Consider the following 461,373-nt stretch of genomic DNA (forward strand, 5'->3'; position numbering starts at 1 on the left):
TTTAATCCCACAAGCATTAATCCACCTAAGACTACAAAACCTCCCTCTAAAATGTTAAAGTAGTAACTTGACGACATTCATTTATACATGCTAAAAGCATTACTATAATCAACATTTCAGGAGGAAACCCAATGGCAATGAGCAACAACGATATATTAAAAAGAGTACGATACGCTTTAGATATAAAAGACATAGATATGGTAGAAATCTTTAAACTTGGCGGGATGGAAGTAACGAAAGAAGACGTAGTTGATATGCTTACCAAAATAAAGAGAGCTCCTCAGCATGAAGCTGAAAATGATGAGGTAGCTGAAGATGAGTACGTATTAACATGCGATATGATGATGTTAGAGGCATTTTTAAATGGATTTATTACTTTAAAAAGAGGAAAACAAGATCCGAAACCAGGGCAGCCTGCACCTGTACAAAGCAAAGAGAGTGCCAATAATCTTCTTTTAAAGAAAATGAAAATTGCACTATCTTTAACGAGTGAGGATGTACTTGATATATTAGATAGCGTGGGCGTTACGGTAACAAAAGGAGAGTTAGGCGCTCTGTTAAGAAAAAAAGGCCATAAAAATTACAAAGAGTGCGGCGATAGATACGCAAGGAACTTCATTAAAGGATTAGCTGTAAAGTATAGAGGATAATGAGTTCGTTAAAGCAGTAAATGATATAATAGGTAGAGTAGGACGTTTGTATCCTACTCTTTTTTATTTGTAAAATAATACGTTAGGTGATGAAATGGTACATACATATTTAGGTGAGACAATTAACTTTCATATAACTTATAAGAAGAAAAAGTCAGTGCGTCTTTTTGTAGATTCGTACGGAAATGTGGAAGTACAGGCTCCGAAAGGGACACCTGTTGAATACCTAGTCCAGTTGCTAGAGGAAAAGTGGGATTGGATTCAGACAACTCGTAAGGAAATGGCGGAGCGAGCGCGTGGACCACAGGAAAAGGATTACGATCAAGGAGAAGGCTTTTTGTATTTAGGGAATACGTATCCGATACAGATTTCCCAAGATGCAAGCATTGAGCAAGACAATGCAATTTTTGAAGAGGATAAGTTACATATTTATGTGAAAGAGCTTAAGGATGAGAAAATACAACAAGCTTTAAAACGATTTTATTATAAGCAGTGTAAAACTTTAGTAGAGAAGAGCATTAAAGCGCATCAAAGTAATTTCAAAACAAAACCACGTTCTATTCGTATTACAGATAGTAGTCGTACTTGGGGTACTTGCGATTCGAATTTACAACTAACATTCAACTGGAAGCTAGCAATGGCACCACAGCGGGTAATTGATTATGTAGTCATTCATGAAATGTGTCATATGGTTCATTTAAATCATGATCGCTCTTTTTGGCGTCTTGTCGGGAAAATCATGCCTGATTATAAGGAAATGGAGAACTGGTTAGCATTATCTAGTTGGAAGATGACGGTTTAATTATTAATTTGGAATAAAATCAAGTAGAACCCTAATACATTAGGGTTCTTTTTGCATATGAATTATCTTCCGAACTTTACAATAAAAGTATCTTCTGTTTTTTCCATCTCATACCCACGATACCCCTCCGAAAGCAATGCCTGTTGTTTCCCAGCATCACTCATCAGAATATGCTTAACATCTGTCCAATCTCTTTCTTTATCACTGCGCAATTCCTTCACAAAAACATACCGCAGACTCCCACCATACTTTTCCTTCAGCACAGCAATCTCCATCCCTTGCGCAAATTTATCTTTCAAACTCGGAATGTTAAAAGGAGCAACGGTGCAGCATACATAATCATATTTGCTATCTTCTTTTTGCAATTCTTCCATAATGACTTTTGCTAATATTTTTTGCACCCCATTTCCTCGGCAGTTCGGATGAACGTTTGAGATTTCTTGATAGATGACGCGGTGCAGTTCACTTTCTGGTAAGCCGATATCAAGTCCTAAATGTTCATCGTCGATAGGAGGGACGAGTAGGGCACGAAATGCGATGAGTTCGTTTTCGATAAAAGCACCGATCATCATGCCATTTCCTTCTAGAATGTATTGAAATTCTTCTTGTGAAAGTGGTTGTAAACGGCTTTTATCTTCTAGTGCTTCAACTACAACGTTCTGTAGTAATAAAATTTGTTCGATGTGCTCTTTGGATAGTAATGTAACATGAAATGGATCGTTATTTTGTTTTAATGATCCTTTGTATAGAACTGTCATGCGTTAGTCCTCCTTTAGCGTAAAACGTCTTGAAATACAGTTAGTTCTTGTAGTGTATCTTCGTTTATTTCAATGCCGAGTCCGGGCTTTTCGTTTAAGCGAATGAATGGCACATCGTAATGTAAGTTTCCGATGTCTTTTGTGAATTTTAATGGTCCTGTTAACTCGACGCTCGTAATGATTTTTTTTGAGAAAGCGACATGGAATCCTGCGGAAGAGGCAACAGATGATTCGACCATTGACCCCACTTGGCATTCAATGCCGGCCATTTCAGCTTGATGAGCGAGCTTTACAGCTGGATATATGCCGCCGCATTTCATTAGTTTTATATTCACTTTATCAGCAGCTTCTAATTTAATAATTTGGCGCATTTCACGAGAACTTTTTAGTCCTTCATCAATCATAAGCGGGAGGTCTGTTTTAGAACGTATATGAGCCATGGCATCAATATCGTCCGCGATAACAGGTTGTTCAATCCAGTCAATGTTTAAATGTCCTAATGAACGTAGTGCTGTTAATGTGTTCGCGCTATTTTTCCAGCCTTGGTTTACATCAACGCGAATCGCAATATCATTTCCTACACGTTCACGTACCGCTTCAATTCTTTTTACATCTTCTTTTACATTTGTACCGACTTTCATTTTGAAAGATTGGTAACCTTTCTGAATCATAGAGAAAGCTTCTTCAGCCATTTCTTCTGGATCTGCGATACTTAAGACGTGAGTGACAGGAAATTCTTCATGGTAGCGCCCGCCAATTAATTGATATATAGGTTGATTTAGTTTTTTGCCCATTATATCAAAACAAGCAATATCTATTGCAGCTTTTGCAGTAGGAACACCGTAAATTGTATTGTCCATCATATCGTGCATTTTCTCGATATTCATTGGATTTTGCCCGATAAGAGCAGGAGCAAGTGTATATTTTAAAGTATGGAAAGTACTTTCCCATGATTCGCCTGTAACGTGATCATCAGCAACGCCTTCACCGTAACCGATAATGCCTTCATCTGTTTCCATTTTGACGATAATAGAAGGCATATCGGAATAAGAGCCATAACTAATAACAAACGGATTGCGAAGCGGTAAACGAATTGCATAAAGATGAATAGCTGTAATTTTCATTAGGTAGAGACCCCTTTCTGTTTACAATAGTTTTGTACATTTGATATAGTTGACGTTAAATAGTCGTTAATTAATGATAAGGAGTTAGAGAAATGATGATAAAAATTGCAGTTGTCGGTTCAAAAGAGTTTATGGAGACACTTTTACCTGTTGCTCATAAACTAGAAGAAATAGAGATTGATCCATATATTTATCTTCATCCGGCAGAATCTTCTGAACTATTAAAGCGTTTAAAGCCTTGTGATTTCATCTTTTTCTCAGGTGCTTTACCTTATTATATGGCAAAAGAAATAAGAGAACAATTACGAATTCCGAGTACGTACTTACAGCAAGACGAGACAACCATCGCATCTTCCATTCTTTCTGTCATGTATCACCAAGGTATTCAACCACATCAAATCTCAATTGATTTAGTAGACCGTTCCTTCATTACAAATGTGTTCCATGATATCGGCATAAAAGAAAAGCCACAAGTGTTTGATTATAAAAATATGCTGTGGAGTAAAGATGAAATAAATAAGGTTATTGATTTTCATGTAGCTAAATATCAATCTGGAGAAGCTCATTTAGCTTTAACAAGTATTCACGCTGTCTATGATGAACTTCAAAAAATAGGTATTCCTTCAGAGCGTATGATAGACCCGAAGCAATCTATTATACTTGGGTTAAAAGATGCAAAAATAAAAGCTGAGTTAGCAAGAAGCCATTCAGCTACTGTTGGTGCTTGTATTATTTCTTCTTTAGAATTACGAGATGTTTTGCTTGAGCAATTAGATGTCATTTCAAAAGAACTACGTGGTTCATTTAAAACAATTGATGAAATGACGTTCATTTTGTATACAACTCGTGGTGATATTGAATCCATTATAAAAACAAATATGATAAATAATTTATTTGCGAGTATAGAGGGAACGATAGCTATTGGATTTGGTTATGGAAAAACTGTGAAAGAAGCGGAGCAAAATGCTAAAATCGCCCAAGGTTTCGCGAAGAATAATCCAATAGATCACTGTTTTTATATACTAACAAGTGATAAAGAACTATTTGGTCCGTTCCCGAAAGAACAGAGAGTACAAAGTTTGAAGAACGATAACCCGGAACTAATGAAAATAGCGAAGGAAACGAAACTTAGCCCAGCAAACTTATCAAAAATTATTCAATTTAGTCAATCACATCCGTCATTGAAGTTTACAGCAGCAGATCTTTCTGAATACTTACAAGTGACTCGGCGATCAACTGAAAGGTTATTAAAGAAACTAGTTGATTATGGGTATGTTCATATTTGCGGCGAGGAAATGCCTTATCAACAAGGGCGTCCTCGCGCAATATACGAACTGAATTTACCGTTATCTTTAAGCTTCTAATTGAGCTTTTTGTTTTTTTAGTAGTTCCGCTTTTTCAATGTCAGATAGTTTCGTAATTGTGAGACCAGTTATACCGTAAATAATCGAGATAATAGGTACGATGAAATTCAATATAGCATAAGGAGCATATTCGAAAGCACCTACGCCGAGTGTTGCGAGTATAAATACACCGCATGTATTCCAAGGTACAAAAACAGAAGTTAATGTTCCGCCATCTTCTAATGCTCTGGATAAATTTTTAGAATGTAGTCCTTTTTCTGTGTATGCATTCGCGTACATTCTTGAAGGAACAACAATCGAAATATATTGTTCAGAGCAAGTAAGGTTTGTTGCAAAGCAAGATGCGATAGTTGAAGCGATAAGTCCTTTTGCTGATGTCGCTAATTTTAAAATTTGATTTACAATGGAGCGAAGAATACCTGTATGTTCTAATACTCCTCCGAAAGTCATAGCGACAATGGTCATAGAGACGGTATTCATCATAGAACTTAAACCACCACGATTAAATAGCTCGTCTACTAGCTTGTTGCCAGTGTCTATGACGAATCCACTTTGGAGTGCAGCAACAGCTGATGAGACAGAACCACCTTGAATAAAGACTTGTGATAAAAATCCTAAAATAATACCTACGAGAATAGCTGGTATAGCAGGAACTTTTTTAGCGACCAATACCATAACGACTACAGGTATGATTAGTAGGAAAGGCGAGATAACAAAGTTTTGCTGCAATACTTGTAACGTTTGCTCGATACTTTTGGCATCAATATTGTTAGCGCCGAAGCTTCTTCCTAAGAACGCATAAACGATAAGAGTAATAATTAAACCTGGAATTGTAGTAAATAACATATGACGAATATGTGTGAATAAATCTGTATTTGTTAATCCTGCGGCTAAGTTTGTTGTGTCTGAAAGCGGTGACATTTTATCGCCGAAATAAGAACCGGAAATGATAGCACCGGCAACCATTGGAGCTGGGATTCCCATACTAAGGCCAATGCCCATTCCTGCAACACCAATTGTGCCCATTGTAGACCAAGAGCTACCAATAGCTAATGCAACAATAGAACAAATAATTGTAATTGAAACTAAAAATAGTGATGGAGTTAATAGATTTAAACCGTAATAAATCATTGTTGCGACGATTCCACCACCAATCCAAGCGCCGATCGTTAAACCTACTAGGATAATGATAACGATAGCGGGTAATGCGAGGCGAATTCCTTTATACATTGCTTCTTCAATGTCGTTCCATTTGTAACCGTAACGCCAAGCGACGATAGAAGCAACGGTTGTACCGATAATAAGTGGGACGTGAGGGCTTTGTTTTAATACAACAATTGTAACCATCATAACTGCAACTGTAATGATGATAGGGATCATGGCTACACCAAAAGGTATTTCTTTTTTCATAAATGTCCTCCTTGTTATGTTTGTTTGTATTTTTAGAATTGTCGTAAAATAGACGTTTATTAGGTTATGATAACTAAAAATATATGTAAGCGTCAACGCAAAAGACAGAAAATAAGTAATATTCTAGTTGTTTGTTTAGTTTGTAATATAGATGTAGAGTAAGCTTTTTTAGTGTTTAAAAATAAACAATTGACTTTTTTCTTAAAATTCAATATGTTCATAAAAACATCTGTTTTTCATAAGTATAATTAACCTAAATGGTTTTGGAATTTGGGAAGGAGAATGTAGCTTTGAAAACATTAGAACTACAAGAGCGTTTAACTGAAATTTTTCAGCATTTACATGAAAATCCTGAAGTGAGTTGGAAAGAGTATGAAACGACAGCGTATATTACTAACTTTTTAAAAGAAGAAGGAATTTCATATAAAATATTTAATGATTGTCCAGGCGTGATTGCTGAAATTGGAAGCGGAAACCCTGTTATTGCGATTCGCGCTGATATGGATGCACTTTGGCAAGAAGTGAATGGAGAATTTAAAGCGAATCATTCGTGTGGTCACGATGCTCATATGACGATTGTAATGGGACTTATTTTACAATTAAAGAATATGAGATGGAAAAGTGGTACAGTTAGATTTATTTTTCAGCCAGCAGAAGAGAAAGGGAATGGTGCTTTAAAAATGGTAGAGAAAGGTGCTGTGGATGATGCGGATTTCCTATTCGGTGTTCATTTACGCCCGATTGAAGAACTATCTTTGAAACAGGCTGCCCCATCAATTCGTCACGGAGCAGCAGGTTTTTTAGAAGGTACGATTCACGGAGAAGATGCACATGGAGCACGCCCACATCAAGGGATAAATGCAATTGATGTTATTTCCATGATTAATATCGGTTTGAAAAACATATGGCTACCACCGCAAAGTTCCTATTCAGTAAAGATGACGAGGTGCCAAGCTGGTGGTGATAATTTAAATATTATTCCGGGTAACGGGCATTTTAGCTTAGATGTCAGAGCGGAGAGTAATACATTATTAGAAGAATTGAAGAAAAAAATAGAGCATGTCATAGAATCAGCTGCATCGATGGGATCGAAAACTTCATATGAGTGGATTGATCTCGCGCCAGGAGCTGAAGTTTCAGAAGAAGCTGAGCGATTTATGCGTAAAGGTATTCTTGAAGTGTATGGGGAAGATAAATGTACGGGGCCACTTTATACGACAGGAAGCGATGATTTCCATTACTACACAGTGAAGAGACCACATTTAAAAGCTGTCATGCTTGGATTAGGAGCAGACCTACAACCTGGATTACACCATCCGTATATGAAGTTCGATCATAGTTGTATTATGGATGGGGTAGAAATATTAAAACAAACTGTATTGAAAGTGTTAGAAGACAGGGGCTAGGGAGCTCCTGTTTTTTTGTAGAAATTTGTCGTTAGGTCGATATCCTTTGTCGAAACGTCGATATATTGATAAAATCGTTCATATAATTTCACGTACCTATTGACTTGATGAAAAATGAGTCTCCAGTACATGGTGTATAATAATAAGTACCATTTCTTAATAGGAGAAGTCGAATGAACGAACAATATTATGATGCAGTTTTAAATATAAAAACAGTCGGTGAGCAAAAAGGATTTAACAAGTCTATGCATTATCATCGTTATGAACCGACGCCGTATAACGGATTAGATGAGTTATTGAATCAATATGAAATAAGAAGTAGCGACCAGATTGTAGACTTTGGATGTGGAAAAGGACGATTGAACTTTTATATGCACCATAAGTGTGGTGCTTCAGCGATTGGAATTGAAATGAATGAAGAGTTTTATAAAGAAGCGTTGGATAATCTTGATCGTTATGCACGCAAGGTAAGAAACAGTAAAGGTAAAATTGGGTTTGAATGCTGTTTAGCGCAGGAATATGAGATTGATCCACGTGATAACCGATTTTATTTCTTCAACCCATTTTCTGTACAAGTATTTATGAACGTAGTAAATAACATTTTACTTTCGGTAGAAGAAAAGGGGAGAGAAGTGGATATTATTTTATTTTATCCTTCTGAGGACTATATTTTCTTCTTAGAAAATCAGACTGCGTTTGAGCTGAAGAGGGAAGTTAGATTGCCAGGGGCTTATGAGAAGAATGGAAATGAGAGGTTTTTAGTGTATAGATTGGAGCGTTAATGTATGGGTGCTTGGGGAGTAGCAATATTATCAGACGATATTGCTGAGGATATTAAGTTACTGTATAAGGATTTGTTAGCAAATGAATACTCAAATGAGGAAGCAAGTCGGATTGTAATTGAGGAATACAAGAATGAATTAGATGATGAAGAAACTATTGTTTTTTGGTTAATATTTGCTTCCATACAATGGAGGTTAGGGAGACTTCAAGAGAATGTTAAGCAGGAGGCATTGCAAATAATAGAGAGTGGTGCAGATTTAGCTCGTTGGGAAGAAGAACCTAAATTACAGAAGAAACGTGAAGTAGTTTTAAATAAATTAAGAGAGCAGTTAAATTCTCCGCAGCCAGAAGCGAAAAAAGTACCGAAGAGATTTATAGCTAATACTTCTTTAAAAGCAGGTGATGCTGTTAGTTATGAATTAGTATCGGGGAATTATATTATCCTTAAAGTCATTGAGATTGTTGAGGAATGGCATGGAGATCGATATCCTCTGTTCGAAATGTGTGATTGGGAAGGAAAAGAGATTCCTTCAAAAGAAGAAATAGACCAATTAGAATTGAAAATAAAGATTTATGAGGGTGGAAAACAGGAAGTTGTAAAAATTGCTATTTATCCGGCCGGAAAAAGAGACAGCACATTAAAAAGAATCAAAGTAGTGGCAGAGGATGTAAAAGTAGTATTGGATATAGGGTCGCCGTATACAATACTATGTTGGAAGGATTTTGACGACTATGTAAATACATTGTAATAAAAAAAGACGCATTACCTAATTGGTAATGCGTCTTTTACTCACGTCTATATTAGTTACGGATTAAGTAATCAAATGCACCTAAAGCTGCGTTTGCACCTGAACCCATAGAGATGATGATTTGTTTGTACGGATTATTTGTACAGTCACCTGCAGCAAACACCCCTGGTACGTTTGTAGCGCCGTGCTTGTCTGTTACGATTTCACCGCGAACGCGTTCAACTGTTTCGCCTAACCAGTCTGTGTTTGGAACAAGACCGATTTGTACGAATACACCTTGTAATTCAACGTGATGAACTTCTTCAGTTTCACGATCGATGTAAGAAATACCGTTTACTTTATCAGTACCAGTAATTTCTTTCGTTTGAACGTTTTTCAGAACAGTTACGTTTGGTAAGCTGTTAAGACGCTCTTGTAATACAGCATCAGCTTTTAATTCTGGCATGAATTCAAGAACAGTTACGTGATTAACAATACCTGCTAAGTCGATAGCTGCTTCAATACCAGAGTTACCACCGCCGATAACTGCTACGTCTTTTCCAGTGAATAATGGACCGTCACAGTGTGGGCAGTATGCTACACCTTTATTTTTGAACTCAGCTTCACCTGGTACGCCAACATTACGCCAGCGAGCACCTGTTGAAACGATTACGCTCTTACTTTTCAGAATAGCGCCGTTTTCAAGTTCCACTTCAATAAGTTCTTTTTTCTCTAAACGTTTCGCACGTTGTAGATTCATTACATCGATGTCGTATTCTTTTACGTGCTCTTCAAGACTTGCTACTAGCTTAGGACCTTCAGTGCGTTTTACGCTGATGAAGTTCTCAATACCCATAGTATCCATTACTTGACCACCGAAGCGTTCAGCAACGATACCAGTGCGGATACCTTTACGTGCTGCATAAATTGCTGCACTTGCACCAGCAGGGCCGCCACCAACAACAAGAACATCGTATGGATCTTTATCAGAAAGCTCTGATGCATCTGGACCGTTACCCATTTTAGCTAAAATTTCTTCAAGTGTCATACGACCGCTTCCGAAAGATTCGCCGTTTAGGAAAACTGTTGGTACTGCCATGATGTCTTTGCTTTCTACTTCCTCTTTGAATGCAGCGCCATCAATCATAGTATGTGTAATACCAGAGTTAAGAACGCTCATTACGTTAAGAGCTTGTACAACATCAGGACAGTTATGACAACTTAGGCTGATATAAGATTCAAAATGATATTCGCCTTGAATGTTTTTAATTTGATCGATTAATTTTTGTTCAACTTTTGGAGCGCGTCCACTTACTTGTAGTAAAGCTAACACTAATGAAGTAAATTCGTGTCCTAATGGAATACCAGCGAATACGACACCAGTGTCTTCATCAGGGCGGTTTACGCTAAAGCTTGGTGTTCTCTCTAATTCAACTTTTTCTACTGTAATCTTAGATGACATAGTAGCTAATTCGTCTACTAGAGCTAACATATCTTTAGATACGTCATCGTCTCCTGCGCTTACTTTAAGTAAAATATCGTTCTCCATTAATTGAAGATATTGGGATAGTTGTGTTTTTATATCTGCATCTAGTATCATTTTGATCGAACTCCTTAGATTTTGCCTACAAGGTCAAGGCTTGGTTTAAGTGTTGCAGAACCCTCTTGCCATTTAGCTGGGCAAACTTCACCTGGGTTGTTACGTACGTATTGAGCTGCTTTAATTTTGTTAACAAGAATGCTTGCGTCACGGCCGATACCGTCAGCATTGATTTCCATAGATTGGATAACGCCGTCTGGATCGATGATGAATGTACCACGAGCAGCAAGACCTTCTTCTTCCATTAAAACGTTGAAGTTTGTAGTAATTGTGCGAGTTGGGTCACCAATCATGATGTACTCGATTTTACCGATAGTTTCTGAGCTATCATGCCATGCTTTGTGAGTGAAGTGAGTGTCTGTAGATACAGAGTATACTTCAACGCCTAACTCTTTAAGAGTTGCATATTGGTTTTGTAAGTCTTCAAGTTCAGTTGGGCAAACGAATGTGAAATCAGCTGGGTAGAAACAAACTACACTCCATTTTCCTTTTAAACTTTCGTCAGTAACTTGGATAAATTCTCCATTATGGTAAGCATTAGCTTTAAACGGTTTTACTTCTGTGCCGATTAATAACATATTAAAATTCCTCCTAAATGTTGGTTTTGAGCATCAAAAAATAGTGTGCTCATAAAATATATTTTTTAATTAACTATAATAATTCTAATTCGATATTAATTATCATATAGAAGTGGTTATTTTGTCAAGAGAATAAACGAACTTTATATCAATTTAATTAATATTAATTCTCAATTAAGATTGTTAGAGAATTAAAAGGTAATTTTTATGTCATAAATTTTCAATGAGTGTTTGAAAGTGTAGTGTGTATGTTAGAGATATGTTGTAAGTATAAATCATAGGAAGGAAATATTTCTTAGAAGTTGTCTTTTTGAAAAGGAACTGCTTATTTCTATTTTACAAAGAATTGTGTCATAAATAAAATAAAATGAATTAGAATCTTTTTGAACAATTTTTGTCCTCTCAAATATATAATTAAGAAGTATATTGTAATGATAATTAGAAACATTGACTCAAAGTGCTAACAAGATATAATAAAACCTAGATATACATTTCAAAAAGAAGAACATATATTATAGGATGAAAGATTTAATCCTATTATTTTTTATAGCTTTTAGAAAACGCTTACAATTAGTGTGGAGGGGAAACCATGTCTAAGTTCACGAAGTATTTTTTAATGGAAGCTAACGATGTGATTGTATATGTGAAAGAGAAATTATCTAAGTTTGAACATGTAAAGGGGCTAAAGTGTAAAGAAATAGGTGATGGTAATTTAAATTATGTATTTCGCGTTTGGGATGAAAAGGAGAACATTTCTGTCATTGTAAAGCAAGCTGGGGATACAGCACGTATTTCAGATGAGTTTAAGTTGTCGACGAATCGTATCCGTATAGAATCAGATGTTTTGCAGTTAGAGGAAGAGTTAGCACCTGGGCTTGTTCCAAAGGTGTATTTTTTTGATAGTGTGATGAATTGTTGTGTAATGGAAGATTTATCGGACCATACAATATTACGTACAGCACTTATAAATCATCAAATGTTTCCAAAGCTTGCAGATGATTTAACGACCTTTTTGGTAAATACACTCTTATTAACATCGGATGTTGTAATGAATCATAAAGAGAAGAAGGAACTGGTGAAGAATTATATAAATCCTGAATTATGTGAGATTACAGAAGACCTCGTATACGCCGAGCCATTTACAAATCATAATAAGCGTAATGAGCTGTTTCCGTTAAATGAAGGATGGATTAGAGAGCGTATTTATAGTGATAAAGAGCTTCGTATGGAAGTAGCAAAGCTGAAATTTTCTTTTATGACGAATGCACAGGCGCTTCTTCACGGTGATTTGCATACTGGTTCTGTTTTTGTAAGAGATGATTCTACAAAGGTTATTGATCCTGAGTTTGCCTTTTATGGGCCGATGGGATATGACATCGGGAATGTAATGGCGAATTTAATGTTTGCTTGGGTAAATGCAGATGCAACGATGTCAGCTGGAGCTGAGAAAGATACGTATATGGATTGGTTACAATCGACAATGGTAGAGGTAATTGATTTATTTAAGAAGAAGTTTTTAGACGCTTGGGATATTCATGTGACAGAGATTATGGCGAAGGAAGAAGGCTTTAACGAAATCTATTTACAATCTGTATTAGAGGATACAGCTGCGGTGACGGGTCTCGAGTTAATTCGTCGTATTGTTGGGCTAGCGAAAGTACAAGACATTACTTGTATTGAGAATGAGGAAGCACGTGCTAGAGCGGAACGTATTTGTCTTCAAGTTGCAAAGAAATTTATTTTACGAGCGAATCAATATAAAACAGGTACAAGCTTTGTAGGAACGTTAAAAGAACAGTCGATGCACTACGCGAAGTAAGGGGAGAAGATGATGGAAGAGCAATTAATACCAATCCAGTGGAAAGAGGATGCTTTAGTTTTATTAGATCAAACATTATTACCGAATGAAGTTGTCTATGAATCTTTTAAAACAGCTGAAAGTGTGTGGGATGCCATTCAAGTAATGAAAGTAAGAGGAGCGCCAGCGATTGGTGTTTCAGCAGCTTATGGTGTGTATTTAGGAGCCAAGGAATTTACTCAAAATACGGTAGAAGAATTGATAGAGGAAGTAAAAAAGGTATGTGCATACTTAGCAACATCAAGACCGACAGCAGTAAACTTATTTTGGGCACTTGAAAGAATGGAGGTAATAGCGCTAGAAAACGCTCACTTATCAATCGCACAGTTGAAAGATAGATTACTAGAAGAGGCAAAAGAGATTCATAGAGAAGATGAAGAAATTAACCGTCAAATTGGAGAACATGCATTAACGTTATTCCATGATGGAATGGGAGTGTTAACACATTGTAATGCTGGTGCGTTAGCGACGACTAAGTATGGTACTGCAACAGCTCCAATGTACTTAGCGAAAGAAAAAGGGTGGGACTTAAAAATCTATTCAGATGAAACGCGTCCTAGATTACAAGGTTCAACGTTAACAGCATTAGAATTGCAGCGAGCGGGAATTGACGTCACTGTTATTACGGATAATATGGCAGCTATGGTCATGTCACAAGGGAAGATTGATGCGGTAATCGTTGGATGCGATCGTGTGGCAGCAAACGGTGATGTAGCAAATAAAATTGGGACATTGGGTGTATCTATTTTAGCGAAATACTACAACATTCCGTTTTATGTAGCGGCACCAACACCGACAATTGATTTGAAAACACCGACAGGAAAAGAAATTCCGATTGAGGAAAGAGATGCTTCTGAAGTAATCAATCGCTTTGGACAATATTCTGCTCCGAAAGAAAGTAAAGTATATAATCCAGCATTTGATGTCACGCCACATGAAAATGTAACAGCGATTATTACGGAAAAAGGGATTGTAAAACCACCGTTTACGGAGAACTTAAAAAGGCTATTTCAATAAGTAGATAGAGTTAAAAATTCAGTTATCATAAGCTTCATACTTAGGGGGATGTATATGTTATTACAAAAAGAGAGAGAAGAAATTGTAGCGTATGGAAAGAAAATGATTTCTAGCGGTTTAACAAAGGGGACAGGCGGTAATATTAGTATTTTCAATCGCGAGCAAGGTCTTGTTGCCATTAGCCCAAGTGGTTTAGATTATTATGAAACGAAGCCTGAAGATGTAGTTATATTAAACTTAGATGGTGATGTAGTAGAGGGAGAGAGAAAACCATCAAGCGAACTCGATATGCATCTTATTTATTATAGAAAGCGTGAAGATATAAATGCGCTTGTGCATACACATTCTCCTTATGCGAAGACAATTGCATCATTAGGATGGGAATTGCCCGCAGTATCGTATTTAATTGCTTTCGCAGGCCCTAATGTTCGCTGTGCACCTTATGAAACATTTGGTACGAAGCAATTAGCAGAGGCAGCTTTCGAAGGGATGATTGATCGTCGTGCTGTTTTACTTGCGAATCACGGTTTAATTGCAGGTGCAAATAACATAAAAATGGCATTTACTGTTGCGGAAGAAATTGAGTTTTGTGCGCAAATTTATTATCAAACGAAAAGCGTCGGAGAGCCTAAGTTATTGCCAGAAGATGAGATGGAGAATTTGGCGAAGAAGTTTGAAGGGTATGGGCAGCAATAGAATGAAACAAGAAAGACCCTCAAGATTTGACTCTTGAGGGTCTTTCTATGCCTTCTTAAGCAACAAATACATAAAGTAAGGAGCACCAATTAAAGCGACAACAATACCTGCTGGGATACCGTTAGGCTCAACGATGTTTCTTCCGATTGTATCTGCTAATAGTAATAGCCATCCACCGATTAAAAGGGCGATAGGCATGAAGATTTGATGTCTTGGACCTACTAAAGATTTTGCGATGTGAGGAGCCATTAGTCCAATAAAGCTAATTCCTCCTGTTACGGAAACAGCTGCAGCTGCAAGCGCAACGGCTGCAACTAATAAGTATCTGCGTTCTTTTTCAATTTCAATTCCAACGCCGATTGCGACTGGCTCGTTTAATGCTAGAATGTTTAATCGATTTGCCTTATAGAAAACGAACGGAATGAATACGATTAACCATGGGAGCATTGCTAAAACAAAGATCCAGTCATCTCCCCAAATGTTACCGGCAATCCATTTGGCGATAAAGTCCACTTTCATACGATCTGCGGATGAAATAAGGACAATCATCATTCCAGATAGTGCAAATGCAAAACCGATACCGGTTAATGTTAATCGCACCGGCTGAAGTCCAGTTGATTTACTATATGAAAATACGTAGATTAGAACAGCTGTTAGAAATGCTCCGATAAATCCAACGACAGGTAGTAAGTAAAGAAATGAACCTACATCTATTGGAAAGTATAAGAAGAAAATAGCAACAGCAACACCGGCCCCAGAGTTGATTCCAAGAATACCAGGTTCAGCTAAATCATTTCGGGTAAGTCCTTGCAGAATAGCTCCTGATAAAGCGAGAGCCATACCAGCTAATAATGTAATGACAATTCTAGGGAGTCTTAATGAGTATAAAACGAACTCCTCTTTAAAAGTTCCTTGTCCCATTAATGTTGGGAGTAGTCGATCATAAGATAAAGATGCTGAACCGAGCCCCATTCCAATTACAATAGTTGTAATGGTTAGGATAAGTAAAGCGAGTATAATAAGACGTTGTTTTCTTAGAATAGATGGGATCATGAGAACATTTTTCCTCCTTTACGTACAATGAATAGGAAGAATGGTAATCCTACAATTGCGACAATAGCAGCAACTGGTGTTTCGTACGGAGCGTTAATGGTACGTCCGATTGTATCTGCAAGTAGCATAAAGGAAGCCCCAGCAATTGCTGACATTGGTATAACAAATCGGTAATCTGGACCGACAATTGGGCGTACCATGTGAGGTACCATTAAACCGATAAATGCCATATTTCCGACAAGTGCTACAGATGCACCTGCAAGTAAGATAATAATGATAAATAGAATGGTTTTAATAACAATAATTTTTTGACCTAGTCCAATAGCCACTTCTTCACTGAAACTAAGAACTGTCAATTTTTTGGCTAGTAAGATAGCGATAAAGATACTAATTGAAATGACTGGAATAATAACTTTCAATTGGCTCCAAGTAGTTCCGATTACGCCTCCAGCAGTCCACAGTGATACATCTTGTGAAATTTTGAAGTAAATGCCGACCCCTTCTGAAATTGCGAGTAGAAATGCTGAAACGGCAGCACCAGCTAATACAATTCGAAGAGGAGAGAGCCCACCTTTTTTCGCCATACCAATTCCAAATACCATAATTGCGCCAACGGCAGCACCGATAAAGCAAGCTAATGTTAAGTAAAGATAGCTGATGGAAGGGTTGAAAGCAAGTGTTAGTGCAAGTGCAGCATTTGCTCCACCAGATAGCCCTAATAATCCAGGATCGGCAAGTGGATTTCTTGTTAATCCTTGCATAATTGCTCCAGAAACAGCAAGTCCAGCTCCTACAAAAATAGCAGCAACTTCACGGGGCAAACGTATTTCGCGAATAATAGATATTTTATCCCCTTTAGCGGAGGAAGTGAGTGCTAACCATACGTCTTTTATTGAAGTATCTGCAGCACCTAATACCATTGCCACCATAAAAATAAGAAAGAATGCAATTGTGCTTAAAATTAATTTGTATGTAAAAGCTATAGAACGTGTATTGTCATGTTCTTTTGTCATTCGTTTCACATCTTTTCTTTTCATAGAATAAAGGAAGAGGAATTCTTAAATTAAGAATTCCTCATGTTTGTATTATTTACCAAGAAAGCTCTTCTTGAAGAAGTCCAGTTGGAAATCTAATGTAAGTGGATCATTGAAATAGAATTCCATCATGTTTGCTTCGTATACGCGATTATTTTTTACTGCTGGGATGTTTTTATATGATTCTGTCTCTTGGAATGAGTTATCAGTATCTTTGTTTTTACTTACGATTAAGTAATCACCAGCAAACTCAGGTAATACCTCAGTAGATAATGCGTAGTAACCTTCTTTTAATGCTTTTTCTTTTACCTTTTCAGGCATTTTTAATTTCATTTCTTGGTACAGAATTTCTGTTCCGCGGCCCCAGTTCTCGCCGTATACATAAAGCTGTTTGTTGAAGTTTTCTACAACAGAAACTGTAGCATCTTCACCGATTTTTGCTTTAATTTCTTTACCAGCTTCTTGTGCACGTTTCTTGAAGTCATCAACCCAAGTTTTTGCTTCTTTTTCTTTGTTTAATAACTTACCAATTTCTAAATGCTGTGTTAAGTAATCAACTTTTCCGTAAGTGTATGTTACAGTAGGAGCGATTTTCTTTAACTTATCAACATTTTTAATATTTGATAAACCGATGATTAAATCTGGATTTAGTTCAGCGATTTTTTCAACATTTTCATCTGATACTTCAGCAACATCTTTAAGTTTGCTATCAAAACGAGGGTTTTGTTTAGACCATGAATCTACCCCAACAAGATTTACACCTAATGACATTACGTTACCAGCGAATGATGATAAAACAACAACGCGTTTTGGATTTGCAGGAACTTCTACTTTACCATTTTCAGATTGGTATGTAATTGTTTCTGATTTACTACCTTTTGCATCATTCTTTTTGTCTGTAGAGCCATTGCTACAAGCACTCATAACAAGGACGAAAAGAACTGTTAGTGAAATAAATAACTTTTTCATCGTCTGTCTCCTTTAAATAGATGATATGTGTATACAATAATTTGTTTAACTGCAATCTTTTTGAAAGAGTAGTGGTAATACAAAATATTTATTAAAAATCTTGAATGTGAGATGTCACAATATAGTATTGACCATACTAATAAAAGAAGATGTAATCTCAAATTTTCTAATTATTAACAAATTGATAATGATTATCACTATTGATTCATTAAATAATATAATTTTATCTAGTTGTATTGTCAATAGTAATTTTAATTGTAAATTTTGCAGAAACAGGTTATATTTTATTGAGAATGATAATCAATGATTAGTAGCTGAGGAGTGAGCACGAATGAATCGAGAAGAATTGTTTGATGTAACTGTGATAGGCGGAGGGCCTGCAGGGCTTTATTCAGCTTTTTATAGTGGACTCAGAGAAATGAAAACGAAAATAATAGAATTTCAACCGCAGCTAGGTGGAAAAATACATGTTTATCCAGAGAAGATGATTTGGGATGTAGGTGGACTATTACCAGTTACAGGTGAGAAATTAATTGAACAACTTGTACAACAAGGGCTAACATTTAAGCCGGAAGTTGTATTAAATACAAAAGTAGAATCGATTATTCGTAATAAAGATGGCACTTTTACGTTAAAAGCAAACGATGGAAAAGAACACTTTTCAAAAACAGTTATTGTGGCAACTGGAAGTGGTATATTGAAACCACAAAAGTTATCAATTGAAGGTGCTGAGCGATTTGAAGTATCGAATTTAAATTATACAGTGAAATCTTTAAAGCGTTTCAAAGATAAAACGATCATTATTTCCGGCGGAGGAAATTCTGCCGTTGATTGGGCAAATGAATTAGAACCAATCGCGAAAAAAGTATATGTAACATATAGAAAAGAAGAATTATCTGGTCATGAAGCACAAGTGAAGCAACTGCTGAACAGCTCAGCTGAGTGTTTCTTTCATACATCGATTACAAAATTAATTGCTGGTGATAGTCATGAAGCGATTGAATATGTAGAATTAACGAATCATGAGACAGGTGAAGTTTCTCATTTACTTATTGATGAAGTTATTATTAATCATGGATATGAACGTGACATTACATTATTAGAAAATAGTGAGTTAGATGTTGCGATTATAGATAATTTTTATATTGCAGGGAATGCAAATAGTGAGTCTTCAGTAGACGGATTATATGCCGCTGGGGATATTTTAAAGCATGAAGGAAAATTACACTTAATTGCGGGAGCATTCCAAGATGCTGGAAATGCTGTAAATAAAGCGAAACAATTTATTCAGCCAGATGCAAGTGAGTATGGAATGGTTTCTTCGCATAATGAAGTATTTAAGAAGAGAAATCGTGAATTGATTAAGCAGATGATGAAATAGTAAAGGAACAAGTATACCCCCATTTACTTCTCTATTCAAATGACGAGAGAGATAAATGGGGGTTTTCCTGTTTACTATATTTTCAATCATTATAATGACACCGGTTTCATCAGTTCATGTGACATGAACGTTTTATTTGTAAATCTTCCTAGAAAATAATGAATCTATGCTTTGTTGACGCAGAACAATATTACATTATGCTGTTCCTTTAGCTCGTTCGTTAGGAAATGGCATATTTAATATAGAAGCAATGTACTGTTTTCCATGCATTCGAGCTAATGATTCTAATATTTGGCGAACACGTTTTGTAAGATGACCTTGTTTTTTTATTTCCTCACAATATGCGTCATAGAAAACGTATTTAGCCCAAAGGAAATCCTCTTGTTGGAATAAGAAATGATTTTTGTACCATTCTCCAATTGTATGGTAACAATTGTTTTCCTGTATTGCTGCGCTTTGAGAAAGAATACGATCAGATAAAGATGCAGTTAAATGAGAAATTGTGTTTTCTGTTTCAATTTGTAATGTTTTTTCTAACATTGTAATGATGTGACGAGTAGCCATATGTTAACTCTCCTTTGTGTAAATGGGTAATACCATTCTATATTTAAAAAATTCTTACTATATACTATTATACAATATATGGAATGCATCTACCTGCTTTTTAGGTTGCATTTACAAAATCTTTTTTATTTGTTTACAAAAATAAAGTAAGATACAGTATATAGGAAAAAATAATAAAGGAATGAACGAGTTGTATATAACAGTAGAAGAAGCTGCGGAGTATTTGAATTTACCAAAGTCGTATATTGAAGAGTTAATTCAGCAAAAGAAAATTCGTGCACTATTTGATGGAGAGCAATATTTATTAAATAAAGAACAATTCAATACACATTTAGAACAAATGGAGAAATATAAGCAATTAGTGGAAGAAATATTGAACGAACCAATTCCAGAAGATATGGATGTTAAAGACGAAGATTAAACGATGGGAAATCCCGTATGAAGATAGGCAGAAATGTATCTTCATACGGGATTTTTTTGTTTAAAGATATCAAAAGCCTAAGGAGCGCTTAGTGTTTCTTCGAAGTTTGATAGGTAGTAGTCTACCATGTTAAAAGCATATTTTTTTCTAGCTAGGACAAACATAGAGAACGTAACCTGTACAGATACATATACTATCAGTGCAAAAGCTTATAAATTAATGGAAGGGGTTTTCTCGTGAGTTTATTTCATTGTAATTTTCTGAAAGACTTAATTGGATCTTTTGTGAGAGTAAACAGAGGTGGTCCAGAGGCCCAAAAAGGGACAATAGTCGCAGTATGCTCGGATTACTTTGTATTAAGGAATGAAAAAGGAGAGCTCTATTACTATCAGATTCGTCATCTGAAAAGTGTTACAAAAAATGTGAAAGATTGTAAAGCAGATGATTGTGAATGGTTGGAATGTGAGTGTGAAGATGACTTTGAAAAGCTGCTTCAAAGCTTCAAATATCGCTGGGTGAAAATTAATCGTGGTGGCCCAGAGAAAGTTGAAGGTATTTTACAAGATGTTTCTTGTGAATTTGTGACATTAATTGTAAAAGAAGAAGTTATATTAGTTGCAATATCCCATATTAAGAGTGTCACAGTAGAGTGCGGAGAGGACGAAGAAAGTAATAGTGAAAGCAATAATTCAGGCCGAGCTCGTGCACAAAGACAATCAAGTAGAGGGAGATAATAAGAAAGGGGGATACAAAATTGGAGAATGTATTATGCTGTGAGCAAATTAAATGCTTGGTCGGCGAGACTGTAAAAGTAAATCTTCGTGGACCAGAGAGTCGAGTAGGGGTACTTGTATCGTTAGGGAGAGATTACCTTACATTACAACTTCCTCTTGGTGAATTAGTATATTATCAATTGAAACATGTGAAGAGTCTAGTTAAGAAAGTGAAAGAAAGTAAATGTGACGATGGCTATGTTTCATGTTCCTACTCTGATGATGATACTTTTGTTGATGTATTATGTGACTTGACGTATAAGTGGGTAAAGATTAATCGTGGTGGTCCAGAGTGTGTGGAAGGTTTATTAAGTGAAGTTCATGAAGAATATATTACACTAGTAAACTGTGATGAAGTTATTTATATCATTAATTATCATATTAAGAGTGTGAGTCAAGTAGTTAAATGTAAAAAGAATGAAGATGAATAATGTTTAATAAATAAGAGGGGCATTATGAGGGAAAGAGAAGAACAATTTCTTATTTCGATAGTATGAAAAGGAATTACTTACTATTAAAACAGAACTTTGCCCTGATTATTTTTTTAGAAATGAAAGACAGGAAAGAGGAAATTCATAGGAAGGAGGATATAGATGAATGAGTTAAACAAAAGGATTGGGGAAAATATATATGTTAAATTAATCGGTGAAAAAAGATTTAAAGGTGTATTAATAGATGTAGGAAATGATATCGTTGTTCTTTACAATGGACAAGACTACGTATATATATCTTTATACCATGTACAATATTATAAATTTTTACGACCACATGATGAAGAAATCTCAAAACCAGATGCAGATTCTGTAATTAAGAGAGAATCTCCTTCTATTTCTTTGAGGAAAGTATTAAGTACCTCTAAAGGGATTTTCACAGAAATTTATGTAGCTGGAAATGCTCCAATACATGGATATGTTACAAGTGTAATGAACGATTATATTGTTTTTTATAGTCCAGTTTATAAAACAGTATATATATCTTTAAAGCATTTGAAATGGTTAATTCCGTATAAAGAAAATCAAGTGCCTTATGCCCTCAATAAAAATGAACTCCCTGTGAATCCGTTAAATATTACGTTAGCTCGAACGTTTGAAGAGCAACTTATTAAAATGTCTGGCAAAATCATGGTGTTCGATTTAGGCGAGGAATCTAATAAGATCGGAAAGATGGCGAAGATTGATGAAGGGCATATTGAAATATTAAAAGCGCGTGATGCGAAAATGTATGTAAATATTCAACATGTAAAATCTGTCCATTGTCCGTAGACTAGTTGAAAGGGCTGGCTTTTTCTTTTATATGCAGAAGAAAAGGTCGAGCCTATTTGTTTAGTACAATTTGAATATGAGGGAAAAAATGAATTGAATATAAATATGTTTGTATGACCGTTGAAAAGGAAACCTTGTGCTAAATTATAAAAAATATGTACGAGCTATCTTTTGGTGTATTCAATTTATTTTTTTGAGGGAGAACTGCTTAACTAATATATTAAAGGGGTTTTGTTGGTGGAGCAGTTTTCAAATTCGTTATCGATTACATTACTTGGTAGTGCTGGTGGAGCAGCAAAAGCAGTTTTAGCGATTTTAAATCAAGCGATAGTAAATGAAAAAGACCCGATTTATGAAGTCATAAAGAATGTTACATTTTATTTGGCTGATATAAAACAAAAAGATAGGACGTATTATGACGAGTTGTTTCCAAATTTGAAAGATCAATTGTTTTTATCCGAAATAGACCTCCAAGATGTAGTGACATTTAAAAAGCATTTAAAAGAAAGTAGTACGAGCATTGTTATTGATGTTTCAGGGGCAGATACGATCAGAGTATTAAGCTGTTGTAATGAACTTGGAATTTGTTATATTAATTCAGCTTTGGAAAATGAGGCAGTAGATCAGGACGATAGTTTAATCGGCTTTCAGCTTACGGAAAGATATACGAAATTTGAGAAGGAAAAAGAGAAATTTACAAATACAAAAGCAATTATAGGATCAGGTATGAATCCAGGTGTCGTTCAATGGATGGCTGTTGAACTTATGAAGGAACGCCCGAATGAAAAGCCAAGAGCATGCTATATAGTAGAACATGATACGTCATTTTTACATGATACAGCACTTATAAAGCCTCATACACTGTATGCTTCATGGGCAGTAGAGCGATTTCTAGATGAAGCGATATGGAGTTATCCGATGTATATGAGTCATCATCGTCCTCTTTACTTTTATGAAGATGTATATGCTTCAGAGTATAAAGTAAAGTTGGGAGAGAAAGAGTTTTATGGTTGTTTAATGCCACATGAGGAAGTTTTAATTTTAGGGAAAAACTTTAACATGGAAGTAGGGTTTCTTTACCGAATTAACGAGTATACAACAAATATAATTAGACAGAATTTAGATAAGGTAGAAGATCTATGGAACTGGAATCGCAAAGTATTTAATCCAGCCGAAGAAGAGATTGCGGGCGAGGATCTAGTCGGTGTATTACTCGTTTATGAAAATAGCGAGACCTATATGTATAACGTGATGAATAGCAGTCAAGTTTTTCATAAATATAAAACGAATGCGACATATTTCCAAGTAGGATGTGGAATTTATGCTGGCTTGTGTAGTTTACTGTTCGATAACTTTAAACAAGGTGCCTATTATGTAGAGGAATTATTATTAAATACAGAAAGTAAGTACGGAGAATATTTGAATTTATATATGAAGGATTTTGTAGTTGGTGGAAATGACTTTACGGATGGATTGTTGCATGATCGAGTAAGGTGGATATAAATTGTGATGAAAAGGAAGGGAAATCTCCTTCCTTTTCGCGTTATAAGGTTACATATTGTCCTGAAAGTAATTTCCTTATCATTTAATGAGATAATATGTAGAGTTTTTGTATTGATCATGGGGAGTATCAAGGAAGTATTGCGATTCAAAGTAGCGTGGGAATAGGAACGAAAATGGAATTTTCTTTACCGACAGCATAATGTGCTAGAAGAAAATATTTTTCAGAAAAGTGTTCTTGTTGCGTAAATATAAACATTTTATAAAATGTTTCGAGAAGGGTTTTTTTTATAAAACACTTCGTTTATAATGGAGGAAAATATCGACATGAGATTTGTTATTCATGTAACGGTTCGGTAGTGTTAGAAAAAGAAGGGGTGCACGCGCATCCTTTTTTCTATGCAGATATTATGAAAGAGGTGGTATGATGGAATTAACATTAAATTCGACTGTATGCTTACACACAATTCAATTTCGAAAAGAGCAAAAGAATTATATTGTAAAAGATACAATTACAGGAGAAAAATATGAAATGCCGCCACTTTGGATTGATGCATTGGCAATGATGCGTGACGGTTTTTTATTGGGGGAAATTGAGGAGAAATTAAAAGAAGAGTATCCGGCTGAAGAAATAAATATGTTAGCATTTACGAGGCAACTGTTAGAGCTAGAGCTTGTCGAAATGGTCGATGGGGAAGAAATAGCTTGTACAAAGAAGAAAGAGAAAGATTATTTAGCTTGGTTACGTCCTCGTGTTGAGCAATTCTTTCTTAGTTTAAATAAAAAAAATAGAAGCAAAGGTCAATGATGATCTTTGCTTTTTTTGTATAGTTTGTTTAAAAAATTACAGCGAATGCTCTTGCGAAAGCGCCATCGCTATTTTTAATTTTTAAAGGTGCTGCTGAGAAAAAGAAACGTTTCGCGTGAATGGCATCTAAGTTTGTTAAGTTTTCGATTAAATAAATATTATTCCCAAGTAGTATGTGATGAATTGGTGATGTTTCTGTCGTTACCTCATCAGGAGAGATGAAATCTAAACCGACAGATTTTACTTTTAATTGGACTAATTCTTCAGCTAATTCTTCGGAAAGATAAAAGGCTTCTTGTTCATACGCTTCTGTATTCCATTTATTAGATAGGTTGGAATGGAAAATGACAATATCACCTTCTTTTATGTCAGCATTGTGTAATACTTCTTTAGGTAGTTTTCGTTCTTGTACATGAGTTACGTCGATAAGAACAGCTTCACCTACAAATTGATCTAGGGGCAATTGATCAATAGTCGTTGCGCCTGAAATGAAATGAGCAGGAGCATCACAATGTGTACCAACATGAACGACAGAATGAAAATCTGTAACTTGATAGCCTGTCTCTTCAACACTTGTAATGGCTTCTAAATTGATTTTTGGTGTTCCAGGAAATTGAGACATATTGTTTTCAAATGTTTGGGATAGGTCAATTACTTTCACTTTAAATACCTCCAAGTATATATTTTGAAATATAAAAAACTCACCTTTCATAATCAAGAAAGATGAGTTTTGCACACAATAGTTACGTTTTATCTTTCAAAATGCAATGCATTTTGCAGGAATTAGCACCTATTCAGTTTGTATAAACTGAGGTTGCTGGGCTTCAAAGGGCCGGTCCCTCTGCCTCTCTTGATAAAGGTATATTCAATTTAAAGTTCAGAATTTTCACTATAATAAAATTGTAATTCATTTCCTTTTTATGTGCAACACAAAATAGGTATTCACCCAAATAAAGTTGCTCGCATATTGTAGCTTATGTAAATAGAATGCTGCGAAGGAGTGAGTGCAGTGACAGGGAATGTATTGAATTATTATGCTGGTGGAAATACAGCTAGAGGATTTCATAATTTATATGAAGAGAATTTAAAAGGACTAAACAGATTATTTATTTTAAAGGGTGGACCTGGAACGGGAAAATCTTCTTTAATTAAGGCAATAGGTCGTGAATGGGCTGAAAAGGGATATGATATTGAATTTTTACATTGTTCTTCTGATAATAAATCGGTTGATGGTGTCATCATCCCGAAGTTAAAAGTAGGAATTGTTGATGGAACACCGCCGCATGTTATTGAGCCAAAAATGCCAGGAGTTGTCGAGGAGTATATTAATTTAGGAATTGCTTGGGATTCAGATAAATTAAGAAAGCAGAAAGTGGAAATTGAACGATTTGTTTCAGAAGCAAGCAAAGCTTTTCAAGCTGCTTACGCTCGTTTTAACGAGGCATTAGTTATACATGATGAGTGGGAGAAAATATATATTAGTAATATTGATTTTAATAAAGCGAATGAACTAACCGATCAGCTCATTCAGAAATTATTTACAGATAAAGTTGGGAAACAATCGCTTGTGAAACATCGCTTTTTAGGAGCAGCTACACCGAAGGGAGCAGTTGATTTTGTTCCTAATTTAACAGAAGGATTACCACATCGTTATTTTATAAAAGGACGCCCAGGTTCTGGGAAATCAACAATGCTCAAAAAATTAGCTAAGGAAGCAGAAGAAAAAGGGTTTGAAGTTGAAGTATATCATTGTGGATTTGATCCAAATAGTCTTGATATGGTTATCGTAAGAGAATTAGGGTTTGCGATTTTCGATAGCACCGCACCACATGAATATTTTCCGAGCCGAGAAGGTGATGAAATTATAGATATGTATGCCCTTATTGTAACACCAGGGACGGATGAGATGTATGCGGAGGAAATTCGTGACGTCTCTATTCAATATAAAGCAAAAATGAATGAGGCGATGTCTTTTTTAGCGAAAGCGAAATCAGTTCGTGATAAATTAGAACGAATTTATATTGCTACTATGGATTTTTCAAAAGTAGATGCATACAAAGAGGAGATTCAAAAAGAGTTTGAACGAATTGCGGTTAGTGTAACTGAAAAGAACAAGTAAAAAATAACGAATTTTGACAGGCTGTCGGAAATTTTCTGACAGCTATTTTAGTATGTAGTAAACTTAGTAATATATTTGTCGAATTTCCAAGGAAATAATCAAAAAATGGAGAGGGTATGAAATGAGAGAGAAAATTAAGTTGGAGTTAGAACGAATTGAGAAAGAAAATGATGTGAAAATTTTATTCGCTGTGGAGTCAGGGAGTCGTGCATGGGGATTTCCTTCGAAAGATAGTGATTATGATGTTAGATTCGTTTATATGCACCCGGTAGAATGGTATTTATCAATTCATGATAAACGAGATGTAATTGAGTATCCGATTAGTGATGATTTAGATATAAGCGGATGGGATATTAAAAAAGCGTTACAACTATTTGCAAGGTCAAACCCAGCTTTACTCGAATGGATTCGATCACCCATTTTTTATTCAAAAAACTCTAATTTTCCAGAACAGCTTCAGCAAATGAGTGAAAAGAATTTTGATCCAAAAGCAACGATATACCATTACTTACATATGGCTTCAAAAAATTATCGTGAATTTTTGCAAGGTGAGAATGTAAAATTGAAAAAGTACTTTTATGTATTGCGTCCTATTTTGGCTTGTAAGTGGCTAGAGGAGAAAACAACTTTGCCTCCTGTAGAATTCGATCGATTAATTACAGAATTATCAATAGAGCGTAGCGTATTAGATGAAATTGAACAGTTGTTAATAAAGAAAAAGGCAGGTACTGAATTAGATGTTGGATTGAAAATTGAGGTGTTGAATCAATTTTTAGAAGAACAAATTCATTACTATCAGCAATACGTAAAAGGAATTGAAAAGGGATCAGGGATCGATATTGAGAGTTTAAATACATTGTTTCGAGATATGTTGTTTGCGGTCTACGAAAAAGAGCACAACTAAGTTTGTGCTCTTTTTATTTTGTAGGAATAAAGAAAACAGATATAGCCGCGAGAAGAGCTGCGAATGAGAATAAATAAAAATTCCATACTAAGTCATATTGCATTGTCATAATAATACCGACAAGAATAGGACCAGCAATTGCACCAACTCGGCCAAGTCCAAGTCCCCAGCCTAAGGAAGTAGCTCGGATATGTGATGGGAAGTATTGTGTTACATATGCATTTAATATTTGAGTAATTCCAACTGATCCAATTCCAGCAAGACCAATTAAAAGATAGATGATTGTAACAGATGGTTTAATTGTTAATAGTCCAATACATATAGCTGCCATAAGATAGGAGATGCTAATAACAATTTTAGCTCCTATACGATCGGCGATTGCTCCAGCAAATAATGCACCGATAGCGGCAGTAATATTTAGCATAAGTAGAAATGATAAACTAGATCCAAGAGGGTATCCTGCCTGTCGCATCATCTGAGGTAACCAAGTATTTAAACCGTATATTAAAAACATACCCATTATATAAGTAATCCAAAAAAGCAGTGTTGCTTTTCTGTATTCTTTTGAGAATAAAGTAAGAAATCCATTTCTCTTTCGCATATTAGATGAGGGTTGATGAGTTTCATCTTTCACATAGAATTCAATTTGAAAACGATTAAGGATTTGGTCAACTTCTTTTTGGCGATTACGTGATAATAAAAATTGAATGGATTCAGGTAAATAACGAATAATGAAAGGAATAAGGAGTAGTGGAATCATTCCGATGCCAAACATAGCTCTCCATCCGAAACCTTCTAACATAAACATAGATAAAATAGCGCCTAACATGATCCCTAAAGGATAGCCAGTAAACATAAGAGCATAAATAAAAGATTGTCGCTTTTTTGGTGAATATTCAACAGTAAGTGCTGAAGCTGTTGGAATAACACCACCTAATCCGATTCCTCCGATAAACCGAGATAAACCAAATAATTCGGGAGAAGGAGCAAGTGCGGCTAGGCCCATTGTGATAGAAAAAAGTGCTAAACAGCATATAAGGGTCCATTTCCGTCCAATTAGATCTGTAATGGTTCCAACTAGAATAGCGCCAATAAACATCCCGAATAAAGCATAACTGGCAATTGTACCAGCATGTGCTGGTGAAAGTGCCCAGCTCTTATCTTCTAGGAGCTTTGGCAGAACGGCACCATAAATACCTAAATCATATCCATCAGCTAGAATGGCTAACCAGCAAATAAAAACAACAAGTTTTGTAATAGAGCTTGAAAAGATAGTTTCTGTAGATTCTAGATGAGGTGGAGCTGAAGGTTGCATAGTATTCACCTCTTTTATTTGTAGATGAATATATTATTTTATTTTATGTTAATATTTTCCTCCCTGTGTCGAAATTTATCCCGCTTTAATGGGCAGTAAGACCCCCACCTCAAAATTCAGCGAAAGCAAAGAAGTTAGGTGGGGGTCGGGCTGCCCATTAAAGCCCGATTGGTGAGGGCTGATAATCAGTGGGGGATGAAGAAAACCCCCACTGATTAAAGTTTCACTTTATCTGAAAAGGTTTTATAACAAATAAAGAAGCTCAACAGTCATTCTGTTGAACTTCTTTATTTGTTTACTCATTATCAACTCGTTTTAACGGTTGATCTGCCGGACCTTCAATAACATCTCCCTCAATTGAAAAGCGTGAACCGTGGCAAGGACAGTCCCAAGTACAATCACCATTATTCCATTCAACTTCGCAGCCGAGATGTGTACAAGTTGTATCGACAATATGTAATTTTCCTTCTTTGTCTTTATAAGCACCTGCCCGTTTCCCGTTAACATGTACGACAGATCCTTCGCCAACTTCGAGATCTTCTGGCTTACGTAATGCGGTTTCAATCTTTCCTTCAATTAAATGTTTGGCAACATCAATGTTTTGGGAGAGGAACGTTTTTATATCTGGATTTGCATGGAAGCGTGAAGGTGCATACAGTTCTTTATATGGACTGTCTACTTTTAGAATGGAATCCTTTAGTAAATGAGCGGCAGCAGTTCCAGTTGTCATTCCCCATTTACGATATCCAGTTGCAACAAATATATTTGGACTCCTTTCGTTAATATGTCCAATATAAGGGAGTTTATCTAGCGTGATTAAATCTTGTGCTGACCATCTATAAGGAACTTCATCTATTCCAAACGTTGCTTCTGCAAAAGAATAAAGTGCTTCGTAATGAAGTATCGTGTTTATTCCTTGTCCTGTTTTATGACTTTCTCCGCCAATTAAAATTAATTTTTCACCATTGCTTGTTGTGTAGCGTAAGGAGCGTTTTGGGTCATCAATACTTAAATACATGCCACCTGGATAATCTGTTTTTGCTTTAATAGCAAGAGCATAAGAGCGTTCTGCGTACATTCGCGTAAAGAAAAAGCTATTCGCATCATAAAAAGGAAAGTGTGAACAAGAGACAACATATTCACAAGTGATGCGATGTCCGCCCTTTGTAATGACTTGTGGATAATCACCTTTTTCTACATCAATAGCAGTCGTTTGTTCATAAACTTTGCCGCCCATCTCCACAAACTTTTCTAAAAGTGTTTTTAAATAAAGAAGGGGATGAAACTGGGCTTGATTTTTCATGACAAGTGCAGATTGTACTGGAATTGGAATCGATAGAGATTGAACATAGTCACAAGGTATATTTAATTTTTGATAGGCTTCATATTCTTTCGATAAACTTCTTAATCCCTTATCGGTAGTTGTATATAAATATGAATCTTCATTTGAGAAATTACAGTCGATTTTATATGTTTGCACAGTTTCATTAATAAATTGTAGAGCATGATTATTTGATTCATAGTAAAGCCCGGCCTTTTCCATACCGAAATGATTGATTAATTCATCATAAATAAGATCATGTTGCGCTGTTATCTTTGCTGTTGTATGCCCAGTCGTCCCGTTTAAAATAAGCCCAGAATCAATTAACACAACATCGATGCCTTCTTGTGCAAGTAAATAGGCAGTAGTAATACCTGTAATACCAGCACCGATAACAGCAACCTTTGTCTTTATATTTTCAGATAAAGGGGGAAAAGTTGGGATTTGGGTAGATTCAATCCAATAAGATGATGGGAATTGTGGAAACGTATCGCTTGTCATTAAGGAAACCTCCTGATTTAGAACAATTTTCCTTTTAATATTTCCATATGATATGAAATTCATGTGTGTTGTTTTAGAGGGAGGCTATTTTTATTTAAAAGAAAGATAAAATTATCTTAATATAATTATTAAGTGTTGTCGGTATGAAGAGGTAGGAGTTGTGTAAAGCTAGATTTAGATGAGTATATTTGTTGTTTACACAGAGAGTTCTTGAATAAGATAGAGTCTATAGCATGGCAAAATACGTATATGCATAATGAATGAAACCTTATAAAATCTATGTTTTTTCTTTAGTGAAATAAAGTATAATTATAAAAATATAATCAACTTTTATTACTAGGTCATAAAAGTTATTGACAATGTGGAAATTCTATTGATATGATTCATCATGTGGAAAGGTTGATAGAGAGTAAAAAGAGAAATGTTTTTCATTGATAATAAAAGCGAAAAATAAGTGACGATAGAGTGAGTATATTTTCCTTATAATAGATGCTTTTTAATCACCTAGTGAAATCAATCTGGAAGCAAGAATTGATAAATGTAAGTTGCGCAAGGCGCGGCATAAGAAAGGGGCAAAAGGATGAAGGAGCTTCATACGTTTGGGTGGTATGCAGCACGTGTATCACCACATTTGCCGAAAAAAGCATTTAAACCAGTTCCTACTCGTTTATTTGGTGGACTGGCTTATTTACTTGTGGCATTGGCGGGGTTAATATCGATTGGTGTATTTGAATTGAATGTGTGGGCTAATCTAGGAATTGCGATCGTTCTTGGATTATGTTTTGCTTCACTTGGGTTTTTAGGGCATGAAATTTTACATGGAACTGTTGTAAGAAAGGCATGGCTTCGTGATTTCTTAGGAGCGATTGCATTTATGCCATTATCAACAGGTCCTAAACTTTGGCGAAAGTGGCATAATGCAACGCATCACGTTCATACACAACATGAAGAGAATGATCCAGATGCATGGCCTACACTTGAGAAGCTTAAAAAGAGTAAGTTTTTGAGCTGGGTATATCGCATGCCTCTTCATGTACGTTCATTCTTTAGTTTTCTGTCACTAACAATTCAATTTACATTGCATTCGACTCGAATGTTCTTTCATTTTATAAAAGAGTTTAAGTCATCCAATCAAAAATCTGTATGGCTTCAACTTCTTTTGCCTTGGACTGTTTGGATTAGTTTATTGTTTATTATGGGACCTGGAAAATGGTTATTTGCATATGTGATTCCATTGTTAATTGCTAACTTTATTGTAATGGCATATATCGCAACAAATCACCGCTTAAATCCAATTGTTCCAGTAAATGATCCGTTAGCAAACTGTTTATCAGTAACAGTGCCGCGTTGGGTAGACGTTTTACATTTCAATTTCTCATATCATACAGAACATCATTTGTTCCCTGCTATGAGCTCTAAATACTACCCGTTAGTAAAAGAGAAAATTAAAGAAATGTGGCCGGAACGCTATCATGAGATGCCGATGACAAAAGCTTTGGCAGCGCTATGGAATACACCACGTGTGTATTATCAAGGAAGTGAATTAGTGGATCCGCATAGAGAGCATTTCTATGGTTCTTTAGGAAATGGGCTAGATCCTCATAATATTTCATATCGTGAGGAACATATAGACGAAGAAGAGAGTATTAAAAAAGTAAATCAGTAAAAATTGATATATGTTACAGTGAAAAAGCAAGCCATCTCAGGCTTGCTTTTTCTTATAAAGAAACTTCCTTTTTATTCTTTGTATGGACTTGGACAGAGTTAGTTTCTTTTCGTTGTAGTCGTTTTTCTAAAAGGTTAACAAGGTACGTGAATAGGAGAACAAGAACAAGATAATATAAACCAACAATTATGTATGTATCTAATTGTTGGAAGTTACCTGCAGCAATCGATAAACCTGATCCCCATAATTCGGACAATCCTACGTAAGCAACGAGGGAAGAGTCCTTTAATCCAATAATAAACTGATTTCCTAAAGGAGGAATAGATTGACGAAATGCTTGCGGTAATACAATACGGCGCATCGCTAAAGGATATGGCATACCTAGAGAGCGAGCTGCTTCCATTTGTCCACGATCGACAGATTGGATAGAGCCTCGGAAAATTTCAGTAATATATGCACCGTTGTGGATTGCTAAAGCAATGGCTCCTGCCCAAAAAGGAGTGAAAACAACAACGGATGTAATCCCAAAATAGAGAATGGCGATTTGAACAATTAAAGGTGTACCACGAATAATGGCGATGTATACGTGAGCAATACTATTTAAAACTTTATTGTTAGAGATTCGAAAGAAAGCGAATAGTAATCCAATTAGTGAACCGAGTAATAGGGATGTTAGTGTTAATTGTAATGTGACAATAGTAGCTTTTAAGAGTGTGGGATAGGTAGACATAAAAATTTCAAACATGCGTTTCACCTCATATTGTATAGATTTTAGTAGAGAATGAAATGCCCCACATAAAGTGGGGCATGATTTAGGGAAACTTTGAAGGGCTAAATTACTTCGTTTTTTCCTCTTCACCAAGAATATTACGCCCAAACCATTTTTTACTGATCTTTTCATACGTACCATCTTTAATAATTTCATCTAAAGCTTTATTTACTTTCTCGACCATTTCTTTATCATCTTTACGAATAGCAATTCCCATTTCATCAAGGTTTAGTGGTTTTCCAGCTTCTTTTATATTTGATTTACCTTCTTTGATCATGCGTAAACCGACCATTTGATCAGTGATTACTGCGTCAACACGCCCAGGCTCTAAGTCCATAAGTGCAGTAATATCACTATCATATTCTGTAATTTGATCTGTATGTTTTGCAACAAGGTTTTTAAAGGTACTAGCTTTTACAACACCAATTTTCTTACCTTTCAAATCTTCTGGAGAAGAGATAGATGTATTCTTTTTAGCTACAAAAATTTGGGCACCAGAACGATAATAAGGATTTGAGAAATTAACAGCTTTTAGGCGTTCCTCTGTAATGGCCATACTTCCTAATATCACATCATATTTTTTTGATTGTAGACCTTGAATTAGCGTTTCCCACGGATTTGTAATAGGAGTGGGTTTCATATTCATTTTTTTCGCAAGTGCCTCACCAATTTCCACATCAAAACCGGCAAGCTTTCCATCATTTTCTTTATAGTTAAAAGGTTTATATAAGCCACTCATCGCATAACGAAATTCTTTTTCACCATTTGAAGAAGTAGTAGCACTTTCCTTACTACAGGCTCCTAGTATGAAGGATGTACATAATGTAATACTCGCAACAATGGTTAATAGTTTTCTTTTCATAAAACCCCTCCTATATATTGATCATACGGATGGTTTTAAGTATGTTACTAAGATATTTTATTTGGACAATTAGTTGTGCACCGTATGAATGTATTTCTTTTCGTTTGAAACAGAAGTTACAAAACGTTGCGTAAAAATTGTTTTGCTCGTTCATGTGATGGAGCTGAAAAGAATTGCGCTGGCGGAGCTTCCTCTACAATTTTTCCATCATCCATAAAAATGACACGATCAGCTACATCTCTTGCGAAATTCATTTCATGAGTAACAATAACCATGGTCATTCCTTCTTCAGCAAGTTCTTTCATAACTTGCAATACCTCTCCAACAAGTTCAGGGTCTAAGGCTGAGGTAGGTTCATCAAATAGCATAATTTTAGGATTCATAGCAAGAGCTCGTGCAATGGCAATACGCTGTTTTTGACCACCTGACAGAAGGTGGGGCGTCACATCTGCTTTATCTTGTAGGCCGACTTTTTGCAATAGTTGTTTTCCGATTTCCTTTGCATTTGCTGCTTCTAATTTTTTTACATGAATAGGTGCTTCTATGATGTTTTCTAGTGAGGTCATATGGGGAAAGAGGTTAAAGTGCTGAAAAACCATACCGACATTTTCGCGGACTTTGTTTAAATTTGAATGCTTTGGATCAATTCTTTCACCTTGTAAGTGAATTTCACCTTCATCGTACATTTCTAAAAAGTTAAGACAGCGAAGTAATGTACTTTTACCGGAACCACTGGCACCAATTAAAACAACAACTTCTTTTTCTTTTACTTCTAAATCAATTCCTTTTAAAACATCAAGTGAGCCAAATGATTTTACTAGATTTCGAACCTGAATCATACAAAACCCCCAGTCAAAAATATATTTTACAAATGTTGCCCCTTATTTCTGTTATTAGTCACAAATTGTCAGAATCCTTTATTTTTTTCGGGTGATTTGATATTCAAGAGAATAATGATTTTTAAAATCCCTATATCTTTCTATAACGAAAATATGGATAATAATATATAGGTAGTACTTATATTACTTATAAAAAGGGGGAAAGAAGAGATGGAAAAAGAAAGGAAGGCATTTTCCTTTGGCTTGCGTACACAACTTATGTTATTCACTACAGTTTTAGCTTTAATTACATATTCAACAAGTATATTTTTTATTTATGTGATATATGATTATTTTCAAAGTTATGTAAGTCAAACTGCATATAATATTATCGTTATGCTATTAGGGGTAGTATGGTCTGGGATTTTAGCATATGGAGCAGCCATGTTTTTAATTAAATCGCTTCGAAAGTTAGAGGAGGCGGCAAGAAAAGCGGCTGAAGGAGACATTCGTGAAGATGTTCCGTTACCGAAGACTGATGATGAAATTAAATCTTTAAGTGTTGCATTTAATATGATGCTTGGAAACTTAAGGGGCATGGTAAAAAATATTGATACAACATTTTCGTATACAAACAATCAAGTACAGCAAATTAGAAAACAAACAGGCGAAGCAACGAAACAAGCACAAGGTGTTTCTGAAACTCTTGCAGAGATTTCTTCTGGCGCTGAGCAATCAGCGGCATCAATTCAAGCGATTGTTTCCGCTGTTGATACAACAACTTCTATTGCAAGTGAAGTAGAAGAGAAAGCAAAACAGTCTGATGAGTTGTCTTCAGAAATGGTTCAAGCTTTAGGGCATAGTACTCGTGTCTTTACGTCTTTAATTAAAGGTATTCAAACATTGGCGAAAGAAAATGAAGATTCAATGCAAAATGTACAGAAGTTAGAGGAAAGAATGAAACAAGTAGAACATATTGTATCTGTTGTGAGTGAGATTGCTAGCCAAACGAATTTATTAGCACTTAATGCTTCTATTGAGGCTGCTCGTGCTGGAGAGCATGGACGGGGCTTTGCCGTTGTAGCTGAAGAAGTACGTAAACTTGCAGATGAAAGTGACCATTCTGCAAGAAATATATCGCAGTTATTACGGAATATGCAAGAGGAAGTGCAACAAGTTGCAACGAAAATGACAGAACAAGTGAAAATAGCTAAAGAAGAGGCGAAACGTGGGGAAGCTACCGAATTAATTTTAAAAGAAATGTCATCAAGTGTTATGGAAGTAGCGGATGCAACGAAGCAAATTAGTAGCTATATGAATGAACAAGTGAGTCACATTCATCAAACAGGTGCACAGACGAAGGCTGTAGCAGCAATTGCTGAAGAAACGTCAGCTGGTTCACAAGAAGTAGCACGTGTGACGTTGCAACAATCTAAAAATATGATAGCGATCGATCAATTATTAAAGGATTTAGAGAAGCAAGCAACAGACTTGAAACAAACAATTGAACGATTTTCAATGTAAAAGAGAAGAACAGAATGCTGTTCTTCTCTTTTTTAGCTAGATTTAATATCTATAGTTAAAAGATATAAACTATGAACGTTTCCGCAACATTCTTTTCTGTCCCTTTCGGATGAAAATTATAGCGAGCTATAATATTAAAAGGGGTGTCTTTTATGAAAAAAGAAAAAAGACAACGATTAATTAAACAATTTGTAAAAGAGTATGAAATAGAGAAGCAAGAAAGATTAGTAGAATTGTTAGCAAAAAAAGATGTATTAGTAACACAAGCTACGGTTTCTCGAGATATTCGTGAGTTAAACTTAACGAAGGTACCTTCTCAAGAAGGATTGATGATATATAAAATTTTCTCAGAAGAGCATTTACAAACTGATATAAAGTTAAAGAAAAAATTACGGGAGGTTGTTGTGAAAATTGATTGTGTAGATCAATTAATGATTATTAAAACATTACCTGGAAATGCACATGTTATTGGTGTTTTATTTGATGAGTTAGATTGGAAAGAAAAAATAGGATGTATATGTGGAAATGATACATGCCTTATAATTTCTCAGTCGAAATCAGATAGGGAGATTTTAGAAGAAAGGTTAAATTTAATTATTTAGATGCAAAATCCTGTTTTTAATTTTTATTAAAAACAGGATTTTTGTGTAAATACGGAAGTTAAATATTCAACATATATGCGTAATATATGTATTTTTTATTGAGAAAGCGAGATAGTTTGGTATAAAAATACATATTCGTATGATTTTAAAAAAATAACTTGTTTAATATTTCACAATGATAATGTGGATGCTTTCACAAAGATGAAAGTGCAGAGCATTTATTATGTACTTGTAAGACATCAAACATATTTAAAAGGAGGTACAACAAATGAAACATCCGATACATGTTACTTCAGAAATTGGGGAATTACAAACGGTTTTATTAAAACGACCGGGTAAAGAAGTGGAAAACTTGACGCCAGATTATTTGCAGCAATTATTATTTGACGATATTCCATACTTACCAATTATTCAAAAAGAGCATGATTATTTTGCACAAACGTTACGCAATCGGGGTGTTGAAGTTCTTTATTTAGAAAAACTAGCCGCTGAGGCGTTAGTAGATAAAAAACTTCGAGAAGAATTTGTTGATCGTATTTTAAAAGAAGGACAGGCCGACGTAAATGTTGCACATCAAACTTTAAAAGAATATTTACTTTCCTTTTCAAATGAAGAATTAATTCAAAAAATTATGGGCGGTGTACGGAAAAACGAAATTGAAACAAGTAAGAAGACACATTTATATGAATTAATGGAAGATCATTATCCGTTTTACTTAGATCCAATGCCTAATTTATATTTTACTCGTGATCCAGCAGCTAGCGTGGGCGATGGCTTAACGATAAATAAGATGAGAGAACCAGCACGTAGACGTGAATCATTATTCATGGAGTACATCATTAAATATCATCCAAGATTTGTAAAACATAATGTACCAATCTGGTTAGATCGTGATTATAAATTTCCAATTGAAGGTGGCGACGAGCTAATTTTAAATGAAGAAACAATTGCGATTGGAGTATCTGCTCGTACTTCAGCTAAAGCAATTGAACGTTTAGCTAAAAATCTCTTCAGCCGACAAAATAAAATTAAGAAAGTGTTAGCAATAGAAATTCCAAAATGCAGAGCATTTATGCATTTAGATACAGTATTTACAATGGTTGATTATGACAAGTTTACAATTCATCCAGCCATTGAAGGGCCAAAAGGGAATATGAATATTTATATTTTAGAAAAAGGATCAGATGAGGAAACTCTTAAAATTACACATCGTACTTCTTTAATGGAAGCATTAAAAGAGGTATTAGGTTTAAGTGAATTAGTTCTTATTCCATGTGGAGGAGGAGATGTAATTGCTTCTGCTCGTGAACAATGGAATGATGGCTCGAACACATTAGCAATCGCGCCAGGTGTAGTTGTTACATATGATCGCAACTATGTATCCAATACGTTATTACGGGAACACGGTATAGAAGTGATTGAGGTGCTAAGTTCGGAATTATCTCGTGGTCGTGGGGGTCCACGTTGCATGAGTATGCCAATCGTTCGTAAAGATATTTAGTATAAATAACGGAGAAAGTAGGGATGAAGTATGTTAATGACTAGACCAAATTTAAAAGGAAGAAGTTTTCTAGCAGAAAAAGATTTTACACAAGAAGAATTGTTATATTTTCTAGATTTGGCAGCAGAATTAAAAGAGAAAAAGAAAAATGGTATTCCACATCATTATTTAGAAGGTAAGAATGTAGCGCTCTTATTTGAAAAAACCTCTACTCGTACGCGTTGTGCATTTACAGTAGCATGTACAGATTTAGGAGCGAATCCCGAATATTTAGGGAAAGGTGATATTCAGCTTGGGAAAAAAGAATCCGTAGAGGATACAGCAAAAGTGTTAGGGCGTATGTTTGACGGAATTGAGTTTCGTGGATTTAATCATGAAACTGTAGAATCTTTAGCACAAAATTCTGGTGTGCCAGTTTGGAATGGATTAACAGACATGTGGCATCCAACACAAACACTAGCAGATTTATTAACAATTAGAGAACATGTAGGGAAATTGAAAAATGTAAAGCTCGTTTACGTTGGGGATGGACGAAATAATGTAGCTAATAGCTTATTAGTTGGTGGGGCAATCGTTGGAATGGATGTACGTATTTGTACACCGGAATCTTTATGGCCTGCACAAGAAGTAATTGATTTAGCAAAAAAATATAATGAACAGGTAATGATAACAAGTAATGTGGAAGAAGCTGTTGCGAGTGCAGATGTAATTTATACAGATGTATGGGTGTCTATGGGGGAAGAAGAAAAATTTGCCGAACGTGTCGAGTTATTGAAACCTTATCAAGTAAATATGAAAATGATTAAAGAAACAGGCAATGAAAACGTGATTTTCTTACATTGTTTACCTGCATTTCATGATGTTGAAACGATGTATGGTGAAGAAGTTTATGAGAAATATGGGTTGAAAGAAATGGAGGTAACTGACGAAGTATTCCGCAGTAAACATTCAAAAGTATTTGATCAAGCTGAAAATAGAATGCATACAATTAAAGCGGTTATGGCAGCTACTTTAGGAAACATGGAGTAAAGAAGAAAGGGAGTCTTCCTTTCTTCTTTCTCCTCCTTTAGACACTATCATTCACTATTGCTTTTGTATTGTTATTGCAATTAAAGAGAGGTGAGTGGAATGGGTGAAGATAAGAAATTAGGGTTGTTTACATTAACGGCTCTTGTAGTTGGGTCTATGATTGGCGGTGGAGCCTTTAATTTAGCGAGTGATATGGCAAAAGGTGCTGGTGCTGGAGCCATTATTATTGGCTGGGTTATAACAGGAATTGGGATGATTGCACTCGGATTATCTTTTCAAAATCTAACTGTAAAACAGCCAGATTTAGATGGTGGTATTTTTAGCTATGCAAAAGCAGGGTTTGGTAATTTTATGGGATTTAATAGTGCGTGGGGATACTGGCTATCTGCTTGGCTTGGGAATGTAGCTTACGGTACATTATTGTTTTCTTCATTAGGATATTTCTTCCCAATCTTTGAAGGCGGGCAAAATGTAGCGTCCATTATTGGTGCAAGCGTATTATTATGGTGTGTTCACATGTTAATTTTACGTGGAGTTCAATCAGCAGCACTTGTGAATTTAGTAACTACAATCGCAAAATTAGTACCTGTATTTGTATTTATTGTCATAGGAATCTTCGCGTTTCATATTGATACGTTCTTAGATGGATTTTGGGGGCAAACTGGTTCTTTTTCATGGGGAGCAGTTGGCAGCCAAGTTAAAAGTACAATGCTTGTTACTTTATGGGTATTTATTGGTGTAGAAGGGGCTGTTGTTTTATCCAGTCGAGCAAAAAATAGAAGTGATGTAGGGAAAGCAACCGTTATTGGCTTAATTGGTACACTCATCATTTACATTTTAATCACATTATTGTCTCTTGGACTTATGCAGCAAGCAGATATTGCTGGTTTGAAAAATCCGGCTATGGCTTATTTATTTGAAAGTGTTGTTGGAAAATGGGGTGCTATCTTTATTAATTTAGGTTTGGTCATCTCTGTATTAGGTGCTTGGTTAGGATGGACTTTGCTCGCTTCTGAAATTCCATATTTAGCGGCTAAAGATGGAGTATTTCCAAAATGGTTCGCAAAAGAAAATAAAAATAAGGCTCCAGTAAATTCATTATGGATAACAAATGGTTTAATACAAATGTTCTTGTTAACATTCGTAGTTTCTGATCAGGCGTATAATTTTGCATTCTCTTTAGCATCTTCAGCTATTTTAATCCCATATGCTTTTTCAGCGTTTTATCAACTGAAGCATAGCTTAAAGTCTGAAGAAGCAGATCGAAATAAAAATATAATAATTGGCTTGATAGCAAGTATTTATGGCGTATGGTTAGTTTATGCAGCTGGTTTAGAGTATTTATTATTAACAATGACTTTATATGCGCCAGGTATTTTTATTTTTTACAATGTTCAAAAGCAAAAGAGTTCGAAGGAAATATTTACCCGAGTGGAATTAGCATCATCCGTAGCAATTGGTGCTTTGGCATTCTTTGCGATTTATGGATTAATTACAGGCAGTATTACTTTATAAAGCGCTGTGAAAGCGAAATCAACTGGAGGGCTGAAATATGGCACGAAGAAAAATTGTAGTTGCACTAGGGGGAAATGCGATACAGTCTGGAGAAGCTACTGCGGGAGCGCAGCAAGAAGCGTTGGAAAAAACGGCGGAACAACTTGTGAAAATAATGGAAAATGATGTGGATATAGTAATTGCGCATGGAAATGGCCCACAAGTGGGGAATATTTTATTACAGCAAAAAGCTGCAGAAACGGAAAAGACACCTGCAATGCCATTAGATACTTGTGGGGCAATGAGCCAAGGGATGATTGGATATTGGATGGAAAATGCGATTGAAAAGGCATTGAAAAAACGGAATATAAACAAAGATGTAGCAACGGTTATAACACGCGTTGTTGTGGATAAAAAAGATGAGGCATTTAAAAATCCAACTAAACCAATTGGTCCTTTTTATACAGAAGAAGAGGCTAGAAGATTAATGGATGAAACAAAAGCAGTGTTTAAAGAAGATGCTGGTAGAGGATGGAGACGTGTTGTTCCATCACCGAAGCCTGTAAGTATTCATGAACATAAAGTTATTAATTCTTTGGTCGAAGATGGAAACATAGTGATAGCTGTTGGCGGAGGTGGAATTCCAGTAATTGATTCCGAAGAAGGGTTAAAAGGAACTGAAGCGGTTATCGATAAAGATTTCGCTGCGCAGAAATTAGCAGAATTAGTAGATGCCGATACGCTCGTTATTTTAACTGCAGTTGATTATGTGTATGTAAATTATAATCAACCGAATCAAAAAAAATTAGCGCATATCACAGTGAATCAATTAGAAGAATATATTGAAGAACAACAATTTGCTGCGGGAAGCATGCTTCCAAAAATTGAAGCTGCTATTAATTTTGTTAATACAAATCCAAAAAGAAAAACAATTATTACGTCTTTAGAAAAAGTATATGAAGCACTAGAAGAAAAAGCCGGTACTATTATTTCAAAACAGAATGTATGCATGTATGTTTAAATTATTATGTACGCTACTTATTAGTAAAAAAAGAATGAAGTTAGTAACTTCATTCTTTTTATTTATTAATATTTTTTGTATTCATTGTTCATAAAGTTTTCATGATGAAATCTGAATATATAAGTTGATTATGATAAAATTCAAATTGAATACGCTTTCTTGATTTTTCGCTCCAACATACAGCAAGAGAGAGGGAATTTTATGAATAGACGGAACGTAGTGAAAGACTTAAAGCAGTTCGAATTATTTGCTCATTTAACAGAAAAAAAATTGAAAGGCTTAACAGAGTTTGTTTATTGGCGAACTTATAAAAAAGGTCAATTTTTATTTTTAGAAGGGGATTCAAGGGAAAGAATTTACTTCATGTTAGATGGTTTTGTAAAGTTAGAGCGGGTTAATCAAAATGGGAACTTATTATACGATGACTATGTAAAGCGGTATTCTATTTTTCCTTATGGTGGTATGTTTACAGACAGAGGATATAACTATACAGCAGAAGCAATGACGGATGTGGAGGTATATTATATTCCAACGGTAATCTTTGAAGATATGGTAAAATCCAGCAGAACGCAATTGATGTACGTTGTTCAGCAATTATCATCGATATTAAAACTAAACGAAAATCGAGTACAAAATATTACAATTCCTAATGCACAAGATCGGGTCATTCAAACATTAAATTATTTAATGCGAGATTTAGGAGAACAGAGTGGTGAAACAATTGTAATTTCCTGCCCACTTACAACAATTGAAATATCGAAAATATCTGGTACGTCTCGAGAGACGGTTAGTAGCGTATTAAAACAATTAAAAAATGATAGTATTGTTACAATTTTAGATAAAAAAATTACAATACATAATCCAACATATTTTGAGGAAATCTCTATGTGAAAATTGCATATTGATTTTTAATTCATACTGTATATTAATAAGGTTCTTTATATATTTATAAGGAACTTTTTTACGTTATCCTCTATAAAAAGATTGTATAGTATAGTAATAATAGCTAAAATCGATAATAAAAAACAAAGTGAAGGGGAGAAAGAATGATTCGTATTGAGTATGATCGATTAGTAGCTATTTGTTACAGTATAGGGGTTTTGTTATTATTAAAAATTCCAAATGATAATGAATTAATTGGGGAAAAACTATTCAATGTCTATAAGATTCCGATATATACGTATGTTTATATGGATTATAAAGTCTCAAATATATTGATTGTTTCTTTCATACTACATGTAATTGTATTTATATTATTTTTAAAATGGCTAGGAAAAAAGGAGTCTAGTACATTTAGAAAAATGAATAAGATAAAAGTAGTAGGCATTAGTATTTTGATTTTAATGATGCCGTTTATTTTAAATAACATCCTCCAGACATTAAATAAAACATGGTACTACGCAGGAAAAACAGGGGTAGAAGCAATAGAATATAAAAAAGAAGATAGCCAGTGTAGAATGGAGAAAAATGGAGAGGATATCGAACGAAAGTGTATTGTTACTTTAAAAAATTATCGTAATCATTCACAAGCATTAAAAGTTGTTTTATATGATAATGTAAACGAGAATTCAAAAAGTTATCTAGTACCGAAACCAGTCTATTTACAAAAACATGAGACAAAGCAATTCGAATTTCAAATTCCTGTTGCTTATAATAGCGGTGTTGAAAAAGATAAAGTACCAAATATTAAATTACATTTATTGCATGAAAATGATGCGAAATACAATTAATCTGTAATTGAAAGTTTATGAGTAGGGGCAATAATTTGAAACGATATAGAAAATCAACTTGAATCATCCAACATGCTGCAGGGTAACGGCATATTGGATGATTTTTTATTTTCTACCTTTTTTTACGTATGAAAGGGTGGAATACTTTGTTGAAAACGAAAAACATTGCAAGGATCATATATGGTTTTCACTTTACGTAATCTTTGAAAGTTAGAGCCATAATAACTAGTTTGCCAATTTTTAATGTCGATATCGGGCCAATTGACATAGTCACCTAGTGTATAAGGATCTAAGCTTTCTCGTAAATCTTTAACCCAGCGTATATTTCGATTTTCTTCATCATCACATTTCCAAGAGGTAATGTATTCTTGCGCAATAATTGCTTTGCGATGGAAATAAGCTGTTTCAGTAGGCGGAATATTTTCAACAGTACCTACGAGCGATTGGTGCCAAATACTCGCATCTTTATTTGGTGCATGAGAAAGAAAATATTGCATGATTTGAATGCCTTTAAGGGGGATAGGTTTATATACGTAGGAACCAGAGCGCTTGAAGTTTTCAGGGATGTTACCACTGTTAAAAAATTCAACAGCCTTTATATAAGGAACTTCATCTATAAAGAGAGAGGGGGTACCAGTTTCAAGAAGAGGAGATAATAAGGAATGGAGTTCAGAGGGAGAGCCAACAAACTCACCTTGTGCTTCAATTTTGTTTTGTTGTTTTGTGAATAATTCAATTGATGAAGTAAGACGTTCGTCTACATAAGGCGCCCAGTTTTGCCAAGCTTGAAAGGCAGCAATAAAATCTTTCCATTCCCATGTAATGGAGAAGATTGATACATTTTTTATAGGGTGTACGCGAAAAGTCAAAGAAGTAATAATTCCGAAGTTTCCACCACCACCACCGCGGCATGCCCAAAACAAGTTATGGTTTTCATGTTCGCTTGCACGAATGATTTTTGCTCCAAATTTACCACATGCTTGTACCATTTCGATTTCTATTAATTGATCACATGTTAATCCAAATAAGCGTGAAAGCATACCGATGCCCCCGCCAAGTGTTAATCCAACAATTCCAACGCTTGCACTTGTACCAGCCGGTATTGTCACACCATAATTCCAAAGCTCTTTATAAACAGTGCCAAGGTTTGCACCAGCTTCAATTGTTGCTGTTAATTTATCTGTATGAACAGTAATGCGATGCATTTCACTCACATCAATAATAAGTCCTCTATTTAAAAGAGAAAAATTTTCATAGCTATGACGTCCGCTTCTTAAGCGAAATGGTACATGACGCTCGCGAGCCCATTTTAAGGCGTTACATACATCAGTTTTATTTTGGCAAAAAACAATAATACAAGGGAGTTTTGGAATACTTAAATTTAAGTTCATTCGGGCTATGTCATAGTCAGGATCTGAAGGAACAACAATACGACCTGTTAATTTTGTTTGTTTCAATTTATCACTCCTTTCTAAAATAAGTAGTGCTTTTTATTAATATATGAAAAGCATATGTAACGTGCGTGGACAAGAGCAGATGAGGAATGAGATTTGCTCTTGTGAGAAATAAATAAAGCATAAGAATAAGGAATCTACATAGAGTTCAATGAAAACAGTTGCAAACTATTCATATTTTGTTATGATAGTGTTACGAAAACGTTTGCATAAAATTTCCGATGGGATGCAAAAGGAGAGAATGACTATGAATAAAACATGGTGGAAAGAAGCGGTTGCTTATCAAATTTACCCACGTAGCTTTATGGATTCAAATGGTGATGGTATTGGGGATTTACAAGGTATTATTGCAAAACTGGATTATTTAAAAGATTTAGGTATAGATGTAATTTGGATTTGTCCAATGTATAAGTCACCTAATGATGATAATGGTTATGACATTAGTGATTATCAAGATATTATGGATGAGTTTGGTACGATGGAAGACTTTGATGCTTTACTAGATGAAGTTCATAAACGTGATATGAAGCTTATTATTGATTTAGTTATTAATCATACAAGCGATGAACATCCATGGTTTATTGAGTCTCGTTCATCTAAAGACAATCCGAAGCGTGATTGGTATATTTGGCATGATGGTAAAGATGGTGCGGAACCAAACAACTGGGAAAGTATTTTTAATGGTTCGGCATGGGAATACGACGAAGTAACAGGACAATATTATTTACACTTATTCTCACGTAAACAACCAGATTTAAACTGGGAGAATAAAGAAGTTCGCGAAGTGTTATACGATACAGTTAATTGGTGGCTTGATAAAGGAATTGATGGTTTCCGTGTGGATGCGATCAGCCATATTAAAAAAGAAGATGGCTTTAAAGATATGCCAAATCCAAAAGAACTAAAGTATGTACCATCTTTTGATAAACATATGAATGTGGATGGTATTCAACCTTTATTAGAAGAGTTAAAAGAAAATACATTTTCTAAGTACGATATTATGACTGTCGGTGAAGCGAATGGTGTTAAGATTGAAGATGCTGAGCTTTGGGTTGGAGAAGAGCAAGGTAAGTTCAATATGGTATTCCAATTCGAACATTTAAGCTTATGGGATGCAGAAAAGAAGAAAGATCTTGATGTTGTAGGACTGAAAAAAGTATTAACGAAATGGCAAAAAGGCCTGGAAAATAAAGGATGGAATGCTTTATATATTGAGAATCACGATAAGCCACGTATCGTTTCAACTTGGGGAGATGATAAACAATATTGGCGTGAAAGTGCGACAGCTCTTGGAGCGATGTATTTCTTTATGCACGGTACACCGTTTATTTATCAAGGACAAGAAATTGGGATGACAAATGTTCAATTCCCAAATATTGAAGATTACGATGATGTAGCAATTAAAAATTTATATCGTGAGAAAATTGCAGAGGGTGTATCTCATCAAGATATGATGGAAATTATATGGGCTTCTTGCCGCGATAATTCACGTACACCTATGCAGTGGAACGATGAGGTGAATGCTGGCTTCACAACAGGTACAACTTGGTTTGGGATGAATCCAAACTACAAAGAAATTAATGTTGAAAAGCAAAAGAATGAAGAGAACTCTATTTTCAATTTCTATAAGAAAATGATTGCCTTGAAAAAAGAGCACGATGTACTGAATTATGGTACGTACGATTTACTTTTAGAAGATGATCCGCAAATTTATGCATATACTCGTACATTAAACGATGAAAAAATCATTGTAATTAGTAATATCTCAAAAGAGGAAGCTGTATATAATGAGGATTCATTTGCACTAGAACGCAAACGTTTGCTTTTAAATAACTATGAAGTTGCGGAACATGAACAAGTAAATTCAATCACGTTAAAGCCTTATGAAACAAGGGTTTATCGTATTTCATAATAAAAAAGGATGCTTTTAGAGCATCTTTTTTTATGAAAAATAATAAATTTCTATTGCAAAGTGAAAACGCTTTTATTAAAATAGATTTATGAAAACGGTTGCGTAAAGATAAAAATGAAGTAACATAAGGAATCGTTTTCATAACAGAAACAGAAATTATAATTTAAATCATTATGTTGTTATAAATAAAGGGGAGGAAGAACAGATGAAAATTACGTCTTTTGATTTTTGGCAAAAGTTCGGGAAAGCGTTATTAGTTGTTGTAGCTGTAATGCCAGCAGCTGGTTTAATGATTTCTATCGGTAAGTTAATTGGAATGTCTGCTGGGGATATTAACGCAGTTCATACAATCGCTCGCGTAATGGAAGACATCGGTTGGGCAATTATTACTAATCTACACATCTTATTCGCAGTAGCAATTGGGGGATCTTGGGCGAAAGATCGCGCAGGTGGTGCATTTGCAGCGCTATTAGCATTCGTCTTAACAAACAGAATTACAGGAGCTATATTTGGCGTAAACGCTGAAATGTTAGCGGATTCAAAAGCGAAAGTTTCTTCAGTATTAGCAGGGGACTTAATTGTAAAAGATTACTTTACTTCTGTACTTGGTGCACCAGCATTAAACATGGGGGTTTTCGTAGGGATTATCACAGGTTTCTTAGGAGCTACTTTATATAACAAATATTATAACTATAACAAACTGCCACAAGCATTAGCATTCTTTAACGGAAAACGATTCGTACCATTCGTTGTAATTGTTTGGTCTACAGTAACTGCAATTGTATTATCACTTTTATGGCCATTCATCCAAAGTGGATTAAATGAATTTGGTCGCTGGATTGCAGCTTCAAAAGATAGTGCACCAATTGTTGCACCATTTGTATATGGAACGTTAGAGCGTTTACTATTACCATTCGGTTTACACCATATGTTAACAATTCCGATGAACTATACAGAGCTAGGTGGAACATATACGATGTTAACTGGCTCAAAAGTTGGACAAGTTGTAGCAGGACAAGATCCTTTATGGCTGGCATGGATTACAGATTTAAATAACTTATTAGCAAATGGAGATACAAAAGCATATAACGATTTATTAAATAACGTTGTACCAGCTCGTTTCAAAGCTGGACAAGTTATCGGTTCAACAGCAGCATTAATGGGTATTGCTTTCGCGATGTTCCGTAATGTTGACAAAGAAAAACGTTCAAAATATAAACCAATGTTCTTATCAGCAGCATTAGCAGTATTTTTAACAGGTGTAACAGAACCAATTGAATTCATGTTCATGTTTATTGCTCCAGTATTATATGTTGTATATGCAATTACAACAGGACTTGCATTCGCATTAGCAGATTTAATTAACTTACGTGTTCACGCATTCGGATTTATTGAGTTAATTACTCGTACACCGATGATGGTTAATGCAGGACTAACTAGAGATTTAATCAATTTCGTTATCGTTTCATTAGTATTCTTCGGTCTGAACTTTACATTATTCAATTTCTTAATTAAAAAGTTCAACTTACCAACACCAGGACGTGCAGGTAACTATATTGATAATGAAGATGAGGCATCAGAAGGAACAGGAAATGTACAAGATGGTTCATTAGCAACAAAGGTTATTGATCTATTAGGTGGAAAAGAAAATATTGCTGACGTAGATGCTTGTATGACACGTTTACGTGTAACAGTAAAAGATTTAGATGTTGTTGCACCAGAAGCGCAGTGGAAACAAAATGGTGCTTTAGGACTGATCGTAAAAGATAAAGGTGTACAAGCGGTATATGGCCCGAAAGCTGACGTATTAAAGTCAGACATTCAAGATATGTTAGGTGCGTAATAATATGAAATTGCTAACTTTAAACTGTCACTCTTGGCAAGAAGAAAATCAAATAGAAAAGATAAAATATCTTGCTAAAGTCATTCAAGAAGAAGAGTACGATGTTATCGCATTGCAAGAAGTAAGTCAGTTGATAGGGGCTAAAAATGTATGCGGTAACAAGAAAGAAGATAATTTTGGGCTTTTACTATTAGAAGAGTTAAATGCGTTACATGTAAAAGATTACAATATTACTTGGGATTTCTCTCATATTGGTTATGATGTGTATGAAGAAGGATTAGCGATTATAACGAAGCATAATGTTGTAAAAGAAGATACGTTCTTTATTTCAGAAAATAAGGATACAACGTATTGGAAAACACGCAAAATTGTAAGTGCAACAATTGCTTACAATGGGAAGAACATCACGTTTTACTCTTGCCACCTCGGTTGGTGGAATGATGAAGAAGAATCATTTAAAGATCAAGTGAATCGTTTGATGGAGCGTGTAGATAGCGATGAACTTTCCTTTTTAATGGGTGATTTTAATAATAACGCCCGTTTGCAAGGGGAGGGTTATGAATATATGATGCAAAAAGGTTTGTATGACACATATGAACTAGCAATAGAGAAGGATGAAGGAACAACTGTCCAAGGTGAGATTGCTGGTTGGGATGAAAATAAACATAATTTGCGAATCGATCTAATATTGTGTAACCGAAGTGAAAAAGTTCGTTCTTCAAAAGTTATTTTTAATGGTACAAACCGAAATGTAATTTCAGATCATTTCGGTGTAGAAGTACAAGTAGATATATAATAGAAGAAATCCTCACAGATGATAAAAAGCTGTGAGGATTTTTTTAGGAATACAAGTATTTCCAAGAGAAAATACTTGTATTTTTTATGACATTTCCTATATATTTGTTATTATTGAATGTAAAACCGATTTGGTCATTTTGTATTCATACTTTGACTTACTTCGTTATATAATGTAGTAAGTTAAAGTTAATGGGAAAAAATAGTTCGTTTTTGGTTAATCCACGGTGTAGAAAGTGATATAATTGCAAAATGTATGTATCATTTTCTAAAGAAGGAAAAATATATAATTAGGTGATAACTTCTATGAAACAAATTTGGCGTATTTATAAGACAGATTTACGGAATGTAGCTAAACATTGGGCTGCAATTGTTATTGTTGTAGGGTTAATGATTTTACCATCGTTATATGCATGGTTTAACATTAAGGCTTCTTGGGATCCATATGGAAATACAAAAGAAGTTCCCATTGCAGTTTCTAACCAAGATGCAGGCTCTAACTTAAGAGGGAAAGATATTAATATTGGGAAAGAAATTGTAGATTCCCTGAAGAAAAACAAAAATCTTGGGTGGAAATTTGTAGATGAAAAACAAGCAATTTATGGAGTTGAACGCGGGGATTACTATGCAAGCATTACAATCCCAAAAGATTTCTCTGAAAAGATTGCAACTGTTCTGGATGAAAATCCGCAGAAGCCAGAACTTGATTACTATGTAAATGAAAAGGTAAATGCGATTGCACCGAAGATTACAGCAAAAGGTGCATCAGGTATTACAGAAGAAATTAGTAAAAACTTTGTTAAAACAGCGAACGGTGAGATTTTTAAAATCTTCAATGACCTTGGAATCGATTTAGAAACAAACTTACCAAGTATTGAGAAAGTAAAAGATCTTGTATTTAAGTTAGAAGCGCAGTTCCCAGAAATGAATACATTGATGGATAAGGCGTTAGATGATGCGACTCGAGCAGAGGATGTCGTGAAAGTAGCGCAGAAAGAATTGCCGGTTGTGGAAAGTGTTATTAATGATGGTCAGGATACACTTAAGAGCTTAGATGCATTCTTTGCGAGAAATGATGAAACATTGAATCGTGCCCCGGGAACTATTAAGAATAATTTAATTGCAATGCAAACAGGTTTGAATGGTGCGGCGGCAATTACGGATTTCTTAAAAAATCCATCTGTTGATTTCAATCTGGCACTTCCAGATCCATCTAAACTTCCAGAGTTACCAAATGTAACTATCCCGCAAATACCAGCGCTTCCAGAATTACCGCAAGTGAATGGTGAGGGATATAAAAACATTGCTAAAAATATTAATCAAACTGTAAATAATGTTTTTAGCTCAATACGTGTTGGAACAACTTATGCACAAGGTGTTATAAACGGGTTACAAAATGGTAATTTCGACCCGGAAAAAGCGAAACAAGATCTTAATAAGGTTTCTGAGAATCTTCAAGATCGTGCGGATAGTGTTTCATATGTAATTGATGTCTTTACTAAATTTAAAGAGTCGGCATCAACTGATTTTGGAAAAGAATTCTTCCAAAAGAGAATAGAAAGATTAACAAGCCTTAAATCAGCTATCGAAAATGCAAATGGTGGCGTTAAAGATATTGCCAATATTATTGGTACAGGGCAAGAAGTGAAAAAAGATGTAAGAGATGCTACTAATAAAAAGTTGGATGCAATAAATAACTTGGTAAATCAAGCAGAAGCAGATTATAATGCAACGTTCGTAGCGGATTTTGAAAAAGCAGTAAGCACAGCTGAACAATTAAAAAACAAGGCTGAAGGTGTAAAAGAAGATGCTCAGCAACTGAGAGGAAATTTAAATCAAGATATAAACAAAGCTAATGAGATTTTAAACAATGGTAGAGAAGCTTATGATAAGGCTGTAAATGATTATAGCAGATTAAAAATGGAGCTTGGCAAAGCAAGAGAAGACTTGAATAATAAAGGGATTAACGGATTAGATTCTACAAAAGTAGCTTTAAATGATATAAGAGGAGAGTTACAAGCTGGAAAGAATTTAGTTAATGATATGATTCCTGTTATGGAAAATACGAATAAAGTTTTAGCGGATGTAAATAGTGATAAGAACACGAATAATATGATTTCTAAATTGAATAAATTAAAAGATGGTCTTCAAAAAGGTATCGATTTAACTGATAAAGGAATTGACGCTATTAATAAAGGTCAAAAGCCAGCAGCAGATGTTATTGAAAGTATTAACGCAATATCTAAAAGTACTTCGGCCCAAATAAGTGACATCTTAGCTAAATACGATTCAGAAATCGTTCCAAACTTTAATGAAGCAATTGCTCGTACAAAAGAGATGTCTAAAAACACATCTCAAATTTTAAAAGAAGCAGACAAAAAGCTTCCAGATGTTAAAAAAATACTAGAAGATTCATCAAAAGGCTTAGTAGACGGTAAAAAGAAACTAACAGACATTAAAGCTGAAATGCCAGCTACTGAGAAAAAGATTAAAGAATTGGCAGATAAAATTCGTGATTTTGAATCTGAAGAGGATTTAAAAGACATCATACGCTTATTGAAAAACGATGTTGAGAAGCAAAGTGATTACTTTGCGAATCCAGTAAATTTAAAAGAGAATAAATTATTTGCAATGCCGAACTACGGTTCAGCAATGTCACCATTCTATACAGTGCTTGCATTATGGGTAGGCGCATTATTAATGGTTTCATTATTAACAGTAGAAGTACATGAAGAAGGCGCGAATTATAAGAGCCATGAAATTTACTTTGGACGTTTATTAACATTCTTAACGATAGGTCTTTCACAAGCGTTTATCGTATCAATGGGAGATATATTCTTACTCGGTACGTACGTAGTCGATAAATTCTGGTTTGTATTATTTAGTTTATTTATTGGTGGAGTCTTCGTTTGTATCGTATACTCACTCGTTTCTATTTTCGGAAACGTTGGGAAATCGATGGCGATCATTTTACTTGTACTGCAAGTAGCAGGATCGGGCGGAACATTCCCAATTCAAATGACACCAGCGTTCTTCCAAGCGATTTATCCGTTCTTACCATTCACATACGCAATTAGCGCAATTCGTGAAACAGTTGGCGGAATGCTTTGGGATATCGTGACGCGAGATTTACTTGTGTTAAGTGCTTTCGTAGTAGTTATGATTGTAGCTGCGTTATTACTGAAAACACCAATTAACAAATCAAGCGAAAAATTCGTTGAGAATGCAAAAGGAAGTAAAATCATTCACTAACATAAAAAGTTCCTACCGATAGAGGTAGGAACTTTTTTGTTTAATCAAATTTTAATTTTTTTAATGCTTCTGCGAACGGATTGTTTAATGGTTCTTCTTCTTTGTTCTGTTGTTTCATATATTTTTGAACATCGCGCTTATCAGCTTTGTTTCCAGATTCTTTTTTACGTCTCTCTTGGAACGTGGAAAGTTTTTCGCGATAGCCACATTTACATGCGAAAATTTGTCCTGCACCTTCACCACGTAATTCTAATTTCTTCTTACACTGCGGACAACGAGCGTTTGTTGTACGAGATACATTTTTACGATGACCACATTCACGGTCTTGGCAAACGAGCATTTTTCCTTTTTTGCCGTTTACTTCTAGCATTGGTTTACCGCAATCTGGACAAGACTTTGTTGAAATATTGTCATGTTTATATTTTTTATCACTCGATTTTATTTCAGAAACAATTTCTTTCGTATAGTTCTTCATTTCTGAAATGAATACTTCTTTTTTCAGTTTACCCTTTGCGATCGCCTCTAGCTTTTGTTCCCACTCACCAGTTAGTGTAGGTGATTTTAACTCTTCTGGTACTAAATCAAGTAACTGACGGCCTTTTGAAGTAATGTGAATATCTTTACCACGTTTTTCAATTAAGAACGAATTGAATAGCTTGTCGATAATATCAGCACGCGTTGCTACAGTACCTAATCCACCAGTTGATTTTAACGTATCAGCAAGTTGTTTATTTTGCGTATCCATATATTTTGTAGGATTTTCCATTGCTGAAAGTAAAGTTGCTTCGTTAAAACGTGCAGGTGCTTTCGTTTGACCTGATGTTTGCATAATTAACTTTACAGTTAATGTATCGCCTTTTTCGATGCGAGGTAAAAGTTGCTCTTTTACGTCATCAGTTACATCATCATCTTCAAAGCGATTTTCATATACTTCCTTCCAACCTGCATGTAAAATTGTTTTTCCGCGTGCAATGAACGTTTCATTGCCGACTTTTGTGCGTAACGTTAGTTGTTCGTATTCGAATGCCGGGAATAAAACAGCTAAGAAACGTTTTACAACTAAATCATAAATTTTACGTTCTTTATCTGTGAAGGCGGAGAAGTTAACGTATCCTTCTGTTGGAATAATTGCGTGATGATCACTTACTTTACTATCATCAACAAATGATTTATTAGCCTTGATAGGCTTTTGTAATACTTTATGTGCTAAGGAACGGTACTCTCCAACACCACATGCTTTTAGACGTTCTGGAAGTGTTCCAACGATATCAGATGAAATATAGCGTGAATCTGTACGAGGGTACGTTAGCACTTTGTGTTGTTCATACAATTTCTGCATAATGTTTAATGTTTCTTTTGCAGAGTAGCCGAATTTTTTATTGGCATCACGTTGTAATTCAGTTAAATCGTAAAGACCAGGAGAGAATGACTTCTTCCGTTTTTTATCAATTTCCACAACAGTAGCATTATGCTTATCTAAACCTTTTACAATACCATCAATTTTTTCTTTATTAAAGCTACGGCTATTACCGTTTGCATCTTGCCACGTTAGTTTTAACTGATTCGTCGTTTGAGCTTCAATGCCATAGTAAGTTTGAGCTTTGAAGTTTTTTATTTCATCTTCGCGATTAGCAATCATAGCGACAGTAGGTGTTTGCACACGGCCACAGTTTAGCTGGGCATTAAAGCGAGTCGTTAAAGCTCGAGTCGCGTTAAGACCGATATACCAGTCAGCTTCTGAACGTGCGACAGCTGAAGCGTATAAATTGTCATATGCTTTACCTGGTTTTAAATTTGCGAAACCATCTTTAATTGCTTTATCAGTAACAGATGAAATCCATAGGCGTTTGATTGGTTTGTTAATTCTAACTTTATCAATAATCCAACGAGCAACTAATTCTCCTTCGCGTCCAGCGTCTGTCGCTACAATAATTTCATTTACATCTTTTCTAAGTAGCTGACTTTTTACAGCATTAAATTGTTTCCCTGTTTGTTTAATAACAGTTAATTTCAAACGCTCAGGTAGCATCGGTAAATCTTCTAAATTCCACTTTTTATATTTTACATCATAGCTTTCTGGATCTGCTAATGTAACAAGATGACCTAAAGCCCAAGTTACAATATATTTACTACCTTCAAGGTAGCCATTTCCTTTTTTATCACACTTAAGTACACGTGCAATATCTCGTGCAACGGAAGGCTTTTCAGCGATTATAACGCTTTTTGACATATTAAAAACATCCTTTCAAATTTCCATACGTTAACTATAGCATACATCTTCTTGAGATTCAGTTTCGCTCTAGATTTGAACGCTTTTTAGTGGAGTGAACAAAATCTGTTTGAAATCAAATGATATCGACAGAACATAGTATGCACCATGATGAGACTATGAAAAAAAGATACTTATTTATTATGCTTATTGTTTTATCAGTTTCTTCTATATTAAATAGAAAAGTAAAGAACTTGTTATTTTAGTAGAATAAGAGTAGACTTTGAAGTAGAAGAATAATAAGCACATGGGAGTTTGTGGATGCAAACTGAGAGTATGACTAATCCGTCATTGACCATTTGAACCTGTTGGATAATGCCAGCGTAGGGAGAGTGTAAAAGCACATGTTCAGGCACTTTGCGTACGCGCAAAGTGCCTTTTTGTGTATCTCCCATCACTATAGTTAGGAGATGAGAAGGATGAATAGGAAAGAAATTAGTAAAGTAGTGGATTTGGTGAGAGAATCTAATCCGCTCGTTCATAATATTACAAATGTTGTTGTAACAAATTTTACAGCTAATGGTTTATTAGCATTAGGGGCATCACCTGTAATGGCGTATGCAAAAGAAGAAGTGGCAGAAATGGCTAGCATTGCTGGAGCGTTAGTATTAAATATGGGAACACTTCGTCCGGAAGAAGTAGAAGCGATGTTACTTGCCGGTAAATCAGCAAATGTGAACAATGTGCCAGTACTGTTTGATCCAGTTGGTGCAGGAGCAACATCGTATCGAACAGAAGTTGCGAGACATATTCCGGCTGAAATCGAATTAGGGATTATTCGCGGAAATGCAGCTGAAATAGCGAACGTTATTAATGAGAGGTGGGAAATTAAAGGGGTAGACGCTGGTGATGGGAATGGTAATGTCGTAAGTATTGCAAAACAGGCAGCGGATGAATTAAATACAGTTGCGGTGATTACTGGAAAAGAAGATGTTGTTACAGATGGAGAGCGAACGATTCTTATTCGAAATGGTCACCCTATTTTAACGAAAGTTACGGGAACTGGTTGTTTACTAACTTCTGTAATAGGAGCATTTGTAGCGGTAGAAAAGGATTATGTAAAGGCAGCAGTAGCAGCGTTAACGTTTTATGGTGTAGCTGCGGAACTGGCAGCTTCTAAGACAGTGGAAAAAGGACCTGGTAGTTTCCAAATTGAATTTTTGAATCAGTTAGCGAATACGACTTCAGGTGATATAGAGAAGTATGGGAAGATTGAGGTTATATAGTAAGGAGGGAGAATAAATGTCGCGTATTTCAAAGGCAGAAATGTCTAGGTTGTTATCAGTATATTTTATTATGGGAAGTAGCAATTGTACGAAGGATCCACTGCAAGTATTGAGAGATGCGCTTGAAGGTGGTATAACAATTTTTCAATTTCGTGAAAAGGGGGAAGGCGCTTTAACGGGAGAGAAACGCATTTGTTTCGCAAAAGAACTACAAGCAATTTGTAAGGAGTACGGTGTACCATTCATCGTAAATGATGATGTGGAACTAGCTCTCGAGTTGGATGCAGATGGCGTGCATGTTGGACAAGATGATGAAGGAATTACTTCTGTTCGTGAAAAAATGGGGGATAAAATTATCGGTGTATCTACACATACAATTGAAGAAGCACGCTGGGCAATTGAAAACGGAGCTGATTATTTAGGAGTTGGCCCTATTTTCCCAACGAGTACGAAAAAAGATACGAAAGCAGTTCAAGGAACGAAAGGTTTAGCTCACTTTAGAGAACAAGGAATTACAATACCGATTGTTGGAATTGGTGGGATTACAATTGAGAATACAGCTTCGGTTATAGAAGCGGGTGCGGACGGTGTTTCAGTTATTTCAGCTATTAGTTTAGCGGAATCTGCGTATGAAAGTACGAAGAAGTTAGTGGAGGAAGTAAGTAAGAGTTTGTAGAAAAAGGGTACTTCACACAAATAGTAAAGGAAATAACGGAAGAATGGACAGTTAAAAAAGCACAAACCCTGTAAATTTATAGGTTTGTGCTTTTTCTTTAAAACATAATTGAAATTAAGAGCATTCCAATTCCGATAGAAGTGAATGTTGCGATTAGTCCTGGAATCATAAAGCTATGATTTAAAACATATTTACCAATGCCAGTTGTACCAGTACGATCAAAGTTAATGGCAGCAACGATTGTTCCATAGTTTGGAATGAAGAAGTATCCATTTACTGCAGGGAACATCGCGATTAGTAGTGCTGGTGGAATACCGAGTGATAATCCAAGAGGCATTAAAGCGCGTACTGTTGCGGCTTGGCTATATAGTAAAATAGATAGAATGAATAATGCGATGGCAAATAGCCATGGTGCACTTGTTACTAGATGCTGAATGGATCCTTGAATCATATTTAAGTTTCCGTTAAAGAAAGTATCTCCCATCCAAGCGATCCCGAAAATAGCAACAACTGCTGTTGCCCCTGCTTTAAAGACGTTACCAGACACGATGCTTTCTACATTTGGTTTACAGAAAATAATAATAAGAGCTGCAATCGTTAACATAACCATTTCAATTGTATTTGGCATGGAAAGACGGGCTAACTTCCCATCAACTATCCATCCTGGACGAAGTGTTTCAAATGAACCGAGAAGTACGACAAGAAAAGTTCCTACTAGGAAAAGGATAACTGATAATTTAGCACCTTTTACACCAACAAATTCTTTTTTCTCTTCAATCTTAGGAATCATTCCTTCTTTTAATCGTTTTAAGTATTCAGGATCTTCATTTAATTCTTTCCCCATTTTGCTAGCAACAAATGCAGCTACCATACAAGCGATGAAAGTAGAAGGGATACTTACTTTTAAAATATCTAATAAGGTGATTTTATAGTCAGCTAACATTGCTAAAAGTGCAACTGTTGCAGCTGATATAGGACTAGCTGTAATTGCTTGTTGGGAAGCAATTACGGCGATTGACATTGGTCGTTCCGGTCTAATTCCGGATTCGCGAGAGACTTCAGCGATAACGGGAAGTACAGAATAAGCAACGTGACCAGTTCCTGCACAGAGTGTAAATAAATAAGTAACAATTGGAGCAAAGAATGTAATACGTTTTGGATTTTTTCGTAATGCTTTCTCAGCCAGATGAACAAGGTAGTCCATTCCTCCAGCGGCTTGGAGTGCACCAGCAGCTGTAATTACTGCTAAAATCATAAGCATTACATCAATAGGAGGAGCTGTAGGTTGTAAGTGGAAGACGAAAACAAGTATTGCCATACCAACGCCACCCATTACTCCTAGACCAACTCCGCCTAGGCGTGCGCCAATAAAAATGCAGAGTAGTAACGTAAGAAATTGTAGCCAAAACATGATAAACTACCTCCGAAATTCATTAGTTAAGATATATTCGAATAATTTAATTTAAATGAAAATTAAAATAAATACTCAAAACAATCCTTGTGTTATATACATTTTTTATTATATAACACAAGAAATGTAACATTCACGTACTTTGTTAAATTATTTCGAAAAAATAATACGTTAAAAATTTACATTTATATCTCTAAATAGGTAGACATTTTAATTTTTATGTTGTAATCTTTGATAGAGAATAATTACATTCTCATAGAACTCCCATATCGTTCAACTCGTTCAGCGAGAAAGGCAAACTGATGGAAACATTAGGACGCAAAACTACAGGAGCTAAGGCCGAAAGGCTAAGCTAGCCAGTTACCGGACGGATAGGGTTGGTCTTGACCAATGCTTTTTCATTGGTCTTTTTTTTTATTTGTGAACAAATGAGAAACCTTATCAGCTGTTGATAAGGTTTCTATTTTAATAGTTTTCCTTTATATTAAGTTAATTAAGAAAGGTGATGTTGATGAAAAAATATTGGCACAAGCTATCATTTCTTCAAAAGAATGTATTGTTAACTGTGCTAGTTATTTTGACGCTTGTTGGTACTATGGGAGCGTTAAGTTTTAACATGTTTCAAAATAGCATGATGTCTATATTTGAAAGGCATTCTTTTGAAACAGGAGATACGGTATTACATAAATTAGACGAAGAAATAGTGAGAGATGTTACAAAAGACCCAGTGGCACAAAGAGAAAAGAGAGAGAAGTTAACAGAGAAATTAGATGAAGCAACGGAAGAATTGAATAGCGTTGGACAAATCTATATTGTTGGAGCAAAAGAAAACGAAAAAGGTGAGTTACTAATCGTCGATTTGTCTACAGAGTTAGCAAATGTTGTTGAAGTAAGGCCGGGAGAATATTATAAACAACCAGACCTTTGGATGAAAGCATACGATAAGGTAATGAGCACGAAAAAAGCAAATATGACAGTAGTATATGAAGATCTATTAGGATCATGGGTAACGATATTAGAGCCAATTAAAGATGGAGATGGAAATATTGTGGCAATTGTTGCAGCCGATGTAGATGCTTCTATTGTTCCTATTACAAAGGAAAAGTTCATTATACAAGGTTTAATGTTTATTTGTATTTCTGTTTTAATTGCAACTGTTATTCAATTCTTAATCGTACGTAACGCACTTGCTCCATTGCGGGATTTACGTGAAGGATTGCGCAGAGTTGGTGAAGGTGATTTAAGTATTAAATTAGAGGAAAGACCAGATGATATTGGTATTATTAATGCGTATTTTAATAATACCATCGAGAAGTTTAAAGGAATTATAGATAAATTGAAGCAGACGGCAGAACAGGTTTCCTCATCTTCACAAGAATTGTCAGTGAGTACGAAAGAAAATAGCATGGCAGTCCAAGGAATCGTAAGTTCTATAGTTGAGTTAAGGGCTGGCGTTCAATTGCAAGAAACGTCAGTACCAAAGTATTTAGATATTGTATATGAAATGGAAGATAGGATGGGAGAGATAACTAATATTGCAAAACAAATGACGAAAGAGTCTGAAGGTACGAAGCATCATTCAGAAAAAGGAAATGGTATTATTGAACAGACGATGAATCAAATGAACATAATACAAAATGCAGTACAAGATTTATCTTCTATCATTTATTCTTTGGAAGTAAGATCAAAAGAAATTAGTGATATTGTAACTGTAATTACAAGTGTTTCAAATCAAGCGAATTCGCTAGCTTTACATGCTACTATTGAAGCTTCACATGCTGAGGAAACTGGAGAGGGATTTGCCGTTGTTGCTGATGAAGTGCGTAAATTAGCAGAGCAGACGGAAGCATCAGCAAAAGATATAGCAAAATTAATAGGGGACACACAAGCCGAAACGGAAGAAGCTGTTGTTTCAATGCAAAAAACCTCAAAAGAAGTAGAGTCTGGAATGAAACTTGTTGAAAGTAGTGGTGCTTTCTTTGAAAAAATTTCGAAATCAGCACAAACTGTTACCAATCAAGTTGGAGTTGTTTCTAGCAATTCAAATAATATATTGCAAAATAGCCAAAATATTGTTCGTGTTGTAAATGAACTATCACTTATTGCAAATAAGTATGCGAATAGTAGTAGTAATGTTGAAAAAAGTATGAAAGAACAGGAAATGTCTGTACAGGATATTGCTGAATTAGCCAGTTCTTTAAGCTGGCTCTCACAGGAGTTACAAGAGTTAATTGGGGAATTCAAAAGTTAAATGAAATGATTATACATGCTTTTGTTTGTTCAATAAAATAAATCATGCTACAATGAAAACGAATTAAGGACCGGGGAGCCAATTGGCTGAGAGGATGTGAGCAAACATCGACCCTCAACCTGATCTGGATAATGCCAGCGTAGGGAGTTACTTAAAGTGATGTAGCATATGTTATTCTATAATAACTTGCATACAAGGCTTTCCTACTGCGTAGGAAAGCCTTTTCTTGTTTTAAAATTTAATTTCATAAGGGGGATTTTACTATGTCACAACAAGTTACAATTTCGTTTTCAGTAGTACCACAAGCAAAGAACAAAGATGTGTATTCTGTTGTTGATAAAGCAATTGAGGTTGTACAACAATCGGGAGTTCGTTATGAAGTAGGGGCAATGGAAACAACGCTGGAAGGAGAATTAGATGTACTTCTTGATATCATTAAACGTGCACAACAAGCTTGTGTGGATGCTGGAGCAGAAGAAGTGATTACTTCTATTAAAATCCATTATCGTCCAAGCACTGGTGTAACGATAGATGAAAAAGTTTGGAAGTACCGTGATGAATATGCAAAACCAGAAGCAATCTAAAATAATTACAGCAATTTGGCTTATCCTTCTCATTGCGATATGGGAAGGATCTGTTTCATTATTTAAAATTGAACCGTGGATTTTACCGAAGCCTTCTGCCATTGTTCAAGAATTAATTGGAATGAAAGATTTACTATTACCGAATACGATGCAGACGCTGCAGGAGGTTATAATTGGACTTTTCTTTGCGATTTTAATTGGGACAAGTATTGCAATTCTTATGGACGTTATCCCTTTATTTCGTATTTTAATAAATCCGTTACTTGTTATTTCGCAAACGATTCCAATCGTTGTACTTGCACCGTTATTTATTATTTGGTTTGGATATGGAATGCTACCGAAAGTAATGGTAGTCATACTCGTTTGTTTCTTTCCAATTGCGCTTAGCATTTTAGAAGGTTTCCAAACGGTAGATAAAAATATGTTGAAGTTGTTGCAAACGATGAAGGCAACGAAATGGCAAGTTTACCAGAAAGTAAAGTTTCCGGCAGTGCTTCCATACTTTTTCTCAGGGTTAAAGATTGCAGTTACATATAGCGTAATGGGAGCGATTATTGGAGAATGGCTCGGTGCAAGCGAAGGATTAGGAGTTATGCTTACGAGAGCTACAAAATCCTTTTTAACAGCCCGAGTATTTGGTGTGGCAGCAATTATTGTTATGGTGACATTATGTCTGTATTTTATCGTGGAGTTTATGGCAAGAATAACAGCACCATGGATATATAGAAAGGACGGCAGAAAATGAAAAAAGGTTTAAAATTTATGTTGGCTGCCTTATTAGCGGTAAGTGTGGCTGGATGTAATCCGGCGAAGAAAGAAGAAAGTGCAAGTAAAGATCAAAAAGTAAAAGTCGTATTAGATTGGTTTCCGAATACGAATCATACTGGCTTATATGTAGCGCAAGCGAAAGATTATTATAAAAAGCAAGGCTTAGATGTAGAAATTATTCAGCCTGGTGATAATGTGACGGCAGAGCAAATGATAGCTTCTGGAAAAGCTGACTTCGCAATAAGCGCGCAAGAAAATGTAACGTTGGCTCGTGTAGAAGGTATTCCTGTTGTATCTGTAGGAGCGATTATTCAGCATAACACTTCAGCTTTTGCATCGCTTAAGAAAGATAACATGACTTCGCCGAAAGATTTTGAAGGTAAACGTTATGGGGGCTGGGGAGGACCAGCGGAAGAAGCTACATTAAAGACAATTATGGAGAAAAATCAAGCCGATTTTAATAAAGTGGAAAAAATCATCTTAGGACAAACAGATTTCTTTAAATCAATTGGTCGTGATGCAGACTTTGAATGGATTTATTACGGATGGGATGGAATTGAAGCGAAGCGCCAAGGAAAAGAGTTAAATACGATTATGGTGAAAGACTTAGATCCAGCGCTTGATTTCTATAGTCCTGTTATTATTACGAGTGAAAAACATACGAAGCAAGATAAAGACTTTGTGAAAAAGTTTATGAGTGCAACGACAGAGGGTTATAATTTTGCAATTAAAGAACCGAAAGAAGCTGCTGATATTTTAATTAAAGCTGTTCCAGATGTAAATAAAGATTTAGTACAAGAAAGTCAAAAATGGTTAAGTACGAAGTATCAAGATGATGCAAAAGCGTGGGGAGTACAGAAGGAAGAAGTTTGGACGAATTACATGAATTTCTTATATGATAACAAAGTTATTAAGAAGAAAATTGATGTGAAAGATGCCTTTACGAATGAGTTCCTTCCAAGTGAAAAATGAGTGGATTACAAATAAAAGATATTGTGAAATCTTTCGATGGAAAGAATGTATTAGCAAATATTAGTGCTTCTATACGAGAGGGAGAGTTCGTTTCCTTCGTAGGACCGAGTGGTTGCGGGAAAAGCACATTATTAAATATGATTGCAAATGTTGAAAATCCAACAAGTGGGAATGTAACGTATAACGATAAACACGTACAAGAACAAGATGTTGTAAGTTATATGCCGCAACAGGATTTATTACTACCGTGGCGATCAGCTTTACAAAATATAGTTCTTCCATTGGAAATCGAAGGGAAACCGAAAAAACAAAGGCTGACAGAAGGAATGGAAGCATTAAAGCAGTTTGAACTAGATGAATATGCAGACCATTATCCAGATGAATTGTCTGGTGGTATGCGTCAAAGAATTAGTTTTCTGCGCACATATTTATGTGAAAAGCCAATTATGCTACTTGATGAGCCTTTTGGTAAATTAGATGCTTTTACAAAAATGGAAGTACATAGCTGGCTTTTAAACTCTTGGCACCAAGAGAAGCAAACAATCGTTATGGTTACACACGACTTAGATGAGGCAATCTTGCTTTCGGATCGCGTATTTATTTTATCTCAAAGACCAGCATCGATAGTTGGTGAGGTACAAGTGAAATTACCTAGGCCGAGAACGATGGATATGTTAACATCACTTGAGTTAAAGAAAGATAAGGAAGAAATTTTGAGAGTATTAGCTCCTTATATGAAAAAATAGAAAAAGCCTCTTAACAGTTTTTGATATAATTACTGTTAAGAGGCTTTTTTATCTAGGGGGAGGAAGATGAAAACTATAGAGAAAATAGTAGATGAATTAACGGCAGATAATCTTGAAGAAAGAAAAGCTTTATTAAAAAATCATATTTTATTAATGAAGTATGGTATGGAACATCATGAATTAAAAGAAGAAGAAATGACAGAAATTTTAAAGTGGGTTCAAGGTCGAGATCAATTGAGAAAAGATGTTCCGGAGTTACGTGATTTACATTTAATTAAAAAGTTTCAAGCGGTATTAGATGAATTTATTCATTCTATAATTTCAAATGGTTATATAGAAGACGCGGTAGAAATTCTAGAGAGTGTATTAAAAAGTATGGGGGCAGTCGCTCATATTGTAAAAATTATGTTTGTCGGCAAAATGAAAGTTAATAGAAATTCATTGGAAATGGTAGAGGTGTTAAAACGAGAGTGTTACAACTTAATGGAACAACGTGCTGTTGTCGGTTTACATGCTCAAATTTTTCACGTTTTAGGTTTTGTTCATTCAATTCAGTTTGATTTAGAAGAAAGGTCACAGGAGCATGGACGAGTTGTGATAGGTCTTTTAACAGATTTTAAAACGGATGAATTGAAGTCTGTACAACAATTTCAAACTGAGGACCATATTCAAGAAGTGAAAAGTATGGTTAATAAAGGATACGGAATAGAATTACAAAGAAGAATTTATATGTGGAAATCGTTAACGCTCATCTTTACAAGTCCATATGCGTTAGAAAAGATGTATAAAGAAATGTATGCAGAAAACGATAAAACGAGGAAGGAACAAAAGGAAAAGTAGAGAATAGAATATAACAGAGTAGTTTATACTCTTAATATAACAAATGTTAAAGGAGTGAAAGGATAAAATGACTTTATCAACTGTTCTTCAAATGGTTTTAGCTTGATACGGGAGAAGTCTGCCCATTTTTATCGATTAAGCTAAATTGAAGACAGCAGGTAAAGAACCTTAATCCTTTTTTACGATAATATGTAATGGGTAAGGTGTATTCACCTTACCCATTTTTATATGCACAATTAAATAAGGCTTTATACTGTTGCTCTCTCTATTTAGCTTATGAACCATAAGTAAAGGAGAGAAAAAAATGAGTATATTAACAGTAGAAAATGTAAGTCATTCGTATGGTGAGAAAACCATTTTATATAATGCGTGCTTTCGACTATTAAAGGGCGAGCATGTTGGGTTAGTAGGGAAAAATGGAATCGGAAAATCAACATTGTTAAGGATTTTAACAGGAGAACTTATACATGATGACGGGAACATTGAATGGTTCCCGCATGTGAAGATAGGTTTTTTACAGCAGCATATGGATTTACAAGAGGGGATAACAATTGAAGGCTACTTACAAAGTGCATTTTCTGATTTGTATGCGGTTGAATGTGAGATGTTAAAAATAGCAGAAGAAATGAATGGAGCAGGAGAAGTAGAATTAGAAAAATTGTTAGTAAAGTATGGAGAATTACAAACTATATTGGAAAGTTCTAATTTCTATCAAATTCATACAGAAATTGAAGAAGTAGCAACTGGTTTAGGATTATTTGAAGTAGGTTTGGAAAAGGATGTTTCAAAGTTAAGTGGAGGACAGCGAACAAAGTTATTACTTGGGAAGCTCCTTTTAGAAAAGGCTGATGTTTTATTGCTAGATGAGCCAACAAACTATTTAGATACAGCTCATATAGAATGGTTGCAATCGTATTTGAGACTGTATGAAAAAGCTTATGTAATCATTTCACATGACGAAGTATTTTTGAACAGTATTACGAATGTTATTTATCATCTAGAAGCAGGGAAAGTGAAGCGATACGTAGGAAATTATGAAAAGTTTATGCAAAGTTATCAAGTGCAAACGAAACAATTGCAATCGGCGTATGCGAAACAACAAAAAGAAATTGCTCAGCTAGAAACATTTATTCAAAAAAATAAAATTCGAAAAGCGAAACAGGCAAAAAGTCGAGAGAAAGTATTGGAGAAAATGCAACGGGTTGAAAAGGTTAATCATGTCACTCGATCCCGTTTTGATTTCAATGTGTATGAGGAGCCAGTGAGTCGTATATTGCAAGCTGAGAAACTAAGGATAGGTTATAGTGATCCGTTATTTCCAGAGCTGAATTTACAAGTGAAAAAAGGAGAAAAGATAGCGATTGTTGGTCATAATGGAATTGGAAAAACGACGATGTTAAAAACGTTATTAGGTCAAATAAGGCCACTAAGCGGTTCGATTTCTGTTGGAGAACGAGTAAATCCTGCTTATTTTGCACAGGAAGAGTTTGCTTCAGAAACAACACCATTAGAGAAAGTTTGGACAGAAAGACCAGATATGACAAAGAAAGAAGTACGGCAAGCATTAGCGAAGTGTGGATTGAAAGAAGAACACGTATTAAAACCTATTCGTTTATTAAGCGGCGGAGAACAAACGAAAGTACGTTTATGTGAACTTATCGTAGCGAAAAGTAATGTTTTAATTTTAGATGAACCAACTAATCATTTGGATATAGAAACGAAGAAGGCTTTGCAGGAAGCGTTACAACAATATAAAGGAACAGTTTTACTTGTCTCACATGAGTCTTCTTTCTATGAAGCATGGATAACAAAAGTATGGAATATAGAAGAATGGAACGCTGAACAATATGAATAAAGAAAAGGCATTAGCTTGTATAAGCTAATGCCTTTTCTTTGTGATTAACATGATTTTCGAGAACTTTTACATGAGAATTGTATGAAGAAGCACTCTTATGGTGCGCTTATAAGCGTGCTTTTTCTTTTGTTATATTTATAATAATACTAGATGCCTTTCCCTAATAGGCGACTATCTTTCTTTATATATATAGATAGTTTGAAATGGAATTAAAATAATTCCTATATGTAAAGGATAATGTGATTACTATAGGAAGACAATAGAGCTTAAAGGAAATTCATGTAAAATTCAGATGAACTTCACGCGAACTTCATATTGGAAACTAAATATAATTATAATAGGTTATTATAATGTTCATTTGTGATTTTTCATAAAATTAAAAGTTTGAATTTAGGAGAGAGGAATCAAACCTAAATTCAAACTTTAGTGAAATAATTAGTGGGAGTTACGTTTAGTTTTCGCTAATGGATGCATTTACAAGTTCAGCAGGAGTGCCTGTTCCTGCCCCTCCGATTGTAATCGATCCACCAGAAGGAATTTCACTATTCCATCCTGCATTCGTAATTACGTAATGATTATTAGTTTTACTACTAATTTTAGAATCCCAAACTTGTGTTAAATTGCCGTTATAATCAAATTCTAATTTCCAGTTTTTAATAGGGGTTGTTCCACTATTTTTAATTACAATCGAGAAGTTGTAACCACTTCCCCAATTTGAAGTTACTGAAAAGGTAGCATTGCTATTTCCACCAGGAGGTGTTGTGTTAGCATCATCTGTTTTTACAATAATAGAAGTAGGCTGTGATTTATTCCCAGCGGCATCTTTTGCTATTATTGAAAATTTGTATTCTGTATTAGCTTTTAAGTTTTTAATTGTAATGCTATTTGTTGTTGTACTCCATTTCTCTTCCCCAGCAGTAATTTCATATTCCGTAACTCCTACGTTATCAGTAGATGCAGTCCAGTTTAATTGAACTGAGTTTGAATTTTTATTTGTAACAGCAATATTTTTTACGTTTGTTGGTGGCTCAGTATCTTTTTGAGTAATAGGTCCACCTAGTAATTCTTTTACTAACGTATCAAGTAATTTTGGCCCACTACAACTATATTTTGGACTTGTACGGCAATCTCCGCTAAGCTCCCAAAACATTGCGCCACTTAAACCTTTTGTTTTTATATAGTCTGTTTTATGTTTCATAGATTCATTATCATCGTAGCTAATAAATGTGCCTGTAGTTGCATTATATAAATAAGGTACTTTCGCTACATCGTTCCACCCGCGAACAAAACCATTTTTATTCACATAATTAGCTGCTAAATCACCATAATCATACACACCTGTATCACCGGTAGAATAATCATCCCAAGTACCTTTAGAAGCGAGCTTTCCATCACTACCTGGTTTACAAGGTTGGTATTGTCCATTATTTTCTTTTCCGCAACTTTTCCATCCACGTCCGTAAAAAGGTACACCTAATACGAGTTTATCTGCTGGAACCCCTTCATTTGTATAAATGTCTATCGCACCATCTACGTAAAATTTCGTATCCGCTGCTGGGTCATTTGGATCTTTGTATAGAGCTGCATTATGGTTAGAAGTAGCTTCCCATCCACCGTGGAAATCATATGTCATAATATTAATCCAATCAAGTATTTGAGAGATTTTCTTTAGCTCTGTATGATCGGCATAACGTTGGCTTGCACCTGATGCGATTGTTAGTAAATACTGTTTGCCATCTTCTGCACCAGCTTTCGTTAATGCATTTCGAACTTCTTGAAGGAGTAGGGTGAAGTTTTGCTTATCTTCAGGACGATAACTACCACCAGGAATCGTTTCTACGCCCGGATATTCCCAATCTAAATCAACGCCGTCAAATCCATATTCGCGTAGGAAATCGACTGTAGATTCAGCGAATACTTTTCTTGTTTTTTCATCAGCGGCCATGTCAGAAAAGCGGTTAGACCAAGTCCAGCCACCAACAGAAATAATTGTTTTTAAGTGAGGATACTTAGCTTTTAATCGTTTCAGTTCGCCGAAATTTCCGCAGCGTGCGTATTTATCACAATCTTCCCAAGTTGTACCTGAGCCAGGATAAGATTTTGTGACATCGGCCCATGGTTCACCGAGTACGAGAGTACCATTAGGGACTTCTTTATTTTGCAGTGGTACACCAGATTCTTTACAGTTCCACGTTTGTTTATTTGGATTATCGGGGTGATTAGAAGGGTTTCCATGTTTTCCATTCCAGCAAATATCAGCGAAAGCGTAGTTTAAATGAGTTAGCTTTGATGCATCAATGTCTGCAACTTGATAATTACGTCCGTAAATGCCCCACGAAGGAAAATACCCAACAATTTTTTGACCTTGCTTTGGTGAATCTGCTAATGCGAAATTTGGAGTAATAAAGTTCGTGAGAAAAAGAGGTAAGAAGAGTAGTAGGGATAGTAATAGCGGTGTGAATTTTTTTAATCTCATAGTCATTTCTCCTTTCAAAATAAAAGATATATTTAAAGGCATGCGCCAATAAATCACAATGAATCTAGACGTATGAAACGTTTAGATAAAGTGAAACTTTAAACAGTGGGGGGCTTCATCCCCCAATGATTATCAGCCCTCACCAATCGGACTTTTAGGGGCAGTTGATCCCCCACCTAACTTCGTTGCTTTCGCTAAATTTTGAGGTGGGGGTCTTACTGCCCATTAAAGCGGGATAAAAATGATCAGACATCACGAAGTCTATACAAGGGAGCTGGGGTGATTAAATCGTAGCAAATGTAAGATTTGGTGTAAACGCTTTATTGAATTCGAAAAGACTTTCTCAATATGAAGTGGCTCTAATACAGATTACACATGAAAATAAAATATTGATTGGGGAGGAAAAGGCTTCTTGTAATTAAATTTGAGAAAAAATTGTATGAAGTCAATTTGTAATAGCGTAGCGAGATGAGAAAATATCATGTAAAATAATAGTAAAAATATGTAAAGGAGCGAATGGTGTGGATGTCTTTTTGAACATTGCTGAAGAAAAAATTCGACAAGCAATACGGAATGGAGACCTTAATCATATTCCGGGAAAAGGAAAACCACTACAATTAGAAGACCTTTCAATGGTACCTCCAGAACTTAGAATGAGTTATAAAATTTTAAAAAATGCGGGAATGATTCCACCAGAAATGGAACTACAAAAAGATATATTAAAAATAGAGGATCTAATTGCTTGCTGTTATGATGAAGAAGAGAGAAAGAAATTAAGAGAAGAGTTAACAGCAAAAACGCTTCGTTTTCAGCAGGTAATGGAAAAGAGAAAGATGAAAGATAGTTCAGCTTTTCGTATGTATCAAGACAAAGTATTTCGTAAATTACGCTAAGAGAGATAAGATGACTACATTTAAAACGATAGAAGAATTAGCGACCTATATTGAAGAACAACAATTGGTACTTCTGTTTATTAAAACGGAAAATTGTGGTGTTTGTGATGTTATGCTAAGAAAAGTAAATTGCGTATTAGAGAATTATGATTATGTAGAGAAAATAGAGATATTACTACAAGACATGCAAGAGATTGCAGGGCGATATGGAGTATTTACAGGGCCAACAGTTTTATTATTTTATAAAGGAAAAGAGATCCTTCGCGAATCACGCTTCATTTCACTTGAAAATCTAGAGAGAACCATTCAATTATTCAAGGAATAAGGGAGGATTTTATATGGAATTTATTATTGTCATACTATTATTTGTTGTAGTCGGAACGATCGTAACAGCAGTTCGATCAAACAAAAAGAAGGTAAATCTTGCGAAACAAAATAACATTCATAATTCATCTAACAACTCATCACCATTATTTTTCTTTGCTGGATCTGATAATGATAGCTCGCATGATGGAGGTTCACATGATTGTGGAGGGTCTTTTGGGGGAGATAGCGGGGGAAGCTGCGGTGGTGGTGATTGATGAAAATGCGCCTTATATAGGCGTATTTCTTTTTAAACAAACGTTTGATTAGTCGGCTTACATATGCATAAACACAGTTAAACAAATGTTTGATTAATATTTTTAACATACTAAGGGGAATGGAAATGAAAAGGGAGCCGAAAGTGAAAAACAAGGGGAAAGTAGTGTTATTTTTATTAGCTGCGGGAGGCGTATTTCTAGTTAAATTAGCATTTAAATTTGGAACAATACATACGATTCGAACTTGGTTTGAAAGTACGTTTTCTTAAATAAGGAATATAGCCTCTTGCGATAGAGGTTTTTGATTTGTTATCATTAGACTGAACGGTCGGTTTAAAGAGGTGTGAATATGAGAAGAAGCGCAGAAGAGATAAAGAAAGAAATTGCATATAAAGCAGAAAGTCTGTTTTCACAGAAGGGCTATTCAGCTACATCTATGGAAGAAATTTGTGAAATTACAGAGAGAAGTAAAGGAAGCATTTATTATCACTTTAAAAGTAAAGAAGAATTATTTTTATTTGTAGTAAAACAGCATACGTATGATTGGCTTGAAAAATGGAATGAAAAAGAGAAGTTGTATAGTACGAATACTGAAAAACTATATGGTCTCGCGGAATATCATGTAGAGGACATACAGCAACCAATTTCAAATGCAATAGAGGAATTCTCTATGAGCCAAGTTGTAAGTAAAGAGATTTTGGATGAACTATTAGCTTTAACTAGAGAATCATATGTTATGTTTGAGAAACTAATTGAAGCAGGCATACAGTCTGGAGAGTTTCGTGAAGATAATACGCGCGATCTTATGTATATTGTGAATGGATTATTATCAGGGCTTGGAGTACTTTACTACGAGTTAGATTATAAAGAGCTACAACGTATTTATAAAAAGGCAATAGATGTATTGTTAAAGGGAATGGCAGCTGAATAATAGGTCAGTTGCTTTCTTACAAAACAAAATAGACCGAACGGTCGGTTTGTGAAAGGGGAATGCAAATGAACGCTTTATTTAAAAACCGAGCATTTATGCTCGTTATGGCGTCTGATATTTTACAACAATTTGCAATTTGGATCAGAAATATGGCCCTTCTATATTTCATAATGGAGCGAACGAATAATGATCCAGTTTCCGTGTCGTTGTTATCAGTTATGGAATATGCACCTATTTTTATTTTCTCGTTTATCGGTGGTGCGCTAGCTGATCGCTGGAATCCGAAAAGAACAATGGTCGCTGGAGATGTATTAAGTGTCCTGTCTATTATAGGAATTGTCCTGTTGTTAAAACTGGATTATTGGCAGGCTATATTTTTTGCAACACTCATTTCCGCGATTGTAGGTCAGTTTTCTCAGCCATCATCTTCGCGTATATTTAAGCGCTATGTAAAAGAAGAACAGGTAGCAAATGCGATTGCATTTAACCAAACATTACAGTCATTATTTCTGATTTTTGGACCGGTGGTAGGATCGCTTGTGTATACACAACTTGGTTTATTTACGTCACTATATAGCTTAATCATTTTATTTTTGTTATCTGCTATCGCCCTTTCATTTTTACCAAAATGGGTTGAAAAAGAGCAAGTGGCGAGAGACTCATTAAAAAATGATATAAAAGAAGGTTGGAAATATGTTCTTCATACGAAAAATTTACGTATGATTACAATCACTTTCACCATTATAGGCTTAGCTGTTGGATTAACAATGCCATTAGAGGTGTTTCTTGTAATAGAACGCCTTGGAATGGAAAAGGAAGCAGTTCAATATTTAGCTGCAGCTGATGGAATAGGTATGTTAATTGGTGGTATTGTTGCTGCGATTTTCGCTTCAAAAGTGAACCCGAAAAAGATGTTCGTATTCGGTATGAGCATATTAGCGATGTCATTTTTAGTAGAAGGGCTATCTACATCATTTTGGATTACTAGTTTTATGAGGTTTGGAACAGGCATTTGTTTAGCCTGTGTGAATATCGTTGTCGGTACGCTTATGATTCAACTTGTACCAGAAAATATGATTGGAAGAGTAAATGGGACGATTTTACCGCTGTTTATGGGAGCAATGTTAATTGGAACTTCACTAGCTGGAGGATTGAAGGAGATGACCTCACTAGTTACCGTATTTTGTATAGCAATGTTACTTATTTTATTAGCAATAGGTCCGGTTTTACGTATGCAAATAAAGAAAGAAGATGTTGTTAATCAAGAGGAAATGACGAATTCATTGGCTTCGAAATAGCTATTGCAGGGGGGCTGAATTGCTCCCTTTTTTCATGGCGATCTTTTGACAATGAAATGCCCCAATTATATACTGATGATGTAAAAACGATTTTACATGTTAGGAGAAATGGTGTGAAAAATCAAATCTATGAATTACGCACTGAAAATAATATTTCACAAGGTGCATTAGCTGATAAGTGTAAAGTTTCAAGACAAACGATAAATGCAATTGAGAATAATAAATATGATCCAAGTTTAGCGTTAGCGTTTCGTTTAGCGGAAGTATTAGGAACAACTGTTGATAAACTATTTTTGTACAAGCAGTAGGGGGAGTAGTTGTTGGGGAAAGAGAAAATAAACCTTGTAGTTACGGCATTAGTGGCTATAAGTACGTTAGTGTTTGCACTTTACTATTGGTTAACTGAACTTCAAGTAAATTGGTATGCACTATTTATTTGTAGCATCGCGTTACATTATCTATTTAAAAGTTTGGCATCACATAGCGTTGAAGGGGATACTGAGGAGAACGAAGATTTAGAAAAACATGTATTAAAAACAAGTGCCAATGTTACATATTATGTACTCGTTGTATTCATTTTTGGTCTGTTTTTCGCATCGGTAGGCTTTAATAGATGGATTGATTTTCATAACATACCGTTATTGTTTGCACTATGCGCTGCAATAGTTGTAAAGCCAGCTGTAGAATTTTTAATTGTAAGACGTTATAGATAAAAAAGATCCTCTTCTTGCGTGAAGAGGATCTTTTTCTTATAGCGTTTTCGTTTTTGGACTAGGTGGTGTAACGGATGTAGGATTTTCTGGAACTCTAGTTAGTAAGAATCCACCGATAACGAACAGTACAATAATACTAAGGACACCAGCGTTTGTTTTTCCCGTTAATTGCGTTGTAACACCGACTAATACTGGACCCATAATCGCGGCAAACTTGCCAAATATATTATAAAATCCGAAGAATTCATTTGCAGATTCTTTAGGCACTAGTTTCGCAAAGTAGGAACGACTCAGTGCTTGAATCCCGCCCTGAGAAGTGGCAACTAACATTGCTAAAATCCAGAAATCGAGTGTCGTTTTTAAGAAATAAGCATATGTGCAGATAATGATATAAATAATAATACCAACATATAGCATTTTTTTACCGGTAAATGTTTCTGATAGTTTTCCATACAATAAAGCAAATGGGCAAGCGACAATTTGTGTGACAAATAATATGATTAATAGATTCGTTGCACTAATACCGAGGTCTGTTCCGTAAGCGGTAGACATAGTAATAATTGTATCGACCCCATCAATATAGAAAAAGTAAGCAATTAAGAACATAAAGACCGTTTTATATTCTTTAATATTTTTAAAAGTATCAGCAAGGCGTTTGAAGCTCATTACAATTGGTCTTGGATGGCGTTCAATATAGTGCGTTTGCTCTACGTTTTTTAGCATTGGAATGGTGAATAATCCCCACCAAAGAGCTGTTATTGCGAATGAAATTTGACTAGCAATGCCGACTGATAAAGGGATAGTTCCTTTTTGAGCAAGAATAATAAGAGCAATACAACCGATAAATGGAATAGTACTCCCAATATAGCCTAAAGCGAAACCTCTCGTAGAAATTCGATCCATTCTATCTTTAGAGGTAACATCTACTAAAAATGCATCATAAAAAATGTTTGCTCCTGCAAAACCGACTAATGCGAGCATATAGCAGCCTAGTAATAAGTACCACTGAGATGTTGGGACGACTGCTAGCATACTTGTAAATACGATACCGAGTCCAAAGAAGAATGTGAAAAATCGTTTTTTAAACCCTTTATAATCAGCAACTGTGCCGAGAATAGGAGCAAGTATAGAAATTAAAAGTGTAGCGAATGAGTTTGCATATCCCCAGTAGGCTGTTGAAGTTGCACCAGATAGTCCAGCTTCTTTTGCAGCTGCTTTAAAGTAAATTGGAAATAATGCAGTTGTAATGACGAGCGAATATACGGAGTTCGCCCAATCGTATAATATCCAGCTTTTTTCTTGTCTGGACATTTTTTTCATATAATGTTCCCCCTCGAATTTGTTCTACTAACAGTGTACAAAAATAAAAATTATAAAAAGAGAAACAATGATGAATTTTACATAACTTTTACATATATACACAGTTCTTTACAATTGGAGTAAATCCTCTACAATTGATCCGTCTGTTTCACCTAAGTGTAAACCGAGTAGTCTTGCGATAGTTGGGCCCTCATCAATAAGTCTCATATACGGTATGGTAATGCCGCTTTGTATCCCTTTCCCAGCAGCTATAAAAATTGTTTCATAGTTAGGTTTTGTTGGAGAGTATCCATGCGTACCAAACGTATATTTTTTACTAGGTGTAACATCTTTTTCAGTAATTTCTTTTATAAAATCTCCTGTATGGTTTTCAGTGAAATAATATCCTTCTCGTGCTTCCAACATAAATAAACAATTACCATCTGCACCGCATTCCTTTGCATCCTCATCATGAAGTATAAATTCAATACCGTTTTGTTTATTTTGAAGCAGTTCTTCAAGGAGTAGTTGTACTTCTCGAATTGTATCTGTATCGTTTTTGTCTTTCACATATACATAGGCGGACCCATCGCAACTTTGGCAATAAGCATTCCAGTCTACTAATTTTCCTTTTGAATTTATAGAGATAAGCCCTTTTTGATGAAATAGTACATTTAATTGAATGGCTTTGTTTTCACTTAAAGCGCTATGATCACCAAGAGCGATAATGGTGCTCTCTTCGTATAGTCCACTGTCTTTTAAAGCTTGAATAATTTTCCCTAGTCGCTCATCATGTCTATGAATTGCCGCTATTGTTTCTTTTGATTCAAAGCCGTGATAGTGTCTTTGGGTGTCTAAATCGGTGAAATGTACAAACATGACATTAGGCTTTTTCGTCTGGATTGTATGCACAGCAGAAGCAAGTACGAAATCATCGAGTTCAGGTTGTGACAATCCATTTCGTATATGGCCGAAACGACGATTTAAATCTAATTGGTATAGCGGACTACCGCTAAATAATGAAACTAAAACTTGATTTTGCCACGGTCTATTTGGAAAGATTTCTGGTAAATTGTAATCAATATTTGCTCTGCCGGTAACAGGCCATAGAAGGGCAGCTGTCGTTAAATTTGCTTTATGTGCTTCATCATATAATGTTGTTCCTTGTATTGATTTTCGGTACCAATGCCAATCGGGGGATTCACGTCCAGGTTGAAGTAACGTATTGCTAACAACACCATGTTTATTAGGGTAATTACCAGTTACGATTGTTGAGTGACTTGGATAGGTTACAGAAGGATAGATGGGCTCTACTTTTTCGACAACCGTACCCTTTTTGATTAGAGATTGGAAGTGAGGTAATTTTTGTAGTATAGGAAAATCTAAAGCTGATAAACAGTCGAATGATAAAATAATGACACGATTCGTTAATGCTTTATCCATAAAGTAATCCTCCTAATTATATGAAACCTATTACTATATATTACTATTAATACCTAGTAATAAAAATATGTTTTTAAATAAAATTTATTATTTATTTTCAGAAAAGTTAAACATATAATTAAGTATAAGGGAATGAATGAAAGGAGGGAATACTATGGATCTGCTAGATGGATTTAGTATCTTTTACATCATTGGCGGAATTACGATTATTCTTGTATTTGCTATTTCGTATTTACTAAAGAAACGGTTTCCAGACAAGCAGTTTGATATTATATTTGCACTTAGTTTAATACTTCTTTGCTTAGCATCCTTTCCCGTTACAATGATGGTTATTGGTGGATGGGAAGGAATGGGATATGGATTTATTAGTTTCTTTGTCCTGCTTGGTACACTTATCGGTATGATTGCACATCAACTTGTGAAAATTACGCGGAAAAGCTACGTATAAAACTGTAAAAAATGAAAAGAATATATAAAAGTAAGAAAATTAGCTATTGTTTTAAAAAAGAATTTGTATTATGATAATCAACAAATTTATTTCGTTATAACGATGAAAAAGGATTAGTACATGTTCAACCTTTTTAGCAGAGAGAGAATCCAGCAGGCTGAAAGATTCTTAAAAAGGCGATATGGAACCTACCTTTGCGTTCTGCATATGCAGCGGGAATTTCCCGTTATCAAAAAGAGAGCATGCACAATTTTTGTGCATGAATCAGGGTGGTAACGCCGGCAAAGCTCGGTCCCTATTTAGGGGCGCGGGCTTTTTTGTATTTTCTAGAAGGAGGAAGACTGACTATGGCAAAAGAACAAGTACAAGCGATTACGAAAATGGAAGAGGACTTTGCACAGTGGTACACAGATATTGTAAAAAAAGCAGAACTTGTTGATTATTCAAGTGTAAAAGGATGTATGATTCTACGTCCGTACGGTTATGCATTATGGGAAAATATGCAAAAAGTGATGGATGAAAAGTTAAAAGCAACAGGTCACGAAAATGTGTATATGCCAATGTTTATCCCAGAGAGTTTATTGCAAAAAGAGAAGGATCATGTAGAGGGATTTGCTCCTGAAGTAGCATGGGTGACACATGGAGGGGATGAAAAGTTAGCAGAAAGACTTTGTATACGCCCTACATCCGAAACTTTATTCTGTGAGCATTTTTCAAAAATTGTCCAATCCTATAATGATTTGCCAAAGTTATATAATCAGTGGTGTTCAGTAGTTCGTTGGGAAAAGACAACGAGGCCATTTCTTCGTACAACGGAATTCTTATGGCAAGAGGGTCATACAATTCATGAAACAGCAGAAGAATCTCAAGCTGAAACATTAAATATTTTAAATCTATATGCTTCTTTCTGTGAAGACTACTTAGCGATACCAGTAATTAAAGGACAAAAAACAGAAAAAGAAAAATTTGCGGGCGCAAAGGCGACTTATACGATTGAAAGCTTAATGCATGATGGGAAAGCACTTCAAACAGGAACATCCCATAACTTTGGAACGAATTTCTCTGAAGCATTTGATATTAAGTTTTTAGATCGTAACGGTAAGTGGCAATATGTACACCAAACATCTTGGGGCGTATCAACAAGAATGATAGGTGGACTGATTATGGTTCATAGTGATAATAATGGGCTTGTAATGCCACCAAAAGTTGCGCCAGTGCAAGTTGTTATTGTACCAATTGCGCAGCATAAAGAAGGCGTTTTAGCGAAAGCAACTGAGTTACAAGAACATATTCAAAAGGTTGCACGAGTAAAAATAGATGCTAGTAATAAAACACCAGGCTGGAAATTTAATGAGTATGAAATGAAGGGCATTCCAATTCGATTAGAGGTTGGTCCGAAAGATATTGAAAAGAATCAAGTTGTACTCGTAAGAAGAGATACGAAAGAAAAAGAATTTATAGCAATGGATCAATTAGAAAAGCGTATTCCAGCACTACTTGAGGAAATTCATCATTCTTTATTTAATAAGGCAAAAGTATTTCGCGATGAGAATACGTATAGTGTGACGAATTTTGAAGAGATGAAAAAAGTAGCTGATGAAAAGCAAGGATTTATTAAAGCAATGTGGTGCGGGGAATTAGCTTGTGAAGAGAAACTAAAAGAAGAAGTTGGAGTATCTTCTCGGTGTATGCCTTTTGAGCAAGAGCATTTAGCTGACGAATGTATTTGTTGTGGTAAAGAAGCTAAACAAATGGTGTATTGGGGAAAAGCGTATTAATGCTCTTTTGGATAGGAAGGATGAAAAGGACTTTGGGTTGCATAATAAAATGCAATCCAAAGTCCTTTTTAGTTTTACAATTTGTTTCATGTATTTTTTAGATGGAGGGATATGTTTTTATTTTGCGTTTTTACGGCGAATGAATAGTAACATACCAATTAGGAATGTTGAAATTCCCATTAAAATAGATGCAGGATAATGTGTTGCAGTATTCGGTAACTTCTCGCCTTGTTTTTTCGCGTTATCTTTTACGTTACCACCTTGAGAACCATTGCCACCAGAGCCATTGCCACCAGAACCATTGCCACCAGAACCATTGCCACCAGAACCGCTACCACCGGAACCATTGCCACCGGAACCATTGCCGCCCGAGCCACTGCCACCAGAACCGCTACCGCCAGAACCGTTACCACCGGAATCATTGCCGCTAGAGCCATTGTCACCCGAACCGCTACCATCGGAACCGTTGCCACCGGAACCACTATCGTCCTGAGAACCACCGTTTCCTGGTGGTTTATTATTATCTTTTGAGTTACCTTCTGCAAAATGATCGTTATTTTGTACAATCGCATTTGTTACTGGAGAGAAGTTTTCTGTTGCTGCATTACCGATATTTAAACCACTAAAAAAAGATAAAGAAAGAGTTGATGCTAAAATGAAAATTTTCGTCATTGATTTCCTCCTGAAAAATTAATATTCCATCTAAAATACATCCCTTTGTAATATTTCATAGGAAAAAGAGTTTTATGCAAAAAAAACTATATATAGAAAAAGATGGTATATTTCTAAAGAGAGAAAAGAGTTAGTGTAAACTCTTTGTAAATAGTAGAGCGTGAGAATTTTACACTCATTACAGTAGAGGAAGTGACAGCAGATGAAAGAATATATTGCATTTGATATTGGTGGTACACAAATTAAATATGGAATTGTTTCAGAAACAGGAACAGTACTAAAGCATAAAACAGTTCCAACAGAAATTCATTTGGGTGGGGAACAAATTATTCAAAAACTCATTCTTTTATCAAAAAAATTAATGGGTGAACATACGATTTTGGGAATTGGCATTAGTACGGCGGGAATTGTTGATATTAATAAAGGAATTGTCACGGGAGGTGCGGATCATATTCCGGGTTATAGTACGATTCCTATTATGAATAGATTGCAAGAGGTATTAAAAGTTCCTGTATCCATTGATAATGATGTGAATTGTGCAGCGTTCGGAGAAAAGTGGAATGGTAGTGGAAGAGAGAAAGGAAACTTTATTATGCTCACCCTTGGAACTGGTATTGGAGGAGCAATTTTTATAGATGGAGAGTTATATAGAGGGCATTTGTTTAGTGCTGGTGAATGGGGAAATATGTTAATAGAAGGAAAAACGTTTGAAGAGGTTGCTTCGATTTCAGGATTAATTCGGCTTGTAAGAAAATATAAAGGCAAAGGCGAGTGGAATGGGAAAAGAATTTTTGAGTTGTATGATAAAGGAGATCAGGAAGTTGCTCAAGCAGTTGGGATCTTCTTTAAACATTTGGCAATCGGAATTAGTAATCTTGCTTATATTTTCAATCCAGAAATGATTGTTATAGGTGGCGGAATTACTGATAGAGGAAATCAGTTCTTAAAAGAAGTAAAAGAAGAAGTGGAAAAATATTTACACAAAGAGATTTATAATAATTGTGAGATTGAACTTGCACAAAACGGGAATTGTGCAGGAATGATTGGTGCTATTTACCACTTCTTACATCATCATAAGTAAGTTATATGAATGTTTTCATATAACTGAGAATTTATCCTTTTTATCACTAGGTAAATAATGCTACAATATAAAGGAAGAATACAATATTTTCCGCCTTGGAAAATGCTTTGTAGAAAGGAAGAAACTGCATGCCTATTATTTTAGAAAAAGGTCAAAAGATCGATTTAACGAAAGGACAACCAAAAGTAGCAAAACTACAGGTTGGCTTAGGCTGGGATCCAATTGGGCAATCAGGTGGGTTTCTGTCTTCATTATTTGGAAGTAAACCAAATGTAGATTGTGATGCATCTGTTGTTATGTTAGAAGGGGATCGTTTTGTTAATAAAAACGATTTGGTATACTTTGGAAACAAACTTTCTACTTGTGGTAGTATTATTCATTCAGGAGATAATTTAACAGGTGAAGGCGAAGGTGACGATGAAACAATCTTTGTAGAGTTACATAAAGTCCCAAGTCGTATTAACCGTTTAGTATTCGTTGTAAATATTTATGATTGTGTAAACAGACGTCAAGACTTTGGTATGATTCGCAATGCATATATTCGTATTCAAAACCAACAAACCGGTGAAGAATTAGCACGTTACAACTTATCAGATAACTATGCTGGAAAAACGACTCTAATTGCAGGGGAAATGTATCGACACGGAAGTGAATGGAAGTTCTCAGCAGTTGGAGAAGGTACACAAGATAAAAACTTAAGTGAGATTGTATCACGTTATCAATAAAATAAACCGAGGAGGAATTGTATATGGCATCAATTTCGTTGAAAAAAGGACAAAAGGTAGACTTAACAAAAACGAATCCAGGTCTTTCAAAAGTTCTTGTAGGACTTGGTTGGGATACAAATCGTTATGATGGACAAGCTGATTTTGATTTAGATGTTAGTATCTTTTTAGTAGGTGCGAACGGTAAAGTTTCAGGAGCAGAAGATTTTGTTTTCTATAATAACCCAAAAGGTGCGAATGGTGCTGTAGAGCATTTAGGAGATAACCGAACTGGCGAAGGTGAAGGCGATGACGAATCGATTAAAGTAGATTTGAAAAACGTACCTGCACATATTGAACGTATTTGCTTCACAATTACAATTTACGATGGAGAAGGTCGTAGCCAAAACTTCGGACAAGTTTCTAATTCTTTCGTACGTATTTTAGATGAAGAAAAGAATGCAGAATTAATTCGTTACGATTTAGGAGAAGATTTCTCTATTGAAACAGCTGTTGTAGTAGGTGAATTATATCGTCATGCAGGTGACTGGAAGTTCAATGCAATCGGAAGTGGATTCCAAGGTGGATTAGCGTCTCTATGTAACAATTTCGGTTTAGATGTAGAGTAATAGATTTAGCTATCCATTAGTAAATATATATTTACTAATGGATATATTTTTAAAGATTAAAATATAGAGGTGAATATACATGGCCATTCAGTTACAAAAAGGACAGAAAATCGATTTAGGTAAAACAAGCCCTGGCTTAACAAAAGCAGTAATTGGTCTTGGATGGGATATTAAATCTTATGACGGTGGATCTGATTTCGATTTAGATGCATCTGCCTTTTTATTAGATGCGAACGGAAAATGTACGAAGGAAACTGATTTTATCTTCTATAATAATTTACAGTCTCCTTGTGGATCTGTTCTACATACAGGGGATAACCGCACAGGTGAAGGTGAAGGCGATGATGAACAACTTGTTGTGGACTTAAAGAAAGTTCCAGCAGATGTGCACAAAATTGCTATTACAGTTACGATTTATGATGCGGAAGGTCGTAGTCAAAATTTTGGACAAGTAGGAAATGCTTTCGTTCGTTTAGCAAACGAAGAAACGAATGAAGAAGTTCTTCGCTTCGATTTAGGGGAAGATTTCTCTATCGAAACAGCAGTTGTCTTTTGTGAATTATATCGTCATAATGGACAGTGGAAGTTTAATGCAGTAGGAAGTGGATTCCAAGGTGGTTTAGGTGCGCTTGTAAGAGCGTATGGCTTGGATGCATAGAAAGGAAACGATATTCGTTTCCTTTTTTTGACCTTTCTATAAATCTAGCAAAGAATAGGGGATAAAGGTAAGATGAGTATTTTGCAAGGAATCCTTGATACGTATGCTCAGTTTTTCGACTTGGACATGTGGATTAAAGTGTTACAGGATCCAGTATCTTGGGGATTAATAGGTACACTTGTTGTACTTGAAGGATTGTTATCTGCTGATAATGCACTTGTATTAGCGGTAATGGTAAAACACCTTCCGGAAGAAAAACGTAAAAAAGCATTATTCTATGGACTTATTGGAGCTTATGTGTTCCGCTTTATTGCGATTGGAATTGGAATGTTCTTAATTAAATTAGCATGGGTAAAAGTGTTAGGTGCACTTTACTTAGCATGGCTTTCAGTTAAATACTTCATTGATAAAAGAAAAGGGAATGCAGAAGAAGAGGAAGCTCATGGTATGAACCAAAACAGTGTTCTCTTCAGAATGTTTGGTGTCTTCTGGGGAACAGTTGCGATGGTTGAATTAATGGATATCGCATTCTCTGTAGATAGCGTACTTGCTGCATTTGGTGTATCTAATGAAGTTTGGATTTTACTATTAGGCGGGATGCTAGGTATTTTAATGATGCGTGGTATTGCTGGTGTATTCTTAAAATTGTTAGAGCGTATTCCAGAGCTTGAAACGACAGCATACATTTTAATCCTAATTATTGCAGCAAAAATGTTATTGTCGGTTATTCATATTGAAATAAGCCATACAGTGTTCTTCATTATTTTAGTTGTAGCATTTGGAGCAACATTTATACTTCACTACATGAAGAATTCTGGACAAGCTAAAGAAGAAGTTGCAGCTACTAAAGAAGACAATAAATAATTGAAATGGGTTTGCTCGTTTTACGAGCGCCCATTTTTTATAACCAAAAATAGTTTATAATAGAAGAAAGACTTAGAAAAAAGTAAATGTTTTTGGAGGTGAACTGTTGTGTTTTCACGTTTTACACTTCAACCATATGCATTAAAAGATGAATCAGATTTAAAGCAATTTGAAACACTTTTAGAAAAACGTCCACAATATGAGCTGACAGAGAATGAGATGAAATTTAGTTATATAGCATGTCGAATCCTTGGCGTTCCTAATGATGTAGATGAATATTTTAATGAACTATTTGATTATAGTGAAGCGAAAGGAATCGAAGTTTTACACGAACAAAATTTAAACAAAGTGATCGATTCGGAAAAACTTCGTCATATTCAAGAAGTGTTCGGATTACACCAAGAAGCACCAAATGGTCTGACAGTAAATAGGTTAGTGGCACATTTATCTGGGAAACAACTTTTACCGAAAGTAGACAATCCTGACTTACAGCATTATATACATACGACTTTTATTTCAGTATTGAAATTATATGAGAAACAGCATAATCAGTCGTTAAAGACAGAAGGCTTCCGGCGTTTCTTAATCGACATAATTAAACTAAGCGAAAATTACGTAGCGAAGTGGTTCTCTACGATTAACTATAAGAAACAGATGCCGCGTATCATTTGGTACGGTGATGCACAGGAAAGCCGTATATATTTCTTATACTTTCTTATTATGCTCGGTTGTGATGTGCTTTATTATCACCCAGAAGGAAAAGATGGATTTGAGAATGTTGATGAAGAGGGAAGAACTTTTATTGTGTCTCATCCAGGCCGCATTGCTCTTGAACCATTCCCAGATCGTCGCCGCGAGCGTGTGGCAACAGTAGCGTATCAAGCTTCAAAAGAAATTGAGCAAGTACTTCACCACGATAATTCACTGCTGTACAAGCCGTGGCAATTCCGTTCCTATACGCCTGTAGCTCGTACACTAAAAACAACATATGATGAACTCTTTTTAATTACGAAAGAAAAGGCGTTTGTACGCCCGACATTCTTTGTTGAAAATAAACACATTTATATCCCTTCTTTATTTGCGAAAATATCAGGTGTTTCAAAGAATGATAAAGAGTATTTTCAAAGATTAAAGGCTGTTACATCATTTGATAACAGTTTATTAATTAATACATTTCCGTTTACGAAAGAACAAAAAGCAAATTTCCAATACCATTATCGAGATGCATTAGACCGCGGTGGAAAATTGCATCCAGATTTAATTATGAACAGTCATTGGTGGCCACACAAACGATTGCCAGAAGGATTACAACATGGTATTGCAGAAGCGATTATCCATACGTGTGAAAGTGAAATATGTAAACCAATTGCAAAAGAGACGAAACAAGATGTGGCGCTATATGTTTTCGCGCAACTTTCTCAAATACCACCAAATATTTTGGAACAGCTTGAGAAATTTGATTATTCACAAGATGTACCGAAAATTGTTATATTTAATAATGAGAAGAGTGGAGAGTTAACTCGTTCTGATGCTGTTTTATTACTATTTTTAAATCAAATTGGAGTAGATGTATTCCATTTCAATCCAACGGGAAGAAACGATATTGAACCATATATTGAAGCGGAGGCATTTGATTCACATTGGCTTGAAGAAGTTAATTTCGATCTTGAGTTTCATGGTTCATCAGCCTATAAAAATTTATCACAAACAATAAAAGGACTATTTCGTCCATTTTTATAAGGAAAGGGAGAATACCATATGAATAACCCAGTCGTACTAGATCCGAAAACAGAATTAAATGAGCAAACAGCACAAGATGTTCGCTTGCAACTGAGACAAGATGCGGATGTACAACGTATTTATAATGCGGTAGATATTAAAGATCAATTAGAATTAATTGAACTTGGAAAAGAACCTTCTATGGAAATTTCACGTTTTGCTGATCAAATCTTACATACGATGTCATTATCAAAGATAGAAGATTCTGGTGAATTATTAAAACAGCTTGGTAAAATTATGGACCGATTCGATAGCAAAGACTTTGCGGAAGAGAAAAGCGGTTTCTTCTCACGTATGTTCAAAAAAGCGGATAAAATGATTGAACAAATCTTTAGCAAATATCAAACGATGGGCCGTGAAATTGATAAAGTGTATGTGGAAATTACAAAGTATCAAGATGAAATGAAAAAATCAATTGGTACGTTAGATGGTTTATATGAGCAAAACTTAAAATATTATTTAGACTTAGAAAAATACGTAGTAGCAGGAGAAATGTTATTAGAGCGTTTAAATACAGAGTTAGTTCCGATGTATGAAGAGCGTGTACGTAATAATGATCAATTAGCAGGTATTGAATTAGAGTCGCTTAAAAACTCTGTTGAAATTTTAGAACAGCGTATTGATGATTTAGAAAAAGCACGTATGGTTGCGTTACTTACAGCACCACAAATTCGTATGATTCAACGTGGTAATAATAAATTAATTGGTAAAATCAATACAGCATTTATTACAACGATTCCTATCTTTAAAAATGGTATCATTCAAGCGGTAAATGCGAAGCGTCAAAAGCTTGTTGCAGATTCTATGGCTGAACTGGATCGCCGTACAAATGAATTACTTAAGAAAAATGCACAAAATATTGCGACGCAAAGTGTGGAAGTAGCGAGGTTATCAGGTTCTTCTAGTATTAAGATGGAAACACTTGAGGAAACTTGGAACATTATTTCAAGAGGTATGCAAGAAACACAACAAATTGAAGAGCAAAACAAACGTGAGCGTGAAGAAAGCCGCAAGCGTATGGCTACATTAACTGAAAACATTAAAAAAGAATTACAAGGGTAAATGAAAAGGCAATGAGGAAGAGTCCTCATTGCCTTTTAGTTTCTCTTCACTAATTTAATAATCTCATTCACAATAAGTGGAATGATACTTAATAAGAGAACAAATCCCCAATCTCGCATCGTTAATGCATGCACACCGAATATATTTGCAAGGGGCGGAATGGAGATGATACAAACTTGCATAAGAACACCGATAAGAAGGGAGAAGACTAAATATTTATTTGTAAAAATCCCAATTGAAAAGATTGATTTCGTTCTTGAACGCAAGTTAAATGAATGAACGAGCTGAGAAAAACTAAGAACGACAAATGCCATCGTTTGAGCGTGTAATAGAGCATCCTCATCAATTCGCTCTGGGAAAAGAGGGAATAAATTTGTATCTCCAGTATAGAACTTTGCTCCGGCGATAAAGGCTAGTAGCGTTAAAAGTCCAATGACAACTCCATTGAAAATAAGAAAAGGAACGCTACCGCTAAATAAGCTTTCTTTCGCATGTCGTGGTTTTTCCTTCATCACATCAGGATCTTCAGGATCAACCCCAAGTGATAATGCAGGAAGTGTATCTGTAATTAAATTCACCCACAAAATGTGAATAGGTCGTAGAGGTGTTGCCCAGCCAAGTAAAATGGCTAAAAATAAAGCGATAATTTCTCCGAAGTTACAAGAGAGTAGGAAGAGGATTGATTTTTTTATGTTACGATAAATATTTCTACCTTCCTCAACAGCCTTCACAATAGATGAGAAATTATCATCTGTTAACACGACATCTGCTGCCCCTTTTGCAACGTCTGTTCCTGTAATGCCCATCGCTACGCCAACATCCGCTTGCTTTAAAGATGGAGCGTCATTGACACCATCACCAGTCATAGAAACGATATTTCCTTTCGCGCGTAATGCTTTTACGATCTTTACTTTATGTTCTGGAGAGACCCTAGCGAATACATGTAAGCGATCAATTTTGTTTGCTAGTTCTGTATCTGAAATGTTGTCTAATTCAGTTCCAATCATAATTTCAGATATTTCTTCAGCAATGCCAAGTTCTTTAGCAATTGCAAAGGCGGTATCTTTATGGTCACCAGTAATCATAACTGTGCGAATACCGGCTTTTTTACATTCTGTAATGGAATCTTTCACTTCAGTTCGCGGTGGATCGATCATACCGACAAGACCAATAAAGATGAGATTTTCTTCGAGATGATCTATATCCACATCGTTTGAATTGTATTGTTTAAATGCGAATGAAAGTACTCTTAAAGCTTCTTGAGACATTGACCCAGCGGCTTCTAATATTTGATCTTTATCAGCATCTGTTAGAACCTCGATTTTACCGTTTTTTAATATGTGGGTACATCGAGGTAAGAGTTTATCGATAGCACCTTTCGTCATGCTATAGTAGCTTTCATTATATGTATGCACGGTTGACATCATTTTACGATCTGAATCGAAAGGCATCTCGTTAATGCGCTCATGTATCTTTTCTAAATGATCTTTTTGCATGTTAAAAGTGCTTCCAGCAACGAGAAGAGCAATTTCAGTCGGGTCTCCGGTTTGTGATTCGTTATTGTAAGACGCATCGTTACATAGCACCATATTTTCTAACAATAGACGTTGCGCATCATTATTTGCATTTAAATTTTCTAAATAATCATATGTGTTATCACTATAAAAGTGAGTAACGGTCATTTTATTTTGCGTTAACGTACCTGTTTTATCTGAACAAATGATTGTGACAGAACCGAGAGCTTCAACAGCTGGTAGTTTCCGAATAATAACGTTTTGTTTAATCATGCGCTGCACACCAATTGCAAGAACGATGGAAACGATAGCTGGCAAACCTTCCGGAATAGCTGCAACGGCTAAACTAATTGCAGTCATAAACATTTCTAGTGTATCTCGTCCTTGTAAAAAGCCGATGAGAAACATCACGATACAAATCGCTACAGCAACAAAGCCTAAATACTTTCCGACTTGTGCTAAGCTTTTTTGAAGTGGTGTCATATCATCGTCTGCTTCATGTAAAAGGGTTGCAATCTTACCAATTTGTGATTTCATACCAGTTTCAACAGCAATACCGACGCCTCTTCCGTATGTTACAAGAGTAGACATAAAGGCCATATTTTTTTGATCGCCGAGTGGTACTTGTTCATCACTTTGCATGGAAGGGTGGTAGATTGCATCTTTATCAACAGGGACAGATTCACCAGTTAGAGCAGATTCTTCAACTTTTAAATTTGCGGTTTCGATTAGGCGTAAATCACATGGGATATATCGTCCGGCATCGAGCATAACGATATCACCTGGAACGACGTGCTCAGATGGAATTTCTCTTAGTTCACCATTTCGCTTGACGATAGCTTTAGGTGTCGCCATCTTTTTCAATGCTTCTAAAGCTTGTTCCGCTTTTGATTCTTGGACGACGCCAATAACAGCGTTTAAAACGACAACGAGCGCAATAATACTTGCATCAGCCCATTCACCTACAAAGGCTGAAATAAGGGCAGCAATAATAAGGACATATACGAGGACGTCATTAATTTGAGCGAAAATACGCTGCCATAAAGTGCGTTTTTGTTTTGTAGCTAATTCATTAAAACCATATTGCTTTAAACGTTCATTTACAATTTCATCTGTTAAACCGTGTTGTTCATTTGTTTCTAGGTCGATTAATGTTTGATCTTTCGTCTTACTGTACCAATTGCTCATAAGTAAGCACCTCCAGTAAAAACAGTTAGCAATGGTAGTGTTGCTATTATTTGTGAGTAGTATGTATGGAGGAAAAAATCTAAGGTGGGGTTCTACTTCTATTGTACAATATTTTACAGTTGGTTGAGGGAAAGAGAAGAGTTGTCATGAATTTGTTGGAAATAAAAAAGAGCCTCATAAGGAGGCTTTTTACTTTTTAATTAATGTACCTAATTCTTCTGTAATAGCTTGCATTTCACTAATGCTGAATGTTTCACGTTTCATAACATGCTCATAAATGTCACGTAAGTCTTCGTACATTTCTTCATTAAAGCTAGCAGCTCTCATCGCTCCAGCATTAACCATACGTAATTTTTCTTTAATAGCTTCGACCATATATTCAACGTTTTCTTCTGACTTTACGGATAAATCCACCGAAGTGTCCCCCTTTAAAATAACATAAGGCTATCTTAACATTTTTTATCATTTTCGTTAATGAATCTTTTCAATCCTATTAAATTAGTAGGAATTTCCTTTATATTCACTAATTGGTTGTTTATACTATAAGTATATATAAAGAAATGCACCAAGAAGGGAAGAAACAAAATATGGTTCAAGTATTGTTTGTTTGTCTTGGGAACATTTGCCGTTCTCCGATGGCAGAAGCGATTTTTCGAGATCTTGTCGTAAAAGAGGGACTCGAAGAGAAAATTGTCATTGATTCTGCAGGAACTGGAGATTGGCATGTTGGCCATCCGCCACATAAAGGAACACAAAAAATTTTAAAAGAAAATGCAGTCACTTTTGAAGGAATTAAAGCAAGGCAAGTAGAAAAAGAAGACTTAACAAAGTTTGATTATATTATTGCCATGGACAACAAGAATATAGCAGATTTAAAAAGTTTAGGTAAAACTGGAGGCTATATTGGTAGGCTGTCCGATTTTGTTCCAGACGGTGGCTGGACAGACGTTCCCGACCCTTACTATACAGGGAATTTCCAAGAAGTGTATGACCTTGTAACAGAAGGGTGTGCAAAGCTATTAGCTTTCATTCGAAATGAACAAGGAATATGAGGAAGCTTAGAAAGAAATACTTTCTAACATAAGAAATGAAAGGGTGAAGGAATATGGCAAAGAAAAATAATATTGCTCGAAACATTGCGATTGGTGTAGCTGCAGGTGTAGCTGTATCTATGTTGAAGAAAGAAAACCGTGAAAAAGTAAAAAATACTGCAGAAAAAGCAAAAACAAAGATGATTGAAATTGGTGAAAATGCAAAGATCAAAGAAAAAGTGCAAACTGTTACAGATAAAGGGCGCGAACTTGCTGATTTAAATGTAGTGAAAGCGAAAGTAGCAGAAATTAAAAAATTGACGCCGTCTGTTGTAGAGACGTTAAAAGAAACGAAAGAAATTTTTAGTAAGAAAAAGGTTGAGCCAGCAGAGAAGCCAGAAACGATTGAAATTCAAGCTGTATCTCCAAAAGTAGATGAATTGAAAGCAGAAGAAGAGCCAGTAGTTGCTGAAGATGGCGGTATGAAAGAAGCGCGTGAACTATTTATGAAAGACTCCAATGTAGAGGAAAAAAAAACTGAAGCGTACATTGAGTTGAAACAAGATAAAGAAGAGAAGAAAAGCGTTTAACCATATATGAGAAAAATTTTAGAAAAGGTGAGAAGAAATCGTACGTATTCGTTTGGTAAAGATTTGTATGACCGGACGATGCGCGATGATGTAGCGGGCTTGGCAGCACAGCTCGCTTATTTCTTCTTGCTTGCGATTTTTCCTGGGCTTGTTTTCTTAATTACGCTTCTTGGATTCATTGACCTTCAAACAGAAAGTGTGCTCAATTTATTAGAACCGTACGTACCCGAAGATGCAATGTCTTTAATTGAAGTAAACGTTGATAAAGTTGTAAACCAGCAAAATGGTGGTTTATTATCATTTGGTTTATTATCGATGTTATGGTTTGCTTCAAACGGGGTAAATGCGGTTATGAATGCTTTTAACCGTGCGTATGATGTAACAGAAACGCGTTCTTTTATTAAAACGAGAGCGTTATCAATTGTGTTTACATTAGCGATTATTTTTATGATTGTGTTTGCGTTAATTGTTCCAGTGTTTGGACAAGTCATTGGGGCAGCGGTATTTAAAGCAATTGGTTTATCGGATAGTTTTTCTTACGTGTGGAGCATTACACGATTAGTAGCGAGTTTCTTCGTACTATTTGCGTTGTTTAGTTTTTTATATACATTTGCACCAGATCGAAAGTTGAAAAGAAGAGAAGTCATTTCAGGAGCAACATTTGCTACTGTAGGATGGATTGTGGTATCGTACTCATTTGCATATTATGTAGATAAGTTTGCGAATTACGCGAATACATATGGTGGTCTCGGTGGTATTATTATTTTAATGTTATGGTTTTATTTAACTGGATGGGTAATTTTGCTTGGCGGTGAAATTAATGGTTTACTCCATCATTATAGGACCGGTGACAATAATTCCCGTAATGAAAAGTGAGCTTTTGTTCCATAATAATAAGGAACAGGGGGGATATTTCATGAGTAATAATAAAAAGAATCACAACAATAAAAATAACAATAAACAAAAGAGTAGTTCGCATCCAAAGCATAAAACGAGTGGTAGTGCGAATGGGCATAATAGCTACCATTAGAAAAAACGGGTCCTCTATGAGGGACCCGTTCTTATTTATTTCCTTTTAATAATCGTAAGCCATTCAAAATAACAAGAATCGTACTTCCTTCATGCCCGATAACACCGAATGGAAGAGCTAAAAATTGTAAGAAGTTTGAACAAATGAGCATTGCAATTACAGCTAGTGAAAAGATCACGTTTTGCTTTACAATACGGTTCATTCGCTTTGATAAACGGATTGCTTGTGAAAGTCGAGATAACTCATTTTTCATAAGTACAACGTCTGCCGTTTCTAAAGCTACGTCTGTTCCTTCTCCCATCGCTACACCAATGCTAGCGGTAGCGAGTGCAGGGGCATCATTTATACCATCTCCGACCATTGCTACTGTCCCGTATTTTCCTTTTAGCTTTTTAATCGTTTCAACCTTTGTTTCTGGTAAGCATGATGCGTAATACTCCTTTATGTTACTTTCAGAGGCAATAGCTTTTGCTGTTTCTTCATTATCTCCAGTAATCATAATGGCTTCGACACCGATGCTTTGTAATTCGCGAATAGCAGCTATTGTCTCTTGGCGAAGAGTATCTTTTAAAGCGATAAGTCCAAGGATGCCATCCTCATCACTAATATAAACGACAGTTTTACCTTCTTTTTCAAGTGAGGCAGAAATACCATTATGAAATGTCTTTGTTTCTTCACCGATAAAATCAGCTTTACCTATTTTATAAGCTTTGTTTTCGAATATTCCTTTTAGCCCAAAACCAGTTACATCTTCAACGTTTTCTGGTTTTTGTAATGTAATGTCATACGCATGTTTTGCATATTTCACGATAGATTCAGCTAAAGGATGTGTAGAATGACTTTCAATTGCTGCTGTAATAGAAAGTACTTCTTTTTCTGTCATATTTTCTCTAACATATACATCTGTTACAGTAGGTTTTCCTTCTGTTAATGTTCCTGTTTTATCAAAGGCAATTGCTTTTACTGAAGCGAGACGTTCTAAATGTATGCCACCTTTAAAGAGAATTCCGTTTCTTGCGCCGTTAGAAATAGCAGATAACGTTGCTGGTGTAATGGCAGCAACGAGTGCACAAGGAGATGCGACTACAAGTAAAATCATAGCGCGATAAAACGTTTCATTCCAGCTCCAATCCAGCAAGAAATGAGGGACGAACATCATAAGCGCAACAACGAGTAGTACACCTTTTACATATGTTCCTTCAAACTTTTCGATGAATAGTTGTGATGGTGATTTTTCACTTTGTGCACTTTGAACGAGACGAATAATCTTTTGGAATAATGTTTGATCGCTCGGCTTGGTAATTTTAACTTCGATAGCACCGCGTAAATTTACAGTACCAGCAAATACTTCATCACCATATTTTTTTTCATTTGGAATAGGTTCACCAGTAATCGCCGCCTCATCGATATTTGTTTCACCGCTATGAATCGTACCGTCAGCAGGAACGCGCTCACCTGGCTTAATTAGAATAATGTCGTTAATTTGTAATCGTCCAACAGGAACACGTTCCTCGGTTCCATTTGAAATACGTAATGCTTCTTCAGGTTGTAGATCAAGAAGCGCTGAAATTTCTTTTTGGCTTTTACTTAATGTATAAGATTCCATCGCACCGCTTAGTGCGAAGATAAAGATTAAAATTGCACCTTCTGCCCAGTAGCCAATGATTGCAGCGCCGATAGCAGCAAAGAGCATAAGCATTTCGACATTTAGCTCTTTCTCTTCGATGGTATCTTCAATACCTTCTTTCGCTTTTGCATATCCACCAACTATATAAGCAAGGATATAGCAAGTAATGCCTACATTCATTACATTGTTCTTTGTGAATAACCAGCCAGCTAAAATGAAAATACCAGATGCGATTGCAAATATAAGTTCATAATGTTTCTTTAATGTATCCCATAAAGAGGGATGAGAAATAGACTTTTGTACTTGTAATGTTTTTACTTCTGAGTTCATTACTACTCGCTCCTTCCAAATTCTTATTGAGAAAAAGAATCAAAATCGAAACCCCTATAAAACGACGAAAGCTGCCATCCATAATGGATAGCAGCATTTCTGTTGAAACTGATTTTAATAGTTATTATGTTGTAATTATTCTATAGTATAGCACATGTTTTCGTTAGATGATATGTTTTTGTTTGTTTAGAAACTGAAAACTTGTGTTTTCTCAATTCCTTTGGTATATATGAATACTGTTCATAAAAAGGTCGGAAAGGAAGACAACAAGTGAAGACAGAGAAATTTTTTACCCATCCGATTGGCGTGTTTATTGCTGCAATAGTAGCAACTTTTTTATGGGGAAGCGCATTTCCTTTTATTAAATTAAGTTATGCTGAACTTGGAATTCAGCCACAAGAAGTTGGGGAGCAAATATTATTTGCTGGCTATCGTTTCTTTTTATCTGGGGTTATGCTTTTATTCTTCTTTAAAGTGTTAGGAAAAGATATGAACTTTAAAAAAGGAACGGGGAAGCAGTTAGTACAAATTGGTTTATTTCAAACATTTCTTCAATATATATGTTTTTATATTGGGATGAGTTATAGCTCTGGTATTGAAGGAGCTATCATTTCAGGAACATCATCATTCTTTCAAATTTTACTCGCGCACTTCTTATATAAAGATGATGCTCTCAATATGAGAAAAATAATTGGAGTCTCTATCGGATTTTGTGGTGTCGTTTTAGTAAATGTACCGAGTGATGGTAGTTTGTCATTCCATTTCGGAATCGGTAGTTTATTACTTCTTAGTGCAGCAATGTTGTATTCATATGGGAATATATTAGCGAAAGAAGGAAGTAAAACATTAGATGTTGGCTATATGACAGCCTACCAAATGATTTTTGGTTCTATCGGACTATTATGTATAGGTGTTTTGCAAGTTGGAGTCATGCCATTTACATTTAATATACATGCAATACTTATGCTGATTTACTTATCTTTCTTATCCGCAGCAGGATTTTGCATTTGGAATACAATTATGAAGTATAACAAGGTTGGAAAAGTATCAATGTACATGTTCTTCATACCCGTATTTGGTGTGTTATTATCGAGCATGATTTTAGGAGAAGCGATTCATTCATTCGTACTATTCGGTTTAGCGTGTGTAGCTGCGGGAATTATTGTGGTGAATCGGACACCAGCTAAGCAAAAAATAGAGCAAGAAAAACAAGTAGCATAGACAAAGGGAAGACGATTACAATGGAAGAACAGTACTGTTCTTCTTTTTTTGTATAGAAAAAGGATAATAGACTAGGTGTCACGAAAAAAGATACAAAAAGCATTTATTGGGGAGAACATATTATGAATCTACTTTACATGGTGTTAATTGGACAAATCATTCTTTTTTTAATGGGTGCAATGTACGCAATAGGGCAGACAAAAAAGACAAGAAATAATATGCCGTTACCTTTAGCGGTACGTCTTATTCTTAGTTTTTCTTTAACAGCAAGTGCGATTTGGATATGGTTACAAGATCCATCAGTAGATTATAGTACGTGGGTTGCACTAGGTATGACGTTATCAACTGTAGGGGATTTATTTATGGCAGGTTTAATTCCAATTGGTCACAGGCTAATTGGAGGGATGATTACTTTCGCGCTTGCGCATTGTTTTTATGTAAAAGCATTTTTGCAAACAGGCATTTCATGGAATGGTTTTTGGATTGGTTTACTCGTATACGGACTTTTTCTCATTATAGGATGGTTCTTCTTTATTCGAAATGAGAAACAAGATAAATTGTTTACGATAGGAGCGCTAATTTACGGATTGTGGGTTGGAGGAATGGCTTGCTTTGCGTTCGCCTTATACTATGAGAATACAGGAATATGGTGGATACCAGCTTTTGGTGGCTTACTATTTGTCATTTCTGATTTTATTATTGGCGTAACAGATATTGGAGGGCGCAAATTAAAGTATGAACCACTTTGGATTTGGTTTACATATGTAGCGGCTCAAATGTGTATTGTATATGTGGGAATATAAAAAGATACTCTTCGAATAGTGTATAGACTATTTGAAGGGTATCTTTTTTGTTACTATGCTACAATATTTTTTTGTTGTAAAGCAGAAAGGCTGTATTCATCTGCTGCTTTATAACCTTGGGATAATAAATCATTGATGTAAAGCTTGTTGTAAATAAAGCAGAAGACTAAGTTAGAGAATCCGAATGTAAACATACTAGCGACTAAAATAATTAAAAACCATTTCCAGTCTCCACGGAATATAGCAGGGAAGAAACCAAAGAAAAATACAGTCCAACTAAAACCAATTTTTGCTTGTTTAATTTGACCGGTATTTTCATTTTTAAGCATAACTTTCATAGAAAAAGTCCTCCTAAGTAACTAAAAATATAATGATAAATGCAAGATATAGTATATCAAAATAATACATTCTTGAATATTATTATTTGTATTTTTGTAATATTAGAATTGTATAATTCAGAATTTTGTGGAAAATACATGGTTGAAGTCTTTATAATAAAAGTAAAAAGATAATGAGATGGTGGAATGATGCAAAAGAAAAAACGTTTGCGTGAATTCTTTGGAACAATTGCAATTGCTTGTTTGCTCGTGTTTTTGGCGAAAATTTTCGTGTTTTTTCCTACGACTGTAAAAGGGGCGTCTATGAAGCCAACGTTACAAGATGGGGATAAGGTGATTGTGAATAAGTTGGCAAAGCAATTTGAAAGTTATGGGAGAGAAGATATTATTGTTGTAAAGACAGATAATTTTTATGTGAAAAGGGTTATTGGTTTGCCTGGCGATGTTATTGAGGTGAGAAATGATCAATTATATGTGAATCATGAAGTGATAGAGGAAGCGTATTTGTATAGTAATAAAAAACAGGCTGAAAAAAAACTTATGAATTTAACGGAGGACTTTGGACCGATTACAGTTCCTAAAAATAAGATTTTTGTTATGGGAGATAATCGCTTAATAAGCAGAGATAGTAGAAATGGTTTAGGACTCATTGATAAAGCGGATGTATTAGGAGAATTAGCGGCAATTTATTATCCATTTGAACATATGAAAATAATGAATTAAAGTAAAAAACCAAGCAAATTTCAGTTTGCTTGGTTTTTTATCCCGCTTTAATGGGCAGTAAGACCCTCACCTCAAAATTCAGTGAAAGCAAGGAAGTTAGGTGGGGGTCGGGCTGCCCATAAAAGTCCGATTGGTTCAACTAATAATCAGTGGGGGATGAAGCCCCCCCACTGATTAAAGTTTCACTTTATGTTAAATCGTAGGAGACTCATTAAATTCATAGACGTCTTCATTGTTTTTGTTCGTACTTAAAACGAATTTGTGCTGCAATAGTTGCAGTTTAAAGAATGCTAACGGATCGTGATAAGTTTCTGGGTTGCTTCTTAGCGTTGCTAATGTTTGCTCGTCTTCCTGTATTTCAAGTTGAGCGGCTTCTACATTTTGCTTCAATATGCTAAGTGGATCTTTAAAGAACATCATGATATCTCGTTCTAATGCGCCTTCAAATACTTCAAATTGAAGGAAGAATTGTTTTGAGATTGTTTGAGCAATTTCCGTATAATCTTCCGTTTCAATGTATTGTTTATATTTGTTTGCAAGCATAGATTGATTTTTTTGCATGTTACCAAACAGTTTTCCTGCACTCTTTAAGAAAAATTGTGTCGGTGTAAAGCGTAATAAAATATTGATGTTCGATACTGTAATTCTATTTGTCATACGTACAACATCTCGATGCCAATCATCTAGTAATTTGAAATCGCAAGGAAGTTTCATACGTTCTTCTTTATATAATTTATTAAACGTTTCACTCATTTCATCTAAATAAGATTGAGCTTGAATAAATTCATTATGAGCTGTTTCAATCCACTCTTGAATAAATCCAGTAAATTTAGGGAGAAGCACTTGCTGTACATGTTTTTGAATTCGTTCGTTCATCGCAGTATTTAATTCTTCATGAACTAATTTGAAATCACTATCTTCTTGAACAAGGTCAGAGCAGCTCTGTAATAATTCAGGAATTTGAGAATGAATATCTCGTGTGATTTCTTCTTTCGTTAAAAGATAAGATTCTGTAATAGAACGAATTTTATCTTTTTCAAGAGCAGTGAGATTGTTAATAAATCCGTTTAGTTTTACTGAGATATGTTTATTCCAACGTACTGATTTGACTAATGTATTTTCTAATTCCACACGTTCATTTACAAGGTATGCGATGGTCTTTTGAGTAAACCATATTAGTTTTTCGATACGTTCTTGTTCTATATCGCGTTCTGCTAGATTAGAAAGAATAGACTCTGTCACGTCCCCAAGTTGTTGGCTCCCCTCTTGTGAAGGAGAGTATGGGAAGAACTGCGCATTTGGGAAATGGACTTTCATCTTACTCATTAGTTTTTCGTTCGTATCCGCACTATTTGTGTGTAATACGAAATGAATTTGTAAGTTCGGTACTTGTTCACGTAAATAAAGTAATGTATCAAGTTCTTCACCATGTAACGATGAAGCAGAATTTAATACGTAAATAAGGCTATCTGCGGCTTGTAAGTATTCAAAATATGAGCTGTTTTTATCCACTTGTCCTTGAACAGATGGTGTAACAAGAAATGCAAATTTATTCTTTCTCAAAAATCTACTTGGTAATTTAATTTCTATACATTTGTTTTCAAGTTCTGATTGTTCAGGTGTAGCCATTATTTGATGGAATTTATCAAAGTTTGGTATATTGTGCACATCTAACGCAGTGAATTCTGTTATTTCAGTTTGGCTATCATCTTTAAATAGAATAGGAGTTGTTATAGTTTCAGTTAAGATGTTCTCTCCTAATATTGAATTGACGAATGATAATTTATCATGGTCACTAGTTCCCGCAATTAGTAATTTTGTAACATTTAAATCACATAGTTCATGAACGAGTAACGTAAATTGATGACTTAAATCTACATCATTTTTTTCAGCCCATACAGCAATTGTTTCGAATAAATGAGAAACAGTTTCCATATTCACATTTGTTTCAGCTGTTGAATTAGAGAGTAGGGCTCCTGCACTTTTTACGAGTAATGACTCTAAAGTTGTAGGTGAAACTTCATTCCACGCTAACACTGCAGCAGAGACGAATAGGGCGTCTTTTGCTCTCGTTAAACTAAACCAATTTGTTAATAAGTCAGGTACAAGTCCTTGCATTTCATGCATGAAATGTTCACCAGTAATTAATTCAAAGTACGTATCTTGATAGCGTTCAACAATTTCATGCCAATCGTCATTGTTGTCTGTTTCAATATGTAAGAATAAATGATTTATTGTTTGAATCCAAGGTAGATGCGATTTTTCATTTTGATAGCTATTCCAAAGAGCGATAACAAGTTCCTTAAATTGGACTTGATCAATTGCATATAAAGCTTTTAAAGATTCATAGAAATATTCTGGTTTGATTTGTTTCGTAAATCCTTGATTCACATAATTAATTAAAGTATCGAACCAATGTAATGATTTTGTTCGAATTCCTTCTTGAACGGCAAGTTCGATGGCGTTATTCCAATCTTCTTGTTTTTCATAGAACGAGCGAGCAATTGAAGTAATATTTGGATAGTCAGGTTGAAATGCAACAGCTTCACTAATCGTCTTAAATGCTAGACCTAAACGATCTTGTTCGATATAAAGAGAAAGAAGTTGTAAGGAAACTTCCATTGTAAGAGTGGTATCTTCCGTTTGGATAGATTGATACATTTCTTCTGCTTTTGGTAAGAATCCTAGTTCAAAATAAGCATCTGCAATATTTTTGGTTGCCCAAAGTGCAAGTTCGTTATTTACTTTCTCCCATTTAAATATCGCTGCTTCAAAGTCTTTATTTTGGTAATACAATTCACCTTGAGCAAAGCGAATATTAGAAATGTTAGAGAATTCATTTGTAGATTCATTTATATATGCTTCACCGAGTACTTCTGATACTGGAGTAGAAGTTTCTTCTGTTAAAAATGTTTTATAGTAAACCTTTTGGATAAATTGATTTTCAATGGTCATGTTCGTTCCCCCTGTATAATTTAGAAAAATGATGTTGTATGTAAAGGGTGCATGTTCTTTTAATAGGTAGAAGTTGCATTATATCGACCAAACTATGTTTTTGCTAGGTATATCATTTTTCCTGAGAGTTAAACCGGTGCGAAAAGTAACTTTCCTTTATTGTAACAAAAAAATAAGCATATGAATTTTTATTTTTTAATCCCGGTATTTGTGGATAGTAAGATTAGTCCTTCAAGAAGAGATAGATATAAGGGAAGAAGGCGGGAGTCTAGCGCATGATTGATGTGTACTAAGAATGAGAGAGGTCACTGATTAATAGTTCAATTTCCTCCTGCTAAAGGAATGGATAGAAGTAGAGTTCATTATAAAAACAATGTATAGTGAATATGTATACCATGTTTGTCTGAAAGATAGAAAGGGCACAATATGGAATAACGATCGTGTATAGGATGTGTCTTCCGAATGGAACAACATATTGGCGAGTTAATCGCACATTATGGGTATTTTGGAATTATTATAGCTTTGGCCGGTGGGATTGTTGGATTACCGATACCAGACGAGTTTTTATTGACTTTCGTTGGTTATAACGTTTCAAAAGGAGTTATGTCAGGAACTGCTGCTTTTTTAAGTGGGATGGCTGGTGCGATGTTAGGCATTACATTAAGCTACATATTAGGTTTAAAACTTGGACTCCCTGTTTTAAAAAAATATGGACCGAAAATTAGAATTAAGGAACATCACATTGAAAAAACACATATTTTATTTGAAAAATATGGCCCATTTCTTTTAATAGTTGGTTATTTTATCCCAGGAGTACGTCATTTAACAGCATATTTTGCTGGGATGTCGAATTTAACACTTTGGCGTTTTTGTTTGTACGCTTACGGTGGTGCGTTTATTTGGATAAGTGTTTTTATTGGACTTGGCTGGAAGTTAGGAGAGAAGTGGCGTTTCGTTGAGTATAGTTTGCATCATTATGGAATATGGATTTTATCCATTTCAGTAGTTGTTACATGTGTCGTATGGTTTTACATAAAGAAAAAGAAAAACCGCGAGTAGCGGTTTTTTTAGCTGAAAGCAATAAATAGTACACCAGCTGTAATAAAGACAACACCAATACCAGTCATAAAGTTTAATTTTTCGCCGAGTATAATCATAGCGAGAATGATAGAAAATACGACGCTTAATTTATCGACAGGAGCTACTTGTGAAACTTTTCCTGTTTTAAGGGCAAGAAAATAAAATAGCCATGACGAAGCACCTGCAACTCCACTTAATGTGATAAAAAGCAGTGCTTTTTTATTTAGAAGTACGTCGCCAATATTTTGAAATTTACCTTGTATAATAATAACGCCTACCATAAATAATGCCATGATAATAGAACGAACCGTCGTAGCAACATTGGCATCGATTCCATCTAAACCAATCTTACCGAAAATAGATACAAGGGCAGCAGCAATTGCTGATAATAGTGCGAATAAGAGCCATGAACTCATAGTAAAATTCCTCCAATCTTACATTATTATACATGAAAATCATTCTCATGTATAAAGTAAATGGGGTTTTACCGCCTCGCAAAGAGCTGGATAGATAACGAAATAATCCCCACCTTATATTTTTCATAAGGTGGGGATTATTATACTACTCTGCAATTTCTTCATATAAAAAGTACGTTACATTATAAATATGTTCTACTTCATCATCTGTCATAAACAATAATTCGTCACGCTCAATCCCTTTTTTCTTTTCGATAAACTCAATCATGTTTTTACGTTCTTCTCTTTTCATCAATTTTATTTCTCCTCTCAATCTGTTTTAATACAGTTTATTTAAGTTACTGCTATTATATAACAGAATCTTTAGAAAGTTCCACCTATTTTATTGTTTTTTTCAGAAGAACTTTTCGACAAAACAAGCCCACCTAAAGGGGGGCTTGTTTCACTTTATAGTCGTAAAAACTCGGGCTCCGTCGTACCGGCACCATCGATGTAATAAATTGTATCGGGGTTGATTTTAATTAGTACATAATTAGGGTCTTCAGGACCGAGTAACCAACGCTTTAAGCTATTATTCCAAAACTTGTTTTTTAATGTGGAGTCTTCCTCGATGGAGGCTAAGCCTTCCACTTCGATATAATCTTCATCTAATTTTTTTCCTTCACGACCAAGTAGTACATGTACATTTGGATTGTTTTCAATATCTGTTATCTTTTTTGATTGTCGATCTGTTGCAACATACAGTACAAAATCTTCGTGGAAAAACATCATAAAGGCGCTATGAGGTTTCTCATTTCGTACTGTAGATAATACACCGGTACGTTGACCTTGAATAATAGTTGCGATTTTTTCTTTTAAGTGCATAATTTTAACCCCTTTTCATAATTTATAATTCTGTCTGTTTCAACAAGATAATTTAAATATCTTTCATACTGTTTTCTTCAATCCGATTTTTTAAACGCAATTGTGATGAAATCGGACAAGTTAGGAGAAGAATAATAATAATATCGAGGAGAAATACATACGATGGAAGGATGAAAAGCATGTTTAATAAAATATTTCTTATAGTAGCGCTTATAGGTGTACCACTGTCTGTACTTGGGAAAACACTACATTGGCCTCAAACAATTATGTTCGCTGTGTATTGTATTACGATTATCGCATTAGCGGGTTTTATGGGGAGAGCGACAGAAAGTTTGGCAATTGTATCTGGTCCTAGAATAGGTGGATTATTAAATGCTACTTTCGGTAACGCTGTTGAACTAATCATTTCAATTTTTGCACTTCAGGCAGGATTAATTGAGGTGGTGTTAGCTTCTTTAACGGGTTCTGTACTTGGAAATTTATTATTAGTAGGAGGGCTATCCTTCTTTGTAGGAGGGCTTAAATATAAAAGACAAAGTTTTAATGTGTATGATGCAAGGCATAATTCAGCTTTATTAATCTTTGCTGTAGTAGTAGCATTTGTTATTCCAGAGATTTTTTCAATGAAGATGGACGCTGGAAAGACGTATCAGTTAAGTATTGGTGTTTCGATTATTATGATTATTATGTACCTTGCTGCATTGCTATTTAAGTTAGTTACGCACCGTGGTGTATATCAGCATAAAAGTGATGAAGTCGCTCATGAGGAAGAACCAGAGTGGTCGAAAGGGAAAGCACTACTCATTTTAGCGATAGCAACAATTGCGGTAGCGTATGTATCAGAGGCGCTCGTGCATACATTTGAGACAGTTGCAAAATCATTTGGTTGGTCAGAACTATTTATAGGGGTTATTATCGTCGCAATTGTTGGTAATGCAGCGGAACATGCATCTGCAATTATTATGGCGTATAAAAATAAAGTAAATATTGCAGTTGAGATTGCAATAGGTTCTACATTACAAATTGCCATGTTTGTTGCTCCTGTATTAGTACTGCTTTCTATGTTTTTCACGCAAAGGATGCCTTTAGTATTTACGATACCAGAACTTGTTTCTATGATTACAGCTGTTTTTTTAACGATTGCGATTTCAAATGATGGAGATACAAATTGGTTTGAAGGTGGTACTTTATTAGCAGCGTATGTCATTATGGGAATTGGTTTTTATTTATTATGAAAAATAGGCATAACAATTGTGCCCAGAGAAAACAATAAACAAAGTAGTATATATACCTTTACATAGGAAGGAGCCAGACAGGTGAAACGAGTATACAGCATATGTCTTTCAACTATGGTCTCGTTTATTCTATTATTTCCTAACATGAGTTTTGCAAAGACAACGGTAGAAACAAAAATGCCTTCATCTGTTTTAAATATTTCTAAAGACAATACGTTTCCGAATGATGCGCAAGATTTACCGCGTTTGCAGCCGAGTAAGTTTGCTCAAGAACTATTGAAAACAGCAAATATTAAAATTGAAAACCCAGACTTAATTCGAATGTTTAATGAAACGACAATTTCGAATGCACCGCTTGCGGTAGGGTACCGAGCGAAGATTTATTTAGGTCAATGGGCTTTGCATTATGAATCGGTTGATACATCGATTAATTGGGAATATAAACAAGTAAATCGCAATGTGTATGATAATCGAGGAGGAGATCGCCTATATCCGCTACGCTATAAGCAAGAAACGCAAAAGACGGTTGAAGGCGATTTAACAGCAGATATGAAAGATGCTGCAGATGTGAAGAAAATGATGCTTCTCAAAGCACTTGAAAAGGTACAATTGCCGCTTTCATTTAAAACGACCATTGGTTATGGTACCGGACATGAGCGTGTGTATAATATTAGTCCGAGTCAACTTGGATATTTATATGCTTATACACCAGCAGTAAATGAAAAAGGGAAAGTAACATTTGGAGAAGTATACCTTGTATTAAAGGGAAATCAAAAAAGGCTTGTTGTAAAAAATATTACTTCTCAAGGAATTGGAGCGGCTATTCCAATTCATGATCATTTATTCTTTAAATTCATTTCTTCTTCTCACTCGCAATAACATGAAAAAACGTCAGCTTATAAGCTGACGTTTTTTTATAATGTAATGTTTGCTGTTTTTGATAAGAAGTCTTCTGTCGGATAGTAGCTGTTTTTTACAAGAACATTTGGTCCAAGACATTTTACTGCAGGACAGTGGCAGCTTAATGATTTTGCTGTTTTTGAAGCACTCCATTTTTCATATGCTTCTTGTAATGTGTTTGTTTGTATGTTTCCTAGAAGTGGAACATCACCAAAGTCCGTCACAATAATATTTCCATCGAAAATATTTACATTTAAACGAGAACGGCCATCTGGATCATTACGAACAGTTACATTTTTGCTCTCTTGTAACTTTTTAAATGTGGCAATGTCTCGCTCGTCATCGCTACAAGCATAGAAAGGTAAAGTTCCAAATAACATCCATACATTTTCATCGCGAATTTCTAGTAAATGCTCAATCGCATCACGAATTTCAGCTTTTGTTAAAATCTCTAGATTACTCGCGAAGTCACTTGGATACATGGGGTGAACTTCATGACGTTTACAGCCCATTTCTTCGACGATTTGGCGGTGAATATGTTCAATATGTGGTAGAGTTCTTTTGTTTAGCATTGTTTCGGCCGATACAAGTACACCTGCATCTGATAGAGCCTTACTATTTGTAATCATTCTTTCGAATAATTTTGCACGTTGTTCGTAAGTAGGCTTACGCTCCATCATTGCAAATCCGCCTTCAACGAAGTCGTCAATTGTTCCCCAGTTATGAGAGATATGCAATACGTCTAAATAAGGAATAATCTGTTCGTAACGTGCTAAATCTATAGTTAAGTTAGAGTTGATTTGAGTGCGAACGCCTCGTTCATGGGCATATTTTAAGAGTGGTGTTACATAGTTGTCGACGGATTTTTTTGAAAGCATAGGTTCGCCGCCAGTAATACTTAAAGAACGTAAATGAGGAATCTCATCTAATCGTTTTAATAAAAGATCCATCGGAAGCGGATTTGGGTCTTTCGGCTGTAACGTGTAACCAACAGCGCAATGCTCACAGCGCATGTTGCATAACGTCGTCGTTGTAAATTCAACATTTGTTAATAGTAGTTTGCCGTACTCTTCAAGGTCCATATACGCTTCCCATGGATCGTAAGAAGGAGTAATCGGCTTCATTTTTTGTGATATCGTCATATGAAATACTCCTTTGACTATTGAAATAACAATTTGTCCATTCTCTATAATAGAAGAATATGTGCTTTTTATAAAGTGAAACTTTTTAGCATGGAAAGAGAGAGGGCTTACATTATAGTGGATGACTGTGACAAAATTGATGAAATTTCATGCCCATAGCAATCGTTTTTGCGGTATAATAAAAGCAACTCGAATTAAAAGGAGAGTGCCTTCATGGGAAAAGCAATTCAAGATAAAGATACACAATTAGTATATTTAAAAGAACGTTTAAATATGTTCATTGAAGTAATTGATACAATTGAACCTGAAGAAGTAGAATTAGAAGATGTAGATCGTCTTCTTGCAATGTTAGATGAATTAGAATTAAAATGTGAGCAATTTAAAAAAGACGAATAATATATTAAAAAGGCTACCAATTCTAATTTGGTAGCCTTTTTCTGTTCGGGTAATAGAAGGACGATAGAAAAAGAGGTATAATCAAGTTGTGAAAAATTTCATTTATGTTTTAATAGCGTGAAACAAATAAAAAGCTAAAGAGCATAACGATGGGATTTTCAGCTCATAACGTTTTGGTAGCGTTCACAATTGAGGGGGAAGTAACAATGGAAAAGCTTCAAGAAAGCATGTATCAACTAATTGTTGAAACGTCAACGAACTTACCGAAAGATGTTCGTCGTGCGATTCAACAAGCGAAAGAGCGAGAAAATGCAGGGACTCGTTCTGCGATGGCACTTGGCACAATTACAAATAATATTAAAATGGCTGATGATAACATCTCACCGATTTGCCAAGATACAGGGATGCCAACGTTTAAAATTTATACACCAGTTGGTGTGAATCAATTAAAGTTGAAGGAAGCTATCTATAATGCGCTTGAGCGGGCGACAAAAGATGGTAAACTTCGTCCCAATTCTGTTGATTCTCTTTTTGGAGATAATAGTGGAAATAATTTAGGACCAGGTACACCGGTGATTAAGTTTGAACAATGGGAACAAGATTATATTGATGCACGTTTAATCCTAAAAGGTGGTGGCTGTGAGAATAAAAATATTCAATATAGCTTACCGTGTGAACTAGAAGGACTTGGACGAGCTGGCCGTGATTTAGAAGGGATTCGTAAATGCCTTCTTCATGCAGTATATCAAGCACAAGGTCAAGGATGTAGTGCAGGTGTAATTGGTGTTGGTATCGGGGGAGACCGTACATCAGGTTACGAATTAGCAAAAAATCAATTATTCCGTACATTAGATGATGTCAATCCAATCCCAGAATTACAAAAACTTGAAGAGTACGTATTAGAAAATGCAAATAAGCTTGGTATTGGTACGATGGGATTTGGCGGAGAAACAACTTTACTTGGTTGTAAAATTGGCGTGTATAACCGTCTACCAGCTAGCTTCTACGTATCTGTGGCGTACAATTGTTGGGCATATCGCCGCCTTGGCGTAACAATCCATCCTGAAACAGGAGAAATTATGGATTGGCTATATCAAGAAGGTGAGGATACACTTCAGCAAGAAGCGCAAGAAAAAACAGAGCAACGTGAGATCGTATTACAAGCACCAATTACAGAAGAGCAAATTCGTGAACTTCGCGTTGGTGATGTTGTAACAATTAATGGCATGATGTATACAGGTCGTGACGCAATTCATAAGCATTTAATGGATAACGATTGTCCAGTAGATTTAAATGGACAAGTTATTTATCACTGTGGCCCAGTTGTTGTGAAAGATGAAAATGACAATTGGCAAATTAAAGCGGCAGGTCCAACGACAAGTATTCGTGAAGAACCGTACCAAGGTGATATTATGAAGAAATTCGGTATTAGAGCTGTCATTGGAAAAGGCGGTATGGGTGCGAAAACATTAGCAGCTTTAGAAGAACACGGCGGTGTATATTTAAATGCAATCGGTGGTGCAGCGCAATATTATGCTGAATGTATTAAAGAAGTGAAAGATGTTGATTTCTTACAATTCGGTATTCCAGAGGCAATGTGGCATTTACGTATCGATGGATTTAAAGCAGTTGTAACAATGGATTCTCACGGTAATAGCTTACATGCAGATGTTGATAAAACATCACTTGAAAAATTAGCTAGCTTTAAAGAGCCAGTATTTAAGTAAACAAAAATGCATCTCGAATCATTCGAGATGCATTTTTTTGGTATATATAGAAAAACATGTTCAGCATGAAAGAATGCGTAGCAACAGAAACTACAAGTACGATTATATATGGAAAGGAGACTATTTATGAAACATAAATGGTTATATATCGGTCTCATTTTTTCAATTATGATGGCACTTGTTCCAGTTTCGGCATTAGCTTATACAAATACTCCACATAACTGGGGAATCCCGCGCCCTAAAAATGAAACAGTACCAGATGCAGGAAAGTTATATACAGATTTACTACAAAAAAATGGCGGTTTTTATTTAGGGGATACGAAGAAAAAAGATATTTATTTAACATTTGATAATGGTTATGAAAATGGATACACTGGGAAAATCTTAGACGTATTAAAAGAGAAAAAAGTACCAGCAACTTTCTTTGTAACGGGGCATTACATTAAAACACAAAAAGATTTATTGTTAAGAATGAAGAATGAAGGACACATTATTGGAAACCATTCTTGGAGTCATCCTGATTTCACAGCGGTAAACGATGAGAAACTTCGTGAAGAATTAACGAGTGTAACGGAAGAAATAAAAAAAGTAACTGGGCAAAAAGAAGTGAAATATGTACGTCCCCCACGCGGCGTATTTAGTGAAAGAACGTTAGCTCTTACGAAAGAAATGGGCTACTATAATGTATTTTGGTCACTTGCATTTTTGGATTGGAAAGTAGATCAGCAAAGAGGATGGCAATATGCGCATAATAATGTTATGACGATGATTCATCCAGGATCTATTTTATTACTTCATGCCATATCAAAAGATAATGCAGAAGCACTTGCAAAAATCATTGATGATTTGCGCGAGAAAGGGTATCATTTTAAAAGTCTAGATGACTTAGTAAAAAGCAATCAACCGTAAGCATGTATGCTTGCGGTTTTCTCATGCTATAATGATGTGTAAAAAGGATGGGGAAACGTATGTGGAGCGAACATGTTACGTTAGAGTATCCGTATCATTTTGAAGAAGTATTAAAACGTTTATCTTTTGATCCTCTTAACGTCATTCAATTAGATGAGAAAGTTATTTATGTCCCGCTTTGTATAGACGAGGAACAGATTGTTGTTCGCCTGCAAGGGATTGGTACTGTTCAAAATCCACAGTTTTGGATTTCTAGTCAGACAGGAGATTCAGAGAAAGTCATGAAACGAATGAGGACCATTTTTCATTGGAATGAACCGTTTCAAGATATACAAAATCATTTTTTAAACACATCATTACGTCCACTATTTGAAACATATGCTTATACTCCAATTATTTTAGAATTTGATTATTTTGCTTGTCTTCTTCGCTGTATCATTCATCAACAAATAAATTTGAAATTTGCTACTGTGTTAACAGAACAGTTTGTGAAACGATATGGAACAGAGAAGAACGGTGTATTCTTTTTCCCCACTCCAGAAATAGTAGCAAATATTTCAATAGAGGAATTGAGAGAGCAAAAGTTTAGTCAGCGAAAGGCTGAATATATGGTAGGATTAGCAAAGTGTATTACAGGTGGTAAGTTAGATTTAACTAGAATAGAAAACGAAACAGAGGAAGAGGTTGCAGCACAATTGTTACCAATTAGGGGGATTGGTGCATGGACAGTGCAAAACTTTTTAATGTTTGGACTTGGACGGAAAAATATGTTTCCGAAAGCAGACATTGGGATTCAGCGTGCAGTACAAGGTGTATTTCAATTAGATGATAAACCTGATGATGCATTTTTAGAAAAAGTGAAACAAGAGTGTGAACCATACTGCAGTTATGCAGCGTTATATTTATGGAAAAGTATAGAGTAGAGGTGTAATAATGATACAAAAGCAACATGAGAGTAAGTTGGAAGTTGGTCAAACGTTTCCTGTGACAATTAAACGTCTTGGGATTAACGGAGAAGGCGTTGGTTATTTTAAGAGACAAGTTGTTTTCATTCCAGGGGCATTACCAGGAGAAGAAGTTGTTGCAGAAACGACGAAAATTCAGCGTGGCTTCGCTGAAGCGAAAGTGAAAAAGGTTCGTAAAGCTTCACCACATCGTGTGAAAGCGCCATGTCCGGTATATGAAGAGTGCGGCGGTTGCCAATTGCAACATTTAGACTATAAAGAACAATTAAATCAAAAGCGTGATATCGTTGTACAAGCATTCCAGAAGTATATGAACAACGGTTTGGAAGAGAAAATTCGTCCGACGCTTGGCATGGAAAATCCATGGCATTATCGTAATAAGAGTCAACTACAAGTGGGGCGTAAAGACGAAAAGGTTATTACAGGGCTGTATAAACAAAATTCACATCAGTTAATTGATATTGCTCATTGTATGATTCAACATAAAGCAACGAATGAAGCGACAAAAGTTGTAAGACGTATTTTAGAAAAATTAAATGTTTCCATTTACAATGAGAAAAAACAAAAAGGTTTAGTACGTACAATTGTGACACGTACTGCAGTTCAAACAGGGGAAGTACAAGTTACACTTATTACAACAAAAGAAGAGTTGCCAAATAAAGAACAATTTATTGCAGAAGTACAAAAACAGATGCCAGCTGTTAAATCAATTATGCAAAATGTAAACTGGCGTAAAACATCTGTTATTTTTGGTGATAAAACATTTAAATTAGCTGGAAAAGAAGTAATTCAAGAAACACTTGGTGATTTATCATTTGAATTATCAGCACGTGCATTCTTCCAGTTGAATCCAGAACAAACGGTTGTTTTATATAATGAAGCGAAAAAAGCCGCTGCCTTAACTGGCAATGAGAAAATTGTAGATGCGTATTGTGGTGTTGGTACAATTGGACTTTGGCTTGCAAATGATGCAGCGGAAGTACGTGGTATGGATGTAATTCCAGAAGCAATTGCAGATGCAAGAAAAAATGCGAAGCGTCACGGATTTACAAATACGAAATATGAAGCAGGTAAAGCTGAACAATGGTTACCGAAATGGGTAAAAGAAGGATGGCGTCCAGATGTAATTGTTGTTGATCCACCACGTACAGGTTGCGATGATAAATTACTGGAAACAATTTTAAAAGTGAAGCCGAAACAAGTTGTTTACGTATCTTGTAACCCTTCTTCATTAGCGCGTGATGTACAAGCGTTAATGAAGAGCTATGAAGTGGAATATGTACAACCAGTTGATATGTTCCCGCATACAGCTCATGTAGAAAATGTAGTGAAGCTTGTTAGAAAGTAAAGTTTATTCATATTCCCTCATGGTATGAGGGAATATTTTCTATGAAGGAGAATATTATGCATAATTATAAATTAACGATTCAGTACGACGGTGCACGTTTTAAAGGATGGCAACGTCTCGGTAATAACGATAATACGATTCAAGGAAAAATTGAAAGTGTCATTTCTGAAATGGTCGGAAAAGAAACTGAAATTATCGGTTGTAGTAGAACAGACGCTGGTGTACATGCTTTGAATCAAGTTGCTAACTTTCAAAGTGATGAGAAGTTAGTGGAACATAAAGTGAAAAAATATTTAAATCAATATTTACCCAACGATATTAGCATTACGAATGTAGAAGAAGTTCAAGATCGCTTCCATGCTCGTTACAACTCTAAAGCAAAAACATATCTGTATAAAATTTGGAATGAAGAGCATACAAATCCATTTATGCGTAAATACAGCATGCATGTTAATAAAAAATTAAATGTGAAAAGCATGAAAGAAGCTGCGAAACATTTAGTTGGTTCACATGACTTTACTGCTTTTTCAAATGCAAAATCAAAGAAAAAGTCTATGGTGCGAGAAGTATATACACTTGAAGTGATGGAAGAAGCAGGATTTGTACAAATTAGAGTAAGTGGTAACGGATTCCTTCATAATATGGTACGAAAAATTGTTGGAGCATTAATTGAAGTTGGGTTAGGACAATTAGATGCCGAGGCGATTCCTCAAATTTTAGAGGAGAAACAACGTAATCAAATTAATTGTCTTGCTGAGGCGAGTGGTTTGTATTTGGAGAATGTTGAGTTTTAATAGTCAGTAAAAAAATCGAGCTGTTTAGGCTCGATTTTTTATGTTCTGGCGTTAAGAAGATTTCTCTTTCTTCATACGTATCTTCAAATTCCAAAAAGCAGCAAGCATAATGGCTGCAAAAGATCCGCTAATTGTCGCGAATAGCTTTGCATAAGGAAAGTTGTTCATATCCATGAACAACATCATACATACAATGGTAGGGAAGAAGGCTAAGTATTGTAATAACTTTAATTTTGTATCACTACTCATATATATCATTCCTTTCAAGTATGTTATATGTTAATTATAGCATATTTTACCAAAAAATTATTTGTACTTGGAAACAGAGTGATCCCGTTTGAGTAGGCAATAAAAGTCTAATCGGTGAGGGCTAGTAATCAGTGGAAGATGGACAAAAACTCCACTGACTGAATTCTTATTTTATATGTGTAAATGCAGTTTTTTAATTCGATATTGTAAGTTTTGCCTACTTAATCCTAAAAACTTTGCAGCTTGTGAAATATTACCATGATACTCTTTTAAAATTTGATTGATGTAGTTCTTTTCCATTTCTGCTATTGTGTGTTTTAACGTTTTTTGCGTATCAGTATCGTTATTAGTTAGGAGGGGGGGCATATTGAATTCTTTTTTTATTCGTTCGCGAAAGCGAGTGGGAAGATGAAACGCTGTAATGATATTTTCATCTTCAACTAAATTCATTGAACCTTCAATGACATGTTCCAACTCTCGTACGTTTCCAGGCCAATCATATGCATACAAGAATTCTCTTACATGTACATCTAGATCCGTCACGCCGAGTCCGAATTGAATGTTGTACTTTTCGATAAAGTGCTGAACAAGAGCTGAAATATCTTCTTTTCGTTCGCGTAAAGGCGGGAGACATAAAGTAACGACGCTTAATCGGTAATATAAGTCTTCCCGTAATCGATTGTGTGTAATAGCTTCAAGAGGATCCTCATTAATAGTTGCTATAATACGAACATCAATTTCTTTTTCTTGTGTGCCTCCGATTCTTCGTATTGTTTTTTCTTGTATAGCTCGCAGTAACTTCGCTTGAAGTGCTGGACTTAACGAATTAATCTCATCTAATAACAAAGTTCCTCCGTTTGCTTCTTCAAATAAACCAGCTTTATCGATGGCTCCTGTAAATGCACCTCGGTTCGTACCAAATAATAAGCTTTCCATGAGCGTATCAGGTATAGCGGCACAGTTTTGTGAAATAAATGGTTTGCCTGAACGCTGGCTTTCATTATGGATACTTTGTGCAAATAGTTCTTTACCGGTCCCTGTTTCTCCTACGAGAAGTATGGATGAGGATGTACGAATGACTCTCTTCGCTTCTGTAATGACGGATTGAATAGCACTAGAATCACCGATTATGTGGTCAAAGGTAAACTTATTATTTGGTTTTCGATAAAGGTTTGTTTTCATTGTTTGTTTGGAATGGCTAATCTCTGTTGAAATTTCAATAGCACCTTTAATTTTTCCATTTTCTATTATAGGAAAAGTATTGTTAATCGTCGTAATTTCTTGCCCTTTATTGTTAAAGTATGTTTGTTTTATATTTTTGTTTGTTTTTCCTAACTTTAATGCTTCTATAAGAGTACTATTTTTATTTTCTTCAAATGCGAATACTTCTAAAGGATTTTTATATAACACATCTGAGCGTTCCATTGATTCAATTTCCATCATTTTGCGGTTATAGATAATCGTTTTACTTTCCTCATTAATAATATGAATCCCGATATCGAGTTCATTGAGTAAAGTTTCATATAGCATATTCATTTCCATGATCTGTTTTAAATTAATTTCTTCTGTACGCATAGATTATCTTCTCCTCATTTCACCCTATGAAGACTGACTTTTTATAATTTTATTAAAATTCTTATAAAATCGCAAAATTTTTTTGCTATTTTCCTTTTAAAATCTCTTAAATGATAGAAAAATTTTGCGGTTATGAAGTTTTTTTTGTGAGAAACCTTCATTTTAAGTAGGAATTGGAGATTGGTACGCATTTTGCATAAATAATAGTTGAAATCTTTAAAGGAGGGATATGCAACGTTTCAGTACCAACTAATAAGAAGGAGGAATTTATAAAGTGAAGACGGTTATAGAAGGCGTGTATAGTCCTTGTTACGGGAAAGTAGAGAAGTTATTTGTTACGGAAAGTTCTTACGTATACGAATGGGAGAAATTAGCGCTCATTGAAACGATAGATAAACAGAAAGTAGAAATTAAGGTAGGAATCAGTGGGTATATCGAATCATTAGAAGTAGTAGAAGGGCAAGCCATCGCTGATCAAAAGTTATTAATAACAATGAGGGATGATCTTTTAATAACAGGTAGTGATTAATACTATGTATTTTGCTATTTTCAATAATTATTTTTGTTATGAATGATTTTAAAAACGCTTACATGAAATGAGTTTTCAAAGGGAAGAGGGGGGATTTATATGATGGATCAAAACCAAGGATTAAAAAGAGAATTGAAAAGCAGGCACATATTTATGATTGCACTAGGGGGAGTTATTGGTACCGGCCTTTTTTTAGGATCTGGGTATACAATTCATGAGGCTGGCCCTGGAGGAGCAATTGTAGCGTATCTTGTTGGGGGATTTGTTATGTATTTAACGATGCTCTGTCTTGGAGAGTTAGCTGTTGCGATGCCTGACGCAGGATCTTATCAAACGTATGCAACGAAGCACATTTCCCCTGCAGCTGGTTATGTAGTCGGATGGATGTCGTGGTTAAACTGGTCAGCTACGATAGGGATTGAACTCATTGCAGTTAGCATTTTAATGAAACGATGGTTTCCTGATGTCCCTTCATGGATTTGGTGCGTAGTGTTTGCGGTACTGCTTTTTGCTATCAACGCGTTATCTTCAAGAAGTTTTGCAGAAGTTGAATTTTGGTTTGCAAGTATTAAAGTAATTACGATCATAGCATTTATTATTTTGGGCGGGGCAGCAATGTTTGGTTTTCTAGATATGAAAGGAAATGAACCAGCACCGATGTTCTCTAGCTTTACTGATTACGGTGGACTGTTTCCGAATGGTTTATCAGCTATTTTAGTTACGATGATTGCAGTTAATTTTTCTTTCCAAGGAACAGAACTAGTCGGCATTGCAGCAGGTGAGAGTGAAAATCCAGAGAAAACGATCCCGAAGGCAATTAATAATACAGTTTGGCGTATACTTGTGTTCTTTGTATTATCTATTTTCATTCTTGCAGGATTATTCCCTTGGCAACAGGCGGGAGTAATAGAAAGTCCATTCGTAGTTGTGTTTGATAAAATTGGTATTCCTTATGCAGCCGATATTATCAATTTCGTTATTATTACAGCGGTTCTATCCGTTGCGAATTCAGGATTATATGCAACTTCTCGTATGCTATGGTCTATGTCTAATCAAGGAATGATTAGTCCGATTTTTAGTAAGTTATCTAAAAATGGTGTTCCAATTTATGCATTGATTGTAAGTACAATTGTAGGTTGTCTCTCATTACTATCAGGTATTTATGCGGAAGATACAGTTTATTTATGGTTGCTTTCTATTGCTGGATTTGGAGCAATACTAGTTTGGGCATCTATTGCTCTATCTAACTTATTAGCTAGAAGGGCATATATTAAGCAGGGCGGGGATGTTAAGGACTTGAAATTTAAAACCCCGCTATATCCATTCGTACCATTGCTTGCGTTAGTATTAAATGTAACGGTAATCGTAGCTATGGCTTTTATCCCAGAGCAAAGAATGGCGTTATATTGTGGGATTCCATTTATGATTGTTTGCTTACTGTTTTACCGTGCGACAAGAAATAAGGCACGTAAAGTAGAACGTATAGAAAGGACAAATACAACAGAAGTAGAAGGATTATAATATTGAGTAATTTGGAGACTGTACAATTGTAAACAGTCTCTTTTTTTGTGAAAATAAAGCTGGAAACATACTACGTATGCAAAGGGGAATTTAGTGATGAATCCAGAAGTTTCGCAGTTGCTAAAACAAATAGATGTAAGGAAAGAGGAATTGCTAGAACTTACAAAAACATTAATCCGTTTTGAAACACCAGCACCGCCAGCGAGAAACACAAATGAGGCGCAAGAATTTGTTGCAGAGTTTTTAAGAAAACGAAATTTTAGTGTTGATAAATGGGATGTATATCCGAATGATCCGAACGTTGTTGGGGTGAAAAAAGGGATAGAAAGTGACACACATAAAAGCCTTATTATTAATGGACATATGGATGTAGCTGAAGTGACAGCAGATGAGGCGTGGGAGACGAATCCGTTTGAGCCATTTATAAAAGATGGTTGGTTAGTTGGACGTGGTGCGGCTGATATGAAAGGGGGACTAGCTGGAGCGCTATTTGCTGTTCAGCTTTTACAAGAAGCTGGCATTGAATTACCTGGAGATTTAATCTTTCAATCCGTAATTGGGGAAGAAGTTGGAGAGGCAGGAACACTTCAATGCTGTAAAAGAGGTTATGATGCTGATTTTGCAGTCGTAGTGGATACGAGTGATTTACATATGCAAGGACAGGGGGGCGTAATTACTGGATGGATTACTGTGAAAAGCCCCCAAACGTTTCATGATGCAACACGCAGGCAAATGATCCATGCTGGAGGACGTTTATTCGGAGCGAGTGCGATTGAAAAAATGATGAAAATTGTGCAAAGTTTACAAGAATTAGAGCGTCATTGGGCAGTCATGAAAACATATGAAGGCTATCCATCTGGAACAACAACAATTAATCCAGCTGTTATTGAGGGCGGAAGACATGCAGCGTTTATTGCGGATGAGTGCCGGTTATGGATAACAGTACACTTTTATCCGAATGAAACACATGAACAAATAATAAAAGAAATTGAAGAGTATATTGGGAAAGTAGCAGCTGCCGATCTATGGTTAAGTGAAAATCCACCACAATTTAAGTGGGGCGGAGAATCAATGATTGTGGATCGGGGTGAAATTTTCCCTTCTTTAGAAATAGATAGTGAACATGCAGCTGTAAAAACGCTTAGCTCAGTACATGAATCAATTTTATCTAAAAATGTAATTTTAGATATGTCTGCAACGGTAACGGATGGTGGTTGGTTTAGTGAATTTTATATTCCAGCTGTTATTTACGGACCAGGTACATTAGAAGAGGCTCATTCAATAAATGAGAAAGTTGAAGTGGAACAGTTAATCGAATTTACAAAAGTAATAACAGCATTTATATATGAATGGTGTCATACGAAAAAATAGATTAGTATGTTGAAATCGTACAGGTATGTATACTTGTACGATTTTTTAGTGAACTATTTCAGAGTTGAATAGAAACAACTGAAATAGTTCTTTATTTTTCTATGTCTTTCGTTTTAGTTCGATTAATTTCTCTTTTGCTAATTCAACAGCAATTGCATCATCTAAATAGCCAATTGGAAAGAGATAGTCAGGAATAATATCTGTCGATAAAATGAAATACAGTAATGCTCCTCCAAGAACTGCACGCTCTTCTTTTGGAATCGTTTCATTGCAAAATTGTTGATACATATCCGATAATTGTTCAATGAAAGGACCAGCACTATCAATTTGTTCTAGCTTACTTGCAAAACTGTCATGAATACGTTTTTCTCCTTCTGTTGTTTGAGCATATCGTTCATAGTTTTCAAGTTCTTGTTTCACACGGGTTGTTGTGTAGTCGAAATCGAATAAGTTAGAGGATTGTAGCGTTTGCTGAATGGTATCAAGAGATGTGTACATATCCGTCTTTTCTTTATTAATGTGAGGAGAATCAGGATACATTTCATCAAATAATAATTGGGGTGGAACTTGCAAACATTCTGCAAATTTTTGTAGATGTTTTTGTTTTGGCGGTTGTTTACCATTCATAATTCTTGAGATTGTTGCGGGATCAATATTTGTAAGCATTCCGAGTTGGCGCATAGATAAGGCACGTTCTTTTAAAAGTTTTTTTATTAATGTACTAAGCCGCTCATTTGGATTTTCTTTAGGCATAGCGAAGGCACTCCTTTTTGTTGTTGAAAAAATGTTGAGCATTTATTACATGTATATGAAACAGACAGGCACAGTTGCTCAACATTTTCATAAGATGCATGGAAAAGTGAGAAAAAGGGGTGGCTGTTTATGAGTACGGCAGGTCTATTTTCAATTCTTTTAATTGGGATTGCTTCTAATTTAGATAATGCAGGTGTTGGGATTGCATATGGCATTCGTAAAATTAGAATTTCGTGGTTCAACAATTTTATCATCGCATTTTTTGGGTTTTTATTTACTTTATTAGCTGGCTTTTTTGGGAGTTGGATCGCATTATTTATTTCAGATTTTACGGCAAATTTGATAGGGGCAATTGTTTTAGGAATAATTGGAGTGTTTATTTTATGTCAGCCTTTCTTGAGTAAAAAAGAGACCGTAGACTCTAAAGATGATAGTGTACTTATGGGGATTTTACGTGATCCAGAAAAAGCAGATTTTGATGGTTCTAAAACAATTAGTTTTTCAGAAGCAATTGTTTTGGGCGTTGCATTATCAATTAATAATATTGCAGGTGGATTTGATGCTGGGGTAACAAATTTAAACCTTTGGCTTACAGCGATTATTTCTGGTGTGTTTAGTTTTATTTGTATAAGTGGTTTTGCGTATGTAGGAAAACGATACTTAGCAGAATACTTAGGGAAATGGGCTACGGTTATTGCGGGAGTGTTATTAATTCTTATTGGGATCGATCAGTTGTTGTAAGGAGAACAAAAAAACGTTCGAGTATTTCCTTGGAAATATGGCAAAGGATTGCATATATCGACGTACTTTTCTCCATACTAATACGGATTTCTTTTAAAGAAAGGGGGATCCGTATGGGACGCGGAAAAGCATTTGATCATAAGAAAAAAGGGCATGACCATCAACCACCTAAAGGAGCATTCATTCATAAAGATGTAAATGAACATACTTTAGAAGAGGAAGAGCTACCAGTAAATATTGAAACGTATAAAAATAGTTTGAAAAAACATTAAAAGCACCTACATAGGTGCTTTTTTAACGTATATCTTCAATTAATTGTTCCGATTCTTCATGCATACTGTACTCACTTAATACTTGGATACAAAGCCACTTTAATTCTTCAATCGTATGCTCAAATTCTTCGGGAAGCACATGATGAATGTCTTCAAGTCCCATTCCGAAATGAATAAGTTCAAGTACTTGATCATCGATGTTCCGATCCATTAATAGTTCAAGTACTTCTAAATTGAATATGTATCGGTGAGCTTCATCGAGTGAAACAACTTTTAACTTTAAGCTTTCTACAATACTCAATATAAAGAGAAGAATTGTTTTTTCAAGAACAGGCTGTTTTCCCATTTGAAATATTAGTTTCATCTTTCACACCTCCACATATAGCGCTAGGTTGTACTATATTATTCAGGAGGGGGGAGCAAATATGCATAATATAGAGAAACTTTCAGCACGGTTTTTGTAAGGGGATCGGTAGCTAATAAAGTTGAGGGCTTTATGCAAAAAAAATCCTGCTAGTATAGCAGGATGGTTCTGAATTAGAAAATGCTCCAACCTTCTTGAGCAGAAAGAAGTTCAAGGATTTTAAAACCAGCGATGCTATTTCCGTTTGCATCTAAAGCTGGTCCGAAAATACCAATTCCCATTTCTCCTTTTACGCAGCCGAAAATGCCACCAGCTACACCGCTTTTTGCGGGGATACCAACACGAATCGCAAATTCACCAGACTCGTTATACATACCGCATGTAACCATAAATGTTTTACAAATCTTTGTAATATGCTTAGGGATAATTTGTTTTTTCTTATATGGATCATATCCATCCATCGCAAAAATTAAGCCGATACGTGCTAAATCGATACAGTTTACCTCAACTGCACATTGACGAGTGTATAAATCCATCAGCTCTTCAATGTCACAATCGATAATTCCGTTTTGTTTCATATAGTAACAAAGTGAGCGATTTAAGTAAGCTGTCTCTAATTCTGAATTAGCAACTTTAGAAGAATAATTAATAGTAGGATTATCTGTTATTTCACGTACGAAATGAAGAATGCGCTCCATTTTTTCTTCATTATCTTTACCTGCTAACATGCTTGTAATAGCTAGTGCCCCCGCATTAATCATTGGATTAAGTGGTTTAGAAGGACTTGTCGTTTCTAACTTAATAATAGAATTAAATGGATCACCAGTTGGTTCCATTCCAACTTTAGAAAATACATATTCTTCACCACGATCTAAAAGGGCAAGTGCAAGTGTAATTACTTTTGAAATACTTTGAAGAGTGAATAGTGTTTGTGAGTTGCCAGCATGGATGTATTCTGTTTCTTTATGGAAAATGGCAATCCCTAAATCATCTGGATTGGCATTTCCTAGTTCGGGGATATAAGTAGCAAGCTTTCCTTTTTTCGTATATGGTTTTACTTGTTCTAACAACTGTTGTAAGTTGTTTGTTTCAATGCACTGCATAGTACCAACGCTCCTATTTCGAATTAACTAAGTTTACTTTTCCCGATATGCTCGGAAATAAATAATAACATGAAAAAGTGGAATGATAAAACGAAAGTTGCATGTTCTATAGAGGCTCTTTCGTTTTGAATATTCTGTAGTAAAAAAGGAGAAATTTCCTTTTATATAACAGTTTGGAAATAGGAGATTTATCCATAAAAAATTCGAAAATAAAAACTACACATCTATACAACTATATGTTATTATGGTTATGTAAATAGAAAGCGTTTTCTAAGGCGTACTTATAATGATAACGATTTCATAAATTTGATAGGGGGAATTAAAATGTTGCAGTTTCTACAACGTATTGGTAAAGCGTTAATGCTTCCAATTGCCGTACTACCAGCAGCAGGATTATTGCTTCGTTTAGGACAAGAAGACGTATTTAATATTCCTGTTATGGCACAGGCCGGTGCAGCAATTTTTGATAATCTAGCACTTATTTTTGCAATTGGTGTTGCAATCGGTTTGTCTGTTGACGGTAGTGGAGCAGCTGGACTTGCCGGAGCAATCGGATATCTTGTTTTACAAAATACAACGAATGCTCTAAGTAAGGCGTATTCAGCAGCAGAGTTAAATGATAAATTAAAAAGTGTTCAAGATTTAGTCGGTTCAGTAGATCCAACTAAATTAGCAGATACAATGACAAAGGTTTCAAAAGCAGCGGCGTTAACGCCGAAAATCAATATGGCCATACTCGGTGGTATTATTGCAGGGGTTGTTGCGGGATTACTATACAACAAATTCCATAAGATTAAACTGCCAGAATGGTTAGGGTTCTTTGCAGGAAAACGTTTCGTACCAATCATTACTTCAATCGTAATGTTACTTTTAGGATTAGTATTCGGTCAAATTTGGCCAACAATTCAAAGTGGTATTGATGCAGTAGCACATGGTATCGTAAACTTAGGTTCAATTGGTGCTGGTTTATTCGGATTATTAAACCGTTTATTAATTCCAATCGGTTTACACCACGTAATGAACACATACTTCTGGTTCGTACTTGGTGACTTTACAAATGCGGCTGGCGATATCGTTCATGGTGATATTGCACGTTTCTTTGCAAAAGATCCATCAGCAGGTATGTTTATGACTGGTTTCTTCCCGATCATGATGTTCGGTTTACCAGCAGCATGTTTCGCAATGATTGCAGCTGCTAAACCAGAAAAACGTAAAATGGTTACAGGTATGTTAGGTGGTCTAGCATTAACTTCATTCTTAACTGGTATTACAGAGCCAATTGAATTCTCATTCATGTTCTTATCACCAGTATTATATGGTATTCATGCTGTATTAACAGGTCTGTCTCTATTCATTACAACAACACTTGGCATTCACGATGGTTTCTCATTTAGTGCTGGGGCAATCGATTACTTCTTAAACTTCGGTATTGCAACAAAACCAGTATTATTAGCAGGAATTGGTTTAATTTACGCAGCAATTTACTTTGTAGTATTCTACTTCTTAATTAAGAAGTTCGACCTAAAAACTCCTGGTCGTGAAGATGAAGAGGAAGTAGCTGAAGGTGAAGAAGCTCCAGTTGCAGGTTCAATTGGTGAAACTTACGTAGCAGCTTTAGGTGGAAAAGAAAACTTAACAGTTATTGATAACTGTGCAACACGTCTACGCTTACAAGTGAAAGATGCTGGTCAAGTAAACGAAGCAGCATTAAAACGTGCTGGTGCAAAAGGTGTTATGAAATTAAGTAACACAAGTGTCCAAGTTATCGTAGGTACAAATGTTGAATCTGTTGCCGATGACATGAAAAAACACGTATAAATAATGAGATAAGAGGATATCCAAAAAGATTGATAACATCAATTTTTAGGGGATATCCTCTTTTTTATGTTAAAAATTTAACAGCAATCTTACTTTTATAAATTTTCTTTTTCTTTTTTATACATATAGGTTGGTAATATGTGCAGTGCGTGATAAAGTAGGAATGACGTCGAATGGAATGTCGAAAATCTATGAAAAAGATCCGGAATGAATCTTGTGTAGTGGAATTAAATTATCGGTAAATAAGGGGAAAAAAGCAATCATGGATCAAGAAAAAAATAATGCGAATGGGAAGTCACGTCGGCCGATTGTATACATAAAAAGAACAATCATTCTCGTCTTACTATTTTCACTTGTATATTTCATGTATACAAAAATTGTTGCGCATAATAAGAAAGAAGAAACTTTAAAAGCAGCGGCAGAACTGAAGAAACAAGAAGAGCTAAAAAAGAAAGAAGAAAAGAAGCAAGAAGCAAAAAAACAAAAAGAGCAGGAAGAACAAGTGAAGCAAGTACAAGCTGTGGAAAAACCTGCTGAGGGACCACCTCAAGAAATTAATGAAAACGCTCAATTAGACCAATATTTACAAAACGCAGGATTTAGCGGAACAGCTGTTATTGTGAAGAACGGAAAAGTTCTTTTGAATAAGGGATACGGTATGGCGAACAAAGAGAAACAAGTACCGAATAATTCAGAGACAACTTTTTATATTGGTTCTATTTCAAAGGCGTTTGTAGCGACTGCTATTATGCAATTAAAAGATCAAAATAAATTAAACGTAGAGGATACGGTTGCAAAATATATTCCAGATTTCCCTCAAGGTAATGGTATTCAGTTAAAACATTTACTAACACATACATCAGGAATTCCAGAGTATGAACAGGGAACAGAGGATATCTCTCATGAAGAATTGATAAAACGAATAGGAAAGCAAAAGCGTATTGGAAGTCCAGGAGAGAAATGGAAGTATTCCGATTCGAACTATTCGATACTCGCCTATATTGCTGAGAAGGTAAGCGGACAACCGTTGGAAGAGTATATTAAACAACATATTTTTGCTACTGCTGGTATGAAACATTCTGGTTTTGGTAGAGAGCTAGAACAAACAAGATTTCCATCGACAGGTTATAAAATAGTAAATAACAATATGACAACACCTAATATTCCAAGTATGTCACAACTTTATGGTTGTGGTGATATATATACAAGTGCCCATGATTTATATTTATTTAATGAAGCGCTCTTCTCTGGAAAGTTAATTTCTAAAGAGAGTTATAATCAAATGTTTACAGCCGTGAAAAAGGATTATGGATTTGGTTGGTATGTAGATCCGGGAAGTTATTCGAATCACGGTGTAATGCCAGGCTGGAACTGTTTAAATGGATTTAGTAAAAATGGTAGTGTGTATGTTGTTTTATTATCTAACATTCAAAACAACATTAAATCCTTTGGTAAAGTGAATAATGACATTTATACGATGTTGCGAAATATTGAAGTGTAAGAGGCTATCCTTTTGGATAGTCTTTTTTTTATTGAGGAAGTTTAGGGGCAATGAGATAATGAAATAAATGGAAAAGGAGGAAGGGGATTAGTATATATAAGCATCACGCACGAAATGCGAAACGCATTTTTTTTGTATCTGTCATTGTATGGATTATCGTCGCAATTGGATTAGTGATGGAATATAAAAAAGGGACGCTATTCACTTCGGAGAAAGAAAATTTGAAATTAATAAGTGTTGTAATACCGGCATTTGGATTATTAATATATAGCTTTATGGAAAAACGAAGATCAAAAATGCTTAAACAGGAAAATAATAATATAGAGACTTCTGAATTATTTGAGCAACAAAAATTTGTTGTTCGCAAAGAGGTAGGGGTATTTCAAGTAATAACGTACTTTGGATTAGATGGGAATACAGTAGGTTTTTTAAGAGAAGAGTATAATTCTGTTATTCAACGTGTATGGCAAGCTGTACTTTCTTTTCTTTTTCAGGGACTACGTAAGCAACAATTTTATTTATATAATTATTCGGGAGAAAGATTGTTGCGTGTTCAAAAGAAGATGGCGGTACGTAACTTCTATATTTTTTATGATGTAGATGGAAAGAAAATTGGAGAGTTGAAACAAGTACTAAGTTTAACAAAGTGGGAATGGATTTTTTTAGGAGTGGATGGTAAAGAATTTGGTAAAGTGACTGGGGACCTTTCAGCGACAATGCAGAAAATAGACTGGCGAGATGGAACTCATATTGATGTGAAAGAAGATGGTATTCCATTAGAAGCTGTTAAGTATTTTTCGGTAAGCGGTGGTTCTCTTGTTACAGCTTCTATAAGTGAACAGGCAGAATTACCAAGAGCGGTTTATTACAGCGTCTCTGCGATAGTTACAATTAAAAATTAAAATATATATAAAGATAGATGGGATACCATCTATCTTTTTTGGTGATTAGAACATATTGTTTCGTTGAAAAATGTATGTCTTACCTATCACAAAAAGAGTCTGCTTTGTATACATTAAGATGTATGGATATATTTTTATACTTTAAAAATAATAGGAGGAGAAGTGTATGTGTTTGTTCGGTAAGTATTGGAAAAAGTTATCGAGATTGTTTAATAGACAATTAGATTATTTTTTAGATAATAAGTTATTACCTGCTGTGGAGCGACTTTTGTTTTCGCAAAACTTCGCGAGATTTATTCAAAGAAACTCCAAGCAAGCTACAGAAGAATTTATTGAATCAAGTAGATTTCAATCTATTATTTGTAACATTTTAAAAGAATGTAATACATCACCTTTTAAAGAAATTGCAGAGCAGTATTTAGGTAAAAATGTTGAAATTACTGTGACAGTTGGACAGTTAGCAGGTGTAATTGTAGCAGTTGGTGATGATTTCTTAACACTGCAAGAAGGAATAGGAACAGAAGTTTTATTACCATTTACAAGTATTATATCAATTAAAGAAGCGTAAGAAAGGAGACTTATATATGTTATTTACTGAAGAATTACGTAACCATGTTGGTGAGCTAGTGCAAGTTGTGACAGCGGTCGAAATTGTTGCGGGTATTTTGTTATCTGTGACAGACGGGGCAGTAAGTGTTCGTACTTCTCCTTCTTATGGACCACCTGAAGATGTAGTTGTACGTATTCCTATCATTTCTTATATTCGCTTGGAAGGGTAAGCGTGGTACAAGTATGAGGGTATCAGTTATTATTCCGGCGCATAATGAAGCGAGTACTTTATCACAAGTCCTAGTAGAAGTGGAGAAATTGAAACCATATGAAATTATCGTAGTAGATAATGGATCGACAGACGGAACAAAAGAAATAGCCTTACAACATCATTGCCATGTCATTTATTATAAATATTCTCTTGGTAATGATGTTGGACGGGCAATTGGTGCAAGAGAAGCAAAAGGCGACATTGTTTTGTTTTTAGATGGTGACATCGTCATTGATAATAAAGAATTGCAACGTTTCATAAAAGGCATTCAGCAAGGTAACCAAATTGTTGTGAATAATTTAACATGGTCTGTTTATTTAAAGATGAGACCGCATTATACGACAGTTGGAAAGTTTATGTTGAATCGTTATTTGGATAAAAAAGAGCTTGTTGTTGGTTCTTTAATCGCTATTCCACATGCAATGAGTAGAGAAGTTATTCAAAAGTTTGGTTGGTGGAATTTAGCCGATCCAGCACTATTTCAAGCGATGGCGATGTCTAGAGGAGTAGATATTGTCGATATGGCTTCGGTCGATGTCATTCATACAAACAAAGTTCGTCCTGTTCATACTGGTACATCAACCGGTTCTCCTTATCCGAAAGCGACTAGCCGCATTATGGGGGATCATTTACGTGCTTTGCAATACGTAATCGAAACCTATGGTAAGCGTGGTGGTTTTTCGGAAGGAAATAGGGATAGAGAGTTTATAGGAAAGTATAAACCAGTTATATTACAAAAGAAAAAAGCAAAATATAGTGCCATTATCCCTGTATCAGAAGAAAAGATGACTATAAGATCTGTTATACAGGAAGTAAAAAAAGCAGGAGTAGATGAAATTATAGTTGTTGCGAATGGAGCCGATGGAGCGACAATTGAACAAGCGAAGTCAGAGAATGTTATTGTTCTTGAATTTACGAAGGCGCTTGGACATAATGTAGCACGAGCGATAGGTGCCATGCATGCCACGGCCGATATTTGTTTATTTGTCGATGGTGATTTTGTTATTCCGGGAAAAAAATTAATTCCATTTTTACATGCGATTGAAGATGGGCATGATGTGGCATTAAATGATTTACAGTGTCTATTAGATATGTTTCATCCGGCAGACCCAATTAGTATGGGGAAATATTTTGTGAATTTGGTAGCGAAACGACCAGATTTATGGAATAACTCATTAACGGCAGTACCACATGCTATGCATAAAAAAGTAATAGAGAAAATCGGATATGATTCTCTTATCATTCCGCCACTCGCTCAAATGAAAGCTATTTTGGAGGGATTCTCTATTACAGCGGTAGAATTTGTAGATGTTATAAAAACAAATCGAGTAAGACCAGAGCAACATGGATTTGTAAATGGACGTATTCCAGCATTTGACCGTATTTTCGGTGATCAACTTGAGGCAATTGCATATTTATTGCAATCCACAGATGAACGCGGGAGTTTTACAGATGGAGAGCGGGATAGAAATATAATTCAACAATTGAGAAAGGAAGAAGAGAATACAGATGAATGTTAGTAGTACAGTTGCTATTATCGGATTAGGATATGTTGGCCTTCCTTTGGCAGTTCATTTTGCAGAGAGAGGACATACAGTAATTGGATTAGATAAAGATACTAGAAAAATAGAATCGATTATAAAAGGAGAAAGTTATATTCCAGATGTTTCTTCTAAATTGTTACAAAGTTTATTGACTAGAAAAAAATTAATAGTAAATACACCGGATCAAGGTATTGCTGATTTTCAAAATAGTAATTACGTTATTGTCACTGTTCCGACTCCAATTAATGAAAAAAGAGAACCAGACTTAAGTGCCCTCATTTCAGCCTCGCATTATATACAACAACACCTTCAAAAAGGACAAACCTTCATTTTCGAAAGCTCCACATATCCAGGTACGCTCGAGGAAGTTATCATTCCGATTATTTCTCAAACAGGAAAAAAGGTAGGAGAAGATTTCTATATCGGATATTCCCCTGAGAGAATTGACCCAGCTAATAGTCAATATTCCGTTCAAACGATTCCAAAAGTCATTAGTGGACAAACAGAAATGTGTAAACAAAAAGTACAGGCTTTGTATAGCACTATATTTGATGTAGTTGTTCCAGTTAGCTCCCCAAAAGTAGCAGAAATGTGTAAGCTATTTGAAAATATTCAGCGCTTAGTCAATATTTCATTAGTAAATGAGTTAAATACACTATGTGAAAGTTTAGGAATTGATTTTTATGAGGCACTTGAAGCGGCATCTACAAAACCATTTGGATTTACCCCATATTGGCCAGGACCAGGAATAGGGGGACACTGTATTCCGGTAGATCCTTTATATTTCCAGTGGAGAATAAAAAAGAATGGAGCAATGAGTCAATTAATTGAGGCGGCACATGTAATTAATGAGGAAATGCCAGAAAAAATGGTCCGGAAAGTAAAAGGTGTGGTGCAATCACCTGCAACGGTTTTAATTGTAGGGATTGCATATAAAAAAGATGTAAATGACTTAAGAGAATCACCGGCGTTACCAATTATTGAATTGTTAATAAAAGAAGGATATGAGATAGAGTATCACGATCCATATATTTCTTCTGCAAAATTTGGAGATAAGGTGTATCAATCTGTTTCTTTGGATGAACAAGTCGTTAAACAAGCGGATTGTATTTTAATTTTAACAGACCACTCTAATATCGATTGGAAGGTTTTTAAAGGGATAAAGCAAGTCGTAGATACACGTGGAATTATAAAGAAGGTGAGTGTATGAGTAAGAAATGTTTAATTACGGGTGGAGCAGGATTTATTGGATCGCATTTAGCTGAAGAGCTGGTGAAAAGAGGTTATGATGTCACTATCGTTGATAACTTCTATAAAGGGAAAAATAAATATCATGATGAGTTAATGAAAGAAATTCGGGTTATTCCAATAAGTGTTTTAGATCAAAATTCTATTTATGAATTAGTGAATCAACATGATGTAGTGTTTCATTTAGCAGCAATTTTAGGTGTGAAAACGACAATGGAAAAGAGTATAGAGCTTATTGAAACGAATTTTGATGGAACGAGAAACATTTTACAAGCAGCGCTAAAAGGAAAGAAGAAAGTAGTTTTTGCGTCTACTTCAGAAGTATATGGTAAGGCAAAGCCGCCCTTTTCTGAAGAAGGAGATCGATTATACGGTGCAACCTCTAAAATACGTTGGAGTTATGCAATTTGTAAAACGTTAGAAGAAACATTATGTTTAGGATACGCTTTAGAAGGTTTACCTGTAACGATTGTTCGTTATTTTAATATTTATGGTCCAAGAGCGAAAGATGGTCCGTATGCAGGGGTAATCCCACGATTTATCCGCGCAGCACTGCGAGGAGAAGACATTCTCGTATATGGAGATGGAAAACAGACACGTTGTTTTACGTATGTAAGTGATGCGGTAGAGGCAACGATTCGAGCAATGGATGAGAAGGTAAATGGTGAGATTATTAATATAGGTTCTGAGAATGAAAAGAGTATAAAAGAAGTAGCAGAAGTAATCAAAAAGCTAACGAAATCTTCTTCAAAGATTGTTCAAGTTCCTTTCGAAGAGGTATATCCACATGGCTTTGAAGAAATTCCAAATAGAAGACCAGATGTAACGAAATTAAGAGAACTTGTTCAATTTCAAGCGAAAGTAACGTGGGAACAAGGGTTGAAAGAAACTATTAAATGGTTTCGTGAAGAAAACAATGGCTAAGTCACTATCCATTATTATACCTGTATGTAATGAAGTGGATACGATTTCAGACGTTATTCAATCGGCAAAAGGATTAAATCCAGTAGAGATTATTGTAGTAGCAAACGGTTGTAATGATGGTACAGAAGAGGTTGCTGATCGTTTAGGGTGTAAAGTAATCAAGTATACAGAGCTACTGGGGAATGATGTTGGCCGTGCAGTTGGCGCAAAACACGCGATAGGTGACGTATTACTATTTATAGATGGAGATTTTGCTATTCAAACTTCAAAATTACAATTATTCCTAAATCCAATTTTACATGATCAGGCCGACATCGTTTTAAATAATTTGGATGCGTTATTTTTAAAGAAACAAAAACCGCACTCAGTGACAGTATGGCGCCAAATATTAAATGCAATGCTAGAGCGTGAAGAGTTAAAGATTGATTCTTTATTATCTGTACCTCACGCGTTGACGAAGGAAGTTGTTCAAAGTATTGGGTATGAATGTTTTGTTAATCCAATTGTCGCTCATTTACGTCTTGTTCAAAGCAAATGGAGAATTAGTCGACATTGTGCAATTGACGTTATTACACCAAATAAATTTCGGCCGACCGAGCATGCTGCGTATGGCACGGGGCTTTCTCATTCTGAAAAACGGATGATAGGTGACCATATAGAAGCTTTAGCGGAGCGAATAGTAGGTAGCGATGAGCGCGGAGGGTATTATGATGGAAATAGGGAAAGAGATAGTGTCTATCATACTTTAGATTTTGAAGATTTTTATCAAGGATGGGGCGTTACATCTAATTTGTATAAGGGAAAGCAATTATCGGTCATTATTCCTGTACAAGATGAAGAGAAAACAATTGGAAACGTTATAGAAGAGCTTCGCAAAATTGAACCTTTTGAAATTATCGTTGTTGTAAATGGTTCGTCTGATCAAACAGCAACCATTGCAAAAGAAAAAGGAGCAACGACAATTGTATATAAAGAAGCACTCGGAAATGATGTGGGGCGCTCACTTGGAACGTATTTTGCAAAAGGAGAAATTGTGTTATTTATAGACGGCGATTTTGTTATTCCAGCTAGGGAATTATATCCTTTCGCAAAAGCTATTGCAGATGGAATGGATGTCGCCTTAAATGATTTAAATCATTATTTAGATTTAAGAGTACCGCTTCATCTTGTAACTGCATTTAAATATGCATTAAATTTAGCTTGTGATAGAAAAGATCTAGGAGTAGGCTCTCTTATCGCTGTACCGAATGCGTTTAGTCGTAAGTGTTTGAAAGAAATCGGATATAGATCCTTACTTTCACCTTGTGTAGCCCAAGTGAAAGCTATTCTGTCAGGATTCGAGATTGCGTGTGTAAGTCGTGTAGAGGTCGATAAGATGAACCGTATTCGTCCCAGTGAACATTTTGCTAAAATAGGTCATCCACCAGCTGTACTTCGAATTATTGGTGATCATATGGAAGGATTAGAACAATTAATTGTATTAACAGGCAGTCGTGGTGGATTCCATGATGGAAATAGAAAAAGAGATGTTTTAGAGTAGTAACAAAAAAAGTGTACAACATATGTACACTTTTTTGTTCTGCTATAAAAACTATAACAGATTAGGAGATAAGAGTATTACAGCTCTACAATGGGTATTGTTCTTATATTACAAAATAGGACTCGTATATAAGAATACCAAAAAAATACAATTAAGGAAAGGGTTAATTTTAAAGACTTTCAAATGAAGTTAACACTATGTATATAGTAGTTTGCTCAATATTTCACAAACATGTCACAACTATTTCGTTCACTTTCGTAAAAAAGTAGTATTCTAAGTGTGTAAGCTGTTATATAAAAAATCTTAGTCCTGTACTAATCAAAAATGGAGGAGATTAGGATGACTCAAGTATTAGAAAATGTTAAAAACGCATGGGAAAACTTTAAAGGTGAAAAATGGAAAGCAGAGATTGATGTTCGCGATTTCATTTTAAATAATGTAAACGTTTACGAGGGAGATGAATCTTTCTTAGCGGGAGCAACTGAAGCAACGAAACAACTTTGGGATCAAGTAATGGATTTAACAACGAAAGAACGTGAAAACGGTGGCGTTCTTGATATGGATACAAAAATTGTTTCTTCTATTACATCACATGAACCAGGATATTTAAATAAAGAGACTGAAAAAGTAGTCGGTTTCCAAACTGATAAACCATTTAAACGTTCTTTACAACCATATGGTGGTATTCGTATGGCGGAACAAGCTTGTGAATCTTATGGATACGAAATGGATAAAGAGCTTAGTCGTATTTTCAGAGATTGGAGAAAAACTCATAACCAAGGTGTATTTGATGCTTATACACCAGAAATGAGAGCTGCTCGTAAATCAGGTGTTATTACTGGTCTTCCAGATGCATACGGACGTGGACGTATTATCGGTGACTACCGCCGCGTAGCATTATATGGAGTAGATCATTTAATTGAAGCGAAGAAAGTAGATTTAAATTTAACTGGCGGTGTAATGAGTGAAGATACAATGCGTTTACGCGAAGAGTTATCTGAGCAAATGCGTGCACTGCAAGAGTTAAAACAAATGGCTGCTTCTCATGGCTTTGATATTTCTAAGCCAGCAACAACTGCTCAAGAGGCATTCCAATGGTTATACTTCGCATATCTTGCAGCAATTAAAGAGCAAAACGGAGCTGCAATGAGTCTTGGACGTACTTCTACATTCTTAGATATTTATATTGAAAGAGATTTAGCAAACGGTACTTTAACAGAAGAAGACGTACAAGAAATTGTGGATCACTTCATTATGAAATTACGTCTTGTGAAATTTGCAAGAACACCTGATTATAATGAATTATTCTCTGGTGACCCAACTTGGGTAACTGAGTCTATCGGTGGTATGGCATTAGACGGTCGTCCATTAGTAACAAAGAACTCATTCCGTTTCTTGCATACATTAGATAATTTAGGACCAGCTCCAGAACCAAACTTAACAGTTCTTTGGTCTAAACAATTACCACAGAACTTTAAAAACTACTGTGCGAAAATGTCTATTAAAACATCAGCAATTCAATACGAAAATGATGACATTATGCGTGCTGATTACGGTGATGATTACGGAATTGCTTGTTGTGTATCTGCAATGAGAATTGGTAAACAAATGCAGTTCTTCGGTGCACGTGCAAACTTAGCAAAAGCATTACTATATGCGATTAACGGTGGTAAAGATGAAAAATCTAAAGCACAAGTTGGTCCTGAGTACGCACCAATTACTTCTGAAGTATTAGATTATGAAGAAGTTATGCATAAGTTTGATATGACAATGGAATGGTTAGCGGGTCTATATTTAAACACATTAAATGTTATTCACTACATGCACGATAAATATAGCTACGAACGTATTGAAATGGCTCTTCATGATACAAATGTTCTTCGTACAATGGCAACAGGTATCGCGGGTCTATCTGTAGTAGCAGACTCTTTAAGTGCAATTAAACATGCAAAAGTAAAACCAATTCGCGATGAAAACGGAATTGCAGTTGACTTTGAAATTGAAGGAGATTTCCCTAAATACGGTAACAATGACGACCGTGTAGATGAAATTGCTGTAAATCTTGTGAAAACATTTATGAATAAACTTCGTAAACACAAAACATATAGAAATTCTGTTCATACAATGTCAATCTTAACAATCACATCTAACGTTGTATACGGTAAGAAAACTGGTAACACTCCAGATGGTCGACGTACTGGAGAACCATTTGCACCAGGTGCGAATCCAATGCATGGACGTGATACAAAAGGTGCGTTAGCTTCATTATTATCTGTAGCTAAATTACCATATGAAGATGCACAAGATGGCATTTCTAATACATTCTCTATTATTCCAAAAGCACTTGGTAAAGAGGATGAAGTACAAGTACGTAACTTAGTATCAATGCTTGATGGTTATGCAGTAAAAGAAGGCCATCACTTAAATATTAACGTATTTAACCGTGAAACATTAATGGATGCAATGGAACATCCTGAGAAATATCCACAATTAACAATTCGCGTATCTGGTTACGCTGTAAACTTTATTAAATTAACTCGTGAACAACAAATCGATGTAATTAACCGTACAATGCATGAAAGCATGTAAATGAAAAAAGTGTCCCTCTGCATTTTATAAATAGCAGAGGGAGGCTGTTTCAATAAAGGAGGAAGTAACATGGTAAAAGGAAGAATTCATTCTGTAGAGTCTTGTGGTACTGTTGATGGCCCAGGAATTCGTTATGTCATATTTACACAAGGGTGTTTATTACGTTGTCAATATTGTCATAATGCTGATACGTGGGAGATCGGTAAAGGAAAAGAAATAACAGTCGAAGAAGTAATGCAGGATGTGACATGTTACCTTCCTTTTATTGAAGCTTCCGGAGGCGGTATAACAGTTAGTGGTGGGGAACCATTATTACAGCTAGATTTCTTAATTGAATTATTTAAGAAATGTAAGGAAATTGGAATCCATACAACAATTGATTCTTCGGGTGGTTGTTATTCTGAAGAACCAGAATTCCAAAATAAGCTAGACATTTTAATGGATTACACAGATTTAGTTTTACTGGATTTGAAACATATTGATTCAAAGAAACATCGTAAATTAACAGGAAAACCAAATGAACATATTTTACAATTTGCCCGTTATTTATCGGATAAAAATAAACCGATTTGGGTAAGACACGTATTAGTTCCTGGTATTACTGATAATGAAGAGGATCTACAAAAACTATCTAGCTTTATTCAAAGTCTATCTAATGTTCAGAAAGTTGAAGTGCTACCATACCATAAGCTTGGTGTATATAAATGGGAGGCGCTTGGACATAAGTATCCACTCGCAAATGTAGAACCGCCTACTGAAAAAAATGTAGAAGAAGCAAGACATATTTTACAAGCAGTCTAATCCAAATGTTGGATTAGACTTTTTGCTTTCTTTACAATAAAACCTAGAGTATATATGGAGAAAAGAGTATACTGAAAATAGAATATCCATATTTTTGTAAGGAATAAGTAGAGAAATTTACATAATTGTAAAGGGAAATCAAAATAGTAAAAAGAATTAAGAAGTAAAAGAGTGAGTATCATGGAATAGAGAACATTTGTAAGTTATTGCGAAAGCTCTTATAGGAAAGTATAATGTAAAGATATGAGCACAGATAGGATTAAGGGGTCAATCTTATATGCTTTGCATATCCACGACAGGTACATAGCTGAAAGAGAAATATTAGAGTCTGTTTATGTAATTTTTAAGGAAAATGTTTTTCCTATTGTCGTATATGCAATATGGAGAAACAATAAGCTAGGAGTGGATTTGTTTGATAAAAAACCCCAAGGTTTTAATATTAACTGCACATTACGGAAACGGTCATGTGCAAGTAGCGAAAACATTAGAACAAACATTTCGCCAAAAAGGAATTAAAGATGTAATTGTATGCGATTTGTTCGGAGAATCACATCCGGTTATAACCGATATTACAAAATATTTATATTTAAAAAGTTATACAATAGGAAAAGAATTATACCGCTTGTTTTATTACGGCGTAGAAAAAATTTATGATAAAAAAATAGCATCTTGGTATGCGAACTTTGGAAGAAAACGTTTGAAATTACTTTTACAAGCGGAGAAACCGGATATTGTTATTAATACTTTTCCGATCATAGCTGTACCAGAGTTAAAAAAGCAAACAGGTATTTCAATTCCTGTGTATAACGTATTAACGGATTTTTGTGTGCACAAAATATGGATTCATCGGGAAGTAGATCGTTATTTTGTAGCAACTGATCACGTAAAAAAAGTTATGGTTGATATTGGTGTACCTGCGGAGCAAATTGTTGAAACTGGAATTCCGATTCGTAGTAGTTTTGAGTTAAAGATCAATCCAGACATTATATATAATAAATATCAGTTATGTAAGAATAAAAAAATTTTACTAATTGTAGCAGGTGCTCATGGGGTATTAGGAAGTGTAAAAGAACTATGCCAATCATTTATGTCAGTACCTGATTTACAAGTAGTTGTCGTTTGTGGGAAAAATGAAGCGTTAAAACAGGATTTATTGGGGTTACAGGAAAAAAATCCTGATGCATTAAAAGTATTTGGTTATGTAGAAAATATTGATGAACTATTCCGTGTTACTTCTTGTATGATTACAAAGCCAGGCGGTATTACGTTAAGTGAAGCAGCAGCATTGCAAGTACCTGTCATTTTATATAAGCCTGTTCCAGGACAAGAAAATGAAAATGCGATGTACTTTGAAAGAAAAGGGGCTGCAGTTGTCATTCGTGATGATAGTGAGGTTTTTGCAAAAACAGAGGCGTTATTACAAGATGATATGAAGCTTCTTCAAATGAAAGAAGCGATGAAAAGCATTTATCGTCCAGAGCCGGCTGATCATATTGTGGATACAATTTTGGCAGAAAACCATGTAGAACCGAATCATATACCTATTAAATCGCCTGCTCTTGCACAATTATTTACTTAATATGAAACCCTCTTTTGTATGTTTAAAGAGGGTTCTTTATTGTTTTCCAAGATAAAGACTTATCCACATGAAGATTACGCTTTCATTAAACAGTAAAGTCGGAATATTAACAACCATATCCACATTATCCACAATTTTTAGAAAAATATCCACAATTCTAACATTTGATGTGCGTTACAACATACAAACTTGTGAAGGGTTTTTATAATTTATTCACAATTCTATCAATTATGTGGATAACGTTATCCACAGAAAAAAGGTTCCTTATTTATAAGGAACCTTTTTTCTACTCTATCACGTAGAAAAAATATGTAATGAGAATGAATAATTAGGGGGGAGAACTTCTAATTATTCATTCTCACTTTAAATACTTTTCGAGCGATAACCCGCTGCGCGATCTGCTTTACGAAATTCTCGTTGGTAGAGAACTTCTTGTGTACTAGATAATGCGTTTTTTGCTTTGTCACGTTTCTTTTTATCCATTACAAATCACCTCGTGTCCTAAAGTCACTATATATCGTTTCCAAAGACATGGGGTGATATACGTATATATCAAAATGTTAATGGTTAATTATTATTTCTGAAAATTTAGATTATGCTTCTTTTAAGTGATGAGAATCTTGGAACGTTGTATCTCGCATTGTAGCAAGTGTATATTGATCTTTTGGAATTTCATATAAGTTATATACTTCTTCATTCGCGTTAATTTCATCATAAACGGATTTTCTTGTTTCGTTTGCTAGATTTACATATTGTAATTTTTCTGCAGCTTTAATAGAACGAATATTTATTTTGCGAATACGCATAAAGATCGTTTCAATATCTAACTCGTAGAAAAGTTCGCTAAAAAATGAATCTTTTGCCAATTTATTGTAGCCTTTTCCGTGATAAGGTTTGCCAAGCCATGTTCCAAGGAAGCCGGCTTTTTCTTGCACATCAAATAAAGTAATTGTTCCGATAGGGTTACCCCATTCGTCTAAAATTGTGCGTGAAATTAATTCCCCACGCTCTTCAGCTTCAATCGTTTGTTTCGTTAAAAATAAATATTCCTCATAAGAATAAGCCTTTTGACGCACAAAAGGGAAGACAGCTGGATCCACCATTAACTCGTATAGAACGTGGCTGTCGTGTAAGTCGCGTTTTTTCAACATACTAAATCCTCCTCACACGAGGGTAGCATGACGAAAAAACACCCCACCCTCGAAATTTTTATATCAATCTTTAAAAAATTTCGGGGTGGGAATCGAACCCACTAGAACCAGTTTCTAACGCTGGTGGCGCACCATTTGCCTTCCCCATTCATCAATTTGAAAATGATAATCACGACACAAATTGATTATGGTTTCATTCAGTTTATAATCGTATAATACTTTATCTAGTCAAAAAAATAAACTAGTTTTTTTTATTTTTTTTGTAAATTATTTTTCCATCAATCATAGTTAGTACAGGCTTGGCTAAATAATGGAAAGGATGATGGGTCCAGAGCACAAGATCAGCGTCTTTTCCAGCCTCAATGCTTCCAATTCTATCCTCTAAACGTAAATTTCGCGCTGGAAATATAGTGATTCCTTCTAGTGCAGTTTTTTCGTCTAATCCTTCCCTTACTGCGACAGCAGCACAAACATTTAAATATTGAATGGGTGTATAGGGGTGATCTGTTGTGATGGAAACTTCCACTCCATTTTTTGATAATATATGGTAAGTATCCCATGTTTTATTTTTTAGTTCGATTTTAGAACGGCGTGTAAGCGTGGGGCCAACTGAAACCTTCAAATTGTGTTTTGAAAGTTCTTCAACAATAAAGTGTCCTTCTGTACAATGTTCAATACGTAAATCAAGATTGAACTCTGTTGCAAAGCGTAGAGCAGAACTAATATCATCTGCTCTGTGAGCGTGGATACGTACGGGTATTTCACGGCGTAATGCTTTTAAGATAGGAAGCATTCGAAAATCAGCTTCATGCCCGTAGTGTTGTGCTTCATAGAATGATTCCCGAAGTAATCCCATAATTCCCATACGCGTAATGGACTCTTTTGTGCCATTACTATGGACCTTTTTAGGATTTTCTCCAAAGGCAATCTTTAAGCCAGCAGGTTCTTGAATAATCATATGATCAATACAAGTTCCAGCTGTTTTTATTACACAAGTAGTACCACCGATAATGTTTTGACTTCCTGGCATAACGTGAACAGTTGTGATTCCATTTTGTACCGCATCTTGAAATGCAATATCAAAAGGGTGAATTCCGTCTAAAGAACGGATATGTGGTGTTGAAACTTCAGATGTTTCATTTGCATCATTGCCAGCCCAACCAGTACCTTCATCATAGAGACCAAGATGGGTATGGACATCAATAAATCCAGGTAAGAGATGAAGAGCACGTGCGTCTATAACTGTCATATCTTGAGTAGGTTGAATGGAAGGCTTGACCTCAGCAATTTTTTCTCCTATAACGAGTACATCCCCTTGAAATTTTTGGGATGTAATAGGATAGACAATGGCTTGTTTGAGCAATATTTTCATAGGTACCTCATTTCTGTTACTTTATAATGTTAATGGAATGTAAGGGAAAGTAACTGAAAGATTATTTGTGTAATAATGCTCCGGATGCTAGAAAATAAAAGTTTTGAAAGGGCCCTCTGTAAAACTGTGTTTTAGAAGTACTACATTGTATGCGAAAGTATATTTTGTAATGCATGGTCTATTGACGGAAATGTGTATTGATACCCATGCTCAATTGCTTTACTAGGTAATACATGTTGCCCTTCTAGTACAAGTATGCTCATCTCGCCTAATAAAGCATGAAGCATAAATGAAGGGACAGGTAACCAATGAGGTTTTTTTATTATAGTTGCAATGATTTCTCCAAATTCCTTCATTCTTATAGGATCAGGAGCTGTAATGTTAAGAGGTCCATCAATTTCTTCTTTGTGTATGATGAAATCAATCATGCGAACGACATCATCTATATGAATCCATGATAACCATTGGTTTCCAGACCCGACTGTACCTCCGATATAAAATTGATAGGGAAGTAGCATCTTTGGAAGAGCTCCTCCGTCTGGCCCTAATACGACTCCGAATCTTGCGTAGATTGTCCGTATTCCGAGAGCACGTGCTTTAGATGCTTCTTGTTCCCATGAATATACTGTATTTGCTAAAAAGTCATTTCCAGGAGTCACATGCTGTTCTGTAAAAGACTCGGTTTCAGACGTTCCATAGTATCCAATTGCACTTGCGTTAATAAATGTGTGTGGTTTTGTAGGGAGTGCCTGCAATTGTTTAATGAGTCCTTTTGTTGTTTGAATTCTACTGTTTAAAATGACTTTCTTTTGTTTCTTTGTCCATCTACTATTAATAGACTCTCCAGCTAGATTAATAACTACATCAATAGAAGAGAGGGGGAAGGTTTGTAAATCTGGTGTCCATTGTACATACTGAAGGTTAGGATCGGAAGTTTCAGCAGTTTTTTTTCGTGAGAGAATGTAAACAGTATATCCTTTTTGAATAAAAAAAGTAGAAAGGTATTTACCGATAAAGCCGGTACCACCAGAAATTGCGATTTTCACAATTATTTCCTCCTCATTATATATATTCTTGAAAAGCAAAAACGTTCCTTGACTATGGTGAACTACCCACCACTTAGTATCTCCTACGAGCTTACCCCGAGTGGGGGCTTCTCGGTTCATCGCTACTTTTGATAGCTAGCGAATTTGTCTTAAGACAGCCGAGCTAACTCCCTTGTTCCAAAGGTTATTTTTTACGGTTTATATCAATGCGAATAACCGCATCGCTTCCTTTTTGATATTGATAGCTGCGTTATAGTCACGACTGATTGTTAGTCCACACGAACACGCATACGTACGTTCAGATAGTGACATTTCTTTTTTGTTTCCATAACGACTACACATCTTTGTAGAAGGAAACCATTTATCTATTTTCACAAGCTGTTTTCCTTGTTCTTGTAGCTTATATGCTAAAAATATCGTGAACATCCCCCAGCCGTTATCAGCTACACTCTTACCAAAGCGAAGTGCTCGTGACATTCCTTTCATATGTAAATCTTCGATTGCTACAACGTCAAAATGAGTAGCCAATTCTTTAGACTTGTGATGAAGGAAATTCTTACGTTGATTTGCGACCTTTTCATGCAGCTTCGCTACACGAATGCGTTGTTTATTCCAGCGTACCGAATCTTTCACACGTCTGGCTAATACTCGTTGTGCCTTCGCTAGTTTGTCTAACATCTGATGATAAAAGCGAGGATAATTGGCTTTTTCATCTTCGCTACTCACATATAATTCAGCCATTGCAAAGTCTAATCCAACTACACTTTGTACTTCTTTTTGTACAATCTCTTTTTCATATTCAGTCAAGATAGACACATAGTATTTACCGGTAGGTGTCATCGAAATCGTACAAGATTTGATGATATGATTTGGCGGTATCTCCCTATGTTGCTTCAGTTTCACCATTTTCAATTTCGGTAATTTGATATAACCATGAAATAACATAATATTTCCGTTTACGCGATTCGTTGTATAAGATTTTCTACTCTTTCTACTTTTGAATGTAGGAAAATCACTTTGACCACTAAAAAAGTTCTTATACGCAGTTTGCAAGTTTAATTGCGCGTTAGCCAATGCTAAGGAATCGACCTCTTTAAGCCATTCATACTCCACTTTGTATTTCGCAGGAGTAGGGGATTTTTGTTTCTTCAGCTCTTCCTTGTTCTCTTTATATGTTTCGTATATTTCTTTCCGCTCAGCCAGCATTTTATTATACACAAAGCGTACACATCCGAACGTTTTACGTATGAGATGAGCTTGTTCTTCTGTAGGATACAGACGAAATTTGTACGCCTTATTCTGCTTTAGCATTTCCATTCACCTCAGTTTTCGCTTCATTTCCCATAAGCTATGACGGTGATCACACAACCTGAACATTACATTATTATCTACTTTCATTGTTATACCAAACTTTACCTCTTATAAGAATGATTATATCAGAGGCAAAAAAAATCAGAAAACCAAATGTTTGGCTACGCCAAACCGAAATTCATCCCCCACCTACCGCTAGACTATCGTCTTTCACACGCCCTAGGAAGGAGACTTCTTTCGGATAATACGTTAAAATAATAGAGAGGTGAGAGTATGGCTGTCATTACAAAAATAGAAGTGCAAAAACGATCGAAAGAACGGTTTAATATTTATATCGATAAAGGTCAAGGTGAAGAATACGGATTTAGTGTGAATGAGGTAATCTTAATAAAACATGGATTACAAAAGGGCTTAGAAATTGATGAAATAGCGTTAGGAAATATTTTGTACAATGAAGAGGTACAAAAAGCATATTTACAAGCAATCTCCTATTTATCCTATCAAATGAGAACGAAACTAGAAATAGAAGATTTTTTACGAAAAAAAGAAGTGGGGCAAGCCATCATCTCTGAAGTCGTTTCGAAATTATTACATGACCGATATATTAATGATAAAGAGTATGCTATTTTATATACGAGAACGCAAAGTAATGTGAATCGAAAAGGTCCAACGGTTATTAAAAGAGAGCTGTTAAATAAAGGTGTTCAGGATCTAATTATTACGCATAGTTTACAAGAATATCCGAAGGAAAAGCAAATTGAGAATGCTTTAATTCTTATAGAAAAGAAGAAAAAATCTTATCAAAAGCACTCCTTTTTACAAATGAAGCTAAAGTTAGACGAAATGCTCGTTCGTAAAGGATATTCTAGAGATGTGATTCAAATTTGTTTGGAAGAATTGAAAGACGAGAAAGATGACGAACAGCAACAAGAAGCGTTACACTATCATGGGAATAAATATTATGAGAAATATAAGAAGTATGATGGATGGACATTCGAAAATAAGATGAAACAAGCGTTATATCGCAAGGGATTCTCTATTGATGAGATAGAGATATTTTTGCAGATGAAACGCGAAGAGGGATGAGGGGAAATAAGATGAATATGCCAAAGCGCTATAGTGAAATGACACCACATGAGCTAAGGGAAGAAATTGGCCTTTTGAAAGAGCAAGCAATAAAAGCTGAGCAACTTGGAATTGTAAATGAGTTCGATGTATTAATGCGAAAGATAGCAATGGCTCGCGCTTATATGACTGACATAAACAAATTCCATATTGGTGAAACGTATGAATTAGTAGAAGAACCTGGTATATTATTTGAAATTACGTATTTCAATGGGGTATTTGCTTGGGGACATAAGCAAAATGATAATGAAGAGATCGGAATCCCGATTTCTTTATTACAAGAAAAATAAAAACCAGAGAGCGAATATCTCTCTGGTTTTCATCTTTGGTAGGCGTTACAGGAGATAGGAGATTCTAAAATTGGCGTTTTTTACATTCATTCGCCAATATAATGAGAGACTGGGTTTGTTGCGTCTGTCCGTTAACTTGCGCTTTTGCATGTTTCGGACGAGTCCACGTATGGTTAAATAATTCAGAACGACTATCTAAGCGATCACGGTAGCTCATCTTTATCACCTCGTGTAGGAAGTTAAATTACTTTGTACTACTCTTCCTGCTGATTTGCAGCACGCATACGTTCTTGTGGGTGCGTGTTAATTGTGCCGTTAGGTCGTTTCGAAGCGAAGCGTGATTTCGCTTTCGGTTGACCGTCGATTTTGCTGTTGTTTTTTGACTCAGACCAAAATTCGGCTTGTTTACCCATTGCGAACGCCCTCCTCATCATCAGTTGATACCTCTTGAAGAAGTATCAATTATAGAATGTGCAAAATAGAAGAAACTATCCTTTAGAAATGAAGGGATAATTAGGTAAAGGAGATTAGAACATGAATGATATTTATGAAGCATTAACGAAAGAACTATTAGACAAAAATGACAAACTTTCTTACGCACAAGCTCGTGCGTGGGTTGAATTACTGTGGGAAGATTTTCAAACAACTTATGCGAAATCAGGTCGTTATCAAGGAGAAGAAATGACTGAACAAGTGGTGCGATCATGGATTAATAATCATGGAGTACGCCTTCATGAAATGCGTACAAATAATCCGAAATATAGCCATTTAATCAATCAAGAAGATCATTTGAAACATTAAAAAAAGCGACTTAAGTCGCTTTTTTTAATGTGGAAGTAACTCCAGTTTTTTTCGAAGTTTTTCTTCACTAAAGATCCATCCTGTATAGGAACTAATAATATTTAAATTATGATCGAGTTGAACGATTGCAACGAATGGATAATAGTCTTTACTACGATATCGCAAATCAATGAATCGAACTTCATAATAATGATCATAATCGAAAATGTCCCAGCGATATACAGGGGAGAAAGATAAAAATGCTGAGATGTTTTCATCTTGTTTAGCAGCGCGCATAATAGCATTATCTGGGAACGGTACCCGGTCGAATTTATCATATACCATGATGTTACCGCGATGCCATCTAGCAACGTAGTAATAATTGGTTGTAACGATTGCTAAATGATAATGATAAAATCGATAAGAAGGAGAAATAATTATCTTCTCAACATGTTTGAAACGTTTTTGTACAACGCTTCTTATATTTCTATGCATCATAATCCGTCCGATATAGTAAACGATCATCAATATATACGCTGCTAAGGCAGTATACCCTTTATGAGAACCTACGAGCATACAAGCAATTGCGAGTATATGGATGAAGAAAATGACGGTATCGAATGTATTAATGATACCTAGCGCTACCCATTTTTTTGTGAAGGGTCGTAATGCCTGTGTACCGTAGGCATTGAAAATATCTACAAAGACATGAAGAAAGACGGCAATAAATGACCAAAGTAGTAGATGCAAATATGGAGCGTCTGAAAAGAAGGCGAAAGAGATGCCACTTATAAGGAATGACCAAAGAATCACTGCAGGAATGGAATGAGTAATCCCGCGATGATTTCTTATATATTTAGCGTTATTACGTAATTTTAAAACTGTATCGATATCAGGAATATTGGAACCAGCAATTGTAGCGAGCATAACTGCTTGTGGCCCAATATCACTTTGTGCTATGGCTGGATCTAACGTGGCCAAGCTGCCTAGAGTAACGCCCATAACAAGGTGAGTGGCTGTGTCCATAGAAATCCACCTCCGTTTTTTATTAATGTAACTCTTTTTATTCGATACCTCAAGTCCTTTGCCTTCTATTTCCTATGTCATCTTACTTAAATTTTTTCCTAAAATCTTTATAATAGTACTTATATGCAAAAAAATGAGGGGGATCAAGTTTGACACTTGAAATATTAAATAATTTTAACATAGAGCAGTTTCAAAATGATTTAATTGGTTGGTTTGAAAAAGAGCAACGCGACTTACCGTGGCGTAAAAATAAAGATCCATACCGTGTTTGGGTTTCGGAAATTATGTTGCAGCAAACTAGAGTGGAGGCTGTAAAACCATATTACGCGAATTTTATGGGGAAGTTTCCTACTCTAGAAGCTTTGGCAAATGCTGATGATGAAGAAGTGTTAAAAGCATGGGAAGGTTTAGGGTATTATTCTAGAGCAAGAAATTTACATGCGGCCGTAAAAGAAGTAAAAGAAGTATATGGCGGGATAGTACCAAGTGATGTAAAGAAAATTGAAAAATTAAAAGGAGTCGGCCCCTATACAAAAGGTGCTATTTTAAGTATCGCCTATGGTATACCAGAGCCGGCAGTTGACGGAAATGTAATGCGTGTATTGTCTCGCATTTTATCAGTATGGGATGACATTGCAAAACCAAAAACGAGAAAAGTGTTTGAAGAGATTGTGCGTGAAATTATTTCGGCTGAAAATCCATCTTATTTTAATCAAGGTTTGATGGAATTAGGAGCACTGATTTGTATTCCTAAAAATCCAGCGTGCTTACTTTGTCCTGTACGTGAGCATTGCAGGGGATATGCAGAAGGTGTTCAAAAGGAACTACCAGTAAAAAGTAAAGCGAAAGCTCCTACGATGGTACCGATTGTTGCAGGAGTACTTCAAACGGAAGATGGTCGTTACGTCATTAATAAACGTTCAAGTACCGGTTTATTAGCTAATATGTGGGAGTTTCCGAATATTGAACTTGGCGAAGGAATTCGTAATCAGAAGGAACAGCTTACAGATTATATGAAAGAAAAATTTGAGCTTTCGATTTCTATTGAAGAATATGCAATGAATGTACAACACACGTTTACACATCGCACTTGGGATATATTCGTATTTTACGGAAAAGTAACTGGTGATATTGTTGAAACAGATACATTGAAATTTGTATCGAAAGAAGCATTTGAGCAGTTACCTTTTTCAAAATCGCATCGTACGATTTATGAGAGTTGCGTTGAGAAAATTACAATACAATAAATAAAAAAAGTGTTCCCAGATTGGGAACACTTTTTTTAATCGTAAGAAATTCTTGTTCCATGAGTCCAACTAGCGTCACCTTCTTGTAAGCCACCTCTTGATTCAATTTCTATTACAATTTCTTTGTAAATACTTTGACCTTCTGCGTTTAAATACGGCAGAATTTGTTGTAATGAATGATGAAAATAAGCTAATTCGTCTTCTTTCCATTCACTTTTTGAAACCATCGTTAATTCAGTCATATCGCGTCCTATATACATATTTCCACCTCCATTTTCTATAGTTTGAATGAGTGATAAGAGATATATGCGTAATTTTTTAAAAGAAAATTACGGATAGCTTTTAGTTGAATTGGTTACATTATTGATTGTGGAGGTGAGAAAGATGAGTAAAAAACAACAAGGTTATAACAAAGCAACTTCTGGTGCTAGCATTCAAAGTACAAATGCTAGTTATGGTACAGAGTTTTCAACTGAAACAGATGTGCAAGCAGTAAAACAAGCAAACGCACAATCAGAAGCAAAGAAAGCACAAGCTTCTGGTGCACAAAGTGCAAACGCTAGTTATGGTACTGAATTTGCAACTGAAACAGACGTGCATGCTGTGAAAAAACAAAATGCACAATCAGCTGCAAAACAATCACAATCTTCTAGTTCAAATCAGTAATGAAAGAAAAACACTTCTCTAATTCGGGAGAAGTGTTTTCTTTGTGCTTTGGTCATGGTAATGAAAATAAAACGAACGACATAACTTCTAATAAGTCAACAAATGTAGTCAAAGGAGAAGGAAGTTAAAGATTAGAAATATGTAATGAGGAAATAATAACTGATAAATAAATCCAAGAGGGGGTAAGTAATGAACGATTTTGATAAGTTGGTAGGAGAGCAATTGGAAACGATGGATGAGTTGTTGAAGTTACAAGCTCACCTAGAGAAGTATCAGCAAATTGAAATGAGCGAAAAGGATACGTGCGATAAAAAGGAATTACATTTTATTCGCCAAGAAATATATAGAACAGAATTAGCACTTAAGTTATTACATGAGAAATTTGAAGAGCAAACAAATAGTGTGATTCAATCTTTTGAAACTGAAAAAATGATTTCAAATTTAGGATAAGATATATTGTTGCCTTCAGGTGAAAGGTCCTTCTGTACATGGAAATGAGGAAGGCCTTTTTTTATCCCACTTTAATGGGCAGTAAGACCCCCGCCTCAAAATTCAGCGAAAGCAAAGGCGTTAGGTGGGGGATGAAGAAAGCCCCCACTGATTAAAGTTTCACTTTCTTCTCCTTTCCTCGTTTGGCCCTGTCCCCTAAGAAAGACTATGGATATGGTATTCAGTGTGAAACATAGAGTCTTATCGCTTTAGTTTTAAAATTTCGACAAAAAAGTTATAATAGAAAAAAAGTGAATGCAGTTTAAAGGGCATTTGCAGTTGAAGGAAGGGAGCATATATGGGATTTCCCAAAGAAGGAGAAAAAGTACAAATACATAGTTATAAACATAATGGCTCCATTCATAGAATGTGGGAAGAGACAACGATTTTAAAAGGGACACAAAGTCTTGTGATCGGAGCAAATGATCGTACAGTAGTGACAGAATCAGATGGCCGAACATGGATTACTCGTGAACCAGCAATTTGTTATTTTCATGCAAACTACTGGTTTAATGTGATTGGAATGTTAAGGGAAGAGGGCGTATATTATTATTGTAATTTAAGCTCACCTTTTGCATATGATTCTGAAGCGTTAAAGTATATTGATTATGATTTAGATATTAAAGTGTATCCAGATATGACATATACGCTTTTAGATGAAGATGAATATGAAAAACATAGTCAAATTATGCAATATCCACCTGTGATTGATACGATTTTAAAACGAAATGTAGCACAATTAACACAATGGATTCATCAAAGAAAAGGGCCATTCGCACCAGACTTTGTAGATATGTGGTATGAGAGATATTTAATGTACAGAAATTAAAACAAACCTGCAGGGGATTTCCCCGCAGGTTTGTCCTATTAGAGGGGGGATTATGTGCAAGGTATAAAAAGATATTTGCAATTTGTTAAACCATATCGATGGCTTATTGCTATTACGATTATGATTGGTCTAGTTAAATTCGGCATCCCGCTCATTATGCCGTGGTTATTAAAGTATATTATTGATGATGTCATTCAGGGCGGAGGGTCATTTCAAGATAAGACGTCCCAACTAGTAACAGCGATTGGGATTGCTTTTTTTATTTTTGCAGTGTTAAGACCGCCGATTGAATATTATCGTCAATATTTTGCGCAGCGTATCGCAAATACAATACTATATGATTTGCGAAAACATATTTTTGGTCATTTACAAAAGTTGAGTTTACGTTATTATTCGAATACAAAAACAGGGGAGATTATTTCACGTGTCATTCATGATGTAGAACAAACGAAGGATTTTGTAATTACTGGTTTGATGAATGTTTGGTTAGATACAGCAACAATTGCTATCGCTATTATTGTTATGTTTTCTATGAATATAAAATTGACATTTGTTGCGCTATTAATTTTACCTATTTATGTAGTGGCAGTGAAATATTTTTTCGGGCGTCTTCGAAAATTGACGAAAGAGCGTTCACAAGCGTTAGCAACGATGCAAGGGTATTTACATGAACGTATTCAAGGGATGCAAGTGACACGTAGCTTTGCATTAGAAGAGTATGAAGGGAAGCAATTTGAAAAAAGAAATAATGAATTTTTGACGAAAGCGTTAACGCATACGAGTTGGACGGCGAGAACATTTTCGGCAGTAAATACGTTAACAGATTTAGGGCCGTTACTCGTGATCGGTTTTGCAGCGTATGAAGTGATTCAGGGGCAGTTAACATTAGGAACTATGGTTGCCTTTGTTGGATATATGGATAGTTTGTATAGTCCACTTCGCCGCCTTGTTAATTCCTCTACGACATTAACACAGTCTTTCGCATCGATGGATCGGGTGTTTGAACTGTTAGACGAAAAATACGATATTGTGAATGTACCAGGTGCGGTACAAACGAAAAAATTAAATGGTGAAGTGATATTTGATAATGTATCGTTTCGTTACAACTCGGATGAAAAAGAGGTATTACATAACCTTTCGTTAACTATATTGCCAGGAGAGAAGGTAGCACTTGTAGGAGCGAGTGGGGGAGGGAAGTCATCTCTTGCTAGTTTAATCCCGCGTTTCTATGATGTCTCTTCAGGCGCAGTTTATGTAGATGGGATAGATGTTAGAAAGTATGATATGAGAAATTTACGTAGTCATATTGGAATTGTACTGCAAGATAATTTGTTATTTAGCGATACAATCGGGGCAAATATTTTATATGGGAATCCGAAAGCTACAGAGGAAGAAGTAATTGCAGCTGCCAAAGCTGCGCAAATTCATGATTTTATTATTGAGTTACCTGATGGTTATGATACTGTCGTCGGGGAACGCGGTGTGAAGTTATCTGGTGGGCAAAGGCAACGTGTAGCGATTGCACGCGTGTTTTTAAAGAATCCATCGTTACTTATATTAGATGAAGCGACTTCCGCTTTGGATTTAGAAAATGAAAAATATATTCAAGAGGCGCTTCAGACGTTAGCTGCTGATCGAACGACGATCATAATTGCACATCGATTGGCGACGATTACGCATGTGGATACGATTATTTACATTGAAGATGGTGAAATTAAAGAAACAGGATCTCATGAAGAATTAATGAAAAAAAGAGGATATTACCACAATTTATATCAACTTCAACATATAACAGAAACAGCTCCTTTAGCGTAAAAGGAGCTGTTTTTTATTCGTCTTCTTTTTTATCGTCGATTTTGAGTTCTGCTTCTGGTTTATGGTATGTGTAGAAGCTATCCACAAGTAAATCTAAATGCTCTACTTCTTCACTATAGTTAATAATAGCAGAAATAAGAGGGAAGAGATGTAGCCATGTTTTATATGCCTCTTCATCATCCTTGTTTTGATATTCCATAAAGATATCAATTAATTCCTGTTTACCTGTTTCAACTTCATCAAGCATTTCAACAGATTGTTGTTTTTTTGCTTTACCAATAAATTTTAATAACACTTGTTCATGATAATGTGTTAATGAATCAAGTTCGTTCTGAATAGATTCCTGGAATTCTTCTGGCATATAGCGCAGTTCGTTTTCAGTACGATGTAATGATTTTAACGTACTTAAAGCACGACTTGTCGTCGCTAACATTTGTCTGAATAAAACAAGCTTACGAATTTTTGCGAACTTTACTTTTTTCGTATAGCTTCTTTCTTCTTTATACAGCAAATAGTAATGGTTTAGTTTGATCATTTTTTCTTTCATACGATCAATATCAGTTTTTAATGTTGTAAAATCAGAAGCTTGCCTGCTATTCATTCGAATCCATTTTACAATTTCTTCTGTATTATCAACGATGCGATGATATAACTTTGTTTCGTATTTTGGCGGCATAAACACTAAATTTACAAGTGAAGCCGCAATAATTCCAACCATAATCGTCGCAAATCGAAGTAAGGCAAAACTAAAGAAATCTTCACCTTGATACTCCATAATAGCGATAACTGTTACTAAAGCAATTGATATTGTGTTTTCTAATCGTAATTGCAATGTAAGAGCAATTACTAATATACATGTTAATCCAATAATAAAAGGATTATGTCCAAAAGCAGTAGCGAATGCGATAGCGAATACCGCACCAATGACGTTTGCTTGAATTTGTTCAAGTGCAGTTAAATACGAGCGGTATACAGACGGTTGAACAGCGAAGATAGCTGAGATTCCCGCAAATACTGGACTCGGTAAGTTAAGTAAAATACAAGCAAATAAAGCTAATGTGATGGCAATACCCGTTTTTAAAATGCGAGCACCAAGTTTCATACCCTTAATAAGATCCTTTCTCTTGTCATAATGAATGTACAACATGATACTATACATTCATTACAATATGTTAGCAAGTGATATTTTAGTGACGTTAATAAGAAATTAAGATTCATTTTATACTTTTTCCTAATTCTTTTTAAACATCAATTTTTAGTAAAAAAACCTGCTGAATTTCAGCAGGTTTCAAATTGTTACTATAGATTACTATGAGAAGTGTACTTCGTCAATTTTTTTCTTGAAGATGAAAATTAGGCATATCACTCTGTTGAGATAGATGGATCAGCCTGCTCTTTTTTCGGGATGATTTCAAAAAACTGTTGCTGCATATCATCGAATAACGGTGTCAATAAAGCAACTTCCTCGTATTGCTCATGTTCATTTAATACACGGATATAATCTAGTAATAACTCGGTCACATCTTGCACACCATTTTTACTAATTGGTTGTAATATAACATTTGCTCCTTTTGCGATTCTTCTTTTTAATGCCTGTTCTGTTAAACCTAAGCTTGAATCATGGCGTAAATAAACAACCCCGCCAGTCATACCAGCGCAAATCCATGGACCAGGATCCCCTAAAACAAGAGCGCGCCCATTTGTCATATATTCAAAAGCGAAACCTTTAATATTAGAGTATGCTCCTATATTCCCTTGCTCTTTTTCACGGAGTGGCTTTGTCATGCGTCCGCCAATTATCATGTCTGCTCCAGAGAGGCGAATGCCAGCGCGAGCATCAGCGTTACCTTGAACGTATAGCGCCCCTTTTTGTGCACCGTATCCAAAACCTTTTCCGACAGAACCGTTATAATATAGACCGTCTTTTCCTTTTGCTTTCGTTATATAAATACCACCACCAAAGGAGGTTTTACCAATACCATCTTGTGCGCCGCCGTTTACGTGTATAAATAAGTTCTCACTATTGTAAGCACCTAATCCATTTCCAGGAATCGAGCCATTCGTATACTTTAATGTAAGTGGTTCAAGCTTCGTGTCTTCATATAATTTACTACGAACGCGATAACAAGATTCTAGACCACCCATAACGCGTTGCTCTACGCCAACGCCTACTAATTCTTTTGAATGAGGAGAATGAATTGTTTCAAATTGTTTTTCTAGTACGTGTTCTGTTTTTGTACCAGATGGATGTTCTATCGTTTGTAGTAAATTACATAAGTTTAATAAATTTTTGCCTCGAACTTGTTCTAATAAATCGGAACGCCCGACAATTTCTTGTAAATTTGTATAGCCGAGATTTCCTGTTAATCGTTTTAGTTCTTCGCCAAAAGTAGTGAATAAATGTAATAATCCAGCCACGGCGCTTTCTAATTCACGCGGGACGAAGCGGCGTAATCCGTGTTCTTTCGCTTGAGCTTCAGATTCAATCTGTGTTGCGATTCCAACGTGGCAAGTATCTAGATGACATCCGCGGCAAGTTGTACAGCCAATTGCAATCATGGATAATGTACCAAATCCAATGCGGTTTGCTCCAAGGAGCATAATTTTCAAGGCGTCATTCACACTTCGAATACCACCATCAGCCCAAATTTCTACTTTATGTCTCATATTTGCTTCTAATAAAGCATTGTGAGCGGCTTTCACACCAATTTCTACAGGAAGCCCTACATGTTGCAATGCGTGGATACGTGCAGCCCCTGTACCACCATCAAATCCGCTAATGTTAATAAAATCAGCACCAGCTTTTGCGATACCAACAGCAATTGTTCCAATGTTAGGGACGACAGGGACTTTTACAGCTACTTTCGCAAGTTGATTAGCCGTTTTAATTTCTGTAATCATTTGAGCTAAATCTTCAATGGAATAAATATCATGGTTGTTAGAAGGTGAAATTAAATCTGATCCAATTGTCGCATTACGTGCTTCAGCGATTTTGGCTGTTACTTTTGAACCTGGCAAATGTCCACCTTCACCAGGCTTTGCGCCTTGCCCAATTTTTATTTCAATTAAGTTTGATGAATTGAGTAGTTCGGCGTTTACGCCAAATCGTCCGGACGCAATTTGTTGTCCACGTGTATGTGGATATTTTCCAATCATATCTTTAATTTCGCCGCCTTCACCGTTCAAACTAATCATATTTAGCTGATCGGCTGCTTCTGCATATGCACGAAAGGCAATTTCATTTTGAGAACCGAATGACATGGAACTAATAATAAATGGTAAATCATGATTTTGAATACTGATGGACACTTCTTCAGCCGGAATGACATGTTTTGTTTCTTTCGTTTGAACAAGATGTCTAATTGCGATTGGGTTATTTTCTTCTAACTCACTTAATTTTTCACGGTAATCATCATAAGAGTTTCCTTTTGCAACATCGCCAATTGCTTTCCAAATTCGCGGGAATATATGAAAAGATTTTCGCATTCTAACTTTAGGATTGTTATAATCGTTCGCTCGCATTTGTGCATCTTCAGCAAGTGATTCAAGAGAAAAAGCTAAATCATTTGAACCTAAGAAATTCGTGATTTGCAATATATTTGTGATTTCTTCATGTAACCCGATAGAAGAATAGAGGCGACCGTAACCACGCAATTCATGAATTCCAATTGTTGAAATGACTTTTTCCAGTCCTTTATTAAGAGCATTGTATAAATTCGTAATTGGTGTTTTTGTCCCATCATTTACGGTTGCAAATAATAAATATGGATTAATACTATCTGCTCCTAATCCATACAGTGTGACGATATCATGTAAGGAGCGAAGGGCACCCGAACGTATAACGAGCGAACAGTTTCGGCGTAATTTATTTTCGCTTAATACTTGATGTACTTTCGCAGTAACTAAATGGGGATCAATCCATAACCGTTCATTTAGATGAGCGTTGGCATCGTCTATTAATAGTAGGGAAGCCCCATCGTTCACAGCTGTTATCGCTTCGGAACTAATTCGACTTAAGGCGCATTGTAAAGTTTCTGCCTGACTGAATGTAGCAGAGATTGTAGTGATAGAGCTATGAGTATTGAATAGTTGTATAAGTTGCTCGTACGTAACTGTGTGTAATTCTTCTGCAATAGATTGTGCTACACTTCCTTCTAAAATAATCGGGGAAAGCATCTCAACTACAAATGGTTGTTTAGCACCGCTTAATAAACTTGGTCGCTCTCCAAGTATCGTTCGTGTGGAGAAGTGTTCGACCTCTCGATCGCGATCAATTGCTGGATTTGTAACAACAGCTACACTTTCCTTAATGAAATCAGCGATATTTCGTCTATCAGTATCGAGTGCAGCGAGTGGTGAGTCATGCCCGAGTGAGCGAATTGGCTCAACGCCTTTTGTTGCCATCTGTTCAAGAAGCTGAATATGTTCACGATCCCATCCGAAAGCAACGTATTGTTTCGTTTCAACTTGCATAGAATCACATAATCCTTGTATTTCTTTCGTTTCAGGGGTAGATAAGTTTAAATGATAATCTTTAGTATCCACTCGTTTTTTAAAACGGTCATATACTTGAGCTTGGTATTTGTCATATTCATAAAGAACAAGCTCATCTTGTTCATTCCACTTTAGTCCGACTTTTTCCCCTGGAGCGAGTGGTTTTGGTTCTGCTACATATTCAGTTGGTGATACAACTCCAGGTTCAGAAGAGAAAATATAGGAGCTTTCTGTCTCTACTTTCCATACTGGTCGTAGCCCAAGAGAATCCACGCTGAAAACAGCTTCATCTTTATAACGTGAAATAATGCCAGCTGGACCTTGTGCAAAATGGCCCCATGCTTCACGTATATACGTATATAAATCTTGTAAATGTGGTTCATAAAGTTTAATTTCATTAATAATTGGCGGGAATAGTATATCCATTGCTTCAAATAAACTGTAGTTGTATTGAACAAGTAGAGTTTCTAAGGTGCGGTTTAAATCTTGGGAGTCACTGCCCCCAGCAGTAAGTGGAACGTGAATCATTTCAGCTTGATCGCGTAATTTTGCAATTGTGTTAATTTCACCATTATGTCCGAGGATACTAAATGGTTGTACACGAAAGAAGTTAGATAATGTATTAGTAGAATAGCGATTGTGTCCTAGTGTCATAGTTGAAGCAATAAGTGGGTGTTGTAAATCATTGTAATAGGCAACAAGTGTATCCCCAGCACCTAGAACTTTATATACAACGTGATCACGACTTAATGAAGCAACATGAATCGCTTCATTTTCTTCTATTTTTATCGTTACTGTAAATAATGTTTGCTCAATATTTGCAACTTCATTTTCTGCGATAAGAGCAACTTGCCAAAATAAAGGTTCTTCTTGTTTACCAAGTGGACCGAGTGCATCGGAGTTTATTACATCATCACTTTCGAAAAGAATTGCAAAGTTTTCGTTGTTTAATTGTGTACGAATATGATTTTTTAAATTAACTATATTTTCGTTTTTATTTAGAAAAAAATGTCCAACGATAAAGTGGGGATGATCCACGATCGTTGGATTATATCCGCTACTTTTTAATTTTTCATTCCAAAGTGCTTTTGGTATATCAATGTGAATGCCGATTCCATCACCTTCGCCATTAATGAAACCAGCTCTATGATTCATTTTGACGAGCGATTGTATGCAAAGGTCAATATTTTCTTTTGTAGGAATTTTTCGTTTCTCCATAACGGAAACGATTCCACACGCATCATGTTCTGCATTTTTGTAATCTCGAAATAAAGACGGTGTCCATGTATTTGTTTTATTGAGCATCCGTCAATCCCCCCTCTTATGAAAGTTTGAATAATCTTACTATTTAAGGCGTGAGCAGCCTTGTATACAAAGATAGTAAGGATATAAAAGAAAATTAAACAGATAATTATGAATAATTATACTATTGATAAGGAATTTATGAAATAGAAAAAAGGAAAAAAGAAAGGTGTGCTTTCTTTTTTCCTTTTAATGACGGGATTATTTATTGTTTGCTAAAGCAGCAAATGCTCTACCTACAGCTTCAATTGTATATTCAATATCTTCTTTTGTATGTTCTGTCGTTAAGAACCATGCCTCATATTTAGAAGGTGCTAAGTTAACTCCTTCTTGAAGCATAAGCTTGAAGAATTTACCGAACATTTCTCCGTCTGTATCTTGTGCTGCATCGTAATCTTCAATTGTATTCGTTGTGAAGTATACAGTTAAAGCACCTTTTAGGCGGTTTAATGTAATATCGATATTATGTTTTTCAGCCTGCTCTAAAATTCCTTTTTCAAGCATTGCACCAAGTTCATCTAATTTTTCATAAAGCCCTTCTTGTTGAAGAACTTCTAGACAAGCAATACCAGATGCCATAGAAGCAGGATTTCCTGCCATTGTACCAGCTTGATATGCAGGTCCAAGCGGAGCGACTTGTTCCATAATTTCTTTCTTACCACCGTAAGCACCGATTGGAAGTCCGCCGCCAATAACTTTACCAAGCGCCGTTAAGTCTGGTGTTACGCCAAGTAAGTCTTGAGCACCACCGTACATGAAGCGGAAAGCAGTAATAACTTCATCATAAATTACTAGTGCACCAGCTTCGTGAACAAGTTCATTCACTTTCTCAAGGAATCCAGGTTTTGGCTCTACAATACCGAAGTTTCCAACAATCGGTTCTACAAGGATAGCTGCTACTTCATGTCCCCATTTATCTAATGCTTCTTTTAAAGTTTCTACATTATTAAATGGAACGGTAATAACTTCTTGAGCGATACTTTGTGGTACACCGGCTGAGTCAGGAGTTCCTAGTGTAGAAGGACCAGATCCAGCCGCTACAAGTACTAAATCAGAATGACCGTGGTAACAACCAGCGAATTTCATAATTTTTGTGCGGCCTGTGTAAGCGCGAGCGACACGAATTGTTGTCATTACAGCTTCAGTACCAGAGTTTACGAAGCGGACTTTATCTAATGCAGGCATTGCTTCTTTTAACATTTTTGCAAATTTTACTTCTAGCGCTGTTGGAGTTCCGTAAAGTACACCATTTTCAGCAGCTGTTGTAATTGCTTTTGTAATGTGCGGGTGAGCATGTCCAGTAATAATAGGACCGTATGCTGCTAAATAATCGATATATTTATTTCCGTCTACATCCCAGAAATAAGCACCTTTTCCACGTTCCATAGCAACAGGAGCGCCGCCTCCAACTGCTTTAAAAGAACGAGAAGGACTATTAACACCGCCAACGATATGTTCTAAAGCTTCTTTATGTAATGCTTCTGATTTTGTGAATTTCACTACCATTCATCTCCTTACAAAAATCTATGTATTATTCTAACATGTTTTTCGAAAAGACGTATTGTTTGTGATAGGGAAGGCAGTTGGGTAAACTATTCGTTGTGACATTTAGGAAGGGGGTCCGATTATGAAATCGGTAATTGAGGTACAAGGGTTACGTAAAGAATTTACAGCCTATTCAAGTCGTCCAGGTTTAAAGGGTGCATTTCGCGATTTATTAAATCGTAATTATAAAATAGTACCAGCAGTAAATGATGTATCTTTTACTGTGAAACAAGGTGAAATGGTTGGATATATCGGTGAGAATGGTGCTGGTAAATCAACGACAATTAAAATGCTTACGGGGATTTTGACTCCGACATCAGGAGACATTTTAGTAAATGGGATGAACCCGCATAAGCAGAGGGAAGAATTTGTAAGAACGATTGGTGTTGTTTTCGGTCAACGCTCACAGCTTTGGTGGGATATTGCGGTACAAGAATCGTTTCGTTTATTAAAAAAAGTGTACGGTGTATCAGACGCTCAGTATAAAGAACATATGGAGCACGTGATCGAAACGTTAGATATTGGTCCTTTATTAGATAAGCCAGTTCGAAAGCTATCTTTAGGTCAAAGAATGCGTTGTGAATTAGCGGCAGCATTAATTCATAATCCACCGTTATTATTTTTAGATGAACCAACAATTGGACTAGATGTACTTGTGAAATTGAAAATACGTGAATTTTTAAAAGAAATGAATGAACGTTATAAAACAACAATTTTATTAACAACCCATGATATTACTGATATTGAAGCATTATGTGAGCGCGTTATCATGCTCGATGAAGGAAATATTATGTATGACGGTTCTTTAAATAATCTTCGTACCCAGTGGGGAGCAGAGAAGGAAATACATTTTCAGTTTATTGCACCAGTTTCCTATCAGGCTTTATCAATGGTTATGCCAGATAGTCATGTCGTTTGGTCGAAAGCGAAAGAGGAAAACGCGTGGATTGCCAAAATACCGAATGAAGAAGTTATTATTTCAATGCTTATTTCTAAAGTGGTACAGGCCTTTCAAATTAAAGATTTAAAAATTAACGAAGTGTCTACAGAGGAAATTATTCGTAACATTTATGAAGAAGGTATGAAACATGGGTAAGTACATTGAAATGATTCGAATTCGCTTTTTAATGATGCTTGCGTATCGTACAAACTACTATAGCGGGATTTTAATTTATACAATTAATATCGGCGCATATTATTTTTTATGGCAAGCAATTTATAGCGGAAAAGAGAATATTGAAAGTTTATCTATTTCGCAAATGACTACGTATATCGCAATTGCGTGGATGGCACGTGCCTTTTATTTTAATAATATAGACAGGGAAATTGCGATGGAGATTCAAGAAGGACGTGTAGCGGTAGAACTGATACGTCCATATAACTATTTAGGGATGAAAGTGATGCAAGGTCTTGGTGAAGGAATATTTCGCTTTGCCTTCTTTTCAATTCCGGGTATGGTCATCGTTACCTTATTATTTTCATTGCAAATTACAACGAACTTTCAAACGTGGTTATATTTCTTCTTATCTTTAATATTTAGTTTTATTATTAATACACAAATTAATTTAATGACGGGAATGCTCACATTCTTCTTATTTAATAATAGCGGAATTATGTATGCAAAACGTGTTGTTATTGATTTATTTTCTGGTCTATTATTACCGATTAGTTTTTATCCGTTATGGGCCCAAAAGGCAATGGTGTTTTTACCATTTCAGGCCATTAGTTATATTCCGAGTATGATTTTTTCAGAAGGTATACAAGGAAGTAAATTGTATGAGGCATTATTATTCCAAGTAATTTGGGCAATTGTACTTATTATTCCAATTGTACTCATGTGGAGAACGGCGAGAAAACGTCTAATTGTACAAGGGGGATGATGAGATGATATATATAAAACTATTTTTGCAATATGCAAGCCAATATATAAAAACAAAATTGGAGTATCGGGGCGATTTTATCGTTGGATTACTTTCTGACTTATCACTACAGGCTGTTAATTTAATTTTTATTCTTGTTGTGTTTGGACATACACAAGCATTAAAAGGCTGGAGTAGAGAAGAAGTCATCTTTATTTATGGTTTCTTTTTAGTGCCGTTTGCCATTTTCTCAGCTTTCTTTAATATATGGGACTTTAATGATCGTTACATCATTAAAGGAGAAATGGATCGTATATTAACGAGACCAATTCATAGCTTGTTTCAAATTATATTAGAAAGAATGGAACTTGAGTCTTTAATTGGGGCCATTACAGGAATGATTGTAATGGGGTATGCAGCTGTGGAGTTGCAATTATCTTTTTACTGGTACGATATCTTCTTGTTCTTGTTGATGGTAGGAGGGGGCGCCCTTGTATACGGAGGTATATTTGTTACGCTTGCGAGTCTTGGTTTTTGGTCGGATGCGAAAAGTTCAATTATGCCGCTAATGTATAACATAGGTAACTATGGTCGCTATCCAGTTAATATTTATAACCGTGTGATTCGTTTCATTTTAACGTTTGTATTACCATTTGCGTTTGTCGGAGTGTATCCAGCAGCATACTTTTTAAGAAAAACAGAGTGGAATAGCTATGCGTTTGCAACACCGTTCGTTGGTGTTATCTGTTTTACGATTGCAATTACTCTTTGGAATCAAGGGGTAAAAAGGTACCGTGGTGCAGGGAATTAATTATAAAAGCTTGTTTGTTTCTAAGGGATAAATCTAATGGCTGTCTCATACATATAAAATGAGGTGGAGGACATGTTATGGGGATTTATTCTATTAATTGCAGCAATTGCTATTTTGAGGAGTGTCCAATTATTATGGAGTTCCTATTCGGATTCAACGCGTTTTTTTTCGCTGTATAATTTAGCTACATTATTTTTGATTTATACAACAGTATTGATTGCATTTGGATTAAGTTACGTTGTATTAGAGGAAATGGGTTTTGCAGTTTTGAAAGAGGATGGAGAAAGTTTAAATGCTCACTCTTTTCAACTGGTTGAAATTTGTTTATATTTTAGCGCAGTTACTTTATTGTCTGTTGGATATGGTGACATATCTCCGATTGGAATTGGGCGATGGATTGCGATTGGAGAAGCGCTAATTGGATATACATTACCGTTTGCTTTTGTAATGAGGTCCGTAATAGACAATGAAAAATAAGGAAGCATTTGTTATAGTAAAAAAAAAGAGTAGGAGTGATAACAATGATCACAGTAGGAGAAATGGCTCCAGAATTTACATTAGAGGGAAGTAACGGGGAACAAGTTCGCTTAGCTGATTTTCGTGGTAAAAATGTAGTTCTATATTTTTATCCGAAAGATATGACTCCAGGGTGTACAACTGAAGCATGTGATTTTCGAGATGCATATGGATTATTTCAAGAGAAGGATACAGTTATTCTTGGCGTAAGCCCTGATTCAGCGAACAGACATCTGAAGTTCATTGAGAAGCATGAACTTCCATTTGTACTTTTAGTGGATGAAGATCATAAGGTAGCGGAATTGTATGATGTTTGGAAGTTGAAAAAGAACTTTGGGAAAGAGTACATGGGAATTGAGCGTTCTACATTCCTTATTAATAAAGACGGTGAGCTTGTAAAAGAGTGGCGTAAAGTGAAAGTGAAGGGACATATTGAAGATGTTCTTTCTTATATAAAGTAAATCCATTGTGGAGATAAAATATATAGAAGTAAGGCGAGTGTCTATACATATTTTATTGTCTTACATAAAGTGAAGTGTAGGGCATACCTCCTCAGATGATAGTATTCCAAGTGCGATTATGTCGCACTTTTTTCTATGTAAATGTATAAAAAATGGGTAAAGATACATAAGAATAAGGCTATATACAAAAATAAAACACATACTTATAGTAGAAATATTGACGATTTATAAGAAAAGGAGTACACTCTTTATAAGAATTATAAAATAATAATCCGTATAGAATCGGGGTGCATGACGGTGGTCAAAGAAGAATTAAAAGAAGCGCTAGAAATGCTGAAAAATACGGGTGTACGCATTACTCCACAGCGTCATGCTATTTTAGAGTACCTTGTGGAATCTATGACGCACCCAACAGCGGATGACATTTATAAAGCATTAGAAGGTAAGTTTCCAAATATGAGTGTTGCAACTGTTTATAATAACCTACGTGTATTTAAAGAGGTTGGACTTGTAAAGGAATTAACTTATGGAGACGCTTCAAGTAGATTTGATTATGTTACAAGTCAACATTATCATGTGATTTGCGAAAAATGTGGTAAGATTGTTGATTTTCCTTATGGAGGCTTGGAACAGCTTGAAGAGGAAGCTGCGAAAACGACAGGCTTCGTTATTAATAGTCATCGCTTAGAAATTTATGGCGTTTGTCCAGAGTGTCATAAGGCGTAATATATAATAAAGAAAGAGGCTGACGGCTTTACGTCAGCCTCTTTCTTTATTATATAGGGTAATTACATTAGGTTCAGAAGGGTTTAAAATGTTCAGTACACAACCTAATTTAATTAAAGATAAATACAAAAGGTGATTTCTTGGTTAAGAAATCACCTTTTCATGTTTAGTTTTGTAAGGATGTATTGTCTCCGTATATACTTATGACTTATAGCTCTTCTTATTATATTTTTCATCAAATTCTTTTCCTTCTAGATTTCGATCCATTGTTAAAGGTTGGTTGCAATGCATACATGCGTCGACACGACCGAGCATTTTTGTAGGTTTATCGCAGCTTGGACAAATAATTTGTACAGTTTTAGTAGATAACATACCAATCCAAAAGTAAACGACAGTACTAGCGATTACGGCTAAGAAGCCAACCATCATAAATGTTGTCATAATAATAATGTTTTCACGGAAAAAGACTCCTAAGTATGCAATGAAGAGGCCGATAAATACTAAACTTAATGCAAAGGTCCGGATTTTATTAATTTTGTTTGAATACTTAATGCTCATTCTCACCACTCTCCTATAATAACAATAATAACATAAAATTTAGAATTTTCATTCGTTAAGAAGCGTGATAAAGTGATAAGATATGAAATGTGGATTAGGGTAAAGAATGAAGAGAAACTATATGGATTTTTGAAACGTGTTTTTAAAGTTTTAACGGGATGTGAAATTTTTTTGTGAAAAGTATTGACCATGTATGTACTGCATGATATATTAATAACCGTCGCTGATGCGGAAACGCAGAAAACGACAAAAAATAAATTAAAAAACTTAGTTGACATCGAAAAACGAAGATGTTAACATAAGGAAGTCGCAAATGAGCGACTAAGTAGTTCTTTGAAAACTGAACGAAACAAACAACGTGAAACGTCAATTTTTATTTTAGATGCTAGACAAACTAACTTTATTGGAGAGTTTGATCCTGGCTCAGGATGAACGCTGGCGGCGTGCCTAATACATGCAAGTCGAGCGAATGGATTAAGAGCTTGCTCTTATGAAGTTAGCGGCGGACGGGTGAGTAACACGTGGGTAACCTGCCCATAAGACTGGGATAACTCCGGGAAACCGGGGCTAATACCGGATAACATTTTGAACCGCATGGTTCGAAATTGAAAGGCGGCTTCGGCTGTCACTTATGGATGGACCCGCGTCGCATTAGCTAGTTGGTGAGGTAACGGCTCACCAAGGCAACGATGCGTAGCCGACCTGAGAGGGTGATCGGCCACACTGGGACTGAGACACGGCCCAGACTCCTACGGGAGGCAGCAGTAGGGAATCTTCCGCAATGGACGAAAGTCTGACGGAGCAACGCCGCGTGAGTGATGAAGGCTTTCGGGTCGTAAAACTCTGTTGTTAGGGAAGAACAAGTGCTAGTTGAATAAGCTGGCACCTTGACGGTACCTAACCAGAAAGCCACGGCTAACTACGTGCCAGCAGCCGCGGTAATACGTAGGTGGCAAGCGTTATCCGGAATTATTGGGCGTAAAGCGCGCGCAGGTGGTTTCTTAAGTCTGATGTGAAAGCCCACGGCTCAACCGTGGAGGGTCATTGGAAACTGGGAGACTTGAGTGCAGAAGAGGAAAGTGGAATTCCATGTGTAGCGGTGAAATGCGTAGAGATATGGAGGAACACCAGTGGCGAAGGCGACTTTCTGGTCTGTAACTGACACTGAGGCGCGAAAGCGTGGGGAGCAAACAGGATTAGATACCCTGGTAGTCCACGCCGTAAACGATGAGTGCTAAGTGTTAGAGGGTTTCCGCCCTTTAGTGCTGAAGTTAACGCATTAAGCACTCCGCCTGGGGAGTACGGCCGCAAGGCTGAAACTCAAAGGAATTGACGGGGGCCCGCACAAGCGGTGGAGCATGTGGTTTAATTCGAAGCAACGCGAAGAACCTTACCAGGTCTTGACATCCTCTGACAACCCTAGAGATAGGGCTTCTCCTTCGGGAGCAGAGTGACAGGTGGTGCATGGTTGTCGTCAGCTCGTGTCGTGAGATGTTGGGTTAAGTCCCGCAACGAGCGCAACCCTTGATCTTAGTTGCCATCATTAAGTTGGGCACTCTAAGGTGACTGCCGGTGACAAACCGGAGGAAGGTGGGGATGACGTCAAATCATCATGCCCCTTATGACCTGGGCTACACACGTGCTACAATGGACGGTACAAAGAGCTGCAAGACCGCGAGGTGGAGCTAATCTCATAAAACCGTTCTCAGTTCGGATTGTAGGCTGCAACTCGCCTACATGAAGCTGGAATCGCTAGTAATCGCGGATCAGCATGCCGCGGTGAATACGTTCCCGGGCCTTGTACACACCGCCCGTCACACCACGAGAGTTTGTAACACCCGAAGTCGGTGGGGTAACCTTTTTGGAGCCAGCCGCCTAAGGTGGGACAGATGATTGGGGTGAAGTCGTAACAAGGTAGCCGTATCGGAAGGTGCGGCTGGATCACCTCCTTTCTATAAGATCCCTGAAAGATGATCAGGTTGATAGGTTCGAGGTGGAAGCATGGTGACATGTGGAGCTGACGAATACTAATAGATCGAGGACTTAACCATATAATATGTAGCAAATGTTATCTAGTTTTGAGAGAACATAAAAAACTTGTTGACTTTTAAAGTGAATAAGTTATAATAATGATTGTCTCAAAAGAATAATGTCTGGTAATGATGGCAGAGAGGTCACACCCGTTCCCATACCGAACACGGAAGTTAAGCTCTCTAGCGCCGATGGTAGTTGGGACCTTGTCCCTGTGAGAGTAGGACGTTGCCAGGCAATATTATTCCGCAGTAGCTCAGCGGTAGAGCTATCGGCTGTTAACCGATCGGTCGTAGGTTCGATTCCTACCTGCGGAGCCATTGGAGAGCTGTCCGAGTTGGCCGAAGGAGCACGATTGGAAATCGTGTATACGTCACAAGCGTATCAAGGGTTCGAATCCCTTGCTCTCCGCCATAGGATTTATCATATTTGGCCCGTTGGTCAAGTGGTTAAGACACCGCCCTTTCACGGCGGTAACACGGGTTCGAATCCCGTACGGGTCACCACTTTGGAGGATTAGCTCAGCTGGGAGAGCACCTGCCTTACAAGCAGGGGGTCGGCGGTTCGATCCCGTCATCCTCCACCATATAAATTATATGAATAGTATTATCGCGGGGTGGAGCAGCACGGTAGCTCGTCGGGCTCATAACCCGAAGGTCGCAGGTTCAAATCCTGTCCCCGCAACCAAATGGTCCCGTGGTGTAGTGGTTAACATGCCTGCCTGTCACGCAGGAGATCGCCGGTTCGACCCCGGTCGGGACCGCCATTTTAATAAGGCTCGGTAGCTCAGTCGGTAGAGCAGAGGACTGAAAATCCTCGTGTCGGCGGTTCGATTCCGTCCCGAGCCACCATTTATATTAATCATATACGCCGGCTTAGCTCAATTGGTAGAGCAACTGACTTGTAATCAGTAGGTTGGGGGTTCAAGTCCTCTAGCCGGCACCATGTAAGTTTCGGAGGGGTAGCGAAGTGGCTAAACGCGGCGGACTGTAAATCCGCTCCTTCGGGTTCGGCAGTTCGAATCTGCCCCCCTCCACCATTTACATAGGGGCATAGTTTAAAGGTAGAACTGAGGTCTCCAAAACCTCCAGTGTGGGTTCGATTCCTACTGCCCCTGCCAAATATATTTACACAACATGGCGGTTGTGGCGAAGTGGTTAACGCACCGGATTGTGGCTCCGGCATTCGTGGGTTCGATTCCCATCAGTCGCCCCATTTTTATTTTAAAAATTATAAATAATCTAATGGATACTTACATATAATTAAGTAAGAATTCGATGGGCTATAGCCAAGCGGTAAGGCAACGGACTTTGACTCCGTCATGCGCTGGTTCGAATCCAGCTAGCCCAGCCATTTTTGCGGAAGTAGTTCAGTGGTAGAATACAACCTTGCCAAGGTTGGGGTCGCGGGTTCGAATCCCGTCTTCCGCTCCAGTAAAATTTTATATGGCGGCATAGCCAAGTGGTAAGGCAGAGGTCTGCAAAACCTTTATCACCGGTTCAAATCCGGTTGCCGCCTTTTCTTTTGTGCCGATGTGGCGGAATTGGCAGACGCGCACGACTCAAAATCGTGTTCCTTCGGGAGTGTCGGTTCGACCCCGACCATCGGTATCACGAACGGCGTAATAAAAAACTCTACACTAATTGTGTAGAGTTTTTTTGTGATTTCGCTCGATCAAAGCACATACTATACAGTTGGAGTAAACTGTGAAACACTAACAGGATAAAAACTAACATTCGTTTTTATCCCTTTATAGAAAATTTCTCCAACCTGATGACATGAAGTTAAATCCGACACCACCAGTAGATATTAGTACATTATCAACGGTTAAGTTTGTAATTTCTAAAAACTTCTTTTCAAACTCTTCTCTGTTGTACTTGTACATAGTTGAGTGGCACGCCCACATGTGCGTTGAAGTACTCAACCAGTCCCCTAATTCTTTTAATTCAGGAAACGACTCAAATTGAATTGGTTCATCTAATTTCATGAATCTCACTTGATAGATAGTTGGATTTAGCTTTTCTCCTATTTTAATTATAAAGCAATAGAAAGTAATGAAGGGAATATTATGGAAATTGGTATCGGCGATGTAAAAAAACTAACAGAAATGTTAAGGTTTTTTGCTAAATTATGTTATGTGATTCTAAAATTCGTGATAAATGTAGGAATTCATGTATAATATAACTTGTTGAAAGAACAAAATGATAGTGATTTATATTATGTCTGTAATATGAATCAAAAATGAACTTTTTATATTTCTTTTAAAAATGTGTTGAACACACATTATATTTCATATTAATATTTTTATGTAGATTTAAAACGGGAAAGAGAGTGGAAAGTATGGGTCGTAAATGGAATAATATTAAAGATAAAAAAGCATCAAAAGATGCAAATACAAGCCGCATATACGCGAAATTTGGACGTGAAATTTATGTGGCGGCAAAACAAGGCGAGCCAGATCCAGAATCAAACCAAGCGCTTAGAGTTGTATTAGAACGTGCGAAAACATATAACGTACCAAGAACAATTATTGATCGTGCAGTTGAAAAAGCAAAAGGTGGTTCAGAAGAAAATTATGACGAGCTTCGTTATGAAGGATTCGGACCAAATGGAGCTATGGTAATTGTAGATACACTTACAAACAACGTAAACCGTACTGCTGCAGATGTACGAGCTGCATTTAGCAAAAACAGTGGTAACATGGGTGTAAACGGTTCTGTAGCTTACATGTTTGATGCAACAGCTGTTATCGGTCTTGAAGGGAAAACATCAGATGAAGTTCTTGAGATTTTAATGGAAGCAGATGTGGATGCACGTGACATTCTTGAAGAAGAAGATGCTGTTATCGTGTATGCTGAACCAGATCAATTCCACGCAGTACAATCTGCTCTTAAAGATGCGGGTGTTGAAGAATTTACAGTTGCCGAATTAACAATGCTTGCACAAAACGATGTAACACTTCCTGAAGATGCACAAGCACAATTTGAAAAAATGGTTGATGCATTAGAAGATTTAGAAGATGTACAACAAGTTTATCACAACGTAGACTTAGGAGAATAATACGATAAAAGCCCCTGTTCGTTTAACGAATAGGGGCTTTTTTAATAAAGGTATTTTATTGTAAACAGGGAATATGCTTATAGGGATTTATGAAATATTCATTATTGCTAGGAGGCTTAACATGGAACATAAAACACCAAAACATATCGTTGCTGTAGCAGGCTATTTAACAAATGAAAAAGATGAAGTGTTATTAGCAAAGGTACACTGGCGAGCTGATACGTGGGAGTTACCAGGAGGACAGGTAGAAGAAGGGGAAGCACTCGATCAAGCTGTTTGTAGGGAAATAAAAGAGGAAACAGGATTAACGGTGAAGCCTATCGGTATTACAGGAGTTTATTATAATGCTTCCATGAACATTTTAGCTGTCGTTTTTAAAGTAGCATATGTAAGCGGTGAAATAAAAATTCAACATGAAGAAATACAAGAGGCTAAATTTGTTGCTTTAAATGAAGAGAACATAGATGAGTATATAACGCGTCCTCATATGAAATCCAGAACGATTGATGCGATGAGCGCAACACATTGTATTCCGTACGAAACGTGGGAAGTGCAGCCATATAATTTAATAGGTAGATTGTAAAGAAAAGAGTAGCTGGTTTGAGATACAATCAAATCACTACTCTTTTTTGTATACTGTTTAAGAAAAAGGTCAAAATAATAATAGTGCTAGTATTGATTTTGGGAACGTTCGTTCTATATAATGTATGATATATTGTATACATTTAGATTACTAGATACTTACAAGTATATATATTTGTAGATGATATAATGAAAATAGGATGTTTTAATAGGGAAGTATAGGCTTAAGGTATACTCTATTATTGGTTTAGCATAATCTATATTCAATATTTCAGATGAATAGTAGATAAAAAAAGACTATGATACAATACTTTTTTACCCCGCTATTTGCCTGGCAGCTCGATTAGTGAGGGCTGATATTCAGTGGGGGATGAACAAAAACCCTACTGATTAAAGTTTCACTTTATACCTTACAATGATGTAAGGTACGTGTAAGAGAAATCGATGGGATATTTTTTTATAACAAGGTATTCTTAAAGTAAGAGTTATATGCTGTGTGGAAAAGAGGTGTTTAAGATGAAAGAACGAGTATTATCTAGGGTGAACTATCATCAAAAAGTTGCATTAAATCCAATGACTAAGTTTTTTTATAAAGCCATTATTTTATTATTATTGTTAAGTTTTACGTTATTATTCATTGGAAATGTAATGATCGAGCAAAGTGATATTAGTAAATTACATGTACCGGCTAAGTTAGAGGTGCCAGAATCATTAACACATGCATTTATTGCGACAGAAGATAAAAGGTTTTATCATCATAACGGTTTAGATTATATAGCGATTATTAGGGCGTCTGTTGAGAATATAAAAGCTGGTGGTGTTGTGCAAGGTGGTAGCACAATTACACAACAGTTATCAAAAAATGCTTTTTTAACGAATGAACGTACATTTTCTCGTAAGTGGAAAGAAATTTTTTATACGAAAAAAATTGAACGTACATTTACAAAGGATGAAATTTTAAAATTATATGTAAGTAATATTTATTACGGAGAAGGAGCATGGGGAATTGAAAAAGCAGCAAACCTATACTTCGGTAAAAAGGTAAGCCAATTAACGTTGGCTGAAAGTGCAATGATGGCTGCTGTAGTAAAGGCACCTGCTTATTACTCACCTGCACAAAATTATGATAAGGCCGTAGAGAGACGAAATGTCGTTTTGAGATTGATGGAGAAAGAAGGCTATATCAATCATGATGAGTATGTGCAAGCAGTTAGTGAGAAATTAGTCATTCGTCATGATATAAAAACAGAGCAGTCGATGTTAAATAATGCGCGTGAAAAAGCAGTAAGCTAAAGGAAGTTCCTACATAGGAGCTTCTTTTTTTGAATAAATTGTGACACAATATCGTCACAATTATTGTGTTTTTGTAATTTATGTGAGCGTGTTCATTGCGTGACGTATATAAGTGTTGATATTATGTGTATTGTGTACAATGCTGTATACAGAATATGAAATTAAAGAGGAATGTATATGAAATCATCGAACAAACTCATGGCTCTCGGTATAGTTTTTTCCATTGCAGTATTGATTGTGATCGGAACGATTGCGTATAGCATCATAAATGACAAAAAAGATAAAGGGAATGAGATGTTTGCTTATTCCACACAACAATCTTTAGGGAAAGATGATGCTCCGGTTAAGGTAGTTGAATTTGGAGACTTCAAATGTCCTGCTTGTCGTACTTGGGATGTAACAGTATTGCCACGATTAAAAGAAGAGTATATCGACAAAGGTAAAGTGCAGTTATACTTTATTAATTTCCCATTTATCGGAAAAGACTCTGATTTAGGTGCAGCAGCTGGTGAAGCAATTTATAAACAAGATAAAGATTCATTCTGGACTTTCTATGATGAGATTTATCAAAGTCAAAAGAAAGACACGGAAGAATGGATTACAGAAGAATTACTTCTTAACATTGTGAAGGAGAAGCTTCCAAAAGTTGATGTAGCACAATTTAAGAAGGATTTACACAGTAAAGAAATAAAAGAAAAAGTACGTAAAGATTCAGATCGTGCTCAAAAATTAAAAGTTCAAGGTGCTCCTTCAGTATATGTAAACGGAAATCTTGCAAACCCTGATTTCGATAGTATGAAGAAGGCAATTGATAAAGAATTGAAAAAGTGATGAGGACTCTCATCACTTTTTCGACTTTTTTCGATAAAATTCTTGCTTCCGCTTTTTTTACATGCTATACTACTTTACATAAGTTATTCTAATATCTTATATGTATTTCATATTTGCGGGTGTAGTTTAGTGGTAAAACAAGAGCCTTCCAAGCTCTGGTCGAGAGTTCGATTCTCTTCACCCGCTCCAAATTTTATTAAATGTTTTTCTATAAATTGTGATCAACGCAGTGTTTCGTTTCCGAGATAAACGAGGCATTGCGTTTTTTAATGTTTGGAAAACATCATTTTATGCGAAAATAGAAGTAAAGAATAATATTCCAAAAGTGAATTGCTAACCAATCGATCGTTACATAAGGGATGGATTCATCTGAGGAGGCGATTAGGAATGGATTTTGAACAATTAAAGCAAGATGTAATTGCGTATAGTAAAACAATTGGTATAGATAAAATAGGCTTTGCTAGTGCGTCACCATTTGAGGAATTAAAGCAGCGCTTAATCCAGCAGCAACAATTAAATTATCAATCTGGATTTGAAGAGCCTGATATAGAAAAGAGAACGAACCCACAGCTTTTATTACCTGGTGCAAAATCAATTATTGCGATTGCATTAGCGTATCCTTCAAAATTAAAAAATGCACCATTAAGTAAGCGCGGAGAACGCCGTGGGATTTTTTGTCGGGCCTCTTGGGGACAAGATTATCATCTAGTTTTACGAGATCGTTTGCAAAAATTAGAAGCATATTTAATCGGAAAACTTCCCGATATAGAAGTTAAGTCAATGGTTGATACGGGTGAATTAAGTGATCGAGCTGTTTCAGAGCGTGCTGGTATTGGATGGAGCGGTAAGAACTGCTCTATTATTACACCTGAATTTGGTTCGTATGTATATTTAGGAGAAATGATTACAAACGTTCCCTTCCCACCAGATCAGCCGATAGAAGATCAATGCGGGAGCTGTACAAAGTGTATTGATATTTGTCCTACAGGTGCTTTAATACAAGGAGGACAATTAGATTCGAAGAAGTGTATAGCATTTTTAACACAGACGAAAGGATTCCTACCGGAAGAGTATCGCGACAAAATAGGAAATCGTATTTATGGATGTGATACATGTCAAACTGTTTGTCCGAAAAATAAAGGAATGGATTTTCATAATCATCCTGAGATGGAACCAGATCCTGAGTTAGTTAAGCCGTTATTAACACCACTTTTAACAATTAGCAATCGTGATTTTAAAGAGAAATATGGAATTATGTCTGGTTCATGGAGAGGTAAAAAACCGTTGCAACGAAATGCAATTTTGGCACTTGCGCATTTTAAAGAGGCATCAGCAATTCCTGATTTAATTGGTGTTATGAAAGATGATCCAAGACCAGTACTTCGCGGAACAGCAGCGTGGGCGCTTGGGAAAATTGGTGGAGACGGCGTGGGCGAAGCTATTGAAAAAGCGATGCAACGTGAGAAAGACGAAGAGGTTCTTCATGAAATGAATCGCGGACTTGAATTGTTAGCGCAGAAAAAAGAGTAGATAATATCTCCCTTTTTCATATTGTAATATGGGAGGGAGACGAAATGGTTGTAAAAATAAATATTGAAAAGCAAGTCCAACACTTTTTAGCATATATAACAGAGAAACGAACAAATGTAGATGGTATTGCTGAAGATTTATTACAAATAGCAAAGAGAAAGAAACAATTATTCCAAAAGCGTAATGCAGAGATAGTGAAAGCAACTGCGGACGTTTCTTTTATGAGGCAATTAAATAATAGCAATCATCAAGAAATTGATTATCAAATACATTTTAAATATTTAATTAAGCATAAAGAATTATTTTATATTGAAGAGGAACAATTAAAACGAAGAGTTTGTTTAAATAATAGCCGGATAATAGGTGATTATGCTATTGAAGTGCCAGAAGTAGTTAGAATGAGTGAGCCATTAGAAAGGGAAGTTACAAAAGAGAAGTACGGTTCTTATCAGTACAACCGTTTAGAGGCAGTTAAATATGCAGAGCGTTGGTGGGATGATCGAAACCCTGCATATCGTAATTTCCCTGATAATTGTACGAATTTTATTTCTCAATGTCTTCATACTGGAGAAGTACCAATGAATGGATATCCTAATATTCGCAAAGGATGGTGGCAAAGGGAGAATCAGTGGAGTTGGAGCTGGGCTGTTGCACACTCTTTTTATTGGTATTTGTCAGGTGCTACATCAGGACTTCGAGCTGAAGCTGTAGAAAGGCCAGAGAACCTTATTCTTGGTGATGTCATCGCTTATGATTTCGAGGATGATGGTAGGTGGAATCATACGACGATTGTAGTAGCAAAAGACGCAGATGGTATGCCGCTTGTAAATGCACATTCAGCGAATAGCCGTCGGCGTTATTGGAACTATGAAGATTCTAGTAAATATACACCACAAATGAAATATAAATTCTTTCATATTATTAATGGGTAGAGATTTTTCGCTCAAGTGGTATAATACGTAGTAGACAAAAAACAGAGGTGAATATCGCGTGGGAGTACATGTTGTTTTATATCAACCAGAAATTCCAGCAAATACAGGAAATATTGCTCGTACTTGTGCAGCAACTGGAACAGAATTACATTTGATTAGACCGCTTGGATTTTCAACGGATGATAAAATGTTAAAGCGTGCAGGATTAGATTATTGGCAGCACGTGAAAATTACGTATTATGATTCAATTGAAGAGTTTTATGAGAAAAATAAAGACGGTGAGTTCTTCTATTTAACAAAGTATGGCGAGAAAGCTCATACATCGTTTGATTATAGTAAACGTGAGAAGGATTACTACTTTGTATTTGGAAGAGAAACGAACGGCTTACCAGCTAATGTAATCGAAGAAAATTTCGATCATTGTTTACGTATTCCAATGACTGATAAAGTGCGTTCATTAAATTTATCAAATACAGCAGCTATTTTAATTTATGAAGCGTTCCGTCAACAAAATTATCCAGGATTAGATTTAGAAATTGTTTATTAAAAGTCGCCATATGGCGGCTTTTTTTCTAAAAATAAAAATAAATATGGAATTATACATTTAAAAAAGGGTACATAGTCATATAGAATGGTGATATATGAATAAAAATAGATCAGACAGGTTGAGATAAATATGAAGGAACAATATCGTAATCAAAATACCTTTTTAAGTATGATAGATATGGATTTAATAAGAAGAGGATTATTACATGCTATTCAAGATTTAGTATTTATTGTGAAAGTTATGGATGATGAAAGCTTTACATATATTTATGTAAATAAGATAGGTATGGATTATGCAAAGCTAAGCGAAGAATGTTATGGAAAAACGTTTTCTGAAGTATTGCCGAAAGATACGGCGGAAATATTGCAAGTGCAATATGCAAAAGTAGCGAGCGAAGCAAAAGCACATACCTTTTGTGATGTAGTTAGTTTACCAACTGGTAATTTACATTATGAATCTTCACTTAATCCTGTATTTGATGAAGAAGGAGTATGTCAGTTTATTATTTGTATTACGAGGGATATTACAGCTCAAATTGAGGAGAAGATTGAAATAGAGGAAAAACAAATGTTATTTAAGTCATTACTAGAATATAATAATGACTCCATTATATCTATAGATTCTATAGGTAGAATTACATACGCGAATCCAGCAACGTATGAAATATTTGGATATCGATATGAAGAATTAAATAATAAATTTATCTTTGAATTTATTAATAAAGAATATGAAAAAGATTTTCAAATTATATTTAAAGGATCCATGCAAGGAAAAGCAAAGCAAATTGTTTCAAAGAAATATGTTCATAAAGAAGGGTACGAGCTCTATATTTCCCTGAGAACTATTCCGATTATTGTGAACGGTGAAATTGTTGGGGTTTATATTGTTACGAGGGATGTTACAAGGCATGTATTAAACGAGATGAGAACGGAATATTTAGCTTATTATGACCAGTTAACAGGATTAATGAATAGAATTTCATGTGCAAATAAGTTAAATGATTTTTTAAATGAGAAGATAGATTTTGCGTTTATCTTTATAGATTTAGATGAATTTCACCTTATTAATGATACTTTTGGTCATAAAGAAGGAGATAAAGTATTACAAAAAGTTACAGAATGTTTAAGCAGTCTCCAAATATACGGTATGCACTTATTTAGAGAACACGATGATCAATTTGTTATGTTAATAGAAAATATAACGAAAGAACGTGTAGAGGGAGTTGCAAAAAGCATACAAAAAAAGATTAGTGAACATTTTGTAATCGAAGAAGAGGACGTGTATTTAAGTGCGTCAATCGGAATTGTAATGGCTCCAACAGATGGAGAAGATGAAAAAATATTATTCCAAAGAGTTGATGCCGCTTTGCAAAAAGCAAAAGAAAAAGGAAAAGGGCATTATCATTTTTATTGCAGTGGATTAGATTGTGAGCGTGAACAAAGATTTATAATAGAAAACCAATTACATCGTGCTATAGAAAAAAATGAATTCTACTTACATTATCAGCCGCAAATTAATATTGAAACGAACAAAATAGCTAGTATGGAGGCTTTAATAAGGTGGGAGAATAAAGAATTAGGATTTGTCCCTCCCAATCACTTTATTCCGCTAGCAGAAAGAACAGGATTTATTATTAAGCTTGATGAATGGGTAGTAAATGAAGTGTGTCGGCAAATACGCGAATGGTTAAATAAAGGATATGAAGTTGTCCCGATTGCAGTTAATATTTCAGCCAGGCATTTTCGCTCTATTACATTAATAGAGATGATTACACGAGCTTTACATAAGTACAATGTACCAGCCCATTTATTAGCGATAGAGGTTACAGAAGGAGCACTTATACATAAAGATATATCGAAAAGAGTATTGCTACAATTAAAAGAACAAAATTTAAAGATTCATTTAGATGATTTTGGTACAGGATATTCATCTTTAAGTTATTTAAAAACGTATCCAATTGATACTTTGAAAATTGATCGTTCTTTTATGGAAGGTATATACGTAGATGAACGTGATACGAATATTACGGCTGCGATTATTCATTTAGCCCATACTTTGGGATTGAATGTAATTGCAGAAGGAGTAGAAAAAGCGGAACAAATACAATTTTTGAAGGAAAAGAATGTGAAGTTTGTACAAGGCTATTATTATAGCCGACCTTTATCAAAATATGATGTAGAAAATGTGTATTATAAATAATCGATAAAAAAAAGTGATGTGCTAAGAAGCACATCACTTTTTTTGTGTACCAGGTTTATCATTGTAACCAGATGTAAAAATAGCTGTAAGGAATGTGAGTGATACACCTAAAATTAATAATAATTTCATACTAATATTCCTCCTATTTTTTCAGTTTACGAATCTGAAGTGTATGTAAGGTTCTTGGAAGAAAAGAATTTATTTAAAATGAATAGCGGTGTAAAAACTTTAATACCTATATTATACAGAATTTTCTTTGAATTTTGGAGAGAATTTTATAGCACTACTGTATATTTCATTTTGATTTAAAGAATGTTTGAGGACATCCTAGCATACCTTTTATAATAATCCGATTGAACAAGGAGATGGGGGAGGAGCTATAATGGATATTCTAAAAAAAATTGAACAGCATCGAGAAGCAGAAGAACGCTTACAATGGGAAGGTACGTTTGCGGAGTATTTGGAGCTTGTGAAGGAAAGACCATGGGTGGCTCAAACAGCACACTCTCGCATTTACAATATGATAAAAGATGCTGGAATTGAAGAAGTAGATGGTAGAAGAAAGTATAACTTCTTTAGTAATCAGCTATTTGGGTTAGAGGATGCTTTAGAACGTCTTGTAGAGGAGTATTTTCATCCGTCTGCGAAACGATTAGATGTTAGAAAACGTATTTTATTATTAATGGGTCCTGTTAGCGGAGGGAAATCAACATTAGTTACGATGTTGAAACGAGGATTAGAAACATATTCAAGAACAGATCGAGGAGCAATTTTTGCCATTAAAGGATGCCCAATGCACGAGGATCCACTTCATTTAATTCCGCACCATTTACGTGAGGATTTCTTTGATGAGTATGGAGTTAGAATTGAAGGGAATTTATCACCACTCAACGTTATGCGTCTAGAACAAGAATATGGTTCAAGAATTGAGGATGTAGTTGTAGAGCGTATTTTCTTCTCGGAAGATCGCCGTACAGGGATTGGTACATTTAGCCCGTCTGATCCTAAATCACAAGATATTGCCGATTTAACAGGCAGCCTGGACTTTTCCACAATCGCAGAATATGGTTCAGAATCAGATCCACGAGCGTATCGCTTCGATGGAGAATTAAATAAGGCAAACCGTGGAATGATGGAGTTCCAAGAGATGTTAAAATGCGACGAGAAGTTCTTATGGCATTTATTATCGCTTACGCAAGAAGGGAATTTCAAAGCGGGAAGATTTGCGCTTATTTCAGCAGATGAATTAATTGTAGCGCATACGAATGAAACGGAGTATCGCTCTTTCATAGCAAATAAGAAAAATGAAGCATTACATTCACGTATTATCGTAATGCCGGTTCCATATAATTTAAGGGTTAGTGAAGAAGAACATATTTATGAAAAAATGATTCGTGAAAGTGATGTGTCCAATGTTCACATTGCACCACACACACTTCGAGTTGCAGCAATGTTTACGATTTTAACTCGTTTAAAAGATCCGAAGCGTCCAGATATTGATTTAATTAAAAAGATGCGTTTGTATGATGGAGAAACAGTAGAAGGTTATAATGCGATTGACGTAGAGGAGCTGCAACGCGAATATCAAGATGAAGGTATGAAAGGTATTGACCCTCGTTACGTTATTAATCGAATTTCTTCTACAATTATTCGAAAAGAGGTACCATCTATTAATGCATTAGATGTACTTCGCTCTTTAAAAGATGGATTAGATCAGCATCCATCGATCAGTAATGAAGACCGAGAGCGTTATATGAATTTCATCTCATTAGCGAGAAAAGAATATGATGAGATTGCGAAGAAAGAAGTACAAAAAGCATTCGTGTATTCATATGAAGAATCAGCGAAGACACTTATGGATAATTACTTAGATAACGTTGAGGCCTACTGCAATAAGTCAAAATTACGTGATCCGTTAACAGGGGAAGAAATGAGCCCAGATGAAAAATTAATGCGCTCGATTGAGGAGCAAATTGGAATCTCAGAAAATGCTAAAAAAGCATTCCGAGAAGAAATATTAATTCGCATCTCTGCTTATGCACGTAAAGGAAAACGCTTCGATTATAATTCGCACGAACGTCTTCGTGAAGCGATTCAGAAGAAGCTATTTGCTGATTTAAAAGATATAGTGAAAATTACAACATCAACGAAAACACCGGATGAAAATCAGCTTAAGAAAATCAATGATGTTGTTGCACGCTTAATTGATGAGCATGGCTATAATTCTTCTTCAGCAAATGAATTATTACGCTATGTAGGTAGCCTGCTAAACCGATAGTTTGATAACAAAACGCTGTCTCTTGTATTTTGCGGGACAGCGTTTTATTATCCGTTCATATGTGTAAAGTGTCATACCTTGTCCAAATGTAATAAATTAAGATGCAATTTCATGAATTTATTGTCAATTATTTTTACAATATGCATATGATAGAGTAACCAACCATTCATACGAAAAAAGCCAACACAATACAATATGTTGCAAAGTGTAAATGTGTGCAACTATGCATTGTGTTTCTTTCTTATCAACGGCTGAATGTTTCTTTCTAGTATGTGAGTGGCAAAATTTTGTTTAGGATGCTCGGAGTATTATATGAAAAACGTTATATATGTTTATGGGATGATTTTTGATGGGCAGTTACCTTTCATTCTAGCTTGCACAGTATAAAACAAAATTTCTAGCTTGCTGTTCATATAGGAAGACAATTACAGTAAGGAGGGAAAGAAATGGGTGAAGAAAACCAACCAAATTATACGATCTCACAGGAAAACTGGTCCCTCCATCGCAAAGGATATGACGACCAACAACGCCATCAAGAGAAAGTACAAGAGGCAATTAAGAATAATTTACCCGATCTTGTAACAGAAGAAAGCATTGTTATGTCTAATGGTAAGGATGTTGTAAAAATACCGATTCGTTCTTTAGATGAATATAAGATTAGGTACAATTATGATAAAAACAAACACGTTGGGCAAGGAAATGGTGACAGCAAAGTTGGTGATGTCGTTGCGAGAGATGGATCAGGTGGTCAAAAGCAAAAAGGACCAGGAAAAGGGCAGGGAGCAGGGGATGCGGCTGGAGAAGATTATTATGAAGCTGAAGTCTCTATTTTAGAATTAGAGCAAGCATTTTTCAAAGAATTAGAATTACCTAATTTAAAGAGAAAAGAAATGGATGAAAACCGGATTGAACATGTTGAATTTAATGATATTAGAAAAACAGGATTATGGGGCAACATCGATAAGAAAAGAACAATGATATCCGCATATAAAAGAAATGCGATGCGTGGTAAAGCATCTTTCCATCCGATTCACCAAGAAGACTTAAAGTTCCGCACCTGGAATGAAGTATTAAAGCCAGATTCAAAAGCTGTTGTATTAGCGATGATGGATACGAGTGGATCGATGGGAATATGGGAGAAATATATGGCGCGTAGCTTCTTTTTCTGGATGACGAGATTTCTACGCACAAAGTATGAAACAGTAGATATTGAATTTATTGCCCATCATACGGAAGCGAAAGTAGTTCCAGAGGAAGAGTTTTTCTCAAAAGGAGAAAGTGGCGGAACAATTTGTTCTTCTGTATATAAAAAAGCACTTGAGCTAATTGATAATAAATATTCACCAGACCGCTATAATATTTATCCATTCCATTTTTCAGACGGTGATAATTTAACATCAGATAATGCTAGATGTGTAAAGCTTGTGGAAGAATTAATGAAGAAATGTAACATGTTTGGATATGGGGAGGTGAATCAGTACAACCGCCATAGTACACTTATGTCAGCCTATAAAAATATTAAAGATGAGAATTTCAGATATTATATTTTAAAGCAAAAAGCAGACGTATTTCATGCGATGAAAAGCTTTTTTAGAGAAGAATCAGGTGAGAAAATGGCATAACCTCTTTTAAAGAGGTTCTTTTTTTGTAAACTTTTTATTTTTTTAGTTGACAATGATAATGAAAATCATTATCATTTACTCGAGATATAGTTACATTTAGATTTGTATATTTTGGAGGAGATGTAAGGTTGAAACAAAATAAAAGAAAACGTATAAATGCAATGATTATAGCGGCGACGTTATCACTTCCGTTTACTGTTTATTCAACACCTGCTTTAGCAGCGGTGGCAATTGAGGCGAATAAAACGGGACAAGTTTTAGAAGATGGTACATATGACGCTGTTATTAAGGCGTATAAAGATAAAACGAATGAAGAATCTATGGCAGCTGTGTATATAAAAAATCCGAAATTAACAATTGAGAATGGAAAGAAAGTTGTAACGGCAACGTTAAGTGATAGTGATTTCTTCCAATATTTAAAAACAGAAGATATTCATACTCCCGGTGTGTTTCATGATGTGAAAGTAATATCAGAAGATAAAAAGAAAAATGGAACGAAAGTGATTCAGTTTGAAGTAGGGGAATTAGGAAAAAGGTATAATATGCAAATGCATATTTATATTCCGACAATGGCTTATGACAATAAGTATCAAGTACAGTTTGAAGTAAACACATTAAATTTAGAAAATAATGTTCCAGAAGAACAAAAGGAAAATAAAGAAGAGCAAAAAGAAGAAGCAAAAAATATAGTAGTGGATGAAAAGTTACAACAATACATTAATAAAAATGTTTTAGGTCGAAAGGATATAAATGCACCAATAACGAAAGTTGATGCATTACAAATTAAAGAAATAAAGGTATATAGAGGGAAAGAGATTGGTGATTTAGCCGGTTTAGAGCATATGGTAAATTTGACTAGCTTCATATTGCATGAATCTGAAGTAAGTGATTTATCGCCAATTACTGGGCTGAATAAAATTCAAACTCTTTCTTTAAGAGATAATAAAATTATCGATTTGAAGCCATTAAGTAATTTGAAAAAAGTTAGAGTATTAGATTTAGTCGGTAATAAAATTGAAAATATTAAGCCGCTATTTACAATGCCATCTCTAGGTAAGTTGTATTTAGCTAATAATAATATTAGTGATGTAACAGGAATTGAACAGTTAAATAAAGTAAAGGAATTATGGATTGGAAATAATAATATTAATACTCTCGAATCTATTAGTAAAATGGAGAGTCTTACTCAGCTTAATGTGAGAGACGCAGAAATTAAAGATATTACACCACTAGCTAAAATGAAAAACTTACAATCACTTGATTTAGAGGAAAATTATATTTCTGATGTATCACCACTTAGTGAACTAACTAATTTATACGAACTCAATTTAAATACAAATGAAATTTCTGATATAAGACCTATTCAAGAGTTTGCAAAGCGTTTTGTAGTTAAAGTCCATAGACAAAAAATCTTCTTAGATAAAGGAGTAGTAAATGAGAATATTAAGATTCCTGTATACAACTTGAATGGGGAACCTCTTCAAAATATTAAATGGGTAAGTGAAGGAGGAACATATGATAATGGTTTTGTAAAATGGAATAGCCCTGGAGAGAAGGTATACGAGTTCAATTTAGAAACAGGTTCTTCAGAGCATAAATTACGTTTTAATGGAACTATTATTCAAACAATAGTTCCAACACAAGCAGATTTAAGTGTTATTCCGGATAAAAAACTAAGAGAGCATATTAATAAAGATAGTTTAGGTAGAACGGATTTGAATACACCTATTACGAAAGAAGATTTATTGAAGGTTAAAACATTAAAGGTAACTGATGGGCAGAATAATGGAATAACAGATTTATCTGGATTAGAGTATATGACAAATTTAGAAGATTTGACATTAGAAAAGTTTGAGTTGAAAAATATAGATTTTATCTCGGAATTAAAAAGCTTGAAGTCCGTTAATTTAGCAAATAATAAAATAGAAAATTTAGAGCCATTAGCTAAGTTAGGAAAGATTGAGGAATTAAATATAAGCAATAATAATATCCAAAATATAAAACCATTATTTACATTAAATTCACTGAAAAAGTTAAATGTTTCAGCTAATAAAATTAATAATGAATCTCTGCAAGGAATTCAGCAACTGAAGAACTTAGATTTATTAATAGTGAATAATAATGATATTAGTAATTTAGATGAAATTACTAATATCCCTAAGTTATTCGAACTGGAGATTAAAGGGAATAAAATAGTAGATGTAACTCCGTTAACTAAAGCTAAAGAATTAAGGTTTTTAGATTTATCAGACAACGTAATTAAGGATATAACGATTTTTAGTTCCATCAAAGAGTTATATAAATTAAAGCTAGCAGGAAATGAAATTCGTGATATAAAACCAATTATTCAATTATCACAGTTTATTACAATTGATATTAGAAGACAAAGAATTGTGCTAGAAGATGCTCAAGTAAATCAAGCGATAAAAATTGCTGTTTCTGATGTGGAAGACAATCCTCTCGAGGATATTGCACTGAAGAGCGAAGGCGGAATATTTAATGATGAAGATGGTACGATTGTATGGAGTACTTCTGGAGAAAAAAGATATGAGTTTCATTTTGATGCATGGGATTATTATGAACTTGGCATATGGTTCAGCGGAGAAGTGATTCAAAATATTGTAGAAAAAATTGAGTTGCCAGAAAAAGAAGAAAGTAAACCAGAGGCAGAAGTAGAGAAGCTGGAAGAAGAAAGTAAACCAGAGGCGGAAGTAGAGAAGCCGAAAGAAGAAAGTAAACCAGAGGCAGAAGTAGAGAAGCCGAAAGAAGAGACAAGTAAATCTGTAACAGTGAGGGAAAATGTAAGTGAGCTAGAAACAAATGTTGAGAAACAAAAAGAGGGTTTAAATGGATTAGGAACGGCGAATGTTCAAAAGAGTGAAGCGGTACAAGCACAGGAAGTAGTGAATCAAACAACGGAAGAAAATGTATCAGATAAACAAGTTAGCAAGCCGAAAGAAGAAAGTAAAAAATCTTTAGCAGCAACAGGTGGACAAGCGAATACATCAATGTTACTTTCAGGTGTAACATTAGTTCTTTCAGCATTGAGTATGTTTGCATTTAGAAAGAGATTATTTAAGAAGTAAATAACGTTTTATCTTATTATATTGCAAAATAATTATATAAGTTTTTGAGAAGACATTATCATGGCAGTTTCATTTTGAAATAGGCTTATGATAATGTTTTTTTAAGGAGGATATAAATGGAAAAGGTGTAAATGTATTAGAGAAGGAGGAGAGGTTATGTATGTCAGTTCGATTTTGAAAATTGAAGAGGTAGCATCATTTATTGCGAATATGAATAAAGATGCTACTCATCATGTTGGGTATTGTGGAGAAGAGAAAGAGGAGTTGTTACAGACAATTATCCATGATTTTTCGGATATAGGGTGGGAACAATCTTTTGTTGCTACTTATGAGAATAATAACTTAATAGGTGTATTAGGATTTGATGTGGATGAAGTAAAGAAATGTGCAGAAATATGGGGACCGTTTATTCTTTCAGCGAATTGGGAAGAAGTTGCGTTACATATGTGGAAGGAACTTATAGAAAAGGTACCCGTTCATATTGAGAAATTTTATGGTTTTTATCATGTGGAAAATAATAATTGTGCCCGCTTAATGAAGGATTTACATGCAAAAGAAAAAGAGCTACATAGTATTTTCAGGTTGAGTAATAGTGGCGTGAAACAACATACTATATGTAATGTAGAAGAAGCTTTACCACAGGTATTCGAGCCGTTTATCGCTTTACACAATAATGTTTTTCCTAATACATATTATGACGGAAATGAAATTATCGAACGTTTAAGTGATACGAATAAATTATTTGTAAGTATGAAGAATGATAAGTTAGAAGGCTACGTATATGTTGAAGTAAATCCGGAGTTTCAAGAAGCAAATATCGAATTTATTGCAACTGCTGAAAATAGTAGAAGAAAAGGTGTCGGAGAGTGTTTATTGCAAGCTGCAATTCAGTATATTTTCTCCTTCCAAGGGATGAGAGAGATAGAACTATGTTTGAATACGAATAATGATCGTGCGATGAAGTTGTACAAGAAAGTGGGTTTTGAGGAGAAGGCATGTTTACAACACTATATAATAGAGTAAAAAACCCATTCATATGAATGGGTTTTATTAATCTACTTTTTTGCTCATCCATCAAGGATTTAGGAGTGATTTGAGGCGCCAATCGTTACATAACCTTTTTTATTTTTTGGGGAACTTCTTTTGTTTGTGAATTAACATTTTCCTTTTGCAACTCTTTAAAGAGCGAAGTAACCATAAGAACGACTACGATAGAAAATGGTAGTGCTGCAATGATAGCTGCAATTTGTAGTGCATTTAATCCTCCAGCTTGTAATAAAATAGCGGCAATTATCGCGATTGTTAATCCCCATATAAGTTTTAAACTATTTTTCGGTGATAAGCTTCCGTTACTCGTTTGCATTGAAACAACAAATGTTGCTGAATCGGCAGAAGTAACGAAAAATGTGGCTACTAAAATTAACCCGATAATCGTTAAAAATGTAGAGAATGGTAGATGTGAAATAACAGCAAATAATCCAATCTCTGTACCATTTTTTGCAATTTCATCAGCTATTCCAAGCGATTGGAACATTTCCATATGGATTGCGGTACCACCAAATACTGCAAACCAAAATGTACAGATAAGAGTTGGGACTAATACAACTCCAAAGATAAATTCTTTTATTGTGCGTCCTTTAGATATACGGGCGATGAATGTACCGACGAATGGAGACCAAGAGATCCACCATCCCCAATAAAAAATAGTCCAGTTTTCAATCCAAGAAGAGGATTTTTCACTAAATGCTCCTAAATTTAATCCCATGCTAGGTAAATCACCAATATAAGAACCAAGTGTAGATGTGAAATATTTCATAATAAATACAGTTGGTCCCAAAAGTAAGAAAGAAACGAGTAAAATACCTGCAAGAGAGAAATTCAAGTTACTCAAATATTTAATCCCACGATCTAAGCCAGTTTGTGCACTTGTTAAATATAAAAGAGCGAAGATAGCTATAAGTACGAGCTGAGTAAGTAAAGTGTTATGGATGGAAGGGAATAAATAGCTTAATCCTCCGGCGATTTGTTGAGCACCAATCCCAACAGATGGTACAATGCCAAATACTGTGGCTAAAACAGCTAGAATATCAACTGCTTTTCCGATACGAGAATTTTTCGATCGATTAAATAATGGAGTAACTGTAGCCCCGATAGTGCTACCTTTTTGTTTGCGGAATGTGAAATATGCAATTGTTAAAGCGACCATTGCGTATAGTGACCACGGAAAGAGTCCCCAGTGGAAAAATGAATATTGCATAGCAAGTTTAGCGCTTTCTTCTGTACCTGCTTTTCCTGTTAACGGATCTGTAAAATGTGAAATCGGTTCAGCGATTCCATAAAAGAGGAGTCCAATTCCCATTCCTGCCCCAAACAACATGGATAACCAAGATGGATAATTATATTTTGGCTTTTCTCCATCTTTACCAAGACGAATAGAACCGTACTTAGAAAATGCTAAATAAGCAGCCAAAATAATCATTGTAGTCATAAGTAGAGAGTAAAACCACCCAAATTTATTGAGGATAAATGAGTTTAAAGAAGATGTAACACTTTGTAAATCGTAGCCTTGTATCCAACTTGCTGGGGTAATTCCCCATATAATGAATAATGTTGTTAGCAAGAAGGAGATATAAAATACACTGTTTTCTTTTTTTATCATAGAATCCCACCCTTGTTTAATAAAGTTAACAATTATAATAATCATAACAATTAAGTTTTTAATTGTCAAAAAATTCCCTTTTTATAATATGAAAGGATGCAATTTGTTTTAGGGAGGTACAGAGCAATGCGTTCACGATATGTACAAATTATAGGAAGAAATAATATGAAATATTGCATTTTATATTGTTGTATCCAGATTTTATGTTAAATTCTTGGATGGAATATTAAAATAGGGGGCAAGGATATGAACAAGAAATCAAAGATCAATAAAGTGATGCTTAGCATTAGTACAATGGCTTTATCGTTAGGTGCACTTCAAACTCATGTAGCAGCGGAAGAAAAAGTACCGTATAACGTGTTGAAAACGAAACCGGTTGGAATTGAAAAGTCGGTAGATGAGATTGGGCACGTTTCTAAAGCGGAGGAAACATTATCGTTTCAAGAACGTTTAAAAGTAGGAGACTTTTCACAGCGACCAGCATCTATTACGAATAAAGCGACAGTAAAGCAAGTTAAAGAAAGCTATTCAATGGCTGATTTAAACAAAATGAATGATCAAGAATTAGTTGAAACATTAGGCAGTATTAAGTGGCACCAAATTACAGACTTATTCCAGTTTAATGAAGATGCAAAAGCTTTTTATAAAGATAAAGGGAAAATGCAAGTTATTATAGATGAATTAGCTCATCGAGGTAGTACATTTACGAAAGATGATTCAAAAGGAATTCAAACATTTACGGAAGTGTTACGTTCAGCTTTTTATTTGGCATTTTATAATAATGAATTAAGTGAATTAAATGAAAGAAGCTTCCAGGACAAATGTTTACCTGCTTTAAAAGCAATCGCAAAAAATCCAAACTTTAAGCTTGGTACAGATGAACAAGATACAGTCGTATCTGCATACGGAAAATTGATTAGTAACGCTTCAAGTGATGTTGAAACGGTTCAATACGCAGCTAATATTTTAAAACAATATAATGATAATCTTCATACGTATGTAGACGATCGTATGAAAGGACAAGCTGTATACGATATAATGCAAGGGATTGATTATGATATACAGTCTTACTTAATTGAGGCTCGTAAAGAAGCGAATGAAACGATGTGGTATGGAAAAGTAGATGGATTTATTAATGAAATAAATCGTATTGCTCTTCTAAATGAAGTAACACCAGAAAATAAGTGGCTCGTTAATAATGGAATTTACTTTGCTAGTCGTTTAGGGAAGTTTCACAGTAATCCAAATAAAGGATTAGAAGTTGTGACACAGGCAATGCATATGTATCCACGTTTAAGTGAACCGTATTTTGTCGCAGTAGAACAAATTACAACAAATTATAACGGAAAAGATTATAGCGGGAATACAGTAGATTTAGAGAAAATACGTAAAGAAGGAAAAGAGCAGTACTTACCAAAAACGTATACATTTGATGATGGATCTATCGTATTTAAAACAGGAGATAAAGTATCGGAAGAAAAAATTAAGAGACTGTACTGGGCTGCAAAGGAAGTAAAAGCGCAGTATCATCGTGTAATTGGGAATGATAAAGCGTTAGAGCCGGGAAATGCAGATGATATATTAACGATCGTAATTTATAATAGTCCAGATGAATATCAGTTAAATAGACAATTGTATGGATATGAAACAAACAACGGTGGAATTTATATTGAAGAAACAGGAACATTCTTTACATATGAGCGCACGCCAGAACAAAGTATTTATAGTTTAGAAGAGTTATTTCGCCATGAGTTTACTCATTATCTTCAAGGGAGATATGAAGTTCCTGGTTTATTCGGAAGAGGAGATATGTATCAAAATGAGAGATTAACTTGGTTCCAAGAAGGGAATGCTGAATTTTTCGCAGGATCTACTCGAACAAATAATGTAGTACCGAGAAAGAGCATCATTAGTGGATTATCATCTGATCCTGCAAGCCGTTATACTGCAGAGCGCACACTATTTGCTAAATACGGTTCTTGGGATTTCTATAATTACTCGTTCGCATTGCAGTCTTACTTATATACGCATCAGTTTGAAACATTTGATAAAATTCAAGATTTGATTCGTGCGAATGACGTGAAAAATTATGATGCATATCGTGAAAATCTAAGTAAAGATCCTAAGTTAAATAAAGAGTATCAAGAGTATATGCAGCAGTTAATTGATAATCAAGATATATACACTGTACCAGAAGTAGCTGATGATTATTTAGCTGAACATGCAACGAAGTCGTTAGCAGCGGTGAAGAAAGAAATTAGTGATACGTTGCCTATGAAAGATACAAAAATGACAAAACATAATTCTCAATTCTTTAATACATTTACATTAGAAGGTACGTATACAGGTAGTGTCACAAAAGGTGAATCAGAAGATTGGAAAGCAATGAGTAAAAGAGTAAATGAATCTTTAGAACAATTGGCGCAAAAAGAATGGAGTGGCTACAAAACTGTTACAGCATACTTCGTCAATTATCGTGTGAATAGCTCAAATCAATTTGAATATGATGTAGTCTTCCACGGTATCGCAAAAGATGACGGAGAAAATAAAGCTCCAACAATTAATATAAACGGCCCTTATAATGGACTTGTAAAAGAAGGTATTCAATTTAAAAGTGATGGCTCAAAAGATGAAGATGGAAAAATCGTTTCTTATTTATGGGACTTTGGAGATGGAAGCACAAGTGCAGAAGTAAATCCAGTGCATGTATATGAAAGAGAAGGTTCATATAAAGTAACGTTAAGAGTAAAAGATGATAAAGGGAAAGAGAGCAGAAGCGAAACAACGGTTACGGTTAAAGAGGGAAGTTTAAAAGAATTAGAACCAAATAATCGTTCAGAGGAAGCAAATCAGATTGGGCTAAACAATACTATAAAAGGTAGCCTTATCGGCGAGGATCACACTGATGTTTATACATTTAATGTAGCATCAGCGAAAGATATCGATATTTCCGTTTTAAATGAGTATGGAATCGGGATGACATGGGTACTTCACCATGAATCAGATATGCAAAATTATGCTGCTTACGGTCAAGCAAATGGAAATCATATAGATGCAAAAATGAATGCAAAACCAGGTAAGTATTACTTGTATGTATATAAATATGATAATGGCGATGGAACATACGAATTATCAATAAAATAAGTGCTTTTCCAATGTATGTTTAACTTTACTTTTTGTGGAAAACAGTATATTATATAGATATATAATATATCGGTTATTTACTAGGAGGAGCCTGTCACAATAGGCTTCTCCTGTTCTTTTTTAGGGGGCCTGTCTTACAGGCTTTTCTTTAAAAGGTAAATAACTGAAAATTAAGAACAATAATCTTTGAAAGAGGTGGGGCATACACATAACAAAAAAGGGATTGTTTAAGAGAGGAGGATAAGAAATGGTTTTGTTTGGTTATCCACTTGAAACAATTTATTTATACGGATTTATTATTGCTACTATACTCACTGTGATTTATATCTTTTTTGGGGATATATTTGAATCCATATTTAGTTTTGGAGGCGGATCGGTATCCGTTGTTACTTTATTACTTAGTTTTTTCGCCATGCTATGTGGACTTAGTTATATAGGAGAATATTTATTTTCCTTTAATAGTATTCTTATTTTCGTGGCTGCATTTGCTATATCCTTTATTGGTGTATTCATAATGAAAATATTAATTTTAAAGCCGATTGCAGAAGCAGAACAAAATACTGTGCAACGTATGGATGAATTCATTGGTTGCAAGGGAGAAGTCATTACGACAATTCCTACAGAAGGATTTGGTGAAGTATTAATCTCCTCCCAATTTGGAAGTAATGCAATTCCAGCTAAAACAATTGGGAAAAAAGATATTTCACAAGGAACTGAAGTTATTATTGAGGGAGTCCAAGATGGTGTTTTGCTTGTACAAAACATCGCTTATTCTTTAAAAAAACCAAAATTATAAGGGGGAATTTACATGACGATTCCATTAATTATTGGTGGAGTTTTACTTGCAATTTTAATTCTACTCATTTTAGTATTCATTACGAAGTATCGAACAGTTGGACCAGATGAAGCGTTAATTGTTACAGGGAACTGGCTTGGTGGTGGGAAAAATGTAGTTACCACTGATGATGGAAAGAAGATTAAGATTATTCGCGGTGGCGGTACATTCGTAGTTCCAATTATGCAAAGAGCAGAACCTTTAAGCCTACTAAATTATAAGTTAGAAGTGGGTACACGCGATACGTATACGAAGCAAGGTGTTCCAGTTACAGTAAATGGTGTTTCTATTATTAAAGTAGGTTCTACAATCGAAGAAGTATCTACAGCAGCTGAGCAATATTTAGGAAAAGAAACAGAAGAGTTAAAGGTAGAAGCAAAAGAGGTTTTAGAAGGTCATTTACGTGCGATTTTATCCTCTATGACAGTAGAAGATGCGTATAGTAATAGAGAGCAATTTGCTCAAAAAGTGCATGAAGTAGCTTCTACAGATTTAAAGAAAATGGGTCTTCGCATCGTTTCCTTTACCATTAAAGAAATCATGGATAAGAACGGTTACTTAGATGCACTTGGTCAGCCGCAAATTGCGACGGTTAAGCGTGATGCAACAATTGCAAATGCAGAGCGTGAAAAGGAAGCTCGTATTGAAAAAGCTCGTGCTGAGAAAGAAGCGAAAGAAGCTGAATACCAACGTGATGCCCAAATTGCTGAAGCTGAAAAACATAAAGAATTAAAAGTACAATCTTATAAGAGAGAGCAAGAACAAGCTCGTGCAGATGCGGATCTTTCTTACGAATTACAACAGGCGAAAGCACAACAAGGTGTTACAGAAGAGCAAATGCGCGTTAAAATCATTGAGCGTGAGAAACAAATTGAATTAGAAGAAAAAGAGATTGCGCGTCGTGAAAAGCAATACGATGCAGAAGTAAAGAAAAAAGCAGATGCAGATCGTTATGCTGTCGAGCAATCAGCGGAAGCAGAAAAAGTAAAACAGATTAAAAAGGCAGATGCGGATCAATATAAGATTGAAGCAGAAGCGAGAGCACGTGCAGAAGAAGTACGTGTAGAAGGTTTAGCGAAGGCGGAAATTGAGAAAGCGCAAGGTCAAGCGAAAGCGGAAGTACAAAAAGCACAAGGTACAGCAGAAGCCGATGTTATCAGATTAAAAGGTTTAGCGGAAGCAGAAGCGAAACAAAAAATTGCAGAGGCATTTGAGTTATATGGCCAAGCGGCAATTATGGATATGGTACTTAAAATGCTTCCAAGTTATGCGAAGGAAGTTGCAAGCCCACTTAGTAACATTGATAAAATTACAGTTGTGGATACAGGCGGCGGTGGTAAAAATAGCGGCGCCGGAAAAGTTGCAGGTTATGCGACTGATTTAATGGCAACGATGCAAGAAACGTTAAAAGCATCTTCTGGCATTGATTTAAAAGAGTTATTAGAAGGATTTGCTGGAAAAGGAGCAGTACAGCAATTATCAAGCGATAAACCTGTTGTATCTGTAGTAGAAGATGAGAAAAAAGAAATAGAAAAAGAGAAAGAATAGTAAAGCGGGAGGGACCTCTAGTAAGTGCAATGCTAGAGGTTTTTCTGTGGATTATAATATTTCGAATAATATACATTTTTATATATTGTTTTAATTATTTAATTTATATAGAATGAAAAGGGTATGTATTAACTATTTAATAAAAAAAGAGATGAAGAGTTAATACAATTAATCGTGTAATTTATATAAATAAATTAAATGTGAGATAATTACATTTAAAACGGTATGGAGGGGTAAAAATATGTTTCAAGGGAAATTAAGGAGTAGTAGTCTAAAAGCAAAGTTACTTGTATCATTTGTTATCATTTTAATTCTTCCAAGTATTGTAATTGGTTGGACGTCTTATCAGCAAGCGAAGACAAACTTTAATGAAACGATTTCACAAACGGCGAAAGATAATATAAAAATTTTGGATAATGTAATTAATAAAGAATTGGATAGTAAAAAAGTAGATGCAGTTTATTTTACGAAGTTATTTACACAATCAAGTTACCAAACGGATCAAATACAAAATATCCAAAATAAACTAGAAGAATATAATAAGTTACATCCAGAATTAGAAGCCATCTATACTGGATCGAGCAATGGGCAGTTTATTCAATCACCGTCTATTCAAATGCCAGAAGGATATAATCCTACAGAAAGAGATTGGTATAAAGAAGCAGTGAAAAAAAGTGGAGAAGTAATTATTACAGCTCCATATAAATCAAAAACGACAGGAAATATTGTTATTACAATAGCAAAGCAAAATGAGGATAAGAGCGGTGTTCTAGGTATTGATTTAATTATTAATGATATCGTAAACACTTCAAAGATGGTTAATATCGGTAAAAAAGGATATGTAGCAATTTTTGATCAAGATAAAAATGTAGTAGCACATCCGACGATGAAGCCAGGAGATAAGGTAGAAGAGAAGCTTGAAAAAGAGTTGTACAAACAAGAAACAGGTGATTTTAATTTCACATTAGATGGTGAAGAGCGTCATATCACTTTTAAAACAAATAAGATAACTGGATGGAAATTAGCAGGAATTATGCCTGCAAAAGAAATTATTGAAGCAGCTGAACCTATTTTCTATAAAACGCTAACTGTTATTGGTATTTCATTAATAATTGGTGGGATTTTAATTTACTTCATAATTGCTTCTATTATTAGTCCGTTAAAACAACTTGTTATATCATCGAAAAAGATTAGTGAAGGCGATTTAACAGAAACAATTACAGTTCATTCTAAAGATGAAATTGGACAGCTAGGAGAAAGTTTTAACGAGATGGCGGCATCATTACATCAGGTCATTTCTAATATAAATACTTCAGCAAGTCATGTGGCGGCATCTTCAGAAGAATTAACAGCTAGTATGAAGCAGACAAGTGAAGCAACGGAACAAATTACACAAGCAATAGAGCAAGTGTCGAGCGGATCGGAAATACAAACGAAAGAAGTTGAAGAAGGCGCAACATTATTAGAAGAAGTTACAGAAGGAATTCAGCGTGTTGCAGATAGTTCTTCATTAGTATCCACAGCATCTATGTATACGAAGAAAAAGGCTGAAGATGGTGGAAGGTTAGTTGAAAAAACTGTGAATCAAATGCAATTAATCCATGAGTCTGTTTCACAATCAGATAAAGTCATTGTTTTGTTAGATGATAAATCAAAACAAATTGGAGCAATCCTTGAGGTGATTCAACATATTGCAGAGCAGACAAATTTATTAGCATTAAATGCGGCAATTGAGGCTGCGAGAGCTGGAGAGCAAGGAAGAGGATTTGCAATTGTAGCCGATGAAGTGCGAAAATTAGCTGAGCAATCAGGACAGTCTTCTACGGAAATTGGAAAACTAGTAAAAGAGATCCAATTTGATATAAAGGAAACGGTAAGTTCTATGAAGCAAGTTGGGACAGAAGTACAATCAGGGCTTGTAGTTGCAAATGAAACGAAGCAAAGCTTTGCAGAAATATTGAAATCTACGGATGATACAGTTGTACAAATTGATAACATGGTAGATGTAGCAAAGCAAATGACGGTAGATGCAAGACAAGTAAGTGCATCTATTAATGAAATTGCAGCTACGATTGAAGAAAATGCAGCAAGCGTTCAAAATATTGCTGGTTCCTCTGAAGAACAATTAGCTTCAGTAGATGAAATAAATGCAGCAGCAGTCCATTTATCACAAATGGCAGAAGAATTACAAGAGATGATTGGTAAGTTTAAAGTGTAATAACGAATGCTAAGAAACGAGGTAATAATTTTACTTCGTTTCTTTTTTATGAATAGAAAAAGAAATATAGAGTAACCATGTTATGATTAAGTATAATTAAAGAGACTGTATATTCTTTAAATTCTATCTTTAATCATGTTAGGGGAATGGTTTTGAAATTAAAAAAATTAAAACTACAACCGAGAATTACATTAACTATTAGTACACTAATTTTAGTTGTACTGCTGTTAACGAGTTACTTATTTTATTACATATTATCTGAAACGGTAGAAGAGCAAATTGGGAAACGGGCTTTGCATGTTGCGAAAACAGTTGCTGCTATACCTGAAATAAAGGAAGCTTTTCAAAAAGAAAATCCAGCTTCTATCATTCAGCCGATTGCAGAAAAAATTCGAATTGATACAGATGCTGATTTTATTGTAGTTGGAAATAAAGAGGGGATTCGATATGCACATCCTAAGCGAGATAAAATAGGAGAAGCAATGGTTGGTGGAGATAACGAAGGGGTTCTATTAGAAGGGAAATCTTATGTTTCGAGAGCAACTGGATCATTAGGCCCTTCATTACGCGGAAAAGTTCCAATCCGTAATCAGGAAAATGAAATTATTGGCGTGGTGTCTGTTGGATTTTCAATGGATGATATTCATGGTGCAGTAGAAGTGTATGGAAAGCGTGTATTTTGGATTACAATAGCAGGTCTTTTAATTGGGATAATTGGTTCTATATATTTAGCAGGTAGTATAAAAAGAATGATGTTTGGTATGGAGCCAGAAGAAATTTCATCTTTATATGAAGAGCATAGTACAGTGATTCAATCTGTACGTGAAGGGATTATTGTCATTGATCAAAATGGGATGATTAGATTAGTCAATCAAGCAGCTTATGACATTCTTTCATTAGATGAACAACGAAATATTATTGGAGAATTTATTTTAGATGTAATTCCTAATTCAACGATACTAGATGTACTTCAAACTGGGGAAGAACAGTTTGATCGTCAATTAAATATAAAAGGGCAGGCTGTTATTGCGAACCGTCTACCTATTAAAGTAAAGAATAAAGTAACTGGTGTTGTATCGAGCTTACGTTTGAAATCTGAAATGGATCAGTTAACAGCAGAATTATCTCAGACGAAGCAATATACAGAGGCATTACGAGCGCAAACGCATGAATATAATAACTTATTGTATACGCTCTCAGGCCTTATCCAGTTAGAATCATATGAAGATGCTTTAGAGCTTATTCATAAGGAAACGGCGGTCTATCAAGATTTTGTTCAATTTATTATGAAGCGAATTCAAAATCCGTGGTTAGGTGGGATTTTAATTGGATTCTATAATAGAGCAAGAGAGTTGAAGATTGATTTTATGCTAGATAGAGAGAGTAGTTTAGACAAATTAAGCCCGCACATTGAGAGTAATTATGTCGTTTCTATTTTAGGAAATTTAATTACGAATGCATTTGAAGCGATTGAAAGAAATGAAGAACATAATAAGAAAGTAAGAATGTTTGTAACTGATATTGGAGAAGAAATAGTCATTGAAGTGGAAGACTCAGGACAAGGGATTCATGATGAGGTCATTACTAGCATATTCTATAAAGGCTTCTCGACGAAAGAAGGCGAGAAGCGAGGGTATGGATTAGCAAAAGTGAAAGAGTTAGTAGAAGATTTAAATGGAAGTATCGCAATCGAAAAAGGGGATTTAGGTGGTGCATTGTTTATTATTGCATTACCAAAAGAGAGAGGCGAATTGTAATGGGTGAGGAGATTGAAGTATTGATTGTAGAAGATGATATTCGAATTGCGGACATTCATCGTCGTTTTACTGAAAAAATTGAGGGGTTTAAAGTCATCGGAACAGCAACGAATGGAGAACAAGCGAAAGAATGGCTAGATCTTGTGAAGCCACAGCTCGTTTTATTAGACGTGTACCTACCTGATATGCAAGGAACGGAACTTGTCACATATATTAGACATAATTTACATGATACAGATATTATTATGATTACAGCTGCATCGGAAACAGATGTAGTGAGGCACGCCCTGCGAGGTGGAGTAACAGATTATATCGTAAAACCACTTATGTTTGATCGATTTAAAACAAGTTTGGAAAATTATCAAAAAAAACTTGTACAGCTAAAGAAAAATAATCAGTTATCTATAGAACAAATTGAACATTTATGGTCTCAAAGAGGCGTAAAGGGAAATGAAATAGAATATGCCCCGAAAGGGATAGATCCCTTAACTTTAGCAAAAATAAAAAAACATATGTTAACAGTGAATGAAGAAGGTATTACTGCGGAAGTGCTAAGCTCAATGGTCGGAGTAAGCAGGTCAACAGCGAGGCGTTATTTAGAATATTTAATATCAGGAAAGAAAGTTCATGCGGAGCTTATATATGGGAGTGTAGGGAGACCAGAAAGAAGATATTTTCTTGTTTCTTCATAATAAAAAACAGTAGAGGATATATGTCCGCTACTGTTTTTTATTTTATATTGGAATAATCCCAATTAAAATTCCAGTAATCAACATGACCATTGTCGTTCCAACTGCCCACAATAAAGTAAAACGTTGATGTTCACCAAAATCAACTTTTGCCATCCCAACTAATAAATAAGTGGATGCGACAAGAGGACTTAATAAGTGAACAGGTTGCCCGAGTAAGGAAGCGCGTCCCATTTCAGCTGCACTAATTCCGTAAGTGGCAGCAGCTTTCGTTAAAATAGGTAGTACACCGAAATAAAATGCATCATTGGACATGAAAAATGTGAATGGCATGCTAAGAAGAGCTGTAATAATTGGTAGTTGTGGTCCAAGAGCGTCTGGTATAAGAGTTACTACACTTTTAGCCATTGCATCTACCATTTTTGTTCCTGATAAAATCCCAGTGAAAATCCCAGCGGCAAATACGAGAGAAACAACCGCTAACACGTTTCCTGCATGAGAAGCAATACGCTCTTTCTGTTGCTCTAAGTTCGGATAGTTAATCATAACAGCAATAGCGAAAGCGATTGTAAATAAAACAGGTAACGGCATAACTTCTAGTATGAGACAGACAAGTAAGGTAGCAGTTAATAAAAAGTTAATCCATAGAAGTTTAGGGCGCTTATGAACAGCAGCTTCTAATGTTGCAGCTTGCTCATCCATTGTTTGCATTTGTTTTAAATATTGTACATCCATAATTCCTAAACGTTTTCTCTCTTTTTTGCCAAGATAGTAAGCAACGAAAACTACCCAAAGTGCACCAGCGATCATTCCTGGTATAAGTGGTGTAAAGAGCTCTGAAGCGTCTAGTCCAAGTGCACTCATAACACGAGCTGTCGGTCCACCCCACGGTGTAAGATTTGTCACCCCTGCACCTAACATAACAACCCCAGCTAATATAAGTGGATTCATCCCAAGGCGTTTATATAGTGGGTACATTGCGGAAACAGTAATCATATAGGTTGTCGTTCCATCCCCATCTAATGAAACGATAATCGTAAGAATTGCTGTGCCAACAACAATTTTTAAAGGATCTCCTTTTACAAATTTCAAAATCCTACTAATGACAGGATCGAATAAACCGCTATCAATCATAATTCCAAAATATAAAATAGCAAACATAAGCATAATACCAGTAGGTGCTAGTTTTTGAATTCCTTCTAACATCATAGGCCCCATGTCTGCATAAAAGCCTCCAATTAATGCGAAAGTAATTGGAATTAATATTAATGCTACTAGTGCTGACATACGTTTCGTCATAATTAAAAACATAAAGACAAATACCATCGCAAATCCAAGTAGTGCTAACATGTAATCTCCCCCTCAAAAATGATTGCGCTTTCAAAATAAAATAAAAATTCAGAAAAAGGTTTTTTTGTTTATCATAAAAGCATTCATTCGAATGGTAAATAATTTGAAAAATAACATCATTAGAAGCATAATTTTTATTTTGGTCATTTTGTTCACGGTAGTTAATTTGAATTTTTAAAAAGTAAGCTGCTCTCCATAAGAATGGTAGAATAAGATGAAAATATTGAAGTGTGAAATAGGGAGTAGATTTTATATGAAAACAAGAATGGAAGAGATTTGTAGTTCTTATGAAGGAAAAGTAGAAGAGATTTTTGTTAATGAATCTTCTTACGTATATGAGTGGGAAAAATTAATGATGATCCGAAAAAATAACGGTGAGCTTGAAAAAGTTGCAGTTGGCATCAGTGGAAATATAAGATTAGTAAATGTAGTTGTTGGGCAGCAAATTCATACAGATACATTATTAATTAAAATAGAAGATGATTTAGTAATTACAGGTTGTGAATGATGAGAGGTGTGTAGAGAGGACTACACATCTTTTTTGTTCCATATATTACAAAAGACACATCGTTTTTTCACAAATCGCACACAAGTTTTTGATATGCTCCTTGTAGAAGATAAGGTTAGGGAGGAAATACAATGAGAACAAAGTATGTGATGCTTGCTATATGCTTATTCTTTGTCTTTACAATTGTAGGATGTGGTAAGAAACAAGCAGAGGCTGTGGCAATTGATGAGAAGCATGATAAGTGTGATATTTGCCAAATTGGGGTAATGGATAATCAATTTGCAACAGAAATCATTTTAGAAAATGGAAAAGCATTAAAGTTTGATGATATCGGTTGTATGTATAAATGGATGGAGATTAATCCAGGTGTAAAGACGAAAGAAAAATTTGTTCGAGATTATGATTCGAAAGATTGGGTTTCGTTAGAAGACGCTACTTACGTATATGATAAAACAATTACAACACCAATGGCTTATAATGTCATTTCATTTAAAAACAAAAAAGATGCAGAGAGCTTTGTATCTAACTATAAGGGGAAAGTTCTTTCGTATAAAGAGCTAGCAGAGCATAAATGGGAAATGAATAAAGAAATGATGGGGAACCCGAAAAAGGGAAATCACGGTGGGCATCATTAATACTAGAAAAAGACAACTATATAGTTGTCTTTTTCTAGTATTATTCAGGTGCAAATATAGAAAAGGTGTAAAATTTTTAGAAGAACGGTTACAATGGAATGTAGTGACCTAAAGCAATTATTTACCCGGTATTAACAGGCAGTAAAACTCCCACCTCAAAATTAGGCAGGAGCAAAGAAGTTAGGTGGGAGATCAACAGCCCGTAAATACCCGATTGGTTCAACTAATAATCAGTGGGGTGAACCCTCCCACTGATTAAAGTTTCACTTTATGTACTTTTTAGAAATGTATACAAATGCGGTGAAAACGTGCTAAACTAATTGCTTCATAATGTTAATGATGAGGCCATCAGGCGTATCATTCCAATAGGTTGAGAAACATAGTATAAGTTTAAGATACTCCAATTAAAGAAGGAATATAAAGGGCTTATGGATAAATGTACTCAAGAAGAGTTATTGTATGTGATGGAGGAATGGTTAAGAAAACATTATCTTTCATAGGAGCTGTAGTTGTGAGAAAACAAAAAATTTTATTATGTATGTTATTAGGACTTTTAATGACCGTAGTGGCTTGTGATAAGCAAGAAGAGCCAGAATCGAAACCGGTTCATGTGAAAAACGAAAAGAAAAAAGAGAAGCATAAAGAACAGGAAGAATCTAAAGAAGAAAAAAGTATAAATTTAATGGACAAACAGTTGCTACTTTCTGCAACTCTTGGAGACACAGAAACAGCTATGAAGTTGATCCAAGATGGAGCGAATATAAATGTAGAAGGTGACAACGGAGAAACACCTGTCCTTGCAGCAACGTACCAAAATCATGTAGAGACAGTGAAAGCATTAATTGGTGCAGGTGCTAATATTGAAATTAAAGATGAGAAACAAAGTAATCCACTTCTTTATGCAAGTAGAGAAGGCTATACGGATATTGTAAAAGTATTAATTAATGCAGGAGTTAATACGAAAGAAACGACTAAGTCAGGTGGAACAGCACTTATTTCTGCATCTGAGCGTGGCCATGTAGAGGTCGTAAAAGAATTGTTAGAGCATACAGATATTGATGTGAATTATAAAAATGCTCGTGGTGGAACAGCTTTAGTAGAAGCAATCGTATTAGGAAATGGTAGTGAAAACCATAAGAAAGTAATTCAAATGCTTATTGACCACGGTGCAGATGTAAATATGGCCAATAAGGAGAATATTACGCCACTGCAATATGCTGAAAAAAGAGGTTTTAAAGATATTGCAAATATGTTGAGGACAGCTGGAGCGAATGAAGTAGTACAGCCACAACAACCAGTAGAATAAAAAACGAAAAATAATCCCATTTAGATAGACAGAATGAAGAAATCAGTTAGCATGATGGATTCAGTAATGTGTATGTAAATGGGATTTTTATTTTGAGCATGAAAAATAGATTGTAAATAGTATATGAAGTAACTAAGGAGGATATAAGTGAGGCTCTCAGAACTTGATTTAATAGTAATTCAAGTAGAGGTTTTATTTGTTCATAATCAAGTAGGAAAAATCAAATATGTAAATGAACAAGGAAATACGAAAGCACCACGCTTTTTTCTTGGCAGAACTCGTGAAGGGAGTATAACGAGATATCATTGTGATCTGGATGATGAAACGGTAGGTAAGATTGAGAAATTAATTCGAGAACCTTCAAATCATATAGAGATAGCAAAGATTATCCATGTATTAAATGAAGAAAGAACAGTAAAAAATATTTGGATGGGCCCTGCTTTCATATTCTCTAATAATTTACATAAGCCAACTAGAACAATACAGATAACAGAGAAGAATAAAGAGCTTTTGCGAGAAAATTTTCCTAATCTAATAGAACAGATGGAGTGGAGGCAACCTTACTTTGCAATTGTAAAAAATGAAAAGGTAGTTTCTATATGTTGCAGTGCTAGGAGTACACCTGTAGCTGCTGAGGCGAGTGTGGAAACTTTAGCGGAGTTTCAAGGGAATGGATATGGTACTGATGTTGTTACAGCCTGGGCGATATCAATACAAGAAGAAAACCGCATTCCACTTTATAGTACTTCTTGGGATAACTTTGCTTCACGAGCAGTTGCAAAAAAACTAAAACTAATTAACTATGGAATGAATTTGCATATCACTTAAATTTTAAAAATAGTTGTTTGCGGTTGGGATTCATCCATATATTTAGATTATTGTTAAAAATATGGTGAATATTAACATTCGATTAACACCTAATTAACAATTTATCAAAACTGACTTAATAAATGCGTAATATAGTAAAGGTAACAAAATAACTAGGGTAGAGAACATTTGAGAACACCCGCTTACATATAACGTGCCACTTTCTTAGGTGTGCTCTATTCCCTAGAGTTCAAATAAGGAGAAAGGTGCTCTATGTAAGTAGGTGTTTTTAGTTTGGATAAAAACAGAAAAGTTAGGTGGAATGAATGTTTAAAGAACCTTATATTGCGATGATAAAGGATTGGAAAGGATACAACACATACAAAAAATTACCGAAAACAGTTTTTCTTATGACGGGTTCAATGCTGGAATTACCAGAGCGTGTATATGAATTACAGAAACATGGACATGATGTCTTTCTTCATTGTGATTTTATACAAGGTTTAAATACGAATACAGAGGAAGCACTTTTGTATATTCAAGACGTTATCGGAGCACAAGGCATTATTTCAACAAAAGGATCGACAATTCGAAATGCCAATAAAATTGGATTAAAAACGATCCAACGTATTTTTATTGTCGATACTTTATCTCTTACAAAATCAATTGAAAATTGTAAAACGACTAAACCGAATGCAGTAGAGATTATGCCTGGTATTATGCCTTCCATTATTAAGCAGTTAGCAGAGGAAATAGAATTTCCTATCATTGCAGGCGGATTGATTCAAACGCGAGAAGATGCAGAAGTTGCCATTCGTGCAGGAGCGAGTGCGATTTCGACGAGTCACTATGAAGTATGGATACAAGAAGAAAAAAGGAGTGCAACTTTGTGATTGAATTGAAAAATGTTTCAAAGGTATATAAAAATGCAGAAGAGACAGCGGTTAAGGGTGTATCGGTTCACATTAAGAAGGGCGAGTTTTTTGTTTTAGTTGGGCCTTCAGGATGTGGGAAAAGCACATTATTACGAATGATCGCTGGCCTAGAAGAAATTTCTTCGGGGGATTTAATTATTAATGAATGTGTTGCAAATGATTTAGAGCCGAAAGATCGTAATCTATCAATGGTATTTCAAAATTACGCACTATACCCACACTTATCTGTAGAAGAAAATATTTTATTTGGACTTAAGGTAAGGAAAGTACAAAAAGAAGAGCGGCAAAAGAGATTAATGGAAGCTATTGAAATGGTAGGGCTGAAAGAGTATGTGAAAATGAAACCAGGTCAATTATCAGGTGGACAAAGACAGCGTGTTGCGCTTGCTAGAGCAATCGTGAGCCAAGCACCGATTTGTTTAATGGATGAACCACTTTCGAATTTAGACGCGAAATTACGTGCGCAAATGAGAATTGAAATTAGAGAAATTCAGCAGCGTTTAGGAATTACAATGATTTACGTTACTCATGATCAAATAGAGGCGATGACTATGGGAGATCGCATCATGGTTTTAAATAAAGGAAGTATACAGCAAGTTGGAACACCGCTTGACATCTATAACGAACCAGCAAATGAATTTGTTGCAAGTTTTATAGGGTCTCCTTCGATGAATATAAATGATGGAGAAGTAGACAAAGAAAAAGGTGTATTACATATAGGGCAATTGCAAATTCCGTTATCTATTGGACAGTTAAAGCAATTACCAGAAGGAATAATTCGCATAGGCATGCGTCCTGAGCATATTGCCCTGTGTGAGGAAGGACAAGAAGTTACGCTACAATCTGTAGAAGTATTAGGCAACGAATCTATATTAAACTTCGCAATAAATGGAACAACTTGGAGTGCAAAAGTCATTGGACAGCTACTCTTGAACAAAGGTGACAAAGTAAAATTATTATTCTCACAAGATAAGTTATGCTTCTTTCATCAGAATACGAATGAACGATTAAAAGTGGTAGCTGAAGAAGAGTTGAAAGTGGTGGCGAAATAATGATTGAAGTAGGCAAGTTACCAGCCCAAGCAAAGGTGGCAAAAAAGAAGAATTTATGGAGTAGAACGAAAGATTTAAGAATAGGATTATTATTTTTAGCGCCATCTATTTTATTATTCTCGATTTTTCTTTTTTATCCATTATTTAGGACGATTTACTATAGCTTTTATTTAACAGATATACACGGAGAAGCTAATCTTTTCGTTGGCTTAGAAAATTATCAATACTTATTTTCTGATCCTGCTTTCTACAAAAGCATAAAGTCAACTTTATTATTTGTTGTATATACAGTGCCTACGAGTATTATACTCGCTTTATTTCTTGCATTGATTGCAAATGGAAAAGTAAGAGGTATTGGGGTATTCCGGGTGTTATTTTCTTCCACTATGGGAATATCAGTAGCTGCTAGTGCGGTGATTTGGCTATTTTTATTTCATCCAAGTGTCGGATTATTTAATAATATATTAGCCTCTATGAATCTACCTGCAATCGCATGGTTAACGAGTCCGGATTGGGCATTGTTCTCTGTATCAGTTACAACGGTTTGGGTGAATACAGGATTTGCATTTTTAGTTATATTAGGTGGTTTACAAAACATTGATACGTCTTTATATGAAAGTGCATCTATAGATGGTGCTAGCTATTTATATAAGCTTCGTCGTGTTACATTACCGATGCTATCACCAACTTTATTCTTTATCGTGACAGTAACGTTAATTAGTGCGTTCCAAAGCTTCGGACAAATTGATATTTTAACACATGGTGGACCAAATGATGCAACGAATTTAATTGTATATTCGATTTATAAAGAGGCATTTGTGAATCATCAATTTGGAACAGCAAGTACACAAGCGATGGTATTATTTATTTTCATTTTCATTGCTACATTACTTCAATTCAAGTTTGCTGAGAGAAAGGTGCATTATAAATGATCGTTAAACAGTGGAAACAAAATTTCTTATTATACATGCTGCTCATTATTAGTGCAGTAATGGTGTTTTTTCCTGTACTCTATGCATTTTTAATAAGCTTTATGACACCAGACGATATTCAAATGAGAAGGTTATTTCCGACCCAATTTACTTTTGATAATTTTATTAATATTTTTCAAAAAGTACCGCTTTTTACATACTTATATAACAGTTTAATTGTATCGACAGTTGTTATGGTTGGACAACTTATCGTATCAAGCTTAGCAGCCTATGCTTTCGTCTTTCTTCAGTTTAAAGGAAGAAATCTTATTTTCTTCCTGTTTATTTCAACGATGCTTATTCCGTGGGAAGCGACGATGGTACCTAACTTTTTAACGATTCAAAACTTTGGTTGGATCAATAGCTTCGCTGGAATGACAGTGCCATTTTTTGCAACAGCTTTCGGTATTTTCTTACTACGTCAACACTTTATGACGCTTCCGAATGAACTGAAAGAAGCTGCTTTTATTGAAGGGATTGGAAATGTAAAGTTTTTATTTAGCGTTGTAATTCCGTATTGTAAAACGAGTTTTATTACGCTTGGAGTATATAGTTTTTTAACAACATGGAATATGTACTTATGGCCACTTTTAGTGACCACTGATGAAAAGGTAAGAACAGTCCAAATTGGTGTGAAGCAGCTTCAGTCTCAAGAAGTTGCAACTGATTGGGGAAGCGTAATGGCCGGTGTTACGGTTATCGTAATTCCGACATTGATTCTACTATTTTTAGGGCAAAAGCAATTACAACAAGGATTAACAAAAGGTGCAATTAAATAACTAAGAGAAGGTGAGATTAAAATGAGTCTAGTTAAAAAAGGTGCTGCTCTATTAATGATAGCAACAATGGCATTATCTAGTGCAGCTTGTTCAAATAGTAAAACAGAAGGAAAACCGGAAGCGCAGGCAAAAGTAGCACCAGTTGAAAAAAATGGTGATAAAACTGTAATTCGTTTTTGGCATGCGATGGGTGGAAAAACACAAGGCGTGCTAGATGGGCTTGTTGCGGACTATAATAAGTCACAAAATAAATACGAGATAAAGCCAGAGTTCCAAGGAACATATGAAGAGTCTTTAACGAAGTTTAGAACGATGTCTGCTACGAAAGAAGCGCCAGCTCTTGTTCAGTCGAGTGAAATTACAACAAAATATATGATTGATAGTAAAAAAATTACGCCAATTGATAGTTGGATAAAAAAAGATAAGTACGATACTTCAAAGTTGGAAAAAGCAATTACAAATTATTATTCAGTTGATGGAAAAATGTATTCTATGCCATTTAATTCATCTACACCAGTATTAATTTATAATAAAGATGCTTTCGCAAAGGCGGGCTTAGATCCAGAGAAAGCTCCAAAAACATATGCGGAATTACAAGAAGCAGCGAAAAAGTTAACGATTAAAGAAGGCGGAAATGTAAAACAATATGGATTTTCAATGCTGAATTATGGTTGGTTCTTTGAAGAATTGTTAGCGACACAAGGCGCTTTATATGTAGATAATGAAAATGGTCGTAAAGATGCTGCAAAGAAAGCTGTATTTAACGGTAAAGAAGGACAGAAAGTATTTGGGATGCTAGATGAGTTAAATAAAGCTGGTGCACTAGGAAAGTATGGAGCAAGTTGGGATGATATTCGTGCCGCGTTCCAGTCTGGACAAGTTGCTATGTATTTAGATTCTTCAGCAGGTGTTCGTGATTTAATTGATGCATCTAAGTTTAATGTAGGCGTTTCATATATTCCATACCCAGAAGATTCAAAACAAAATGGTGTTGTTATTGGTGGTGCATCATTATGGATGACGAATATGGTTTCAGAAGAAACACAACAAGGTGCTTGGGACTTTATGAAATATTTAACGAAGCCAGATGTACAAGCAAAATGGCATACTGCAACAGGTTATTTCTCTATTAATCCGGACGCATATAATGAACCGTTAGTGAAGGAGCAATATGAAAAATATCCACAGTTGAAAGTAACAGTAGATCAATTGCAAGCGACGAAACAATCTCCAGCAACACAAGGTGCTTTAATTAGTGTATTCCCAGAATCACGAGATGCAGTTGTAAAAGCATTAGAAGCAATGTATGACGGAAAGAATAGTAAAGAAGCGTTAGATGAAGCTGCAAAAGCTACAGATAGAGCAATTAGTATTTCAGCTCGTACGAGTCAAAAATAAGAGAAAGCCGTATCCGAAAAAGGATACGGCTTTTTTTAGGAGATAAGGGATCAAAAAAATGAAGAAGTCTTATCTCTTTTATATGAGTAAAGGGTCTAGAATGAATCTTGTCCTTTTCATTATTTGTTTAAATCCATTGCAACTTGTTTGCCATTTACGAAAACCTCTGCCACTGCTACCATAACTTCCATCACTTTTTTCATATCTCATCTCTCCTTGTTTTTTGTTTCATTTCTTACTTTTAGTATAAGGAAATATAGCAATCGCAACTATCGAATTGGATGACAAGAGACTTACATTGTTGTAAGGATAATCGTTTTATTTGTAATAAATGTGATTTCGGATTTGGGTTCAGAAATTTCTGCCGTTTTGAACTATAATTAGAAAGAGAGTGGCTTAGAAAGAAGGGGATAATATGAAAAGAATTCTTGTTATTAGTGATATTCATGGAGAGATAGAAAAGTTCGAACAGTTATTGGAAGAAGCTCAATACGATGCAAAACAGGATCAACTAATTTTACTAGGAGATTATGTAGATCGTGGTCCAAATGCGCGTGCTGTAATTGAAAGGGTAAAAGAATTGAAAGAAGAGGGGGCCTTCGTTTTAAAGGGCAATCATGAAGATATGATGATTAAGGCGTTAACTACAAATGAAGAACGTTCATGGAACCATTGGGTAAAAAGAAACGGTGGAGATAAGACTTTATACAGCTATGGATTTGTAGAAGAAGATATTGTAGTTAATGAGGAAGACTTCCAAAAACCGATTTTACAATCGCATGTTTTAGAAGAACATGTAAAGTTTATTCAAGAATTAGATCATTACATTGAAACAGAAAAGTATATATTTGTACATGCTGGTGTTGAGCCATTGAAACGAGTTTCTGAATGTGAACCATATACGTTAATGTGGATCCGTAATGAGTTTCATAATGGATATAGCGGTGAAAAGGTTGTTATATTTGGTCATACGGAAACAAAAACGCTTCACGGTAGTGAGAATTGCGGCGTGTATTTTGGTAGTAATCGAATTATTGGAATTGATGGCGGTGCTGTATATGGCGGCCAGCTAAATTGTTTAGAATTGACGAGTAAAAAGGTGTACGTAATAAAAAGTTGAAAGAGATAAGGAGAATCTTATTTCTTTCAACTTTTTATTAAGCAAAATTTAAGGAAGAGTTTTTATAATTAATCTTTAAAATTCTATATCAAGAAAAAGTGTAGAAAGAACGAATTAAAAATGAAGTTACAAAATATGATTATATTCTTTTGTTAGGAAAAGCAGGAATGTGATTATAAATAGAATTGAATGATATGGTGGAAGGTGAGAATATGCGCTTACTCGTAGTAGAAGATAATGCTTCCTTATTAGAGTCTATTGTCCAAATATTACGCGACGAATTTGAAGTAGATACAGCATTGAATGGAGAAGATGGATTATTTCTAGCATTACAAAATATATATGACGCTATTTTGCTTGATGTGATGATGCCAGAAATGGACGGTTTTGAAGTGATTCAAAAAATACGAGATGAAAAGATTGAAACACCAGTCCTGTTTTTAACAGCGAGAGATTCTTTAGAAGATCGCGTAAAAGGGTTGGATTTTGGTGGAGATGACTATATCGTTAAGCCATTTCAGGCTCCAGAGTTAAAAGCGAGAATTCGTGCTTTATTGCGACGAAGCGGTAGTTTAACAACAAAGCAGACTATTCGCTATAAAGGGATTGAACTGTTTGGAAAAGATAAAGATGTTCAAGTAGATGGACAAAGTATGAAGTTAACATTAAAACAATATGAGCTTCTAGAGTACCTCGTTCAAAATAGCGGAAAGATTTTAATGCGTGAACAAATTTTTGATCGTGTTTGGGGATTTGATTCAGATACGACAGTGGCAATTGTAGAAGTGTATGTACATCATTTACGTAAAAAATTAGAGCCATTCGGTTATCAGAAAGATATTCAAACCGTTCGAGGTATTGGATATATATTAAAAGAACAATGAAAAAGGGAAGTATGTTTCAGAAGACGCGTATTCGATTGACTATATTGAATTCATTAGTATTTATCATTTTGATAGGCGTATTAGGTAGTATCATTTATTCTTACACATATAAGCGTATTTATAGTGGAGTAAATGAATCAATAGAAAAAGCCGTTCAACATAGAAAGAATGCAGATGATAAAAAACTACCTAAAAAAATTAGGGGATATCCTCCAATTGGGGATCCAAGGATAATGGAGTTAACTTGGCTGGGAAACACGGTGGAGATAGATATTGAAAACGGCAAACGTCGTTTTATCTTTGAAGATAATTTGGAAAAGTTTTCTCCAAAGAAATTAGGAACTTTGCAAGATATAGAAGTACAAGGACAATATTTTAGAATATTTGCATTTCAGAAAGATGCAAAAATAGTTCAAATTGCAAGGGATATAACAGCTGAAAAAGAAATGTTACATACTTTATTTTTAATTCTTGTGATAGGTTGTAGCGTAGGAAGTTTATGTGCAATAGGAATTGGCTTTTTCTTAGCTGGCAGGGCACTTGTACCCATTCAAAATTCATGGGAAAAACAGCAGCAATTCGTTTCTGATGCATCACATGAACTAAGGACACCGCTTGCAGTTATTCAATCAAAAACGGATGTTTTATTCCAGTCACCATCCGCTACGATAGAAGAAAAAGCGATGGATATTTCTACAATTTCAAAAGAATGTAGGCGGTTATCAAAACTCGTTAGTAATTTATTATTGCTAGCACGCTCTGATTCTAATCAAATTGAGATGGATAAGAAAACATTTGAACTCGATAAATTGTTAGAAGAAATAGTAGCTCCATATAAGGAGATTGCTTCTTATCAAGAAAAAGAAATGATACTAAAAGTAGAACGTGGCGTATCTTTTATGGGGGATAGAGAGCGGATTCATCAAATGATGGTCATATTGTTAGATAATGCGATGAAGTATACGAATGAAGGTGGGCATATTCAAATTGATTGTACGCAAACGAACAGTTCGATTCGTATACGAGTGAAAGATGATGGGATAGGAGTAAAAGATGAGGACATCCCAAAACTATTTAATCGTTTTTATCAAGGAGATAAAGCGAGAAGTGCGTCAGAAGGAGCGGGATTAGGCCTTTCAATCGCGAACTGGATTGTAGAAAAGCATTATGGGAAAATATCGGTAGAGAGCCAATTGGGAGAGGGTACTTGCTTTGAAGTGATTCTTCCTAAAAACCAAAGAATATAAGTGAGAAGACGATCTTGTTTTTACAAGGTCGTCTTTTTTTAAGGGAAAGTTAAGAAACTATTTTTAACATGTATTATATACAGAAAAGTTCGCCCTATAAAGAAACGATTATAAAAAGGTATTTGAGCAGATTATATCAATCAGAATGTTATTTCGATTATGTATAGTATTAAAAAATTTATGGGCATGATGGAAAAGAAGTTGTAAGAGGGAGGAATTAATTTTGAAAAAGAAAATGATGATGGTATTCACTATTGGAGTAATGAGTTTAAGTATATTAGGGGGTGCCTCTCCTTCTGAAACATCAAAAGGAAAGACAGATTACAAGCAGCGCAGCAAAGAACAATTAAACAATGGAAAGATACATGCTGTGCATACAGAAGAAAAGGCGGAGAATTTAGGGATTGAAACGGCAGGGAAAGAACAAATTACGCTAGAAAAAGAAATCCATGAGACGGAAGTAGGAAGAGAAGCGAAGCAGCTAGGAATTTCAATTGAAGGAAAAGATGTTGGAACTCTTTCAGAAGAAATCTATGAAACAAAAGTGAAGCAAGAAGCGCTAAAGCTAGGCATATCTATAGAGAATACAACGATTGTAAATTTAATTAATCAAATTAATACGATTAAAATTAATGATGAAGCGGATAAACTAGGCATTTCAACAAATGGAAAAGAAATAGAGGAAATTGCGGAAGAAATCTATGGAAGGAAAGTAAGAGAGGAAGCAGGGAAGTTAGGGATTTCACAAAAAGGAAAAGGGATAGAAGAGTTAGCACAAGAAGTGTATGAACAAAAAGTGCAAGAAGAGGCAAAAAAATATCATATTGATTTATATGGTAAAGATATATATCAAGTATTAAGTGAAATTAATGAACAAAAGGTGTTACAAATGGCAGATGAGCTTAATATGGATAAAACGAATAGGAACGCTCAAGAACTAGCAGAAAAAATAAAAAAAGAACAGCCTGAAAAAGGAAAAGAACTAAATTTTGTACCGGTAATTCGCACGGATGCTGACGCGTTTTATTCTTATTTAACGAACTAAAAAGGGCGTGAGAGTGATACGGAAATGGAAGTGGTATATATGTATGGCTGTACTCGGTATAGCAGTATGGAATGTATATACAAATGGAATTACAAAGTATGTGGAGAAGTTAACATTCTTCAATATACAAAGCGGAATTAGTAATAATGATGAAAAGGTCATCTTATCAAATGTACCCTTAATTCAGCAATTACCAGAGCTGGATAGAGGATGCGAAGTAACGAGCTTAGCGATGCTGTTACAATATGCAGGTGTTTCAGTAGATAAGATGGAATTGGCAAGTGAAATCAAAAAGGTGAATTTTTTAGACAATGGTGTAAGAGGAGATCCGAATGAAGGATTTGTAGGGAATATTTATACCTTTTCTGAATCTGGATATGGTGTATATCATGGACCACTTTTTCAATTAGTGAAAAAATATTTACCTAATAAAGCTATAGACTTAACAGGGAAGAGTATAGAAGAAGTTTATAAGAGTGTAAAATCGGGGAAACCGGTAGTTATGATTACGAATGCAACATTTACACTATTAGATGAGAATGAATTTACTACGTGGGAAACAAATAGTGGAGATGTTTCTATTACGTATAATGAACATTGTGTAGTGCTTATTGGATATGATAAGGAATTTGTATATATTCGAGATCCTCTAAGTGACAGTTTAGATGTAAAAGTACCGAGAGAAAGTTTTGAACAGGCATGGGTGCAAATGGGGAGTCAGGCGATTAGCTATGTGAAAAGCTCTAAATGAATTAGTAAGGAAAGAGATGTAAGGAATTGTAAGAGAGGGTTTTGTGGGTGTTTTTTGTTACGAAATAAGAGAATTTCATCTTATTATATAAGCTGAAGTTCTCTTATTTTTTATGATTACATCTTTAGAAGTAGTGAATATGTAAAAATGCATAATTGACGAAAATATTACATGTTATCATTATATATTGTTTTATATATGTTACTTGTATAAAATTACACAAGTATCCACATTCCATAAAGGAGGCTTATTATGCAAAAAATATTTAACTGGGTTAAATGTATGAGCATCAAGAAAAAATTAATCATTTCATTTTTTCTTATTTTAACTATACCAGGACTTATTATCGGTGGTGTTTCATATCAAACTGCCAAAACAAATTTTGAACAACAAATCACAGGTAAAGCAAAGGAAAATATTTCGATTTTAAATACTGTTATTTCTCAAAATATAGAAGAGAAATTTGTTGATGCAGCATACTTTGCAGACATCTTAACAGAGGATACATATCCAAACGGACAAGAAGAAATAGTAAGAACGAAGTTAGCGCAATATATAAAACTTCATCCAGAAGTAGAAGGTATTTATATTGGAACGCAGACAGGAAAGTTTATAAGAGAACCATTTATCAAAATGGATGATGGGTATAATCCAACAGATAGATCTTGGTATAAAGAAGCACATGAAAATAAAGGGAAAGTAATTGTTACTGCACCATATCAATCAGCATCTACAAAAAATATGGTAGTGACAATTGCAAAAGAAGTAAAAGATGGTAAAGGTGTTATAGGAATTAACTTAAATTTAGATAACATCTTGAAAATTTCCAAAATGATTAACATTGGTGAAAAAGGTTATGCAGTTATTTTAGATCAAAATAAGCAAATTGTTAGTCATCCATCTAGAAAACCAGGTGCAAAAGTTACTGACCCTTGGATTAAACCGATTTATGAAGAAAAACAAGGAAATGTCTCTTATACAGAACAAGATGATAAAAAGAATTTAATCTTTGCAACAAATGAGAAAACGGGCTGGAAAGTAGTTGGAGTTATGTTTGATGAAGAAATTACCCAAGCTGCGAATCCAGTATTTTATAAGACTTTTATTGTTATTGCTATCGCTATTGTATTTGGTAGTGTATTAATTTATTTCATTACAAAGTCTATTACAAGACCATTAAGAAAAATAGCTGACTCGGCACATAAAATTAGTAAGGGAGATTTAACAGAGAAAATTACAATCTATTCCAAGGATGACATAGGGAAATTAGGGAATTCCTTTAATGAAATGTCTGCCTCTTTACAAGATGTGATTACTCAAATTAGTTTTTCAGCAGAACATGTGGCGGCATCGGCTGAAGAGTTAACAGCGAGCGTACAGCAAGCAAATGATGCGACAGATCAAATTACAATTGCAATGGAACAAGTATCAGGTGGGGCTGAATCACAAAGTCAAGGTGTTGAAGAAGGTGCGGCTACATTACAACAAGTAAATATAGCAATTCAAGATGTAACTGGAAGCGCGGAATCAATTTCTATCTCCTCATTACATGCGAAAGAAAGAGCTGAAGAAGGGGAAGAATTGGTTGAACAAACTGCAATACAAATGCAGTCTATTTCTAGGTCGGTATCCGAGTCGGATGCTATTATTAAACTTCTTGATGAGAAATCAAAGCAGGTAGGAGCTATTTCTGAAGCAATTCAAAACATCGCTACTCAAACGAACTTATTAGCTTTAAATGCGGCTATTGAAGCAGCAAGAGCAGGTGAACAGGGCCGAGGGTTTGCTATTGTAGCAGATGAGGTTAGAAAATTAGCGGAGCAATCAGGAGAATCATCTGGAGAGATTGCAAATTTAATTGCAGAAATTAAGGCTGATATTGAACATACTGTTAAGGCGATGGATAATGTGAATGGGGAGGTTCAACAGGGTCTTGAGGTTGTAACAAAAACGAAAGTAAGTTTTACGGAAATTTTAAGTTCTACTACACATATTGTTTCTCAAGTGAATCAAATGGTAGAAACAACGAAGAGAATTGCTGGAGATGCAAATGAAGTGACAAATGCTATTGATGAAATTGCAGCAGCTGCAGAAGAAAATACAGCTAGTATGCAAAGTGTTGCTGCTTCAACAGAAGAACAAGTGAATTCAATGGAAGAAATTAGTTCGGCTTCGCAAAACTTAGCTGAGATGGCCGAAGAACTACAAGCGATGACTAGTAAATTTAAAGTATAATAATAGCAGATAAGTAAGGTGAAAATAATATCACCTTACTTATTTTTCTATTCAGCAATTAGGGGAGTCATTAACGGGATGAAAAAAAGAAAAAGACTATGGAATTTATGGAAAACGATTACATTGTTAGTTTGTACAGTTGTAATTTTTTCTTTACTTGTGACAGATATATTAATTAGTCATAATGTAGAACGGACGACGGAGGATAGCCAAGCAGAGAAAGCAAAAACAATTGCACACATTGTGGCGAATGAGTCGATTGTAATCGATGGTTTAATTGGGAAAGCAGATCCTTCTGCAATCCAAACGTATACAAATAGAATATTAAAAAACACAGGTGTTCAATTTATTGTAGTTATGGACATGAATGGAATAAGAAAATCACATCCAAATCCTCAAAAAATAGGTCATCATTTTATTGGGGGTGATGAAGGGCCTGCATTGAAAGGAAAGGAACATGTATCGCTGGCAGAAGGAACTTTAGGTATTTCAATGCGAGTGTTTGTACCTGTATTTTCTGAAACAGGTGAACAACTTGGAGCGGTGGCCGTTGGTATTTCAGCAGATAATGTAAAAGAGAGAGTTAAGGAAAGTAGACATATCATTTATATTGGTGTTGGAGTTGGGGTACTAGTCGGAATTATAGGAGCAATATTGCTAGCTAGACATATAAAGAAAAGTTTATTCGGTCTTGAACCTCACAGGATAGCGAAAATTCTTGAAGAAAGAAATACGATGCTCCAATCTGTAAAGGAAGGTATTATTGCTGTAGATAAAGAGGCCAATGTAACTTTAATAAATAATGAGGCAAAACGATTGTTTAAGAAAAGTGGACTTGAAGAAGATTTTATCGGTAAAGATGTTGAGTTGTACATGCCTAATTCGCGTATAAAAGAAGTATTACAAACGGGAGAGGTGCAATTAAACGAAGAACAAAATATTTATGGAATTACGATTGTGACGAATCGTGTTCCTTTATATGTAAAAGGAGAAATAGTTGGCGCAATTGCAACATTTCGTGATAAAACAGAGATTAGAAAATTAGCAGAAGAATTAACTGGTATTAGACTATATGCGGAAGCGTTACGGGCACAATCTCATGAATTTATGAATAAAATGCATGTCGTATTAGGGCTTACACACATGAAGCAGTATGAAGAATTACAGAAGTATATAAGTGGTATGGTGTCAGAGCATCAATATGAAATTGGTGGGATTATGAAAAAAATAAAAAGTCCAGTATTTGCTGGTTTTTTACTCGGAAAACTTAGCTATGCTAGAGAGAAAAATATAAAATTAATTATAAGTGAAGATTCTTATATGCCGGAAATAGATGATGAAAGTATTACTCATGAGCTTATTACGATTGTCGGAAATTTAATTGATAATGCATTAGAGGCAGTGACGAATTGTGAAAAGAAGCAAGTTGAAGTTGAGATACAATATGGGGAGACACTAACCATTACAGTACAAGATACGGGAAAAGGTGTACAAGAAGAAGAAATAGGGGCATTATTTACGAAAGGTTATTCCACAAAAGGAGATAACCGTGGTTATGGTTTGTATCTTGTAAAAGAAAGTATACAGCGAATAAATGGGGAAATTCATATGCATTCATTAGTGGGAAAGGGAACAACGATAACAATTGAAATACCTAAAGGTAGGGATGAGAGGCAAATATGATTAAAGTTTTAATTGTAGAAGATGACCCGATGGTAGCAATGTTAAATACGCATTATTTAGAGCAAGTAGGAGGATTTGAACTTGTTCAAGCAGTTAACTCCGTAAAATCGGCGCTAGAAGTATTAGAGGAATCACGAGTAGATTTAGTATTACTTGATATCTTTATGCCTGAAGAGACTGGATTTGAGCTCTTAATGTATATTCGGAATCAAGAAAAAGAAATCGATATTATGATGATTTCAGCTGTACATGATATGGGGAGTATTAAAAAAGCATTACAATATGGCGTAGTAGATTATTTAATTAAACCATTTACATTTGAACGATTTAAAAAGGCGTTAACTATATATCGAGAAAAACTTACTTTCATGAAAGAACAACAAAAAATTAGTCAATCGGAATTAGACTCGTTAATTTTGCAAAAAGAAAAAAGAGAGCCTACTGTCACGAAAGAGCTTCCGAAAGGGTTAACGAAGCAAACGTTGCAATTAATTTGGCAGAAGATCGAGTCGCTGAACGGACGAGCATTTACAACAGAGGAAATGGCGCAATTAGTTGGTGTTTCAAGGGTTTCTATTCGAAAGTATGTAATGTTTTTAACTGAAATTGGAGTGTTAGAAAACGAAATGGTGTATCAACATGTAGGAAGACCTGTAAGTAAATTAAGATGTATTGATCAAAAGAAAATAGAGTTTTACGTATAAGCGACTTAATATAAGTCGCTTATACTTTTTTTAATTACAAAATCAATTACAAAACTTACAAAAACTATTTTTACTATTGAAAGCGTTTTAATATTGTTATTAAGAAAACGAGGGGGTGCCATATGGGAATTCAAAAGAATGTGGAAGCGGTATCATTTTCTGGAGGAAATGAAGTACAAAGAGAATCTTTCGCTTCTAAAATTATGAATGTAAAAATCGGTGTTATACCTTTACCGTTATATGTAGTATTGGCTGCTATTATTTATGGGGCATCTGTATATAATAAATTGCCAGCAGATATGATTGGTGGATTTGCAGTTATTATGATCATGGGGATTTTCTTAGGCGATATTGGGATGAGAATTCCAATTTTAAAAAATATCGGCGGTCCAGCAATACTTTCGTTATTTATTCCATCATTACTTGTATTTTTTAACTGGATGAATCCAGCTTCAATGGAAGCTGCGACTATGTTAATGAAAAAATCGAACTTTTTATATTTATATATTTCTTGTTTAGTAGTCGGAAGTATTTTAGGAATGAACCGTAAAGTGTTAGTACAAGGTTTCGTTCGCATGTTTATTCCTTTAGTAGTAGGGACGTTAGCCTCTATAGCAGTAGGGTTATTGGTCGGTTCATTATTTGGATTTGAAATGAAGCACACATTCTTCTTTATCATCGTACCAATTGTGAGTGGTGGTATCGGGGAAGGGATTTTACCATTGTCGCTAGCTTATAGTGATATTTTAAATGAATCATCAGCAACGTTTGTATCACAGCTTATTCCAGCAGCTATTATTGGAAATATGTTCGCAATTGTAAGTGCAGGGTATATGAAGCGTTTAGGTGAGAAGAAACCGGAGCTTAGTGGTAACGGTGTATTAGTGAAAACAGACAATCAAGCAGAATTATTAAAAGAACAAAATACAGAGAAGCCAATTGACTTCTCATTAATGGGAGCAGGTTTATTAATTGCGTGTACGTTCTTCATCTTCGGAGGATTTGCTTCTAAGTTCATCGGTATTCCTGGGGCAATCATTATGATTTTCTCAGCAGCGCTTGTGAAATACTTTAAATTAATGCCAGCAAAAATGGAGCAAGGAGCATTCCATTTATATAAATTTATTTCGAAGAATTTAACTTGGCCGTTAATGGTTGGATTAGGATTGCTATATATCCCGTTAAAAGACGTAGCAGCGGTTCTTTCAGTAGGGTATGTTGTTGTGTGCGCATCGGTTGTTCTTACAATGGTAGCAGCAGGTTTTCTTGTAGGGAAAGTGATGAAGATGTATCCAGTTGAATCGGCGATTGTAACTGGATGTCATAGCGGTTTAGGCGGAACTGGAGATGTTGCTATTTTATCGGCTTCAAATCGTATGGAATTAATGCCGTTCGCGCAAATTTCGACTCGTTTAGGCGGAGCGGCAATGGTTGTAACGGCGACAATATTATTAAAAATGTTTTCATGATCAAACAAGCTAGCTATATTCATATAGCTAGCTTGTCAAATTAAGGGGAGATTATAAGTATGTTAGAGAATCAAATTAATGAAAGATCATTGTTATTGCATAAAGAATTAGTAGGGAAAATTGAAATTACAAGTAAAGTAGAAGTAAATTCAGCGGATGATTTAAGCCTGACGTATACACCAGGTGTAGCGGAGTCTTGTAAAGCAATTGCGGCAGATGAAGAAACGGTGTATGACTATACAGCACGTGGTAATATGGTGGCAGTTGTCTCAGATGGAACAGCGGTACTCGGTTTAGGAAACATTGGACCGAAAGCAGCTATGCCTGTTATGGAAGGAAAAAGTATTTTGTTTAAGAAGTTTGCGAATGTAGATGCTTTCCCATTATGTTTAGGCACAACGGATGTAGATGAAATCGTTACCCTTGTAAAAAATTTAGAGCCTACATTTGCAGGGATTAATTTAGAAGATATTGCAGCACCGCGTTGTTTTGAAATTGAAAAACGATTAAAAGAAGAAACGAATATTCCTGTATTCCATGATGATCAACATGGAACAGCTATTGTCGTTTTAGCAGCTGTTATTAATGCATTAAAAGTTGTTAGCAAACAAATGGATAATGTGAAAATCGTTATTAACGGTGCGGGTTCGGCAGGAATTGCAATTGGAAAATTATTATTAAAGGCTGGTGCAAAGCACATTACGCTAGTTAGCCTAGAAGGTATTGTTTGTGAAGGTGAAACATGGATGAACGAAGCACAAATTGAAGTTTCAAAAAAGACAAATCGTGAACATGTGCGTGGAACGTTAAAAGAAGCGATTCACCAAGCTGATATTTTTATTGGCGTATCTGCTCCTAACGTATTAACGAAAGAACTTGTACAGACGATGAATGAGCAAGCAATTGTGTTTGCAATGGCGAATCCAATTCCAGAAATCTTCCCAGAGGATGCATTAGAGGCTGGGGCAGCTGTAGTAGGAACCGGGCGCTCGGATTATGCGAATCAAGTAAATAATGTATTGGCGTTCCCAGGAATATTCCGCGGTGCGCTAGATGTGCGCGCGACTGATATTACAGAAGAAATGAAATTAGCGGCAGCATATGGGATCGCTAACATCATTACGGACGAAGAACGTAATGCGAATTATGTAATCCCGAATCCATTAGATAAAAGAGTTGTTCCAAGTGTTGCAGAAGCAGTAGCGAAAGCAGCCATTGATTCAGGGGTGGCGCAAATTACGAAAATACCACGTTATTAATAGCTAAAAGCAGTGCCTAAAAAGGCACTGCTTTTTTGAGATAAGAAATCAAAATAAGGAGAGTGTGTTTTAGTTTAGTCACTTTACTCAGTATGGATTACAAATTGATCATAATATCTTTCATTCACATATATATTTAATAACCATAGTCCAGATGAAGGTAGTGACATAGTGAGAGGGAGTTCGTTTGTAGTGGAATCAATTGTATTTGAAGTAGTCCAAGTTGGTTTGGAAGTTTCTTGTTGAAAGAGTACGGGTGTTGGCGTTACTGATCCTTGCTTTAGTGCAATAATAGATAGTTTTCCAGTTGGCATTTCAGGATCTAAAAAGTACCACATCATTTCATTTTTTTTATTTGCGATAATAGGGCTATCGGTCATTGCAATTTTGTCTTCGATACCTCTTAAAGGTATTTTTTCTTGTATGAAGGAGGGTGTTTCTTCCCAATTTACATCTTTTAAAACGCTAAGGTGAAAGAAGGAAGGTGCATTAACCTGAGTGGATGACGTTGCGATGGATTCTTTTTTAGGTACTTCTGAATCAAGTTGCAATTGCGAGCATCCAGTGATGAGAAAGGAGAAAAGTAGCATAGTGCCGATTTTTTTCATGGTGTCACACCCCTAATTTTTATTATTAGTGTAATTGTATTTGCCAGAAAGCGGGACAATTCCTTTAAAGTATAAAAAGGGGTCGTAAGTTTTGTACGACCTCTTTTGACATTTTTTATATTTGTTCAGATGTAAAGGCTGGCTCATTCTCTTTTTGTGGCATCGTTAAGAAAATAACAGAAAGAACAATACATACGCCGCCTAGTAATTGATATGCTCCAAATGATTCATTTAGCCAAGCGATTGAAACGATAGCCGCTACAAGTGGTTCAATACTAGATAAAATGCTTGTTTCTGTTGCTGCTAAATATTTCAGACTACCGATATAAAGAAGAAAAGAAAGAGTGCCACTTATAATGATAAGAATGAGCATAGAAAAAGTTTGGAGTGTGAAAGTTTGCGAAATTTGATCCCACCCAAAAGAACGATTACAAATAAGCAGTGCAATTCCTCCAATTAACATCCCCCATCCAATTACTATGGTTGTTCCGCATTCTTTAATAAGGGAAGCTGGATGGAGGGTATAAAATGCAAATCCAATTGCTGTTAATAGGCCAAAAATAATGGCTTCTTTCGATAAAACAATATTTTCAATTGAACCGTTTGTAATAATAAAGTACGTTCCCGTTAGCGCAGTTACAATTGCGAGTAGTTGCATAGAAGCAGGGAATTTTCGTTGTTCAAATGCGACATAAATGGTAATAAAAACAGGACCTAGAAATTGAAATAATGTTGCTGTGACCGCATTACTAATATGAACTGTTTCGATAAAGGCGTATTGTGCACCGAGCATGCCGAGAATAGAGAAAATAATAAGTTGTATAGAATGTCTAGTGTGTTTCCAAATTTGAAAAATGTTTTGTTTCTTTATCAGTAAAAAAGATAAAATAAATATTCCCGCAAGCAGCAATCGAATTGTTAAAAAATCAATTGATGATACGTTAGTATGTTGAAATAGCCACTGAATCATCGGGCCAGATAATCCCCATAAGGTAGCTCCTGTAATAATCATAATGAGTCCAATCCGTCTACTATTGTTCATAATCATGCATCTCCTCTCGAGTATTTGATTTTTTATGTGTGACATGATAAAAGGAATTATATATATAATCTGGCACTGTAAAAAGTATCAGATTTCAGTTTTATTAAGGGGTCAGATGTTATGTTAGAATTAACGCCTAATTTAAATACGCAAAGTAAAATAGCGTTGTATGTGCAATTGTATGAGTATATAAAAAAAGAGATTAAAGATGGAACGATTCCGGCTTTTACAAAATTACCTGCAAAAAGAAAACTGGCGAGTTATTTACAAGTGAGTAAGAATACAGTAGAAGCGGCTTACGAGCAATTACTTGCAGAAGGTTATATTGAGTCGGCGTCGAGAAAAGGTTATTTTGTATGTAAAGTTGAACAAATGATTTATGTAGAAGGAAGCGATGCGAAAGTAGAAGAAGTGCCGTTTCGGGAGGAGAACTATAAGTTTGATTTCACCCAAACAGGGGTTGATACGAATACTTTTCCGTTCACTATGTACCGCAAGCTTATAAATGATGTATGGCAGCCGCATAATAATGATTTGCTTTTTCTTGGACACCCTCAAGGAGAATTAAGCTTACGAGAGGAAATTGCGAACTATTTGTATGAATCTAGAGGTGTGCGTTGTTCAGCTAGTCAAATTGTATTAGGAGCGGGAACACAAATATTAGTGAAATTATTGTTTCAATTGTTAAAGGGAAGCAATTATGCAGTTGAAAACCCAGGGTATCATAGGAAAATGGTTGTTTTTGAACAGGGAGAAGAGAAGGTTCAAATGTTGTCTTTAGATAGGGACGGAATTTGTATGGCAGATTTAGAAAATAGCGATGCGAATGTTGTATTTGTAACTCCCTCTCATCAATTCCCATGTGGAATGATTATGCCTATTACGAGAAGGACGCAGCTTTTACAATGGGCGAAGAAAGCGAAAGACAGGTATATTATTGAAGATGATTACGATAGTGAATTTCGCTATTCAGGAAGGCCAATTCCGGCACTACAAGGGTTAGATACAGATGGGAAAGTTATTTATATGGGGACGTTATCAAAAGCTTTGTTGCCCTCATTACGGATGAGCTATATAGTATTACCGAAGAATTTAATTAAAAAGTATCAAAAGGAATATCTGTTTTATACACAAAGTGTTTCAAGAATGGACCAAGAAGTGATTAGAAAGTTTTTAAATGAAGGTTATTGGGAAAAACATATTCATAAAATGCGTGTCGTCTACCGGAAAAAGAGGGATCGACTCGTCTTTGAAATAGGAAAGTATTTCTCTAATCGTGTTGAGGTGATAGGAGAAGATTCGGGATTACACATTTTATTACAAGTGCATAATGGAATGCGAGAGGAAGAACTCATTAAAGAAGCTGCGAAATATAGTATTAAATTATATCCTGTTTCTACGTATTATAAAGACGGTACTGCCCCTGGAAATGTAGTTTTACTTGGGTTTGCGATTTTATCAGAGGAAGAAATTGCAAAAGCGATTCAATTATTAAATATAGCGTGGTTTAGAAAAAAGTAAAAAAACATCCTCATACACGAGAGGATGTTTTTTATTATCTATTTTCATCTAGGAATAAGACCATATGCTCTTCGTCCCAATATTGTCCGTTATATTTTAATGAACGTTCTTGCACACCGAATGTTTTAAATCCTAATGATTCATAAAGTTTTTTTGCTCCATCGTTGCCAACAACAACATCAAGCATAACTTGTTCTACTTCTAAAGATTTAGCAAGTTCAAGGCATTCTTTAATAAGTGCTTTTCCTGCCCCAAGTCCGCGTGCTTTTGGAGACACATATACAGAACCGATTTTAGCTTTATGTTCTTGTTTTACATATGGTTTCGTTTCCAGCGTTGCAACCCCGATTAATTTTCCATCTTTAAATGCACCTAGCGTATAGTTTTCATCTTGTGCTAATTTTTGTGCTTTATATTCAATCGCACACTCTTTATTAATAATATCTTCATAAGAAGAGCTAAAAGCTTCAGGGTTTTGCTTTAATCCTTCTACACGAAGTTCTAAGTAAATTTCCGCTTCGTCTTTTGTTAATACATGGATATCCAATTATATCACCCTCCAAATCTTTGCAAATGTACCTTTATTTTATATTGAAATAAGAATAATTTCAAAAGCTTAGCTTATATGAGCTGATTTTATGAACAAAATAACACCAGTAGTGTTTACTACTACTGGTGTTTTCACACGCATCTTATTCAAAAGGTAGCTCAATTATAAAGTTTGTTCCTACTCCTAATTGGCTTGTTACTAGAATGGAACCATTATGCAATTCTACAATTTCTTTTGCAACAGCTAGCCCGATACCTTTTCCTCCAGTAGCTCTCGTTCTGGATTTATCAACACGATAAAAACGATCGAAAATATGCGGGATATCTTCCACAGGAATACCTTCGCCTTCGTCTTGTACACTTATTGTAAAATAATCTGTTTCCGTTAGTACACGTATTGTTATAGAAGTATTTTCTGGTGAATGCTGATAAGCGTTATGCAATAAATTTAACATCACTTGTTCCATGCGTCTTTCATCTATATACACTTCTAAATCCTCTTTACAGTATACATGAAGTTGCATTTGCTTATTAGTTAATGTTGTTTTTGTTTTTTCAACCATTCGCTCTAGAAAAGGCCTCAGAAGTACTTTTTGTTTTTTTATAACAAATTGGTGCTGTTCTAGTTGTACAAGCATAAATAGATCTTGTACGAGATCGGTTACACTATCCGTTTCATCCTCAATGATTTGTAAGTATTCTTCTCGCTCTTCTTTCGTTAAAGAGTCTCTCTTTGCTACCTTCGCATAACCTTTCATATAGGTCAATGGAGTTAATAGTTCATGGGCGACACTAGCGAGAAATTCGTTTCTTTCTTTTTTCATATAAGTCAGTTCACTGGATAAATCTTCAATCGTTTTTGCTAAGCTTCCAAGTTCATCATTCCGTTTAATACCTAATTGAATTGGCTTATTTAATTTTGACATTTTTTCTGTTGCCCTCTTCATTTTTATAAGCGGTTCTGTAATAACACGAGAAAAAACAAAGACAGAAATAGTCGTTAAAATAACTGTCAAAACACTAATGATAAGAAATTGCTTCATGAGTTTAAGTAACATATTTTCTAAGAAAGATGTTTTTAGTAACATATATAACTTTCCTTGAAACTCTGCTGTGTTAAGTGGGCTTACCGTTGTGATGAATTTTGATTTTTTCCAGTTCTTTTCGACAACCAGTCCGTTTTCTGGAATATGTTGTGTTTTACAAGTAAGTTGTTTTTGCATCGCCTTTGTTACAGGTTCTGAAGTGGAAATAATTTTGCCATTATTGTCTGTTATAATGATAGTTATATCAGAGTTAGCAATTGCTTCTGATTCGACTAAGTGTTCAGCTTCAGTGTTGATATCAAAATCGGGGTATACAGCACGTTTAGGCCGTTTACTGTGTTCAGCGCTTTCTGTGAGTCTCTTTTCTTTAGAGTATGCATTCCACTTGGCCCGGTTTTTAATCATGCTACTATAGCGATTACCCTTTTCTAAAAGAGCAAGTGTTTCCTCCTCAATGCGCATGTTTGAAATGCTTTTGTAAAAAGATACGAAAGCAATTGTTTCAATACATAAAGCTAGTATTAAAAAGTATGTCCCAATTTTAAGTGAAAGTTTACTCATTTTCTCACCATACCTTATTTCATATAAAAGGTCAGTGATATACTATTGTCCACTGACCGAAGTAATTATTCACTTTTCCATTTATATCCGACCTTATAAACAGTTTCTAAGTAATTTTCAACTGGAAATCCTTTTTTACGTAATTTATCACGGATATTGCGAATATGTGAATCGATTGTTCTATATTCAATGTCTGTTTCATACCCCCAAATTTTTTCAATTAAATCATCTCGGCTATAAGCACGGTTTGTATTTTGTAAAAATAGTCCAAGTAACGAAAATTCGATAGGAGTCAGTGAGATTTTCTCGTCATACACTGTGACAGTATGTTTCGTTTTATCCCACTCAATACCATTGAAGCTAACAAATCCATCTTTCTTTGTACGGCGTAATATAGCCTCAATTCGTGCAACTAATACATGCTCATCAAATGGTTTTGTAATATAGTCATCTGCGCCGATCGTAAGGCCTTTTACCATATCGTAATTTTGATTACGAGCTGTTAGCATAATGATTGGAACGTTGGAAATTTGACGGATTTGATAGCAAGTATCCCATCCATCCATATTCGGCATCATTACATCTAACAAAACAATATCAAAGTCTTTTTGTTCTATTAACTTTAGTGCTTCAAGGCCAGAGGTAGCTTTCATACAAAAATAGCCACGAGGACTTAAGAACAGATCTAATAATCGTAACATACGTTCTTCATCGTCTACTAATAAAATTTTCACCATAATCTTGTGCACCCCAAACTGTTCATTCTACTTGTATAGTTTACATGAAAATGATAAAAAACTCTTTTTATGTGATTGAGTGGAAGAGTGATTTCTCGCTCAGAGTAATTGACATAAAAAATGCACTAGTTTTGCACAACTATTTTTTATAATAGAAAACGTAGCGACACAAAATACCCTATGTTGCGACATAACGTCATGTCATTTTATTTATAAAATGACAATTCCATTCTATTGTGTATGTGAGATAGAGAGGGTTTTCGTATTCACCTCGCATCGGATAAGAAAAATTTCCTATCTCACACTTTTTTTTAAAGGAGATCATACACATGAATCCAAAAGAAGAAATTTCAAAAAAAGAAAAGCAAGATCGTAATACGGTTGTCATGTGCGTTGCCGTATCTATGGTTATTATTATAAGTTGTGTAAATAAAATTTTGGGGATTTTATAATATAAAAAAAGCTTATTGCTTCTTAAGAAGCAATAAGCTTTTTTCGTTGTTAGGGGGAGTATTTTTATATAATAAACCAAGGTAAAATTGCTAATCCAGAAGTTACAATTGCTGTAGTAAATATTAAAAGCATAGCTCGTTTGTTTTGTTTCATGTCACATTCTCCTCTACATATCAAGTACATGCGATCAGCGTGGGATGTAGTTCCCCACTGAGTAAAGTTTCACTTTATATTTTTAGTATAATGAATGGAAAGGTTTGGTACGATCGATAAAGGTGACATGAAGATTACATTGTTGTAATGAAAAAAGCATCTTTCTTAATAAAAAGATGCTTTTGGAAAACTAGATTGAAGTATTAATCATTTAAGAACAGAACCATATGTTCCTCGTCCCAATATTGACCGTTATGTTTTAATGAACGCTCTTGTACGCCGTAAGTTTGGAAGCCTAATGATTCATATAATTTTTTTGCTGCATCGTTACCAACTACAACATCGAGCATAAGTTGTTCTACATGTAATTTATCGGCATTTTCAATAATTGCTTTAATGAGAGCTCGTCCTGCTCCAAGGCCACGTGCTTTAGGGGAAACAAAAACGGAACCGATTTTTGCTTTATGTTCTTGTTTAATGAAAGGCTTTGTTTCTAAAGTAGCAATGCCGATTAAATCGTTATCTTTGAAGACCCCTAGAGTATACTTATCCGGATTGCTTAATCGTTTTGCCATAGCAGCTACAGGATTCTCATGTTTCAGAACATCTTCATAAGAAGAACTAAAAGCTTCCGGGTTCTTCGTTAAACCTTCCATACAAACTTTTAAATATATTTCTGCGTCCTCTGTCGTTAATAAGCGAATTTCCATCGTTGTAACCTCCTTGGTCGATTTTAAATCAAATAAATCCATTACATATATAAGAATGTGTATGCGTTTTGTTAGCAGTCTCTTTTAATTTGTAAAAGAATGAAAAGATATATGCTACAATATTTTGTTTTTAATTATGTAATGAAATTATATATTAACTTTATTAACTATTCAAGTGTTTAATATATTGCATTTTCATAACTAAAATAACTCCTCAACCGAGGAGTTATTTTAGTTATTCGATTGATAACCATCAATTCGATGTGGGTGCGTGTAAATATTACAAGATTCATTTCTAATAAACCCTACGACAGTAATGCCTAAATCGTGAGCGAGTTGCAATGCTAATTTTGTTGGAGCGGATTTAGATAGAACAATTTCACATCCGATTTTTGAAACTTTGAGTAAAATTTCGGATGAAATGCGTCCGCTAAATGCAATGATTTTTCCTTTAACAGATATATTGTTGCGTAAACAATGTCCATATATTTTATCTAATGCATTATGTCTTCCGATATCCATTCTTGATAGGAGGATATTGTTTCGATCACATAGCGCGGTATTGTGAACACCGCCGGTTTGACGAAAGGTAGTGGAAGATTGTTGTAAAGTATTCATTAAGTAAAAGCATTCTTCAGGAGTAATTTTTACATGTATATCATGTAAATCTTTTGCTTTTGCTGCATCGTTAACAAAAATAAAACCTTGTCTACCTTTTCCGCAGCAGGAAGTGATGTATCGTTTATTGTATAAATTTTGATAGAGCGGATTTATTTTTGATGATGTTACATGGACAATTCCGTTATCTTTTTGAACCCATAGTTCTTCAACATCTTTATAGGAAGAAATAATCCCCTCAGAAATTAAAAAACCAATTACCATATCTTCAATATAATTTGGTGTACATACGACTGTTACATATTCTTCACCATTCAATTTAATCGTAATAGGAGATTCTGTAACAATCTCATCAAGTTGTTTTGAAAATGTACCAGATTGATAACGTACAATTGTATACGTTTCTTGTGTAGGCTCCATATTAAATTCCCCTTTTTTATGTATTTCTCTCCCATATTTATTATAAAACAATGGAAAAAATAAAGTGAAACTTTAATCAGTGGGGGGCTTCATCCCCCACTGATTATTAGTTGAACCAATCGGACTTTAATGGGCGGCCCGACCCCCACTTAACTTCTTTGCTTTCGCTGAATTTTGAGGTGGGGGTCTTACTGCCCATTAAAGCGGGATAAAAACACCTATTAACAAGAAGATCACAGATTATTTTGGTTATTATTGTATATGTACGATATAATAGAACTGTAGAATAGTGATATTTTCAAGCTTTCGTAGTTATACCTTATAACATCTAGAATCGACTTCATAAGAAAAGTATTTGCGCAGAGCGTTTCAAAAATATGTACAGTAACCCACTTATGAAAACGGATTCATAAGTGGGTTGTACAGTTGGTTGTAAGGAGAGGGGAAACTATGGCAGAACAGACAGTCCGTGTAACCGTAGATGGTAAAGAATTTTCAGCATCAGGTGAAAAGACAATACTACAATTATTTAATGAGAGTAATTTGGAACATCCTCAAATTTGTCATGTACCAGAAGTAGATCCAATTCAAACTTGTGATACGTGTATTGTAGAAGTAGATGGGAAGTTAATGCGTGCTTGTTCAACGAAATTAGAGAACGGTATGCACATTGAAAGACAGTCACAGCGTGCCAAAGAGGCGCAGACTGAGGCGATGGACCGAATATTAGAGAATCACTTATTGTATTGTACCGTGTGTGATAACAATAATGGTAATTGTAAAGTCCATAACACCGTACATATGATGGGAATTGAAGAACAGAAATATCCGTATGAGCCGAAAGTAAGTGCTTGTGAAGTGGATATGTCACATCCGTTTTATCGGTATGATCCAAATCAATGTATTGCTTGTGGACAGTGTGTAGAAGTATGTCAAAACTTACAGGTTAATGAAACTATATCGATAGACTGGAGCTTAGATCGTCCGCGTGTTATATGGGACAATGGTGTAAGTATAAATGACTCATCTTGTGTAAGTTGCGGGCAGTGTGTAACAGTATGTCCATGTAATGCGTTAATGGAAAAATCAATGTTAGGTGAAGCTGGATTCATGACAGGATTAAAACCAGATGTGTTAGATCCGATGATTGATTTTGTAAAGGATGTAGAGCCTGGATATAGTAGTATTTTAGCAGTTTCAGAAGTAGAGGCTGCGATGCGTAAGACGAAAGTGAATAAAACAAAAACAGTTTGTACATTTTGTGGCGTCGGTTGTTCATTTGAAGTATGGACGAAAGATCGCCATATATTAAAAGTACAACCTGTTTCAGATGCACCGGTTAATGGTATTTCCACATGTGTAAAAGGTAAATTTGGATGGGACTTTGTAAATAGTGAAGATCGAATTACGAAGCCATTAATTCGCCAAGGAGATATGTTTGTTGAAGCTACTTGGGAAGAGGCATTAGAAGTTGTTGCTTCTAACATGCAGCATATTAAATCTGAATATGGCAGCGATGCATTTGGATTTATTTCTTCATCCAAAGTAACAAATGAAGAAAATTACCTTATGCAAAAGCTAGCCCGTCAAATATATGGAACGAATAATGTAGATAACTGTTCCCGTTATTGTCAATCTCCAGCAACAGATGGTTTATTTAAAACCGTCGGTATGGGAGGGGACGCTGGAACAGTGAAAGATATTGCGGAAGCAGGCCTTGTCATTATCGTTGGTGCGAATCCAACAGAAGGACATCCTGTACTTGCAACGCGTGTAAAACGTGCTCATAAATTACATGACCAAAAATTAATTGTGGCGGACCTTCGTAAACATGAAATGGCAGAGCGTGCGGATTTATTTCTTCATCCGCGCCAAGGTACGGATTACGTATGGCTTGCTGGTATTACGAAATATATTATTGATCAAGATTGGCATGATAAAAAGTTCATAGCTGAAAATGTGAAGAATTTTGATGAATATAGCAAAATGGTAGAAAAGTATACGCTTGATTATACAGAAGAAATTACGGGGATTTCGAAAGAAAATCTGAAAGAAATGGCTCGTATGGTATATGAAGCAGATGGTACTTGTGTACTTTGGGGAATGGGTGTAACTCAAAATACTGGAGGAAGTACAACTTCAGCAGCAATTTCAAATCTATTGCTTGTTACGGGTAATTATCGTCGTCCTGGTGCAGGAGCATATCCATTACGCGGACATAATAACGTACAAGGTGCTTGTGATATGGCGACATTACCAAACTGGCTCCCAGGTTATCAAGCAGTATCAGATGATACGCTTCGTGCTAAGTTTGAAAAAGCATACGGCACAACGATTCCGAAAGCACCAGGATTAAATAATATTGCAATGTTACTTGCCGCAGAAGAAGGAAAATTACGTGGTATGTATGTCATGGGTGAAGAGATGGCTTTAGTCGATTCCAATGCGAACCATGTGCAACATATTTTAGCGAATTTAGACTTCCTCGTTGTTCAAGATATGTTCTTATCAAAAACAGCTCGTTTTGCTGATGTTATTTTACCAGCGGCACCAAGCTTAGAAAAAGAAGGAACGTTTACGAATACAGAGCGACGTATTCAAAGATTATATGAAGTATTGAAACCGCTTGGCGATTCAAAACCAGACTGGTGGATTTTACAAAAAGTGGCTCGTGCACTCGGCGGGGATTGGAATTACGAAAGTCCAAGTGAAATTATGGACGAAATTGCATCACTTGCACCGTTATACTCTCAAGCAACGTATGACCGTCTAGAAGGATGGAATAGTTTATGTTGGGGTAGTCATGATGGTAGCGATACACCGCTATTATATGTAGACGGATTTAACTTCCCAGATAAACTAGCTCGTTTATCATTAGATGAATGGGTACCACCGGTTGTAGCGCCAGATGAGTATGATTTACTTTTAAATAATGGACGTATGCTAGAACATTTCCATGAAGGGAATATGACGAATAAGTCGGCTGGTATTTTATCTAAAGTATCTGAAGTATTCGTTGAAATTTCACCTGAACTCGCTATAGAGCGCAATGTGAAAGATGGTGGTCTTGTAGAATTAGCATCACCATTTGGCAAAATTAAAGTACAAGCGCTTATTACTGATCGTGTAACGGGGAAAGAGCTATACTTACCGATGCATGCAACGATAAATGAAGAAGCGATCAATATTTTAACTGGGACGGCAACAGACCTTTATACGTGTACACCGGCGTACAAACAAACGATGGTGAAAATGCGTGTATTACGTGAAAAAGGAAATCGTCCGTTACCATCTTCAAACCCGCGAGATAAAAAGCGTAATCCGCAAAATGGTGTTGAAATCGAGCAAAAATGGCAAAGAAAACAATACGTATCACTTGTGGACTAGGGGGCGGAGATAGTGGCGAAAGAAATTACTTTAATTAAAAAGAAAGTTGTAACAGAGGAAGAACAGAAACAGCAAGTAGCAGATGAACTTCTAAATGAGCTATCTAATAATCGTGAAGCAGTAGAAGAAACGATGCAGCTTTTAGCGCAGTTGCAGAAGGCTGGAATATTAGATGCGGCGATTAGTTTACTTGCTGCGAAGGAAGATGTTTCAAAAATTGCTGTGGAGCAATTAAATCGTGAACCAGTTAAAAATGCACTTAACAATATGATGGGTGCGGGGGAAGCATTATCCGCAGTTGACCCAGAAGTAACGAAGCAAATTACATCGAGCTTAGTCACTGGATTGCAATTTGCAACAGATGAATTAAATAGTGGTAAAAAAACAAAAGTGATGGATTTCTTTAAAGTATTAAAAGATCCAGATATCAATAGAGCTATTACATTCGGTTTTAGCTTCTTGAAAGCATTTGGACAAGGGCTAGAGAAAAAATAGAATAAATGAAAAAGTGATGGGAAGTAGCCATCACTTTTTTCATTATATGTATAAGAGTGTTCATGTTAAGCGGAATATATTATTATTAAGAAGATGGATTAGAACTGGAAATGTGGAATCCATTTCAAATACCGTTTTAGAATTTGGAGGAATATATGCAACACCGTAAAAAACTATCTATACTAGGAGTAATGAGACATTCCTTTCAAACAGTTAAATTTGCTTTTTGGAATGTATTAACTTTTCAACTTGCTTATAAATTGTTAGCAGCGATTGTGTTTATCCCACTTTTCGGTATTATTTTCAATAAGTTGTTGTACTTTGGTGGGTATGCAAACGCAACAAATGATGAGTTATTAGCATTTTTGAAAACCCCATACGGGATTTTGGCGATTGTAATTTTATCTATATTGGCATTGTTCCTGATCTTTACAGAGTTTGCAGTACTTATTATCATTTCGTACTTCGCTCATAAAAGGCAAAAGGTGAGATTACGTCCGATTTTATATAAAACAGTAACGTATTTACCTTCTCTGTTTACATATTGCTTACCTGGCTTTGTTTTGTATGCAGTTGTACTATTACCACTATTAAGTATGGGATATAAATCTGCATTGATTCCTGAAATTCAAATTCCTAATTTTATTACAGGTGAACTATTTAAGACAACGATGGGGCAAGTTGGATATTATACTTTCTTTGCTGTAGTTGCTTATTTGAACCTTCGTTGGATTTTTGTTTTACCCATTATTGTTTTAGAGGAGAAGCCGTTCCGTACAGCAGCACGCAAAAGCGCAAACTTAGTAAAAGAAAGCTTCTTTAAAGTATTGTTCTTTTTAGTAGGTTTTTTCATATCTGTAGGAATTGTTTTTCTTTTATGTGTAGGAATTTATTTACTTTGTCTGTGGGGAGTATATGAATTTACAAACCCAGAAGGGACATTTGCACTACTAGCAGAGTCAACTATTTCCGTTTTCCTAACAAGTACATTGTATCTATTTAGCTTTATTATGACGCCGTTCTATATTATGGCGTTAACAAGATTGTATTTACAAAAGGTTCCGGTCGAAGATGTTTTATTAGAAGAAGGGTTAGATTATTCAAAGACGAAGGCAGATAAATGTTTCTTCCAAAAACATCGTTGGAAATTTATTGGTGTATATATTGTAGGAATTATTACGGCGGGAATGGTTGTTGCTTTCATTGTGACCTTTATTACAAACACATATAAAGAACCGATTATTATGGCTCATCGCGGTTATATTTCAAAAGGTGTAGAAAATACGAAAGAAGCTGTGCAGGGAGCTATTGATGCGAAAGCAGACTACGCTGAAATTGATGTACTACAAACGAAAGACGGTGAATTAGCAGTTATACATGATTTGAAGTTGAAACGTCTTGCCAATGCAAATGTTCATGTTTCGGATTTAACGATGGACGAGTTAAGGCAGCTTACCCTTAGTCAAGATGGGTTTTCAGGACAAATAAGTACACTTGATGAAATCATTAAGCTGGCTAAGGGTAAAATCAAACTTAATATTGAAGTGAAGCTTCATGGTGGCGAAAAAGATTTTGTAAGTAAAGTATTAAAAACGATTAAAGATAATGAATTTGAGAAACAATGTGTCATTCAAACGTTACATTACCCGCTTATTAAAGAGTTTAAGCGTGCAAATCCAGATATAAAAGTCGGATATATACTGTATGCAAGTAGAGCCAATTTAAAGAATGTGAAAGCTGATTTTTATGTAGCGGAAGAATATATGTTAAATAAGAAATTAGTAAAAGAAGCAAGGAAGTTAAACAAGCCAATTTACGTATGGACGGTAAATGATATGGAAAGTTTAAAGGGATATTATAAGTTAAACGTAGATGGTATCATTACCGATTATCCTGAATCGGCACGTGAAACAATTAAGATGTTAAAAGAGCAAGAAGAGGAAGAGAGTGATCTGTTTGATAAAATTACGGAAACAACAGATGATTTATTTTCCAAGTTATTTATAAGTTATCCAGCTGCTAGTTAAATGCTAGCAGCTGTTTTTTTGGAAAGAATATATCCCTAAAGTATTGTTTAAACTCATAACTGTATATGTATACGGCATCATTGGTGTTTCTTACATTGTTACATTATTGTCGAATAATAAATGATTGTTGTTTATTTTAAAGGAGTATAATAAAAATAGAGTGATAGATAATGAGATGGAACAAAGAGGCTAATAGAATCAATGTTCCATATATTTACACTATTCTAAATATATAAACTTTAAAAATATAGTATGTTAGCGTTTTCATAACTTTTAAGTTATGCTAGAATAAGGACATAAGTTATTAATTATTACAAAAAGAAAAAAGACTTTCTTTTTTCTGTTAATTATAAGGGGGCATTTCATTATGCGTATTGGGGTACCAGCAGAAATTAAAAACAACGAAAACCGTGTGGCAATGACACCAGCAGGTGTTGTACATTTAATTCGTAACAATCACGAAGTATTCATTCAAAAGGGTGCAGGTTTAGGATCTGGTTTCACAGATGCTCAGTATGTTGAAGCAGGAGCGAAGATTGTTGATACAGCTGAAGAAGCTTGGAACATGGAAATGGTTATGAAAGTTAAGGAACCAATTGAAAGCGAATACAAACACTTCAGCGAAGGTTTAATCTTATTCACATACTTACACTTAGCTCCAGAACCAGAATTAACAAAAGCATTAATCGAAAAGAAAGTTGTTTCTATTGCATATGAAACAGTACAATTAGAAAACCGTTCTCTACCATTACTTGCACCTATGAGTGAAGTAGCTGGTCGTATGGCTGCACAAATTGGTGCACAATTCCTTGAGAAGAACAAAGGCGGTAAAGGTATCTTACTTGCAGGTGTTCCAGGGGTTAAACGTGGTAAAGTAACAATCATCGGTGGTGGACAAGCTGGTACAAATGCTGCTAAAATTGCAGTTGGACTAGGTGCGGATGTAACAATCATCGACTTAAGTGCAGAACGTCTTCGTCAATTAGATGACATTTTCGGAAACCAAGTAAAAACTTTAATGTCTAATCCGTACAATATTGCAGAAGCTGTAAAAGAGTCTGATCTTGTAATCGGTGCAGTATTAATCCCAGGTGCAAAAGCACCAAAACTTGTAACAGAAGAAATGATTAAATCAATGGAACCAGGTTCTGTTGTTGTAGATATCGCGATTGACCAAGGTGGTATTTTCGAAACAACTGACCGTATTACAACTCATGATAACCCAACTTACGAAAAACACGGCGTTGTTCATTATGCAGTTGCAAACATGCCAGGTGCGGTTCCACGTACATCAACTCTTGCATTAACAAACGTAACAGTACCATATGCAGTACAAATTGCTAACAAAGGTTACAAAGAAGCTTGCCTAGGCAACTCTGCATTACTAAAAGGTATTAACACATTAGATGGCTATGTAACATTCGAAGCAGTTGCAGAAGCTCACGGTGTAGAGTACAAAGGTGCTAAAGAATTACTAGAAGCAGAAACAGTATCTTGCTAATAAAAGCATTATACAAAACAAAATCGAACAATATATAAAACAACATGATAAGAGCTAAGAGATAATACCTCTTAGCTCTTCTTGGCAAAAGGGGGCATACATCGTGGCCAACCTATTTAAAAAGAAATCCGTTACGCAATTGTTAGGGGAAAGTAAAAGTAAAACTTTAACGAAAACGCTAGGGGCATTTGACCTAACAATGCTAGGGATTGGTGCGATAATCGGTACAGGAGTACTAGTATTAACAGGATTAGTAGCAGCAAGAGATGCTGGTCCAGCAGTTATTTTTTCATTCATGATTGCAGCGATTGTTTGTGGATTTGCAGCATTATGTTATGCAGAAGTTGCATCTACACTTCCGGTTTCAGGTAGTGTGTACACATATTCATATGCGACAATTGGTGAGTTTATTGCCCACCTAATGGGATGGACATTACTATCTGTATATGTCGTAACAACTGCCGCAGTAGCAGGTGGATGGACAGGTTATTTTAATAACTTAGTGAGCGGATTCGGATTAGAAATTCCAACAGAGTTGTTAAAGATTCCATCACAAGGTGGGATCGTGAATTTACCAGCAGTAGTCATTACATTAGTTTTAACTTGGTTACTATCAAGAGGTACGAAAGAAAGTAAGCGTGTGAATAACATAATGGTATTAATTAAAATTGGTATTGTTATTTTATTCATTGCAGTTGGTGCGTTCTACGTACAACCAGAAAACTGGACACCATTTGCACCATACGGTATTAGCGGAATCTTTGCCGGCGGAGCAGCAGTATTCTTTGCTTTCTTAGGATTTGATGCATTAGCAACTTCTGCTGAAGAAGTAAAAAATCCACAACGTGATTTACCGATTGGTATTATTGCTTCGTTAGTTATTTGTACAATTATTTATGTTGTAGTTTGTCTCGTTATGACAGGTATGGTTTCTTATAAAGAATTAGATGTACCAGAAGCTATGGCATATGTATTAGAAGTTGTAGGACAAGATAAAGTAGCAGGTGTAATCGCAGTTGGAGCTGTAATTGGTATTATGGCTGTAATCTTTGCTTACATTTATGCAACGACACGTGTATTCTTCGCGATGAGCCGTGATGGTTTATTACCAAAATCATTTGCGAAAATTAATAAAAAGACAGAAGCACCAGTATTTTCAACTTGGTTAACAGGTATTGGTAGTGCTTTAATTGCTGGATTTATCGATTTAAAAGAATTGTCGAATTTAGCGAATATTGGAGCATTGTTAACATTTGCGATGGTAGGTGTGTCAGTTATTATTCTTCGTAAAACACATCCGAACTTAAAACGTGGCTTTGTGGTACCACTTGTACCAACGCTACCGATTATTTCAATCGCATGTTGTCTATTCTTAATGTTTAACCTACCATTAACAACATGGATCTACTTCGGTATTTGGTTAGCAATTGGAGTAGTTGTATACTTTGTATATTCGAAAAAACATAGTCATTTAAAAGACGATGGAAGTTCGCAGGATAATTTAGAACAAGCTAATTAAAAGCTTAATTAAAAGGGATATAAGTATAGTAAGCCTTGTGCGTCTAGGGAACGCGCAAGGCTTTTTCTTTTGTGCAAAGTGTATATTCTTTTTTGTATGAGAATGTAATGGATGCGGAAAATATGTGTAGATCTTTTTAAAATGTGAACGAAATGTTCAAAAAAATGTATGAGATTTCATTGACACATATGAATGGACGCTCATATAATAAAGGTATAAGATATATGAATGATTGTTCATATGTTCAAATGAAGAGGTGAGCTATAATGGCTGGAAATAAAGTAGAAACACCACAAGAGACATGTTCTCAAACGATAATTCATGAAGAAGTTGTTGATCAAGTAAAACAAACAATTCCAACGGATGAAAGTTTAAGTAAAGTAGCAGAATTATTTAAAGTATTAGGCGATCGTACACGTACGAGAATATTACATGCGTTATTTGAAGCTGAAATGTGTGTGTGTGATTTAGCTTATTTATTAGGAATGACACAATCATCTATTTCACATCAGCTTCGTGTGTTAAAGCAAGCGAAACTTGTGAAGAATCGTAAAGAAGGAAAGGTTGTTTATTATTCGTTAGCTGACCAGCACGTAATTCATATCTTCGAGCAAGCGTTTGAACACGTAAACGAGGAAGAATAAAAAGAACGCGAGGAGGGAGAACGATGGCTGAAGCATTAGTGAAAAAGAAACTGATGTTAGAAGGTTTAGATTGTGCGAACTGTGCAATGAAAATTGAAAAAGGTGTTGGGAATATAGAAGGAGTAAATTCTTGCTCTGTAAATTTCGCGACAAAAACAATGGTTTTAGAAACAGCGCAAAATAAAGAAAGCGAAGTTGTTACAGAAGCAAAACAACTCGTTACAAAATTAGAACCGCACATTAAAGTGCAAGAAGAAAAAAACACAAAAGTTGCAAAAGAAGTGTTTATATTAGAAGGTTTAGATTGCGCAAATTGTGCGATGAAGATTGAAAATAAGGTTAAGGAAATGCCGACTGTTTCAGCAGCAACTGTTGATTTCGTATCAAAGAAATTACGAGTTGAAGTAGCGAATAAAAGGGAACTAGAAGCGACTGTAGCCAATATAACAAATGTTGTTCAAAAGTTAGAACCAGATGTGAAAGTTGTTCGGGAAGAAAAAGGTGGTCATGATTACGGGCATAGTCACGACCATGGTGAAGCAAATGTGAAAAAGATGGTAGGACGATTAGTGGTCGGCGGAATTTTGACAGCAATTGCTACATTAGCTGGCTTACCACAAATGATCACAATTCCGTTATTCGTCCTTGCGTATGTATTAATCGGTGGAGATATCGTTTGGAGAGCAGTAAGAAACATAACTCGTGGCCAAGTGTTTGATGAGAACTTTTTAATGGCAATTGCAACACTAGGAGCTTTCGCAATTCAACAATACCCAGAAGCGGTTGCAGTAATGTTATTCTATCAAGTAGGGGAACTATTCCAAAGTATTGCGGTAAACCGTTCTCGAAAATCAATTACTTCATTAATGGATATTCGTCCTGATTACGCGAATGTAAAGGTTGGAAATGAAACGAAACAAGTATCACCAGAAGATGTACAAATCGGCGATTATATTATCGTGAAACCTGGTGAGAAAGTACCGTTAGACGGAAAAGTAGTTGAAGGAACATCAATGGTAGATACTTCAGCATTGACTGGTGAATCTGTACCACGTGAAGTTGAAGTTGGAAATGATGTACTAAGTGGTTTTGTGAACCAAAATGGTGTATTAACAATTGAGGTTACAAAAGAATTTGGTGAATCAACTGTATCAAAAATTTTAGATTTAGTTCAAAATGCAAGCAGTAAAAAAGCGCCAACAGAAAACTTTATTACGAAGTTCGCGCGTTACTACACTCCAGTTGTAGTAATTACAGCAGCGATCATGGCGTTTATTCCACCACTTATTTTAGAAGGAGCTACATTCTCTGATTGGATTTATAGAGCTTTAGTGTTCTTAGTAATCTCTTGTCCATGTGCGTTAGTTGTATCTATTCCTCTTGGATTCTTTGGAGGTATCGGTGGTGCATCTAAAAGTGGTGTGTTAGTAAAAGGAAGTAACTATTTAGAAGCTTTAAATGATGTGAAATATATTGTTTTTGATAAAACAGGCACATTAACAAAAGGTGTCTTCAAAGTTACAAAAATGGAACCAAGCGAAGGTATTACAAATGAAGAATTATTAGAGTATGCAGCATTTGCTGAAGTGTATTCTAACCATCCAATTGCACAATCCATTCGAAATGCATATGGAAAATCAATCGATGAAAAAATAATCGATGATTATAACGAAGTTTCTGGTCATGGTACAGTCGTAAAAGTACAAGGAAAAGAAATCTTTGCAGGTAATGCTAAATTAATGAGAAAAGAAAACATTACATTTAAGCAACCAGAAACAGTAGGTACATTAGTTCACGTTGCTGTAGATGGAAAATACGCAGGTTATATTGTTATCTCTGATGAGGTAAAAGAAGATTCAAAACAAGCAATTCAAAAGTTAAAAGAATTAGGTATTAAGAAGACAGTCATGTTAACTGGGGATGCAAAAACAGTTGGTGAAGCTGTTGGTAAAGAATTAGGTTTAGATGAAGTTCACGCAGAACTATTACCGCAACAAAAAGTAGAAGAGATTGAAAAAATTGATGCAGCGAAGCATGGAAAAGAAAAAGTTGCTTTCGTTGGTGATGGTATTAATGATACACCGGTATTAGCAAGAGCCGATGTTGGTATTGCAATGGGTGGTTTAGGATCAGATGCAGCAATTGAAGCAGCAGATATTGTTATTATGACTGATGAGCCTTCAAAAATTGCAACAGCTGTAAACATTGCAAAACGTACACGACGCATTGTGTGGCAAAATATTATCTTTGCATTAGGGGTAAAAGGATTAGTTTTACTACTTGGTGCTTTCGGTATTGCAACAATGTGGGAAGCGGTTTTCTCAGATGTTGGTGTGACACTACTGGCAGTGTTAAATGCAATGCGTGTACTACGAGTGAAAGATTTATAAAGTGAAACTTTAATCAGTGGGGGGTTCTTCATCCCCCACTGATTATTAGTTGAACCAATCGGGCTTTTACGGGCAGTTAATCCCCCATCTAACGCCATTGCTTTTGCTGAATTTTGAGGTGGGGGGGTCTTACTGCCCGTTAATGCGGGATAAAAAAGAGGACGCAACCTGCGTCCTCTTTTTTAGGTTATTCTGTTGAAATTGACTCAATAAAATAATAACTTAATATTTGAATTTACAAATAAAAAATATTTGTCTTATTATTTTAATATATTTTCCACAAAGATACATATAGTATTGAAAAAACAGAGAAGGAGAAGCTTCTCTGTTTTATTTTTGTATATTTTTTTCAACTTGTTCTCGAACAGTTTGAATGTAATTCATTTTATGATCCCAGCATTCTTGACTTAAATCGACAGGGTACTCTTCAGGGTTTAAAGTTCGCATATACTCTTCCCAAAATAGTGCGAGACTTTGTTCATTATATTTTTGAATATCTAATATGCCTGGTAGTTCATATGTTCTTTCACCATTAACAAAAATGTCTTTATGCAGTTCGCGTGCTTCAAAGTTTGTTACAAATTTACTTATATACGTGTGAACAGGATGAAACATTTTTAAGCGTTCTTCTTTTCCTGGTTCTTCACAATCTAATGCAATATAATCGCCTTCAGCATGATCGTTCACTCGATTGATAATGCGATAAATTCGTTTCAGTCCTGGAGTAGTAATTTTTTCAGGGTTAGATGAAATTTTAATTGTATCATTTAATTTTCCATCAGTATCTTCAATCGCAACTAGTTTATAAACAGCTCCTAAAGCTGGTTGCTCAAAGGAGGTAATCAATTTTGTTCCAACGCCCCATACATCAATTTTTGCTCCTTGAGATTTTAAATGCATAATGGTGTATTCATCTAAATCGCTAGAAGCAATAATTTTTGTATTTGTAAACCCAGCTTCATCTAGTAGTTTTCTTGCCTTTTTAGATAAATAAGCCATATCACCACTATCAAGGCGAATTCCGTAAAAATCGATGTGATCCCCGAACTCTTTCGCCACGCGAATTGCATTTGGAACACCAGATTTTAATGTATCGTATGTATCGACAAGAAACACACATTTTTTATGTGTCTCAGCATATTTTTTGAAAGCAACATATTCATCACGGTATGCTTGAACGAAAGAGTGTGCATGTGTGCCGGCTACAGGTATTCCGAAGCGTTTCCCAGCCCGTACGTTACTCGTAGATGAGAAACCACCGATAAAGGCAGCACGTGTACCCCAAAGGGCTGCATCGAACTCGTGGGCACGTCTTGTGCCGAACTCTAAAAGTTCATCGTTATTTGCAGCGTGCTTCATACGAGCTGCTTTTGTTGCAATTAATGTTTGGTAATTCACAATGTTTAACAGGGCGGTTTCAATAATTTGTGCTTCGCCGAGCGGTGCATCGACACGTAATAAAGGCTCGTTATTAAATACAACTTCACCTTCTTGCATACTTCGAATCGTCCCAGTGAATTTCATATTTTGTAAATACTGAAGAAATTCTTCTTCAAATTGTAATTCTGCTAAATAAGCGATATCGCTTTCGGTAAAGCTGAAGTTTTCTATGTACTCTACAATTTTTTCAAGACCAGCAAAAACAGCATAACCATTCTCGAATGGAAGTTTTCGAAAGTATAAATCAAACACCGAGCGGCGGTTATGAATACCATCTTTCCAATATGTATAAGCCATATTAATTTGATATAAATCTGTATGTAAGGCATAGCTATCGTCTTTATAATAAGTCATCGCGAAAACACCTCCATAATTTGGTTATAGTATACCAATTTTTCACGGATCGTAGCAAAGAATAGATATGAAAGTATAGTCAAGAGGGAAAAAAATGAAATATTGCATATTTTTTAGAAAATTAACATTTATCAATTTATATTTCTCAAGATTTTATGTATTATTAAAGTAATGGGGGTAAATGAGAATGGAGGAGGACAATGCAACAAACATTAGAAAAAATAGGCAAACAAGTCTTTTATAAGCGGCTACAGCAAAAAATGACACAAGAAGAATTATGTCAGGGCATTTGTTCTGTCTCATACTTAAGTAAAATCGAAAATGGAAAGATCGAAGCATCAGAAGAGATTCTACAATTGCTCTGCGCAAGATTAGAAATTGCCGTGACGGATTTGAGAGATGTAGAAGAAGATGTGAAGGTGAAGTTGGATGAATGGTTGAATGCATTAGTTCATTTGGACAAGCCACAAGTAGAACGCATATATGAAGAGCTGCAAGGTGAAATGAAGCATGTTTTGGATTTTGAAATTATAAATTATTATAAGTTACTTTATACGCGGTATTTAATCATGAAGAGAGATTTTCCTGCTGTTAAAGAAGAATTAGAGAGCTTAAAGAAGATGTACAAAAAGTATTCACCATTCCAAAAATTATTATATACGTATAGCAAAGGCTTGTATTATTTTTTACAACATAGATATAAGAGGGCATTGGAGTATTTGACTCGAACAGAAGTAATGGCAAAGGAACAAGGTTATCATGAAAATGGAATATATTTCAACTTAGCTCTTGTTTATAATGAATTGGAAGTTGAACATATGACTTTACATTTTGCTAATGTAGCAATGGAAGGATTTAAGAATGAATATAAATTCCGTTATGTGATAAATTGCCAGTTACTTATTGCATTGAGTTATATACAAAAAAAACAATATAATGAAGCACTAGCTATTTATAATAATATTTTGAGAGAAGCAAATTCTTTTGCTGATAAAGAAAGTATAACAGCTATTGCTTTAAATAATTTAGGCTTCTTGTACTATAACTTAAAAGATTATGCGAAAGCTAAAGATTATTATTTGCAATGTCTAAAGTACAAAAAGGAAGAGGATTTAAATTATATTGATGCAGTATATGAGATCGCTTTGCAGTGCATTGAATTAAAAGAATTTGAAGAAGCAAAAGATTGGATTGATAAAGGGATAGATGTCGCGAAGAGGGATGAAAAGTATAAAAGTATGCTATATATACTTTTAATACTTAAGCATAAATATTTTGAAACTAAAGATGTTTATAAAAAGTTTTTAGAGGTTGAGGCAATCCCGTTCTTTAGAAGTGAAGAGAATAAAAAAGAATTAAAAATGGTGTATTTAGAACTAGCGGGATACCATGAAGAATTATTAGAGTATAGGGAAAGTAATAATTACTATAAACTAGCAATTAATTTATTAGAAGAAAAGGGAGGAAAATAGTATGAAAAAGAAAATAATTATTGGTGCTTTGGCTTTGATAGCTGTATTGGTAGTATTGGAACCACAATATGCTTGGACATCGGATATCTATGGTCAAGGAGAAAAAGTAGTTGAATTGGTAAATTCTTAATAAAAAACCCCTTTCCAACCGGAAAGGGGTTTTTTCAATATTTGTTCCTCAAAATTCTACAAAACTTGAGAAAGTAATTATTTGAATTTTTAGTATATTAATAGTGGAAACATAATGCTAATATGAAACTACTCTTTTTCAAAAAATTTTTTATTAGGGGGAAGGTTCATGAAAAAGAAAAGTTTAGCATTAGTGTTAGCGACAGGAATGGCAGTTACTACGTTTGGAGGGGCAGGCTCTGCGTTTGCGGATTCTAAAAATGTGCTCTCTACGAAGAAGTACAATGAGACAGTACAGTCACCGGAGTTTGTTTCTGGGGATCTAACTGGGGCAACTGGTAAGAAAGCAGAATCTGTTGTGTTTGATTACTTAAACGCAGCAAAAGGTGATTACAAGTTAGGGGAAAAGAGTGCGCAAGATTCTTTCAAAGTGAAACAAGTGAAGAAAGACGCTGTAACTGATTCAACAGTATTACGTTTGCAACAAGTATACGAAGGAGTACCTGTATGGGGTTCTACTCAAGTAGCTCATGTGAGTAAAGATGGCTCTTTAAAGGTATTGTCTGGAACAGTTGCGGCTGATTTAGACAAAAAGGACAAGCTGAAAAATAAAAATAAGATTGAAGGCGCAAAAGCGATTGAAATCGCACAGCAGGATTTAGGAGTAACGCCGAAATATGAAGTAGAACCAAAAGCGGACTTATATGTATATCAAAATGGTGAAGAAACAACATATGCATACGTTGTAAATTTAAACTTCTTAGATCCAAGTCCAGGAAACTACTACTATTTTATTGAAGCAGAAAGCGGTAAAGTATTAAATAAGTTTAATACAATCGATCATGTGACAAATGATGATAAATCACCAGTTAAACAAGAGGCTCCTAAGCAAGATGCAAAAGCAGTTGTAAAGCCTGTAACAGGAACAAATAAAGTAGGAACTGGTAAAGGGGTATTAGGAGATACGAAGTCGCTTAATACAACGTTATCTGGATCATCTTACTACTTACAAGATAATACACGCGGAGCAACAATTTTCACATATGATGCGAAAAACCGCTCAACATTACCAGGAACATTATGGGCAGATGCAGATAATGTTTTCAATGCAGCGTATGATGCAGCAGCAGTAGATGCTCATTACTATGCAGGTAAAACATATGATTACTATAAAGCTACATTTAATAGAAATTCTATTAATGATGCAGGAGCACCGTTAAAATCAACAGTTCATTACGGAAGTAATTATAATAATGCATTCTGGAACGGATCACAAATGGTATACGGAGATGGTGATGGTGTAACGTTCACTTCATTATCTGGTGGAATTGATGTAATTGGTCACGAATTAACGCATGCAGTTACGGAAAATAGCTCTAATTTAATTTATCAAAATGAATCAGGAGCTTTAAATGAAGCAATTTCTGATATCTTTGGTACTTTAGTAGAATTCTATGATAACCGTAATCCAGATTGGGAGATTGGGGAAGATATTTACACACCTGGTAAAGCGGGAGATGCGCTTCGTTCTATGAGTGACCCTACGAAGTATGGTGATCCAGATCATTATTCTAAGCGTTACACAGGTTCAAGTGATAACGGTGGCGTTCATACAAACAGTGGTATTATTAATAAACAAGCTTATTTATTAGCAAATGGCGGAACACATTACGGTGTAACTGTAAATGGTATCGGTAAAGATAAATTAGGTGCAATTTACTACCGTGCAAACACGCAATATTACACGCAATCTACTACATTTAGCCAAGCTCGTGCTGGTGCAGTACAAGCTGCAGCTGACTTATATGGTGCGAATTCTGCAGAAGTAGCAGCAGTTAAGCAATCATTTAGTGCTGTTGGTATCAACTAAGGCTTTAGAGGATAGCTATTAATAAAATACCTCAAAAATAAAGAAGGAGCATAGGCTCCTTCTTTATTTTTTTCTCCATTTTTTCCACAAATAATACAACCCAATGCAACCTGCGATTGTTACAATCCACTTCGCTTCATTTGTGCCATTCATGACATGGTATGCAGAATATACCTCGATTAACAATGCCGGTATTTTACCTATTGTACTGGCAATACTGAAGGATAGTAATGACATTTTGCCTAGAGCTGCAAATAAAGTCACGATACTAGATGGAATGAAAGGAATGAGGCGGAACGATAGGACGAGTAGAAAGGCCTCTCTACCTTCTACATAAAGTAGGCGTTCTACCTTTGGATACTTATTTACTTTGCTGTGAGTGAATTTCTGAAGACCTATACGATAAATATAAAACGAGATAATAGCCCCTAATGCCTCGCCAGCGATCGAAATAATAGTTCCATTTGTTACACCAAAGAGCTGTATGTTAATAGCGGTCAAAAAAATACTAGGGATAATACCTAAAAGACTAATGACTATGTTGATTAAGATACTAAGTGGAATTGCGATTGAATAATAGTCTGTTAAGAAGCTTTGAATTGTTTCAGCCATTGTTTAAAATCCTTTATCTTTTTTTGCATTACACCATATTTCTATTGTATAGGCAAGTGCAAATTTACATAATGTAGAAAACGTCGATAAAACACCATTTTTATACCGTATATGGGTATTAAGTATGTAGAAATGGGGGTATATTTAAAGTTTTGGAAAATAACCAAATGAACCTTGTGTTAAAAGGTTTTGTTCGGTTGTTTCAATGAGGATTAAACTCGGGAAATAATTATAAAAACAAGGGGGTATATTTTTATAGATCTCAAAAACAGCGGATTTATCCCACTTTAATGGGCAGTAAGACCCCCACCTCAAAATTCAGCGAAAGCAAAGAAGTTAGGCGGGGATCAACTGCCCATAAAAGTCCGATTGGTGAGGGCTGATAATCAGTGGGGATGAAGAAAACCCCCACTGATTAAAGTTTCACTTTATAAAAGTTAGGTGGTAATATGGCAAAATAGATGAGGAATTTGAAAAATGTGTATGTTTTTTCGGTGTGAAATTGACTTTTAGTGAAGTTACGATAATAATCATGAAAGAGGTGATATGATGAAACGAATAAGTAGTCTTTTCGTGAGTAGTTTATTGGCACTCATGCTGATCTTAAGTGGATGTGCAGGAAAAGAACAAAAAACAGAGAAACAAACAGGGAATCAATCGACATCAGTAGAAAAAATTAGTGATAATATTTTAGATGAAATGGAAGGACCACCTAAAAATGGTCACACGATTGAAAGACATGTAGGCAAATCAGAAGAAGATTTGAAGAATCGCTTGAAGACAGATAAAGTATCAGCAGCAAGTACATACTATGACAAGGAAACGGCAACGAAAGCTGTAAAAGATAGCTTGAAGCAACATGACAAGGAAATTCAAGATTGGTTAAAAAATTCTAAAGAGGCTCGTCTCGTATTAAATACAACTCATTCATTCCCTGTTGGAAAAACGGTAATAAAGAAAAATATGAGTGTAAAAGACAAGTTAGTAAAAACTGTTACTGTTTTAGCGAGAGATAAGTCAGGAGAATTAGGGTTTAAGATTATTACTTCTTATCCATCTGATAAATAAGAAGGGGGAGTACATTATGTATACGACATTGCAATACTTTCTTAAATCGTACTGTACGTTAAGTATTCATGAGGATGAAATAGTAAGCGTGATGGAAGAGTTTATTGAACAAGAAGACGAAGAAATTGTTTTGAAATTACGTGATGAATTAATAAATATGAGGAAAAAGAACGCGTGGGAAGAGGCATGTGTATTAGCTGCGAAGCAAGGAAATCGTATGTGGTCTTTAGAAGAAACGAAAGACCATCTTGAAACTTTTTTACTATTACTGCAAAAGAAAAAGGCGTGATTTAATCACGCCTTTTTCTTTATACTATTCGGTTGATAGTATCTATTCCTTTGGAGCGCTTTTATATACGCTTTTTGAAATTTGCCCATTAGATATTACTTCACCGTTTTGTGTAACTTTTTTATATGTAACTGCTGTTATTTTATCATTAGTCCTACTAATTACTTGAGAAGAAACTTCAACATTTTTCCCAGTATTTGTACCGAAAATACGTGCAGTAATACTACCTCCATTTGAAAATGCTTGAATATAAATATGATTGCCTGTATTGTTTTTAAATTTTAAATCTGGACCATAATCTGCTACTGCTGCATCTTGCCCAAGTGGTAAATAATTTACGGGCATAGAATGATTGCTTCGAGAAACAATTCCTAAATCTGCTCTTAAAGCTGCGCTATATAAAGTACTACTAACTTGGCAAACGCCTCCGCCTGCACTTTGTATAACTTTCCCTTGTGAATATACGGCTGCGGATTTATAACCATGAGCAGCATCCGTTACGCCAACGCGGCCATTAAAACTAAATGTTTCATCAGGTGCGACAATCACTCCACTTAAAGTATTAGCTGACTTATTTACGTTAAAGGATTGATTCCCATTACGACCAGCCATTGGAGTTGAATATTCAGCAATTACTTCTTTAATCCCCATTTTCTGTATATCTTCTGTAGAACGTTCAGGTTTTAATAGTGTAACGGGTAATGTAATGTCAGATGTGCCAGAAGTAATGGCTTGCTGCGTTAAATTAGTTAACTTTTCTTTATCGATTTTTTCTCCATTTTGACTCTGGCTAATATTTACTGTAGTGCCTTCAATACTTAATTCAGCATTAACGGGATTTTTTAATGTTTCATTATATTTATCCTTCATAAAGCTTTCATAAGCAGTTGTATTTAATTGAGGTGTTAATTTATAGTCACGTTTTAATTCACCGTTCTCAGCTTGTTTCCGCATTTTGTAACGATTTATTGCGTTGCCTTCTTGTTCTTTAAAGATTTTGTCGATAATATCTTTTTCTTTATAATTTATCCCCAAATCTTTCCACGTGTAAGTTTGTTTATCGTTTTGGAATATGTAGGTAAGTGATTTTTGATCTAATTCAGTTATTTTTTGATTAATAATAGCTTGAATATCTTTTTTATTTTTTCCATCGAGAGAAATACCTTCAAATGTAGTGTTAGGTAATGCAGTAGTATCTAATTGATTATTTAGTTGGGATACATATTGATATCCGCCAACACCGCCTATACAAAGTAATATGCCTCCAGCAATTGCAGAACCAATCAGTATTTTACTTAGCTTCATTTATTTCCCCCCAGAAATTTTTGTATAAATATATGTATTACATTTTTTGTATAAAAATGATGAAAATAACATTATGTACGTACTAGTATACTATTATTTTCACTATGTGTGTAATGTTTTTATAAAAAATGTTACACTGTTGTAATAATTGTCTCTTTTTGTCACAATATGTACGAAAAATATGTTGAAAATTATAATAAAAAGGCTGTCTAGAAGTTCTAGCAGCCTTTTTATTATAATTTTTTATGTTCATTTTTATTCGTAACACCGAGATGTTCTTGTAGTGTTGTCGAAATCGTATTGACACTTTTTTCGTTTGGAACGTAATAATAAATACCACTTATATATTTATCAGTACCTTCTACTTGCATTTTATCCATTTTTAAATTGGAATCCATTGAATTTTTTGCAATTGTCATCATATCATCAAAAGTTAAATTTGTTTTTAAGTCTTTATCGACAGCGTCTAATAGACCACCGATCTTATTAATGGAATTAAGTGATAGTGCTTTTTGAGCGATAGCTTCTAAAACAAGCTGTTGTCGTTGACCGCGCATATAATCACTATCGATATGACGAGTTCTTGCTAGTGCCAGTGCTTCCTCTCCATTTAAATGTTGACGTCCCTTTTTAAGGTGAATTGCATCTGCTTCATCTTTACTATTTTGTTCCGTGAATTCAACTGGAACATCGACAGTAATACCACCAAGGGAATCAACAATTTTAATAAATGATTTAAAGTTGAATTTTACATAGTAGTCAACTGGAACATCTAAAAAGTTCTCTACCGTATCAATCGTGCTGTCCACACCACCGAATACGTGTGCATGTGTAATTTTATCGTATTTATCACGTGATTTAATATAGACACGTGAATCACGTGGAATGCTTACAAGTTTAACGGATTTATCGTTTTTATTAATTGTGGCAAGTAATAACGCATCTGTTCGAGTTGCTTTTCCATAATCTTTTTCTCTAATATCACTTTCATCAACACCCATAATTAGTACGGAAATGTTGTCGGTCATAGGTTTAACAGCTTTTTCACGTTTACTGGACTTTTCTCCTCGGCCTAGTTCAGCATAAGCATTATTTAAGACGGACTTTGCTTTACTGTATATATGGAAGGAATAGCCCCCAGCTCCAAGTGCTACAACCAGTAATGGAATAAGCAGGAACCAAAGTAGGCGTTTTTTCTTTGAGCGTCCTTTTTTGGCTCGAGTATCTTTGTTCATATCGGATTTCATCATTTTTTCTCCTTTAAAACTATCAAAGTATATACATCTAGAAGCGCATTCAAACACATAAAAAATATTGTACGCTAAATAAAAGCGATTGTACATGTATAAAAAATAGATGTCTTGATTATTTATAAAGACATCTATTCGTTATTGTATACAAAAGATAGGGAGAAGAAAATGATAAAATTTTACCTAATTACAACATAATGCTTACGATAATTGCAGATAAAATGCTAACGAGGGTTGCTCCGTATAGTAATTTAAGGCCAAATCTAGCAACGACGTTTCCTTGTTCTTCGTTTAATCCTTTTACCGCACCTGAAATAATGCCGATAGAAGAAAAGTTAGCAAAAGAGACGAGGAAGACAGAAATAATACCAACTGTACGAGGAGAAAGGCTATTAGAAATTTTACTAAGATCCATCATGGCTACAAATTCATTCGTTACAAGCTTCGTTGCCATAATGCTACCAGCTGTGACAATTTCAGTACTTGGTACACCGATAAGAAACGCAATTGGTGCAAAGACGAATCCGATTAATTGCTGAAAAGTAATGCCGAATATAATAAGGAATAGGTCATTAATACAGCTCATTAATGCGACAAATCCAATGAGCATAGCACCGACAACGATAGCTACTCGAAAGCCATCTAGAATGTACTCTCCCAGCATTTCAAAAAAGCTTTGCTTTTCGCCTTTTATTTCTAAAATATCTTCATCATCTTTCACGTCGTAGGGGTTAATAATCAGTACGATAATAAAACCGCTAAATAAATTGAGAACGAGTGCGGTTACCACATATTTAGGTTCGATCATTGTCATATAGGCACCTACGATAGACATAGATACGGTTGACATGGCAGATGCACAAAGTGTATAAAGACGGTGTTTTGGAATTTGAGCTAATTGTTTTTTGACCGTAATAAAAACTTCTGATTGACCGACAATGGCAGAGGCGATAGCGTTGTAAGATTCTAATTTCCCAAGACCATTTATTTTGCTAAGAAAGTAACCGATCCAACGAATAAAAAATGGTAGTATTTTGAAATGTTGCAGTATACCAATTAAGACGGAAATGAAGACAATTGGTAATAAGACAGTAAGGAAAAAGGGCATTTCACCTTTATTGGCAAGGCCGCCAAATACGAAGTTAATACCATCAGCAGCATACTCGAGTAGCTTTGTAAACAGACTGGAAATGATCCGAATAAGTATGAGACCGATTTCTGTATTTAATAACAAATAGGTTAAAATTAACTGTATAATAAGCATGATGAAAATAGGTTTAAATTTAATATGTTTCTTATTGTTACTAGCAATATAAGCAAGCAAGAAAACAACGATAAGTCCCACGAAAAAAGTAATAAATTTCATAGTAAGCCCCCTAAAAGAGATATTCTGCTATATATGTTTTTCATTTCAAGAGAGAATATGCATCTTTGGTAAAGAAAGGAATAGAGAGTATGAATATATGTAGAGTGCACCACGTTGCAATTATTTGTTCAAATTATGAAGTGTCAAAGGATTTTTATACTCGAATATTAGGTTTTAAAGCGACAAGTGAAGTATATAGGAAGGAACGAGATTCTTATAAGTTAGATTTATGTGTAGGAGAAGAGTATCAAATTGAATTATTTTCATTTCCAAGTCCGCCTGAGCGCCCGAGTTTCCCAGAAGCGGCTGGACTTAGACATTTAGCATTTGCTGTTACAAATATAGAAGAGGCTGTGAAGCATTTACGCCAATGTGGTGTTAAGACGGAATCAATCCGTATTGATGAAATAACGGAGAAGAAATTTGTCTTTTTCCAAGACCCTGATGGTTTACCTTTAGAATTGTATGAGGTTTGAAATTGGTGAATTTTATATAGGGTTGCTTTTGAGTAAATGAAGAAACTAAAGTGAAACTTCTTTTTTAAAGGAGGTGTCACTTTAGCTAAGAAGGCTAAAGGATATATGTGGATATTTTAAAATTACTGATGGTAGTCATTCTTATTGCATTAACAGGTTTTTTTGTAGCTGTTGAGTTTGCAATTATTAAGGTGCGTAGCAGTCGTATTGACCAACTCGTTAGTGAGAAACGACGAGGAGCATTGGCAGCAAAAAAAGTAACTTCAAATTTAGATGAATATTTATCAGCATGTCAGTTAGGTATTACAATTACCGCTTTAGGGCTTGGGTGGTTAGGCGAGCCGACTATAAAACATTTACTAGAGCCGTTGTTTTTAAAACTACACCTATCTTCTGCAATTGCAAGTACTGTTTCATTTATTATTGCTTTTGCAGTTATTACGTTTTTACATGTTGTTATTGGTGAACTTGCTCCTAAGACGTTCGCCATACAAAGGGCAGAGCAAGTTAGCTTATTATTATCGAAGCCACTTATTTATTTTTACCGAATAATGTATCCGTTTATTTGGGCTTTAAATGGTTCAGCAAGGCTTGTAACAGGGTTATTCGGATTACATCCGGCTTCTGAACATGAAGTTGCTCATTCGGAAGAAGAATTACGGTTAATCTTATCTGAGAGTTATGAGAGCGGAGAGATTAATCAAAGGGAATTTAAATATGTAAATAATATTTTTGAATTTGATAATAGAGTGGCAAAGGAAATTATGGTACCTCGTACGGAAGTTGTAGGTTTATATGAGGACGAACCATTTGAAACACATATTAAAATAATCGCACAAGAAAAATATACGAGGTATCCTGTATTTGGTGAAGATAAAGATGAAATCATTGGGATGGTTAATGTAAAGGATTTATTTATTCGTTATATGGATGGTAATCGGGACGAGGAGTGCTCGATTATGCCATATACAAGGCCGGTCATTGAAGTACTAGAAAATATTCCAATTCATGATTTACTATTACAAATGCAAAGAAAACACATTCCATTAGCTGTGTTGTATGATGAATATGGCGGTACAGCGGGGATTGTTACGTTAGAAGATATTTTAGAAGAAATTGTTGGAGAAATTCGAGATGAATACGATGAAGATGAACACCCACCTATAGAGCATATAAGTGAAGGGTGTAAAATTGTAGAGGGAAAAGTGCTTATTAGTGAAGTGAATGATTTATTTGGTATACACTTAATCGCTGATGATGTAGATACAATTGGTGGGTGGATTATGGTACAAAAGCAAATCGTTGCTGAAGGAGATATTATTGAAAAACACGGCTTTTCTTTTAAAGTTCTGGAAAAAGATATGCATCAAATTAAACGAGTGGAAATAAAGAAGGGAGAAGAATGATTTTCTATAAAAGGTATATATAGAAAATTAAATGTTTGCGCTTTCAAAAAAGGTGCTATATAGTGAAGGTGGACACTGAAAAATTCTTCTGAATGATACTCGTATTTTTAGAGGGCGAATTTTTTAAATAGGGATTTAGAATGAAAAGTATAGGTGATGAAAATGATAGCAACGAAGGATATACGTATAGAAAAAGATTTTTTAGGTGAAAAGGAAGTACCAAGTAGAGCTTATTACGGTGTACAAACATTACGTGCGGTAGAAAACTTCCCGATTACAGGATATCGCATCCATCCGTCACTCATTACGGCAATGGCAATTGTGAAAAAAGCGGCGGCACTTGCAAATATCGATACTGGTTACTTAGCGAAAGACATTGGGCACGAAATCGCAGAGGCAGCGCAAGAAATTGTTGATGGAAAATTCCATGATCAATTTATCGTAGATCCAATTCAGGGCGGTGCTGGAACTTCTATTAATATGAATACGAATGAAGTAATTGCTAATCGAGCGTTAGAACGTATGGGATATGAAAAAGGCGAGTATGCAAAAATTAGCCCAAATACGCATGTAAACATGGCTCAATCGACGAATGATGCGTTTCCAACGGGAATTCATATTGCAACTCTTATGATGTTAGAAGAACTTCTTATTACAATGGAAGAACTTCATGCTGCTTTCCGTGCAAAAGCAAAAGAGTTCGATCACGTCATTAAAATGGGACGTACACATTTACAAGACGCTGTTCCGATTCGTCTTGGACAAGAATTTGAAGCATATAGCCGCGTGCTTGCGCGTGATATAAAAAGAATTAAACAATCTCGCCAACATTTATATGAAGTGAACATGGGGGCGACAGCTGTTGGTACGGGATTAAATGCAAATCCTACGTACATTGAACAAGTGGTGAAACACTTACGAACATTTAGCGGATTCCCACTTGTTGGTGCAGAGCATTTAGTTGATGCAACGCAAAATACAGATGCATACACAGAAGTATCTGCAGCATTAAAAGTATGTATGATGAATATGTCTAAAATTGCGAATGACCTTCGTATTATGGCATCTGGTCCACGTGTTGGATTGGCGGAAATTCAATTACCAGCTCGTCAGCCAGGTTCATCTATTATGCCAGGTAAAGTAAATCCTGTTATGGCAGAAGTAATTAATCAAGTCGCTTTCCAAGTAATTGGTAATGATCATACAATTTGCTTAGCGTCAGAAGCAGGACAACTGGAGCTCAACGTAATGGAGCCTGTGCTTGTATTTAATTTAATTCAATCTATTAGTATTATGAATAACGGATTCCGTGTATTCCGTGAATATTGTATTAAAGGAATTACAGCAAATGAAGAACTGCTGAAACAATATGTTGAGAAAAGTGTTGGAATTATTACAGCAGTTAACCCTCATATTGGTTATGAAGCAGCATCACGTATTGCACGTGAAGCAATTGAAACAGGAAAATCTGTTCGGGAGTTATGTTTAGAACATGGTGTACTGACAGAAGAAGAATTGGATATTATTTTAGATCCATTCGAAATGACGCATCCTGAAATTGCTGGTGCTTCTTTACTAAAGAATAAGAAGATGTAATGTGAAAAAACACCGATCCATTTGGATCGGTGTTTTATTTTTAAAAGATATTAAATACAGCGTTTAATTGAAGTAAGCTAATGATAGCTAAGAAGATTAAACTGTATTTCATTGCTGTTTTAAATAGGGCAGATTCTTTACCAACTAGTCCAACTGCTGCACAAGCAACTGCTACAGATTGTGGTGAAACCATTTTTGCCATTGTACCACCTACTACGTTTAATGCAACAAGAGTAGAAGGAACGATGTTTAATTGATCTGCAGTTACTGCTTGAAGCGGTGCGAATAATGAACCACTTGATACTACTGAGCCTGTAATAAATACGCCAATCCATCCTAAGATTGGAGAAAGAACTGGGAATGCATTACCAGTAGAAGAGAATGCAAGTCCAAGTGTAGATGACATACCAGAGTAGTTTTCCACGTAAGCTAAAGCGATAACGCTACAGATTGTATACACTGGAGCTTTTAGTTCTTTTATTGTTTCAACCATTAATTCTTTAACCATTTTACCTTTTACGCGGTACACGATAAGTGAAACGATAATCGCTAATACGATTGCAGTAGTTGTAGATGAGAATACATCAAATTTGAAAACAGCTGCGAAAGGTGTATCAGCTTTTGTAATTGGTGTAGTTTTCATAACAGCGTTATGAAGACCAGGGAATTGAATGTTAAATACTAGGTTTGCTAGTGCGCCATCCGGAGCAAATAGAGCTTTAATTGGTTTTAAATTAAAGATTGTTACGAATGCAGTTAAGAATACGAATGGAGACCAAGCATATAAAATTTGATTGAATGTATGAGATACTTTTTCTTCTTGTTTTTCTTCTTTAGTAGAAGATTTTGGCTGCCAAACACGTAAGAATAATGCAAGAGAGATCATACTTACAACGGCTGCGAAAATATTAGTAAGTTCTGCACCTAAGAAGTAAGTTACAACGAACTGAGTAATTGCGAAAGAAACACCACTTACAAGAATACCTTGCCAAGTTTCTTTAATACCTTTCATTCCATCAACCATTGAAACAAGTAAGAAAGGTAATACAATACTGATGAATGGTAAAATAAGAACAGTTTGACGACCGATAGTTAATGCATCTAGCTCAGTTAATTGTGCTGGTACTGTAACTGGGATACCCATAGCACCCATAGCACCACCAGCGATGTTTGCTACTAAACAAATACCTGCTGCTTTTAATGGATTAAAGCCCATACCTACAAGTAGTGCAGCTGTAATAGCAACTGGAACCCCTAGACCAGCTGCGCCTTCTAAGAAAGCACCGAAAGAATAAGCGATTAATAATACTTGTAAACGTTGATCATTTGTAATGCTTGAAATACTATCACGAATGATGTTGAATTGCTCTGTTTTAACAGTTAATTTGTAAAGGAAAATTGCTGCGATAACGATAGTGCAAATTGGGTAAAATCCGGATAAAATACCGAATCCGGCAGATGCTACAGCTACTGTTGCTGGCATTTTATAAACGAATATAGCAAGAATAATAGCGATAATTACACTGTAAAGCCCAGCCATGTAACTTTTCATTTTCAGTCCCATTAAACAAATAATGAAGCAAAAAATTGGAAGTGCTGCGATTAGAGCAGATAACCAAATATTGTTTAATGGGTCATAAATTTGTGTCCAAGTACTCATAATAATGACAACTCCTATCTATTTTATGTGAAGAAATTCACATTATTTGTGAAACTATTCACAATCAACTTACATGCTTAGTATATTCTCCTTCAACACTATTGTCAACGTAAAAAAGTATAATTATTCCATAATAGTGTTAAAAGAAATGCTTTGTTCATAAAGTAGACAAAAAGCCCGCTCAAATCTATTTGAGTGGGCGAGATAAATGATTTGCATATTCTTTTTTTATAGTTGTTTATACATTATTGATCCTACAGCTCTATAGTAGAGAGCGTCTTTGTATCGCATATAGAGCTTCAGAATGTATCTCTTGTCCCATTTGATCAAGTTAGGAGTGGAACAGGAAATGTATTTAATAGGAAGTGTTCCATCATAGTTCAAGCTAGTGAATAGTAATTAAAAAGTAATAAGTTAATATTTAATGTTACGGTAGCTCTTTTTACTGAAAATTCCTTTTAGCGTAACAAAGAGGTTAAATATAACCCAAATACGTTACGATAGGTTATCAATTATAGACGGTATTTTACAATATCATTACTGCACGTTGCAATGAGGTGAAAATATAACAAAAAGCCTGATAAAACAACGTTTGCAAGCAAAGTATTTGCAGCCCGTTGTTTTGCTTTTTCGTTATATCATATAGTATAATATTCAAAATCAGCAAGGAATTTTTCCTGAGTTTTTTGCTGGTTAAGGTGGAAAAAATTTTCAGCTTTATAGGTTGATAAAGTTATGTCGTAACAGGAAATATAAGAACAGATATATAAATAAATAAAAAGAAAATAAAAACGAAAATGAGGGGAACTTTATGAGCCAAAATCAATTCGAATGTCGTATTTCAGAAGAAGATGTACAAATGTTAAGAGCGTTAGCGCATCCGTTGCGTCTACGCCTAGTAATGGAACTAATGCAACGTGGAACATGTAATGTAACACAATTACAGGAAGTGTTAGAAATTCCGCAATCAACAGTTTCGCAACATTTAACGAAATTAAAACAAAATAAAGTAGTACGCTTTGAACGACGAGGACTAGAAGTGTATTATCAAATTCATAATGATAAAGTAAGTGAAGTAGTAAAAACATTATTTTCTTAAAATTTGAATATTATGGAAAAAGACGTATGGGATATACGTCTTTTTTATTTGTCAGAAAGGTAACATGAGAGAAAATGTTGGAATGTAAGGAAGAAAAGGCTATTAATTAACATGCTGCTATATGGAATATATTCTAAAGGGAAAAGAAAAGATAGAAAGGAGTGTAGCAAGTAAAAGGAGGAATGGTAGTATGGATGTAAAACGTGTGAAACAAATTTTATCTTCTTCAAGTAGAATTGACGTTACATATGAGGGCGTACCAGTATGGATTGAGAGCTGTGACGAGCAGAGCGGGGTTGCTCAAGTGTATGATGTATCTAATCCTGGAGAAAGCGTCCACGTGAACGTGACGGCTTTAGAGGAGAAGTAATAGAAAAGACGCTTCTAAAATCAGAAGCGTCTGTTTTTGTATTATTCCATCATACGCGCAACTTTTTTAGAGAAGAGAAGGAGTACAAGTCCTAAGACGATAACGATAATGCCAATACTTGCAAATACTTCAAGGTATCCTAATGATTGTGTAAAGGAAGCAAGTTTACCAGCTAACCAGTTAGCCATACCTGAACCAGCTAACCATACACCCATTAGTAATGATGCTAATTTAACAGGTGCAATTGCACTTACCATTGATAGACCGATTGGTGATAAGAATAGTTCTCCAATTGTATGGAACATATAAGTGATAACGATGAATAATAAGTTTGCTTTAACAGTTATATCAGCTTCACTACTTCCAGTTTTTAGAACCGCTAATGTTAAAACAAGGTAACCTATACCTAGTAAAATCATACCAAATGCCATTTTTGTTGGTATTTTTAAATCACCACGCTTTGATTTAGAAAGTTTTAACCATAGCATAGATACGAATGGTGCAAGTAGTACGATGAACGCTGGATTAACGGATTGGAACCAAGATGTTGGAATTTCCCATCCAAAAATTGTACGATCAACAAATTTATCTGTATAAAGTGTTAAAGAACTACCAGCTTGTTCAAAGCCTGCCCAGAAGAATACTACGAAACAAGTTAAAATTACAATTGCCCAAGTGCGGTTTTTTTCTTGTTTTGTTAAAGGTTTCTTTTCGATTGCAGGTTGATTTTTTGTTTTTTTACCAACAACTGTTGTTCCTGCTGTACCAAGATAGCGAGGAGCTAATAAGTTGAAAACAATTTGTCCAATAATCATACCGATACAAGCTGCTAAGAATCCGTATTTATATCCCATAACCATAACGCCATCAACGCTTGTTTTAAAGAAATCTTCTGCTAAAAATCCACAAATAAGTGGAGCGAAGAAAGCACCTACGTTAATACCCATATAGAAGATAGTAAATGCACTGTCACGACGTGAATCATTTTCACTATACAATTCACCTAACAGTGTAGAAATATTTGGTTTGAAGAACCCATTACCAATAACTAATAGTATTAATCCTAGAAATAGTCCTGTTTTTGTATTCATTGAGAATAGTACAAAGTTGCCGATTGCCATAATAATTCCGCCGAGAGTAATGGCATGACGTCTTGTAATATAATGATCTGTTAGCCATCCACCTATAATTGGCATGAAATATACTGCCGCTGTAAAAGTACCATATAATTGCACTGCAAACGCCTTATCAAATCCTAACCCGCCACTAACCGCAGCAGTCGTTAAATAAAGAACTAAAAGGCCACGCATTCCATAATAACTAAATCTTTCCCACATTTCTGTTAAGAACAACAAGTACAATCCTGGTGGATGTTTTTTTGGTGATTGTTGCTCTCCAGCTTTGTCTAATTTTAAAGCTGCATCCATTTTTGTTTCCCCCTAATCCTGTATAACGGATATTTATGTAATCATTTTAATTTACAAAATATTTAGAAGTCAATAGAATTATATGGAAATAGAAAGAAAATTTCTAAAAAAATCTATTGTTCTTCGACCGTTACTGTATTTTGCCCTGAAAACGAGATGATAAGCGTTTTCAAATGTAATAATTGAATTCTAAAAGAAAATAAAATAGTGATTAATCAGAAAATTTAGATTAAAATATTTATTCTGATATAGAGAAAATATATTCTATTTACTTTTATAATATAACATATTGGGAATAAAAATACAAAACGAAATAATGTGACATTTAAGTGAATTGAAAAATAACCAGCTCCACAGAAGGGGAGCTGGTTAAGGAAATACTATTTAACAAAGCGTTTTTCGATATCATCTAATAGTAGGTTAGCAGCCATTACACCGCCAGCGGTATTCCAAATCACATCGTCAACTTTGTATGCTTTATTATTTTTCACTGCATTTAAGTTTTTAAATAATGGATCATTGATATATTCTTTTTCTAATTCAGAGCCTTTTTTCTCGTTTCCTTTATCGAATGTGAAGTAGAACAATACATCGCCATCCATTGCAGAAATACGTTCTTTAGATACGTTACGCTCTGCGAAGTCATCTTTATTTTGATCGCCAGGACGTTTAAATCCAAGTTCTTTTAAAATAACACCAGAGAATGTATCACCATGATAAATACGAACATCACCAGGCATGAAGCGAACCATAGAGATTTCTTGATTTACTTTATCACCTAGTTTGGCTTTTAAATCTTTCATACTTTTATCGTAATCAGCTAAAACCCTTTGGCCTTCTTTTTCTTTATTTAATGCTTTCGCATAAAACTTGAAGTTATCTTTCCATTCACCGCGTAATGTTTCAGAGAACACAGTAGGTGCAATTGCTTTTAGTTGCTCGTACACTTTTTCGTGACGCATTTTGTTACCGATAATTAAGTCTGGTTTTAAAGAAGCGATTGTTTCTACGTTCACTTGTCCTTCATCACCAACAACTTTTACATCTTTCATTTTATCTTTAATATGTGGATACCATGGATCACCAGTCCAAGATTTTACAGCCCCAACTGGTTTCACACCTAGCTCAAGTAAAGCTTCAGTTCCTTCGTTTGTTAAAATAACTACACGTTTTGGATTAGCTGGAACTTCTGTTTTCCCCATTGCATGTTCCACAGTAATCATTTCTTTTTTTGTATCTTCTTTTGATTCGTCTTTCGTATTTGATTTTCCACAAGCACTTAAAATTAGTGAAAAGGCTAATAAAAATACAAATACTGTAAACGATTTCTTTTGCATGAATTTCATTATGTACCCCCTAGATACTGAGAAGTTTTTTCAATAGCAAGCATGATATTAATACTTCATGGTCTAATTGTCAATGAAAATAATTCTCATTATCGTTGACAATGAGAATTAACTTGAAATACACTTACAACGTATCATTATACATTGAAGGGGAAACGCTGCATGTTATTAAAAACAAATCAAGCAAAATGGATTGGATTATTTGTTGGGATCATTGCAGTTATTATTTGTATTTGGGGAAGTATTATTTTCGGATATACAAATACGAGCTGGAAATTAGCGTTAGATGCTTTTTTTCATTTCAATGGTTCCAATGAACATATTATTATTCAAAATGTACGCCTACCAAGGGCATTAATTGCAGCTAGTGTTGGTGCTAGTTTAGCCATTGCGGGTTGTCTTATGCAAACTTTAACGAAGAATCCGCTTGCTTCTCCAGATTTTATTGGATTAAATTCAGGTGCTGCTTTCTTCATAGTTGTAGCAATTGTTATTTTTTCCGTGACGTCATTATCAGCTTTCACGTGGATTGCCTTTTTAGGAGCGGCAATTGCAGCTGTACTTGTATTCGCTTCTAGTTCTTTAGGAAAAGAGGGGACAACGCCTCTTAAGTTAACATTAGCAGGGGTCGCATTTAGTGCGTTATTTTCATCATTAACACAAGGATTACTTGTTTTAAATGAAAAGGCGCTTGAAGAAGTATTATTTTGGCTTGCCGGATCTGTGCAAGGAAGAAAGTTAGAAATTTTACAATCTGTATTCCCATATTTATTAATAGGCTGGATCGCATCTCTTATGATGGCAGGGAAAGTAAATACATTAATGATGGGGGAAGACGTTGCAAAAGGACTTGGTCAAAGAACGATTTTAATGAAATCATTCATACTACTTATTATTGTCCTGTTATCTGGTGGTTCAGTTGCGGTCGCTGGTCCGATTGGATTTATTGGTATTGTTACTCCGCATTTTGCCAGATTTCTTGTTGGAGTAGATCATAGGTGGCGAGTACCGTATAGTGGCTTGTTAGGTGCAATACTATTAATCTTAGCTGATATAGCAGCAAGATATGTCATTATGCCACAAGAAGTACCGGTAGGGGTTATGACAGCATTTATCGGGGCCCCATTCTTTATTTATATTGCACGTAAGAGAGGGCTTAGCAAATGAAGAAGTATATTCCGTTTCGTATAGGAAAAGGCGGGCTCTCGTTTTTAATGTATAAAAGAGCTTGTCTCGTCTTATTCAGTTTACTAGTTGTTTTAATAGGATTATTTTTTGCGAGTGCAGGTATGGGAGACATGAAAATTGCTCCTTATGATGTATGGCAAGCGATCAATGGAAATGGCGATGCAATGTCCAATATGGTTGTAAATAAGTTTCGTATGCCGCGTATTTTAATTGCTATTCTTGTAGGAATCGCACTTGCGGTAGCAGGATGTATTTTACAAGGTCTCGTCCGAAATCCACTTGCTTCTCCGGATATCATCGGGATTACAGGTGGTGCAAGTGTTGCAGTTGTACTGTTTTTAGCTATATTTAGTGATAAAAATAATGCGCTAACTGTAAGCATTCATTATATGCCGTTAGCAGCCTTTGTTGGGGCAACAATTGTAGCGCTTTTTGTATATTTATTTGCATGGAGAAATGACGGGTTATCGCCGATTAGTCTTGTTTTAATTGGTGTTGGGTTTTGGGCGTTAACGAAAGCGGCAACGACTTTGTTTATGTTATTAGCGCCAATTTATCAAGCGAGTCAAGCGAATGTATGGATTACGGGTACTGTTTACGGTTCTTCATGGCAAAATGTTATGGTACTTGCACCGTGGGTTCTCATTTTAACGGTAATATCATTTATAGCTGCTAGACATTTAAATGCGCAAGAGCTAGGGGATGATATTGCGGTAGGACTTGGTGTTCCTTTAACGAAGTCACGCGTATTCATGTTATTACTGAGTACAGCTTTAATTGGTGGAGCAGTTGCCTTTGCTGGAGGAATTGGATTTGTCGGTTTAATGGCACCTCATATTTCACGAAGACTAGTTGGTTCTTTATACGGTGCATTACTCCCAGTTGCGGCGATTGTTGGTGCAATTTTAGTACTTGCTGCAGATTTAATTGGGCGTACAGTTTTCACCCCACTTGAAATTCCAGCAGGAGTATTTACATCAGCAATTGGTGCACCTTATTTTATTTATTTACTTTATAAAAGTCGGAATTCATAAAGGGAGATGAATATGCAAAAAGCATTGGAGACGAAACGTTTGACGTTGTCTTATGGTGAAACAATTATTATTAATGAGTTGAATTTAGAAATTCCAAAAGGAGAAATTACAATCTTCATTGGTTCTAATGGTTGCGGGAAATCAACTTTATTACGTTCACTAGCTAGATTATTAAAGCCAACAACTGGTGATATTTTGTTAGATAATCAAGCTATTCAAAGTATGCAAACGAAGCAAATTGCTCGTCAAATGGCAATTTTACCGCAAGGACCGCAAGCGCCGGAAGGGCTTACAGTATTGCAACTTGTAAAACAAGGCCGCTATCCATATCAAACATGGCTGAAACAGTGGTCAGAAAAAGACGAGGAAATGGTACAGAAGGCACTTGCGGCAACAGGGATGACAGAATTTGCTGAGCGTGATGTACATGCTCTTTCAGGTGGACAACGACAACGTGCTTGGATTGCAATGACGCTTGCACAAGATACAGATATTATTTTACTGGATGAGCCTACTACCTATTTAGATATGACTCACCAAATTGAAGTGCTTGATTTATTATTCGAATTAAATGAAACAGAACAAAGAACAATTGTCATGGTATTACACGATTTAAATTTAGCATGTCGTTATGCAGACAATATTGTAGCCATTCAAGATAAACAAATATATGCACAAGGTAAACCTGAAGAAGTAGTGGATGAGAAGCTAGTACGTGATGTATTCCGAATGGAGTGTCAAATTAGTACGGATCCATTATTTGGAACGCCACTTTGTATCCCGCATGGAAAAGGAAGACGTGTACGTAATGAGGTTGCTCAGGCAATGAGATAATAAAAAAAGACGATGAGGATTCCATCGTCTTTTTTTATTTTTCGCAAGAGAATAATAGGAAGAGGGGAATACGTAACCGACGTTCATATTCTTCTTCACTCTGAAAATAAGTTTGATTTGGTGTAGCTTCTTTTAAATTTGTAATCGTAAATCCGGCTTGTTGTAACAATGTGAAATATTCTTCCATTGTACGATGATATTTAATAACTTCTTGATCAATCCAAGGTTCAACGCGTTTACCGATTTTAAAATAATCATCGACGAGCCAGTTCGTTCTTTTCCCGCTCGTTTGTAAGCTTTCAAATGAAGAGGTAATAATAGGATGTTGAACGCTAAAAGTAAAGGTTCCATTTGTTTTTAAAGTTTCGTACACATTTTGAAAAATGATAGGAAGATGTTCAATATAATGTAAGGCGAGTCTAGATGTTACTAAATCAAAAGTAGCAGGAGGGTATGTGTAGTCTTTGAGGTTTAAAAAATGGACGGTCCCATTTTTATCTTCTAGTTGTTTTTTAGCTTTTTCATACATAAGTTCGGAGCCTTCAATACCAGTGTAAGCGTGGCAGTCTTTTTCTAATAATTCCTTGCCAAATTTTGCGTCACCGCAGCCTAAATCGAGGATTTTCTTTCCTTCCACATCACCAATGAGTTGAAAGAAGGCTGGTTTTTCAAGTGATTCATTTGGGCTATTTTCTCGGTATCTTCGTTTCATATATTGTTCAAAAAATGATTCATTATTATATACATCAGATTCAGTAAATGCCATGATTGAAGCCCCCTTACATATTTTTTTTATTCTACCAAATATGAAAAGTAAATGATAGATTTCTTGTAACGAATCATATATAATCTAGAATTGTAAGCGGTTACTTTAAACTATTTTTCTATAATAAATTCTGAAAACGTGTTAAGCTAGTAGAGGGATTATTAGAACTATTAAGACAATAATTCGCTTACATGAACGATGGGAGGCTTCACGATGTCTAGTAAAACACTTGCAAAATTTTTAGAAGAAAATTTAGAGGATTTAAAATCAAAGGGGCTTTATAACGTAATTGATCCGCTTGAGAGTTCAAATGGACCGATCATTACAATTGGCGGAAAAGAATATATTAACTTATCTTCAAACAACTATCTTGGATTAGCAACAGATAGCCGTTTACAAGAAGCAGCAATTGGCGCAATTCATAAGTACGGTGTTGGAGCAGGAGCTGTTCGTACAATTAACGGTACTTTAGATTTGCATATTAAATTAGAAGAGACAATTGCAAAGTTTAAACATACAGAAGCAGCAATTGCGTACCAATCAGGATTTAACTGTAATATGGCAGCGATTTCAGCCGTTATGGATAAAAATGATGCGATTCTTTCAGACGAATTAAACCACGCTTCTATTATTGATGGTAGTCGTTTATCAAAAGCAAAAATTATTGTTTATAAACATTCTGATATGGAAGATTTACGCCAAAAAGCAATCGCGGCGAAAGAATCAGGTCTTTACAATAAATTAATGGTAATTACAGACGGTGTCTTCTCAATGGATGGAGATGTTGCAAAACTACCAGAAATTGTTGAGATTGCAGAAGAATTAGATTTAATGACATACGTAGATGATGCACACGGTTCAGGTGTACTTGGTAAAGGTGCAGGAACTGTAAAACACTTCGGTCTGTCTGATAAAGTTGATTTCCAAATTGGTACATTATCAAAAGCAATTGGGGTAATTGGTGGATATGTAGCAGGGAAACAAAACTTAATTGACTGGTTAAAAGTTCGTTCACGTCCATTCTTATTCTCTACAGCATTAACACCAGCTGATGCAGCCGCTTGCATGAGATCAATTGAAATCTTAATGGAAAGCACAGAGTTGCACGATCGTTTATGGGAAAACGGTCGCTATTTAAAACAAGGGTTAAAAGAACTTGGCTTTAATATCGGAGAAAGTGAAACGCCAATTACACCTTGTATTATTGGTGACGAAGTATTAACACAAGAATTTAGTAAACGTCTAAATGAAGAAGGCGTATATGCAAAATCTATCGTCTTCCCAACTGTAGCAAAAGGAACAGGGCGCGTTCGTAATATGCCTACAGCAGCTCATACGAAAGAAATGTTAGATGAAGCAATTCGTAAGTATGAAAAAGTAGGGAAAGAAATGGGCATCATTTAAGTAACGACATCTTTTGAATAGCTTGCAAATGAGGAGTGGGGAAAATGAAAAAAATTCTAGTAACCGGTTCTTTAGGGCAAATTGGTTCTGAACTAGTAATGAAACTTCGTGATGTATACGGTGCATCAAATGTTATTGCAACAGATATTCGTGAAACAGATAGTGAAGTAGTAACGTCTGGTCCATTTGAAACGTTAGATGTAACAGATGGGCAAAAACTACATGATATTGCAAAGCGTAATGAAGTAGATACAATTATTCATTTAGCAGCTTTACTTTCAGCAACAGCAGAAAAAAATCCGTTATTTGCTTGGAATTTAAATATGGGTGGACTTGTAAATGCATTAGAAGCAGCTCGTGAATTAAACTGTAAGTTTTTCACGCCAAGTTCTATCGGTGCATTCGGTCCATCAACGCCGAAAGATAATACGCCACAAGATACAATTCAGCGTCCTACTACGATGTATGGGGTAAACAAAGTAGCAGGAGAATTACTATGCGATTATTATCATCAAAAGTTTGGCGTTGATACGCGCGGTGTACGCTTTCCAGGTTTAATTTCTTACGTAGCTCCTCCAGGAGGCGGAACAACTGACTATGCAGTTGAAATTTATTATGAGGCGATTAAAAAAGGCACATACACCTCATACATTGGAGAAGGAACATACATGGATATGATGTATATGCCAGATGCTTTACAAGCAATCATTTCATTAATGGAAGCTGATCCAAGTAAACTTGTGCATAGAAACGCGTTCAATATTACAGCAATGAGCTTTGAGCCAGAGCAAATTGCAGCATCAATTCGTAAACACATCCCGACGTTTACAATGGATTACGCTGTAGATCCTGCTCGTCAAACAATCGCTGATAGCTGGCCAAACTCTATTGATGCAACAGCAGCAATGAAAGAGTGGGGCTTTAAAGCAGAATACGATTTAGACAAAATGACAACGGACATGTTGGCTAAGTTAAAAAAAAAGCTCACAGCTGAGTTAGTGATGAATTAATAGGAAGGGTCGATTCTTAGGAATCGGCCCTTTTATTTGTATTTTAAGAATATACAAATAATTATAAGTGTGATAGAATGAGTTAATTTGTGCATAAAGGGGAGAGATACAATGGAGAAATGGGAGTTAGCAAAGGAAATTTACAATACATCACGTTTAACGGGAACATTTAAACTTCGATCAGGACAAGTATCAAATCAATACTTTGATAAGTACTTATTTGAATCTAATCCGGTACTGTTATTAGAAATTGCTAAACAATTGAAAGAGCTCATTCCTCTTGAGACAGAAGTACTCGCAGGTTTAGAGATGGGAGGAATTCCAGTAGCAACAGCATTATCTTTACAAACAGGTATACCAGTTGTATTTGTAAGAAAAGAAGCGAAGAAGTACGGTACATGTAAGTTAGCAGAAGGGGTTAATATTGCTGGGAAAAATGTTTGTGTTGTTGAGGATGTTATTACAACAGGTGGTCAAATATTATTAAGCACGAAAGATTTAAGAGAACTAGGTGCGAAAGTACATCATGTTCTAGGTGTGATTGAACGAACGAAAGAGGGAAGAGAAAACTTATTAGAAGATGGTTTACAACTACATTCTTTATTTACAATGGATGAGTTAATTGAAGGAGAAAAGCAACATGCAAAGAGTTGACGTCGTATATGCACTAATACATGATGAAGGAACAGATAAAATATTAATGGTACATAATGTAGAACAAAACGTTTGGTCACTGCCAGGCGGTGCTGTTGAAAAGGGTGAAACGTTAGAAGAAGCTCTAGTAAGGGAAGTAAAAGAAGAGACAGGTTTAACTGCCGTGGCAGGTGGACTTGTTGCAATCAATGAAAAATTCTTTGAAGTATCAGGGAATCATGCGATACTTTTTACATTCCGAGCAAATGTAGTAAAAGGTGAACTGATTGCAGAAGATGAAGAAGAAATTTCTGCAATAGAGTGGGTGGATCGAACGATCGCAAATGAAAGATTCCCATTCTACGATGGAGGATTCGAGGCATTATTAGAAGTAGCCATTCCATACAAGTTTCAACCAGAAACAAAGTGATTGAAAGAAAAAAACAGGAGCGCAACGCTCCTGTTTTTCTATTCAATCGTCTTCAGTAATAACTTTTTCAATAGTGGTTTAATCTTCAGACGTAAATCTTCAGCGTGATTTGCAACTAAGAAGTGATGGTTATAAATGTTCTTCATTAATTGATAAGTTGCTTCTTTCGCTTCGCCTTCTTCGATGAAAATTCCGATTACTTCCATACCACTTTTACGAGCAAGTTTGACAGCTTCATGCGTATCTAAAATACCGTCTTGTTGGTAGTCTAGCGCAGAAGGCTCACCGTCTGTGAAGACAAGTAAGAATTTATGCTTTTCGGGTCTTTTTGCAAGCTTTTCAGAAACGATACGAATAATATATCCGTCGCGATTATCTTCTTCTTCGCGAAGCTGCATAATTTCGGGACCAACGTTTGGTAATGTTGAGTTTTTATACGTTACAACTTCATGGATAACGTTCGGTTTATCTTCAGGTTTAGCACTAGAAGCATCTTCCCAAAATCCGCTAATAGCGTGCGGGATTTTTAACGATTTCAATGCTTCATGGAATAGGACCACACTCTTTTTTGTTTCTTCCATTTTGTTATACATAGAACCAGAGCAGTCTACTAATAGTTGGAATGCAACGTCGAGCTCTTGTGATTCTTGCCCTTTTTTATAAAACATGCGAGGCTGCTTTTCAGTATAAATACGAAGGAATTTCTTACGAAGTCTTCCGTAATATTTATCACTATTTGCATTCGTTTTATTTTCAATCGTTTTTTCGATAATTTTCTTTAATTCTTTTACATCTTTATTAACGACTGATTTGATAGCTTGGTAATCTTTTTTCTCATCGGTATTTGCTTTGCGAGCTTCTTTAAATGTATGAGAAGCACCAACGTTATACTTACCGTATGCACCATCATTTTGACTAGAAGCGTGAGAAGCTCTTGCTTCTTTTGTGTCAGCACCATCAAAGTTAGATTGTGTACTTTTTTGAGAAGTACCTTGTACAGAGCCAAGTGCTTGGTCGCCATCTTCTGATTCGCGAGCAGTGTCACCCATCATATTTGTTTTGGTTCCGCTTTCTAATTCAAAGCGTAAAAAGTTCTCGTTTTCATTGTTTTTATTTTCACGGTGCCATGTTGAGAAGCTTTCATCCATTTTGTTTTTATTTTCATCGTCATCTATGAGCTGCGTATCATCATTTGCTAAATCTTCGACGCGACAGTTTTTTTCGTCTGCAATGACAGATAAATAAAGCGGTGCATGCCCGAAATAGTTGTTAAGCATATCACTTTCAAGAAGCTCCTCTAAGCGATAGCGAATTTTCTCAACGATATACATAATATCTTCCGTATTACGAGCTTGGAATGTTTCATGCAAAATAGCTTCAATTTGCTCGAAATATTCATTATTAAACATTTCATATTTATCGCTCGTTAATGAAAGATAGCAGAGACAAAATAGACGATCACCGTGATAGTTACGAACACGATTGATTTCATTTTGTGAGCCGAAGTAATTGCGATACATTTCTTTTCTTCTTTTAAAAACATGCTTTGTGCCAGGGCGTAAGTTTTTTACGATTTCCTCAACACGTAAATCTTCTAATAGAACAAATAATTGTGTTAAAAACTTTTTTAAGGGTGATTCTTGTAATTCAATCGCATAAGAACGAATTAAAGTCATGTCCGAGTAATGTTTATTACCAAGTGCTTTTAAAAACACTTCGCTTTTTAATCCGATTACTGTATCCTCTTCTTTTCGATCATCCCAAAAGTGACTAATGACAACCTTTTTTTCAATTTCGTCGTAGTATGCTTTATAGCCATACTCAAGGTAGGCATCATCTTCTTTGAGAAGGGCATACATTAAGTTTTCCATTTGTAGAAACAGCGACGCATCAATTTTTTTGTCACTAAAAATTTGTCTCATGAATTATCCCTCAAAGAAATAACTTTCTGCTAATTCACGGACAGTCATTTGTTCTGTTTCATCGTTTAATTTTGCGATAATACTACGTTCAATTGCACGCATAACAGGAATATATACACCTAAATCACATGCATCGATAATGCCACGAATACTTGCTGCTTCTTCACTTACGCGGCCATCACGAGCTAAAGGCATAAGATCGCTTGCAAATGCAACGAACTTTTCAATTGTTGCAACATCATTTAATTTTGATTCAGCTAATAATAGTTCTTTTAATGTATCACCTTGAATGTAAGGAACTTCAATAATAACGAAACGGTTTTTTAACGCTTCGTTTAATTCACTTGTTCCAACGTAACCTTCATTAATTGCTGCAATTACGCGATACTCGTCATCACCATATACAACTTCTTGTGTAAACGGGTTTGTAATCATTTTACGGTAATCTAATGCACCGTGAAGAAGTGGTAACGTTTCAGGTTTTGCCATATTGATTTCATCAATATATAGGAAATGACCATTCTTCATTGCTTTCATAAGAGGACCGTTAACGAATGCAACTTCAGATGCGCCATCTTTCGTTTGTAGTGTGTTGTATCCTAAAATACCTTCTACATCTAGGTCGACAGAACAGTTAATGCTATGCATTGGTTTTTGGAATAAAGAAGAAAGCGTTTCAGCTAGTACTGTTTTACCACTACCAGTCGGCCCTTTTAATAGAATGTTTTTGCCAAGAAGAAGTGCTGTAATGGCATCTTGGATAATGCTGTTATCAGATGCTTTATATATTTTTGTACCGATTAAATGTGCATTTTCACCAGCTTCTTGCTTATTCTTTTCGTGAATTGTAGAGAGCTGTTGTTTTAAATCAGCATGTATATGAAATTGTTCTAACATGTATTTCCCACCTAACATTATTTTCATAAAGTAATACATCTTATGATAACTTGTTTTAATATGGTATGCAAAGAAAAGGGGAGGGGACAAATAAAAAAGAAAAAGCAATCAATTGCACATTGATTGCTTATAGTAAAGGAGAAATGAGCCTCATAAAAGACTCTAATATTCGTTTTTTGATACTTCTTTTTTGGAAAGCGTTCCATTTAATTTCAGTGGAATGCTTAAAGTCTTCTTCAAAATCACGTTTAATATCATGAACAGTTTCTGATTCATACAGTACGCTAATAATTTCGTAATTCAATTCAAAGCTGCGTACATCCATATTTGCTGTTCCGATTGTTGCAATTTTATCATCAACAAGTACAATTTTTGCATGCATAAAGCCATCTTTATAACTATAGATGGAGGCACCGGCTTTTAAAAGTGGAGTGAAGTAGGACTGGGATGCTTGATCACTAATAATACTATCACTTTTACCAGGATATAAAATGCGTACATCTATGCCAGATATTGCACTTAAACGTAATAATGTTAAAGTTTCTTGATCTGGAATAAAATATGGTGTAGCAATCCAAATAGATTTTTTTGCAGAGCCCATAATAGCTAATAACGTATTACGAATGCTCTTATCATCTGAGCTTGGTCCGCTTGCTACAATTTGCACAGCACCTTCTGCATTTGAAATTTCTTTACCTGGGAAGTATTGTCTATTCATAAATTGATCCCAGGAATAGGTTTTCAAACCACTAGATGCATAGAGCCAGTCCTCTAGAAAAATTGCTTGTAATTTATATAACGCTTTTCCTTCGATTTTCAAATGACTATCACGCCAAACGGGAAACTTTTTTGAACGGCCAAGATATTCATCACCGACGTTAAGTCCTCCAGTAAAACCAATTTCCCCATCGACAATGACGATTTTACGGTGGTTACGATAATTAACTGTTTCAAGTAACCAAGCTGAAAAAATAGGGTCAAATTCAACAATTTCAATCCCAGCTTCTTTCATAGGTTTTAAAAAGCGTCTTCTTAACGTATTACTTCCTAATCCATCATAAAGGAAGCGTACAATAACACCAGCTTTTGCTTTGTTTATTAAAGCATCTCGGACTTTTGTACCAATCTCATCAGATTTATAAATATAGTATTGAATATGTATGTGATGTTTTGCTTGCTCGATAGCTTGCAAAATTTCTGAAAATGTTTGATCTCCGTTTGTTAAAAGTTTTGTAGTTGTTCTATCTGCGGCAGGCCCGCCTCCAAATTTTTGTACAACTTCTGTTAAATGGGCAGAGCGTTCACTTAATGGGACTTTGAGTGATAACTCTAGTCGTCTTCCTTCTAATATTTCACGGAATAATTTTCTTTGTTCTTCTGAACGATGGAGATGCTTTTTTCTTCTCCAACGGCTACGCCCGAAAATAGAGTATAAAAGTACACCTACAACGGGAAGAAGTGCTAATACTAAAAACCACGCTAAGGTACTTTGAGGAGACCTATTTTCGATAAAAATAACGAATGAAATTCCTACAATTGTGATGGACCAGAGAACGCCGACAAATGTATATAACGAAATATACGATGTATTTAATAGGAAAAGAACGATAGATACAATTGTAAATATTAATAGTAATTGGACAATAGGTTTCTTCATTTCTATATAATTCCTCTAATCTTTCTTTAATATAGACTTCCTAAATTGCAGATGTAATGTGACATTTTTATCCCACTTTAATGGGGAGTAAGACCCTCACCTCAAAATTCAGAGAAAGCAAAGAAGTTAGGCGGTGGACGGGCTGCCCATAAAAGTCCGATTGGTGAGGGCTGATAATCAGTGGGGGATGAAGCCTCCCACTGATTAAAGTTTCACTTTATTATAAAGTGTTTTTTGTTTTTTACAAAATGTAGGTGTTTCCCCATACTTTCCGCATTTGTCCTACATACAGTGTATTGTTACGTTTTTAAAGAGAAAAGGAGGATGAATAAAATGTATGGTCGTCCAATTGGAGGCTTTGGTCACGGTGGTTTTCATGGTGGTTTTGGACATTCCCCATTTTTTGGTGGAGGTTTCTTCCCAGGTTTTGTAGCAGGTGCTTTACTCAGCCCTGGGTTTGGTTATGGTGGATATGGTTATCCGTATTACTCGGATTATTCTTATTATACAGGTTACCAACAAGATCCGTATTATTCATACAATACCTATTAAGATGCGAACATGAAAAAGGAGAGGGAAAACATGAATTATATAGAAAATAACGGATTGTATTATCGTCATAATCATGGAGGTCACCATCATAATGGGGGACATCACCACCATGGAGGGCACAATCATCATGATTACCACCATCATCATCACGGAGGTGGATGGGGCTGGGGTGGAGGCTCATGGGGCGGTGGATTTTTCCCTGGAAGTTTTGCTGGAGGTGTGTTAGGTGGGCTTACAGCAGGAGCATTAACGGGTGCAGCAGGTGGAGGATACTATCCACCACCATACCCAGTAACTTATCCAGCGCCATATCCAGTTCCATATCCAACACCATATCCGGGGTATCAACAAACACCATATCCGTATTAAACAAAAAAAGAGGATAGCCTCTTTTTTTGTTTAATATGGTATTTATTTATAAAATACTTCCAAAATTAAGGTGAAAATATGTTAATATTTTGTTATTATAATTCAAAAACATATATAATAATTTTAATTTATCACGCATTAACGGGCAGTAAGATCCCCACCGCAAAATTCAGTGGAAGCAAAGAAGTTAGGTGGGGGATCAACTGCCCGTAAAAGCTCGATTGGTGAGGGCTGATTAAAGTTTCACTTTATACATATGTTCTTGAAGAGTTGTATAGAGTTAGCTATAAGAAACTACTACGTATAATTGAAACGGTATTATATTGCTTTTTATTACAAATAATATTATGGTATTTTAATCGGCATATTTCAAAACGTGATGTATGTAAAGGGCGATTATTAGGAAATGAAATATCTCTATTTCTATGAAAAGAAACAAGTTGTGTTTTAGTCAGATAGGAAGCAAGGAGAGATGCGCATGCTAGAACAAAGAGGTCATGCATTATATGAATCTTCATTGCGAGATTTAAAGTTAGCATTAGATGAGTCTTCAATTGTTGCGATTACAGACCGAAAGGGTCTTATTACATATGTAAATGATAAGTTTTGTGAAATCTCCAAATATACACGAGAAGAGTTAATAGGGAAAGATCACCGTATTTTAAATTCAGGACATCACCCGAAAACATTTTTTCAAATGCTATGGAAGCGTATTTTGAGCGGAAAAGTATGGAGAGGTGAGATTCGAAATCAAGCAAAAGATGGTACATATTATTGGGTTAAAACAACAATTGTTCCATTTTTAAATGAAAAAGGAGAGCCATATCAATTTATTGCGATCCGAAATGATATTAGTAGTAGGAAAGAAGCAGAACAGAGGTTACGGCTAAGCGAAAGTCGTTATAGGGAGCTTGCGTATCATGATGCTTTAACGAGTTTACCGAACCGTTTACAATTAATAACGACTGTTAACGAATTAATTGCTGATAAAAGAGAGTTTGGTATGATTTATTTTGATTTGGATCGTTTTAAATTAGTAAACGATACGCTAGGTCATATGATAGGAGATTTACTTTTAAGCGAAGTTGCTTCACGGTTGCATTATGTGCTAGGAGAGAAAGATGTTCTGGCTAGGCTGGGTGGCGACGAATTTGTGTTGTTAACAAAAAATCATACACAAGATGAGATGAGGCAGCTAGCGACATCTGTGTTGTCATGCTTTCAGGCGCCATTTATACTTGAAGGTCATGAAGTATACATTTCAGCTGTCTAGGACTGTGCTCATATCCGCAAGATGGACAAGATATAGAAACTCTATTGAAGAATTCAGATTTAGCTATGTATAGTGCGAAAGAACAGGGAAGAAATGCAGCGTGCTTCTTTACAGATGAGTTACGTGCGAAAATAAATCGTAGAATGAAAATTGAATTTGCTTTGCAAAAGGCAATTCGTGATGAAGAGTTAGATGTGGCACTGCAGCCTATTATTGATTTGAAAACGAAGAAATATACTGGTATTGAAGCTTTAGCGCGTTGTTTGACAGAAGAAGGACCTATTTCACCAAGCGAATTTATCCCAGTGGCTGAAGAATCTGGACTTATTATAAAATTAGGAGACTGGGTATTAGAAAAGTCATGTCGCTTGTTTAAAACATTGCCAGAGTACGAAGAAGGACTAAAGTTATCTGTGAATTTATCCATACAACAATTAATGCAAAAGCGTTTTATTTTATCTGTACGTAGCATTTTAAGGAGAACTGGATTTCCACCGAATCGTTTAATTTTAGAAATAACGGAAAGCATTGCTGTTCGTCATTTTGATTATATTATTGCTACATTACAAGAATTAAGAAATATGGGTATTTTAATTGCTTTAGATGATTTCGGAACGGGCTATTCCTCTTTATATTATTTAAAACAATTACCATTAGATATAGTAAAAATTGATCGTAATTTTATTCGTGAATTTCATTATGATCATGCACAGCCAGAGCGAACGATTGTAAAATCTGTTATCGAAATTGCCCATAGCTTACATTTAGCAGTAGTTGCTGAAGGGGTAGAGACAGTAGAGCAAGAAAGTTTATTACAATCTATGGGGTGTGATTATGTACAAGGATTTTATTATGCGAAGCCTTTATCTGTAGGCGAGTTAAAAGAAAAGTTAATTACAAATTTTGAATAAAAAAGAGAAGCTGGTAGCTTCTCTTTTTTAATTCATTTTTTGGAGTTTTTCATTAGTACTGGATAAAGAATAAGACCTAATACGAACAATCCGATTCCTAAGAAGAACGTTTTTAAATCAGCAGTTCCCGTTTTGATAACCCAAATAGAGTATATAAATGCTAATGTAGTGATGATCCCGTCCTTTATTCGAGAGCCAGGCAGTATATCATACGTTTCTCCTGTAATAACTAATTTGAATTGGTACAGCGTAGAAACAAGGTATGGAATTAAATAAGCTAATGTTGCTACAACGATAGCGAAATTATAAGCTTCTGATACGGTACCAGAAATCGTTGAGAATAAGAAAATTTGCGTCATTACATTTGTAATAAATAATGATTTTGAAGGGCTACCTTTTTTATTTGTTTTTGCGAAAAAATTAGGGAAAAGTCCATTTTTTGCTGCCTGGTAAGGTACCTCTGAACTAACAACGATCCAGCCAACTGTAGATCCAAATAAAGATACAAGTGCAAGTAAAGCCATTATATATGCACCTTTATTGCCAATTGCTAAATTTAATGCGTCTACTAATGGCTTTTGAGACTCTTTTAAAGCATCTTGCGAGAGAGCTCCCATTGTAAGTAGAGTAATTGACATGTAAATAAGAAGAGCGATAATTAATCCGAAAATCGTAGCTTTTTTTACATCGCGCTGAGATTTTGCACGATTAGAAAGCATGACAGCAGATTCAATACCGATAAATGCCCAAAGTGTTGCGATAGCAGCTGAATTAATTTGTCCACCTAACGAAATCGATTGTCCTGCTTCATTCATAAATGTTTGCCCATCTCCGAAATTAGAGGCATTGAAAATGAATAATGTGATTACAATAAACATTGTAAATCCGATAATTTTTGCAATAGTAGCAAGAAGATTCATATTTCCAGCACGATCAATATTTTGAGAAAGAATATATTGAATTCCCCATAACATAAGGCTACATACGAGGAACGTTAATCCTTTTCCAAGTTCTAGTGAAAATCCGTTTGTTGAAAAGAGAATTTGCTTACTTTGTAAAACTGGAAAGAATGTTGATAAATATCCAGCAAAGGAAATAATAACAGATGCTGTTGCAGCCCAGTTCGCAGCCCAATATCCCCATGCCATACTATATCCTGCAACTTTACCTGCTTTTTTTGAAGGGAACATCGCTTGAGCATAGCTTTGTGGCCCCGCTTTTAATTCTGGCTTTCGGATTGCTAAATTTCCAAATACGAGTGCAATCATAAATACGCCAAGTCCTGTAATACTCCATGCAAGTGTAGAACCCATTGGACCCGATACTTGTGCTAAATTTGCTGGGAGCATAAATACGCCACCGCCAACCATATTCCCGATAACAAAAGCTGTTAAAACCCATAATCCCCATTTTTTCGTTTCCATTTTTGTTAACTCCTTTGTAGTAAGATTTGCTTAAACATCTATTTTTACTAGCTTTTTGGCAATAAAAAAGAGCCATGTAGATAAAAAATACCTACATGGCTCTTCGCCTAACGTAGGTACAACGGGAATAACCCTTGTACCTACGCGTAATTTTTCCGCTAGGTTTCAAGGGTTACGTATGATGATGATGTTTTTGTGCAAATGTAACTACAATTGTTGTATAAGTAAGCATAGTTCTTTGCTCCCTTTCTCCTCTGATTTTGAAGTTAGTATACTACATGTTTTTTTGAATGAAAAGAAAAATATAAATTTTTTTTATAAAAATACGTTTTAGAGATTAAATATTTACCTTTATTTTTCCTGTACTGGAAAATAAGTGAGAGATTGGCAGAAGAGTGTAGCATGATATAATACATATAGAACTAGAAGGTGACAAGGGGCTATTGTAGATGATGAGTAAGTATGAACAAATTTATACAGAAATCAGTAATTCTATTGATAATAGGCAATTAAAAGAGGGATGCAAAATCCCGTCAGAAACTGAATTAATGAAGCAGTATGAAGCGAGCCGCGGTACTGTACGAAAAGCTGTAGATTTATTACAAGAACGTGGATATGTTCAAAAAATACACGGAAAAGGTGTTTTTGTTTTAAAGCGAAAAAACATTGAGTTCAACTTTGGTGGCATTGTAAGTTTCCAAGAAGAAAATGAACGTTTAGGACGCCATTGTATTACAGAAGTCGTGGAAATGGAGAAAGTAAAAGCGACAAAAGAGGTTGCAAAGCTATTAAATGTGAAAGAGAAAACAGAAATAGATCATATTAAACGCGTAAGGAATATTGATGGAGAAAAAGTAATTTTGGATATTAATCATTTTGTATCGGAATATATTCCTGGATTAACGAGTGAAATTGCAGCGCAGTCCATTTATAAATATATTGAGAAAGAACTAGGTCTTCCTATTAGTTATTCGCAGAGAGTAATTGAAGTACAGCCATGTACAGAGGACGATAGAAAGTATTTAGATTTAAATGGAACAGACTATGTTGTTGTCGTGAAAAACTTTACGCATTTTTATGATGGAAGTCAGTTCGAATATACAGAATCCCGCCACCGCTTAGATATTTTTCATTTTTCGGATGTGGCGCGGAGAAAATAAGGAGATGGAACGTAATAACGTTTCATCTCTTTTTTTTATAAAAAAATTACAAACTCGTATATACGAGTGTTGACTAACTTATATATACGAGTTAATATGTAATTGTAAACGGTATCAAAAAAAGAAAAGAGGGACGGGAATATGGGGAAAGACTATCGTAAAACAGCAGAGGAAGTGTTGCAGTATATTGGCGGGAAAGACAATATTGAACAAGCTGCGCACTGTGTAACGAGACTCCGTATCGCTTTAAAGGATGAAAGTAAAATAGATAACGATAAATTGCAGTCTGTTTCATTAGTAAAGGGAGCGTTTCATAACGCTGGGGTATTTCAAATTGTAATCGGTCCAGGGGATGTTGATCGAGTATATGCTGAATTGATAACGCTTGCAGGTATGAAGGAAGCGACAGTAGCTGATGTAAAAGATTCTGGAAACCAAAAGCTAAATCCGGCTCAAAAGTTTGTAAAAGTATTTTCAGATGTATTTATGCCGATATTACCAGCAATCGTAACGGCTGGTTTATTAATGGGAATTAACAATCTATTAGGGGCGAAGGACTTATTTTTTGAAGGTAAAAATTTATTAGATGTGTATCCAAACTTAAGTGGGCTTTGGGATTTAATTAATATGATGGCGAATACAGCATTCGTATTCTTACCAGCACTTGTCGGTTGGTCAGCAACGAAGCGTTTTGGTGGTAGTCCGATATTAGGAATTGTTATGGGATTAATGCTTGTGCATCCAGCATTATTAAACGCGTGGGATTACGGAAAAGCAGCAACTGGTTTAGATGGACAAAAGATTGAGTACTTCGATATTTTAGGATTATTTCAAATTGAAAAAGTAGGGTATCAAGGTCAAATCCTCCCGGTCTTAGTAGCAGCATTTGTATTAAGTAAAGTGGAAATTTTCTTAAAGAAACATGTACCAAATGCAATTCAATTGTTAGTTGTACCCATTACAACGATTGTCGTAACAGGTGTGTTAGCACTAGGGATTATTGGTCCAGTTACACGTCATATTGGAGATTTATTAACAGCTGGATTAGTAGGTGTATATGAAACAGTACCAGTAGTTGGAGCAGTATTGTTTGGAGCATTGTATGCACCACTTGTAATTACAGGTATGCATCATATGTTTATTGCTATCGATTTACAGTTAATTGCACAACACGGTGGTACATTCATTTGGCCAATGATTGCCCTTTCTAACATTGCGCAAGGCAGTGCGGCACTTGCGATGTTCTGGATTTCTAAAAATCAAAATGATAAAAGTATGGCATCTACATCAGCAATCTCGGCATATTTCGGTATTACAGAGCCAGCTATGTTTGGTGTAAACTTACGAAATAAATTCCCGTTCTATGCAGCGATTATAGGATCGGCTGTGGCAGCCATATTTATTACGTTAAATGGTGTATTAGCACCTGCTATCGGAATTGGCGGATTACCTGCATTTATTTCTATCATTCCGAAATCGATTCCAATGTTTATTGTCGGAATGATTATCGCAGTTGTAATTCCATTTACGTTAACGTGGTTATTTGCAAAACGAGTAAAACAGAAGTAGGAGGAAGTTAAACATGAAGGATTGGCATAAAAGTGTAGTTTATCAAATTTATCCGAAGAGCTTTAATAGCTATTACAATAAAGAAACCGGTGATATAAAAGGGGTTACAGAAAAACTAGATTACTTAAAAGAACTCGGAGTAGATTATATTTGGTTAACACCGATATACCAATCGCCACAAAATGATAATGGATACGATGTAAGTGATTACTACAATATTGATCCGTCTTACGGAACGATGGAAGAGTTTGAAGAGCTTTTAGAAGAAGCAAAAGCACGTAACATTGAAATTATGCTTGATATCGTTGTAAATCATAGTTCGACGGAGCATAAGTGGTTTAAAGAAGCGAAGGAAGATAAAAATAGTCCATATCGTAATTACTATATTTGGCGTGATGAAAAAAATAATTGGCAATCTAAGTTTGGTGGGTCTGCGTGGAAATATGATGAAAAGACAGAGCAATATTATTTACATCTATTTGATGAGACACAAGCGGATTTAAACTGGGAAAATGAAAAACTTCGTGAAGAAGTATATGATATGATGCGCTTTTGGCTTGATAAAGGGGTAACTGGATTCCGATTAGATGTTATTAATTTAATTTCAAAAGATCAACAGTTCTTAAATGATGATGGAAGTATGGCGACAAGCGATGGCCGTAAATATTATACAGATGGCCCGCGTGTGCATGAATATTTACAAGAAATGAACCGAAATGTTTTTGAAGGGAAAGATGTAATTACAGTTGGAGAAATGTCATCTACGACAATTGATAATTGTATTAAATATTCAAACCCTGAGCGTAATGAATTAAGTATGACGTTTAGTTTCCATCATTTAAAAGTTGATTATCCGAATGGTGATAAGTGGACAAAGGCTGATTTTGATTTTATTAAATTAAAAGAGATTATGTCTAATTGGCAAATTGAAATGCAAAAGGGCGGGGGATGGAATGCGTTATTCTGGTGTAATCATGACCAGCCTCGTATTGTGTCACGCTTTGGTGATGATAGAGAGTATCGAAATGAATCTGCGAAAATGTTAGCGACAGCTATGCATATGTTGCAGGGCACACCTTACATTTATCAAGGTGAAGAAATCGGTATGACGAATCCTAAATTCGAGTCTATTGAGCAATATCGCGATGTAGAATCGTTAAATATATACGATATAAAGCTGGAAGAAGGATTACCAAAAGAAGAGATCATCGGGATTTTAAAACAAAAATCTCGTGACAACTCCCGTACTCCAATGCAGTGGAATGAAAATATGAACAGTGGCTTTACAACAAGTACACCTTGGATTTCAGTGGCTGAAAACTTTAAAGAAATAAATGTAGAGAAGGCACTAGAAGATAAAGAGTCTGTATTTTATCATTATAAAAAGTTAATCGAACTTCGAAAAACGTATGATGTAATTACAGAAGGAGAATATGCTATTTTGGATGAAAATGATCCTAAAATTTGGGCATATACTCGTACTACAGAAAGTGAAGTGCTACTTGTTATAAATAACTTCTATGGAGAGGAAATAACGTACTCTGTACCAGCGCACGTTCAATTAGATGGAATGAAACAAGAAGTACTACTGTCGAATTATAAAGATTCCAGTAAGGATATTACAAAACTTAACTTAAGACCATATGAATCAATTGTATATCGATATATGAAATAAAAGGTTGTATGCCCGCGTGGCATACAACCTTTTATTTTAAGACACCACTATACAAAATGCTTACTTCTACCTCAGGCTTAAATTTTACTTTTGCATAATCTTTATTCCAATTTTTTTTCTTCCATAGGTCAGGATGATAAGCGATAAGATGTCTACCAATTCCGAAAGCATCACAATTTGCCTTTTGTAGTTTATTTGTTATTTTTTTCGCTTCTTTTGTAAGTTGTTTCGATAATTTTTTATTTAGCTTTTTTCTTTCATCCATTTTATAAAGGTTATCTCTAGGAGCTTCAAGCGCTATAACTTTTAATTGCAGCTTAATATGAGCATAAACATTTCCTTTTTTATCTGTTGTTATTTTTAAATCCCGTTTTAATTTCCGATTGCTCACTTCCATTGTTAAATAGTCAGATGTCTTCTCAGATTCATCGCTAGTAAGTTTTTGAGTTATACGGGCACTTGTTCCCATCTTTCCGGTTAATAACACGAATAAAACAGATTGTTTCAAAGGTAAATGCCCAGTTAATTTGTCTTTATTAAATAAAGCTAATCCGTTTGTAATTACTTCTTTTCCTTTTATTTTTATAGAAGGGAGGGTAAAGTCCTTACCGGGATCTAACATTTTTGTAGCAGCTGTTTCTAAAGTTTCTTTTGGAAATACACTCATATCTTCTAAGCTTTTCACTTTTTTCTTTAGAAAATCTCCAATTAGTAAATTTCCTACTTTCTTTTTTTCTAGTATCTCGGATGTTTCACCATCTACTGCAATAAGCTTTACTAAAGCAGTTGGATTTGTTGGGTCCCGAAAGCTGACATCTAAATAGGGGAGTATACCTTTTTTTAAAATTTTGGTTCCTAGTAATTGAACACCATATTTGAAATAACGAATATTTCCAGTTACATTTTTTTTTAGGGCATCGCTTGTATCCCTTATGTTATGACCCGTCGCTGAATGTATTTCATTTTCGAATGAAGATTGCTCTCCGCTTGAACTTTTTACGAGCTCGATTGTTTGCTGGAGTTTATCCTCTTCTGTAATATCAGATCCAATACTATAAGCTAACCTTGCTTCCCTTAATGGTTCTTGATCCCAACAGCCAGCAAGGAATGCACTAGTACTTAATACAAAAAGTAATTTAACTCTTCTTTTGAACATACTGTTCTCCTTTCTTATTTCTTATTACTGAATAAAGTAGAAATAAAAGAGGAAGGACAACGATGAAAATATAGGTGAACTTATCTGTGAAAGTTGCAATCACTTTTAATTCTTCAGGTGTATCGATAAATAGGGCTACACTAAAAGCAATAATACCAACGATTGGGACAGCCTTTTTATGATTACCAAGATTGAATATATGTCCAATTCCTATAGAAGCAGCGCAGTAATAACTAGCGATAGAAGCTACAACGGTTATCATCCAAATTGGTATGAATAGTAAATCAGTTCGGTCTATAATCCCGATATGCAAGGAGCGTAATAAGTAAGCAACTGGTTCTGGAATAAGCTCAATTTGCTTTGGGCTAAATACGATAAAGCAAATCCAAACAGTAAAAGTATAAAAAAGAGTTACAAATCCATTGGCGATAGAAATTGCCTTTAGTTTTGCTACAGAACTCCCGTTTACCTTTGGAAAAGCGATAAGAATGATTTCAAAACCATACATGGCTGTAATTGTTTCCTTGGATGCTTGAATTATATTCCACCAGCCGGCTTCTGTAATGGGAAAAATATAAGAGAAATCAGCTCGGGAAAGCCCTAGGGCAATTAAAAGGGCCATTGGAATAATGAGGATAGAGGCCATGACATAAAATCGTACGATGACTTTAAAAGTGTTATAAGCTACATAACAACAAGCTATTGTAAATAGCATGAGAATGGCAGACCAAGGAGTAGCTTGTAAAATCCAAACTTTAATGACATTACAAGCATTTAACATAACTGTCATACCGATAAGGGTAAAATAAAAAACATAAGCAAAGCCTAATAGTTTTCCAAACTTATTACCAAATAGCATACAAACACTTTCATACATATCTGCATCAGGGAATCGTTTTAAGAAAAGCCACATAAGTAAAATAATAAGCTGAATCGCAAGCCCGGCGATGAGCGCGGAAATCCATCCACCACCTTTTGCTATTGGGTGAAGACGGTTTGGGAGAGAAAGTATGCCCACTCCAATTTGGCATTGAATAACGAAAAAGGTAAATTGAACTAGCGAAATTTTACTTTGCGTGTTTGTCACCGTCCTCATCCTCTCTCGTTACATGTTGGCGCTGCATTTTTTTCGGTTTGGGATCATGTGGTCGTTCCCAAAATGACCAAATTGGTAGTCTTACAAAAGAATCTTTCATATCTTTAATCCGCATTGGTGCAACAGGAGAAAGATATGGTGTATGAAAAGAATGAAGCTGACATAAGTGAACGAAAGTTATAATGAGACCGAATGATATTCCTACATATCCGAATATGGCAGCAAGAATCATTAATGGAAAACGAAGAATTCGAACTGCTGAGCTCATATCGTTTGATGGAACGAGAAAAGATGAGATAGCAGTTAAAGCTACAACGATAATCATTGTGTAAGAAACGAGTCCGGCTTTTACAATTGCATCACCAATTACTAAACCGCCTACAATACCGATTGTTTGTCCAACGCGGCTTGGCAGACGAATACCAGCTTCTCGTAATAACTCGAAAATCAGTTCCATTAAGAGAGCTTCAAAAATAGGAGGGAGCGGTACTTTTTCTAATGAAGCTTTAATTGTATAAACGAGTTCAAGTGGCAACACATCAGGATGAAAAGCAACCGTTGCGATATATATAGCTGGTAAGAGAAAGGCTATTAAAAAGCTCACTAAGCGAATCATTCGGACGAAAGAACCGACAATCCAGCGGTTATTATAATCGTCTGGTGATTGATAGAAAGCAAATAACGTAACAGGAACGATAAGCGCTGTTGGATCTCCATCAGATAAAATAGCAACTCGTCCTTCCATTAAGTTTGCTGCGACTCTATCTGGGCGCTCTGTATTTAATTGCTGCGGGAAGGGTGAGAAAGACGTATCCTCTATAAATTCTTGTATGTATCCCGGAGGCATGAGTGCGTCCGTTTTAATCGTTTCTAACCTTCTTTTTACTTCTGTAACTAAATCGTCATTCGCTATGTTTTGCATATAAGCAATTGCCACTTTCGTATGCATTTCTTCACCAAGTGTGAAATATGTAACGACGACGTTTGGACTTTTTATGAGTTTACGAATGGAAGCTAAATTGGTTGCTAAATCTTCTACAAAACCAGTATGCGGTCCGCGGACAATGCCTTCATTATCAGGTTCTGTTATATCTCTTTTTAAAGATAGAGCCGTTTCAAAAATGCAAAAGCTTTCGACATGCTCATGAAAATATAAAGATTTACCTTGTAATAAGAGCTGCACGCCATAATTTAAATTCGTTTCCTTTTTCATATTTAATGTAGAAAAAGCTTTATCTAAAGCCAAATCTGACCGCGTCAATAAAGGCTCAAGAGCTAATTGATGAATTAGATTTGGGTCTGCTAAAGATTCGATATATAGGATTGTTCCTTTTCCGTTTTGAAAAGGGAGATCTAATTTTTTTATATCGTCTGAATGACAGAGCTTATTTTCGATATAATTAATGTTTTCCGGAAGTGATGGAAACATAAGCTTTTGATCCGTACTCTCTTGTTGTTCTTTTTGCTCTGTCATAATTTCCACCTCTTTAGAATAAAGTTACTTCTGTTAATTTTTGTTTTTTGTGAGAAATTTATGCTTGGATTATATGAGAAAACAAATTCTATTTTATCGGCTATGATTGCCCACGCATTATTCAATTTCATAGCAGTACTTCTCACATTTATGTCGAATTAAGAAGATATATAGGAGGGATACATATGGAAATAGCTGTAGAACGTGTTTTTACAAAAGAAATTTTAGCAAGAGCAGCAAAGACATTTCATGTAACAGTGGAAGAAAAGCCACTTGGAGATTTTGAAAATTATATTTTTAAGGCAAAGGATGATCGTGGCGAAGATTACGTATTGCGTTTAACCCACTCTTCTCATCGTTCTAAAAAAGAAGTCGAAGCTGAACTAGATTTTTTACGATATGTTGCGGAGAATGGAGCAAAGGTAGCAGGTCCCCTTTATTCAGCATCTCAAAATCTTGTAGAAGAAATCAGAGCAGAGGATGGAACTTTCTTTTTCGCTTCCTTATTTACATATGCAAAAGGGGAGCAAGTAAAAGGAGAAGAATCGCCTTATTGGGGCGAGCCTCTCTTTGAAGCATGGGGAAAAGCGATTGGACAACTGCATCGTCTAACAATGAACTATCCTGAAACGGATCATCGTGATACGTGGGAAGAAGATGAGAGTGGGATTGTTAATGAATTAGAAGATGATCAAGTGAAAAAGATTGCAGCGGTATTAATGGATGAAATTAAGGCTCTTCCAGTTGAAAGAGAAACGTTCGGTCTTATGCACGGTGATATTCATCCAGGTAATTTTCATTATGATGGAAAAGAGCTAACGATCTTTGATTTTGATGATGTGGCTTATAATTACTTTATACACGATTTAGCGATGGTTCTCTATTACTCTGTTCTATTTACACCGTGGACAGTGGAGGAGAAGACGACATTCGCTCGTAAACAGTTACAAGTGTTAAGAAAGGGATACGAATATGAGCATAGGCTAGTTGATAGTTGGTATGAATCGTTATCACTATTTTTACGTTTACGTGATATAGGTTTATATGGAACACTTCAAAAGAAGTTTAAAGGGAAAGATATGCCTGATAACTTCTTGAAATTATCAGAAGAGCTATACGAAAGAATTATAAAAAGAGAAGCAATTGTGAATATATAATACATTTAGTTCAAAACAAAGTATATAAAACAAATATATACTTTGTTTTTTTATACAAAAATATGTTTACTTTATTAAAATAATATTGTCCTAGATTCGGTATACACTTATAATTTTATATATATTCTGAATATTCTTTATAAAAGAGGAGGGGGAATGTTGGAAGCTTTTGTGAATTGGTTAAATAATATTGTTTGGAGTCCAGCACTTGTTTATTTATGTTTGGGAGTAGGTTTATATTTTTCTATTCGAACGAAGTTTTTACAAGTAAGACATGTAGGAGAAATGGTGAAGCTGACATTTCAAGGAGAAAAATCAGAAGCTGGTGTTTCTTCATTCCAAGCGTTAGCACTTTCGTTATCAGGACGTGTTGGAACAGGAAATATCGCTGGGGTAGCAACAGCGGTTGCATTCGGTGGACCAGGAGCTGTATTTTGGATGTGGGCAGTAGCCTTTTTAGGTGCAGGATCAGCTTATGTAGAATCAACACTCGCGCAAATATATAAGACGAAACATCAAGGGCAGTTTCGTGGTGGACCTGCTTATTACATCGAAAAAGGTCTAGGAGTTAAATGGTATGCTTTAGTATTCGTTGCAGCGACAATTCTTGCAACGGGGCTTTTACTGCCAGGTGTGCAAGCAAATAGTATTGCCGTAAGTTTAGAAACAGCTTTTGGAATTAACACTACCGTATCAGGGGCTATATTAGTTGTCGTATTAGCTCTTATCATTTTCGGTGGAGTAAAGCGAATTGTTAACGTAGCGCAAGTTGTCGTACCGTTTATGGCAATAGGCTATATTTTAGTAGCTTGCGTCATTGTTGCTATGAATATTGAAAAATTACCAGAAGCATTTATGTTAATTATAAGAAGTGCATTTGCATTAGAAGCTGCTTTCGGTGGTATTATCGGTTTAGCAATCTCTTGGGGGGTCAAACGTGGTATTTATTCCAATGAAGCAGGACAAGGGACTGGACCACACGCAGCAGCAGCAGCCGAAGTATCACATCCGGCTAAGCAAGGTTTAGTGCAAGCATTTTCCGTTTACATTGATACATTATTTGTTTGTTCAGCAACAGCATTTATGATGATTATTACAGGCATGTATAACGTATTTGATGCAAGCGGAAAAAACTTTATCGTTAATAAACTAAACGGTGCTCAGCCAGGACCAGGATATACACAGGCGGCGGTAGAATCTGTTTTCCCTGGATTTGGAAACGGTTTCGTTGCAATCTCTTTACTATTCTTTGCATTTACAACAATTATGGCGTATTACTACATTGCAGAAACGAATATCGCGTACTTAAATCGTGATAAAGACCGTCCTTGGATGTCTATGGTATTAAAATTTGTATTTTTAGGAGCTGTATTCTACGGTTGTATAAAAACAGCAGCAACGGCTTGGGCTTTAGGTGATATCGGTGTAGGGATTATGGCATGGGTAAATATCATTGCGATTTTATTGTTACAAAAACCTGCATTAGTTGCATTAAAGGATTATGAAAAGCAGAAGAAAGAAGGAAAAGATCCAGTATTCGATCCAGGGCCATTGGGAATTAAAAATGCTGATTTCTGGGAACATGAATACGGAAAAGATAAGAAAGAAGAAGTATCTTAACTTAATAGAATAGAAATGAAAAAGCAAAGGGAAAATCCCTTTGCTTTTTTTATGGATAAAATGTGGCTGGAAGTTATTTTTTTGCCTATTTTTGAATATAAAAAGAATGTACATGCTTTGTTAGGGGAAGGGGGGAGTATGTTGATAGAGTTTCGTAACGTAAATAAATATTATGGCAACTTTCAAGTTTTAAAAGATATTAATGTGCAAGTGAAAAAAGGTGAAGTAGTAGTAGTTGTTGGGCCTTCAGGATCGGGGAAAAGTACATTACTCCGGTGTATAAACCAGTTAGAGTCAATTACAGATGGAGAGTTAATTGTACAAAATACAGAGGTACACAATGCGAAAACAGATATGAATGAATTACGCCGAAATATCGGAATGGTCTTTCAACATTTTTATTTATATCCACATAAAACGGTTCTTCAAAATATTACACTAGCACCTATTAAAGTAAATAAAGTTTCAAAAGAGGAAGCAGAAAAAACAGCCATGTTTTACCTAGAGAAAGTAGGAATTCCAGAGAAGGCTAACGTGTATCCACATCAATTATCTGGAGGACAACAGCAACGGGTGGCAATTGCTAGAGGGCTTGCGATGCAGCCGGAAATTATGCTATTCGATGAGCCTACGTCTGCTCTTGATCCGGAGATGATCGGGGAAGTACTTGATGTTATGAAAACGCTAGCTAAAGAAGGGATGACGATGGTTGTCGTCACGCATGAGATGGGATTTGCGCGAGAAGTGGCAGATCGGATTTTATTTATGGATGATGGCAAGATTATTGAGGATACAACACCGGCGCAATTTTTTGCGAGCCCTGAACAAGAAAGAGCACGTTTATTTTTAAGCCGAGTGTTAAATCATTAAAGGAGGAATTTTATGCTTAAAATGAAAAAAATTTTCACCTTAATTGTATTTTCATGTTTATTTGTACTTGTCATTGCTGGGTGCGGAAGTAAAAAAGATGAGGCGAAAGAAACGAATACGAAGCAAGGCGGTGCTGTTGAGCAAATTAAGAAGCGCGGGAAATTAGTAGTTGGGGTGAAGAATGATACGAACTTATTTGGATTGAAAAATCCTTCGACAGGGCAGGTAGAAGGATTTGATGTTGATGTTGCAAAGGCGCTTGCGAAAAAGATTCTTGGGGATGAAAAGAAATTAGAATTAAAAGAAGTAACGTCTAAAACACGTATTCCACTACTGAAAAACGGTGACATTGATGCAATTATTGCAACAATGACAATTACAGAAGAACGTAAAAAAGAAGTCGATTTTTCAGATGTATATTTTAAAGCAGGGCAATCGTTACTCGTGAAAAAAGGGAGCAATATTAAAAGTATTGATGATGTGAAAAAGGGCGTGAAAGTGTTAGCTGTCAAAGGTTCAACATCTACAAATAATATTCGCCAAAAATCACCAGAAGCGACTGTATTAGAATTTGAAAATTACAGTGAGGCATTTACAGCGTTAAAAGCAGGAAAAGGTGATGTTTTAACGACAGATAATGCAATTCTTTACGGCATGGCAAAACAAGATTCAAATTATGAAGTTGTAGGGAAAATTTTTACGGATGAGCCGTACGGAATTGCAGTGCAAAAAGGTGCAGATGATTTAACGAAAGAGATTAATAGCTTGCTAAAAGATATGAAAGCGAATGGAGAATACGATAAATTGTATGAGAAATGGATTGGGCAAAAACAAGAGAAGTAAAGTGAAACTTTAATTAGTGGGGCTTTATTCCTATTGAAGAGTAAAAGTGAGAGGATGAGGGATGCTCATCCTCTTCTTGTAAAGAAAGAGGGGAGAATATGTGCCTGATTTTTCTATATTAACGAATAACATTGATATGTATGTAGAGGGTTTTAAATATACAGTGTTGTCTAGTGTAATTGCATTAATAGGAAGCTTTATTTTAGGAGTAATTTTGGCGGTAATGCGTATTGCACCGATTCGCATTTTAAATTGGTTGGGAGCTACTATTGTAGAATTTGTAAGAAATATTCCGCTCGTATTAATTGCATTTATATTCTATTTCGCTTTACCTGTAGTAGGAATTACTTTAAATGGTTTTGTAGCAGGAACAGTTACGCTTACCGTATATACTGCAGCGTTTATTGCCGAAGTCATTCGTGCTGGTATTTTATCAGTCGCGAAGGGGCAAATGGAAGCAGCGCGTTCTTCAGGACTGACGTATACGCAAGCAATGTACTATGTCGTTTTACCCCAGGCGATGAAAATCGTAATCCCTCCTCTAGGAAATCAATTTCTCAATTTAGTAAAAAACTCTTCCATACTCGGAATTATCGCTGGTATGGATTTAATGTATCAAGGAGATTTAATTTCAACGAAGACGTTTGTTACGTTCGATGTCTATATATTTGTCGGGATGTTTTATTTAATATTAACAATTCCGCTCAGTATGCTAGTGCGTTATTTAGAAATACGCTTAGCAAAGGAGGCGGTGTAAATGGATTTTAAGGGAGCAATAACAGGTGATCATATTTTGTTTTTATTAAAAGGATTACTCATCACATTAGAGGTAGCGCTCGTAGCGATTATACTTAGCTTTATTATTGGTAGTGTAATAGGAATATTGCGCTACATGAAAATCCCTATCGTCTCACAAATATTAGGAGTTATCGTTGAAGTGATTCGAAACTTACCACTACTTTTAATTATATTTTTCACGTATTTTGCACTTCCAGAAGCAGGCTTGAAATTAGAAATTATAACAGCTACAATTGTTGCTTTAACAATATTTGAAGCTGCAATGATATCTGAAATTGTTCGAAGTGGTCTATTATCTATCGAAAAAGGGCAAATCGAAGCAGCGAGGTCTTCCGGGTTAACGTATGTGCAAGCGCTTTGGCATATTATTTTGCCACAAGCATTAAGAAGAATGGTCCCGCCACTTGTCAGTCAGTTTATTTCATTGCTGAAAGATACAGCGCTAGCAGTCGTTATATCACTCCCAGAGCTTATTCATAATGCTCAAATTATTAGCGGACAAAATGTAAATTATATGATTCCGACGTTTATAGTAGTAGCTTGTATGTATTTTATCGTAAATTATAGTTTATCAATTTTATCGAGAAGGTTAGAACTCCGTTAACTCTTACAATATATGTAAGGGTTTTTTCCTTGTTTATCCTTATTTTCCTCTAAATAGAATCTAAATCTTGCAATAATTCGATTTTTTATATTATTTTATCAGAAAAGTTTTAATTTTATATAGAAAATGTAATCGCTTTCGTGTATATTTTTATTATCAGAAAATTTTAACAAGACATAGGGGTATTGGTAGGGGGAGGATTTAGATGCAGCAACCAACGAATGAGAAATTACATCGTACGATGAAGAGTAGACATTTATTTATGATCGCACTAGGTGGTGTAATCGGAACTGGTTTTTTCTTAGGTTCAGGTTACACCATTAATCAGGCTGGACCAGGGGGAGCCATCCTTTCATATTTAGTAGGCGGATTTATTATGTATTTAACAATGCTTTGTCTTGGAGAGTTAACGGTAGCGATGCCAGTTTCAGGTTCTTTCCAAAAGTATGCGACGAAGTTTATTGGACCAGGAACGGGCTTTATGATCGGCTGGCTATATTGGCTTGGCTGGGCAGTAACAGTAGGACTAGAGTTAACGTCAATCGGTTTAATGATGAAAAGATGGTTTCCAAATGTTGATGTTTGGGTATGGTGCCTTGTATTTGGCGTTATTTTATATGCTTCAAACGCTATCTCAGCGAAGAGTTATGCTGAATTAGAGTTTTGGTTCTCTAGTATTAAAGTAGTTACAATTCTTGCGTTTGTTGTTCTTGGTGGTAGTGCATTATTAGGGTTTATATCATATGACGGAAAAGAAGCAGCACCTCTTTTCTCTAACTTTGTAAGCGATGGTGGACTTTTCCCGAATGGACTAGCTGCCGTATTACTTACAATGATTACAGTTAACTTCTCGTTCCAAGGAACAGAGTTAATCGGGATTGCAGCAGGAGAAAGTGAAAATCCAGAAAAAACAATTCCACGTGCGATCCGTAATACAGTATGGCGCATTATGTTATTCTTCATCTTAACAATGACGATTTTAGTAGGATTAATTTCTTGGAAAGAAGCAGGTGTAATTGAAAGTCCATTCGTAGTTGTATTTGATAAAATTGGTATTCCATACGCAGCTGATATTATGAACTTCGTTATTATTACTGCGTTATTATCTGTAGCGAACTCTGGATTATATGCAGCGACGCGTATACTATGGTCACTTGCTAATGAAGGAATGGCACCAAAGTCTTTTCAGAAAGTAAATAAGCGTGGTATTCCAATTACAGCGCTAGTTGTAACAATTGCTGTAGCTGCTTTATCTTTATTAACAAGTTTCCTTGCAGAAGATACAGTATACATGTACTTATTATCGATAGCTGGTTTATCAGCTGTATCAAGTTGGATTATTATTGCCCTGTCGCAACTGCGCTTTAGAAGTCAGTATATAAAAGGCGGAGGAAAGTTAGAGGATTTAAAATATAAAACACCGTTATATCCAATTGTTCCTATTTTAGCTTTAATTACAAATAGTATCGTTGTTATTAGTTTAGCGTTTATTCCAGAACAAAGAATGGCGTTATATTGTGGTATTCCATTTATCATTTTCTGCTACATATATTATTATATAAATAAGAAACGGCAGAAACCGATGAAGGTGGAGACAACAAATGAAACTAACCATCAAACAAGATGATATTGAGGCAGATTTATCGTATGGTCAATTAGCGATTGGAAAAGAAAACGGGTATTCACCGTTACAATTACTCATTTCTTCAATCGCAGGATGTAGTGCAATTGTCTTTCGAACAATTTTAGAAAAGAAACGTATTACATATGATACGTTTACAATTGAAACGGAAATTGGTAGAAGTGAAGCATTATCAAAACCAGTTGAAAGTGTTCATTTGCACTATAAAATCAAAGCACAAAACATTACAGAAGAGCAGTTGGACAAGGCACTGCAACTGGCAGTGAAAAATTGTACGATTGTTCAATCAGTAAAAGATAGTATAAAAGTTACGGAAACAATTGAACTAATAAAGTGAAACATAAAAACGTGAGAATATGGTTCTCACGTTTTTATGTTTTTAATAAAGGGGGAAATATGATGGAATGTTTAGGGTGTAAATTAGCAGGTGGAGAAGAAATTATATATAAAATATATGAAGATGACTATGTAACATGCTTTCTAGATCATGAACCTTTCTATACAGGACACACTTTAATTGTGCCAAAACAACATGTTGTAGAAGTAGATGAAGTAGATGATGTTGTAGCAAAATCCATTATGGATGCTTCTAAGCTAATTGCAAAAGCGATTAAGGCATTATATAAACCAGATGGAGTTACAGTTTGTCAAAATGGTGGAGTATTTAACGAGTTAACACATTACCATATGCATGTCGTACCAAGATATAAAGAGCGCTCGTTTGCTGAGTTTTATATGGTACAATCGGGAGAAAAACAGAATCATAACTTTGAAGAGACAAAGCATTTATTAAAAGAAGCGATAGAGCAAATACTACATATTGAAAAGGTGTAAAAGAATTTTTCTTAGAGATACAGTCAGGAAAATTCTAATATTAAAAAGCCCACTTTCTCAGTTAAAATAGAGAAATTGGGCTTTTGTTTATTCTATTATTAAATTTTATCTATAAAAAGATTTTACAGTGTCACAAAGTTTAGCGCTCATTCGTTATATAGAGTGAGAGGAGGAATTATATGAAAGTTACAAACAACGATTATGAAAAGATGGAAGAGCTATATGAGTTGTATGAACAAAAAGTTTATTATGTAGCGTATTCTATTTTAAATAATATTCAGCAGGCCGAAGATTCGGTTCAAGAGACGTTTATTACTCTTTATAAGAACTTGGAAAGGCTCCATAGCTTGAGTACTGAAGAGCTTAAACGATACATTTTGAGGGTTGCGAAAAACAAGGCGATTGATAGCTACCGGAAAAATAGACGACATGAAACATTTTTAGAAGAATATGAAAGAGAATCAACAGAAACAGTAGATGAAAATATTGAAGAGTGGGAAAAACGTGTAATGTCCGAGGTTCAAATTGATACATTGCTAAAAGAGTTAAATGAATCTAACAGACAGGTGTTTAAGTACAAAGTCTTCTATAACTTAACGTATCAAGAAATTTCAAGTGTCATGGGGATAACGGAGGCCAATGTCCGCAAGCAGTTTGAACGCGCTCGAAAACGAGTCCAAAATATGATAGGAGGTATACAACATGACGAATTCAAAGAACTCCAAAGAAATATATGAACTTGCTGAAAAAATCGCTTTAGATGATTTCGATAAACTCGAAGAACAACATGAATTTTCACATACATATACGCGCAAAAAGAAACAGTTTATGGAGGAAATGAAGCTGAAAGATGGACAACCTCAGAAAAAGCGTAAAAAACATCGTATGTTAATCGCTGCTGCTTGCTTATTAATTGGTATGCCGACAACAGTTTTTGGTGCAGTAAAAGTCTACAATATGATTGTCCAAAAACAAAATTACGAAGTAAATGTTTCGGTAACAAATAAGGACTCAAAAAAGAGTGATAAGTGGTATAAGTTGAAAATAGGTAAATTGCCAGAAAATATGGAAGCAATTGATGATTCTGCTATGAAATATTCATTTAAAGATAACGACGCAATGGGTGGATTTTCATTCGTTCTTTCGAGAGTGGGAGAAAATGCGGATTTTCAAACTTTATATTCAAAAAGTTATGAAGAAAAAGAGATAAATGGCAGGAAAGCAGTAATTGTCCATAAAGAAACTGGAAACAACAACGTAATGTTTGACAGAAAGGTCTTTCTCTTTTTTGAGAAAGAAGGGATTATGCTAGAAAGTTATATTGGATCCGATGTAAACGAAGAACAAATGATAGATGTGTTAGGGAGTATTTCACTTGAGCCAACGTCAAAAGAAAAGGCATCATATATAGCAGATTATGATGAAAATCGTTTTACCAAAGCAGCTGAACCGAAAGAAAATAAGGTGATTCCATTGAAAAAAGATAGTAAACGACTATTTCATATAGGACAAAAGGTTCCAGTAACGATATCTATGGATAACAGCCAAATTGAATATGTGATAGAAAAAGTTGAAGTCTTTGATTCAATCAAAGATTTTAAACAAGAGAACTTTAATGAACTTGGCCTAGAGATATTAAGCAAGATTAAGGCTTTAGATCAGACTGGAAAATTACTATCGTACAGACGAGATGAATATAAATTAGGGAATGGTAAAGATTCAATTGATACATTAGTAGATTCGAAATTAGTTAATGTTAAATTTGTCTATTTAACAACAACAGTGAAAAATATTGGTAAAAAGTCGACAGAAGAAATCTATATGCATCCATCCATAAAACAGCTTAAATTTGAAGGGAATGCATGGAAATACGCTAAAGAAGAGGGAATGGACGCAACGCGTATTATGACGGGGGAAGTTGATTACTTGGAACCTCACGGAGACGGAAAAAGCTTTTACAATATTGGCAGTATCCGACCAGGACAAACGATGAAAGTTAACTTAGGTTATTTTGTAGATGAGGATAAACTAGATTCAATCTTCCTTGATGCTTTCCATTACAGAGGGAATGGTGGCACTGAAAATATGAATGCGGAATATCGTTGGTGGATTGATATTCGTCAATAGTAACAAAGAGACTAAAAAGCTGCTTATATTTAGCAGCTTTTTTCGTCTTCATACATATGTAAAATCTCTTTCGCACGTATACGTAAACCATCTATTAATTCTTTCGGTTCTAACACTTTTGCATCTTTTCCAAGCCTATAAAATAAGGGGGTAATAAAATTAATTTCACCTTTATCAATTGTTGAATGTATATATCCTGTCCCATCTTCGTTTGCTACAACGAATTCTTCAAGGTAAGGCACGCTTTTACATTGGCGCACACCTTCTATCGTTAATAAAACATGTAACTGGATAGGAATGTTTATGACGTTAGAGCTAGAGTCAAACCATTCTTCTAAATTCATGAACGTATTTTCACTTTCTTCTGTTGATAATATAGAAAGAATACGATCAACGCGATACAGTAATACTTTTTTTCTACTGAAGTCGTAGGATGGTAAGTACCATAGCCCATCATGAGCATATACACCGATAGGATGAACATGTTTTGTTTTTATCCCCGATTTAGATTCGTATTGAAAGTGTAAATCTTTATTTTCAATAGCCGCGGTTAACACTTCGTTTAAAAGAGGGGTATCAATTGTTCTCTTCGGATTCCAAAAAGCGATATAAGAACGTATTTTATCAACTTTCGTTTTCGCATCATGCTGTAGAGAGCTGTACAGTTTGTGTGTAACGGAATTGATTTCTGTATTAAAAGGTAAGTCTCGGTAGTAGCTTAAAGATTGAAATGCAAAAAAGATGGAGACTGCTTCTTCTTCCGTAAATAAGATAGGTGGAATGACTCTATTCGTTAATACTTTATAGCCGCCGTTACGACCTTGTTCAGCATAAATGGGTAATCCCATATCACTCAAATCTAAAATGTATCTATGGACAGTACGAACGGAGATATTAAATTCATCAGCTATTTCTTGCGCTGTAAATGCCTTTTTGGCAGAAGCAAATATAAGAATATCTAATAAGCGTTTAGCTTTTGACAAATGTATCACCTTTTTTCTTTTTAACGTGACATAAATTGTCATGTTTTATTGTTAGTATATTGTTTACATCATATGTTATCAAGATGAGATACAAGGAGGAAAAGATATGTCACGTGAAATCGTTTTATTTATTGCGGCGAGCTTAGATGGATATATTGCGAAAGAAAATGATGATTTAGAGTGGTTAATGGAAACAGAAGGAGAGGGAGATAACGGTTATACAGAAATGTATGAAACAATTGATACAATAATTATGGGAAAAAGAACGTACGATTATGTAGTAGAGCATATAGAACCATTCCCGTATGTAGATAAAAAATGTTATGTTTTTTCTAACTCAGAAAAAGGTTCAAATGAATACGTGGAGTTTGTAAGTGAAGATGTAGTGGAGTTTACGAAAAGGTTGAAAGAGCAAGAAGGATCTAAAATATGGATGGTCGGTGGAGGGAGTCTACTGAGAGAGTTCTTTAAGAATAATCTAATTGATGAATATGTTGTTACGATTACACCACATATATTAGGTTCTGGAGTTCCGTTATTTCAAGACAAGAACCCGGAAATTAATTTAACTTTAACGGATACGAAACGTTTTGGGCAATTTGTAAATTTATATTATAAAGTAAAATGATAAAGAAACACGATTACTGATGGTAGTCGTGTTTCTTTACAGATGGTAATGAAATGATAAAGCAAGATCCGTGATCGACTTCGCTCGTTACAGCAATATTTCCGCCGTGTAATTCTACAATTTCTTTCACGATAGATAGTCCTAAACCAGTTCCACCTGTAGCTCGTGATCTTGCTTTATCAACACGATAAAACCGATCGAAAATGTGAGGGAGGTCTTCAGACGGAATACCTTCACCTTCATCTTCCATTGTAATGGTGATACGTTTATTTTCTTCTATAACAGAAATGCGGATGTGAGAATGTTCTTTTGAATGTCTATAAGCGTTATTTAAAATGTTCACCACAACTTGTTCGAATCGTTGTTCATCTAAGTTTACTAGCAGTGTAGGAGGACAAGAGAAAGAAACTGTAATGTATCTTTCTTTATACATGGCGTTTACTTTATCGGCTATGCGAGTAAGGAAAGTGTGTAAATGTACTTCCTTTACTTGAATAGAAAAGTTATGTTGTTCCATTTGTGCAAGTGAAAACAAATCTTGAACTAAGTTTGTAATGTAATCAGACTCATCTTTTATAATAGATAAATATCGTAAACGTTGCTTGGGAGATGTTGTTTCTTTTAAAGCAATGTCAGCGTAGCCTCTTACGTATGTCAAAGGTGTTCGTAATTCATGAGCAACACTTGCTAGAAATTCACTTCGCTCTGTTTTCATATAATGTAAATCATTAGCAAGCGTTTGAATTGATGAGGCTAGTTCACCAATTTCATCATTTCGAGTAGTCGTTAACGAAACGGATAAATCGCCTTTACTCATTTTTTCAGTGGCATGTTTCATGTGTAACAATGGTTTTGTTAATAACCGAGATAAAAGAAAAATGGTAATGACTGTGAGTAGAAATGTGATGGCACCAGCAATAATGAATTGTTTCGTTAATCCATTTACCAACTTTTCAATGGATTCTGTCCCAAGAAACATATACACATACCCTTCATGTTTTCCAGATACTATGATAGGACTAACTGTACATATATAATTAGATGTTTTCCAGTGATTTTCTATAATCGCTCCGTCATGATCTGTCCGTGTTTGCATCTTTTCAATATGCTTTTTTATAGTAGTATTTATTTCATTGGATTTAGCTAGTACATCCTTATTTGCATTTGTAATAACAACAGTGGTTTCTGCTTCGGATTCCATTAGTGCAACATGGGAAATTGTTTGCTGATCAAAATACTTTTCAAGGACATCTCTGTGACTATTTCCGCGCTTTAATAAAGCTGTCATTTCTTCATTTACTCTATTGTTGACAAGGCTATAATAAAGCGAGACAAATAGAACACTTTCGATTAAAAGTGTAACAATCAAAAAATAAAATCCGAGCTGAATAGAAATTCGCTTCATTGCTTTGCTCCTTAATCTAGAGTATCAATCCATCGATAACCAACTCCGTACACCGTTTTTAAATGATCATTAATAGGGAAATTTACTTTTCGTAATTTATCACGCAAATTACGAATATGTGAATCAACAGTTCTATCTTCTGTATTTGTATTTAATCCCCAAATTCGTTCAATGAGCTGATCACGGCTTAATACGTAGTTCACATGACGTAAAAATAATCCGAGTAAAGAGAATTCAATTGGTGTAAGAAGAAGTTCTTCGTTATAGACAGAAACGAAATGCTTTGCCTCATCCCATAAAATGCCGTGATATTGGATTTGCGTCCGTTGATTCGTTCGCCTTAAAACAGCTTCAATTCTCGCGAAAAGCTCTTCTTCATGGAAAGGTTTCGTTACGTAATCATCTGCTCCGATTTTTAATCCTTGGACGACATCTACCGTTTGATCACGAGCTGTTACCATAATGATAGGAACGTTACTAAATGAGCGGACTTTTTTACACGTTTCCCATCCGTCCATCGTTGGCATCATAATATCGAGTAAAACAAATTTAAAATTTTGATTTTCTATATGTGAAATCGCTTCTTCTCCGGATCGTGCACAGATGCAGTTATATCCAATGGGAGTAAGATAAAGCGTTAATAATTCAAGCATTCTCGGTTCATCGTCTACGAGCAGTATATCAATCATAGAGAGCCCTCCATATGTAATCTTTACTTAAATTGTAATGCAAAATCATGAAGAAATGGTGCAGATTGTAATGCGTCTGCATAATTTCTTCAGAATTGCTTGTTATTGTAAAGTTGAAATTCCATTTTAGGTAATGATATTGGCTCGAAAATGATTTATACGGAGGCGGTATAGTGAAAAAAATGACCCGAGTTTTTGGGATAACAATAATTACAGCAGTTGGTCTTGCGGCATGTGGACAAACAAATACAGATCATAAAAATCATGAATCGAAAGAAGAGAAGAAAACAGAGCAGAAGGAAATGAAAATGAATCAGGAGGTAACTGCACCGAAAGAAATGAATCAAGGTGCATCAAATGATTTATTAACGACAAGTTTAAAAAATGTAACGAGATTAAACACAAATGATCCTCTGCAAATGGCAGTATTAACTTCGCAGACGATATGGCCAGCAACACATAAAGAGAATCAGCCAGGCGCTGTTATTTTAGTACCAGTAAACGACTGGAAATTAGGTATTGCAAGTGCAGACCTTATTCATCATCCGAATAACGGACCAATTCTATTTATAGAAAAAGAAAAGGTACCCGAGATGACGTTAAAAGAAATAAAACGGCTAAATCCGCTCGGAACGAAAGATGGAACACAAATTATGGTGATGGGGGATGTAGGTGCATCTACCCTGGAGCAATTAAAAGATTATAAAGTAAAGCAAATAAAGGAAACGGATCCAGCCATCTTTGCTAAAGATGTTGATAAAGAGTATGCGGATATAACAGGTAGTTATCCGAATAGTGTTATTATCGGCTCATCAGAAGAGGAAGGGCGTTTATATACAACACCAGCTGTAAACTGGATTTCTCATATGCCAGAACCACTACTTTATACAGAAAAGAATAAAGTGCCGGAAGCGACGATCGAGGCATTAAAGATGAGAAAAGATAAAGCAAATATATATGTATTAGGACCAGAAAAAATCATTTCAAAAGAAGTAGAAAAAGAGTTAAGCAAATACGGGAAAGTAACGCGTATTAGTGGAGAGACTCCAACAGAAAATTCGGTTGCATTTGCGAAGTTTAAAGATGAGAAAACGAAATTTGGCTGGGGGTTCACAAAACCAGGCCACGGTTTATCATTTGTTTCAAGCAAAACACCAGACTTAGCAGTTGCAGGAGCACCATTTTCACATATGGGTAAACACGCACCTGTTGTATTATTAGAAGAAGGTAAAGCTTCACAACCAGTGTATGATTTCCTTGCTACTATTCAACCGAAGTTTAAAGATGACCCAACGCTTGGACCGTATAACCACGGCTTCTTATTAGGAAGTACGAGTGATATTTCATTTGAAACACAAGGTATATTGGATGAGAGGTTAGAGATTGTGCAAGAAAGTGGTCAAGGGCACGGTGGACATTAATAAAATGAGAGAAGACGCTGCTAAGGTAGCGTCTTTTTCTTTAGGAAACTTTTACATAGCAAAACTCTCTACTCGTTATATAATAGCCCTCGTGCATTCGGGTTAGATTTTCTTATGGAGAAAATTAAATGATAAAAGAGTAGAGGAGTGGTATTTTGTTTCAGACGATAAAAAATGACTGGTTTTCCAATGTAAAAGGGGACGTGTTATCAGGAATAGTTGTTGCTTTAGCATTAATTCCTGAAGCGATTGCTTTCTCTGTTATTGCAGGTGTAGATCCGACCGTTGGATTGTATGCAGCTTTTTGTATCGCAGTTACCATTTCATTTGTTGGCGCAAGAACTGGGATGATTTCAGCTGCAACAGGTGCAATGGCATTATTAATGGTAACGCTCGTTAAGGATCACGGTTTGCAATACTTATTTGCTACAACAATATTAACGGGTATTGTCCAAATTATTTTTGGCGTGTTCAAACTGAGCTCATTTATGAAGTTTGTTCCGAAATCTGTTATGAGTGGTTTTTTAAATTCACTTGGAATTTTAGTTTTTACAGCACAATTGCCGCATTTTAAAAATGCAACTTGGCAAATGTATGCACTTGTCGCATTAGGACTTGCAATTATATATGTATTTCCACGTATTACGACGGCTGTTCCGTCTACACTTATTTCCATTATTATTGTAACAAGTATTGCAATTATGAGTGGATTACAGTTGAAAACAGTAGGGGATATGGGAAGCTTGCCGAAAGAATTACCGTTCTTTAGCATGCCTGACGTGCCTTTTACACTTGAGACATTAGGGATTATTTTACCGTACGCAGTTATGCTTGCAGTGATCGGTTTACTAGAGTCATTATTAACAGCTTCAGTTTTAGATGATATGACGCATACGGAAAGTAATAAACATAAAGAAGCACGTGGACAAGGGATTGCAAATATTGTTGCTGGTTTCTTCGGAGGAATGGCAGGATGTGCAATGATTGGACAATCTGTTATTAATATTAAATCAGGTGGACGCGGACGATTATCGACGTTTGTAGCGGGCGGATTTTTAATCATATTACTATTTGTTTTAGGTGATTATGTCGTTCATATTCCGATGGCAGCTTTAGTTGCAGTTATGATTATGGTTTCAATTGGAACATTTGATTGGAACTCTGTAACAACGATTCATAAAGTGCCAAAAGGGAATGCATTTGTTATGATCGTAACAGTTGTGGTTGTCTTAATTACACATAATTTAGCATTAGGTGTAATTATCGGAACAGTAATTAGTGCGGTTTTATTTGCATTCAATATGGCAAAGATTCACGTGAAACATTTATATATTGAAAATAAGAAAATATACGAAATTCATGGTCAACTTTTCTTTGCATCTACGGCAGATCTTATCAATAATTTTTCATTTGAGGAAGATGTAAAAGAAATTGAATTGAATTTTACGCACGCAGACGTATGGGATGATTCAGCAGTGGCATCAATTGATAAAGTTATCATGAAGTATGAACAAAGTGGCGTGAAAGTAAGTATAACAGGATTAAATGAACGTAGCTCAAAACTTGTTACAAATTTAGCTACTTATAATAAAAGAATTGCTAGTTAGAAGCCTCCTTTTTAGGGGGCTTTATTATATAATACGAGTAGGATAACGAAAAGGGGATTCAGCATATGTATAAACAAATTATATTAGCATGTGATGGTTCTGAACATGCACTTCGAGCGGCAGAGCACGCGACACATATTGCAAAATTTAACGAAGAAACAAATGTTGAAGTGGTGTACGTAGTAGATAATAGAACGGCAAAATCAGATATTATACAAGGTCAAACAGATTTAGAAACAATATCGGCTAGCCGAAAAGATAAATTAAAAGAGATTGAAGGTTTATTAAAGAAAGAGAACATTCCTTATACAATTACGATATTACATGGTGATCCTGGGGATACGATCGTTCAATATGTAAATACAGGAGATATAGATCTTGTTATTGCTGGAAGCAGAGGATTAAATACATTACAAGAAATGGTACTTGGTAGTGTCAGTCATAAAATAGCAAAGCGTGTGAAATGTCCAGTGATGATTATAAAATGAAATAGAATGTGACGAAGACCTTAGTATAACTGAGGTCTTTTTTTATGTATAAATGACTCTTATTTGTGGAAATACTAGATATAGAAGTTGAAAAGATGTTAACTTACAAATTTGTAAGTTAGTTGTTAGAGAAATCGATGTTATGAAAATTATTCCATTGGTAAAATAAAAATAACGAAGGGAAGATAGGGAGGATGAAAAAGATGAAAGCACTTCAAAATTTATCATATAGCCAAGGTGTCAGTCTTATTTGTTTAGGGGGATTTGCTGCATCTGTTACGTTAGCTGTTTTAATAAAGGTGTTTCATCAAATCTTTTAATCTTATAGTAGGGAAGGAATTGGTTGTTATCATTAGTAGGAACAGCAATGAAAATAAAAAATAGCTCTTAGCATGTATGTAAATGCTAAGAGCTATTTTTGTTTACTTAGCTACTTCCGCTTTTTCACTTGTTACAGTAACGTCTTTCCATGTTAATTTAGAACCTGGTGCAACGTCATAATCTTTAACACGGTTATTTACACCTGTTAATTCAAACTTGTAATGAAGTGGAATTAATGGTACTTCATCGTGGATAAGTTTTTGCCATTTATCGTATACATCTTTACGATATTTATCGTCCATTGCCGCTGGAGAGATACCATCTTCTAATAGTTTAGTATTCTGTTCGTTTACCCAGCGACCATTGTTAAATTTAGCATTCTTACCCCAAACACCAGAAGGATCTGGATCAGAACCAACGCCCCATGCAGCTGAGAATAAGTCTACTTTTGGATCGTCCTCCTCAACCATTTTATAGAAGGAGTTTAGTTCGTGTAAGCGTCCATCAACAAGCTCTACTTTCACACCAATATCTTTCCAAGATTGGATAAATAATTTTGCAAGAGGTTCACTCGTGTCACTTCCGCTCATTGCTAGAAGGTTAAGTTTAAATTCATTTCCGTTTGGATCTTCACGGAATCCGTCACTATTTTTATCTTTATATCCAGCTTCATCTAATAATTTTTTAGCCTTCTCAACGTCTTTATCATATGCACCGACATTATTATTATGGAACTTTGGTAAAGATGGTGGAACAGGTGAATTAGCAGGATAGCGTAGTCCATGATATAATTTGTCACCGATTTCTTTACGGTCAATAGCATAAGCCATTGCTTGGCGTAAGCGTACATCTTTAAACTTATTATTCTCATTTGTTACATTTTCTTTTTTGTCTTTATCCCAAGTTCCAAACTTAAAGCCGATGTAGCTATAGTATAAATCTGTTTTTCCAATAAGTTGTGCATTTTTCAATTTACTTACATTTGGATATTGATCTGCGCTAACTTCAGCGATATCAATATCACCATTTTTTAATGAGGCGTTTACAACAGACGGATTAACAACTTTTAATGTTAAATTTTTCAGTTTAGGTTTTCCAGCCCAGTAATCATCATTGCGTTCAAATTCAATTGCTTCACCTGGAACGATTTTTTTCACTTTAAATGGACCGAAACCGATTGGATTTTTACGAACTTTATCAGATTCTGCTAGTTTCTCAATTGGTACGTCGCCTAAATATTTTTTATTAAGTGGTAAAGTCCAAACACCAGTAATCATTGATGGATTTGGTTGTTTATATGTAATGGAAATAGTTTTTTGATCAATTACTTTTACACCAGAAATTTTGTCAGCCTTGCCAGCGTGATAATCTTCCATACCTTCAATAAGTGGCATTTGTTTTGAATAGCGAGCACCTTCATATTTTGGATGACCGATTGCAAGGTATGCATATTCTAAATCTTCAGCTGTAACAGGGTTACCATCGTGCCATTTTACATTATCTTTGATTTTTATTGTAATTGTTTTTTTATCTTCAGAAATCTCAAAAGTAGCTGGGCCATTATTTGTAATTTCATAGTTCTTATCTGTCCATAATAGTGAGTCATCAAAGAACGTGATAATATCCCAGTCAGTAGCATTCTCATACACAACAGGATTTAAAATACCAGCAAATGGTGTACCAGATACAAGTCCATAAGTAAGAGATCCATCTTTCACTTCTTTTTTATCATTTTTTACTTGCGAACTAAATTTATTTGTTTCAACGTTTTTCTGGCTACTCGATTTCTTATCATTGCTACCGTTTCCTCCGCATGCAGAGAGTAATAATGTTGAAACTGCAAGTGTACTTAGAACTTTAACAAATTTTGGTTTATTCATAAATTCCCCACCCCTTAACCTTTTCTTTGTCTTGCATCAGCTGCACGTTGTAGCGCTTGGCCGATAAAATTTATACTCAACATCAACACTAAAATCATGATTGATGCAGGTAACCAAATCCACCATTTCTCTTGTAATACATCTGGGTTTGTTGCATAACTAACGAGTGTCCCGAGACTCGGTGTACTTTCTGGGAGGCCGAAGCCTAAAAATGTTAGTCCAGATTCGATACCGATATTCCCCGCAAGGTTTAATGTGACACTTACGATAATAATAGAACTTAAATTAGGTAATACTTGAAAAGTTATGATTTTCCAATTAGGTGTTCCTAATGTTTTTGAAGCTGATACATAATCTAACTCTTTTTCCGCTAGGACTTTAGAACGAATTAAACGTGCTTTACCAGTCCATAAAAACATGCTCATAATTAAAATAAATGTAAGTACATTGAACTTTGGGACAATTGTAATGAAAACAATTACAATCATTAAAAACGGTAAAACAATAATGAAATCGATAATACGCATAATCATATTGTCAATTTTTCCGCCAAAGTAACCTGCGATGAGACCGATAGTCATACCGATAAAGCAGGTGATGGCGGTAATAACTAAGCCAATTGTAAATGAGTTACGTGTACCAATTATAAGTTGTCCAAAAATATCACGGCCTCCATAGTCTGTACCTAACAAATGTTCAGCAGAAGGTGGTGAATATATTGCAAATAAGTCTACTCGTACAATATCTTCTTGTTTCATAATAAATGAGGTTATATAAACACCTAGTAGTAGTAGAGTAAGAAAGACAAGTGAAAACATTGCTAATTTATCTTTACGAAACTCTCTCCACATAATAGAGAAACCTGATGGACTTTTCTCATACGGAATTATTTCTGTTTGTTTTTCAGGGTTTGCCAACATAACGTCTGCTCCTTTCTATTAATCGATTCGAATTCTTGGGTCAACGATGCTTAGAATAATGTCAGAAAGGAGTGTTCCAAGTAACGTTGCAAAACCAGTAAGCATTACTAGGGAAGTAATGACACTAAAGTCACGCTGAGTGATAGATTGCATAAAGAGTTGACCGAGTCCAGGATAACTAAATATACTTTCTAAAAAGATTGATCCACCAATTAAACCAGTAATCTCATAACCTAAGAAAGCTGCGATTGGTAAGAAAGAGTTACGTAAAATATGTTTAGAATAAACTCGTGACTCTGGTACACCTTTTGCTCTAGCAGTGCGTACAAAATCTTTAATCTTCGTATCAATAATTTCACTTCTTAAATATTGGACTGTACTAACAGTTCCAATAAGTGCGCCACATATTGCAGGTAGCATAAGGTGGTTTAATTTGCTCATATAATAAGCGAAGGTACCATCAGCTACTTGTGGGTCTACACTGCCTCCAGTCGGGAAAAGAGCAAGTTGAAATCCGAATACAAAGAGCATAATTAATGCAAAAATAAATAATGGTGTTGCATAACCAAGATAGTTATATAGTGTAATAATCCGATCCATCCAAGAGTTATTCCAGCGACCGCTAATAACCCCTAATGGGATGGCAATTAAATACGTAAGAATTAAAATAGCAAGCGATAATGTAATTGTGTTTCCAAGGCGTTCACCTAATAAATCTGTTACTTGGATTTTATGTATAGTAGAGACACCAAAATCACCTTGAGCAACATTTTTAATCCAGCGTACATATTGTGTTGTAATCGGATCATTTAACCCGAGTCGTTCTCTTTGCTCTTCAATTACTTTTGGATCGGCACTTGGATCCATTGCTCTACCGGTTAAAGCATCACCGGGCATCGCTTTCGCAAGTGCGAAGACGAGAATACTTAATACGAATAATTGCGGTATCATAACTAATAATCGACGTAGTATAAATTTCCACATGTTTTATCACTCCCTTATGGTAATGCCACCCGGTGTGTTGGCGAGATTGGTTTTAAATCGTAAGCACGACCATCTTCATTAAAGTAGTTTTCATAATATTTTTCATATTCAGTATTTACTTCGCGTCGTAGTTTAGTTTGTTTTTCGCGATTTTCTGGGCGAATATCAGGAATTGCTGATATTAAGCGTTTCGTGTAAATGTGTTGTGGATTACTATAAATTTCTGCACTAGTTGCTTCTTCGACAATGCGTCCACGATACATAACACCGATACGGTCACACATATGACGAATTACACCTAAATCATGACTAATGAATAAGTATGTTAGTCCGAGCTCAGCTTGTAAATCTTGCAAGAAGTTTAATACTTGAGCTTGTACAGAAACATCCAGTGCTGATACAGGTTCATCAGCAATAATAAGTTTGGGTTTTAATGTAAGAGCGCGTGCAATACCAATCCGCTGTCTTTGTCCACCGGAAAATTCATGTGGGTATTTATAAATGGACTCCGGATTTAAGCCAACTTTATCAAGATAATCTTGAACAGCTCTACGCTCTTCATCAGGTGAGAGCTTCTCAAAATTCCGAAGTGGTTCAGCGATAATATCGAGAACACGTTTCTTCGGATTTAATGATGAATAAGGATCTTGGAAAATCATTTGAATATCTTTTCGTTGTTCTCGTAGTTCTGAGCGACGTAATCTTGTTAAATCTCTATTATTAAAATGAATGCTACCAGCTGTTGCTTTCGTTAAATGCATAATTGCTTTACCCGTTGTTGATTTGCCACTTCCTGATTCACCAACAATTCCGTATGTTTCACCAGGCTGTAATTCAAAACTTACACCATCTACAGCACGTACATAATCTAATGTGCGTCCGAAGAAACCACCTTTAATTGGGAAATGTACTTTTAAATCTTCTACTTTAAGCAGTGCCATGAGTTACGTCATCTCCTTTCTTATCTTGGAAGTTGAAATGTTTGTAGCAAGTGCAACGTACCCAATGATCTGCTTTTGCTTCATGTAGAGTTGGATTTTCTTCATGTTGATCAGGTCTAATCCATGGAATCCGTGCTTGGAAGCGACAACCTGTACGAGGTAGTTTAGCTAATGTCGGTACAACCCCTTGAATGACATGCAATTTTTCTTTTTCAGCATATGCAGATGGAATAGAATTTAATAAAGATCGTGTATATGGATGAAGAGGATTATTAAAGATTTCTTCAACAGTTCCTGTTTCCACAATTTGGCCTGCATACATAACAACAACGCGATCAGCTGTTTCAGCAACAACACTTAGGTCGTGTGTGATTAAGATGATGCCCATTTTTGTTTGTTCTTGAATAGATTTTAATAGGTCTAGAATTTGTGCTTGAATCGTTACGTCAAGTGCAGTTGTAGGCTCATCTGCAATAATGAGTCCTGGCTTACAAGCAATTGCAATTGCGATAACAATTCTTTGTCTCATTCCGCCAGATAATTCGTGTGGGTATTGTTTATATGTAAGTTCTGGTTTTGGAATACCAACTTGATGGAGTAGTTCTAAGGTGCGTTCTTTTTTTTCTGTCTTTGAAAGGTTTGTGTGGTAATTTAAATTTTCTTCAATTTGTTTGCCGACCGTCATAAGTGGATTAAGTGCTGTAAGAGGTTCTTGGAAAATCATCCCCATATTTGATCCGCGTACTTTATTCATTTCTGCGGCTGACATAGATAGTAAATCCTTATCTCTATAGTAAAGCTGCCCTTGTAATTTTGTATTTGCTTCATTATGCAGTCGCATAATGGAAAGGGCAAGTGCACTTTTTCCGCATCCTGACTCACCAACGATAGCAACAATTTCATTTTCATGAACAGTTAAGGATACATCATCAACTGCTGCATGATACTGATCTTGTATACGAAAGGAAGTTTGCAAGTTTTCAATACGAAGAAGTGGATTCTTCATGGCTATCCCTCCATCTTTTCTGAAAAGACTAAATATTTTGTATGTTGTTATTTTAATATAAATTGACAATGTTTGACAAGGTTAATTTGATAAAATATTCAAAAATCTTTTTATATAAAAGTGGAATGCAGTTGTATTAGGTGTTGAAGTATTTCGAAAGCGCTAACATACATATGAGAGGAAAATGAATCTTTTGTAAGAAAAAAGATTTATATGTAGAAAAAAGAGAGGCATTCTGGAAAGAATGGCCCCTCTTTTTTTGATAAGTATAATATTTGTACTTAAGCTTGTTTTGATTTTACTGACCCTGTATTTAAAGTAAGGGCAAGGAAGAACATTGCAAGTACGCAAGATACAAGTAATAAGATGAATCCGCCATCCCATCCGAATGCATCTACGATAAAGCCCATAGCGGCACTAGCGAAAGCAGCTCCGCCTAAGTAACCGAAGAATCCAGTTAAGCCTGCTGCAGTTCCAGCAGCTTTCTTTGGTGCTAAGTCAAGAGCGTGTAGACCAATTAGCATAACAGGTCCGTAAATTAAAAATCCAATTGCGACAAGTGCGATACTATCAACCATTGGATTACCAGGAGGGTTTAGCCAGTACACAAGAACGGCGATAAATACACCAACCATAAATAAAATACCAGCAGGTGCGCGGCGTCCTTTAAATAGTTTATCACTCATCCATCCGCAAAGAAGTGTACCTGGAATACCAGCCCATTCATATAGAGCGTAAGCAGTACGTGAGCTACTATGAGTAAAGCTTTTTTCTTCTACTAAGTAAGTAGGAGCCCAGTCTACAACGCCGTAACGTACGAAATATACGAAAACGTTCGCAATAGCGATGTACCATAAAAACTTATTGTTTAATACGTATGTAAATAAAATTTCCTTTACTGAAAGTTCACGTTCGCGATCTTTTACTTTTTCATCTGGTGGATATTCTCCAGTATGTTCTTCAATAGAAGGCAATCCGCAAGATTGAGGTGTATCTTTCATCGTAATTAATACATAAATACCAACTAAAATTGAAAGAATACCTGGGAAGTAAAAAATACTTTTCCAGTCATCTGCGAAGAGGTATAAGCCTAATGTTACAAGGGAAGGCATAAGCGCTCCGCCAACATTATGAGCGACGTTCCAAATAGACATTTTTGTACCACGTTCGCTAATAGAGAACCAGTGAACCATCGTACGACCACAAGGAGGCCATCCCATACCTTGTACCCATCCATTTAAAAACTGAAGTACAAACATAAGTATAATGCTCGTTGTAATGAAAGAAAATGAGCCGAAAATAATATTAATGATACCTGATAAAAATAGCCCAGCTGCTAAAAAGTAGCGAGGATTACAACGATCGGATACGATACCCATAAGAAATTTACTTAATCCGTAAGCAATAGAAACTGCTGAAAGGATAACCCCAAGTTCCCCTTTACTAAAGCCTTGTTCAATTAAGTATGGCATTGCTAGTGAAAAGTTTTTTCGAACAAAGTAATAACCTGCATAGCCGATGAAGATACCTAAAAATACTTGTAAACGTAATTTACGGTATTCACTATCAACGCGATCAGCTGGTAAGCGTTCTGCGTGGGGCGCAGGTTTAAAGAATTGTGTGAAAAACATAAAATGAAAATCCTCCCCAATTTAATTCGAAGTGTTGTAAGTCAGAGAGAATATAAAAAGGCCATGAAATATAAAAAAGTTTCCTTTTTTATGATTCATAGCCGTGTACTCCGATTCTCCGTGACTGTCAATATTAACTTCGTCGAAAATTATACAACTTTGTGACAAAAATGTAAACGTTTTTATAAATAAAAAGTGTTGACGGATTTTGTTCGTCGGATTAATATTTAAATACGTTAAATATTTTATTGTTTAAATAAGAGGTGGATAACATGCCAAATGATATGACGCATATCGATAAAATTCAAGCTCTTGCCTTTTCAATCGGAAAGAAAATGCAGACAGAGTTATTAGAACAAATGCAAGCAACAGGACTTACACCACCGCAGTTTTATATTTTAAAGATTTTAGATCATTATGGAGCTTCAAGGGCGACAAAATTAGCAAAAAAGATGTATGTAAAGCCTAGTGCAATTACAGTGATGATCGATCGTTTAATTGACCAAGAGCTTGTAGAGCGTTATCACGACAAAGATGACCGCCGTGTTGTCATTATTGAGTTAACAAAAAAGGGGAAAGCTAGGGTAGAAGAGGCAATGACCGCTCGTAATGAGCACATTGCAAAATACTTCTCACATTTAGAATTACAAGAAAGAGAAGATTTATTACGTCTCTTTGAGAAGTTAGAAACAATTATTTGCGGGACACAAGAGAAAAAAGAGAATAACTAAGAGGAATTGAGGAGATTACATGGAGCAACAAGAAAATATAAATAGAAAGTTGTTGTTAATCGGTTTAATCATCGCTATGCTATTTGCTGCCTTAGATGGAACAATCGTTGGTACAGCAATGCCGCGTATCGTCGGTGAACTAGGTGGATTAAGCTTAATGACGTGGTTAACAACAGCCTATATGTTAACATCAACGACAGTTGTACCAATTGCAGGTAAATTAGCGGATTTACTTGGCCGTCGTAACGTATATATTACAGGGTTAGTTATCTTTATGGTTGGCTCAGCGTTATGTGGTATGGCAAATGGTATGACAGAATTAATTATTTTCCGTGGTATTCAAGGTCTTGGTGGCGGTATTATGATGCCAATGGCTATGATTATTATCGGAGATATGTTCACGGGAAAAGAACGTGCGAAATGGCAAGGTATTTTTGGTGCGTTATACGGTCTTGCTTCTGTAATTGGACCACAAGTGGGTGGTTGGATTGTAGATGCAGTGAACTGGAGATGGGTATTCTACATTAACTTGCCAGTTGGTATTTTAGCAACAATCTTTATTGCAATGGGATTAAAATCACATAAACAAACAGGACCAATTAAAATTGATATTGCTGGGATCTTTACAATGATTCTCGGTGTTGTAAGTTTATTACTTGCATTAACGTTTGGTGGAAAAGATTACGCATGGGATTCTTGGCAAATTATCGGGTTATTTGCATTAGCTTTAATTGGTATCGTTAGCTTTGTTATCGTTGAAACGAAAGCGGAAGAACCAATTTTACCGATGCATTTCTTTAAAAATCGTACATTTACATTACTAAATGCGATTGGATTCTTTATGAGTATTGGAATGTTCGGTGCCATTATGTTCGTACCATTCTTCATGCAAGGAATTGTAGGAGTAAGTGCTGCTGAATCAGGAACAATTATGACGCCAATGATGATTACAATGATTGTGATGAGTATTATTGGCGGGCAACTTGTATTAAAAGTTGGTGTAAAACCACAAATTATTACAGGAATGCTTATAATGGCTGGAGGATTCTGGTTATTAACAACGATGGATATGCACACAACTAAATTGACTGCTACTTCTTATATGATGGTTATCGGTTTAGGAATGGGTCTTGTAATGCCGACATTAACATTAGCGTTACAAGAAAGCTTCCCGAAAAAAGATCTTGGTGTCGTAACATCATCAAGTCAGTTCTTCCGTCAAATCGGCGGAACATTTGGTATTACAATTTTAGGATCAATCATGAATAACACTTCAGGTACAACATTAACAAAGAATTTAGTACCTGTATTAGATACATTCCCGAAAGAAGCGGGACAAATGGTAACGAAATTTAAAGATATGATTCATACAGATCCACAAGGTTTATATTCAATGCTATTTAGTCCAGAGGCATTAAAACAAATGCCAGAAGCATTCGCTAATAGCATTGTACCGATTTTGAAAAACTCTTTAGTAGACTCACTTCATACTGTATTCTTAACAGGATTAGTATTTATCGTAGTAGGCGCTATCTTTACGATTTTCTTACAGAAGATTAAACTGTCAGATCGTAAAAAGGATGCTAAAGAGCCAGCTACAGAGGAAAAAGAACAAACTGTATCATATTCGTAATGAAAAAGCATCGCCTTATGGCGGTGCTTTTTTGAGTATAACCTTAAAAGCTTTTTCGTGAGAAATGATTGACGTATTTCTAGAAATACGTTATATTATTTTATGTAAACGGTTACATGGAATGGAGAGGGAAGAGAATGAGTACGATTAAAGACGTTGCAAAATTAGCGGGAGTATCTGTTGCGACCGTTTCCAGAGTTTTAAATAAAAATGGATATGTTCATGAAGATACATTAAAGAAAGTAGAACGAGCGATTGAGATGCTAGATTATAAACCTAGTACAGTAGCACGTTCACTATATAATAAGAAATCTCGTTTAATTGGTTTAGTTGTTCCAAATATCGTGAATCCATTCTTTCCAGAAGTTGCACGTGCCGTAGAAGATGTAGCGCATAAGCAAGGATATACAGTTGTACTTTGTAACTCTGATGAAAATTTAGAGAAAGAAAAGCAATATATTGATGTACTTAGACAAAATAATGTGGACGGATTTATTGTAGCAACAAACCCAAAAAATAGTGTGAATTACATGAATTTGTCAGTACCAGTGGTTGCAATTGACCGTATGTTTAATGAGCGTATACCTGCTGTGTATGCTGATAACTATGCGGGAAGTCAGGCAGCGACAAAGTTATTAATAGATAAAGGCTGTAAACATATTGCGCATATTCGCGGACCGCGTGACGTAAGCACGGCTAATGAACGTTTTGAAGGTTTTGTAGACGTTATTACGCAAAATAATCTTTCTTATATGATTGCAGAGAGTACATTTGATCCGGCTAATAGTGAGCGTGTAGCGGTGGAATTATTAGAAGAGTACCCACATATAGATGGAATTGTTGCTGGGAATGATTTAATTGCAATAGGTATTGTAAAGGCTGCACTTCAAAAGGGAATTTCTATTCCGGATGATTTACAAATTATCGGATTCGATGGAATTTCTTTAACAGAGATGATGTATCCATCTATTACAACTGTTGCACAGCCAATTTATGAAATGGGGAAAATTGCAACAGAACTGCTGTTAGAGCAGATGGAAGGAAACGTATTAGAAGAGAAACACTATCGTTTACCGATTGAAATTATAGAACGAAATACAACGAAGTAAGGAGCTGAAATAGATGCCAAATATTGCAGTAGTAGGTAGTATTTCAATGGACTTAGTGGCCGTTTCAAAAAAACGTCCGAAAGCAGGAGAAACAGTAATTGGTGAAGCATTTCATACAATTCCAGGAGGAAAAGGAGCTAACCAAGCGGTTGCTGCAGCTAGATTAGGCGCAAATGTAGCAATGGTTGGAGCGGTAGGAAACGATAATTATGGAACTGTAGTTAAGAAAAATTTAGAGAACGAACGTGTTTTTATCGACTATGTGGTACCGGTTACAGATGCGGCGACAGGAATTGCTCATATCGTTTTAGCAGAAGAGGATAACAGTATTGTTGTTGTGCAAGGAGCGAATGCTCTCGTAAATGATTCGATTGTAGATCGTTCAAAAGATCTTCTTATAAAAGCAGATATGGTTGTTCTTCAACTAGAGATTCCACTTGAAACAGTGGAATATGTATTAGCTATTTGTGAGGAGCATAATATTCCAGTTATGTTAAATCCAGCGCCAGCACAAGTATTGTCAAAAGATATTTTAGAAAAGGCAACTTATATTACGCCAAATGAACATGAGTGTCGCATCGTATTAGATGATTTCACATCGCCAATTGAAGATTTATTGGCTAAATATCCAAATAAACTATTGATGACAGAAGGTTCTAACGGTGTACGTTTCCATAATGGTACGGAGATTGTACATGTTCCTAGCATTGCTGTTGATGTAGTGGATACAACTGGAGCTGGTGATACATTTAATGGTGCGTTAGCAGTTGCGCTTTCTGAAGGCGAAACACTTCAAAAAGCAATTCGTTTTGCGAATATTGCTGGTGGTCTTTCTGTAACGAAGCTTGGAGCACAAGGCGGTATGCCAACGAGAGATAGAGTACGTGAAGTGCAGGTGATTGTCGGATGAAAAAGCACGGCGTATTAAACAGTGAGATTGCAGCAGTGCTTGCTTCACTTGGGCATACGGATACGATTGTAATCGCTGATTGCGGTTTACCAATTCCTGACGGAGTAAAGAGAATTGATCTAGCTGTTGAAATAGGAAAACCTAGCTTTTTAGATGTATTGCAAGTGGTAGCAGATGATATGGCAATTGAAAAAGTGACGTTAGCAGAAGAAGTTATTCACAATAATGCGGAAGTAAATAAAGAAATAGAGCAGAAATTAATAGAACCAGCATTTGAGTATGTATCTCACGAACAATTTAAAGAGCATACAAAGAAAGCGAAGGCGATTATTCGTACAGGCGAGGCTACGCCTTATGCAAATGTAATTTTACATGCAGGCGTGATTTTTTAATAAAGGGAAGTGATGGGAATGCATATTGAAATGAAAAACATTTCAAAGGCGTTCAATGGAAATCCTGTTTTGAAGAATGCACAGTTTATGATTGAAACAGGAGAAGTCCATGCATTGATGGGGGAAAATGGAGCGGGTAAATCAACGCTCATGAAGATTTTAACAGGTGTATACAAAAAAGATGGTGGGACAATCACGATTGATGGGCAAGAGCGCACCTTTAAAAATGCGAAAGAAGCTGAAGAGTACGGCATCGCATTTATACATCAAGAACTAAACATATTGCCGAATTTAACAGTAGCTGAAAATATGTTTCTCGGTAAAGAGTTAATGTATGGGAAAACAGGTATTTTACGCACTCGACAAATGAACGCGATTGCACAGCAGCAACTAGCAGAGCTAGGATTGCATGTAAGAGGTGCTATGTTAGCAGAGGAACTATCGGTTGGACAACAGCAGATTATCGAAATTGCGAAAGCGTTAATGACAAACGCGAGCGTTATTATTATGGATGAACCGACAGCTGCATTAACAGATCGTGAGATTGAAACGTTGTTTACTGTCATTAATAAATTACGTAAAGAAGGCGTGTCGTTCGTTTATATCTCACACCGAATGGAAGAAATTTTTTCAATATGTGATACCATTACGATTTTACGTGATGGGGAATACGTCGGAAAGAGAGCCATTCCGGAAACATCATTTGATGAAGTAGTGAGTATGATGGTGGGGCGCAGCATTGGTGAACGTTATCCAGAACGAAATAGTCAAATTGGCGATGTTATTTTGGAAATGCGTAATGGAACGAAAAAAGGGAAGTTTGAAAATGTTTCGTTTCAAGTTAGAAAGGGTGAAATCCTTGGTGTTGCTGGTTTGATGGGAGCTGGCCGTACAGATATTATGAAAGCGATATTTGGATACGAACCTTTAGATTCTGGCCAAATTTTTATAAATGGACAAGAAGTAAAGATTGATAGTCCGATAGATGCGATTAGACAAAGAATTGCATTCATTACAGAGGATAGAAAATCTGAAGGGTTAGTATTAGATTTCTCAATTCGAGAAAATTTAGCTTTACCAAATTTAGAGAGTCTTTCAAAGGGAAGTGTTCTAAGCAATGAGCTAGAACAACAGTTTACAGCGGACATGATGAAACTTCTTAATGTGAAAGCATCTAGTGGAGAGCAAGCGGTGAAATCTCTTTCTGGTGGAAATCAGCAAAAAGTTGTTATTGCGAAATGGCTAGGTATCCACCCGCAGTTACTCATTTTAGATGAGCCAACAAGGGGTGTTGATGTTGGAGCGAAAAAAGAAATTTACTCTATTATGAATAAGCTTACCGAAGAAGGAGATGCCGTTATTATGGTATCATCTGAGCTTCCAGAAGTTTTAGGGATGAGTGATCGCGTTCTTGTTATTCATGAAGGAAAAGTCGGCGGCATTTTAGAGAAAAATGAGGCATCACAAGAGTCTATTATGGCACTAGCTACAGGGGGAGAGTAAGGATGGCTAAGAAGGGGAATGTATTACAACAACTTGGGTCTTTAATTGGACTAGCGCTAATTATTGTAGTAATTACAGCTTTAAATCCAGCGTTTATTGAAATTCCAAATTTATTTAATATACTGCGTCAAGTATCGATTAATGCGCTTATTGCATTCGGAATGACCTTTGTAATTTTAACAGGGGGTATTGACTTATCGGTAGGTTCTATTTTAGCATTATCAAGTGCACTTGTTGCTGGAATGATGGCAAGTGGCATGGACCCGTTCCTTGCGATGGCAGTTGGATTATTAGCTGGTCTTGTAATGGGAATTGTAAACGGTATCATCATAGCAAAGGGAAAAGTAGCTCCATTTATTGCGACTTTAGCAACAATGACTATTTTTCGCGGGTTGACGCTTGTTTATATGGACGGACGTCCGATCACTGGACTTGGTGATCATTTAATGTTCCAAATGTTTGGTCGCGGGTATTTTCTCGGTATTCCGGTACCAGCTGTTACAATGATGATCGCTTTTGCAGTACTGTACTTCATTTTGAAGAAAACGACATTTGGTCGCCGTACATTTGCAATTGGTGGAAATGAAGAAGCAGCAGCATTATCAGGTATTAATGTTACGAGAATTAAAGTAATGATTTACGGTCTTTCTGGAATTTTGGCAGCGCTTGCAGGTATTGTCCTAACATCAAGACTAGATTCTGCACAGCCAACTGCAGGTACTTCTTACGAGTTAGATGCAATTGCAGCAGTTGTATTAGGTGGAACAAGTCTTTCTGGGGGAAGAGGATGGATTGTTGGTACATTCATCGGTGTACTTATTATTGGTGTACTAAATAACGGTTTAAATTTATTAGGTGTATCTTCTTTCTTCCAACAAGTTGTAAAAGGACTTGTAATCTTACTAGCTGTATTAATTGATCGCCGAAAAGAAGCGTAATGGAGGGACAGTTCATGAAGAAATGGTTACTTATACTCGTTGCATGTATTATGGTCATTACTGCTGGTTGTTCAATGGAACCACCAGAATGGGCAAAGGATTCTAGCGATAAAGGTCGAAATAAAACTATTAAAGTTGGATTCTCTGTTTCAACTTTAAACAATCCATTTTTTGTGACTTTGAAAAAAGGGGCAGAAAAGAAAGCGAAAGAAAGCGGTATTGAATTGATTGCTGTTGATGCGCAAAATGATGCAGCAAAGCAAACGAACGATGTTGAAGATTTAATTCAAAAAGGTGTCGATGTAGTTGTTATTAATCCAACCGATTCAGATGCTGTTGCTTCAGCGGTAAGTGCGGCAAATGCAGCGAACGTTCCTGTTATTACAGTAGACCGCGTTGCAAATTCAGGTAAGGTTGTTTCTCACATTGCATCTAATAACATCGAAGGTGGTCAAATGGCTAGTGATTACATTCGTGAATTAGTCGGCGAAGGAGCAAACGTTGCTGAGTTAGAAGGAATCCCTGGATCCTCTGCTGCTCGTGAACGTGGGAAAGGATTCCATAACGTAGCCGATAAGTCTTTAAAAGTAGTTGCTAAACAAGCGGCTGATTTTGATAGAGCAAAAGGATTATCTGTTATGGAAAACATTTTGCAAGCAAATGGTGATATTAAAGCCGTGTTTGCGCATAACGACGAGATGGCATTAGGTGCACTTGAAGCATTGAAGTCTGCTGGGAAAACAGATGTAGTCGTTGTTGGATTTGATGCAACAGAAGATGCTGTAAAAGCGGTTAAAGATGGGCGTATGGCTGCAACAGTCGCTCAAAAACCGGAATTAATCGGAGAGAAGGCGATGCAAACAGCAAAAGAGATCACACAAGGTAAAAAAGTGGACAAATCTATTCCGATTGAATTAGAGCTTATTAAGAAAAATAAATAAATATAAAATGAAAATTAGGAAGGAAGAATAACAAATGAAATTCTTTATTGATACAGCAAACATTAACGAAATTAAAGAGGCAAATGCATTAGGCGTATTAGCTGGAGTAACGACAAATCCATCACTTGTAGCAAAAGAAGGTGTAGATTTCCACGAGCGCATTCGTGAAATTTGCAACGTCGTAGAAGGACCTGTAAGTGCAGAAGTAATTAGTTTAGAAGCAGATAAAATGATCGAAGAAGGAAAAGAGTTAGCGAAAATTGCTCCAAACGTTGTTGTAAAAGTTCCAATGACAACAGAAGGTTTAAAAGCAGTAAAAGCGTTCTCTGACTTAGGAATTCGTACAAACGTTACATTAGTGTTCTCAGCAGTTCAAGCATTACTTGCAGCTCGTGCTGGTGCAACATACGTTTCACCATTCTTAGGTCGCTTAGATGATATCGGTCATAACGGTATGGACTTAATTCGCCAAATCGCAGAAATCTTTGCAATTCACGGTATCGAAACAGAAATTATCGCAGCATCTGTACGTCACAGTGTTCACGTAACTGACGCAGCATTAAACGGTGCACATATTGCAACAATCCCAGCAAACGTAATTGCTTCATTAGTGAAGCACCCATTAACAGATCAAGGAATTGAGAAATTCTTAGCTGATTGGGAAAAAACACAAGAGAAATAATAGAAAATCAAGAATCCTAGTTTAATTGACTAGGATTCTTTTTTATTTAAAAGAATTTTCATGCAATTTTGCATATTGTCTTTTAAATTTGTTATATAAGCTATTTAATATATATCAAATCACTTTTTATGTTTCATATTTCGACATAAAACAGTAGAAGTTCTGACCAGAAAACTGGAGGGCATGATTCTATAACAGAAAGCTTAACGTTTATAGGATTGTGCCTTTTTATATAGGGAGGGCAGAAAGTAGAGCTTTTGATTTAAATGCACTTATTTATCTGAATTTTAAGTTTTATAAAAGGAGAGAAATAGAATGAGAAGAAAAGCGCCATTTAAAGTGTTATCGTCACTAGCAATTGCGGCAATTATCGGATGCACATCTGTAATGAGTGCTCCATTAGCATACGCAGAAACGCCAGCAAAAGAGAAAATAAATGTGTCTACAACACCAATTGATTACAATTTAATTCAAGAAGATCGTTTAGCGGAAGCTCTGAAAGAAAGAGGAACAATTAATCCAGCATCTTCTAAAGAAGAGACGAAAAAAGCTGTAGAGAAATATATTGAAAAGAAACAAGGGGACCAGGCAAATAAAGAAATTCTTCCAACCGATACTGCTAAAGAGGCATCTGATTTCGTGAAAAAAGTAAAAGAGAAAAAAATGGAAGAAAAGGAGAAAGTAAAGAAACCTGAAAAAAATGTTAGCCCTGAGCAAAAGCCTGAACCAAATAAAAAACAATTGAATGGGCGAGTTCCAACATCTAAAGCAAAGCAAGCACCGTATAAGGGACCGGTTCGAACTGATAAAGTATTAGTGTTACTCGTTGAATTTAGTGATTATAAACATAATAATATTGATCAAACGCCAGGGTATATGTATTCGAATGACTTTAGTAGAGAGCATTATCAAAAGATGTTATTTGGTAATGAACCATACACGTTATTTGATGGTTCGAAAGTAAAAACATTTAAACAATATTACGAAGAGCAGTCTGGTGGTAGTTATACGACAGATGGATATGTAACGGAGTGGCTAACTGTTCCAGGAAAAGCATCTGACTACGGTGCTGATGGTAGTAGTGGTCACGATAATAAAGGACCAAAAGGCGCACGTGATTTAGTGAAAGAAGCTTTACATGCAGCTGCTGAGAAAGGGTTAGATTTATCTCAATTTGATCAGTTTGATAGATATGATACAAATGGTGATGGGAATCAAAATGAGCCTGACGGTGTAATTGATCATTTAATGGTAATCCATGCAGGTGTTGGTCAAGAAGCTGGTGGTGGTAAATTAGGCGATGATGCCATTTGGTCACATCGTTCAAAATTAGCAATAGATCCAGTAGCAATTGAAGGGACAAAATCAAAGGTAGATTACTTTGGTGGCAAAGTAGCAGCACATGATTACACAATTGAACCAGAAGATGGAGCAGTAGGCGTATTTGCGCATGAATTTGGACATGACCTTGGCTTACCAGATGAATATGATACGAAATATACTGGAACGGGTTCACCTGTCGAAGCTTGGTCACTCATGAGTGGGGGAAGTTGGACAGGGAAAATTGCAGGAACAGAGCCAACTAGTTTCTCACCACAAAATAAAGATTTCTTACAAAAGAATATGGGTGGCAACTGGGCAAGAATTTTGGAAGTAGATTACGATAACATTAAACGTGGTGTAGGAGTTCCTACATATATCGATCAAAGTGTTACGAAGTCCAATCGTCCAGGCGTTGTACGTGTTAACTTACCAGGTAAAAGTGTTGAAACGATTAAGCCGGAGTTTGGAAAGCATGCATATTACAGTACAAGAGGAGATGATATGCATACAACACTAGAAACACCATTCTTTGATTTAACAAAAGGAACAAATGCAAAATTCGATTATAAAGCAAATTATGAGTTAGAAGCAGAGTGCGATTTTGTCGAAGTACATGCAGTAACAGAAGATGGAACGAAAACATTAATTGATAGACTTGGAGAAAAAATAGTCCAAGGAGATAAAGATACAACAGATGGGAAATGGATTGATAAATCATACGATTTAAGTCAATTTAAAGGAAAAAAAGTGAAACTACAATTCGACTATATCACAGATCCAGCTGTAACGTATAAAGGTTTTGCGATGGACAATGTAAATGTAACAGTTGATGGACAAGTAGTATTTTCTGATGATGCAGAAGGACAGTCTAAAATGAATGTAAATGGTTTTGTTGTTTCTGATGGGACAGAGAAAAAAGCTCATTATTACTACTTAGAGTGGAGAAACTATGCGGGATCAGATAATGGATTAAAAGCAGGAAAAGGTCCAGTGTATAATACAGGTCTTGTCGTTTGGTACGCAGATGATAGCTTTAAAGATAATTGGGTTGGGGAGCATCCAGGTGAAGGCTTTCTTGGTGTTGTAGACTCTCATCCAGAAGCATTTGTTGGCAATTTAAATGGAAAACCAACTTACGGTAATACTGGTATGCAAATTGCAGACGCTGCATTTTCATTTGATCAAACACCAGCATGGAGTGTAAATTCATTAACACGTGGACAGTTTAACTATTCTGGATTACAAGGTGTTACAACTTTTGATGATTCAAAAGTATATAGTAATAAACAAATTGCAGACGCAGGAAGAAAAGTTCCGAACCTTGGACTTAAATTCCAAGTTGTTGGACAGGCAGAGGATAAATCAGCAGGCGCTGTTTGGATTAAACGTTAATAACAGAAAAGCACATTCTTCATATGAAGAATGTGCTTTTGAATTTGTACAGTAAGTTATTATTTTAGTTTATGTAATACAAGTGTCTGTTCATATATTGTGTATCAAATTATGTGGGGGAAGGAAATATTTCCGAGGAAATTGTCGAAGTATCGTCGGTATTTATTCAGTTTCTTTTTTAAAGGAAGAAGGTAGTGTTGATTTTATACATACGCTTATTTACAGTAGTACTTGGTTATACACAAAAGTAATATATTAGGCGAAAAAAGACAATGATGGAATTATCCTATCATTGTCTTTTTTACTTTGTCTTTGCCTTTTACTTTGCTTCTGACATAAATCATTCCGGCAAATGTTAATAAGAATGCAGTTCCAATAACGAAGCTGACGCTAGGGGATGCCCCGATTGCTCCAACTGTAAAGGATCCAGCAACAACTCCTAATGAGAAGAAAGCATAAAACAATCCAAATGCTTTTCCGCGCTTATCATCTGTCGTATTTTCAACAAGTAATGCATTTATTGATGGGAAAAGGATAGCGAATCCAATGCCATAAATCATCATAACGATAAAGAGCATGCCTTTTGTTGCAAATAATCCAAGTAAAGATAACGCTAATGCCATTACTGCAATACCAATTAGCATTAGTTTTGAACGATTAAATCGATCGTAAATACGATTTGTTGGTAGTAAGAAGAAGAGGATAGCGGTAATACCGAATACACTTAACATCATGCCTGTTGTAGATGCTTTAAGTGCTAATGCCTCAACTTTCACTGGTAACATATAAGTGACAATTCCTTGTGAAAACATGAGTGTGAAAGCACCAATATATGCCTGTAATAACGGTTCTGATTTCAATAGTTCAAACATATCTTCTTTGTTCATCATTTGTGTTCTTGAAGTATCTTTTCTTGATACGTTATTTGGTAAGAAGAAGAGAGATACGATTGTACCAAGAACCATTAAAATAGAAATGGTAATGAACACCCACTCTATACCAGCAGTTGCTTTCATAATCCCGCTGAAGGCAGGTCCTACAATTGCCGCTGTTCCAACAGCAGCACCAGATAGGGCCATTGCTTTACCTTGTCTTGCTGCATTTGTTTGTTTTGATAAAAACGTAAAGGCAGCAGGAATTAAAAACCCGTCACTAAAGCCATGCATAAAGCGCACAACTAATAGTTGTTCACCACTTTGAACAACGGTGTATAACAAGACTATGAAACTCATAAGTCCCATGCTTATATAAAGTATTTTTTTTGCACCAAATTTATCGACAGCAGCGCCAGCAATAATATTACCGATCATATTAGCAAATGAGTACATGCCGACAACTAGCCCAATAATAAGAGGGGATCCTCCAAGACTTTGAGCGAACGTACTCATAATAGGTAATTGTGAAAATGTATCTAGAAACGCTACGATAACAATAAAGTAAATAAAATATTTCAAGCGATATTCACCTCTCCTATGCTATTATGGCATAATGCTAATTTCAACCGCAATGAAATTGAGTTAACAGATGTGGAAAAAAGTACAAAGTGACAAAATATTGAACGTTATTTGTTAAAATTTAGTGGAAATGATATTGTTTTTTTGAAATATATGGATAGAAGTATTATAATAGATTTGTAAACTTCACCAGGTTAAGTATATACATAGAGAGGGATGTATAAAATGAAAGCATTACTTTGGCATAATCAACGTGATGTAAGAGTAGAAGAAGTACCAGAACCAACTGTAAAACCAGGAGCAGTTAAGATTAAAGTGAAATGGTGTGGTATCTGCGGGACAGACCTGCATGAATATTTAGCAGGACCTATTTTTATTCCAACAGAAGAGCATCCATTAACACATGTAAAAGCACCGGTTATTTTAGGTCATGAGTTTAGCGGTGAGGTAGTTGAAATCGGTGAAGGCGTTACATCTCATAAAGTGGGAGACCGCGTCGTTGTAGAACCGATTTATTCTTGTGGTAAATGTGAAGCTTGTAAACATGGACATTACAATGTTTGTGAACAACTTGTTTTCCACGGTCTTGGCGGAGAAGGCGGCGGTTTCTCTGAATATACAGTAGTACCAGAAGATATGGTTCACCATATTCCAGATGAAATGACGTATGAACAAGGTGCACTTGTAGAACCAGCAGCTGTAGCAGTTCATGCAGTACGTCAAAGTAAATTAAAAGAAGGGGAAGCTGTAGCAGTATTCGGTTGTGGTCCAATTGGACTTCTTGTTATCCAAGCAGCTAAAGCAGCAGGAGCAACTCCGGTTATTGCAGTTGAACTTTCTAAAGAACGTCAAGAGTTAGCAAAATTAGCAGGTGCGGATTATGTATTAAATCCAGCTACTCAAGATGTATTAGCAGAAATTCGTAACTTAACAAATGGTTTAGGTGTAAATGTGAGCTTTGAAGTAACAGGCGTTGAAGTAGTACTTCGTCAAGCGATTGAAAGTACAAGTTTCGAAGGACAAACTGTAATTGTTAGTGTATGGGAAAAAGACGCAACAATTACTCCAAACAATCTTGTACTAAAAGAAAAAGAAGTGGTTGGTATTTTAGGATACCGTCATATCTTCCCAGCTGTTATTAAATTAATTAGCTCTGGTCAAATTCAAGCAGAGAAATTAATTACGAAAAAAATCACAGTAGATCAAGTTGTTGAAGAAGGATTTGAAGCACTTGTAAAAGATAAAACACAAGTGAAAATTCTTGTTTCACCTAAATAATATAGAATAGTAAAAAGTAGCTCTTTTCTAGAAATAGAAGAGGGCTACTTTTTTTCTATACAGAAAGGTGATAGACTTTCCTGTAACTACAGGTATTTTGTTTGGAAGGGGAAGTCTCATGCTTTCATTTATGTTGACATTGAAACGAATGCTAAAAGCTTGTTTACGAGCGTGGAAGGATAAAGAATTTCAAGTATTATTCGTATTAACATTTTTAACATTAACATCTGGTACGATTTTTTATAGTACAGTTGAAGGATTACGTCCTCTTGACGCTTTGTATTTTAGCGTTGTGACGCTGACGACTGTCGGTGATGCGAATTTTAGCCCGCAAACTGATTTTGGGAAAATATTTACAATCTTATACATATTTATTGGAATTGGATTAGTGTTTGGATTTATACATAAGTTGGCAGTTAATGTCCAACTGCCAAGTATATTATCGAATAGAAAAAAAGAGTAAATGTGTATGCTTTACTCTTTTTTTACATTAGTTTAGATAAGCCTTAATAATAGTTTATTAAAATGAAAGTGCATTCATTCATTATATTCACTGTGTATAAAGTTATAATGATATGAAAATCTGCATATTTTAATTTATTGATAGAAATTTCGTGAAAGGTGGGATATTCTAGTCATAGGTTAACCGGACGACATCATAGGATCCTAACAAAAAGTTTACAATAATTCGATTATAAAATGGAGGATTTCAGATGAAAAAGAAAGTACTTGCTTTAGCAGCAGCTATTACATTAGTAGCTCCTTTACAAAGCGTTGCATTTGCTCATGAAAACGATGGGGGAAGTAAAATAAAAATAGTTCACCGCTGGTCTGCTGAAGATAAACATAAAGAAGGTGTAAATTCTCATTTATGGATTGTAAATCGTGCGATTGATATTATGTCTCGCAATACAACACTTGTAAAACAAGATCGAGTTGCACAATTAAATGAATGGCGTACGGAGTTAGAGAACGGTATTTATGCTGCTGACTATGAAAATCCTTATTATGATAATAGCACATTTGCTTCACATTTCTATGATCCAGACAATGGAAAAACATATATTCCATTTGCAAAGCAGGCAAAAGAAACTGGCGCTAAATATTTCAAATTAGCTGGTGAATCATACAAAAATAAAGATATGAAACAAGCATTCTTCTATTTAGGATTATCTCTTCATTATTTAGGAGATGTAAACCAACCGATGCATGCGGCAAACTTTACAAATCTTTCATATCCACAAGGATTCCATTCTAAATATGAAAACTTTGTAGATACGATAAAAGATAATTATAAAGTAACGGATGGAAATGGATATTGGAACTGGAAAGGTACAAATCCAGAAGAGTGGATTCATGGAGCGGCAGTAGTAGCGAAACAAGATTACTCTGGAATTGTAAATGATAATACGAAAGATTGGTTCGTAAAAGCAGCTGTGTCACAAGAATATGCAGATAAATGGCGCGCTGAAGTTACGCCAATGACAGGTAAGCGATTAATGGATGCACAACGTGTTACTGCTGGATACATTCAGCTTTGGTTTGATACGTACGGAGATCGTTAAGTATTTAAAAAAGGTCAAATCTCACAATAGAGTATTTGACCTTTTTATTACTATACACATGGAGGGATGGAACGTGAAAGGTAAATTGCTAAAAGGTGTACTTAGCTTTGGGATTGGTTTAGGAGTTTTATACGGAGGATCTTCAGCTCAAGCAGACACGTCTACAGATCAAAACAACACTTTGAAAGTGATGACGCATAACGTATACATGCTATCAACGAACTTATATCCAAACTGGGGACAAAGTCAGCGTGCTGATTTAATTGGGGCGGCAGATTATATAAAGAATCAAGATGTTGTTATATTAAATGAAGTGTTTGATAATAGTGCTTCAAATCGCTTATTAGGAAACTTGAAGAAAGAATATCCAAATCAAACAGCGGTATTAGGTCGTAGTAACGGAAATGAATGGGATAAAACGTTAGGTAGCTATTCATCTTCAACGCCTGAAGATGGAGGCGTTGCAATCGTGAGTAAATGGCCGATTGTTGAAAAGATTCAATATGTATTTGCAAAAGGATGCGGGCCAGATAATTTATCAAATAAAGGGTTTGTATACACGAAAATTAAGAAAAATGATCGTTTCGTTCATGTGATTGGGACACACTTGCAGGCTGAAGATAGTATGTGTGGAAAAACTTCACCTGCATCTGTACGTACAAACCAGCTAAAAGAAATTCAAGATTTTATTAAAAATAAGAATATACCAAATGACGAGTACGTTCTATTTGGTGGTGATATGAACGTGAATAAAATAAATGCAGAGAACAATAGTGACTCAGAGTACGCATCCATGTTTAACACATTGCATGCGTCAATTCCATCTTATACGGGACATACAGCAACTTGGGATGCAACGACAAACAGTATTGCAAAATATAATTTCCCTGAAAGTCCTGCCGAGTATTTAGATTATATTATTGCAAGTAAGGACCATGCGAATCCATCATTTATAGAGAATAAAGTATTACAACCGAAATCTCCACAGTGGACTGTTACATCATGGCTAAAAAAATATACGTATGATGATTATTCTGATCATTATCCAGTAGAGGCGACTATTTCTATGAAGTAGTCCTAAAAAAGTTTCTTCTTAAATAGGAAGAAACTTTTTTATTTTGTAGAGGAGATTCCAACTTTCTTTCCAATATGTATAAGAAATATAGAGAAGAGGAGAGAAAAAATGTGGATCGAGGAATTTTCAAAGAAGTTCCATTACCGTGTGCATTTTTGGATGAAGTAGCTTTAGATAGAAATATTCAATTGATTATAGAATTAAGTGGAAATAAGAAGATTCGTATAGCGAGTAAATCGTTACGTTCTGTTCCGGTTATGCAAAAGATTTTAGCTGCAAATGATCGATTTCAAGGTATCATGTGTTTTTCACCTAGGGAAGCTTTATTTTTAATTGAACAAGGATTCAATGATTTATTGCTCGGATATCCTGCTTATGATGAAAGAGCGTTACATGAAATAAGTTTGCTAACAAAGCAAGGGCTCATTATAACTTGTATGGTGGATTGTGAAGATCATATCGTTTATTTAGAAAAAATTGCTGAGAAGTCTAAAGGATGTTTTCGTGTTTGCTTAGATATTGATATGAGTAGTCATTTTTTTAAGTTTCATTTTGGGGTCAAAAGATCACCGATAAAAGATGTGCAAGGTGCTTTGAAAATAGTAAAAAGGTTGAAAGAATCATCGTTTTTAATCTTAGATGGTGTAATGGGATATGAAGCCCAAATTGCTGGGGTAGGAGATCGCATACCGAATCAACGAGTGAAAAGTAAAGTGATTTCACATTTAAAGAAGAAATCAGTGTTAGAAGTTCCAGAAAGAAGAGGACATATCGTAAAAGAAATACAAAATCTAGGTATTGAACTAAGGTTTGTAAATGGGGGAGGTACAGGAAGTATAAAAACAACTGAACAAGATCATTCAGTTTCAGAGATTACAATAGGTTCGGCTTTTTATGCCCCGAAGCTATTTGATTATTATAAAGAGGTACAATTTCATCCAGCTGTCGGATTTGCTTTACCAGTTGTGCGTAAACCAGCCTCGACAATTTACACTTGTCTAGGTGGCGGATATATCGCCTCAGGAGCAATCGGGAAAGATAAAGAACCTGAGATTTGGAGGCCGGGTGGTGCAAAACTATTAGCTTTAGAAGGCGCTGGTGAAGTGCAAACACCGATTTTTTATAACGGTGAGGAACGAGTAGAGATAGGAGATTCTATCTTATTTCGTCATAGTAAAGCTGGAGAATTATGTGAGCGGTTTCCATTTTTATATCGTGTGAAAGAAGGAGAGATTGTTGGGGAGTATTCAACATATCGGGGGGATGGCCAATGCTTTCTATAAAGGGACAAAAATGGAGAAATTGGACAGGGAATGTAGAAGGAACACCGCATTATACGATGTATCCAGAAAGTATAAAAGATGTAGTAGAAGTTGTAGGGCTTGCGCGAAAGAAAGGGAAGAAAATTCGTGTTGTCGGTTCAGGACACTCGTTTACACCTCTTGTGCAAACGGAAGAAATTCTGGTTTCTTTAGATGAATTGAAGGGAATTGTGAATATTGATACGGAGAAGATGGTTGCCGAAGTATGGGCAGGAACAAAGCTACATGAGCTAGGGAAGTTACTTGAAGAAAAAGGTTATGCGCAAGAAAATTTAGGGGATATTGATTCGCAATCTATTGCAGGAGCAATTAGTACGGGGACGCATGGAACGGGTATTACCTTTGGAAGTTTATCAACACAAGTGATAGAGATTACGGCAGTTTTATCTACAGGTGAGAGTATAGTTTGTTCGGAAACGGAGAATGTACAATATTGGAGAGCTTTTCAGTTGTCTCTTGGAATGTTAGGTATCATTGTAAAAATAAAATTGAAGGTTATTCTAGCCTATTCACTCGTTTATAAAAGTGAAAAACAGTCATTATCTACTGTAATGAACAAGCTAGAAGAATATAAGAAGAATCGCCATTTTGAATTTTTTGTTTTTCCTTATTCAGATGAAGTGCAAGTGAAAATTACAAATGAAACAACAGATAAAAAAAGTGATTTGAAATGGCATAAACTAAAGGTAGAGTTACTTGAAAATAAGATGTTCTCTTTGTTATCTAAAGGATGTAAATGGTTTCCTTCTATAAGTAAAGGAGTAAGTCGATTATCAGCTAGAGCTGTACCGAATACAAAAATAATTGGTCCGAGTTATGAAGTATTTGCTACATCGCGTGCAGTTCCATTTTATGAAATGGAGTATAGTGTTCCTTCAAAGTATATGCAGACCGTTGTAGAAGAAATTTCAAACCTTATTGAAAAGAAAAAGTATAAAGTACACTTCCCAATTGAATGTCGTTATGTGAAAAGGGATGACATATGGCTCAGCCCAGCGTATGGAAGAGATTCTGCGTATATAGCTGTTCATATGTATAAAGGTATGAAGTATGCTGCTTATTTTGGTGAGGTGGAGAAAATTTTTTTAAAGTATGAGGGACGCCCGCATTGGGGGAAAATGCATACGTTAACGTACGAAAAATTACAAAATATATATCCAGAATTGCATTCGTTTCTAAAGGTGAGGAAATTATTAGATGAAGCAGAAATGTTTTCAAATCCTTACACAGAAAAGTTATTTACGATTATGAAAAAAAGCTGACAAAGTATTACTTGTCAGCTTTTTTTAGTACGATTGCATTTCTTGTTTGACTAATTCGCTCGTAAAATAGTAACTTATCACGACTAAATACATGTAATAAGACATGAATAATAAATAGACCGTTAATTACGAGTTGGAATAATAATATAACTACTAATATTAAAGGCTCTTTAAGATTTAAGATAGAGCTACTAGAAAGAATATAATTGATTCCACCTAAAACGAAATAGAATATACCATAACGGATGAATAGTTCCTTCAACGTAATACGATCTGATTTTCCTTTCACGTAAATACGAAGCAATGCTTTACCAATTGTCTTTCCATTCGTAAAGTATGGAATGATAATAAAGTAAATAAAGATCGAACACGTTATGAAAATGAGTTCGTATATGTTCGTGTAAGATTGAATATTAGAAACAAAGAAAGAATTTCCTTTGTTTTTAATGACAGGTACAACGACGGATAAGAAAATCCAATCAATTTGCATCGCGATAAAGCGACGAACGAATCCGACGGGTTTCGTTTCTAAATCAATATGACTATCTAATTCGCTTGCTTTCGGAAGGAAGTACGTAAATATTGGTGCAATGATAAAGCCAATTACGCCGCCTAATGTATTTAAAAACAGATCGTCTATATCAAATAAGCGGTACGCACAATTGTATATACCGTATAGTCCAGTCACTTGTGTTAGCTCGAAAAAGAGTGAAAGACAAAAAGAAATACAAATTGTTTGTAAGAAACTACGTCGGAAATAATAACGTAAGTAAATACCGAATGGAACGGTTAATAGAACGTTAAATGCTACTTGTAAAAACGCAGATTCTTTTAATAGGTAGAAATAAGTAGCTGGTTTCGTTAAAATTGCCGAAGTATGATTACTAATTTCTTGTATGAAATAAAATGGTGATAGTTGCATGTGCTGCGTATTAGCCGGTTGTAGGCTACAAGTATCATATGTTTGTGGTAACGGCAAAATCACAAGAAAATAGGCATTTAATAAGTAAAGTAATAATGAGTACAAAATAAATGAACGCCATTTATTTAAATAACCATACTTTCGGTAGTTAAATATTAAAAAAGGTATTAAGAGAAACATTGCTAAAATAGGAAATAAAATAAATGCTGTTTTTACTGGAAATAAATATGCAGTCAAAATGAAGCTCCTTTCAATAAAAATTCGTTTATCATTATAACGTTAAAAGAGCCTAAAAACAAAATTAAAATATTTAGAAATAGAAAAATTACAAATTTCAATGGAATTAAGTTATACTAAATTTAATATAAGGATATTATGATTATTATAAGTTGAAAGAGGGTACAAGATATGCGATATGAGCTTTTTTCTGTAAGTGGGGATCATATTACAACTTTTGAAAGTGCATGGCGTTTTCAAGAGGGAGAACAGATTTTTGTTCATGATGATCAAACAAAACGAAATTTTATTATTATCCGCCTAACGCATGATGTATTTCAACAAAATAAACATGTTATTCGTTTGTATTGTCAAGAAAAGAAAGTATACGCATAAAAAAGCGAGTCATCCTAGTGTAATAGAATGACTCGCTTTTGATTTGTAAGTTTCACTTTATAAGAAAATAAGAGTAAGTACACCTACGATAATGCAATAGAAAGAGAAATATTTTAAATTTCCTTTTGCCATAATGTTCATAAACCATTTTAATGAAATATACGTCATGATAAATGTTGCGATAAATGCAACGATATATGGTACGAATAATGTATCTAGATTTGGATCTTTTGCAATGTCTGTAATACTTAGTAATAAACCACCTAAGCTAACAGGGATATATAGTAAGAATGAGAAACGAAGAGCCGTTTCCTGCTTCATACCAAGTAACATCGCTGCTACGATTGTTGCACCTGATCGGCTTATTCCAGGAATTAGTGCGCAAGCTTGTGCTAATCCGACGATAATTGCATCTTTCATAGAAAGATCGCCATCATTTTTACGCCCACGCAAGTTTCTAATAATCCAAAGGCCGACAGCGGTAATAAGAAGGGAAATCCCAACCATTTTCACACCTTTTAAGTACTGATCGATGTAATCTTTAAATAAAACACCAATAACACCTGCTGGAATGGTCGCAATGACAAGGTAAATAATAAAGAAGAAATCTGATTTTGCATCTTCTGCTCTTGTAAAGATATAAGATAGACCATTCTTCGTTAGACGAATTAAATCATTTCTATAAATAAGTAATACAGCTAATAATGAAGCTGAATTAACAAGTAGTTCAAAGCTAAACCCTTCTATTTTTAGTCCTAGCAAATGCTGTGCTAAAACGAGGTGACCGCTTGAAGAAATCGGAATCGGTTCTGTTAGTCCTTGGAATAGACCAAGAATTAAATATTTTAAAATGTAGTAAAATTGTTCCATAATAACCTCCTTGTTTAATAGTTGAAAGAAACAACTTGTCCATTATAACAAAGATACGGCTTAATCTTGAGAAGAAATAAATATTCGAAATATAATAAAAATCCCTTATAACAGTATAAGGGATTTTTATTATTAATGAGAAACTACTGTTTCTTCAAGACTTTTCGTTAATTGAACATCGACTTTCTCAGCATCATGAATGTGATTCATAATAGTAGTATTTAACTTTTGGAACATTTGTTGTGTATTAGCGAATTCTCGTAATATATCATCATTACAAGTCTTTTGGTTTTCAATAGCTTTAATAACATTTGTAGCACCGTTTTGTAACGTTTGAATCATAATTAAAATATTTTCGATTCTAGCGTTTGTATCGGCACTCATTTCTACACCTTCATCGACTAAATGCAAATTATCTTTTGTATTATCGTATGCTTTTTCAATCTCTTCTTGAATTTTTTTCGTTAAGTTGCCGATGTTTTTTGTACTTTCAGCGGTACTTTCTGCTAGTTTTCTTACTTCATTGGCAACGACAGCGAATCCTTTACCGTGCTCTCCAGCACGAGCAGCTTCAATACTTGCATTTAAAGCAAGTAAATTTGTTTGTGCTGCAATGTTTTGGATGACTTCTACAATTTGCTCGATTTCTTTTGAACGTTCACTTAAATGATTCATACTATTAGACGTGCGCTGGGATTGTTCACCTAATTTATTAATTACAATAAGTAAACGATGAACAGATTCTTTTCCTTCGTTAGAACAATCAATAATTTCTTCAATAGATTGAATTAAGCTTTGTTCTTTTTGTAACATTTCGTTATTCAATTCATTGGAATGTGTAGTACGTGTTGAAACATTTTCGAAACATGAGCTTAATTGTTGAACTAAATTTTGAAGTGTATTGTGCTGGTTATTTACAAGTTGATGCTCTTGAACAACGCTTTGTACACGATCGTGGATAGAAGAAATAGTCTCTTGCTGTTCAATATCCTTTTGTTTTAATTCTGCTTCTAGTTCTTGTATACGATTTTCTAATTGATCAATTTTATGTTGGAGTGATTTCTTTTGAGTAAACATATATTTATTTCAACCGCCTTTAGAAGTTATATTTTCTCTATATTTGGATTTTAGCATCTTTTATAATTTTTAAATATAGGAATTGTTAAATATTTAAGAATCTATTACATTTTATGCATAATTCCCTTTTTTTCGTCATGAAAAATAAACTGTATTTAATGATATTGTAAACAAACTGTAAAATAAATCATGTATAACTGTATAAGAAGGGAGTCGGATTATGAACTATTTTAAGCGAATCAGTAGTCTAGTATTAGCAGGAATTATAGGTCTTTCTAGTACAGTCGCTGTTAAAGCAGAGTCAAACGACGAGAAACTTAACAACATGCAACAGCAATTGCAGCAAAACGATGCAGAAATGCAAAAGAAAGAGCAAGAGAAGCAAGCTGTTAGTAAAGAAATTCAAGGTATCGAAAACGAACTACATAATTTAAATAATACAATTGCAAAAAATAAAGAGGATCAAGCTGCTATTCAGCGTAAAATCGATGAAACACATAAGCAGATTGAACAAAAAAAGAAAGAGATTGTCGTTTTAGAAGATAAAGTTCTTGCTCGTAAAGATATTATGAGAAAACGTATGGTTTCTGTTCAAAACAGTTCAAATACAAGTTTAGTAGTAGAAGTTGTAGTAGAGTCAAAGAACTTTGCAGACTTCTTACAACGTATGAACGCAGTTTCTACTATTCTAGAAGCTGATAAAGAGATTTTACGTCTACAAGAACAAGACCTTCGTCAAATTGAGGAAGATAAGAAAACAATTGACGAGAAAGAAGCATCTTTAGTAGTAGACAAACAAAAATTAGCAAAAGCACAAGCTGAACTGCAAGATAACTTGAAAAAGCGTCAAGCTAACTTACAAACAGTTCAAGCTAAATATAATCAGGTTGCAAGCCAACTTAATTTAGCGGCAGAAGAAAAAGCTAAAATCGAATCAAACATGAAGGCAGTACAAGAAACGATTGCTCGTGAGCAAGAAGCAGCAAGAATTGCAGCGGAAGAGCGTGCAAAAGCAGAAGCAGCTGCAAAGGCTGAGCAAGAAGCTTTAGCGAAAGCACAAGCAGAAATTGCTGAAAAGAAAAAGCAAGAACAAGCTAGTAAACCAGCTAGTAAACCAGCCGAACCAGTTGCTAATAATAATTCGAAGGTAGAACCTGAACAGCCTTCGAAGCCAACTGCTGGTGGAAGAGAGATCTATGTAGAAGCTACAGCTTATACAGCGGATCCAGCTGAAAATGGTTATGCGCCAGGTCAACAAGTATTTTCTGCATGGGGACACTATAACTTAACTGCAAACCCAGGAATGAAATTAATTGCGGTTGATCCAGCTGTTATTCCATTAGGCTCTACTGTAAAGGTTGACGGGTATGGAGTTGCTATTGCAGCAGACACTGGCGGAGATATTAAAGGTCACAGAATTGATGTTTTAATGCCAGATAAAGGTTCATCAAGTAGCTGGGGCAGAAGAACAGTTAAAGTTACAATTTTAAACTAATACGTAATCCAACTTTACAATACGTAAAGTTGGATTTTTTTATGAAAATAATGTTAAGTTGAGTTTACATTTTGTTAAGGATAGCATACAATGAAATTGAGAGGTGGTAAATTTGGCCATTTTAAATAGAGTGAAGGAATTAAGAGCTCGGTTTAATTTTTCGCAAAGTGTATTAGCAGAAAAAGTTGGAGTGACGAGACAAACAATCGCGGCAATTGAAAAAGGGGATTATGTTCCTTCTTTGTTATTAGCACTTACGATTTGCGATGTGTTCGAGCTCAAGATGGAAGATGTGTTTGTTTTAAATAAGGAGGGGGAAGAGGATGAATAGACTTGTATTTTCCTATATGTTGAATGTACTCTTAATGGTATTAGCAGGTTGGGCATTTATTGAGTTGTATTATTTTACTATCGAAGTTGCGAATTTTATTCAAACGAAGAGGGTACCATTTGAAGTTTCGGTGAGTTTAATGCCAATAGGATTGCTTTTAATATTTGGTATTGTATCGACTGTTCTTTATAAAATTCAGAAGAAAAAATATAAAGAGCTATCATATTGGATGTTTCCACTATTATTTCCTCAAGAAGACGAGCGGGAAAAGGCAATTACAGAAAAGGCTTGTCGTACTACATTTATGTCACTATGGTACGTGTTGCCTTGTGCGGTTGGTTTTTTAACGCTTTCTCCAATTGCTAATCTATATGTTCCTGCATATCCAATATATATTGCATTTAGTATTTTCTTTATTCAAATGACAATTTTCCACGTATCTTTATATCGAAATAAAATCGCTTAAAAAGAAACCTTCTTGCACGTGCAAGAAGGTTTCTTTTTAGCTTATACTTGTACATATAGCAATATTATCTTATCATTTTATATAGAGTAAGATTTTGTAAGGGAAAGGAATTGTATATGAATAAGCAAAGAATTTATAGTATAGTAGCAATCCTCTTATTTGTTGTAGGTGGTGTATTAATCGGCAAGCCATTTTATGATGGATATCAAGCTGAAAAGAAACAGACTGAAAATGTGCAGGCTGTCCAAAAGATGGATTATGAAAAACATGAGACGGAATTTGTAGATGCTTCGAAAATTAATCAACCAGATTTGGCAGAAGTAGCGAACGCATCTTTAGATAAGAAACAAGTAATTGGTCGTATTTCGATTCCAAGTGTTTCATTAGAACTTCCTGTTTTAAAGTCTTCTACTGAGAAAAACCTATTATCAGGTGCAGCAACAGTAAAAGAAAATCAAGTAATGGGAAAAGGGAATTATGCATTAGCAGGACATAACATGTCTAAAAAAGGTGTTTTATTTAGTGATATAGCTTCTCTAAAAAAAGGCGATAAAATTTATTTGTATGACAATGAAAACGAATATGAATATGCGGTTACTGGTGTATCTGAAGTAACTCCTGATAAGTGGGAAGTTGTTGAAGATCATGGGAAAGATGAAATCACGCTTATTACATGTGTATCTGTGAAGGATAATTCTAAGCGTTACGTTGTTGCTGGTGATTTAGTAGGAACGAAGGCGAAGAAATAAAAAAGATGAGGGGAAATCCCTCATCTTTTTTAATCCATCCATTTCACTAGCTTCTTAGAAATTAATAATAAAACACAACCTAATACAATTGCTACAGCGCCAATTACAGTAAATACTTCAGCATACCCAAGTGAAGTTGTGAAGCTTGCAAGTTGTCCACCTAAAATGTTGGCGATTCCTGAGCTTGCTAACCATACTCCCATTAATAAAGAAGCAAGTTTTACTGGGGCAAGTGCACTAACCATTGATAGTCCAACAGGTGATAAGAATAGCTCACCTAACGTATGGAAAAGATACGTAAAGACGATAAATAGTAAGTTTGCTTTTTCTGTAATGTTATGTTCATCACTACCTGTTTTTAATGTAGCGATAACGAGAATGATATAACCGATACCGAGCAAGATCATACCAAGTCCCATTTTAGTTGGGATTTTTAAATCACCCTGCTTGCGAGTTGCAAGTTTCGCCCATAATGCTGAAATGACTGGAGCAAGTAAAATAATAAATAATGGATTGACCGATTGGAACCAAGATGTTGGAACTTCCCATCCGAACACAGAGCGGTCTACAAATTTGTTTGTATATAATGTTAATGAGCTACCAGCTTGTTCAAAGCCAGCCCAGAAGAAGACAACGAAGCATGTTAAAATGACGATAACTGCAGTACGTTGTTTTTCTTTTTTTGTTAACGGTGTATCTCCTACTGATGGTTGTCCATCTGTTGTTTGTAAATCGCGAGTTGGTTTTTTACCAATATCACCAAGGAAGCGATTGGATAGTGTTGTAAATAAAATTTGTCCAATGATCATTCCGATTGAAGCGGCTAAGAAACCGTAACGGAATCCGTAATGTACAACGCCATCAACCGTTGTTTTGAATAAATTTTCTGATAAAAATCCGCAAACGAGTGGAGCTAAAAATGATCCGACGTTAATACCCATATAGAAAATGGTAAATGCACTATCACGTTTTGGATCGTTCTCTTCATATAATTCCCCAACCAGTGTAGAGATGTTCGGTTTGAAGAATCCGTTACCGATAATAATAAGCGCTAATCCGAGGTATAGGCCGACTTGGTTTTGCAAGGCAAATAGTGTAAGGTTACCGATTGCCATTGTTATACCACCAATTGTGATTGCTTTTCGTCTACCTAGGAACCGGTCTGTTAAGTATCCACCAATCATTGGTGTGAAATAACAGGCTCCAGTGTAAAATCCGTAAATAGAGAGTGCCCATGCGGGACTAAAACCAAGACCACCGCTTACTAAAGCTGTCGTTAAATATAATGTTAATAATCCTCGTAATCCATAGTAACTAAATCTTTCCCACATTTCTGTAAAGAAGAGTAAGTATAAACCTGGAGGATGTTTCTTTTTTCTTTGTTGTTCTTTTTCTAGTTGTATCGCTGATTCCATGTTATTTTCCTCCTGACACAAACAAAAACAAAGTTAATAATTTTGTACATTTAATATTTTACCTTATTAACTATTATAAGTCAATAAAGGTTGATTTTTCAGAAGAAATTGGAAAAGAGATATAGCTATAGAATGAGTGTTTCTTTTATGTTAGACTATGGACTATGTTTTCTTTGTAAGGAAGCGGGTTTTTGCATTTTTTTATATGTGGAATTGATTTCATAAAAGATGAAATTAAAGAAGGAGAAAGAGATGAAATTGTTACAGAAAAAAGAAATTTTACTTATTAGTCTTATGTTATTCTCAATGTTCTTTGGAGCGGGGAATCTTATATTTCCGCCTTTTCTTGGGTATGAAGCAGGAGAACATGTGTGGATTTCATTAGTAGGGTTTATTATATCAGCAACAGGTCTTCCTATATTGGGAGTTATTGCGATTGCGAAAGCAGGAAGTTTTCAAACGCTAGCGGGTAGAGTTCATTCTTCATTCGCCATTATTTTTCCGTGTATCGTGTATTTATTTATTGGACCAGGCCTTGGCATTCCACGTGCAGGAAGTCTAGCTTTTGAGATGGGACCGGGTCAGCTATTTCCGGAAGCAGGTAGCGTAGTCTTATTATGTTACACAGTTATTTTCTTTAGTATTGTGTACTGGTTAAGTTTATCACCATCTAAATTAATGGGGTTGTTCGGAAAGGTTTTAACACCTTTATTATTAGGTATGATTGCTCTTATCTTTATAAAAAGCATGTTTACATCGGTAGGCAATGTAAAAGAGGCTGCTGGAAACTATGGACAAGCGCCTATGTTCCAAGGGTTTTTAGATGGATATTTAACGATGGATGCATTAGCAGCTTTAATTTTTGGGATTGTGATTGCAAATGCTCTTCGTGCAAAAGGTATTGAAGATGATAAAGGTTTAGCGAAATATATGAGTATTGCTGGAATTGGTGCAGGACTATTATTATCTATTATTTATGTCATACTTGGATATGTCGGTTCAATGAGTGGTTCATTGGGGACATTTGATAATGGCGCGCAAGTGTTAGCACAAGTGATGACTACATTATTTGGACAAGGCGGAGTCATTTTATTAGGTCTTATTTTTACGATCGCGTGTTTATGTGTTTCAATCGGACTTGTTACATCTTGTAGTCAATTTTTCGCAAGTGCATTTCCAAAAGTAGCGTATAAAATTTGGGCATTTATTTTAAGTTTTGTTAGTATGATTTTAGCTAATTTAGGATTAACACAAATTTTAAAAGTATCGGTACCAATTCTTGGATTTATTTATCCAGTTGCATTAACGCTTATTATTTTAGGGTTATTCCATAAGTATATTGGGAAGTATGTATGCATATATCCAGTTACAATTGTGATTGTAGCGGCATTTAGTGCAATCGATATTTTCAATAAAAATGTAATGATGAATCAGTGGACATCAGTATTGAAATACATTCCGTTTTATACAGAAGGTGTTGGATGGATTGTTCCAGCTATTATAGGTGCTTGTATTGGTGTTATCGTGAGTAGTGTTTTAAATAAGAAGAAATGAGTAAAAAGGTGTTTTCCTATTTCGGAAAACACCTTTCTTTTTTGGAAAAATAGTATTGAAAATGAATAGACTAAGAGTATGATAAAGGTAATTGGTAATATATAGGTTTTGAACGGATGATGAGGGGGGAGCGTATGAAGGAGGATTTGAATAAGAAAATAGAAGCACTCGAAACGGCAATTGAAACGATTCAAGAAGCACTTTTTGAATTGAAAGCAAAACAAAGAGAAATAGAAGTAGAAAATGCTCAGCAACATGTTAGTAAGGAAAAGAAAGAATATATTGAAACGGTAATGGAAGAAAAAACAAAAGAAGAAGTAGTTACAATAAAAGAGCCTGTGCAAGAGCGTGAGGTAAAACAAGTAGATATAGCTGCTTTTAAACCAGAACCATTTAATATTATTAAGTTTTGCCAAACGTGGTTGCCACGCATATTTGTCGGTATTATGTTACTTGGAGTAATCTGGTTATTTAAAGCAGGGGTAGATGCGGGACTATTAACACCAGCAATACGAATTGTGTTTGGTATTGTCCTATCAATCGTTTTTTATTATATAGGGGATATTCAAATTAAACGAGAGCGGCAAGCGCTAGGGTTAGTATTAGCAGGAGGAAGTATAACAGGTATAGTTTTAACGACATTTGCGGCACATTATTTATATGGCTTTATTCCAGCGAGTGTCGCGTTTCTATGTAATATCGCATGGGTCATTTTAGGTATTTATGTAGCGAAGAGGTATCAATCGGAATATCTTACTATCTTTGTAGCGGTAGGAGCTTTCTTCGTGCCGTTCTTATTAAATAGTACGACTCCTAATCCGTATATTTTCTTTGGATATGAGACGATACTAACGCTCAGCTTATTATGGTATGCGTTGAAAAATCGTTATCAGTATTTATATATGATTTCTTATGTTGTTGCTGCTATTATTCTTTTTGTCTTCTTTGCTGTTATGTCAATGTTAGTAGAGGATTTGCAAGTCCATTTAACAGTAGTGTATGGTTTAATTCACTTACTATTATTTTGGCATATGCTTACGGAGAGAAGTTTTATAGTAGAGCCACGCTTGGCGATATTTAGTGCGAATGCAGTCTTCTTTATAATAGCCATTTCAAAAATACCTGAATTTACAACATGGGGATTAATGATAAGTGCACTCGTGCACGCTATTATGTTCGTGTTTGAATATAGGAAGAATAGACATTCTACATTTACAAATCTTTTATTTGGTTTCGCAATGGGGGCCTTTAGTTTAGCGATTTTATATGAGTATAGTTTAGTGAATGCAGCGATTGTACTATTATTACAAGGCTTCCTCGGTATGGTGACTTCTATTAAAGTAAAACAACAGATAAAATTGTATGTTAGTGCGACGGTTTACGCAATTGGAATGATACAGACTATTTTTAGCCCGTTTGATCAATTTATTTCGGCAGGCTTTGTTGCTCATCTTATTTTAATAGGAACGCTCTATTATTGCATGAGACAAGCGAAAGATGTATTAGCGAGCTTTGGCAAGTATGTGTATTCTATAGCACTCTATTGGTTTATGGTGATTGTATTTATCACAATTACTAGAATAGGTGAAGTTTTGTCCACAGATGGAAGCATAATAAGTGTATCTGTATCGTTATTATGGATGGTGTATGCATTATTTGCAGTTTGGCTTGGCCGGAATAAAAATATGAATGAAATATTGTATGCAGGCTTAGTCGTGTTAGTTGTAACGATAGGAAAGCTATTCCTTCTAGACTTACCAGAAGTTTCAATGATGATCAGGGCGGTGTTATTCTTAATAGTAGGTAGTATAGGTATCGTTATTTCAAGGATATTTTTCTCAAAAGAAGAGAAGTAAAAAAGAAGGCAATCCATATCCGGATTGCCTTTTTCATTATTTCTTATTAATCGTTACAGTCTCACTATATTTCGCTGTTGTATTTTGACGTAGACGAAGTGTTGCTTGTCCAGTCGTATTTGGATCGATTTGTACGTTCACAATTTTTTCAGCAGAACCTAAGCTGTTTGTTGTGAAAGAAAATGCACTACTATATCCGAAAGTAGATGGCCAAGTGCCGTTTGTATTTTGAACTTTTGCTACTTGTGTACCGCCAGTAGTGAATATACCTAAAGAATAATTATTGTATGTTGTGTTTGGTAATAAGTTATTTACTTGAATTTTGATTTGGAACACTTCATTGTTTGGTAGAGTGCTAGGGTGTGTAACTACGTAGTCATTTGCTGTTACTGCACCGTTATAGCCATATGAACCAGGTTTAAAAGTATTTGTATTAAACCATTGATAACCTGCATTTGGCGCACTCCAAGGTTCAGGTTGTGGCTCAGTTGATAAGCTTGGTTGTTCAAATGTTTGTAAAGTGGTAGGTAAATCAAGTTGTAAACCATTTACTTGATCTAAACTTGTAAATGTCTCTTTTTTCGATAGCCAATTTACGATGTTTTCTAGTAAAATCGCATCGTTTTCTTCTTTATATCCATCGTAAGTTTTCTTTGTTTGACCAGAATCTTCACGAACGTATTTTGGCGTAGCATCTTCAACAGGAGAAGAGTCTCCAATAAAAGCAGCTTTTCCAAGTCCTACTTTTGCGATAGCAGCATAAGGACCCTCTGCAACACCACCGCCGTTATACACACCGCTATCAACAGCGTTATTCCATTTTGATGGGTTTTCTGGAAGATAAACAAGTCCTTTTGCTAGTTTTGGATTTGTAATTGCTAAAGTAGAACCAGCATGCATTGCTACAGATGAAACCCCTTCTGTAATTCCGAATGATTGTTCAGGTGATACAATGTTTTTAGCGGAAACATCACCGATTGCATTATAGCGGAAGCGAATACCGAAGTTGTCAGATAGCCAATCAGAGCTTTCTACTCCTTGCATAGCTTGTGAATTTGCTTCTTCGTTAGACATTCCTTTTGCTGGATTATCCCAAGCACCGCGTCTATATCCGTTAAATACTTCAGAAGAGTCCCAACGATTTTTATTACGATCTGCATTATAATGATCGGCAATGAAGAAAATACTACCGCCATTTTTCACGTATTGTAACATAGCATCTTGTTCTGATTTTTTGTAAGGAATATTTGCTTCTGGAACGATAAACACATTGTAGTTTTTTAAATCTTCGTATGTAATCGGTGTTGATTTACGTAGTTCTTTTACATGATATCCGTTTTGGGCAATGCCGTTTCCGAAATCAGAAAAGCCACCATCGATAACCCAGTCAGCTGTCCCAGCCGTTTGACCGTGTGTATTATCGAATAATACTTTCTTCCCATTGTTTTGATTTACAACTTTTGCAGCAATTTCAGGAGCTGGGTCTACAGAGCTTTCTGCATAAGTAGACGGTATGAACGAAGCCCCTATACTTAGTGTAATTGCTGTTGCTAAAGAAAATGTAATCCATTTTTTATTCTTCATAGAAGAATCCCCCTAATAAAAAATATATGTGCTTTAATAATGTAATTTATTTTTCTGTAAAAATAAAGACGGAAAACATAAAAAATATTAAAAATTTGTAAAAATAACGTGAATTTTGTTGAGAAATATTTATATAGACATAAAACATCCCTTCCAAGTAATAAGGAAGGGATGTTTTGTTTAACTAATTTTTGAATTAGGCGTTTCATCAATTTTATGAAAACCTTTCATGTAATATACGATAGCTAGACCAATAAGCCAAATTGGGCCAACAATTAATGCAATTCTTGTATCTTCTGAATACGCCATTATACCTAATACGAGTGCAAGAAAAGCGAGTGAGAAATATGAACTTATTGGGTATAAAGGCATTTTATACGACAACTTTTGTTTGTTTTGCATAGGCAAACTTTTACGGAATTTAATTTGAGCGACTAATATAATGCCCCAAGTCCAAATTGCTCCGAAAGTTGAAATGCTAGTAAGCCATGTAAACACTTTTGCGGGTACAAGATAGTTTAATATAACACCAATGAGTAAAACGATAGCAGTTGCTACAATTCCTTGACTTGGAATGCCATTTTTATTTAAACGACCGAATCTTTCCGGAGCTTTTTTCTGCTGAGCTAATGTATACAGCATACGGCCTGTACTAAATAAACCACCATTACAAGAAGAAAGAGCTGCTGTTAATACGACAAAGTTAATAATCCCTGCTGCTTTTGCGATACCGATTTGTTGGAATGTTAATACGAATGGACTTCCTTTCTCACCAAGTTCGTTCCATGGATAAATTGCCATCATAACGAATAGAGCCCCAACGTAGAACAGTAATATTCTCCAAAATACGTTATCGATTGCTTTTGCGAGTGTTTTTTTCGGATTTTGAGCTTCACCCGCTGTAACACCGATTAGTTCAACACCTAAATAAGCGAATAACACCATTTGTAAAGAGAGTAATAAACCAGAGAAACCATTCGGGAACCAGCCACCATGTGACCAAAGGTTTGAAATGCCGGTAGCGATACCGCCGTTTCCGAATCCGAATAAAATAATACCAGCTCCAACAATTATCATACAGATAATTGTGACAATCTTTATGAGAGCAAACCAAAATTCAAGTTCTCCAAATACTTTTACAGATAAGAAGTTGAAAGCACTCATTAATAATAGAGCGAGTAAAGCCCAAGTCCAGCGAGGGATATCCGGGAACCAGTACTGCATGTAAATGCCAGCTGCTGTAATTTCAGCCATACAAGTAACAACCCATAAGAACCAGTAGTTCCAACCGGTAATATAGCCAGCTAGTGGTCCAAGGTAATCATAAGCATATTTACTAAAAGAACCGGCAACAGGTTGTTCAATTGCCATTTCTCCGAGTGCTCGCATAATGAAAAAAATAACGAGTCCAGCGATCATATAACCTAGTAAAATGGAAGGACCAGCTAGTTTAATAGCAGAAGCGGATCCTAAAAATAGTCCAACGCCAATAGCTGAACCGAGTGACATTAAAGTAATATGTCGTTCTTTTAAACCTCGATTTAAAGTTTCAGATTTGTTTGTGTGCTGCATGAGAAGAATCCTCCTTGTAGAGTGAACGATATTTGAATGCGTTTACTAAATATTTAACTATTTCAAATTATAAAACATTTCTATCTGTTGTGCTACAAAAATAAACATGATTAACTGTACTACATCTGTACTTGTCAGACTTAAACTTAAAATTCGAACTATTAGTGAATATATTGACTCTTCTTTTTATTGATTGTTAAGATTAAGTATTATATTTTCTCACATACTAGTAAGAAAAAGAATGTGTGATAATAATTCAGATGTAGGAAGGGTACATAAACATGTTTCAATTACAAAAATATAACACTTCTGTGAAGCAAGAGCTTTTAGCTGGCATCACAACTTTTTTTACATTTGCGTATATTCTTGTCATCAATCCGAAAATATTATCTGATGCAGGTGTACCATTTGATCAAGCTTTTACAGCAACTATTATTGCGACGGTTGTAGGGACGCTATGTATGGCGTTTTTAGCTAACTATCCAATTGTTATTGCTCCAGCTATGGGAATGAATGCGTATTTTGCTTATTCTGTTGTTCAACAGGCAGAGGGGATTACATATGTCATTGCGTTTTCAGCAGTATTTGTAACGGGTATCATTTTTCTATTATTATCTTTCACTTCATTTAGGCAAAAGCTAATTGTCGCAATTCCAGATAGTTTAAAACATGCAATTGCAGGTGGAATTGGACTATTTATTGCTTTTATTGGATTACGCCTTTCTGGAATTATCGTTGATCATCCATCTAATTTAGTTACGATTGGTGATTTTCATTCTCCAGCCGTTATTTTAACTTTAATTGGTTTAATATTAGCGGCGGTATTAATGGCATTGCGTGTGAGCGGTGCATTATTTATTAGTATGATTGTGACAGGAATTATCGCCTTCTTTACAGGGCAGCTGAAGTTTACGGATAAAATTGTTGCGATGCCTCATTTACCAGAGGGGATTATCGTTTCAAATCCAATCAACGCTTTTTCAGATGTAATTGAATACGGATTATATGGCGTTGTATTTTCATTTTTACTTGTACTGTTATTTGATACAACAGGTGCATTACTCGGTTTAATTAAACAAGCAGGTTTAATTACAGATAATACAGAGAAGCGTTTTGGTAAAGCGTTTATTGCGGATGCAATTGGTGGGACTACAGGCTCTATCTTTGGGACAAGTCCAACAGCAGCGACGATTGAATCGTCAGCTGGTATTGCTGCAGGTGGTAAAACAGGATTAACAGGTATTGTAGTAGTTGGCCTAACGATTATAACAGCATTTTTCAGCCCTGTTATTGCTTCTTTATCAAGCGTAGCCGCTATTACAGCTCCTTCATTAATTATTGTAGGTAGTTTAATGGCACAAAGTATTCGTGATATTAATTGGAATGAATTTGAAGATGCATTACCAGCATTTTTAATTTTCGTCGGTATTCCGTTAACGTCTAGTATTGCGAATGGAATTGCAATTGGATTTTTAGTGTATCCAGTCTTAAAAATTGTGAAAGGAAAAGGGATGGAAGTACATCCGTTACTATACTTATTTACAATTTTATTTGGATGTCATTTATTCTTATAATATAGAAATAGGAGAGGAGCTTCTTATGAGAGGCTCCTTTTTTGTGTATAATAAAGTGAAAATGAAATTAGTTACGTAAAATATAAATTACCTAATGGAATATATATGTTACAATGAGGGTAGAGGAGGAACATGAATGGCTGTAAGTAAAATAAAAGTCGCGCGTGTTCAGTTAGATTTAACACAGCAACAATTAGCAGAAAAAGTAGGCGTTACAAGGCAAACGATTAGTTTAATTGAGAAGGGGAAATATAACCCGTCTTTAGATTTATGTTTGAAAATTTGTTATGCAGTAGACAAAACATTGAATGATTTATTTTGGGAGGACGAGGAGTGAGGGGATGAGAATCGTGAAAGATGAACGTTTAATGATTGAGGGGCTAAAACATATTAGGCTAGTTTTCATCTTACAAAATATTTTCATACTAGGTATTGTTTTTTATCGCTACATTTTGCAAGATGCAGGATATGAAAGTGTTTCGGATTTATTAATAGTGTTTATGGGCGGGATCATAATTATTAACTTTTTAAACTTGAAAAATTCAGTGGAAGTGTATGAGCATACAGGGGGAGTATCACGTAGCTATTTCATGAAACTATTATTAATTCCTGTAGGTATTGCTATTGGGATTTTAGCTATTTGTATCGTTGTCACACCAGATATTTCAATAAAGGAAATTAGTATGACAGGACTTATTATGTTTGCTTGTTTTTTAGTTCCTAGTCTGTTCATATACATATATATGAAAAAAATAAAAAGTGAAGATTGAAATATAAGAAAAGCTTTCCCATATTGCGGAAAGCTTTTCTTATATTCTTTTATACAGTACTTTATGAAGGCCAATTGGTTCAATTTCAAAGATTTCACCATGTTCTTGGAAGCCTAAGCGCTTGTAATAGTCAGCTACAGTAATTCGTCCATTACACCATAACATATTTGCTTGACGCTCTTGTAAGATTTGTTCTGCTTTCTGAATTAAGGAGCTTCCAGCGTGGTTGTTTCGAAATTCTGGTAATGTGGCCATTCCTCGTAGACGATAATGAATACCTGTAGGTAGGTCAGGATATATTTCTTTTGAGAAGGAAGCGATACTAATCAGTTTATCATTTATAAATGCCCCTAAGTGAAAGCTGTCTGTTTCATAGTCGGAGGGGTATTTACAATCTGCTAATGTTTGACTCGGGCGCAAAATTTTTTGGCGTAATACGTAAGTTTCAGATCCATCAATATTTTTCACGGTAATCATATTAACACCCTTTCTTATAACGCTTTTTCTGTTAATTGTATAAAAAAATAGGCAGGTGCGGCGAAAAGTCCGAGTATGCTAGCGGTTCCGAGAAGGAGTGAAAGTAAGAGGCAAGAGTACTTTATTCCATTCGACTTTTTCCATCCGTAACTACAAATTTCAATGCTAACACCGATGAGAATAATGGCCACGAGTATTTCGGCTAATAATAAGAGAGCTAAAGTTATAATAGACATAATGTAATCCATCCTCATAATATGTGATAGTAACATTTTACCATATGAAATGGAAAAAAATGCCCCTCAATTATGTGAGAGGCATTTTTCTATTCTAATATGCTTTTTAATGTATCGATATGTTCTTTTGAGCCTGTTACAAGTAATGTATCACCGTGTTGTAGTCTTGTATCACCATGTGGGATTAATGCTTTATTCCCACGATAAATTTGAATGACTAGTACATCACCTAAAAATGGAAGGCGACGAAGTGCAACGCCGTTATATTTATTGCTCCGTAGTTCAACTTCACGGACTGTTTCGTTTGCTGTTGTAATTAAGCGAACGAGACTCGGTTTATCAATTAGCGCACGTAATAGAATACGTGTAGAGTTAATTGTTGAGAATACGGCGATATGTTCTTGTGTTGCTTTTTCTTGTAGAAGTGGATCTTCTACACTTGCAATAACATGTTCAACACCTAGTTCTTTTGCGTGTTCTGCTAATAGTAAGTTTTGTTCATCATCGCTTGTTGCAACAACAACTCGGTCTGCATGAAAGGCTGTTTGTTCAGTTAACGATGCGATTGTGATGTCATCTAATTTCACGATAGGGAAGTCATGTGATTTCGCTTCCTCATCATTTATTTTGTTTTGACGCATCATATATAGTGTTACGTTATAATCTTCTCGTTTTAAATCAAGTGATAATGGAAGGGTAATTCTGCTCGCACCAATAATAGAAACTTTTGGTTTTGGCGTTTCTACTTTTGGGAACATCTTTTTAAATAATATAGGTGCAAAAATACAAGTAATAACTGCGCTTAAAATAAGAGAAGCAGATAAACTTGGACTGATGATCCCTAGCTTTTCACCAATTTGTGCAGCTGCAATAACTAAAGAAAGTGTCGATGTTAATAAGATGGCACTCCCCAGTACGATATTACGTGGATACCATTTTCGTAAAACGAGTGATGGTAACAGCTTTGAAATAAAGAGTCCTACAATTAGAATTGGAATCATTAGCATGCTAGAAGGCTCTTTAAAAATAGACCAAACCTCTAAATTTACACCAACCATTACGAAGAAAATAGGGATGAAGAAACCGTATCCGATAGAATCCAGTTTTTCGACCATATCTTCATTTGGTGATAATAATGATACGAGTACACCTGCTAAGAAGGCACCTAAAATATTTTCAGCTCCAACGGATTCAGATAACCCAACTAATATTAAGATGAGTGCAAAAACAGCTCGTGTATCAATTTGTACACTTCCAGCTTTTAAGCTATCCAAGTATGGAATGTTTTTAAAACGTTTTGCAACGAAGTAAATAACAATACCAGCGCCGAATAGAAGAAGAAGGAGCCACATGCTTTGGCCGCTTTCGGAATTTAATCCAACGAATACAGCGAGTAAAATCATTGTAACTAAATCTGCAATAACAGCGACTAATAAAATGATTTGCCCAATTGCTGTTTTTCCTAAGTTATTCTCTTTTAATGTTGGTACGACAACACCTAAAGAGATTGTTGAAATGATTAAAGTCATAAACATTGCATTATCTACAAATCCTAGCCATACGAATAGTAGTGATAGGGCATAAGATAAGATGAAAATAAATAAGAAGATAATACTTGCTGCTTGGAATGTGTTTGGTTCGTTTGTCGTGTTCTTTTTCCCTTTTTGTTTAAAGATAGAAAAATCAATTTCTAAACCGCTTAAAAACATAAGAAAGATAAATCCTAGTGTCGATAAGACTTGTAGCCACATATCTGGCTCAATAATATTAAACCCACTTTTACCTACAAAGATTCCTGCGATGATTTCTGCAACAACGACAGGAAGTGCTTTTAATTTAAAGCGTTGTAACAAAAGGGGAACGAAAAACGCGATTGCAACGACAACCATAAGTGATAGAACAGAAGTGTGATGTTCCATTGCGTTCTCTCCCTTCAAATAAATATAGTACCTATTTAGCCATATAATAGGTAGAAAAGCAACGCATATGGATTCGATTTCATAAAGAAAGAGTTTTCTTAACATTTGTCATAATAAGTATATTTTTCATGATTCTGTTGTTAATTCCGTAATGTGGATGTAATGGGGGAGGGAATAAAAAAAGACTGCTGAGGAATCTCAGCAGTCTTTTTCATGTACATTACATTGAGAAGAAGATCCATACAGTTAAACCAACTGTTGCAGTTGCAACGAAGAAACTGTAAATCATAGTAAGGATTTGAACTCTTCCTTCTCCTTCTTTTAAATGCATGAACATAATTAATTGTAACAACGCTTGCGCAACAGCCATTATGATAATGGTAGTTAAGATCGTTGATAGTGGCAGGTTTGTGTAAAGTGCCACGTATAGAGCTAGAAACGTTAGTGCAAGCGATAAAATAAATCCGAAAACGTGTGACCAAGGGAATCCGCTATGCGCATGCCCGTTTGCTTGATTGTTATTTTGACCCATTTACGCCACCATCCCGTTCAAGTAAACTAGTGTGTAAATAAAGACCCAAACTAGATCAAGGAAATGCCAGTATAAGCTGATAATGAATACTTTACGAGCTGTAACTGGTGTTAAACCTCGTTTTAAAATTTGGATAATAACACAAGTTGCCCAAATGATACCGCCTGTTACGTGAGCTCCGTGTGTTCCAAGAAGAACGAAGAATCCAGATAGGAAAGCACTTGTTTGAATTGTTGCGCCTTCACCAATATACATAATGAACTCTTCAATCTCGAAGAATAGGAAGCCTGCACCTAAAAGTAATGTAAGAACGAACCATCCAAGCATTGCTTTTTGGTTGTGCTTACGCATTTCGTGAATCACGATACCACATGTGAAACTACTTGTTAAAAGTAGTAATGTTTGAATTAAAAGCGTTTTAAGTTCAAACAGTTGTGCTGGTGTTGGGCCATCTGCCGTACGACCAGCAAGTACTAGATAAGAGGCGAAAAGTGTTGCGAACAGCATAATTTCAGCCCCAAGAAAAATCCAGAATCCTAGGATATTCAATCTGCTTTGTTCGGATTGATATTCCAAAGGTAAGCTTTTATCTAAAGCCGCCATATCATTTCACCTCTCATGCTACATGTTCTGATTTTTTAATTTCATCAACACTGATATAGTAACCTTCATCATAATCGAATGAACGATAGATTAAGCAAGCTAAAATACCAACGCCGCCGATTGCTGCAAGCCAGAACCAGCTAAATACTAATGCGAAACCTGCAAGACCGAAGAATAAAGACGCAATAATAGGCACACCAGAGTTACTTGGCATGTGAATTGGTTTAATATCTTCTGCTGCTGGTGTAATTGTTTCTCCGCGTTTTTTCATGTACCAGAAAGCATCAGCTTCTTTGATTTCAGGAAGTTGCGCGAAGTTGTAATGTTGTACAGGAGATTGAGTTGCCCATTCAAGTGTACGGCCATCCCATGGATCTCCAGTTGTGTCACGTTCACCGTGACGAGCACTCCAAATTACGTTGTAACAAAGAAGTACGAAACCAATACCCATCATTACTGCACCGACAGATGCGATTTGGTTTAACCATCCCCATCCAAGGCTTTCAGAGTAAGTGTACATACGACGAGTCATACCGTCTAAACCTAAGAAGTACATTGGGAAGAAACAGATGTTGAATCCGCTCATAAAGATCCAGAATGTCCATTTACCTAGGCGTTCATTTAACATATGACCAGTCATTTTTGGATACCAGAATGTGAATCCAGCAAGCATAGCGAATACTGTACCTGCGATTAATACGTAGTGGAAGTGAGCGATTAGGAAGTAGCTGTTATGGTACTGATAATCAGCTGCTGCCATACCAAGCATAACCCCTGTAACCCCACCGACTACGAAGTTTGGAATAAATGCCAATGACCAAAGCATTGGAACTGTAAAACGAATACGTCCTTTATACAGTGTAAACAACCAGTTAAAGATTTTAACCCCGGTTGGAATCGAAATCGCCATTGTCGAAATCGAGAAGAATGAGTTAACCGCTGGACCTGCACCCATCGTGAAGAAGTGGTGAAGCCATACGACGAAACTTAGTAAAGAAATTGCAACCATTGAGTATACCATCGCACTGTAACCGAATAGACGCTTACGTGAGAATGTACTAATGATTTCAGAGAAAATACCGAATGCCGGTAAAATAACGATATATACTTCAGGGTGACCCCATACCCAGAATAGGTTGGCCCATAACATTGGCATACCGCCGCTCGCCATCGTAAAGAAGTGAGCATCGAATAGACGGTCAAATGTCATTAATGCAAGAGCAACTGTTAATACTGGGAAAGCGAAAATAATGATAATCGTTGTAATTAAGATTGACCAAGTAAACATTGGCATTCTCATTAAAGTCATACCAGGTGTACGCATTTTTAAGATAGTAACAAGGAAGTTAATACCTGTCATTAACGTACCGAGACCTGAAATCTGTAATGCAATTGCGTAGTAGTTATTTCCTACACCAGAAGTAAACTCTGTACCTGCCATTGGGAAGTAAGAAGTCCACCCAGCGTCTGGAGAACCACCAATTACGAAAGCGATGTTGAATAACATTGCTCCGACAAAGAATAACCAGAAACTTAAAGCATTTAAGAACGGATATGCAACGTCACGAGCACCAATTTGTAATGGTACTACAAGGTTCATTAATCCCATAACGAATGGCATCGCCATGAAAAGAATCATAACTGTACCGTGTGTTGTGAAGATTCCGTTATAGTGTTCAGCGTTTAAATAAGTTGTTTCTGGGAATGTTAACTGTGCACGGATCATTAAACCGTCCATACCACCACGGAATAACATAATAACCGCAGAGATAATATACATGGCCCCAATTTTTTTATGGTCAACAGTTGTTAACCATTCGTCCCAAAGCCATTTCCATTTTTTATACTTTGTTAGTACGAAAATGATTGCTAATGTCACAAGAACGATAGAAGCGTCTGCACCGTAAATAATCGGGTCACCTGTGACAAAGAATTCATCAAGCTTCACTGTGTTCACTCCAATCTGTTGGAATTATAGCTATTATTTTTTGTTTTTGTAGTAGTTGTAATCACAATATTCAAGTGATTTTGGATCTACATAACTTAAGTGATGGCTAGAGAATGTCATACGACCAACTACACCAGGTTTAACAATTTCGTTGTACTTATCTTCTGTTAGTTTAGGAGCAGTTTGTTGTACTTCTTTAACCCACTTGTCATATTTCTCTTTAGTTTTTGCTTCAACTTCGAACTCCATGTGAGTAAATCCTTCACCAGAGAAGTTCGCGCTACGACCTAGGTAAGAACCTGGCTTATCAGCTTGTAAATAAAGGTCCATAATCATGCCATCCATTGTGTACTTCATACCACCAAGTTCTGGTACCCAGAAAGCATTCATTGGGCCGACAGAAGTCAGTTTGAATTGAATTGGTACACCAGCTGGGATGTTTAAATAGTTAACGGTTTCAATTTTTTCCTCTGGGTAACTGAATAACCATTTCCAGTTTGCAGATGTAACATAAATCTCCACTGGTTTAATATGTTTGGACTCTTTCGGAACCTCTTCCGAAGCATAAGTTGCTTTTACTGTTGGAATCGATAATGCGATAACGATAATAACAGGAACAAGCGTCCAAATGATTTCTAATAATGTGTTACCGTGTTGTTCAGGTGGCTCATAGTCCATATTCTCTGGTTTTTCACGATAACGAATCAAGATGACTGTAAACAAGATGAATACAATTGCGATAATTAATGACATAAGCAAGAATGACCAAACAATTAAATCATACTGTGCTTTTGCAACAGGTCCTTGCGGATTTAATACTGCGAGTTTTTTATCACAGCCACCGAGGAACAGAAGTAATGATAACGGAAGAAGCGAAGCCAACTTCCAAAACGCTTTCTTTAGTTGCACGATTGAAAATCTCCTTTCTCCTTGGATTGAAACTATGCCAATAAAACAATATAAACCTATTAATTTATAGAAGGCAATAGTTTTTGAGATATTGTTAAAAAATAGACACAAATGCACACTTTTTAAGGTGAATATCATTTGTAACTTGATTACATTGTAAACTATTTTCCAGAGAAAAATGCGATTGTGAAAATTTTAAGATAAATAAAGTTATACCAGGATACCCAAGAAATAGAAAAAAGCTATCTTATGATAAGAAAGATAGCTGAATATTTTGTATATTTAGTTTACTTTTTTTTTTAGACTTATTTGTTGTTCAAATGTGACAATTTTTTTATATTTCACTTGATATAAAATGTAACAAATAACCATAAATGGAATACCGCAATAAAGAGCGATTCTCTGATCTGGAATGAAAGCTAAACTTACAAATGTAATGAAATTGAGTGAGAATGCTACAATTGGAACGAGCGGATAAAGTGGTGTGCGATATTTTAAATCATTGATGTCACCACCGTTTTTCACGAAGTTTCTACGGAAGAAAAACTGTGAAGCCGCAATTGACATCCAAACGACAACGGCAGCCATCGCTGCGATAGATGTTAAAACTAAAAAGACAGTATCTGCTGCAAATATACTTGTTAATAGGGATAGACTTGCAAAGATTAGACTGAAAATCAATGCGTTTAGTGGTACACCTTTTTTCGTTAACTTCGTAAATGCTGGACTTGCCATTCCTTGTTTTGCCATCGCCCAAAGCATACGTGAATTTGCGTATAGACCAGAATTGGCTACGGATAATACAGCTGTAATAATAACAAAGTTCATAATGTCTGCTGCATATGGAATACCAGCTACATCAAATACAAGTACAAATGGACTTTCGACTAGATTAGCCTCTTGCCACGGGAGTAAACCTACAACAACTGATATGGCTAGGACGAAGAAGAATAGCGTTCGCCAAATGGTATTTTTGATTGCTTTTGGAATTGTTTTTTCAGGATTCTCACTTTCTCCTGAAGCGATTCCTATTAATTCTGTTCCTTGGAAAGAATAATTCACTGTAATCATCGTAAGAAGAACAGCCAATGCACCATTCGGAAATAATCCGCCATTTTCAGTGAAATTGTGAAGCATTGGAGCTGGTTTTCCGTTAAAGTCTAGTAGACCGAACATAACTGCACCACCGAGTACGATGAAAATGACGATGGTTGCGACTTTTACACTAGCGAACCAAAATTCTGCTTCTGCATATGCTTTTGCTGATAGAGCGTTTACAAGAAAGAGTGCTGCTGCAAATGTAACACACCAAATCCACGAAGAAACATCTGGAAACCAGCGTTTCATTAAAATACTTACAGTTGTTAACTCTACTCCAACTGTAACAGCCCAATTTAACCAATACATCCAACCGACAACAAAACCAAAACCAGGTGAAATAAATTTGCTTGCATAGCTTTGGAATGAACCTGCTTCTGGCATAGCAACAGATAATTCACCAAGACATAACATCGTTAAATACATAACAAATCCACCGACTAAAAATGCAAGAATAGCACCACCAGGGCCGGCGTTATGGACGATTTGACCAGATCCCATAAATAGGCCAGTTCCGATAACACCACCAAGTGCAATCATAAATAGGTGTCTACTTTTCATTGTACGTTTTAAATCTGTTTGTTCTACTTGTTGATTCATATGCCCCTCACCCCGTTATTTTTTTATATGTGTTAACTGGTTTTCATTCTGAGTTTTTAATCATTAGTGGGGGATATGACACATACTCGGTTTATTTAATATGAAATGAATGGAGTATGTAAAAAAACGAACTATGACTAAATACTCTAAGAATGTTTTTATTAACAAGGTGATATCTTCACTATGTTAATAATTTTGATTTTAGCAAAATGTTCCTAAAAAGTATATTGTTTTTTCTTTTTATTAAAAATAATTAGAATTTTATAACGATGTAGTTGTGAACAATAATTCACAGAATCTTTCTAGCAAACTAGTAAGAAGAAAGGTACAATGGTAGGAGGTATGTCTGTAAAATAATAATTAATGGAGTTTTGTTTAAAATGAAAAAGTTAAAATATCTTTTTGTTTTTGGAATTATATTTGCTGCTGCGTTTTTTATAGGGAAAGATAAGATTATACAAAAGGCACAAGTGCTACGCTTAGATTTTCTATCTGAAATGAAAGAAGCAGCTATGATTGAAAATGTTCCGTTTATAAAGCAGTTACCAGAATTACCTCGTGGATGTGAAGTAACAAGCTTAGCTATGTTGCTCCAATATAAAGGTGTGCAAGTAGATAAGATGCAACTTGCTAGTGAAATTCATCGAGTTCCATTTGAACAAAATGGCTTGCGCGGAAATCCTTATGAGGGATTTGTTGGAAATATTTATACGAAAGCTGAACCAGGATATGGTGTATACAATAAACCAATCTTTAATTTAGCAGAAAAATATGTTTCTGAAAAAGTAATTAATTTAACAGATAGAGACGTGAAAGATCTATATAAGGTAATTAGTTCTGGTTCTCCAGTATGGGTTATTATTAATACAACGTTTCAGCCGCTAGCTGAAAGTAGTTTTGAAACATGGAATACAAGTTCTGGTGAAGTGAAAATTACATATTTTGAGCATAGTGTAGTAGTAGTTGGATACGATCAAAACTTTGTATATGTAAATGATCCACTAAAAAATAATCCACGTTTCGCTGTTCCACGAGCAGAGTTTGAGAAAGCGTGGGAGCAAATGGGGAAACAAGCAATTACTATTTTATAATAATGAAAAAGCCATCTTTTGATGGCTTTTTATTTTTAAGTAAATTTAATAGAAAATTCGGAAGATTCTTTTAAAAGTTAACAATTCACGTTATAATAACATTTAACTTGGTGAAGAAGGGGAGAAGAGAAATGGATGTTGCAAAAGAACTTGTTTTGTCAAAGGATCAGTTGGTTGAGTGGAGAAGGCATTTTCATAAGTATCCAGAGTTATCTTTTCAAGAAGAGAAAACATCGCAGTTTGTGTTCGATATACTTCGGGAAATCCCATGTTTAGAAGTATCAAGACCTACTAAATATAGTGTAATGGCAAGGTTGATTGGAAAGCAGCCTGGTAAAATAGTTGCGGTTCGAGCTGACATGGATGCTCTTCCTATTCATGAAGAAAATGAGTTTGACTTTATTTCTACATATCCGGGTGTAATGCATGCATGTGGCCATGATGGACATATAGCGATATTACTTGGAGTTGTACATAAGTTAGTAGAAGCAAAAGAGAAGATTAAAGGGGAGATTCGTTTTCTATTCCAACATGCTGAAGAAAACTTTCCTGGCGGTGCAGAGGAAATGGTTGCAGCAGGTGTAATGGAAGGGGTCGATTATATTATTGGTGCTCACCTTTGGGCATCGTTAGAGGTTGGAAAAGTAGGTGTAATTTATGGTCCTGCAATGGCTGCCCCAGATGTTTTTAAAATTATAATAGAAGGAAAAGGTGGACATGCTGGAATCCCTCATGAAACTGTTGATAGTATTGCAATCGGTACACAAGTGGTTTCGCAACTTCAGCAAATTGTATCTCGCCTCACGAATCCGTTAGATTCTCTTGTAGTATCTGTTACGCAATTTCACGCTGGGACAACCCATAATGTGATTCCAGAACAAGCGGAGATTGAAGGGACAGTGCGGAGTTTAAGACATGAGTTGCGAGAAGAAACAGAGAAAAGGATTGAACAGATTGTAAAGCATGTGACGGAAGCTTACGGAGCGAAATATACGTTTTCTTATGAATATGGATATCGTCCAGTAGTAAATGATTATGAAGTTACAGAGATTATTGAGCAAACAGCATTACAGCTTTATGGAAGGGAACGAGTTACTCGTTTACAGCCGACGATGGCTGGAGAAGATTTTTCAGCATTTTTACAAAAAGCACCAGGAACATTCTTTTTTATCGGAGCAGGAAATAAAGAGAAAGGAATTATATATCCTCACCATCACCCTCGTTTTACGATTGATGAAGATGCATTACCGATTGGCGTACAAGTCTTTGTATCATCAATTATGAATTTCATAAGTAAAGGAGAATGAGATGAAGAACATACACGTATTAGCGCTTATTCCAGTTTTTTGTTTAGTTATTGGACCTGTATTTGCTAATTCAGTTACTCCTTACATATTAGGGATGCCGTTTTTATTATTTTGGATATTATTATCAGTGCTTATTACATCTCTTTGTATGGGGATTGTGTACGTATTTGATCCTGCTAATAAGGGGGATATAAAATGACCGCATTACTTATCATTATTTTATTTTTGTTTCTCGCATTATTTTTAGGAATTCGGGCACAACATGGAAAAGATATGAATTTAGAGCAATGGTCAGTTGGGGGAAGAGGTTTTGGTACTATTTTTGTTTTTCTTCTTATGGCAGGTGAAATTTATACGACATTCACATTTTTAGGTGGAAGTGGATGGGCGTATAGTAAAGGAGCGCCTACTTTTTATATTTTAGGTTATGGTGCATTAGCTTATATTTTATCTTATTTTTTATTACCACCAGTTTGGAAATATGCAAAAGAGCATAATCTAGTTTCACAGCCAGATTTTTTTGTGAAGAAATATAAGAGTCAGGCACTTGGCCTTATCGTTTCTATTATTGGAGTTATTTCGATTATCCCATACCTTGTTTTACAGTTAAAAGGATTAGGAATTATCGTTTCGGAAGCGTCTTACGGAAGGGTATCACCAGTTATCGCAGTGTGGATGGGCGCAATTGTTATAACGATATATGTAATGGTTTCAGGTATACATGGCTCTGCTTGGACGGCCGCTTTGAAGGATATTATGATCCTATTTATCGTTATGTTTTTAGGTATATATTTACCGTATCATTATTACGGAGGATTTCAGCCGATGTTTGAAGCTGTAGAAGCAGCAAAGCCAGGATTTTTATCTTTACCTGATGAAGGAATGAGCATTTCTTGGTTTGTTTCTACTATTGTCTTAACAGCTCTCGGTTTCTATATGTGGCCCCATACATTCGCTTCTGCTTTCTCTGCAAAAAATGAAAAAGTATTTCGTAAAAATGCGGCCATTATGCCACTGTACTCTTTAGTTTTACTTTTCGTGTTCTTTGCAGGGTTCGCAGCTATTTTGCAAGTTCCTGGATTAAAGGGAGGGGATGTAGACCTTTCGTTATTCCGTCTGGCTCTTCAAACTTTTGATCCTTGGTTTATTGGGGTTATTGGTAGTGCTGGAGTTTTAACGGCATTAGTTCCGGGTTCTATGCTTGTCATGGCCGCTTCTACATTATTAGCGAAAAATATTTACCGAACAATGGTCCCATCTGCTTCGGATCGACAAGTGGCAAAAGCAGCGAAATTATTTGTTCCTGTAGTAACGCTTGTAGCTGTTTTGTTTACTTTTAAAGGTGGAGAAACGATAGGAGCACTTCTTTTAATGGGATATAGTATAGTGACACAACTTTTCCCTGCACTTGTATGTAGTTTGTTTCCACGTCAGGTTATTACGAAGCAAGGAGCAATTGCAGGGATGGGGATTGGAGTGTTAGTGGTTGCGTATATTACTTTATCTGGTTCAACTATAGCTACGATGTTTCCGGGTTTCCCTCAATATATAAAAGATTTAAATGTAGGTATAGTCGCATTGTTAATGAATATGATTGTGATGTTTATCGTTAGCGGGTTCACGAAAAATGTGTCTATAAAAGCGGACAATACAATAGTAGAAAAGTAATTCATATGCTAGAGCTATCTTTGAAAAGAGATAGCTCTTTTTTGTATATATTTTCTTCTATTAGCGGAATCTAACTAAAAACTTGTTGAAAAGGAAGTTAGGTGGGGGAATTGTTAGAGTTAAAAGGTAACTTATTTGAAGTTATGAAAGAAATTAGGGATGAGTTAGGTTCGCCGAATGATTTAACAATTAGGGAAGTTGCCCTTGCTGGTAGTTTTACACGCTGTGCTGTTGTCTTTTTATGTGGGTTAACAGATAAGGATAGTGTTTATAAATATGTAGTTCGTACACTTCAACATGAAGAAATAAAAAAAGACGAAGCTGTTGTTCAAACATTATTAGATCGCTTTATTTCTATTGCAGAAGTTGGTAAGAAGACAACATTTCCGGATATTATAAATGCGATTTTAGCAGGAGATACAGTTATATTAATTGATAATATTCAAACTGCTATAGTGATTAATAGTAGAGCTTGGGAAAAAAGAAGTTTAGAACCGCCAGTAACAGAAGATTTAATACGTGGACCGAGGATTGGATTAAATGAAGACATTAACGTGAATAAAATGTTAATTCGCCGTAGTTTACGTGACCCAAAGCTGAGATTTCAATCTTATATTATGGGGAAGAGATCCCAAAAAGAAGTGACTTTAGTATATATAGAAGACATTATTAATCCTTACATTGTAAAAGAGCTAGATCGGCGTCTTCAATCCATAGTGACAGATGTTGTTTTTGAGACGGGTACAATTGAGCAATTAATTCAAGATAATAATTTGTCGCCGTTTCCGCAGTTTTTGAATACGGAAAGGCCTGATAATATTGTGGCCTCATTGGCGAAAGGAAAGGCAGCTATTTTAGTGGATGGATCACCGTTTGCCCTTATAGCTCCGCTAGTATTTGTTGATATTTTTCAATCTGTGGAAGATCACTATGAGCGTTGGGTAATAGGGACTTTATTAAGAATATTGCGGATGGGTTCTGGCATAGTTGCAGTTTTAATGCCGGCGATGTATGTAGCGCTCGTCTCATATCACCAAGGACTTATTCCATCTAAATTGGCTTATTCGATTGCTGGGGCAAGAGAAGGTGTTCCGTTTCCTGCATATATTGAAACATTAATGATGGCATTAACGATGGAGTTAATAAGAGAAGCGGGAATTAGGTTGCCAAAACCGATGGGACAAACGATAGGGATTGTAGGAGGTCTTGTAATAGGAGAAGCTGCGGTAAATGCAGGGATTGTAAATCCGTTTTTAGTTATTATTATTGCAGTTACTGCGATTGCTACGTTTTCACTTCCTGTATATAGCATTACAATTACGTTCCGAATTTTACTTTTCGTCTTTGTATTAGCAGCAACGGCTTTTGGGTTGTATGGAATCATTCTAGCTCTTATCGCGCTTGCTGTTCATATTACAAATTTAACAAGTGTTGGTGTGCCGTATACAACTCCAATTGCTCCCGCATTCTATAAAGATTGGAAAGAAGAGCTTATTCGTTTGCCAAAATCAATGTTGAAAGATAGACCAGAGTATTTACAAACGAAAGATTCTACAATACGTCCAAAGGAGCGAAAATAATTGAAACCATTTGAGTATGGCGATGAAGAAATTGGATCTCGGGAACTGGGGTTTGCAGTATCGTCAACCATTATTGGTATAGGTGCATTGTCTATGCCAAGGGATATTGCTAATCAAACTTTATTCTCAGACGGTTGGATTATTTTGCTTCTGGGTGGATTGATATGTGCAGTTTTAGGTTGGTTTGTAACGAGGGTGGCTATTTTATTCCCGAAACAAAACTTTGTTCAATATACGAGTGCGCATTTGACAAAACCTGTTGCATACACAATTAGTAGTATTTTAGTATTAACGTTTGCTGCTTTGACAGCATATGAATCGCGAATGATTTCAATTATTTCTCAAACGTATTTGTTTAGTGATACACCAATACAACTATTGTCTTTCTTCTTCTTATTAGTTGTTATTTATGGAATAGCAGGATCAAGAGCGGCCTTATTGAGGTTGAATGTTCTATTTTTACCGATTGTTTTAATTGCGATCGTGCTTCTTTCTTTATTGAATATAAATTTAATGGAAATAAATAATTTACTACCAGCTTTTCAAACGAAAGTGAGTCAATATACTGTTGGAGTTAAGAATTCTATTTTTACGTTTATTGGGTTTGAAGTAGCTCTCTTTTATGCGGTGTTGCTGAATGATAAGACCGCAAAAAAAGCACCAATGGCAGTTGCGAAAGCGGTAATGGTAAATGTGCTGTCTTACATTTTAATTTATGTAACTTGTATTAGTGTTTTTACGTATATGACAACTCGTGGATTGACGTACCCAACAATTGAATTAGGGAAAGAAATTGAAATTGGTGGAGGGTTTTTAGAAAGATTTGATGCAATTTTTTTTACAACATGGATTATTACTATTTATAACACTACGGCCATGTATTATGACGTGGCATCTTTATTATTCTGTGCTATGTTCCCTAAAGTGAAGAAACATATTTTCATTTTTGTAAGTGCCCCGATTATTTTTATGGTGAATATGATGCCTAGTAGTTTAAATGCTTTGTCAAGTTATGGGACGTATTTAGCTTGGATAGATATGGGGTTTGTCGTGTTAGCACCTTTGTTAGTTTTTATTGTATATAAAATAAAAAGAAGGAATGGTAGAAATGAAACACCTTCTTAAAATTATAATGCTTATGGTTTTAGTTGGATCTATCAGTGGGTGCTCTGAGCTAGAAGAAATAGAAGAAAGAGGATTTGTAGTAGGCGCAGCTTACGATATTGTGAAAAAAAAGAAATCGAATCCGATTATGAAAGGGACGTATCAGATGGTACTTCCTAGTAAGTTAGCGCAACAAGGGGGACAAGGTGGTGGAGATAGCGAAAATTATATTAATGTGAGTGCGAAAGCAGATAGTGTCTTTGAGCAAATCCGAATTATCGCCAAAAAAATTAGTCGCTCATTATTCTTTCCGCATATACAAGTGATAATTTTTTCTAAAGATTTATTAGGGAATCCATATGTTTTACAAAATACGTTAGATGTATATATTCGTGATCATGAGATGAGACGAAATATTCGTTTGTTCGTTTCTGACAAAGATGCAGAAGCTATTTTGAAACAGAGCGCTAAGCCTGAAAATTTACCAGCGCAGTATATTGATATGTTAGCTGAACATCCTCCAAAAAATGCCCAAATGGTTGAGGCTGCAAGAATTGGTGAGGTTCAGGAAAAGATGATTGCGAACCGGAGTTTCGTATTACCTATTCTTGAATTAACAAAGCAAGGTGTACAAATGAACGGGGCAGCGTTGTTCCGTGGGAAGGATAATAAGTGTGTAGGTAGTTTGAATGGAGAAGAAACATTAGGGATGAATTATATAATAGGTAAAAAAATTGGAGGTTTTTTTACCATCCGCAAAAAGAATCAACTTATTACATATGAAATTCATAAGTTGCGTCGGAAAATTAAAGTATCTACAAAGAATATTACAAAACCAAAGTTTAATATTCACTTATATTTGGAAGGTACAATAGCTGAGTTACACTTTAGTGATCATAAAAAGGTCTTGAATGAAAAACGTTTAGAGAAGGATATTTCGGAGGAAATGGAGAAGCGCATCCGAAAATCGATCAAGCTTGTTCAAAAAAAATATAAGGTAGATGTATTAGAGTTAGGGGAAGTATATAAGCGGCATAATTATAAAGAGTGGAAAAAAATAAGTGAGAATTGGGATCAAGGTGAAAATTACTTTAGTGATGCTGAGGTTACTGTTCATATTCATCCAACAATTGAACATTCGGGTTCAGCTTTACCAAAAAGAGTAAAGTAAGGTGATGGAAGGTGTTTACTGGATTAGGGATTAGTTGCACAATATTAATGGCAGTTCTTCCGGGAACCATATACTACATTCATAAAAAAATCACAACGTATGGGGCGCAGCCTTGGAATACTGATGTGCAAAAAAAGAAACCTGAATGATTTCAGGTTTCTTTTATACAAAGCATATGTGAAGGGGGATACCTTCTATGTATGCTCTGTTTTTATACAAGCCCTAACCAATGTACCAATTGTGTAGAGAGGAATGTCACAACAATGGCGATAACGGTAGGGATTGCAAACGATAAGAATGTCCATTTTGCACTTTTTGTTTCTTTATATATGTTAACCAGTGTTGTTCCACATGGGAAATGAAGAAGTGAGAACAACATTGTGTTTAACGCTGTTAACCAAGTCCAACCATTTTCTAAGAATAGATTTTTAATTTGATTAAAATCATCTATTTCAGTTAAAGCTCCGGTTGATAAGTAAGACATTAATAAAATCGGGATAACAATTTCATTCGCTGGTAGTCCAAGAATGAACGCAGCTAGGATGAAGCCGTCAAGTCCTAACATTTTAGCGAATGGATCTAGGAAGTTTACAAAATACATAAGTAGACTTGTGTCACCGATGAAAATATTAGCAAGTAACCAAGTTAATGCAGCCGCAGGGGCAGCTACAACAACAGCTCGTTTTAAAACATAGATGGATTTATCGAGTGTTGCACGCACAATTGTATTCCAAACTTTTGGTTTACGGTATGGCGGTAACTCAAGTGTGTAGTGGGTTGGAACGCCTTTTAAAGCTGTTTTTGATAGTACCCAAGAAACGGTTAATGTCATAACGATACCAATTACAACCATTCCAACTACAACGCCGGCAGTAACCAATGTTTGCATACTACCTGTATAACCAGCAGCCATAAATAATGAAGCCATTAAAATTAACATAGGCCAGCGACCGTTACAAGGAACAAAGTTGTTTGTTAAGATTGCAAGCATACGTTCACGTGGTGATTCAATAATACGTGTTGACATAATGGCTGCTGCATTACAACCAAAGCCCATTGCCATTGTTAAAGATTGTTTACCATGTGCACCAGAGCGTTTGAATAAGCGGTCCATATTAAACGCAACTCGTGGTAAGTATCCGTAGTTTTCTAATAGTGCAAACATAGGGAAAAAGATGGCCATAGGTGGTAACATAACGCTAATAACAGCACCGATACCACGGAATAAACCAAGTATTAAAATGCCATGTAGCCATTCAGGTGCATGTGCTGCTTGAAACCAAGATGTTAAATATCCTTCGGCCCATCCGAAGAACTCAGCAATCATATCGGATGGTACGTTCGCCCCTGCAATTGTAAGATAAAAAATGATAGATAAAATACCAAGCATAATTGGGAATCCCCAGATTGGGGATGTGAAAATTTTATCTAGTTTTTCAGAACGATACAATTTATCCGTATTTGTATATTGAACAGATTCTTTACATATGCTTGCAGATGTTCGGTAAATATCTCCGACAATATCATCTCGTATATCTTCTTTTGATAGTGCTTGTGCATGTTGAATAATATAGTCTAATGGAAGAGCTTTACTGGCTGAGTGAGATTCCATTCATTACGACCTCCCTTACAAGTGGTTCATTATGGTGTTTTTGAAGTGTAGTTAAGAAATTTTTATCTCCATCTAATATACGTAACGCAATCCAGCGTGCTGGATACGTATCACCGAACACTTTATAAATTTGTGGTTCTAATTCCTGAATCATATTCTCGATTTTTTCACTGTAAGAAATTTTAATTGGTGTTGGAATTAGTTTTTTATTTGCTACTTTGGCAATAACATTTAGTAAATGACCGATCCCTACTCGGTTACGAGCGGAAATTTTAACTACAGGTACACCGAGTGATTTTGCTAATTTCTTTTCATCAATAACGATGCCCTTTTTCTCAGCTTCATCAATTAAGTTAATACAAATGACCACGTTGCTCGTCATTTCCATTACTTGGAGCGCTAAATTTAAATTTCGCTCCATAGCAGTTGCATCGATAACAACTACAGTTACTTCTGGTTGTTCAAATATAATATAATCCCTTGCTACTTCTTCATCTGCAGAATTTGAATATAGTGAGTAAGTTCCAGGTAAATCTATTAATGTATATTTACTACCGTTATGTTCATATTCCCCTTCAGCTTTTAAAACAGTTTTTCCTGTCCAGTTTCCAGTATGTTGTTTTAAGCCTGTTAAAGTATTAAATAATGTACTTTTCCCGGTATTCGGGTTGCCGGCTAAAGCAATGCGATGTTTGCTCATCTGAAATCATCTCCTATTAATATCCCGAAAATAAGGGAGCTTTCTTCCTTACGTAGTGCAATAGTGGTGTTGCTTACTTGATAAGCGACTGGATCTCCAAGTGGACTGCGTTGTAATACTTTAATTGTTGCCCCAGGTATAAATCCTAAATCTAATAAACGTCGTTTCATAGTTCCTTCTAATTGTATCTTCTCAATTTGTACAAACTCTCCAGTCTTAAATTCGGAAAGTGGTTTTATATTAGCCGATACCATAAAAGTTACCTCATCTCTATATTGTTAGTTTGAGTTTAAAAAGTTTCCTTAGGTAAACTTTTTGTTAGTAATATAGTAGACTACATTGGATGATGCTGTCAATTGGTACTTTAAAAATATTCATTTATTTTTAGAATTGTTCCAATTTATTTAGTTGTACTAAAAAATATTACTGAAATTCTGTGGAATATGCATAAATTAGGTGTGTAAAAGTAACAAAATACAGCGGAATTGTAAATATAACTTTAACTCAAAGGGAAAAAGAGCGAAAAACATTTACATTGAATTTACATTGTTAAGAGTAAATTTACATTAGAGCTTAATTAGTGTGGATTTTGTTGGGTTCTTTAACTATAAATGTTGGGATTCCTAGTTTTTAAGGGTTATTATCGTCATTTACTTAAAATTAAAAATTGCTTAACACTCACATAATATTATTGTCCTACAATGAATTTGTGTTCGAAAGAAGTAGACAAATGTGAAAAGTGATAATCCAAATGGGGGTACAAGACATGGTCATGAAAAAGGGTATTAAATTTTCTTTAGCAGCTTTAGTGGTAGCGGGTTCATTAGTGGGATGTGGAAAAGCAGAAGAGACATCAGGTAAAGATGCTAAAGGAAGCGATAATGCAAAACAAGAATTGTCAGGTACGATAGCAGCTGCAGGCTCTACAGCACTTCAACCTCTTGCAGAGGAAGCTGGAAAGAAATTTATGGAGAAAAATTCAAACGTTTCTATTCAAGTGCAAGGTGGCGGTAGTGGAACTGGAATTAACCAAGTAGCTTCTGGTGCGGTCCAAATTGGTAACTCAGATGTTCCATCTGCAGATAAAATAAAAGATGCTGATAAGGCGAAAGAATTAGTAGATAACAAGGTAGCGGGTATTGCATTCGCACTTGTCGTAAATAAAGATGTAAAAGTTGATAATTTAACAGTACAACAAGTACAAGATATCTTCACTGGAAAAGTAACGAACTGGAAAGAGGTAGGCGGGAAAGATGAAAAAATCAACGTAATTAACCGTCCGGCTTCTTCTGGTACACGTGCTACATTTGAAAAAACAATTATGAAAGATGCGAAAATTAATGACGGAACTGGTACTACACAAGATTCTAACGGTGCAGTAGAGCAAGCGATTAACTCTACTCCAGGTTCAGTAAGTTATTTAGCAATGTCTTACATGGTTGGCGAGAAAAAAGGTGCGCTACAAACAGTGAAAATTGATGGTGCTGAACCAAAAGTTGAAAACATTGCGTCTGGTAAATATCCATTCTGGTCTTACGAGTACATGGTAACGAAAGGTGAAGCGAAAGAAGCAACAAAAGCTTACATTGACTATGTAAAAGGTAAAGATTTTGAAAAGCAAGTAGAAGATATGGGTTATATTCCAATGTCTAAATTAAATAAGTAATAAAATTTATGGGGCTGGCTGCAAGGCCAGTCCTGTTCATTTCAATTTATGAAGTGGGGTCTGTCCTGTGATGAAGGGGAAAAAACAAATTAATTACGTGAAAAGTGAATATATAGGAAGATCACTTGTTACGTTTTGTGGTATTTTTATTGTTTTAGTTACATTAGCTATTATTGCGTTTATTTGCGGTAAAGGAATTCAATCTTTTACGCAAAGTGGTATCTCGTTTACTGAGATGTTAACATCGACAAAATGGAGTCCAAATGCTGATGATGGAACTTTCGGGGCTGTAATTTTCATTGTAGGTTCAACGGTGGTTTCGTTAGGTGCGGTTATTATTAGTGCGCCAATTGCTATAGCTCTTGCTATATTCATGAATTTAATTTCACCGAAGTTTGGAAATAAAGTATTGAAGCCTGTTTTAGAATTATTAGTTGGTATTCCTTCGGTTGTATACGGATTATTAGGGGTTACAATTTTAGTACCGCTATTACGTGATTCTTTTGGAGGAGTAGGGTTTAGTTTAATTGCAGGTATTATTGTCCTGAGTATTATGATTTTACCTACTATTGCTAGTATCGCTTCTGATGCAATACGCTCTGTTCCATTTGATTATTTAGAAGCTTCTTATGGTTTAGGATCAACGAAATGGCAAGCGATTAGCCGAGTAATTGTTCCTGCTGCGAAAAAAGGGATTTTAACAGGTGTTGTTTTAGGGTTAGCGCGTGCTTTTGGTGAAGCGTTAGCGGTTCAAATGGTAATTGGGAATACGATTAAATTACCAGAAGGAATATATAGTCCGACAGCAACGTTAACTGGTATTTTGACAATGGACATGACAAATACATTAAACGGCACTGCTTGGAACAATGCGCTATGGACTTTAGCAATGATTTTACTTGTTATTTCATTCCTGTTTATTTTAGTAATTCGAGCGATTGGGCAAAGAGGTGAGCGATAATAATGAATGCAAGAACGGTAAATAAAGTTTGGACAGGTATCTTTTATGCGGTTGCGGCTTTAGTTGTAGCGCTGTTAGTATTCTTAGTATTTGAGATTTTACAAAAGGGATGGGGTTTTTGGGATCCTAATTTCTTGTTTGGAGAACCAAGCAATACAAGAGCTGGTGGTGGGATTGGTCCGCAGTTATTCAATTCCTTCTATATGCTTGTTATAACGCTTATTATATCTATTCCCCTTGGATTAGGTGCTGGAATATATTTAGCAGAGTATGCAAAACAAGGGCGTTTTTTAAATTTTGTTCGTTTATGTATCGAGACAATGGCATCTTTACCTTCTATTGTTGTTGGTTTATTCGGTTTGTTAGTGTTCGTTACAATGACAGGATGGGGATACACAGTAATGGGTGGTGCCCTTGCTTTAACGATTTTAAACTTGCCAGGTTTAACGCGTGTTTGTGAAAATGCGATTTCAGAGGTTCCTTCTAATGTAAAAGAGGCGAGTCTTGGATTAGGTGCAACAAAGTGGCAAACGATTACTCGTATTATTATTCCGTCGTCATTACCACAAATTATTACAGGTGTTATTTTAGCGGCAGGTCGTATATTTGGTGAAGCGGCGGCATTAATTTATACAGCGGGTTTAACATCCCCGATTTTAAATTCAGCAGCGGACTTCTCAAGTCCTGCTCATCCTTTAAATCCATTTAGACCAGCTGAAACGTTAGCGGTTCACATTTGGAAGTTAAATTCTGAAGGGATTATCCCAGATGCGAAGTTAATTGCGACAAAATCTGCAGCTGTATTAATTATTATGGTATTACTATTCAATGTTGTTTCACGCTTGGTAGCATCTATATTGCACAAACGTTTTACAGGAGCGAAAAGAAAAAGTAAAACGACGAAGAAGATAAAAGCGGCATAAGTTGTAAAGGGGAACTCTCTACTGATAAGTAGGGGGTTCTTTTTACGTTTTAATATAGAAGGAAAAGGTATTGCGATTGTTGAATTTGTAATTCGTTATATAAATAAAGTGAAACTTTAATCAGTGAGGTCTTGCTGCTCGTAAATATCAGGATAAAAAGATGAAAATGAGGGAGTGGGTTTAATTTGTTTTTTCTGCAAATGTCAGGTTTTCCGGGATCGGGAAAATCCACAGTTTCTAAGTATATAGGGAAGTTAACAGGTGCTGTAATTGTAGATCATGACGTTTTGAAATCAGCGTTGTTACAATCATTAGAAATGAAAGGGATTGAATCGACGATTGTTGGAGGAGTATCATACGATGTGGAATGGGTATTGATTGATTCTTATTTAGAACAAGGGCATAGTGTGATATTGGATAGTCCATGTCTATACGAAGGGATGGTTGAAAAAGGAATTAAGCTGTCTAATAAACATGGTGTGAAATATAAATATATTGAGTGTTAAGTGAATGATATGGAAGAGATTAATAATAGGTTGCAAACACGTAAGCGTATGGTCAGTCAAATTGAAAAGGTAGAGTCGGAAGTAGCTTTTAAAAAGTGGTTAAATGGTAGTAAAAGACCTTTAAATAGTGAATATATTATTGTGGATTCTAGTGAATCTCTAGAACAGTATGCGGAAAAAATGATGGATTATATGAATAGGTAGAGAAAAGGGTTATCTTCATGAATGAAGATAACCCTTTTCTTTTAAATATCAGGTGTTTCTGTAGAAGTGCTTATTTTTCTACGAGAGCGCCTTTTTCTCCCAATTTTATCTAATAGTTCATACATAACTGGAACGACTACTAATGTAAGAACAGTTGAGACTGCCAAACCACCGATGACAACAACGGCTAGGCTTTTTGATACCATACTTCCTGCTTGTGATTGGCTAAATAGGAGTGGGAGCATAGCAACAATTGTTGTAATAGCTGTCATAATAATTGGACGTAGTCTAGTGGAACCTGCTTCGAGTAAGGCTTCTCTCGTTTCCATACCGTGTTCCCGGTTTTGTTGTACTCTTTCTATTAATACGATAGCGTTTGTAACGACAATCCCGATTAACATTAATGCACCGATCAAGGAATTTACATCAACTGGTGTTCCTGAAATGATTAATCCTAAAATACCGCCGACAGCAGCTAATGGTAAGGAGAACAAGATTGCAAAAGGAGCACGTGCCTGCCCGAAGGTAATAACCATAATTAAATATACAATCCCAATTGCAATCCCCATAATCTTGAATAAATCTGTGAAGTTCTCTTGCATAGATTCAGTGGCGCCTGCGATATTTACTTTTGCTCCGCTAGGTAAATCTAATTCGGCTATCGCTTTGTTCACTTCAGTGCTTACCTTGCTTAAATCTTCATTTGAAGCTTCTGCGGTAATTTGAATCGTTTCTTTTCCATCTTTATGGAAGACTTCTGTTTGAAGTTGCTTTTCTGAAATAGTTGCAATGTCTTTTAAAGGAATTGGTCCATTAATAGGTGATAGTATGTTTGTGTTTAAAATGTCTTCTTGTTTAGTAATACTTTCTTTTTTATGTTCTATCATAATAGCAGTTTTTTCGTTATTGATTGAAACTTCACCAATAGGTGATTTCTTCATAAGGAATGCTACTTGTTGAGCTGCTAATTCTGGTGTTAATCCTAGTTGTTCGGCCTTTGTTTGATCAACATGGATTTGCCATTCTTTCTTAGAGTCTTCTAAATTCGTTTTTACTTTAGAAAGATCATCCATATCTTTTAGTTTTGTTTCGACGATAGTAGCAGCCTCTTTTAAATTTGTTTCGTTAGTGGCTGTTACGTTGAATTGCAAATTATTGCCGCTGCCAGAGCTTGAATAACTCATTTTTATATAATCAAGTTCAGCGGGCTCAAAAGTTTTATGTTCTTTCTTTAACTCTTTAATATACTGATCAATATCAGAACCCTTTTTAAAGACTACCAATATACTTGCGAGATTATTTTTGGTCGTTTGCCCCCATTGTGCATCTTCTGCGCTAGATCCCATTCGTAAAATAACATCCGTTACATCTGAATTAGAAAGTAGCTTCTTTTCGAAATCAAAAGCTTTTTGTTTTTGTGTTTCAGGAGCGTAATCAGCCGGGAAAGTCATATTAATAGATAACATTGTGTCGTCTTCAGATTTTATATTCGCTTTCGGTAGTAATACATAGGTAGCAATCGATCCTGCGAATAATAAAAAAGAAGTAAGTAGAATAATGAATTTATGCGAAAGAGCCCACTTTAATGTAGCGACATATCGTGGTGAAGAACTTGGCTTTTTGTGTTTTGTTTTTTTGAGTAGTAAAAAAGCCATAAGTGGAACAACTGTTAGTGCAACGATTAAGGATGATAGTATAGAATATACGACCGCTAATACCATAGGTAACATTAATTTTCCAATTACTCCTGATACGAGGCCGATAGGTAAAAAAACAGCGACCGTTGTTAAAGTAGAAGAAGTAATTGCGACGGCGACCTCTTTCGTTGCATCGAGAATAATATCTTTAGAGAAAGATTCTTTTTGTAAACGTCGGAAAATATTCTCAATGACAACGATGCTATCATCGACGAGACGTCCAACTGCAACGGCTAAACCACCAAGTGTTAGAGTGTTAAGTGTGATGTTAGATTGGTGTAGTAAAAAGAGTGTTAATAAAATAGATAATGGAATACTGACAACAGCAATGAGTGTCGTTCGGAAGTTACGTAAAAAGATTAATATAATTAGAGTTGCAGCAATTGCTCCAAGGATTACTTCTTTTCCCATGCTAGTAACAGCGTTTTCAACTTGTTCATGAGTTGATGCTAAAAGTTTAATAGAAAACTGATCTTTATATTGTTTACTTATATCTTTAATTTTTTTATCGATTTCTTTTCCAATTGCAACTGCATTTTTACTTGGCTCTTTCATGATGATTAATCCAGTGCCTTCTTCGCCGTTTATATGTGAGATTGTATCGTAGTGTTGTTTAAGTTCAATTTGAGAAACATCTTGTAATTTAACTTGAGGTGCAACAGTGATTTTTTTAATGTCATCTACATTTTTTATATCCCCGATGACACGAAGGTTATATTCTTCTTTATTAACGGTAACAGCTCCAGCTGGAGTGGAAGTTTCTTTTCCTTGTAAAACCTTTAATATTTGTTCCGTTGTTACGTTTTTATCTTTTAATTGGTTTGGGTCTAGTATAATAGATAATTCGGAAGTTGATTTTCCAAAAAACATAACGTTGGCAACGCCATCAATGCTTTCGAGTTGTGGTACGATTTCCTTTTCGATTTGTTTTTCATCTGCTTTTGAAAATCCGTTTTGTTTTTGGATTGCAATTTGAGCGAGTGGAATCATAGAAGTATTTAATTGGCTAACTATCGGTTTAGTTGCATCTTTAGGTAATTTAATTGTATTAATGGCCTTTTCAACTTCACGTGTGGCATCTTTCATATTTGCTTTGGATGTATATGCGATATCGATGCGTGATAATCCTTCGTGAGTAGAAGAGGTGATGTTGTCAATGTTTTCTAAGTTGCGAAATTGTTTTTCAAGGGGATCGGTTACTTCTTTTGTCATTGCTTCAGCGTCGAGTCCTGGAGATAAGGTTGTGACGGTGACCGCGGGATTATCGATGCTAGGTAAAAATTCCATAGGTAATTTAGAGCCGGAATAAACACCGAGTATGGAAATGAGAAAAACCATGATGATAACAGCGGCGCGTTTTTTTAATGAAAACTTCGTTAACCTATCCATAAAGTAATTCCTCCATTGGTTTATTTTTAGTTGAGTACGTCCTTTCTTACTATATAACAAAAAATGGATATTTTTCATTAATTAAATGTAAAAAAATTCTAACAATAATCTTAAGTTGATGTTTCGTTGGAATTTCGTTATCTATCCCGTCGTTGGTCGGACGATAAAATTCTCACTTCGAATTCGGTTGGGGTGGAGTTATCTGCCAACAACCGGTTCTTTCAACTAGTAATGATTTGTGTGGAGGGACAAAAAATCAACATGTTCGCATTATTAGGAAGTGGCGAAGCTATTTTCTTTTTTAATGTGAACTTTAATGTAGAAGAGAATGAAAAGGTGGGAGGGAGTATGAAATGTAGTTTGGTTAATTAGAGTGTATTGGTATACAATCAAAATACTTATTTTCAGTAGAGAGAATACAAGGCTTTACTATAGAAGAAAGTAGGATAGATAATTTTTTTGTTTTTTTATAAAAAAACACTTGTTATTTAAAAACCATGATGGTATATTAATAAACGTCGCTGATGCGGAAACGCAGAAAACGACAAAAAAGAAATTTTAAAACTTAGTTGACATCGAAAAATGAAGATGTTAATATGATGAAGTCGCTTCTGAAGCGATGGACAAGTTCTTTGAAAACTGAACGAAACAAACAACGTGAAACGTCAATTTTTATTTTAGATGCTAGACAAACTAACTTTATTGGAGAGTTTGATCCTGGCTCAGGATGAACGCTGGCGGCGTGCCTAATACCTCATAACCCGAAGGTCGCAGGTTCAAATCCTGTCCCCGCAACCAAATGGTCCCGTGGTGTAGTGGTTAACATGCCTGCCTGTCACGCAGGAGATCGCCGGTTCGACCCCGGTCGGGACCGCCATTTATGTTGGCTCGGTAGCTCAGTCGGTAGAGCAGAGGACTGAAAATCCTCGTGTCGGCGGTTCGATTCCGTCCCGAGCCACCATTTTTTTATGCCGACTTAGCTCAATTGGTAGAGCAACTGACTTGTAATCAGTAGGTTGGGGGTTCAAGTCCTCTAGTCGGCATCCTTTAGGGGCATAGTTTAAAGGTAGAACTGAGGTCTCCAAAACCTCCAGTGTGGGTTCGATTCCTACTGCCCCTGTAAAGTATATGGGCCTATAGCTCAGCTGGTTAGAGCGCACGCCTGATAAGCGTGAGGTCGATGGTTCGAGTCCATTTAGGCCCACCATATATTATTCCGCAGTAGCTCAGTGGTAGAGCTATCGGCTGTTAACCGATCGGTCGTAGGTTCGAGTCCTACCTGCGGAGCCATGGCCCGTTGGTCAAGTGGTTAAGACACCGCCCTTTCACGGCGGTAACACGGGTTCGAATCCCGTACGGGTCATAAAAAAAGAGTCAGCAATATGCTGACTCTTTTTTATTGTGCGTTCATTCTCCTTTATCAACTGATTTTCCTGAAATAAATAAAGGGATTTAGGAAAAGCTATGGTATGTATAAAAAGGAGGAGATACAAATGACACGAGTGAGAGACTTGATGAGCACTCATATTGTACAGTGTACACCGTTAGACAATGTATATGAAGCTGCTGTAAAGATGAAAGAAGAATCGATTGGATTGATCCCGGTTGTCGAAAATGAACAAGTTGTTGGTCTTGTTACGGACCGAGATTTAGTTGTTCGAGGAATTGCTGAAAAACATCCTGGATCTAATAAAATTACAAATGTAATGACAACAAACATTGTTTCAGTTTCTCCAGACGATTCTATTGAAAAGGCTACAGAGTTAATGGCGCAGTATCAAATTAGACGATTGCCAGTAGTCGAGAGTGGTCAACTCGTTGGGATGTTAGCACTAGGAGATTTAGCTATAAAAGAATCGGCAGATGATCAAGCGGGATTTGCTTTAAGTGAAATATCAGAGCATACGGAATGAAGTGAGATTTTAGTTAGTGGAATACGTTACGTATAAAAATCAGATACATTATTCTAGTATATAGGGTTAAGCTAATATGTTAGCATGATGTATCTGAGCCATTATATAATAAGTATACAGTGAGTAATTTCGACAGTTTATTTAAATTTGTCATTCCTAATTATAAATAAGATAAAAAATGATATACTGATAGATATAAGTATTATGATTGATTTCGAATATAACAATATTTATTGTTAATGATGTAATAATGGATTAATATTTCCTATGTAGACAAAAGGGAAGGGGAATTATATGAAGGCTGTACAGCGCGATCCAAATTGGAATTTGGTTACAGATACATATATAGAACCAAATAATTTCGCTGAATTATTTTCTTTGCTTGTACCTTGTCATCCAAAAGGTGAAGGGAAAGAACGAACTATATTAGTGTGGAAAGAAAAAGAATTTTATAAAGAAGAAAATTTAGCGGCATTTATCGTATATGGAATGAATAAAGCAAAGAATTTACCGCAATTTCATAAAGACGAAATTCCAACTTTAGTACGTATTCTTCGCTTATGCCAAGAAATTGGTTGGTATGAAGAAGCGAATACTTTTATGGTAACTCAAGGGCTAGCTGAGTTTGTTCATACTTCATTGGAATATGAAACGTGGGATCTTTTGACGCAGGCGGTGGCTTTAAACTATTTAATTATTAAATATCGTATTGGTGAATTAACTGATGGGCATGTAGAAATTTGGGATAGAGTTAAATTTAATGAGAAATGTATAACAGACTGTAAACATCTATTATCTCATAAAGAAGTATTAGAATTTACATTCTTTTATATGTGTAAGAGAGCTAAGTCACTATCAAAAGAGCAATTAAATAGTGATATGATGAGTTTAGCGATGTATTGTAATACTTTTGTTTATGACTTATATACATATGATTTATTACGAAAGTATCGTAAGTGTACAGACTTTCTATCGTATTATGGACCTAGTCAAGCGGTGTTAGCTTGCCAAAGGGCTGTACTTTCTCAAATTTCAGATCGATTAGACCCACTCAAGACTACTCATGTAGATGATTATTTATATGTAATGAAAGATATGATGGAGCATATGACGATAGGGATAATGGATCGATATGATCATTTTATTGGAAAGTTATTATCATATGTGCCATTTTTCGAAATGATCCAAGTTCCACAACATGCATATTATTGTGAAGAATTATTGTATATTTGTAAGGGCATTAAATATAAAGAAGAAATATTACGCAATTATATATTTATACAATTACATGACTGTTTACCATCTTTCTTTAAACTGTTTCTTAAAAATAAGCGTTATGCAACGATTCATGATATTCTGTTCTATTGGTGTGATGATGAACAAAGAATGAGCTTAGAGAAAAAATATAATCTTAGCTTTATTTATGAAAAATATGCTTGTGGATAAAGAGCATTTTCTATATAAATTAAAAAGGATCTCATAATTGAGATCCTTTTTAATTTAGTAAAGCAAGAAAAATGTAATTAAGACGAGAAATAACATTCCATAAAGGAGAAATTGTGCCGTATAGCTTCCTTGTATACCAAAAAAAGTATTTGTTTTTTTGTATAAATTCAATATATATTTTAGCGGATTATCTTTGAAAGATTGATACACGGTGTCTCCTCTTTCTAAGCTTCTTGTTCGTGTTTTTTGTTAGTAGGAACATGAATGTATCTAGCTATGATTAATAAAACAGCCATAAAGAATACGGGAAATACGGTAGATAAATAAAAACCATTACTAATAATATTTGTTATTAAGGCACTTAATAGAAAGATGGCATTATAAATATGGGCAATTTTTTGTTTTAGTTGAACTTGAAAAGCTTCCATCATAATTTCTAAAGCAACAAAAGCAATGATAATAGATAAAAATACAGTATTTGTATTATAAATTACTAAGCAACAGATTAAGCCTAAAAAGGCTAAGTATTCAATTAAGAGAGGTATATTGATATTGCGTGGCATACAATTTACCTAACTAAATATGGCAGTGGGTTTACTGCATTTGTTTTTTCAAAATTCCATTCTCCATTGTGTAATTCAAAATGAAGATGTTGCCCGTATGAATGACCTGTGTTTCCCATATGACCTACTAATTGTCCAGCTTGTACTTGATCACCAGCTTGTACAGTGCGATCTTTCATGTGAGCATAGACTGTTGTATATAATTTCCCGTTTATTTGATGAGCGATGAACACAACATTGCCATAGCTAGCTGAATAATATGATTTCACGACTTTACCTGCCGCCGCCGCCTGGATAGAGACATTACCCTGAGCTGCGATATCTATACCATAATGCATTTGTTCCCAGCGCATATCAAATGTTGAGCTAATTCTTCCTTGAGTAGGGAATTTGAAAACGGCTGGAATGGAAGTAGGTTGAGCCGTTTGAGCTTGTGATTGCGTTTGGTTTTGCACTACATAATGTTTTGCCACGTATCCGTATCCTGTGCCAAAACGAATTTTATACCAAGTTCCTACAGTTTCCACTACTTGTAATTGTGTACCATTTTGCAATGAACCAAGTAGTGCGCTACTTGTACTAGCGTCGCTACGTACATTAAGTTTAGGTGTTGCAACTGTGTATTTCGCATTATTTTGAACTGTGATGCCTTTTACTAAAGGCTGTGAACCATTAGATACGAATGCCTTTTGTACGTAACCTGTTTTGCCATTATGTAAAATTTTATACCACTCGCCTTGTTCTTCTTGAATGGTAACGAATTTCCCATTTGGTAATACATCTAAAATTGAAGATTCTAGATTAGGTTCAGAACGAACGTTTAATGCATTGGCATTGACGATATATTGATTATTAGATTGAAGTTTGTTTTTTAGTAGAATAGAATCTTTTTGTACGTAACCTACTTTATTATTAACAGATACTTTATACCAGTCATTAGTTGTTTCAAGTATATTCACTTTCGTATTAAAGCGAATTGTATCAATTGATGAGCTATTTGTGTTATCTTTTGTATGTAAGGCTACTTGATCGACTTTGACATATCCAGTTTTCACATTAGATAATTGTTCAGCGTTGGCTGTTTGTACATTTGTTTCTCCCATAGAAGGAAGTAAAGAAGCAATTGCGACAGTAGTTGCTGTTAAAGCAGTAGCTTTCATATTCATATAATAGAGACCTCCTCTAGTTGTATAGTTGTAATTTTATTATAGTATAAAGATATAATATAGTGGGTGTATTCACATAAATGTAATATGAAATCAATATAAAAATAAATTTTTTGAGGATAATGATTCATTTTTATCCAATTCATTAGGATAATAATTTCCAAAATAGAATATAAGTATTATATGGCTTTGTTATTTTGTTGACAATTGAGAAAATTAAAAAAGTTGATGATGTCTTATTACGGTGTTATACTGACAGTGATAATTTTATAGTTTGCTAGGAGAGCTGGTGTTGCCAGCTGAGAGTAAGACCTTAAGTCTTTGATCCTTTTTATTACCTGATCTAGATTATGCTAGCGTAGGGAAGCAATTCGGACACTAATAATGAGTCCCCGTTTCTTTGCGTATAGAAACGGGGCTTTTTTATTTGAAAATTTCATATTGAAACCACTAGGGGTGCTTGTTGTGCTGAGAGAGGAATAATCCTTAACCCTTACAGACCTGATCTAGGTAATACTAGCGAAGGGAAGTGGAGCAACGAATAAATTATAATTTTATTTGCTGTAACCACTTCTTATTTAGAAGTGGTTTTTTATTTAGATATATAAATTGAAAGGGGATAGAGAAATGAAATTTTGCGATAGATTATTAGAAACTGTACAACCAGTTTGGGAGATGAGTCATAATCATCCATTTGTTGTAGGTATGGGGGATGGCACATTAGAAAAAGATAAGTTTCAGTATTACATTATTCAAGATTATTTATATTTGTTAGATTATGCAAAGCTATATGCGATCGGTGTTGTAAAGGCAACGAATCCACAAGTAATGGGGAAATTTGCTGAACAAATTGATGGGATATTAAATGGAGAAATGACAATTCATAAACAATATGCAAAAAGACTTGGAATTTCTATAGAGGAGATAGAGTCTGCAAAGCCATCTGCTAAAAATCTAGCTTATACAAATTACATGATGTCTGTATCTCAAAATGGCACACTTGCAGAATTAATAGCAGCACTTCTTCCATGTATGTGGAGCTACTGGGAAATTGGAAAGCGTTTAAATGATATTCCTGGAGCAAGGGATCATGAATTCTTTGGTGAGTGGATTCAAGGATATAGTTCTGAAGAATACGGTAACCTTTGTATTTGGTTAATCGATTTATTAAATGAAATGGCAGTTGGAAAGTCTGAAAAAGAGCTAGATCGATTAGAAGAGATTTTCCTATATTCCAGTCGATTTGAATATTTATTCTGGGATATGTCCTATCGTAAGGAGATGTGGGGATTTGAGGAGCAAGAACATACTACAGTTTCATAATGTTTCTTTTCATTATGATGAGAAGCCAATCATCAATGAATTAAATGCTTCTATACAAGATAAAGAGTTTGTAAGTATTATCGGACCGAGTGGATGCGGGAAAAGTACTTTATTTCGCCTTATTACAGGTTTAGAAGAAGTAAGTACGGGACAGATAGAGCTGAAAGAAACAAAGAGCCATCCTGTAGGGTATATGCCCCAAAAAGATATGCTCCTGCCGTGGAGAACGATTATTGAGAATGCTGCCCTACCGTTAGAGTGCCAAGGTGTACAGAAGAAAGAAGCACAAATAAGGGCAAAGGAACTATTGCATAAATTTGGCTTACAAGGGTATGAGACAAAATATCCGAAAGATTTATCTGGTGGTATGAGACAACGCGTATCCTTTATTCGAACTTTATTAACAGGCGGGGAGATATTGCTGTTAGATGAACCGTTTAGCGCGTTGGATGCTTTAACGAAGGCATCTTTGCAAGAATGGTTGTTTGAACAATGGAAAGAGTGGGGAAAAACAATTTTATTTATCACTCATGATGTGGAAGAAGCATTGTTTCTTTCTAATCGAATTTTCGTTGTAGAAAATCAACCGATAACTACTTTAACCGAGAGGATTGTACCGCTTGATCGTAATCGGACAAGAAAAGATTTATATAAGCCTGAAGTGATAGCGCTTAAAGATGAGCTCCTTAGTATGTTGCAAAGGCAGGTACTCGTATGATGAACCGGTTGAAGGAGCTATTACCTGCTCTTACGCTTTCTAGTATTTTACTTGCTCTTTGGGAAGTAGGCGCAAGAATTGTAGATGAAATGTACATTTTACCGTCACCGTCTGCAATTGTAATGAAAATATGGAAACTAAAAGATATATTATTTACGGTTCATTTGCCTGCAACATTATATGTCGTTTTAATAGGAGTGGCTATTTCTATCGTACTTGGGGTAGGGCTAGCGATGTTAATGAATGCGAGTAATTGGATGGAGAGAGCTTTTTATCCATTATTAGTTGCCTCACAAACGATTCCTATTACAGCGCTTGCTCCGCTTTTCGTTTTATGGTTTGGATATACGATCTGGAGTAAGGTTGTTGTTACGGTTTTAATTACGTTTTTCCCAATTGCGGTCAATACGTATGATGGACTGCGCAGTACGAAAAAAGAATGGGAGGAGCTTTTAGTTACGTATGGGGCAACGAAAAAAGATGTTTTTCTTAAATTAAAATTGCCGTCTGCTCTTCCTTATTTTTTCTCAGCTTTAAAAATTGCAGTACCGCTTAGTGTAATTGGGGCGGCAATTGGTGAATGGCTCGGTGCACAAGCGGGGCTAGGATATTTCAGTAAGAGAATGATGACGCAGTTAGACGGAGCGGGTGTATTTGCACCCATTGTATTGTTATCATTATTAGCTATTTTCTTCGTCGTACTTATTTCGGTATTAGAAAAGAAATTTATTAGTTGGAGGAAGCATTCATGAAATTTTTAAAACGCATCTTTGTGTTTACATTATTAGTTGCAATGATTGCTGGATGTTCGAGTAATTCAGCATCGGACAAAAGTAAAAAAGAGAAAGAAATAACGGTCATGCTTGATTGGTATCCAAATGCGGTACATAGTTTTATTTATGCAGCAATTGAAAAAGGCTACTTTAAAGAAGAAGGAGTAAAGGTGAATATTAAATTTCCTTCTAATCCGACTGACCCATTAACGTTAGCAGCTGCAGGAAAAGTAACAGTGGGCTTATATTATCAGCCAGATGTTGTCATGGCAAAAGCAAATGAACAAATTCCAGTGAAATCAATTGGAGCTGTCGTACGTTCACCATTAAATCATGTTGTATCGCTGAAGTCTGCAGGCATTCAATCGCCAAAAGATTTAGAGGGTAAAACAGTTGGATATTCTGGAACACCTTTAAGTGAGATGTATTTAAAAACGATGGTAAAAGAAGCTGGTGGTAATCCAGATACAGTGAAAGTAGTCGATGTTGGTTTTGATTTAGTACCAGCATTAATCACGAAAAAAGTGGATGCGGTAACAGGAGCATACATTAACCACGAAGTACCTGTTATGCGTCATGAAGGTCATGAACCAGCATACTTTAATCCAGCAGATTATGGTGTACCGAATTATCATGAGCTTGTATTTGTAACAGGTGATAAAACATTGAAAAAAGATAAAGAAGCGTTGCAAGCTTTCTTGCGTGGTACAAAAAAAGGTTATGATTTCATGAAGAAAAATCCAGATGAAGCATTAAATATTTTATTAAATCATCAAGAAAAAGAAAACTTCCCGCTTGTACCAGAAGTTGAAAAAGAAAGTATGAAAATTTTATTAGAGAAGATGGAAACGAAGGATGAGCCATTTTTATCAGATTCAAAAGAGTCATGGGAGAAACAAAATAAATGGCTGAAAGATAAAGGAATGACGAAAGAAATCGTTCCGGCCGATGAGTTATTCGAAAACATTTTAAAGTAGGCGAATGAATATGAAAAATGAGCTTCATGTAATCTCAAATGGGCACATGTCATTCGAAGAGTTAGTGAATGTAGCGATGCAAATTGAAAGTGAAATTGATTATTTGCATATTCGTGAGCGTGAGAAAAGTACGAAGGAATTGTATGAAGGTGTGGAAAATCTTTTGAAGAAGGGCTTTCCAGCATCCAAAATAGTGATAAATGATCGAATTGATATTGCTATTTTATTAAACATTCCGCGCGTGCAGCTAGGATATCGAAGCGCAGATGTAAGGTCAGTGAAAGAAAAGTTTTCTTATTTGCATGTCGGTTATTCTGTGCATTCTTTAGAAGAGGCGATCGATGCATTTAAGAATGGCGCGGATTCACTCGTTTATGGTCATGTATTTCCGACAGATTGTAAAAAAGGTGTGCCAGCGAGAGGGCTTGAAGAAATTTCAGACATTGCAAAGTGTTTATCCATACCGATTACAGCAATTGGAGGAATCACTCCGGAAAACACTGGAGATGTTCTTACTAACGGCGTCAGTGGTATTGCTGTTATGTCTGGGATTATAAGTAGTAGTAACCCGTATAGCAAAGCGAAATCTTATAAGGAATCAATAAGAAAGTGGGCGGAAAAACATGTGTAAGAAGTATGATGTAGCGATAATTGGCGGTGGTGTAATTGGTAGTTCAGTTGCACATTTTCTAGCAGAAAGAGGACATAAAGTAGCGATTGTAGAGAAGCAACAGATTGCATCTGAAGCCTCGAAAGCAGCCGCTGGTTTACTTGGGGTGCAGGCAGAATGGGATGAATATGACCCGCTATTTGAACTTGCTAGAGAAAGCCGTGCTATATTTCCACAACTTGCAGAAGTTTTACGTGAAAAAACAGGCATCGATATTGGGTATGAAGAGAAAGGCATTTATCGCATTGCTCAAAATGAAGAGGAAAAGGAAAGAATTCTTCATATTATGGATTGGCAGCAGAAAACCGGTGAAGATTCTTACTTTCTAGCGGGAGATCGTTTGCGAGAGAAAGAGCCGTATCTATCTGAGTCAATTATAGGGGCTGTATATTATCCGAAAGACGGTCATGTTATTGCACCAGATCTTACGAAAGCATTCGCACATTCCGCATCATTCTCGGGTGCTGATATATATGAACAGACAGAAGTGTTTGATGTTCGTATTGAAAATAATAAAGTGACTGGAATTGTGACAAGCGAAGGTATGATCACTTGCGAAAAAGTTGTGATTGCGGGTGGCTCATGGAGCACAAAGTTACTAGGTTATTTTCACCGCGAATGGGGTACATATCCAGTTAAAGGAGAAGTAGTAGCGGTAAGAAGTAGAAAACCACTTTTAAAGGCGCCTATTTTCCAAGAAAGATTTTACATTGCACCAAAGCGCGGTGGACGTTACGTAATTGGTGCAACGATGAAGCCCCGTACGTTCAATAAAACTGTGCAACCGGAAAGTATTACTTCTATATTAGAGCGCGCGTATACAATATTGCCTGCTTTAAAAGAAGCTGAATGGGAAAGTGCATGGGCGGGATTAAGACCACAATCGAATCATGAAGCTCCTTATATGGGAGAGCATGAAGAAATAAAAGGTTTATATGCTTGTACGGGCCATTATCGAAACGGTATTTTATTAAGTCCTGTTTCTGGTCAATATATGGCTGATTTAATAGAGGGAAAGCAGGAGAATCACTTGCTAGATTCATTGCTTTCTAAAACAGTTTAGAAAGGGGATGGAAGTTTGAATTTAAAAATTAATGGTAATCAAATTGAAGTGCCAGAGAGTGTGAAAACAGTAGCTGAGCTACTTACACATTTAGAGTTAGATAACAGAATTGTTGTAGTAGAGCGTAATAAAGATATTTTACAAAAAGATGATCATACAGATACATCTGTTTTTGATGGAGACCAAATTGAGATTGTAACTTTCGTAGGAGGCGGTTGATTATGTTAAACATTGGACCATTTTCATTTCATTCTAGACTTTTATTAGGAACAGGAAAATTCCCTGATTTTGATGTGCAGCAAAAGGCAATTGATGTATCTGAGGCTGAGGTTTTAACGTTCGCAGTACGTCGTATGGATATATTTGATGCAAAGCAGCCTAATTTATTAGAGAAACTTGATGTGAAAAAATATACGTTATTACCGAATACAGCCGGAGCAAAAAATGCTGAAGAAGCTGTTCGTATTGCAAAATTAGCAAAAGCTTCTGGGCTTTGTGACATGATAAAGGTAGAAGTTATTGGTGATGATAGAACGTTATTACCTGATCCGGTAGAGACGTTAAAGGCATCTGAAATGTTACTAGAGGAAGGATTTATCGTACTTCCGTACACATCTGATGATGTTGTATTAGCACGTAAATTACAAGAACTTGGCGTGCATGCGATTATGCCAGGAGCATCTCCAATTGGATCAGGACTTGGTATTGTAAATCCATTGAATTTGAGCTTTATTATTGAACAAGCGACAGTACCAGTTATCGTTGATGCTGGTATCGGTAGCCCGGCTGATGCGGCATTTGCGATGGAATTAGGAGCAGATGGCGTGTTATTAAATACAGCTGTATCAGGAGCAAAAGATCCTATTAAAATGGCACAAGCAATGAAATTAAGTATTGAGGCAGGCCGTTTAGGATTTGAAGCAGGTCGTATTGCACGTAAGCGTTGTGCAACGGCAAGTAGTCCTTTAGAAGGAATGAGCGTAGTTGAATAATCGATATTCTCGCCAAGAATTATTTTCTCCGATTGGAGAAGAAGGCCAGCAAAAAATAAGAGAAAAGCATGTACTCATTATTGGTGCGGGTGCACTAGGTAGTGCAAATGCAGAAATGTTTGTAAGAGCGGGTGTTGGCACAGTAACGATTGTTGATCGTGATTATGTCGATTGGAGTAATTTACAAAGGCAGCAATTGTATGCAGAGAGTGATGTGAAAAATAATCTTCCGAAAGCTGTAGCAGCGAAGAATCGTCTAGAAGAGATTAATAGTGAAGTAAGAGTAGAAGCGCTCGTTCAAGATGTAACAGCTGAGGAATTAGAAGAACTTGTTACAAATGTTGATGTAATAATCGATGCGACTGATAATTTTGAAACACGTTTCATTGTGAATGATATAGCACAAAAGTATTCTATTCCATGGATTTACGGAGCATGTGTAGGGAGTTACGGCCTTTCTTACACCATTCTTCCTAGTAAAACGCCATGTTTATCATGTTTGTTACAAGCAATTCCGCTTGGGGGAGCGACATGTGATACGGCAGGCATTATATCGCCTGCTGTATCTCTCGTCGTTTCTCATCAAGTAACAGAAGCTCTTAAATTGTTAGTGGAAGATTACGAGGCACTCCGGGATGGACTTGTATCGTTTGATATGTGGAAGAATGAATATTCATGTATGAATGTACAAAAGCTTCGTAAACACAATTGTCCTTCGTGCGGAGAGAATGCATTGTATCCGTATTTAAATAAAGACAATACATCGAAAACAGCAGTGTTATGCGGGAGAAATACAGTTCAAATTAGACCACCTCATAAAGAGGAAATAGATTTTGAACGATATAAAGAGCTGCTGAATGATCGTGTGAATGATTTAAATGTAAATCCATATTTATTATCATTTTCTGTGGAAGAAAAGAGATTAGTTGCTTTTAAAGATGGTCGTGTACTTGTACATGGAACGAAAGATATAAGCGAAGCAAAAACAATTTATCATCGCTATTTTGGATAGAAAAGGATGAGTGGGATGAAAGTAAATAAAGCTTTAACAATTGCAGGATCTGATAGTGGCGGCGGTGCCGGCATTCAAGCAGATTTAAAAACATTCCAAGAGCTTGGTGTGTATGGTATGACGGCAATTACGGCAATTACTGCTCAAAACACGCTTGGCGTTCAAGGCGTATATCCAGTTCCATTAGAAGGTATTACGGAACAGTTGAATTCAATTGGTACGGATTTAACACCAGATGCTGTGAAACTAGGAATGTTGTTTAGTAGTGAAATTATTCAAATTGTGGCAGAACAGATTAAGAAATTTGGCTGGAATAATATTGTGCTAGATCCTGTTATGATTGCAAAAGGAGGAGCATCACTATTACAACAAGAAGCAGTACAAGCATTAAAAGAATACTTATTACCAGTAGCAACTGTTATAACACCGAATGTTCCTGAAGCAGAAGTGTTAACAGGGCTAGAAATTCATAACGTTGAAGATAGTAAAGAGGCTGCAAAAGTACTGCATGAATTAGGTGCGAAATATGTACTTATGAAGGGCGGGCATGCTGAATATCAAGGTAATGAAGTAATTGATTTACTCTTTGATGGAGAAGAGTTTATTGAATTTAGAAGTGAGCGAATTCCTTCGAAACAAACACACGGAAGCGGCTGTACATTTGCATCTGCAGTTACAGCAGGACTTGCGAAGGGCTACTCGATTGAAGAGGCAGTTCAAGAAGCAAAACAATTTATTAGTATAGCAATTGAAGAGCCATTGAATATCGGTAGTGGTCATGGACCGACGAATCATTTTGCATATAAAGTGAATAAAATGCGTTTGTAAGAAAGTGAAAAGTCAGTTTTGTAACTGGCTTTTTTTCTATTTACTTTTTCCAATTACAGGAGTAATATATCAGCCAGAATACATTTTTTGTAATACGCTGAGTCCAATTATATGGAGCGGAGGAACCAATTTGTGAAGTGTCACTAGGGGTGAATCTTTCAATTTTGAAAGTAGGGCTACTCTCAAAGTCCGAATCCGACAGCTAACTTCGTAAGCGTCTTGAGAGAGGGCGGTGCCATGATGGATACATCACTTCATCGATCTGATTAGTATAGGGGAATATCAATCTATATTCGAGTTCTTTTATGCTAAGGAGGATGAGGTACATGGAACTAACACTTATTTGTGTTGGAGAAGAAAGCAAGGTAAATAGTTTAAGAGATTTAGTAGCATTTCAACATGAGTTAATTATTTTTACAGCAAATGAAGAGATAGCAGCTGAAGTTAGGGATTGTGGATTTGATTGGACGTATAGTTGTAGTAAGGAGCAGGATTTTACTAGTATTTGTGAGTGTATTAAGAAGGTAATTTTACTAGGGGATGAGCTTCCAATCGTTAGTTTTTTCACAGAACACATTCGCTTTTCTTTTCAGGCACCTATTACTGTTGTTACAAGGAATAAACGATATCCAGCGAGGCTCTATGAAACAATTGGAGCTACATTTGTCGTGTTTACGAATTGTGATAATATTACTTTTTTATTTTTTGAATAGGGCGGGGGAGAAGAAGATGAAAGTGTTGTTATTAGGAGATATAGCGAATCGTTGGGCGGTATCGGTAGAGCGAGTTCAAGAATTGGTCGTACTTGATCCTATTTTTCCAAGGCCCTATATCATATTGCCATCTAAAGATGCTTTATATTTAAAAACAGATGTTATCGAATATGAGCAGCTACATGCAGAATTGTCACAAGTTTATATTCGTGGGAGAAATTTGCGCGCATTTTTGCGTGGAGAATAAATAGTCGATGAAAAAAGAGCGAATGCTGAGTGCAACAAGCTATGCACTTCATGTCATTCGCTCTTTTTATTTCGTATTTAAAAGGTCATTTCTGTGAAAAAGAAAGAAAAGACGAGAAAACAGATGAAAGAATATTAATAACACTTAATGTAAGCGTTTAAATAGATGTATATTTTCTTATTTTAGGTAATTTGCCTCTTTACAAGTTAAATATAGAGGAGTATATTTACTTTCATAAATCATTCATAAAATTTCCAAAAAAACCTAAAATCGCTGAGTTCCAGAAATGGAGCGGGGGAACCAATTTTGTGCATCGTCACTTGGGGTGAATCTTTCAGTTTTGAAAGTAGGGCTACTCTTTAGGCCCGAATCCGACAGCTAACCTCGTAAGCGTTTAGAGAGGAGGTTTACTTTGTGTTGTTCATTTCGAACACTAAGTAGAGCTTAGTGTTCTTTTTTTGATTATTTAATGGTAATTTTTTACAAAAGAGAGGGATAATTATGTTAGATGTTGTAATGATCGGGATTTTTGTTGTATTAGTCGCATCGATGGCAAGTCTTGCAAGTTGGTCAGATAAAGTTGTGAAAGAAGGGAAGCAATCATGATGATTGCCTTATCAATTATTGTTGCAGCAATTACGGTGTACTTAGTGTATGCATTATTAAATCCGGAAAAGTTTTAATTAGGGGGAGTCATTCATTATGATCTGGGTAGCAGTCGTTATTACAATGCTGTTGTTTGTTCTTGTGGCAAAGCCAACGGGAATTTATTTAGAGAAAGCCTTTCAAGGTAGTAAAAAGCTAGATAAAGTATTCGGGCCTTTTGAAAAAATTATTTTTAAAATTACGGGTGTAAAAGAATACAATCAAACGTGGAAACAGTACGCGTTATCATTAGTTTTATTAAATGGATTTATGATTGTTGTCGTATATTTCATTTTCAGACTGCAAGGAGTATTGCCATTAAATCCAGCACACATTGAAGGAATGGAGCCTACGCTCGCTTTTAATACAGCAATTAGTTTTATGGCTGATACAAACTTACAGCATTATAGCGGTGAAAATGGTTTATCTTATTTATCACAATTGATCGGAATTACATTTTTAATGTTTGCAGCACCGGCAACGACGTTAGCACTTGTAATGGCGTTTATAAGAGGCCTTGCTGGAAAGGAACTTGGTAACTTTTTCGTTGATTTTACGAGAGCTTTAACGAGAGTATTTCTTCCTATCGCTTTTATTACGGCGTTACTCTTTGTTGCATTTGGCGTACCACAAACATTAGACGGTGCAGTTACAGCACAAACAATTGATGGCGCCAAGCAAAGTATTTTACGTGGGCCAGTTGCATCGTTCGTTTCCATTAAGGAACTTGGAAATAACGGCGGTGGATTTTTCGGAGCAAACTCTACACATCCTTTCGAAAATCCAGGACAAATGAGTAATATTTTGCAAATGATGCTTATGATGTTATTGCCAACAGCACTTCCATTTACGTATGGACGAATGGTAGGAAATAAAAAGCAAGGACGTATTCTTTTTGTATCACTATTCATGGTGTTCTTGCTAGGATTTATCACAATTACGACATCTGAATTACATGGAAATCCAGTATTAAACGACATGGGTATCCAGCATGTACAAGGAAGTACAGAAGGAAAAGAAGTAAGGTTCGGAACAGTATTTTCTTCACTATACGCAACAGTAACGACAGCTGCTGAAACTGGAGCGGTGAATACGATGCATGATACGTTAACACCAATTGGTGGGTTAGTACCACTCGTAAATATGATGTTAAATACAGTATACGGCGGCGTTGGAGCAGGCTTTGTGAACATTATTATGTATGCGATTATCGCAGTCTTTATATCTGGATTGATGGTTGGACGGACACCGGAGTTTTTAGGTAAGAAAATTGAAGGTAAGGAAATGAAATTAATTGCGGTAACGATACTATTTCATCCACTGCTTATTTTAGGATTTTCAGCATTAGCTCTTTCCACAAGTGTAGGAACGGATGCTATTTCTCATTCCGGTTTTCACGGTTTAACGCAAGTGGTATATGAATATACATCGTCAGCTGCGAATAACGGATCTGGATTTGAAGGGTTAGCGGATAATACACCGTTTTGGAATATTACAACTGGTTTAGTTATGTTTTTAGGACGCTATTTCAGTTTAATTACGATGCTAGCTGTGGCAGCTTCTTTGAAAGAAAAGACGGTTGTACCAGAAACAGTCGGAACGTTCCGTACGGATAATAGTTTATTTGGCGGCATTTTCATCGGAACAATTGTAATTGTCGGTGCATTAACATTCTTCCCGATGTTAGTACTCGGTCCAATTGCAGAATTTCTTACATTGAAGTAATGGAGGGTAAATGATGAGACCGGTAGTAGTAAAAGAAAAAAGAGTAAATGAGTCACAAATACATGTTGTAGAAGATGAGGTTAGACAAGCGAAAACGATGGATCGTGATATCGTGACACATGCGATGAAACAGTCCTTTGCGAAATTGAATCCGAAAGTCATGATAAAGAATCCGATCATGTTCGTTGTGGAGATTGGATTTATCATTACGTTCATTTTATCGTTCCTTCCAAGTCGTTCTAGTAGTATACCAGGATGGTTCAATATAACAGTTTCTCTCATTCTATTATTTACAGTTTTATTTGCTAACTTTGCAGAAGCGTTAGCGGAAGGGCGGGGGAAAGCGCAAGCCGATTCTTTAAAACAGTCGAAGAAAGATGTGTTTGCCAATGTTGTAAAAGAAAATGGGAACATTGTTCAAGTTTCAGCAACGGATCTGAGAAAAGGTGATGTTGTTATTGTAAAACAAGGAGAAATGATTCCAAGTGATGGGGAAGTCATAAAAGGATTAGCGTCTGTCGATGAATCTGCGATTACGGGGGAATCAGCTCCTGTAATAAAAGAAGCGGGCGGTGATTTTTGTTCCGTGACAGGCGGTACGATGGTTGTAAGTGATGAGATCACGATTGTCATTACGAGTAATCCTGGTGAATCATTTATTGATAAAATGATTTCGTTAGTAGAGGGAGCTGCTCGTCAAAAAACACCGAATGAAATTGCTTTAAATACAGTATTAACGAGTTTAACGCTTATCTTCTTAATCGTTGTTGTGACGCTGCCGATTTTTACAAATTATTTAGGATTTCAAATTGATACAGCTGTACTTGTCGCTTTGTTAGTTTGTTTAATTCCAACGACAATTGGTGGATTATTATCAGCGATTGGTATTGCCGGGATGGACCGCGTGACAAAGTTTAATGTGTTAGCAATGTCGGGTAAAGCAGTAGAAGCTGCGGGCGATATTAATACAATTATTTTAGATAAAACGGGTACGATTACTTTCGGGAACAGAATGGCTCATACATTATTACCTGTAGGAAATGAAACGATTGAGCAAGTAGGGAAATGGGCTGCGATTAGTTCAGTTTTAGATGAGACACCAGAAGGTCGATCTGTTATCGAGTATGTGCAAGCAAAATCTATATCATATAATAGAGAACTTGCAGAACAAGGTGAGTTTGTTCCATTTAAAGCAGAAACGAGAATGAGTGGTGTTGATTTACAGGACGGAACGAAAGTGAGAAAAGGTGCTGTCGGTAGCGTGATTGAATGGGTTCAGTCACAAGGTGGAACAATTCCGAAAGATGTAAATCAAAAAGCAGATTTCATTTCAAAAGAGGGCGGAACACCACTTGTAGTTGCAGTGAATAATCGTATTTACGGTTTAATCTATTTAAAAGATACAGTAAAACCTGGTATGCGTGAACGTTTTGAACAGTTGCGTCAAATGGGGATTAAAACGGTTATGTGTACAGGGGATAATCCATTAACAGCAGCAACCATTGCAAAAGAAGCAGGAGTAGATGAGTTTGTTGCTGAGTGCAAACCAGAAGATAAAATTGCAGTTATTAAAGCAGAGCAAGATAAAGGAAAACTCGTAGCGATGACAGGTGATGGTACAAATGATGCGCCGGCATTAGCGCAGGCTGACGTTGGATTAGCGATGAATAGTGGTACAACAGCTGCGAAAGAAGCAGCGAATATGATTGATTTAGATTCGAATCCAACGAAGATTATTGAGGTAGTAGGAATCGGTAAGCAATTGTTAATGACACGCGGTGCGTTAACGACGTTTAGTATTGCAAACGATATTGCAAAATATTTTGCAATCATTCCAGCAATGTTTACACTTGCGATTCCGCAAATGGAAGCATTAAACATTATGAAATTAACATCACCACTGTCAGCGATTTTATCAGCATTAATATTTAATGCAGTTATTATTCCATTACTCATTCCATTGGCGATGAAAGGTATCGCATATAAACCGATGAGTTCGAATGCACTACTTGGCCGAAACCTACTTATTTATGGGCTTGGCGGAGTGATTGTACCGTTCATTGGAATTAAAGTAATTGATATGATTGTCGGCTTGTTCATATAAGGAAGAGGGGAAAGAGATGGCGAAGAAACAAAGTATACTATCACCAATCATCCGTATTACTTTTACATTTTTAGTGTTGTGTGGACTTGTATATCCGCTTATTGTTACTGGTATTGCACAAGCAGTAATGAAGGATAACGCGGATGGAAGTCTAATATATAATGATAAAAATGAAGTGATTGGTTCTAAATTAATCGGTCAAAATTTCACAGATCCACGTTATTTTCATGGGCGCGTTTCTAGTATTGAATATAAAGCAGAAGCGTCTGGTTCAAATAACTATGCACCGTCTGATCCAGATTTAGAGAAACGAGTAGAGAAAAGTATTGAAGAGTGGAAGAAACAAAATCCCACTGTACCACTTACAGAAGTGCCAATCGATTTAGTGACAAATTCAGGTTCAGGGCTAGATCCGGATATTAGTCCGCAAGCGGCTTCGGTGCAGGTGGATCGTATCTCGAAATTAACGAATATTCCGAAAGAGAAACTTAATCAATTGATTAAAGATCAAACAGAAGGTGCGGCACTTGGTTTATTTGGAGAAGATCGCGTGAACGTCTTAAAGTTAAATTTAGAATTACAGAAACTAATGAAATAGTAACAGTGCTACCTCAATCTAATGGATTGAGGTAGCGTTGTTTCGAAAGAAAGGTTGTGAATGTTTTGTATGCAGATGACTATAAGCCGACGTTTCAAAGGCGAACACCAGAGGAATATTTAGAATATATTCGTCAGCAAAATCGGGGACAGTTAAAGCTATATGTAGGAGCAGCTCCAGGAGTAGGGAAAAGTTATAAAATGCTACTTGATGCAAGAGAGATGAAAAAGGACGGTACGGATATTGTAATTGGTTTAATTGAAACGCATGGGAGAAAAGAGACGGAAGACGCAATTGCTGATTTAGAAAAGGTTCCTTTAAAAGAAATAGATTATAAAGGGAAATTATTTTATGAACTTAATGTGGAAGGAATTATAAAACGTGCACCGCAAGTCGTTGTTGTGGATGAACTTGCGCATAGCAATATTCCCGGTTCTAAACATAAGAAACGTTATATGGATGTGCAGGAATTGTTAGAGGCTGGTATATCGGTATTATCAGCTTTTAATATTCAACATTTAGAAAGTGTTCATGATATTGTAGCTCAAATTACGAATGTAAAAGTAAGAGAACGCATTCCAGATTTTATTTTACAAAAAGCAAATGAAATTCAGCTTGTCGATGCAACGCCGGAAGTGTTAAGGAAAAGACTAATAGATGGAAAGATATATAAGGAAGAAAAAATACAGCAAAGCTTACAAAATTTCTTTACGCTTAATAATTTAGGAGCACTAAGAGAATTATCGCTTCGTGAAGTCGCTGACGATATGGACGAAAAGATTAGTCAAGCAGTGATAGAACCAATTGGAGTGAAAGAAAAAATTCTCGTTTGTGTACAATATAGTTCAACAGCAGAGAAATTAATAAGACGGGGATGGCGCATGGCTGATCGGTTGAATGCTGAATTGTATGTATTAAATGTTGAAAGAGAAAATATCGACTCTCTTTCAGCTGGTAAAAAGCAAACGATTGAAGAGTGGAGGTCGCTCACGAATCAATTTGATGCGAGTTTTGTGTTAGAAGAGGCGAAAGGGAGAAAGCCAGCGGATGTTATTATTGAAGTTGCAAAAAGATTACAAGTAACGCAAATTTTACTTGGGCAATCAGCGAGAACGCGATGGGAAGAAATTCGAAAAGGTTCGATTGTGAATGAAATTATGAGACAGACGAAGCATATTGATATTCATATTGTTGCGGATCAAAGAGTTTAAAATAGAGACCATCTGTAGGTCTCTATTTTGCTTTTTGTGTGGCAGGGAATCGTAGCATTTTCATCGCATATAAGATTATGAGTAGAAACATAATTGCACCTATGAAGAAAATCCAAAAGTAATTTTGATTAAATAAAAGAAATCCACCTATAAGTGGCCCTGTGCCCATACCAAGATAGCGGATGAAGTTGTACATACCGATAGCAGTTGCGCGTTCTTGTACGAATTCTTCCGTTAATAAAGTAGTGTGAGTTGGCATAGAAAGTCCCATACTAAAACCGTACAATGATGTAACGATAATGATAAATGGGATATTGATGCTATATGTGAAAGAGAATAAAGTGACACATATAATATTGAAGAAACTAGTAATGAATAAAGTTTGCTTTGTTGTGAGGCGCTTTTGCAAAAACTTGTAGCAATAACTTCCTAACATAATAGAAAGGGACATCGGTACAAACATAAGACCAATTTCACTTGCAGTTAAGTGAAATAAATTTGTTAAAATGCTCGGTAAAAAAACGAGGAAGCAAAAGTAAATACAAAATTGAATAAAGCCAATAAGAGTAATAGAAAATCCAGTTTTATTTTTTAAGATAAACCAGTAATTCTTTTTTGATTGCGGTTGCTTACTTACAGTTGGTTTTGTTTCTGGAAGTAGTGAAATGTTTATCATTAATAAGAGAATGCCAAGTATAGATAAAAAGAGAAATACGGATACATGGCCGTTTATACTGCCGAGATAACCACCAATGAGGGGGCCAATCGCAGGTGCAAGAGCAAGTAACATTTGATAAAGGCTCATTGCTTCTCCTCGTTCTTTTCTTTCAAACAAATCACCAATAATCGTTGCTGAAACTACAGGTATAGCCGCTATTCCTATAGCTTGAACAGCTCTAAAAAAGAGAAATAAATAAATGTTTGCCGAAAAAGCACATCCGATTGAACCAATTGTACTAATGACTAAACTAGGGATAAGGACAGATTTTCTCCCTTTTGTATCAATTAAAGGTCCATATACGAGCTGCATAATTGCAAGAATGAATGTGAAAAGTGAAACTGTGACATTTACAAGATAAGGAGAAGTATGAAAAGAACCTTGAATCATGGGCAAGATAGGTGTGTAAATATTTTGAGCGAAGGAACCGAGTAAGGCACTAATACAGACAATATATAAAATGAAATGTAGTTTGGATTTTTTCATTATGTTAACCTCCTTCATTTTTGTTTCCTGGGAAACTAAATTTATTTTAACATGTTTTTCTAACTTGTAAATATGAAAAAATGATTTTAAAATGGTATATAGTTAAATTGTTTCTTTGGAAACTTAGGGGGCGAATAGATTGGATTATACAACGAAACAAATGGAAATACTTTCGGACATTCGTACACTTTTGCATAAAAGAGAAGAACATTTGAAAGGACAAAATGAGAAGTTTCTTCGTGAGACAGGTGTAAGTGGTATGTCTTTATCTGAGTTACATGTAATCGAGTGTATCGGGAAGAATGGTCTGATGAATGTAACGGCAATTACGATAGAAATGGGAATGACGAAGGGCGCAATCTCTAAAGTTTGTACAAAGTTGTTCCAAAAGAAATTCGTTGAGAAGATGCAAATGTTAGACAATCAAAAAGAAATTTTCTTTCGCTTAACGGAAAGCGGAAATGAAATATATAAAGCTCATGATAAATTACATAAACAAGCTGAAGAAAAGTGGCTGTTACTCTTAGATAGATATACGAAAGAAGAACAAGATTTTATTCAAAGGTTTATAAAGGATGTCTCCGATCATTTGGAAATATAATTGGAAGAAAAAATTCCGTTTTCTCAAGTCTTTTAAATATAATTTCTGAAAGAACTCATATATAATAGAAAAAGATACTTAACATGGTGAATAATTAAAGAGTCAATATATATAGAGGAGAGAGTAACATGCTTGAAAATACAGGGTTAGTATTAGAAGGCGGCGGTATGCGTGGTGTATATACGGGCGGGATATTAGAATACTTTATGGAACAAGATTTATATTTTCCATATGTAATCGGTGTATCAGCTGGTGCTTGTCATGCAGCGTCGTATCTTTCCAGACAAAGAAATAGAAATAAAACAGTAAATATTGATTATGCATCACATCCGAAATATTTATCGTATAAAAACTTATGGAGAAAACGTCAGCTATTTGATATGGATTTTATTTTTCATGAAATTCCAGAAAAGCATGTGCCGTTTGATTTTGAAACATACTTTAATAGCCCCGAGCGTTTTCTTGTAGGAACGACGGATTGTGAAACAGGACAGTCTGTTTATTTTGAAAAAGAGGGAACGAATGATGATGCACTAAATTTATTACAAGCTTCTAGTTCATTACCTTTCATTGCACCAGTAGTAAATTACCGAGGTAAGCAATTATTAGATGGCGGGATTTCGGATCCGATTCCAGTTCGTAAAGCACAGGAAGATGGATTTAAAAAATCAGTCGTAATTTTAACAAGAAATCACGGTTACGCAAAGAAAAAATCAAGATTTGGGTGGGTTGCTGCGAAAGCTTATAAAAAATATCCGAATCTTGTTAACACGATGTTAAATCGCTATGAAGTGTATAATGAAACACTTCACTACATTGAAAAAGAAGAACAAGCGGGTAATTTATTTGTTATTCGTCCAGAAGTACCGCTTCAAGTAGATCGTATGGAAAAAGATACAGCAAAACTACAACATCTATATGAGCAAGGCTATGAAGATGCAAAGAGACAGTTTGCAGATTTGCAGGCGTTCTTGCAAAAATAATAATTAGGCTGTGGAGGTAGAGTTCTCTGCAGTCTTTTTTATTATTGGTTTCAATGCCGAATGTTGGTTATACACGTTTTTAGGTTATGGTATAATATGGATAAAAGGTATGTGGAGAGGTGATACATATGGAAAATGTATATAAAGGACTTAGACATACTGGATTTACTATGATGCTTATTTTTGGTGGGGTATTTTTACTGCGCTGGTTCATTCATGATGAAATGCTATTGGATCAGCTTATTGGGTTGAGTGTAGGGCTGGTAATGGTTATTTCTTCAGTTTTCATTCAGAAGTATAGTAAAGAATTACAGGTAAAAGAGAAATATTAAAATGTTATAAGCTCCTTCATATTTTGGAGAGACCGTTATAGTTTGAATGATTGTTATAAAAGAAAAGTAGAGCATCGAAATCCGATGCTCTACTTTTTTAGTGTGGTAAGAATATCAATTGATAAGCAAATAAAATTCCAAATACATATACAAGTGGGTGAACAGAACGGAATTTACCTTTTGCCACTTTCATAAGTGGGTATGAAATAAATCCAAGAGCGATACCTGTTGCGATACTTGATGTAAGTGGCATGCTTAAGATTACTAAAAATGCTGGGAATGCTTCATCAAATGCGTCCCAATCGATGTGACGAACTGAGCCCATCATAAGACTACCAACAATAATTAATGACGGTGCAGTAATAGCTGATACACCAGAAACAGCACTTACTAATGGTCCGAAGAATGCTGCTAGAGCGAATAGAACAGCTACTGTAACTGTTGTTAAACCAGTACGACCACCAGCTGCAACACCAGCAGAAGATTCAATGTAAGCTGTTGATGGTGTTGTTCCGAACATAGAACCGATTGTTGCTGAGAATGAATCAGATAGAAGAGCTCGTCCTGCTTTTGGAAGCTTTCCGTCTTTCATAAATCCACCTTGTTGAGCAACGCCAAGTAATGTACCTGTTGTATCGAATAAGGTAACAAGGAAGAATGAAAATACAACGCCATACAATCCGTAGTTAATTACGTCAGAAACAGCAGTAATTGGATTTGAAACGATAATGCCTTCTGGTAATCCAGGCATTGATGTAACACCGTTTGAGAATGATAATTGTCCCGTGAAGAAAGCGATAATACCAGTTAATAGCATGCCGATAAATAGCGCACCATTTACATTTAAAGACATAAGGACAATTGTAATTCCAAGTCCAGCTAATGCTAGTAGTACTGGAGCAGAGTGAAGATCACCAAGTCCAACTAAGTTTGCATCGTTTTTTGTAACGATACCCGTTAAGCGTAAACCGATAAAGGCAATGAAAAGACCGATACCAGCAGTAATTGCATGCTTTAAGTTTTCAGGAATTGCTTCCATTAATTTTGTACGGAAAGATGTGAATGATAACAAAATTAAAATCATACCTGCTACGAATACAGCAGAGAAGGCAATTGCGAAAGTCATGCCTTCATGAGCTTTTACAACAGAGTAAGAGAAGTAAGCATTTAATCCCATACCTGGTGCAATTGCGATTGGTAAGTTTGTAAAGATCGCCATAAATAATGTTCCGACAACAGCAGCGATAATTGTTGCTGTAAATGCTTGTTCAAATGGAACACCTGCATCTCCAAGGATAACAGGGTTTACGACAATGATATATGCCATTGTTAAGAAGGTAATAATACCTGCCATAATTTCAGTTTTAATAGAAGTTTTATGTTTTGAAAGGTTAAACATATAAACATCCTTTCTGTTTACGAATAATTTTCACAACAGTTATATATAATATTCGTTTTTTATCTATTTTGCAATAGTTTTGCATAAAAAGTTTACAACAATTCATATTTTGTGTCTTAAATTCGAATATTAATCGTAAACCGATGTGTGAATTTCAGTTTTTATTGTGCACATATTATAAGGAAAAGGAGTTGAAAGAAAATATGCCGCAGCAAAAAAACTTTGTAACAATGCCAGCGCAACATCAAAATAAACAACCCGGTATTGAATCATTAATGAATCCTCTACCACAGTTTGAAGATCCAAATTATAAAGGTAGCGAAAAGTTAAAAGGAAAGAATGTATTAATTACAGGGGGAGATAGTGGAATTGGACGAGCTGTTTCTGTCGCTTTTGCGAAAGAGGGGGCAAATATTGCGATTGCGTATTTAGATGAAGATGGAGATGCAAATGAGACGAAGCAACGTGTGGAACAAGAAGGTGTAAAGTGTGTGTTGTTACCAGGTGATTTAAGTGATGAACAGCATTGTAAAGATATTGTAGAAGAGACCGTTCAGCAGCTGGGGGGGTTACAGGTTTTAGTAAATAATGTCGCGCAGCAATATCCGCAGCAAGGACTAGAGTATATTACAGCAGAACAGCTAGAAAAGACTTTTCGTATTAATATTTTTTCTTATTTTCACGTTGCGAAAGCCGCACTTTCTCATTTAAAGCAAGGGGATGTCATTATAAATACCGCGTCTATCGTTGCATACGAAGGAAATGAAACTTTAATTGATTATTCCGCAACGAAAGGGGCAATCGTAGCTTTTACAAGATCACTTTCTCAATCATTAGTGCAAAAAGGGATTCGTGTAAATGGTGTTGCGCCAGGACCAATTTGGACACCACTTATTCCATCAAGCTTTGATGAGAAAAAGGTATCACAGTTTGGGAGCAATGTTCCGATGCAAAGACCTGGCCAACCATATGAATTAGCACCAGCATACGTATATTTAGCGTCTGGCGATTCATCCTATGTTACCGGGCAAATGATACACGTAAATGGGGGCGTTATTGTAAATGGATAGTTTTCATTTATAAGAGCAAAGTAAAGTTAATTCCACTTATTATAGTGGCGCTAGGGGAGGGATATAGATGAAAAAATTATGTTTTGTCATACTATTATTTTTCATCCTACCGGTTAGTGCCTTTGCTAATACAGATCATCTAATATTAGTGAACCTTACGACAAACCAGTTGTCTTTTTTTGAAAATGGAAATTATACGAAAACATTCTCCGTAACAACTGGAAGAGATCGTACACCTACGCCTGAAGGTAACTTTTGTATTATAACTAAATTTAAAAATAAAGAATATCATCGAAAAAAAATAGCTGGTGGTGCACCGAATAACCCTCTTGGTACGAGATGGCTAGGGCTAGATAAGAATGAATATGCGATTCATGGGACAAATCGAGAATGGACGATTGGAAGTAGGGAATCAAATGGCTGTATTCGCATGCATGACAGGGATATACAGTGGTTATACGACCGAGTCCAGTTACAAACAAAAGTAATTATTTCTCGTTTTCATACGAGCCCCGAATATGAAGCGAATAGGCTTGGTTATCGTGTTGTGAGTTGGAATGGTCGTAAAGTAGAAGAAGAGCAAATTGGTATGCTTACGTTAGTAGACCGCGTGGATATATATTGGCAAGAACCGAATGGGCAGTTAACGAAAGTGAAGACGGTACTGCCAAATGAAAGATATGCAGTGTACTCAAAACGAAAAGATGGAATATATTATATAGGAAACAATTTGTATATAGTAGATGAAACAGGAGAAAAAATTCGTTATGAGCAAATTCCTCTTTCGGCTTTAAGTAATATATATAAACGGAAATATAATGTTCCGTAATAGCTACCGTATGATAGACGGTAGCTTATTTCTACTTCGGGTTTAACTGCAACTATTGTATTTGGCTGAATATAATACAGTACAGATAGGGGGCGGTTATATTATGAAAAGTGAATTTGCTTTTAAAGTTTTCTTAGTAACGACCTGTTTATTTATCGTGTATTTGTATGCGTTTCTCGTCTTTTCGTTTTATGTTCCATATGTTGATTTAATATTGTTCTTCGGATTTATTTGGGCGTTTGTTAAGGCGAGAGAAGGGGAGAAGAGTATATATCGGCGTATTACGTTATGCGGGACAGCCGTTCTCGTTATTTTGTACTTTTTTATTATGCATGATTTTTGGAGGGGAATGTAAAAAAGCATACGATTAGTCGTATGCTTTTTATGTTTAATATTTTGGTTTAAATGTATGACAACAAGTTTCTACACTTGTTGTTACAGAACTTTCTAGCGTCTCGTTTGTTAAAACTGCGCTTGTATACGAATCATTTGTATTCGAACCCGTTTCTTCAGCATCTGGTTGCACAATGATTGCACTTGCTTGACAAAAGTTACCTTGTCCCCAAAATGAGCAATTGGAAACAGAACATTTCACTTCTGGCATAAAACCCCCTCCTTATACATTAGTTTGGAATTTTACGTCCATTTCATGTGTAGAAGGAGTTTCCTTTTCTCGTTATTTTTTCGTTTGTTCAAACCATTCTTTAAATTTTTCTTTTGATTGCTCGCCGCTAATACGGCTTACTTCTTTACCATCTTTAAAATGAATAATTGTCGGTGTTCCTTTAATATCGTACTTATCCCAAGGCTCGTTTAAATTTTCAATATCAATTACTTTCATATCAACATTTAAATCTTTCGCTAAAGGGACAACAGTAGGAGAGACTTTTTGACAATGAACACATGAGGTTTGATAAAAGTAAATCGTTTGTTCTTTTTTATCTTCTATATTTTTATTGAGATCTTCAAGAGAAATTTTATTTGAGTAGTAACCTTTTTCATCTGTCGATGCGTTTTTCTTTTCCATTTGCGTTACAGCAAAGATTGCTGCAAATAAGACGATAATAATACCGCCAAATATAAGCATTTTTTTCATTCTTTCATCTCCTTATTTGTTTTTGATGACAATAAAGCTACAAACAGCGATTGTAATAAAGCCGATAAGTGCTAAAAACGGGATCGTCACAAAGCCGAACCAGTTTATGTATTCTCCCGTACATGGTACGCGGCCGCAAGCTGCCCCTGCAGCCGAAAATGCTGCGACTTTTTGAATTGCATAGTGATATAAAGAAATACAAGCACCAATACTTGCGATTGGTAAAGAATAACTTGCGATACGATAGTCTTTTTTTACTACAGCGATACCGAGCCATAAAACGAATGGATACATGAAAATACGTTGATACCAACAAAGGACACAAGGTTCAAATTTCATGATTTCGGAAAAGTATAGACTTCCTAGTGTAGCGATAAAAGAAGCTCCCCACGCGGTAAATAAAGCATATTCTTGCTTTTTTTCTCGTCCCATATTTTATACCTCACTTATAATAGTTACATACTAAATTATAGTATGAAGTGGCACAGAAAAGAAAGAAAAAATATGTTTATCAATAAAAGTTTTATAAGGGGAAACTTTTATTGATATGAACATTTAAAAAAAGCGCTATTCTCCAGAAGAGAATAGCGCTATAGTTTACATTTGAATTTGCTCTACTTCTTCTATATGTGACTTTTGGGATGCGTGGTCAATATATTGAAATAGAAGCTGCAATTGTTTATCAACTTCTGGCAGTTCTTTACTGTATTGATAAGCGTGCAAAAAATGCTCAATACGCTTAGAAAATAATTGATCGTTCGTTTGAACCATGAGAACGAGTAATTTATCCCAATTACAGCAATACGTGTAATAGAGAGCTTTATCATAGTCGTTATATGTTTGCACTGTGTACCCTCCTTACCGAGAGTTATATATAGTGTGTGATAAGTAAGGAGAAATACACTTGAAAGAATTTGTTAAGAAAAAAAGTGAATGAAAAAAACGAGGTGTTTCCTCGTTTTTTAAGCTTTTGGCATTGGCGTAGGTGTTGGTTTGCCATAGCCTTCTTTATATTTATTGTCGATATAGTTACGAATTTCAAGCGTTGATTTTCCTTTTTGTTTCATGGAAGCAGATTCAACTGCGATTTCTAGGCAATTGACGCAAGTCGTTGCATGGGAATCCCAAACAACTTCACCATTCTTTTTAATTTCACGAATAAAACAATTTTTATTATTTTTATGTCCTACACTTTCACCGCAACCGCAATAACATGGAATCCAATCTAATAGTTCTGCATTTTGTCCAGCGACAGTGTAGATATCTTTCATTTGTGGATCAAGCTTGTCTAGGAAGGTAGGAAGTGTGTTGACTCCTTTTGTTTTCTCTTGAATGTCAGCTTGCTGAGTGTGCGATGCGTGGTCATGTTCTTCTTTTTTTGATTCAGAAGATTTTTGGTCATTTGTACCAGTACTTCCGCATCCAGCAAGAATTAAGCTTAGTACTGCAAGTAAAGAAAATACATACTTTTTCATTCGCTTGTCCCCTTTACAAATGTATTAATCAAATTGTATCAGAGATTACGGTGTATCGGTTGAAGATTTTTTTGATTGATTTTTGAAGCGCCATCTTAGCGAATGGAATAGAAATAATACCGGGATGTAAGCATATACAATATATAAACCCGCTTGAGATAATACCGTATTTAAAGTGTTGATACTTTCACGGTTTGTAAAAAATAAGGATGAAATAAATATGGCTGCGATAAACAATGGCAGTGTGATTTTAAACGGTATGTGAAAAGATCTTTTACTAATGCAACAAGAAGACCAAATGGTTAAACAAAGATTAGGTAAAATAATAAGATACCATAGAAAAATAATGATGTACTCAAACCTTTGGATAAAAGGAACTTTAATGATTTTTAGCATCGTTAATGTTGGCCAAATAGTATGGTGTAGTTGTCCTTGGCTGTAGTACATAAGGGAAACGATGGCAAGTATTACGTATAGAATCGTTGTAAAAGCAATGCCGCCATGTGCCCATTTATTTAATGATTTTCCTTTTTTAATAAACGGATAAAAAATAAGAATCGCTTCGAATCCAAGAAATTCTAATGCAGATGCTTTCGCTGCAGTTAGAATATCTAAAGGTGAATGAGTGAGAATTGGGAAAATGTTACGGACATGTGCATATTTCATTGGGAAAACTAAGAAAAATAGGACGAAAATCGGTATAATAACGCCCCAAAAACATATTCCTGTTACAGAACGTAAGCCACCTCTAATTATGTAATAAGCTACAAGTAAAAATAGTAAAGTTAATTTCCACGGTTTAATTGTAGGAAAGACCCAAACTTGAATAACTTCAATATATGTACGAAGAACAGTAAGGCAAAATAATAGAAGGTATGCCGCAAAGCATACGGAAAAAAATGTTCCAATCCATTTTCCGAAACATGTCGTATGGATATTCATTAAATCATTATCTTTTTCTAACATTTTCAGCATGCAAAATAATACGATATGAGTTGCAATACCAGCGACAATAAGAGAAATCCAAGAATCATAACCAGCAAATTTCGCAATAATCCTTTGGTATCCTAGTACACCTACTCCAATTTGAAGAGAGTGTAATAAAAGGAATGTGAAATACGGGGAAACTGTATGTGTTTTATCTTGTCCAGTCATGATAGCACCTCACTATTCTCCGATACCAGATTGTACGACATTAATCTTTACGTTGACAGCAACATCTACGTTAGGATACATGTCCTGAATTTGTTTCATGCTCCATTTTCTTGAGTGACTACGAATTTCTTCACGTATACCAATTGGATCGATTTCATTTTCTTGGAATTGTTTTATTAATTCATTTAAATCCTTCTCAAGCAACCTTTCTACATGTCTTTTTACGTAAGTTACATTTTTACTCTTTGATAAATCCAGCCAACTGGGAGCATTTTTTATGAGTCCATTTAATTTTAAGTGTATGTTAACCCTTGGAATATCACCGTTTTGGGAAAGGGAACATACACTTTTTCCGGATAAGTTTTGAGTAGCAATTAACCCTTTATTTTTACCTTTCCGTATCGGAACTTCGTAACGCCCATTTTTCGTTGGATTAATGAGTAATTTAAATAAAAAAGACCTTTTCTTATCTGTATACATAGCCACTTTATCCTTTTTTAAAAAAGCTAATCCTTTAATGGAAGCAGATTTGTCTTCTGATACTTGAATGTAAGGAAGAAATGGATCGCATCCAGATGAATAGAAGTTATATAAAAAAATATGTAAAGCTGTCCGCGGGATTGTCTCGTTTTTTATATTTTGCTCCAATAAATCAGATAAATAAAGTGATCCATTTATTCTGACATGTTTCAGTAATTCTTCTGCTGAACCATCTACAAGTGCTAGCTGCACATCACGGCCAATGTTAGGATCACGTTGTAAGTTGTTAATAACATCTCCAAGTCCATGTTCGCCAAATGCTTTTCCAAATAGGACAACACGCATTTGACCTACAGCGATCGTATGTGGAGATTTGGCGTTTAGAAGGGAAGAGATTGTTTCAATTGTACCTGCATGCGTTGATTGAGTTTCTGGTTTAGATTGTACGCCCTTTGTGTAATCGGGATATAAAATGGTTCCGCGAAATTTTTTATCTTTTATTATATCGAATCCACCTACGTGAATCATTCGCTGTGTATCAACTATATATGCTTCTGTACAACCAGATTGAACAATTAAAATGATAATGGAAAAGCATAATAAAATATTTTTCATTTTTCCTCACCGTCGCGTTTTTCTTTCGCTTTGTTCGGGTCATAGCGCCATTTCTTTTTGGGCCTTAGAAAAGAAGCGCGTTCTGCAGTTTGACTAAATGGAAGGCGAAGGAGTCCTTCTGCTGTCCCTAAACCGCGAAATGGATATAGAGGTAATAAATAAGGTGATCCAAGTGATTTTAAGCGAATTAAATGAGCTAATATGAGTACGAATCCTACAATAAGACCTAAGCCCCCAAATGCACCAGCTAAAAGAATAAGTGGAAATCGTAGTATCCGGATAGTAGAAGACATTTTTACAGTTGGTGTTGTAAAAGAAGCGAGTGCTGATAAAGCAACTGCAATTAATAAAATGTTACTCGTTAAAGCAGCTTGAACAGATGCTTGGCCAATTACAATCCCGCCAACGATGCCGATTGTTTGTCCAACTTTTGTAGGTAATCGTGCTCCAGCTTCACGGAGCAATTCGATTGTGATTTCTAAAAAAAGTGCTTCTAAAATGGGCGGAAAGGGTACATTAGCTCTTGAAAAAATAATCGGACCTAGTAAATCCACAGGAATCATTTGATAGTGATACGTTAATACAGCTGTATAAATAGCTGATGAAAATAGCGAGAATGCTGCTCCGAAAAAGCGAACCATTCGAAGAAATGAGCCTGCTATCCATGGTAAATAATAATCTTCTGGCGAGACGAAGAAATCAAGTAACGTCGCTGGTCCAGCTAATGCGTAAGGTGAACCGTCTGTTAAAATAACAACGCCTCCATTCAGTAATGCGTACACAGAGCGGTCTAACCGCTCTGTAGGTAGTAAAACAGGGAAGGGTGAGTTGCTATTATCACTAATAAACTGTTCAATCATAGTTGCATCAAAAGGATAATCAAAATCAATATCTTGTAGACGTTGTGTTGCAGTGTTAATATGCTGTTCATTTGTAATTCCTTCGATGTAAGCAACTACGATTTTAGTTTTTGACATAGAACCAACGCTAAGTTCTTTAAAAATTAATTGCTCGGTTACGATATTTCGGCGTAATAAATGTATATTTATATCAACATTTTCAACAAAACCAACTTTAGGACCGATAACGCTATATTCATTTTCCGTGTCATTTACTAAACGAGTTCCTAAAACTGTACTTTCAGCGCGTAGGAGTGCATACGCTGCTTGTTCTGAATCTTTTTTTAGCTGTAATAACACATACCCACCTAATAATTTTTCGCGAATATCATCAATGGAAGGGGAGATGATGATGTCTTCAATAGATACAATATTTAAAATATCATCAATATGTTGAATCTCGTCCAATTTATCTTTTATAGGTGCTAAAATGAATCGTTTAATAATAAGTGATTCTACTGTCGATTTATAATAAAACAAACATAATGTGCCATCTTCTATAATGTTATAAGAAGAAAAGTCACTTGATTCTTTCATAGTATGGATAAACTCTGGAATAGAACAGATGGTTTGTTTTTTCTTTTTAGATGATAAACGAAACATTTTCACACCCCCTGACATATATCATTTACTTGTGTTAGTTTTTGGGAAAGACGGGAATTTATACTTGAAAATTGAAAGTTCATAAAGAAAAGGAAGAGTATTGAAAAACTCTTCCTTTTTGGCATATTAATTTGTTTTCTTTTCCTTAATAGACTTTACTAATTTAATCATTTCTGCTCGTATATCTTCTTTTTTTACATTTAATTTTTCTGCAATTTGTTTCATATCCATTCCGTCTTTTTTCATTTTTAGCACATCATCAAGGGGAGTATTACTTTTTTGAGAGATGATTGTTAATACCGTGAGCTGACGTAATCCGATATTATATTCTTTCATTTTTTGTTTTAGCCCGTCTGGTGTAGATTTTTGCATATTTGCTAATTCTTGCAGTAGTGCCTTTTTCGTTTCTTTATTCATATGATGCTTTTTCAACTTACTTGGATCTACCCCGAAATGCTGGGCTGTTTTCTCCCAAGATTTATTTTGCTTATAGTAAGCTAAAACGTCTTTTATTTCTGTTTTGCTCATTCTTGCAATGTGGGCAGCTTTCCAAATTTCATGTTTGTTATAGCCGAGTTTTTCGAGCGACTGCATTTCTTCTTCTGAAATTGGCTTATGATGATGCAATGTTACTTCTTTTGGCGTAGCGGCGAAAGTAGGGAAGACGGTTGCACCGAATAATAATGTTGCCATAGACATACTTACTGCGATTTTTTTGTACATATAAACTCCTCCTAGATGGATAATGTGGAAAACTTTACACATATCATTTCCATAAAATGTGAAAAACTTGTGAAGAAGCTAAGTTTTTTTATTCACAGTAGAAAAAGAAGTTTTTACAGGTTTTCCAACATAAAACATTGATTAATAGTAAAAAACTAGGTTATAATCGAAATTGAAAATCAATATCAATAATAAACGTATACATATAGATAAAAAATAAGGGAGAGAAAAATATGACTACATATACTTCCATCGCAAATGTGATTAAAGAAAGACGTTCTGTTCGTACATTTACAGATAAAGCAGTAGAAAAAGAGTTATTAATTGAACTATTAAACGACGCAACATGGGCACCGAATCATAAACACCGTGAGCCATGGAATTGTAAATTATACATTGGAGAAGGTCGCAAGAAATTAGTAGACGCAGTATTAAACTCTTTCACAGAAGAAGAAAGAGCGAAACGTGGGAAAATTTTATCTGATCGTTTCTTAAGCACGCCAGCACAAATCGTTGTATATATAAATGAAGACCCACGTCAAATTCAGCGTGACGAAGATTACGCTGCAACGTGTGCATTTATGCAAAACTTCCAACTTCTCGCTTGGGAACGCGGTTTAGGTTGTGTTTGGAAGTCAGGTGGATTAAACTACAATCCATTATTTATAGAAGGACTTGGTTTAACTAGAGGTCAACGCATCGTTGGAATTCTGCACCTTGGCTATTTCGATAAAGCACCAGAAGGAAAAGCGCGAGCGCCGATTACGGAGAAGATGGAGATTATTGAGGATTAATAGATGAGACATTCTCGTTTTTACGGGGGTGTCTTTTTATTATGCAATCAATCCTCATGAAAGCTTGTTCTCAATCATACACTTTCTTAAGGGAAAGTGTAAGGAGGGAAAATAATGAGAGCAAGTGACGATAAAGCACTGCAATATGCGATTGCGGAAATTACGGAAATTGCGACTGGATTTGGGCTTGATTTTTATCCGATGCGTTATGAAATATGTCCAGCGGAAATTATTTATACATTTGGTGCATATGGGATGCCGACGCGGTTTTCACATTGGAGTTTTGGAAAACAGTTTTTCAGAATGAAATTACAATACGATTTAGGACTTAGTAAAATATACGAACTCGTTATTAACTCTGATCCATGTTATGCCTTTTTATTAGATACGAACTCGTTAATTCAAAATAAATTAATTGTAGCGCACGTGTTAGCACACTGTGATTTCTTTAAAAATAATATTCGTTTTTCAAATACGAAGCGGGATATGGTAGAAAGTATGTCAGCAACAGCTGAACGGGTGAAAGCGTATGAGCATAAGTACGGAAAAGAAGAGGTAGAAACATTTTTAGATGCCGTACTTGCTATTCAAGAGCATATTGATCCGTCGCTTATGCGTCCAAAACTTGCGTGGAGTATTGATGATTTAGAAGAGGAAGAAGTAGAAAAGAAAAAGGTATCGCAATACGATGATTTATGGAATTTAGATAATCGAAATAAAAAACAGGAACGCTCCAATGTGCGTAAAAAGAAGAAAATCCCACCACAACCAGAAAAAGATTTACTTCTCTTTATTGAAGAATATAGCCGTGAGCTAGAAGATTGGCAGCGAGACATATTAACGATGATGCGAGAAGAAATGCTGTATTTCTGGCCGCAGCTTGAAACAAAAATCATGAATGAAGGCTGGGCATCATACTGGCATCAACGCATACTTCGCGAAATGGACTTAACATCTGATGAAGCAATTGAATTTGCGAAATTAAATGCAGGGGTTGTACAGCCATCCAAAACAAGTATTAATCCATACTACCTCGGTATTAAAATGTTTGAAGATATTGAAGAACGTTACAACAACCCGACAGAAGAAATGAAGCGACGAGGCGTCAAACCAGGATCTGGTCGAGACAAAATCTTTGAAGTACGCGAAATCGAATGGGACGTATCGTTCTTAAGAAACTACTTAAATAAAGATCTCGTAATGAGAGAAGATATGTACTTATTCCAGCGCCAAGGAAAAGAATATAAAGTAATAGATAAAGAGTGGGAACATGTGCGTGATCAACTCGTAAATATGCGTACAAATGGTGGTTTCCCGTACTTAGTAGTAGAAGATGGAGACTACTTAAAGAACGGAGAATTATACATTAAACATAGTTACGAAGGAATCGAGCTCGATTTAAAATACTTAGAAAAGGTATTACCATATCTTCATCAGCTGTGGGGAAGAACAGTGCATATGGAGTCAATTGTAGAGAGTAAGGGCGTTGTGTTTTCTTATGATGGGAAGATGGTGCATCGGAAGTATGTGTGAAGGAAGAACGGACATAGAATGCTATGTTCGTTCTTTTTTTATTTGGAACAAAGTCAAATATGCTATTCTTGAAAAAAGGGAGTTACATAGAGAAATGGAGCGATTCAAATGAGCAAAGTAGGGGTATGCAAGGTGGATATTACGCCGCCTGTTGGCATTGATTTTGTTGGATACCATAGAGAGACAGGAATAAATAATGTTGAAGAGCGTATTTATGGGACGGTTTTTGTATTTGAAAAAGATGAAATGAAAACTGTGTTTATAAGTATTGATAATATTGGAATGTTAGTAGAAGATACGAATATGATTCGTGAGCGAGTAGCAAGTAGGCTTCATGTTCCATTTGAGCGAATAACAGTTGTTTATACACATACACATTCTGGTCCAGAAACTGTTGGTGAGCAACCTTTAGTAAGGTCGTATAAAACGATTTTAGTAAATAATGTGGTGCAAGGTGCTGTTACTGCGAATAACAACTTGAAGCGATGTGAAGTTGGCTGGGGTGTTACGACAGGTGATATTGGAGTAAACCGAAGAGAGAGAGCATCTGATGGAAGAGCGAAGATGGGAACAAATATAGAGGGTGTTGTAGATAAACGAATTGGTATGTTAGCAATAAAAGATGCTGAAACGAAGGAATTAACTGGGATTATAGTATTTTGTACGGCCCATCCGAATGTTTTAAAAGGTGATAGTGATGCATTATCAGCAGACTATCCGGGGATGACAAGAGAGATTCTTGAGAAGATCGTAAACTGTCCTGTTATGATTGTTCAAGGTGCTGCTGGTAATGTGAATGCGAAGTATCGAGGTTCTAAGGAAGCATTAACACAAATGGCTTACACGCTTAGTGGACATGTATTAACGATGTTACCGACAGTTACATATAGCCCAATTGTAAATGTAAGAACGATTTCGAGTATGGTGCAAATGAAGTTGAAGAATATCCCTGAAATTGATGAGATACGAAGCATGGCTTGGTTAGCTGAGAAGCAGTGGGGCGTGAATACGGATGAATGGCTTACTATAGTTTTAGAGAAATATAAGCAAGGTATTCGGCATTTAACTATTGATTTAGAAGTGCAACTGTTTCAAGTGAATGATGGTATGTTTTCAGGTATACCGATGGAACCTTTTTCGGAAACGGCATTAGAAGTGAAAGAGAATCTTCAAAATGAATTGGCTTTCTTTGGTGGATATATGAACGGATATATTGGTTACTTGCCGACAAAGGAAGAAATTTCATATGGTGGTTATGAAGTGGAATTAAGCCCTGTTGTGTATGGGCCGGTTACAAATTTATTGATGCCACCGGAGGAAAATACAGCAGATGTAATCGTACAGAAAGCTATAGAACTATACGTAAAAGAACTTAGAGAGATCTAAGTTCTTTTTTGTTTCAAATTTGTGAAAGAAAGACATATTAATTGAAATTCAATTTTTTATAATTTATCATATACCCATACAGGTATAGGTTTTATATGTATGATATATGAGGGAATTAAATAATAAATAGTATGGAGGTTTGAAATATGTCTAGAAAAATAGTTGTAGTAGGTGGAGTTGCCGGCGGAGCATCAGTAGCTGCAAGACTTCGTCGTTTAAGTGAAGAAGATGAAATTATTATGGTGGAGCGCGGTGAATATATTTCATTTGCAAACTGTGGATTGCCATATTATATTGGCGGTGTCATTACAGAAAGACAAAAATTATTAGTACAAACTGTTGAAAGAATGTCGAAGCGTTTTAATTTAGATATACGTGTATTGAGTGAAGTAGTAAAGATTAATAAAGAAGAGAAAACAATTACGATAAAGAATGTAACGACAAATGAAACATATAGCGAGGAATATGATATTTTAATTCTTTCACCAGGGGCGAAACCAATTGTTCCATCTATCCCGGGTATTGAAGAAGCGAAGGCGTTGTTTACGTTAAGAAATGTACCTGATACAGATCGTATTAAAGCATACGTTGATGAGCAGAAACCACGTCATGCGACGGTTATTGGTGGCGGATTTATTGGTGTGGAGATGGTTGAAAATTTAAGAGAACGTGGAATTGATGTTACTCTTGTAGAGATGGCAAATCAAGTGATGCCACCAATCGATTATGAAATGGCGGCATATGTGCATGAGCATCTTCAAAAACACGATGTTGAGCTCGTTTTTGAAGATGGTGTAGATGCGTTAGAAGAGAATGGGACTGTTGTACGTTTAAAAAGTGGCTCAATTATAGAGACAGATATGATTATTTTAGCAATTGGTGTACAACCAGAGAGTAGTTTAGCGAAGGATGCAGGATTAGCATTAGGAGTTAGAGGGACGATAAAAGTAAATGAGAAATTTCAAACATCGGATCCACATGTATATGCAATTGGTGATGCGATTGAAGTAAAAGATTTTGTTACAGAAACAGAAACGATGATTCCTTTAGCGTGGCCGGCTAATCGTCAAGGTCGCATGTTAGCTGATATTATTCATGGTCATACCGATTCTTTATATAAAGGTACGCTAGGAACTTCTGTAGCTAAAGTTTTCGATTTAACAGTTGCTTCGACGGGAGTAAATGAGAAAATATTAAAACGATTAAATATACCCTATGAGGTAGTTCATGTGCAGGCAAATTCTCATGCTGGATATTATCCGAATGCTACGCCAGTACTAATAAAGTTAATTTTTAATAAAGAAAGCGGAAAAATTTACGGGGCACAGGCGTTAGGGCGTGACGGTGTAGATAAGCGTATGGATGTTATCGCAACGGCAATAAAAGCAAATTTAACTGTACTTGATTTGCCAGATTTAGAATTATCATATGCCCCGCCATATTCTTCTGCAAAAGACCCTGTAAACATGGTAGGGTATGCAGCAAGTAATATAGTAGATGGTTTTGTGGACACAGTACAATGGCATGAAATAGATCGTATTGTTGAAAATGGTGGATATCTTATTGATGTTCGAGAGCCTAATGAATTAAAACAAGGAATGATTAAAGGCTCTATTAATATTCCGTTAGATGAATTACGTGATCGTTTGGATGAGGTGCCGGTAGATAAAGAAATATATATTACTTGTCAACTTGGTATGAGAGGGTATGTAGCAGCACGCATGTTAATGGAAAAAGGGTATAAGGTAAAGAATGTAGATGGTGGTTTTAAATTGTATGGAACGGTAGTACCAGAACGTGTTGTATATTGATATTTTTTCATCTTCCACTTCAAAATTTGGTGGAAGATGAAAGCCTATAGATTAAGGTTTCGCTTTGTATTTTGTGAATGTATAAGGTGAAAATTAAAAATAGGGGTTTACAAAATACCCTGCAGGGTATAATATATTGTCATAGGTTATAAATAGTGACATAATGGTAATGAGGTGATTATACAATGGAATATAATCAAGACATGAAAAATAGATTAAAACGTATTGAAGGGCAAGTTCGTGGTGTGCTTCGTATGATGGAAGAAGGAAAAGATTGCCGAGAGGTTATTACCCAGTTAACGGCATCTCGTTCTGCTCTTGATCGTACAATTGGACTTGTTGTTGGAACGAATTTAGAGCAATGTTTGCGTGAACAGTTTGAAAGTGGTAATGGTTCAAATGAAGAGTTAATTAAAGAAGCTGTTCAATTACTTGTAAAAAGCCGATAATCTGTCAAACGTAATTGTTGACAGATTTTCAAAAACATTTTAACATACCCCTACAGGTATATGTATATGAGTTGTGGAGGAATCGACTATGAGTATAAAAGTGGATATGAGTTTAGATTGTAAAGGGTTAGCTTGTCCGATGCCGATTGTGAAAACGAAGAAGGCGATAGAAGGATTGGCATCAGGACAAGTGATTGAAATTAAGGCAACAGATAAAGGGTCTACAGTAGACATACAAAGCTGGGCGAATAAAGTAGGGCATCAATATATCGGGACGAAACAAGAGGGCGATGTTTTGATGCATTACGTTAGGAAAGCGCATGAGCATGAAGTGAATGAAGTAGCAAAGTATCCTCATACAATTACGAATGCAGAGTTGGAAGAGATATTATTAAGTGATGAAGAGTGTATTGTATTAGATGTTCGAGAAGCGGCGGAATTCGCCTTTGGTCATATTCCATCTGCTATTTCGGTGCCATTAGGTGAACTAGAAAGCGCAAGGTTAGATAAGACGAAGCAAATTTATGTTGTTTGCCGAACTGGTAACCGTAGTGATGTAGCTTGCCAAATGTTGAAAGAGAAAGGTTATACAAATGTGAAAAATGTCATTCCAGGTATGGTAGAGTGGCAAGGAAATAGAGAGAATTAAATTTTTTTAAATAAAAATATACCATAGGGGGTAAAAAGATGAGCGTTAAATCATTACAAGCAAAAGATGTTGCAGAGAAAGTTTTATTCGGAGAGTTGTTTATTTTAGATGTTCGTAATGAGACGGATTATGAAGATTGGAAAATTGAAGGTAAACAAATCTCATCTATAAATAAACCGTATTTTGATTTGCTAGATGGTGTAGATCATATTGTAAGTGAATTACCTAAGGGTAAAGATGTTTTAGTAGTATGTGCAAAAGAAGGGTCTTCTATATTTGTGGCAGAGCAGTTAACAGAGGCTGGATTAGAAAATATTTATTATTTAGCTGGTGGTATGAGGTCTTGGAGTGAATATGTAAAGCCTATAAAAGTTGGAGATTTAAAAAATGGCGGAAGTATGTACCAGTTTAACCGCCTTGGAAAAGGCTGTTTATCTTATATGGTCGTTTCAAACGGTGAAGCAGCAGTTATCGATGCAGTAAGAACAGTTGAAGCGTATGAAGAATTTGCGAAAGAGCATGGCGTTACGATTACGAATGTAATGGATACACATTTACATGCAGACCATATTTCTGGAGGACGTAAGTTAGCGGGAAAAGTAGGTGGTACGTATTGGTTACCGCCAAAAGATGCGGAGGAAGTTGTTTTCTCATACGAACCGCTCGTTGAAGGATCTATTATTACGGTGGGAGGTACTAAAATTGAAATTGACGCATTATACTCACCAGGGCATACGATTGGAAGTACATCATTTATTGTAGATAATTCCTATTTATTATCAGGCGATATTTTATTTGTAGATTCAATCGGGCGTCCGGACCTTGCTGGGAAAGCTGAAGATTGGGTGAGTGATTTACGAAATACGTTATATACACTTTATAAGGAGCTGTCCCAAGATTTAATTGTTTTACCAGCTCATTATTCAAAAATAAGTGAAATGGATGAAAGAGGTATTGTGAGTGCAAACTTACAAGATCTATTCAAAGATAATGTAGGATTAAATATTATAGATGAGGTAGAGTTCCGTAAAACTGTAACAGAAAACTTACCACCTCAGCCAAATGCATATGAAGAAATCCGTCAAACGAATATGGGTAAAATTCATCCGAGTGTGGATGAAGAGCGTGAAATGGAGATTGGTCCAAATCGTTGTGCAGTGCACGATTCATTATAAAATAAAGCTTTAATCGACTACAGCTTAATGTTTTTACAGATGAGTTTTGAGTTGGAGTATGACTACCCGCAAATAACGGGATAAAAATAAAAAACTGGAGGAATAGATGATGAATGTAAAACAAGTATTAGATGCGAAAGATTTAGCATGTCCAATGCCGATTGTAAGAACGAAGAGAGCGATGGATACTTTGCAAACTGGAGAAGTGTTAGAAGTACATGTAACGGATAAAGGGTCAGTTAAGGATATTCCAGCGTGGGCAAATAAAGGTGGTCATGACATCGTAAAGCATGAAGAAGAAGCTGATGTGCTGAAATTCTGGATTAAGAAGGCGTAGCATGTTTATAAATGTAGAGAGGTTGGTTATATGAATACAATATTAATTATGCTTTTCATTGTACTGGCTGCAGCGTTTGTTATTTCACGTTTTTTACCGGTGAAAGGTGTTCAAAATATAAGTAGGAAAGAATTAAAGAGTATAGCAGGAAAAAAGGGAAAACAATTTATCGATGTTCGCACAGTAGGTGAATATAGAGGCAATCATATGAAAGGATTTCAAAATATTCCCCTAAATGAGTTAGCGAGTAAGGCAAATCAGTTAGATAAAAATAAGGAAGTAATCGTTATTTGTCAGAGCGGGATGAGAAGTAAGCAAGCAGCAAAAGTATTAAAGAAATTAGGATTTCAGCACGTTATCAATGTTTCAGGCGGTATGAATGGCTTGTGAGGAGGAAATTTAAAATGAAAGAAATGACAGCAAAAGAATTAGAAGAAAAATTGTTACGTAAAGAGGCAGTAAATATCGTAGACGTACGTGAAGTAGAGGAAGTCGCCGAGGGGAAAATTCCAGAAGCCTGTAACATTCCACTAGGATCATTAGAATTTCGAATGCATGAGTTGGATAAAAAGAAAGAATATATTATCGTTTGTCGCTCTGGCGGAAGAAGTGGAAGAGCAGTTCAGTTTTTAGAGAGCTACGGTTTTCAAGCAATCAATATGGTAGGTGGTATGTTAGCGTGGGAAGGTAAAGTCGTATAGTACAGAGATAAATGATTTGAGCCTTTTTACAAATAATAATATACCCCTATAGGTAATTGGAGGGAGAACAACATGGAACAACAGAAGAAAACAACAATCGTTTTATTTAGCGGAGATTACGATAAAGCGATGGCTGCTTATATTATTGCAAATGGTGCAGCGGCGTATGATCAAGAGGTGACTATTTTTCATACTTTCTGGGGATTAAATGCTTTAAGGAAAGATGAACCTGTGAAGATAAAGAAAACTTTCATAGAAAAAGTATTTGGAAAAATGATGCCCCGCGGTGCTGATAAGATGGGATTATCAAAAATGAATTTTGCTGGTATGGGACCAAAGATGATTAAAGGTATTATGAAAAAACATAATGCGATGCCTTTACCAGATTTAATTGATTTGGCGAAAGAACAGGGGATTAAACTTGTAGCTTGTCAAATGACAGTAGATTTATTAGGGTTAAAAGAGGAAGAGATTATGGAAGGGGTAGAGTTTGCAGGAGTAGGAGCTTATTTAGCAGATGCTTCGGACGGGAATGTGAACTTATTCATTTAAATCACCTTCTTTTTAGAAGGCGGGGGATATAAGGTGAGTTTAGTCGTATTACTTTTTATAATTGGGTTTATAGGATCGTTTATATCAGGAATGGTTGGAATTGGCGGTGCGATTATTAATTATCCGATGATCTTATACATTCCGGTATTGCTAGGATTTACTGGCTATACTGCACATGAAGTAAGTGGTATTACAGCGGTGCAAGTATTCTTTGCAACTTTTGCAGGGGCATGGGCCTATCGGAAAAGTAATGATATGGATAAAACACTAGTTGTGTATATGGGAGCTAGTATATTAATAGGAAGTTTCATAGGTAGTTTTGGTGCTAACGTATTAGAGGAACATACGGTTAATGTTGTTTATGCAGCGTTAGCCACAATTGCTGCTATGATGATGTTCGTACCGAAACGAAATAATGGTGATGAAGTGAAATATAATAAATGGTTAGCAAGTTTGTTAGCATTTATTGTAGGAGGCACATCAGGCATTATAGGTGCTGGAGGTTCGTTCCTTTTAGTTCCGATTATGTTAGTTATTTTAAAGTTACCGATACGTACAACAATAGCGACCTCTATCGCTATTACGTTCATTTCCTCAGTAGGGATTACGACTGGAAAAGTGATAACTGGGCAAGTAGTTGTAGTTCCAGCTCTTATTATTGCGATTGCAAGCATCTTTGCTGCGCCGCTTGGAGCGCGAGTTGGGAAGAGGATCAATCAAAAAGCACTGCAATATATGTTATCGATTTTGATTGTAGGTACTGCTGTTAAGATGTGGATCGATATGTTATCGAAATAAAAGGATGGCGCTGCTTGCAGCCCATCCTTTTATTTATCCTGCTATTAGAAGGCAGGTTGATTATGCCCAAATAACTTTCATTAAGTTTTTATATTCGTCATTTGCTAATTTATATAGCATTCTCGTATGTTCAAAGACAAGTGCTGGATTGAAATTTGGTTCTGAGAATGCAAGAGATGTTGAAATATCAATTGCATTTTGCTTGTTTAATGTAAATTTTGCAAATCGATAAGATGTGTTTAATTCATTAATAACATGCAAAATATCATTTGTTGCTGTTGCATCAGGTACGTGAGCAACATTGAAGCAGTATATATCTACAGTAGGATGTTCGTTTTGGAAAGCAGCGATAAGTTGAATTTTTGCGCCAGCTTCTGTCTCTAACCCTACTGAAAAATGAACAGAACCATCATTTTCATCTATATTTTCTTCCATGTATATATCGTTTGACTTTAAGTAGTCCTTAAAATCTGAGATGTTATGTTTTACTGCAGCTTTCATATGTATGAGCCCCCTGATAATTGGAATAGATTGCTACTATTTATTATAATTTAAAAATATTAAAAAAGATAGTTAGAAAGTTCTGATTTTTAATTGTGAAGCAATAAAAAGAAGCAGTACTCTACCTCCATAGAGAACTGCTTCTTTTTTATTCATTGTCGTTAGACGATGTTTCTTTGTCTTCATTGCTATTTTTTGATGCATTGTTACTTGATTCGCGTTCACTTGTATTTTCAGACTTAGATTCTTTTGTTTTCTCTGTACTTGTTTTTTTCGAATCAGAGTCTGTTTTTGTATATGCAGGTAATCCAAGATGAGTACGAAGATCGTTTGTAACTTTTGCTAATTCTTTTTTATCTGGATTGTAGTAATACGTTCGGCCGCCACCAGCAGATTGGCTACAAGTATCATCACCTTTTGCCATGTAGCAGTCTTCGCCTTGAATTTGTAATTTTTCTATTTCTGAATCCGATCCGTACTTATAGAATGAAAGCATATCATCGAATGTTAAGTTTGTAACGAATTGTCCGTTAATATCATCAATGATGTTACCAACTTTTGTTACAGATCCAACGCTTGTTAGTTTCTTTAAAATTGCTTCAATAACGAGCTGTTGACGTTGCCCACGCATTGCATCACTATCGATGTGGCGTGTTCTAGCAAGAGCAAGAGCTTCTTCACTATTTAGCTTTTGAACACCTTTCTTCAGGTGAATTGCATCAGCATTATCATTACTATCTTGTTCCGTAAATTCAACTGGTACGTCAACTTCAATGCCGCCTAAATCGTCGACAATTTTCATAAATGATTTGAAGTTAAACTTTACAAAGTAATCAACAGGAACATTTAGTAATTTTTCAACTGCATCAATACTTGCTTGTGGTCCACCATCTTTTCCGTTTTTAGTAGAACCGTATGCATGAGCGTGTGTAATTTTATCTTTTTTCTTTTCCACTGGAATATACGTATATGTATCTCGTGGAATACTTAATAGTTTTACAGTTTTGCTATCTTTATTAAACGTTGCAAGTAATAGTGCATCCGTTCTTATAGCTTCACCATATTCTTTCCCACGGACATCGCTTTCATCAACGCCCATGATTAAGACAGAGACATTGTTTGTAATAGGTTTTACAACTTTATCACGTAAATCAGATTTATCACCGCGTGCTAAATCGTGTGCGGCATTTCGAACAGCAGAAGATGCTTTATTTACTAAAAACCAAGTATAACCGCCACCTACTATTAAAAAGAATAGAATAACGCTTATAATAATTTTTGTTTTTTTCTTACTTTTTTTCGGTTTACTGCGTGTATTTTCTTGCAAAGATGGGTTTTGCTCCATTTCCTGTACTCCTTCATTTGGATTGAAATACGACACTCATATCCACTTATTATAATGAAATTTGACGAAAAAAAACATTACAAAACATTTACATTTCGTAAAAATTCAATTTATTTATAAAAAGTCAGATTTTTTATATTTTATTTTTGAGATGTAGAATAAGTATAAGTTGTTTTAGTGGAAATGAAAATATGTATTGTGAGAAAGTAATAGAGAAGTAAGATTTGTTGAAATATAGCCATGAAGAAATGAGTAGGTTTAATTATTTCTTCTATATAATAAAGAAGAAATTTACGGATAAAGGAGAGGGCATAATGAATCATACATCATTCCGAGCAATCGTTGTGAACGAAGCGGAAAATCATCAGTTTGAAAGAAAAGTTGTTGAAAGAGAAGTAAGTAGTTTACCAGAAGGAGATGTGCTAATAAGGGTTCATTATTCTTCCTTAAATTATAAAGATGCCCTTTCGGCTACTGGAAATAAAGGTGTGACGAGAACATATCCTCATACGCCAGGAATCGATGCCGCAGGAGAAGTTGTGAGTAGTGAAGATAACTCTTTTAAGGCAGGAGATCAAGTTATTGTAACGGGATATGACTTAGGTATGAATACCTCTGGTGGTTTCGGAGAATATATTCGCGTGCCATCATCTTGGGTCGTGCCTTTACCAGAAGGACTGTCATTAAAGGAAAGTATGATGTACGGGACGGCAGGTTTTACAGCCGCTTTATCAGTATATAAGCTTATTAGAGCAGGAGTAACGCCTAGTATGGGCGATGTTTTAGTAACGGGTGCTACAGGCGGTGTAGGAAGTGTAGCTGTTAGTATTTTAAGTAAGTTAGGGTTTAGCGTAGTAGGAGCGACAGGAAAAATGGAAGAGGAACAGATGCTACTACGTCTAGGAGCGAAAAAAGTGATGCATCGCGCGGAATTGAATGATGAATCAGGAAGACCAATGTTAAAAGGAATATACGCCGGGGTTATCGATACTGTAGGTGGACATATGTTAGAAACCGCTTTAAAAACGGTAAAGTATGGCGGGTGCGTAACGACATGCGGTAATGTGGCAGGCCAGCAATTACAAACAACGGTATATCCGTTTATTTTACGAGGTATCAGCCTGTTAGGGATAGATTCAGTGCAATGCCCAGTGGATGTGAGAAGAGATGTGTGGACGCTCCTAGCCAATGAATGGGGAAATAAAGAGTTGCGATCTTATACAGAAGAATGTGCATTAGAAGAATTAGATGAGAAGTTTACACTTATATTGCAAGGAAAGTTAAAAGGAAGAACGGTTGTAAATATGAAATGAAAAAAGAGACGCTCACGTGAACTGACCCCAAAAAGTTAGACAAAGAAGTTAAGCGACTGATTGGATTTGAGTCCGGTATTGTACTGGACTCATTCCATTTAACTTCGCTTTAATTCTTTTATGATTGTTTTACTATCTGTATCTTTTCTTTAGGAGAAAACTTTCCCATAAAAAAATACACCTCCAATTGTTAATTGTGTCTAACAATTGGGGTGCACATCAACGTGAGCGTCTCTTTTTTATTATAATGATTGTTTTAAATTGACTTTACCTTGTTCACCTAAAACACCATCAGCGATATTTACAGCGTGATCGCCAATACGCTCTAAGTTACTTACCATATCAACGAAGATGATACTTGCATCACCTGAACAGCTACGTTCGTTCAGACGTAATACGTGACGTTTACGAAGAACACGTTCCATTTGATCGATTTTACGTTCTTTTGCAATAACAGTTTGAGCTAGTTCAGTATCGAAGTTTGTTAAAGCTTCAACTGCGTCTTGTAATGTTGAAATCGTTAACTCAAGCATTTCATTTAGTTCAGTTAGTGCCTCGTCTGATAGGGAAACACGGTTTGAAATTTGGAAATCTACAAGTTCTACAAGGTTTTCTACATGATCACCGACACGTTCAATATCTCCAACAACACCTGCTAGAACTGAATGCTTCTCAGAGTCTGTCGGTGAAAGTGGTTTTTCTGATAGTAAAACTAAATACTCGGTAATCTTTTTATCTAAATTGTTAATAGCTCCTTCTAATTGAGTAGCCATGTCAGCGTGTTTTTTATCTTGTGTGTTTAAAAATTGGTTTGCTTCTTTTAATCCATGTAATGAAAACTCAGCCATACGAATAATTTCTTTTTGTGCTTCTGTTAAAGCAATAGCTGGAGATTGTTCAATGAAGATTGGATTTAAATGTTGCGGTTTGAAATCAATAGCAGCATCTTCACCACGAATAATTTTCGTTACAATCCATGCTAATACAGCGATGAATGGGAATTGAACAATAGTGTTCGTTACGTTAAATGTTCCATGTGCAAATGCAATTGTCATTTCTGGATTTAAGTTTAATGACGTTTGGAAATATTGAATTAAATTTGTAAAAGGTATTAATAAAATCGTAAAGATGATTGTACCGACAATATTAAAGATAACGTGAACTAATGCCGCACGTCTTGCAGCAATTGAAGTACCGATTGCTGCTAATACTGCTGTAATTGTTGTACCGATATTATCACCGAATAATACAGGAAGGGCAGCTTGTAAATCGATTGCACCTTGACCGAATAGTTCTTGTAAAATACCGATTGTTGCACTTGAACTTTGTACAATTAAAGTGAAGACTGTACCAACAACAATACCTAAAATTGGATTATCACTCATGCTAACTGTTAATTCCTGGAATGACTCTAAAGAACGAAGAGGCTTCATACCTGTGCTCATTAGTTCTAAACCGAAGAATAACATACCAAAACCGAATATAACTTGACCTAAAGAATGTACTTTTTTATTTTTAAAGAAGAATAGTAAGATAGCTCCAACTGCCATAATTGGAAGAGCATATTCTCCGATTTTAATTCCGATAATAAATGCAGTAACTGTCGTACCGATGTTCGCACCCATAATAACACCGATTGCTTGTCTTAATGTCATAAATCCAGCACTTACGAGTCCGACTGTTAAAGCGGTTGTTCCTGAACTTGATTGGATTAATACAGTAACTAGCATACCTGCTAGTACACCCATCAGTGGGTTTGTTGTAAAGCGATCTAGAATATCGCGAAGACGATCTCCAGCCGCTTGTTGCAGTCCATCGCCCATGTATTTAATCCCGAATAAGAAAATACCTAATCCACCAATGAACTGGAAGATCATATCTTGAACATTATATTCCACGCATTCCACTCCTTAAATTTCATGTACGATGTAATTATTAACTGAACCTTGAGGCACTGTAAACGGTTTATCAGTAAAATTTACACTAAATTTACAAAGGGAAGAAAAGTTTACAATTCCTTAAAGAAATGGCTGTATTTTATTGGTTTTTATCTTGTATAAATCTTAATTTTGTAAAGAAATCACACTTTTTAGAATGCTATTTTTCGGTTGAATATGAAGGAAAGCGTCTGCGAGTTCATCGTATATTTTTTGATGAAAGTTAATAAAATATGTAGGAAAATGCATGTAGTTTTATAACATCAAAAATACGAAAAAAGCCACTGAAATTATCCAGCCGCTTTTTCTCTGTTTTTATTTCCGTGCTTTTGTTTTCTTACACTTGTGATGTAAATAAACAGGAAAGCAATAAGTAGTAGAGAGGAATAACGATATACAGTTGCATAGTTTGTAAAATGTGCAATGAATCCAAAAATAATCGCGCCAGCACCAATTCCTAGGTCAAATGCTGAGAAGAATGTAGCTGTTGCAACTCCTCGGCGGTGAGGTGCTACTCGGTCGATCATCCATGCTTGTAGAGCAGGTTGAATCGCTCCAAATCCACTTCCGTAGCATGCTGCCGCAATAATTAAACTTGGAATTGTAGTTGTATACGACAATAAAATAATACCTGTAAACGTAATAATAACTCCTGGAATAATAACGAATGTATGACCTTTCGCATCATATAATTTTCCAGAAAACGGCCGAGTGACGGCGATTGCAAGTGCATTAAATAAGAAGAAGAGGCTTATATCAGCAATTCCGACTTCCGTAGCAAATAATGTAATAAAGCTCCCGATTCCTCCGTACATTAATGTAATACATAATATTAATAATGAAGGAAGTAAAGCTTTACGTTCAATAAATCCATCAAGGAAGGTACCAGATGTTTGCTGTGGTGATTGCGGCGATTTTTTGATTTGAAGTAGTTTCGTTAATATTAATGAAACAATTGTACAGGAAAGTGCACATAAAAAAAGAATCGTGAAGTTATATGTTTGCATAAGCCAAAGTCCGATAAGTGGACCGAGCGCCATTGCAATCGTTCCAGAAAGACCGAAATATCCCATGCCTTCACCACGGCGAGCTTGCGGAATTAAATCTGAAACGACAGTTCCATATGTAGTCGTTGTAATACCAAAACCAGCTCCGTGTAAAATTCGAACGGCAAGCAATAGGAAAACAGTTGAAGCGAAAAGGTAACTACCCATAGCGAGTAAACAAATAGCAGTACCAATCATTAAAATGATTTTTTTGCTGAATTTTTGCAAGGCATTTCCAGTTAGCGGTCTAACAAAAAGTGCCGCAACAGTAAACATGCCGACAACGAATCCGATATTGGAACTTGTACCTCCAATTTCTTTCACATAAACGGGTAAAGTAGGAATTAACATTTGAAACCCTAAAAACATACATAAGTTTGCTAGAATTAGCGCGACAAATTCTTTTGTCCATAACGGTTCTCGTTTTACGAGTATTGCTTCTCCCATGTATTCATCCCCTATATAAAAAATTTCTCTTTTCTTTCGAGTATATGTATTGGCCAATGTAACAGTCAAGGAAGGTGCCTTGAAAACGTACAACAATTTTCGAGGTAAAAAACTGACAAATTTGTGTAAAAGCTACACAACTATGAAAAAAAGTTGTAAAGTATAGATGTATAGACTTGTAGTTGTTATGAATGATAGAAATTATTTTTTCTTTAAAGAAAGCGGATTCAAAAAGTAGTGAATGAGAAGGGGATATATACTTTTTCACTACATATATTTGAAAAGGTTTACAAAACAATGAAGAAAGAGGCGTGTACATATGAGACGATTAGGTATTTCTATTTATCCAGAACATTCAACAGTAGAGAAAGATAAGGAATATTTAACATTAGCAAGTAAATACGGATTTACACGTGTATTCACATGCTTATTGTCTGTAGATGGAGAAAAAGAGAAAATTATAGAAGAGTTTAAAGAAACGATCTCTCATGCAAATGCATTAGGGTTCCAAGTATTAGTTGATATTAGTCCAGCTGTTTTTGAACAACTAGGTATTTCGTATAATGATTTATCATTCTTCCATGAACTAGGTGCGTACGGTATTCGTTTAGATGTTGGTTTCTCAGGATTAGAAGAATCAATTATGACTTACAATCCGTATGGCTTAAAAATTGAGATTAATATGAGTAACGGTACGAAGTATGTAGATAATATTATGAGCCATAGACCAAATCGTGAAAATTTAATTGGTTGCCATAATTTTTATCCGCATCGTTATTCTGGATTATCATACGCTCATTTCATTACATGCTCGAAACAATTTAAAGATTACGGTATGAGAACGGCTGCTTTTATTTCATCATTTGATGCAACATATGGACCTTGGCCCGTAACAGAAGGATTATGTACGTTAGAACAGCATCGTGAACTACCAATGACAACACAGGCGAAGCATTTATTTGCGACAGAATTAATTGATGATGTTATTATTGCGAACGCTTATGCATCAGAAGAAGAATTACAAGCACTAGGTGCATTAAATAAAGAGAAACAAACATTTGATATAGAGTTATATGATACAGCGACAGAACTAGAAAGAATTATTGTATTAGACGAACCTCATTTTTATCGCGGGGATGTATCTGAATATATGATTCGCTCGACACAAAGCCGTGTGAAATATAAAAAAGAAGAGTTTAAACCTCATCATACACGTGAAATTAAGCGCGGCGATCTTTTAATTGATAATGAGCAATATGGCCAATATAAAGGTGAATTGCAAATTGCATTAAAAGATATGGTGAATACAGGAAAAACAAATGTAGTTGGTCGAATTGTAGAAGAAGAGATTTTCTTACTAGACTATTTACAAGCATGGGATAAATTCGGATTTACATTAAAGAAATAGATAAATTTAAAAAAGGAAAAAACTACTGATCTCAGCAGCTTTTTCCTTTTTATATATAAATTGCGAGAGGAAGAGCTATGACAAAGGTGCATCGGCGATTAGTTTCTATTTTAGAGGAGTTTTTAGAAGAGAAATCGATGTTAAATCGAGCTTTTTTAGCGAGCCGTTTACATGTATCAACGAAGACGATTCAAAAAGATATAAAATTATTAAATGATATATTGGAAGAAAACGGAGCGAAAATTGAATCACAAAGAGGGACTGGATACGAACTAGAAATTATACAAGCGAAGAAGTTTGAAGAGTTTTGCGTGAGTCTATTTCAAAAACAGACAGAAAAAATCCCGACTTCTTATGAAGAAAGGGCAGCGTACATTCTGCAACGTATTTTAACGACAGATGGGTATGTGAAGCTTTCACAGTTAGCAGAGGAGATTTATGTAAGTAAATCGACTGTAAATTTAATTATGAAAGATGTTACAGATATATGTGGTCGCTATAAATTACAAATTGAAAAGAGACCGTATTATGGTATACGTATTGTCGGAGAGGAGTTTCATATTCGTTCTTGTTTATCACAATATGGTTTACCGCGTTATGACCATACTCCGTTTCATGAGCAATTTGAGCAGAATGATACATACTTATCGTTACCTCATATACCGCTTATCCGTTCGGTTATATTAAAGTATATCGAAGGAGGAACGATATATTTATCAGATATAGAAATTGATAATTTAGTCATTCATATTGCAATTGCATTAAAGCGTTGTGAAGATCAACATTATATGAAAGGACTACATGCAGAGCAAGCTGAACTTATAATAAAGAAAGAATATACAATTGCGAAAGAGATTTTAGGGGAGTTAGAGAAAGAGTTGCATCTTTCATTTCCAGAAGAAGAAGTTTTATATGTGACGATGCATTTATTAAGTACTGCTGTTACAGCGAAAGATCGTTATGAAAATGTGGAAGAACTATTAGGAAAAGATCTATATGCATTCATGCAACATATTCTTTTTAAAGTAGCGGAAGAACGGAATCTTATTTTTTATTATGATGAAGAATTATTATTCGGGTTTGGTGTTCATTTAAAAACGTTATTAAATCGTTTGAAGTATAAGTTAAATACGAGAAATCCTCTTTTGGCAGAAGTGAAAAAGAATTATCCGTATGCTTTTGAAATTGCGGTTCTCGTTGGAGATATAATTGGTGAATACACGGGAGAATCGATTCCGGAAAGTGAAATTGGTTATATTGCGATTCACTTCGGCGGAGCGATGAGTCGTTTACAGGAACAGAATCAAAAGAAAAGATGTTTATTAGTTTGTGCCACTGGTCAAGGAAGTGCCCAACTATTGAAATATAAAATTCTATCACAGTTCCGAGATAAATTAGAGATTGTGGGAATTACCGGTTATTATCAATTGAAAGTAGAAGACCTTTATAAAGATAAAATAGATTGTATTATTAGTACGATTCATATACCAAGTGGTTTACCTGTGCCTGTTATAAAAGTAAACTCAATATTTGATGATAAAGAGATTAATTCAATTGGTCAGCAGTTATTTACGCATGTGAATACTAGTGTACAGCAATATATGAAGGAAGATTTAATCTTTTTAAATCACAGTGCTTCTACGAAGGAAGAGGTTATACGATTTTTATGTGAGAAAGCTGCTGAGAAAAACTATGTACCAGAAAACTTTTATGCTTCTGTTATGGAAAGAGAAAATACGTCTCCGACAGCGGTTGGGAATTCAGTTGCAATCCCGCATCCGATGCAGTTATTAAGTGAGGAAACTTTTTTGATGTTTTGCACACTTGAAAAGGCTGTTGATTGGGGAGGTAAAAAAGTACAAGTAATTATTTTATTTAGTGTAAAGCGCAATAATAATGAAGATTTGCAAAGGCTGTATGATTTTTTATATGATATTATGTCTAGTCAAACTACGATAGAGAAACTTACTCAGACCGAGGTAATTGAAGATTTTCAAGAGATTTTATTATCATTTTGAAAAAGTATATAAAAACTTCCGTTACATAACGGAAGTTTTTTATGTTTAATTGTATGCGTTTTCATAATAAGATAAAAATATAGAAAACATATAGCTTGGGGGAATTTAAAATGGCTGATATGCAAACTCCATTTGCGTTAATTTTACATGGTGGCAATGCGAGAAGTGCGGCACTTGAAGCAATCGCTTTTGCAAGACAAAGAGATTTTGAGAGTGCGAGTGAAAAGATGACACTTGCTAGTGAAGAAATTTCAGCAGCTCATCGTATTCAAACGGACTTAATTCAAGAAGAAGCAAGAGGAAATCATACAGAAATCAGTTTACTGTTAGTGCATGCACAAGATCATTTAATGAATGCAATTACAGTGAAAGAACTTGCTGAAGAATTTATCACTCTTCATAAACGAATAGAAGAGAAAGTGACAGTATAAGATGTATATTTTATTATGTTGTGCAGCAGGTATGTCAACGAGTATGGTCGTAAGAAAAATGCAAGAAGAGGCAAAGAAGCAGGGGAAGAATTATAAAATTAAGGCGGTTGATTCAGAACTAGTGAAACTTGAAATTAAGGAAGCTGATGTCGTTTTAATTGGTCCACAAGTGAAATATTTATTTCCAGCTGTAGAGTTTCTTGCAAATTCATACAATATACCAGTTGCGATTATAGACCAACGAGATTATGGCATGTGTGATGGTTTGAAGGTGCTTAAGCAAGCAGAACAATTAGTTTTAGCATAATTATATTTTTTAAATATAAACATTATAATGTTATAAAGTTTATTTCATTCTTTTATAGTAGAGAGAAAGAGGAGGGGTTTTGATGAATGGTTTTATGAGTTTTATGGAACAAAAGATTATGCCAACAACGCAAAAAATCGCAGGACAACGACATTTATTAGCAATTCGAAACGGTGTTATTTCTACATTACCGTTAACGATTGTCGGATCATTTTTCGTTATCTTTTTAAATTTACCAATTGATGCATATATGGAATGGATTGCACCGTTTCGTCATATTTTAGATATTCCATTCCGATTTACAGTAGGACTAATGGCATTATACGCAGCGTTTGGTGTAGGGGCTTCGCTCGCGAACTTTTATCAGCTCAATCAGTTAAGTGCAGGGTTATTATCTGTACTCGCCTTTTTACTAGCATCAGTTGAACCAATTCAAATTACGAAAGCTGTACCAGGTGTTATTGATGCAGGGAGATATATTTCAGTAGGAACATTAAGTGCAACGTCTTTATTCGGCGCAATTGTTACAGCTTTAATTGCAGTAGAAATTTATCACTTTATGATTAAGCATAATATCTCGATTAAATTACCAGATAGTGTACCACCAGCAGTTTCAAATTCGTTTGCAGCATTAATTCCAACGTTAGCAGTTATTCTTTTATTCTGGGGCATTCGTTACGGTTTGAAATTTGATGTAAATACAACAATCACATACTTAATCGCACCACTGAAATCAGTATTAGTAGGAAATAATTTATTCGGCGGTTTATTAACAGTATTCTTAATCGTATTCTTCTGGTCATTCGGTATACATGGCCCTGCGATTTTAGGACCGATCATTCGTCCAATGTGGGATTCAGCAATTCTTGAAAATATGGAAGTATTCACAGCTACAGGAAATGCACATCAATTACCAAACCTATTTACAGAGCAATTTATTCAATGGTTCGTATGGATCGGTGGATCAGGATCAACGTTAGCTTTAGTTATTATGTTTATGTTCTCTAAATCTAAGTTCCTAAAAGAGTTAGGTAGATTATCATTCGTGCCAGGTTTATTCAATATTAATGAACCAATTATTTTCGGGGCACCAATTGTAATGAACCCAATCTTAATTATTCCGTTCGTTATTACACCGTTAGTGACAACGACAGTATCATATTTCGCAGTTGTTTCAGGTATGATTCCGATGATGATGGCGAAATTGCCATTTACGATGTTAGCGCCAATTGCAGCGGTTATTAGTACGGACTGGACAATTATGGCTGGTGTACTTGTACTTGTTAACTTTGTTATCTCATTCGTTATTTACTATCCGTTCTTCAAAATGTATGAGAAACAACAATTAGCAGGAGAGGAGAAAGAAAAATGCTCGGAGCAATTATCATCTTAATTACATTTGTAGCGGGGCAGTGTATTGCACATTATTCAAAATGGGTACAAAGTAAATCGTTATTAGTTTTACTATTAGTATCAATTATATTTATCGGTAGTTCAATGGGTGCCTATGTAATGCTAACCTTACAATCACCGTACGTAATTATTGTACCAACGATTTTATGTGCAACATGTTTATCTGCAAAATATAGATTTACGAGCATGGCATTAATACAACGTGTGAAGGAGATGCAAAAGCATGGAGCGTAAATTAGGAATTTCACTTTATCCAGAGCATTCAACGAAAGAAAAAGATATGGCATACATTTCGGCAGCGGCACGCCACGGTTTTTCAAGAATATTCACATGCCTATTATCTGTGAATCGTCCGAAAGAAGAGATTGTAGCTGAATTTAAAGAAATTATTCATCATGCAAAAGATAACAATATGGAAGTTATTTTAGATGTAGCTCCAGCTGTCTTTGATCAGCTTGGTATTAGTTATAGTGATCTATCATTTTTCGCAGAGTTAGGTGCAGACGGTATTCGATTAGATTTAGGGTTTGATGGATTAACTGAAGCGAAAATGACGAATAACCCGTACGGCTTAAAAATTGAGCTAAACGTAAGTAACGATATTGCGTACTTAGAAAATATTCTTTCGCATCAGGCAAATAAGTCAGCTTTAATTGGTTGTCATAACTTCTATCCGCAAAAATTTACTGGACTTCCATACGAATATTTCATTCGCTGTAGTGAACGCTTTAAAAAACATGGTATTCGCACGGCAGCGTTTATTACGTCACATGCAGCTAACATCGGTCCATGGGATATTAACGACGGATTATGTACATTAGAAGAGCATCGTAACTTACCGATTGAAGTACAAGCGAAACATTTATGGGCGACAGGGCTTATTGATGACGTTATTATCGGAAATGCTTATGCAAGTGAAGAAGAGTTAGAGAAACTAGGAAACTTAAATCGTTACATGTTACAGCTAAAAGTACACTTTGTAGACGAGGCGACTGAAGTAGAGAAGAGAGCCACGCTACAAGAATTACATGTAAGACGCGGCGACATAACAGAGTATATGGTACGTTCTACAGAAGTACGTAAAAAATACAAAGACTATGACTTCCCGGTGCGCGAAAGTGTACGACAGGAAAGAGGCCAAGTTGTAATTGGTAACAACTCATTTGGTAAGTATAAAGGCGAATTACAAATCATTCTAAAAGAAATGCCGATAGATGAACGAAAAAATATTGTCGGTACAATTGCAGAAGAAGAGTTATTCTTACTAGATTATGTAGGAGCTTGGACGCAGTTTACTTGTGTGGAATAAGGAAGAGAAGGAGAGGATGCTGTGGCATCCTCTTTTTTCTGTTGAAATAGAATTGGACGGGAGTGAAGAAGAAAAATATGAGAATCATAAAAAAGTCAGCCTCAACAATGAGACTGACTTTTTTATACGAACTAGTTTAATACTCTAACTGTAACTGTTTTACGTCCCCAGCTACTTGATGAACCTTTATCTGGCATTAAAACGTCGATTTTATTTCCTTTAATAGCTCCACCAGTATCACCAGCGATTGCTACTCCGTAACCTTCAACCCATACTTTTGAACCTAATGGAATGACACTTGGATCAACTGCAATAAGTTTCATGTTTGGATTAGCTGTTAAGTTATGACCTAAAGCTGATTTTACTTGGTCGCCTGCTTTATAACCATTTTCAAGTGGATCTGCTGTGTAAGCTGTTGCTACAACACGTAACTCACGAGAAGATGCTGGTGCACTTGTTTCAGTTTCTTTTGCAACAGGTTGTTGTGTAGCTGGTTTTTGAGCTTTAGCCGCTTCACGAGCTTTAGCTGCTTCTTGAGCCTTAGCCGCTTCACGAGCTTCAGCTGCTTCTTGAGCCTTAGCCGCTTCACGAGCTTCAGCTGCCTCTTGAGCTTTAGCCGCTTCACGAGCTTTAGCTGCCTCTTGAGCTTTAACTGCAGCTTGAGCTTCAGCTTCTGCCTGAGCTTTAGCTGCTTCACGAGCTTTAGCCGCTTCCTGAGCTTTAATTGCTGCTTGAGCTTCAGCTTCTTCTTGAGCTTTAGCTTCTGCCTGAGCTTTAGCTGCCTCTTGAGCCTTAGCTGCTTCACGAGCTTTAGCCGCTGCTTGAGCTTCAGCCGCTTCACGAGCTTTAGTTGCTTCCTGAGCCTTAGCTTTTGCTTGCGTTTCAGCTACCTCGCCTGCTTTAACTGCTTCACGAACTTTAGCTGTATCTTGAACTGTAGTTGTTTTTTCAGCTTTAACTACTGGTTGAACTTTAACTGGAGCTTTACCTGTTAAGTAAGGAACGTGAACATAAGCTGTTTTTCCGTTATATTCAAATTGGATCCAACCATTTTCAACTTGGTGTGTTGTTTCAATTACGTCATCTTGTTTCAATTTACCAAGAATCTCTGAGTCTGTGTTTGCACCAGCACGTACGTTTAATACGTTAGCTGTTACGTAGTAAGTGTCTTTTGTGTAGTCAGCGCTAATGAAAGCTTCTTTACCGCTGTTTAATTTCACTTTTGACCATCCGTTTTCTGTATGTAAAACGTTAACTTTATATCCATCTAATAATTTTCCTACAACTTTTGATTCAGTAGTTGGGTTTTCTCGTACATTTAGTACATCAGTCGTTACGATTGTTTCTGCTTTAGCAGATGTTGTGAAAATCCCAAGACCAAAAACCGCTGCTGTTGCTATACCCATAAATTTTTTCATAATAGCCTCCATTGCATTTGTTTTCGTTGACCTCATTATAGCAACCATTATTTTCTTATTTGCGAAAAACATAGAATTACAAAGCTTTCGTAACGGCTCATTAATATTCTGTAATAATTCCAGCAATATCCTAAAAGCGCTTTCTTATAGTTTTTAGGGGAGGTTTGAGCATAATATGCATAAAAAGGGGAGTATTTCAATTTCTAATAGGTTAATAATATTTCTGTGATGTTACACTATTGTTTCTTGAGTATTACAAAAATGGTGTATTTTGCTGTTGAAACAGGTGATTAGTTATGTAAAAATAACTATTTTGGCTGTAGAGGAATATAAATGAGGGGAAATTTAATGAAAAATGGCCATAATTGTTACAAAATAAGTCGAGGTATGGAAAAAATTACGCCTTGATTTTTGCCTGTCACATATTATTTTTGCAATAATAGGATTCTATAATAGCTTTAGTAGGTTAAAATAATTAAAGGTGTTTATAACATGAAACATATATAATAGAAGAAACACGATTTAATAGATAAAGTGAAACTTTAATCAGTGGGGGTTTTCTTCATCCCCCACTGATTATTAGCCCTCACCAATCGGACTTTAATGGGCAGCCCGACCCCCACCTAACTTCTTTGCTTTCACTGAATTTTGAGGTGGGGGTCTTACTGCCCATTAAAGCGGGATAAATAAAAAACGTAGGAGTGTAAACTCCTACGTTTTTTATTTATTCATATCGTAAACATTCAATTGGGTCCAGTTTTGCAGCTTTGTTAGCTGGTAGTAGACCGAATAGTATACCGATTAACATGGATAGGGCAACAGAGATAAGTCCTAGTTTTAGTGAAACGACAAGTGGCCATCCTGCAAACATTGCGACAATCCATGCGAAGAAGATCCCAAGCATAAATCCGACAAAACCACCTAATGCTGTTAAAATGCAAGCTTCGATTAAGAATTGCATTAATACTTTACCACGTGTTGCACCTAATGCTTTACGGATACCGATTTCGCGTGTCCGCTCCGTTACAGATACTAGCATAATGTTCATTACACCAATACCACCTACAAGTAAGGAAATAGCAGCAATACCACCGAATACGCTTTTTAGTATACCTGTGAAGCTATCAATTTCTTTTAAGAATTCTTGTGGATCTGGTACTTCAAATTTACCTGAATGCTCTGGTTTTTTTGCTTCATTTAATGATTTTACAACTGCTTCTTGAACAGTTTCCTTGTCTTGACCAGGAGCAATTTTTACTGTTACAGAATCGTAGTTGTTTTTTCCGAATAGTACGGGCCAATTTTCTGCTGAAATGACACCTTCTTTAAATGTCATGCCGCCCATCATTGCTTTTACTGAATATACGCCAACTACTTTGTATGGTGTACCTTTTATATCTATATATAAGTTTGGTTCCCATGAAGAATATAATTTATCAAAAGCATCTGTATTTAATACAATTGTATGTTCAGGTCTGTCTAAATCAGCTGCTGTTAAAAATCTACCGTGCTCAAGTTTGAATTTAGATGTATCTTCAAAATAATCACCTTTTGCACCGGTAATATCTAAATCTAATTCTTTTTTTCCTGCATATACTTTTTCTTTTCCTTTTACATCTGGATAAACTTCTTGTACACCAGAAATTTTTGATATACTTTCATACATGCTTGAGGAAATTTTTCCGTCCATATCTGAGTAATCTTCCGTCTTATAATTTACAGAAAACTGATCTTTTTTTTCGTTCCCGATTTGTTCGCGGAACTTTGCATTTGTTCCATCCCCAATCGAGATAATGGTAATGATGGCACTAACCCCAATAATAATTCCTAGCATCGTTAAGATAGAACGCATTTTATGAGCAAAGATAGAGGAAAGGGCCATGCGTATATTTTCACTCGTGTTCAAAATTAACCTCTCCAATCTTGGACGATATTTCCGTCACGAATTACAATTTGACGTGCTGCAGCTTCCCCGATTTCACGATCATGGGTAATCATAATGATTGTTGAGCCTTGTTTATTTAATTCGTAAAAGAGGTCCATAATTTGTGTACTTGTTTTCGTATCAAGTGCCCCCGTTGGTTCATCGGCTAAAATGAACTTTGGATTATTTACGATTGCACGTGCAACAGCGACACGCTGTTTTTGTCCACCTGATAATTCGTTCGGTAAGTGAGTAGCACGATCAGCTAAACCTACTTTTGTTAAAGCAGCTAATGAGCGCTCACGTCTTTCTTTTTTATCGACTCCAGCGTAAATAAGAGGTAGTTCTACATTTTGAAGCGCTGTAAGTCTCGGTAATAACATGAAGTTTTGGAATACGAATCCGATCTCCTTATTACGAACGCGTGCAAGTTCTGTTTCAGACATGTTTGAAATGTTTTGCCCAGCTAGTTCGTACGTACCTGTCGTCGGTTTATCTAAACAACCGATAATGTTCATTAATGTTGATTTACCAGAACCAGATGGTCCCATAATAGAGGTGAATTCTCCTTGGTTCAATGTTACGTCAATACCGTGTAATATTTGAACGGATTCTGCACCGTTTTGGAAGGATTTCGTGATGCCTTTTAAGTTAATCACTGGGCGACAACCTCCATACCATCTTTTAAGTCTTTTTCCGGTTTAGAGATAATTTCCTCTCCTTTTTTCACTCCAGAAACTTTTGCTTCGCTATCTGTTTCGAATTCAACAGTAACTGCTTGTTCTTTCGCTTTACCGTCTTTTACAACGAAGACAACATTTTTGTCACCTTTTTTCACGATGCTGCTTTTTGGAACAATTGTACCAGTTGCTTCGCCAGATTTACTCATTACATATACATGGAAGCCATTTTGTAATTCTTCACTATTATCTAATGTGACAGTGAATTGATAGTTAGAAACTGTTTTGTTTTCGTCCATACTCTTTAATGGTGTAGAACCGATTTCTGTTACTTTTCCTGTCCAAGTCTTTCCAGCGACAGTTTTTGAAGAAACAGTTACTTCTTGCCCAACTTTCATACTAGCAAGCTCATATTCAGAAAGTTGACCTTTTACTTTAAATGGACCAGCATGACGAAGTGTAATACCGCTCATACCTGTTTTTTCATCAGCGATTTTTACGATATCATCAATTACGCCATCAGCAGGGCTCGTTACAGAAAGATTGTTTACTTTCTCTTTTGCTGCTTTAATCATTTCATCAGCTTTTTCAACTTCAAACTTTTTCATTTCAATTTGTGATTCTACTTGCCCAACTTCGGCTTCTGATGCTTTTAATGCTTCAGCAGGAAGGCCTGCATTTTTATCTTTTTGTAATTTTTGTTTCGCTGCATCAATTTGTTTTTGGAGCAACGTTACTTCTTTTTGTGCGATTTTCTTTTGCATTTCTGCTTCTGTTACACCTTGTTTCGCAGTCGGATCATTGTATTTAAATAGAAGCTGACCCTTTTTCACTTCATCGCCTTTTTTAACAGCTAATTCATATGTTCCTTTTGTTGGATCGAATGAAATTGTTTCAATTCCGTTTGGAATGACTTCACCGCCAAATTTTTGCGCGTTTTGGATTTGTTTTTCGGTTACTTTATATCCGCTATATGCCATTGCTACATCTGAACCGCCCCCAGCAAATGCAAAGTATGATCCAGCTGCAATTCCGATTGCTACTACACTAGTAATTAACACTTTATTTTTCTTTTTCATCTATTTATCACCTTTTCGTTCGTTTTAGTATCTACATTAAGTATAGAAGAGGTGAAGAATCTGACAAATCGTTTTAGCTTACAATAACCTTACAGTTTTGTAAGGTATGAATATGTAAATGTAAGGTAGAGCTTGTCCCAGTGTAAGCAAATGAATTGACTCGTTGTTTCTTTCTTACAATAATATTGTATGAAGGAGAGGAGGAAGGAAGATGGAAGCTTATTTTAGTGCGCATCCATTAAAACCGTTTATTCCCTACTCAAGGCAACATGCCATTATATTATTTATTCTGTTGGTGGGAATCGTTTTTTTATATCAATACCAAGATGTATTACGTCAAAATGAGTGGAATATAACGGTTCGATATGCGATTGCATTTTTATTTATAGGGAGTGAAATTGGACTGCATATGTGGGAGTGGAAAGCAGGGATTTTTGAGCTAGCCACTTCATTACCGTTTGAGTTATGTACGATTAGTTTGTTGTTAGCGTCAATTATGATCATAACGAAAAGTTACCGTATATATGAGATTGTATTTTTTACAGGAATTATTGGTGCATCACAAGCCATTTTAACACCGAACTTGCAGTATGTTTTTCCGCATTTTCGTTTCATTGAATATTTTATCGCGCATATATTGCTCATTTGGGCGCCACTCTTTATGACTTGGGTGGAAGGATATCGTCCGACAGTACAATCTATTAAACGCACAATGATATTTTTAAACATATTGATTCCAATTGTTTCGTTTGTAAATTACAAAACAGGTGGTAATTATATGTTTTTAGCTCATAAGCCAGAAACAGCTTCATTACTTGATATGTTAGGACCACATCCTTACTATATTATTTCATTAGAACTCGCAGCGCTTATTGGATGTTTTATTTTATATATGCCATTTGCGAAAAGAGAAAAACAGTTACACAAAGAATCGTTAGGGTCATAACCTAGCGATTTTTTATATATTAAATATTTACAATTCAGAAAATTAAGAATAAAATTAAAGGGTAAATTATATAGAGAGAAGGGCGAAAATGGTCAAAAAGGTATTTTTGAATGGAATGGAAGTGACGATTCAATTTCTTATTTCGATTTTGGGTATTATTATTTTAGGTGCACTGCCGAAATTATTTTATGGGTTTGAGCTAAATGTATCAGAATACATAAAAAGTCTAAAAGAAGTATTTGCGAAATTAATGGATATCTCCAATATGCAATATGCAAGTGGTAAATTTGTATTTCCACAGTTGTTTGTCCATTATAAAGAAACAATCGTTATTTTTTTGGCTGCATTTTTCATTTCATTATTTGTAGCATTTTGTATTGTCTATATGATTATGAGTAGTTCGCCGCGTATACAACATCGCATTAAATCATTTCTCATCTTTCTAGAATCCATTCCAGACATTCTTCTTATTTTAGTATCACAAATTTTAGTTATATGGTTTTTTAAACAAACAGGTTTTTTACCTTTTAAAATTGCGGCAATTGGAGGCGAGTCAATTAGAGGATTGCCGATACTTTGTTTGAGCATCCCGACTACGATTATGTTTGTAAAACTGTTAGTGCTTCGTTTTGAAAATGAATTAGAAAAAGATTATGTATTATTTGCTAAGGCGAAAGGTTTGGGGCGTTTTCATATTTTAAATCGTCATATTTTACGAAATGTGTTGCTTAGTACACTTTTCTTTGCGAAAACGAATATCTTTTTTATGTTATCAAATTTATATATTATAGAATGGATTTTTAATACGAGAGGTATTTTTATGTTTGTGAAATCATATCCGGATATGAAGGTTGAGTTGTTCATTGTTAGTGTGCTACTTATCTACATTCCAACTTTTATTTTATTTAAATCGTTTCATTATCTTGTTCCGGCTGCGATGAAGGAGAGATTATAATATGTGGACGTATATAAAACGTGATAAAAGGTTTTGGATAAGCGTTGGATTTTTTCTCATATTAGTTCTTTTGAGCATCGGAAATACGTTATGGAATGATGGACACATTAGACAAGTTACATTGCAATATGATGCGGATGAAAATCCAGAAGTGCCACCGTTTTCACCTTCATTTCAATTTTTACTTGGGACAGACCGGAATGGATATGACCTTTTACATTTAGTAATTGAGGGAGCAAAGTGGACGATTGGAATATCGTTTTTAATCGCATTACTTAGAATGGTAATGGGGGTGTTTTTCGGTGTTTTGCTCGGAACATATATAAAAAGAGGCTTTTCAAAGATTGAGGCTTTTTTTGACAGTTTTACAGTTATTCCGACAGTTATGATTGCGTATTTCTTTCTTCAATCTGTGAATAGCTTTGGAAGCGGAGAGGAGACATCAACTTTTTTTGAGCGAGCTTCGTTTCAAGTTGTATTACTTGTAATGCTTGCGATGCCGGTTATTGCACTGTATGTCGCGAAGGAAGTTCGTAAATTACAAACGGAAGAATTTGTTGATGCTGCGCGCATATTAGGCGGATCGAGGAGACGTATTGTTATAAAACATCTTTTTCCGCATCTCTATATGACTTTTATAATCGTATTTCTTCAACAGTTTACTCAAACTTTGACTATTTTACTTCATTTAGGGTTACTTGAGGTGTTTTTTGGAGGGACAGTCCAGTTTGGTGGACCGATAGGGATAAAAGAAATAGAATCGTACACACACGAATGGTCAGGGTTAATTGGGGTATACTTTAGATCTTTAACAGTGCATCCATGGATTCCTCTCGTCCCAATTACATTTTTCGGGCTTACTATTTTTTCAGGAAATATGATTGTGAAAAGTATAGAAGAGGCGATGTTGAAAGTAAGATTAGGAGGAGAGATAAAGAAGGACGTAGTAGAAGCGGAACAATCTGCTGTGCAGTCAAAAGAAGAGTTATTTACCTTTAAACATACGATGTGAAGAGAAAAAGAAGCAAGCATAGATTTCATGCTTGCTTCTTTTCTTTATTTTGTAGAAACTTCACCTGCAGCTTCTGTTTGCGGAATAAAGTATCCAATTATACCGCCGATTATTGCTGGAATGATCCAGCCAATTCCTAAGTTATAAAAAGGAATGGTGTGTACGATATTAGCGATAAAGCTTGGTATCATTTCCACATTATCAAGTGCATGAATACAGCTAATAATAAATGCTGCGATCATTGCTCCAATGTAGACAGAAGGTTTACGTTTCGTATATTTATCGATAAATGATACGAAAACTAAAATGATCGTAATTGGGTACAAAATAATTAATACAGGTAGTGTGATTTTAATTAATAAGCTTAATCCTAAGTTTGAAATAACGAAACTAAAGATACAAACGTATAGCACAAGCTTTTTGTATGAAACATTTGTTAGCACTGTTGTGAAGTAATTTGCAAATGCACTTACAACACCAATTGCCGTTGTTAAACAAGCGAAGATAATGGCGATACTTAATAAAATATTACCGCTTGTCCCAAAGAATTGATACATAACAGTAGCTAATAGTTGACCACCGTTTTCGAATTGCCCTAAGTTCCCGTTTGAAGCTCCGATATAACCGAGTAAGAAGTAAACAATTGTTAAGAATAGAGCAGCAATGCTTCCGCAAATGATTGTATATTTTGCGATAGATTTCTTCTCTTGTATACCGTTTTGACGAATTGTATTTACAACAATTGTTGATAGTACGAGAGCGCCAATTGCATCTAACGTTAAAAATCCTTCAAGAAATCCTTTGAAAAACGGGATGTCTTTATAGTCACCGATAGGCTCTGCAAACGTTCCTGGTGAAAGAATTGCTTTTGTTGCCATAATTGCAATAATTCCAAGTAAAATTGGCGTTAATATTTTTCCGATATGATCTACTAATTTTGATGGATTTAATGATAAGAAGTAGACGACTGTAAAGAAAATCGCACTAAAAACTAACATAGAGTACCATTGGTCTGGGAAAAGTGGTGCAATCCCAATTTCGTAAGATACAGATCCAGTTCGTGGAATAACAAATAGTGGGCCGATTGAAAGATAAATAATGATAGCGAATACTGCTGCAAATTTTGGATGAACACGGCTTGCTAACGTGTTAAAACTACCACCGGCAAGGGCTACAGCGACGATAGCAAGTAGAGATAAACCGACGTCTGTAATAATAAATCCTGTAATGGAAATCCACATATTTCCTCCGGAAGAAAGACCGAGAAGGGGCGGGAAAATCATATTACCAGCACCGAAGAAAACTGCGAATAGTAATAAACTAATCGAAAGTATTTGTGCTGGTTTTAAAGTTGTACGCATATAAAGAAAATCCTCCTAATGAGTGTTTTTGTCGAAAATTCAAACAATTTGTCGAGTAACTGTTATTATTTTAAAGGTCTGATGACTAGAAAGCAATAGGGAATTTTGAAAAAATTAAAAAATAATGCATTAAATCGAATAAATATACTATTTATATGTTTAATAGGAAGGATTTAACTTATAACGTAAAAAAACACATATCACTAGGATACGTGTTTTAAAAAAATATTTTTTTATCGCGTTCTTCTTTTAAAATTTCAACGGCTTCTCGGAAACGTTGTGAATGGACAATTTCTCGTTCACGTAAGAAGCGTAGGCTGTCATTTATGTCGGGATCGTCTGATTGATTAATGAGCCATTGATATGTGGCACGTGCTTTTTCTTCAGCGGCAATATCTTCGTATAGGTCGGCAATGGGATCACCTTTAGCTTGTATATAGGTTGCAGTAAATGGAACACCAGCTGCGTTATGATAATGAAGTGCGCTGTCATGATCGACGTAATGAGGATCGAGACCAGCTGCCTTCATCTGTTCAGGAGTCGCATCTTTTGTTAGTTTATAAACCATCGTAGCAATCATTTCAAGATGTGCAAATTCTTCTGTACCAATATCGGTAAGGAGGCCAATGACTTTATCAGGAATTGTATAACGCTGATTTAAGTAACGTAGTGCAGCAGCTAACTCTCCATCTGCGCCGCCATATTGCTCAATTAATAATTTTGCAAGTGCTGGATTGCAAGTTCCTACTTTAACTGGGTATTGTAATTTCTTCTCATAAATCCACATAGTTTCTCTCCTTTATATTTGCCATGGCCAAGGACCTTTGCTCCATTCCCAAGGGGCATTAGAATAGCTATTTCCATACTGTTGAAGTGGCCCATATTTTTCTTCCATCTGTTGTTTTAATACTCTCCGTTTATAGGAAAAGTCATTAAATTGATTAATAGCTGCCGTATCATCTGGGTGGGTGTCTAAGTAAAGAGTTAGTTCAACTAGTACAAAGTCTAGTTCTTGGAGATTCTCTAAAAGTCGATAGTATTCTTCTGGTAGTGGCTGGTTCACGTCAGTAGTCACCGCCCTTTTTTATAAGGATTTTCATAATAGTCATAAAAAACAGGCCATAAGGTTCCTTTTTGTAGCGCTTCTTTCGGTGAGAATTGTGGTAAATTTGGCGGTTGAAAACCTAAAAATAAATTAGGAGGAGTAGAGTAATATTTTTTTCCGATAGGAGGGCAAGGATCTTGAGGACTATGATAGGGCACGAATGATCTCATATATTTATTCACGAATAAACCTCCTTACATGTTCATTACTACGTATTGTATTCAGACATAATGAGCATTTATGACACATATAAAAAAGTAATAGGTACGGGGGGAATGAATGTGGAGACTGTGAAACAATTCATTGTATTGGAAGTGAAAAACTTAAAGGAAACGTTGTATTTTTACGAAGGGATTTTAGGAATTAAACCTAGTTTAGAAAGACCGCAATTAGATGTAACGGGGGTTTGGTATGATGCTGATTCAACGAGAATTAGTTTTGTCATGAATCGCATGTTAGGTGGGCGGGAAAAAAGTGTTATAGATTCATGTGAGGCTTTAACATTTACGATTTCTAACATAGAGAAATTGAAAAAGAAGCTAGCGTTTTATGAAATTTTATATACAGAAAATGAATGTGCAAAGAGTATTGTAGTACAAGACCCAGATGGATATAAACTTCAAGTGGTGGAGAAGGATGAATAGACGGAGGGGATTTAGTGGAGAGAAATTATGAAGAAAGTGCATTGTTTGAGCATCAATTTTGGCTAAAGGTACTTACTGATCATGCGCAGTTTTTACTTGATGCGTTAGCGCCGAAGGAAACAGAGGATATAAAGAAAGCTACTTACTTTGTTGAAACATTTACGAATCTGTTAAATAAAGTTCGGAATGTAAATCTGATGGCATTCTCAAAAGAGGCTGAACAAGCTGCTAAGGAAATTCGGGCATTTAAATTAAATATTATACAGAAGCAGTTGGAAGGGAAAATTACGATTCATTTTACGCCAACTTTTATTAATCATATGGTAAACGAAGTGGAAGAGTATATAACAGTTTTAGAGTTTTTGAAGAAAGGGGAAGTTCCGCCTGTTTTTCATGAACTGCACTATCATCTCGTTTGGTTAACGGATGCGGCTGGTCATGCGGGTTCTATTTCTGGTGGGCTAGATCTTGTTGAAAAAAGATTAAAAGAGAAAAGCGAAGAATTTACGAAGCATTTTGAACAATTTTACTTAAAGGCGGTTGAGATGACTGGATATTTACGAACGGAGCTTCATCATTTTCCAGCATTGAAGAAGTTTACAAAAGATGTTTCACTTGAATTGAAATTATTTTCACATTTTTTACGTGAAGTTGAAGAATTGGAGTTATCAAATGAAGTATTAAGTACATTATCAGCTAGAATGGCAGACCATATGGCAAGAGAGGAATGTTATTACTTATTAAAATTAGCTCAATCGTCTGGACTTGAAATGCCAAAATGTAATCCGCTTTAAAGAAAAAGAGGTCAATTTTATTTGGCCTCTTTTTCTGTTTTATTGTCTCTTTTTATTTTTGCTTGTTCAATACTTGCCTGTAATGTCTCCATAATATTGATGATGTTTGGAGCAGGAGAGATTGTTTCCGTTTTTTCCTGTTGTTCAATTTTATTTTCGATTAATTCGGTAAGAGCTTCTTTATACTCATCTGTATACATTTCTTGTTCAAAAGGATTTGTAAGATGATGGATTAAATTCATTGCTGCAGTGAGTTCTTGTTTTTGGATCGGATAATTTTCGTTACTTGGTAAGTTAGGTGTATTTGTTATATCGCGAATTTCATTAGGGTAATGAATGGTTTGCAACATCAGTCCATCTTCAAAGTTACGGATAATAGCTAAATGTTGTTTTTTTCTAATAGCAATATGAATAAGCCCAAGTTTATTTGTACGTTCAAGAGCTTCTTTTAATAACAAATATGATTTTTCATGTCCTGGGGTAGGGCCTATAAAATAAGAGCGGTCATAAAGAACAGAATCGATTTCGTCATTTTGGACAAAAGATATAATACGAATGGATCGTGGTTCGTGAGCTTTTTGCAACGCAGCTAATTCTTTTTCATCCATAATAATGTATTTATGAGGTGCATATTCATAGGCTTTTACAATATCTTTATCATCAATTTCTTCATCCGTACAATCAGGAGCGAATTTTTTATATTTAATAGGTGTTAAGCATTCTTTATGGAGACTTAAAAATTTTATATCGTTTTCTTCTACGGCGCTATATAGTTTAATTCCTATATTTAATAGTCCAAGTGAAAGCGCACCTTTCCAGACGGTATGCAAATGAAACATCTCCTTTCGCTTAAAAATGATTATGTATATTATGAGATAGTAAGAAATTTCCTATACGTCTTTTGTTTTTTACGGAAGGGCTTGGGATATAAAATATGTTGACAAGCCCTCCAAAATATTTTAATGTGATTGTATAAAATTGTGTATATAAAGGGGAGTAACTTATTACAGTAAAGTCGTCATTACAGGGAGAAACCCTCGGCTTTATTGGCAACGTTTCGTTGTTAGTGAGACCTTTACCAGCAATGGTAAAGGCCCCTTATTGTCTTTTTTAGGACCCTTACCATATTTGGTAGGGGCCTTTTTGTATACAAAGAGAGGAGAAATAAAAATGAAAAAATTGATTAGTAGATTAAGAGTTGTATTTCATGTTCGTCGTTTCGTTCCATTCCTATTTGACTTTTTTACTTCAAAAGAGGTTTCAATAAAGAAGAAAATCCTATCCATTGCTTTTTTAGTTGGTTATGTAGCGATGCCGCTTGATTTAATTCCAGATTTCTTACCGTTCATCGGTATTTTAGATGATATTGGGATTGTGTTATTTATTTTGAACCGAATTGTAAAAATGGCGCCAGTTCAATTACAAGAAAAGCATAACGTAAATGTAGGATAGGAGTTGGGCTAGAAAATATGGAGCAAATGATTTTAGATATAATCGAGTTTTTAAAGCAGTTTTCTTATTTTGGAGTTGTATTGGCTTTAACGTTTGAATTTATTCCAGCAGAAGTCGTTTTGCCTATGGTTGGATATTGGGTGTACGAGGGTGATATGAATTTTTGGCTAGCTGTATTAGCTGGAACGCTTGGCGGAACGACAGGACCGTTAACGTTATATGCACTCGGTTATTACGGTGGTCGTCCTCTATTAATAAAGTACGGGAAATACTTCTTTATTAAAGAAGAACAAATTCAAAAAGCAGATGATTTCTTTGAGAAATATGGACCAGTTGTAGCATTTGTTGGACGCTTTGTACCTGGGGTTCGAACGCTTATCTCTGTTCCGTGTGGCATGGCGAAAATGAACATATGGAAGTTTAGCATATATACATTTGTAGCAATGTTTCCGTTAACGACTTTATATGTCTATTTTGGCATGAAATTAGGTCCGCATTGGGCAAAAGCGGCGGATGTTGTTGGGCAATATATGCTGCCGATATTAGGAGGCGTTCTTCTTATCGTGGCTAGTATTTTTGTCTATAAATATATGAAAAAAAGAAACAAAACGGAATCTATCTAGTCATATGAATATTTTTTGAAAATAGATGAATAGTACAGGCAAAAGACTCTGGGGGACATACACATATAGGGAATATAAAAGAGAGAGGGGAAACAACTATGTCTTGTGAGTGCTCAGGGTCAGCTTTAACTTGTTGTCCAGATAAAAATTATGTGCAAGATAAAGTGTGTAGTCCGTGGTCAGGAACTGTAGTAGCAACTGCTATTACGAATGTACTGTACAACAATAATATTAATCAAAATATGATTGGAACAGGGTTTGTTCGATATGACGTCGGACCTGCTCCAATCACACTGACAATTTTAGATGCAGCAGGAGCTACAATTGATACACAAACATTAAACCCAGGAACAAGTATAGCTTTTACGTACCGTCGTTTCGTGACAATTGAAGTCACTTTACCTGCTGCAACAGCTGGAACATATCAAGGGGAGTTTTGTATAACTACACGTTATCCACTTTCATAATAGAAAAGGAGAGGGCTAAGATGTACAATTCTAACTTATCATGCTGTTCCAGTAAAACACTTGTTCAAGATCAGGTATGTATAGATTGGGCTGCTACTGGTGCGGTAACTGAAACAGTGTATACGAATAATATTACGCAAGATTTATATGCATCAGGTTATGTGAAATATGATGTAGGTACAGCTCCAATTACGGTGAATTTTTTAGTAGGAGCGACAGTGGTGAATACAATTACTGTACAACCACAAAGCAGTGGATCATTTACAGTAAGATACTTTACTACAATTCAAATTGTAACGACAGGAACGGGAGTAAGCCAAGGACAATTATGTTTAACGGTACGTTATCCAATTTCATAAGAAAAAGCATACCAAAATGGTTTGCTTTTTCTTATAGTTTGTAAGTTGAGGTCATAAATCACTTTAAAAGCAAAATGAGAATTGACAACAATATTTTCCTTCTATATACCGAATTGGATTATTTGGGAGATTAATAATTGCCACAGATTGTAATGATTGACCTGTATATGACATTGTGTTGCCAGGATAGACAGTAAAAGTATTTGTCACCTGTCCAATAATTTGAACCGTAACCGCTTCAGTACTACTAGTGCTATTATACACAGAAATATTACCCGATATTTTAAGTACACCATCTCCTTCCCATAAGATTAATGTAGAACTTTCAGAAGGCAGTGGAATTTCTTTTGTTATAAAAAAATTACCAGCGAATTCATTGTTGACTAATTCACAAGATGGTGGGTCAGGGGGAGTAGGTGGATTATAGGGAGGGCAAATGATAGATAAAGGGGCATAACAGCCGATATTTTTTTTACAAGCCATTAATAGCTCCTCCCTTCATAGTTTCTTTTTATTACTATTAAATGTTGCAAAACGATAGTTGTGTTAATAAAGGGGCAAAAAATTTCAGGAAAGTTTGTTTAATAGGCGTCCAACTCATAATCATGAATAAGAGTCTGTTAGACAAAAGATGGTTGTATAAGATAATACAAATAATGTTGGATGTTACAGTAAATTGACTGTATATTTACAAAAATTAAATAAATTTTATTTGTAATTTATATGAAGTTAATATGTGTTCAGTACAATAATCATTGTAATTAATTGATTATATGAGGAGGATTCACGTGGAAAGAACAGCTTTACGCAAAGTAAAAGGACTTATTGGATTATTAATGGTTTTTGTATTAGCGTTCGTATCATTTCCGTGGAGTACATCAGTTAAAGCGGAAGAGAAAAAGCAAGAAAAGGCACCGAGTGAGAAGAAGATAGTTTTTCCAGTTGTAAGTGATGTACATATTAAGAATAGTGGAACGGATGATACGTTTCGCTGGAAACGAGCAATCGAGCAACTGAATACACTTGCACCTAAACAAGATGCGTTTGTAATTGTGGGAGATTTTACTGATTCAGGATCACTGCAACAATATGATCGTTTCATGCAAGTGTATAATGAAAATGCAAATAAAGATGCCGTGCGAATGAATTCTCTTGGTAACCATGATTATTGGAACGGTTTATCTGTAGAGGGCGCACAGAAGCGTTTCTTAGAAAAAACAGGAATGGAATCGATTTATTATCATAAAGTGGTGAAAGGGTATCATTTCCTTGTTATGTCTCCGGAAGATGGGACAACTCATGGATATTATTCAGACAAGCAAATTAATTGGTTAAAAGAAGAAATGGCAAAGGCACAAAAAGATGATCCAGAAAAACCAATTTTCGTATTTTTACACCAACATATTAAAGATACAGTATATGGTAGCCAAGAGTGGGGAACAAAAGATAGTGCAAAAATTAACGAGGTGTTGAAAGCATATCCACAGGTTATTACGTTTTCAGGTCATTCACATTATCCGTTAGATGATCCAAGATCGATTCATCAAAAAGACTTTACATCAGTTGGTACATCTTCAGTAAGTTATATGGAAGTTGAAGGTGGTAAAGTACAAGGGAATATCCCACCAGGAGCTAGTACATTAAGCCAAGGGTTATTAGTAGAAGTAGACGATAAAGAGGTAACGATTAATCGCCGTGATTTCCATACAAATTCTTGGACAGGCGAGCCTTGGAAAATTAAATTACCAGCAAAGAAAGAAACATTTACACATGTAGAAGATCGTGATAAAGAAAAGCCTTACTTTGCAAAGGATGCAAAGCTTGCGGTATTAAATGTAACAGAAAATGCAGCAACAGTAACATTCCCACAAGCGCTGGATAACCTTCTTGTTCATTCTTATCGCGTACAAGCTAGAGATAAGCAAACGGGAGAAATAAAGAATAAATTGTTGGCATTCTCAGAGTTTTATCGTGATCCAGTGCCGAAAGAGCTCACATTTACACTGGCAGGGTTAGATGGTGGGAAAACATATACACTTGAAGTAGTTGCGATTGATTCATTTGGCAATGAAAGTGTACAACCATTAACGGCGGAAATTACTACGAAAAAAGATAATATTGACCCGAATGTGAAAGTACCAAAGGCTGATGTTTTCGATGTAAACTTTGGAGATGGTACATTTAAAGACAATTCAACATTTGGTACAAAAGGTGATGTGAAGGGCAATGTGACTATTGAATATGATAAAGCATTGAAAAAGAATGTTATGAAGCTAAACGGAAAAGCAAACACATTTGGATACCTTCCATTTTCAGCCGCACAAAAAGAGAAAGTTGTAAATACGTTTACGTTAGAAACAGTATTTTCAATGAATGAAATTCGCGGACAAGGTATTTTGCAAAATACAGAGAGTGGCGGAATTGGTTTTGAATCTACAGGAAGTGGCTATGTTGAATTATGGGCTCACATTGGCGGCAGTTATAAACGTGTTGGTGTTCAATTAGAAGCAAACAAAACATATCACTTAACAGGAACGTATAACGGAAGTGAAGTAGCTATTTATGTAGATGGTAAAAAAGTAAATAGCCAACCGGCTACAGGAAAAGTGTATCATCCAAATGCACCATTTGCACTTGGAGCGGATCCTGATAGCAATGGGAATGGTGGTATTCCGTTAAATGGAAAAATCGCGCTTGCGAAATTATATAGTAAAGCGTTAAGTTCTTCAGAAGTATTAGCAGCGTACAATGAGTTTTCTAACCGTACGAAGTTAGAGCAAGTAAATGCGTTATTTGAAGAACTTGGAAAAGTAAAAGAAGTGTTAGCTGGTACGTATGAGTTTGGGGATAAGCCAGGTCAATATTCAAAGGAAGCATTTCAAGAATTAGAGAAAAGCTATAATAATGCAAAACAAGTGTTTGAAAATGTAGCGAGTACGGGAGAACAAATTGTTCAAGCATATAATGAATTAAAAACTGCAAATCAAACATTTATACAATCTAAAGTAGTAGAACAACCGAAAACATTGAAAGAAAAATTACAAATGAATATTGAATCTGCAAAAGCAGTAGTGAAAAAAGCGCAAGCTGCAAATGTAACGGACGGTTCAGTGAAATCATTGAGTCAAAAAATTACAGTGGCAGAATCTGTGTTAAAAGATGCGAAAGTAAAGGATGCACAGGTAGAAACGATGAATCGTACATTAGAGTATGCGATTTCACTCGTTGAAAAAAGCATAAACAAATAAGAGAGAAGAGAAAGAAGCTTATCATGATAGGCTTCTTTTTTGTTATACTAAAAGTAGCATAGAATGAAGGAGCGAATAATTTGGAAGAGAAAAAGTTAAAAAGAATTCTTGAATATGTATGGATCGCGGTTGTGCTCCTTGTAGGATATTATTTCTTAAAAGAAAAAAGTATATGGGTTCTATTTTTAATGACGTTTTTATTAGCGGGTTTAGGCACGTTATTTATTAATTTCTTCTTTGATAGTTTAAATGCATGGAAGAAGAAAAAGAAGGGAACGAAGTAAAGGAGGGAATATATGCAAAAGTGGAAGCTCATATATCAGGTGATTATTTTCCTATTACTTGTAGGTATTGGAATTGTGAAATACGCAACGCCAATAGGAAGTTGGGCATCGTTTACAGCTTGCATCGGCATATTTTTCATTTTACAATCGTTAACGAAAAAATATAATAGTACAGAAAAATAGCTCGCCGCTAAAACGGCGAGCTATTTTGTTATGCTTTTTTCTTTTCATCATTCGTTTTTTCGGTAGCCAAGTGACTATGCTTTCTAGAGTAGAAGAAATAGAAGCATAAGCCGACTATAAGCCAAACGGCAAAGCTAATCCATGTTGTTTTAGACAAATTGATCATTAAATATAAGCAGCAAAGAATCGCGACAACTGGTAGTACAGGTACGAAAGGTGTGCGGAATCCGCGTTTTAAGTCAGGGTGTGTTTTTCGTAAAATAAGTACTGCGCAGCAAACGAATGTAAAGGCTGTTAATGTACCGATGTTTACTAAATTCGCTAATACGTGCAGATCTAAAAGTCCTGCTAATAAAGCGGCAACAACACCAGTAATCCACGTATTTAATAAAGGGATTTTCACTCTTTTATTTACACGTGCTAACGCTTTTGGAAGTAAACCGTCACGGCTCATCGCATACGAAACGCGAACTTGTCCATACATAACGACTAAGAGAACGGTTGTCATTCCAGTCATCGCTCCAACAGCGAGTAGTCCTGCAATTGTATCTTCGCCAACGAAATGTAAGGCAAACGCAACTGGATCAGAAACATCTAATTGTGTATAAGGAACCATACCTGTTAAAACGAAAGATACGATCATATATAAAACAGTGCAAATAAGAAGAGAGCCAATAATGCCGATTGGTAAATCACGCTGTGGTTTTTTCGTTTCTTCCGCAGCGGTTGCGATTGCATCAAAGCCTAAGAAGGCGAAGAATACAGTAGCAGCCCCAGTAATAATACCGTCATATCCGAATGGGATGAACGGTGTCCAATTTTCAGGTTTTACATATTTTGCACCTGCTACGATAAAGGCGATAATAACAGCCAATTTAATAAGAACCATAATATTATTAATGCGTGCGCTTTCGCGTATACCAAAACTTAAAAGACCAGTAATGATGAGTAAAATACAAACAGCTGGTAAATCGATAAGGCCGCCTTTTCCTACGCCAGGGGCGGAGGCGATTATGGCGGGCAGATGGATGTTAAATCCTTGTAGTAAAGATTGTAAATAACCAGACCATCCGACAGCTACCGCTGCAACGGCAAGTAAATATTCGAGCATTAAACACCATCCGACGATGAAGGCGACGACTTCTCCGACTGTCATGTATGCGTAAGTATACACACTTCCTGAGACAGGAATAGAAGAAGCAAATTCGGCATAACAAAAGGCTACACAAGCACAAGTAAATGCAGCAATAAGAAATGATAGCATAATACCAGGACCAGAATGTTTCGCTGCAACGATCCCTGTTAATACAAATATCCCTGTCCCAATTACGGCGCCAATTCCTAAAAACGTTAAATCAAGTGCGGTCAATGTTCTCTCTAACTGCCGTGGTGATTCAGTACTAAGCGCTTTTTTTCGTAATAATGACTTCACTTTGGACTCTCCCCCCGTTTTTTCATTTCCATAACTGCGAATATAGTATGAGCCCATTAGAAAAGAGTATGTAAGTAAATGGAGGTACAGTTATGGTGCGTAGTTTTTTAAAATTGCTGGATTAATCTTAATATAATTCAGAATATTTTGTCAAATAAAAATATGACAAATAAAATGCGGATCAATAGGGGAAACTACTTGCAGAAATGGACGGGGGTTAACGCCCCACTGATCAAAGTTAAAGTAGGAGAAGATGCTATGTTATTTTATTTTGAACTGGTCGTCATTTTACTTTGTACGAAATTAGCTGGTGATATTAGCGTGAGGCTTGGCCAGCCTTCTGTACTTGGTAAATTAATTATCGGTATTATTATCGGTCCAGCTGTACTTGGTATTATAAATAGTTCTGAATTAATCGATGAACTGAGTGAGATTGGTGTTTTGCTACTTATGTTTATGGCTGGACTTGAAACAGATTTAGAAGAGCTAAATCGGAATTTGAAATCATCATTTGCAGTAGCAGCTGGTGGTATTATTTTTCCTTTCATCGGTGGTTATGTAACAGGATTGCTATTTGGACTCATACAATCCCATGCTATCTTTTTAGGGTTATTACTTTGCGCAACGTCAGTTAGTATTACGGTGCAAACGCTAAGAGATTTAGGGAAAATGAATACGAGAGAAAGTACAACGATTTTAGGTGCTGCCGTATTTGACGATGTCATCGTTGTTATTTTATTAGCGTTTGTTATGAGTTTTTTAGGAACGCAAGATGTGAATATAACACTTGTTATCGTAAAGAAAATTATTTTCTTTGTCAGCATTGTTTTTATCGCCTGGAAAGTTGTTCCTTGGATTATGAAAATGCTCGTGCCACTTCGTGTAACTGAGGCATTAATTAGTGCAGCTCTTATTATTTGTTTCTCTTTTTCGTATTACAGTGAAATGATGGGAATTGCAGGGATTATTGGAGCATTTGCAGCGGGAATTGCCATTTCTCAAACAGAGTATAAGCACGAAGTAGAACATAAAATTGAACCGATTGCTTATGCGATATTTGTGCCGGTTTTCTTCGTAAGTATCGGAATGGAAATTACATTTCAAGGTATCGGAAGCCAGCTTTGGTTCATTATCATTATGACGCTCATTGCGATTTTCACAAAGTTAATCGGATCCGGTTTAGGAGCAAGGTTAACAGGATTCAACCTTCAATCTTCTATTAGTATCGGTGCGGGAATGGTGTCGCGTGGAGAAGTAGCACTTATTATCGCAGCAAATGGACTTACGGCGAATTTACTAGCGAAAGAAAATTTCACAGCGATTGTTATTGTTGTTATATTGACGACGATTATTACGCCGCCGCTTTTGAAGAAATATTTTGTATAGAGAGAAAGGGCTTATCTGATGTAGGTAAGCTCTTTTTTTATTGGGAAAAGCAATAGTCATATAGCGTGAATAGGTTGTAATTATGGTAAAATCTACGTATATGATAAGACAAGGAGAGGGAAGTGTGAAGATTACAAAGGGGAAGGTTATCGGCCTTATCATACTTATTGCAGTATGTATACCATTTACTGCATGGAAAGAATCAAAAGTGAAAGATTTTCCGGTTTCTATTTTCTCGGAAGAAGCAGATGGTGAGTACGACCAGAAGCTGAAATATACTGCTTTTTTACCTGATGTTGCGATTTGGATGAACGGTTGGGAAAAGAAGTGGACAGAAGGGGAAAGAACCGTTTATCAAAAAGGGAATCGCATTGTAAATGTGTTTCATCCTCCTGGCGATAATGGTTTTTACCTTCTTGAAGCAAGAGAAAATAAGTAAACGCAACCGTAAGAAGTGGAGGTTAAATAGTGAAAGCTTCAACGTTACTATTTAAAATTGAAAGTAATATGGATCAATTTTCACCAGCTGAAAAGAAGGTTGCCATGTACATAATGGAGAATGCAGAGATTGTTCCGAACTTAACGACGAAAGAAGTGTCAACGAATGCGGGCGCAAGTGAGGCGAGTGTTGTTCGCTTTTGTAAGTCGATTGGAATCGGAAGTTTTAAAGCATTTAAAATCGCGCTCGTTCGCGAATTAACGATTGCTGATTATAATATTAACGATTTTTCAGTGATGAATACGGAAGATGGACCGTACGACTTGTTTAATAAAGTTACGTATGTGAATAAAGCTGCAATTGAGGCGAGCGTGACGGCGATAGATAAAAAAGAACTTGAAAAAGCTGCAGATCGTATTGTAAATGCCGATAAAATTATCTTTTACGGAGTAGGCGGATCAGCTACTCCGGCGATGGACGGAGCTTATAAATTTACAAGGCTCGGATTTACAGCGATGATGCTATCTGATTTTCATATGATGTTGCCGCTTGTGACGAATTTAAAAGAAGGCGATATATTTGTGGCGATTTCAACATCTGGTCGTACGAAAGATGTACTTGAAATGGCGCAATATGCGAAGAGACAGGGTGCAACAGTTATTGCGATTACGAAGCTTGATCAATCATCACCGTTATATAAAGAGGCAGATATTCGTCTTTGTATGCCAGATGTAGAACAAGATCATCGTATTGCAAGTATTGCTTCAAGAATGACGCAATTGAACATGATAGATGCTCTATATGTGATTACCTTTAATCGTATTGGTAATAAAGTGCTGGATCAATTTATGGAAACAAGAGAAGAAGCTTTGCGATTACGGAAGCTAAAATGAGAAGATGGGGAAACCCATCTTTTTTTGCATACAGACATAAATTCGTCATGAAAAGAAATTAAATTTCATAAAATAATAAAGTAATATTGATTTTAAATTTCTTAAAGTTATAATAAAAGTATGAAATTAAATTTCAAAGTAGGTGGGAATATGTTAGAAAATTTATCGACAGAACACCGTAATGAAAAGACGATGAATTTAGATGAGATGAGCATAAAAGAAGTTCTGCAAAGTATGAATGAAGAAGATCGTACTGTTGCGTTAGCAGTTGAAAATGAAATAGAGCAGATTGAAAAAGTTGTGCAGACTGTTATTAAATCTTTCGAAGAAGAGGGCCGATTAATTTACATTGGGGCTGGTACAAGTGGCCGTTTAGGTATTTTAGACGCAGTGGAATGTCCGCCGACATTTGGCACAGACGATAAAATGGTGCAAGGATTTATAGCAGGTGGATTGAAAGCGTTTGCTAAAGCGGTAGAAGGTGCAGAAGACCGTGAAGAGTTAGCGGACGAAGATTTAAAAAGTATTGGATTAAATGAGAAAGATACAGTGATTGGAATTGCTGCAAGTGGTCGAACTCCTTATGTCATTGGCGGATTAAAATATGCGCATAGCGTGGGAGCGAGTACAGCTAGTATCTCCTGTAATAAAAATGCTGAAATAAGTAAATATGCAAAACTAAATGTGGAAGTAGAAACAGGCGCAGAAATTTTAACAGGCTCAACGCGTTTGAAGGCTGGTACAGCGCAAAAATTAGTGCTCAATATGATTTCAACAGCTTCTATGATTGGTGTAGGGAAAGTATATAAAAACTTAATGGTAGATGTTCAATCTACAAATGAAAAGTTAATAGAACGATCAAAACGAATTATTGTGGAAGCAACAGGTGTTAGTTATGAAGTAGCGGCAGAGCATTATGAAAAAGCAGAACGTAACGTGAAAGCTGCGATTGTTATGGTGTTGTTGCAGTGTGAGTATGGGGAAGCACTGCAGAAATTAAAAGAAGCGAAAGGGTTTGTGAAAAAGGCACTATAAAATAATAGGGAGGGGGATTCTATTATGAAGAAAGAAGAGAGAATGGCCAGAGAAATTTCAGAGCAACTTGGGGGAGTAAAAAATATTCGTGGCATTGCTCATTGTATGACGAGACTACGGTTAACGCTTCATGATGAAAGTAAAGTGAACATGGACCTTTTGAAAAAAGTTGAAGGGGTTATGGGTGTTATTGAAGATGAGACGCTTCAAGTTGTCGTTGGTCCGGGGACGGTAAATAAAGTAGCAGCTGAGATGGAAGGTTTAACAGGACTCCGAATTGGTGAAGTGGCAGATCATCACCTTGAAGATCTTGGGCAAGAGATGAAGTCAGAGATTAAGAAGAAAAATAATACACCGGTGAAAAACTTTTTAAGAAAAATAGGAAGTATTTTCATTCCATTAATTCCGGGTCTTGTTGCATCAGGTATTATAAATGGGGTCGCTAACTTTGCGAAAAATGCAGGTGCTGATCCGAATGCAACATGGCTACAAATGTTATTACTTATTGGCGGCGGTATCTTTACATTCTTAGGCATTTTAGTCGGCTGGAATACAGCGAAAGAATTTGGCGGGACACCGGTTCTTGGAGCAATTGCTGGTATTTTAATTTTCAACCCGGCGATGGCGAACGTAAAGTTATTTGGTGAAGCGCTCGTACCCGGACGGGGCGGATTGTTTGCAGTTATTTTTGCAGCGTGGCTTATGGTTGTAGTAGAAAGACAAGTTCGAAAAGCTGTGCCAAATGCAGTTGATATTATCGTGACACCGCTTATTACTGTGTTAGTCGTAAGTATCGTAACGATGTTAGCCATTCAGCCGGTAGCAGGTTTCTTATCTGAAGGAATTACAAACGGAATTAATGGCATTTTAAATATTGGCGGCGCGTTTGCAGGAGCAGTGCTTGCCGGAACATTTTTACCGCTCGTTATGGTCGGATTACATCACGGTTTAACACCGATTCATATGGAGTTTATTAATCAAACGCACGTAACGCCTTTATTACCAGTACTCGCAATGGCTGGAGCTGGTCAAGTAGGTGCAGCAATTGCGATTTTTGTAAAAACAAAAAATAAACGACTTCGTAACGTAATTAAAGGGGCATTACCAGTTGGATTTTTAGGAATTGGCGAACCGTTATTATACGGGGTTACATTACCACTTGGGAAACCGTTTCTTACCGCTTGTTTAGGGGCAGCTGTCGGCGGTGCATTCCAGGCAGTTATGAAAACAGCTGCACTTGGAATCGGTGTATCAGGATTATCATTAATTCCGTTAATTGCTGATAATAAATATTTATTATATTTCCTTGGATTAGTCGTTGCATATACTTTCGGATTCATCTTTACGTACTTCTTCGGATTTAAAGAAGAAATGGCAGAAAACATATAGAGAAAGGGATTCCTTTCTCTTTTTCTATTGATAGAAAGGGAGATTCATATGATCGGAGTTTCAATTTACCTTGCAAAAGAACGAGTAAAGAAACAAGAAGAATGGCTAAAAGTAGCGAAGAAAAACGGATTTTCATCTATTTTTACATCACTTCATATACCAGAAGATGATCCAAATACGTATAAAGAGTTAATTCAAATACTTGGGAAACAGGCTCTTGAAAATGAAATGGAATTAATGGTCGATGTTTCTCCAAAATCGCTACACCATTTAGGAATGACGTACGAAAATGTGGAAGAGTTAGTAGAGTGGGGAATTACTGGTTTACGAATGGACTATGGCATCACGCCGAAAGAAATCGCGCGTGTATCCCATAAAATGAAAGTAGCCTTAAATGCGAGTACGATTACAGATTCATTTTGGAAAGAGTTAATTACTGAAAAGATACGGGTAGAGAATGTAGAAGCGTGGCATAATTTTTACCCGCGCCCGGAAACAGGACTAGCAAAGTCCTTCTTGCAACAGCAAAATCAATATTTGCATGAGTGCGGAATAAAAACGATGGCATTTATTCCAGGGGATGGGGAGAAACGGGGCCCGTTATATGAAGGATTACCAACGTTAGAAAAGCACCGCAATATGCGCCCGCTTGAAGCGTATTTAGAACTTGTACAAGATTGTGGTGTCGATAAGGTGTTAATTGGGGATATAAGCGGAAGTCTAGAAAGTGTACAAGAGATAGCGAGTGCGAGTAGAGGGATTATTCCGCTGCGGTACAAATCGTTTATAACTGATAAAGAAGTATTAAAAATAGTGGAACAAGTGCATACAAATAGGCTGGATCCAGCTCGTGATGTCATTCGCTCAGTAGAATCGCGAGAAGAACATAAAGTGATTGTACAGCCGATGCATACAATTACAAGAAAGAAAGGCAGCATTACAATTGATAATGAATTGTACGGTAGATATGCCGGAGAGATGCAAATTGCTATACATGATTTGCCGGCAGATGAGAAAGTGAACGTTGTTGGCATGGTTGTAGAAGAGGATATTTCTTTATTGCCGTATGTTGGCGCTGGAAAAATGTTTCAACTTTTTTGTGCGATAGAGTAAAAGCTTGAATTAACGCTACTTTGTAGGAAAACATTATCCGTAAAAGGGATAATGTTTTTTGTTTTCTTTAAAAAAGTATTTGACGAATGAAATGAAATACCGTATTGTTTTGACTTGTAAATAAAAGTTCACCATAACAAAACAAAAAGGAGAGAAAAAAATGAATCAATATATTGGGAATTTAATTATTCGTATCGTGTTAGGAGTAACGTTCTTTGCACATGGTTTAGCGAAGTTTCAATCAGGTATCGATAACGTAGCAGGCTGGTTTACAAGCATCGGCTTACCAGGTGGTCTAGCGTATGGCGTAGCAACAGTTGAATTAGTTGGTGGTATATTATTAATTATCGGTTTAGGCGTACGATATGTAGGATTGTTATTTGCACTAATTTTAGCTGGAGCTATCGTAAAGGTAAATGGAGCAGCAGGTTTATTAGGAGATGGAAAGAATCCAGGATATGAATTAGATCTTGCATTATTATCAATGGGTGCGTATTTATTCGTTGTAAAAGCAGAAGGATATGTAGATCGTTTCTTAAAAGAGAAAGTAATGAAAACGAAGTAAATTTTATTTATAAATTGTTGACTTGAATCATTATTGTAACTATAATGATTACAACTTATAAATTAAGAGTAAAATGATTTTAATATTTTTTTACACAAGATGTAACTATAAATGTTACATCTTGTGTAAAAAATAAATAAAACGGGAGGAAGTAATATGTCTAAAACAAATTTGGAAATGATTCAAAGCACGTATGAAGGATCAGCTTCTTCGAATGCAAAACATTTAGCAGAAGCTCTCTCTGAAAAAGTAGAATGGACGGAGGCAGAAGGATTCCCGTACGGGGGAACTTATATCGGTGTAGAAGCAATAATGGAAAATGTATTTAGCCGATTAGGATCAGAATGGAATGATTATAAAGCGAGTGTAAATATGTACCATGAAGTAAGCGGAAAAGATGTGATTATTGCAGAAGGTATGTATTCAGGAGTTTATAAAGACACGGGAAAATCATTTGAAGCAGAATTTGTTCATGTATGGCAACTTGAGAACGGAAAAATTGTGAAGTTTAAGCAATATGTAGATAGTCATCTTGTTAGGGAAGCGATGAAGAGTTAATGCTTTTTAAATGGATTGTAGGTATATGTATTACCATTATGGTAATCATCTCTTCTATAGTTGGCGGAAAAAAATTGCTTGCATATGTGGAAAAAGAAAATAAAAATATTCAAATCCAGCAAGCGGCAAACGAAAAAGAGAAAAAAGCTGCAGAAGAAGCTCCGCAAATTAGTGAAGGTGAAATTATTTCTACTATGCATAAAATGGTGCACCAAAAGGTAAAATCCTCTGAAAAATGGGGATTTGTAGAGATGACAAAAAAGGAAATTTCTAATGTAAAAAGATATATTGAAAATAGTACAGGTTTTCAATATAAAATGAAGTTATTTTCTATTATAAATAGATGGGAAAAAGGAGATTTTTCTCAAACTGTTGAGGAGCACAACTTTTTATGGAAACTTCAAGGTGGAGATACTGGTAAGGCAACTGAACGTTTATCACCAGAAGAGGAAAAGCAGTATATAAAAGAAATGAAGAATAAATAAAAACATCGCCAACTCAGATGACGATGTTTTTTCATTACGAATGTTTTCGTATTAAAGCTCTAGTTGGCTGAACAGTAACTGTTTTGAAATGAGAAAATAAATAACATCCTGTCACAACGATCATTGTTCCTAAAATTTGAATCCACGTTAATTCTTCTCCAAGGAAAAGGAATGCTAAAATAGCAGTGAAAATGGGATTGAAGTTTAGAAAAATACCAGATGTAGTTGCTCCTAATTTTTGTACGCCAACATTCCAAAATACCATACAAAGAACTGTGGAAATGAGTCCAGTATATAAAAGTGATGTTATAAAAGAAGTGTTGATATTTGTAACAGTGAAGCTTCCTATGTTAAATGGTAGTAATAAAATAACGCCGAAAATACCAGAGTATAATGTGGCCATGAGTGGTGTCGTTGTTTTTGTTGCCCATTTACTACAAACAGAATAGATTCCCCAAATGCAAACAGCCGCAATCATCCATAAGTCACCACTATTAAAATGTAGTGAAAATAAAAGTGCAAGGTTACCTTTTAATAGGACGAGGATCACCCCGAAGAATGAAAGAATCATAGATAAAATTTGAAGTGTATTTACTTTTTCTTTTAGAAATAAGACAGAAAATAGTGCGATTGAAATTGCGTTTAATGTAGAAATAAGCCCTACATTTGTTGCGGATGTTTTTTCTAATGCTAAAAATTGAAAGATGTTAAAAAGAGCAACCCCTGAAATTCCCATCAATATTAACGGAAGTATCGCCGCGCGTGGTGGAATGATTTTCTTTTCTTTAAACCATACCATCGGTAATAAACAAACGATCGCAATCATCCATCTTAAACTTGTAAGTGTCATTGGAGATGCGTGATCAACAAGTGATTTTCCAACGACAAAGTTTCCCCCCCATAATAAGCTCGTTAGTAATAGTAAAAAGACATAAAAATAAGGCATATTAAAATCCCCTTTGTTGTAATCAATGTGAATTGTAAATAATTTTAGCATTTTTCTTTATTGTGTAATATATTCTTTTGTATAATGGATAAAAATCGATAAAATGTTTTGTTATGAATGATATTTAAAGAATGATATTCAGTTTTTTATAAGTTATAAGGTGTTTTTTCGAATAATCATCGGTAAGAAAAAAGGGGGAATTATAATGGAGTCGTCTGTTATTAAAGTGTTGGATGATTTAGATGTACAAATTTTAGATATATTACAGAAGGAGTCACAAGTAAGTAATGCAGAGCTTGCGCGACGTGTTAATTTATCACCAGCTGCAATGCATGCAAGAATAAAAAGATTAGATGGAGAAGGGTTCATTGATAAGCAAGTAGCTATTTTAAATCAAGAAAAGCTTGGTTTTGATTTGTTATGCTTCATTTTTATGAGTACGAATATTCATCAATCGGATAAACTTGAAGTGTTGGAAAAAGAATTAGAAGCGATGCCTGAAGTGTTAGAATGTCACTGCTTAACAGGAGAGTATGATTATTTATTAAAGGTTGCAAATCGTGATCGTAAAGAATTAGAGCAGTTTATTAGAAAGCTGAATAAGCTTGGTATTACAAAGATACAGACGAGTTTAGCACTTCGTGAAATTAAATATTCGACGGTATTACCGATACGAAATGAGGAACCGAGCATCGATTAGATTGCTTGGTTTTTTGTTTGTGTAAGGGTAAGAAAAGTGATTGACGAGGGGGAAGGAGAGATGTATTATTATATAAAATTATGTATTAAAATTCATTTCAAGTTATAAAAATTAATATTGGGGGCAAGGGGATAGAATATGAAAATCTTTAACGCAGTTACGAGTGATGTGAAAGAAATTTATAGTCTTATTGAGATTTATGCAAAAGAGGGAGTGGTTTTACCGCGTTCTCTTTTATCTCTCTATCAATACTTACAATGTTTGTATGTTGTGAAAGAAGGGGAAGAAATTGTTGGAGTTGCTGGTTTACATGTATTAGGGGAGGATCTAGCAGAAGTCCGGTCGTTAGTCGTTTCGCATACATATGCAGGGAAAGGGATTGGACGTATGTTAGTAAACCATGTAATAAATGAGGCAGCGAAAATAAAAGTGAGTAGAGTTATTTCTTTAACATATGAAACGGAATTTTTTCAAAAGTGCGGGTTTGATTTTGTGAATAGAGATGCATTGCCAGAGAAAGTATGGATTGATTGTAGGCATTGTCCAAAGGTTGATTATTGTGATGAGGTGGCGATGGTTCGGTATGTTGGGTGAATTTTTCAGACAGAAAAAGTCCCACTATTATTTACGTGATAGTGGGCATCTATGTTTTAGGGGAAATTAAGAACTTGAATTCGTTTTTCTTACTGCAAACTTAAAAATGGGGTTTTTAAGTTCATAGTTATAAGTAAAACCATCGACAAGCCCTACAACTTTATCGCTATCGTAAAGATCGAGCATAAATTGTGCCATTTGTTTTGCAGTGTGGAATTTTGGTACAACATTATCGTATTGGAATTCATCAATATCAAATGAACGTTTCGCAAATTCTGTTTCAGTTGCACCAGGTGCTAAAACTTTTGCCTGCAATTTTGCACCTTGTTCTTTTAATTCGTGAGATAAACCTTCTGTAAATGCACTTACATAGAATTTCGTAGCGCAATACGTAACAGCATCAGCAACAATTGTGTATCCACCGCCTGATGAAACGTTAATAAGTTGTGTGCCATCAACCATGGAATAATCTCGAACGAAAAGAGAAGAAAGTATCGTTAGTGCTTCTATATTTACATGTAACATCGTTTCGATTTTATTTAAATTTTGTTCAGCAATTGAGGCGAAATTACCAAAACCTGCGTTGTTAATCCACGTTTCAATTTGAAAAGTTTGTAGGCTTTCATAAAGCTTATAAACATTTTCTGTGATGGACAAATCCGTTCTTCGAATGACAACATCCAATGCTGGATTCATTTCGTTAATTTTTAATTTTAATCCGTCTAATTCTTCTTGTCTTCTAGCTACAAGTATTAAGTTCTTTCCACGAGATGCAAAGGCTAAAGCTGCTTCATAACCGATTCCAGAACTTGCACCAGTAATAACAGTGTATTTCATATAAAATCCCCCTAAGTTCAAATAAATTTATTATGGTTAGATTTTATTTGTTAGAGTATACTCTAAGTCAAATGTTTTTTTATAAATTTGATAAGGCCGTAAAATATATGAGGGTAAGCATGTGGAGGGAGTTAGAGTATGTACACAATTAGCGAGGTTGCTAAATTAATAGGAGTGAGCACTCATACATTACGTTATTATGAAAAGGAAAATATATTAATTGCAAATCGTAATACAAATGGAAATAGAGTGTATGATGAATCACATATAACATGGTTGCAGTTTGTAATGAAATTAAAACAAACGCAAATGCCAATAGCAAAAATAAGGGAATACGCTAGGTTATATTTAGAAGGAGAGCATACAACTGAAGCTCGTTTACAGCTCCTAGAAGATCATAGGAAATCTATTCAGGATCAAAGAGAAAATTTAGTAATTACAGAGAAGATGCTTGAAAATAAAATTATTGCATACAAGGCCTCTTTGGAAAATAAATAGAAAACAAAATCCGCTCCTTAGTTATAGGATAAACATGGATTTGATCTCATAGTGTGTTGGCAAATAAAAAAGAGCAGCTAGCAAAAGCTAACTGCTCTATTCAAGGGATCTCTCCAAGGGGGAGTGGAGAAAATATTATGTTACTAGTAGTATTGACAGATTATTAGGAAATATACAAATCTGATGAAAGAAATTTTAAATAAACTTTCGGCATTGACAGTTTTTACAATATTCATGTACAATAAACATGAATGACATTCAGTCATTTTCTGAGGCAGGATGTCATTTGCTTGGAAATGTAACAAATACAATAGTAAATGAGGATGATAGTTGTTTATATATAGTAGTAATGAAAGATCATATTTTTTTAAAACAAAATGACTGATAGTCAGTCATAAGAGGTGAGAGGTATGAAAAATAAAGCTTGGTTATATGTCATATTAACATGTATCTTTGAAATTTTTTGGGTGTTTGGTTTTAATACAGCCAATACTTGGTGGCATTGGATTATTATTTTAGGCGTTATCGCTGTTGATTTTCACTTCCTTTCTAAAGCGTGTGAACATCTTGCAACAGGGACTGTATATGCTGTTTTCGCCGGAGCTGGTACGGTAGGTACTTTCTTAATGGATGTATTCCTTTTCGGCGGGAGTTTCAGTGTAGGAAAATTATTCTTTATCGTGATGGTTGTAGCTGGCGTTATCGGTTTAAAGCTAGCTGATAATAAAGAAGATACTATGGAAGGAGCTGCTTAAAGATGGGTTGGTTTTTCGTATTTTGTGCTGCAATTAGTGAAATAGTCGGTGTGATCGGTCTAAAAATGTATAGTAAAGATAAAACGTTAGCAAATGGTGCACTTTATATAGGTGGGTTTGCTACATCCTTCGCATTCTTGTATACATCTTTCTTATTTTTACAAGTAAGTGTCGCGTATGCAGTTTGGATTGGTATCGGAACAGCAGGTGCCGTTTTATTAAACATGTTCTTGTTTGGTGAGTCGAAAAGTAAAGCACGTATCATTAGTGTGGCTCTTATTGTATGTGGAGTGACAGGGTTAAAGGCTCTTTCTTAAAGGTACTTGGCATTTTTATCTCCTAATTTTTTGTTAGGAGATTTTATTATGAAAAAAATGATTTCCTCGCAAAGTTCACTATCATTGACAGTACAATCGATTATCTTATAAAATGAGTGACAGTCATTCAATACGCGTTTGAAAGGGTTTAGATGATGAATAAAAAAGAGAAAATTGTCTATGCAGCTATTGAAGTGTTTCAGGAAAAGGGCGTTGAAAAAACGAAGATTTCTGATATCGTGAAATTGGCTGGCATTGCACAAGGAACTTTCTATTTATATTTTCCTTCTAAGTTATCTGTTATGCCTGCAATAGCAGAAGTGATGGTTGAAAAGATGATACTTGCAGTGAAAGAAAAAGTGCAAAATGATGCGCCTTTTTCAAGTAAAGTGACGCAAGTAATAGATGCGGTGTTTCACTTTATAGCGGAATATCGTGAAATACAAGCTTTAATGTATGCTGGTCTTGCATCTACAGAACATATAAAAGAATGGGAAGCTGTGTATGAGCCTCTTTATATGTGGTTAAGCGAGTTTTTAAGTGCGGCGAAAGAAGCTGGTGAAATTCGTGATTCGGTTCACGCGGAGCGAACAGCGAAGTTATTTATCGCTCTTGTTGAATCAGCAGCGGAACAAGTGTATTTATATGATCATAAAGATGATGAGCAAGTTGAGCTACAAAAGGCAGAAGTACTAGATTTTTTAACACATGCATTACATATAAAGAAATAGTGAGATGAACCTGTCTGAGAAGGTAGGTTCATTTTTGAGGAAAACTGAATGATAGTCATTCACCTAATGCGTATGTATGTGTGGAAGGATACAGTGAAATTCTAACGAGTAGGGGCATCTCTACTCATGATTAGCCCACAAATAGCAGGATAAAGAAAAAGCTTCTTGGGCATTATTTTTTTGAGGGGAGCTTACGGGAAGAGGTGTTGAAAGTGAAGAAACCGATAAAAGAACAAAAGATGGTATTGGTCATTCTTTTGAGTAATATATTTATCGCTTTTTTAGGGATTGGATTAATCATTCCGGTTATGCCGTCCTTTATGAATGATATGGGTTTAACAGGTAAGACGATGGGATATCTCGTTGCAGTGTTTGCAATGGCTCAGCTTATTGCTTCACCTATTACAGGCCGATGGGTCGATCTTTACGGTAGGAAGAAAATGATCATCATTGGATTATTTATTTTTGGTGTTTCAGAGCTTCTTTTTGGATTAGGAACAGATGTATGGATGCTATATGCAGCGAGGGTGTTAGGCGGAATTAGTGCTGCGTTTATTATGCCTGGTGTTACAGCATATGTTGCGGATATTACATCTATGCAGGAACGTCCAAAGGCGATGGGATATTTATCTGCTGCTATTAGTACCGGCTTTATTATAGGTCCTGGAATCGGCGGATTTATTGCAGAATACGGTATACGTGTGCCGTTTTTCGTTGCAGCAGCAATTGCTTTTATAGCATGTGTAATTTCGATCTTTATTTTAAAAGAACCGTTAACGAAAGAGGAGCTTGCAGAGATTTCTTCTAATACGAAAGAATCAAGCTTTATTGGTGATTTAAAGAAATCATTACATCCAATGTATGCAATCGCATTTATTATCGTATTTGTACTTGCGTTTGGTTTATCAGCGTATGAAACTGTGTTTAGTCTGTTTTCTGATCATAAGTTTGGATTTACACCGAAAGATATTGCAGCAATTATTACAATTAGTTCAATCTTTGGAGTAGTTGTGCAAGTATTTATGTTTGGTAAATTGGTTGATATATTCGGTGAAAAAGTGTTAATTCAAATATGTTTAATTGTAGGTGCAGTATTAGCATTCGTTTCAACTGTAGTCTTTAATTATTGGATTGTACTTCTCGTTACGTGCTTCATTTTCCTTGCATTTGATTTACTTCGTCCAGCTTTAACGACGTTTTTATCAAAAGCAGCTGGAAAAGAGCAAGGGTTCGTTGCTGGTATGAACTCGACTTATACGAGTTTAGGAAATATTGCAGGACCGGCGATGGGCGGAATATTATTTGATATGAATATTCATTATCCATATGCATTTTCAGGAGTTGTTTTAATAGTTGGTCTCGCTATTACATTTATGTGGAGAGAGAAACAGTTGGCTGAAAGTTTTGCGAAGTAATAAAACCCCTTACGACGGTAAGGGGTTTTTGTTTTATAAGCTTAATCCAAACCGTTTTAATTCAATAAATATCCCCTCTAATTGCTTTCCTTTATCCGTTAATGTGTACTCTACACGAGGCGGAACTTCTGGATATACTTTTCTCGTTATAATGCCTTGAGACTCTAATTCTTTTAGTCGAAGCGATAATGTTTTTGGACTAATACCATCCATTGACTTTTGTAAATCACTAAAGCGTAATGTTCCTTCGATAAGAAGGTCACGAATGATTAAAAAAGTCCATTTTGTACTAATAACGTCAAGTGTCTTGGCGATAGGACATGGAATTCCAGGTAAACCTTTCGTTAACATAACCGGATCTATATTGCTCATGGAACTAGCCCTCCTATAAAAATTTTTTGAGTGAATTTGCTTTATAGTATCACAAAACTATCTTTTTGGTAACTATATGAAAAAAATATCACTACTTCCGAAAGGGAAGTTATTGCATATACAATAGCAATAAGAAATATAAAGAGTTTGTAGTAGGGGAGGTGATTTCCATGGGTATAAAAAAGTTGTTTGCGTTCCTTAGCTTTTTTGTCATTTGCATTGTGCTTGTAGCATGTGGCGTGGAAGAAAAAACGGAAGTCCAGTTATTAAAAGAAATGCCAAAGCCAAAAGCGATGACAATTGATCCCTCACTAAGTCAAAAGGAAGCGACCGAAATGGTTCATGCAGCGCAGCGTTTTTATGCATTTTGGGATACAGGTAAAGAGGAACTTATTCCGCAGACTGTTACTGAAGA

434 protein-coding genes, 23 tRNA genes, 2 rRNA genes, 6 pseudogenes, 8 riboswitches and 2 other annotated features (1 of these 475 only partly in view) are annotated in these 461,373 nt (G+C 35.6%); of the genes and pseudogenes, 330 read left to right on the top strand and 135 right to left on the bottom strand.

Features of this window, described 5'->3' with window-relative positions; all coding sequences use genetic code 11:
• The first annotated feature begins 131 nt into the window (after positions 1-131).
• Both EKQ63_RS03580 and EKQ63_RS03585 read left to right on the top strand, forming a co-directional pair.
• The gene (locus EKQ63_RS03580) at positions 132-650 is read left to right on the top strand and encodes a YehS family protein (RefSeq protein WP_087951978.1); all 519 of its coding nucleotides are present in this window, start codon (positions 132-134) and stop codon (positions 648-650) included.
• Positions 651-744: 94 nt separating this feature from the next.
• Complete coding sequence (locus tag EKQ63_RS03585) at positions 745-1,452, top strand: M48 family metallopeptidase (protein WP_087951979.1); 708 nt, start codon at positions 745-747, stop codon at positions 1,450-1,452.
• A 62-nt stretch (positions 1,453-1,514) separates the two neighbouring features.
• Here the strand turns inward: EKQ63_RS03585 and EKQ63_RS03590 are convergent, their stop codons facing one another.
• Positions 1,515-2,210: a GNAT family protein gene (locus tag EKQ63_RS03590; RefSeq protein ID WP_087951980.1), complete on the bottom strand. Its 696-nt coding sequence runs from the start codon at positions 2,208-2,210 to the stop codon at positions 1,515-1,517.
• Positions 2,211-2,224: 14 nt separating this feature from the next.
• On the bottom strand, positions 2,225-3,334 hold the full coding sequence (locus EKQ63_RS03595) for a mandelate racemase/muconate lactonizing enzyme family protein (protein ID WP_087951981.1): 1,110 nt from the start codon (positions 3,332-3,334) through the stop codon (positions 2,225-2,227).
• 92 nt (positions 3,335-3,426) lie between these two features.
• Between EKQ63_RS03595 and EKQ63_RS03600 the strand changes: the two genes are divergently transcribed.
• Positions 3,427-4,698 (top strand): transcriptional regulator, encoded by a 1,272-nt coding sequence (locus EKQ63_RS03600; RefSeq protein WP_087951982.1) that lies wholly within the window; start codon positions 3,427-3,429, stop codon positions 4,696-4,698.
• Here the strand turns inward: EKQ63_RS03600 and nhaC are convergent.
• Positions 4,687-6,108 (bottom strand): Na+/H+ antiporter NhaC, encoded by a 1,422-nt coding sequence (nhaC, locus tag EKQ63_RS03605; RefSeq protein WP_000711544.1) that lies wholly within the window; start codon positions 6,106-6,108, stop codon positions 4,687-4,689. The genes EKQ63_RS03600 and nhaC overlap by 12 nt on opposite strands.
• A 290-nt stretch (positions 6,109-6,398) precedes the next feature.
• Here nhaC and EKQ63_RS03610 point away from each other — a divergent pair, with 290 nt between their 5' ends.
• The 3 genes from EKQ63_RS03610 to EKQ63_RS03620 all read left to right on the top strand — a co-directional run bounded on the left by EKQ63_RS03610 (position 6,399) and on the right by EKQ63_RS03620 (position 9,046).
• Positions 6,399-7,514, top strand: a complete 1,116-nt coding sequence (locus tag EKQ63_RS03610) for a M20 peptidase aminoacylase family protein (RefSeq protein WP_087994627.1) — start codon at positions 6,399-6,401, stop codon at positions 7,512-7,514.
• A gap of 173 nt (positions 7,515-7,687) precedes the next feature.
• A complete protein-coding gene (locus EKQ63_RS03615; RefSeq protein ID WP_143880730.1) occupies positions 7,688-8,296 on the top strand; it encodes a class I SAM-dependent methyltransferase in 609 nt (202 codons plus the stop codon).
• A 3-nt stretch (positions 8,297-8,299) separates the two neighbouring features.
• A complete protein-coding gene (locus tag EKQ63_RS03620; protein ID WP_087951985.1) occupies positions 8,300-9,046 on the top strand; it encodes a hypothetical protein in 747 nt (248 codons plus the stop codon).
• Between the two features lie 52 nt (positions 9,047-9,098).
• On the opposite strand, the gene ahpF is transcribed toward EKQ63_RS03620, so the two are convergent.
• Positions 9,099-10,625 carry an alkyl hydroperoxide reductase subunit F gene (gene ahpF, locus EKQ63_RS03625; RefSeq protein WP_087951986.1) on the bottom strand — a complete coding sequence of 509 codons (1,527 nt, stop codon included), beginning with the start codon at positions 10,623-10,625 and terminating at the stop codon, positions 9,099-9,101.
• A gap of 14 nt (positions 10,626-10,639) precedes the next feature.
• On the bottom strand, positions 10,640-11,203 hold the full coding sequence (gene ahpC, locus EKQ63_RS03630; protein WP_000924422.1) for an alkyl hydroperoxide reductase subunit C: 564 nt from the start codon (positions 11,201-11,203) through the stop codon (positions 10,640-10,642).
• A gap of 589 nt (positions 11,204-11,792) precedes the next feature.
• Between ahpC and mtnK the strand changes: the two genes are divergently transcribed.
• From mtnK to EKQ63_RS03645, 3 genes are read left to right on the top strand one after another with little or no spacing between them, the layout of a single operon-like run.
• Positions 11,793-13,022, top strand: a complete 1,230-nt coding sequence (mtnK, locus tag EKQ63_RS03635) for an S-methyl-5-thioribose kinase (protein WP_060629351.1) — start codon at positions 11,793-11,795, stop codon at positions 13,020-13,022.
• Positions 13,023-13,034: 12 nt separating this feature from the next.
• A complete protein-coding gene (mtnA, locus tag EKQ63_RS03640; protein WP_143880731.1) occupies positions 13,035-14,078 on the top strand; it encodes an S-methyl-5-thioribose-1-phosphate isomerase in 1,044 nt (347 codons plus the stop codon).
• Positions 14,079-14,132: 54 nt separating this feature from the next.
• Entirely contained in the window at positions 14,133-14,774 is a 642-nt protein-coding gene (locus EKQ63_RS03645; protein ID WP_000926547.1) for an L-fuculose-phosphate aldolase, read from the top strand.
• 45 nt (positions 14,775-14,819) lie between these two features.
• Here EKQ63_RS03645 and EKQ63_RS03650 read toward each other — a convergent pair whose 3' ends face one another.
• Genes EKQ63_RS03650 through EKQ63_RS03660 form a run of 3 tightly spaced genes read right to left on the bottom strand, consistent with a single transcriptional unit; the run spans position 14,820 to position 17,830 of the window.
• A complete protein-coding gene (locus tag EKQ63_RS03650) occupies positions 14,820-15,827 on the bottom strand; it encodes a FecCD family ABC transporter permease (protein ID WP_000613093.1) in 1,008 nt (335 codons plus the stop codon).
• Complete coding sequence (locus EKQ63_RS03655; RefSeq protein WP_140421270.1) at positions 15,824-16,864, bottom strand: FecCD family ABC transporter permease; 1,041 nt, start codon at positions 16,862-16,864, stop codon at positions 15,824-15,826. The genes EKQ63_RS03650 and EKQ63_RS03655 overlap by 4 nt, the downstream gene beginning before the upstream one ends.
• A 48-nt stretch (positions 16,865-16,912) precedes the next feature.
• Positions 16,913-17,830, bottom strand: coding sequence for an iron-hydroxamate ABC transporter substrate-binding protein (locus EKQ63_RS03660; protein ID WP_000732578.1), 918 nt, complete (start codon positions 17,828-17,830; stop codon positions 16,913-16,915).
• A gap of 331 nt (positions 17,831-18,161) precedes the next feature.
• Between EKQ63_RS03660 and EKQ63_RS03670 the strand changes: the two genes are divergently transcribed.
• Positions 18,162-19,211 carry an NAD(P)/FAD-dependent oxidoreductase gene (locus EKQ63_RS03670; protein WP_087951989.1) on the top strand — a complete coding sequence of 350 codons (1,050 nt, stop codon included), beginning with the start codon at positions 18,162-18,164 and terminating at the stop codon, positions 19,209-19,211.
• 195 nt (positions 19,212-19,406) lie between these two features.
• On the opposite strand, the gene EKQ63_RS03680 is transcribed toward EKQ63_RS03670, so the two are convergent.
• Positions 19,407-19,775 (bottom strand): hypothetical protein, encoded by a 369-nt coding sequence (locus tag EKQ63_RS03680; protein ID WP_060629355.1) that lies wholly within the window; start codon positions 19,773-19,775, stop codon positions 19,407-19,409.
• A 181-nt stretch (positions 19,776-19,956) separates the two neighbouring features.
• Here EKQ63_RS03680 and EKQ63_RS03685 point away from each other — a divergent pair, with 181 nt between their 5' ends.
• From EKQ63_RS03685 to EKQ63_RS03715, 6 genes are all read left to right on the top strand, one after another.
• Positions 19,957-20,196: a helix-turn-helix domain-containing protein gene (locus EKQ63_RS03685; RefSeq protein ID WP_001004507.1), complete on the top strand. Its 240-nt coding sequence runs from the start codon at positions 19,957-19,959 to the stop codon at positions 20,194-20,196.
• A 236-nt stretch (positions 20,197-20,432) separates the two neighbouring features.
• The gene (locus EKQ63_RS03690) at positions 20,433-20,930 is read left to right on the top strand and encodes a hypothetical protein (protein ID WP_060629356.1); all 498 of its coding nucleotides are present in this window, start codon (positions 20,433-20,435) and stop codon (positions 20,928-20,930) included.
• Positions 20,931-20,950: 20 nt separating this feature from the next.
• On the top strand, positions 20,951-21,400 hold the full coding sequence (locus tag EKQ63_RS03695; protein ID WP_088327794.1) for a spore coat protein: 450 nt from the start codon (positions 20,951-20,953) through the stop codon (positions 21,398-21,400).
• A gap of 162 nt (positions 21,401-21,562) precedes the next feature.
• On the top strand, positions 21,563-22,231 hold the full coding sequence (locus EKQ63_RS03700) for an LSm family protein (protein ID WP_060629358.1): 669 nt from the start codon (positions 21,563-21,565) through the stop codon (positions 22,229-22,231).
• A 237-nt stretch (positions 22,232-22,468) separates the two neighbouring features.
• The gene (locus tag EKQ63_RS03705) at positions 22,469-23,734 is read left to right on the top strand and encodes an S-adenosylmethionine decarboxylase related protein (protein WP_143880732.1); all 1,266 of its coding nucleotides are present in this window, start codon (positions 22,469-22,471) and stop codon (positions 23,732-23,734) included.
• A 424-nt stretch (positions 23,735-24,158) separates the two neighbouring features.
• Positions 24,159-24,539, top strand: coding sequence for a hypothetical protein (locus tag EKQ63_RS03715; RefSeq protein WP_087951991.1), 381 nt, complete (start codon positions 24,159-24,161; stop codon positions 24,537-24,539).
• A 28-nt stretch (positions 24,540-24,567) separates the two neighbouring features.
• On the opposite strand, the gene EKQ63_RS03720 is transcribed toward EKQ63_RS03715, so the two are convergent.
• The gene (locus EKQ63_RS03720) at positions 24,568-25,200 is read right to left on the bottom strand and encodes a cyclase family protein (RefSeq protein WP_048553234.1); all 633 of its coding nucleotides are present in this window, start codon (positions 25,198-25,200) and stop codon (positions 24,568-24,570) included.
• Between the two features lie 86 nt (positions 25,201-25,286).
• A riboswitch (SAM riboswitch) is annotated at positions 25,287-25,399 on the bottom strand.
• 149 nt (positions 25,400-25,548) lie between these two features.
• Here EKQ63_RS03720 and EKQ63_RS03725 point away from each other — a divergent pair.
• Positions 25,549-26,658, top strand: a complete 1,110-nt coding sequence (locus EKQ63_RS03725; protein WP_143880733.1) for a PRK06851 family protein — start codon at positions 25,549-25,551, stop codon at positions 26,656-26,658.
• 121 nt (positions 26,659-26,779) lie between these two features.
• Positions 26,780-27,562, top strand: coding sequence for a nucleotidyltransferase domain-containing protein (locus tag EKQ63_RS03730; protein ID WP_087951993.1), 783 nt, complete (start codon positions 26,780-26,782; stop codon positions 27,560-27,562).
• A gap of 13 nt (positions 27,563-27,575) precedes the next feature.
• Here the strand turns inward: EKQ63_RS03730 and EKQ63_RS03735 are convergent, their stop codons facing one another.
• Entirely contained in the window at positions 27,576-28,877 is a 1,302-nt protein-coding gene (locus tag EKQ63_RS03735; RefSeq protein WP_143880734.1) for an MFS transporter, read from the bottom strand.
• A 295-nt stretch (positions 28,878-29,172) separates the two neighbouring features.
• Positions 29,173-30,699, bottom strand: coding sequence for an FAD-dependent oxidoreductase (locus tag EKQ63_RS03740; protein WP_143880735.1), 1,527 nt, complete (start codon positions 30,697-30,699; stop codon positions 29,173-29,175).
• 580 nt (positions 30,700-31,279) lie between these two features.
• On the opposite strand from EKQ63_RS03740, the gene EKQ63_RS03745 reads away from it, so the two are divergent.
• Positions 31,280-32,365 (top strand): Delta(10) desaturase DesB, encoded by a 1,086-nt coding sequence (locus EKQ63_RS03745; RefSeq protein ID WP_097610076.1) that lies wholly within the window; start codon positions 31,280-31,282, stop codon positions 32,363-32,365.
• A gap of 52 nt (positions 32,366-32,417) precedes the next feature.
• Here EKQ63_RS03745 and EKQ63_RS03750 read toward each other — a convergent pair whose 3' ends face one another.
• The 3 genes from EKQ63_RS03750 to EKQ63_RS03760 form a co-directional block, all read right to left on the bottom strand.
• A complete protein-coding gene (locus tag EKQ63_RS03750) occupies positions 32,418-33,110 on the bottom strand; it encodes an amino acid ABC transporter permease (protein WP_087951996.1) in 693 nt (230 codons plus the stop codon).
• Between the two features lie 91 nt (positions 33,111-33,201).
• Entirely contained in the window at positions 33,202-33,996 is a 795-nt protein-coding gene (locus tag EKQ63_RS03755; RefSeq protein WP_087951997.1) for an ABC transporter substrate-binding protein, read from the bottom strand.
• Positions 33,997-34,112: 116 nt separating this feature from the next.
• The gene (locus EKQ63_RS03760) at positions 34,113-34,835 is read right to left on the bottom strand and encodes an amino acid ABC transporter ATP-binding protein (protein WP_087951998.1); all 723 of its coding nucleotides are present in this window, start codon (positions 34,833-34,835) and stop codon (positions 34,113-34,115) included.
• A 423-nt stretch (positions 34,836-35,258) separates the two neighbouring features.
• On the opposite strand from EKQ63_RS03760, the pseudogene EKQ63_RS30635 reads away from it, so the two are divergent.
• From EKQ63_RS30635 to EKQ63_RS03800, 9 genes and pseudogenes are all read left to right on the top strand, one after another.
• A pseudogene (locus tag EKQ63_RS30635) lies at positions 35,259-35,396 on the top strand (HAMP domain-containing protein); the annotation flags it as partial.
• Positions 35,397-35,765: 369 nt separating this feature from the next.
• Positions 35,766-36,338 (top strand): annotated as a pseudogene (locus EKQ63_RS30640) (methyl-accepting chemotaxis protein); the annotation flags it as partial.
• A 152-nt stretch (positions 36,339-36,490) separates the two neighbouring features.
• Positions 36,491-36,940, top strand: a complete 450-nt coding sequence (gene argR / locus EKQ63_RS03770) for an arginine repressor (protein ID WP_000711838.1) — start codon at positions 36,491-36,493, stop codon at positions 36,938-36,940.
• Between the two features lie 268 nt (positions 36,941-37,208).
• A complete protein-coding gene (arcA, locus tag EKQ63_RS03775) occupies positions 37,209-38,441 on the top strand; it encodes an arginine deiminase (protein ID WP_000682339.1) in 1,233 nt (410 codons plus the stop codon).
• A 30-nt stretch (positions 38,442-38,471) separates the two neighbouring features.
• Positions 38,472-39,470 carry an ornithine carbamoyltransferase gene (gene argF / locus EKQ63_RS03780; protein WP_000930296.1) on the top strand — a complete coding sequence of 333 codons (999 nt, stop codon included), beginning with the start codon at positions 38,472-38,474 and terminating at the stop codon, positions 39,468-39,470.
• A 99-nt stretch (positions 39,471-39,569) separates the two neighbouring features.
• Positions 39,570-40,985, top strand: a complete 1,416-nt coding sequence (gene arcD, locus EKQ63_RS03785) for an arginine-ornithine antiporter (RefSeq protein WP_000503392.1) — start codon at positions 39,570-39,572, stop codon at positions 40,983-40,985.
• A gap of 37 nt (positions 40,986-41,022) precedes the next feature.
• On the top strand, positions 41,023-41,985 hold the full coding sequence (gene arcC / locus EKQ63_RS03790; protein ID WP_000113952.1) for a carbamate kinase: 963 nt from the start codon (positions 41,023-41,025) through the stop codon (positions 41,983-41,985).
• A 201-nt stretch (positions 41,986-42,186) separates the two neighbouring features.
• Positions 42,187-42,876: a Crp/Fnr family transcriptional regulator gene (locus tag EKQ63_RS03795; RefSeq protein ID WP_001081907.1), complete on the top strand. Its 690-nt coding sequence runs from the start codon at positions 42,187-42,189 to the stop codon at positions 42,874-42,876.
• A 155-nt stretch (positions 42,877-43,031) separates the two neighbouring features.
• Positions 43,032-43,715 (top strand): ABC transporter permease, encoded by a 684-nt coding sequence (locus EKQ63_RS03800; RefSeq protein WP_143880737.1) that lies wholly within the window; start codon positions 43,032-43,034, stop codon positions 43,713-43,715.
• A 122-nt stretch (positions 43,716-43,837) separates the two neighbouring features.
• On the opposite strand, the gene EKQ63_RS03805 is transcribed toward EKQ63_RS03800, so the two are convergent.
• Entirely contained in the window at positions 43,838-45,172 is a 1,335-nt protein-coding gene (locus EKQ63_RS03805) for an FAD-binding oxidoreductase (protein WP_143880738.1), read from the bottom strand.
• A gap of 244 nt (positions 45,173-45,416) precedes the next feature.
• On the opposite strand from EKQ63_RS03805, the gene EKQ63_RS03810 reads away from it, so the two are divergent.
• From EKQ63_RS03810 to EKQ63_RS03825, 4 genes are all read left to right on the top strand, one after another.
• Positions 45,417-47,081 (top strand): glycoside hydrolase family 13 protein, encoded by a 1,665-nt coding sequence (locus EKQ63_RS03810; protein ID WP_143880739.1) that lies wholly within the window; start codon positions 45,417-45,419, stop codon positions 47,079-47,081.
• Between the two features lie 205 nt (positions 47,082-47,286).
• On the top strand, positions 47,287-48,924 hold the full coding sequence (locus EKQ63_RS03815) for a PTS transporter subunit IIBC (protein ID WP_029437299.1): 1,638 nt from the start codon (positions 47,287-47,289) through the stop codon (positions 48,922-48,924).
• A gap of 4 nt (positions 48,925-48,928) precedes the next feature.
• Entirely contained in the window at positions 48,929-49,720 is a 792-nt protein-coding gene (locus EKQ63_RS03820; protein WP_143880740.1) for an endonuclease/exonuclease/phosphatase family protein, read from the top strand.
• Between the two features lie 305 nt (positions 49,721-50,025).
• A complete protein-coding gene (locus tag EKQ63_RS03825) occupies positions 50,026-52,971 on the top strand; it encodes a YhgE/Pip domain-containing protein (protein WP_143880741.1) in 2,946 nt (981 codons plus the stop codon).
• Between the two features lie 40 nt (positions 52,972-53,011).
• Here the strand turns inward: EKQ63_RS03825 and topB are convergent, their stop codons facing one another.
• Positions 53,012-55,201 carry a DNA topoisomerase III gene (gene topB / locus EKQ63_RS03830; RefSeq protein ID WP_143880742.1) on the bottom strand — a complete coding sequence of 730 codons (2,190 nt, stop codon included), beginning with the start codon at positions 55,199-55,201 and terminating at the stop codon, positions 53,012-53,014.
• 276 nt (positions 55,202-55,477) lie between these two features.
• Positions 55,478-55,587: riboswitch (TPP riboswitch) on the top strand.
• Between the two features lie 63 nt (positions 55,588-55,650).
• On the opposite strand from topB, the gene thiM reads away from it, so the two are divergent.
• Complete coding sequence (thiM, locus tag EKQ63_RS03840) at positions 55,651-56,466, top strand: hydroxyethylthiazole kinase (protein WP_346655051.1); 816 nt, start codon at positions 55,651-55,653, stop codon at positions 56,464-56,466.
• A gap of 16 nt (positions 56,467-56,482) precedes the next feature.
• Complete coding sequence (thiE, locus tag EKQ63_RS03845) at positions 56,483-57,142, top strand: thiamine phosphate synthase (protein WP_143880743.1); 660 nt, start codon at positions 56,483-56,485, stop codon at positions 57,140-57,142.
• A 97-nt stretch (positions 57,143-57,239) separates the two neighbouring features.
• Here thiE and EKQ63_RS03850 read toward each other — a convergent pair whose 3' ends face one another.
• Positions 57,240-58,553 (bottom strand): anaerobic C4-dicarboxylate transporter family protein, encoded by a 1,314-nt coding sequence (locus tag EKQ63_RS03850; protein WP_143880744.1) that lies wholly within the window; start codon positions 58,551-58,553, stop codon positions 57,240-57,242.
• 283 nt (positions 58,554-58,836) lie between these two features.
• Positions 58,837-58,921, top strand: a riboswitch (cyclic di-GMP riboswitch).
• A gap of 143 nt (positions 58,922-59,064) precedes the next feature.
• On the opposite strand from EKQ63_RS03850, the gene EKQ63_RS03855 reads away from it, so the two are divergent.
• From EKQ63_RS03855 to EKQ63_RS03885, 7 genes are all read left to right on the top strand, one after another.
• Entirely contained in the window at positions 59,065-60,804 is a 1,740-nt protein-coding gene (locus tag EKQ63_RS03855; RefSeq protein WP_143880745.1) for a methyl-accepting chemotaxis protein, read from the top strand.
• Positions 60,805-60,865: 61 nt separating this feature from the next.
• Positions 60,866-60,967: riboswitch (TPP riboswitch) on the top strand.
• A 100-nt stretch (positions 60,968-61,067) separates the two neighbouring features.
• On the top strand, positions 61,068-61,388 hold the full coding sequence (locus EKQ63_RS03860) for an MTH1187 family thiamine-binding protein (protein ID WP_000082897.1): 321 nt from the start codon (positions 61,068-61,070) through the stop codon (positions 61,386-61,388).
• On the top strand, positions 61,360-62,133 hold the full coding sequence (locus EKQ63_RS03865; protein WP_001057149.1) for an ABC transporter permease: 774 nt from the start codon (positions 61,360-61,362) through the stop codon (positions 62,131-62,133). Before EKQ63_RS03860 ends, EKQ63_RS03865 begins: the two co-directional genes overlap by 29 nt.
• On the top strand, positions 62,130-63,128 hold the full coding sequence (locus EKQ63_RS03870; protein ID WP_143880746.1) for an ABC transporter substrate-binding protein: 999 nt from the start codon (positions 62,130-62,132) through the stop codon (positions 63,126-63,128). The genes EKQ63_RS03865 and EKQ63_RS03870 overlap by 4 nt, the downstream gene beginning before the upstream one ends.
• Complete coding sequence (locus EKQ63_RS03875) at positions 63,125-63,874, top strand: ABC transporter ATP-binding protein (protein ID WP_062822011.1); 750 nt, start codon at positions 63,125-63,127, stop codon at positions 63,872-63,874. The genes EKQ63_RS03870 and EKQ63_RS03875 overlap by 4 nt, the downstream gene beginning before the upstream one ends.
• A gap of 66 nt (positions 63,875-63,940) precedes the next feature.
• Entirely contained in the window at positions 63,941-64,714 is a 774-nt protein-coding gene (locus EKQ63_RS03880; protein WP_087994762.1) for a hypothetical protein, read from the top strand.
• A gap of 304 nt (positions 64,715-65,018) precedes the next feature.
• Complete coding sequence (locus EKQ63_RS03885) at positions 65,019-66,569, top strand: ABC-F family ATP-binding cassette domain-containing protein (RefSeq protein WP_087952009.1); 1,551 nt, start codon at positions 65,019-65,021, stop codon at positions 66,567-66,569.
• Positions 66,570-67,020: 451 nt separating this feature from the next.
• Here the strand turns inward: EKQ63_RS03885 and EKQ63_RS03890 are convergent, their stop codons facing one another.
• Positions 67,021-69,045 (bottom strand): glycosyl hydrolase family 18 protein, encoded by a 2,025-nt coding sequence (locus EKQ63_RS03890; protein WP_087952010.1) that lies wholly within the window; start codon positions 69,043-69,045, stop codon positions 67,021-67,023.
• A 521-nt stretch (positions 69,046-69,566) separates the two neighbouring features.
• On the opposite strand from EKQ63_RS03890, the gene EKQ63_RS03900 reads away from it, so the two are divergent.
• The 8 genes from EKQ63_RS03900 to EKQ63_RS03935 all read left to right on the top strand — a co-directional run bounded on the left by EKQ63_RS03900 (position 69,567) and on the right by EKQ63_RS03935 (position 73,461).
• Positions 69,567-69,938, top strand: coding sequence for a DnaJ family domain-containing protein (locus tag EKQ63_RS03900; RefSeq protein ID WP_087952011.1), 372 nt, complete (start codon positions 69,567-69,569; stop codon positions 69,936-69,938).
• 10 nt (positions 69,939-69,948) lie between these two features.
• The gene (locus EKQ63_RS03905) at positions 69,949-70,263 is read left to right on the top strand and encodes a thioredoxin family protein (protein WP_087952012.1); all 315 of its coding nucleotides are present in this window, start codon (positions 69,949-69,951) and stop codon (positions 70,261-70,263) included.
• A 13-nt stretch (positions 70,264-70,276) separates the two neighbouring features.
• Positions 70,277-70,519, top strand: coding sequence for a hypothetical protein (locus EKQ63_RS03910; RefSeq protein WP_087952013.1), 243 nt, complete (start codon positions 70,277-70,279; stop codon positions 70,517-70,519).
• Between the two features lie 125 nt (positions 70,520-70,644).
• A complete protein-coding gene (locus tag EKQ63_RS03915; RefSeq protein WP_087952014.1) occupies positions 70,645-70,788 on the top strand; it encodes a histidine kinase in 144 nt (47 codons plus the stop codon).
• An 80-nt stretch (positions 70,789-70,868) separates the two neighbouring features.
• Positions 70,869-71,450: a TetR/AcrR family transcriptional regulator gene (locus EKQ63_RS03920; protein ID WP_087952015.1), complete on the top strand. Its 582-nt coding sequence runs from the start codon at positions 70,869-70,871 to the stop codon at positions 71,448-71,450.
• A 65-nt stretch (positions 71,451-71,515) separates the two neighbouring features.
• On the top strand, positions 71,516-72,748 hold the full coding sequence (locus tag EKQ63_RS03925) for an MFS transporter (protein WP_087952016.1): 1,233 nt from the start codon (positions 71,516-71,518) through the stop codon (positions 72,746-72,748).
• Between the two features lie 56 nt (positions 72,749-72,804).
• Positions 72,805-73,056, top strand: coding sequence for a helix-turn-helix transcriptional regulator (locus EKQ63_RS03930; protein WP_087952017.1), 252 nt, complete (start codon positions 72,805-72,807; stop codon positions 73,054-73,056).
• Between the two features lie 12 nt (positions 73,057-73,068).
• Positions 73,069-73,461 (top strand): hypothetical protein, encoded by a 393-nt coding sequence (locus EKQ63_RS03935; protein WP_131101333.1) that lies wholly within the window; start codon positions 73,069-73,071, stop codon positions 73,459-73,461.
• Positions 73,462-73,497: 36 nt separating this feature from the next.
• On the opposite strand, the gene EKQ63_RS03940 is transcribed toward EKQ63_RS03935, so the two are convergent.
• Positions 73,498-74,781, bottom strand: a complete 1,284-nt coding sequence (locus tag EKQ63_RS03940) for an MFS transporter (RefSeq protein WP_087952018.1) — start codon at positions 74,779-74,781, stop codon at positions 73,498-73,500.
• Positions 74,782-74,889: 108 nt separating this feature from the next.
• Positions 74,890-76,203, bottom strand: coding sequence for an alkaline phosphatase family protein (locus EKQ63_RS03945; protein ID WP_087994760.1), 1,314 nt, complete (start codon positions 76,201-76,203; stop codon positions 74,890-74,892).
• Positions 76,204-76,357: 154 nt separating this feature from the next.
• On the opposite strand from EKQ63_RS03945, the gene EKQ63_RS03950 reads away from it, so the two are divergent.
• Positions 76,358-76,651: a YesK-like family protein gene (locus tag EKQ63_RS03950; RefSeq protein ID WP_140168513.1), complete on the top strand. Its 294-nt coding sequence runs from the start codon at positions 76,358-76,360 to the stop codon at positions 76,649-76,651.
• 93 nt (positions 76,652-76,744) lie between these two features.
• Positions 76,745-76,951: a binding site (T-box leader), on the top strand.
• A gap of 47 nt (positions 76,952-76,998) precedes the next feature.
• The gene (gene proS, locus EKQ63_RS03955) at positions 76,999-78,429 is read left to right on the top strand and encodes a proline--tRNA ligase (protein ID WP_087952021.1); all 1,431 of its coding nucleotides are present in this window, start codon (positions 76,999-77,001) and stop codon (positions 78,427-78,429) included.
• 117 nt (positions 78,430-78,546) lie between these two features.
• Here proS and EKQ63_RS03960 read toward each other — a convergent pair whose 3' ends face one another.
• Entirely contained in the window at positions 78,547-79,101 is a 555-nt protein-coding gene (locus tag EKQ63_RS03960) for an LPXTG cell wall anchor domain-containing protein (protein WP_143880747.1), read from the bottom strand.
• A gap of 202 nt (positions 79,102-79,303) precedes the next feature.
• Between EKQ63_RS03960 and EKQ63_RS03965 the strand changes: the two genes are divergently transcribed.
• From EKQ63_RS03965 to EKQ63_RS03995, 7 genes are all read left to right on the top strand, one after another.
• A complete protein-coding gene (locus tag EKQ63_RS03965) occupies positions 79,304-80,182 on the top strand; it encodes an ROK family protein (RefSeq protein ID WP_143880748.1) in 879 nt (292 codons plus the stop codon).
• A 128-nt stretch (positions 80,183-80,310) separates the two neighbouring features.
• Positions 80,311-80,907: a TerD family protein gene (locus EKQ63_RS03970; RefSeq protein WP_087952024.1), complete on the top strand. Its 597-nt coding sequence runs from the start codon at positions 80,311-80,313 to the stop codon at positions 80,905-80,907.
• Between the two features lie 23 nt (positions 80,908-80,930).
• Entirely contained in the window at positions 80,931-81,515 is a 585-nt protein-coding gene (locus EKQ63_RS03975; RefSeq protein ID WP_000146722.1) for a TerD family protein, read from the top strand.
• Between the two features lie 79 nt (positions 81,516-81,594).
• Positions 81,595-82,173, top strand: coding sequence for a TerD family protein (locus EKQ63_RS03980; RefSeq protein ID WP_001007533.1), 579 nt, complete (start codon positions 81,595-81,597; stop codon positions 82,171-82,173).
• 72 nt (positions 82,174-82,245) lie between these two features.
• A complete protein-coding gene (locus tag EKQ63_RS03985; protein WP_000025699.1) occupies positions 82,246-83,037 on the top strand; it encodes a TerC family protein in 792 nt (263 codons plus the stop codon).
• A 108-nt stretch (positions 83,038-83,145) separates the two neighbouring features.
• Positions 83,146-84,777 (top strand): YceG family protein, encoded by a 1,632-nt coding sequence (locus tag EKQ63_RS03990; RefSeq protein WP_087952025.1) that lies wholly within the window; start codon positions 83,146-83,148, stop codon positions 84,775-84,777.
• An 18-nt stretch (positions 84,778-84,795) separates the two neighbouring features.
• Complete coding sequence (locus EKQ63_RS03995) at positions 84,796-85,878, top strand: toxic anion resistance protein (protein ID WP_001064409.1); 1,083 nt, start codon at positions 84,796-84,798, stop codon at positions 85,876-85,878.
• A gap of 35 nt (positions 85,879-85,913) precedes the next feature.
• On the opposite strand, the gene EKQ63_RS04000 is transcribed toward EKQ63_RS03995, so the two are convergent.
• Together EKQ63_RS04000 and EKQ63_RS04005 are read right to left on the bottom strand one after the other, a co-directional pair.
• Positions 85,914-88,580 (bottom strand): cation-translocating P-type ATPase, encoded by a 2,667-nt coding sequence (locus EKQ63_RS04000; protein ID WP_143880749.1) that lies wholly within the window; start codon positions 88,578-88,580, stop codon positions 85,914-85,916.
• A gap of 189 nt (positions 88,581-88,769) precedes the next feature.
• The gene (locus EKQ63_RS04005) at positions 88,770-88,994 is read right to left on the bottom strand and encodes a DUF1128 domain-containing protein (protein ID WP_000366197.1); all 225 of its coding nucleotides are present in this window, start codon (positions 88,992-88,994) and stop codon (positions 88,770-88,772) included.
• Between the two features lie 173 nt (positions 88,995-89,167).
• On the opposite strand from EKQ63_RS04005, the gene EKQ63_RS04010 reads away from it, so the two are divergent.
• From EKQ63_RS04010 to EKQ63_RS04020, 3 genes are read left to right on the top strand one after another with little or no spacing between them, the layout of a single operon-like run.
• Positions 89,168-89,632, top strand: coding sequence for a low molecular weight protein-tyrosine-phosphatase (locus EKQ63_RS04010; RefSeq protein ID WP_000250910.1), 465 nt, complete (start codon positions 89,168-89,170; stop codon positions 89,630-89,632).
• A 53-nt stretch (positions 89,633-89,685) separates the two neighbouring features.
• Positions 89,686-90,201, top strand: a complete 516-nt coding sequence (locus tag EKQ63_RS04015) for a DUF4075 domain-containing protein (RefSeq protein ID WP_001085393.1) — start codon at positions 89,686-89,688, stop codon at positions 90,199-90,201.
• A gap of 6 nt (positions 90,202-90,207) precedes the next feature.
• The gene (locus EKQ63_RS04020) at positions 90,208-91,077 is read left to right on the top strand and encodes a YihY/virulence factor BrkB family protein (protein ID WP_001226533.1); all 870 of its coding nucleotides are present in this window, start codon (positions 90,208-90,210) and stop codon (positions 91,075-91,077) included.
• A 185-nt stretch (positions 91,078-91,262) separates the two neighbouring features.
• Here the strand turns inward: EKQ63_RS04020 and EKQ63_RS04025 are convergent, their stop codons facing one another.
• Positions 91,263-93,188 carry a heavy metal translocating P-type ATPase gene (locus EKQ63_RS04025; RefSeq protein ID WP_087994756.1) on the bottom strand — a complete coding sequence of 642 codons (1,926 nt, stop codon included), beginning with the start codon at positions 93,186-93,188 and terminating at the stop codon, positions 91,263-91,265.
• Positions 93,189-93,458: 270 nt separating this feature from the next.
• Between EKQ63_RS04025 and EKQ63_RS04030 the strand changes: the two genes are divergently transcribed.
• Positions 93,459-94,409 (top strand): DMT family transporter, encoded by a 951-nt coding sequence (locus EKQ63_RS04030; RefSeq protein WP_087952032.1) that lies wholly within the window; start codon positions 93,459-93,461, stop codon positions 94,407-94,409.
• Positions 94,410-94,531: 122 nt separating this feature from the next.
• Positions 94,532-95,212, top strand: coding sequence for a lysoplasmalogenase (locus tag EKQ63_RS04035; protein WP_087952033.1), 681 nt, complete (start codon positions 94,532-94,534; stop codon positions 95,210-95,212).
• 53 nt (positions 95,213-95,265) lie between these two features.
• Here the strand turns inward: EKQ63_RS04035 and EKQ63_RS04040 are convergent, their stop codons facing one another.
• Positions 95,266-95,550 (bottom strand): hypothetical protein, encoded by a 285-nt coding sequence (locus EKQ63_RS04040; protein ID WP_000867043.1) that lies wholly within the window; start codon positions 95,548-95,550, stop codon positions 95,266-95,268.
• A gap of 186 nt (positions 95,551-95,736) precedes the next feature.
• Between EKQ63_RS04040 and lepB the strand changes: the two genes are divergently transcribed.
• Entirely contained in the window at positions 95,737-96,273 is a 537-nt protein-coding gene (lepB, locus tag EKQ63_RS04045) for a signal peptidase I (protein ID WP_000983296.1), read from the top strand.
• Between the two features lie 192 nt (positions 96,274-96,465).
• Here the strand turns inward: lepB and EKQ63_RS04050 are convergent, their stop codons facing one another.
• Positions 96,466-99,228: a tetratricopeptide repeat protein gene (locus EKQ63_RS04050; RefSeq protein ID WP_143880750.1), complete on the bottom strand. Its 2,763-nt coding sequence runs from the start codon at positions 99,226-99,228 to the stop codon at positions 96,466-96,468.
• A 462-nt stretch (positions 99,229-99,690) separates the two neighbouring features.
• On the opposite strand from EKQ63_RS04050, the gene EKQ63_RS04055 reads away from it, so the two are divergent.
• Positions 99,691-100,287 carry a DedA family protein gene (locus EKQ63_RS04055; RefSeq protein WP_016716373.1) on the top strand — a complete coding sequence of 199 codons (597 nt, stop codon included), beginning with the start codon at positions 99,691-99,693 and terminating at the stop codon, positions 100,285-100,287.
• Positions 100,288-100,295: 8 nt separating this feature from the next.
• Here EKQ63_RS04055 and EKQ63_RS04060 read toward each other — a convergent pair whose 3' ends face one another.
• The 3 genes from EKQ63_RS04060 to EKQ63_RS04070 all read right to left on the bottom strand — a co-directional run bounded on the left by EKQ63_RS04060 (position 100,296) and on the right by EKQ63_RS04070 (position 101,588).
• Positions 100,296-100,724: an EamA family transporter gene (locus EKQ63_RS04060; protein WP_000100306.1), complete on the bottom strand. Its 429-nt coding sequence runs from the start codon at positions 100,722-100,724 to the stop codon at positions 100,296-100,298.
• Positions 100,725-100,869: 145 nt separating this feature from the next.
• Positions 100,870-101,016 carry a BH0509 family protein gene (locus EKQ63_RS04065; RefSeq protein WP_000817786.1) on the bottom strand — a complete coding sequence of 49 codons (147 nt, stop codon included), beginning with the start codon at positions 101,014-101,016 and terminating at the stop codon, positions 100,870-100,872.
• 155 nt (positions 101,017-101,171) lie between these two features.
• Positions 101,172-101,588: a pyridoxamine 5'-phosphate oxidase family protein gene (locus EKQ63_RS04070; RefSeq protein WP_000550219.1), complete on the bottom strand. Its 417-nt coding sequence runs from the start codon at positions 101,586-101,588 to the stop codon at positions 101,172-101,174.
• A 179-nt stretch (positions 101,589-101,767) separates the two neighbouring features.
• On the opposite strand from EKQ63_RS04070, the gene cax reads away from it, so the two are divergent.
• Positions 101,768-102,823: a calcium/proton exchanger gene (gene cax, locus EKQ63_RS04075; protein ID WP_000482144.1), complete on the top strand. Its 1,056-nt coding sequence runs from the start codon at positions 101,768-101,770 to the stop codon at positions 102,821-102,823.
• Between the two features lie 81 nt (positions 102,824-102,904).
• On the top strand, positions 102,905-103,702 hold the full coding sequence (locus tag EKQ63_RS04080) for a YfkD famly protein (RefSeq protein ID WP_061685941.1): 798 nt from the start codon (positions 102,905-102,907) through the stop codon (positions 103,700-103,702).
• A 35-nt stretch (positions 103,703-103,737) separates the two neighbouring features.
• Here EKQ63_RS04080 and yfkAB read toward each other — a convergent pair whose 3' ends face one another.
• Positions 103,738-104,865: a radical SAM/CxCxxxxC motif protein YfkAB gene (gene yfkAB, locus EKQ63_RS04085; protein WP_000156023.1), complete on the bottom strand. Its 1,128-nt coding sequence runs from the start codon at positions 104,863-104,865 to the stop codon at positions 103,738-103,740.
• 213 nt (positions 104,866-105,078) lie between these two features.
• Here yfkAB and EKQ63_RS04090 point away from each other — a divergent pair, with 213 nt between their 5' ends.
• The 6 genes from EKQ63_RS04090 (at position 105,079) to truA (ending at position 111,004) form a co-directional block, all read left to right on the top strand.
• Positions 105,079-105,261 (top strand): SE1561 family protein, encoded by a 183-nt coding sequence (locus EKQ63_RS04090; protein WP_000513558.1) that lies wholly within the window; start codon positions 105,079-105,081, stop codon positions 105,259-105,261.
• 206 nt (positions 105,262-105,467) lie between these two features.
• Positions 105,468-106,988, top strand: coding sequence for a class I fumarate hydratase (fumA, locus tag EKQ63_RS04095; RefSeq protein ID WP_087952036.1), 1,521 nt, complete (start codon positions 105,468-105,470; stop codon positions 106,986-106,988).
• Between the two features lie 126 nt (positions 106,989-107,114).
• Positions 107,115-107,897 carry a delta-lactam-biosynthetic de-N-acetylase gene (gene pdaA, locus EKQ63_RS04100; protein WP_000681212.1) on the top strand — a complete coding sequence of 261 codons (783 nt, stop codon included), beginning with the start codon at positions 107,115-107,117 and terminating at the stop codon, positions 107,895-107,897.
• 59 nt (positions 107,898-107,956) lie between these two features.
• Entirely contained in the window at positions 107,957-108,820 is an 864-nt protein-coding gene (locus EKQ63_RS04105; protein WP_061183044.1) for a DNA-3-methyladenine glycosylase family protein, read from the top strand.
• Positions 108,821-108,830: 10 nt separating this feature from the next.
• Positions 108,831-110,210: a 23S rRNA (uracil(1939)-C(5))-methyltransferase RlmD gene (rlmD, locus tag EKQ63_RS04110; RefSeq protein ID WP_000615223.1), complete on the top strand. Its 1,380-nt coding sequence runs from the start codon at positions 108,831-108,833 to the stop codon at positions 110,208-110,210.
• A 56-nt stretch (positions 110,211-110,266) separates the two neighbouring features.
• The gene (gene truA, locus EKQ63_RS04115; RefSeq protein WP_061183169.1) at positions 110,267-111,004 is read left to right on the top strand and encodes a tRNA pseudouridine(38-40) synthase TruA; all 738 of its coding nucleotides are present in this window, start codon (positions 110,267-110,269) and stop codon (positions 111,002-111,004) included.
• Between the two features lie 51 nt (positions 111,005-111,055).
• On the opposite strand, the gene EKQ63_RS04120 is transcribed toward truA, so the two are convergent.
• Positions 111,056-111,253, bottom strand: a complete 198-nt coding sequence (locus tag EKQ63_RS04120) for a hypothetical protein (protein ID WP_061183168.1) — start codon at positions 111,251-111,253, stop codon at positions 111,056-111,058.
• Positions 111,254-111,424: 171 nt separating this feature from the next.
• A complete protein-coding gene (locus EKQ63_RS04125; RefSeq protein ID WP_061183167.1) occupies positions 111,425-112,828 on the bottom strand; it encodes a sigma-54 interaction domain-containing protein in 1,404 nt (467 codons plus the stop codon).
• Between the two features lie 274 nt (positions 112,829-113,102).
• Between EKQ63_RS04125 and EKQ63_RS04130 the strand changes: the two genes are divergently transcribed.
• From EKQ63_RS04130 to EKQ63_RS04140, 3 genes are all read left to right on the top strand, one after another.
• A complete protein-coding gene (locus tag EKQ63_RS04130) occupies positions 113,103-113,357 on the top strand; it encodes a biotin/lipoyl attachment domain-containing protein (RefSeq protein ID WP_000859493.1) in 255 nt (84 codons plus the stop codon).
• A gap of 99 nt (positions 113,358-113,456) precedes the next feature.
• Positions 113,457-114,878, top strand: a complete 1,422-nt coding sequence (locus EKQ63_RS04135) for an amino acid permease (RefSeq protein WP_087994752.1) — start codon at positions 113,457-113,459, stop codon at positions 114,876-114,878.
• Between the two features lie 96 nt (positions 114,879-114,974).
• Positions 114,975-116,249 (top strand): acetylornithine deacetylase, encoded by a 1,275-nt coding sequence (locus tag EKQ63_RS04140; protein WP_087994751.1) that lies wholly within the window; start codon positions 114,975-114,977, stop codon positions 116,247-116,249.
• A 99-nt stretch (positions 116,250-116,348) separates the two neighbouring features.
• Here the strand turns inward: EKQ63_RS04140 and EKQ63_RS04145 are convergent, their stop codons facing one another.
• The gene (locus tag EKQ63_RS04145) at positions 116,349-117,002 is read right to left on the bottom strand and encodes a helix-turn-helix domain-containing protein (RefSeq protein WP_143880751.1); all 654 of its coding nucleotides are present in this window, start codon (positions 117,000-117,002) and stop codon (positions 116,349-116,351) included.
• Positions 117,003-117,131: 129 nt separating this feature from the next.
• Between EKQ63_RS04145 and ytaF the strand changes: the two genes are divergently transcribed.
• A complete protein-coding gene (ytaF, locus tag EKQ63_RS04150) occupies positions 117,132-117,743 on the top strand; it encodes a sporulation membrane protein YtaF (RefSeq protein WP_087952044.1) in 612 nt (203 codons plus the stop codon).
• Between the two features lie 113 nt (positions 117,744-117,856).
• Positions 117,857-118,015: a hypothetical protein gene (locus EKQ63_RS29800; RefSeq protein WP_000532411.1), complete on the top strand. Its 159-nt coding sequence runs from the start codon at positions 117,857-117,859 to the stop codon at positions 118,013-118,015.
• A gap of 22 nt (positions 118,016-118,037) precedes the next feature.
• On the opposite strand, the gene EKQ63_RS04155 is transcribed toward EKQ63_RS29800, so the two are convergent.
• Both EKQ63_RS04155 and glsA read right to left on the bottom strand, forming a co-directional pair.
• Positions 118,038-118,379 carry a DUF3969 family protein gene (locus EKQ63_RS04155; RefSeq protein ID WP_087952045.1) on the bottom strand — a complete coding sequence of 114 codons (342 nt, stop codon included), beginning with the start codon at positions 118,377-118,379 and terminating at the stop codon, positions 118,038-118,040.
• 173 nt (positions 118,380-118,552) lie between these two features.
• Positions 118,553-119,482 (bottom strand): glutaminase A, encoded by a 930-nt coding sequence (gene glsA, locus EKQ63_RS04160; protein ID WP_001149853.1) that lies wholly within the window; start codon positions 119,480-119,482, stop codon positions 118,553-118,555.
• A 324-nt stretch (positions 119,483-119,806) separates the two neighbouring features.
• Between glsA and nagE the strand changes: the two genes are divergently transcribed.
• The 12 genes from nagE (at position 119,807) to EKQ63_RS04220 (ending at position 134,748) form a co-directional block, all read left to right on the top strand.
• Positions 119,807-121,300: an N-acetylglucosamine-specific PTS transporter subunit IIBC gene (gene nagE / locus EKQ63_RS04165; RefSeq protein WP_087994750.1), complete on the top strand. Its 1,494-nt coding sequence runs from the start codon at positions 119,807-119,809 to the stop codon at positions 121,298-121,300.
• 262 nt (positions 121,301-121,562) lie between these two features.
• On the top strand, positions 121,563-122,801 hold the full coding sequence (locus EKQ63_RS04170; protein ID WP_087994749.1) for a serine hydrolase domain-containing protein: 1,239 nt from the start codon (positions 121,563-121,565) through the stop codon (positions 122,799-122,801).
• Between the two features lie 86 nt (positions 122,802-122,887).
• On the top strand, positions 122,888-123,703 hold the full coding sequence (locus EKQ63_RS04175) for a sugar ABC transporter ATP-binding protein (RefSeq protein WP_087952048.1): 816 nt from the start codon (positions 122,888-122,890) through the stop codon (positions 123,701-123,703).
• 166 nt (positions 123,704-123,869) lie between these two features.
• Positions 123,870-124,271, top strand: a complete 402-nt coding sequence (locus tag EKQ63_RS04180) for an LSm family protein (RefSeq protein ID WP_087952049.1) — start codon at positions 123,870-123,872, stop codon at positions 124,269-124,271.
• Positions 124,272-124,287: 16 nt separating this feature from the next.
• Positions 124,288-124,482, top strand: a complete 195-nt coding sequence (locus EKQ63_RS04185) for an LSm family protein (protein ID WP_087952050.1) — start codon at positions 124,288-124,290, stop codon at positions 124,480-124,482.
• A gap of 13 nt (positions 124,483-124,495) precedes the next feature.
• Complete coding sequence (locus EKQ63_RS04190; protein ID WP_087952051.1) at positions 124,496-126,043, top strand: glycosyltransferase family 2 protein; 1,548 nt, start codon at positions 124,496-124,498, stop codon at positions 126,041-126,043.
• Positions 126,033-127,277: a nucleotide sugar dehydrogenase gene (locus tag EKQ63_RS04195; protein WP_087952052.1), complete on the top strand. Its 1,245-nt coding sequence runs from the start codon at positions 126,033-126,035 to the stop codon at positions 127,275-127,277. The genes EKQ63_RS04190 and EKQ63_RS04195 overlap by 11 nt, the downstream gene beginning before the upstream one ends.
• Positions 127,274-128,239, top strand: coding sequence for a UDP-N-acetyl-alpha-D-glucosaminuronate decarboxylase (locus EKQ63_RS04200; RefSeq protein WP_087952053.1), 966 nt, complete (start codon positions 127,274-127,276; stop codon positions 128,237-128,239). The genes EKQ63_RS04195 and EKQ63_RS04200 overlap by 4 nt, the downstream gene beginning before the upstream one ends.
• A complete protein-coding gene (locus tag EKQ63_RS04205) occupies positions 128,232-129,779 on the top strand; it encodes a glycosyltransferase family 2 protein (RefSeq protein ID WP_140168514.1) in 1,548 nt (515 codons plus the stop codon). The genes EKQ63_RS04200 and EKQ63_RS04205 overlap by 8 nt, the downstream gene beginning before the upstream one ends.
• Positions 129,780-130,118: 339 nt before the next feature.
• Positions 130,119-132,368: a formate C-acetyltransferase gene (gene pflB, locus EKQ63_RS04210; protein WP_087952055.1), complete on the top strand. Its 2,250-nt coding sequence runs from the start codon at positions 130,119-130,121 to the stop codon at positions 132,366-132,368.
• A 69-nt stretch (positions 132,369-132,437) separates the two neighbouring features.
• Positions 132,438-133,169, top strand: a complete 732-nt coding sequence (gene pflA, locus EKQ63_RS04215; protein WP_087952056.1) for a pyruvate formate-lyase-activating protein — start codon at positions 132,438-132,440, stop codon at positions 133,167-133,169.
• Positions 133,170-133,581: 412 nt separating this feature from the next.
• Positions 133,582-134,748: a diglucosyl diacylglycerol synthase gene (locus EKQ63_RS04220; RefSeq protein WP_087952057.1), complete on the top strand. Its 1,167-nt coding sequence runs from the start codon at positions 133,582-133,584 to the stop codon at positions 134,746-134,748.
• 363 nt (positions 134,749-135,111) lie between these two features.
• Here the strand turns inward: EKQ63_RS04220 and EKQ63_RS04225 are convergent, their stop codons facing one another.
• The 5 genes from EKQ63_RS04225 to EKQ63_RS04245 form a co-directional block, all read right to left on the bottom strand.
• Positions 135,112-135,231 (bottom strand): YfhE family protein, encoded by a 120-nt coding sequence (locus EKQ63_RS04225; protein WP_000358480.1) that lies wholly within the window; start codon positions 135,229-135,231, stop codon positions 135,112-135,114.
• Between the two features lie 110 nt (positions 135,232-135,341).
• Complete coding sequence (locus EKQ63_RS04230; protein WP_000914741.1) at positions 135,342-135,899, bottom strand: GNAT family N-acetyltransferase; 558 nt, start codon at positions 135,897-135,899, stop codon at positions 135,342-135,344.
• Between the two features lie 241 nt (positions 135,900-136,140).
• Positions 136,141-137,271: an amidohydrolase gene (locus EKQ63_RS04235; protein ID WP_000698299.1), complete on the bottom strand. Its 1,131-nt coding sequence runs from the start codon at positions 137,269-137,271 to the stop codon at positions 136,141-136,143.
• 140 nt (positions 137,272-137,411) lie between these two features.
• Positions 137,412-138,317, bottom strand: a complete 906-nt coding sequence (locus EKQ63_RS04240; RefSeq protein WP_071722311.1) for a TIGR01777 family oxidoreductase — start codon at positions 138,315-138,317, stop codon at positions 137,412-137,414.
• 198 nt (positions 138,318-138,515) lie between these two features.
• Positions 138,516-139,628 (bottom strand): RNA-guided endonuclease TnpB family protein, encoded by a 1,113-nt coding sequence (locus EKQ63_RS04245; protein ID WP_143880752.1) that lies wholly within the window; start codon positions 139,626-139,628, stop codon positions 138,516-138,518.
• A 273-nt stretch (positions 139,629-139,901) separates the two neighbouring features.
• Here EKQ63_RS04245 and recX point away from each other — a divergent pair, with 273 nt between their 5' ends.
• Together recX and EKQ63_RS04255 are read left to right on the top strand one after the other, a co-directional pair.
• The gene (gene recX, locus EKQ63_RS04250; protein ID WP_087952059.1) at positions 139,902-140,714 is read left to right on the top strand and encodes a recombination regulator RecX; all 813 of its coding nucleotides are present in this window, start codon (positions 139,902-139,904) and stop codon (positions 140,712-140,714) included.
• Positions 140,715-140,725: 11 nt separating this feature from the next.
• The gene (locus EKQ63_RS04255; RefSeq protein WP_048527867.1) at positions 140,726-141,043 is read left to right on the top strand and encodes a YfhH family protein; all 318 of its coding nucleotides are present in this window, start codon (positions 140,726-140,728) and stop codon (positions 141,041-141,043) included.
• Between the two features lie 64 nt (positions 141,044-141,107).
• Here EKQ63_RS04255 and EKQ63_RS04260 read toward each other — a convergent pair whose 3' ends face one another.
• Positions 141,108-141,260, bottom strand: coding sequence for a YpzG family protein (locus tag EKQ63_RS04260; protein ID WP_000122093.1), 153 nt, complete (start codon positions 141,258-141,260; stop codon positions 141,108-141,110).
• 37 nt (positions 141,261-141,297) lie between these two features.
• Positions 141,298-141,456 (bottom strand): small, acid-soluble spore protein K, encoded by a 159-nt coding sequence (locus EKQ63_RS04265; protein WP_000517891.1) that lies wholly within the window; start codon positions 141,454-141,456, stop codon positions 141,298-141,300.
• Between the two features lie 121 nt (positions 141,457-141,577).
• On the opposite strand from EKQ63_RS04265, the gene EKQ63_RS04270 reads away from it, so the two are divergent.
• Complete coding sequence (locus EKQ63_RS04270; protein WP_000998158.1) at positions 141,578-141,844, top strand: YfhJ family protein; 267 nt, start codon at positions 141,578-141,580, stop codon at positions 141,842-141,844.
• Positions 141,845-141,868: 24 nt separating this feature from the next.
• On the opposite strand, the gene EKQ63_RS04275 is transcribed toward EKQ63_RS04270, so the two are convergent.
• On the bottom strand, positions 141,869-142,849 hold the full coding sequence (locus EKQ63_RS04275; RefSeq protein WP_000379127.1) for a metal-dependent hydrolase: 981 nt from the start codon (positions 142,847-142,849) through the stop codon (positions 141,869-141,871).
• 149 nt (positions 142,850-142,998) lie between these two features.
• Between EKQ63_RS04275 and mutY the strand changes: the two genes are divergently transcribed.
• Complete coding sequence (gene mutY, locus EKQ63_RS04280; RefSeq protein WP_087952061.1) at positions 142,999-144,096, top strand: A/G-specific adenine glycosylase; 1,098 nt, start codon at positions 142,999-143,001, stop codon at positions 144,094-144,096.
• Positions 144,097-144,131: 35 nt separating this feature from the next.
• Here mutY and EKQ63_RS04285 read toward each other — a convergent pair whose 3' ends face one another.
• On the bottom strand, positions 144,132-144,356 hold the full coding sequence (locus tag EKQ63_RS04285) for a hypothetical protein (RefSeq protein WP_001974931.1): 225 nt from the start codon (positions 144,354-144,356) through the stop codon (positions 144,132-144,134).
• Between the two features lie 124 nt (positions 144,357-144,480).
• Between EKQ63_RS04285 and EKQ63_RS04290 the strand changes: the two genes are divergently transcribed.
• The 4 genes from EKQ63_RS04290 (at position 144,481) to EKQ63_RS04305 (ending at position 147,895) form a co-directional block, all read left to right on the top strand.
• Positions 144,481-144,762, top strand: coding sequence for a gamma-type small acid-soluble spore protein (locus EKQ63_RS04290; RefSeq protein WP_000039045.1), 282 nt, complete (start codon positions 144,481-144,483; stop codon positions 144,760-144,762).
• A gap of 189 nt (positions 144,763-144,951) precedes the next feature.
• Complete coding sequence (locus EKQ63_RS04295; RefSeq protein ID WP_000997582.1) at positions 144,952-145,212, top strand: YgaB family protein; 261 nt, start codon at positions 144,952-144,954, stop codon at positions 145,210-145,212.
• Between the two features lie 337 nt (positions 145,213-145,549).
• The gene (locus tag EKQ63_RS04300; protein WP_000506628.1) at positions 145,550-146,080 is read left to right on the top strand and encodes a nucleoside tri-diphosphate phosphatase; all 531 of its coding nucleotides are present in this window, start codon (positions 145,550-145,552) and stop codon (positions 146,078-146,080) included.
• A 54-nt stretch (positions 146,081-146,134) separates the two neighbouring features.
• Entirely contained in the window at positions 146,135-147,895 is a 1,761-nt protein-coding gene (locus EKQ63_RS04305) for an ABC transporter ATP-binding protein (RefSeq protein ID WP_143880753.1), read from the top strand.
• A gap of 13 nt (positions 147,896-147,908) precedes the next feature.
• Here EKQ63_RS04305 and EKQ63_RS04310 read toward each other — a convergent pair whose 3' ends face one another.
• The 3 genes from EKQ63_RS04310 to hemL all read right to left on the bottom strand — a co-directional run bounded on the left by EKQ63_RS04310 (position 147,909) and on the right by hemL (position 155,197).
• Positions 147,909-148,997 carry an aromatic acid exporter family protein gene (locus EKQ63_RS04310; protein ID WP_000765784.1) on the bottom strand — a complete coding sequence of 363 codons (1,089 nt, stop codon included), beginning with the start codon at positions 148,995-148,997 and terminating at the stop codon, positions 147,909-147,911.
• Positions 148,998-149,257: 260 nt separating this feature from the next.
• On the bottom strand, positions 149,258-153,694 hold the full coding sequence (locus EKQ63_RS04315; RefSeq protein ID WP_143880754.1) for a glutamate synthase-related protein: 4,437 nt from the start codon (positions 153,692-153,694) through the stop codon (positions 149,258-149,260).
• Between the two features lie 198 nt (positions 153,695-153,892).
• Complete coding sequence (gene hemL / locus EKQ63_RS04320; RefSeq protein ID WP_001974515.1) at positions 153,893-155,197, bottom strand: glutamate-1-semialdehyde-2,1-aminomutase; 1,305 nt, start codon at positions 155,195-155,197, stop codon at positions 153,893-153,895.
• A 121-nt stretch (positions 155,198-155,318) separates the two neighbouring features.
• Between hemL and EKQ63_RS04325 the strand changes: the two genes are divergently transcribed.
• The 6 genes from EKQ63_RS04325 (at position 155,319) to perR (ending at position 159,609) form a co-directional block, all read left to right on the top strand.
• The gene (locus tag EKQ63_RS04325; protein ID WP_087952064.1) at positions 155,319-156,332 is read left to right on the top strand and encodes an ABC transporter ATP-binding protein; all 1,014 of its coding nucleotides are present in this window, start codon (positions 155,319-155,321) and stop codon (positions 156,330-156,332) included.
• Positions 156,325-157,116 carry an ABC transporter permease gene (locus EKQ63_RS04330; protein ID WP_000521523.1) on the top strand — a complete coding sequence of 264 codons (792 nt, stop codon included), beginning with the start codon at positions 156,325-156,327 and terminating at the stop codon, positions 157,114-157,116. The genes EKQ63_RS04325 and EKQ63_RS04330 overlap by 8 nt, the downstream gene beginning before the upstream one ends.
• Before the next feature lie 4 nt (positions 157,117-157,120).
• Complete coding sequence (locus EKQ63_RS04335) at positions 157,121-157,906, top strand: ABC transporter permease (protein WP_000639353.1); 786 nt, start codon at positions 157,121-157,123, stop codon at positions 157,904-157,906.
• 72 nt (positions 157,907-157,978) lie between these two features.
• The gene (locus EKQ63_RS04340) at positions 157,979-158,383 is read left to right on the top strand and encodes a potassium channel family protein (protein ID WP_000964350.1); all 405 of its coding nucleotides are present in this window, start codon (positions 157,979-157,981) and stop codon (positions 158,381-158,383) included.
• Between the two features lie 44 nt (positions 158,384-158,427).
• Complete coding sequence (bcp, locus tag EKQ63_RS04345) at positions 158,428-158,883, top strand: thioredoxin-dependent thiol peroxidase (protein WP_000633720.1); 456 nt, start codon at positions 158,428-158,430, stop codon at positions 158,881-158,883.
• A 297-nt stretch (positions 158,884-159,180) separates the two neighbouring features.
• Entirely contained in the window at positions 159,181-159,609 is a 429-nt protein-coding gene (gene perR, locus EKQ63_RS04350) for a peroxide-responsive transcriptional repressor PerR (protein ID WP_000237831.1), read from the top strand.
• Positions 159,610-159,810: 201 nt separating this feature from the next.
• On the opposite strand, the gene EKQ63_RS04355 is transcribed toward perR, so the two are convergent.
• Entirely contained in the window at positions 159,811-160,167 is a 357-nt protein-coding gene (locus EKQ63_RS04355; protein ID WP_000025063.1) for a YgzB family protein, read from the bottom strand.
• Between the two features lie 400 nt (positions 160,168-160,567).
• Here EKQ63_RS04355 and EKQ63_RS04360 point away from each other — a divergent pair.
• From EKQ63_RS04360 to EKQ63_RS04440, 17 genes are all read left to right on the top strand, one after another.
• A 16S ribosomal RNA gene (locus EKQ63_RS04360) occupies positions 160,568-162,119 on the top strand.
• A gap of 2 nt (positions 162,120-162,121) precedes the next feature.
• Positions 162,122-162,206 (top strand) — a sequence feature (23S ribosomal RNA rRNA prediction is too short).
• Between the two features lie 113 nt (positions 162,207-162,319).
• A 5S ribosomal RNA gene (gene rrf / locus EKQ63_RS04365) occupies positions 162,320-162,435 on the top strand.
• An 8-nt stretch (positions 162,436-162,443) separates the two neighbouring features.
• Positions 162,444-162,518, top strand: a tRNA-Asn gene (locus tag EKQ63_RS04370).
• Positions 162,519-162,520: 2 nt separating this feature from the next.
• Positions 162,521-162,612: transfer RNA gene (locus EKQ63_RS04375), tRNA-Ser, on the top strand.
• Between the two features lie 17 nt (positions 162,613-162,629).
• Positions 162,630-162,704: transfer RNA gene (locus EKQ63_RS04380), tRNA-Glu, on the top strand.
• A 4-nt stretch (positions 162,705-162,708) separates the two neighbouring features.
• Positions 162,709-162,784 (top strand) — tRNA-Val (locus EKQ63_RS04385).
• 24 nt (positions 162,785-162,808) lie between these two features.
• Positions 162,809-162,885 (top strand) — tRNA-Met (locus tag EKQ63_RS04390).
• Positions 162,886-162,888: 3 nt separating this feature from the next.
• Positions 162,889-162,964 (top strand) — tRNA-Asp (locus tag EKQ63_RS04395).
• 9 nt (positions 162,965-162,973) lie between these two features.
• Positions 162,974-163,049: transfer RNA gene (locus EKQ63_RS04400), tRNA-Phe, on the top strand.
• Positions 163,050-163,067: 18 nt separating this feature from the next.
• A tRNA-Thr gene (locus EKQ63_RS04405) sits at positions 163,068-163,143 on the top strand.
• A 10-nt stretch (positions 163,144-163,153) separates the two neighbouring features.
• Positions 163,154-163,237, top strand: a tRNA-Tyr gene (locus tag EKQ63_RS04410).
• 7 nt (positions 163,238-163,244) lie between these two features.
• Positions 163,245-163,318, top strand: a tRNA-Trp gene (locus EKQ63_RS04415).
• Positions 163,319-163,337: 19 nt separating this feature from the next.
• A tRNA-His gene (locus tag EKQ63_RS04420) sits at positions 163,338-163,413 on the top strand.
• Positions 163,414-163,476: 63 nt separating this feature from the next.
• Positions 163,477-163,551: transfer RNA gene (locus EKQ63_RS04425), tRNA-Gln, on the top strand.
• A gap of 5 nt (positions 163,552-163,556) precedes the next feature.
• Positions 163,557-163,631: transfer RNA gene (locus EKQ63_RS04430), tRNA-Gly, on the top strand.
• A 14-nt stretch (positions 163,632-163,645) separates the two neighbouring features.
• Positions 163,646-163,716 (top strand) — tRNA-Cys (locus EKQ63_RS04435).
• Between the two features lie 10 nt (positions 163,717-163,726).
• A tRNA-Leu gene (locus tag EKQ63_RS04440) sits at positions 163,727-163,808 on the top strand.
• A 140-nt stretch (positions 163,809-163,948) separates the two neighbouring features.
• Here the strand turns inward: EKQ63_RS04440 and EKQ63_RS04445 are convergent.
• Positions 163,949-164,263, bottom strand: coding sequence for a DUF3884 family protein (locus EKQ63_RS04445; protein WP_143880755.1), 315 nt, complete (start codon positions 164,261-164,263; stop codon positions 163,949-163,951).
• Between the two features lie 275 nt (positions 164,264-164,538).
• Here EKQ63_RS04445 and EKQ63_RS04450 point away from each other — a divergent pair, with 275 nt between their 5' ends.
• The 13 genes from EKQ63_RS04450 (at position 164,539) to EKQ63_RS04510 (ending at position 181,181) form a co-directional block, all read left to right on the top strand.
• Entirely contained in the window at positions 164,539-165,258 is a 720-nt protein-coding gene (locus tag EKQ63_RS04450; protein WP_000532948.1) for a YebC/PmpR family DNA-binding transcriptional regulator, read from the top strand.
• A gap of 121 nt (positions 165,259-165,379) precedes the next feature.
• Positions 165,380-165,841, top strand: coding sequence for an NUDIX hydrolase (locus EKQ63_RS04455; protein WP_088327221.1), 462 nt, complete (start codon positions 165,380-165,382; stop codon positions 165,839-165,841).
• Between the two features lie 515 nt (positions 165,842-166,356).
• The gene (locus tag EKQ63_RS04460) at positions 166,357-167,133 is read left to right on the top strand and encodes a transglycosylase domain-containing protein (RefSeq protein WP_016089400.1); all 777 of its coding nucleotides are present in this window, start codon (positions 166,357-166,359) and stop codon (positions 167,131-167,133) included.
• Positions 167,134-167,310: 177 nt separating this feature from the next.
• Entirely contained in the window at positions 167,311-167,964 is a 654-nt protein-coding gene (locus EKQ63_RS04465; protein ID WP_048552668.1) for a DsbA family protein, read from the top strand.
• Positions 167,965-168,079: 115 nt separating this feature from the next.
• A tRNA-Gly gene (locus tag EKQ63_RS04470) sits at positions 168,080-168,153 on the top strand.
• 198 nt (positions 168,154-168,351) lie between these two features.
• A complete protein-coding gene (gene queG / locus EKQ63_RS04475) occupies positions 168,352-169,494 on the top strand; it encodes a tRNA epoxyqueuosine(34) reductase QueG (protein ID WP_143880756.1) in 1,143 nt (380 codons plus the stop codon).
• 44 nt (positions 169,495-169,538) lie between these two features.
• Entirely contained in the window at positions 169,539-170,426 is an 888-nt protein-coding gene (locus tag EKQ63_RS04480; RefSeq protein ID WP_087953911.1) for an amidase domain-containing protein, read from the top strand.
• Between the two features lie 58 nt (positions 170,427-170,484).
• Complete coding sequence (gene trmL, locus EKQ63_RS04485) at positions 170,485-170,973, top strand: tRNA (uridine(34)/cytosine(34)/5-carboxymethylaminomethyluridine(34)-2'-O)-methyltransferase TrmL (protein WP_087953910.1); 489 nt, start codon at positions 170,485-170,487, stop codon at positions 170,971-170,973.
• A 129-nt stretch (positions 170,974-171,102) separates the two neighbouring features.
• A complete protein-coding gene (locus EKQ63_RS04490) occupies positions 171,103-173,172 on the top strand; it encodes a sensor domain-containing protein (RefSeq protein ID WP_143880757.1) in 2,070 nt (689 codons plus the stop codon).
• 382 nt (positions 173,173-173,554) lie between these two features.
• A complete protein-coding gene (locus tag EKQ63_RS04495) occupies positions 173,555-175,450 on the top strand; it encodes a PrkA family serine protein kinase (RefSeq protein ID WP_029437380.1) in 1,896 nt (631 codons plus the stop codon).
• 446 nt (positions 175,451-175,896) lie between these two features.
• Positions 175,897-177,072, top strand: coding sequence for a sporulation protein YhbH (yhbH, locus tag EKQ63_RS04500; protein ID WP_000503513.1), 1,176 nt, complete (start codon positions 175,897-175,899; stop codon positions 177,070-177,072).
• A 128-nt stretch (positions 177,073-177,200) separates the two neighbouring features.
• On the top strand, positions 177,201-180,158 hold the full coding sequence (locus EKQ63_RS04505; RefSeq protein WP_143880758.1) for a leucine-rich repeat domain-containing protein: 2,958 nt from the start codon (positions 177,201-177,203) through the stop codon (positions 180,156-180,158).
• 156 nt (positions 180,159-180,314) lie between these two features.
• Positions 180,315-181,181, top strand: coding sequence for a GNAT family N-acetyltransferase (locus EKQ63_RS04510; protein WP_087997468.1), 867 nt, complete (start codon positions 180,315-180,317; stop codon positions 181,179-181,181).
• 85 nt (positions 181,182-181,266) lie between these two features.
• Here the strand turns inward: EKQ63_RS04510 and opuD are convergent, their stop codons facing one another.
• Positions 181,267-182,817, bottom strand: coding sequence for a glycine betaine transporter OpuD (gene opuD / locus EKQ63_RS04515; RefSeq protein ID WP_143880759.1), 1,551 nt, complete (start codon positions 182,815-182,817; stop codon positions 181,267-181,269).
• Between the two features lie 246 nt (positions 182,818-183,063).
• On the opposite strand from opuD, the gene colA reads away from it, so the two are divergent.
• From colA to EKQ63_RS04545, 7 genes and pseudogenes are all read left to right on the top strand, one after another.
• Positions 183,064-185,961 carry a collagenase ColA gene (gene colA / locus EKQ63_RS04520; RefSeq protein WP_143880760.1) on the top strand — a complete coding sequence of 966 codons (2,898 nt, stop codon included), beginning with the start codon at positions 183,064-183,066 and terminating at the stop codon, positions 185,959-185,961.
• A gap of 247 nt (positions 185,962-186,208) precedes the next feature.
• Positions 186,209-186,757 (top strand): NfeD family protein, encoded by a 549-nt coding sequence (locus tag EKQ63_RS04525; protein WP_000242441.1) that lies wholly within the window; start codon positions 186,209-186,211, stop codon positions 186,755-186,757.
• A gap of 12 nt (positions 186,758-186,769) precedes the next feature.
• A complete protein-coding gene (locus EKQ63_RS04530) occupies positions 186,770-188,344 on the top strand; it encodes a flotillin lipid rafts scaffold protein FloT (protein WP_087953905.1) in 1,575 nt (524 codons plus the stop codon).
• 241 nt (positions 188,345-188,585) lie between these two features.
• Positions 188,586-189,623 (top strand): annotated as a pseudogene (locus EKQ63_RS30645) (cache domain-containing protein); the annotation flags it as partial.
• 78 nt (positions 189,624-189,701) lie between these two features.
• Positions 189,702-190,562 (top strand): methyl-accepting chemotaxis protein, encoded by an 861-nt coding sequence (locus EKQ63_RS30650; protein ID WP_373687608.1) that lies wholly within the window; start codon positions 189,702-189,704, stop codon positions 190,560-190,562.
• Between the two features lie 146 nt (positions 190,563-190,708).
• Entirely contained in the window at positions 190,709-192,319 is a 1,611-nt protein-coding gene (locus EKQ63_RS04540; protein WP_011039983.1) for an ATP-binding protein, read from the top strand.
• Entirely contained in the window at positions 192,319-193,011 is a 693-nt protein-coding gene (locus EKQ63_RS04545; RefSeq protein WP_087953903.1) for a response regulator, read from the top strand. Before EKQ63_RS04540 ends, EKQ63_RS04545 begins: the two co-directional genes overlap by 1 nt.
• Positions 193,012-193,053: 42 nt before the next feature.
• On the opposite strand, the gene EKQ63_RS04550 is transcribed toward EKQ63_RS04545, so the two are convergent.
• Positions 193,054-194,358 (bottom strand): CitMHS family transporter, encoded by a 1,305-nt coding sequence (locus EKQ63_RS04550; protein ID WP_087997466.1) that lies wholly within the window; start codon positions 194,356-194,358, stop codon positions 193,054-193,056.
• 253 nt (positions 194,359-194,611) lie between these two features.
• On the opposite strand from EKQ63_RS04550, the gene EKQ63_RS04555 reads away from it, so the two are divergent.
• The 19 genes from EKQ63_RS04555 to EKQ63_RS04650 all read left to right on the top strand — a co-directional run bounded on the left by EKQ63_RS04555 (position 194,612) and on the right by EKQ63_RS04650 (position 215,146).
• Positions 194,612-194,866 (top strand): hypothetical protein, encoded by a 255-nt coding sequence (locus EKQ63_RS04555; protein ID WP_000857644.1) that lies wholly within the window; start codon positions 194,612-194,614, stop codon positions 194,864-194,866.
• Between the two features lie 131 nt (positions 194,867-194,997).
• Positions 194,998-195,501, top strand: a complete 504-nt coding sequence (locus EKQ63_RS04560; protein ID WP_087953901.1) for a nitrous oxide reductase accessory protein NosL — start codon at positions 194,998-195,000, stop codon at positions 195,499-195,501.
• A 436-nt stretch (positions 195,502-195,937) separates the two neighbouring features.
• Entirely contained in the window at positions 195,938-196,807 is an 870-nt protein-coding gene (locus EKQ63_RS04570; RefSeq protein WP_140168796.1) for an ankyrin repeat domain-containing protein, read from the top strand.
• A gap of 147 nt (positions 196,808-196,954) precedes the next feature.
• A complete protein-coding gene (locus EKQ63_RS04575; protein ID WP_087953900.1) occupies positions 196,955-197,635 on the top strand; it encodes a GNAT family N-acetyltransferase in 681 nt (226 codons plus the stop codon).
• Between the two features lie 305 nt (positions 197,636-197,940).
• Positions 197,941-198,507 carry a glycerol-3-phosphate responsive antiterminator gene (locus EKQ63_RS04580; RefSeq protein WP_087953899.1) on the top strand — a complete coding sequence of 189 codons (567 nt, stop codon included), beginning with the start codon at positions 197,941-197,943 and terminating at the stop codon, positions 198,505-198,507.
• Complete coding sequence (locus tag EKQ63_RS04585; RefSeq protein WP_140168795.1) at positions 198,504-199,601, top strand: ABC transporter ATP-binding protein; 1,098 nt, start codon at positions 198,504-198,506, stop codon at positions 199,599-199,601. The genes EKQ63_RS04580 and EKQ63_RS04585 overlap by 4 nt, the downstream gene beginning before the upstream one ends.
• The gene (locus tag EKQ63_RS04590) at positions 199,601-200,533 is read left to right on the top strand and encodes a carbohydrate ABC transporter permease (protein ID WP_087953897.1); all 933 of its coding nucleotides are present in this window, start codon (positions 199,601-199,603) and stop codon (positions 200,531-200,533) included. Before EKQ63_RS04585 ends, EKQ63_RS04590 begins: the two co-directional genes overlap by 1 nt.
• Positions 200,530-201,351: a carbohydrate ABC transporter permease gene (locus EKQ63_RS04595; RefSeq protein WP_087953896.1), complete on the top strand. Its 822-nt coding sequence runs from the start codon at positions 200,530-200,532 to the stop codon at positions 201,349-201,351. The genes EKQ63_RS04590 and EKQ63_RS04595 overlap by 4 nt, the downstream gene beginning before the upstream one ends.
• A gap of 21 nt (positions 201,352-201,372) precedes the next feature.
• Positions 201,373-202,749, top strand: coding sequence for an ABC transporter substrate-binding protein (locus EKQ63_RS04600; RefSeq protein WP_087997461.1), 1,377 nt, complete (start codon positions 201,373-201,375; stop codon positions 202,747-202,749).
• A 415-nt stretch (positions 202,750-203,164) separates the two neighbouring features.
• Positions 203,165-203,869: a metallophosphoesterase family protein gene (locus EKQ63_RS04605; RefSeq protein ID WP_143880761.1), complete on the top strand. Its 705-nt coding sequence runs from the start codon at positions 203,165-203,167 to the stop codon at positions 203,867-203,869.
• 212 nt (positions 203,870-204,081) lie between these two features.
• Positions 204,082-204,753: a response regulator transcription factor gene (locus tag EKQ63_RS04610; protein WP_001238626.1), complete on the top strand. Its 672-nt coding sequence runs from the start codon at positions 204,082-204,084 to the stop codon at positions 204,751-204,753.
• A complete protein-coding gene (locus tag EKQ63_RS04615; RefSeq protein WP_087997459.1) occupies positions 204,750-206,000 on the top strand; it encodes a sensor histidine kinase in 1,251 nt (416 codons plus the stop codon). Before EKQ63_RS04610 ends, EKQ63_RS04615 begins: the two co-directional genes overlap by 4 nt.
• A gap of 223 nt (positions 206,001-206,223) precedes the next feature.
• Positions 206,224-207,045 (top strand): transporter, encoded by an 822-nt coding sequence (locus tag EKQ63_RS04620; protein ID WP_143880762.1) that lies wholly within the window; start codon positions 206,224-206,226, stop codon positions 207,043-207,045.
• Between the two features lie 13 nt (positions 207,046-207,058).
• Complete coding sequence (locus tag EKQ63_RS04625; protein ID WP_143880763.1) at positions 207,059-207,796, top strand: C39 family peptidase; 738 nt, start codon at positions 207,059-207,061, stop codon at positions 207,794-207,796.
• 393 nt (positions 207,797-208,189) lie between these two features.
• Positions 208,190-210,031: a methyl-accepting chemotaxis protein gene (locus tag EKQ63_RS04630; RefSeq protein WP_411469469.1), complete on the top strand. Its 1,842-nt coding sequence runs from the start codon at positions 208,190-208,192 to the stop codon at positions 210,029-210,031.
• Between the two features lie 78 nt (positions 210,032-210,109).
• On the top strand, positions 210,110-211,714 hold the full coding sequence (locus EKQ63_RS04635; protein ID WP_087953888.1) for a sensor histidine kinase: 1,605 nt from the start codon (positions 210,110-210,112) through the stop codon (positions 211,712-211,714).
• A complete protein-coding gene (locus EKQ63_RS04640; RefSeq protein ID WP_087953887.1) occupies positions 211,711-212,418 on the top strand; it encodes a response regulator in 708 nt (235 codons plus the stop codon). The genes EKQ63_RS04635 and EKQ63_RS04640 overlap by 4 nt, the downstream gene beginning before the upstream one ends.
• A gap of 122 nt (positions 212,419-212,540) precedes the next feature.
• Complete coding sequence (locus EKQ63_RS04645) at positions 212,541-213,887, top strand: 2-hydroxycarboxylate transporter family protein (protein WP_087953886.1); 1,347 nt, start codon at positions 212,541-212,543, stop codon at positions 213,885-213,887.
• Positions 213,888-213,946: 59 nt separating this feature from the next.
• On the top strand, positions 213,947-215,146 hold the full coding sequence (locus EKQ63_RS04650; protein ID WP_087953885.1) for an NAD(P)-dependent malic enzyme: 1,200 nt from the start codon (positions 213,947-213,949) through the stop codon (positions 215,144-215,146).
• Positions 215,147-215,229: 83 nt separating this feature from the next.
• On the opposite strand, the gene EKQ63_RS04655 is transcribed toward EKQ63_RS04650, so the two are convergent.
• Complete coding sequence (locus EKQ63_RS04655) at positions 215,230-215,754, bottom strand: DUF4871 domain-containing protein (protein ID WP_087953884.1); 525 nt, start codon at positions 215,752-215,754, stop codon at positions 215,230-215,232.
• A gap of 115 nt (positions 215,755-215,869) precedes the next feature.
• Entirely contained in the window at positions 215,870-216,796 is a 927-nt protein-coding gene (locus tag EKQ63_RS04660) for a DMT family transporter (protein WP_087953883.1), read from the bottom strand.
• A gap of 120 nt (positions 216,797-216,916) precedes the next feature.
• On the opposite strand from EKQ63_RS04660, the gene EKQ63_RS04665 reads away from it, so the two are divergent.
• Entirely contained in the window at positions 216,917-218,317 is a 1,401-nt protein-coding gene (locus tag EKQ63_RS04665) for a MocR-like pyridoxine biosynthesis transcription factor PdxR (protein WP_087953882.1), read from the top strand.
• 34 nt (positions 218,318-218,351) lie between these two features.
• Here the strand turns inward: EKQ63_RS04665 and EKQ63_RS04670 are convergent, their stop codons facing one another.
• The 3 genes from EKQ63_RS04670 to EKQ63_RS04680 all read right to left on the bottom strand — a co-directional run bounded on the left by EKQ63_RS04670 (position 218,352) and on the right by EKQ63_RS04680 (position 221,210).
• A complete protein-coding gene (locus EKQ63_RS04670) occupies positions 218,352-218,864 on the bottom strand; it encodes a GNAT family N-acetyltransferase (RefSeq protein ID WP_087953881.1) in 513 nt (170 codons plus the stop codon).
• Between the two features lie 145 nt (positions 218,865-219,009).
• On the bottom strand, positions 219,010-220,473 hold the full coding sequence (locus EKQ63_RS04675; RefSeq protein ID WP_088328052.1) for a sensor histidine kinase: 1,464 nt from the start codon (positions 220,471-220,473) through the stop codon (positions 219,010-219,012).
• A gap of 65 nt (positions 220,474-220,538) precedes the next feature.
• Positions 220,539-221,210, bottom strand: a complete 672-nt coding sequence (locus tag EKQ63_RS04680) for a response regulator transcription factor (protein WP_000238954.1) — start codon at positions 221,208-221,210, stop codon at positions 220,539-220,541.
• 329 nt (positions 221,211-221,539) lie between these two features.
• On the opposite strand from EKQ63_RS04680, the gene EKQ63_RS30445 reads away from it, so the two are divergent.
• Positions 221,540-221,662: a hypothetical protein gene (locus EKQ63_RS30445; protein WP_001068392.1), complete on the top strand. Its 123-nt coding sequence runs from the start codon at positions 221,540-221,542 to the stop codon at positions 221,660-221,662.
• Between the two features lie 357 nt (positions 221,663-222,019).
• Here EKQ63_RS30445 and EKQ63_RS04685 read toward each other — a convergent pair whose 3' ends face one another.
• Together EKQ63_RS04685 and fdhD are read right to left on the bottom strand one after the other, a co-directional pair.
• The gene (locus EKQ63_RS04685; RefSeq protein ID WP_000405883.1) at positions 222,020-222,526 is read right to left on the bottom strand and encodes a GNAT family N-acetyltransferase; all 507 of its coding nucleotides are present in this window, start codon (positions 222,524-222,526) and stop codon (positions 222,020-222,022) included.
• Positions 222,527-222,757: 231 nt separating this feature from the next.
• Positions 222,758-223,564, bottom strand: a complete 807-nt coding sequence (gene fdhD / locus EKQ63_RS04690) for a formate dehydrogenase accessory sulfurtransferase FdhD (RefSeq protein WP_087997451.1) — start codon at positions 223,562-223,564, stop codon at positions 222,758-222,760.
• A 450-nt stretch (positions 223,565-224,014) separates the two neighbouring features.
• Here fdhD and fdhF point away from each other — a divergent pair, with 450 nt between their 5' ends.
• The 7 genes from fdhF (at position 224,015) to EKQ63_RS04725 (ending at position 235,527) form a co-directional block, all read left to right on the top strand.
• Positions 224,015-226,951: a formate dehydrogenase subunit alpha gene (gene fdhF / locus EKQ63_RS04695; RefSeq protein ID WP_143880765.1), complete on the top strand. Its 2,937-nt coding sequence runs from the start codon at positions 224,015-224,017 to the stop codon at positions 226,949-226,951.
• 12 nt (positions 226,952-226,963) lie between these two features.
• Entirely contained in the window at positions 226,964-227,446 is a 483-nt protein-coding gene (locus EKQ63_RS04700) for a helical membrane plugin domain-containing protein (RefSeq protein WP_001040525.1), read from the top strand.
• 155 nt (positions 227,447-227,601) lie between these two features.
• Positions 227,602-229,473, top strand: coding sequence for a glycerophosphoryl diester phosphodiesterase membrane domain-containing protein (locus EKQ63_RS04705; protein WP_087953877.1), 1,872 nt, complete (start codon positions 227,602-227,604; stop codon positions 229,471-229,473).
• 367 nt (positions 229,474-229,840) lie between these two features.
• A complete protein-coding gene (gene ald / locus EKQ63_RS04710) occupies positions 229,841-230,974 on the top strand; it encodes an alanine dehydrogenase (protein WP_001219742.1) in 1,134 nt (377 codons plus the stop codon).
• Positions 230,975-231,077: 103 nt separating this feature from the next.
• On the top strand, positions 231,078-232,493 hold the full coding sequence (locus EKQ63_RS04715; RefSeq protein WP_001284878.1) for an amino acid permease: 1,416 nt from the start codon (positions 231,078-231,080) through the stop codon (positions 232,491-232,493).
• A 266-nt stretch (positions 232,494-232,759) separates the two neighbouring features.
• Positions 232,760-233,137, top strand: coding sequence for an ArsR/SmtB family transcription factor (locus EKQ63_RS04720; RefSeq protein ID WP_000918377.1), 378 nt, complete (start codon positions 232,760-232,762; stop codon positions 233,135-233,137).
• 23 nt (positions 233,138-233,160) lie between these two features.
• Positions 233,161-235,527 carry a heavy metal translocating P-type ATPase gene (locus EKQ63_RS04725; protein ID WP_143880766.1) on the top strand — a complete coding sequence of 789 codons (2,367 nt, stop codon included), beginning with the start codon at positions 233,161-233,163 and terminating at the stop codon, positions 235,525-235,527.
• 330 nt (positions 235,528-235,857) lie between these two features.
• Here EKQ63_RS04725 and EKQ63_RS04735 read toward each other — a convergent pair whose 3' ends face one another.
• Positions 235,858-237,321, bottom strand: coding sequence for a nicotinate phosphoribosyltransferase (locus EKQ63_RS04735; RefSeq protein WP_143880767.1), 1,464 nt, complete (start codon positions 237,319-237,321; stop codon positions 235,858-235,860).
• 200 nt (positions 237,322-237,521) lie between these two features.
• On the opposite strand from EKQ63_RS04735, the gene EKQ63_RS04740 reads away from it, so the two are divergent.
• From EKQ63_RS04740 to EKQ63_RS04750, 3 genes are all read left to right on the top strand, one after another.
• Positions 237,522-238,793 carry a tetratricopeptide repeat protein gene (locus EKQ63_RS04740; RefSeq protein WP_088328054.1) on the top strand — a complete coding sequence of 424 codons (1,272 nt, stop codon included), beginning with the start codon at positions 237,522-237,524 and terminating at the stop codon, positions 238,791-238,793.
• Position 238,794: 1 nt separating this feature from the next.
• A complete protein-coding gene (locus EKQ63_RS04745; protein ID WP_138322496.1) occupies positions 238,795-238,923 on the top strand; it encodes an NprX family peptide pheromone in 129 nt (42 codons plus the stop codon).
• A 168-nt stretch (positions 238,924-239,091) separates the two neighbouring features.
• Positions 239,092-240,792 carry a M4 family metallopeptidase gene (locus EKQ63_RS04750; RefSeq protein WP_087953875.1) on the top strand — a complete coding sequence of 567 codons (1,701 nt, stop codon included), beginning with the start codon at positions 239,092-239,094 and terminating at the stop codon, positions 240,790-240,792.
• Positions 240,793-240,855: 63 nt separating this feature from the next.
• Here EKQ63_RS04750 and EKQ63_RS04755 read toward each other — a convergent pair whose 3' ends face one another.
• A complete protein-coding gene (locus EKQ63_RS04755) occupies positions 240,856-241,404 on the bottom strand; it encodes a TVP38/TMEM64 family protein (protein WP_087953874.1) in 549 nt (182 codons plus the stop codon).
• Between the two features lie 549 nt (positions 241,405-241,953).
• Between EKQ63_RS04755 and EKQ63_RS04760 the strand changes: the two genes are divergently transcribed.
• Together EKQ63_RS04760 and EKQ63_RS04765 are read left to right on the top strand one after the other, a co-directional pair.
• Positions 241,954-242,472 (top strand): RNase A-like domain-containing lipoprotein, encoded by a 519-nt coding sequence (locus EKQ63_RS04760; protein WP_140168792.1) that lies wholly within the window; start codon positions 241,954-241,956, stop codon positions 242,470-242,472.
• A 16-nt stretch (positions 242,473-242,488) separates the two neighbouring features.
• The gene (locus EKQ63_RS04765) at positions 242,489-242,761 is read left to right on the top strand and encodes a hypothetical protein (RefSeq protein WP_143880768.1); all 273 of its coding nucleotides are present in this window, start codon (positions 242,489-242,491) and stop codon (positions 242,759-242,761) included.
• A gap of 42 nt (positions 242,762-242,803) precedes the next feature.
• Here the strand turns inward: EKQ63_RS04765 and EKQ63_RS04770 are convergent, their stop codons facing one another.
• The 3 genes from EKQ63_RS04770 to EKQ63_RS04780 form a co-directional block, all read right to left on the bottom strand.
• Positions 242,804-244,066, bottom strand: a complete 1,263-nt coding sequence (locus tag EKQ63_RS04770; protein ID WP_087953872.1) for a VanW family protein — start codon at positions 244,064-244,066, stop codon at positions 242,804-242,806.
• Positions 244,067-244,299: 233 nt separating this feature from the next.
• On the bottom strand, positions 244,300-245,316 hold the full coding sequence (locus tag EKQ63_RS04775) for an LCP family protein (RefSeq protein WP_302479372.1): 1,017 nt from the start codon (positions 245,314-245,316) through the stop codon (positions 244,300-244,302).
• Between the two features lie 187 nt (positions 245,317-245,503).
• Positions 245,504-246,682, bottom strand: a complete 1,179-nt coding sequence (locus tag EKQ63_RS04780; protein WP_087953870.1) for a NupC/NupG family nucleoside CNT transporter — start codon at positions 246,680-246,682, stop codon at positions 245,504-245,506.
• Positions 246,683-246,771: 89 nt separating this feature from the next.
• On the opposite strand from EKQ63_RS04780, the gene EKQ63_RS04785 reads away from it, so the two are divergent.
• The 3 genes from EKQ63_RS04785 (at position 246,772) to aspA (ending at position 250,160) form a co-directional block, all read left to right on the top strand.
• Entirely contained in the window at positions 246,772-247,158 is a 387-nt protein-coding gene (locus EKQ63_RS04785) for an SMU1112c/YaeR family gloxylase I-like metalloprotein (RefSeq protein ID WP_143880769.1), read from the top strand.
• A 107-nt stretch (positions 247,159-247,265) separates the two neighbouring features.
• A complete protein-coding gene (locus tag EKQ63_RS04790; RefSeq protein ID WP_087953869.1) occupies positions 247,266-248,564 on the top strand; it encodes a hemolysin family protein in 1,299 nt (432 codons plus the stop codon).
• Between the two features lie 162 nt (positions 248,565-248,726).
• Positions 248,727-250,160, top strand: coding sequence for an aspartate ammonia-lyase (gene aspA, locus EKQ63_RS04795; RefSeq protein ID WP_087953868.1), 1,434 nt, complete (start codon positions 248,727-248,729; stop codon positions 250,158-250,160).
• 40 nt (positions 250,161-250,200) lie between these two features.
• Here the strand turns inward: aspA and EKQ63_RS04800 are convergent, their stop codons facing one another.
• A complete protein-coding gene (locus tag EKQ63_RS04800; RefSeq protein WP_087953867.1) occupies positions 250,201-251,820 on the bottom strand; it encodes an L-lactate permease in 1,620 nt (539 codons plus the stop codon).
• A gap of 811 nt (positions 251,821-252,631) precedes the next feature.
• On the opposite strand from EKQ63_RS04800, the gene EKQ63_RS04805 reads away from it, so the two are divergent.
• Together EKQ63_RS04805 and EKQ63_RS04810 are read left to right on the top strand one after the other, a co-directional pair.
• Positions 252,632-252,919 (top strand): ArsR/SmtB family transcription factor, encoded by a 288-nt coding sequence (locus EKQ63_RS04805; protein WP_000081429.1) that lies wholly within the window; start codon positions 252,632-252,634, stop codon positions 252,917-252,919.
• 190 nt (positions 252,920-253,109) lie between these two features.
• Complete coding sequence (locus tag EKQ63_RS04810) at positions 253,110-253,289, top strand: acid-soluble spore protein H (protein WP_000382683.1); 180 nt, start codon at positions 253,110-253,112, stop codon at positions 253,287-253,289.
• Between the two features lie 41 nt (positions 253,290-253,330).
• Here EKQ63_RS04810 and EKQ63_RS04815 read toward each other — a convergent pair whose 3' ends face one another.
• Both EKQ63_RS04815 and EKQ63_RS04820 read right to left on the bottom strand, forming a co-directional pair.
• The gene (locus EKQ63_RS04815; RefSeq protein WP_143880770.1) at positions 253,331-254,716 is read right to left on the bottom strand and encodes a peptide MFS transporter; all 1,386 of its coding nucleotides are present in this window, start codon (positions 254,714-254,716) and stop codon (positions 253,331-253,333) included.
• A gap of 380 nt (positions 254,717-255,096) precedes the next feature.
• Positions 255,097-256,062 (bottom strand): ABC transporter substrate-binding protein, encoded by a 966-nt coding sequence (locus tag EKQ63_RS04820; protein ID WP_087997442.1) that lies wholly within the window; start codon positions 256,060-256,062, stop codon positions 255,097-255,099.
• Positions 256,063-256,224: 162 nt separating this feature from the next.
• Here EKQ63_RS04820 and EKQ63_RS04825 point away from each other — a divergent pair, with 162 nt between their 5' ends.
• Genes EKQ63_RS04825 through EKQ63_RS04835 form a run of 3 tightly spaced genes read left to right on the top strand, consistent with a single transcriptional unit; the run spans position 256,225 to position 259,118 of the window.
• Entirely contained in the window at positions 256,225-257,229 is a 1,005-nt protein-coding gene (locus tag EKQ63_RS04825) for a FecCD family ABC transporter permease (RefSeq protein ID WP_143880771.1), read from the top strand.
• Complete coding sequence (locus tag EKQ63_RS04830) at positions 257,226-258,284, top strand: FecCD family ABC transporter permease (RefSeq protein ID WP_143880772.1); 1,059 nt, start codon at positions 257,226-257,228, stop codon at positions 258,282-258,284. Before EKQ63_RS04825 ends, EKQ63_RS04830 begins: the two co-directional genes overlap by 4 nt.
• A 12-nt stretch (positions 258,285-258,296) precedes the next feature.
• The gene (locus EKQ63_RS04835; RefSeq protein ID WP_087953862.1) at positions 258,297-259,118 is read left to right on the top strand and encodes an ABC transporter ATP-binding protein; all 822 of its coding nucleotides are present in this window, start codon (positions 258,297-258,299) and stop codon (positions 259,116-259,118) included.
• Positions 259,119-259,152: 34 nt separating this feature from the next.
• On the opposite strand, the gene EKQ63_RS04840 is transcribed toward EKQ63_RS04835, so the two are convergent.
• Complete coding sequence (locus tag EKQ63_RS04840; protein ID WP_143880773.1) at positions 259,153-259,884, bottom strand: class I SAM-dependent methyltransferase; 732 nt, start codon at positions 259,882-259,884, stop codon at positions 259,153-259,155.
• A 213-nt stretch (positions 259,885-260,097) separates the two neighbouring features.
• Between EKQ63_RS04840 and EKQ63_RS04845 the strand changes: the two genes are divergently transcribed.
• From EKQ63_RS04845 to EKQ63_RS04860, 4 genes are all read left to right on the top strand, one after another.
• The gene (locus tag EKQ63_RS04845; RefSeq protein WP_000095906.1) at positions 260,098-261,288 is read left to right on the top strand and encodes a glycine C-acetyltransferase; all 1,191 of its coding nucleotides are present in this window, start codon (positions 260,098-260,100) and stop codon (positions 261,286-261,288) included.
• Positions 261,289-261,332: 44 nt separating this feature from the next.
• Complete coding sequence (locus EKQ63_RS04850; RefSeq protein WP_087953860.1) at positions 261,333-262,298, top strand: L-threonine 3-dehydrogenase; 966 nt, start codon at positions 261,333-261,335, stop codon at positions 262,296-262,298.
• Positions 262,299-262,409: 111 nt separating this feature from the next.
• Positions 262,410-262,952, top strand: a complete 543-nt coding sequence (pyrE, locus tag EKQ63_RS04855) for an orotate phosphoribosyltransferase (protein WP_143880774.1) — start codon at positions 262,410-262,412, stop codon at positions 262,950-262,952.
• On the top strand, positions 262,939-263,361 hold the full coding sequence (locus tag EKQ63_RS04860) for an NUDIX hydrolase (RefSeq protein ID WP_143880775.1): 423 nt from the start codon (positions 262,939-262,941) through the stop codon (positions 263,359-263,361). Before pyrE ends, EKQ63_RS04860 begins: the two co-directional genes overlap by 14 nt.
• A gap of 38 nt (positions 263,362-263,399) precedes the next feature.
• Here the strand turns inward: EKQ63_RS04860 and EKQ63_RS04865 are convergent, their stop codons facing one another.
• From EKQ63_RS04865 to EKQ63_RS04875, 3 genes are all read right to left on the bottom strand, one after another.
• Positions 263,400-265,283, bottom strand: coding sequence for a vWA domain-containing protein (locus EKQ63_RS04865; RefSeq protein ID WP_087953857.1), 1,884 nt, complete (start codon positions 265,281-265,283; stop codon positions 263,400-263,402).
• A 3-nt stretch (positions 265,284-265,286) separates the two neighbouring features.
• Positions 265,287-266,180 carry an ATP-binding protein gene (locus tag EKQ63_RS04870; protein WP_087953856.1) on the bottom strand — a complete coding sequence of 298 codons (894 nt, stop codon included), beginning with the start codon at positions 266,178-266,180 and terminating at the stop codon, positions 265,287-265,289.
• 127 nt (positions 266,181-266,307) lie between these two features.
• Positions 266,308-267,837 (bottom strand): cardiolipin synthase, encoded by a 1,530-nt coding sequence (locus EKQ63_RS04875; RefSeq protein WP_087953855.1) that lies wholly within the window; start codon positions 267,835-267,837, stop codon positions 266,308-266,310.
• 333 nt (positions 267,838-268,170) lie between these two features.
• Here EKQ63_RS04875 and EKQ63_RS04880 point away from each other — a divergent pair, with 333 nt between their 5' ends.
• The 3 genes and pseudogenes from EKQ63_RS04880 (at position 268,171) to EKQ63_RS04890 (ending at position 270,942) form a co-directional block, all read left to right on the top strand.
• Positions 268,171-268,389, top strand: a complete 219-nt coding sequence (locus tag EKQ63_RS04880) for a hypothetical protein (protein WP_000274348.1) — start codon at positions 268,171-268,173, stop codon at positions 268,387-268,389.
• A 30-nt stretch (positions 268,390-268,419) separates the two neighbouring features.
• Positions 268,420-268,758: a cobalt transporter gene (locus tag EKQ63_RS04885; protein WP_143880776.1), complete on the top strand. Its 339-nt coding sequence runs from the start codon at positions 268,420-268,422 to the stop codon at positions 268,756-268,758.
• 478 nt (positions 268,759-269,236) lie between these two features.
• Positions 269,237-270,942: pseudogene (locus EKQ63_RS04890) on the top strand (putative bifunctional diguanylate cyclase/phosphodiesterase).
• Between the two features lie 32 nt (positions 270,943-270,974).
• On the opposite strand, the gene EKQ63_RS04895 reads toward EKQ63_RS04890, so the two are convergent.
• Positions 270,975-272,366: an amino acid permease gene (locus EKQ63_RS04895; protein ID WP_143880777.1), complete on the bottom strand. Its 1,392-nt coding sequence runs from the start codon at positions 272,364-272,366 to the stop codon at positions 270,975-270,977.
• Between the two features lie 449 nt (positions 272,367-272,815).
• Here EKQ63_RS04895 and treR point away from each other — a divergent pair, with 449 nt between their 5' ends.
• The 3 genes from treR (at position 272,816) to treC (ending at position 276,770) form a co-directional block, all read left to right on the top strand.
• Positions 272,816-273,526, top strand: coding sequence for a trehalose operon repressor (gene treR, locus EKQ63_RS04900; protein WP_087997434.1), 711 nt, complete (start codon positions 272,816-272,818; stop codon positions 273,524-273,526).
• Between the two features lie 141 nt (positions 273,527-273,667).
• Positions 273,668-275,095, top strand: a complete 1,428-nt coding sequence (treP, locus tag EKQ63_RS04905) for a PTS system trehalose-specific EIIBC component (RefSeq protein WP_000513952.1) — start codon at positions 273,668-273,670, stop codon at positions 275,093-275,095.
• A gap of 13 nt (positions 275,096-275,108) precedes the next feature.
• The gene (gene treC / locus EKQ63_RS04910) at positions 275,109-276,770 is read left to right on the top strand and encodes an alpha,alpha-phosphotrehalase (RefSeq protein WP_143880778.1); all 1,662 of its coding nucleotides are present in this window, start codon (positions 275,109-275,111) and stop codon (positions 276,768-276,770) included.
• A gap of 31 nt (positions 276,771-276,801) precedes the next feature.
• On the opposite strand, the gene gerKC is transcribed toward treC, so the two are convergent.
• The 3 genes from gerKC to gerKA are packed head-to-tail and all read right to left on the bottom strand — an operon-like array spanning position 276,802 to position 280,496.
• Entirely contained in the window at positions 276,802-277,926 is a 1,125-nt protein-coding gene (gene gerKC, locus EKQ63_RS04915) for a spore germination protein GerKC (RefSeq protein WP_143880779.1), read from the bottom strand.
• Positions 277,907-279,013: a GerAB/ArcD/ProY family transporter gene (locus EKQ63_RS04920; RefSeq protein WP_000185776.1), complete on the bottom strand. Its 1,107-nt coding sequence runs from the start codon at positions 279,011-279,013 to the stop codon at positions 277,907-277,909. The genes gerKC and EKQ63_RS04920 overlap by 20 nt, the downstream gene beginning before the upstream one ends.
• Positions 278,994-280,496 carry a spore germination protein GerKA gene (gerKA, locus tag EKQ63_RS04925; RefSeq protein WP_087953849.1) on the bottom strand — a complete coding sequence of 501 codons (1,503 nt, stop codon included), beginning with the start codon at positions 280,494-280,496 and terminating at the stop codon, positions 278,994-278,996. The genes EKQ63_RS04920 and gerKA overlap by 20 nt, the downstream gene beginning before the upstream one ends.
• An 18-nt stretch (positions 280,497-280,514) precedes the next feature.
• Between gerKA and EKQ63_RS30655 the strand changes: the two genes are divergently transcribed.
• From EKQ63_RS30655 to EKQ63_RS04985, 12 genes are all read left to right on the top strand, one after another.
• The gene (locus EKQ63_RS30655; protein ID WP_327905017.1) at positions 280,515-280,658 is read left to right on the top strand and encodes a type II CAAX prenyl endopeptidase Rce1 family protein; all 144 of its coding nucleotides are present in this window, start codon (positions 280,515-280,517) and stop codon (positions 280,656-280,658) included.
• Between the two features lie 23 nt (positions 280,659-280,681).
• On the top strand, positions 280,682-281,653 hold the full coding sequence (locus tag EKQ63_RS04935; protein ID WP_143880780.1) for a phosphotransferase enzyme family protein: 972 nt from the start codon (positions 280,682-280,684) through the stop codon (positions 281,651-281,653).
• Positions 281,654-281,812: 159 nt separating this feature from the next.
• Positions 281,813-283,273: an alanine/glycine:cation symporter family protein gene (locus tag EKQ63_RS04940; RefSeq protein WP_000387160.1), complete on the top strand. Its 1,461-nt coding sequence runs from the start codon at positions 281,813-281,815 to the stop codon at positions 283,271-283,273.
• Positions 283,274-283,414: 141 nt separating this feature from the next.
• Positions 283,415-284,143: an amino acid ABC transporter ATP-binding protein gene (locus tag EKQ63_RS04945; protein ID WP_173602106.1), complete on the top strand. Its 729-nt coding sequence runs from the start codon at positions 283,415-283,417 to the stop codon at positions 284,141-284,143.
• A gap of 12 nt (positions 284,144-284,155) precedes the next feature.
• A complete protein-coding gene (glnH, locus tag EKQ63_RS04950) occupies positions 284,156-284,986 on the top strand; it encodes a glutamine ABC transporter substrate-binding protein GlnH (protein WP_087953845.1) in 831 nt (276 codons plus the stop codon).
• A gap of 100 nt (positions 284,987-285,086) precedes the next feature.
• Positions 285,087-285,743: an amino acid ABC transporter permease gene (locus EKQ63_RS04955; protein ID WP_143880782.1), complete on the top strand. Its 657-nt coding sequence runs from the start codon at positions 285,087-285,089 to the stop codon at positions 285,741-285,743.
• Positions 285,744-286,388 (top strand): amino acid ABC transporter permease, encoded by a 645-nt coding sequence (locus tag EKQ63_RS04960; RefSeq protein ID WP_087953843.1) that lies wholly within the window; start codon positions 285,744-285,746, stop codon positions 286,386-286,388.
• Between the two features lie 205 nt (positions 286,389-286,593).
• Positions 286,594-288,015, top strand: a complete 1,422-nt coding sequence (locus tag EKQ63_RS04965) for an amino acid permease (protein WP_087953842.1) — start codon at positions 286,594-286,596, stop codon at positions 288,013-288,015.
• Positions 287,990-288,367 (top strand): OsmC family protein, encoded by a 378-nt coding sequence (locus EKQ63_RS04970; protein ID WP_087953841.1) that lies wholly within the window; start codon positions 287,990-287,992, stop codon positions 288,365-288,367. The genes EKQ63_RS04965 and EKQ63_RS04970 overlap by 26 nt, the downstream gene beginning before the upstream one ends.
• 62 nt (positions 288,368-288,429) lie before the next feature.
• On the top strand, positions 288,430-288,864 hold the full coding sequence (locus EKQ63_RS04975) for an HIT family protein (RefSeq protein WP_087997426.1): 435 nt from the start codon (positions 288,430-288,432) through the stop codon (positions 288,862-288,864).
• A 179-nt stretch (positions 288,865-289,043) separates the two neighbouring features.
• Positions 289,044-289,601, top strand: coding sequence for an RNA polymerase sigma factor (locus EKQ63_RS04980; protein ID WP_087997425.1), 558 nt, complete (start codon positions 289,044-289,046; stop codon positions 289,599-289,601).
• On the top strand, positions 289,567-290,991 hold the full coding sequence (locus EKQ63_RS04985) for a DUF4367 domain-containing protein (protein ID WP_087953838.1): 1,425 nt from the start codon (positions 289,567-289,569) through the stop codon (positions 290,989-290,991). The genes EKQ63_RS04980 and EKQ63_RS04985 overlap by 35 nt, the downstream gene beginning before the upstream one ends.
• Before the next feature lie 29 nt (positions 290,992-291,020).
• Here EKQ63_RS04985 and EKQ63_RS04990 read toward each other — a convergent pair whose 3' ends face one another.
• The gene (locus tag EKQ63_RS04990) at positions 291,021-292,016 is read right to left on the bottom strand and encodes a helix-turn-helix transcriptional regulator (RefSeq protein ID WP_140168789.1); all 996 of its coding nucleotides are present in this window, start codon (positions 292,014-292,016) and stop codon (positions 291,021-291,023) included.
• A 64-nt stretch (positions 292,017-292,080) separates the two neighbouring features.
• Between EKQ63_RS04990 and EKQ63_RS04995 the strand changes: the two genes are divergently transcribed.
• Positions 292,081-292,602: a dihydrofolate reductase family protein gene (locus EKQ63_RS04995; RefSeq protein ID WP_087953836.1), complete on the top strand. Its 522-nt coding sequence runs from the start codon at positions 292,081-292,083 to the stop codon at positions 292,600-292,602.
• A gap of 13 nt (positions 292,603-292,615) precedes the next feature.
• Here EKQ63_RS04995 and EKQ63_RS05000 read toward each other — a convergent pair whose 3' ends face one another.
• Both EKQ63_RS05000 and EKQ63_RS05005 read right to left on the bottom strand, forming a co-directional pair.
• Positions 292,616-294,007 carry a sensor histidine kinase gene (locus EKQ63_RS05000; RefSeq protein ID WP_087953835.1) on the bottom strand — a complete coding sequence of 464 codons (1,392 nt, stop codon included), beginning with the start codon at positions 294,005-294,007 and terminating at the stop codon, positions 292,616-292,618.
• 11 nt (positions 294,008-294,018) lie between these two features.
• A complete protein-coding gene (locus EKQ63_RS05005) occupies positions 294,019-294,696 on the bottom strand; it encodes a response regulator transcription factor (RefSeq protein ID WP_087953834.1) in 678 nt (225 codons plus the stop codon).
• A gap of 173 nt (positions 294,697-294,869) precedes the next feature.
• Between EKQ63_RS05005 and EKQ63_RS05010 the strand changes: the two genes are divergently transcribed.
• From EKQ63_RS05010 to EKQ63_RS05025, 4 genes are all read left to right on the top strand, one after another.
• Positions 294,870-296,117: a cell wall-binding repeat-containing protein gene (locus EKQ63_RS05010; protein ID WP_087953833.1), complete on the top strand. Its 1,248-nt coding sequence runs from the start codon at positions 294,870-294,872 to the stop codon at positions 296,115-296,117.
• A gap of 155 nt (positions 296,118-296,272) precedes the next feature.
• Positions 296,273-297,724 carry a SulP family inorganic anion transporter gene (locus EKQ63_RS05015; protein WP_087997423.1) on the top strand — a complete coding sequence of 484 codons (1,452 nt, stop codon included), beginning with the start codon at positions 296,273-296,275 and terminating at the stop codon, positions 297,722-297,724.
• Positions 297,725-297,789: 65 nt separating this feature from the next.
• Entirely contained in the window at positions 297,790-298,212 is a 423-nt protein-coding gene (locus EKQ63_RS05020) for a universal stress protein (protein ID WP_087953831.1), read from the top strand.
• A 203-nt stretch (positions 298,213-298,415) separates the two neighbouring features.
• A complete protein-coding gene (locus EKQ63_RS05025; protein WP_143880783.1) occupies positions 298,416-298,532 on the top strand; it encodes a DUF4027 family protein in 117 nt (38 codons plus the stop codon).
• Between the two features lie 102 nt (positions 298,533-298,634).
• On the opposite strand, the gene opp4A is transcribed toward EKQ63_RS05025, so the two are convergent.
• From opp4A to glpT, 6 genes are all read right to left on the bottom strand, one after another.
• Positions 298,635-300,413: an oligopeptide ABC transporter substrate-binding protein gene (gene opp4A / locus EKQ63_RS05030; RefSeq protein WP_143880784.1), complete on the bottom strand. Its 1,779-nt coding sequence runs from the start codon at positions 300,411-300,413 to the stop codon at positions 298,635-298,637.
• A 14-nt stretch (positions 300,414-300,427) separates the two neighbouring features.
• Positions 300,428-301,333, bottom strand: coding sequence for an ABC transporter permease (locus EKQ63_RS05035; protein WP_143880785.1), 906 nt, complete (start codon positions 301,331-301,333; stop codon positions 300,428-300,430).
• Positions 301,334-301,351: 18 nt separating this feature from the next.
• Positions 301,352-302,317, bottom strand: a complete 966-nt coding sequence (opp4B, locus tag EKQ63_RS05040; RefSeq protein WP_143880786.1) for an oligopeptide ABC transporter permease — start codon at positions 302,315-302,317, stop codon at positions 301,352-301,354.
• Between the two features lie 14 nt (positions 302,318-302,331).
• Positions 302,332-303,258, bottom strand: a complete 927-nt coding sequence (locus tag EKQ63_RS05045) for an ABC transporter ATP-binding protein (RefSeq protein WP_143880787.1) — start codon at positions 303,256-303,258, stop codon at positions 302,332-302,334.
• On the bottom strand, positions 303,245-304,264 hold the full coding sequence (locus EKQ63_RS05050; protein ID WP_143881753.1) for an ABC transporter ATP-binding protein: 1,020 nt from the start codon (positions 304,262-304,264) through the stop codon (positions 303,245-303,247). The genes EKQ63_RS05045 and EKQ63_RS05050 overlap by 14 nt, the downstream gene beginning before the upstream one ends.
• 281 nt (positions 304,265-304,545) lie before the next feature.
• On the bottom strand, positions 304,546-305,895 hold the full coding sequence (gene glpT / locus EKQ63_RS05055) for a glycerol-3-phosphate transporter (RefSeq protein ID WP_143880788.1): 1,350 nt from the start codon (positions 305,893-305,895) through the stop codon (positions 304,546-304,548).
• Positions 305,896-306,167: 272 nt separating this feature from the next.
• On the opposite strand from glpT, the gene EKQ63_RS05060 reads away from it, so the two are divergent.
• The 10 genes from EKQ63_RS05060 (at position 306,168) to inhA2 (ending at position 317,449) form a co-directional block, all read left to right on the top strand.
• The gene (locus tag EKQ63_RS05060) at positions 306,168-306,626 is read left to right on the top strand and encodes a MarR family winged helix-turn-helix transcriptional regulator (RefSeq protein WP_001132358.1); all 459 of its coding nucleotides are present in this window, start codon (positions 306,168-306,170) and stop codon (positions 306,624-306,626) included.
• Between the two features lie 19 nt (positions 306,627-306,645).
• Positions 306,646-308,259 carry an MDR family MFS transporter gene (locus EKQ63_RS05065; protein ID WP_074568104.1) on the top strand — a complete coding sequence of 538 codons (1,614 nt, stop codon included), beginning with the start codon at positions 306,646-306,648 and terminating at the stop codon, positions 308,257-308,259.
• 137 nt (positions 308,260-308,396) lie between these two features.
• A complete protein-coding gene (gene rbsR / locus EKQ63_RS05070; RefSeq protein ID WP_087953828.1) occupies positions 308,397-309,368 on the top strand; it encodes a ribose operon transcriptional repressor RbsR in 972 nt (323 codons plus the stop codon).
• Positions 309,369-309,381: 13 nt separating this feature from the next.
• Positions 309,382-310,278, top strand: a complete 897-nt coding sequence (gene rbsK / locus EKQ63_RS05075; protein WP_087953827.1) for a ribokinase — start codon at positions 309,382-309,384, stop codon at positions 310,276-310,278.
• Positions 310,275-310,670: a D-ribose pyranase gene (rbsD, locus tag EKQ63_RS05080; protein WP_087953826.1), complete on the top strand. Its 396-nt coding sequence runs from the start codon at positions 310,275-310,277 to the stop codon at positions 310,668-310,670. The genes rbsK and rbsD overlap by 4 nt, the downstream gene beginning before the upstream one ends.
• An 18-nt stretch (positions 310,671-310,688) precedes the next feature.
• The gene (gene rbsA, locus EKQ63_RS05085) at positions 310,689-312,173 is read left to right on the top strand and encodes a ribose ABC transporter ATP-binding protein RbsA (protein WP_143880789.1); all 1,485 of its coding nucleotides are present in this window, start codon (positions 310,689-310,691) and stop codon (positions 312,171-312,173) included.
• 2 nt (positions 312,174-312,175) lie between these two features.
• On the top strand, positions 312,176-313,111 hold the full coding sequence (locus EKQ63_RS05090) for an ABC transporter permease subunit (protein WP_001074633.1): 936 nt from the start codon (positions 312,176-312,178) through the stop codon (positions 313,109-313,111).
• 14 nt (positions 313,112-313,125) lie between these two features.
• Positions 313,126-314,052 (top strand): ribose ABC transporter substrate-binding protein RbsB, encoded by a 927-nt coding sequence (gene rbsB / locus EKQ63_RS05095; protein WP_060629555.1) that lies wholly within the window; start codon positions 313,126-313,128, stop codon positions 314,050-314,052.
• Between the two features lie 34 nt (positions 314,053-314,086).
• Entirely contained in the window at positions 314,087-314,734 is a 648-nt protein-coding gene (fsa, locus tag EKQ63_RS05100; RefSeq protein WP_000667661.1) for a fructose-6-phosphate aldolase, read from the top strand.
• 315 nt (positions 314,735-315,049) lie between these two features.
• Positions 315,050-317,449: a M6 family metalloprotease immune inhibitor InhA2 gene (gene inhA2 / locus EKQ63_RS05105; RefSeq protein ID WP_143880790.1), complete on the top strand. Its 2,400-nt coding sequence runs from the start codon at positions 315,050-315,052 to the stop codon at positions 317,447-317,449.
• Between the two features lie 281 nt (positions 317,450-317,730).
• Here the strand turns inward: inhA2 and EKQ63_RS05110 are convergent, their stop codons facing one another.
• Positions 317,731-318,903 carry an MFS transporter gene (locus EKQ63_RS05110; protein WP_143880791.1) on the bottom strand — a complete coding sequence of 391 codons (1,173 nt, stop codon included), beginning with the start codon at positions 318,901-318,903 and terminating at the stop codon, positions 317,731-317,733.
• Between the two features lie 225 nt (positions 318,904-319,128).
• Between EKQ63_RS05110 and bdhA the strand changes: the two genes are divergently transcribed.
• The 6 genes from bdhA (at position 319,129) to EKQ63_RS05140 (ending at position 325,405) form a co-directional block, all read left to right on the top strand.
• Positions 319,129-320,181: a (R,R)-butanediol dehydrogenase gene (gene bdhA, locus EKQ63_RS05115; protein ID WP_000645822.1), complete on the top strand. Its 1,053-nt coding sequence runs from the start codon at positions 319,129-319,131 to the stop codon at positions 320,179-320,181.
• Positions 320,182-320,299: 118 nt separating this feature from the next.
• A complete protein-coding gene (locus tag EKQ63_RS05120; RefSeq protein ID WP_000948234.1) occupies positions 320,300-320,644 on the top strand; it encodes a potassium channel family protein in 345 nt (114 codons plus the stop codon).
• Between the two features lie 250 nt (positions 320,645-320,894).
• Positions 320,895-321,746, top strand: coding sequence for a phospholipase CerA (gene cerA / locus EKQ63_RS05125; protein WP_000731010.1), 852 nt, complete (start codon positions 320,895-320,897; stop codon positions 321,744-321,746).
• 58 nt (positions 321,747-321,804) lie between these two features.
• Entirely contained in the window at positions 321,805-322,821 is a 1,017-nt protein-coding gene (gene sph, locus EKQ63_RS05130; RefSeq protein WP_263053827.1) for a sphingomyelinase C, read from the top strand.
• Positions 322,822-322,931: 110 nt separating this feature from the next.
• A complete protein-coding gene (locus tag EKQ63_RS05135) occupies positions 322,932-324,104 on the top strand; it encodes an amino acid deaminase/aldolase (RefSeq protein WP_087997414.1) in 1,173 nt (390 codons plus the stop codon).
• The gene (locus EKQ63_RS05140) at positions 324,092-325,405 is read left to right on the top strand and encodes a D-arabinono-1,4-lactone oxidase (protein ID WP_143880793.1); all 1,314 of its coding nucleotides are present in this window, start codon (positions 324,092-324,094) and stop codon (positions 325,403-325,405) included. Before EKQ63_RS05135 ends, EKQ63_RS05140 begins: the two co-directional genes overlap by 13 nt.
• Positions 325,406-325,412: 7 nt before the next feature.
• On the opposite strand, the gene EKQ63_RS05145 is transcribed toward EKQ63_RS05140, so the two are convergent.
• The gene (locus EKQ63_RS05145; protein ID WP_143880794.1) at positions 325,413-326,564 is read right to left on the bottom strand and encodes a VanZ family protein; all 1,152 of its coding nucleotides are present in this window, start codon (positions 326,562-326,564) and stop codon (positions 325,413-325,415) included.
• Between the two features lie 171 nt (positions 326,565-326,735).
• On the opposite strand from EKQ63_RS05145, the gene EKQ63_RS05150 reads away from it, so the two are divergent.
• A complete protein-coding gene (locus EKQ63_RS05150; RefSeq protein WP_001268332.1) occupies positions 326,736-326,939 on the top strand; it encodes a hypothetical protein in 204 nt (67 codons plus the stop codon).
• Between the two features lie 57 nt (positions 326,940-326,996).
• Here EKQ63_RS05150 and EKQ63_RS05155 read toward each other — a convergent pair whose 3' ends face one another.
• Positions 326,997-327,809, bottom strand: a complete 813-nt coding sequence (locus EKQ63_RS05155) for an undecaprenyl-diphosphate phosphatase (protein WP_000434782.1) — start codon at positions 327,807-327,809, stop codon at positions 326,997-326,999.
• Positions 327,810-327,941: 132 nt separating this feature from the next.
• Positions 327,942-328,886, bottom strand: coding sequence for a methyl-accepting chemotaxis protein (locus tag EKQ63_RS05160; protein ID WP_087953819.1), 945 nt, complete (start codon positions 328,884-328,886; stop codon positions 327,942-327,944).
• Positions 328,887-329,106: 220 nt separating this feature from the next.
• On the opposite strand from EKQ63_RS05160, the gene EKQ63_RS05165 reads away from it, so the two are divergent.
• The 4 genes from EKQ63_RS05165 (at position 329,107) to EKQ63_RS05180 (ending at position 331,927) form a co-directional block, all read left to right on the top strand.
• Positions 329,107-330,381, top strand: a complete 1,275-nt coding sequence (locus tag EKQ63_RS05165) for a 3D domain-containing protein (protein ID WP_087953818.1) — start codon at positions 329,107-329,109, stop codon at positions 330,379-330,381.
• 112 nt (positions 330,382-330,493) lie between these two features.
• On the top strand, positions 330,494-330,712 hold the full coding sequence (locus EKQ63_RS05170; RefSeq protein WP_140168788.1) for a helix-turn-helix transcriptional regulator: 219 nt from the start codon (positions 330,494-330,496) through the stop codon (positions 330,710-330,712).
• Positions 330,705-331,178 (top strand): hypothetical protein, encoded by a 474-nt coding sequence (locus EKQ63_RS05175; protein ID WP_001081111.1) that lies wholly within the window; start codon positions 330,705-330,707, stop codon positions 331,176-331,178. The genes EKQ63_RS05170 and EKQ63_RS05175 overlap by 8 nt, the downstream gene beginning before the upstream one ends.
• 116 nt (positions 331,179-331,294) lie before the next feature.
• Entirely contained in the window at positions 331,295-331,927 is a 633-nt protein-coding gene (locus tag EKQ63_RS05180; RefSeq protein ID WP_001041721.1) for a class A sortase, read from the top strand.
• Between the two features lie 29 nt (positions 331,928-331,956).
• Here the strand turns inward: EKQ63_RS05180 and EKQ63_RS05185 are convergent, their stop codons facing one another.
• On the bottom strand, positions 331,957-333,342 hold the full coding sequence (locus EKQ63_RS05185; protein WP_087953816.1) for a peptide MFS transporter: 1,386 nt from the start codon (positions 333,340-333,342) through the stop codon (positions 331,957-331,959).
• Positions 333,343-333,594: 252 nt separating this feature from the next.
• Between EKQ63_RS05185 and brnQ1 the strand changes: the two genes are divergently transcribed.
• Entirely contained in the window at positions 333,595-334,896 is a 1,302-nt protein-coding gene (gene brnQ1, locus EKQ63_RS05190; protein ID WP_143880795.1) for a branched-chain amino acid transport system II carrier protein BrnQ1, read from the top strand.
• Positions 334,897-335,030: 134 nt separating this feature from the next.
• Positions 335,031-336,752, top strand: a complete 1,722-nt coding sequence (locus EKQ63_RS05195; RefSeq protein ID WP_087997406.1) for a DUF2339 domain-containing protein — start codon at positions 335,031-335,033, stop codon at positions 336,750-336,752.
• A gap of 36 nt (positions 336,753-336,788) precedes the next feature.
• Here EKQ63_RS05195 and EKQ63_RS05200 read toward each other — a convergent pair whose 3' ends face one another.
• Both EKQ63_RS05200 and EKQ63_RS05205 read right to left on the bottom strand, forming a co-directional pair.
• Positions 336,789-338,336: a DNA-binding protein gene (locus EKQ63_RS05200; RefSeq protein WP_000791499.1), complete on the bottom strand. Its 1,548-nt coding sequence runs from the start codon at positions 338,334-338,336 to the stop codon at positions 336,789-336,791.
• A 180-nt stretch (positions 338,337-338,516) separates the two neighbouring features.
• A complete protein-coding gene (locus EKQ63_RS05205; RefSeq protein ID WP_001164885.1) occupies positions 338,517-339,908 on the bottom strand; it encodes an amino acid permease in 1,392 nt (463 codons plus the stop codon).
• 281 nt (positions 339,909-340,189) lie between these two features.
• On the opposite strand from EKQ63_RS05205, the gene EKQ63_RS05210 reads away from it, so the two are divergent.
• The 3 genes from EKQ63_RS05210 (at position 340,190) to EKQ63_RS05220 (ending at position 342,252) form a co-directional block, all read left to right on the top strand.
• Complete coding sequence (locus tag EKQ63_RS05210) at positions 340,190-341,482, top strand: NCS2 family permease (protein WP_000487206.1); 1,293 nt, start codon at positions 340,190-340,192, stop codon at positions 341,480-341,482.
• Positions 341,483-341,618: 136 nt separating this feature from the next.
• Positions 341,619-341,819, top strand: coding sequence for a helix-turn-helix transcriptional regulator (locus EKQ63_RS05215; protein WP_000301179.1), 201 nt, complete (start codon positions 341,619-341,621; stop codon positions 341,817-341,819).
• Between the two features lie 4 nt (positions 341,820-341,823).
• Entirely contained in the window at positions 341,824-342,252 is a 429-nt protein-coding gene (locus tag EKQ63_RS05220; protein ID WP_143880796.1) for a hypothetical protein, read from the top strand.
• A 39-nt stretch (positions 342,253-342,291) separates the two neighbouring features.
• Here EKQ63_RS05220 and EKQ63_RS05225 read toward each other — a convergent pair whose 3' ends face one another.
• The 8 genes from EKQ63_RS05225 to EKQ63_RS05260 form a co-directional block, all read right to left on the bottom strand.
• Positions 342,292-342,729, bottom strand: coding sequence for a GNAT family N-acetyltransferase (locus EKQ63_RS05225; protein WP_000633755.1), 438 nt, complete (start codon positions 342,727-342,729; stop codon positions 342,292-342,294).
• A gap of 14 nt (positions 342,730-342,743) precedes the next feature.
• Positions 342,744-343,001, bottom strand: coding sequence for a DUF4022 family protein (locus EKQ63_RS05230; protein WP_003296716.1), 258 nt, complete (start codon positions 342,999-343,001; stop codon positions 342,744-342,746).
• Between the two features lie 53 nt (positions 343,002-343,054).
• On the bottom strand, positions 343,055-344,884 hold the full coding sequence (locus tag EKQ63_RS05235) for a monovalent cation:proton antiporter family protein (protein WP_143880797.1): 1,830 nt from the start codon (positions 344,882-344,884) through the stop codon (positions 343,055-343,057).
• 220 nt (positions 344,885-345,104) lie between these two features.
• On the bottom strand, positions 345,105-345,416 hold the full coding sequence (qoxD, locus tag EKQ63_RS05240) for a cytochrome aa3 quinol oxidase subunit IV (RefSeq protein WP_000531379.1): 312 nt from the start codon (positions 345,414-345,416) through the stop codon (positions 345,105-345,107).
• Complete coding sequence (qoxC, locus tag EKQ63_RS05245; protein WP_000729318.1) at positions 345,417-346,019, bottom strand: cytochrome aa3 quinol oxidase subunit III; 603 nt, start codon at positions 346,017-346,019, stop codon at positions 345,417-345,419. It abuts the gene before it with no gap.
• 13 nt (positions 346,020-346,032) lie between these two features.
• Positions 346,033-347,967, bottom strand: coding sequence for a cytochrome aa3 quinol oxidase subunit I (gene qoxB / locus EKQ63_RS05250; protein WP_140168787.1), 1,935 nt, complete (start codon positions 347,965-347,967; stop codon positions 346,033-346,035).
• A gap of 33 nt (positions 347,968-348,000) precedes the next feature.
• Positions 348,001-348,876 (bottom strand): cytochrome aa3 quinol oxidase subunit II, encoded by an 876-nt coding sequence (locus tag EKQ63_RS05255; RefSeq protein WP_001176167.1) that lies wholly within the window; start codon positions 348,874-348,876, stop codon positions 348,001-348,003.
• A gap of 282 nt (positions 348,877-349,158) precedes the next feature.
• A complete protein-coding gene (locus EKQ63_RS05260) occupies positions 349,159-350,574 on the bottom strand; it encodes an amino acid permease (RefSeq protein WP_143880798.1) in 1,416 nt (471 codons plus the stop codon).
• 380 nt (positions 350,575-350,954) lie between these two features.
• On the opposite strand from EKQ63_RS05260, the gene EKQ63_RS05265 reads away from it, so the two are divergent.
• The 8 genes from EKQ63_RS05265 (at position 350,955) to EKQ63_RS29805 (ending at position 358,644) form a co-directional block, all read left to right on the top strand.
• Positions 350,955-351,665: a C39 family peptidase gene (locus EKQ63_RS05265; RefSeq protein WP_000734471.1), complete on the top strand. Its 711-nt coding sequence runs from the start codon at positions 350,955-350,957 to the stop codon at positions 351,663-351,665.
• A gap of 131 nt (positions 351,666-351,796) precedes the next feature.
• Positions 351,797-352,972, top strand: coding sequence for an amidohydrolase (locus EKQ63_RS05270; RefSeq protein ID WP_087953810.1), 1,176 nt, complete (start codon positions 351,797-351,799; stop codon positions 352,970-352,972).
• A 1-nt stretch (position 352,973) separates the two neighbouring features.
• On the top strand, positions 352,974-353,171 hold the full coding sequence (locus EKQ63_RS05275) for a DUF3311 domain-containing protein (protein WP_087953809.1): 198 nt from the start codon (positions 352,974-352,976) through the stop codon (positions 353,169-353,171).
• Positions 353,168-354,640, top strand: a complete 1,473-nt coding sequence (locus EKQ63_RS05280) for a sodium:solute symporter family protein (RefSeq protein WP_088327627.1) — start codon at positions 353,168-353,170, stop codon at positions 354,638-354,640. Before EKQ63_RS05275 ends, EKQ63_RS05280 begins: the two co-directional genes overlap by 4 nt.
• A gap of 101 nt (positions 354,641-354,741) precedes the next feature.
• A complete protein-coding gene (gerLA, locus tag EKQ63_RS05285) occupies positions 354,742-356,220 on the top strand; it encodes a spore germination protein GerLA (RefSeq protein ID WP_143880799.1) in 1,479 nt (492 codons plus the stop codon).
• Positions 356,221-357,345, top strand: coding sequence for a spore germination protein GerLB (gene gerLB / locus EKQ63_RS05290; RefSeq protein ID WP_087953807.1), 1,125 nt, complete (start codon positions 356,221-356,223; stop codon positions 357,343-357,345).
• A complete protein-coding gene (locus EKQ63_RS05295; RefSeq protein ID WP_142940713.1) occupies positions 357,329-358,495 on the top strand; it encodes a Ger(x)C family spore germination protein in 1,167 nt (388 codons plus the stop codon). The genes gerLB and EKQ63_RS05295 overlap by 17 nt, the downstream gene beginning before the upstream one ends.
• 11 nt (positions 358,496-358,506) lie before the next feature.
• The gene (locus EKQ63_RS29805) at positions 358,507-358,644 is read left to right on the top strand and encodes a hypothetical protein (protein WP_087953805.1); all 138 of its coding nucleotides are present in this window, start codon (positions 358,507-358,509) and stop codon (positions 358,642-358,644) included.
• Between the two features lie 62 nt (positions 358,645-358,706).
• Here the strand turns inward: EKQ63_RS29805 and EKQ63_RS05300 are convergent, their stop codons facing one another.
• From EKQ63_RS05300 to EKQ63_RS05310, 3 genes are read right to left on the bottom strand one after another with little or no spacing between them, the layout of a single operon-like run.
• On the bottom strand, positions 358,707-360,107 hold the full coding sequence (locus EKQ63_RS05300; protein ID WP_087953804.1) for a nucleoside recognition domain-containing protein: 1,401 nt from the start codon (positions 360,105-360,107) through the stop codon (positions 358,707-358,709).
• Positions 360,085-360,807 carry a FeoB small GTPase domain-containing protein gene (locus EKQ63_RS05305; RefSeq protein ID WP_071725260.1) on the bottom strand — a complete coding sequence of 241 codons (723 nt, stop codon included), beginning with the start codon at positions 360,805-360,807 and terminating at the stop codon, positions 360,085-360,087. Before EKQ63_RS05305 ends, EKQ63_RS05300 begins: the two co-directional genes overlap by 23 nt.
• On the bottom strand, positions 360,804-361,061 hold the full coding sequence (locus EKQ63_RS05310) for a FeoA family protein (protein ID WP_000252983.1): 258 nt from the start codon (positions 361,059-361,061) through the stop codon (positions 360,804-360,806). Before EKQ63_RS05310 ends, EKQ63_RS05305 begins: the two co-directional genes overlap by 4 nt.
• A gap of 512 nt (positions 361,062-361,573) precedes the next feature.
• Here EKQ63_RS05310 and EKQ63_RS05315 point away from each other — a divergent pair.
• The 4 genes and pseudogenes from EKQ63_RS05315 to EKQ63_RS05330 all read left to right on the top strand — a co-directional run bounded on the left by EKQ63_RS05315 (position 361,574) and on the right by EKQ63_RS05330 (position 365,067).
• Positions 361,574-362,473, top strand: a complete 900-nt coding sequence (locus EKQ63_RS05315) for a phosphate ABC transporter substrate-binding protein PstS (protein WP_000245119.1) — start codon at positions 361,574-361,576, stop codon at positions 362,471-362,473.
• A gap of 70 nt (positions 362,474-362,543) precedes the next feature.
• A complete protein-coding gene (pstC, locus tag EKQ63_RS05320) occupies positions 362,544-363,434 on the top strand; it encodes a phosphate ABC transporter permease subunit PstC (RefSeq protein ID WP_140168784.1) in 891 nt (296 codons plus the stop codon).
• A gap of 2 nt (positions 363,435-363,436) precedes the next feature.
• Positions 363,437-364,357 (top strand): phosphate ABC transporter permease PstA, encoded by a 921-nt coding sequence (gene pstA / locus EKQ63_RS05325; protein ID WP_048552844.1) that lies wholly within the window; start codon positions 363,437-363,439, stop codon positions 364,355-364,357.
• A gap of 185 nt (positions 364,358-364,542) precedes the next feature.
• Positions 364,543-365,067 (top strand): annotated as a pseudogene (locus tag EKQ63_RS05330) (AAA family ATPase).
• Positions 365,068-365,108: 41 nt separating this feature from the next.
• On the opposite strand, the gene EKQ63_RS05335 reads toward EKQ63_RS05330, so the two are convergent.
• Positions 365,109-368,153 carry an efflux RND transporter permease subunit gene (locus tag EKQ63_RS05335; protein ID WP_143880800.1) on the bottom strand — a complete coding sequence of 1,015 codons (3,045 nt, stop codon included), beginning with the start codon at positions 368,151-368,153 and terminating at the stop codon, positions 365,109-365,111.
• Positions 368,154-368,749: 596 nt separating this feature from the next.
• On the opposite strand from EKQ63_RS05335, the gene EKQ63_RS30450 reads away from it, so the two are divergent.
• From EKQ63_RS30450 to EKQ63_RS05380, 10 genes are all read left to right on the top strand, one after another.
• On the top strand, positions 368,750-368,884 hold the full coding sequence (locus EKQ63_RS30450) for a hypothetical protein (protein ID WP_254916515.1): 135 nt from the start codon (positions 368,750-368,752) through the stop codon (positions 368,882-368,884).
• 70 nt (positions 368,885-368,954) lie between these two features.
• Positions 368,955-369,030: transfer RNA gene (locus EKQ63_RS05340), tRNA-Asp, on the top strand.
• 8 nt (positions 369,031-369,038) lie between these two features.
• Positions 369,039-369,114, top strand: a tRNA-Phe gene (locus EKQ63_RS05345).
• Between the two features lie 9 nt (positions 369,115-369,123).
• Positions 369,124-369,196 (top strand) — tRNA-Thr (locus EKQ63_RS05350).
• A gap of 6 nt (positions 369,197-369,202) precedes the next feature.
• Positions 369,203-369,273, top strand: a tRNA-Trp gene (locus EKQ63_RS05355).
• Positions 369,274-369,283: 10 nt separating this feature from the next.
• A tRNA-Ile gene (locus tag EKQ63_RS05360) sits at positions 369,284-369,360 on the top strand.
• Positions 369,361-369,368: 8 nt separating this feature from the next.
• Positions 369,369-369,443 (top strand) — tRNA-Asn (locus EKQ63_RS05365).
• Position 369,444: 1 nt separating this feature from the next.
• Positions 369,445-369,516: transfer RNA gene (locus EKQ63_RS05370), tRNA-Glu, on the top strand.
• Between the two features lie 130 nt (positions 369,517-369,646).
• Positions 369,647-370,066, top strand: coding sequence for a CBS domain-containing protein (locus EKQ63_RS05375; RefSeq protein ID WP_014893304.1), 420 nt, complete (start codon positions 369,647-369,649; stop codon positions 370,064-370,066).
• 294 nt (positions 370,067-370,360) lie between these two features.
• Positions 370,361-371,512 (top strand): DUF3965 domain-containing protein, encoded by a 1,152-nt coding sequence (locus tag EKQ63_RS05380; protein WP_143880801.1) that lies wholly within the window; start codon positions 370,361-370,363, stop codon positions 371,510-371,512.
• A gap of 224 nt (positions 371,513-371,736) precedes the next feature.
• Here the strand turns inward: EKQ63_RS05380 and EKQ63_RS05385 are convergent, their stop codons facing one another.
• Both EKQ63_RS05385 and EKQ63_RS05390 read right to left on the bottom strand, forming a co-directional pair.
• A complete protein-coding gene (locus EKQ63_RS05385) occupies positions 371,737-372,075 on the bottom strand; it encodes a hypothetical protein (RefSeq protein WP_087951397.1) in 339 nt (112 codons plus the stop codon).
• 5 nt (positions 372,076-372,080) lie between these two features.
• Positions 372,081-373,241, bottom strand: a complete 1,161-nt coding sequence (locus EKQ63_RS05390) for an SH3 domain-containing protein (protein WP_087951398.1) — start codon at positions 373,239-373,241, stop codon at positions 372,081-372,083.
• Positions 373,242-373,510: 269 nt separating this feature from the next.
• A riboswitch (TPP riboswitch) is annotated at positions 373,511-373,623 on the top strand.
• Positions 373,624-373,683: 60 nt separating this feature from the next.
• Positions 373,684-373,786: riboswitch (TPP riboswitch) on the top strand.
• A gap of 82 nt (positions 373,787-373,868) precedes the next feature.
• On the opposite strand from EKQ63_RS05390, the gene tenA reads away from it, so the two are divergent.
• From tenA to kdpDN, 18 genes are all read left to right on the top strand, one after another.
• Positions 373,869-374,564 carry a thiaminase II gene (gene tenA / locus EKQ63_RS05395; RefSeq protein WP_000666826.1) on the top strand — a complete coding sequence of 232 codons (696 nt, stop codon included), beginning with the start codon at positions 373,869-373,871 and terminating at the stop codon, positions 374,562-374,564.
• Positions 374,533-375,282 (top strand): ABC transporter ATP-binding protein, encoded by a 750-nt coding sequence (locus EKQ63_RS05400; protein ID WP_143880802.1) that lies wholly within the window; start codon positions 374,533-374,535, stop codon positions 375,280-375,282. Before tenA ends, EKQ63_RS05400 begins: the two co-directional genes overlap by 32 nt.
• Complete coding sequence (locus EKQ63_RS05405; protein ID WP_044790963.1) at positions 375,282-376,034, top strand: ABC transporter permease; 753 nt, start codon at positions 375,282-375,284, stop codon at positions 376,032-376,034. Before EKQ63_RS05400 ends, EKQ63_RS05405 begins: the two co-directional genes overlap by 1 nt.
• Entirely contained in the window at positions 376,031-377,032 is a 1,002-nt protein-coding gene (locus tag EKQ63_RS05410) for an ABC transporter substrate-binding protein (protein ID WP_063263445.1), read from the top strand. Before EKQ63_RS05405 ends, EKQ63_RS05410 begins: the two co-directional genes overlap by 4 nt.
• A 10-nt stretch (positions 377,033-377,042) precedes the next feature.
• Positions 377,043-377,663 (top strand): thiazole tautomerase TenI, encoded by a 621-nt coding sequence (gene tenI / locus EKQ63_RS05415; protein ID WP_087951400.1) that lies wholly within the window; start codon positions 377,043-377,045, stop codon positions 377,661-377,663.
• Entirely contained in the window at positions 377,656-378,765 is a 1,110-nt protein-coding gene (thiO, locus tag EKQ63_RS05420; protein WP_087951401.1) for a glycine oxidase ThiO, read from the top strand. The genes tenI and thiO overlap by 8 nt, the downstream gene beginning before the upstream one ends.
• A gap of 15 nt (positions 378,766-378,780) precedes the next feature.
• Positions 378,781-378,984: a sulfur carrier protein ThiS gene (gene thiS / locus EKQ63_RS05425; RefSeq protein ID WP_001049505.1), complete on the top strand. Its 204-nt coding sequence runs from the start codon at positions 378,781-378,783 to the stop codon at positions 378,982-378,984.
• A gap of 2 nt (positions 378,985-378,986) precedes the next feature.
• Positions 378,987-379,757, top strand: coding sequence for a thiazole synthase (gene thiG, locus EKQ63_RS05430; RefSeq protein ID WP_000931995.1), 771 nt, complete (start codon positions 378,987-378,989; stop codon positions 379,755-379,757).
• Positions 379,750-380,769 (top strand): thiazole biosynthesis adenylyltransferase ThiF, encoded by a 1,020-nt coding sequence (gene thiF / locus EKQ63_RS05435; protein WP_143880803.1) that lies wholly within the window; start codon positions 379,750-379,752, stop codon positions 380,767-380,769. The genes thiG and thiF overlap by 8 nt, the downstream gene beginning before the upstream one ends.
• A gap of 6 nt (positions 380,770-380,775) precedes the next feature.
• The gene (gene thiD / locus EKQ63_RS05440) at positions 380,776-381,597 is read left to right on the top strand and encodes a bifunctional hydroxymethylpyrimidine kinase/phosphomethylpyrimidine kinase (protein ID WP_143880804.1); all 822 of its coding nucleotides are present in this window, start codon (positions 380,776-380,778) and stop codon (positions 381,595-381,597) included.
• 85 nt (positions 381,598-381,682) lie between these two features.
• Positions 381,683-381,830: riboswitch (cyclic di-AMP (ydaO/yuaA leader) on the top strand.
• Between the two features lie 93 nt (positions 381,831-381,923).
• Positions 381,924-382,310, top strand: a complete 387-nt coding sequence (locus EKQ63_RS05445) for a hypothetical protein (protein WP_087951404.1) — start codon at positions 381,924-381,926, stop codon at positions 382,308-382,310.
• Between the two features lie 16 nt (positions 382,311-382,326).
• Positions 382,327-382,557 carry a hypothetical protein gene (locus EKQ63_RS05450; protein ID WP_000866315.1) on the top strand — a complete coding sequence of 77 codons (231 nt, stop codon included), beginning with the start codon at positions 382,327-382,329 and terminating at the stop codon, positions 382,555-382,557.
• Between the two features lie 261 nt (positions 382,558-382,818).
• A riboswitch (cyclic di-AMP (ydaO/yuaA leader) is annotated at positions 382,819-382,964 on the top strand.
• Positions 382,965-383,058: 94 nt separating this feature from the next.
• Complete coding sequence (locus EKQ63_RS05455) at positions 383,059-383,163, top strand: SipW-dependent-type signal peptide-containing protein (RefSeq protein ID WP_000887889.1); 105 nt, start codon at positions 383,059-383,061, stop codon at positions 383,161-383,163.
• Positions 383,160-383,240, top strand: a complete 81-nt coding sequence (gene kdpF, locus EKQ63_RS05460; protein ID WP_000972376.1) for a K(+)-transporting ATPase subunit F — start codon at positions 383,160-383,162, stop codon at positions 383,238-383,240. The genes EKQ63_RS05455 and kdpF overlap by 4 nt, the downstream gene beginning before the upstream one ends.
• Before the next feature lie 19 nt (positions 383,241-383,259).
• Positions 383,260-384,927: a potassium-transporting ATPase subunit KdpA gene (kdpA, locus tag EKQ63_RS05465; protein WP_143880805.1), complete on the top strand. Its 1,668-nt coding sequence runs from the start codon at positions 383,260-383,262 to the stop codon at positions 384,925-384,927.
• 13 nt (positions 384,928-384,940) lie between these two features.
• On the top strand, positions 384,941-387,031 hold the full coding sequence (gene kdpB, locus EKQ63_RS05470) for a potassium-transporting ATPase subunit KdpB (RefSeq protein ID WP_140168807.1): 2,091 nt from the start codon (positions 384,941-384,943) through the stop codon (positions 387,029-387,031).
• Positions 387,032-387,047: 16 nt separating this feature from the next.
• A complete protein-coding gene (gene kdpC / locus EKQ63_RS05475; protein ID WP_087951408.1) occupies positions 387,048-387,629 on the top strand; it encodes a K(+)-transporting ATPase subunit C in 582 nt (193 codons plus the stop codon).
• Between the two features lie 56 nt (positions 387,630-387,685).
• Positions 387,686-388,840, top strand: coding sequence for a KdpD-like non-kinase potassium sensor (kdpDN, locus tag EKQ63_RS05480; protein WP_087951409.1), 1,155 nt, complete (start codon positions 387,686-387,688; stop codon positions 388,838-388,840).
• A gap of 22 nt (positions 388,841-388,862) precedes the next feature.
• Here kdpDN and EKQ63_RS05485 read toward each other — a convergent pair whose 3' ends face one another.
• Positions 388,863-390,044, bottom strand: a complete 1,182-nt coding sequence (locus tag EKQ63_RS05485) for an MFS transporter (protein WP_087951410.1) — start codon at positions 390,042-390,044, stop codon at positions 388,863-388,865.
• A 139-nt stretch (positions 390,045-390,183) separates the two neighbouring features.
• Here EKQ63_RS05485 and EKQ63_RS05490 point away from each other — a divergent pair, with 139 nt between their 5' ends.
• The 3 genes from EKQ63_RS05490 to EKQ63_RS05500 all read left to right on the top strand — a co-directional run bounded on the left by EKQ63_RS05490 (position 390,184) and on the right by EKQ63_RS05500 (position 391,960).
• Positions 390,184-390,645 (top strand): MarR family transcriptional regulator, encoded by a 462-nt coding sequence (locus EKQ63_RS05490; protein ID WP_087951411.1) that lies wholly within the window; start codon positions 390,184-390,186, stop codon positions 390,643-390,645.
• A gap of 128 nt (positions 390,646-390,773) precedes the next feature.
• The gene (locus EKQ63_RS05495; RefSeq protein WP_087951412.1) at positions 390,774-391,628 is read left to right on the top strand and encodes a patatin-like phospholipase family protein; all 855 of its coding nucleotides are present in this window, start codon (positions 390,774-390,776) and stop codon (positions 391,626-391,628) included.
• Between the two features lie 128 nt (positions 391,629-391,756).
• Positions 391,757-391,960, top strand: coding sequence for a hypothetical protein (locus tag EKQ63_RS05500; RefSeq protein ID WP_087951413.1), 204 nt, complete (start codon positions 391,757-391,759; stop codon positions 391,958-391,960).
• Between the two features lie 97 nt (positions 391,961-392,057).
• Here the strand turns inward: EKQ63_RS05500 and EKQ63_RS05505 are convergent, their stop codons facing one another.
• Positions 392,058-393,359 carry an NCS2 family permease gene (locus tag EKQ63_RS05505; protein WP_087951414.1) on the bottom strand — a complete coding sequence of 434 codons (1,302 nt, stop codon included), beginning with the start codon at positions 393,357-393,359 and terminating at the stop codon, positions 392,058-392,060.
• 203 nt (positions 393,360-393,562) lie between these two features.
• On the opposite strand from EKQ63_RS05505, the gene EKQ63_RS05510 reads away from it, so the two are divergent.
• The 3 genes from EKQ63_RS05510 to EKQ63_RS05520 all read left to right on the top strand — a co-directional run bounded on the left by EKQ63_RS05510 (position 393,563) and on the right by EKQ63_RS05520 (position 395,613).
• Complete coding sequence (locus EKQ63_RS05510; RefSeq protein WP_143880806.1) at positions 393,563-394,429, top strand: SDR family oxidoreductase; 867 nt, start codon at positions 393,563-393,565, stop codon at positions 394,427-394,429.
• Positions 394,430-394,496: 67 nt separating this feature from the next.
• Complete coding sequence (locus tag EKQ63_RS05515) at positions 394,497-395,258, top strand: L,D-transpeptidase (protein WP_087951416.1); 762 nt, start codon at positions 394,497-394,499, stop codon at positions 395,256-395,258.
• 103 nt (positions 395,259-395,361) lie between these two features.
• Positions 395,362-395,613, top strand: a complete 252-nt coding sequence (locus EKQ63_RS05520; protein WP_000834195.1) for a hypothetical protein — start codon at positions 395,362-395,364, stop codon at positions 395,611-395,613.
• Positions 395,614-395,646: 33 nt separating this feature from the next.
• Here the strand turns inward: EKQ63_RS05520 and EKQ63_RS05525 are convergent, their stop codons facing one another.
• The 9 genes from EKQ63_RS05525 to EKQ63_RS05565 all read right to left on the bottom strand — a co-directional run bounded on the left by EKQ63_RS05525 (position 395,647) and on the right by EKQ63_RS05565 (position 402,304).
• A complete protein-coding gene (locus EKQ63_RS05525) occupies positions 395,647-395,862 on the bottom strand; it encodes a DUF1540 domain-containing protein (RefSeq protein WP_001115394.1) in 216 nt (71 codons plus the stop codon).
• A 72-nt stretch (positions 395,863-395,934) separates the two neighbouring features.
• Entirely contained in the window at positions 395,935-396,354 is a 420-nt protein-coding gene (locus EKQ63_RS05530; protein ID WP_087951417.1) for a thioredoxin family protein, read from the bottom strand.
• 12 nt (positions 396,355-396,366) lie between these two features.
• Complete coding sequence (locus tag EKQ63_RS05535) at positions 396,367-396,786, bottom strand: disulfide formation protein C (protein ID WP_000532258.1); 420 nt, start codon at positions 396,784-396,786, stop codon at positions 396,367-396,369.
• Positions 396,787-396,951: 165 nt separating this feature from the next.
• Positions 396,952-397,200 (bottom strand): YhdB family protein, encoded by a 249-nt coding sequence (locus EKQ63_RS05540; protein WP_001195458.1) that lies wholly within the window; start codon positions 397,198-397,200, stop codon positions 396,952-396,954.
• Positions 397,201-397,316: 116 nt separating this feature from the next.
• Positions 397,317-397,829 (bottom strand): PCYCGC domain-containing protein, encoded by a 513-nt coding sequence (locus EKQ63_RS05545; protein ID WP_087951418.1) that lies wholly within the window; start codon positions 397,827-397,829, stop codon positions 397,317-397,319.
• 45 nt (positions 397,830-397,874) lie between these two features.
• The gene (locus EKQ63_RS05550; RefSeq protein ID WP_087951419.1) at positions 397,875-398,984 is read right to left on the bottom strand and encodes a GerAB/ArcD/ProY family transporter; all 1,110 of its coding nucleotides are present in this window, start codon (positions 398,982-398,984) and stop codon (positions 397,875-397,877) included.
• A 12-nt stretch (positions 398,985-398,996) separates the two neighbouring features.
• A complete protein-coding gene (locus EKQ63_RS05555) occupies positions 398,997-400,079 on the bottom strand; it encodes a spore germination protein GerYC (protein ID WP_143880807.1) in 1,083 nt (360 codons plus the stop codon).
• Positions 400,076-401,581: a spore germination protein GerYA gene (gerYA, locus tag EKQ63_RS05560; protein ID WP_143880808.1), complete on the bottom strand. Its 1,506-nt coding sequence runs from the start codon at positions 401,579-401,581 to the stop codon at positions 400,076-400,078. The genes EKQ63_RS05555 and gerYA overlap by 4 nt, the downstream gene beginning before the upstream one ends.
• Before the next feature lie 126 nt (positions 401,582-401,707).
• Positions 401,708-402,304: a hypothetical protein gene (locus tag EKQ63_RS05565; protein ID WP_140168588.1), complete on the bottom strand. Its 597-nt coding sequence runs from the start codon at positions 402,302-402,304 to the stop codon at positions 401,708-401,710.
• Between the two features lie 233 nt (positions 402,305-402,537).
• On the opposite strand from EKQ63_RS05565, the gene EKQ63_RS05570 reads away from it, so the two are divergent.
• From EKQ63_RS05570 to EKQ63_RS05625, 12 genes are all read left to right on the top strand, one after another.
• Positions 402,538-403,098, top strand: coding sequence for a nitroreductase family protein (locus EKQ63_RS05570; protein WP_048554289.1), 561 nt, complete (start codon positions 402,538-402,540; stop codon positions 403,096-403,098).
• A gap of 114 nt (positions 403,099-403,212) precedes the next feature.
• Positions 403,213-404,631, top strand: coding sequence for a stage V sporulation protein SpoVR (gene spoVR / locus EKQ63_RS05575; protein WP_048554287.1), 1,419 nt, complete (start codon positions 403,213-403,215; stop codon positions 404,629-404,631).
• Positions 404,632-404,739: 108 nt separating this feature from the next.
• Positions 404,740-406,017, top strand: coding sequence for a neutral/alkaline non-lysosomal ceramidase N-terminal domain-containing protein (locus EKQ63_RS05580; RefSeq protein WP_143880809.1), 1,278 nt, complete (start codon positions 404,740-404,742; stop codon positions 406,015-406,017).
• A 146-nt stretch (positions 406,018-406,163) separates the two neighbouring features.
• Complete coding sequence (gene cdr, locus EKQ63_RS05585; protein ID WP_143880810.1) at positions 406,164-407,828, top strand: CoA-disulfide reductase; 1,665 nt, start codon at positions 406,164-406,166, stop codon at positions 407,826-407,828.
• A 185-nt stretch (positions 407,829-408,013) separates the two neighbouring features.
• Positions 408,014-408,277: a metal-sensitive transcriptional regulator gene (locus EKQ63_RS05590; RefSeq protein ID WP_000456206.1), complete on the top strand. Its 264-nt coding sequence runs from the start codon at positions 408,014-408,016 to the stop codon at positions 408,275-408,277.
• Between the two features lie 88 nt (positions 408,278-408,365).
• Positions 408,366-408,926 (top strand): sulfurtransferase TusA family protein, encoded by a 561-nt coding sequence (locus tag EKQ63_RS05595; protein ID WP_143880811.1) that lies wholly within the window; start codon positions 408,366-408,368, stop codon positions 408,924-408,926.
• 38 nt (positions 408,927-408,964) lie between these two features.
• On the top strand, positions 408,965-410,101 hold the full coding sequence (locus EKQ63_RS05600; RefSeq protein WP_143880812.1) for an MBL fold metallo-hydrolase: 1,137 nt from the start codon (positions 408,965-408,967) through the stop codon (positions 410,099-410,101).
• A 106-nt stretch (positions 410,102-410,207) separates the two neighbouring features.
• Positions 410,208-410,438 (top strand): sulfurtransferase TusA family protein, encoded by a 231-nt coding sequence (locus EKQ63_RS05605; RefSeq protein ID WP_143880813.1) that lies wholly within the window; start codon positions 410,208-410,210, stop codon positions 410,436-410,438.
• 30 nt (positions 410,439-410,468) lie between these two features.
• A complete protein-coding gene (locus tag EKQ63_RS05610; RefSeq protein ID WP_088327426.1) occupies positions 410,469-410,828 on the top strand; it encodes a rhodanese-like domain-containing protein in 360 nt (119 codons plus the stop codon).
• A 14-nt stretch (positions 410,829-410,842) separates the two neighbouring features.
• Positions 410,843-411,139 (top strand): rhodanese-like domain-containing protein, encoded by a 297-nt coding sequence (locus EKQ63_RS05615; protein WP_143880814.1) that lies wholly within the window; start codon positions 410,843-410,845, stop codon positions 411,137-411,139.
• 72 nt (positions 411,140-411,211) lie between these two features.
• Positions 411,212-411,691 (top strand): DsrE/DsrF/DrsH-like family protein, encoded by a 480-nt coding sequence (locus EKQ63_RS05620; protein ID WP_087951430.1) that lies wholly within the window; start codon positions 411,212-411,214, stop codon positions 411,689-411,691.
• Positions 411,692-411,724: 33 nt separating this feature from the next.
• Positions 411,725-412,489: a sulfite exporter TauE/SafE family protein gene (locus EKQ63_RS05625; RefSeq protein ID WP_143880815.1), complete on the top strand. Its 765-nt coding sequence runs from the start codon at positions 411,725-411,727 to the stop codon at positions 412,487-412,489.
• 60 nt (positions 412,490-412,549) lie between these two features.
• Here EKQ63_RS05625 and EKQ63_RS05630 read toward each other — a convergent pair whose 3' ends face one another.
• Positions 412,550-412,990, bottom strand: a complete 441-nt coding sequence (locus tag EKQ63_RS05630; protein WP_000642359.1) for a hypothetical protein — start codon at positions 412,988-412,990, stop codon at positions 412,550-412,552.
• A 148-nt stretch (positions 412,991-413,138) separates the two neighbouring features.
• Positions 413,139-414,335, bottom strand: a complete 1,197-nt coding sequence (locus EKQ63_RS05635; RefSeq protein WP_087951432.1) for an LCP family protein — start codon at positions 414,333-414,335, stop codon at positions 413,139-413,141.
• Between the two features lie 314 nt (positions 414,336-414,649).
• On the opposite strand from EKQ63_RS05635, the gene EKQ63_RS05640 reads away from it, so the two are divergent.
• Entirely contained in the window at positions 414,650-415,648 is a 999-nt protein-coding gene (locus EKQ63_RS05640) for a YhdH/YhfP family quinone oxidoreductase (protein ID WP_143880816.1), read from the top strand.
• A gap of 48 nt (positions 415,649-415,696) precedes the next feature.
• On the opposite strand, the pseudogene EKQ63_RS30660 reads toward EKQ63_RS05640, so the two are convergent.
• The 3 genes and pseudogenes from EKQ63_RS30660 to EKQ63_RS05655 form a co-directional block, all read right to left on the bottom strand.
• Positions 415,697-415,771 (bottom strand): annotated as a pseudogene (locus EKQ63_RS30660) (IS3 family transposase); the annotation flags it as partial.
• Positions 415,772-415,890: 119 nt separating this feature from the next.
• Complete coding sequence (locus EKQ63_RS05650; RefSeq protein WP_087951434.1) at positions 415,891-417,546, bottom strand: Na/Pi cotransporter family protein; 1,656 nt, start codon at positions 417,544-417,546, stop codon at positions 415,891-415,893.
• Positions 417,547-417,875: 329 nt separating this feature from the next.
• A complete protein-coding gene (locus EKQ63_RS05655) occupies positions 417,876-419,078 on the bottom strand; it encodes an MFS transporter (protein ID WP_087951435.1) in 1,203 nt (400 codons plus the stop codon).
• Positions 419,079-419,397: 319 nt separating this feature from the next.
• Here EKQ63_RS05655 and EKQ63_RS05665 point away from each other — a divergent pair, with 319 nt between their 5' ends.
• The 7 genes from EKQ63_RS05665 to EKQ63_RS05695 all read left to right on the top strand — a co-directional run bounded on the left by EKQ63_RS05665 (position 419,398) and on the right by EKQ63_RS05695 (position 425,964).
• Positions 419,398-420,486 (top strand): DUF871 domain-containing protein, encoded by a 1,089-nt coding sequence (locus tag EKQ63_RS05665; protein ID WP_143880817.1) that lies wholly within the window; start codon positions 419,398-419,400, stop codon positions 420,484-420,486.
• 77 nt (positions 420,487-420,563) lie between these two features.
• Positions 420,564-422,504 carry a BglG family transcription antiterminator gene (locus EKQ63_RS05670; protein ID WP_143880818.1) on the top strand — a complete coding sequence of 647 codons (1,941 nt, stop codon included), beginning with the start codon at positions 420,564-420,566 and terminating at the stop codon, positions 422,502-422,504.
• A gap of 110 nt (positions 422,505-422,614) precedes the next feature.
• A complete protein-coding gene (locus tag EKQ63_RS05675) occupies positions 422,615-422,935 on the top strand; it encodes a PTS lactose/cellobiose transporter subunit IIA (protein WP_143880819.1) in 321 nt (106 codons plus the stop codon).
• A 1-nt stretch (position 422,936) separates the two neighbouring features.
• Entirely contained in the window at positions 422,937-423,242 is a 306-nt protein-coding gene (locus EKQ63_RS05680) for a PTS sugar transporter subunit IIB (RefSeq protein WP_000275642.1), read from the top strand.
• Between the two features lie 82 nt (positions 423,243-423,324).
• Positions 423,325-424,635 carry a PTS sugar transporter subunit IIC gene (locus tag EKQ63_RS05685; protein ID WP_001013055.1) on the top strand — a complete coding sequence of 437 codons (1,311 nt, stop codon included), beginning with the start codon at positions 423,325-423,327 and terminating at the stop codon, positions 424,633-424,635.
• Positions 424,611-424,889: a hypothetical protein gene (locus EKQ63_RS05690; RefSeq protein ID WP_087951440.1), complete on the top strand. Its 279-nt coding sequence runs from the start codon at positions 424,611-424,613 to the stop codon at positions 424,887-424,889. The genes EKQ63_RS05685 and EKQ63_RS05690 overlap by 25 nt, the downstream gene beginning before the upstream one ends.
• Positions 424,879-425,964, top strand: coding sequence for a DUF871 domain-containing protein (locus EKQ63_RS05695; protein WP_016716537.1), 1,086 nt, complete (start codon positions 424,879-424,881; stop codon positions 425,962-425,964). Before EKQ63_RS05690 ends, EKQ63_RS05695 begins: the two co-directional genes overlap by 11 nt.
• A gap of 131 nt (positions 425,965-426,095) precedes the next feature.
• Here EKQ63_RS05695 and entC read toward each other — a convergent pair whose 3' ends face one another.
• From entC to EKQ63_RS05715, 4 genes are all read right to left on the bottom strand, one after another.
• On the bottom strand, positions 426,096-427,505 hold the full coding sequence (gene entC / locus EKQ63_RS05700; RefSeq protein ID WP_143881755.1) for a cell wall-binding protein EntC: 1,410 nt from the start codon (positions 427,503-427,505) through the stop codon (positions 426,096-426,098).
• A gap of 601 nt (positions 427,506-428,106) precedes the next feature.
• A complete protein-coding gene (locus EKQ63_RS05705; RefSeq protein ID WP_411469470.1) occupies positions 428,107-429,264 on the bottom strand; it encodes an ABC transporter permease in 1,158 nt (385 codons plus the stop codon).
• 26 nt (positions 429,265-429,290) lie between these two features.
• Positions 429,291-429,965 carry an ABC transporter ATP-binding protein gene (locus EKQ63_RS05710; RefSeq protein ID WP_000609103.1) on the bottom strand — a complete coding sequence of 225 codons (675 nt, stop codon included), beginning with the start codon at positions 429,963-429,965 and terminating at the stop codon, positions 429,291-429,293.
• Positions 429,962-431,065, bottom strand: a complete 1,104-nt coding sequence (locus tag EKQ63_RS05715) for an efflux RND transporter periplasmic adaptor subunit (RefSeq protein ID WP_087951443.1) — start codon at positions 431,063-431,065, stop codon at positions 429,962-429,964. Before EKQ63_RS05715 ends, EKQ63_RS05710 begins: the two co-directional genes overlap by 4 nt.
• A gap of 211 nt (positions 431,066-431,276) precedes the next feature.
• Between EKQ63_RS05715 and EKQ63_RS05720 the strand changes: the two genes are divergently transcribed.
• The 3 genes from EKQ63_RS05720 to EKQ63_RS05730 all read left to right on the top strand — a co-directional run bounded on the left by EKQ63_RS05720 (position 431,277) and on the right by EKQ63_RS05730 (position 433,978).
• Positions 431,277-432,011 carry a YwaF family protein gene (locus EKQ63_RS05720; protein WP_143880820.1) on the top strand — a complete coding sequence of 245 codons (735 nt, stop codon included), beginning with the start codon at positions 431,277-431,279 and terminating at the stop codon, positions 432,009-432,011.
• Positions 432,012-432,099: 88 nt separating this feature from the next.
• Positions 432,100-432,966, top strand: coding sequence for an ABC transporter permease subunit (locus EKQ63_RS05725; protein ID WP_087994034.1), 867 nt, complete (start codon positions 432,100-432,102; stop codon positions 432,964-432,966).
• A 1-nt stretch (position 432,967) separates the two neighbouring features.
• Entirely contained in the window at positions 432,968-433,978 is a 1,011-nt protein-coding gene (locus EKQ63_RS05730) for an ABC transporter permease (RefSeq protein ID WP_087951446.1), read from the top strand.
• A 44-nt stretch (positions 433,979-434,022) separates the two neighbouring features.
• On the opposite strand, the gene brnQ2 is transcribed toward EKQ63_RS05730, so the two are convergent.
• The 4 genes from brnQ2 to EKQ63_RS05750 form a co-directional block, all read right to left on the bottom strand.
• Entirely contained in the window at positions 434,023-435,339 is a 1,317-nt protein-coding gene (gene brnQ2, locus EKQ63_RS05735) for a branched-chain amino acid transport system II carrier protein BrnQ2 (protein WP_143880821.1), read from the bottom strand.
• A 217-nt stretch (positions 435,340-435,556) separates the two neighbouring features.
• Positions 435,557-436,126, bottom strand: a complete 570-nt coding sequence (gene cotJC / locus EKQ63_RS05740) for a spore coat protein CotJC (protein ID WP_000265276.1) — start codon at positions 436,124-436,126, stop codon at positions 435,557-435,559.
• A 12-nt stretch (positions 436,127-436,138) separates the two neighbouring features.
• A complete protein-coding gene (gene cotJB / locus EKQ63_RS05745) occupies positions 436,139-436,402 on the bottom strand; it encodes a spore coat protein CotJB (RefSeq protein ID WP_001075543.1) in 264 nt (87 codons plus the stop codon).
• An 8-nt stretch (positions 436,403-436,410) separates the two neighbouring features.
• The gene (locus tag EKQ63_RS05750) at positions 436,411-436,626 is read right to left on the bottom strand and encodes a spore coat associated protein CotJA (protein WP_087951448.1); all 216 of its coding nucleotides are present in this window, start codon (positions 436,624-436,626) and stop codon (positions 436,411-436,413) included.
• A 33-nt stretch (positions 436,627-436,659) separates the two neighbouring features.
• Here EKQ63_RS05750 and EKQ63_RS05755 point away from each other — a divergent pair, with 33 nt between their 5' ends.
• Together EKQ63_RS05755 and EKQ63_RS05760 are read left to right on the top strand one after the other, a co-directional pair.
• Complete coding sequence (locus EKQ63_RS05755; protein ID WP_173602243.1) at positions 436,660-437,088, top strand: VOC family protein; 429 nt, start codon at positions 436,660-436,662, stop codon at positions 437,086-437,088.
• 14 nt (positions 437,089-437,102) lie between these two features.
• Positions 437,103-437,882: a DUF2935 domain-containing protein gene (locus tag EKQ63_RS05760; RefSeq protein ID WP_087994037.1), complete on the top strand. Its 780-nt coding sequence runs from the start codon at positions 437,103-437,105 to the stop codon at positions 437,880-437,882.
• Positions 437,883-437,899: 17 nt separating this feature from the next.
• Here the strand turns inward: EKQ63_RS05760 and EKQ63_RS05765 are convergent, their stop codons facing one another.
• Positions 437,900-438,712: a non-homologous end joining protein Ku gene (locus EKQ63_RS05765; RefSeq protein ID WP_087951451.1), complete on the bottom strand. Its 813-nt coding sequence runs from the start codon at positions 438,710-438,712 to the stop codon at positions 437,900-437,902.
• Positions 438,713-439,052: 340 nt separating this feature from the next.
• On the opposite strand from EKQ63_RS05765, the gene EKQ63_RS05770 reads away from it, so the two are divergent.
• The 4 genes from EKQ63_RS05770 (at position 439,053) to EKQ63_RS05785 (ending at position 440,783) form a co-directional block, all read left to right on the top strand.
• Entirely contained in the window at positions 439,053-439,334 is a 282-nt protein-coding gene (locus EKQ63_RS05770; protein ID WP_000733844.1) for a YkvA family protein, read from the top strand.
• 17 nt (positions 439,335-439,351) lie between these two features.
• Positions 439,352-439,957: a DedA family protein gene (locus tag EKQ63_RS05775; RefSeq protein ID WP_074567633.1), complete on the top strand. Its 606-nt coding sequence runs from the start codon at positions 439,352-439,354 to the stop codon at positions 439,955-439,957.
• A 98-nt stretch (positions 439,958-440,055) separates the two neighbouring features.
• Positions 440,056-440,424, top strand: coding sequence for a DUF3992 domain-containing protein (locus EKQ63_RS05780; RefSeq protein ID WP_042515701.1), 369 nt, complete (start codon positions 440,056-440,058; stop codon positions 440,422-440,424).
• 20 nt (positions 440,425-440,444) lie between these two features.
• Positions 440,445-440,783: a DUF3992 domain-containing protein gene (locus tag EKQ63_RS05785; RefSeq protein ID WP_000282809.1), complete on the top strand. Its 339-nt coding sequence runs from the start codon at positions 440,445-440,447 to the stop codon at positions 440,781-440,783.
• Between the two features lie 63 nt (positions 440,784-440,846).
• Here EKQ63_RS05785 and EKQ63_RS05790 read toward each other — a convergent pair whose 3' ends face one another.
• A complete protein-coding gene (locus tag EKQ63_RS05790) occupies positions 440,847-441,266 on the bottom strand; it encodes an S-Ena type endospore appendage (RefSeq protein WP_143880822.1) in 420 nt (139 codons plus the stop codon).
• Between the two features lie 305 nt (positions 441,267-441,571).
• On the opposite strand from EKQ63_RS05790, the gene EKQ63_RS05795 reads away from it, so the two are divergent.
• The 3 genes from EKQ63_RS05795 (at position 441,572) to EKQ63_RS29810 (ending at position 444,498) form a co-directional block, all read left to right on the top strand.
• On the top strand, positions 441,572-444,031 hold the full coding sequence (locus EKQ63_RS05795) for a LamG-like jellyroll fold domain-containing protein (RefSeq protein WP_143880823.1): 2,460 nt from the start codon (positions 441,572-441,574) through the stop codon (positions 444,029-444,031).
• A gap of 80 nt (positions 444,032-444,111) precedes the next feature.
• On the top strand, positions 444,112-444,315 hold the full coding sequence (locus tag EKQ63_RS05800; RefSeq protein ID WP_000391504.1) for a hypothetical protein: 204 nt from the start codon (positions 444,112-444,114) through the stop codon (positions 444,313-444,315).
• Between the two features lie 12 nt (positions 444,316-444,327).
• Positions 444,328-444,498: a hypothetical protein gene (locus tag EKQ63_RS29810; RefSeq protein ID WP_087951453.1), complete on the top strand. Its 171-nt coding sequence runs from the start codon at positions 444,328-444,330 to the stop codon at positions 444,496-444,498.
• A 28-nt stretch (positions 444,499-444,526) separates the two neighbouring features.
• Here the strand turns inward: EKQ63_RS29810 and EKQ63_RS05805 are convergent, their stop codons facing one another.
• The gene (locus tag EKQ63_RS05805) at positions 444,527-445,930 is read right to left on the bottom strand and encodes a branched-chain amino acid transporter BcaP (protein ID WP_143880824.1); all 1,404 of its coding nucleotides are present in this window, start codon (positions 445,928-445,930) and stop codon (positions 444,527-444,529) included.
• A gap of 174 nt (positions 445,931-446,104) precedes the next feature.
• On the opposite strand from EKQ63_RS05805, the gene EKQ63_RS05810 reads away from it, so the two are divergent.
• The 9 genes from EKQ63_RS05810 (at position 446,105) to EKQ63_RS05850 (ending at position 453,793) form a co-directional block, all read left to right on the top strand.
• Complete coding sequence (locus EKQ63_RS05810) at positions 446,105-447,316, top strand: cation:proton antiporter (RefSeq protein ID WP_142940624.1); 1,212 nt, start codon at positions 446,105-446,107, stop codon at positions 447,314-447,316.
• 124 nt (positions 447,317-447,440) lie between these two features.
• Positions 447,441-447,755, top strand: a complete 315-nt coding sequence (locus tag EKQ63_RS05815) for an outer surface protein (RefSeq protein WP_087994040.1) — start codon at positions 447,441-447,443, stop codon at positions 447,753-447,755.
• A 29-nt stretch (positions 447,756-447,784) separates the two neighbouring features.
• The gene (locus EKQ63_RS05820; protein WP_000648163.1) at positions 447,785-448,648 is read left to right on the top strand and encodes a MurR/RpiR family transcriptional regulator; all 864 of its coding nucleotides are present in this window, start codon (positions 447,785-447,787) and stop codon (positions 448,646-448,648) included.
• A gap of 150 nt (positions 448,649-448,798) precedes the next feature.
• The gene (gene murQ, locus EKQ63_RS05825) at positions 448,799-449,683 is read left to right on the top strand and encodes an N-acetylmuramic acid 6-phosphate etherase (protein WP_143880825.1); all 885 of its coding nucleotides are present in this window, start codon (positions 448,799-448,801) and stop codon (positions 449,681-449,683) included.
• A 24-nt stretch (positions 449,684-449,707) separates the two neighbouring features.
• A complete protein-coding gene (locus EKQ63_RS05830) occupies positions 449,708-451,072 on the top strand; it encodes a PTS transporter subunit EIIC (protein WP_143880826.1) in 1,365 nt (454 codons plus the stop codon).
• 48 nt (positions 451,073-451,120) lie between these two features.
• Positions 451,121-452,185, top strand: coding sequence for a DUF871 domain-containing protein (locus EKQ63_RS05835; RefSeq protein ID WP_143880827.1), 1,065 nt, complete (start codon positions 451,121-451,123; stop codon positions 452,183-452,185).
• A 160-nt stretch (positions 452,186-452,345) separates the two neighbouring features.
• Positions 452,346-452,750: a DoxX family protein gene (locus EKQ63_RS05840; RefSeq protein WP_001077751.1), complete on the top strand. Its 405-nt coding sequence runs from the start codon at positions 452,346-452,348 to the stop codon at positions 452,748-452,750.
• Between the two features lie 156 nt (positions 452,751-452,906).
• A complete protein-coding gene (locus EKQ63_RS05845; protein ID WP_087951459.1) occupies positions 452,907-453,308 on the top strand; it encodes a nuclear transport factor 2 family protein in 402 nt (133 codons plus the stop codon).
• The gene (locus tag EKQ63_RS05850) at positions 453,308-453,793 is read left to right on the top strand and encodes a PRK06770 family protein (protein ID WP_143880828.1); all 486 of its coding nucleotides are present in this window, start codon (positions 453,308-453,310) and stop codon (positions 453,791-453,793) included. Before EKQ63_RS05845 ends, EKQ63_RS05850 begins: the two co-directional genes overlap by 1 nt.
• 34 nt (positions 453,794-453,827) lie before the next feature.
• Here the strand turns inward: EKQ63_RS05850 and EKQ63_RS05855 are convergent, their stop codons facing one another.
• On the bottom strand, positions 453,828-454,739 hold the full coding sequence (locus EKQ63_RS05855) for a DMT family transporter (RefSeq protein WP_087951461.1): 912 nt from the start codon (positions 454,737-454,739) through the stop codon (positions 453,828-453,830).
• 205 nt (positions 454,740-454,944) lie between these two features.
• On the opposite strand from EKQ63_RS05855, the gene EKQ63_RS05860 reads away from it, so the two are divergent.
• Positions 454,945-455,439 (top strand): Lrp/AsnC family transcriptional regulator, encoded by a 495-nt coding sequence (locus EKQ63_RS05860; RefSeq protein WP_000446103.1) that lies wholly within the window; start codon positions 454,945-454,947, stop codon positions 455,437-455,439.
• 138 nt (positions 455,440-455,577) lie between these two features.
• Positions 455,578-456,033, top strand: coding sequence for an N-acetyltransferase (locus EKQ63_RS05865; protein WP_143880829.1), 456 nt, complete (start codon positions 455,578-455,580; stop codon positions 456,031-456,033).
• Between the two features lie 66 nt (positions 456,034-456,099).
• Here the strand turns inward: EKQ63_RS05865 and EKQ63_RS05870 are convergent, their stop codons facing one another.
• Complete coding sequence (locus tag EKQ63_RS05870) at positions 456,100-456,870, bottom strand: SDR family NAD(P)-dependent oxidoreductase (RefSeq protein ID WP_087951463.1); 771 nt, start codon at positions 456,868-456,870, stop codon at positions 456,100-456,102.
• A 138-nt stretch (positions 456,871-457,008) separates the two neighbouring features.
• Between EKQ63_RS05870 and EKQ63_RS05875 the strand changes: the two genes are divergently transcribed.
• The 5 genes from EKQ63_RS05875 (at position 457,009) to EKQ63_RS05895 (ending at position 460,586) form a co-directional block, all read left to right on the top strand.
• Positions 457,009-457,368 carry a MerR family transcriptional regulator gene (locus tag EKQ63_RS05875; protein WP_000288057.1) on the top strand — a complete coding sequence of 120 codons (360 nt, stop codon included), beginning with the start codon at positions 457,009-457,011 and terminating at the stop codon, positions 457,366-457,368.
• 410 nt (positions 457,369-457,778) lie between these two features.
• Positions 457,779-458,123, top strand: coding sequence for a DMT family transporter (locus EKQ63_RS05880; protein ID WP_000790625.1), 345 nt, complete (start codon positions 457,779-457,781; stop codon positions 458,121-458,123).
• A gap of 2 nt (positions 458,124-458,125) precedes the next feature.
• A complete protein-coding gene (locus EKQ63_RS05885) occupies positions 458,126-458,440 on the top strand; it encodes a DMT family transporter (RefSeq protein WP_000539674.1) in 315 nt (104 codons plus the stop codon).
• A 152-nt stretch (positions 458,441-458,592) separates the two neighbouring features.
• Positions 458,593-459,171: a TetR/AcrR family transcriptional regulator gene (locus EKQ63_RS05890; protein ID WP_001993037.1), complete on the top strand. Its 579-nt coding sequence runs from the start codon at positions 458,593-458,595 to the stop codon at positions 459,169-459,171.
• Between the two features lie 212 nt (positions 459,172-459,383).
• On the top strand, positions 459,384-460,586 hold the full coding sequence (locus EKQ63_RS05895; RefSeq protein WP_048554199.1) for an MFS transporter: 1,203 nt from the start codon (positions 459,384-459,386) through the stop codon (positions 460,584-460,586).
• A gap of 33 nt (positions 460,587-460,619) precedes the next feature.
• Here EKQ63_RS05895 and EKQ63_RS05900 read toward each other — a convergent pair whose 3' ends face one another.
• Positions 460,620-460,958: a winged helix-turn-helix transcriptional regulator gene (locus tag EKQ63_RS05900; RefSeq protein ID WP_062821564.1), complete on the bottom strand. Its 339-nt coding sequence runs from the start codon at positions 460,956-460,958 to the stop codon at positions 460,620-460,622.
• 170 nt (positions 460,959-461,128) lie between these two features.
• Here EKQ63_RS05900 and EKQ63_RS05905 point away from each other — a divergent pair, with 170 nt between their 5' ends.
• Positions 461,129-461,373 carry the beginning of an ester cyclase gene (locus EKQ63_RS05905; RefSeq protein ID WP_062821565.1) on the top strand. 295 nt of this gene lie beyond the right edge of the window, so the window shows 245 of its 540 coding nt (coding positions 1-245); its start codon is at positions 461,129-461,131; the stop codon falls past the right edge of the window.

This window comes from Bacillus sp. BD59S (assembly GCF_007363175.1).
GTDB classification, from domain to species: Bacteria; Bacillota; Bacilli; order Bacillales; family Bacillaceae_G; genus Bacillus_A; species Bacillus_A pacificus.

Bases quoted from the DNA above. Each gene is read 5' to 3' on its own strand.
- EKQ63_RS03580 (WP_087951978.1), top strand. From the start codon at position 132: ATGGCAATGAGCAACAACGATATATTAAAAAGAGTACGATACGCTTTA.
- EKQ63_RS03585 (WP_087951979.1), top strand. From the start codon at position 745: ATGGTACATACATATTTAGGTGAGACAATTAACTTTCATATAACTTAT.
- EKQ63_RS03590 (WP_087951980.1), bottom strand. From the start codon at position 2,210: ATGACAGTTCTATACAAAGGATCATTAAAACAAAATAACGATCCATTT.
- EKQ63_RS03595 (WP_087951981.1), bottom strand. From the start codon at position 3,334: ATGAAAATTACAGCTATTCATCTTTATGCAATTCGTTTACCGCTTCGC.
- EKQ63_RS03600 (WP_087951982.1), top strand. From the start codon at position 3,427: ATGATGATAAAAATTGCAGTTGTCGGTTCAAAAGAGTTTATGGAGACA.
- nhaC (WP_000711544.1), bottom strand. From the start codon at position 6,108: ATGAAAAAAGAAATACCTTTTGGTGTAGCCATGATCCCTATCATCATT.
- EKQ63_RS03615 (WP_143880730.1), top strand. From the start codon at position 7,688: ATGAACGAACAATATTATGATGCAGTTTTAAATATAAAAACAGTCGGT.
- EKQ63_RS03620 (WP_087951985.1), top strand. From the start codon at position 8,300: ATGGGTGCTTGGGGAGTAGCAATATTATCAGACGATATTGCTGAGGAT.
- ahpF (WP_087951986.1), bottom strand. From the start codon at position 10,625: ATGATACTAGATGCAGATATAAAAACACAACTATCCCAATATCTTCAA.
- ahpC (WP_000924422.1), bottom strand. From the start codon at position 11,203: ATGTTATTAATCGGCACAGAAGTAAAACCGTTTAAAGCTAATGCTTAC.
- mtnK (WP_060629351.1), top strand. From the start codon at position 11,793: ATGTCTAAGTTCACGAAGTATTTTTTAATGGAAGCTAACGATGTGATT.
- mtnA (WP_143880731.1), top strand. From the start codon at position 13,035: ATGGAAGAGCAATTAATACCAATCCAGTGGAAAGAGGATGCTTTAGTT.
- EKQ63_RS03645 (WP_000926547.1), top strand. From the start codon at position 14,133: ATGTTATTACAAAAAGAGAGAGAAGAAATTGTAGCGTATGGAAAGAAA.
- EKQ63_RS03650 (WP_000613093.1), bottom strand. From the start codon at position 15,827: ATGATCCCATCTATTCTAAGAAAACAACGTCTTATTATACTCGCTTTA.
- EKQ63_RS03655 (WP_140421270.1), bottom strand. From the start codon at position 16,864: ATGAAAAGAAAAGATGTGAAACGAATGACAAAAGAACATGACAATACA.
- EKQ63_RS03660 (WP_000732578.1), bottom strand. From the start codon at position 17,830: ATGAAAAAGTTATTTATTTCACTAACAGTTCTTTTCGTCCTTGTTATG.
- EKQ63_RS03670 (WP_087951989.1), top strand. From the start codon at position 18,162: ATGAATCGAGAAGAATTGTTTGATGTAACTGTGATAGGCGGAGGGCCT.
- EKQ63_RS03680 (WP_060629355.1), bottom strand. From the start codon at position 19,775: ATGGCTACTCGTCACATCATTACAATGTTAGAAAAAACATTACAAATT.
- EKQ63_RS03685 (WP_001004507.1), top strand. From the start codon at position 19,957: ATGAACGAGTTGTATATAACAGTAGAAGAAGCTGCGGAGTATTTGAAT.
- EKQ63_RS03700 (WP_060629358.1), top strand. From the start codon at position 21,563: ATGAATGAGTTAAACAAAAGGATTGGGGAAAATATATATGTTAAATTA.
- EKQ63_RS03715 (WP_087951991.1), top strand. From the start codon at position 24,159: ATGGAATTAACATTAAATTCGACTGTATGCTTACACACAATTCAATTT.
- EKQ63_RS03730 (WP_087951993.1), top strand. From the start codon at position 26,780: ATGAGAGAGAAAATTAAGTTGGAGTTAGAACGAATTGAGAAAGAAAAT.
- EKQ63_RS03735 (WP_143880734.1), bottom strand. From the start codon at position 28,877: ATGCAACCTTCAGCTCCACCTCATCTAGAATCTACAGAAACTATCTTT.
- EKQ63_RS03740 (WP_143880735.1), bottom strand. From the start codon at position 30,699: ATGACAAGCGATACGTTTCCACAATTCCCATCATCTTATTGGATTGAA.
- EKQ63_RS03745 (WP_097610076.1), top strand. From the start codon at position 31,280: ATGAAGGAGCTTCATACGTTTGGGTGGTATGCAGCACGTGTATCACCA.
- EKQ63_RS03750 (WP_087951996.1), bottom strand. From the start codon at position 33,110: ATGTTTGAAATTTTTATGTCTACCTATCCCACACTCTTAAAAGCTACT.
- EKQ63_RS03755 (WP_087951997.1), bottom strand. From the start codon at position 33,996: ATGAAAAGAAAACTATTAACCATTGTTGCGAGTATTACATTATGTACA.
- EKQ63_RS03760 (WP_087951998.1), bottom strand. From the start codon at position 34,835: ATGATTCAGGTTCGAAATCTAGTAAAATCATTTGGCTCACTTGATGTT.
- argR (WP_000711838.1), top strand. From the start codon at position 36,491: ATGAAAAAAGAAAAAAGACAACGATTAATTAAACAATTTGTAAAAGAG.
- arcA (WP_000682339.1), top strand. From the start codon at position 37,209: ATGAAACATCCGATACATGTTACTTCAGAAATTGGGGAATTACAAACG.
- argF (WP_000930296.1), top strand. From the start codon at position 38,472: ATGTTAATGACTAGACCAAATTTAAAAGGAAGAAGTTTTCTAGCAGAA.
- arcD (WP_000503392.1), top strand. From the start codon at position 39,570: ATGGGTGAAGATAAGAAATTAGGGTTGTTTACATTAACGGCTCTTGTA.
- arcC (WP_000113952.1), top strand. From the start codon at position 41,023: ATGGCACGAAGAAAAATTGTAGTTGCACTAGGGGGAAATGCGATACAG.
- EKQ63_RS03795 (WP_001081907.1), top strand. From the start codon at position 42,187: ATGAATAGACGGAACGTAGTGAAAGACTTAAAGCAGTTCGAATTATTT.
- EKQ63_RS03800 (WP_143880737.1), top strand. From the start codon at position 43,032: ATGATTCGTATTGAGTATGATCGATTAGTAGCTATTTGTTACAGTATA.
- EKQ63_RS03810 (WP_143880739.1), top strand. From the start codon at position 45,417: ATGAATAAAACATGGTGGAAAGAAGCGGTTGCTTATCAAATTTACCCA.
- EKQ63_RS03815 (WP_029437299.1), top strand. From the start codon at position 47,287: ATGAAAATTACGTCTTTTGATTTTTGGCAAAAGTTCGGGAAAGCGTTA.
- EKQ63_RS03820 (WP_143880740.1), top strand. From the start codon at position 48,929: ATGAAATTGCTAACTTTAAACTGTCACTCTTGGCAAGAAGAAAATCAA.
- EKQ63_RS03825 (WP_143880741.1), top strand. From the start codon at position 50,026: ATGAAACAAATTTGGCGTATTTATAAGACAGATTTACGGAATGTAGCT.
- topB (WP_143880742.1), bottom strand. From the start codon at position 55,201: ATGTCAAAAAGCGTTATAATCGCTGAAAAGCCTTCCGTTGCACGAGAT.
- thiM (WP_346655051.1), top strand. From the start codon at position 55,651: ATGAGAAGGATGAATAGGAAAGAAATTAGTAAAGTAGTGGATTTGGTG.
- thiE (WP_143880743.1), top strand. From the start codon at position 56,483: ATGTCGCGTATTTCAAAGGCAGAAATGTCTAGGTTGTTATCAGTATAT.
- EKQ63_RS03850 (WP_143880744.1), bottom strand. From the start codon at position 58,553: ATGTTTTGGCTACAATTTCTTACGTTACTACTCTGCATTTTTATTGGC.
- EKQ63_RS03855 (WP_143880745.1), top strand. From the start codon at position 59,065: ATGAAAAAATATTGGCACAAGCTATCATTTCTTCAAAAGAATGTATTG.
- EKQ63_RS03860 (WP_000082897.1), top strand. From the start codon at position 61,068: ATGTCACAACAAGTTACAATTTCGTTTTCAGTAGTACCACAAGCAAAG.
- EKQ63_RS03865 (WP_001057149.1), top strand. From the start codon at position 61,360: ATGAATATGCAAAACCAGAAGCAATCTAAAATAATTACAGCAATTTGG.
- EKQ63_RS03870 (WP_143880746.1), top strand. From the start codon at position 62,130: ATGAAAAAAGGTTTAAAATTTATGTTGGCTGCCTTATTAGCGGTAAGT.
- EKQ63_RS03875 (WP_062822011.1), top strand. From the start codon at position 63,125: ATGAGTGGATTACAAATAAAAGATATTGTGAAATCTTTCGATGGAAAG.
- EKQ63_RS03880 (WP_087994762.1), top strand. From the start codon at position 63,941: ATGAAAACTATAGAGAAAATAGTAGATGAATTAACGGCAGATAATCTT.
- EKQ63_RS03885 (WP_087952009.1), top strand. From the start codon at position 65,019: ATGAGTATATTAACAGTAGAAAATGTAAGTCATTCGTATGGTGAGAAA.
- EKQ63_RS03890 (WP_087952010.1), bottom strand. From the start codon at position 69,045: ATGAGATTAAAAAAATTCACACCGCTATTACTATCCCTACTACTCTTC.
- EKQ63_RS03905 (WP_087952012.1), top strand. From the start codon at position 69,949: ATGACTACATTTAAAACGATAGAAGAATTAGCGACCTATATTGAAGAA.
- EKQ63_RS03910 (WP_087952013.1), top strand. From the start codon at position 70,277: ATGGAATTTATTATTGTCATACTATTATTTGTTGTAGTCGGAACGATC.
- EKQ63_RS03915 (WP_087952014.1), top strand. From the start codon at position 70,645: ATGAAAAGGGAGCCGAAAGTGAAAAACAAGGGGAAAGTAGTGTTATTT.
- EKQ63_RS03920 (WP_087952015.1), top strand. From the start codon at position 70,869: ATGAGAAGAAGCGCAGAAGAGATAAAGAAAGAAATTGCATATAAAGCA.
- EKQ63_RS03925 (WP_087952016.1), top strand. From the start codon at position 71,516: ATGAACGCTTTATTTAAAAACCGAGCATTTATGCTCGTTATGGCGTCT.
- EKQ63_RS03930 (WP_087952017.1), top strand. From the start codon at position 72,805: ATGCCCCAATTATATACTGATGATGTAAAAACGATTTTACATGTTAGG.
- EKQ63_RS03940 (WP_087952018.1), bottom strand. From the start codon at position 74,781: ATGAAAAAAATGTCCAGACAAGAAAAAAGCTGGATATTATACGATTGG.
- EKQ63_RS03945 (WP_087994760.1), bottom strand. From the start codon at position 76,203: ATGGATAAAGCATTAACGAATCGTGTCATTATTTTATCATTCGACTGT.
- EKQ63_RS03950 (WP_140168513.1), top strand. From the start codon at position 76,358: ATGGATCTGCTAGATGGATTTAGTATCTTTTACATCATTGGCGGAATT.
- proS (WP_087952021.1), top strand. From the start codon at position 76,999: ATGGCAAAAGAACAAGTACAAGCGATTACGAAAATGGAAGAGGACTTT.
- EKQ63_RS03960 (WP_143880747.1), bottom strand. From the start codon at position 79,101: ATGACGAAAATTTTCATTTTAGCATCAACTCTTTCTTTATCTTTTTTT.
- EKQ63_RS03965 (WP_143880748.1), top strand. From the start codon at position 79,304: ATGAAAGAATATATTGCATTTGATATTGGTGGTACACAAATTAAATAT.
- EKQ63_RS03970 (WP_087952024.1), top strand. From the start codon at position 80,311: ATGCCTATTATTTTAGAAAAAGGTCAAAAGATCGATTTAACGAAAGGA.
- EKQ63_RS03975 (WP_000146722.1), top strand. From the start codon at position 80,931: ATGGCATCAATTTCGTTGAAAAAAGGACAAAAGGTAGACTTAACAAAA.
- EKQ63_RS03980 (WP_001007533.1), top strand. From the start codon at position 81,595: ATGGCCATTCAGTTACAAAAAGGACAGAAAATCGATTTAGGTAAAACA.
- EKQ63_RS03985 (WP_000025699.1), top strand. From the start codon at position 82,246: ATGAGTATTTTGCAAGGAATCCTTGATACGTATGCTCAGTTTTTCGAC.
- EKQ63_RS03995 (WP_001064409.1), top strand. From the start codon at position 84,796: ATGAATAACCCAGTCGTACTAGATCCGAAAACAGAATTAAATGAGCAA.
- EKQ63_RS04000 (WP_143880749.1), bottom strand. From the start codon at position 88,580: ATGAGCAATTGGTACAGTAAGACGAAAGATCAAACATTAATCGACCTA.
- EKQ63_RS04010 (WP_000250910.1), top strand. From the start codon at position 89,168: ATGGTTCAAGTATTGTTTGTTTGTCTTGGGAACATTTGCCGTTCTCCG.
- EKQ63_RS04015 (WP_001085393.1), top strand. From the start codon at position 89,686: ATGGCAAAGAAAAATAATATTGCTCGAAACATTGCGATTGGTGTAGCT.
- EKQ63_RS04020 (WP_001226533.1), top strand. From the start codon at position 90,208: ATGAGAAAAATTTTAGAAAAGGTGAGAAGAAATCGTACGTATTCGTTT.
- EKQ63_RS04025 (WP_087994756.1), bottom strand. From the start codon at position 93,188: ATGAACTCAGAAGTAAAAACATTACAAGTACAAAAGTCTATTTCTCAT.
- EKQ63_RS04035 (WP_087952033.1), top strand. From the start codon at position 94,532: ATGAATCTACTTTACATGGTGTTAATTGGACAAATCATTCTTTTTTTA.
- EKQ63_RS04040 (WP_000867043.1), bottom strand. From the start codon at position 95,550: ATGAAAGTTATGCTTAAAAATGAAAATACCGGTCAAATTAAACAAGCA.
- lepB (WP_000983296.1), top strand. From the start codon at position 95,737: ATGATGCAAAAGAAAAAACGTTTGCGTGAATTCTTTGGAACAATTGCA.
- EKQ63_RS04050 (WP_143880750.1), bottom strand. From the start codon at position 99,228: ATGACCATTGAAAATCAATTTATCCAAAAGGTTTACTATAAAACATTT.
- EKQ63_RS04055 (WP_016716373.1), top strand. From the start codon at position 99,691: ATGGAACAACATATTGGCGAGTTAATCGCACATTATGGGTATTTTGGA.
- EKQ63_RS04060 (WP_000100306.1), bottom strand. From the start codon at position 100,724: ATGAGTTCATGGCTCTTATTCGCACTATTATCAGCAATTGCTGCTGCC.
- EKQ63_RS04065 (WP_000817786.1), bottom strand. From the start codon at position 101,016: ATGAAAAGAGAAGAACGTAAAAACATGATTGAGTTTATCGAAAAGAAA.
- EKQ63_RS04070 (WP_000550219.1), bottom strand. From the start codon at position 101,588: ATGCACTTAAAAGAAAAAATCGCAACTATTATTCAAGGTCAACGTACC.
- cax (WP_000482144.1), top strand. From the start codon at position 101,768: ATGTTTAATAAAATATTTCTTATAGTAGCGCTTATAGGTGTACCACTG.
- yfkAB (WP_000156023.1), bottom strand. From the start codon at position 104,865: ATGACGATATCACAAAAAATGAAGCCGATTACTCCTTCTTACGATCCA.
- EKQ63_RS04090 (WP_000513558.1), top strand. From the start codon at position 105,079: ATGGGAAAAGCAATTCAAGATAAAGATACACAATTAGTATATTTAAAA.
- fumA (WP_087952036.1), top strand. From the start codon at position 105,468: ATGGAAAAGCTTCAAGAAAGCATGTATCAACTAATTGTTGAAACGTCA.
- pdaA (WP_000681212.1), top strand. From the start codon at position 107,115: ATGAAACATAAATGGTTATATATCGGTCTCATTTTTTCAATTATGATG.
- EKQ63_RS04105 (WP_061183044.1), top strand. From the start codon at position 107,957: ATGTGGAGCGAACATGTTACGTTAGAGTATCCGTATCATTTTGAAGAA.
- rlmD (WP_000615223.1), top strand. From the start codon at position 108,831: ATGATACAAAAGCAACATGAGAGTAAGTTGGAAGTTGGTCAAACGTTT.
- truA (WP_061183169.1), top strand. From the start codon at position 110,267: ATGCATAATTATAAATTAACGATTCAGTACGACGGTGCACGTTTTAAA.
- EKQ63_RS04120 (WP_061183168.1), bottom strand. From the start codon at position 111,253: ATGAGTAGTGATACAAAATTAAAGTTATTACAATACTTAGCCTTCTTC.
- EKQ63_RS04125 (WP_061183167.1), bottom strand. From the start codon at position 112,828: ATGCGTACAGAAGAAATTAATTTAAAACAGATCATGGAAATGAATATG.
- EKQ63_RS04135 (WP_087994752.1), top strand. From the start codon at position 113,457: ATGATGGATCAAAACCAAGGATTAAAAAGAGAATTGAAAAGCAGGCAC.
- EKQ63_RS04140 (WP_087994751.1), top strand. From the start codon at position 114,975: ATGAATCCAGAAGTTTCGCAGTTGCTAAAACAAATAGATGTAAGGAAA.
- EKQ63_RS04145 (WP_143880751.1), bottom strand. From the start codon at position 117,002: ATGCCTAAAGAAAATCCAAATGAGCGGCTTAGTACATTAATAAAAAAA.
- ytaF (WP_087952044.1), top strand. From the start codon at position 117,132: ATGAGTACGGCAGGTCTATTTTCAATTCTTTTAATTGGGATTGCTTCT.
- EKQ63_RS29800 (WP_000532411.1), top strand. From the start codon at position 117,857: ATGGGACGCGGAAAAGCATTTGATCATAAGAAAAAAGGGCATGACCAT.
- EKQ63_RS04155 (WP_087952045.1), bottom strand. From the start codon at position 118,379: ATGAAACTAATATTTCAAATGGGAAAACAGCCTGTTCTTGAAAAAACA.
- glsA (WP_001149853.1), bottom strand. From the start codon at position 119,482: ATGCAGTGCATTGAAACAAACAACTTACAACAGTTGTTAGAACAAGTA.
- nagE (WP_087994750.1), top strand. From the start codon at position 119,807: ATGTTGCAGTTTCTACAACGTATTGGTAAAGCGTTAATGCTTCCAATT.
- EKQ63_RS04170 (WP_087994749.1), top strand. From the start codon at position 121,563: ATGGATCAAGAAAAAAATAATGCGAATGGGAAGTCACGTCGGCCGATT.
- EKQ63_RS04180 (WP_087952049.1), top strand. From the start codon at position 123,870: ATGTGTTTGTTCGGTAAGTATTGGAAAAAGTTATCGAGATTGTTTAAT.
- EKQ63_RS04185 (WP_087952050.1), top strand. From the start codon at position 124,288: ATGTTATTTACTGAAGAATTACGTAACCATGTTGGTGAGCTAGTGCAA.
- EKQ63_RS04190 (WP_087952051.1), top strand. From the start codon at position 124,496: ATGAGGGTATCAGTTATTATTCCGGCGCATAATGAAGCGAGTACTTTA.
- EKQ63_RS04195 (WP_087952052.1), top strand. From the start codon at position 126,033: ATGAATGTTAGTAGTACAGTTGCTATTATCGGATTAGGATATGTTGGC.
- EKQ63_RS04200 (WP_087952053.1), top strand. From the start codon at position 127,274: ATGAGTAAGAAATGTTTAATTACGGGTGGAGCAGGATTTATTGGATCG.
- EKQ63_RS04205 (WP_140168514.1), top strand. From the start codon at position 128,232: ATGGCTAAGTCACTATCCATTATTATACCTGTATGTAATGAAGTGGAT.
- pflB (WP_087952055.1), top strand. From the start codon at position 130,119: ATGACTCAAGTATTAGAAAATGTTAAAAACGCATGGGAAAACTTTAAA.
- pflA (WP_087952056.1), top strand. From the start codon at position 132,438: ATGGTAAAAGGAAGAATTCATTCTGTAGAGTCTTGTGGTACTGTTGAT.
- EKQ63_RS04225 (WP_000358480.1), bottom strand. From the start codon at position 135,231: ATGGATAAAAAGAAACGTGACAAAGCAAAAAACGCATTATCTAGTACA.
- EKQ63_RS04230 (WP_000914741.1), bottom strand. From the start codon at position 135,899: ATGTTGAAAAAACGCGACTTACACGACAGCCACGTTCTATACGAGTTA.
- EKQ63_RS04235 (WP_000698299.1), bottom strand. From the start codon at position 137,271: ATGAAAATATTGCTCAAACAAGCCATTGTCTATCCTATTACATCCCAA.
- EKQ63_RS04245 (WP_143880752.1), bottom strand. From the start codon at position 139,628: ATGCTAAAGCAGAATAAGGCGTACAAATTTCGTCTGTATCCTACAGAA.
- recX (WP_087952059.1), top strand. From the start codon at position 139,902: ATGGCTGTCATTACAAAAATAGAAGTGCAAAAACGATCGAAAGAACGG.
- EKQ63_RS04255 (WP_048527867.1), top strand. From the start codon at position 140,726: ATGAATATGCCAAAGCGCTATAGTGAAATGACACCACATGAGCTAAGG.
- EKQ63_RS04260 (WP_000122093.1), bottom strand. From the start codon at position 141,260: ATGAGCTACCGTGATCGCTTAGATAGTCGTTCTGAATTATTTAACCAT.
- EKQ63_RS04265 (WP_000517891.1), bottom strand. From the start codon at position 141,456: ATGGGTAAACAAGCCGAATTTTGGTCTGAGTCAAAAAACAACAGCAAA.
- EKQ63_RS04270 (WP_000998158.1), top strand. From the start codon at position 141,578: ATGAATGATATTTATGAAGCATTAACGAAAGAACTATTAGACAAAAAT.
- EKQ63_RS04275 (WP_000379127.1), bottom strand. From the start codon at position 142,849: ATGGACACAGCCACTCACCTTGTTATGGGCGTTACTCTAGGCAGCTTG.
- EKQ63_RS04285 (WP_001974931.1), bottom strand. From the start codon at position 144,356: ATGTATATAGGACGCGATATGACTGAATTAACGATGGTTTCAAAAAGT.
- EKQ63_RS04290 (WP_000039045.1), top strand. From the start codon at position 144,481: ATGAGTAAAAAACAACAAGGTTATAACAAAGCAACTTCTGGTGCTAGC.
- EKQ63_RS04295 (WP_000997582.1), top strand. From the start codon at position 144,952: ATGAACGATTTTGATAAGTTGGTAGGAGAGCAATTGGAAACGATGGAT.
- EKQ63_RS04300 (WP_000506628.1), top strand. From the start codon at position 145,550: ATGGGATTTCCCAAAGAAGGAGAAAAAGTACAAATACATAGTTATAAA.
- EKQ63_RS04310 (WP_000765784.1), bottom strand. From the start codon at position 148,997: ATGAAACTTGGTGCTCGCATTTTAAAAACGGGTATTGCCATCACATTA.
- EKQ63_RS04315 (WP_143880754.1), bottom strand. From the start codon at position 153,694: ATGCTCAATAAAACAAATACATGGACACCGTCTTTATTTCGAGATTAC.
- hemL (WP_001974515.1), bottom strand. From the start codon at position 155,197: ATGGTAGTGAAATTCACAAAATCAGAAGCATTACATAAAGAAGCTTTA.
- EKQ63_RS04325 (WP_087952064.1), top strand. From the start codon at position 155,319: ATGAAATCGGTAATTGAGGTACAAGGGTTACGTAAAGAATTTACAGCC.
- EKQ63_RS04330 (WP_000521523.1), top strand. From the start codon at position 156,325: ATGGGTAAGTACATTGAAATGATTCGAATTCGCTTTTTAATGATGCTT.
- EKQ63_RS04335 (WP_000639353.1), top strand. From the start codon at position 157,121: ATGATATATATAAAACTATTTTTGCAATATGCAAGCCAATATATAAAA.
- EKQ63_RS04340 (WP_000964350.1), top strand. From the start codon at position 157,979: ATGTTATGGGGATTTATTCTATTAATTGCAGCAATTGCTATTTTGAGG.
- bcp (WP_000633720.1), top strand. From the start codon at position 158,428: ATGATCACAGTAGGAGAAATGGCTCCAGAATTTACATTAGAGGGAAGT.
- EKQ63_RS04355 (WP_000025063.1), bottom strand. From the start codon at position 160,167: ATGAGCATTAAGTATTCAAACAAAATTAATAAAATCCGGACCTTTGCA.
- EKQ63_RS04450 (WP_000532948.1), top strand. From the start codon at position 164,539: ATGGGTCGTAAATGGAATAATATTAAAGATAAAAAAGCATCAAAAGAT.
- EKQ63_RS04455 (WP_088327221.1), top strand. From the start codon at position 165,380: ATGGAACATAAAACACCAAAACATATCGTTGCTGTAGCAGGCTATTTA.
- EKQ63_RS04460 (WP_016089400.1), top strand. From the start codon at position 166,357: ATGAAAGAACGAGTATTATCTAGGGTGAACTATCATCAAAAAGTTGCA.
- EKQ63_RS04465 (WP_048552668.1), top strand. From the start codon at position 167,311: ATGAAATCATCGAACAAACTCATGGCTCTCGGTATAGTTTTTTCCATT.
- queG (WP_143880756.1), top strand. From the start codon at position 168,352: ATGGATTTTGAACAATTAAAGCAAGATGTAATTGCGTATAGTAAAACA.
- EKQ63_RS04480 (WP_087953911.1), top strand. From the start codon at position 169,539: ATGGTTGTAAAAATAAATATTGAAAAGCAAGTCCAACACTTTTTAGCA.
- EKQ63_RS04490 (WP_143880757.1), top strand. From the start codon at position 171,103: ATGAAGGAACAATATCGTAATCAAAATACCTTTTTAAGTATGATAGAT.
- EKQ63_RS04495 (WP_029437380.1), top strand. From the start codon at position 173,555: ATGGATATTCTAAAAAAAATTGAACAGCATCGAGAAGCAGAAGAACGC.
- yhbH (WP_000503513.1), top strand. From the start codon at position 175,897: ATGGGTGAAGAAAACCAACCAAATTATACGATCTCACAGGAAAACTGG.
- EKQ63_RS04510 (WP_087997468.1), top strand. From the start codon at position 180,315: ATGTATGTCAGTTCGATTTTGAAAATTGAAGAGGTAGCATCATTTATT.
- opuD (WP_143880759.1), bottom strand. From the start codon at position 182,817: ATGATAAAAAAAGAAAACAGTGTATTTTATATCTCCTTCTTGCTAACA.
- colA (WP_143880760.1), top strand. From the start codon at position 183,064: ATGAACAAGAAATCAAAGATCAATAAAGTGATGCTTAGCATTAGTACA.
- EKQ63_RS04525 (WP_000242441.1), top strand. From the start codon at position 186,209: ATGGTTTTGTTTGGTTATCCACTTGAAACAATTTATTTATACGGATTT.
- EKQ63_RS04530 (WP_087953905.1), top strand. From the start codon at position 186,770: ATGACGATTCCATTAATTATTGGTGGAGTTTTACTTGCAATTTTAATT.
- EKQ63_RS30650 (WP_373687608.1), top strand. From the start codon at position 189,702: ATGAAGCAGACAAGTGAAGCAACGGAACAAATTACACAAGCAATAGAG.
- EKQ63_RS04540 (WP_011039983.1), top strand. From the start codon at position 190,709: ATGGTTTTGAAATTAAAAAAATTAAAACTACAACCGAGAATTACATTA.
- EKQ63_RS04545 (WP_087953903.1), top strand. From the start codon at position 192,319: ATGGGTGAGGAGATTGAAGTATTGATTGTAGAAGATGATATTCGAATT.
- EKQ63_RS04550 (WP_087997466.1), bottom strand. From the start codon at position 194,358: ATGTTAGCACTACTTGGATTTGCGATGGTATTTGTCTTTATGTTTTTA.
- EKQ63_RS04555 (WP_000857644.1), top strand. From the start codon at position 194,612: ATGAAAACAAGAATGGAAGAGATTTGTAGTTCTTATGAAGGAAAAGTA.
- EKQ63_RS04560 (WP_087953901.1), top strand. From the start codon at position 194,998: ATGAGAACAAAGTATGTGATGCTTGCTATATGCTTATTCTTTGTCTTT.
- EKQ63_RS04570 (WP_140168796.1), top strand. From the start codon at position 195,938: ATGTACTCAAGAAGAGTTATTGTATGTGATGGAGGAATGGTTAAGAAA.
- EKQ63_RS04580 (WP_087953899.1), top strand. From the start codon at position 197,941: ATGTTTAAAGAACCTTATATTGCGATGATAAAGGATTGGAAAGGATAC.
- EKQ63_RS04590 (WP_087953897.1), top strand. From the start codon at position 199,601: ATGATTGAAGTAGGCAAGTTACCAGCCCAAGCAAAGGTGGCAAAAAAG.
- EKQ63_RS04595 (WP_087953896.1), top strand. From the start codon at position 200,530: ATGATCGTTAAACAGTGGAAACAAAATTTCTTATTATACATGCTGCTC.
- EKQ63_RS04600 (WP_087997461.1), top strand. From the start codon at position 201,373: ATGAGTCTAGTTAAAAAAGGTGCTGCTCTATTAATGATAGCAACAATG.
- EKQ63_RS04605 (WP_143880761.1), top strand. From the start codon at position 203,165: ATGAAAAGAATTCTTGTTATTAGTGATATTCATGGAGAGATAGAAAAG.
- EKQ63_RS04610 (WP_001238626.1), top strand. From the start codon at position 204,082: ATGCGCTTACTCGTAGTAGAAGATAATGCTTCCTTATTAGAGTCTATT.
- EKQ63_RS04615 (WP_087997459.1), top strand. From the start codon at position 204,750: ATGAAAAAGGGAAGTATGTTTCAGAAGACGCGTATTCGATTGACTATA.
- EKQ63_RS04635 (WP_087953888.1), top strand. From the start codon at position 210,110: ATGAAAAAAAGAAAAAGACTATGGAATTTATGGAAAACGATTACATTG.
- EKQ63_RS04640 (WP_087953887.1), top strand. From the start codon at position 211,711: ATGATTAAAGTTTTAATTGTAGAAGATGACCCGATGGTAGCAATGTTA.
- EKQ63_RS04645 (WP_087953886.1), top strand. From the start codon at position 212,541: ATGGGAATTCAAAAGAATGTGGAAGCGGTATCATTTTCTGGAGGAAAT.
- EKQ63_RS04650 (WP_087953885.1), top strand. From the start codon at position 213,947: ATGTTAGAGAATCAAATTAATGAAAGATCATTGTTATTGCATAAAGAA.
- EKQ63_RS04655 (WP_087953884.1), bottom strand. From the start codon at position 215,754: ATGAAAAAAATCGGCACTATGCTACTTTTCTCCTTTCTCATCACTGGA.
- EKQ63_RS04660 (WP_087953883.1), bottom strand. From the start codon at position 216,796: ATGAACAATAGTAGACGGATTGGACTCATTATGATTATTACAGGAGCT.
- EKQ63_RS04665 (WP_087953882.1), top strand. From the start codon at position 216,917: ATGTTAGAATTAACGCCTAATTTAAATACGCAAAGTAAAATAGCGTTG.
- EKQ63_RS04675 (WP_088328052.1), bottom strand. From the start codon at position 220,473: ATGAGTAAACTTTCACTTAAAATTGGGACATACTTTTTAATACTAGCT.
- EKQ63_RS04680 (WP_000238954.1), bottom strand. From the start codon at position 221,210: ATGGTGAAAATTTTATTAGTAGACGATGAAGAACGTATGTTACGATTA.
- EKQ63_RS30445 (WP_001068392.1), top strand. From the start codon at position 221,540: ATGAATCCAAAAGAAGAAATTTCAAAAAAAGAAAAGCAAGATCGTAAT.
- EKQ63_RS04685 (WP_000405883.1), bottom strand. From the start codon at position 222,526: ATGGAAATTCGCTTATTAACGACAGAGGACGCAGAAATATATTTAAAA.
- fdhD (WP_087997451.1), bottom strand. From the start codon at position 223,564: ATGGAGCCTACACAAGAAACGTATACAATTGTACGTTATCAATCTGGT.
- fdhF (WP_143880765.1), top strand. From the start codon at position 224,015: ATGGCAGAACAGACAGTCCGTGTAACCGTAGATGGTAAAGAATTTTCA.
- EKQ63_RS04705 (WP_087953877.1), top strand. From the start codon at position 227,602: ATGCAACACCGTAAAAAACTATCTATACTAGGAGTAATGAGACATTCC.
- ald (WP_001219742.1), top strand. From the start codon at position 229,841: ATGCGTATTGGGGTACCAGCAGAAATTAAAAACAACGAAAACCGTGTG.
- EKQ63_RS04720 (WP_000918377.1), top strand. From the start codon at position 232,760: ATGGCTGGAAATAAAGTAGAAACACCACAAGAGACATGTTCTCAAACG.
- EKQ63_RS04725 (WP_143880766.1), top strand. From the start codon at position 233,161: ATGGCTGAAGCATTAGTGAAAAAGAAACTGATGTTAGAAGGTTTAGAT.
- EKQ63_RS04735 (WP_143880767.1), bottom strand. From the start codon at position 237,321: ATGACTTATTATAAAGACGATAGCTATGCCTTACATACAGATTTATAT.
- EKQ63_RS04740 (WP_088328054.1), top strand. From the start codon at position 237,522: ATGCAACAAACATTAGAAAAAATAGGCAAACAAGTCTTTTATAAGCGG.
- EKQ63_RS04745 (WP_138322496.1), top strand. From the start codon at position 238,795: ATGAAAAAGAAAATAATTATTGGTGCTTTGGCTTTGATAGCTGTATTG.
- EKQ63_RS04750 (WP_087953875.1), top strand. From the start codon at position 239,092: ATGAAAAAGAAAAGTTTAGCATTAGTGTTAGCGACAGGAATGGCAGTT.
- EKQ63_RS04755 (WP_087953874.1), bottom strand. From the start codon at position 241,404: ATGGCTGAAACAATTCAAAGCTTCTTAACAGACTATTATTCAATCGCA.
- EKQ63_RS04760 (WP_140168792.1), top strand. From the start codon at position 241,954: ATGAAACGAATAAGTAGTCTTTTCGTGAGTAGTTTATTGGCACTCATG.
- EKQ63_RS04765 (WP_143880768.1), top strand. From the start codon at position 242,489: ATGTATACGACATTGCAATACTTTCTTAAATCGTACTGTACGTTAAGT.
- EKQ63_RS04770 (WP_087953872.1), bottom strand. From the start codon at position 244,066: ATGAAGCTAAGTAAAATACTGATTGGTTCTGCAATTGCTGGAGGCATA.
- EKQ63_RS04775 (WP_302479372.1), bottom strand. From the start codon at position 245,316: ATGATGAAATCCGATATGAACAAAGATACTCGAGCCAAAAAAGGACGC.
- EKQ63_RS04780 (WP_087953870.1), bottom strand. From the start codon at position 246,682: ATGAAATTTATTACTTTTTTCGTGGGACTTATCGTTGTTTTCTTGCTT.
- EKQ63_RS04785 (WP_143880769.1), top strand. From the start codon at position 246,772: ATGAATATATGTAGAGTGCACCACGTTGCAATTATTTGTTCAAATTAT.
- aspA (WP_087953868.1), top strand. From the start codon at position 248,727: ATGATAGCAACGAAGGATATACGTATAGAAAAAGATTTTTTAGGTGAA.
- EKQ63_RS04800 (WP_087953867.1), bottom strand. From the start codon at position 251,820: ATGAGTACTTGGACACAAATTTATGACCCATTAAACAATATTTGGTTA.
- EKQ63_RS04805 (WP_000081429.1), top strand. From the start codon at position 252,632: ATGAGCCAAAATCAATTCGAATGTCGTATTTCAGAAGAAGATGTACAA.
- EKQ63_RS04810 (WP_000382683.1), top strand. From the start codon at position 253,110: ATGGATGTAAAACGTGTGAAACAAATTTTATCTTCTTCAAGTAGAATT.
- EKQ63_RS04815 (WP_143880770.1), bottom strand. From the start codon at position 254,716: ATGGATGCAGCTTTAAAATTAGACAAAGCTGGAGAGCAACAATCACCA.
- EKQ63_RS04820 (WP_087997442.1), bottom strand. From the start codon at position 256,062: ATGAAATTCATGCAAAAGAAATCGTTTACAGTATTTGTATTTTTATTA.
- EKQ63_RS04825 (WP_143880771.1), top strand. From the start codon at position 256,225: ATGTTATTAAAAACAAATCAAGCAAAATGGATTGGATTATTTGTTGGG.
- EKQ63_RS04830 (WP_143880772.1), top strand. From the start codon at position 257,226: ATGAAGAAGTATATTCCGTTTCGTATAGGAAAAGGCGGGCTCTCGTTT.
- EKQ63_RS04835 (WP_087953862.1), top strand. From the start codon at position 258,297: ATGCAAAAAGCATTGGAGACGAAACGTTTGACGTTGTCTTATGGTGAA.
- EKQ63_RS04840 (WP_143880773.1), bottom strand. From the start codon at position 259,884: ATGGCATTTACTGAATCTGATGTATATAATAATGAATCATTTTTTGAA.
- EKQ63_RS04845 (WP_000095906.1), top strand. From the start codon at position 260,098: ATGTCTAGTAAAACACTTGCAAAATTTTTAGAAGAAAATTTAGAGGAT.
- EKQ63_RS04850 (WP_087953860.1), top strand. From the start codon at position 261,333: ATGAAAAAAATTCTAGTAACCGGTTCTTTAGGGCAAATTGGTTCTGAA.
- pyrE (WP_143880774.1), top strand. From the start codon at position 262,410: ATGGAGAAATGGGAGTTAGCAAAGGAAATTTACAATACATCACGTTTA.
- EKQ63_RS04860 (WP_143880775.1), top strand. From the start codon at position 262,939: ATGCAAAGAGTTGACGTCGTATATGCACTAATACATGATGAAGGAACA.
- EKQ63_RS04865 (WP_087953857.1), bottom strand. From the start codon at position 265,283: ATGAGACAAATTTTTAGTGACAAAAAAATTGATGCGTCGCTGTTTCTA.
- EKQ63_RS04870 (WP_087953856.1), bottom strand. From the start codon at position 266,180: ATGTTAGAACAATTTCATATACATGCTGATTTAAAACAACAGCTCTCT.
- EKQ63_RS04875 (WP_087953855.1), bottom strand. From the start codon at position 267,837: ATGAAGAAACCTATTGTCCAATTACTATTAATATTTACAATTGTATCT.
- EKQ63_RS04880 (WP_000274348.1), top strand. From the start codon at position 268,171: ATGTATGGTCGTCCAATTGGAGGCTTTGGTCACGGTGGTTTTCATGGT.
- EKQ63_RS04885 (WP_143880776.1), top strand. From the start codon at position 268,420: ATGAATTATATAGAAAATAACGGATTGTATTATCGTCATAATCATGGA.
- EKQ63_RS04895 (WP_143880777.1), bottom strand. From the start codon at position 272,366: ATGGAAACGAAAAAATGGGGATTATGGGTTTTAACAGCTTTTGTTATC.
- treR (WP_087997434.1), top strand. From the start codon at position 272,816: ATGATGAGTAAGTATGAACAAATTTATACAGAAATCAGTAATTCTATT.
- treP (WP_000513952.1), top strand. From the start codon at position 273,668: ATGGGGAAAGACTATCGTAAAACAGCAGAGGAAGTGTTGCAGTATATT.
- treC (WP_143880778.1), top strand. From the start codon at position 275,109: ATGAAGGATTGGCATAAAAGTGTAGTTTATCAAATTTATCCGAAGAGC.
- gerKC (WP_143880779.1), bottom strand. From the start codon at position 277,926: ATGTTCAAAAGAAGAGTTAAATTACTTTTTGTATTAAGTACTAGTGCA.
- gerKA (WP_087953849.1), bottom strand. From the start codon at position 280,496: ATGACAGAGCAAAAAGAACAACAAGAGAGTACGGATCAAAAGCTTATG.
- EKQ63_RS04935 (WP_143880780.1), top strand. From the start codon at position 280,682: ATGGAAATAGCTGTAGAACGTGTTTTTACAAAAGAAATTTTAGCAAGA.
- glnH (WP_087953845.1), top strand. From the start codon at position 284,156: ATGCTTAAAATGAAAAAAATTTTCACCTTAATTGTATTTTCATGTTTA.
- EKQ63_RS04960 (WP_087953843.1), top strand. From the start codon at position 285,744: ATGGATTTTAAGGGAGCAATAACAGGTGATCATATTTTGTTTTTATTA.
- EKQ63_RS04965 (WP_087953842.1), top strand. From the start codon at position 286,594: ATGCAGCAACCAACGAATGAGAAATTACATCGTACGATGAAGAGTAGA.
- EKQ63_RS04970 (WP_087953841.1), top strand. From the start codon at position 287,990: ATGAAACTAACCATCAAACAAGATGATATTGAGGCAGATTTATCGTAT.
- EKQ63_RS04975 (WP_087997426.1), top strand. From the start codon at position 288,430: ATGGAATGTTTAGGGTGTAAATTAGCAGGTGGAGAAGAAATTATATAT.
- EKQ63_RS04980 (WP_087997425.1), top strand. From the start codon at position 289,044: ATGAAAGTTACAAACAACGATTATGAAAAGATGGAAGAGCTATATGAG.
- EKQ63_RS04985 (WP_087953838.1), top strand. From the start codon at position 289,567: ATGACGAATTCAAAGAACTCCAAAGAAATATATGAACTTGCTGAAAAA.
- EKQ63_RS04990 (WP_140168789.1), bottom strand. From the start codon at position 292,016: ATGACAATTTATGTCACGTTAAAAAGAAAAAAGGTGATACATTTGTCA.
- EKQ63_RS04995 (WP_087953836.1), top strand. From the start codon at position 292,081: ATGTCACGTGAAATCGTTTTATTTATTGCGGCGAGCTTAGATGGATAT.
- EKQ63_RS05000 (WP_087953835.1), bottom strand. From the start codon at position 294,007: ATGAAGCGAATTTCTATTCAGCTCGGATTTTATTTTTTGATTGTTACA.
- EKQ63_RS05005 (WP_087953834.1), bottom strand. From the start codon at position 294,696: ATGATTGATATACTGCTCGTAGACGATGAACCGAGAATGCTTGAATTA.
- EKQ63_RS05020 (WP_087953831.1), top strand. From the start codon at position 297,790: ATGTATAAACAAATTATATTAGCATGTGATGGTTCTGAACATGCACTT.
- EKQ63_RS05025 (WP_143880783.1), top strand. From the start codon at position 298,416: ATGAAAGCACTTCAAAATTTATCATATAGCCAAGGTGTCAGTCTTATT.
- opp4A (WP_143880784.1), bottom strand. From the start codon at position 300,413: ATGAATAAACCAAAATTTGTTAAAGTTCTAAGTACACTTGCAGTTTCA.
- EKQ63_RS05035 (WP_143880785.1), bottom strand. From the start codon at position 301,333: ATGTTGGCAAACCCTGAAAAACAAACAGAAATAATTCCGTATGAGAAA.
- opp4B (WP_143880786.1), bottom strand. From the start codon at position 302,317: ATGTGGAAATTTATACTACGTCGATTATTAGTTATGATACCGCAATTA.
- EKQ63_RS05045 (WP_143880787.1), bottom strand. From the start codon at position 303,258: ATGGCACTGCTTAAAGTAGAAGATTTAAAAGTACATTTCCCAATTAAA.
- EKQ63_RS05050 (WP_143881753.1), bottom strand. From the start codon at position 304,264: ATGAAGAATCCACTTCTTCGTATTGAAAACTTGCAAACTTCCTTTCGT.
- glpT (WP_143880788.1), bottom strand. From the start codon at position 305,895: ATGTTTTTCACACAATTCTTTAAACCTGCGCCCCACGCAGAACGCTTA.
- EKQ63_RS05060 (WP_001132358.1), top strand. From the start codon at position 306,168: ATGCCAAATGATATGACGCATATCGATAAAATTCAAGCTCTTGCCTTT.
- EKQ63_RS05065 (WP_074568104.1), top strand. From the start codon at position 306,646: ATGGAGCAACAAGAAAATATAAATAGAAAGTTGTTGTTAATCGGTTTA.
- rbsR (WP_087953828.1), top strand. From the start codon at position 308,397: ATGAGTACGATTAAAGACGTTGCAAAATTAGCGGGAGTATCTGTTGCG.
- rbsK (WP_087953827.1), top strand. From the start codon at position 309,382: ATGCCAAATATTGCAGTAGTAGGTAGTATTTCAATGGACTTAGTGGCC.
- rbsD (WP_087953826.1), top strand. From the start codon at position 310,275: ATGAAAAAGCACGGCGTATTAAACAGTGAGATTGCAGCAGTGCTTGCT.
- rbsA (WP_143880789.1), top strand. From the start codon at position 310,689: ATGCATATTGAAATGAAAAACATTTCAAAGGCGTTCAATGGAAATCCT.
- EKQ63_RS05090 (WP_001074633.1), top strand. From the start codon at position 312,176: ATGGCTAAGAAGGGGAATGTATTACAACAACTTGGGTCTTTAATTGGA.
- rbsB (WP_060629555.1), top strand. From the start codon at position 313,126: ATGAAGAAATGGTTACTTATACTCGTTGCATGTATTATGGTCATTACT.
- fsa (WP_000667661.1), top strand. From the start codon at position 314,087: ATGAAATTCTTTATTGATACAGCAAACATTAACGAAATTAAAGAGGCA.
- inhA2 (WP_143880790.1), top strand. From the start codon at position 315,050: ATGAGAAGAAAAGCGCCATTTAAAGTGTTATCGTCACTAGCAATTGCG.
- bdhA (WP_000645822.1), top strand. From the start codon at position 319,129: ATGAAAGCATTACTTTGGCATAATCAACGTGATGTAAGAGTAGAAGAA.
- EKQ63_RS05120 (WP_000948234.1), top strand. From the start codon at position 320,300: ATGCTTTCATTTATGTTGACATTGAAACGAATGCTAAAAGCTTGTTTA.
- cerA (WP_000731010.1), top strand. From the start codon at position 320,895: ATGAAAAAGAAAGTACTTGCTTTAGCAGCAGCTATTACATTAGTAGCT.
- sph (WP_263053827.1), top strand. From the start codon at position 321,805: ATGGAGGGATGGAACGTGAAAGGTAAATTGCTAAAAGGTGTACTTAGC.
- EKQ63_RS05140 (WP_143880793.1), top strand. From the start codon at position 324,092: ATGCTTTCTATAAAGGGACAAAAATGGAGAAATTGGACAGGGAATGTA.
- EKQ63_RS05150 (WP_001268332.1), top strand. From the start codon at position 326,736: ATGCGATATGAGCTTTTTTCTGTAAGTGGGGATCATATTACAACTTTT.
- EKQ63_RS05155 (WP_000434782.1), bottom strand. From the start codon at position 327,809: ATGGAACAATTTTACTACATTTTAAAATATTTAATTCTTGGTCTATTC.
- EKQ63_RS05160 (WP_087953819.1), bottom strand. From the start codon at position 328,886: ATGTTTACTCAAAAGAAATCACTCCAACATAAAATTGATCAATTAGAA.
- EKQ63_RS05165 (WP_087953818.1), top strand. From the start codon at position 329,107: ATGAACTATTTTAAGCGAATCAGTAGTCTAGTATTAGCAGGAATTATA.
- EKQ63_RS05175 (WP_001081111.1), top strand. From the start codon at position 330,705: ATGAATAGACTTGTATTTTCCTATATGTTGAATGTACTCTTAATGGTA.
- EKQ63_RS05180 (WP_001041721.1), top strand. From the start codon at position 331,295: ATGAATAAGCAAAGAATTTATAGTATAGTAGCAATCCTCTTATTTGTT.
- EKQ63_RS05185 (WP_087953816.1), bottom strand. From the start codon at position 333,342: ATGGAATCAGCGATACAACTAGAAAAAGAACAACAAAGAAAAAAGAAA.
- brnQ1 (WP_143880795.1), top strand. From the start codon at position 333,595: ATGAAATTGTTACAGAAAAAAGAAATTTTACTTATTAGTCTTATGTTA.
- EKQ63_RS05195 (WP_087997406.1), top strand. From the start codon at position 335,031: ATGAAGGAGGATTTGAATAAGAAAATAGAAGCACTCGAAACGGCAATT.
- EKQ63_RS05200 (WP_000791499.1), bottom strand. From the start codon at position 338,336: ATGAAGAATAAAAAATGGATTACATTTTCTTTAGCAACAGCAATTACA.
- EKQ63_RS05205 (WP_001164885.1), bottom strand. From the start codon at position 339,908: ATGCAGCACACAAACAAATCTGAAACTTTAAATCGAGGTTTAAAAGAA.
- EKQ63_RS05210 (WP_000487206.1), top strand. From the start codon at position 340,190: ATGTTTCAATTACAAAAATATAACACTTCTGTGAAGCAAGAGCTTTTA.
- EKQ63_RS05215 (WP_000301179.1), top strand. From the start codon at position 341,619: ATGGCTGTAAGTAAAATAAAAGTCGCGCGTGTTCAGTTAGATTTAACA.
- EKQ63_RS05220 (WP_143880796.1), top strand. From the start codon at position 341,824: ATGAGAATCGTGAAAGATGAACGTTTAATGATTGAGGGGCTAAAACAT.
- EKQ63_RS05225 (WP_000633755.1), bottom strand. From the start codon at position 342,729: ATGATTACCGTGAAAAATATTGATGGATCTGAAACTTACGTATTACGC.
- EKQ63_RS05230 (WP_003296716.1), bottom strand. From the start codon at position 343,001: ATGTTACTATCACATATTATGAGGATGGATTACATTATGTCTATTATA.
- EKQ63_RS05235 (WP_143880797.1), bottom strand. From the start codon at position 344,884: ATGGAACATCACACTTCTGTTCTATCACTTATGGTTGTCGTTGCAATC.
- qoxD (WP_000531379.1), bottom strand. From the start codon at position 345,416: ATGGGTCAAAATAACAATCAAGCAAACGGGCATGCGCATAGCGGATTC.
- qoxC (WP_000729318.1), bottom strand. From the start codon at position 346,019: ATGGCGGCTTTAGATAAAAGCTTACCTTTGGAATATCAATCCGAACAA.
- EKQ63_RS05260 (WP_143880798.1), bottom strand. From the start codon at position 350,574: ATGAATCAACAAGTAGAACAAACAGATTTAAAACGTACAATGAAAAGT.
- EKQ63_RS05265 (WP_000734471.1), top strand. From the start codon at position 350,955: ATGAAAAAGTTAAAATATCTTTTTGTTTTTGGAATTATATTTGCTGCT.
- EKQ63_RS05270 (WP_087953810.1), top strand. From the start codon at position 351,797: ATGGATGTTGCAAAAGAACTTGTTTTGTCAAAGGATCAGTTGGTTGAG.
- EKQ63_RS05275 (WP_087953809.1), top strand. From the start codon at position 352,974: ATGAAGAACATACACGTATTAGCGCTTATTCCAGTTTTTTGTTTAGTT.
- EKQ63_RS05280 (WP_088327627.1), top strand. From the start codon at position 353,168: ATGACCGCATTACTTATCATTATTTTATTTTTGTTTCTCGCATTATTT.
- EKQ63_RS05295 (WP_142940713.1), top strand. From the start codon at position 357,329: ATGAAACACCTTCTTAAAATTATAATGCTTATGGTTTTAGTTGGATCT.
- EKQ63_RS05300 (WP_087953804.1), bottom strand. From the start codon at position 360,107: ATGGAATCTCACTCAGCCAGTAAAGCTCTTCCATTAGACTATATTATT.
- EKQ63_RS05305 (WP_071725260.1), bottom strand. From the start codon at position 360,807: ATGAGCAAACATCGCATTGCTTTAGCCGGCAACCCGAATACCGGGAAA.
- EKQ63_RS05310 (WP_000252983.1), bottom strand. From the start codon at position 361,061: ATGGTATCGGCTAATATAAAACCACTTTCCGAATTTAAGACTGGAGAG.
- EKQ63_RS05315 (WP_000245119.1), top strand. From the start codon at position 361,574: ATGGTCATGAAAAAGGGTATTAAATTTTCTTTAGCAGCTTTAGTGGTA.
- pstC (WP_140168784.1), top strand. From the start codon at position 362,544: ATGAAGGGGAAAAAACAAATTAATTACGTGAAAAGTGAATATATAGGA.
- pstA (WP_048552844.1), top strand. From the start codon at position 363,437: ATGAATGCAAGAACGGTAAATAAAGTTTGGACAGGTATCTTTTATGCG.
- EKQ63_RS05335 (WP_143880800.1), bottom strand. From the start codon at position 368,153: ATGGATAGGTTAACGAAGTTTTCATTAAAAAAACGCGCCGCTGTTATC.
- EKQ63_RS30450 (WP_254916515.1), top strand. From the start codon at position 368,750: ATGATGAAGTCGCTTCTGAAGCGATGGACAAGTTCTTTGAAAACTGAA.
- EKQ63_RS05375 (WP_014893304.1), top strand. From the start codon at position 369,647: ATGACACGAGTGAGAGACTTGATGAGCACTCATATTGTACAGTGTACA.
- EKQ63_RS05380 (WP_143880801.1), top strand. From the start codon at position 370,361: ATGAAGGCTGTACAGCGCGATCCAAATTGGAATTTGGTTACAGATACA.
- EKQ63_RS05385 (WP_087951397.1), bottom strand. From the start codon at position 372,075: ATGCCACGCAATATCAATATACCTCTCTTAATTGAATACTTAGCCTTT.
- EKQ63_RS05390 (WP_087951398.1), bottom strand. From the start codon at position 373,241: ATGAATATGAAAGCTACTGCTTTAACAGCAACTACTGTCGCAATTGCT.
- tenA (WP_000666826.1), top strand. From the start codon at position 373,869: ATGAAATTTTGCGATAGATTATTAGAAACTGTACAACCAGTTTGGGAG.
- EKQ63_RS05405 (WP_044790963.1), top strand. From the start codon at position 375,282: ATGAACCGGTTGAAGGAGCTATTACCTGCTCTTACGCTTTCTAGTATT.
- EKQ63_RS05410 (WP_063263445.1), top strand. From the start codon at position 376,031: ATGAAATTTTTAAAACGCATCTTTGTGTTTACATTATTAGTTGCAATG.
- tenI (WP_087951400.1), top strand. From the start codon at position 377,043: ATGAAAAATGAGCTTCATGTAATCTCAAATGGGCACATGTCATTCGAA.
- thiO (WP_087951401.1), top strand. From the start codon at position 377,656: ATGTGTAAGAAGTATGATGTAGCGATAATTGGCGGTGGTGTAATTGGT.
- thiG (WP_000931995.1), top strand. From the start codon at position 378,987: ATGTTAAACATTGGACCATTTTCATTTCATTCTAGACTTTTATTAGGA.
- thiD (WP_143880804.1), top strand. From the start codon at position 380,776: ATGAGTGGGATGAAAGTAAATAAAGCTTTAACAATTGCAGGATCTGAT.
- EKQ63_RS05445 (WP_087951404.1), top strand. From the start codon at position 381,924: ATGGAACTAACACTTATTTGTGTTGGAGAAGAAAGCAAGGTAAATAGT.
- EKQ63_RS05450 (WP_000866315.1), top strand. From the start codon at position 382,327: ATGAAAGTGTTGTTATTAGGAGATATAGCGAATCGTTGGGCGGTATCG.
- EKQ63_RS05455 (WP_000887889.1), top strand. From the start codon at position 383,059: ATGTTAGATGTTGTAATGATCGGGATTTTTGTTGTATTAGTCGCATCG.
- kdpF (WP_000972376.1), top strand. From the start codon at position 383,160: ATGATGATTGCCTTATCAATTATTGTTGCAGCAATTACGGTGTACTTA.
- kdpA (WP_143880805.1), top strand. From the start codon at position 383,260: ATGATCTGGGTAGCAGTCGTTATTACAATGCTGTTGTTTGTTCTTGTG.
- kdpB (WP_140168807.1), top strand. From the start codon at position 384,941: ATGAGACCGGTAGTAGTAAAAGAAAAAAGAGTAAATGAGTCACAAATA.
- kdpC (WP_087951408.1), top strand. From the start codon at position 387,048: ATGGCGAAGAAACAAAGTATACTATCACCAATCATCCGTATTACTTTT.
- EKQ63_RS05485 (WP_087951410.1), bottom strand. From the start codon at position 390,044: ATGAAAAAATCCAAACTACATTTCATTTTATATATTGTCTGTATTAGT.
- EKQ63_RS05495 (WP_087951412.1), top strand. From the start codon at position 390,774: ATGCTTGAAAATACAGGGTTAGTATTAGAAGGCGGCGGTATGCGTGGT.
- EKQ63_RS05500 (WP_087951413.1), top strand. From the start codon at position 391,757: ATGGAAAATGTATATAAAGGACTTAGACATACTGGATTTACTATGATG.
- EKQ63_RS05505 (WP_087951414.1), bottom strand. From the start codon at position 393,359: ATGTTTAACCTTTCAAAACATAAAACTTCTATTAAAACTGAAATTATG.
- EKQ63_RS05510 (WP_143880806.1), top strand. From the start codon at position 393,563: ATGCCGCAGCAAAAAAACTTTGTAACAATGCCAGCGCAACATCAAAAT.
- EKQ63_RS05515 (WP_087951416.1), top strand. From the start codon at position 394,497: ATGAAAAAATTATGTTTTGTCATACTATTATTTTTCATCCTACCGGTT.
- EKQ63_RS05520 (WP_000834195.1), top strand. From the start codon at position 395,362: ATGAAAAGTGAATTTGCTTTTAAAGTTTTCTTAGTAACGACCTGTTTA.
- EKQ63_RS05525 (WP_001115394.1), bottom strand. From the start codon at position 395,862: ATGCCAGAAGTGAAATGTTCTGTTTCCAATTGCTCATTTTGGGGACAA.
- EKQ63_RS05530 (WP_087951417.1), bottom strand. From the start codon at position 396,354: ATGAAAAAAATGCTTATATTTGGCGGTATTATTATCGTCTTATTTGCA.
- EKQ63_RS05535 (WP_000532258.1), bottom strand. From the start codon at position 396,786: ATGGGACGAGAAAAAAAGCAAGAATATGCTTTATTTACCGCGTGGGGA.
- EKQ63_RS05545 (WP_087951418.1), bottom strand. From the start codon at position 397,829: ATGAAAAAGTATGTATTTTCTTTACTTGCAGTACTAAGCTTAATTCTT.
- EKQ63_RS05550 (WP_087951419.1), bottom strand. From the start codon at position 398,984: ATGACTGGACAAGATAAAACACATACAGTTTCCCCGTATTTCACATTC.
- EKQ63_RS05555 (WP_143880807.1), bottom strand. From the start codon at position 400,079: ATGAAAAATATTTTATTATGCTTTTCCATTATCATTTTAATTGTTCAA.
- gerYA (WP_143880808.1), bottom strand. From the start codon at position 401,581: ATGTTTCGTTTATCATCTAAAAAGAAAAAACAAACCATCTGTTCTATT.
- EKQ63_RS05565 (WP_140168588.1), bottom strand. From the start codon at position 402,304: ATGTACAAAAAAATCGCAGTAAGTATGTCTATGGCAACATTATTATTC.
- EKQ63_RS05570 (WP_048554289.1), top strand. From the start codon at position 402,538: ATGACTACATATACTTCCATCGCAAATGTGATTAAAGAAAGACGTTCT.
- spoVR (WP_048554287.1), top strand. From the start codon at position 403,213: ATGAGAGCAAGTGACGATAAAGCACTGCAATATGCGATTGCGGAAATT.
- EKQ63_RS05580 (WP_143880809.1), top strand. From the start codon at position 404,740: ATGAGCAAAGTAGGGGTATGCAAGGTGGATATTACGCCGCCTGTTGGC.
- cdr (WP_143880810.1), top strand. From the start codon at position 406,164: ATGTCTAGAAAAATAGTTGTAGTAGGTGGAGTTGCCGGCGGAGCATCA.
- EKQ63_RS05590 (WP_000456206.1), top strand. From the start codon at position 408,014: ATGGAATATAATCAAGACATGAAAAATAGATTAAAACGTATTGAAGGG.
- EKQ63_RS05595 (WP_143880811.1), top strand. From the start codon at position 408,366: ATGAGTATAAAAGTGGATATGAGTTTAGATTGTAAAGGGTTAGCTTGT.
- EKQ63_RS05600 (WP_143880812.1), top strand. From the start codon at position 408,965: ATGAGCGTTAAATCATTACAAGCAAAAGATGTTGCAGAGAAAGTTTTA.
- EKQ63_RS05605 (WP_143880813.1), top strand. From the start codon at position 410,208: ATGATGAATGTAAAACAAGTATTAGATGCGAAAGATTTAGCATGTCCA.
- EKQ63_RS05610 (WP_088327426.1), top strand. From the start codon at position 410,469: ATGAATACAATATTAATTATGCTTTTCATTGTACTGGCTGCAGCGTTT.
- EKQ63_RS05615 (WP_143880814.1), top strand. From the start codon at position 410,843: ATGAAAGAAATGACAGCAAAAGAATTAGAAGAAAAATTGTTACGTAAA.
- EKQ63_RS05620 (WP_087951430.1), top strand. From the start codon at position 411,212: ATGGAACAACAGAAGAAAACAACAATCGTTTTATTTAGCGGAGATTAC.
- EKQ63_RS05630 (WP_000642359.1), bottom strand. From the start codon at position 412,990: ATGAAAGCTGCAGTAAAACATAACATCTCAGATTTTAAGGACTACTTA.
- EKQ63_RS05635 (WP_087951432.1), bottom strand. From the start codon at position 414,335: ATGGAGCAAAACCCATCTTTGCAAGAAAATACACGCAGTAAACCGAAA.
- EKQ63_RS05640 (WP_143880816.1), top strand. From the start codon at position 414,650: ATGAATCATACATCATTCCGAGCAATCGTTGTGAACGAAGCGGAAAAT.
- EKQ63_RS05655 (WP_087951435.1), bottom strand. From the start codon at position 419,078: ATGGGAGAAGCAATACTCGTAAAACGAGAACCGTTATGGACAAAAGAA.
- EKQ63_RS05665 (WP_143880817.1), top strand. From the start codon at position 419,398: ATGAGACGATTAGGTATTTCTATTTATCCAGAACATTCAACAGTAGAG.
- EKQ63_RS05670 (WP_143880818.1), top strand. From the start codon at position 420,564: ATGACAAAGGTGCATCGGCGATTAGTTTCTATTTTAGAGGAGTTTTTA.
- EKQ63_RS05675 (WP_143880819.1), top strand. From the start codon at position 422,615: ATGGCTGATATGCAAACTCCATTTGCGTTAATTTTACATGGTGGCAAT.
- EKQ63_RS05680 (WP_000275642.1), top strand. From the start codon at position 422,937: ATGTATATTTTATTATGTTGTGCAGCAGGTATGTCAACGAGTATGGTC.
- EKQ63_RS05685 (WP_001013055.1), top strand. From the start codon at position 423,325: ATGAATGGTTTTATGAGTTTTATGGAACAAAAGATTATGCCAACAACG.
- EKQ63_RS05690 (WP_087951440.1), top strand. From the start codon at position 424,611: ATGCTCGGAGCAATTATCATCTTAATTACATTTGTAGCGGGGCAGTGT.
- EKQ63_RS05695 (WP_016716537.1), top strand. From the start codon at position 424,879: ATGGAGCGTAAATTAGGAATTTCACTTTATCCAGAGCATTCAACGAAA.
- EKQ63_RS05705 (WP_411469470.1), bottom strand. From the start codon at position 429,264: ATGGCCCTTTCCTCTATCTTTGCTCATAAAATGCGTTCTATCTTAACG.
- EKQ63_RS05715 (WP_087951443.1), bottom strand. From the start codon at position 431,065: ATGAAAAAGAAAAATAAAGTGTTAATTACTAGTGTAGTAGCAATCGGA.
- EKQ63_RS05720 (WP_143880820.1), top strand. From the start codon at position 431,277: ATGGAAGCTTATTTTAGTGCGCATCCATTAAAACCGTTTATTCCCTAC.
- EKQ63_RS05725 (WP_087994034.1), top strand. From the start codon at position 432,100: ATGGTCAAAAAGGTATTTTTGAATGGAATGGAAGTGACGATTCAATTT.
- EKQ63_RS05730 (WP_087951446.1), top strand. From the start codon at position 432,968: ATGTGGACGTATATAAAACGTGATAAAAGGTTTTGGATAAGCGTTGGA.
- brnQ2 (WP_143880821.1), bottom strand. From the start codon at position 435,339: ATGCGTACAACTTTAAAACCAGCACAAATACTTTCGATTAGTTTATTA.
- cotJC (WP_000265276.1), bottom strand. From the start codon at position 436,126: ATGTGGATTTATGAGAAGAAATTACAATACCCAGTTAAAGTAGGAACT.
- EKQ63_RS05770 (WP_000733844.1), top strand. From the start codon at position 439,053: ATGAAAAAATTGATTAGTAGATTAAGAGTTGTATTTCATGTTCGTCGT.
- EKQ63_RS05775 (WP_074567633.1), top strand. From the start codon at position 439,352: ATGGAGCAAATGATTTTAGATATAATCGAGTTTTTAAAGCAGTTTTCT.
- EKQ63_RS05780 (WP_042515701.1), top strand. From the start codon at position 440,056: ATGTCTTGTGAGTGCTCAGGGTCAGCTTTAACTTGTTGTCCAGATAAA.
- EKQ63_RS05785 (WP_000282809.1), top strand. From the start codon at position 440,445: ATGTACAATTCTAACTTATCATGCTGTTCCAGTAAAACACTTGTTCAA.
- EKQ63_RS05790 (WP_143880822.1), bottom strand. From the start codon at position 441,266: ATGGCTTGTAAAAAAAATATCGGCTGTTATGCCCCTTTATCTATCATT.
- EKQ63_RS29810 (WP_087951453.1), top strand. From the start codon at position 444,328: ATGCAAAAGTGGAAGCTCATATATCAGGTGATTATTTTCCTATTACTT.
- EKQ63_RS05810 (WP_142940624.1), top strand. From the start codon at position 446,105: ATGCGGATCAATAGGGGAAACTACTTGCAGAAATGGACGGGGGTTAAC.
- murQ (WP_143880825.1), top strand. From the start codon at position 448,799: ATGTTAGAAAATTTATCGACAGAACACCGTAATGAAAAGACGATGAAT.
- EKQ63_RS05830 (WP_143880826.1), top strand. From the start codon at position 449,708: ATGAAGAAAGAAGAGAGAATGGCCAGAGAAATTTCAGAGCAACTTGGG.
- EKQ63_RS05835 (WP_143880827.1), top strand. From the start codon at position 451,121: ATGATCGGAGTTTCAATTTACCTTGCAAAAGAACGAGTAAAGAAACAA.
- EKQ63_RS05840 (WP_001077751.1), top strand. From the start codon at position 452,346: ATGAATCAATATATTGGGAATTTAATTATTCGTATCGTGTTAGGAGTA.
- EKQ63_RS05845 (WP_087951459.1), top strand. From the start codon at position 452,907: ATGTCTAAAACAAATTTGGAAATGATTCAAAGCACGTATGAAGGATCA.
- EKQ63_RS05850 (WP_143880828.1), top strand. From the start codon at position 453,308: ATGCTTTTTAAATGGATTGTAGGTATATGTATTACCATTATGGTAATC.
- EKQ63_RS05855 (WP_087951461.1), bottom strand. From the start codon at position 454,739: ATGCCTTATTTTTATGTCTTTTTACTATTACTAACGAGCTTATTATGG.
- EKQ63_RS05860 (WP_000446103.1), top strand. From the start codon at position 454,945: ATGGAGTCGTCTGTTATTAAAGTGTTGGATGATTTAGATGTACAAATT.
- EKQ63_RS05865 (WP_143880829.1), top strand. From the start codon at position 455,578: ATGAAAATCTTTAACGCAGTTACGAGTGATGTGAAAGAAATTTATAGT.
- EKQ63_RS05870 (WP_087951463.1), bottom strand. From the start codon at position 456,870: ATGAAATACACTGTTATTACTGGTGCAAGTTCTGGAATCGGTTATGAA.
- EKQ63_RS05875 (WP_000288057.1), top strand. From the start codon at position 457,009: ATGTACACAATTAGCGAGGTTGCTAAATTAATAGGAGTGAGCACTCAT.
- EKQ63_RS05880 (WP_000790625.1), top strand. From the start codon at position 457,779: ATGAAAAATAAAGCTTGGTTATATGTCATATTAACATGTATCTTTGAA.
- EKQ63_RS05885 (WP_000539674.1), top strand. From the start codon at position 458,126: ATGGGTTGGTTTTTCGTATTTTGTGCTGCAATTAGTGAAATAGTCGGT.
- EKQ63_RS05890 (WP_001993037.1), top strand. From the start codon at position 458,593: ATGATGAATAAAAAAGAGAAAATTGTCTATGCAGCTATTGAAGTGTTT.
- EKQ63_RS05900 (WP_062821564.1), bottom strand. From the start codon at position 460,958: ATGAGCAATATAGATCCGGTTATGTTAACGAAAGGTTTACCTGGAATT.